General features: G+C 33.3%; 377 protein-coding genes, 5 tRNA genes, 1 pseudogene and 2 riboswitches (2 of these 385 only partly in view). Of the genes and pseudogenes, 207 read left to right on the top strand and 176 right to left on the bottom strand.

The window, feature by feature from the left end; genetic code table 11:
- From NLJ00_RS08355 to NLJ00_RS08305, 11 genes are all read left to right on the top strand, one after another.
- A protein-coding gene (locus NLJ00_RS08355; RefSeq protein WP_256636875.1) for a hypothetical protein crosses the window boundary here: on the top strand, window positions 1-540 show its 3' portion. 42 nt of this gene lie to the left of the window's left edge; only the last 540 of its 582 coding nucleotides appear in the window; the start codon falls outside the window, past its left edge; it ends in the stop codon at window positions 538-540.
- Window positions 541-673: 133 nt separating this feature from the next.
- Window positions 674-958: a hypothetical protein gene (locus NLJ00_RS08350; protein ID WP_256636874.1), complete on the top strand. Its 285-nt coding sequence runs from the start codon at window positions 674-676 to the stop codon at window positions 956-958.
- Between the two features lie 10 nt (window positions 959-968).
- Window positions 969-2,051, top strand: coding sequence for a hypothetical protein (locus NLJ00_RS08345; RefSeq protein WP_256636873.1), 1,083 nt, complete (start codon window positions 969-971; stop codon window positions 2,049-2,051).
- 211 nt (window positions 2,052-2,262) lie between these two features.
- Complete coding sequence (locus NLJ00_RS08340) at window positions 2,263-3,174, top strand: tetratricopeptide repeat protein (protein WP_256636872.1); 912 nt, start codon at window positions 2,263-2,265, stop codon at window positions 3,172-3,174.
- A gap of 6 nt (window positions 3,175-3,180) precedes the next feature.
- Window positions 3,181-3,708, top strand: coding sequence for a metalloprotease family protein (locus tag NLJ00_RS08335; RefSeq protein ID WP_053472589.1), 528 nt, complete (start codon window positions 3,181-3,183; stop codon window positions 3,706-3,708).
- A 56-nt stretch (window positions 3,709-3,764) separates the two neighbouring features.
- Complete coding sequence (locus tag NLJ00_RS08330) at window positions 3,765-4,097, top strand: DMT family transporter (RefSeq protein WP_256636871.1); 333 nt, start codon at window positions 3,765-3,767, stop codon at window positions 4,095-4,097.
- A 15-nt stretch (window positions 4,098-4,112) separates the two neighbouring features.
- Window positions 4,113-4,577 carry a GNAT family N-acetyltransferase gene (locus tag NLJ00_RS08325; protein WP_256636870.1) on the top strand — a complete coding sequence of 155 codons (465 nt, stop codon included), beginning with the start codon at window positions 4,113-4,115 and terminating at the stop codon, window positions 4,575-4,577.
- Window positions 4,578-4,815: 238 nt separating this feature from the next.
- A complete protein-coding gene (locus NLJ00_RS08320) occupies window positions 4,816-5,664 on the top strand; it encodes a bifunctional helix-turn-helix domain-containing protein/methylated-DNA--[protein]-cysteine S-methyltransferase (protein WP_256636869.1) in 849 nt (282 codons plus the stop codon).
- Window positions 5,665-5,842: 178 nt separating this feature from the next.
- Window positions 5,843-6,556, top strand: a complete 714-nt coding sequence (locus NLJ00_RS08315; RefSeq protein ID WP_180856336.1) for a 2OG-Fe(II) oxygenase — start codon at window positions 5,843-5,845, stop codon at window positions 6,554-6,556.
- A gap of 261 nt (window positions 6,557-6,817) precedes the next feature.
- Window positions 6,818-7,063 carry an Ada metal-binding domain-containing protein gene (locus NLJ00_RS08310; protein ID WP_180856335.1) on the top strand — a complete coding sequence of 82 codons (246 nt, stop codon included), beginning with the start codon at window positions 6,818-6,820 and terminating at the stop codon, window positions 7,061-7,063.
- Window positions 7,050-7,658 (top strand): alpha-ketoglutarate-dependent dioxygenase AlkB family protein, encoded by a 609-nt coding sequence (locus NLJ00_RS08305; RefSeq protein WP_256636868.1) that lies wholly within the window; start codon window positions 7,050-7,052, stop codon window positions 7,656-7,658. Before NLJ00_RS08310 ends, NLJ00_RS08305 begins: the two co-directional genes overlap by 14 nt.
- A 2-nt stretch (window positions 7,659-7,660) precedes the next feature.
- Here the strand turns inward: NLJ00_RS08305 and NLJ00_RS08300 are convergent, their stop codons facing one another.
- Window positions 7,661-7,984, bottom strand: a complete 324-nt coding sequence (locus NLJ00_RS08300; protein ID WP_180856333.1) for an MmcQ/YjbR family DNA-binding protein — start codon at window positions 7,982-7,984, stop codon at window positions 7,661-7,663.
- 29 nt (window positions 7,985-8,013) lie between these two features.
- Window positions 8,014-8,769, bottom strand: coding sequence for an NUDIX hydrolase (locus tag NLJ00_RS08295; RefSeq protein WP_256636867.1), 756 nt, complete (start codon window positions 8,767-8,769; stop codon window positions 8,014-8,016).
- A gap of 287 nt (window positions 8,770-9,056) precedes the next feature.
- Between NLJ00_RS08295 and NLJ00_RS08290 the strand changes: the two genes are divergently transcribed.
- Window positions 9,057-9,314: a hypothetical protein gene (locus tag NLJ00_RS08290; protein WP_053472583.1), complete on the top strand. Its 258-nt coding sequence runs from the start codon at window positions 9,057-9,059 to the stop codon at window positions 9,312-9,314.
- 50 nt (window positions 9,315-9,364) lie between these two features.
- Here NLJ00_RS08290 and NLJ00_RS08285 read toward each other — a convergent pair whose 3' ends face one another.
- The 11 genes from NLJ00_RS08285 to NLJ00_RS08235 form a co-directional block, all read right to left on the bottom strand.
- Window positions 9,365-11,593, bottom strand: a complete 2,229-nt coding sequence (locus NLJ00_RS08285; protein ID WP_256636866.1) for a glycoside hydrolase family 3 N-terminal domain-containing protein — start codon at window positions 11,591-11,593, stop codon at window positions 9,365-9,367.
- Window positions 11,594-11,607: 14 nt separating this feature from the next.
- Entirely contained in the window at window positions 11,608-13,032 is a 1,425-nt protein-coding gene (locus NLJ00_RS08280) for a glycoside hydrolase family 30 protein (RefSeq protein ID WP_256636865.1), read from the bottom strand.
- A gap of 1 nt (window position 13,033) precedes the next feature.
- On the bottom strand, window positions 13,034-13,873 hold the full coding sequence (locus NLJ00_RS08275) for an endonuclease/exonuclease/phosphatase family protein (protein WP_256636864.1): 840 nt from the start codon (window positions 13,871-13,873) through the stop codon (window positions 13,034-13,036).
- A gap of 73 nt (window positions 13,874-13,946) precedes the next feature.
- Complete coding sequence (locus NLJ00_RS08270; RefSeq protein WP_256636863.1) at window positions 13,947-15,029, bottom strand: glycoside hydrolase family 16 protein; 1,083 nt, start codon at window positions 15,027-15,029, stop codon at window positions 13,947-13,949.
- A gap of 6 nt (window positions 15,030-15,035) precedes the next feature.
- Window positions 15,036-16,793, bottom strand: coding sequence for a cellulase family glycosylhydrolase (locus tag NLJ00_RS08265; RefSeq protein WP_256636862.1), 1,758 nt, complete (start codon window positions 16,791-16,793; stop codon window positions 15,036-15,038).
- A gap of 29 nt (window positions 16,794-16,822) precedes the next feature.
- A complete protein-coding gene (locus tag NLJ00_RS08260; protein ID WP_256636861.1) occupies window positions 16,823-18,295 on the bottom strand; it encodes a glycoside hydrolase family 30 protein in 1,473 nt (490 codons plus the stop codon).
- 25 nt (window positions 18,296-18,320) lie between these two features.
- Window positions 18,321-19,790 carry a glycoside hydrolase family 30 protein gene (locus NLJ00_RS08255; RefSeq protein ID WP_256637464.1) on the bottom strand — a complete coding sequence of 490 codons (1,470 nt, stop codon included), beginning with the start codon at window positions 19,788-19,790 and terminating at the stop codon, window positions 18,321-18,323.
- A gap of 91 nt (window positions 19,791-19,881) precedes the next feature.
- Complete coding sequence (locus NLJ00_RS08250) at window positions 19,882-21,336, bottom strand: glycoside hydrolase family 30 protein (RefSeq protein WP_256636860.1); 1,455 nt, start codon at window positions 21,334-21,336, stop codon at window positions 19,882-19,884.
- A 133-nt stretch (window positions 21,337-21,469) separates the two neighbouring features.
- Entirely contained in the window at window positions 21,470-22,345 is an 876-nt protein-coding gene (locus tag NLJ00_RS08245) for a hypothetical protein (RefSeq protein ID WP_180856323.1), read from the bottom strand.
- A 35-nt stretch (window positions 22,346-22,380) separates the two neighbouring features.
- On the bottom strand, window positions 22,381-23,895 hold the full coding sequence (locus NLJ00_RS08240) for a RagB/SusD family nutrient uptake outer membrane protein (RefSeq protein ID WP_056207999.1): 1,515 nt from the start codon (window positions 23,893-23,895) through the stop codon (window positions 22,381-22,383).
- A 10-nt stretch (window positions 23,896-23,905) separates the two neighbouring features.
- Window positions 23,906-27,016 carry a SusC/RagA family TonB-linked outer membrane protein gene (locus NLJ00_RS08235; RefSeq protein WP_256636859.1) on the bottom strand — a complete coding sequence of 1,037 codons (3,111 nt, stop codon included), beginning with the start codon at window positions 27,014-27,016 and terminating at the stop codon, window positions 23,906-23,908.
- Between the two features lie 345 nt (window positions 27,017-27,361).
- Here NLJ00_RS08235 and NLJ00_RS08230 point away from each other — a divergent pair, with 345 nt between their 5' ends.
- Window positions 27,362-30,232: a triple tyrosine motif-containing protein gene (locus tag NLJ00_RS08230; RefSeq protein ID WP_256636858.1), complete on the top strand. Its 2,871-nt coding sequence runs from the start codon at window positions 27,362-27,364 to the stop codon at window positions 30,230-30,232.
- 36 nt (window positions 30,233-30,268) lie between these two features.
- Here NLJ00_RS08230 and NLJ00_RS08225 read toward each other — a convergent pair whose 3' ends face one another.
- Window positions 30,269-31,555 carry a UDP-N-acetylmuramoyl-tripeptide--D-alanyl-D-alanine ligase gene (locus tag NLJ00_RS08225; protein ID WP_256636857.1) on the bottom strand — a complete coding sequence of 429 codons (1,287 nt, stop codon included), beginning with the start codon at window positions 31,553-31,555 and terminating at the stop codon, window positions 30,269-30,271.
- 100 nt (window positions 31,556-31,655) lie between these two features.
- The gene (gene gldJ / locus NLJ00_RS08220) at window positions 31,656-33,341 is read right to left on the bottom strand and encodes a gliding motility lipoprotein GldJ (RefSeq protein WP_180856381.1); all 1,686 of its coding nucleotides are present in this window, start codon (window positions 33,339-33,341) and stop codon (window positions 31,656-31,658) included.
- Between the two features lie 213 nt (window positions 33,342-33,554).
- On the opposite strand from gldJ, the gene porU reads away from it, so the two are divergent.
- From porU to NLJ00_RS08180, 8 genes are all read left to right on the top strand, one after another.
- Entirely contained in the window at window positions 33,555-37,391 is a 3,837-nt protein-coding gene (porU, locus tag NLJ00_RS08215) for a type IX secretion system sortase PorU (protein WP_256636856.1), read from the top strand.
- Between the two features lie 41 nt (window positions 37,392-37,432).
- The gene (porV, locus tag NLJ00_RS08210) at window positions 37,433-38,638 is read left to right on the top strand and encodes a type IX secretion system outer membrane channel protein PorV (protein ID WP_256636855.1); all 1,206 of its coding nucleotides are present in this window, start codon (window positions 37,433-37,435) and stop codon (window positions 38,636-38,638) included.
- A gap of 76 nt (window positions 38,639-38,714) precedes the next feature.
- The gene (gene cdd / locus NLJ00_RS08205) at window positions 38,715-39,197 is read left to right on the top strand and encodes a cytidine deaminase (RefSeq protein ID WP_180856307.1); all 483 of its coding nucleotides are present in this window, start codon (window positions 38,715-38,717) and stop codon (window positions 39,195-39,197) included.
- A 157-nt stretch (window positions 39,198-39,354) separates the two neighbouring features.
- The gene (gene pdhA / locus NLJ00_RS08200) at window positions 39,355-40,353 is read left to right on the top strand and encodes a pyruvate dehydrogenase (acetyl-transferring) E1 component subunit alpha (protein WP_053472631.1); all 999 of its coding nucleotides are present in this window, start codon (window positions 39,355-39,357) and stop codon (window positions 40,351-40,353) included.
- Window positions 40,354-40,357: 4 nt separating this feature from the next.
- On the top strand, window positions 40,358-42,001 hold the full coding sequence (locus tag NLJ00_RS08195) for a pyruvate dehydrogenase complex dihydrolipoamide acetyltransferase (protein ID WP_256636854.1): 1,644 nt from the start codon (window positions 40,358-40,360) through the stop codon (window positions 41,999-42,001).
- A 93-nt stretch (window positions 42,002-42,094) separates the two neighbouring features.
- Entirely contained in the window at window positions 42,095-43,942 is a 1,848-nt protein-coding gene (locus tag NLJ00_RS08190) for a hydrolase/aminopeptidase (protein ID WP_256636853.1), read from the top strand.
- Window positions 43,943-44,284: 342 nt separating this feature from the next.
- A complete protein-coding gene (locus tag NLJ00_RS08185; protein ID WP_256636852.1) occupies window positions 44,285-44,824 on the top strand; it encodes a carboxymuconolactone decarboxylase family protein in 540 nt (179 codons plus the stop codon).
- Between the two features lie 92 nt (window positions 44,825-44,916).
- Window positions 44,917-45,792, top strand: a complete 876-nt coding sequence (locus tag NLJ00_RS08180; protein WP_256636851.1) for a helix-turn-helix domain-containing protein — start codon at window positions 44,917-44,919, stop codon at window positions 45,790-45,792.
- 55 nt (window positions 45,793-45,847) lie between these two features.
- Here the strand turns inward: NLJ00_RS08180 and NLJ00_RS08175 are convergent, their stop codons facing one another.
- On the bottom strand, window positions 45,848-47,089 hold the full coding sequence (locus NLJ00_RS08175) for a glycosyltransferase family 4 protein (RefSeq protein ID WP_256636850.1): 1,242 nt from the start codon (window positions 47,087-47,089) through the stop codon (window positions 45,848-45,850).
- A 113-nt stretch (window positions 47,090-47,202) separates the two neighbouring features.
- Between NLJ00_RS08175 and miaE the strand changes: the two genes are divergently transcribed.
- A complete protein-coding gene (miaE, locus tag NLJ00_RS08170) occupies window positions 47,203-47,784 on the top strand; it encodes a tRNA-(ms[2]io[6]A)-hydroxylase (protein ID WP_053472563.1) in 582 nt (193 codons plus the stop codon).
- Between the two features lie 47 nt (window positions 47,785-47,831).
- Window positions 47,832-50,588 carry an AsmA-like C-terminal region-containing protein gene (locus NLJ00_RS08165; RefSeq protein WP_256636849.1) on the top strand — a complete coding sequence of 919 codons (2,757 nt, stop codon included), beginning with the start codon at window positions 47,832-47,834 and terminating at the stop codon, window positions 50,586-50,588.
- Between the two features lie 347 nt (window positions 50,589-50,935).
- On the opposite strand, the gene rpmA is transcribed toward NLJ00_RS08165, so the two are convergent.
- Both rpmA and rplU read right to left on the bottom strand, forming a co-directional pair.
- Window positions 50,936-51,196 (bottom strand): 50S ribosomal protein L27, encoded by a 261-nt coding sequence (gene rpmA, locus NLJ00_RS08160; RefSeq protein ID WP_012023622.1) that lies wholly within the window; start codon window positions 51,194-51,196, stop codon window positions 50,936-50,938.
- Between the two features lie 24 nt (window positions 51,197-51,220).
- Complete coding sequence (gene rplU / locus NLJ00_RS08155; RefSeq protein WP_053472561.1) at window positions 51,221-51,661, bottom strand: 50S ribosomal protein L21; 441 nt, start codon at window positions 51,659-51,661, stop codon at window positions 51,221-51,223.
- Window positions 51,662-51,937: 276 nt separating this feature from the next.
- Between rplU and NLJ00_RS08150 the strand changes: the two genes are divergently transcribed.
- Window positions 51,938-53,260: a M16 family metallopeptidase gene (locus tag NLJ00_RS08150; protein WP_256636848.1), complete on the top strand. Its 1,323-nt coding sequence runs from the start codon at window positions 51,938-51,940 to the stop codon at window positions 53,258-53,260.
- 12 nt (window positions 53,261-53,272) lie between these two features.
- Window positions 53,273-55,321, top strand: coding sequence for a M16 family metallopeptidase (locus NLJ00_RS08145; RefSeq protein ID WP_256636847.1), 2,049 nt, complete (start codon window positions 53,273-53,275; stop codon window positions 55,319-55,321).
- A gap of 475 nt (window positions 55,322-55,796) precedes the next feature.
- On the opposite strand, the gene NLJ00_RS08140 is transcribed toward NLJ00_RS08145, so the two are convergent.
- Both NLJ00_RS08140 and NLJ00_RS08135 read right to left on the bottom strand, forming a co-directional pair.
- Window positions 55,797-56,030, bottom strand: coding sequence for a hypothetical protein (locus NLJ00_RS08140; protein ID WP_256637463.1), 234 nt, complete (start codon window positions 56,028-56,030; stop codon window positions 55,797-55,799).
- Between the two features lie 356 nt (window positions 56,031-56,386).
- The gene (locus tag NLJ00_RS08135; protein ID WP_256636846.1) at window positions 56,387-57,253 is read right to left on the bottom strand and encodes a DMT family transporter; all 867 of its coding nucleotides are present in this window, start codon (window positions 57,251-57,253) and stop codon (window positions 56,387-56,389) included.
- A gap of 101 nt (window positions 57,254-57,354) precedes the next feature.
- Between NLJ00_RS08135 and NLJ00_RS08130 the strand changes: the two genes are divergently transcribed.
- Window positions 57,355-57,732 carry a heavy-metal-associated domain-containing protein gene (locus NLJ00_RS08130; protein WP_256636845.1) on the top strand — a complete coding sequence of 126 codons (378 nt, stop codon included), beginning with the start codon at window positions 57,355-57,357 and terminating at the stop codon, window positions 57,730-57,732.
- Between the two features lie 58 nt (window positions 57,733-57,790).
- Here NLJ00_RS08130 and gldD read toward each other — a convergent pair whose 3' ends face one another.
- Genes gldD through mutY form a run of 4 tightly spaced genes read right to left on the bottom strand, consistent with a single transcriptional unit; the run spans window position 57,791 to window position 61,194 of the window.
- On the bottom strand, window positions 57,791-58,351 hold the full coding sequence (gldD, locus tag NLJ00_RS08125; protein WP_053470129.1) for a gliding motility lipoprotein GldD: 561 nt from the start codon (window positions 58,349-58,351) through the stop codon (window positions 57,791-57,793).
- Entirely contained in the window at window positions 58,352-59,647 is a 1,296-nt protein-coding gene (locus NLJ00_RS08120; protein ID WP_256636844.1) for a gliding motility-associated protein GldE, read from the bottom strand.
- Between the two features lie 23 nt (window positions 59,648-59,670).
- Window positions 59,671-60,111, bottom strand: coding sequence for a single-stranded DNA-binding protein (locus NLJ00_RS08115; protein WP_053470127.1), 441 nt, complete (start codon window positions 60,109-60,111; stop codon window positions 59,671-59,673).
- Window positions 60,112-60,147: 36 nt separating this feature from the next.
- Window positions 60,148-61,194 carry an A/G-specific adenine glycosylase gene (mutY, locus tag NLJ00_RS08110; RefSeq protein WP_256636843.1) on the bottom strand — a complete coding sequence of 349 codons (1,047 nt, stop codon included), beginning with the start codon at window positions 61,192-61,194 and terminating at the stop codon, window positions 60,148-60,150.
- A 139-nt stretch (window positions 61,195-61,333) separates the two neighbouring features.
- Here mutY and NLJ00_RS08105 point away from each other — a divergent pair, with 139 nt between their 5' ends.
- Window positions 61,334-61,624 carry an HU family DNA-binding protein gene (locus NLJ00_RS08105; protein ID WP_007805026.1) on the top strand — a complete coding sequence of 97 codons (291 nt, stop codon included), beginning with the start codon at window positions 61,334-61,336 and terminating at the stop codon, window positions 61,622-61,624.
- 420 nt (window positions 61,625-62,044) lie between these two features.
- Complete coding sequence (locus NLJ00_RS08100; RefSeq protein WP_053470125.1) at window positions 62,045-63,589, top strand: Rne/Rng family ribonuclease; 1,545 nt, start codon at window positions 62,045-62,047, stop codon at window positions 63,587-63,589.
- A 327-nt stretch (window positions 63,590-63,916) separates the two neighbouring features.
- On the opposite strand, the gene pbpC is transcribed toward NLJ00_RS08100, so the two are convergent.
- From pbpC to NLJ00_RS08080, 4 genes are all read right to left on the bottom strand, one after another.
- Window positions 63,917-66,292: a penicillin-binding protein 1C gene (pbpC, locus tag NLJ00_RS08095; protein WP_256636842.1), complete on the bottom strand. Its 2,376-nt coding sequence runs from the start codon at window positions 66,290-66,292 to the stop codon at window positions 63,917-63,919.
- Window positions 66,293-66,403: 111 nt separating this feature from the next.
- Window positions 66,404-72,079 carry an alpha-2-macroglobulin family protein gene (locus NLJ00_RS08090; RefSeq protein ID WP_256636841.1) on the bottom strand — a complete coding sequence of 1,892 codons (5,676 nt, stop codon included), beginning with the start codon at window positions 72,077-72,079 and terminating at the stop codon, window positions 66,404-66,406.
- A gap of 198 nt (window positions 72,080-72,277) precedes the next feature.
- Window positions 72,278-72,910 (bottom strand): hypothetical protein, encoded by a 633-nt coding sequence (locus tag NLJ00_RS08085; protein WP_256636840.1) that lies wholly within the window; start codon window positions 72,908-72,910, stop codon window positions 72,278-72,280.
- Window positions 72,911-72,943: 33 nt separating this feature from the next.
- The gene (locus NLJ00_RS08080) at window positions 72,944-73,387 is read right to left on the bottom strand and encodes a nucleoside deaminase (protein WP_180856818.1); all 444 of its coding nucleotides are present in this window, start codon (window positions 73,385-73,387) and stop codon (window positions 72,944-72,946) included.
- A 61-nt stretch (window positions 73,388-73,448) separates the two neighbouring features.
- Here NLJ00_RS08080 and NLJ00_RS08075 point away from each other — a divergent pair, with 61 nt between their 5' ends.
- Genes NLJ00_RS08075 through NLJ00_RS08060 form a run of 4 tightly spaced genes read left to right on the top strand, consistent with a single transcriptional unit; the run spans window position 73,449 to window position 77,979 of the window.
- Complete coding sequence (locus NLJ00_RS08075) at window positions 73,449-74,216, top strand: energy transducer TonB (RefSeq protein WP_256636839.1); 768 nt, start codon at window positions 73,449-73,451, stop codon at window positions 74,214-74,216.
- 3 nt (window positions 74,217-74,219) lie between these two features.
- Entirely contained in the window at window positions 74,220-75,098 is an 879-nt protein-coding gene (locus tag NLJ00_RS08070; protein ID WP_256636838.1) for a hypothetical protein, read from the top strand.
- Between the two features lie 52 nt (window positions 75,099-75,150).
- Complete coding sequence (locus NLJ00_RS08065) at window positions 75,151-76,941, top strand: 1-deoxy-D-xylulose-5-phosphate synthase (RefSeq protein WP_256636837.1); 1,791 nt, start codon at window positions 75,151-75,153, stop codon at window positions 76,939-76,941.
- Window positions 76,942-76,977: 36 nt separating this feature from the next.
- Window positions 76,978-77,979, top strand: a complete 1,002-nt coding sequence (locus NLJ00_RS08060) for a DUF3078 domain-containing protein (RefSeq protein ID WP_256636836.1) — start codon at window positions 76,978-76,980, stop codon at window positions 77,977-77,979.
- A gap of 73 nt (window positions 77,980-78,052) precedes the next feature.
- Here NLJ00_RS08060 and NLJ00_RS08055 read toward each other — a convergent pair whose 3' ends face one another.
- Both NLJ00_RS08055 and NLJ00_RS08050 read right to left on the bottom strand, forming a co-directional pair.
- The gene (locus NLJ00_RS08055) at window positions 78,053-79,399 is read right to left on the bottom strand and encodes a deoxyguanosinetriphosphate triphosphohydrolase (RefSeq protein ID WP_256636835.1); all 1,347 of its coding nucleotides are present in this window, start codon (window positions 79,397-79,399) and stop codon (window positions 78,053-78,055) included.
- Between the two features lie 270 nt (window positions 79,400-79,669).
- On the bottom strand, window positions 79,670-80,131 hold the full coding sequence (locus tag NLJ00_RS08050; protein ID WP_029271860.1) for an Lrp/AsnC family transcriptional regulator: 462 nt from the start codon (window positions 80,129-80,131) through the stop codon (window positions 79,670-79,672).
- Between the two features lie 157 nt (window positions 80,132-80,288).
- Between NLJ00_RS08050 and metE the strand changes: the two genes are divergently transcribed.
- Window positions 80,289-82,610 (top strand): 5-methyltetrahydropteroyltriglutamate--homocysteine S-methyltransferase, encoded by a 2,322-nt coding sequence (gene metE, locus NLJ00_RS08045; RefSeq protein ID WP_256636834.1) that lies wholly within the window; start codon window positions 80,289-80,291, stop codon window positions 82,608-82,610.
- 379 nt (window positions 82,611-82,989) lie between these two features.
- Here the strand turns inward: metE and NLJ00_RS08040 are convergent, their stop codons facing one another.
- Window positions 82,990-83,571 (bottom strand): outer membrane beta-barrel protein, encoded by a 582-nt coding sequence (locus NLJ00_RS08040; RefSeq protein ID WP_180856822.1) that lies wholly within the window; start codon window positions 83,569-83,571, stop codon window positions 82,990-82,992.
- 147 nt (window positions 83,572-83,718) lie between these two features.
- On the opposite strand from NLJ00_RS08040, the gene gldA reads away from it, so the two are divergent.
- The gene (gene gldA, locus NLJ00_RS08035; protein WP_256636833.1) at window positions 83,719-84,615 is read left to right on the top strand and encodes a gliding motility-associated ABC transporter ATP-binding subunit GldA; all 897 of its coding nucleotides are present in this window, start codon (window positions 83,719-83,721) and stop codon (window positions 84,613-84,615) included.
- A 529-nt stretch (window positions 84,616-85,144) separates the two neighbouring features.
- Here the strand turns inward: gldA and NLJ00_RS08030 are convergent.
- The 20 genes from NLJ00_RS08030 to NLJ00_RS07935 form a co-directional block, all read right to left on the bottom strand.
- Window positions 85,145-86,386, bottom strand: a complete 1,242-nt coding sequence (locus NLJ00_RS08030; protein ID WP_256636832.1) for a DUF4374 domain-containing protein — start codon at window positions 86,384-86,386, stop codon at window positions 85,145-85,147.
- A gap of 77 nt (window positions 86,387-86,463) precedes the next feature.
- Window positions 86,464-88,830 (bottom strand): TonB-dependent receptor, encoded by a 2,367-nt coding sequence (locus NLJ00_RS08025; RefSeq protein ID WP_256636831.1) that lies wholly within the window; start codon window positions 88,828-88,830, stop codon window positions 86,464-86,466.
- 299 nt (window positions 88,831-89,129) lie between these two features.
- On the bottom strand, window positions 89,130-90,524 hold the full coding sequence (locus tag NLJ00_RS08020) for a pyridoxal phosphate-dependent decarboxylase family protein (RefSeq protein ID WP_256636830.1): 1,395 nt from the start codon (window positions 90,522-90,524) through the stop codon (window positions 89,130-89,132).
- 116 nt (window positions 90,525-90,640) lie between these two features.
- Window positions 90,641-91,864, bottom strand: a complete 1,224-nt coding sequence (locus NLJ00_RS08015) for a dicarboxylate/amino acid:cation symporter (protein ID WP_256636829.1) — start codon at window positions 91,862-91,864, stop codon at window positions 90,641-90,643.
- 165 nt (window positions 91,865-92,029) lie between these two features.
- A complete protein-coding gene (locus tag NLJ00_RS08010) occupies window positions 92,030-92,683 on the bottom strand; it encodes a class I SAM-dependent methyltransferase (protein WP_256636828.1) in 654 nt (217 codons plus the stop codon).
- A gap of 130 nt (window positions 92,684-92,813) precedes the next feature.
- On the bottom strand, window positions 92,814-93,770 hold the full coding sequence (gene metF, locus NLJ00_RS08005; RefSeq protein ID WP_256636827.1) for a methylenetetrahydrofolate reductase [NAD(P)H]: 957 nt from the start codon (window positions 93,768-93,770) through the stop codon (window positions 92,814-92,816).
- Window positions 93,771-93,932: 162 nt separating this feature from the next.
- On the bottom strand, window positions 93,933-96,608 hold the full coding sequence (metH, locus tag NLJ00_RS08000; RefSeq protein WP_256636826.1) for a methionine synthase: 2,676 nt from the start codon (window positions 96,606-96,608) through the stop codon (window positions 93,933-93,935).
- Between the two features lie 243 nt (window positions 96,609-96,851).
- Window positions 96,852-97,385, bottom strand: coding sequence for a hypothetical protein (locus NLJ00_RS07995; protein ID WP_256636825.1), 534 nt, complete (start codon window positions 97,383-97,385; stop codon window positions 96,852-96,854).
- A gap of 127 nt (window positions 97,386-97,512) precedes the next feature.
- Window positions 97,513-97,941 carry a hypothetical protein gene (locus NLJ00_RS07990; protein WP_256636824.1) on the bottom strand — a complete coding sequence of 143 codons (429 nt, stop codon included), beginning with the start codon at window positions 97,939-97,941 and terminating at the stop codon, window positions 97,513-97,515.
- A 5-nt stretch (window positions 97,942-97,946) separates the two neighbouring features.
- On the bottom strand, window positions 97,947-98,951 hold the full coding sequence (locus NLJ00_RS07985; protein ID WP_053470105.1) for a homocysteine S-methyltransferase family protein: 1,005 nt from the start codon (window positions 98,949-98,951) through the stop codon (window positions 97,947-97,949).
- 329 nt (window positions 98,952-99,280) lie between these two features.
- Window positions 99,281-99,397, bottom strand: a riboswitch (SAM riboswitch).
- A 325-nt stretch (window positions 99,398-99,722) separates the two neighbouring features.
- The gene (locus NLJ00_RS07980; RefSeq protein ID WP_180856411.1) at window positions 99,723-100,016 is read right to left on the bottom strand and encodes a type II toxin-antitoxin system RelE/ParE family toxin; all 294 of its coding nucleotides are present in this window, start codon (window positions 100,014-100,016) and stop codon (window positions 99,723-99,725) included.
- Window positions 100,007-100,234 carry a hypothetical protein gene (locus tag NLJ00_RS07975; protein ID WP_053470103.1) on the bottom strand — a complete coding sequence of 76 codons (228 nt, stop codon included), beginning with the start codon at window positions 100,232-100,234 and terminating at the stop codon, window positions 100,007-100,009. Before NLJ00_RS07975 ends, NLJ00_RS07980 begins: the two co-directional genes overlap by 10 nt.
- 146 nt (window positions 100,235-100,380) lie before the next feature.
- Window positions 100,381-101,433, bottom strand: a complete 1,053-nt coding sequence (locus NLJ00_RS07970) for an NAD(P)/FAD-dependent oxidoreductase (RefSeq protein WP_180856412.1) — start codon at window positions 101,431-101,433, stop codon at window positions 100,381-100,383.
- Between the two features lie 166 nt (window positions 101,434-101,599).
- The gene (locus NLJ00_RS07965) at window positions 101,600-102,181 is read right to left on the bottom strand and encodes a precorrin-2 dehydrogenase/sirohydrochlorin ferrochelatase family protein (RefSeq protein WP_256636823.1); all 582 of its coding nucleotides are present in this window, start codon (window positions 102,179-102,181) and stop codon (window positions 101,600-101,602) included.
- A gap of 213 nt (window positions 102,182-102,394) precedes the next feature.
- On the bottom strand, window positions 102,395-103,168 hold the full coding sequence (cobA, locus tag NLJ00_RS07960; protein ID WP_256636822.1) for a uroporphyrinogen-III C-methyltransferase: 774 nt from the start codon (window positions 103,166-103,168) through the stop codon (window positions 102,395-102,397).
- On the bottom strand, window positions 103,161-105,251 hold the full coding sequence (locus tag NLJ00_RS07955; protein ID WP_256636821.1) for a HEPN domain-containing protein: 2,091 nt from the start codon (window positions 105,249-105,251) through the stop codon (window positions 103,161-103,163). The genes cobA and NLJ00_RS07955 overlap by 8 nt, the downstream gene beginning before the upstream one ends.
- Before the next feature lie 82 nt (window positions 105,252-105,333).
- Complete coding sequence (locus tag NLJ00_RS07950; RefSeq protein ID WP_256636820.1) at window positions 105,334-106,578, bottom strand: sulfate adenylyltransferase subunit 1; 1,245 nt, start codon at window positions 106,576-106,578, stop codon at window positions 105,334-105,336.
- Window positions 106,579-106,725: 147 nt separating this feature from the next.
- A complete protein-coding gene (gene cysD / locus NLJ00_RS07945; RefSeq protein WP_035645595.1) occupies window positions 106,726-107,625 on the bottom strand; it encodes a sulfate adenylyltransferase subunit CysD in 900 nt (299 codons plus the stop codon).
- A 204-nt stretch (window positions 107,626-107,829) separates the two neighbouring features.
- Entirely contained in the window at window positions 107,830-108,540 is a 711-nt protein-coding gene (locus NLJ00_RS07940; RefSeq protein WP_256636819.1) for a phosphoadenylyl-sulfate reductase, read from the bottom strand.
- A gap of 25 nt (window positions 108,541-108,565) precedes the next feature.
- The gene (locus NLJ00_RS07935; protein ID WP_180856418.1) at window positions 108,566-109,453 is read right to left on the bottom strand and encodes a sulfite exporter TauE/SafE family protein; all 888 of its coding nucleotides are present in this window, start codon (window positions 109,451-109,453) and stop codon (window positions 108,566-108,568) included.
- 299 nt (window positions 109,454-109,752) lie between these two features.
- Here NLJ00_RS07935 and NLJ00_RS07930 point away from each other — a divergent pair, with 299 nt between their 5' ends.
- Window positions 109,753-110,535, top strand: a complete 783-nt coding sequence (locus NLJ00_RS07930; RefSeq protein WP_053470096.1) for a sulfite exporter TauE/SafE family protein — start codon at window positions 109,753-109,755, stop codon at window positions 110,533-110,535.
- A gap of 120 nt (window positions 110,536-110,655) precedes the next feature.
- Here the strand turns inward: NLJ00_RS07930 and NLJ00_RS07925 are convergent, their stop codons facing one another.
- The 11 genes from NLJ00_RS07925 to NLJ00_RS07875 form a co-directional block, all read right to left on the bottom strand.
- A complete protein-coding gene (locus NLJ00_RS07925; RefSeq protein ID WP_012023576.1) occupies window positions 110,656-111,066 on the bottom strand; it encodes an RrF2 family transcriptional regulator in 411 nt (136 codons plus the stop codon).
- Window positions 111,067-111,200: 134 nt separating this feature from the next.
- Window positions 111,201-111,701 carry an RDD family protein gene (locus NLJ00_RS07920; RefSeq protein WP_180856419.1) on the bottom strand — a complete coding sequence of 167 codons (501 nt, stop codon included), beginning with the start codon at window positions 111,699-111,701 and terminating at the stop codon, window positions 111,201-111,203.
- A gap of 183 nt (window positions 111,702-111,884) precedes the next feature.
- Window positions 111,885-113,057, bottom strand: a complete 1,173-nt coding sequence (locus NLJ00_RS07915; RefSeq protein ID WP_256636818.1) for a trans-sulfuration enzyme family protein — start codon at window positions 113,055-113,057, stop codon at window positions 111,885-111,887.
- A gap of 119 nt (window positions 113,058-113,176) precedes the next feature.
- Window positions 113,177-113,608 (bottom strand): OsmC family protein, encoded by a 432-nt coding sequence (locus NLJ00_RS07910; protein WP_256636817.1) that lies wholly within the window; start codon window positions 113,606-113,608, stop codon window positions 113,177-113,179.
- Between the two features lie 208 nt (window positions 113,609-113,816).
- Entirely contained in the window at window positions 113,817-116,231 is a 2,415-nt protein-coding gene (gene thrA / locus NLJ00_RS07905; protein WP_256636816.1) for a bifunctional aspartate kinase/homoserine dehydrogenase I, read from the bottom strand.
- Window position 116,232: 1 nt separating this feature from the next.
- Window positions 116,233-117,216 carry an alpha/beta fold hydrolase gene (locus NLJ00_RS07900; RefSeq protein WP_256636815.1) on the bottom strand — a complete coding sequence of 328 codons (984 nt, stop codon included), beginning with the start codon at window positions 117,214-117,216 and terminating at the stop codon, window positions 116,233-116,235.
- A gap of 78 nt (window positions 117,217-117,294) precedes the next feature.
- A riboswitch (SAM riboswitch) is annotated at window positions 117,295-117,403 on the bottom strand.
- A gap of 189 nt (window positions 117,404-117,592) precedes the next feature.
- Window positions 117,593-117,793, bottom strand: a complete 201-nt coding sequence (locus NLJ00_RS07895; protein WP_256636814.1) for a hypothetical protein — start codon at window positions 117,791-117,793, stop codon at window positions 117,593-117,595.
- A gap of 545 nt (window positions 117,794-118,338) precedes the next feature.
- Complete coding sequence (locus NLJ00_RS07890) at window positions 118,339-119,427, bottom strand: homoserine dehydrogenase family protein (protein ID WP_256636813.1); 1,089 nt, start codon at window positions 119,425-119,427, stop codon at window positions 118,339-118,341.
- A 236-nt stretch (window positions 119,428-119,663) separates the two neighbouring features.
- Window positions 119,664-120,968, bottom strand: coding sequence for an O-acetylhomoserine aminocarboxypropyltransferase/cysteine synthase family protein (locus NLJ00_RS07885; protein WP_256636812.1), 1,305 nt, complete (start codon window positions 120,966-120,968; stop codon window positions 119,664-119,666).
- Window positions 120,969-121,057: 89 nt separating this feature from the next.
- Window positions 121,058-121,246 (bottom strand): hypothetical protein, encoded by a 189-nt coding sequence (locus tag NLJ00_RS07880; protein WP_256636811.1) that lies wholly within the window; start codon window positions 121,244-121,246, stop codon window positions 121,058-121,060.
- Between the two features lie 590 nt (window positions 121,247-121,836).
- A complete protein-coding gene (locus NLJ00_RS07875; RefSeq protein WP_256636810.1) occupies window positions 121,837-124,683 on the bottom strand; it encodes a TonB-dependent receptor plug domain-containing protein in 2,847 nt (948 codons plus the stop codon).
- Window positions 124,684-125,214: 531 nt separating this feature from the next.
- On the opposite strand from NLJ00_RS07875, the gene metK reads away from it, so the two are divergent.
- The gene (gene metK, locus NLJ00_RS07870) at window positions 125,215-126,465 is read left to right on the top strand and encodes a methionine adenosyltransferase (RefSeq protein ID WP_256636809.1); all 1,251 of its coding nucleotides are present in this window, start codon (window positions 125,215-125,217) and stop codon (window positions 126,463-126,465) included.
- Between the two features lie 138 nt (window positions 126,466-126,603).
- Entirely contained in the window at window positions 126,604-128,370 is a 1,767-nt protein-coding gene (locus NLJ00_RS07865) for a DUF4153 domain-containing protein (protein WP_256636808.1), read from the top strand.
- Window positions 128,371-128,428: 58 nt separating this feature from the next.
- On the opposite strand, the gene NLJ00_RS07860 is transcribed toward NLJ00_RS07865, so the two are convergent.
- The 3 genes from NLJ00_RS07860 to NLJ00_RS07850 all read right to left on the bottom strand — a co-directional run bounded on the left by NLJ00_RS07860 (window position 128,429) and on the right by NLJ00_RS07850 (window position 134,431).
- Window positions 128,429-130,681, bottom strand: coding sequence for a hypothetical protein (locus NLJ00_RS07860; protein ID WP_256636807.1), 2,253 nt, complete (start codon window positions 130,679-130,681; stop codon window positions 128,429-128,431).
- Window positions 130,682-130,768: 87 nt separating this feature from the next.
- The gene (locus NLJ00_RS07855) at window positions 130,769-133,456 is read right to left on the bottom strand and encodes a carboxypeptidase-like regulatory domain-containing protein (RefSeq protein WP_256636806.1); all 2,688 of its coding nucleotides are present in this window, start codon (window positions 133,454-133,456) and stop codon (window positions 130,769-130,771) included.
- A gap of 90 nt (window positions 133,457-133,546) precedes the next feature.
- Window positions 133,547-134,431, bottom strand: coding sequence for a GLPGLI family protein (locus NLJ00_RS07850; RefSeq protein ID WP_256636805.1), 885 nt, complete (start codon window positions 134,429-134,431; stop codon window positions 133,547-133,549).
- Window positions 134,432-134,664: 233 nt separating this feature from the next.
- Here NLJ00_RS07850 and NLJ00_RS07845 point away from each other — a divergent pair, with 233 nt between their 5' ends.
- A complete protein-coding gene (locus tag NLJ00_RS07845) occupies window positions 134,665-135,468 on the top strand; it encodes a hypothetical protein (protein WP_256636804.1) in 804 nt (267 codons plus the stop codon).
- Window positions 135,468-136,082, top strand: a complete 615-nt coding sequence (locus NLJ00_RS07840; RefSeq protein ID WP_053470079.1) for a deoxynucleoside kinase — start codon at window positions 135,468-135,470, stop codon at window positions 136,080-136,082. The genes NLJ00_RS07845 and NLJ00_RS07840 overlap by 1 nt, the downstream gene beginning before the upstream one ends.
- A 598-nt stretch (window positions 136,083-136,680) precedes the next feature.
- Here NLJ00_RS07840 and NLJ00_RS07835 read toward each other — a convergent pair.
- The 6 genes from NLJ00_RS07835 to NLJ00_RS07810 form a co-directional block, all read right to left on the bottom strand.
- The gene (locus NLJ00_RS07835) at window positions 136,681-139,233 is read right to left on the bottom strand and encodes a sodium-translocating pyrophosphatase (RefSeq protein ID WP_053470078.1); all 2,553 of its coding nucleotides are present in this window, start codon (window positions 139,231-139,233) and stop codon (window positions 136,681-136,683) included.
- Window positions 139,234-139,346: 113 nt separating this feature from the next.
- Complete coding sequence (locus NLJ00_RS07830; protein ID WP_053470077.1) at window positions 139,347-139,877, bottom strand: inorganic diphosphatase; 531 nt, start codon at window positions 139,875-139,877, stop codon at window positions 139,347-139,349.
- 132 nt (window positions 139,878-140,009) lie between these two features.
- A complete protein-coding gene (locus NLJ00_RS07825; RefSeq protein WP_256636803.1) occupies window positions 140,010-140,609 on the bottom strand; it encodes a DNA-3-methyladenine glycosylase family protein in 600 nt (199 codons plus the stop codon).
- Window positions 140,610-140,621: 12 nt separating this feature from the next.
- Complete coding sequence (locus NLJ00_RS07820) at window positions 140,622-141,674, bottom strand: acyltransferase (protein ID WP_256636802.1); 1,053 nt, start codon at window positions 141,672-141,674, stop codon at window positions 140,622-140,624.
- Window positions 141,675-141,725: 51 nt separating this feature from the next.
- On the bottom strand, window positions 141,726-144,227 hold the full coding sequence (locus NLJ00_RS07815) for a DUF5686 and carboxypeptidase-like regulatory domain-containing protein (protein WP_256636801.1): 2,502 nt from the start codon (window positions 144,225-144,227) through the stop codon (window positions 141,726-141,728).
- A 69-nt stretch (window positions 144,228-144,296) separates the two neighbouring features.
- Window positions 144,297-145,274: a pyruvate dehydrogenase complex E1 component subunit beta gene (locus tag NLJ00_RS07810; protein WP_053470073.1), complete on the bottom strand. Its 978-nt coding sequence runs from the start codon at window positions 145,272-145,274 to the stop codon at window positions 144,297-144,299.
- Between the two features lie 503 nt (window positions 145,275-145,777).
- On the opposite strand from NLJ00_RS07810, the gene NLJ00_RS07805 reads away from it, so the two are divergent.
- The 4 genes from NLJ00_RS07805 (at window position 145,778) to NLJ00_RS07790 (ending at window position 149,401) form a co-directional block, all read left to right on the top strand.
- Window positions 145,778-146,524: an electron transfer flavoprotein subunit beta/FixA family protein gene (locus NLJ00_RS07805; RefSeq protein ID WP_256636800.1), complete on the top strand. Its 747-nt coding sequence runs from the start codon at window positions 145,778-145,780 to the stop codon at window positions 146,522-146,524.
- Window positions 146,525-146,670: 146 nt separating this feature from the next.
- Window positions 146,671-147,639 (top strand): electron transfer flavoprotein subunit alpha/FixB family protein, encoded by a 969-nt coding sequence (locus NLJ00_RS07800; protein ID WP_053470071.1) that lies wholly within the window; start codon window positions 146,671-146,673, stop codon window positions 147,637-147,639.
- A 162-nt stretch (window positions 147,640-147,801) separates the two neighbouring features.
- Window positions 147,802-148,425, top strand: a complete 624-nt coding sequence (locus tag NLJ00_RS07795) for a bifunctional nuclease family protein (RefSeq protein WP_053470070.1) — start codon at window positions 147,802-147,804, stop codon at window positions 148,423-148,425.
- A 124-nt stretch (window positions 148,426-148,549) separates the two neighbouring features.
- Window positions 148,550-149,401, top strand: coding sequence for a thymidylate synthase (locus tag NLJ00_RS07790; RefSeq protein ID WP_256636799.1), 852 nt, complete (start codon window positions 148,550-148,552; stop codon window positions 149,399-149,401).
- 39 nt (window positions 149,402-149,440) lie between these two features.
- Here the strand turns inward: NLJ00_RS07790 and NLJ00_RS07785 are convergent, their stop codons facing one another.
- Window positions 149,441-149,737, bottom strand: coding sequence for an isoamylase early set domain-containing protein (locus NLJ00_RS07785; protein WP_053470068.1), 297 nt, complete (start codon window positions 149,735-149,737; stop codon window positions 149,441-149,443).
- A 240-nt stretch (window positions 149,738-149,977) separates the two neighbouring features.
- Here NLJ00_RS07785 and NLJ00_RS07780 point away from each other — a divergent pair, with 240 nt between their 5' ends.
- The 4 genes from NLJ00_RS07780 (at window position 149,978) to porT (ending at window position 152,851) form a co-directional block, all read left to right on the top strand.
- Complete coding sequence (locus NLJ00_RS07780; protein ID WP_053470067.1) at window positions 149,978-150,322, top strand: 2TM domain-containing protein; 345 nt, start codon at window positions 149,978-149,980, stop codon at window positions 150,320-150,322.
- Between the two features lie 12 nt (window positions 150,323-150,334).
- Entirely contained in the window at window positions 150,335-150,817 is a 483-nt protein-coding gene (locus NLJ00_RS07775; RefSeq protein WP_256636798.1) for a dihydrofolate reductase, read from the top strand.
- 578 nt (window positions 150,818-151,395) lie between these two features.
- Window positions 151,396-152,127 (top strand): bifunctional demethylmenaquinone methyltransferase/2-methoxy-6-polyprenyl-1,4-benzoquinol methylase UbiE, encoded by a 732-nt coding sequence (gene ubiE / locus NLJ00_RS07770; RefSeq protein ID WP_053470065.1) that lies wholly within the window; start codon window positions 151,396-151,398, stop codon window positions 152,125-152,127.
- 1 nt (window position 152,128) lies between these two features.
- Entirely contained in the window at window positions 152,129-152,851 is a 723-nt protein-coding gene (porT, locus tag NLJ00_RS07765) for a type IX secretion/gliding motility protein PorT/SprT (protein WP_053470064.1), read from the top strand.
- Between the two features lie 9 nt (window positions 152,852-152,860).
- On the opposite strand, the gene NLJ00_RS07760 is transcribed toward porT, so the two are convergent.
- Window positions 152,861-153,589, bottom strand: coding sequence for a TrmH family RNA methyltransferase (locus NLJ00_RS07760; protein ID WP_256636797.1), 729 nt, complete (start codon window positions 153,587-153,589; stop codon window positions 152,861-152,863).
- Window positions 153,590-153,627: 38 nt separating this feature from the next.
- On the opposite strand from NLJ00_RS07760, the gene tamL reads away from it, so the two are divergent.
- The 6 genes from tamL (at window position 153,628) to NLJ00_RS07730 (ending at window position 160,315) form a co-directional block, all read left to right on the top strand.
- Window positions 153,628-156,201, top strand: a complete 2,574-nt coding sequence (tamL, locus tag NLJ00_RS07755) for a translocation and assembly module lipoprotein TamL (RefSeq protein ID WP_082356339.1) — start codon at window positions 153,628-153,630, stop codon at window positions 156,199-156,201.
- A 60-nt stretch (window positions 156,202-156,261) separates the two neighbouring features.
- The gene (gene fbaA / locus NLJ00_RS07750) at window positions 156,262-157,329 is read left to right on the top strand and encodes a class II fructose-bisphosphate aldolase (protein ID WP_035645669.1); all 1,068 of its coding nucleotides are present in this window, start codon (window positions 156,262-156,264) and stop codon (window positions 157,327-157,329) included.
- An 86-nt stretch (window positions 157,330-157,415) separates the two neighbouring features.
- The gene (gene accD / locus NLJ00_RS07745; RefSeq protein ID WP_026728501.1) at window positions 157,416-158,270 is read left to right on the top strand and encodes an acetyl-CoA carboxylase, carboxyltransferase subunit beta; all 855 of its coding nucleotides are present in this window, start codon (window positions 157,416-157,418) and stop codon (window positions 158,268-158,270) included.
- A gap of 84 nt (window positions 158,271-158,354) precedes the next feature.
- The gene (locus NLJ00_RS07740) at window positions 158,355-158,969 is read left to right on the top strand and encodes a hypothetical protein (RefSeq protein ID WP_053470062.1); all 615 of its coding nucleotides are present in this window, start codon (window positions 158,355-158,357) and stop codon (window positions 158,967-158,969) included.
- A 249-nt stretch (window positions 158,970-159,218) separates the two neighbouring features.
- Window positions 159,219-159,617: a helix-turn-helix domain-containing protein gene (locus NLJ00_RS07735; protein WP_256636796.1), complete on the top strand. Its 399-nt coding sequence runs from the start codon at window positions 159,219-159,221 to the stop codon at window positions 159,615-159,617.
- An 86-nt stretch (window positions 159,618-159,703) separates the two neighbouring features.
- Complete coding sequence (locus NLJ00_RS07730) at window positions 159,704-160,315, top strand: hypothetical protein (protein WP_256636795.1); 612 nt, start codon at window positions 159,704-159,706, stop codon at window positions 160,313-160,315.
- 153 nt (window positions 160,316-160,468) lie between these two features.
- On the opposite strand, the gene NLJ00_RS07725 is transcribed toward NLJ00_RS07730, so the two are convergent.
- Together NLJ00_RS07725 and NLJ00_RS07720 are read right to left on the bottom strand one after the other, a co-directional pair.
- Entirely contained in the window at window positions 160,469-161,353 is an 885-nt protein-coding gene (locus tag NLJ00_RS07725) for a cupin-like domain-containing protein (RefSeq protein ID WP_256636794.1), read from the bottom strand.
- A gap of 85 nt (window positions 161,354-161,438) precedes the next feature.
- Complete coding sequence (locus NLJ00_RS07720) at window positions 161,439-162,686, bottom strand: ABC transporter permease (protein ID WP_053470057.1); 1,248 nt, start codon at window positions 162,684-162,686, stop codon at window positions 161,439-161,441.
- A 165-nt stretch (window positions 162,687-162,851) separates the two neighbouring features.
- On the opposite strand from NLJ00_RS07720, the gene purH reads away from it, so the two are divergent.
- The 6 genes from purH (at window position 162,852) to rodA (ending at window position 170,116) form a co-directional block, all read left to right on the top strand.
- A complete protein-coding gene (gene purH, locus NLJ00_RS07715) occupies window positions 162,852-164,378 on the top strand; it encodes a bifunctional phosphoribosylaminoimidazolecarboxamide formyltransferase/IMP cyclohydrolase (RefSeq protein ID WP_053470056.1) in 1,527 nt (508 codons plus the stop codon).
- A 57-nt stretch (window positions 164,379-164,435) separates the two neighbouring features.
- Complete coding sequence (locus NLJ00_RS07710; protein WP_007804822.1) at window positions 164,436-165,464, top strand: rod shape-determining protein; 1,029 nt, start codon at window positions 164,436-164,438, stop codon at window positions 165,462-165,464.
- A 111-nt stretch (window positions 165,465-165,575) separates the two neighbouring features.
- Window positions 165,576-166,406 carry a rod shape-determining protein MreC gene (gene mreC, locus NLJ00_RS07705; protein ID WP_053470055.1) on the top strand — a complete coding sequence of 277 codons (831 nt, stop codon included), beginning with the start codon at window positions 165,576-165,578 and terminating at the stop codon, window positions 166,404-166,406.
- Window positions 166,399-166,905, top strand: a complete 507-nt coding sequence (locus NLJ00_RS07700; protein ID WP_256636793.1) for a rod shape-determining protein MreD — start codon at window positions 166,399-166,401, stop codon at window positions 166,903-166,905. Before mreC ends, NLJ00_RS07700 begins: the two co-directional genes overlap by 8 nt.
- The gene (mrdA, locus tag NLJ00_RS07695) at window positions 166,902-168,869 is read left to right on the top strand and encodes a penicillin-binding protein 2 (protein ID WP_053470053.1); all 1,968 of its coding nucleotides are present in this window, start codon (window positions 166,902-166,904) and stop codon (window positions 168,867-168,869) included. Before NLJ00_RS07700 ends, mrdA begins: the two co-directional genes overlap by 4 nt.
- 11 nt (window positions 168,870-168,880) lie before the next feature.
- Window positions 168,881-170,116, top strand: coding sequence for a rod shape-determining protein RodA (gene rodA, locus NLJ00_RS07690; RefSeq protein ID WP_053470052.1), 1,236 nt, complete (start codon window positions 168,881-168,883; stop codon window positions 170,114-170,116).
- A 303-nt stretch (window positions 170,117-170,419) separates the two neighbouring features.
- On the opposite strand, the gene NLJ00_RS07685 is transcribed toward rodA, so the two are convergent.
- The 6 genes from NLJ00_RS07685 to xrtF form a co-directional block, all read right to left on the bottom strand.
- A complete protein-coding gene (locus tag NLJ00_RS07685) occupies window positions 170,420-171,100 on the bottom strand; it encodes a DedA family protein (protein WP_256636792.1) in 681 nt (226 codons plus the stop codon).
- Window positions 171,101-171,230: 130 nt separating this feature from the next.
- Complete coding sequence (locus NLJ00_RS07680; RefSeq protein WP_256636791.1) at window positions 171,231-171,575, bottom strand: heavy-metal-associated domain-containing protein; 345 nt, start codon at window positions 171,573-171,575, stop codon at window positions 171,231-171,233.
- 27 nt (window positions 171,576-171,602) lie between these two features.
- Window positions 171,603-173,609: a TonB-dependent receptor plug domain-containing protein gene (locus NLJ00_RS07675; protein WP_256636790.1), complete on the bottom strand. Its 2,007-nt coding sequence runs from the start codon at window positions 173,607-173,609 to the stop codon at window positions 171,603-171,605.
- A 113-nt stretch (window positions 173,610-173,722) separates the two neighbouring features.
- Window positions 173,723-174,121, bottom strand: a complete 399-nt coding sequence (locus tag NLJ00_RS07670) for an HYC_CC_PP family protein (RefSeq protein ID WP_408611647.1) — start codon at window positions 174,119-174,121, stop codon at window positions 173,723-173,725.
- 43 nt (window positions 174,122-174,164) lie between these two features.
- Window positions 174,165-174,611, bottom strand: coding sequence for an exosortase F system-associated membrane protein (locus NLJ00_RS07665; protein WP_256636789.1), 447 nt, complete (start codon window positions 174,609-174,611; stop codon window positions 174,165-174,167).
- Window positions 174,601-175,137 carry an exosortase family protein XrtF gene (gene xrtF, locus NLJ00_RS07660; RefSeq protein WP_053470046.1) on the bottom strand — a complete coding sequence of 179 codons (537 nt, stop codon included), beginning with the start codon at window positions 175,135-175,137 and terminating at the stop codon, window positions 174,601-174,603. The genes NLJ00_RS07665 and xrtF overlap by 11 nt, the downstream gene beginning before the upstream one ends.
- A 71-nt stretch (window positions 175,138-175,208) precedes the next feature.
- Here xrtF and NLJ00_RS07655 point away from each other — a divergent pair, with 71 nt between their 5' ends.
- From NLJ00_RS07655 to NLJ00_RS07620, 8 genes are all read left to right on the top strand, one after another.
- A complete protein-coding gene (locus NLJ00_RS07655; RefSeq protein WP_256636788.1) occupies window positions 175,209-175,664 on the top strand; it encodes a GAF domain-containing protein in 456 nt (151 codons plus the stop codon).
- Between the two features lie 35 nt (window positions 175,665-175,699).
- On the top strand, window positions 175,700-176,395 hold the full coding sequence (locus tag NLJ00_RS07650; protein ID WP_256636787.1) for a toxin-antitoxin system YwqK family antitoxin: 696 nt from the start codon (window positions 175,700-175,702) through the stop codon (window positions 176,393-176,395).
- A 217-nt stretch (window positions 176,396-176,612) separates the two neighbouring features.
- Complete coding sequence (rpsO, locus tag NLJ00_RS07645) at window positions 176,613-176,879, top strand: 30S ribosomal protein S15 (protein ID WP_007804772.1); 267 nt, start codon at window positions 176,613-176,615, stop codon at window positions 176,877-176,879.
- A gap of 178 nt (window positions 176,880-177,057) precedes the next feature.
- The gene (locus NLJ00_RS07640; protein WP_256636786.1) at window positions 177,058-179,193 is read left to right on the top strand and encodes a polyribonucleotide nucleotidyltransferase; all 2,136 of its coding nucleotides are present in this window, start codon (window positions 177,058-177,060) and stop codon (window positions 179,191-179,193) included.
- Window positions 179,194-179,454: 261 nt separating this feature from the next.
- Window positions 179,455-180,258, top strand: a complete 804-nt coding sequence (locus NLJ00_RS07635) for a hypothetical protein (protein ID WP_256636785.1) — start codon at window positions 179,455-179,457, stop codon at window positions 180,256-180,258.
- A gap of 19 nt (window positions 180,259-180,277) precedes the next feature.
- Window positions 180,278-183,040: a TonB-dependent receptor gene (locus NLJ00_RS07630; protein ID WP_256636784.1), complete on the top strand. Its 2,763-nt coding sequence runs from the start codon at window positions 180,278-180,280 to the stop codon at window positions 183,038-183,040.
- An 18-nt stretch (window positions 183,041-183,058) separates the two neighbouring features.
- On the top strand, window positions 183,059-184,231 hold the full coding sequence (locus NLJ00_RS07625; protein WP_256636783.1) for a DUF4249 domain-containing protein: 1,173 nt from the start codon (window positions 183,059-183,061) through the stop codon (window positions 184,229-184,231).
- Window positions 184,219-185,895: a hypothetical protein gene (locus NLJ00_RS07620; protein WP_256636782.1), complete on the top strand. Its 1,677-nt coding sequence runs from the start codon at window positions 184,219-184,221 to the stop codon at window positions 185,893-185,895. The genes NLJ00_RS07625 and NLJ00_RS07620 overlap by 13 nt, the downstream gene beginning before the upstream one ends.
- An 89-nt stretch (window positions 185,896-185,984) precedes the next feature.
- Here the strand turns inward: NLJ00_RS07620 and NLJ00_RS07615 are convergent, their stop codons facing one another.
- The gene (locus tag NLJ00_RS07615; protein WP_256636781.1) at window positions 185,985-186,584 is read right to left on the bottom strand and encodes a CDP-alcohol phosphatidyltransferase family protein; all 600 of its coding nucleotides are present in this window, start codon (window positions 186,582-186,584) and stop codon (window positions 185,985-185,987) included.
- Window positions 186,585-186,596: 12 nt separating this feature from the next.
- On the bottom strand, window positions 186,597-187,430 hold the full coding sequence (locus NLJ00_RS07610; protein WP_256636780.1) for an LA_2272 family surface repeat-containing protein: 834 nt from the start codon (window positions 187,428-187,430) through the stop codon (window positions 186,597-186,599).
- A 103-nt stretch (window positions 187,431-187,533) separates the two neighbouring features.
- On the opposite strand from NLJ00_RS07610, the gene NLJ00_RS07605 reads away from it, so the two are divergent.
- The 12 genes from NLJ00_RS07605 to NLJ00_RS07550 all read left to right on the top strand — a co-directional run bounded on the left by NLJ00_RS07605 (window position 187,534) and on the right by NLJ00_RS07550 (window position 202,267).
- On the top strand, window positions 187,534-188,496 hold the full coding sequence (locus NLJ00_RS07605; RefSeq protein WP_256636779.1) for a hypothetical protein: 963 nt from the start codon (window positions 187,534-187,536) through the stop codon (window positions 188,494-188,496).
- A 206-nt stretch (window positions 188,497-188,702) separates the two neighbouring features.
- Window positions 188,703-189,095, top strand: coding sequence for a hypothetical protein (locus tag NLJ00_RS07600; RefSeq protein WP_256636778.1), 393 nt, complete (start codon window positions 188,703-188,705; stop codon window positions 189,093-189,095).
- A gap of 305 nt (window positions 189,096-189,400) precedes the next feature.
- Window positions 189,401-190,933, top strand: coding sequence for a tetratricopeptide repeat-containing sensor histidine kinase (locus NLJ00_RS07595; protein WP_256636777.1), 1,533 nt, complete (start codon window positions 189,401-189,403; stop codon window positions 190,931-190,933).
- A gap of 1 nt (window position 190,934) precedes the next feature.
- Window positions 190,935-191,681, top strand: a complete 747-nt coding sequence (locus NLJ00_RS07590) for a LytR/AlgR family response regulator transcription factor (protein ID WP_053470033.1) — start codon at window positions 190,935-190,937, stop codon at window positions 191,679-191,681.
- 189 nt (window positions 191,682-191,870) lie between these two features.
- Entirely contained in the window at window positions 191,871-192,122 is a 252-nt protein-coding gene (locus NLJ00_RS07585) for a hypothetical protein (RefSeq protein WP_053470032.1), read from the top strand.
- Between the two features lie 190 nt (window positions 192,123-192,312).
- Window positions 192,313-193,056, top strand: a complete 744-nt coding sequence (locus NLJ00_RS07580; protein WP_180857302.1) for a hypothetical protein — start codon at window positions 192,313-192,315, stop codon at window positions 193,054-193,056.
- A 5-nt stretch (window positions 193,057-193,061) separates the two neighbouring features.
- Window positions 193,062-195,848 (top strand): TonB-dependent receptor, encoded by a 2,787-nt coding sequence (locus tag NLJ00_RS07575; protein WP_256636776.1) that lies wholly within the window; start codon window positions 193,062-193,064, stop codon window positions 195,846-195,848.
- Between the two features lie 3 nt (window positions 195,849-195,851).
- Entirely contained in the window at window positions 195,852-197,042 is a 1,191-nt protein-coding gene (locus NLJ00_RS07570; protein WP_256636775.1) for a DUF4249 domain-containing protein, read from the top strand.
- A gap of 47 nt (window positions 197,043-197,089) precedes the next feature.
- Window positions 197,090-198,271, top strand: coding sequence for a DUF4249 domain-containing protein (locus NLJ00_RS07565; protein ID WP_180857299.1), 1,182 nt, complete (start codon window positions 197,090-197,092; stop codon window positions 198,269-198,271).
- 78 nt (window positions 198,272-198,349) lie between these two features.
- Window positions 198,350-199,525, top strand: a complete 1,176-nt coding sequence (locus NLJ00_RS07560) for a DUF4249 domain-containing protein (RefSeq protein ID WP_256636774.1) — start codon at window positions 198,350-198,352, stop codon at window positions 199,523-199,525.
- A gap of 14 nt (window positions 199,526-199,539) precedes the next feature.
- Complete coding sequence (locus NLJ00_RS07555; RefSeq protein WP_256636773.1) at window positions 199,540-201,234, top strand: hypothetical protein; 1,695 nt, start codon at window positions 199,540-199,542, stop codon at window positions 201,232-201,234.
- A 169-nt stretch (window positions 201,235-201,403) separates the two neighbouring features.
- Entirely contained in the window at window positions 201,404-202,267 is an 864-nt protein-coding gene (locus NLJ00_RS07550) for a sigma-70 family RNA polymerase sigma factor (RefSeq protein WP_007804760.1), read from the top strand.
- Between the two features lie 192 nt (window positions 202,268-202,459).
- Here the strand turns inward: NLJ00_RS07550 and NLJ00_RS07545 are convergent, their stop codons facing one another.
- Together NLJ00_RS07545 and NLJ00_RS07540 are read right to left on the bottom strand one after the other, a co-directional pair.
- Complete coding sequence (locus NLJ00_RS07545; protein WP_256636772.1) at window positions 202,460-204,613, bottom strand: DUF3857 domain-containing protein; 2,154 nt, start codon at window positions 204,611-204,613, stop codon at window positions 202,460-202,462.
- Window positions 204,614-204,619: 6 nt separating this feature from the next.
- On the bottom strand, window positions 204,620-206,542 hold the full coding sequence (locus NLJ00_RS07540) for a transglutaminase-like domain-containing protein (RefSeq protein ID WP_256636771.1): 1,923 nt from the start codon (window positions 206,540-206,542) through the stop codon (window positions 204,620-204,622).
- A 249-nt stretch (window positions 206,543-206,791) separates the two neighbouring features.
- On the opposite strand from NLJ00_RS07540, the gene rpe reads away from it, so the two are divergent.
- Entirely contained in the window at window positions 206,792-207,454 is a 663-nt protein-coding gene (gene rpe / locus NLJ00_RS07535; protein ID WP_256636770.1) for a ribulose-phosphate 3-epimerase, read from the top strand.
- Here rpe and NLJ00_RS07530 read toward each other — a convergent pair.
- Both NLJ00_RS07530 and NLJ00_RS07525 read right to left on the bottom strand, forming a co-directional pair.
- The gene (locus NLJ00_RS07530; RefSeq protein ID WP_256636769.1) at window positions 207,431-208,216 is read right to left on the bottom strand and encodes a DNA/RNA non-specific endonuclease; all 786 of its coding nucleotides are present in this window, start codon (window positions 208,214-208,216) and stop codon (window positions 207,431-207,433) included. The two genes, rpe and NLJ00_RS07530, sit on opposite strands and share 24 nt — an antisense overlap.
- A gap of 88 nt (window positions 208,217-208,304) precedes the next feature.
- Entirely contained in the window at window positions 208,305-210,488 is a 2,184-nt protein-coding gene (locus NLJ00_RS07525) for a carboxy terminal-processing peptidase (protein WP_256636768.1), read from the bottom strand.
- Window positions 210,489-210,700: 212 nt separating this feature from the next.
- Here NLJ00_RS07525 and surE point away from each other — a divergent pair, with 212 nt between their 5' ends.
- From surE to NLJ00_RS07500, 5 genes are read left to right on the top strand one after another with little or no spacing between them, the layout of a single operon-like run.
- Window positions 210,701-211,480 (top strand): 5'/3'-nucleotidase SurE, encoded by a 780-nt coding sequence (gene surE, locus NLJ00_RS07520; RefSeq protein WP_256636767.1) that lies wholly within the window; start codon window positions 210,701-210,703, stop codon window positions 211,478-211,480.
- Entirely contained in the window at window positions 211,473-211,745 is a 273-nt protein-coding gene (locus tag NLJ00_RS07515) for a hypothetical protein (protein WP_056207642.1), read from the top strand. The genes surE and NLJ00_RS07515 overlap by 8 nt, the downstream gene beginning before the upstream one ends.
- Before the next feature lie 35 nt (window positions 211,746-211,780).
- A complete protein-coding gene (gene lpxB / locus NLJ00_RS07510; protein WP_256636766.1) occupies window positions 211,781-212,896 on the top strand; it encodes a lipid-A-disaccharide synthase in 1,116 nt (371 codons plus the stop codon).
- A gap of 11 nt (window positions 212,897-212,907) precedes the next feature.
- A complete protein-coding gene (locus tag NLJ00_RS07505) occupies window positions 212,908-213,393 on the top strand; it encodes a C40 family peptidase (protein ID WP_256636765.1) in 486 nt (161 codons plus the stop codon).
- Window positions 213,394-213,438: 45 nt separating this feature from the next.
- Entirely contained in the window at window positions 213,439-215,475 is a 2,037-nt protein-coding gene (locus NLJ00_RS07500) for a ComEC/Rec2 family competence protein (protein WP_256636764.1), read from the top strand.
- 6 nt (window positions 215,476-215,481) lie between these two features.
- Here NLJ00_RS07500 and NLJ00_RS07495 read toward each other — a convergent pair whose 3' ends face one another.
- From NLJ00_RS07495 to NLJ00_RS07470, 6 genes are all read right to left on the bottom strand, one after another.
- Window positions 215,482-215,931, bottom strand: coding sequence for a hypothetical protein (locus NLJ00_RS07495; protein WP_053470016.1), 450 nt, complete (start codon window positions 215,929-215,931; stop codon window positions 215,482-215,484).
- A 265-nt stretch (window positions 215,932-216,196) separates the two neighbouring features.
- Window positions 216,197-216,649, bottom strand: coding sequence for a thioredoxin domain-containing protein (locus NLJ00_RS07490; RefSeq protein ID WP_053470015.1), 453 nt, complete (start codon window positions 216,647-216,649; stop codon window positions 216,197-216,199).
- 227 nt (window positions 216,650-216,876) lie between these two features.
- Window positions 216,877-217,344, bottom strand: a complete 468-nt coding sequence (locus tag NLJ00_RS07485; protein ID WP_053470014.1) for a thioredoxin family protein — start codon at window positions 217,342-217,344, stop codon at window positions 216,877-216,879.
- 53 nt (window positions 217,345-217,397) lie between these two features.
- Window positions 217,398-218,882 carry a peptide MFS transporter gene (locus tag NLJ00_RS07480; protein WP_053470013.1) on the bottom strand — a complete coding sequence of 495 codons (1,485 nt, stop codon included), beginning with the start codon at window positions 218,880-218,882 and terminating at the stop codon, window positions 217,398-217,400.
- A gap of 1 nt (window position 218,883) precedes the next feature.
- Window positions 218,884-220,560 (bottom strand): peptide MFS transporter, encoded by a 1,677-nt coding sequence (locus NLJ00_RS07475; RefSeq protein WP_256636763.1) that lies wholly within the window; start codon window positions 220,558-220,560, stop codon window positions 218,884-218,886.
- A gap of 35 nt (window positions 220,561-220,595) precedes the next feature.
- Window positions 220,596-222,767, bottom strand: coding sequence for a S9 family peptidase (locus NLJ00_RS07470; protein WP_256636762.1), 2,172 nt, complete (start codon window positions 222,765-222,767; stop codon window positions 220,596-220,598).
- 180 nt (window positions 222,768-222,947) lie between these two features.
- On the opposite strand from NLJ00_RS07470, the gene NLJ00_RS07465 reads away from it, so the two are divergent.
- A complete protein-coding gene (locus NLJ00_RS07465; protein ID WP_256636761.1) occupies window positions 222,948-224,261 on the top strand; it encodes a hydroxymethylglutaryl-CoA reductase, degradative in 1,314 nt (437 codons plus the stop codon).
- Window positions 224,262-224,364: 103 nt separating this feature from the next.
- A complete protein-coding gene (locus tag NLJ00_RS07460) occupies window positions 224,365-225,279 on the top strand; it encodes a GYDIA family GHMP kinase (protein WP_256636760.1) in 915 nt (304 codons plus the stop codon).
- A 21-nt stretch (window positions 225,280-225,300) separates the two neighbouring features.
- Here NLJ00_RS07460 and NLJ00_RS07455 read toward each other — a convergent pair whose 3' ends face one another.
- From NLJ00_RS07455 to NLJ00_RS07425, 7 genes are all read right to left on the bottom strand, one after another.
- Complete coding sequence (locus tag NLJ00_RS07455; protein WP_053470008.1) at window positions 225,301-225,735, bottom strand: hypothetical protein; 435 nt, start codon at window positions 225,733-225,735, stop codon at window positions 225,301-225,303.
- 291 nt (window positions 225,736-226,026) lie between these two features.
- Window positions 226,027-228,126, bottom strand: coding sequence for a peptidylprolyl isomerase (locus tag NLJ00_RS07450; protein ID WP_256636759.1), 2,100 nt, complete (start codon window positions 228,124-228,126; stop codon window positions 226,027-226,029).
- A gap of 108 nt (window positions 228,127-228,234) precedes the next feature.
- On the bottom strand, window positions 228,235-229,494 hold the full coding sequence (locus NLJ00_RS07445) for a hemolysin family protein (protein ID WP_256636758.1): 1,260 nt from the start codon (window positions 229,492-229,494) through the stop codon (window positions 228,235-228,237).
- A gap of 2 nt (window positions 229,495-229,496) precedes the next feature.
- Window positions 229,497-229,691, bottom strand: coding sequence for a hypothetical protein (locus NLJ00_RS07440; protein ID WP_053470005.1), 195 nt, complete (start codon window positions 229,689-229,691; stop codon window positions 229,497-229,499).
- A gap of 3 nt (window positions 229,692-229,694) precedes the next feature.
- Window positions 229,695-230,255 (bottom strand): LPS export ABC transporter periplasmic protein LptC, encoded by a 561-nt coding sequence (gene lptC / locus NLJ00_RS07435; protein WP_180857281.1) that lies wholly within the window; start codon window positions 230,253-230,255, stop codon window positions 229,695-229,697.
- Window positions 230,256-230,307: 52 nt separating this feature from the next.
- On the bottom strand, window positions 230,308-231,534 hold the full coding sequence (locus NLJ00_RS07430; RefSeq protein WP_180857280.1) for a hypothetical protein: 1,227 nt from the start codon (window positions 231,532-231,534) through the stop codon (window positions 230,308-230,310).
- Window positions 231,527-232,261 (bottom strand): type III pantothenate kinase, encoded by a 735-nt coding sequence (locus NLJ00_RS07425; RefSeq protein WP_256636757.1) that lies wholly within the window; start codon window positions 232,259-232,261, stop codon window positions 231,527-231,529. Before NLJ00_RS07425 ends, NLJ00_RS07430 begins: the two co-directional genes overlap by 8 nt.
- Before the next feature lie 104 nt (window positions 232,262-232,365).
- On the opposite strand from NLJ00_RS07425, the gene NLJ00_RS07420 reads away from it, so the two are divergent.
- A tRNA-Phe gene (locus NLJ00_RS07420) sits at window positions 232,366-232,441 on the top strand.
- A gap of 81 nt (window positions 232,442-232,522) precedes the next feature.
- Here NLJ00_RS07420 and NLJ00_RS07415 read toward each other — a convergent pair.
- A complete protein-coding gene (locus tag NLJ00_RS07415; RefSeq protein ID WP_256636756.1) occupies window positions 232,523-233,089 on the bottom strand; it encodes a hypothetical protein in 567 nt (188 codons plus the stop codon).
- A gap of 184 nt (window positions 233,090-233,273) precedes the next feature.
- On the opposite strand from NLJ00_RS07415, the gene NLJ00_RS07410 reads away from it, so the two are divergent.
- A complete protein-coding gene (locus tag NLJ00_RS07410; protein ID WP_256636755.1) occupies window positions 233,274-234,770 on the top strand; it encodes an MFS transporter in 1,497 nt (498 codons plus the stop codon).
- Window positions 234,771-234,782: 12 nt separating this feature from the next.
- A complete protein-coding gene (locus NLJ00_RS07405; protein ID WP_053470000.1) occupies window positions 234,783-235,010 on the top strand; it encodes a DUF6814 family protein in 228 nt (75 codons plus the stop codon).
- 118 nt (window positions 235,011-235,128) lie between these two features.
- Here the strand turns inward: NLJ00_RS07405 and NLJ00_RS07400 are convergent, their stop codons facing one another.
- The 4 genes from NLJ00_RS07400 to NLJ00_RS07385 all read right to left on the bottom strand — a co-directional run bounded on the left by NLJ00_RS07400 (window position 235,129) and on the right by NLJ00_RS07385 (window position 243,552).
- A complete protein-coding gene (locus tag NLJ00_RS07400; RefSeq protein WP_256636754.1) occupies window positions 235,129-237,996 on the bottom strand; it encodes an alpha-amylase family glycosyl hydrolase in 2,868 nt (955 codons plus the stop codon).
- Between the two features lie 72 nt (window positions 237,997-238,068).
- Entirely contained in the window at window positions 238,069-238,884 is an 816-nt protein-coding gene (locus NLJ00_RS07395; protein WP_256636753.1) for a SusE domain-containing protein, read from the bottom strand.
- Between the two features lie 28 nt (window positions 238,885-238,912).
- Window positions 238,913-240,541 carry a RagB/SusD family nutrient uptake outer membrane protein gene (locus NLJ00_RS07390; RefSeq protein WP_180857275.1) on the bottom strand — a complete coding sequence of 543 codons (1,629 nt, stop codon included), beginning with the start codon at window positions 240,539-240,541 and terminating at the stop codon, window positions 238,913-238,915.
- Window positions 240,542-240,576: 35 nt separating this feature from the next.
- Window positions 240,577-243,552, bottom strand: coding sequence for a SusC/RagA family TonB-linked outer membrane protein (locus NLJ00_RS07385; RefSeq protein ID WP_256636752.1), 2,976 nt, complete (start codon window positions 243,550-243,552; stop codon window positions 240,577-240,579).
- Between the two features lie 235 nt (window positions 243,553-243,787).
- Between NLJ00_RS07385 and NLJ00_RS07380 the strand changes: the two genes are divergently transcribed.
- The 13 genes from NLJ00_RS07380 to NLJ00_RS07320 all read left to right on the top strand — a co-directional run bounded on the left by NLJ00_RS07380 (window position 243,788) and on the right by NLJ00_RS07320 (window position 260,688).
- A complete protein-coding gene (locus tag NLJ00_RS07380; RefSeq protein ID WP_053469995.1) occupies window positions 243,788-244,819 on the top strand; it encodes a LacI family DNA-binding transcriptional regulator in 1,032 nt (343 codons plus the stop codon).
- A gap of 177 nt (window positions 244,820-244,996) precedes the next feature.
- Window positions 244,997-246,517, top strand: coding sequence for an MFS transporter (locus NLJ00_RS07375; RefSeq protein WP_256636751.1), 1,521 nt, complete (start codon window positions 244,997-244,999; stop codon window positions 246,515-246,517).
- Window positions 246,510-247,169, top strand: a complete 660-nt coding sequence (gene pgmB / locus NLJ00_RS07370) for a beta-phosphoglucomutase (RefSeq protein ID WP_180857272.1) — start codon at window positions 246,510-246,512, stop codon at window positions 247,167-247,169. The genes NLJ00_RS07375 and pgmB overlap by 8 nt, the downstream gene beginning before the upstream one ends.
- A gap of 45 nt (window positions 247,170-247,214) precedes the next feature.
- A complete protein-coding gene (locus tag NLJ00_RS07365) occupies window positions 247,215-249,518 on the top strand; it encodes a glycoside hydrolase family 65 protein (protein ID WP_256636750.1) in 2,304 nt (767 codons plus the stop codon).
- 28 nt (window positions 249,519-249,546) lie between these two features.
- Window positions 249,547-251,661, top strand: coding sequence for a glycoside hydrolase family 97 protein (locus tag NLJ00_RS07360; protein WP_256636749.1), 2,115 nt, complete (start codon window positions 249,547-249,549; stop codon window positions 251,659-251,661).
- Between the two features lie 174 nt (window positions 251,662-251,835).
- Entirely contained in the window at window positions 251,836-253,701 is a 1,866-nt protein-coding gene (locus NLJ00_RS07355; RefSeq protein ID WP_256636748.1) for a glycoside hydrolase family 13 protein, read from the top strand.
- 250 nt (window positions 253,702-253,951) lie between these two features.
- Window positions 253,952-255,619, top strand: a complete 1,668-nt coding sequence (locus tag NLJ00_RS07350) for an alpha-amylase family glycosyl hydrolase (protein ID WP_256636747.1) — start codon at window positions 253,952-253,954, stop codon at window positions 255,617-255,619.
- A 208-nt stretch (window positions 255,620-255,827) separates the two neighbouring features.
- Window positions 255,828-256,505 (top strand): glycerophosphodiester phosphodiesterase, encoded by a 678-nt coding sequence (locus NLJ00_RS07345; RefSeq protein ID WP_256636746.1) that lies wholly within the window; start codon window positions 255,828-255,830, stop codon window positions 256,503-256,505.
- Between the two features lie 225 nt (window positions 256,506-256,730).
- A complete protein-coding gene (locus NLJ00_RS07340; RefSeq protein ID WP_256636745.1) occupies window positions 256,731-257,939 on the top strand; it encodes a BaiN/RdsA family NAD(P)/FAD-dependent oxidoreductase in 1,209 nt (402 codons plus the stop codon).
- Between the two features lie 4 nt (window positions 257,940-257,943).
- Window positions 257,944-258,591 carry an HAD family hydrolase gene (locus tag NLJ00_RS07335; RefSeq protein ID WP_256636744.1) on the top strand — a complete coding sequence of 216 codons (648 nt, stop codon included), beginning with the start codon at window positions 257,944-257,946 and terminating at the stop codon, window positions 258,589-258,591.
- Between the two features lie 3 nt (window positions 258,592-258,594).
- Window positions 258,595-259,167, top strand: a complete 573-nt coding sequence (locus NLJ00_RS07330) for a Crp/Fnr family transcriptional regulator (protein ID WP_256636743.1) — start codon at window positions 258,595-258,597, stop codon at window positions 259,165-259,167.
- Between the two features lie 60 nt (window positions 259,168-259,227).
- The gene (locus tag NLJ00_RS07325) at window positions 259,228-259,905 is read left to right on the top strand and encodes an MBL fold metallo-hydrolase (protein WP_256636742.1); all 678 of its coding nucleotides are present in this window, start codon (window positions 259,228-259,230) and stop codon (window positions 259,903-259,905) included.
- A 72-nt stretch (window positions 259,906-259,977) separates the two neighbouring features.
- Complete coding sequence (locus NLJ00_RS07320) at window positions 259,978-260,688, top strand: hypothetical protein (RefSeq protein WP_256636741.1); 711 nt, start codon at window positions 259,978-259,980, stop codon at window positions 260,686-260,688.
- 15 nt (window positions 260,689-260,703) lie between these two features.
- Here the strand turns inward: NLJ00_RS07320 and NLJ00_RS07315 are convergent, their stop codons facing one another.
- The gene (locus NLJ00_RS07315) at window positions 260,704-261,180 is read right to left on the bottom strand and encodes a TspO/MBR family protein (protein ID WP_180857261.1); all 477 of its coding nucleotides are present in this window, start codon (window positions 261,178-261,180) and stop codon (window positions 260,704-260,706) included.
- Between the two features lie 150 nt (window positions 261,181-261,330).
- Here NLJ00_RS07315 and NLJ00_RS07310 point away from each other — a divergent pair, with 150 nt between their 5' ends.
- The 6 genes from NLJ00_RS07310 to NLJ00_RS07285 all read left to right on the top strand — a co-directional run bounded on the left by NLJ00_RS07310 (window position 261,331) and on the right by NLJ00_RS07285 (window position 266,512).
- Entirely contained in the window at window positions 261,331-262,431 is a 1,101-nt protein-coding gene (locus tag NLJ00_RS07310) for a diphosphomevalonate/mevalonate 3,5-bisphosphate decarboxylase family protein (RefSeq protein ID WP_256636740.1), read from the top strand.
- Window positions 262,432-262,476: 45 nt separating this feature from the next.
- A complete protein-coding gene (locus tag NLJ00_RS07305) occupies window positions 262,477-262,605 on the top strand; it encodes a hypothetical protein (protein ID WP_256636739.1) in 129 nt (42 codons plus the stop codon).
- Between the two features lie 43 nt (window positions 262,606-262,648).
- Window positions 262,649-263,587, top strand: a complete 939-nt coding sequence (locus NLJ00_RS07300) for a mevalonate kinase family protein (protein WP_053469979.1) — start codon at window positions 262,649-262,651, stop codon at window positions 263,585-263,587.
- 64 nt (window positions 263,588-263,651) lie between these two features.
- Window positions 263,652-264,242, top strand: coding sequence for a DUF502 domain-containing protein (locus tag NLJ00_RS07295; protein ID WP_256636738.1), 591 nt, complete (start codon window positions 263,652-263,654; stop codon window positions 264,240-264,242).
- Between the two features lie 61 nt (window positions 264,243-264,303).
- Window positions 264,304-265,260, top strand: coding sequence for a geranylgeranylglycerol-phosphate geranylgeranyltransferase (locus NLJ00_RS07290; protein ID WP_256636737.1), 957 nt, complete (start codon window positions 264,304-264,306; stop codon window positions 265,258-265,260).
- A 343-nt stretch (window positions 265,261-265,603) separates the two neighbouring features.
- A complete protein-coding gene (locus NLJ00_RS07285; RefSeq protein WP_053469976.1) occupies window positions 265,604-266,512 on the top strand; it encodes a pseudouridine synthase in 909 nt (302 codons plus the stop codon).
- 74 nt (window positions 266,513-266,586) lie between these two features.
- On the opposite strand, the gene NLJ00_RS07280 is transcribed toward NLJ00_RS07285, so the two are convergent.
- Window positions 266,587-267,189, bottom strand: a complete 603-nt coding sequence (locus NLJ00_RS07280) for a DUF937 domain-containing protein (protein ID WP_053469975.1) — start codon at window positions 267,187-267,189, stop codon at window positions 266,587-266,589.
- 283 nt (window positions 267,190-267,472) lie between these two features.
- The gene (locus tag NLJ00_RS07275) at window positions 267,473-267,973 is read right to left on the bottom strand and encodes a DUF456 domain-containing protein (protein WP_256636736.1); all 501 of its coding nucleotides are present in this window, start codon (window positions 267,971-267,973) and stop codon (window positions 267,473-267,475) included.
- Between the two features lie 194 nt (window positions 267,974-268,167).
- Here NLJ00_RS07275 and NLJ00_RS07270 point away from each other — a divergent pair, with 194 nt between their 5' ends.
- Together NLJ00_RS07270 and NLJ00_RS07265 are read left to right on the top strand one after the other, a co-directional pair.
- Entirely contained in the window at window positions 268,168-268,398 is a 231-nt protein-coding gene (locus NLJ00_RS07270) for a hypothetical protein (protein ID WP_053469973.1), read from the top strand.
- A gap of 48 nt (window positions 268,399-268,446) precedes the next feature.
- Window positions 268,447-268,926 carry a hypothetical protein gene (locus NLJ00_RS07265; protein WP_256636735.1) on the top strand — a complete coding sequence of 160 codons (480 nt, stop codon included), beginning with the start codon at window positions 268,447-268,449 and terminating at the stop codon, window positions 268,924-268,926.
- Window positions 268,927-269,016: 90 nt separating this feature from the next.
- Here the strand turns inward: NLJ00_RS07265 and NLJ00_RS07260 are convergent, their stop codons facing one another.
- Together NLJ00_RS07260 and NLJ00_RS07255 are read right to left on the bottom strand one after the other, a co-directional pair.
- Window positions 269,017-270,120, bottom strand: a complete 1,104-nt coding sequence (locus NLJ00_RS07260; RefSeq protein ID WP_256636734.1) for a glycosyltransferase family 2 protein — start codon at window positions 270,118-270,120, stop codon at window positions 269,017-269,019.
- Window positions 270,117-271,061, bottom strand: coding sequence for a lysylphosphatidylglycerol synthase domain-containing protein (locus tag NLJ00_RS07255; RefSeq protein WP_256636733.1), 945 nt, complete (start codon window positions 271,059-271,061; stop codon window positions 270,117-270,119). The genes NLJ00_RS07260 and NLJ00_RS07255 overlap by 4 nt, the downstream gene beginning before the upstream one ends.
- Window positions 271,062-271,199: 138 nt before the next feature.
- Here NLJ00_RS07255 and ruvC point away from each other — a divergent pair, with 138 nt between their 5' ends.
- The 7 genes from ruvC (at window position 271,200) to NLJ00_RS07220 (ending at window position 275,933) form a co-directional block, all read left to right on the top strand.
- Window positions 271,200-271,754 (top strand): crossover junction endodeoxyribonuclease RuvC, encoded by a 555-nt coding sequence (ruvC, locus tag NLJ00_RS07250; RefSeq protein ID WP_053469969.1) that lies wholly within the window; start codon window positions 271,200-271,202, stop codon window positions 271,752-271,754.
- 69 nt (window positions 271,755-271,823) lie between these two features.
- Entirely contained in the window at window positions 271,824-272,960 is a 1,137-nt protein-coding gene (hemW, locus tag NLJ00_RS07245) for a radical SAM family heme chaperone HemW (protein ID WP_256636732.1), read from the top strand.
- Between the two features lie 78 nt (window positions 272,961-273,038).
- Window positions 273,039-273,806 (top strand): cyclase family protein, encoded by a 768-nt coding sequence (locus tag NLJ00_RS07240; protein ID WP_256636731.1) that lies wholly within the window; start codon window positions 273,039-273,041, stop codon window positions 273,804-273,806.
- Between the two features lie 218 nt (window positions 273,807-274,024).
- Complete coding sequence (locus NLJ00_RS07235) at window positions 274,025-274,423, top strand: GNAT family N-acetyltransferase (RefSeq protein WP_053469965.1); 399 nt, start codon at window positions 274,025-274,027, stop codon at window positions 274,421-274,423.
- Window positions 274,423-274,773, top strand: a complete 351-nt coding sequence (locus NLJ00_RS07230) for a DUF4260 domain-containing protein (protein WP_256637462.1) — start codon at window positions 274,423-274,425, stop codon at window positions 274,771-274,773. The genes NLJ00_RS07235 and NLJ00_RS07230 overlap by 1 nt, the downstream gene beginning before the upstream one ends.
- 8 nt (window positions 274,774-274,781) lie before the next feature.
- Window positions 274,782-275,153, top strand: coding sequence for an MmcQ/YjbR family DNA-binding protein (locus tag NLJ00_RS07225; protein ID WP_256636730.1), 372 nt, complete (start codon window positions 274,782-274,784; stop codon window positions 275,151-275,153).
- 72 nt (window positions 275,154-275,225) lie between these two features.
- Window positions 275,226-275,933: a PH domain-containing protein gene (locus tag NLJ00_RS07220; protein WP_053469962.1), complete on the top strand. Its 708-nt coding sequence runs from the start codon at window positions 275,226-275,228 to the stop codon at window positions 275,931-275,933.
- Between the two features lie 138 nt (window positions 275,934-276,071).
- On the opposite strand, the gene NLJ00_RS07215 is transcribed toward NLJ00_RS07220, so the two are convergent.
- Window positions 276,072-277,172 (bottom strand): DUF4407 domain-containing protein, encoded by a 1,101-nt coding sequence (locus tag NLJ00_RS07215; protein ID WP_256636729.1) that lies wholly within the window; start codon window positions 277,170-277,172, stop codon window positions 276,072-276,074.
- 232 nt (window positions 277,173-277,404) lie between these two features.
- On the opposite strand from NLJ00_RS07215, the gene NLJ00_RS07210 reads away from it, so the two are divergent.
- Together NLJ00_RS07210 and NLJ00_RS07205 are read left to right on the top strand one after the other, a co-directional pair.
- Window positions 277,405-280,215: a TonB-dependent receptor gene (locus tag NLJ00_RS07210; protein WP_256636728.1), complete on the top strand. Its 2,811-nt coding sequence runs from the start codon at window positions 277,405-277,407 to the stop codon at window positions 280,213-280,215.
- A 75-nt stretch (window positions 280,216-280,290) separates the two neighbouring features.
- A complete protein-coding gene (locus NLJ00_RS07205) occupies window positions 280,291-281,349 on the top strand; it encodes a phytase (protein WP_256636727.1) in 1,059 nt (352 codons plus the stop codon).
- A gap of 221 nt (window positions 281,350-281,570) precedes the next feature.
- Here NLJ00_RS07205 and pckA read toward each other — a convergent pair whose 3' ends face one another.
- Together pckA and NLJ00_RS07195 are read right to left on the bottom strand one after the other, a co-directional pair.
- Complete coding sequence (gene pckA, locus NLJ00_RS07200; protein ID WP_073483558.1) at window positions 281,571-283,175, bottom strand: phosphoenolpyruvate carboxykinase (ATP); 1,605 nt, start codon at window positions 283,173-283,175, stop codon at window positions 281,571-281,573.
- A gap of 206 nt (window positions 283,176-283,381) precedes the next feature.
- Complete coding sequence (locus tag NLJ00_RS07195; RefSeq protein WP_256636726.1) at window positions 283,382-283,768, bottom strand: DUF423 domain-containing protein; 387 nt, start codon at window positions 283,766-283,768, stop codon at window positions 283,382-283,384.
- Between the two features lie 186 nt (window positions 283,769-283,954).
- On the opposite strand from NLJ00_RS07195, the gene NLJ00_RS07190 reads away from it, so the two are divergent.
- Entirely contained in the window at window positions 283,955-285,319 is a 1,365-nt protein-coding gene (locus NLJ00_RS07190; RefSeq protein WP_256636725.1) for a saccharopine dehydrogenase family protein, read from the top strand.
- Window positions 285,320-285,435: 116 nt separating this feature from the next.
- On the opposite strand, the gene NLJ00_RS07185 is transcribed toward NLJ00_RS07190, so the two are convergent.
- From NLJ00_RS07185 to NLJ00_RS07175, 3 genes are all read right to left on the bottom strand, one after another.
- Window positions 285,436-286,851: an N-acetylmuramoyl-L-alanine amidase gene (locus tag NLJ00_RS07185; RefSeq protein ID WP_319800414.1), complete on the bottom strand. Its 1,416-nt coding sequence runs from the start codon at window positions 286,849-286,851 to the stop codon at window positions 285,436-285,438.
- Window positions 286,848-287,219 carry a BlaI/MecI/CopY family transcriptional regulator gene (locus tag NLJ00_RS07180; protein ID WP_056207485.1) on the bottom strand — a complete coding sequence of 124 codons (372 nt, stop codon included), beginning with the start codon at window positions 287,217-287,219 and terminating at the stop codon, window positions 286,848-286,850. The genes NLJ00_RS07185 and NLJ00_RS07180 overlap by 4 nt, the downstream gene beginning before the upstream one ends.
- 465 nt (window positions 287,220-287,684) lie before the next feature.
- Window positions 287,685-289,073, bottom strand: a complete 1,389-nt coding sequence (locus tag NLJ00_RS07175; RefSeq protein ID WP_256636724.1) for a dipeptidase — start codon at window positions 289,071-289,073, stop codon at window positions 287,685-287,687.
- Between the two features lie 109 nt (window positions 289,074-289,182).
- Here NLJ00_RS07175 and NLJ00_RS07170 point away from each other — a divergent pair.
- The 3 genes from NLJ00_RS07170 to NLJ00_RS07160 all read left to right on the top strand — a co-directional run bounded on the left by NLJ00_RS07170 (window position 289,183) and on the right by NLJ00_RS07160 (window position 291,389).
- A tRNA-Leu gene (locus tag NLJ00_RS07170) sits at window positions 289,183-289,264 on the top strand.
- 191 nt (window positions 289,265-289,455) lie between these two features.
- Window positions 289,456-290,370: a DUF4062 domain-containing protein gene (locus NLJ00_RS07165; RefSeq protein ID WP_256636723.1), complete on the top strand. Its 915-nt coding sequence runs from the start codon at window positions 289,456-289,458 to the stop codon at window positions 290,368-290,370.
- On the top strand, window positions 290,367-291,389 hold the full coding sequence (locus NLJ00_RS07160) for a DUF4062 domain-containing protein (protein ID WP_256636722.1): 1,023 nt from the start codon (window positions 290,367-290,369) through the stop codon (window positions 291,387-291,389). The genes NLJ00_RS07165 and NLJ00_RS07160 overlap by 4 nt, the downstream gene beginning before the upstream one ends.
- Window positions 291,390-291,507: 118 nt before the next feature.
- Here NLJ00_RS07160 and NLJ00_RS07155 read toward each other — a convergent pair whose 3' ends face one another.
- On the bottom strand, window positions 291,508-291,741 hold the full coding sequence (locus NLJ00_RS07155; RefSeq protein WP_256636721.1) for a hypothetical protein: 234 nt from the start codon (window positions 291,739-291,741) through the stop codon (window positions 291,508-291,510).
- A gap of 135 nt (window positions 291,742-291,876) precedes the next feature.
- Here NLJ00_RS07155 and NLJ00_RS07150 point away from each other — a divergent pair, with 135 nt between their 5' ends.
- Window positions 291,877-292,350, top strand: a complete 474-nt coding sequence (locus NLJ00_RS07150) for a YcxB family protein (RefSeq protein WP_256636720.1) — start codon at window positions 291,877-291,879, stop codon at window positions 292,348-292,350.
- A 138-nt stretch (window positions 292,351-292,488) separates the two neighbouring features.
- On the opposite strand, the gene NLJ00_RS07145 is transcribed toward NLJ00_RS07150, so the two are convergent.
- Window positions 292,489-292,743, bottom strand: a complete 255-nt coding sequence (locus NLJ00_RS07145) for a hypothetical protein (RefSeq protein WP_256636719.1) — start codon at window positions 292,741-292,743, stop codon at window positions 292,489-292,491.
- A gap of 340 nt (window positions 292,744-293,083) precedes the next feature.
- Between NLJ00_RS07145 and NLJ00_RS07140 the strand changes: the two genes are divergently transcribed.
- Window positions 293,084-293,875: a DUF6055 domain-containing protein gene (locus NLJ00_RS07140; RefSeq protein ID WP_256636718.1), complete on the top strand. Its 792-nt coding sequence runs from the start codon at window positions 293,084-293,086 to the stop codon at window positions 293,873-293,875.
- Between the two features lie 417 nt (window positions 293,876-294,292).
- Here NLJ00_RS07140 and NLJ00_RS07135 read toward each other — a convergent pair.
- The 11 genes and pseudogenes from NLJ00_RS07135 to NLJ00_RS07085 all read right to left on the bottom strand — a co-directional run.
- A pseudogene (locus NLJ00_RS07135) lies at window positions 294,293-294,820 on the bottom strand (HAD family hydrolase); the annotation flags it as partial.
- A gap of 314 nt (window positions 294,821-295,134) precedes the next feature.
- The gene (locus tag NLJ00_RS07130; RefSeq protein ID WP_256636716.1) at window positions 295,135-296,718 is read right to left on the bottom strand and encodes an MFS transporter; all 1,584 of its coding nucleotides are present in this window, start codon (window positions 296,716-296,718) and stop codon (window positions 295,135-295,137) included.
- 1 nt (window position 296,719) lies between these two features.
- Entirely contained in the window at window positions 296,720-297,769 is a 1,050-nt protein-coding gene (locus NLJ00_RS07125; protein WP_053469944.1) for an HlyD family secretion protein, read from the bottom strand.
- A gap of 214 nt (window positions 297,770-297,983) precedes the next feature.
- Window positions 297,984-299,342: a TolC family protein gene (locus tag NLJ00_RS07120; protein ID WP_256636715.1), complete on the bottom strand. Its 1,359-nt coding sequence runs from the start codon at window positions 299,340-299,342 to the stop codon at window positions 297,984-297,986.
- A gap of 388 nt (window positions 299,343-299,730) precedes the next feature.
- The gene (locus tag NLJ00_RS07115) at window positions 299,731-300,555 is read right to left on the bottom strand and encodes a helix-turn-helix transcriptional regulator (protein ID WP_256636714.1); all 825 of its coding nucleotides are present in this window, start codon (window positions 300,553-300,555) and stop codon (window positions 299,731-299,733) included.
- A gap of 294 nt (window positions 300,556-300,849) precedes the next feature.
- Window positions 300,850-300,923, bottom strand: a tRNA-Asp gene (locus NLJ00_RS07110).
- Between the two features lie 552 nt (window positions 300,924-301,475).
- Window positions 301,476-301,549 (bottom strand) — tRNA-Asp (locus NLJ00_RS07105).
- A gap of 86 nt (window positions 301,550-301,635) precedes the next feature.
- Window positions 301,636-302,562, bottom strand: coding sequence for a DUF58 domain-containing protein (locus NLJ00_RS07100; protein ID WP_053469940.1), 927 nt, complete (start codon window positions 302,560-302,562; stop codon window positions 301,636-301,638).
- Window positions 302,559-305,132 (bottom strand): M1 family aminopeptidase, encoded by a 2,574-nt coding sequence (locus NLJ00_RS07095; RefSeq protein WP_256636713.1) that lies wholly within the window; start codon window positions 305,130-305,132, stop codon window positions 302,559-302,561. Before NLJ00_RS07095 ends, NLJ00_RS07100 begins: the two co-directional genes overlap by 4 nt.
- Window positions 305,133-305,396: 264 nt before the next feature.
- A complete protein-coding gene (locus tag NLJ00_RS07090) occupies window positions 305,397-305,981 on the bottom strand; it encodes a DUF4082 domain-containing protein (RefSeq protein WP_256636712.1) in 585 nt (194 codons plus the stop codon).
- 39 nt (window positions 305,982-306,020) lie between these two features.
- Window positions 306,021-306,572: a hypothetical protein gene (locus tag NLJ00_RS07085; protein WP_256636711.1), complete on the bottom strand. Its 552-nt coding sequence runs from the start codon at window positions 306,570-306,572 to the stop codon at window positions 306,021-306,023.
- Window positions 306,573-306,775: 203 nt separating this feature from the next.
- Between NLJ00_RS07085 and NLJ00_RS07080 the strand changes: the two genes are divergently transcribed.
- Together NLJ00_RS07080 and NLJ00_RS07075 are read left to right on the top strand one after the other, a co-directional pair.
- Window positions 306,776-307,480, top strand: a complete 705-nt coding sequence (locus NLJ00_RS07080; protein WP_256636710.1) for a LytR/AlgR family response regulator transcription factor — start codon at window positions 306,776-306,778, stop codon at window positions 307,478-307,480.
- Window positions 307,481-309,571: an ATP-binding protein gene (locus tag NLJ00_RS07075; protein WP_256636709.1), complete on the top strand. Its 2,091-nt coding sequence runs from the start codon at window positions 307,481-307,483 to the stop codon at window positions 309,569-309,571.
- 144 nt (window positions 309,572-309,715) lie between these two features.
- Here the strand turns inward: NLJ00_RS07075 and trxA are convergent, their stop codons facing one another.
- The gene (gene trxA / locus NLJ00_RS07070) at window positions 309,716-310,033 is read right to left on the bottom strand and encodes a thioredoxin (RefSeq protein WP_008466289.1); all 318 of its coding nucleotides are present in this window, start codon (window positions 310,031-310,033) and stop codon (window positions 309,716-309,718) included.
- A gap of 241 nt (window positions 310,034-310,274) precedes the next feature.
- Between trxA and NLJ00_RS07065 the strand changes: the two genes are divergently transcribed.
- The 3 genes from NLJ00_RS07065 to NLJ00_RS07055 all read left to right on the top strand — a co-directional run bounded on the left by NLJ00_RS07065 (window position 310,275) and on the right by NLJ00_RS07055 (window position 316,766).
- A complete protein-coding gene (locus NLJ00_RS07065) occupies window positions 310,275-312,737 on the top strand; it encodes an AsmA family protein (RefSeq protein WP_256636708.1) in 2,463 nt (820 codons plus the stop codon).
- Window positions 312,738-312,872: 135 nt separating this feature from the next.
- The gene (locus NLJ00_RS07060) at window positions 312,873-314,399 is read left to right on the top strand and encodes an McrB family protein (RefSeq protein ID WP_256636707.1); all 1,527 of its coding nucleotides are present in this window, start codon (window positions 312,873-312,875) and stop codon (window positions 314,397-314,399) included.
- A 6-nt stretch (window positions 314,400-314,405) separates the two neighbouring features.
- Window positions 314,406-316,766 (top strand): DUF2357 domain-containing protein, encoded by a 2,361-nt coding sequence (locus tag NLJ00_RS07055; protein ID WP_256636706.1) that lies wholly within the window; start codon window positions 314,406-314,408, stop codon window positions 316,764-316,766.
- 99 nt (window positions 316,767-316,865) lie between these two features.
- Here NLJ00_RS07055 and NLJ00_RS07050 read toward each other — a convergent pair whose 3' ends face one another.
- Window positions 316,866-317,102 carry a hypothetical protein gene (locus NLJ00_RS07050; protein ID WP_256636705.1) on the bottom strand — a complete coding sequence of 79 codons (237 nt, stop codon included), beginning with the start codon at window positions 317,100-317,102 and terminating at the stop codon, window positions 316,866-316,868.
- 343 nt (window positions 317,103-317,445) lie between these two features.
- On the opposite strand from NLJ00_RS07050, the gene NLJ00_RS07045 reads away from it, so the two are divergent.
- Entirely contained in the window at window positions 317,446-317,760 is a 315-nt protein-coding gene (locus tag NLJ00_RS07045) for an HPF/RaiA family ribosome-associated protein (RefSeq protein WP_053469929.1), read from the top strand.
- A gap of 156 nt (window positions 317,761-317,916) precedes the next feature.
- Here the strand turns inward: NLJ00_RS07045 and NLJ00_RS07040 are convergent, their stop codons facing one another.
- Complete coding sequence (locus tag NLJ00_RS07040; protein ID WP_256636704.1) at window positions 317,917-318,600, bottom strand: hypothetical protein; 684 nt, start codon at window positions 318,598-318,600, stop codon at window positions 317,917-317,919.
- A gap of 328 nt (window positions 318,601-318,928) precedes the next feature.
- On the opposite strand from NLJ00_RS07040, the gene NLJ00_RS07035 reads away from it, so the two are divergent.
- The 5 genes from NLJ00_RS07035 (at window position 318,929) to NLJ00_RS07015 (ending at window position 323,950) form a co-directional block, all read left to right on the top strand.
- A complete protein-coding gene (locus NLJ00_RS07035; protein WP_256636703.1) occupies window positions 318,929-319,417 on the top strand; it encodes a nuclear transport factor 2 family protein in 489 nt (162 codons plus the stop codon).
- Window positions 319,418-319,680: 263 nt separating this feature from the next.
- Window positions 319,681-321,063, top strand: coding sequence for an ammonium transporter (locus NLJ00_RS07030; protein ID WP_053469926.1), 1,383 nt, complete (start codon window positions 319,681-319,683; stop codon window positions 321,061-321,063).
- 1,001 nt (window positions 321,064-322,064) lie between these two features.
- On the top strand, window positions 322,065-322,742 hold the full coding sequence (gene trmB, locus NLJ00_RS07025) for a tRNA (guanosine(46)-N7)-methyltransferase TrmB (protein ID WP_053469925.1): 678 nt from the start codon (window positions 322,065-322,067) through the stop codon (window positions 322,740-322,742).
- A gap of 40 nt (window positions 322,743-322,782) precedes the next feature.
- Window positions 322,783-323,421, top strand: a complete 639-nt coding sequence (locus tag NLJ00_RS07020; RefSeq protein WP_256636702.1) for a LysE family transporter — start codon at window positions 322,783-322,785, stop codon at window positions 323,419-323,421.
- A gap of 202 nt (window positions 323,422-323,623) precedes the next feature.
- The gene (locus NLJ00_RS07015; RefSeq protein WP_053469923.1) at window positions 323,624-323,950 is read left to right on the top strand and encodes an MGMT family protein; all 327 of its coding nucleotides are present in this window, start codon (window positions 323,624-323,626) and stop codon (window positions 323,948-323,950) included.
- Between the two features lie 221 nt (window positions 323,951-324,171).
- Here the strand turns inward: NLJ00_RS07015 and NLJ00_RS07010 are convergent, their stop codons facing one another.
- Complete coding sequence (locus NLJ00_RS07010) at window positions 324,172-325,497, bottom strand: sensor histidine kinase (RefSeq protein ID WP_053469922.1); 1,326 nt, start codon at window positions 325,495-325,497, stop codon at window positions 324,172-324,174.
- A 207-nt stretch (window positions 325,498-325,704) separates the two neighbouring features.
- Window positions 325,705-327,060: a sigma-54-dependent transcriptional regulator gene (locus tag NLJ00_RS07005; RefSeq protein WP_256636701.1), complete on the bottom strand. Its 1,356-nt coding sequence runs from the start codon at window positions 327,058-327,060 to the stop codon at window positions 325,705-325,707.
- A gap of 158 nt (window positions 327,061-327,218) precedes the next feature.
- Between NLJ00_RS07005 and NLJ00_RS07000 the strand changes: the two genes are divergently transcribed.
- The 3 genes from NLJ00_RS07000 (at window position 327,219) to NLJ00_RS06990 (ending at window position 331,939) form a co-directional block, all read left to right on the top strand.
- The gene (locus tag NLJ00_RS07000; protein ID WP_256636700.1) at window positions 327,219-328,463 is read left to right on the top strand and encodes an efflux RND transporter periplasmic adaptor subunit; all 1,245 of its coding nucleotides are present in this window, start codon (window positions 327,219-327,221) and stop codon (window positions 328,461-328,463) included.
- A 205-nt stretch (window positions 328,464-328,668) separates the two neighbouring features.
- Window positions 328,669-329,376, top strand: coding sequence for an ABC transporter ATP-binding protein (locus NLJ00_RS06995; protein WP_180857211.1), 708 nt, complete (start codon window positions 328,669-328,671; stop codon window positions 329,374-329,376).
- A 136-nt stretch (window positions 329,377-329,512) separates the two neighbouring features.
- Window positions 329,513-331,939: an ABC transporter permease gene (locus NLJ00_RS06990; RefSeq protein WP_256636699.1), complete on the top strand. Its 2,427-nt coding sequence runs from the start codon at window positions 329,513-329,515 to the stop codon at window positions 331,937-331,939.
- Window positions 331,940-332,004: 65 nt separating this feature from the next.
- On the opposite strand, the gene NLJ00_RS06985 is transcribed toward NLJ00_RS06990, so the two are convergent.
- Window positions 332,005-333,624: a L,D-transpeptidase family protein gene (locus NLJ00_RS06985; protein ID WP_256636698.1), complete on the bottom strand. Its 1,620-nt coding sequence runs from the start codon at window positions 333,622-333,624 to the stop codon at window positions 332,005-332,007.
- Window positions 333,625-334,041: 417 nt separating this feature from the next.
- Between NLJ00_RS06985 and NLJ00_RS06980 the strand changes: the two genes are divergently transcribed.
- The 4 genes from NLJ00_RS06980 (at window position 334,042) to NLJ00_RS06965 (ending at window position 336,560) form a co-directional block, all read left to right on the top strand.
- Window positions 334,042-335,172 carry an Mrp/NBP35 family ATP-binding protein gene (locus NLJ00_RS06980; RefSeq protein WP_256636697.1) on the top strand — a complete coding sequence of 377 codons (1,131 nt, stop codon included), beginning with the start codon at window positions 334,042-334,044 and terminating at the stop codon, window positions 335,170-335,172.
- Between the two features lie 75 nt (window positions 335,173-335,247).
- Entirely contained in the window at window positions 335,248-335,487 is a 240-nt protein-coding gene (locus NLJ00_RS06975) for a NifU family protein (RefSeq protein WP_053469915.1), read from the top strand.
- Window positions 335,488-335,704: 217 nt separating this feature from the next.
- On the top strand, window positions 335,705-336,184 hold the full coding sequence (locus tag NLJ00_RS06970) for a hypothetical protein (protein WP_256636696.1): 480 nt from the start codon (window positions 335,705-335,707) through the stop codon (window positions 336,182-336,184).
- A 58-nt stretch (window positions 336,185-336,242) separates the two neighbouring features.
- A complete protein-coding gene (locus tag NLJ00_RS06965) occupies window positions 336,243-336,560 on the top strand; it encodes a 2Fe-2S iron-sulfur cluster-binding family protein (RefSeq protein ID WP_012023404.1) in 318 nt (105 codons plus the stop codon).
- A gap of 182 nt (window positions 336,561-336,742) precedes the next feature.
- Here NLJ00_RS06965 and NLJ00_RS06960 read toward each other — a convergent pair whose 3' ends face one another.
- The 4 genes from NLJ00_RS06960 to NLJ00_RS06945 form a co-directional block, all read right to left on the bottom strand.
- Entirely contained in the window at window positions 336,743-337,732 is a 990-nt protein-coding gene (locus tag NLJ00_RS06960) for an aspartate-semialdehyde dehydrogenase (protein WP_256636695.1), read from the bottom strand.
- A 121-nt stretch (window positions 337,733-337,853) separates the two neighbouring features.
- Window positions 337,854-338,468, bottom strand: a complete 615-nt coding sequence (locus tag NLJ00_RS06955) for a hypothetical protein (protein ID WP_256636694.1) — start codon at window positions 338,466-338,468, stop codon at window positions 337,854-337,856.
- A gap of 79 nt (window positions 338,469-338,547) precedes the next feature.
- Window positions 338,548-338,931: a large conductance mechanosensitive channel protein MscL gene (gene mscL / locus NLJ00_RS06950; protein WP_180857207.1), complete on the bottom strand. Its 384-nt coding sequence runs from the start codon at window positions 338,929-338,931 to the stop codon at window positions 338,548-338,550.
- A 68-nt stretch (window positions 338,932-338,999) separates the two neighbouring features.
- Entirely contained in the window at window positions 339,000-341,468 is a 2,469-nt protein-coding gene (locus tag NLJ00_RS06945) for a bifunctional UDP-N-acetylmuramoyl-tripeptide:D-alanyl-D-alanine ligase/alanine racemase (RefSeq protein WP_256636693.1), read from the bottom strand.
- Window positions 341,469-341,797: 329 nt separating this feature from the next.
- Here NLJ00_RS06945 and NLJ00_RS06940 point away from each other — a divergent pair, with 329 nt between their 5' ends.
- Window positions 341,798-342,403: a hypothetical protein gene (locus NLJ00_RS06940; protein WP_256636692.1), complete on the top strand. Its 606-nt coding sequence runs from the start codon at window positions 341,798-341,800 to the stop codon at window positions 342,401-342,403.
- On the opposite strand, the gene NLJ00_RS06935 is transcribed toward NLJ00_RS06940, so the two are convergent.
- The gene (locus NLJ00_RS06935) at window positions 342,398-343,105 is read right to left on the bottom strand and encodes a porin family protein (protein ID WP_180857205.1); all 708 of its coding nucleotides are present in this window, start codon (window positions 343,103-343,105) and stop codon (window positions 342,398-342,400) included. The genes NLJ00_RS06940 and NLJ00_RS06935 overlap by 6 nt on opposite strands.
- Before the next feature lie 214 nt (window positions 343,106-343,319).
- Here NLJ00_RS06935 and NLJ00_RS06930 point away from each other — a divergent pair, with 214 nt between their 5' ends.
- The 4 genes from NLJ00_RS06930 to NLJ00_RS06915 all read left to right on the top strand — a co-directional run bounded on the left by NLJ00_RS06930 (window position 343,320) and on the right by NLJ00_RS06915 (window position 349,819).
- Window positions 343,320-343,673: a hypothetical protein gene (locus NLJ00_RS06930; protein WP_256636691.1), complete on the top strand. Its 354-nt coding sequence runs from the start codon at window positions 343,320-343,322 to the stop codon at window positions 343,671-343,673.
- 151 nt (window positions 343,674-343,824) lie between these two features.
- Window positions 343,825-346,032: a TonB-dependent receptor gene (locus NLJ00_RS06925; protein WP_256636690.1), complete on the top strand. Its 2,208-nt coding sequence runs from the start codon at window positions 343,825-343,827 to the stop codon at window positions 346,030-346,032.
- A 215-nt stretch (window positions 346,033-346,247) separates the two neighbouring features.
- The gene (locus tag NLJ00_RS06920) at window positions 346,248-348,356 is read left to right on the top strand and encodes a prolyl oligopeptidase family serine peptidase (RefSeq protein ID WP_256636689.1); all 2,109 of its coding nucleotides are present in this window, start codon (window positions 346,248-346,250) and stop codon (window positions 348,354-348,356) included.
- Between the two features lie 470 nt (window positions 348,357-348,826).
- On the top strand, window positions 348,827-349,819 hold the full coding sequence (locus NLJ00_RS06915) for a Gfo/Idh/MocA family protein (RefSeq protein ID WP_256636688.1): 993 nt from the start codon (window positions 348,827-348,829) through the stop codon (window positions 349,817-349,819).
- Between the two features lie 254 nt (window positions 349,820-350,073).
- Here the strand turns inward: NLJ00_RS06915 and NLJ00_RS06910 are convergent, their stop codons facing one another.
- On the bottom strand, window positions 350,074-351,045 hold the full coding sequence (locus tag NLJ00_RS06910; protein ID WP_256636687.1) for an outer membrane beta-barrel protein: 972 nt from the start codon (window positions 351,043-351,045) through the stop codon (window positions 350,074-350,076).
- Between the two features lie 177 nt (window positions 351,046-351,222).
- On the bottom strand, window positions 351,223-355,761 hold the full coding sequence (dnaE, locus tag NLJ00_RS06905; RefSeq protein WP_256636686.1) for a DNA polymerase III subunit alpha: 4,539 nt from the start codon (window positions 355,759-355,761) through the stop codon (window positions 351,223-351,225).
- Between the two features lie 334 nt (window positions 355,762-356,095).
- Here dnaE and NLJ00_RS06900 point away from each other — a divergent pair, with 334 nt between their 5' ends.
- The 6 genes from NLJ00_RS06900 to leuB all read left to right on the top strand — a co-directional run bounded on the left by NLJ00_RS06900 (window position 356,096) and on the right by leuB (window position 363,508).
- Window positions 356,096-356,899 (top strand): SDR family oxidoreductase, encoded by an 804-nt coding sequence (locus tag NLJ00_RS06900; RefSeq protein ID WP_256636685.1) that lies wholly within the window; start codon window positions 356,096-356,098, stop codon window positions 356,897-356,899.
- 71 nt (window positions 356,900-356,970) lie between these two features.
- Entirely contained in the window at window positions 356,971-357,876 is a 906-nt protein-coding gene (locus NLJ00_RS06895) for a helix-turn-helix domain-containing protein (protein ID WP_256636684.1), read from the top strand.
- A gap of 518 nt (window positions 357,877-358,394) precedes the next feature.
- Window positions 358,395-359,789, top strand: a complete 1,395-nt coding sequence (gene leuC, locus NLJ00_RS06890; protein ID WP_180857197.1) for a 3-isopropylmalate dehydratase large subunit — start codon at window positions 358,395-358,397, stop codon at window positions 359,787-359,789.
- Window positions 359,790-359,954: 165 nt separating this feature from the next.
- A complete protein-coding gene (gene leuD, locus NLJ00_RS06885) occupies window positions 359,955-360,551 on the top strand; it encodes a 3-isopropylmalate dehydratase small subunit (protein ID WP_053471491.1) in 597 nt (198 codons plus the stop codon).
- Between the two features lie 256 nt (window positions 360,552-360,807).
- Window positions 360,808-362,331: an alpha-isopropylmalate synthase regulatory domain-containing protein gene (locus NLJ00_RS06880; protein ID WP_256636683.1), complete on the top strand. Its 1,524-nt coding sequence runs from the start codon at window positions 360,808-360,810 to the stop codon at window positions 362,329-362,331.
- A 115-nt stretch (window positions 362,332-362,446) separates the two neighbouring features.
- A complete protein-coding gene (gene leuB / locus NLJ00_RS06875) occupies window positions 362,447-363,508 on the top strand; it encodes a 3-isopropylmalate dehydrogenase (RefSeq protein ID WP_256636682.1) in 1,062 nt (353 codons plus the stop codon).
- Window positions 363,509-363,645: 137 nt separating this feature from the next.
- Here the strand turns inward: leuB and NLJ00_RS06870 are convergent, their stop codons facing one another.
- Both NLJ00_RS06870 and NLJ00_RS06865 read right to left on the bottom strand, forming a co-directional pair.
- Window positions 363,646-364,005, bottom strand: a complete 360-nt coding sequence (locus tag NLJ00_RS06870) for an RNA recognition motif domain-containing protein (protein ID WP_053471494.1) — start codon at window positions 364,003-364,005, stop codon at window positions 363,646-363,648.
- A gap of 120 nt (window positions 364,006-364,125) precedes the next feature.
- Window positions 364,126-364,629 (bottom strand): DUF6252 family protein, encoded by a 504-nt coding sequence (locus NLJ00_RS06865; protein WP_256636681.1) that lies wholly within the window; start codon window positions 364,627-364,629, stop codon window positions 364,126-364,128.
- Window positions 364,630-364,819: 190 nt separating this feature from the next.
- On the opposite strand from NLJ00_RS06865, the gene NLJ00_RS06860 reads away from it, so the two are divergent.
- The 3 genes from NLJ00_RS06860 (at window position 364,820) to NLJ00_RS06850 (ending at window position 366,714) form a co-directional block, all read left to right on the top strand.
- The gene (locus tag NLJ00_RS06860; protein WP_256636680.1) at window positions 364,820-365,392 is read left to right on the top strand and encodes a 30S ribosomal protein S16; all 573 of its coding nucleotides are present in this window, start codon (window positions 364,820-364,822) and stop codon (window positions 365,390-365,392) included.
- A 15-nt stretch (window positions 365,393-365,407) separates the two neighbouring features.
- Window positions 365,408-365,932 carry a ribosome maturation factor RimM gene (gene rimM, locus NLJ00_RS06855; protein WP_180857194.1) on the top strand — a complete coding sequence of 175 codons (525 nt, stop codon included), beginning with the start codon at window positions 365,408-365,410 and terminating at the stop codon, window positions 365,930-365,932.
- A 74-nt stretch (window positions 365,933-366,006) separates the two neighbouring features.
- Window positions 366,007-366,714 (top strand): tRNA1(Val) (adenine(37)-N6)-methyltransferase, encoded by a 708-nt coding sequence (locus NLJ00_RS06850; protein ID WP_256636679.1) that lies wholly within the window; start codon window positions 366,007-366,009, stop codon window positions 366,712-366,714.
- Here the strand turns inward: NLJ00_RS06850 and NLJ00_RS06845 are convergent.
- The 4 genes from NLJ00_RS06845 to NLJ00_RS06830 all read right to left on the bottom strand — a co-directional run bounded on the left by NLJ00_RS06845 (window position 366,711) and on the right by NLJ00_RS06830 (window position 372,441).
- Window positions 366,711-368,006 carry an HlyD family secretion protein gene (locus tag NLJ00_RS06845; protein ID WP_256636678.1) on the bottom strand — a complete coding sequence of 432 codons (1,296 nt, stop codon included), beginning with the start codon at window positions 368,004-368,006 and terminating at the stop codon, window positions 366,711-366,713. The two genes, NLJ00_RS06850 and NLJ00_RS06845, sit on opposite strands and share 4 nt — an antisense overlap.
- Window positions 368,007-368,008: 2 nt before the next feature.
- Complete coding sequence (locus NLJ00_RS06840; protein WP_256636677.1) at window positions 368,009-370,201, bottom strand: peptidase domain-containing ABC transporter; 2,193 nt, start codon at window positions 370,199-370,201, stop codon at window positions 368,009-368,011.
- Window positions 370,202-370,673: 472 nt separating this feature from the next.
- Window positions 370,674-370,835 carry a hypothetical protein gene (locus NLJ00_RS06835; RefSeq protein ID WP_165590685.1) on the bottom strand — a complete coding sequence of 54 codons (162 nt, stop codon included), beginning with the start codon at window positions 370,833-370,835 and terminating at the stop codon, window positions 370,674-370,676.
- 43 nt (window positions 370,836-370,878) lie between these two features.
- The gene (locus tag NLJ00_RS06830; RefSeq protein ID WP_053471502.1) at window positions 370,879-372,441 is read right to left on the bottom strand and encodes a vitamin K epoxide reductase family protein; all 1,563 of its coding nucleotides are present in this window, start codon (window positions 372,439-372,441) and stop codon (window positions 370,879-370,881) included.
- 259 nt (window positions 372,442-372,700) lie between these two features.
- On the opposite strand from NLJ00_RS06830, the gene NLJ00_RS06825 reads away from it, so the two are divergent.
- On the top strand, window positions 372,701-372,838 hold the full coding sequence (locus tag NLJ00_RS06825; RefSeq protein WP_180857191.1) for an rSAM-modified peptide: 138 nt from the start codon (window positions 372,701-372,703) through the stop codon (window positions 372,836-372,838).
- A gap of 44 nt (window positions 372,839-372,882) precedes the next feature.
- On the opposite strand, the gene NLJ00_RS06820 is transcribed toward NLJ00_RS06825, so the two are convergent.
- Window positions 372,883-374,643, bottom strand: a complete 1,761-nt coding sequence (locus NLJ00_RS06820; protein ID WP_256636676.1) for an AraC family transcriptional regulator — start codon at window positions 374,641-374,643, stop codon at window positions 372,883-372,885.
- A gap of 170 nt (window positions 374,644-374,813) precedes the next feature.
- Here NLJ00_RS06820 and NLJ00_RS06815 point away from each other — a divergent pair, with 170 nt between their 5' ends.
- The 4 genes from NLJ00_RS06815 to NLJ00_RS06800 all read left to right on the top strand — a co-directional run bounded on the left by NLJ00_RS06815 (window position 374,814) and on the right by NLJ00_RS06800 (window position 378,383).
- Entirely contained in the window at window positions 374,814-375,995 is a 1,182-nt protein-coding gene (locus NLJ00_RS06815) for an acyl-CoA dehydrogenase family protein (protein ID WP_053471504.1), read from the top strand.
- An 86-nt stretch (window positions 375,996-376,081) separates the two neighbouring features.
- Window positions 376,082-376,864, top strand: coding sequence for a DUF3050 domain-containing protein (locus tag NLJ00_RS06810; protein ID WP_256636675.1), 783 nt, complete (start codon window positions 376,082-376,084; stop codon window positions 376,862-376,864).
- A 64-nt stretch (window positions 376,865-376,928) separates the two neighbouring features.
- Entirely contained in the window at window positions 376,929-377,696 is a 768-nt protein-coding gene (locus NLJ00_RS06805) for an SGNH/GDSL hydrolase family protein (protein WP_256636674.1), read from the top strand.
- A 288-nt stretch (window positions 377,697-377,984) separates the two neighbouring features.
- Entirely contained in the window at window positions 377,985-378,383 is a 399-nt protein-coding gene (locus NLJ00_RS06800; RefSeq protein WP_256636673.1) for a helix-turn-helix domain-containing protein, read from the top strand.
- A gap of 90 nt (window positions 378,384-378,473) precedes the next feature.
- Here NLJ00_RS06800 and NLJ00_RS06795 read toward each other — a convergent pair whose 3' ends face one another.
- The 3 genes from NLJ00_RS06795 to NLJ00_RS06785 form a co-directional block, all read right to left on the bottom strand.
- Entirely contained in the window at window positions 378,474-379,781 is a 1,308-nt protein-coding gene (locus NLJ00_RS06795; RefSeq protein ID WP_256636672.1) for a Fic family protein, read from the bottom strand.
- Window positions 379,782-380,001: 220 nt separating this feature from the next.
- Window positions 380,002-380,088 (bottom strand) — tRNA-Ser (locus NLJ00_RS06790).
- Window positions 380,089-380,150: 62 nt separating this feature from the next.
- Window positions 380,151-381,020: a LysR substrate-binding domain-containing protein gene (locus tag NLJ00_RS06785; protein ID WP_256636671.1), complete on the bottom strand. Its 870-nt coding sequence runs from the start codon at window positions 381,018-381,020 to the stop codon at window positions 380,151-380,153.
- 90 nt (window positions 381,021-381,110) lie between these two features.
- On the opposite strand from NLJ00_RS06785, the gene NLJ00_RS06780 reads away from it, so the two are divergent.
- A complete protein-coding gene (locus NLJ00_RS06780; protein ID WP_256636670.1) occupies window positions 381,111-382,352 on the top strand; it encodes an MFS transporter in 1,242 nt (413 codons plus the stop codon).
- Window positions 382,353-382,539: 187 nt separating this feature from the next.
- On the opposite strand, the gene NLJ00_RS06775 is transcribed toward NLJ00_RS06780, so the two are convergent.
- From NLJ00_RS06775 to NLJ00_RS06755, 5 genes are all read right to left on the bottom strand, one after another.
- On the bottom strand, window positions 382,540-383,571 hold the full coding sequence (locus NLJ00_RS06775) for an asparaginase (protein ID WP_256636669.1): 1,032 nt from the start codon (window positions 383,569-383,571) through the stop codon (window positions 382,540-382,542).
- On the bottom strand, window positions 383,561-384,697 hold the full coding sequence (locus NLJ00_RS06770) for a 1-acyl-sn-glycerol-3-phosphate acyltransferase (protein WP_053471512.1): 1,137 nt from the start codon (window positions 384,695-384,697) through the stop codon (window positions 383,561-383,563). The genes NLJ00_RS06775 and NLJ00_RS06770 overlap by 11 nt, the downstream gene beginning before the upstream one ends.
- A 64-nt stretch (window positions 384,698-384,761) precedes the next feature.
- The gene (locus tag NLJ00_RS06765; protein WP_256636666.1) at window positions 384,762-385,541 is read right to left on the bottom strand and encodes a TatD family hydrolase; all 780 of its coding nucleotides are present in this window, start codon (window positions 385,539-385,541) and stop codon (window positions 384,762-384,764) included.
- A gap of 200 nt (window positions 385,542-385,741) precedes the next feature.
- On the bottom strand, window positions 385,742-386,464 hold the full coding sequence (locus NLJ00_RS06760) for a tetratricopeptide repeat protein (RefSeq protein ID WP_256636665.1): 723 nt from the start codon (window positions 386,462-386,464) through the stop codon (window positions 385,742-385,744).
- Window positions 386,465-386,466: 2 nt separating this feature from the next.
- Window positions 386,467-387,051: an RNA polymerase sigma factor gene (locus tag NLJ00_RS06755; protein WP_256636664.1), complete on the bottom strand. Its 585-nt coding sequence runs from the start codon at window positions 387,049-387,051 to the stop codon at window positions 386,467-386,469.
- A gap of 129 nt (window positions 387,052-387,180) precedes the next feature.
- On the opposite strand from NLJ00_RS06755, the gene NLJ00_RS06750 reads away from it, so the two are divergent.
- From NLJ00_RS06750 to NLJ00_RS06725, 6 genes are all read left to right on the top strand, one after another.
- Window positions 387,181-387,480 (top strand): hypothetical protein, encoded by a 300-nt coding sequence (locus NLJ00_RS06750; RefSeq protein WP_053471516.1) that lies wholly within the window; start codon window positions 387,181-387,183, stop codon window positions 387,478-387,480.
- A 189-nt stretch (window positions 387,481-387,669) separates the two neighbouring features.
- A complete protein-coding gene (locus tag NLJ00_RS06745) occupies window positions 387,670-388,647 on the top strand; it encodes a hypothetical protein (RefSeq protein ID WP_256636663.1) in 978 nt (325 codons plus the stop codon).
- 111 nt (window positions 388,648-388,758) lie between these two features.
- Window positions 388,759-390,711: a PKD domain-containing protein gene (locus NLJ00_RS06740; RefSeq protein WP_256636662.1), complete on the top strand. Its 1,953-nt coding sequence runs from the start codon at window positions 388,759-388,761 to the stop codon at window positions 390,709-390,711.
- A gap of 229 nt (window positions 390,712-390,940) precedes the next feature.
- On the top strand, window positions 390,941-393,601 hold the full coding sequence (locus NLJ00_RS06735; RefSeq protein ID WP_256636661.1) for a CHAT domain-containing protein: 2,661 nt from the start codon (window positions 390,941-390,943) through the stop codon (window positions 393,599-393,601).
- Entirely contained in the window at window positions 393,553-393,990 is a 438-nt protein-coding gene (locus NLJ00_RS06730; protein ID WP_053471520.1) for a retropepsin-like aspartic protease, read from the top strand. The genes NLJ00_RS06735 and NLJ00_RS06730 overlap by 49 nt, the downstream gene beginning before the upstream one ends.
- 51 nt (window positions 393,991-394,041) lie before the next feature.
- Window positions 394,042-394,515 carry a hypothetical protein gene (locus NLJ00_RS06725; RefSeq protein WP_256636660.1) on the top strand — a complete coding sequence of 158 codons (474 nt, stop codon included), beginning with the start codon at window positions 394,042-394,044 and terminating at the stop codon, window positions 394,513-394,515.
- A 70-nt stretch (window positions 394,516-394,585) separates the two neighbouring features.
- Here the strand turns inward: NLJ00_RS06725 and NLJ00_RS06720 are convergent, their stop codons facing one another.
- The 5 genes from NLJ00_RS06720 to NLJ00_RS06700 form a co-directional block, all read right to left on the bottom strand.
- Window positions 394,586-397,762 carry an efflux RND transporter permease subunit gene (locus NLJ00_RS06720; RefSeq protein WP_180857171.1) on the bottom strand — a complete coding sequence of 1,059 codons (3,177 nt, stop codon included), beginning with the start codon at window positions 397,760-397,762 and terminating at the stop codon, window positions 394,586-394,588.
- A gap of 91 nt (window positions 397,763-397,853) precedes the next feature.
- Window positions 397,854-398,921, bottom strand: a complete 1,068-nt coding sequence (locus tag NLJ00_RS06715; RefSeq protein WP_053471526.1) for an efflux RND transporter periplasmic adaptor subunit — start codon at window positions 398,919-398,921, stop codon at window positions 397,854-397,856.
- Between the two features lie 9 nt (window positions 398,922-398,930).
- Window positions 398,931-400,265 (bottom strand): TolC family protein, encoded by a 1,335-nt coding sequence (locus NLJ00_RS06710; RefSeq protein WP_180857170.1) that lies wholly within the window; start codon window positions 400,263-400,265, stop codon window positions 398,931-398,933.
- Between the two features lie 37 nt (window positions 400,266-400,302).
- Complete coding sequence (locus tag NLJ00_RS06705; protein ID WP_180857169.1) at window positions 400,303-400,902, bottom strand: TetR/AcrR family transcriptional regulator; 600 nt, start codon at window positions 400,900-400,902, stop codon at window positions 400,303-400,305.
- Between the two features lie 108 nt (window positions 400,903-401,010).
- Window positions 401,011-401,532 carry a YceI family protein gene (locus NLJ00_RS06700; RefSeq protein ID WP_053471529.1) on the bottom strand — a complete coding sequence of 174 codons (522 nt, stop codon included), beginning with the start codon at window positions 401,530-401,532 and terminating at the stop codon, window positions 401,011-401,013.
- Between the two features lie 267 nt (window positions 401,533-401,799).
- On the opposite strand from NLJ00_RS06700, the gene NLJ00_RS06695 reads away from it, so the two are divergent.
- Window positions 401,800-402,774, top strand: coding sequence for a polyprenyl synthetase family protein (locus NLJ00_RS06695; RefSeq protein ID WP_053471572.1), 975 nt, complete (start codon window positions 401,800-401,802; stop codon window positions 402,772-402,774).
- A 294-nt stretch (window positions 402,775-403,068) separates the two neighbouring features.
- On the opposite strand, the gene NLJ00_RS06690 is transcribed toward NLJ00_RS06695, so the two are convergent.
- The 3 genes from NLJ00_RS06690 to NLJ00_RS06680 all read right to left on the bottom strand — a co-directional run bounded on the left by NLJ00_RS06690 (window position 403,069) and on the right by NLJ00_RS06680 (window position 409,092).
- Entirely contained in the window at window positions 403,069-404,937 is a 1,869-nt protein-coding gene (locus tag NLJ00_RS06690) for an alpha,alpha-trehalase (RefSeq protein WP_256636659.1), read from the bottom strand.
- Window positions 404,927-406,147 (bottom strand): MFS transporter, encoded by a 1,221-nt coding sequence (locus NLJ00_RS06685; protein ID WP_256636658.1) that lies wholly within the window; start codon window positions 406,145-406,147, stop codon window positions 404,927-404,929. Before NLJ00_RS06685 ends, NLJ00_RS06690 begins: the two co-directional genes overlap by 11 nt.
- A 305-nt stretch (window positions 406,148-406,452) precedes the next feature.
- Window positions 406,453-409,092, bottom strand: a complete 2,640-nt coding sequence (locus NLJ00_RS06680; RefSeq protein ID WP_256636657.1) for a TonB-dependent receptor — start codon at window positions 409,090-409,092, stop codon at window positions 406,453-406,455.
- A 166-nt stretch (window positions 409,093-409,258) separates the two neighbouring features.
- Here NLJ00_RS06680 and NLJ00_RS06675 point away from each other — a divergent pair, with 166 nt between their 5' ends.
- The gene (locus tag NLJ00_RS06675) at window positions 409,259-410,284 is read left to right on the top strand and encodes a LacI family DNA-binding transcriptional regulator (RefSeq protein ID WP_180857165.1); all 1,026 of its coding nucleotides are present in this window, start codon (window positions 409,259-409,261) and stop codon (window positions 410,282-410,284) included.
- A 41-nt stretch (window positions 410,285-410,325) separates the two neighbouring features.
- On the top strand, window positions 410,326-410,679 hold the full coding sequence (locus NLJ00_RS06670) for a hypothetical protein (protein ID WP_053471534.1): 354 nt from the start codon (window positions 410,326-410,328) through the stop codon (window positions 410,677-410,679).
- Window positions 410,680-410,793: 114 nt separating this feature from the next.
- On the opposite strand, the gene NLJ00_RS06665 is transcribed toward NLJ00_RS06670, so the two are convergent.
- On the bottom strand, window positions 410,794-411,345 hold the full coding sequence (locus tag NLJ00_RS06665) for a hypothetical protein (protein WP_180857163.1): 552 nt from the start codon (window positions 411,343-411,345) through the stop codon (window positions 410,794-410,796).
- Window positions 411,346-411,461: 116 nt separating this feature from the next.
- Between NLJ00_RS06665 and NLJ00_RS06660 the strand changes: the two genes are divergently transcribed.
- From NLJ00_RS06660 to NLJ00_RS06635, 6 genes are all read left to right on the top strand, one after another.
- Window positions 411,462-414,236, top strand: a complete 2,775-nt coding sequence (locus tag NLJ00_RS06660; RefSeq protein ID WP_256636656.1) for a 2-oxoglutarate dehydrogenase E1 component — start codon at window positions 411,462-411,464, stop codon at window positions 414,234-414,236.
- Window positions 414,237-414,316: 80 nt separating this feature from the next.
- Entirely contained in the window at window positions 414,317-415,567 is a 1,251-nt protein-coding gene (odhB, locus tag NLJ00_RS06655) for a 2-oxoglutarate dehydrogenase complex dihydrolipoyllysine-residue succinyltransferase (protein WP_180857161.1), read from the top strand.
- Between the two features lie 220 nt (window positions 415,568-415,787).
- The gene (locus NLJ00_RS06650) at window positions 415,788-416,120 is read left to right on the top strand and encodes a hypothetical protein (protein WP_256636655.1); all 333 of its coding nucleotides are present in this window, start codon (window positions 415,788-415,790) and stop codon (window positions 416,118-416,120) included.
- A gap of 13 nt (window positions 416,121-416,133) precedes the next feature.
- A complete protein-coding gene (locus NLJ00_RS06645; protein ID WP_256636654.1) occupies window positions 416,134-416,433 on the top strand; it encodes a hypothetical protein in 300 nt (99 codons plus the stop codon).
- Between the two features lie 5 nt (window positions 416,434-416,438).
- A complete protein-coding gene (locus tag NLJ00_RS06640; protein WP_256636653.1) occupies window positions 416,439-418,004 on the top strand; it encodes a PepSY-associated TM helix domain-containing protein in 1,566 nt (521 codons plus the stop codon).
- Between the two features lie 163 nt (window positions 418,005-418,167).
- Window positions 418,168-419,277, top strand: a complete 1,110-nt coding sequence (locus NLJ00_RS06635) for a PepSY-associated TM helix domain-containing protein (protein WP_256636652.1) — start codon at window positions 418,168-418,170, stop codon at window positions 419,275-419,277.
- Between the two features lie 310 nt (window positions 419,278-419,587).
- Here the strand turns inward: NLJ00_RS06635 and NLJ00_RS06630 are convergent, their stop codons facing one another.
- Both NLJ00_RS06630 and NLJ00_RS06625 read right to left on the bottom strand, forming a co-directional pair.
- Window positions 419,588-419,938 (bottom strand): toxin-antitoxin system YwqK family antitoxin, encoded by a 351-nt coding sequence (locus NLJ00_RS06630; RefSeq protein ID WP_256636651.1) that lies wholly within the window; start codon window positions 419,936-419,938, stop codon window positions 419,588-419,590.
- 210 nt (window positions 419,939-420,148) lie between these two features.
- Window positions 420,149-421,147, bottom strand: coding sequence for a TlpA family protein disulfide reductase (locus NLJ00_RS06625; protein WP_256636650.1), 999 nt, complete (start codon window positions 421,145-421,147; stop codon window positions 420,149-420,151).
- A gap of 157 nt (window positions 421,148-421,304) precedes the next feature.
- Between NLJ00_RS06625 and aspS the strand changes: the two genes are divergently transcribed.
- The 18 genes from aspS (at window position 421,305) to NLJ00_RS06535 (ending at window position 441,457) form a co-directional block, all read left to right on the top strand.
- Window positions 421,305-423,056 (top strand): aspartate--tRNA ligase, encoded by a 1,752-nt coding sequence (gene aspS / locus NLJ00_RS06620; RefSeq protein ID WP_180857153.1) that lies wholly within the window; start codon window positions 421,305-421,307, stop codon window positions 423,054-423,056.
- A gap of 302 nt (window positions 423,057-423,358) precedes the next feature.
- A complete protein-coding gene (locus NLJ00_RS06615; RefSeq protein WP_007137066.1) occupies window positions 423,359-423,553 on the top strand; it encodes a cold-shock protein in 195 nt (64 codons plus the stop codon).
- A gap of 243 nt (window positions 423,554-423,796) precedes the next feature.
- Window positions 423,797-424,162 carry an NADH-quinone oxidoreductase subunit A gene (locus tag NLJ00_RS06610; protein WP_053471573.1) on the top strand — a complete coding sequence of 122 codons (366 nt, stop codon included), beginning with the start codon at window positions 423,797-423,799 and terminating at the stop codon, window positions 424,160-424,162.
- Window positions 424,163-424,321: 159 nt separating this feature from the next.
- Window positions 424,322-424,870 carry an NADH-quinone oxidoreductase subunit B gene (locus tag NLJ00_RS06605; protein ID WP_053471545.1) on the top strand — a complete coding sequence of 183 codons (549 nt, stop codon included), beginning with the start codon at window positions 424,322-424,324 and terminating at the stop codon, window positions 424,868-424,870.
- A gap of 1 nt (window position 424,871) precedes the next feature.
- Window positions 424,872-425,393, top strand: coding sequence for an NADH-quinone oxidoreductase subunit C (locus NLJ00_RS06600; RefSeq protein WP_053471546.1), 522 nt, complete (start codon window positions 424,872-424,874; stop codon window positions 425,391-425,393).
- Window positions 425,394-425,418: 25 nt separating this feature from the next.
- Complete coding sequence (locus tag NLJ00_RS06595) at window positions 425,419-426,657, top strand: NADH-quinone oxidoreductase subunit D (protein WP_053471547.1); 1,239 nt, start codon at window positions 425,419-425,421, stop codon at window positions 426,655-426,657.
- 141 nt (window positions 426,658-426,798) lie between these two features.
- Window positions 426,799-427,329: a complex I 24 kDa subunit family protein gene (locus NLJ00_RS06590; RefSeq protein WP_035646225.1), complete on the top strand. Its 531-nt coding sequence runs from the start codon at window positions 426,799-426,801 to the stop codon at window positions 427,327-427,329.
- A gap of 1 nt (window position 427,330) precedes the next feature.
- A complete protein-coding gene (gene nuoF / locus NLJ00_RS06585) occupies window positions 427,331-428,701 on the top strand; it encodes an NADH-quinone oxidoreductase subunit NuoF (RefSeq protein ID WP_056206816.1) in 1,371 nt (456 codons plus the stop codon).
- 171 nt (window positions 428,702-428,872) lie between these two features.
- Entirely contained in the window at window positions 428,873-429,904 is a 1,032-nt protein-coding gene (locus tag NLJ00_RS06580; RefSeq protein ID WP_053471549.1) for a 2Fe-2S iron-sulfur cluster-binding protein, read from the top strand.
- A 3-nt stretch (window positions 429,905-429,907) separates the two neighbouring features.
- Window positions 429,908-430,960 (top strand): NADH-quinone oxidoreductase subunit NuoH, encoded by a 1,053-nt coding sequence (gene nuoH, locus NLJ00_RS06575; protein WP_256636649.1) that lies wholly within the window; start codon window positions 429,908-429,910, stop codon window positions 430,958-430,960.
- A 161-nt stretch (window positions 430,961-431,121) separates the two neighbouring features.
- Window positions 431,122-431,667 (top strand): NuoI/complex I 23 kDa subunit family protein, encoded by a 546-nt coding sequence (locus NLJ00_RS06570; protein ID WP_053471551.1) that lies wholly within the window; start codon window positions 431,122-431,124, stop codon window positions 431,665-431,667.
- Window positions 431,667-432,206, top strand: a complete 540-nt coding sequence (locus NLJ00_RS06565; protein WP_053471552.1) for an NADH-quinone oxidoreductase subunit J family protein — start codon at window positions 431,667-431,669, stop codon at window positions 432,204-432,206. Before NLJ00_RS06570 ends, NLJ00_RS06565 begins: the two co-directional genes overlap by 1 nt.
- On the top strand, window positions 432,206-432,526 hold the full coding sequence (gene nuoK / locus NLJ00_RS06560; protein ID WP_012023318.1) for an NADH-quinone oxidoreductase subunit NuoK: 321 nt from the start codon (window positions 432,206-432,208) through the stop codon (window positions 432,524-432,526). The genes NLJ00_RS06565 and nuoK overlap by 1 nt, the downstream gene beginning before the upstream one ends.
- A gap of 7 nt (window positions 432,527-432,533) precedes the next feature.
- Complete coding sequence (nuoL, locus tag NLJ00_RS06555) at window positions 432,534-434,417, top strand: NADH-quinone oxidoreductase subunit L (RefSeq protein ID WP_256636648.1); 1,884 nt, start codon at window positions 432,534-432,536, stop codon at window positions 434,415-434,417.
- Window positions 434,418-434,427: 10 nt separating this feature from the next.
- Window positions 434,428-435,867, top strand: coding sequence for a complex I subunit 4 family protein (locus NLJ00_RS06550; RefSeq protein ID WP_180857151.1), 1,440 nt, complete (start codon window positions 434,428-434,430; stop codon window positions 435,865-435,867).
- A 56-nt stretch (window positions 435,868-435,923) separates the two neighbouring features.
- Complete coding sequence (locus NLJ00_RS06545; RefSeq protein WP_256636647.1) at window positions 435,924-437,315, top strand: NADH-quinone oxidoreductase subunit N; 1,392 nt, start codon at window positions 435,924-435,926, stop codon at window positions 437,313-437,315.
- A gap of 162 nt (window positions 437,316-437,477) precedes the next feature.
- Window positions 437,478-438,251: a Bax inhibitor-1/YccA family protein gene (locus NLJ00_RS06540; protein ID WP_256636646.1), complete on the top strand. Its 774-nt coding sequence runs from the start codon at window positions 437,478-437,480 to the stop codon at window positions 438,249-438,251.
- A 446-nt stretch (window positions 438,252-438,697) separates the two neighbouring features.
- Complete coding sequence (locus NLJ00_RS06535) at window positions 438,698-441,457, top strand: pectate lyase family protein (RefSeq protein WP_256636645.1); 2,760 nt, start codon at window positions 438,698-438,700, stop codon at window positions 441,455-441,457.
- Between the two features lie 75 nt (window positions 441,458-441,532).
- Here NLJ00_RS06535 and amaB read toward each other — a convergent pair whose 3' ends face one another.
- Window positions 441,533-443,086, bottom strand: coding sequence for an L-piperidine-6-carboxylate dehydrogenase (amaB, locus tag NLJ00_RS06530; RefSeq protein ID WP_256636644.1), 1,554 nt, complete (start codon window positions 443,084-443,086; stop codon window positions 441,533-441,535).
- A gap of 89 nt (window positions 443,087-443,175) precedes the next feature.
- Window positions 443,176-443,781, bottom strand: a complete 606-nt coding sequence (locus NLJ00_RS06525) for a hypothetical protein (RefSeq protein WP_256636643.1) — start codon at window positions 443,779-443,781, stop codon at window positions 443,176-443,178.
- Between the two features lie 114 nt (window positions 443,782-443,895).
- On the opposite strand from NLJ00_RS06525, the gene NLJ00_RS06520 reads away from it, so the two are divergent.
- Complete coding sequence (locus NLJ00_RS06520; RefSeq protein ID WP_256636642.1) at window positions 443,896-444,855, top strand: MBL fold metallo-hydrolase; 960 nt, start codon at window positions 443,896-443,898, stop codon at window positions 444,853-444,855.
- A 1-nt stretch (window position 444,856) separates the two neighbouring features.
- Here the strand turns inward: NLJ00_RS06520 and NLJ00_RS06515 are convergent, their stop codons facing one another.
- The 3 genes from NLJ00_RS06515 to NLJ00_RS06505 all read right to left on the bottom strand — a co-directional run bounded on the left by NLJ00_RS06515 (window position 444,857) and on the right by NLJ00_RS06505 (window position 446,840).
- Window positions 444,857-445,033, bottom strand: coding sequence for a hypothetical protein (locus tag NLJ00_RS06515; protein WP_256636641.1), 177 nt, complete (start codon window positions 445,031-445,033; stop codon window positions 444,857-444,859).
- A 69-nt stretch (window positions 445,034-445,102) separates the two neighbouring features.
- On the bottom strand, window positions 445,103-445,642 hold the full coding sequence (locus tag NLJ00_RS06510; protein ID WP_256636640.1) for a 3-hydroxyanthranilate 3,4-dioxygenase: 540 nt from the start codon (window positions 445,640-445,642) through the stop codon (window positions 445,103-445,105).
- Between the two features lie 100 nt (window positions 445,643-445,742).
- Window positions 445,743-446,840 carry an endonuclease/exonuclease/phosphatase family protein gene (locus tag NLJ00_RS06505; RefSeq protein WP_256636639.1) on the bottom strand — a complete coding sequence of 366 codons (1,098 nt, stop codon included), beginning with the start codon at window positions 446,838-446,840 and terminating at the stop codon, window positions 445,743-445,745.
- Between the two features lie 212 nt (window positions 446,841-447,052).
- Here NLJ00_RS06505 and NLJ00_RS06500 point away from each other — a divergent pair, with 212 nt between their 5' ends.
- The 4 genes from NLJ00_RS06500 (at window position 447,053) to NLJ00_RS06485 (ending at window position 450,238) form a co-directional block, all read left to right on the top strand.
- Window positions 447,053-447,952 (top strand): S66 peptidase family protein, encoded by a 900-nt coding sequence (locus NLJ00_RS06500; RefSeq protein ID WP_256637460.1) that lies wholly within the window; start codon window positions 447,053-447,055, stop codon window positions 447,950-447,952.
- Between the two features lie 177 nt (window positions 447,953-448,129).
- The gene (locus NLJ00_RS06495; RefSeq protein WP_256636638.1) at window positions 448,130-448,501 is read left to right on the top strand and encodes a YraN family protein; all 372 of its coding nucleotides are present in this window, start codon (window positions 448,130-448,132) and stop codon (window positions 448,499-448,501) included.
- Between the two features lie 121 nt (window positions 448,502-448,622).
- The gene (locus NLJ00_RS06490; RefSeq protein ID WP_012023298.1) at window positions 448,623-449,279 is read left to right on the top strand and encodes a hypothetical protein; all 657 of its coding nucleotides are present in this window, start codon (window positions 448,623-448,625) and stop codon (window positions 449,277-449,279) included.
- 395 nt (window positions 449,280-449,674) lie between these two features.
- Window positions 449,675-450,238 (top strand): RNA polymerase sigma factor, encoded by a 564-nt coding sequence (locus tag NLJ00_RS06485; RefSeq protein ID WP_053471565.1) that lies wholly within the window; start codon window positions 449,675-449,677, stop codon window positions 450,236-450,238.
- Between the two features lie 179 nt (window positions 450,239-450,417).
- Here the strand turns inward: NLJ00_RS06485 and NLJ00_RS06480 are convergent, their stop codons facing one another.
- From NLJ00_RS06480 to NLJ00_RS06470, 3 genes are all read right to left on the bottom strand, one after another.
- Complete coding sequence (locus NLJ00_RS06480; protein ID WP_256636637.1) at window positions 450,418-451,755, bottom strand: DUF6734 family protein; 1,338 nt, start codon at window positions 451,753-451,755, stop codon at window positions 450,418-450,420.
- The gene (locus NLJ00_RS06475; protein ID WP_256636636.1) at window positions 451,752-453,317 is read right to left on the bottom strand and encodes a vitamin K epoxide reductase family protein; all 1,566 of its coding nucleotides are present in this window, start codon (window positions 453,315-453,317) and stop codon (window positions 451,752-451,754) included. The genes NLJ00_RS06480 and NLJ00_RS06475 overlap by 4 nt, the downstream gene beginning before the upstream one ends.
- A 104-nt stretch (window positions 453,318-453,421) precedes the next feature.
- Window positions 453,422-453,622 (bottom strand): hypothetical protein, encoded by a 201-nt coding sequence (locus NLJ00_RS06470; RefSeq protein WP_256636635.1) that lies wholly within the window; start codon window positions 453,620-453,622, stop codon window positions 453,422-453,424.
- A 273-nt stretch (window positions 453,623-453,895) separates the two neighbouring features.
- Between NLJ00_RS06470 and NLJ00_RS06465 the strand changes: the two genes are divergently transcribed.
- From NLJ00_RS06465 to NLJ00_RS06445, 5 genes are all read left to right on the top strand, one after another.
- Window positions 453,896-455,074, top strand: coding sequence for a FecR family protein (locus NLJ00_RS06465; protein WP_256636634.1), 1,179 nt, complete (start codon window positions 453,896-453,898; stop codon window positions 455,072-455,074).
- A gap of 191 nt (window positions 455,075-455,265) precedes the next feature.
- Entirely contained in the window at window positions 455,266-458,478 is a 3,213-nt protein-coding gene (locus NLJ00_RS06460; RefSeq protein ID WP_256636633.1) for a TonB-dependent receptor, read from the top strand.
- Window positions 458,479-458,487: 9 nt separating this feature from the next.
- Window positions 458,488-459,993, top strand: coding sequence for a RagB/SusD family nutrient uptake outer membrane protein (locus NLJ00_RS06455; protein WP_256636632.1), 1,506 nt, complete (start codon window positions 458,488-458,490; stop codon window positions 459,991-459,993).
- A gap of 13 nt (window positions 459,994-460,006) precedes the next feature.
- Complete coding sequence (locus NLJ00_RS06450; RefSeq protein ID WP_256636631.1) at window positions 460,007-461,116, top strand: SusE domain-containing protein; 1,110 nt, start codon at window positions 460,007-460,009, stop codon at window positions 461,114-461,116.
- Between the two features lie 88 nt (window positions 461,117-461,204).
- Window positions 461,205-461,373, top strand: the beginning of a protein-coding gene (locus NLJ00_RS06445) for an alpha-amylase family glycosyl hydrolase (RefSeq protein ID WP_256636630.1). The gene runs 1,217 nt beyond the window's last position; the window shows 169 of its 1,386 coding nt (coding positions 1-169); it begins with the start codon at window positions 461,205-461,207; its stop codon lies beyond the right edge, outside the window.

The raw sequence follows: 461,373 nt of genomic DNA, 5'->3' as shown, positions 1-461,373 counted from the left end.
ATTTTCGCTTCTGCACAATATAATAATAACCAACAACTACAACAGAGTAGATCTTTTGAGAGACAAATGAATACCCAAAATCAAAAATGGGCAAGTGAACGCGACAGAGCAGACCGTCAATGGGGTCAGCAAGCAATGAATAGACAATTAATGAATAAGAATGCAGCAGCAGATAAAAAAATTATCAGTGAAGAAAATAATAAAAAGAAACTTGAAGAAAAAACTGCAAAACTAGATTCTGATTTAAAAGTGCAAAAAGATAAATTAACAGCGCTTGAAAATTCGAAAAATAGTGCAGACAGCCAAAAAAATATAGAGAAAACTAAAGAACAAATAAGCAAAACTGAAGAAAAGCTTAATAAGGTAAAAAGTGAACTGGAAACAAGTTCTAAAAAACTTGACGACTTAAAAAAAGAAAAAGAAATTTCTTTAACAAGACAAGCAGACCTTGAAAAAAAGGAAAAAGAAGAAGCAGAAAGAAAGAAAAAACAAGAAGAAATAAATCAGGCTCTTTTAAAAAGCATAAAATCTAATAAATAATTTTTTAGCTTTTAGAAAATAATATTTCAGACCCGACAGGTTTTAAAAACCTGTCGGGTTTTCTGTTTTAATCTAAAATTTTAAGTTTAAATTTGAAATTAAAGAACTCTCCAAAATAAAATTCTTTAAAATTATGATCGAAAAAGTTTTATGTGACATACATGGTTCAAAAGAAATGTCTTTTAGCTGTATTCACATTGCAATTGCAATAGACTCAAAAGAAAAAGTAGGTTTCTTCTATTCAGAAGCCGAAGAAGATCTTCCTCAAATTGCGTGGTGTGGAGAATGCGAACAATATCTTTTAGATAATGACGAAGAATGGACTGATATATTTCAAGCTAAAGCCGATTTTAAAATGTTATGTTCTGATTGTTTTGAAGAAGCAAAAAATAATGAACTAGAAACTCATCTCAGATAAATAAATTTTCATGAAAAAGATTATTATCCTTTGCCTTTTTTTCTGCTTTAATTACTCTGCATTTGCCCAAAATAATGATGTATGGATTTCCTTTTGGGATAAAGACACGACTCACATAGGTTTTAAAGATAAAAATGGCATTGTCAAAATAGAACCAAAATTTACTACTGGTTTTACAACTGCCCGTAAATTTGAAAATATTATTGCCGCTAGTGAAGAAAAAGATGGGAAATGGGAAAGCTATTATTTAATCAAAACAGGAAGAATAATTGGTCGTGACAGTTTATATAGTTTTGACAATGGTCCCGATTGTGAAAATGAAGGTTTAATAAGATTTAAAGATCGTAAAACAGATAAAATGGGAATGTTTAATGGCGAAGGAAAAATCGTTATTCCTGCAGAATATAGCAATTTGACCAAAGCCATAAATGGGATGTTTATAGGTTTAAAAGACGCTGAAAAAGAAACGGATGGAGAGCATTTTTTCTGGAAAGGAGGAAAAGAATTCTTAATCGACACTAACAATAAAATCTTAATTGAAAATTTTGCTTACAACGATGATTTAAATTTTTATTCTTTGGAAAAATCAAAAGAGCCAATTAAAGATCCAACAAGAGAAAATTTTCTTGGGGTTGACGGACAATATTATTCGTTTGTAAATTTTGATAAAGAATTTAAATATTGGCTCCAGAACACGTTACTTTCTGATTTATCCAAAAACAATTTAGAAAAACATTCTTTTGATAAAATCTCGTATTGGAAAGAACCAGATGGTTGGATAAACTCATCAAAAACTAAATTCATCAATCAAAATTATATCTATTTAAAATCTAAACTTAAGGAACTCAAAAATCCAAAAACAGATTACTTTGTTTCTAATGAGGGATTAAATCCCTTTATTTTTGAATCAAGCGAATACGAAATATATTTCAACAATTGTAATGAATCAAAAGATTGGATATATCCAGTTAAAAACATTGTGATCAATCCAAAAAATAAACTTGAACACGGACAAGATCATTTTGAATTTTTAAGAACTGAAAACGGATATAAATTGATAAGTGTTTCTACCAGAAAAGAAGAATTAAAGTAAATTGATCTAATACTCAGACATTTATTCTTAATTAAAAATCTTAAAACTTTTAACAATTACTAACTTATTAACTCAAACAAATAAATTTTGTTAATATATTAATCTTTCATAATTGTTTTTCGAAATAAAACATTCAAAAACTTTTATATCTTCGGCACCAAATTCAAAAAAAGATATAAATCTATTAATTCATAGTTGAATCCCTTTTATAATGAAAAAAACAGAATGTACTAATTGTGACAATAAAAGTGTACCAATTAATGAAACAATTACAATTGATGAAAAAGATTTTTGTAACTCCTGTTTTGAAACTAATTTCCCCGACGATAAAAGTCTTAGTGGGAAAAAAGTAGAAAAAAAATATGATCCCACAATCTGTTCTGCTTGTTCTAAAGACTTTGAAGAAATAGAATTAAATAAAATTGGAGTATACCCTCATTGCAATGATTGCGAAACAGCAGTCAATAATCGAGTTTTCCCTACCTGGGTAAAAGCTTTCTTTATTGGTATTATAGTTATTGTTTTATTTTCATTTTATTGGAATTGGCAATATTTTGACGCTTATAATAAATTTCAAGATTCAAATGATTATTTCGAAAAGGGAGATTTTAAGAATGCTTCGAAGTTAATGACAGAAGCAGGCAAAGAAGTTCCTGAAGTTGAAGATCTTAAAACACTTGCAGATTTTTATAGTGGATTTGATTTTCTTAAAAAAGACAAAAATGAAGATGCTTTAAACAAGTTCAATTCATGTATAGGAAAACTACCTCCTAATTACAATCTTGGTTTATACATTAATATGGCAAAAATTGGGGTGACTTTTGATAAAAAGGATTACGACGGTTTTCTTGCCGCATCTCAGGAAGTCCTTAAAATTGACTCCACTTCTGCAGAATGTTATTCAGGTGTTGCTTCTGCCTATTCTTGCATTTATGCCACTAAAAATGATGAATCTGCAAAAATTAAAAGCTTCGAATATTTAAAAAAAGCAAAAGCAATAGACAGTACAAGTTCCGAAGCCAAATTCTATTATAATATGATAGAATATAGATTATTTGCCCATACAGTAATAACTAGAGAAGAGTTTATTAAAAAATTTCCAAACGGTTGGATTAAAAATTAAAAAGATATGTTTTTTATACCTGGTGAATTAATTTCAATTGTGTCATTTCCCGGAATCATTGTTCATGAATTTGCACATATGTTATTTTGTAAAATTAGAAAAGTAGCTGTTTTTGACGCTTGTTATTTTAGAGTTGGAAATCCTGCGGGATACGTGATACACGAGAACACAAGCAATTTTACATCAACTTTTTTAATCTCTATGGGGCCATTTTTTGTAAACACCCTTTTATGTTTACTTATATGTCTTCCTGCTTATATGCCAATAAAGTTTTTTGATATTGAACATCCATTATCTTATTTTTTAATCTGGCTTGGAGTTTCAATAGGCATGCATGCTATTCCATCAAATCAAGATGCCGAAAATGTGTTTAAAGAAGCAAAAATAGCAATCAAAAATAAAAACATATTAGCAATAATATCTTTTCCCATAATTGGATTAATTTATGTCTTTAACATTTTAAGAATTATTTGGGCAGATGTAATTTATGGCGTTGCAATAGGAATAGGAATTCCTTCTTTAATATTTGGATAAAATTTAAGATTCTTCATTTCACTTTATAAAGTCTAACTTTGTAAAAAACCGGAACTATGAAGAATTTTTTATTTTTATTCATTGCCATTATTTTCGAAATCATTGCGACTTCGGCATTAAAAAAGTCTGAGCAGTTCACACAGCTTTTGCCAAGCATTATTACCGTTGTTGGCTATTTTGCTGCGTTTTATTTTTTAAGTTTTGCTATCAGAACAATTCCGGTTGGTTTTGCTTATGCGATTTGGTCTGGAGTTGGAATTGTTTTAATTACAATCATTAGTGCTGTTTTCTTTAAAGAAATTCCAGATTTACCTGCGATAATTGGATTGAGTTTAATTATAATTGGCGTTTTTGTCATTAATGTTTTTTCTAAAACTACAGCTCATTAATTTTAAAACTAAAAAATGCATTTTAGAAAAGCTACCATTTTAGATTTAAATGAAATACAGGAATTATTTGTCCAGACTATTCAATCTGTTTGTAAAAACGATTATAATCCTGATCAAATTAATGCCTGGGTTTCTGGAGTAAAAATTACAGAACGCTGGATTGATGTTATCGAAAAACAATTTGTTTTACTTGCCATTATAGAAGAACAGATCGTTGGTTACGGAACTTTGAAAGACAACAATTATATTGATTTCTTTTTCATTCACAAAGACTTTCAACGACAAGGAATTGCTCAAAAGATCTTTAACGAATTAGAACTTAAAGCTAAAAGTCATCATACAAAAATTATAACTTCTGACGTAAGTATAACCGCAAAGGGATTTTTTGTAAAGAACGGATTTTTTGTAAAAACAGAACAAAAAAACATTATAAAAGGCGTCGAAATTATCAATTACAAAATGCAAAAGAATTATAAGTAAGTTTATAAATCTCGCAAAGACGCAAAGTTTTATTTTTTAAGTTTATATCAATCTTTATAGAGTTACTTTACGGTCCTTCGACTTCGCTCAGGATGACATACTTTGAAAAAACATTTGCGACTTCGCGACTTTGCGAGATTAAAAAAACTTAGCACTCTTTGCGGCAAAAAACTCAGCAAGTTTCGGATTTTATACCTGCAAAAAGCAATCGATATTTGCCTTATAAAATTGAATGAAAATGAACACACAGGAAAACATCAATTATAATCGTATCGCAGATGCCATCGATTACATCAAAGCAAATTTTAAAGAGCAGCCAAATCTTGATGAAGTTGCAGAGAAAGTGCATTTGAGTCCGTTTCACTTTCAGAGGCTTTTCAGCGATTGGGCAGGAACAAGTCCGAAGAAGTTTCTGCAGTATACAAGCTTGGAACACGCCAAAAAATTACTCAAAGAAAATCAGGCAACTATTTCTGAAACCGCTTACGAAACCGGACTTTCGGGCACAAGCCGACTTCATGATTTATTTGTAAATATTGAAGGAATGACACCAGCTGAATATAAAAATGGCGGAAAAAATCTGGAAATAAACTACAGTTTTGCCGAAAGTCCGTTTGGGAATATTATTGTGGCTTCGACTCAAAAAGGGGTTTGTTTTATGGCTTTCGCCGAAGATGAAACGATGGGATTTAATGATTTGAAAAATAAATTTCCAAATGCCGCTTTTTCCAGAAAACTAGATTTAGCACAGCAAAATGCACTTTTCATTTTCCAAAATGACTGGAGTAAATTGTCTGAAATTAAACTGCATTTAAAAGGAACCGATTTTCAACTGAAGGTTTGGGAAACCTTATTAAAAATTCCGATGGGGCAGCTTTCTACTTATGGAACTATTGCACATCAAATTCAAAAACCAAATGCTTCCCGCGCTGTTGGAACTGCAATTGGGAGTAATCCTGTCGCATTTTTAATTCCATGTCATCGCGTAATTCAGTCTTCGGGAATCTTTGGCGGTTATATGTGGGGAAATACCCGAAAAACGGCTATTATTGGCTGGGAAGGTGCGCAGGTAAATCCAAATTTATAATTTACAAAATAATATAATACACACAATATATGTGTAGAGACGCACAGCAGTGCGTCTAACATTATGTATTCCAACCAAAATTGACGAGCAATCTATGTCGACAATCGTTGCGTAGACGCACCGCTGTGCGTCTCTACGGATATGCTTTGTCAAAAACTCAATCTTTATTTAAAAATTTATGCAAACTATACAATCAAAAATGGCTTCTCAAAATTGGGAAAGCATCACCGAATCTATGCACGAAAATGGCTTTGCTATTATTCAGAATGTACTCAATAACGAACAATGTGAAGACTTAAAATTCGATTATGATAATCCAAATTTATACCGAAAAACGGTTGTTATGGAACGTTATAGATTTGGTTTGGGCGAATACAAATATTTCAATTATCCCCTGCCCGATTTAATTCAAAATATACGAAATTCCATTTACCCGAAATTAGCACCAATTGCAAATGCATGGATGAAGGCTTTGAATATTAATACTTTTTTTCCTGAAACACATCAAGAATTATTAAAACAATGTCACGACAATAATCAACTCAAAGCGACTGTTTTAATTTTAAAATATGGAAAAAGCGGATTCAATACTTTACATCAGGATTTATATGGTGATATTTATTTTCCCATTCAAATTGTGCTTTTTCTTTCTGAACCTGATGAAGATTTTACGGGAGGCGAATTTGTATTAACACAGCAAACGCCAAGAGCGCAATCGAAAGCAATTGTTTTAAAACCTAAGAAGGGTGATATTTTAGTTTTTACAACAAATTTTAGACCTGTAAAAGGCACAAAAGGTTATTATCGGGTAAATACGAAACATGGTGTGAGCGAAATTCATTCTGGCGAAAGATATACGCTGGGAATTATTTTTCATGATGCATTAAATTAAGGTTCAAAGGCCCAGAGGTTTCAAAATAACGCATATCTGTAGAGACGCACAGCAGTGCGTCTACGCAACGTGAATCAAAAAAGAAAGATAATTTCTCCCGCAGATTTGGCAGATTTAAACAGATTTTTTAATCATTATAATCCTTTAAATCTGTGGCAAAAAACATCATATACAGCGTCTATCACCGTATTCAATCTGTGTCGACAATCTTTGCGTAGACGCACTGCTGTGCGTCTCTACAGAATAAAATGTGGTAAAATTATGATTGAACACAATAAAATTTCAGATTCAGATCTTCGGAATAAAATTAAAAATGCGGAGATTTGTTTCGGCGGCAACCGGAAACTAAAAATTTACGGAACCCTGAAATGTTCTTCGGGAAAAAGAATGAAACGTGAAAATCGGGTTTTCTTTTCTTCTGAAAATGAAGCAAAACAAAACGGTTTCAGACCTTGCGGACATTGTATGAAACCTGAATATTTAAATTGGAAAAATGGACTTATTTAATCCTGAAATAAACGAAACAACAAACCTACTTCCGAAAGATGGAACTGTAAATTATTACGGAAAATTATTTTCGAGAGAAGATTCTAATCATTATTTGGATGTTTTATTGAATACAATTGAATGGAAAAATGATGAAGCCATAATCTTTGGGAAATTAATTTTGACCAAAAGAAAAGTGGCTTGGTACGGCGATCAGGAATTTGAATATACGTATTCGAATACTACAAAAAAAGCACTTACGTGGACGAAAGAATTATTGGAATTAAAGAAAATTATTGAGGATGAAACGGGAGAAACTTTCAATTCCTGTCTATTAAACTTATATCATTCCGGCGAGGAAGGAATGGCCTGGCACAGCGATGCCGAAAAAGATTTGAAAAAGAATGGTGCCATCGGTTCTGTAAGTTTTGGTGCTGAACGCAAATTTGCTTTCAAACATAAAGAATCTAAAGAAACGGTTTCTTTGATTTTACAACATGGAAGTTTATTGGTTATGAAAGATGAAACACAAACGTACTGGCTACATCGTTTACCGCCAACAAAAACTACTCAAAAACCTAGAGTAAATTTGACTTTTAGAACTATTGTAAGGTAGATTTATTTCTTCTTTTTTGGAGCCACGTTTTGGTAGGAAAGCTGTAAAGCATCTTGAAACATTTCTGGCCGAACTTTAGAAAGCTCTACAATTGTCCAGCCTTGTTTTCCCCATTTATTTGGAATTGGATAAAAAATCATTTCGCTTGAAGCACAAAAAACAGATTGATCAATTTCGTTTAATTTCAAAACGGCGTGATTGTTTTTTTCATCAAAAGTGGCAAATATCTTTTTGTTTACCCTAAAAGAGGTTTTCTCAAAATGTGGTTCTTCAACTGCATTTTCAAAGGATAAAGCTGCTTTTCTAAAATCTTCAGAAGAAACCATAATTGTAAATTTTAAAGTTAGACCTTTATTTACCAGCCTTGATTCAATCCATTTTTTAAAACTTCATCGTATTTCTCTTTATCAAAAGAATATAAGTTTGGCGCTTTATGTGCTACATTATTTTTCTTTTCATCCAATTTATTCAAAATTCCGATATTAGTTATTTTTCGCATAAAATTTCTTCTGTCAAGTTTTTTGTCCAGAATCGTTTCATACAATTTTTGCAGTTCCGGCATTGTGAATTTTTCCGGTAATAAATTATATCCAACAGGCATTAAATTTAATTCTGTTCTTAGTGTGTCAAGGGCTTTATCAAGAATTTCTTTGTGATCTAAAATAAGTTCAGGAACTTCTTTATGGTCGATCCATTCTATTATTTCAGAAGAACTTGTTCGGACAGGAACAATTTTTAAAAAATCTACCAAAGCATAATACCCAATGGTTACAAAACGACGTGTCAGCCATTTGCCTTTCTCCGGATCGATATCTAAATATTTTAGAACCTCTTTTCCAAAATGGTCATCATTTCGTTTAGTTTTTCCAAATGCTGCAAACTGTCTTAAAAAAACACCTTCTACTCCGGTCCTTTCATTTAAAACAGTCACTGCTGCTGTATCAATATCCTGATCTATCGGAATAAACCCGCCTGGTAAAGACCACTTTTCACTGTGCGGAACTTTAATCAGCAAAACTTTTAATTGATTATCATGAAACCCAAAAATAACGCAATCAATGGAAAGTCCCGGCTGGTAATTCTCGTTATTTTCTATAATAAATTTCAGCATTTGAGTTCTTATTAAACTTGCAATTTACTTTTATTTTTCAAAACTGTTACATTTTTATAAAAAGCACGTCTTTATAAAATAAATAAGTATTGAAAAAATCAAAAGTGTACAAATCACAATTTTAGTTAAAATTACGAAATGAATTGAAAAAATAAGTACATTGCGTCATAATAACACATTTGAACAACAAATTGTTAAAACAAAAATACTAAGAAAGAAAAAGATTACAAATACTTAACTTTGTATTCTGTAGGTAAATAGAGAATTGAAATTTAATAAACGAGATTATGAGTGTCAATCCGCTAAAAAATATTAACAAAAAAATTAGATCCAAAATCTGGACTTCCTTCGGATTTGTTTCTAAGACTTATCTTTTAGAAGCTTCGCTAAAATACAGTGAAGAACAGGAAAGAATTTTTAACGAAATGATCGTTAAAACGGAAGCAAAGGATAAAAAAGCAAAACGCGAAGCTTTTGATAAAGCTTTGTACGCGTCTTATAAAGGAATTGGCGCTATGGATTTTATAAATACTGTTTTGAAATAATTCAAAACCTTTATAAAATCCATAACGCCAATTTTAATTGACATTCTATATTACTGTACTAATTCAAAATCTGATTTTAGTTTAATATCTGCTGATGAAGCTCCAATCAGCACTTCAAAATCTCCAGGCTCTGCCGTCCATTCTAATTTATCATTGTAGAAAGAAAGTTTTTCTTTGTCGATTGTAAATTCGATTGTTTTAGTTTCTCCCGCATTCAATTTCACTTTTTGGAAATCTCTTAGTTCTAAAACCGGACGAACTACTGATCCAAATTTGTCTTTTAAATATAGCTGAGCCACTTCTTCTCCAGCAACTTTTCCAACATTTGATAATTGAAATGAAACTTTAATTGTTTCGCTGCTTTTGATTTTTGTCGAAGAAAGTTTCAATCCTGAATAATCGAATTTAGTATAACTCAAACCATATCCGAAAGGAAATTTAGGCGAGTTCTTTAAATCGATATAGGCTGAAACATAGTTTTTTGAATCTTCATTTTTAGCTGGTCTTCCTGTGCTGAAATGATTGTAATAAATTGGAATCTGACCAACTTCTCTTGGAAAAGTGATTGGCAGTTTTCCTGACGGATTGTAGTCTCCAAATAAAACATCTGCAATTGCATTTCCAGCTTCTGTTCCTAACCACCAAGTGTATACGATTGCAGGAACGTTATCTGCAGTCCAATTAAAAATAAGAGGTCTTCCTGCATTAATTAAAACTACAACTGGTTTTCCTGTTGCCTGAATTGCTTTTACTAAATCTTCCTGAACACCTGGCAAATTGATATTACTGCGGCTTTTTGCTTCACCGCTCATATCATGTCTTTCACCAATACTCAAAATTACAACATCTGCTTGTTTCGCTGTTTCAACTGCTTCTGCAAAACCATCTTTATTATCTCCGGTAATGTCACAGCCTTTTGCGTAAAGCAATTTTGTGTTTTTACCTACTTTATTTTGTAAACCATCCCATTGCGAAACTACCCATTTATCATAATTTACATCTGGAAGTTCAACAGACCAGAATCCCATATTGGCTTTGTATTCTTTTACCATTGGACCAATGAATGCAATTGTTTTTACACTTTTAGAAATTGGTAAAGTCTGGTTTTCGTTTTTCAACAAAACGATACTTTTTTCTGCTACTTCAAGCGCTGCTTTTCTGTTTGCAGGATTAGCCAAAACTTTTTCTGCTCTTTTATCGTCAGAATATCTGTAAGGATCATCAAATAAACCTAATTCAAATTTTTTGCGAAGAATACGTTTTACAGCATCATCAACCAAATCAATAGAAACTCTGCCTTCTTTTACTAACTGTGCTAAATTGTAACGATATGCATTACTTTCCATATCCATATCACTTCCGGCAGTAATTGCAGAATATGCAGCTTCTTTAAGGTCTTTTGAATAACCGTGAGCTACCATTTCTCCAATTGAACCCCAGTCTGAAACTACGAATCCCTGAAAGTTCCATTTTCCTTTTAAGATATCTCTTTGTAAATGCGCATTTCCAGTTGCAGGAATTCCATTTAAGTCATTAAATGAGTTCATAAATGTTGCTGCACCAGCATCTAAAGCAGCTTTAAAAGGCGGTAAATACGTTTCAAGAAGCATTCTTTCGCTCATATCAACTGAGTTATAATCCCTGCCTCCAACTCCAGCTCCATATGCTGCAAAGTGTTTTACGCAAGCCATAACAGAGTTTAAATCTCCTAATTTATTTCCCTGAAAACCTTTTACTCTTGCATAGGCAATTTTAGATCCTAAGTAAGTATCTTCTCCAGCACCTTCCATTACACGTCCCCAACGCGGGTCACGGCTAATGTCTACCATTGGAGCAAATGTCCAGTGAATTCCATTTGCAGAAGCTTCTTCAGCAGCAACTCTTGCCGCTAATTCAATGGCTTGTAAATCCCAGCTTGCTGCTTCGGCCAACGGAAGCGGGAATGTTGTTTTATATCCGTGAATAACGTCCTGACCAAATAACAACGGGATTTTAAGTCTTGACTGCATGGCCAATTCCTGATATTGTCTGGTATATTTTGTTCCGATGATGTTTAGCATCGAACCTATTAAACCTTGTTTGATTTCGGCTTGTTTGTTCGGGTTTATTGTAATTGGCCCTGTTGCCTGATTGTCTCCCGTGTATTGATTAAGCTGACCAATTTTTTCTTCAATTGTCATTTTCTTTAACAGATCATTTACTTTTTGATCTATTGTCTGCTGCTGGGCCGCCGCAAAAAACGAGACCATCAACAAGGCAAATGTGGTTATTTTTTTCATGAATTTAATTTTGGTTACCAAACGTAAGTTGCAACTGCACCAGCGTTTAAAGTAGTTGAAATTTGTTTTTGATTGTATTTGATATTGAATGTTTCTGTCGAAGTTCCGTCGTTTTCTACAATTAAAACGGTTTGTCCAGATGGAGTTTTGAAAGCTGCATTGTGTAAGTTTCCAACAATATTACTTCCAATTCTTACTGAACCTTCGGGAACAAATTTAGAAGCATGTCCAATAATGTAATAACCAACTTCACGCTTAATGTTTTGATTTTGATCAATCATTAAAGCTCCTTTACAAGTTGAACATCCGCCTGGTGTAAATGGTTTATAATATTCATCATTTGCCAATCCCCACGAAAGTGCATTTTTACTCCAGTTACGCATAGAACCAATTACAACATTTTTTACAGTCCATTTTAAATCATTTTCAAAACTGCTTTTTGATCCTGTATATTGTTCTGTAAAATATAAATCTTTGTTTGGAAATGCATCATGAACTGTGGTCAAAGCACTAATATCTCCTTCATATAAGTGAAATGCTGAACCTGCAACAAATGGGTTTGCTTTTGCATCTTTTAAAATAGTTAAAGGATATTCTGGTTTATTACAATTGTGATCGTAAACTATAATTTTGGTTTTAATTCCTGCTGCTTTAAAAGCTGGCCCTAAATGATTTCCAATAAAATCTGCCTGTTGTTCTGCAAGCATTAATAAACTTGGATTATTTCCCGGATGCAACGGCTCATTTTGCGGTGTAATGGCATCAATAACAATTCCGTGAGATTTCATTGCCTGAATGTATTTTACAAAATACTGCGCATAAACCTCATAATATTTTGGCTGAAGGCTTCCTCCTTTTGAGCTTCCGTTGTCTTTCATCCAAACTGGAGGAGACCAAGGTGAACCCATAATTTTTATTTTTGGATTTATGGCTAAAATTTCTTTTAGCAGTGGTACCACATCATTTAAATCCGGACCAAGATTAAATTGCTCCAGTTTTAAATCTGTTTGTCCTTCTGGCATATCATCATACGAAAAAACTTTCTCATTCAAATCTGAAGCTCCAATACTAATACGCAGGTAACTTATACCAATGGCATCATTTTTTCTGGAAAACAATTCCTGAAGCAATGCTTCTCTTTTTGCTTTATCCAGTTTTAAAATGGTCTGAGCGCTTCCTCCGGTTAACGAAAATCCAAAACCTTCGATAGTTTGAAATTTTTCAGAAGGATTTACTTCAATGGTTTGGTTTGAATTAGTTTCGGTACTAAAAACTAAATCATCCTGTTTTTTAAGTTTAGAAGATTCATCTGTAGTTGTAATCCATGATTCTGCTTTTCCAGAATTGGCAACTGCATTTTTTGAAGCTCCGCATTTTATCTGCATCGCAATAAGCGGCAGTAAAAGTAAGATTTGAAGTTTTTTGTTAATGTTTTTCATTTTAATCTATTTCTATTAAAACAGGTAAATGATCTGACGGATATTTTAAATCTTTAGAATCACTTAAAACTGCATGTTTTTGAATTTTTAATCCGCTATTTTTTGAAATAAAAATATAGTCTATCAATAATGTAACTGGTTCGTTATGTTTGAAATCATTAAACGTTCCTGATGGTCCAAAAGGTTTTTCTATTGAAACATCTTTCGTATCATCCATTACTTTTTTAATTTCTCCAATTTGCGGCGTGTTTGGTTCTGAATTGAAATCTCCCATTAAAAATGCCGGATATTTCTTTGTGTTTACTTCACTTATTTTTTTCAAAACAAGCTGTACACCTTTTATTCTTGCTTCTTCTCCCATATGATCCAGATGCAGGTTAAAAATCCAGAACGTCTTTTTTGTTTTTAAATCTGTAAAAAGTGCATAGGTACAAACTCTGTTACAAGCTGCATCCCAGCCTCTTGAAACTACGTTTGGTGTTTCTGAAAGCCAAAATGTATTGGAATTCTGCACCTTAAAACGATCTTTTTTGTAATAAATAGTACAAGCTTCTCCCGTTCCGTTTTCTTCTCTTCCTATTCCAAATCTGTTATAATTTGGAAAAGCTGCTGCGATATCTATTACCTGATTTGGCGTTGCTTCCTGAACTCCAAAAATTTCCGGACTATAAAATTGTATTTGAGAAGTAAAATAATCTTTTCGTTTCGGCCAAGCATTTTCTCCGTCTGATGCAACATCTAAACGAATATTATAAGTCATAATTTTTAAATTTTGACCATAAAATGAAACACTTACAAAAAGTAAGAATACTACTAAAATAAATTTATTTGTCTTTTTCATAATTTTTAAAATTTTAATCCGTAAAGCTAGTGTTTCTCTATCCTTAAAGAAAAAAACTTATTTAAAACTTATGTTAATTATATACTCTCACATAATCAACTTCGAAAGTTGCATTAGTGAAATTTGGATCAACTGTTCCTCCAAAATTTCCTCCCATTGCTAAATTTAAAATCAGGAAGAAATTAGCGTTAAATGGTGTTGAAGCAGAATTTGCATAGGTATAAAACAAATTATCATCTACATAAAACTTAATGCTTTCGGCACTCCACTCTGCGGCGTAAATATGAAATTCTGTTGCTGAATTTGGAACTATTGTCGTTTTAGTATCAGGCGTGTTTCCTGAACGTCCAGGCGAATGCAGTGAAGAGTGGTTCACATTTGGATTATTTCCAACTGATTCCAGAATATCAACTTCACCACAAGCAGGCCAAGGCGCAGTATCGATATTATCTCCTAACATCCAGAATGCCGGCCATGTTCCGCCGCCCACTGGTAATTTTGCACGAACTTCTGCCCTTCCGTATTTAAATGAAAATTTACCTTTTGTAAGCATTCTTGTCGATGTATAATGGCTTCCCATATACTCTTCTTTAATGGCTTTAATTTTTAGGGTTCCATTCGAAATAATTACGTTTTCTGGACGAGTTGTGTAATATTCTAATTCGTTATTTCCCCATCCGTCTCCTGTTCCTGTGTTGTAACCCCATTTCGAAGTGTTTGGCGCACCATCTACATCAAATTCATCTGCCCAAAGTATTTTTCTGGCAACATATACATTTACTGAAGAAGTTGAACTGATAAATTGCCCAGAACCATTGTAAGCCGAAACAATTATAGAATATGTTTTTGTTCCTGAACCTGTAAATGTGTATGTAAGTTCTCCGTTTGTAATTTCTTTAAGCTGATTGTCTATTAAAACTTTATACGAAACTGCATTTGCAGCATTAATTTTTAAGTTCACTTTACCGCTTCCGTCCCCATCAGGATTTGCTGCATTTTTACCCACAACTTCAACCTGAATAGTTAAGTTTGAAGGGGCTGGATTATCTGAACCTCCGTCTGAGCTATCGTTACTGCTGCTGCAAGATTGAAATATCAGCAATAAAATAGCGGTTAGAAAACCTGCTTTGTCCATTATATTTTTAAATTTTTTCATTTGCTTTTATTTTTTAGAAACACTTTTTTTACCGTCCAAAAAATCCAGATAATTCAAATTGAATCCTCCTTTTTCAAAAACTACTTTTATTTTATTTTCACCTGCGTTTAATTCTACATCAGATAAAATAATGGTTTTCCATTTTTCATTTCCACCAGTTACAGGCAATGTTATGGTTTTTGATTTTGCGCCATTTGCTGTTTCTAAATGAAGCTGTCCTTCCAGATTTTCGCTTGAATAACGTATGGCAACATTGTATTTATTTTGTTTTTTAACCTGTACAGTAAATTGTAACCACTCTCCATCTTCAATAAATGAAACCTGATAACCGTTTGATCCGACATCTTTACAGGGCAAAATATCAACGCCATCGTTACGCATTGTATTTCCTTTATTCCATTGATCAAAATTTCCTGTTGCAACTCTGTAATTGATAAAATCTTTATCAGAATAAGCAAATCCATTTGTTCCTAAATCATATTGCGTTGCAATGATTTTTCCTGGAATTGTATTCTTTTTATAAGGCTTTGTATCATTGGTCTGCACTTGTCTGAACATAGCATCGATTACATCTGGTTTAACCGTTACATTTTCCATTTTGTAGTTATCGGCCATTTTCATCAATGCTTTTTTCGAAAATTCTGCCGATGGTTTTTGACCACCGTCTCTCCAGTATTTTAATAAAACATCGTATTCCGGAATTTTAGTTACCGAAGTTACTCCTGCAATATTTTCGATTTTTTTCATTGGCCAAAAAGCCCATCCAATATTATTGGTTTCCACCAATGTCAAAGCGTCTTTAAACCAAACATTTGAGTTTTCGCCACTTTCTCCTAACCAGATAGGAACATTATATTGGGTTCTGTAATCCAGCATTTTCTGGATCGATTCCTTGTCATTGTAGTTCCAGTATTTGTGGAAACTCAACGCCAAGTTATCATCCCATAAAGGGAAAACTCCGTTGTAATTATTTCCCCAGCAATTTCCTTCAATAATTACTAAGTGGTTGGTGTCGACTTCGCGAATTGCTTTTGTAACGGCAACCATTAAATCTCTTAAAGGTCCGTTTGAATTTTCGTCGCAGCCATTTTTATTTGATCCGGTAAAATTCCAGTTTGGTTCGTTGATAATATCATAAGCTCCAAGCCACTGACTTTCTCTGTAGCGAGAGGCCAGTTTTTTCCATAAAGCAATCATTTTTTTCTGATTGGCTTCACTTTGCCATAATGATGGTTTTGTGGTATCGTAATCAGAAATTGCGGCATCATTTCCTTGTCCGCCTGGTGCAGCGTGTAAATCTAAAATCAAGTAGATTTTGTTTGCTTCGCACCATTTCAATAAATTATCTGTCATGGTGAAGCCTTCTTCTATCCAGGTGATTTCTCCATTTTTTTCCTGCTCAATGGGCGGCGTATATAAGTTATAATGCATTGGAAGACGGATCGAATTGAAACCCCAAGCTGCCAGCGAATCGATATCACGCTTTGTGATTCCGTTTGCTTTGTAGGCTGCGTAAAATTCCTTTGTTCCCTGTTCTCCAATAACTTCTTCAATTTTTTGTTTGATTTGGTATTGCGGACTTGCAAAAGGCTGTGTTTGTAACATATAACCTTCCTGAACCATCCATCCACCAAGGCCTAAGCCTCTTAGAATGATGTTCTTTCCGTTTCCGTCCACAATTTTTTGTCCGTCTCTGTGCAGAAAACCTTGTCCAAAAACTGTAATGGAAAACAAAAGCTGTAATGTTATTATTGCTTTTTTCATTTGAAAACCAATTTTACTTTGCCTTTAATTTACTTCCAAGTGTATGTTCCAACAGCTCCTGCCTCAAGAGAAGTTGTAATCCATTTATCATTGAACTTAACATTGAAAATTTCACTTACTGACGAATCATTTACTACTACTAAAACTTTTGATCCAGATGGTGTTATAAAAGCAACGTTTTGTAAACTTCCGCTTGAGTTACTTGCAATTCTGATAGATCCTGCAGGAACAAATTTTGATGCGTGAGCAATAATATAATAGGCAACGTTACGTTGAAAACTTTCTGATGAAGTTACTGTCAACGCACCTTTACACATAGAACAGCCGCCGTTTGTATGAGGCTGGAAAGATCCATCATTAGCTAAGTTCCATTCTAATGCGTTTTTACTGTAATTTCTCATCGAGCCAATAACCACGTTTCGAACATGCCATTTTAAATCTCCGGCAAAATCCCCTGCTGAAGATGTCCATTGTTCTGTGAAATACACATTTTTTGTTGGATAAGAATTGTAAACATTACTTAATGCACTAATATCTCCGGCATATAAATGGAATGCTGATCCGTCTACAAAAGGAAATGCATCTGCATCTGCCAAAATTGATTTTGGATAATTTGGATTATCACAATTATGATCGTAAGCAATAATTTTTACACTAAGGTTTGCCGCTTTTAAAGCCGGTCCTAAATTGTTTTTTATGAAATTACCTTGTTCTACTGCAGACATGTACATACTCGGATTATTTCCGTCATGTAAAGGTTCGTTTTGCGGAGTTATTGCATCAATTGTAATTCCTTCCGCTTTCATTTGCTGAATGTACTTTACAAAGTATTTTGCATAAACATCATAATATTGTGTTTGCAGTTTTCCTCCAATAAAACTGTCTTTGTCTTTCATCCAAAGCGGAGCTGACCAAGGTGTTGCTAAAATTAAAATCTTTGGATTAATTACCAGAATTTCTTTTAAAAGTGCAATTACTCCCGCTTTGTCTTTTTCTAAACTAAATTTTGTCAAAGTCAAATCAGTTTCTCCTGCTGCAAGGTCGTCATATGTAAATGGCGCAGCATTTAAATCTGATGCTCCAATACTAATTCTTAAATAACTAATTCCAATTGAATTAGCTCCGGTACCAAATAATTCTTGTAAAAGTGCGCTTTTTTTAGCTGCCGTTAACTGATTAATTACATCAGCACTTCCTCCAGTTAATGTATAACCAAAACCATCAACAGTTTGATATTTTTGCGCTGCGTTAACTTCAATATTTGTATATGAATTTGGTACTGTACCAAATCCTAATGTTCCATTTTGTTTTGCTAACAATACGCTTTGGTCTCCTTTTGTTAACCAGAAATCAACATCGTTTGTTACCACAACTGGCGGGTTTACAACAGGTGGATTTACTACAGGATCAACTGCATCGTTTGATGTAGAACATTTTACCTGAGAAAATACTGCCATTGAGAAGAACAGTATTTTTATAGTGTTTTTAAAATTTAGTTTCATTTTTGATCGTTTTTTAGTGCAGCACTTAGTATACAATAGTTTGTATTGCATGTGCCGGGATAGTTATAGTATTTTGTGAATTGTGGTTTATTAGGGTGTAAATAATCTCATTATCTGATTGGTTCATGACAATGGTTACTATTTTATTATCAGAATTTTTAAACGATGTGCTTATTAATTTTTTATCGCTTATTGTCTGTATTATTCTTTTCGCATTTGGGCGAATAAATTTTGAAAGATGCCCTATGTAATAATACATCGGCGTGTAGATTAATTCATCTTTTGCAGTATCAGCATGAATTGGTGAAAAACAGAAATTCCCAACATGATTTGGACCTCCGTTTTGATCCAGAAGAATATTCCAGTCTGTCCAGCCAACGGTTCCGTTATTAAAATCGTTGATCATATTAAGTCCGTATCGTTCTGCATTTCCCCAAAACTGAAATCTTGAAGCATCAAATTTTTCGATACAACCTTCTGTAAAAAGTAAATTTTTATTTGGAAAAGCTTCGTGTACTTCTCCTACTGATTCGAATTTAGGTGTGCCGCCGTTCCATGTTTCGTACCAATGAAACCCAATTCCCCATGCATATTTTGAGACTGCAGGATCTGAAAAAACAAGATTGGCTCTTTTGGTTAACATATCTCCGCGATTGTGATCCCAGATTATAACGTTCTTAGAATTTAATCCTTCTTTCTCTAAAGTTGGTCCCAGAAAGTTTTTCAGGAAATCTCTTTCGGCTTCTGGAGTGTAGATGCAAGATTCCCATCTTTGTTTTGCCATTGGCTCATTCTGAATGGTTAACCCCCAAACAGGAATTCCTTCTTTTTCGTAAGCTCTTATAAATTTAACATAATAATTTGCCCATGATTGTGCAAACTCTGGCAACAAAACGCCGCCGTGCAAAATATCATTATTGTCTTTCATGAAAGCTGGGGGACTCCATGGACTAACAAATAATGTTAAATTTCCGCCGGCAGTTTCAATTGCACTTTTTATTAATGGAATTCTATATTTTCGATCGTGATCAATGTTGAAGGTTTTTAAATCTTTATCACCTTCGGCAACATAAGTATAACTGTCACTGCTAAAATCGCAGCTGTGAATATTTGTTCTGGCTAAAGTATATCCTATTCCTTTATTTTTATCGTAATAAGCGGTTAGGAATTCTTGTTGTTTTTTTGGAGATAGCTTCGCGAAAACTTCAGCACTTGCGTCTGTAATTGCGCCGCCAATTCCTAAGAAAGTCTGATCTGTTTTATCGGCATCTAAAGAAATAGAAACCGTTGATTTTGTTTGTTGTGCAGTAGAATTTAAAATTAAATTATCTGATAATGATAATCTCAAATTGGTGTTTTCGGCTGTAGTATAAACCTTAATTTTGTTGTTGTTTTTGGATGCAGAAACAGCTGATCCATTTGCAGTTTTTGATGTTGAACAACTTACTTGCAAAATTATTATTAAAACTAATAAGATTCTATTGATGGTTTTCATTGTTACTTCAAAAAGCATTTTATTTCAAATTAAAAATTGAGGGCTGGGTTGGATGATTCAAATCAGCCCTCTTCTGTTAACTCAAAAAATATTAATAAACAAGCGTTTGTATAGCGTGTGCAGGAATTTTGATTACTGATTTTTCTGCTGCTATTATCAAATTATATGTAATTTCTTTATCTGTTTTGTTCATTACTATTGTTGCCATTGTACCATCTGTATTTAAGAATGATGTACTTAACAAACCACTTCTGCTTACTGCAGAACTAACTCTTTTTGCATTTAAACGAATGAATTTTGAAAAATGCCCTATGTAATAATAAGATGGTGTGTAAATTAACTCACCTGTTGTTGTGTCTGCGTGGATTGGTGCAAAACAGAAATTTCCGACATGATTAGGTCCTCCGTTTTGATCTAAAAGAATGTTCCAGTCTGTCCATCCAACGGTTCCGTTATTGAAATCGTTAATCATAGAAATTCCGTAACGTTCTCCATTACCCCAAAACTGATATTTTGCAGCATCAAATTTCTCAACACATCCTTCTGTAAACAAAAGTTTTTTGTCTGGATATGCCTCATTTACTTTTGCAACATTGTCAAACATTGAATCTCCTCCTGACCAGTTTTCATACCAGTGAAAACCCATTCCCCAAACATATTTTGCTGCTTCCGGATCAGAATAAATTACGTTTGCTCTGTAATTCATCAGGTCACGATTGTGATCCCAAACGATAATTTTTTTATCTCCAAGTTTTTCTTTTTTCAAAGTTGGCCCAAGGAAGTTTTTAATAAAATCTCTTTCAGCTTCAGCTGTATAAATACAAGATTCCCAAGTTTGAACAGCCATTGGCTCGTTTTGAGTTGAAGTTCCCCAAATTGGAATTCCTTCTTTTTCATATTCTTTTATAAACTTGACATAAAAGTTTGCCCAGGTTTGATAATATTCTGGTAATAATGTTCCTCCTTTTAGTACGTTTCCGTTGCTTTTCATGAAAGCATTAGGAGACCAAGGTGCAACATAAGTTAATAATTTCCCTCCTGCAGTCTGGATTGCCTGTTTGATTAACGGAATACGAAATTGTCTATCGTGTTCAATAGTAAACGTTTTTAAATCTTTATCTCCTTCTGTGATATAAGAGTAGCTTCCACTGCTAAAATCAGAACTTTGGATCGTGGTTCTTAGCAAAGAATAGCCAATTCCTTTTTGTTTATCGTAATAGGCATTTAAGAATTCTGTTTGTTTCTCTTTTGAAAGTTTAGCAAAAATTTCGGCACTTGCGTCAGTAATGGCACCTCCAATTCCCATAAATGTTTGAAACTTTTTAGACGGTTCTACAAAAACAGAGATCTCCGTTTCAAGAGGCTGTTTTGATGCTGAAAAAGTCAAATTATCTGTTGATGTTAATCTCAGTTTTGAATTTTCGGCAGTAGTGTAAACCGTTATCTTTTTCCCGTTGGTTGTAAATTCTTTCTTTGCTTTTGTCTGCTGTGCAAGAGCGGTGACTGTAAACAAAAAGCACAGAAACTTTAAAGTATTTTTTTTCATTCTTTTCTTTGATTTTTTAATTCTAAAAGAAGTTTTCAGAAACTCGTTCTCTGATTGCTTAGGATTTAAAAATAGCCCATACTCATAATGATTATGGGCTATTTACAACCAAACTTAAACTTAACTTAAACTTTTATTTTCCTCTCATTTCGATTCTGCTCACAGTAATTCCATCTTTTGTGAAAGTATTACCACCAGAACGAATTAGTAGATAGATTTTACCTGTAGTATCAAATTTTACAACATTTGAAACAGAAGCTGTTCCGTCATTTTTAACACAGCCAACTGAAGAAAGCCTTCCTGTAAAAGCTCCTTTTGCGCAGCCATCCCAAGTGCTCAGACCCATTACTTTGTTATCTTTATATTCGACACCATCTTTAGGTACAGATTTCCCGGCATATACTTCAAACCATGTTTCATCAGATCCACTTGGACAAGAAACAAGCATATCAATTGTATATTCTTTATCTTTTACAACATCAATTGCTTGATAAATTCCTTCTTGCGCCCATCCTCCTGGAGAATGAATTGTTGCAGTTCCTGAATTAAATGACCAAAATGCAGCACCAGTAGCGCTTAATTTTGCTGATGACCATTGAGCTATATCAGCTGCGTTATTAAAGAATCCTCCTCTAACTAAATTAGGTTTAGCAGGGTCTGAAGCTGCAACTACAATATCATGAGAAACTTTAGATGTAGCACCTCCAGCAGCAATAGCTGTATGAGTTACAGTATAAGTACCGGCATCTGGTAAAACAACTTCTTCTTCCATTTTACCCATATAAGGTCCATATCCAATATCCCATTTTGATGAAATTACTCCATTTTCCTGAGCAGTTAAAAGATAAGTATTTACTTTTCCCGCAACAGGAGCAATTGTAAAAGCAGCATCAACATTTGTAGCTGTTAAACCGTTATTAGCCGGATCATCATCACAGCCTGTAAGCGAACCTAATGCTATCGCAAGCATTAGGTAAGCACTTCTTTTTAAAATTATACTTAGGTTCATTTTCTTTTTGGTTTTTGGTTAGATAGTTTTTTTTGTTATTCGTAGTTAGGGTTTTGTTTTAATTTAGTCCCTGTTAATTCTACGTAAGGAATTGGGAAAATTTCATCTGTCCCAGCATTGAATCCTCTGTCAGATAAAGCAGTAGCAGCATCACCCCATCTTACTAAGTCGAAGAATCTGTGTCCTTCACCTGCAAGCTCCATTCTTCTTTCATTTTTGATAGCAGCTAATGTTACCGGAATTGAAGCAAGACCAACTCTCGCTCTTACTGCATCAAGTAAAGCTTGTGCTCTAGCACCTGTAGCACCTAATGCTTCAGCTTCTAATAAATAAGTATCTGCTAATCTGATAACATAAGAGTTTTGTTTGTAGTTCAACTCAGCAGCTCCACCACCCGTACGAACGTCAGTTTTTCTTGGTAAAAATTTGTTCAAGAAATAACCTGTGTCTTGGTAACCTGGAATATAATCCGCTTTACCAGCAGCTTTTAATGCTTTTAAGTCAAAAATAGTTGCGTCAAATCTAGGATCAGTTTTCATTGCATCGTATAGTTTTTGTGTTGGAACACTAAAACTCCATCCAGAAGGAAGGTCTGCTGCATTAGAATTTGCTGGTCTAGAATAACCTCTAGGTCCAACCATTACGTTTAATGAGTTTCCTTCGTCTCTTCCAGACCCCCAGAATCCCCAATCAGAGTTTCCTGCACTAGTATGAGATACTTCAAGAAGTGATTCTGAATTAAATTTGTTAGCTACAACCCATAAATCACTAAACTTAGCAAGTAATTTATTTCCATATTGGTTAGCTTGTCCTGGTGTACCATTTACTTGAGCAAGAATTGCAGCAGCTTCTGCATTTTTCCCATCATATAAATAAACTTTTCCAAGTAATGCCTGAGCAGCTCCTCTTGTTAAACGACCTGATCCTGTAGCAGCATCTACACTAGTAGGTAAAGCTGGAATAGCTTCCACTAAATCTTTTTCGATTTGAGCATAAACAGCAGTTGGAGCTGATTGCTCAACATTTAACATAGTTGATGTTGTAAGTGGTTCCAAGATTAATGGAATATTCTTAAACATTCTAACTAAATTGAAATAGTATAATGCTCTTAAAGCTTTAGCTTCACCTGTGAATCTAACTTTTAATGCATCTGACATATTAACTCCCGACATTTTTGATAACAAAACGTTTGCTCTGTAAACACCTTGATAATGATCATTCCAGAAACTTCCAGGAATAATTAATGAAGTTAATGAGTGAGTTGAAAAATTTTGAATTCCCTGACCATCTGAAGCTCCACCACCACCAGCATAGAAATCATCTGAACCGGCATTTAGCATAGCAACCAAGTTTTCAAAACCTCCAGTATTTTTTCTTAATGGATCGTAAACCCCAACAAGAGCAGCAGTAGCTTGCTGTTCGTCTTTGTAGTAACTAGTTGATAGGAAAGATCCCTTTGGGTCAACGCTCACGAAATCTTCTGAACAAGATCCTGCTAAAGCTGCCAAAGCTACAACAGCGTATATATATTTAAATTTATTTTTCATCATTCTTTAATTATTAAAATTGTACGTTCGCTCCAAGCATAAAAGTTCTTGCTTGTGGATAAACACCTCTATCTACACCAAATACCTGACCTCCAATTTCTGGATCATATCCTGTATATTTTGTAATAGTGTATAAGTTCTCACCAGTTAAGTAGAAACGAATTCTGTCTGCCCCAATTTTAGAAGAAAGGTCAACTGGAAGAGTATATCCTACCTGAACTATTTTCAAACGAGCATAATCACCGCTTTCTAAATAAAAATCAGACATTTTGCTGAAGTTACCATTACCATCATTATTAGCAAGTCTTGGGTAATCATTTGAAGTTCCTTCTCCTGTCCAACGACCTAATGCTTCTGTTTGATAGTTAGCATTCAAGATATCTAATCTGCGTAATCCTTGGAAGATTTTGCTTCCAGCAGCACCTTGAACGAATGTCATAAAATCAAATCCTTTGTAATCTAAGTTTAATGTTAAACCGAAAGTGTATTTAGGAATACTTGTTCCTAAAAATTGTTTATCTGCATCAGAAATAGATCCGTCACCATTGTTATCAACCCAACGGAAATCCCCTGGTTTTGCATTTGGCTGGATTAAACCACCTGCTCCATTTTTATAAGCGTTGATCTCTGCTTGGTTTTGGAAAATACCTGCAGTTTTGTATCCATAGAATTCATTGTATGAATGACCAACTTGAGTTCTTGTAACAGGTCCCATAGATTGGAAAGAAGCATCTCCAATAATAAAGTCATTATCTTTTCCTACGTAAGTAATTTCATTTTTCAAGTAAGCCACGTTTCCGTTAACACCTAAATTAAAATCACCAAGTTTTTTCTTCCAACCTAATTCAAATTCAATACCGCTGTTGTTCATATCAGCAACGTTAGCCCATGGCTGCTCAGCAACTCCAACATATCCAGGAATTACAACTGGTCTTAAGATACCTGTTGTTTTCTTTTTGTAGAAATCTAATGTTACTGTGAAATCATTAAATACTCTTGCATCAAGACCAATACTTGCCTGAGAAGTCTCTTCCCATTTCAAATCAGGGTTATCAAGAGTTACGTTAGCATAACCTGTTGTGATTGAACCAGCATTTCCAAAAGAATAGTTATAACCTCCAGATACTAATGAAATATATCTAAAATCAGCAACCTGGTCATTACCTACAATTCCGTAACCTCCTCTAAGTTTTAATGAATTTACAGCATTATTTTCTTTCCAGAAACCTTCTTTTGAAACAACCCATCCTAAAGAGAATGATGGGAAAACTCCAAATTTATGATTTTCTCCAAAACGAGTAGATCCATCACGACGAATAACTCCGGTAAAAAGATATTTCTCCATATAATCGTAGTTTATACGACCAAATAAAGAGGTTACTTTGTGTTGAATAAAATCATCTGTAGCACTGTTTCTGTCAGCTTGTGGGATATCAAATTTGAAAGATGCATCTTTATAGCTTGTAACAGGTAAACCAAACATTGTAGCTCCAACGTATCCACCAATATTATCAACATAAGATCCTTGTCCAGCTAAAACGCTTAAGTTATGATCTCCAAATTTGTTAGAGTAAGTAAGAACGTTTTCAATATTCCAGTTGAATGATTTATTGTTATTTTGATAATAACTGTTTTTAAGAACATTCACGTTTGAACTTAAGAAGTATACAGGAGTAAATCCTTGGTCTCCCCAATAAGAAAGTTTACCACCAAGTGTAGATCTAATTTTTAAATGTGGAGTAATAGCAGCTTCTAAATAAGCATTTCCAACGAAATCATCAGACCATCCATATCTTCCTAATCTTGTTTGGATGTATCCAAGTGGGTTTGTCATCTCCTGACCAACTACACTTGAAATTCCATAAGGATTTCCGTTAGCATCACGAACTACAGGGTTTGTAGAATATGGAGCTGAATTTGCAACAGTTGGATCAGTAACTACAAGTGGAGTTAATGGATCTAAGTTGATAGCAGAGCTTAAAGGCCCCCCAAACTCACTGTTTGTATTTCCAATTCCAACAGTCTTTTGTCTTGTATATCCAAAAGTTTGTCCAAATGTGAAATATTTAGAAATCTTGTGAGTAGAGTTTAAACGGAAATTCTTTTTAGTATAATTAGAAATTTCTGTAGCAACAATACCTTCTTGATCCTGAATACCAAATGAAGCATAGAAAGTAGAAAATTCTCCACCACCACTAATACTTAATTCGTGTGTGTATCTGAAAGCACTGTCATTAAAAATAGCATCTTGCCAGTTTGTTCCTTTTCCAAATGCAGCTGGATTAGAGTAAAGAATCCCTCCGCCATCAGCAACTGATTTTTCGTTCATTATTGTAGCATACTCTGTAGCATTCAATAAATCTAATTTTTTTGCTGGAGAAGATACACCAGCAAAACCATTATAGTTTACTGTAATTTTACCTGCCTTACCTTTTTTAGTAGTAACTAAAATAACCCCTGTTGCAGCACGTGTACCATAGATTGCAGCAGAAGCAGCATCTTTAAGCACCTCGATAGACTCGATGTCTGATTGATTTAGGTAACCAATTCCACCAGCATCAACAACGTTACCGTCAACAACCCAAAGTGGGTTATTTCCACCGTCTCCAAACGTTGTAATACCACGTACACGGATTGTAGATCCTGAACCCGGCTGACCTGAACTGGAAGCGATTGTTACACCCGCAACACGACCTTGTAAAGCCTGTTCAACTCTACCATTTGGTACTTTCTCTAAATCTGCAGCTTTTACACTTGAAATTGCACCTGTAACTACTGCTTTCTTTTGAGTACCGTAACCAACTACCACAACCTCATTTAATGTTTGTGATTCTGGTTTTAATTGAATTGTAATTTTTGTTCTTCCGTTTACAGCTTCAGTTACTGTAGTGTATCCTATAAAAGTAACTGTCAAAACTCCGTTTGAAGGTACTTGTATTTGGAATTTCCCATCAAAATCTGATGCGGTCGACTTTGTTGTACCTTTTAGGACAACTGTTGCGCCCGGAACCGGCATTCCACTTTCATCGTTTATCATTCCATTTACTGTGACATCCTGAGCCACAGCTATAACCGAGAATAATAAAGACGAAACACAAAAAATAAGTAATTTTGTTAATTTCATTTTTCTAAAAATTTTGGTTAATTAATTAGTAATTTGATGCAATAATAATGTTATTTTTTTACTATCAACATTTAAATTTCATTACAAAAACACATCAAACTAAAATTTTATACATTACAAAAACACATCATTTTTTTTATAAATATCTAATATAGTGATATTTAAAAACAAAAAATAAGATGTTATGAAAATGTTAATTGAAAAAATAAACACTACAATTATATAAGATTGCTTATTTTTATGAACGAAATGCTTTTCTACAACGTGATAGTACAGAAAAAACACTCTTAAATACCTAAAAACAAACAACTTACAATCTAAAAAACAAATTAAATCGAATAATTAATGAAATTAACAATATCATATTTTTATATTACTTTTTTTACATTATTCACAATCACCTTTTTTGGGCAGGTTAAAAACATCGGATTACCGGATGTAAGAAATTACAAGCGTAATGAATACAAAGGAGGAACACAAAACTGGAATATTGATCAGGATAAGAATGGGAATTTATATTTTGCTAACAATAATGGTCTTTTACAGTTTGACGGCTCTTCATGGAAGAAATATCCACTGCCAAATTTAACTTCCGTACGATGTTTAAAAATTGACAACTCGGGAAAGATATATGTGGGAGGTTATAATGAATTTGGGTATTTTCAACCAGATAATAAAGGAAAACTTCAATATACATCATTATCTAAAAAAGTTGATAAGAACAAAATTAAGATCATTGACTTTATATGGAAAATTCATTCCATAGATAATCAAACTGTTTTTCAATCTTTTGCCAGGGCATATATCTTTAAAAAAGGAAAATTATCAATACTAAAAGCCCCTAAACGCTTTCAATTCTCATTTGTAGTAAATAACAAGCTTTACTTTCAAGATGAAGAAAAAGGGATTTTAGAATATAAAAACGGAAAGCTTTATTCGCTGCCAAACACTACGAGCCTAAATAACACCGAGATTTGGGCTATGTATTCTATAGGCAAAAACAAAATCTTAATTATTACATTAGAAAAAGGCTTATTTATTTACGAAAATAACACGTTAACACCATGGAATACTGAAGCTAATAATTTTGTAAAACGAAACAATTCACTTGGAGGTGTTCTCATAAACAATAAATTCATTGTTTTAAATTCGGTTTTGGATGGAATTGCTATCTGCGATTTTGACGGTAAGATCATTCAGCATATTAATAGAAAAAAAGGCCTTCAAAACAACACGGTTTTAACTTCTTTTATTGACAACAAGAACAATCTTTGGCTTGGGCTGGATAATGGTATTACTTATGTTAATGAAAGTTCTCCTTTTACCTATTTTGGGTTTAGTTATGACATTAGTACCGTTTATGCATCTGTTGTTCATCAAGGCAATTTATATGTCGCAACCAATCAGGGTGTTTTTTATCATGCCTGGAATAATAGTTTTAAGGAAGATGTTTTTAAACTTGTTGAAGGAACAACTGCCCAATCATGGAATGTACAAGTTATCGACGATGAATTAATTTGCGCCAATAACAGAGGAGCATTAATAATTAAAGGGGGAAAAGTCACCAATATTATAGATTCAAAAGGATATTTTGGGTTTAAGAAAATTCCAAGTCATCCCGGCTTTTATATTGGATCAAATTATGACGGATTTGCCATTTTTCAAAAAACAGCAAACGGGCTTTCATTTAAAAATCAAGTAGCGGGATTTGATAAATCATCAAATAGTTTTGAGCTCGATCAATCTTATTTATGGCTTAAAAAAGATGAATCTATCTATAAAATGTCTTTAAGTGAGGATTTAACTAGATTTTCAAGCATCAAAAAAATTGACCATTTAACACCTCAGTTTAAAAATATAGGAAGTATTCAAAAAATTGACGGCAAAATATACTTTCAAACCAATAATCATTTTTATAAATATTCTTCAGAACAGGAAATATTTTATGAAGACAAAAAAATAACCGGTCTTTTTAAAAATATTCCGGTTATAAATGCATTAAGTGAAGATTCACAATCCAATCTTTGGTATGCCTATGATGAGTCTTTAGGGGTTTTAATGAAACAAAACAATGGTTATAAAAATATCGTTGCACCATTTTCTAACCTAACCGGCAACTTAGTTACTAATTATCTTTCGGTAAATACGATTGATTCTAAAAATATCTTTATCGGACTAACAGATGGTCTGGCACATTACGATTCTGAACTTTTAAATAATTTTGTAACGAAACCAAAGGCATTCGTTCGCAGCTTTTCATTCCCAGGCGATACAATAATTCTTGGAAACAATCAAAACAAGAGCGAAAACATCCGAATTCCTTATTCGTCAAATCATGTTCGCTTTACTTTTTCGTCTCCAACATACGAAAACCTTGAAAACGTGCAGTTTTCTTATCAATTAGAGCCTTTTGACGAAAAGTGGAGCAACTGGTCAACTATTTCAATTAAGGAGTACACAAACCTTCGTGAAGGTGATTATGTGATGAATGTAAAAGTGCGAAACAGTTATGGAGTTCAATCTGAACCGTCAACAATATCTTTTACTATTTCTCCGCCCTGGTACAGGCACTTTCTGGCTTTTATGCTATATTTTATTCTATTAATAATTGCCATTTATGTAATTTCCAGTCGAATTAAAATGAAAATTAGAAAGAATAAATATTACGAAACTATTGAACAGCGAAGACTTTATCTTGAAAAAGAATCCAGAATTAGACAGGAACAATATGATCTTGAAAAAGAAATCGAAAAATTAAAAAACGATAAACTGCAAATTAAGATTTTAGCAAAAGACAAGGAATTAGTCAACAATTCTTTACAAGTAGTAAAAAAGAACAAAATCCTAAATGGAATTATTCACAAACTAAAAGAAATTGATGTCGAGGCGCTGGACGACTCCACTAAGTTCCAAGTCAGCAAACTAAATAAAAGCATTGTAAAAGAGGTAAATACAGATAAAAGCTGGAAAGATTTAGAAAAACACATCAAGAATGTTCACTTTGAGTTTTTAAAACGTTTAAAGGAAAAATATCCAACAATTTCACCTCGTGAACTCGATTTATCGACTTATTTATTAATGAATATGTCTACCAAAGAAATTGCCGAAATTATGAATATTTCAACCGGAGGAGTAGAATTAGCCCGTTATCGTTTGAGAAAAAAACTCGGATTAAATAAAAAGGAAAACCTAATTGGTTTTTTAATGAGTATATAAATAAAAGGCCTTCTGTAATAGAAGGCCTTTTTATGTTTAAGAAATATATTCTAAAGTTCTCTCGAGAGCCATTCCTCTCGATCCTTTTATCAAGATAGTATTATCTTTAAATTGAATACTTTTTAGATAATCTGCAAAAGCATCAAAAGTTTCAAAAAATTGAATTGTATCACTCGCAATTTTATTTTCATAAAATGACTTTCCAATCAAATAACAAAGTGATTCTTTTTGATTTCCTAAAGAATCTACAATTAGCTTATGTTCCTGCGGACTTTCTTCCCCTAACTCAAACATGTCACCCAGAATCATAATTTTATTTTGATTCTCCAATTGCAGGAAATTTGCAATTGCAACCGCCATACTACTTGGGTTTGCATTATAAGCATCCAAAATAATTTGATTAGAACCTTTGTTTAGTAATTGAGATCTGTTATTTTCTGGAATATAATTTTCTATTCCATGTTTTATCGCAGCGTCATCAACTTTAAAATATTTTCCAATTGCGGCAGCGGCATTGATATTATTAGCGTTATAAAGTCCTATTAAATGCGATTCAACCGTAAAATCATTATAGTCAATAACCACAAAAGGATTTGCCTTTATATCTTTAATTTTTAGATCTGCGTTTTCTTTATTTATTCCAAAAGTGAAGGATTTTATACCATTTGATTTTTCAATTTGAATAGCATCTTCAAGATTAACAAAAGCAATTTTATTGTTTTTTGCTAAGTATTGATACATTTCACTTTTTCCTTCAATAACACCTTGAACACCCCCAAAACCTTCTAAATGTGCTTTCCCAAAATTGGTAATATAACCAAAATCAGGCTGTGCAATTTCACACAAAAATTCGATTTCTTTTTTGTGATTTGCTCCCATTTCAACAATTCCAATTTCTGTTTCTTTTGTAAAAGAAAGCAATGTTAAAGGAACTCCAATATGATTATTTAAATTCCCAATAGTCGCTTTAGTTTTAAATTTTTGACACAAAACAGCATTTATCAATTCTTTTGTCGTCGTTTTTCCATTACTTCCTGTAAGCGCAATAATAGGCAGTTTTAAATAGGTACGATGAAATTTTGCAAGTTCCTGAAGCGTTTCTAAGCTATTATTTACCAAGATCGTTCTCTCGTCAATAAAATAAGATTCGTTGTCAATAACAACATATAAAGCACCTAAATCAAGCGCTTGCTTAGCAAAAGTATTTGCATCAAAATTTTCGCCTTTTATAGCAAAAAACATAGAATCTTTTTCAATTTTTCTAGTATCAATTGAAAGAGACCTGCATTTTAAAAACAAGTTATGAATTTCCTGAATATTCATTTATAACACTTTAAAATTATAAAAATAAAAAAATTCCAAATTCCAAAATCTGAATATTTCAGTATGGAATTTGGAATTTTTTTATTGAGTTTTTTAAACTTTAGTTTCTTGGTGATTTTCTTCTTTCAGTTTTAGCACCTACTCTAGACATTGCACATCTAAATCCAATATAATCAGTTGCCATATCCTGAGGAAAATATCTTCTTTGAGCTGGATCTAACCAGTAAGCTCTATCTCTCCAAGATCCTCCTTTGTAAACTCTTACTTTATCATCGATTAAAGTAGTACGTTTACTAGAGTTATCATATTTTCTAATCATTTTACCTAAACTATCAACTGTTACGTTATGTTTAGGAGAATTGTACATTGCCTGATCAGGTTTAGGTCCAGACTCAGACTCTCCAAAGTCAAAGAATCTTGAAGATTGTTTATCTCCGTCTCTATAGTTGATGTTATCGCTTGTACTGAAATTTTGTCTTAAGTAAGTTTCTTGTTCATCAACCGGAACCTGAGCAATTTCTCCAGGAAGGTTTCTTGCAATCACTTTACCGTTACTTAAAGTATCGTATTTAATTGAAGCAGTCGAAACAATTTCAATTTTACCATCTTTACCAATTTTGTTTTTAGCATATTGATTTCCTCTGTAGTAGTTAAAATCATTTGCTTCATTATCAATAATAGGTCTGTAAACATCGGCAACCCATTCTGCTACGTTTCCTGCCATATCGTATAATCCGAAATCATTTGCAGCATAGCTTTTTACCTTATTTGTAATATCAGCACCATCATCAGACCAACCAGCAATTCCACCGTAATCACCGTTTCCTTGTTTAAAGTTAGCCAATTGATCACCTTTGTTTTTACGTTTAGCTGAACGAGTATAATCTCCAGACCAAGGATATTTCTTTTGTCCTTTGTAGATGTTATATTCTCTTTGTCCAACATCAGCAGCAGCAGCATATTCCCATTCTGCTTCAGTAGGAAGTCTGTATTCTGGTAAAATTACACCAGAAGAACGTTGTGCATAAACATTATGCTCTTCAGGTACAACACCATCTTTTCCTGCTTTTGGTCTTTTTCCAGCTGGGTTTTTCTTTAAAACTAACTCTTCGTTTCCACCATAAGTAGTAGTTGGAGAAGCCAAGTAAGTTTCTGTATTAAATAAGCTTTCTGCACTAACATCTTGTGTTTTAGCTCCTTTTTTAAGATATCCGTTTTTTTCTAAAACAGCCTCGTTTACACGGTCTGTTCTCCATTTACTAAATTCAACAGCCTGAATCCAGTTAACACCAACTACAGGATAGTCAGCATAAGAAGGATGTCTTAAATAGTTATTAGTCATCGTTTCGTTATAACCTAAACGATTTCTCCAAACTAAAGTATCTGGCGATGCTCCTTCATAAATATTTTTGTAATTTTCTTCTGTTGGAGGGAAAACTTTTTTCAACCACTCAAGGTACTCTAAGTACATACCATTCGTAACTTCAGTTTCATCCATATAGAATGATTGAACGTGCTGTTGAGTTGGCGTGTTATTCCAATCGTGCATAACATCATCCTGTACTTTACCCATTGTAAACGTACCTCCTTCAACAAAAACTAAACCAGGTCCAGCTTGTTGTTTTTTCCCAGCATTTCTAGCAGCTGTTCCGTTCTGACTATCTACATCCCAGCCTGTTGCTCTAGAAGCGTGACTCGAACTCGATTTTTTGCTACAACTAGCCGTGCCCAACATCAATACCATTGACATCATTAATTGCAAGACTACAATTTTGTTTACTTTCATACTCATTCTTAGGTGATAAATTTAGGTGCTGCAATATAATAATTAACATTTAATTAGCAACATCTGTTCTAATAATTTTATTTAGCTGTTTTTTACCAGAAAATAACCTATAGTTACGAACGCAAAAATATACTTTTTATTATTTACTGTAACATGAAATACTATATTTTTACTTACTAATTTTATTTTAATTAAATTTCGGTTTTTAAGCTAATGAAACAAGCCATAATCCTATACATTTTTCTACTCCCTATCTTATCATTTTCCCAGATAAATGGGAGCTTAACGCTCGATTGGCAGAGTAAAAAAGAGATGAATTACGGCGACAGCAAAATTATTATTCCTTACTTTTCCGGAAACGCTTTTCGCTTCGACATTACAAAAAAAAGCATAACATTATTGCTTAATCTCAATCAGGCAAACGTCGCAAACAATAGTTCTGTAGAAATTACAAATATAAATTTTGAACCTATTTCGAGAACTGATTTAGGAGATATAGCTATGGAAAACATTCCGAATAAGATAACCGAAACGATAAAAATCACTAATTCGAGAGACACAAAACAAGCATTTCTGTCTCTCTATCCTATTATAAAAGACGGAAATAGCTATAAAAGAATCAGATCATTTTCTTACAATATAAATAATTCTTCAGCAAAAAGCAGCAACTCATCGGTCTTTCAAAAAGCAGCGATTATTTCTAATTCTGTTTTAGCCTCTGGAGACTGGTATCGATTTTATGTAGAAAAATCCGGTGTTTATAAAATTACACGGGCATTTTTACAAAGTTTAGGTTTTGATCCAGGAAAAACTGATCCAAGAAGAATTAAAATTTATGGAAATGGCGGAAGAATGGTTCCATTAGCCAACAACTCTTATTATCCGGAAGATTTAACCGAAAATGCCATTCAAATTATTGGCGAAGGTGACGGTACTTTTAACAACGAAGATTATATCTTATTTTATGCCGAAGGTTTGGATAAATGGAACGATGAAAGCCAGACTAATTTAAACTTATACAGTAATAGGTCTTATTATTATGTTACCACATCAGGAAATGACGGAAAAAGAATTGCAAACCTGAGTCAGCCAACAGCAAACAGTACTCTGGAACTGAACACGTTTGATGACTATCAATATCACGAAATTGACCAAACCAATATTGTCCATTTGGGACGTCAATGGCTTGGAGAATCATTCGATATAAATCAGGAACAAGAATTTACCTTTAATTTCCCTAATCTGGATGCAACTGTACCAGTAAAAATTGAATTAAACGCCGCTTCGGCCGCTTTTACTCCAACTTCTTTTGTTGTTGCTGCAAACGGACAAAACATCGCAACCCTAAATTTTGCAAGCTTAACAGCTAGTTCAGAAATTAAATATGTAACCAGCAAAACTCCTGCAAACACAACATTTACAGGTGCCGAAAGTGTAAAAATAAAACTTACCTATAATAATAATGGTGTACCGGGCTCAAAAGGATATTTAGATTACATTAATCTAATTGCCAAAAGAAAACTCTTAGGAACAGGTAAACAATTTAAATTTCAATACAATTTAGCAGGTTCAACCGCGGGAATTGTAAATTATACTATAGGAAATGCTTCGGGAATTTCTCAAATTTGGGACATTACAGACCTATATAATGTATCAAAAGTTGAAAATGCAAATCAAGCCTCTTTTAGTTTTAAAGCCAATCTGGGTGAAATTAGAAATTACATCGCCATTGATCCTGCTGATTATTACACTCCTTTAAAAGAAAGCCAGTCAAAAATTGCCAATCAAAATTTAAAAGGAACACTCTTAAAAAACAATCAAAACAGTTTTCAGGATATTGATTATGCCATTATAACCCCAAGGTCTTTAGCATCGCAAGCCGAGAGACTGGCTAATTTTCATCGAACTAATTCCAATCTAACTGTAAAAGTTATTTCATTAGAAGATATCTATCAGGAATTTTCATCAGGAAAACAAGACATTGCCGCTATTAGAAATTGTATACGTTATATATATGACAATGCATCTTCTACTAATAAAAGAATAAAATATGTAAACTTATTTGGTGATGCTTCTTACGATTATAAAGACCGAATTTCTAACAACACTAATATTGTACCTATATATCAATCCTTAAGCAGTAACACAACTGGCGAAGCGTCTTTTGCCTCTGATGACTTTTTCGGACTTATGGATGCTAATGAAGGAATTGTGGCTTATCCTTTTGGAGGAATCGACATTGCTGTTGGCCGAATGTTAGTTTCTGACAATACGCAAGCACAGGAAATGGTTAATAAAGTTTTAGAATATTACGATACAAAATCATACGGAAACTGGAGAAATAATTTTGTTTTAATCAGTGATGATGCTGATCAAAGTTCTGACGCTTCATTACAATCACGTCAAAATACTTTAGCTGATTTAATTGCTGTTGAAAAGCCATTTTTAAATATCGACAAGATATTTTTAGATGCTTATACTCAAGAAGCTTCTGCGGGCGGATCAAGATATCCAAAAGCGAGAACAGATATTTTTAATGCTTTTGAAAAAGGTGCATTAGTCTTTAATTATTTAGGCCATGGAGGTGAAGACGGATTAGCAGGTGAAAGAATTTGGGAAAAATCAGACGGGCAAAACCTGAACAATCAATACAAATATCCTTTATTTATAACCATTACCTGCGAATTTTCACGATTTGACGATCCTACCCGACCAACTGCCGGCGAATATACTTTTTGGAATCCAAAGGGCGGTGCAATTTCGATGCTGACAACAATTCGGACTATCGGACAGTTTAATGCTGAAAATTTCAATGACAGTTTAAGCAAAAATCTGCTTTCATACGGCTCTAATCAATATAATAGTATTGCAGAGTCGCTTCGAATTTCAAAAAATGAAAACCCAAGTTCTTCAAGTAATGTTGTAGTATATATAGGAGATCCGGCTTTGATGTTAGCTATTCCGAAACCACGAATTAATTTAACGAAAGTAAACGATATTGTGATTTCTCAGCCAATTCCTGACTTTAAATCCTTATCAAAAATTAAAATTTCGGGCGAAATTACAGATGAAAACAATGTACTTTTAAGCAATTATAATGGAGAACTTGCCACAGCTATTTTCGATAAAATGATTACGTCTTCGACATTAAATAATGATGGATATAGCCCTGCAATGTCATTTAAAACTCTTGGAGAAACTATATTTAGAGGGAATGCCTCTGTAACCAACGGTCAGTTTGAGTTTAGCTTTGTTGTACCAAGAGATATTCGTATTCCTGTTGATAATGGCCGAATTAGTTTTTATGCTAAAAAAAGCCAAGCACTTGAGAATCAATCGGGCTATAATAATATCATAAAAATTGGAGGAATAAATGAAAATGCACCTCAGGACAATATAAGTCCAAAAGTTAAGTTATATATGAACGATGAAACTTTTGTATCTGGCGGAATTACAAATGCATCGCCCTTTCTTTTAGCGTTTTTAGAAGATGAAAATGGTATAAATACAGCTAGCGGAATTGGTCATGACATCATAGCAGTTTTGGATGGAGACGTAAGCAACCCATATATTTTGAATGATTATTATCAGACAAAATTAGATGATTATACGAATGGAAATTTACGTTTTCCGTTACGAAATTTATCTGCCGGATTGCACACCATTAGTTTTACGGCATGGGATGTTTATAACAATCCCGTAACAAGCGAAATACAATTTGTTGTGGTTGGTGACGAAGAATTAAAATTGACACACGTGCTCAATTATCCTAATCCTTTTTCAACATACACACAATTTTGGTTTTCACATAACAGGCCATATGAACCTTTAGATGTTCAGGTTCAGGTTATGACAATTACAGGCAAAGTGGTTTGGACAAAAAACCAGATCATTACGACTGAAGGCTTTTTATCAAGGGAAATAACATGGGATGGGAAAGATGATTTTGGCGACCGAATTGGAAAAGGAGTTTACATTTACAAACTGACTGTAAAATCAAACTTAACAAATAAAAAAGCAGAAAAATACGAAAAACTTGTCATTCTATAATATTATATATATTTGTAACATAAATACCATTATTCCCAAAAATGAGAAAAATATCACTTTTATTAATTTGTTTATTAGTAATTTCCTTCGCCAAAGCCCAAAACATTGAACCTATTACAACCGGAGTTCCTTTTTTATTAGTCGCAGCCGATGCAAGAGCAGCCGGTTTAGCAGATCAGGGAGTTGCCACTTCTTCAGATGTTTTTTCACAACAATGGAATCCTGCAAAATATGCTTTCGCAGAAGATGCACAAGGACTTTCAATTAGTTACACCCCGTATTTAACAGATCTTGCCAATGATATTTCGCTTGGTCAATTAACCTACTACAACAAAATCAATGATAAAAGTGCTTTTGGAGCAAGTTTTCGTTATTTTGGTTTTGGAGGAATTGAACTAAGAGAAACCGGAGACCCAAATGAAGCTACCCGAGAAGTAAGCCCTAATGAATTTGCATTAGACGGATCCTACTCTCTAAAATTGAGCGAGACTTTCTCGATGGCAGTTGCGGGTAGATATATCAGATCAAATTTAAAAATCCCTTCCGGTGAAGTTGACGCTTCGGCAGCAAGTTCATTTGCTGTAGATGTAGCTGGTTTTTATCAATCAGAAGAAATTGCATACAGCGATTTTAACGGAAGATGGAGAGCAGGTTTCAACGTTCAAAACTTAGGTCCAAAAATCAGTTATGATAATGATGACTTAAGCTCAAACTTTTTACCGGCTAATTTAAGATTAGGAGGAGGTTTTGATTTTATTTTAGATGACTATAACAAAGTTAGCGTTAGTGCTGAATTTACTAAACTATTAGTTCCAACTCCTCCGGGACCAGGAACACCATTTGACGCAAACGGAGACGGAGATTTTACAGATCCGGATGATATTTCTCAAACTGAAGCAAACGCAATTAGCTATAACAAATACAAAGACACTGGCTGGGTTGAAGGAATTTTCAAATCATTTGGAGATGCTCCGGGAGGTTTTAGCGAAGAAGTTAAAGAAATAACGTATAGCGCAGCAGCAGAATATATGTATCAGGATTCGTTTGCAATGCGATTAGGGTATTATCACGAAAGCCCTGAAAAAGGTGCAAGACAATTCTTCTCTTTAGGCGCAGGTTTTAAATACAATATTATAAAAGTTGATGTTTCTTACTTATTTTCGGCATCAAAAGTTAAAAATCCTTTAGAAAATACACTTCGTTTCTCTTTAACTTTTAACTTTGGCGATAAATACGAAGTTTATTAAACAAACGATATAAAAAACAATTACAATCCAAATTTCTAACTTTTTAGGAATTTGGATTTTTTTTCCCATAAAAACAATGAAAGAAATTAGCATTACATCATCGTTCACTATTTACGATAACATCAATGAGCTTTCTCAAGATGTACAAGATTTAATGAATCAGGCTATCGAAATTCGTAAAAAAGCGTACGCTCCTTATTCACAATTTAGAGTTGGAGCCGCCTTACTTCTTGATAATGGTAAAGTAATTTTAGGATCTAATCAGGAAAACGCCGCATATCCGTCAGGATTATGCGCAGAAAGAACAGCAATTTTTTATGCAGGAAGCGCATATCCCGAAGCCAAAATTTTAAAAATGGCAATTACTGCCGCTTCAGATACAAATCAAACTCAGGCTCCAATTCCACCGTGCGGTTCTTGCCGTCAGTCGATTGCAGAATATGAAATCAAACAAGACACCCCTATTGAAATTTATTTTATGGGCGAAATTGGCGAAGTTTACAAATCGGCATCCCTAAAAAATCTGCTCCCTTTTATGTTTGATAAAAAGTTCTTGTAAAAAAAAGCCAAAAAAGACCTTTTAAATTTTAGTTCTTAAACGGAATGTCTTATTTTTGCATCCCGACCTTTCGGGCGCAAATTTGTGGGAGGAAACTATTTTGCGTTACAGGCAACAATTGATAACACAAACAACTTTAGCAAAAGAAAGAATTCAGATGAAAGAAGTTACAAAAGAGGTATATTTAAAGTGGTACGAAGACATGCTGCTTTGGAGAAAGTTTGAAGACAAACTTGCAGCATTATACATTCAACAAAAAGTTAGAGGTTTTTTACACCTATATAATGGTCAGGAAGCTGTATTAGCGGGCGCTCTGCACGCTATGGACCTGACTAAAGACAAAATGATTACTGCATACAGAAATCACGTTCAGCCTATTGGTATGGGAGTTGATCCTAGAAACGTAATGGCAGAACTTTTAGGAAAAGTTACCGGAACTTCTAAAGGCATGGGAGGTTCAATGCACATCTTTTCTAAAGAACACCGTTTTTACGGAGGTCACGGAATCGTTGGTGGTCAAATTCCTGTTGGTGCAGGTTTAGCTTTCGCTGATAAGTATTTCAATACTGGCGGAGTTACTATGACTTACTTTGGTGACGGAGCTGCGAGACAAGGTTCTTTACACGAAGCTTTCAACATGGCTATGTTATGGAAATTACCAGTTGTATTTATCGTTGAAAACAACGGTTATGCAATGGGAACTTCTGTAGAAAGAACTGCAAACCATACTGATATCTGGAAATTAGGTTTAGGTTATGAAATGCCTTGCGGACCTGTTGACGGAATGAATCCTGTAAAAGTTGCCGAAGCAATGCACGAAGCTATCGAAAGAGCACGTCGCGGAGACGGACCAACTTTCCTTGAAATGAAAACGTACCGTTACAGAGGACACTCTATGTCTGATGCACAATTATACCGTTCTAAAGAAGAGGTAGAAGAGTACAAAAAAATTGACCCAATTACTCAGGTTCTTGATGTAATCTTGGATCAAAAATATGCTACAGAAGAAGAAATTGAAGTAATTGACCAAAGAGTTAAAGACTTAGTTGAGGAATGCCAGAAATTCGCTGAAGAATCTCCATATCCAGACTTACAACAATTATACGATGTAGTATACGCACAAGAAGACTATCCATTTACACCTCATAAACTATAACATCATGGCGATTAAAGTAACAATGCCTCGTTTGAGCGATACTATGACGGAAGGAACGGTAGCGACTTGGTTAAAAAAAGTAGGCGACAAAATTAGCGAAGGAGATATCTTAGCTGAAATTGAAACAGACAAAGCAACAATGGAGTTCGAATCTTTTAACGAAGGAACTCTTTTACATATTGGAATTCAAGCTGGAGAAACCGCTCCTGTTGATTCATTATTAGCAATCATTGGCAAAGAAGGAGAAGATATTTCTGCTCTTTTAGCTGGTGGTGACGCTCCTGCTGCTACTGAAGCTCCAAAAGCGGACGCTCCTGCTGCAGAAGCAAAAACAGAAACTGCTGCTCCTGCAAAAGCTGCAGCTGAATTACCAAAAGGTGTTGTAGTAGTAACTATGCCACGTTTGAGTGATACAATGACTGAAGGTACAGTAGCAACTTGGTTGAAAAAAGTAGGTGATACTGTAGCTGAAGGTGATATTTTAGCAGAAATTGAAACAGACAAAGCTACTATGGAGTTTGAGTCTTTCAATGCTGGAACATTATTATACATCGGAATTCAAGAAGGAAACACTGCTCCAGTTGACAGCTTATTAGCTATTATTGGACCAGCTGGAACTGATATTTCTGGAATTGCTGACAACTATACTGCCGGAGGCGCTGCAAGTGCTCCTGCTGCAGAAGAAACAAAAGCAGCTCCTGCTGCTGAAAAAGCACAAGAAGCTGCTGTGGCTGACAACTCTAACGGAGGAAGAATTTTAGCTTCACCTTTAGCCAAGAAAATTGCTTCTGATAAAGGAATTCAATTGAACCAAGTTAAAGGTTCTGGAGAAAACGGACGTATCGTAAAAAGCGATATCGAGAACTTTACTCCATCTGCACAAGCACAAACTACTGCTTCAGCACCAGCCGCTAAAGAAGAAACTTCTGCTCCTGCTGCTGCGAAAATATTTGTTCCTGCCGGAGAAGTTTACACAGAAGAGATCAAAAACTCTCAAATGCGTAAAATTATTGCTAAACGTCTTGCTGAATCATTATTTACTGCGCCTCACTACAACTTAGTGATCGAAGTAAGCATGGACGAAGCAATGGGTGCAAGAGCAACAATCAATACTGTTCCGGATACAAAAGTATCTTTCAACGATATGGTAATTAAAGCTTGTGCTTTAGCATTGAAAAAACATCCAAAAATCAACTCTCAGTGGAAAGAAGATGCAATCATCATCAACCACCACGTAAATATTGGTGTTGCTGTAGCAGTTGAAGACGGATTAGTAGTTCCTGTATTGAAATTTACAGACGCTATGAGTTTATCTCAAATTGGTGCTGCTGTAAGAGATCTTGCAGGAAGAGCTAAAAACAAAAAACTTGGACCACAAGAAATGGAAGGAAGTACTTTTACAGTATCTAACCTTGGAATGTTTGGTATTACTGAATTCAATTCAATTATCAACCAGCCAAACTCTGCAATCCTTTCTGTAGGTGCAATTGTTGAGAAACCCGTAGTTAAAAACGGTCAAATCGTAGTTGGAAACACAATGATGTTATCATTAGCTTGTGACCACAGAACAATTGACGGTGCAACTGGAGCTCAGTTCTTACAAACATTAAAACAATACATCGAAAGCCCAGTTACAATGCTGGCGTAATTAGTTGTTAATTTTATAATTAAATCCCGTTTTGCTTATTCAAAACGGGATTTTTTGTTTAATTTTCATCCTCAAAATTCAATACTTCATAATATGAAAAAACTAACCTTTCTAATCTTGTTTCTTACAGCAATAGCCTGCCAGAAAAAAGATCAAACAGAAAAACCAACCAGCGTTGTTGATGAACACAGTTATTCTAAACCAGAACTTGCTGTAGTTAAACACCTTGATCTTGACATTAAAGTTGATTTTGATACGCAGACTATTTCAGGAAAAGCTTCGTGGACAATTGACAACATCAGTAAAGGAAACGAGATTATTTTCGACGAAAACACGCTAAACATTACCAAAGTAACTTTAGGTGACGACGAAAAAGAAACCAAATTTGAACTTGGAAAAGATGTCGAATTTCACGGAAAACCTCTTCACATTACGATTGAACCAAATACAACCAAAGTAAACATCTATTACAGCACAACTAAAGATGCTGTTGCATTACAATGGCTTTTACCGGCACAAACTGCAGATAAAAAGAAACCTTTCCTTTTCTCTCAGGGAGAAAGCGTTTGGTCAAGAACCTGGATTCCATGTCAGGATTCACCGGGAATTCGTTTTACCTATAATGCAAAAGTTACCGTTCCTAAAGATTTATTAGCCGTAATGAGCGCTGTAAATCCGCAGAAGAAAAATGATACCGGAGTCTATACTTTTAAACAAGACAAAGCAATTCCATCTTATTTAATGGCAATTGCAGTTGGAAATATAGAATTTCAGGCAATCGACAATAGAACCGGAGTTTATGCAGAACCATCAATGCTAAAAAAATCGGCTTGGGAATTTGCCGAACTTGGAAATATGGTTGTCGCTGCCGAAAAACTTTACGGCCCATATCGTTGGGGACGTTACGATGTTTTGGTTTTACCTCCAAGTTTTCCTTACGGAGGAATGGAAAATCCAAACTTAACATTTTTAACTCCGGGTGTTATCGCTGGAGATCGTTCACTAACTAGCTTATTAGCACACGAATTAGGCCACAGCTGGAGCGGAAATTTAGTTACAAATGCAACTTGGGATGACATTTGGTTAAACGAAGGTTTTACAACTTATGTAGAACACCGCATTGGCGAAGCAATCTTTGGAAAGAAAGAATTTGAAATGCAAAATGTTATCACAAACAAAGAATTAGTTGATAATGTAGCAGAATATGGAGATACAAGTCCAGACACAAGACTTAAAGTTTCGCTGACTGGAAGAAATCCTGACGACGGAATCAGTCAAATTCCTTACGTAAAAGGATATGCATTTTTAAGAGTTATTGAAAACGCTGTTGGACGTGATAAATTCGATCCGTTCATTAAGAATTATTTTGACTCACATGCTTTCAAATCAATTACTACAGAAGATTTCGTAAAATATTTAAACGAAAACCTTATCAAAGGTGACAAAGCATTAGCTGATAAAATCAAATTAGACGACTGGATTTACAAACCGGGAATTCCATCAAATATTCTTCCGGTAAGTTCTGTGGATTTTGATGCTATCGATAAAATTCAAAAAAGCTGGAGAGAAACTGGTGTTGCAGGTTTAAGTAAAAAAATCACAACTACAGCAGAAAAACAGCACTTTATAGATCATCTTCCAGCTGATATTACAGCAAAAGAAATGGAAGCAATTGACAATGAATTCAACTTTACAAAAGGTGGAAATTTTATCATCAAGCGCCAATGGTTTGTACAAGCACTAATTCACCAATATAAACCTGCTTATCCTGCAATTGAACAATTTTTAATCGGAATCAGCAGAACAGGATCTGTAATGATGCTTTATAAAGAAATGGTAAAAACACCAGAAGGAAAAGTTTGGGCAAATCAAATTTTTGAAAAAGCAAAATCTGGTTATCACGCTACAACAATTCAGGCGGTTGAAGGCATTTTAAAATAAAATATCCCGAAGGGATTATATATCGGTAGAAAAAAAATACCGTCGTTTCCATTGTCCCGTCAGGGACTACACATTATAACGAATTGGTTTAGTCCCTCACGGGACAAATGACCACAATGCGTAATATTCTTTTCTACCGATATATAATCCCTTCGGGATAAAATCATAATTATTCAAATCCCCGATTACGAATGTAATCGGGGATTTTTTTATTCAAAAAATTACCTAGGGAAAATTGTCCACCACATAGCGTAAATTCTCCATGTTCTAAAATCTGTAATCGTCGCACCTTTGTAATTTCAAAAGACAACAACTAATAAATAACATAAAAAATTAAATAAAATGACACGATTAACAGCATTAAACCCAGAAGAAGTAACAGGAAAAACTAAAGATTTATTCAACGCAGTGCAATCAAAATTAGGTGTAGTTCCAAACATGATGAGAACAATGGGAAATTCACCAGCAGTTTTGGAAGGATATTTAAATTTTAGCGGTGCATTAAGCCACGGAAAATTAAGTGCAAAAACAGGTGAATTAATTGCCTTAGCAGTTTCAGAAAGCAATTCATGTGATTACTGTGTAGCAGCGCACACTTTTATTGGCGGAAAACTATTAAAAACAGACGCACAAGTTTTACAAGATGCAAGAAAAGGAAATTCTGCAGATGCTAAAACAGAAGCTATTTTACAATTGGCCAAAACATTAATCAGCAAAAACGGATTAGTAAGCGACGAAGATGTAAACAAAGCTAAAAACGCAGGGGTTTCTGATGCCGAAATTGCAGAAACTGTAGCACACGTAGCATTGAATGTTTTAACAAACTATTTCAACAATACTGCCAATACACAAATTGATTTCCCAGAAGTTTCAAGCCTATAATTTCAAAAAGATTCAAACAAAAAACAATTTATAAAGATAGTTGTGAATTCAATTCATGACTATCTTTATATTTCCAAAAACCACAACAAATCATGAGTCAGAATGTTTTCACTTTAATTAATCCGCAAAATGGAAATCTAGCTTTTAAACTGCTGCCATTTGATGACAACAGTCATTTTGATCATTTACAGCGAAATAATTTTTTCTCATTAATTTGGGTTACCAAAGGAAAAGGCAAAGTAAAAGCCGATTTTGCTGAACATCAATTTGAAGAAAACTCACTTCTCGCCTTTTCGCCTTATCAGCCTTTTATGCTTTGCGTAAACGAACCAATTGAAGGAATTGCAATTCATTTTCATCCTGATTTTTTCTGCATTCATATGCATCAAAAAGAAGTTTCCTGCAACGGCGTTTTATTCAACAACGTTTACCAGCCGCCTTACACAAAAATTACAGAACAGGCAGCACAGACTTTTGCAATGGTTTTAGACCAAATGAAAACCGAAATTCAAAATGCAGAACTAGCACAATACGAATTGCTTATTTCCTATTTAAAAATCTTTTTAATAACGGCTTCCCGATTAAAAACAGAACAATTAGAAGAAATGAAATCAGTTCCGGATTCTAAAGAACCTGTGATTCTTCAAAATTTAAAAGACGCTATTGAACTCAACTTCAAAACCAAGCATTCCGCCGGAAATTATGCTGATTTACTGAACATTTCACCTAAAGCTCTGGCAAAATTATCCAAGAATTATTTCAACAAAACCCTAACCGATTTAATTGCCGAAAGAATCATTATTGAAGCCAAAAGAGAGTTATACATGACCAACAAAACGGTAAAAGAAATCGCTTATGAATTGGGTTATGACGACGAACATTATTTCAGCCGATTTTTTAAAACAAATGCTGATGTTTCGCCGCAAATTTATCGTGAAACGGTAGGTTTTGGAAAAATGGAAGCTTAGTTTAGAGTTACAGTTTTTCAGTCTCAGTCTGCTGATTACTGTAAACTGGTACTGATTACTTATTCTTCGCTTCAATCCATTTTGACATATACATTGTGCTTTTATAAGCGTGATGCTGCAATAAATTCCCCATAAAATTATGAAGACGATGACTTTTGGAATCCGTCAATAATGAATTTACAAAAGACACTAATTCATCTGAATATTTATCCTTCTGATAACATTCATTAATAATGGCAATTCCGTTTTTTTGAGCTTGTTTCCAAAGATTTTCATCCTGATAAAGTGCAATTGCTTTTTGAGCAAATTCGGACGTATCATCTTCAATAAATCCGTTCCAGGGTAAATTAGCATGCATAGCTTCTGAACCAATTGAAGTCGTTACACTTGGCGTTCCGCAGTGCATGGCTTCTAATAATTTTCCTTTTAAACCGGCTCCAAAACGAATTGGCGCCAAAACAACTCTGGCATTTTTTACCACTTCATTTGCATCTTCTGCCCTTCCCATAATAAAAAATCCATTTTTGGGCTGATGCAATTGCAATACTTTTTGCGACGGATAAGCGCCATAAACTTCTAAAACCGCTTCTGGAAAATCTTTTTTTATCGAAGGCCAAATCGCTTCTTTTAAATATTGAACCGTATTCCAATTGGGTTCATGAAGAAAATTCCCGATAAAAACAAAACTCTTTCGATCTTCAAATAAAGGTAATTTCGAAAAATCATCTTCAGACATTTTATCAACCAAAAAAGGTAGGTAGAAAAGTAAATCTTTATTTATTCTGAAAACATCTTGCAGGATATTCATTTCAAATTCAGAAATAATCAGGGATAAATCACATCTTAAAATACTGGCAATTTCTCGTTTTGCCACTTCTTCAGAAAACAAATCTGCTATTTCAAAATCTCGATTTTCTTTAAAAGCTTTTTGGCGTGCAGTTCGAAGACAATGTAAATCTTCGGTATCTAAAATTCTGATCGCATTTGGACAGTTTTCCGTTACACGCCAGCCAAATTGTTCTTCAATCATAAAACGATCAAACAAAACGACATTTGGATTTAATTCGATTATAAAATCATCAAAACTGGCAGAATTAAGTTCGATACTTTTTTTAGTAACTCCAAATTTAGATAAATCAACCATAAAATCACTGTCCAGAGCCGCACTTACAAATGTAATTTCAAATCCATTTTCCTTGAAAATAGAAATTAACTGCATCATCCTTCCGCCTGCTGCTGAAGAATTTGGCTCAGGCCAGACAAACCCAATTATGAGAAGTTTTTTTAGCTGATTCATCGTTATTTATTTTAACATACAAAATAATGCTTTTTTCCGCGCAATCGCACGACATTTCGTGACTTTTAGTAATAAAAATCACTAATTTTGCAAGAATTAAATGCTGGGAAATTATGTTGGGATTAAAATTAGCTACAGACCCTCGCTGGGTCAATATCGTTGAGTCAAATATTGAAGAAATTTTAACTGATCATGCATGGTGCGAACAAAAAGCAGCCTCAAACGCAATCAGTATTGTGACTTACAACTCTGAATTAGAAGAATTAGTTACCGAAATGCTTGTAATTGCCCGCGAAGAACTGGAGCATTTACAAATGGTTCATGATGTTATAAAAAAACGCGGACTAACTTTAGGACGCGAACGAAAAGACCATTATGTAAATGAGCTTTTTAAATTCATGAAAAAAGACGGAAGCCGACGTGATGCGCTCTGCGACCGTTTATTATTTTCGGCCATGATCGAAGCCCGCAGCTGTGAGCGTTTTAAAGTACTTTCTGAAAACATAAAAGATGAAGAATTAGCTAAATTCTACCGCGATTTAATGATTTCTGAAGCCGGACATTATACTACTTTTCTAGGGTTTGCCAGAAAATATCAGGACAATATCGACATCGATAAACGATGGAAAGAATGGATTGAATATGAAGGTTCTATCATTACCAATTATGGTAAATCAGAAACCGTTCACGGATAAATTACGCTTTTTTTCACTCTATTTTTATTTAAACACCACAAACTGCTATGCAAAAAAGTAAATCCAGATCAATCGTATTTAAAATTGCGAAGTATTTAGGGATAACTTTCGCTGTTATTTTAGCACTATTATTTTTAACGCCTATCGTTTTTGAAGATCAAATTAAAGAACAGATCAAAAAAACAGCTAACGAAAGACTAAGCGCAGAGTTGAATTATTCTGATGTTTCGGTTTCGTTTTTCCGTCATTTTCCGTCACTGACTTTAACCTTAGACAATTTGAGTCTTAACGGTTCAGCGCCATACAAAAACGAAAAATTCATTACGGCAAAAGAGGTTTCTTTTGGAATAAACGTAGCCAGTTTGATTTTTAGTAAATCGGTAAAAATTGACCAAATTTATTTATCAGATTCTTTTATCAATGTAAAAGTCAATCCAAACGGAGAAGCGAATTACAACATTTATAAATCGCAGGCTAAAGCCGCAGAAACAAAAGACAGTACAGATACTGCTTTAAAATTAGAACGAATTGAAATTTTAAACAGCAAAATTATCTATGATGACAAATCAACAAAAGTTCATTTTGATGCTTTAGGATTTAATTACTTAGGAAAAGGCGATTTGAACAAGGCGGTTTTCGACTTATCTTCAAAAGCAAAAATTGAAAAATTAAATATCATTTATGAAGATGAACCGTATTTAATGAATAAAAAAATTGATGCCGATTTAATTACCAAAGTAAACATCAACTCGCTCTCCTTTTTCTTCCAGCAGAACAACTTAAAAATCAATCAGCTTTTGGTCGATTTTAAAGGGAAATTCGACATTTTAAAAGATGGTTACAATATGGATTTTGTAATTAAATCTGACAACAGTGATTTGTATGATGTATTTACAGCTTTTCCGCCAAAATACATTACATGGCTTTCAAAAACAGAATTAAAAGGAAATACGACTTTACTTTTTACTCTAAAAGGAGATTATATTACTTCGCAAAATATTGCTCCAGATTTAAACCTGGATGTAAAAATCGACAACGGATTTGTGAATTATAACAAAAGTGCATTTCCGGTTTCTAATTTAAATCTCGAAGTTAAAACAAAAGTTCAATCTTTAAACCCGGACCTTTTAACGGTTGATGCTAAAAACCTATCCTTAAACATTAATAAGGATTATATAAAATCTAAATTCTTTGTAAAAGGTGCAAACACGCCAGAAATTAATGCCGATTTTAAAGCTAAAATTGACCTGAGCAAACTAACAAAAGCACTCGGAATTCCAGATGTTGAATTAAAAGGTTCTTTAGCAGGAGATATTCAGGCGAATGGGAAATTCGATCAAAAAAACAAACTTTTCCCTGTTACAAAAGGTGTTTTTGATTTAGAAAATGGATATGTAAAAACAAAATATTACCCAAACCCGATAACTAATATTACGATAAAATCTAAAATCGACAATCAAAAAGGAACTTTTGACGATTTAAAAATAAAGCTAAAACCGGCTCAATTTACTTTTGAAGGAAAACCTGTTTTTGTAGAAGCTGATTTGAGTGATTTTAATGACTTAGCTTACGACATTAAAGCAAAAGGAGAACTGGATGTAAACAGAATCTATAAAGTGTTTTCTCAAAAAGGACTGGATCTGGATGGTTTCGTAAAAGCTGATTTAGTTTTAAAAGGAAAACAAAGCGATGCCGAAAAAGGAAACTACAACAAATTATATAACAAAGGAACGCTTGAGTTAAGAAACATTGGCATTGCGTCTGAGTATCTTCCTAAAAAATTCATTATTAAAGAAGGAATTTTCAAAATCAATCAGGATAAAATGTCGTTTAATAATTTCACAGCTGCTTACGGACAATCTGATTTTAAAATGAATGGTTATCTGCAAAATGTTTTTAATTACGCAACCACAAATACAGGCGTTTTAAAAGGTTCTTTTAATGTTTCGGCACGATATATTAATGTTGATGAATTTATGTCGAATACATCTGCAAATGCTTCTGTAACAAAAAATGCAGCTCCAAAACCAGAAACAAAAACCGAAGCTGCACAAACCGGCGTTATTATTATTCCAACAAACCTGAATTTACAATTATTGGCAAATGCCCAAAAAGTAAATTTCGACAAATTAAACCTTCAAAATGCAACGGGTCATTTAACCATGAACAAGGGTAAATTGACAATGCAGAACACAGGATTTGATTTAATTGGCTGCAAGGTTGCCATGAATGCGAATTATCAAGCTGTAACGCCGCAAAAAGCAAATTTTGATTACGCCATAAAAGCATCAGACTTTGATATCAAAAGAGCTTACAACGAAATAGAAGTTTTTAGAAAAATGGCAAGCGCAGCCGAAAAAGCGCAGGGAATTGTTTCGTTAGATTATCAATTAAAAGGACGTTTAAACGGAAAGATGGAACCTGTTTATCCTTCGCTTGTTGGCGGTGGAGTACTTTCTGTAAAAGATGTAAAAGTACGAGGATTGAAAATGTTTAATGCAGTAAGCAAACAAACAAGTTCTGAATCGATGAAAAATCCGGATGTTTCAAAAGTAGACATTAAAAGTACGATCAAGAATAATATCATGACCGTAGAACGCTTTAAATTTAAGTTTGCGGGCTTTAGACCAAGAATTGAAGGAACAACAAGTTTAGACGGAAAATTGAATTTAAAAATGCGTTTAGGCTTGCCTCCATTAGGAATATTCGGAATTCCGTTAACTGTTACCGGAACTCAGGATAATCCTAAAGTAAAAGTGGGACGCAAAACTGAGGATTTAGAGGAAACTAAGGATACTGAATAAAATAAATTTCAATTTTTTAAATTCCAAATTCCAATTCTCATCAGCTTAGAATAAATCTTATAGACCTTTGTCAAAGTTTAAAACTTTGACAAAGGTTTTTTTTTGACGATCCTGTTTTCGCAATTTTTGTCATTGCAAAGAACGAAGCAACCGCACTAACAATGATCAGAATTGATTTAGCACGTGAGATTGCTTCGTTCCTCGCAATGACCAATCTTTATCGAAATACTAATGCGATTTCTCCTTACGTCGAAATGACAAGATTGTGGTTAATTAATCTTAAATAATAAAAACAAAAAACCCGATCTTTTCAGAACGGGTTTTTTATAAAAAGTAAATCTTGTTAATTATGCCTCGAAAGGAATAATAGAAACATAAGATTTGTTATCTCTTTTCTTTTGGAACTTAACAACTCCAGCTACTCTTGCGTGTAGTGTGTGATCTTTACTAATGTAAACATTTTCACCTGGATTGTGTTTTGAACCTCTTTGTCTAACGATGATGTTCCCAGCAATAGCAGCTTGTCCACCATAAATCTTAACGCCTAAACGTTTTGATTCTGATTCTCTACCATTCTTCGAACTACCGACACCTTTCTTGTGAGCCATGACGTATGAGTTTAAATATTGTTATTATTCTTTAGTAGCTTCTTTTTTCGCTTTAGGAGCTGCTGCTTTTTTCACTTTAGGAGCTTCTACTTCTTCAGTAGCTGCTTCTTCTGCTACAACCGCTTTTTTAGCTGCTGCTTTTTTAGTTCCTCCTGCTGCAGTAATACCTTCAATTACAATTTGTGTAAGATATTGTCTGTGACCATTTCTTTTTTTGTATCCTTTTCTTCTTTTCTTTTTGAAAACGATAACTTTATCACCTTTTAAGTGTTGTAACACTTTAGCTTCTACTGAAGCACCTTCTATAGCTGGGGCGCCTAAAGTTACATTTCCATTATCATCTAATAAAAGAACTTTGTCAAAAGAAACTTTTGAACCTTCTTCATTAGCTAAACGGTGAACATAAACCTTTAAGTCTTTGCTTACTTTAAATTGTTGCCCTGCTATCTCTACGATTGCATACATACCAAATTGATTTATTGATTTTTAAGGTTGCAAATATACAACTAATAATTTACTGTGCAATCTCTTATAGTAAAAAAATTTTAAGCTGTTTAATCGTTGTTTTTCAAGGTTTTTTAAAAGAATTCAATCCTCAATTAGAGGTAAAAGATTGTTAAATTGCAATCAAAACAAAGATAAACCTCTAAATGATAATTAAAAAAAGTTATTTTTGATGTAACTATAATCAACTCTTGGCTACCTACATATTTTATTAGGTATTTAAATTTATTAATCTTTATGAAAAATTCGATAATGATGTTAAGTGCAGCACTAATGCTTGGCGGAGTAGCTCATGCTCAAAAGGTGGCTTTTGAAGAATACAATTTAGATAACGGCATGCATGTTATTCTGCATAACGATCCTTCGGCACCCGTGGTTATTACTTCTGTAATGTATCACGTAGGTTCAAAAGACGAACGTCCGGATCGTACTGGTTTTGCACATTTCTTCGAACATTTATTATTTGAAGGAACTCAAAATATAAAACGCGGCGAATGGATGAAAATCGTTACCGCAAATGGCGGCGTGAACAATGCCAACACATCTGACGACAGAACGTATTATTATGAAGTTTTCCCATCAAACAATTTAGAATTGGGTTTATGGATGGAATCTGAAAGATTGATGCACCCCATTATCAACAAGATTGGAGTTGACACGCAAAATGAAGTTGTAAAAGAAGAAAAAAGAATGCGTTACGACAATCAGCCTTACGGAAATATTCTTCCTGAGGTTAAAAAGAATATGTTCAAAAATCATCCGTATCGCTGGACCACAATTGGTTCTATGAAAGATTTGGATGCTGCAACTCTTGAAGAATTTCAGGCTTTTAATAAAAAATTCTATACGCCAAATAATGCAGTTTTAGTAATTGCAGGAGATTTTGATAAAACAAAAGCTAAAGAATGGGTTCAGAAATATTTTGGACCAATCCCAAAAGGTGAAGACGTTAAAAAACAAACTTACACAGAAGAACCAATCACACAGACCATTAAAGCAACTTACGAAGATCCGAACATTCAGATTCCAATGGTTGTGGCTTCATACAGAACGCCGTCAATGAAAACCAGAGACGCTAGAGTTTTAGATTTGATCTCCTCTTATTTAAGCGACGGAAAAAGCTCTAAATTGTACAAAAAAATTGTCGACGACAAAAAAATGGCGCTTCAAATTGGTGCTGTTGGTTTTAGTCAGGAAGATTACGGAACTTATATATTATATGGATTGCCAATGGCGCCAAATACTACAGCCGATATTTTAAAAGAAATGGATGAAGAAATCGTAAAACTTCAAACCGATTTAATTTCTGAGAAAGATTGCGAAAAATTACAAAACAAATTCGATAACAATTTTGTGAATGCAAATGCAAGCGTAGAAGGAATTGCAGAAAATCTGGCTTCGTATTATTTACTTTACGGAGATGTAAATTTAATTAATACCGAAATTGATATTTACCATTCTATTACAAGAGAAGAAATTAGAGAAGTAGCCAAGAAGTATCTAAACCCTAATCAGAGATTAATTTTAGATTACATTCCTACCCCAAAATCTCAGAACTAAGAATATCGAATCATGAAAAATCTACATACATTTTTAATCATTTTATTCCTAACTGGAATTATGCAAGCACAAGATCGTCCACAACCAAAACCAGGAAACCCGCCTGTAGTTAATATTAAAAAACCTCAAACCTTTGTTTTGGCAAACGGTATGAAAGTTCTGGTTGTCGAAAACCATAAATTACCAAGAGTAAGTTTTAACCTTACGCTGGACAACGCTCCTTTTACTGAAGGAAATAAAAAAGGTGTTGATGAATTAACCAGCAGTTTAATTGGTAATGGAACCAAAAAAACTGCGAAAGAAGCTTTTAATGAAGAAATTGATTTCTACGGTGCAAACATCAATTTTACATCACAAGGTGCTTTTGCAAGTTCATTATCTAAATATTCAGGACGTGTTTTAGAGCTTTTAGCCGAAGGTGCTTTACAGCCAAATTTCACACAGACTGAATTTGACAAGGAAAAAGCAAAATTACTGGAAGGGCTTAAAGCCGATGAAAAAAGCGTTCCGGCAATTGCAAATCGTGTTGTAGATGTTTTAGCCTTTGGAAAAAATCATCCTAACGGTGAATACCTTTCTGAAGAAACTGTAAAAAATGTAACGCTTGAAGACGTTCAAAAAAATTACGCTACTTATTTTGTACCTGAAAATGCTTATTTAGTTATTATTGGAGATGTTAAGTTTAAAGAAACTAAATCAGCAGTAGAAAAACTTTTTGGCGGATGGAAAAAACAAGCTGCTCCAAAAAATACCTATCCAAATCCTGAAAATGCATCTAAACTTCAAATTGATTTTGTAGATGTTCCAAATGCAGTTCAGTCAGAGATTTCGCTGGTAAATACTATAAATTTAAAAATGAGCGATCCTGATTTTTTCCCTGCTGTAATTGCCAATCAAATTTTAGGAGGCGATTTCAACAGTTATTTAAATATGAATTTACGCGAGCAGCACGCGTGGACTTACGGCGCAAATTCAAGCATTGGAAGCGGAAAATATGTAACTAAATTCAAAGCTTCGTCTGCGGTTCGTAATGCCGTTACAGACAGCGCTGTCGTTCAGTTTATAAAAGAAATTAAAAGAGTTCGTACTGAAAGAGTAGATCCAGAAGTTTTAAGAAATGTAAAAGCAGGATATATTGGCCGTTTTGTAATGCAGGTAGAAAAACCTCAGGCTGTGGCACGTTATGCTTTAAACATTGAAACAGAAAAACTTCCGGCTGATTTCTACGAAAAATACATTCAGACGATTACAAACGTAACTGCTGATGATATTTATCGTGTAGCAAACAAATACTTTTTGCTTGACAACATGCGAATTGTTGTTGTTGGAAAAGGTTCTGACGTGATTTCTGGTTTAGAAAAACTTCAAATTCCGATTTATTATTTTGATAAATACGGAAATCCAATTGAAAAACCAGCTGTTAAAAAAGAAGCTCCAACAGGAATTACAGCAAAAACGGTTTTCGAAAATTACATCAAAGCTATTGGCGGAGAAAAAGCCGTATCTGCCGTAAAAACACTTTATATGGACGGAACAACAAAAGTTCCGCAAGCTCCGGCTCCGTTGACTTTTACTTCAAAACTGGATTCTAAAGGAAAAATGATGATTTCTCTTTCTATGGGAACTATGAATTTGATGAAACAGGTTGTAAATGATAAAGGCGCTTATATCGAGCAGCAAGGAAAACGTAAAAACCTTGAAGGCGATGATCTTAAAGAAATGAAAGCAAACGCCGCTCCTTTTGAAGAGTTACAATTAGTAAAAAGAACAGATCTTAAAGTAGACAGTATTGAGCCAATTAACGGAAGCGACGCTTATGCTATAAAAGATGGTAACACAATTCATTATTATGATGTAAAATCTGGATTGAAAGTAGCAAAATCAAAAATTCGTGAACAAGACGGAAAATCGGTTACACAAATCACAAACTTCAACGATTACAGAGAAGTAAAAGGTGTAAAAGTTCCTTTTAATTTGGTTCAAAATGTAGGTTTTGAATTAGATATCAAAATGACAGATATCAAGATTAACGAAGGAGTTTCTGATGCAGATTTTCTTTAGAGAGGTTCAAAGTTGCAAAGAAACAAAGAGACAAAGGTTCTGAGATTCTGAGTTGCTAAAGTTTTTTTCTCATAGGCTTTGTCAAAGTTTTAAACTTTGACAAAGCTTTTTTTTGTTTACACAGTTTTGTCATTTCGACCGAAGGGAGAAATCGCACGCGGGATTCGAAAGATTGGCGACATTCTTTACGGAGTTTCTAGTGCGATTTCTCCCTTCGGTCGAAATGACAAGCTTCGTCTAGAAAACTTTTTATCGCCTTCTTTGTCAAGCTCATCAATGTCGACGCTCTTTGCGACCTTCGACTTCGCTCAGGGTGACATGTAAATAATTTACCAGACATTGGCATAGCTTTGTCAGGCTGAGCGAAGTCGAAGCCCCCGTTCCAATTGGCACGCCCTTAAACTTCGCTCAGGGTGACAAGACTTTCTGCAAAAACAAGAAAGGCCGTCAATTACGACAGCCTTTCTTGTTTTGATCATTCAACATCCAGATAAGGATTCAGAATTTCGGCTAATTCATTCAGCCAATAAAAACCATCCTGAAGATTCATTTTTTCGGTTTCCATTGTTTCGCAATCCCGCATTATACTTAAGGCAAGTATATAATTCACTTTTCGAATGGTTTTTGCCATAAGTTTAGGATCGATTGAATTGTTGAAAAAATGATTTAATCTCAATTCTGTTTCTTTTGAAAGGGCGTTTGTGTTCATAATTTTGACGATTAGGAAGTAAAAACCCGCATAGCTAAGGTGTCCTACGCCGTCAAAAGCGTTACGGTTGTTTCCAATACCGCCACCATACCACACGGGCAAAAATTTCTTTGAGTTCATATATTTGACATTTATAGGAACTTCAAATATATTAAAAAATAAAAGAAAATTACTACAAATAATATATTTCCTCAAAGTTTGTCATTTCGACCGAAGGGAGAAATCGCACACGGGATTCGACAAAGATTGACGACATTCTTTGCGGAGTTTCTAGTGCGATTTCTCCCTTCGGTCGAAATGACAAAACTTCGTCTAAAAAACTTTTATAGCCTTCTTTGTCAAGCTCGTCAATGTTTTTATTTCTTAGCCGATAAATAAACTCCAATCAAAATAATAAAAGCGCCAAAAAACTGAATTGGTGTAAGCATTTCATTATCTAATAATCCCCAGAAAAAAGCAACAATAGGAATTAAATAAGTAACCGAAGTTGCAAAAACCGGAGACGAAATCTGAATCAATTTAAAGAACAAAACATTGGCAATTCCCGTTCCTAAAATTCCTAAAATCATGACAAAGAAAATAGAATGCTGTGTTGCTTCAAAAGTCAGTTTTTGAGAAATATCTGTTGTGCTCAAAATAATCAAAGCCGGAATTAATAAAACGGCAAAATTTCCTGTTGTAATACTTACCGAATTTAAATCAGGAAGATATCTTTTAATCAAATTAACATTTATTGCATAACAAAGAGTTGCAATTACAACCAATCCAACATAATAGTAGTTTTGTCCAGGATGTGCCGATGCTCCGCTTAAAACCAAAAGCAAACATCCAATTAATCCAACAAAAACCCCTACAACCTGTCGTTTTTGAAATTGAATTCCAAAAATAAGTATTCCTAAAACTAATGTATTTAAAGGCGTAAGTGAATTTAAAATTGCCACGATTGAGCTGTCAACTTCGGTCTCTGCAATTGCAAAAAGAAAAGCTGGCGTAAAAGTGCCAAAAAAAGAAGTTAAAGCAACAAATTTCCACTGGGAGCGCGATATCTTCTTTAAACTTTTAAAACCAACAATCAATAAAAAAAGAGCTGCAAAAATAATTCGGAAAGATCCAACCTGAATTGCGGTTAAACCAACTAATCCTCTTTTGATTAAAATAAAAGAACTTCCCCAAATTAGTGACAATACTAGCAAGTAAGCCCACTTTAACTGTTTTGCATCCATAAAAAGTATTTTACTGCAAATTTGTACTATTTTTACGAATTAGCCTCTTCATTTTTAGTAATTTTGCAAAGAACATTATTAGCAAATTAAATTCTTATAATATGAAATTCACAAAAATCATAGCTTCATTAGCAATTGCTGGTTTAGTATTCGTAAGCTGTAAAAAAGAAGAAGATAAAAGTTTGGCAGTAATAAATGCTGAAAAATCTACTGCAAAAGAACATAAACCAATTGCTGCCGAAAACGTACAAACAGCAAGTTTTAATATTGAAGGAATGACTTGTGCGGTTGGATGCGCCAAAACTATCGAAACGGAATTATCTAATTTAGAAGGTGTAGAAAAAGCAACCGTTGATTTTGATAAAAAATTAGCAACTGTTACATTTGATAAAACGGTTCAAAACTCTGAATCGTTGACTAAAGTTGTTCAGGAAACCGGAGACGGAAAAACATATAAAGTTTCGAATTTTAAATCGTAAGTTTAAAGTTTATAAATACAAAAACGGCGTTCAAATGAACGCCGTTTTTATTATTTCTTTATTTCCATTTTAATGTTTCCATCAATCGCTGCATATCATTTTTGATATAACTCGCGGCTGGCATTACAGAATCAAAATTTGGTTTTGCATAAAAATAAACTGATCCTGTTATAAAATGTTTTGTACTGTCTGTAACGTAAAATTGAGAGTTTGTAGCCGCGTTTCCATCCACTTGATAAAACATTCCGTAAACTTTCTTTTCGGTGTTTAAATACGGTTGTTCTAAAATATCATCGGCTTTAATAACGTGTTCGTAAGTCAATTTTTGAGCATCTTTTAAAAGCTTTTCAATATCGCCGTGAACAGGTTTATAGGTTAAATAAATCGTAGCTTTCATTTTTGGATAGGTGATTGCAAATCCGCAGTCTTTTTCACCTTTAATAATCGCATCTTCATTCATCTGGAAAGCAAACGGACAATTATTTTCAAAATTGACATATTTAGCTTCTGGATAATCTAATCTAAGGAAACTTGCAGGTTTTGGCAAAACGTCGTCTTTACAGCTTACCACTGTTAATGTGAGCAAAATTACCGCGACCGAAATTATTCTTTTAAACATTTATTCTATTGTTACTTTTATTTGTTTTACACGCTTTTTATCAACGGTTTCTATTGTAAAAACACAGTTTTCAAAAGCTATTTTTTGATCTTTTTTAGGGAAATTCCCCAGGATTTCTAAAATAAATCCGGCAAGCGTTTCGGCTTCGCCTTTATGAGATTCAAATATATCTTCGTCGACATCAACAATTCTATAGAAATCTTTAAGATTTATTTTACCTTCAAAAAGAAAATTCTTTTCATCAATTTGAGAGAAATTTAAATTTTCATCATCAAATTCATCGCTTATATCCCCTACTATTTCTTCGATTATATCTTCTAAAGAAACCAAACCGGAAGTTCCGCCATATTCATCAACCACAATTGCAAGGTGGCTTTTAAGGCTTTGAAAATCCTTTAATAAGTTATCCAGTTTTTTATTTTCGGGAACAAAAAATGCTTCTCTTATTAAAGATGCCCAGTCAAAATTATCTTTGTCAATATGGGGCAATAAATCCTTAACAAACAAAACGCCTTCTATCTGGTCAATATTATCTCGATAAATAGGAATTCTTGAAAATCCTTTTTCGATTATTTTAGGATAAATAGCCGAAAATGGTTCTGTAATTTCCAATGCAAATATATCAATCCTCGGACTCATAACCTGCTTTGTATCTGTATTTCCAAAAGAAACAATTCCTTCTAATATTTTTTGTTCTTCTGTTGATGTTCCTTCAGAATCTGTCAATTCTAAAGCCTGAGAAAGCTGATTTATCGAAAAGCTGTTTTTTTGTTTTCCTAATTTATTGTGCAAATATAAAGTAACACTGCGCATAGGCAAGCTTATTGGCGACAGTAATTTATCTAAAATTGAAATGGAATAAGCAAAACGTTTGGCAAATTTTATATTGTTTCGGCTGGCGTAAACTTTTGGTAAAACTTCTGCAAATAATAAGATAAGGAAAGTAACGAGAACTACTTCTAAAATAAATTTTAAAACAGGCGATTCGACTCCTGCAAAAATATTCCTGCCAATGAAAGAGAACAGGATAACGACTCCAATATTTAAAAAGTTATTGGCTACTAATAAGGTCGCTAAAAGTTTTTTGGGTTTATCTAAAAGATCAGAAATAATTTTTCCTTTTGATAGGTTTTCCTGAAGCGTGTCGTCAATATCTTTTTGAGATAAAGAAAAAAGTGCAACTTCGGCACCTGAAACAATTGCTGAAAGAAACAGCAAAATAAATATTCCGACAAAACCAATGATTAAATTGGTGTCTAAAATTGTAGTAAATAATAAACTGGGCTCCGGGTCCAAATTACATAAGATTAGTTAAACAATCAAAAAGGCAGATCATTAATGGGCAAGCCTTCGTTTGGCGCATCAAAGTTAGTGTTTTTTGCGGATTCCTGATCGTGGTTTGGCCTATGATTTCCCGTTTCTTTTTTGGTAGTCAGAAAAGTAAATTCTGTAACCTGAATTTCTGTTGTATATTTTGTCGTACCATCTTCAGCCTGCCATTGTCTGGATTTGATACGGCCTTCAACATATATTTTATCCCCTTTAGATAGGTATTTTTCGCAAATTTCGGCGGCTTTATTACGCACAACCAAATTATGCCATTCTGTAGATGTTATTTTTTCATTGGTCGTTTTGTTAATATAAACTTCATTAGTAGCAAGCTGAAAGCGTCCAATACAGTTCCCTCCATCAAAATAATGCATTTTTACATCATCGCCTAAATGACCAATAAGCATAACCTTATTTAATGTTCCATTCATAATTAATAGTGGTATTTCTACCAAAGATACATTTTTTTAGCAATTTATTTCTTGCTTTTCTATAAAATTATATATAACAATTGGAAAAGGAAAACTTTTTAAAGTTTTCAAATCAATTCCGTTTTGGAGGACTTCATTAATTTTTATTTTCCAAAATTGGATATGAAGATGCTGGTGCGAAAGCTTATGAATTACGGTCGCTTCACTGCATTCTTCTATACCTAATATAGTATAGGAAGAAAACAGGTCATTTTGTGCTATTTCTGAAACAGTATTAAAACCTGCAATTTCACTGGTTTCAAAAAGAGGAAACTCATATAAGTTATGCCAGATTCCTTTTGCCGTTCTTTTTTGAATGATGGTGTTTCCTAATATATCTTCTAAAACAAGATAATTAAAGAAACGGTTTATCACTTTTACTTTTTTAGATTTTACAGGCAGAGAATCAACTTTCTTTTTTTGCAGCGCTAAACAGCTGTCGTTAAAAACACAGACAGAACAATTCGGACTTTTCGGAACGCATTGCAATGCACCAAATTCCATTATCGCCTGATTGAAGATTGCCGGGTTATCTTTTGGCATTAATTCGTAAGCCAGTTTTGTAAATTCTTTTTTTGTCGCGGGAAGCGCAATATCTGATTCTATATCAAAATAACGGGAAAGTACACGAAATACATTTCCGTCTACAACCGGAACAGCTTCATTATAAGAGAAAGATGCAATAGCGGCAGCGGTATATTCGCCTACACCTTTTAAATTTAAAAGTTCTTTATATGAAGGAGGAAAACTTCCGTTTAGATCCTCTGCGACGTATTTTGCCGTTTTATGAAGATTTCTTGCTCGTGAATAATATCCAAGTCCCTGCCAAAGTTTTAAAACTTGTTCTTCAGATGCATTTGCAAGATCAAAAACTGTAGGAAATTCCGCTGTAAATGCAAAAAAGTAAGGCATTCCTTGCGCGACTCTTGTTTGTTGCAGCATAATTTCTGAGAGCCAAATTTGGTACGGATCGGCCGTTTTTCGCCATGGAAGATCACGTTTGTTTTGTAAATACCATTTTATCAGCGTGTTATGAAAATTCATCGTTAAATCCTTAAAATGCAAAAGTAAATGTTTATGTAATTAAAATTTAACGAATTAGCTTGATTAATTATTTTTTTAATTCCTATATTTGCAAACTCAAAAAAATAGTACACCATTTATAAATAAAATAGGAAAGAAAATGACGAAAGCAGATATCGTAGCGAAAATTTCAGAGAAATTAGGTCTTGAAAAAGGAGATGTTCAAGCAACAGTAGAAACTTTTATGGAAGAAGTAAAAACTTCTTTAGAAACAGGAGACAATGTTTACCTAAGAGGTTTTGGTAGTTTTATTGTAAAAACCAGAGCTGAAAAAACTGGTAGAAACATCTCAAAAAACACTACAATCAAAATTCCAGCACACAACATCCCTGCGTTTAAACCTGCAAAAGTATTTGTAGAAGGAGTTAAAACTAACAACGAAGCAAAATAATATTAATTAACATAAATCTGACACGATATGCCAAGTGGTAAAAAAAGAAAGAGACATAAGGTAGCTACTCACAAACGTAAGAAAAGAGCGAGAGCTAACCGTCACAAAAAGAAAAAGTAGTTTTAAACTACTTTTTTCTTTTTAAACGTTCATTGAAATTTGGGAAATTTCAAAAATTCCAAAAAAGAAAATCCAAAATCCAAAATCCAAAAATTAAGAAATCAATATTGATTTAATTGGAGTTTGGAATTTAAAAATTGAAATTTAACTTTCCCTCCCGGGTTCAATACCTGTTAAAATATTGTTTAATCCATCTGTAGATAAGATTTTAGATCTTAGATTTTAGATTTTAGATTTTTTTAAATCTATGCTCTTCTCTCTATACTCTATTTTCTGAAAAAACAGATAAAAATTTACAGTGTGAATAAAGAATTAATCATTAGATCTAGTTCTGAAGCCGTAGATTTTGCCTTATTAAAAGATGGAAAACTAATTGAATTACACAAAGAAGAAGAGAAAAGCAACTTTCAGGTTGGTGATATTTTTATTGCCAAAATCAGAAAACCAGTTGCAGGACTTAATGCTGCTTTTGTAAATGTAGGCTTCGAAAAAGATGCCTTTTTACATTATCACGATTTAGGTCCAAACTTAGCTTCTCAGCTGAAATTCATAAAACTTGTAAGCGCAGGTAAAATAAAAGATTTCTCCCTAAAAACCTTTCAGTTTGAAAAAGAGATTGACAAAGATGGCATCATTACTGATATTTTAAGTGCCAATCAATCTGTTTTAGTTCAAGTAGTTAAAGAACCTATATCGACCAAAGGACCAAGAATAAGTGCTGAGCTTTCTCTTGCCGGAAGATTTATTGTTCTAGTTCCTTTTTCTGATCGTGTTTCTATTTCTCAAAAAATAGAAGACAAAAAAGAAAAGGATCGTCTAAAAAAACTTGTTCTATCGATCAAACCAAAAGGATTTGGTGTTATTGTTCGTACAGTAGCCGAAGGCAAAAACGTAGCCGAATTAGAAAAAGATTTGCAGAACCTGCTTGGCAGATGGTCTGCAATGTGTAAAAAATTACCAACTGCTCATCATCCATCAAAAGTATTAGGAGAGCTTAACAGAGCTTCTTCAATATTAAGAGATGTATTTAATGATACCTTCAGCGGTATTCAAATAGATGATGAAGAGTTGTTCCACCAAACGAAGGAATATCTGCAAGAAATTGCACCTTCGAAACAATCGATTGTTAAGTTTTATCAATCAAATGACACTCCAATTTTTGAGAAATACAATATAGAGAGACAAATCAAAACTTCTTTTGGCAGAACCGTTTCTATGAGTAAAGGGGCTTACCTTATCATCGAACACACTGAAGCTCTTCACGTTATAGACGTAAACAGCGGAAACCGTTCGAATAAAGCAACCAACCAGGAAGACACCGCCATGGAAGTAAATATGATTGCCGCAGCAGAAATCGCCAGACAACTTCGTCTGAGAGATATGGGCGGAATTATCGTAGTTGATTTTATCGATATGTCTAATCCAGAAAACAGGAAAGTTTTGTTCGACTTCTTGCGAGAAGAAATGAGCGACGATAAAGCAAAGCATAAAATATTACCGCCGAGTAAATTTGGTTTAGTCCAGATTACAAGACAGCGAGTAAGACCAGAAGTTAATATAAAAACTAGAGAAGAAGATCCAAATAAAGTTAATGGTGAAATTGAAGCGCCAATATTAATAATTGACAAGATCACCTCTGACTTAGAAAGACTTTTAAAAACCCACAATAAAGTTGTGCTTAATACACATCCGTTTGTGGCTGCATACCTCAGCAAAGGTTTTCCATCATTACGTTCAAAATGGTTTTTTGAACATAAGAAATGGGTGAAAATCATACCTCGTGACGCTTACACGTACTTAGAATACCATTTCTATGATAAAAAAGGAAATGTTATTTCAGAATAAAAATCAAAACCGCCCCGATGCATCATCGGGGCGGTTTTTTTATGCGTCATTGCGAGTAACGAAGCAATCTTTTCGCCACGAATTACACGAATTTGCACGAATTAATTTGTGTCAATTGGTGTAATTCGTGGCGGAAATTTAGGTTCAAAAAGTATATTTAAAAAGTTATTTTGAATACAAAAGTGTCACCCTGAGCGAAGTCGAAGGGCGCTCCAATTGGCACGTGGGCTTCGACTTCGCTCAGCCTGACATACAATGCCTTTCATCTTTTATAAAGAAGCAAAATTTGGAATTTGGAATTTAAAAATTGGAATTTCCTTTAAAATTTTATTCCCTCACAATTTCAATTCTGCGTCTAATTTCATTTCCAGAAGCATCTACAACTGTAATATAATGTATTCCCGTTGTTGGCATAATTGGCAGTTCATGAAAAGTTTTTGTGGTGGCTTTATAAACATCATCAACATACCAAAAAAGCTCTTTATCCCTTTCAGAATAAGCTACTTTTAAAATTACAGGCTGTACTTTACTGTTAAAGTCTTTAGTTAGGTAAATTTTGCTGTTTGCTTTTGGATAAATAAAATCCATTGTTTTGGTTTGTGTTCCCTCACATCCTTCTTTAAATGGCGGTAAAGGTAAATATTCTATATGCTGGCTTTTGTAATACCAAGCCATCACCGGAGGCAGTACAAACCAATTTTTTGTCACAATATTTTCGATACTTTCGCAGCTGCTGTTTACCTGAAATTGTTCTGTTTTATCTAAATGAATGGTTTTATGATACGGACAAACTGCTGTAGATTTTCCTTTTTTAGAAACCCATTGTTTAATTTTCGGACAGTTTTCTTTTGCCAGATATCCGCTTAAACGACAAACCTCAACTTCTTCTAAATCTTTATAGGGAATATCAAACCATCTTTGTCTTGGCAGTAAATTAAAAACGTCAAATAAAATTGGCGCCGCACTTGTAACTCCGGTTAAAGTCGGTCGTCCTTCTCCGGTTGCATTTCCAACCCAAATTCCCACTACATATCTTGAATTTGTTCCAATGGCCCACGCATCACGATTTCCGAAACTTGTTCCTGTTTTCCAGGCAATTTTTAACGAGCTGTCATAAAATTTCCAGGCTTCATCTCCTTCCGGCCTGTTCACTTCTTCCATTGCATTATAGGTTAACCAAATTGATCCTGCACCTAAAATATTCTTCTGATTGGTTTCTGAACCAAAATCAGGCTTAAAATCGTTTTTATAATTTAGCTCTGTGAATTCGTTTGTTCGGTATTTTCCGTTGTTTTTAGTATAATAATTAACCGTAGAAGAAAGATTTGCATACGTTCGGCATAAATCCCACAAATTACTTTCGGCACCGCCTAAAATAAGCGATAAACCATAATGATCTGGAGTTTTATTAATGTCTTTTAATTTGAATTTTTGCAGTTCTTCATAAAATTTATTGACCGTAAATTCCTGAAGCATTAATACTGCCGGAATATTTAACGAACGTGACAAAGCACGATGCGCAGGAACAGCTCCATCAAATGTTAAATTGAAATTCTGCGGTGTATAACCTGAAATCTGCGTTGGAACATCAGCTACTAAAGTGTTTGGTAAAAGTTCACCATCATCGAGCATTGCGCCATATAAAAGCGGTTTTAAAATACTTCCGGTACTTCGCGGAGCATCAATAATATCAACATCTTTTTGATGATCTTTATCTGTTGGAGAATTTCCAACATAACTCATTACATTTCTGTTTTGAACATCAATTACTAAAATTGCCAGATTATGAACTTCATTTTGTTTATACTGATTGTAATAATATCTTGCTATTTGATTTACACGATTTTGCAAAGCATGATCGATCGTAGTTTTTACTCGCGTTCCTTCTTCACTTTTTGCCACTCTTTGTAGTAAATGCGGCGCAATTTGAGGCAGATCGTAAGGTTTTTGAGGTAAAGGTTCTTCTATCGAAAGTTCGTACGTCTGTTTGTCAATTATTCCTTCCTGATGCAATTTCAGTAAAAGTCGGTTTCGTTTGTTCAGTAATTTTATCTGATTTTTTCCGGGATAAATTAAACTTGGCGCATTTGGTAAAACGGCTAAAACCGCATTTTCTGCCCAAGATAATTGATTAGACTGCACACCAAAATATCGCCATGAAGCCATTTCTAACCCTACAACATTTCCTCCAAAAGGCGCATGAGCAGCGTACATTTCGAGAATTTCATTTTTAGAATATCCTAATTCTAATCGGGTTGCGAGAATAATTTCGACAAGCTTTTCAAAGTAAGTTCTGTTTTTTCCTTTTCGGGAAAGTCTGATTATTTGTTGCGTTAAAGTACTTCCTCCTCTTACTACTTTACCCGCTTTTCGGTTTTGTTTAAAAGCATTAACCATTGCTCCCGGATTAAATCCCGGATGTTTGTAGAAATACTCGTCTTCAAAATAAACAATACATTTTTTGAATTTATCAGGAACGCTGTCTTGCGCCGGAAAACGCCATTGTCCGTCGCGGGCAATTTTGGCTCCGAGTAATTCTCCTTCTTTACTTTCAATTACGGTTGAATACGGTTCTTTGAATAAAGTTCGGGGAAGGGAAAAATAGTAACCCAGCAAAAGCACAAATGCAATTGCTGATTTTATTTTATTTCTTTTAATCCAGTTTATGATGCGTTGGAAAAACGCTATAAGTTTATTTTTCAACGTATTTAAAGTTTTAGACCACGGATTTTACGGATGAAACGGATTGACACAGATTATATTAAAAATATCCGTGTAAACCTGTTTCATCCGTAAAATCCGTGGGCTATAAATTTATTTCACAACTTCAACCCAGAATCCTTTAGTTCTTGCCAGGAATGTGTTGTCGTACATGGCTTCGCATTGTAATCCAGGTAAATAATAATTTCCTAGATATGATGCGTTTAACAGAATCCTGAAAACTTTTGTTTCTCTCGATTTCATTCCGAAGTAGAAATTAGTTCTGTCGTCACGAATATCGATATAATCGGCAATATTATTTACTGCGTCTCCATAATCTGTGAAACGTGTGTTTACAATTTCGAATCCAGAAGGCAGAATTTGCGATAACGCCACATTTTGAATACTTTCATTTCTTTGGTTTTTAATTGTAACCTCAGCAATAAATTCTGTTCCCTGACTAATTCTTGAAACATCAATAGTACTTCCTTTTCTGTTTTTGAAAACAATATTTGCCGAAACATCACTTTGAACCGCATTTTCATTTCCTATTGGTAAAATTCCAGTGTTCAATACACGAACATAAACCGTATTGTTTTTAAGGTTTTTTAATGTGATACTATTTGTTCCGCTGGCAGCAGACAAACTACGATCTGCGATTGTTTTTTGCGTATTGATCGTTTCTCCTTTACCATTTTTACTAAACTGGATATTGATTCCTTTTGGACCATTGCTAATCGCAAATTTCGACATTGAATACAAGCAGTAAGCTGTTGTCTGCGTACTCATCCATTGATTTGCTGACATTTCTTTGGCTAATTTTGTCGCCGTTGCAAATGCTTTTTGTTTTTGATCTAAAAGAAGCAGCGTTTCTAAAGCCATTGCTCTGTTTCTTTCGTCAGAACCATAATAGTAATAATTATAACCATCCGATCCATCAATACTCGTTTGAAGCAGTAAATTTTGTCCCGCCGATTTTTGTCCAGCTAAGACATAAGCCGCTGCCAAACGAAGTTTACTTTCATTCGAAATTGATTTTGTTTCTCGAAGCCTGTTCATTGACGATAAGTCGGCATTTCCTGCTAAAGCCAAAGTATATAATCTATAAGATTGCGCCAGATCGTTACCGTATTTAGGTTCAAAACGCCATTGTTTTGCTTCTTTTTGCTGATATGAAAGCCATTTTGATTTGAAATTAATTGGCAGTACATAACCTTTTTTCTCTGCTTCAATCAAGAAATGTCCAGCGTATGAAGTTCCCCAATCGTCTGCAATTGCATTTCCCTGCCAGTAAGGTAATCCTCCGTTTGATAACTGGAAGTTTCCTAATCTCTGAATTCCGGCTGCAATATTTTTTTGAATAATATCTTTACGTTTCGCATCAATATCGGCAACATCACTTAAGAATAATTGCGGGAAAACCGACGATGTTGTCTGCTCGACACAACCATGTGGATATTGAATTAAGTATTGCATTCTTCCATTCAAATTCATTGATGGCATAGACGAAACTTCTAATCTCGCTTTATTGCTTCCGGCAACACCAAACGTTTTCCACGAAAGTGTTTTGGTACTATTTGGAGTTAAAACAACATCAGTAAAAGTACTTGTTACCGGATTCGGGTTTGTCATATCGATTTCAACATCATAACTTGATTTCTCATTTCCAGATGTTGCAATGACCTGCACTTTTGCAATTCCGGTTGCAGATCCTACAACTAAATTGAAATACGCCATTTTTTCGTCAGGCTGTGCAAAACTTAGCTTTTGAACCGCACTTCCCACAACTTTCAATCCGTTGCTTGTTTTTATTTGAACAGAAACATTTTTGATTTTATTTTCAGTTGCAAAAATGGTAACCGGAATCGTTACTTTTTCGGATGGCGAAATTTTTCTCGGTAATGAAGCCAAAACCATCAGCGGACTTCTAACCGGAGTTGCTTTTTCTACACTTCCGTATGCACTTGTCGCAGCGTCGCCGGCAACAACCATTGTTCTAACAGATCCAATATATTTAGGCAGTTTTAATTGGTGTGATTTTGTTTCTCCTTTTTCTAATTTAAAAGGTCCATAATATAATACAACTGGTTTAAAACGGTTTGCTTTTTTAGCTTTTCCAACGCCCAAATCCTGATCTCCTCCAATACTGAAAATCTGGTTTATTTTTCCGCCGTAAGCGCCAATTACATCATCATAAACGTCCCATGTTTTTACCCCCAAAGCTTCACGAACATAGAAACTATCCCACGCATTTGGCGTTTTAAAACGGGTTAAATCCAGCAATCCTTCATCAACAACTGCAATTGTATACGTCATTTCTTTTCCTGATTTCTCCCCTACTTTAACCGTAAATGGCTGTTCTGGTTTTAATACATCAGGCATATTAATGGTTGGTGCCAAAATCGTGTTTTTATCTACAACCTCAATCGGGACGATTCCGTACATACGAATTGGCGAATCGTTTTTAGTCGAAGCGTGCGGCTGTAATAATGTGATATTAAAATACACATTTGGTGCCATTGCTGCCGTAATTGGAACTTCAACTTTTGTTTCTCCGTTTTTAGTTTCTGCCCAAAGTGTTTGTACAACGCGAGAACCATTTTCTATAGAAATCAACGCACGTCCGCCTTCGCTTGAAGGGAAAGATATTTGTGCTTTTTCCCCAACGGCATAATTCTTTTTATCGGTAGAAAAAACTAACATATTGGCTGTCGAAGCATCTCTGTTTCTGGTTTTTCCAGACCAAATTGGCCAATCGATATTTACGGTTAAAGCCGTTGCATGGCCGTCGTTTGGATCTTCAACACGAATTAAATAACGCCCCCATTCTTCATCGGTTAAAGCAAATTGAAAACTTCCGCGTCCGTTCGAATCAGTGTTAATTACTGTAGATTTATAAGATGTTGTCGAGTTCGATGAATTATAATTCGATAAATTATCGCTTGAAGAATCCCACCACCATCTCCAATCTACTTTGTAAATTCTTACTTCAAGATTTCGAACTGCTTTTGGTCTTCCGTTTTCATCAACCGTTACCACTTCAAAACGATTATTCGTTCTGGTTTCAAGCATATTGTACTTGTTCAATTCAGGCGATTTTACCCCAACATAGGTTTTATATGGAGAATACGTTGTCGAAATAACATCGGTACTAAAATCACCGCCTTCTTCATACACTTTTGTAATGAATGAAGCGCGAAGCATTCCCGGCGCCTGACCTTGTAATCTTGGCTGAATATTTACAGATGCTTTTCCGCTTTCGTTTAATTTACCTGAAAAAACATTGATTTCTTCTGTGCTAAATTGACGAACCATATCATCAAAGCTATATTTTTCATATCCTTTAAAAGTTGTGGTTTGCTGCGAGAATTTTGCCTGCATTTCTACATTTAAATTCTTAGCAATTGCACCATGAAGCCACGTTACTTCCAGATTATCTGTGTTTGGATAAGATGATGAAAGTGTTTTTCTTGTAAATGTATTTTTGATTTTTAAACGATTTGGTTTGATCGTTTCTATTTTAATGCTCTTATAAAATTTAGCTCCGCCAACGCTTACCATCGCTTCCCAATTTCCGGTTGGTGCATCCTGATTTGTTGGAACTATAAACGCATAATGATTTAAATCGTTTGTTTTTTGAACAGTTTGATAAACGGTTTTTCCATTCGGATCGTTTAATCTGAATTTTATCGGATGCGATTTCGGAAGTTTATTCGCCGCATCATTTAAAATGAAAGACAAATACAAATTATCTCCCGGACGCCACACGCCTCTTTCTCCGTAAATAAATCCTTTTAAACCTTTTTGTAAAGTCTCTCCGGCAACATCAAAATTACTTACAGATAACGAAAGTCCGTCGTCCAATTTTACATACGTCGATTGATCGCCTAAAGTAACAATTGCAAAATAGGCGAATTTATCCAGCTGGAAAGATGCAATTCCTTCGCTGCTTGTTGCTTGCGTCGAAATTTTTTGCTGTTGAAAATTGTACAAATCAACTCTCGCGTTCGAAACCGGTTCTGTCGTTACAATATTATTTACAGCAAATAAATACGATTTGTTTTCACCTCTTTTGGCAATAACTCCTAAATCTGAAGCCAGAATATTAGTTGCAATTTTCGCATTATAATAATACGATCCAGAGCAAGGATCCTGACTTTCTCTCCATTCGTAATCATCGTAATAATAATCGTCGTATGAGTTTCCGCTGTAGTTTACATCATTTTCATCGACTTCTTCTTCCTCTGTTTCATCCTGATCTCCATCTGATGTTTCACATTTATACAGGGCGTATTTCTTTTTATATTCAAACTCAACTCTATAAATCGCTCCCGGTTCCGGTTTTATAATTTTAGATAAATCTAAAGCATAGGTATTCCACTTCGTTAGGTTTACGAGCGTACTTTCTCTTAAATTAAGTGTGGTTTTTGCAATAGGCTGCGCTACTTTTTTGAGGTTTTGCGCACCATTTAATTCATTATATTGAAGAAACTGCAAAATATTGTTTTTGTAAATTTTATAAACCTTTACATCAACGGCACTTAAATTTACGGCTTCGAAATTCAGTTTTAAATTGTTTGAACTTGGCAGAATTGTTCCATTTTTAACGAAACGCACGCTTGGTTTAATCTGATCAAAAGAGATTTTTTCAGAATAGTTCGCTTCCATTTTTTTGCCATACTGGCTTTCAATTCCTTGGAAAACTTCCAAAAGCAATTCTCCAGTAATCACTTGTTCCGGTTCTTCATCTGGAACAACTTCTACTATATCTTCTACCGGAGCTTCTACAACGGCAGCGGCAGAATCAACAGCAACGGCAGCAGAATCAACGGTAACTTCAGCCGTTTCTTCCTCAACAACAACTGGTGCTGGTTCTTCTTTTTTAGGAGCGTTTTGGTTTGTAAAATATACTTTTAGTAAATTCCCTTGTGTAGAAAACTTTAAGTTATTGGTGTTCTGAATCGAAACCAATCCGGCAAAATCCTGTCCTTTTTCTAAAGGTTCAGAAAAATTAATTGAAACCGATTGATTGTTTCCATCAGGAACTTCAACTTTTATAATTTTAAATTCGTTTATACTTGTAATCGGAAAATCGATTTGTCCTTTTTGATCGATATCAAAATCATTTCCGTCATATATAATCTCCAAATTTGAAGCTTCAGAAAAACGCTGAATACTGTCAATTATAAAACGAAATTCTTTGGAAGGACCAGTCGTTTTCTCAAATTTAATTTTAAGATTGTTTCCTTTTTGTTTGGCTTCAACCAATTTTTGAGCCGTTTCAAGATCAATTTTATCTGCTGTTTTTAAAACGCAGTTTAAATATTGATATTCTTTACTGTACGATTGAATATCGCCGGTATTTATGGTAAAATCCTGCTTAACTGTTTTAACCGTAAAGTTGAATTTAGAAAGTTCCTTTTCTTTTTCTTTCGGAATTGCTGTCAGTTTATCTAAGTTTAAAGTAACCTGATATTCTGTTCCAGGATTTAATTTTTTTTCAGGAATAAAAGCAATTGTATTGGTAGAAAGTGCTACCACTTTTCCGTGAACGTTTGGTGAAATATCAAACAAATCGTCGTCTAATTCCTGATTGGGTTTCCAATCATTTTTGTCGAAAGCCAAAACAACCCGAATATCAGAATCGGAAGAAACGATTCCGCTGGTAAAGCTGGTTATGTACTCTTTAAATAATGAAAAATCGGAGTTGAAATCTGCAGCCGATTTTCTGCCGCAGGATTGAAAAATAAAAAACACAAAAAATACGAGAACTAAACCTTTTGCTTTCACTTTTATTTAGAGTTAATGGTTAACAAGTTAGTAATTTAACATGATCGCTGTTTAAAGTCTTAACAGCAAAACGCAAATTAAATTACAATAAAAGTAAAGTATTTTTTGATTCTTTAAGAAGAAAATTCTTTAGCAATAATTATTTAACTTTTGTTGAAGTTTGCAAGTTATTGCAGCATTGATTAAGAGCATCAAACCTTAAAGTTCTGTTCCTAATTTTGACAAAACCTTATTTAATTCGGCAAAATGCTTTTCTGAATTTGATGCATAAAACATTTGATTTCCACTCATAATAATAATTACATCATCAGGACAATTTCCGTAAAAGTTTATTCCATCAAGCCATTGTTTAAAACCAACTCCTTTATCAGCAAAATTCTCTTTAATAAAATCTAATTCCTTCTGCTCTAATTCAAAAAAGGTATTGCATGGAAATTGTAATGCAAAACCAGCTTGCAGAAAAGCCATTGCAGTAAAAAAATCGGATAATTTTTCTGTTTCTAAGTTCCACTCTTTTTCATCAGAACTCATATAAACAGGCGGATCAGGTTTCAACAAATCGTCTTTATGTATTCCCCAAACACAAGCTTTTTGATTTTCAGAATAAAAAATCAAATAGTCATCATGCTTATAATATTGAAAACGCTCTGGTACAATTAGAAAATCCTGTGTATGATTTAAATTTTGAATTTTACCTAGTTCTGTATAATAATCCACAAAAACCTGGGGAAGTTTCCCAAAAATATTTTCAATAGTTTGAACTTCATCAGAAATAAAACCAAAAGGTTCTGTAATATGAAATAGTTTTTTTATTATTGAAAAATCAGTCATAACTTATCGCTTATCAAAATATTCAAAAAGATTTTATTTACGTCTTTCCAGAAAAAAACGCTTCATCAAATCTGCAGCCTCATTAGCCATTACACCAGAAACCACAGTTGTTTTTGGATGCAGTTTTGTTCCCATTGTTATAAAACCTCTCTGCTCGTCGCGCGCACCAAAAACGATTTTCGAAATCTGGCTCCAATACAAAGCTCCTGCACACATTTGGCAAGGTTCAAGCGTTACATAAAGTGTGCAGTCTTTTAAATATTTTCCGCCAAGGAAATTCGCAGCGGCGGTTATGGACTGCATTTCGGCATGAGCGGTAACGTCATTAAGTAATTCTGTCAAATTATGGCTTCTTGCAATTACTTTATCGGCTACAACAATAATGGCCCCAACAGGAATTTCGCCTTTAGCAAAAGCTTCTTCCGCTTCCTGCAAAGCTTTTTTCATGAAATATTCGTCGGTGAAAGGGTTTATCATAATTGCAAAAATAGGATTTTAGAACTTATTTTTTATTACATTTATTTTTTGATATTTGAATATGGAAGAAAAACATAAAATAATAATTCCTAAACCTTGTGGTGAAAACTGGAACAAAATGACGCCAAACGAAAATGGCCGGTTTTGTTTGAGCTGTTCTAAAACGGTTGTTGATTTTACTTCCATGCTTCCTGATGAAATTCAGCATTTTTTCATTCAAAATCAAAACGAAAGAATTTGCGGAAAATTTAAAAACGAGCAATTAGATTCTATTACAATTCAAATTCCAAGTCGGGTTTTATATACGCAGACGAAGTACCATAAAATGTTTTTGCTGGCTTTGTTTGTTACAATGGGGACTACTTTATTTAGCTGTCAGGATAAAAATGAGAAGAAACAAAAAATTGATAAAGTAGAAATTGTTGAGAATGATACAATATCTGCTACTACATTGGGTATGCCTGTCGTTCCCGATGATCATCAAATAAAAACCGAAGACATAACTATTAATTATGATGATATTTTTAGTCCAATAAGTTTAGATGTCATACCTGAGCCAAAAAATGGAATGAAAAAGTTTTATGCCTTTGTTAACGATAATTATGTTATCCCCAATAAAACAGAAAAATATACCGGAAAAATATATGTCTCGTTTGTAATAGAAAAAGATGGAAGTTTAAGTACTTTCAAAATATTACGTGATGCCGGAACCGGAACTGGCGAAGAAGCTATTAGAGTTTTAAAAATGTCCCCAAAATGGAATCCGGGAAAATTAAACAATCATGCCGTTAGAACATCTTTGAACTTACCAATTTCTTTTAAGCAATAAATAATGAATAGAAAACATAAAATCACAATTCCTGAACCATGTCATGAAGACTGGAACAAAATGACTCCAGATGGAAATGGTCGTTTCTGTTTAAGCTGCTCTAAAACTGTTGTTGATTTTACAGCAATGCTTCCTGATGAAATTCAGCATTTTTTCATTCAAAATCAAAATAATAAAATTTGCGGAAGATTTAGAAAATCGCAATTAGATTCTGTTACAATTCAAATTCCAAGTCGAATTTTGTATGCACAGACTAATTACTATAAAATGTTTTTATTGGCATTATTTGTGGCAATGGGAACAACTTTGTTTAGCTGTGCAGATAAAGAAGGAAATAAGAAAAAAATTGATAAAGTTGAAGTTGTAAAAGATACCGTTGCTAAAGAAAGAATTATGGTTGGAGACGTTCCAATTAATCCGAATGATGCTCATCATAACCCTTTACCGCCACCTCCTCCGCCTCCAAAAGTTGATCAGGTTAAATTTGTAAAAAATCCTGTAAATAATACTAAAAAAGAAAAATCTGCAAAGCTAAATTGTAAAAAAGCTGTGGAAGAAGAAGAAGATAATTCAACATTTGTTACTGGTGCGGTTATGCAGACAAATGCAGAATTTCCTGGTGGAATTGATCAATTTTACACATTTTTTGCAAAAGAATTTAAAAAACCAGAAGGCTCAAATATTGGAAAAGCGAAAATAATTCTTGCGTTTGCTGTAGAAAAAAACGGTTCTGTATCTTATCTTCAATCTCAACCTGCTGTCGACCAGCCTTTAGAAAAAGAACTTATCCGAGTTTTAAGTTTATGTCCAAAATGGCAGCCGGGAGAATCAAATGGAAAAAAAATTAAAATGCAGTATTCTTTACCAATAGTATTGCAGTAGATCTCACTTATAAAATTAAATTTAAAACCGTAAATTTGCTTTTTACCTTACAATGAAAAGCAATTTACTTTCGAACATATACAATCCTGCCGATTTACGTCTTTTAAAAGAAGAGCAGCTTACTGAGGTTGCTCAGGAATTACGCCAGTTTATTATTGATGTGGTTTCTGTAAAAGAAGGGCATTTAGGTGCCAGTTTAGGTGTAATCGAACTGACAATTGCTTTGCATTATGTTTTTAATACGCCCGAAGATTTGTTAGTTTGGGACGTTGGTCATCAAGCTTACGGACATAAAATTTTAACCGAAAGAAGGGAAATTTTTCATACGAACAGACAAATTGGAGGAATTTCGGGTTTCCCAAAAAGAGCTGAAAGTGTTTACGATACTTTTGGCGTTGGACATTCTTCTACTTCTATTTCTGCAGCATTGGGAATGGCGATTGCTTCTAAACTAAAAGGAGATTTCGACAAACAACATATTGCAGTTATTGGCGATGCTTCTATCGCAAGCGGAATGGCTTTTGAAGGCTTAAACCATGCCGGAGTTACCGATGCTAATATTCTTGTAATTTTAAACGACAACGCTATTGGAATTGACCCAAGTGTTGGTGCTTTAAAAAAATATCTTACTGCGGTTAAAAACGGAAAAAATCCGAAGCAGAATAACATTATCAAATCTTTGAATTTTGATTATTCCGGTCCAATCGACGGACATGATTTTCCAACTTTAATCAAAGAATTAAATAGATTAAAAAAGATAAAAGGCCCAAAGTTTCTTCATATTGTAACTACTAAAGGAAAAGGTTTACAGCAAGCTGAGGAGAATCAGGTAAAATATCATGCACCCGGAAAATTTGATGCTTCAACCGGAGAAATTCATTTAAAATCAGAAGAAAATCTTCCTCCAAAATATCAGGATGTTTTTGGTTTAACGATTTTAGATTTAGCCAAAAAGAACGAAAAAATAATAGGAATAACGCCTGCAATGCCATCTGGAAGTTCTTTAAAATTCATGATGGATGAACTGCCGGAACGTGCTTTTGATGTGGGAATTGCAGAACAGCATGCCGTAACGCTTGCTGCCGGAATGGCAACGCAGGGAATGATAGTGTATTGCAATATTTATTCGACTTTTTTACAGCGCGCTTACGATCAGGTTATTCATGATGTGGCGTTGCAAAATTTACCCGTTATTTTTTGTTTGGACAGAGCTGGTTTAGTTGGCGAAGACGGCGCCACGCATCACGGTGTTTTTGACATTGCTTATCTGCGTTCTATACCTAACATGATTATTTATGCGCCAATTAATGAAATTGCGCTTCAAAACATTTTATATACGGCTCAATTAGGCTTATTAAATCATCCCATTGCGATTCGATATCCAAGAGGACGCGGCGTCTTACAAAACTGGGAAGTAGAAAATTTCGGACATTACGAAAAAATTAATATTGGAGAAGGAAACTGCTTAAAAAACGGTACAAAAACAGCTATTTTATCTACAGGGGCAATTGGAAATAATGTAATCGAAGCTATAAATCAATGTTCGAATTCTGATGATCTGGCACATTATGATTTTTCTTTTATTAAACCACTAAATATCAATCTATTAAATACTATTTTTTCAACTTTCGAAAATATAATTACAATTGAAGACGGAGTAAAAAAAGGCGGATTTGGAAGTGCTGTTTTGGAATTTGCTGCCACAAATAACTTCAAAAATGATGTCAAAATTTTGGGTATTCCAGACGAGTTTATTGAACATGGAAGCGTGCTGAAGCTACAACAATTGTGTGAAATTGACGTTAAATCTTTAATAAATCTTTTTTCAAACGGTGTAAAATAATTATTTTGCAACACCAAAAATACAAAAATAAGCCTAATGAAATTATTACGTTCTACCCTTTTGCTTCTGTTGCTTCTCTTTTCTTCAAAAAACTTTGCGCAGCTTATACAAACGACTTTAGATCCAAATCAAGTACCTAAACTGCCTTCAAACTGGACTAAAAAAAATCAAGTGGGTTTTGATATTTCAGAGATCGCTTTTGTGAATTGGAGTGCCGGGGGAACAAGTTCTATTTCTGGTTTATTTAAGGGTGAATTTGGACGAACTTTTGTAAAAGGAAATCATAAGTGGGTTAACGAACTTATTGTTAAGTATGGTTTAAACAAACAAGACGGGACTGAACTTAGAAAAACAGACGATGCTGTTTTATTAAACTCAACATACGGATTTAGAAAAGATACGGTTTCAAACTGGTATTATTCTGCTAAATTTAACTTCAATACACAATTTACAGACGGTTACAATTATCCAAACCGGGATATTGCAATCTCTAGGCCTTTTGCTCCAGCTTATATATTTCTGGGAGCGGGAGCTGAAAATTCAGACAAAAAGAAAAACAGAACTTTTTACTTCTCTCCTATTACGTTAAAAACTACTTTGGTATTAGATCAATACCTGGCAAATCAAGGTTCTTTTGGTGTGAAAAAAGCGGTTTATGCACCAGATCCTTTAGATCCTAATAATCAAATTTTAATTGAGGAAGGACAAAAAGTAAAAGCGGAGTTTGGTATTCTTTTTACGGCATACATGAAAAGCGAAATCTTTAAAAACATTTTTTACGAAAACAGATTAAGTTTATATACCGATTATTTAAACAGATTTGGAAATGTCGATGTCGATTACGATACGCGTTTAGATCTTGTTGTAAATGCTTATGTAAAAGCAAATATTGGTATTCATTTAGTTTATGATGATGATATTAAAACTAAAAAAGATGTTGTCGATCCTGTAACCGGAAGTACTTCGCAGGTTAACGACGGACCAAGAGCGCAATTACGCCAAGTTCTTGGTGTTGGTTTAGTTTATGCTTTTCAATAAATAAAATTCATACTATAAAAAAAAGTGCCTGTAAACAAACATACAGGCACTTTTTTATACTATAATTTGAACATTAATTCTTTTTTCTTCCCTGAATCATTTCGTATAATTCTAACGCATTTCCATCTGTTAAAAGAGAAACGTAATGACAAATATGAAGCAGACGTTCATATAAATTACCTTTCTCTAAATTATGTTTTTCCGGCAGCATTTTCAGGATTAATTTATCATAATTTGATGCTGTCCCTTCGTATTTGTTATTGAATGCAGTAATAAACTTATCAAGCAGAGTCTGAATGATTTGATAACCAACAATTTCTTTTTCGATAACTTCACGGCTTTGATAGATTTTTTCAACGCTTAAGTTGATAATATCATTCATCTGTGCTTTGTATTTACTTTTGTCTGTTAAAGCAAAAGGGAAATTTCCGGCCAGAATTGCTTCTTCATTTTCTACGAAAACATCGACGGCGTCGTTAATTAAGGCTCCAATTGCTAAGGCACGCAAATAACTAATTCTGTCTTCTTTTGTTTCTAATAATTTATATTTGGCAACGCCAATATTGTCTTTTACTAATTTGATTAAGTATTCTAAAGCATAATCTTCAGAAACTAAACCAAGATTGATTCCGTCTTCAAAATCGATAATCGTGTAGCAAATATCATCTGCGGCTTCAACTAAATAAGCTAAAGGATGTCTTTCAAAACCAATATCTCCATCTTCTTTATTTGGGATCATTCCCATATCTTCGGCAACTTCTTCAAAAAAAGCTTTGTCAGACTGGAAGAAACCGTATTTTTTATCAGCAATATTATTGGTTGGTTTTTTTGGAAGACTTTCTTTAGGATATTTCATAAAAGCACCTAATGTTGCGTATGAAATTCTAAGTCCGCCTTCAATTCCCGGACGGCTTGCCGTTAGTACCGAAAATCCATTGGCATTTCCTTCAAAATCAATTAAATCCTGCCATTGTTTTGCTGTTAATTTATCTTTGTATTTTAATCCTTTTCCGGTAGAGAAATATTCGCCAATTGCTTTTTCTCCCGAATGTCCAAAAGGCGGATTCCCGATATCATGCGCTAATGAAGCAGCGGCTACAATTGCCCCAAAATCATTCATATGATAACCGTGAATTTCTTTTAAATAAGGATATTTTTCGATGATTTTTTTACCTACCAAACGTCCTAAAGATCTTCCCACAACAGAAACTTCTAAACTGTGCGTTAATCTGGTATGCACGAAATCTGTTTTAGAAAGCGGAATTACCTGGGTTTTATCCTGCAGAGAACGAAATGCTGCCGAGAAAATAATTCGGTCATAATCGACTTCAAAACCTAATCGTGTATCATCTTGTTCTACACGTAATCTTTTGCTTGTATCTCCCTGACGTTTTAATGATAAAAGTTGTTCCCAGTTCATTGTTCTATTTTAGATTGTAGATTATTGATTTTAGATTGAGGATCTAAACGTCAAAAATACATTTTATTTTAGGATAATATTAAATAAAAATAGGCTGTAGATTAATTTGAATTAAAAGATTAAATATTTTGTTCGCCACGAATTTCACGAATTTTCACGAATTAATTTATACACAATGATTTGTGAAAATTCGTGAAATTCGTGGCAAAAAACCTAACCATCAATCCTAAAAAATCATTATAATCTGTGCAATCTGTGGCAAAAAAAAGATTAAAACTCTAATGCGGTACTGTGTTTTATTTCTCCCATTACAAAAATACTGTTCGTATTTCCGATGTTTTCTATCGTTGACAATTTATTCATTACAAAATCTTGATAACTAGCCATATCCTGGACGAGAATTTTTAGCATAAAATCGTAATCGCCCGCAATATTATAACATTCTATAATTTCAGGAAGTGCTACGATATCTTTTACAAAATTACTTCCCACGTTTTTAGCGTGTTCTTTTAAACGGACATTGCAAAAAACTGTCATACCGCGGTTCATTTTCTTTCTATCAAGTAATGCCACATACTTTGTTATAAATCCGTCCCTTTCTAACCTTTTTATACGCTCATAAACAGGCGTTACAGTAAGAAATAATTTACTGGCGAGGTCTTTTGTGTTGATATTTGAGTTTTCCTGAAGGTGTTTCAGGATAAGTAAATCGGTTTTATCCAGGTTTTCCATAGTTTTTTTTACGGCTAAAGGTTCGTTTGAAAGATATTTACAGTAATAAAATCTTTTTAAAATCATTTTTAAAATACATTTTACTGAAATAAGTATCAAATATAAGTTATAAAATCTAATACAATAAATTTGTTCAGTAAAAAATACTGAAATCAAAATGAAAACAAATAATTTAGGTTATCCAAGAATCGGGAGCAACAGAGAATTAAAAAAAGCCAGTGAATTGTATTGGGCAGGAAAAATTTCGGCAGATGAACTTATCGATGCCGGAAAAGAAATTCGTATCAAAAACTGGCATTTACAATCACAAGCCGGAGTTGATTTGATTCCGTCAAATGACTTTTCTTTTTATGATCAGGTTTTGGATTTGACTTTGACAGTTGGTGCAATTCCGCAGCGTTACCACGAATTTGCAAGAAAAAATTCATCTCTGGATTTGTATTTTGCAATGGCAAGAGGCGCGCAAAAAGAAGGTCAGGATGTTGTAGCAATGGAAATGACAAAATGGTTCGACACAAACTATCATTATATTGTTCCTGAATTTACAAAGACCCAAAAATTTGAATTGTTTTCAGAAAAAATAATCAATGAATTTAAAGAAGCAAATGCTTTAGGAATTGCAACAAAACCAGTTTTAATTGGGCCAATTTCGTATTTACTTTTAGGAAAAGAAAAGGAAGAAGGTTTTAACCGAATTGATCTTATTGATGCTTTATTGCCTGTTTATTTCGAAATTTTCGAAAAATTACAAGCAGAAAATGCAGAATATATTCAGCTTGACGAACCTTTTTTAGCTTTAAATTTAACTGATAAAGAAAGAAATACATTTACACAGGTTTATAACGAAATCAATATTCGTTTCCCAAAACTTAAAATCATTTTAGCAAATTATTTTGACTGTTTCGGAGAAAATTTAGAAACAGCTTTGGCTCTTCCGGTTGATACTTTCCATTTAGATTTAGTTAGATGCCCACTTCAGTTAGATGATATTTTAGAATCCGGAAAACTGGCTTCAAACGTAAATCTTTCTTTGGGAGTTGTTGACGGGAGAAATATCTGGAAAAATGATTTCAAAAAATCTTTAGAATTAATCAAAAAAGCAACTGATGCTTTAGGTAAAGACAGAATTTTAGTTGGGCCTTCTTGCTCTTTAATCCACAGTCCGTGCGATTTAGATTTAGAAACAAACGACGAAACTCTCACGCCTGAAATCAAACAATGGCTTGCTTTTGCGAAGCAGAAAATCAACGAAATTGTACTTTTAAAACAAATTGCTTCAGGTGAAGTTGATGTTAAAACTTCTGTTGACTACGAAAGAAACGTAATTGCAAATGAAAACCGTAAAACTTCAAAATTAATTCATAATAACGATGTTAAAGCGCGTGTTGCCGGAATTACAGCTTCTGATGATAAACGTAAAAGTGCTTTTGCAGCGAGAAGAAAAAGTCAGATTGAAGCTTTAAATCTCCCATTATTTCCAACAACAACAATTGGATCTTTCCCTCAAACAGCTGAAGTGAGAAGCTGGAGAGCGAAATTCAAAAAAGGGGAACTAACTACCGAGCAATACAATGATTTGATCGAAAAAGAAACCGAAGCTACGATTCGTTTTCAGGAAGAAACCGGAATTGATGTTCTGGTTCACGGAGAATTTGAACGTAATGATATGGTGGAATATTTCGGCGAACAATTGGCCGGATTTACTTTTACCAAAAATGGCTGGGTTCAAAGTTACGGAAGCCGATGTGTAAAACCTCCGGTTATTTATGGTGACGTTTCAAGACCAAACCCTATGACGGTAAAATGGTCTAAATATGCACAGTCTTTAACTCCAAAATGGGTAAAAGGAATGCTTACAGGACCAGTAACAATTTTACAATGGTCGTTTGTACGTAACGATCAGCCTCGTTCTGAAACTTGTACGCAAATCGCTTTGGCAATTCGTGACGAAGTTGTGGATTTAGAAAAAGCGGGAATCAAAATTATTCAAATTGACGAGCCTGCAATTCGTGAAGGTTTACCTTTAAGAAAAGAAGAATGGGCGAAATATTTAGACTGGGCTGTAAAAGCTTTCCGTATTTCTGCAAGCGGTGTAAATGATGATACGCAAATTCATACACACATGTGTTACAGCGAATTCAACGACATTATTCAAAACATTGCCGATATGGATGCCGATGTTATTACAATTGAATGTTCTCGTTCGCAAATGGAGCTTTTAGATGCTTTTGCCAACTTTAAATATCCAAACGAAATTGGACCCGGCGTTTATGATATTCACTCACCGCGTGTGCCTTCGAGTGCAGAAATGGTTCGTTTGTTAGAAAAAGCTTCGGCAGTAATTCCTGTAGATCAATTATGGGTAAATCCTGATTGTGGTTTAAAAACCCGTCATTGGGATGAAACCAAAAAAGCTTTAATCGAAATGGTTGCAGCGGCTCAGGAAATGCGCGCTGCGGTTGAAAGTCCTGTAAATTAATAGTTCTTTTTAGATATATTTTTGTTTTTTAGTGTCAGCTTAGTGAAGTCGGGAATTAGTTATGACTTAGTTTCGACTTCACTTTTGCGGGCATTATTTTTTTTAAGCAGAAGACTTTTTGTTTTCAAAAAATCTTAGCGAACAATACGCTATCTTAATACAAAATGTTTTATTCGATATTCGTTGCGTAGACGCACTGCAGTGCGTCTCTACAGAACAAAATACGTGTATGATTATCAAAGAAAAATCAACACAAAGCATATCGTAGAGACGCACCGCAGTGCGTCTTATGCGAAAAGGATACACTCAATGGGATTCTATCAATAAAAAAAGCACCCCAATTGGAGTGCTTTTCTGAAATTGAATATGTAACTTAAGATTAGAAGTTTTTAGAAACTCCAATGTTAAATGTTTGTCCAAAATTGAAGTAGAAATTACTAACATCCGGACCATTGTTGTCATAGCTGTAAGTATCGTAACCTAAACCACCAATGCTGAAGTTTAAACCAAAACCTTTTTTCATGTTAATGAAAAGAGCTGGAGTTACTCCAACGTACATTCCGTCTGCTTTAGATTTTGAGTAATCATTTCCAGGACCATCAATAGTTCTTTTTTTGTTTTGTAAGCCTAAGCCCATGTCTGCAAAAACAGAAAAAGTTTGGTTTAATGGCACTGAATAACGTACAAAAGCTCCTAATTTGAAATCATTATCTTTTATTTCTCTTGCACCATTGTCATCATTAGCTGAAGATACTGTAAATTCACCTCCAACTGTCCAGTTTTCATGAAATTGGTAACCTACTTTAGGAGAAAAGCTAAATTGATTTGTTTTTGTTTCACCAACTCCATAATCAACCGTTTCAGAAGAATATCCGATGTTTCCACCTACTAAGATTGTTCCTTTTTGTGCATTTGCAAAACTGCAGATAGCTAATGCAGCCATCACTAGAATTTTTTTCATAATTTGGGTTTTATTTTAATTTAGCATTCCTTTAACAATAACGATGCCGTGAATACTGGGCGATGTTTAATTTTTTATAATTACTTTAAAAGATAAATTTTAGCAATCGAGACTATTTCTGTTTACTTTTGTAGCAAATAAAAAGTCATGTCAGTAGAAGTAAACAGTATATCAAAAAGTTACGGAGAGCAAAAAGCTTTAAATGAAATTTCGTTTAAAATTGAGAAGGGAGAAATCGTAGGATTTCTTGGTCCCAACGGAGCTGGAAAATCTACTTTAATGAAAATTTTGACGACCTATTTACTTGCAGACAGCGGCTCAGCCCTTGTAAATAGCCACGATGTCATGACAAACGCTAAAGCGGTACAGCAGTCGATAGGATATTTACCAGAGCATAATCCGTTATATTTGGATTTGTATGTTCGTGAGTATTTGGCTTTTAATGCCGATGTTTATAAGGTGCCGAAGTCAAGAATTGAAGAGGTAATTCAACTGACAGGACTGACACCGGAAAGCCATAAAAAAATCAGTCAGCTCTCAAAAGGATACCGCCAGCGTGTTGGGCTTGCGAATGCTTTACTACACAATCCGGATGTTTTGATTTTAGACGAACCAACTACAGGTCTGGATCCTAATCAGTTAATGGAAATTAGAAATGTAATTAAAAATATTGGTAAGGATAAAACAATTTTTCTATCAACACATATTATGCAGGAAGTCGAAGCAATTTGTGATCGTGTCATTATTATTGACAAAGGACAAATTGTTGCCGACAATAAATTAGACCATTTAGTTGCCGCAAACAAAGAGCAAGTTATTGAAGTAGAGTTTGATTATAAAGTTGAAGAACAGCTTTTAGCCAAATTAGAAAACATTTCGTCATACAAAAACACGCATGACATGACTTGGGAATTAACTTTTGTTACCGAGAAAGACATGCGCCCTGCAATTTTTGACTTTGCTACAGAAAATGGTTTAAAAACATTACAGTTAAATCAGAAAAATAAAAACCTGGAGGCGGTGTTTAGAGAAATTACTAAGTAAGTTTTTTAGTCGCAGTCGCGGTTTTCAGTCGCAGATATATTAAAACCGATTTATTCTTAGGAATAAATCGGTTTTTCTTTTCTAAGAATCTCTGTTTCTCTCTTAATCTTTCTTAATATCAAATATTTATCTACTTGGTATCAAACATGTAAAGTTTTATTGCAATTTTTAATTATTTTTATTTAGACTTGTTATAAATAATATTATATTTGCATCTGTAAAATTTATATTGATATAATCTGGATAATCCTATTAGTGCATTAACTCCAAACATATAGAATTTTAGATCCCTTGAACTTGTTTTTTTGTTTTTTATTTTTTTTTGAAAGAAAAGAGCCTGCTAACTTTAGACAGGCTCTTTTTATTTTACTGAAATGATATTTGATTTTAGTGTTTTGAAAGTAATAATAGATATTTTGTAATTCTAAAATGAAATTGTTATTATAAAAAAACCATATAATCAAGTCTGTAAATGAGATTGATTATATGGTTTAATAAAAATTAAAACAGAAAGTTTTTTATTTTATAATTATTGAGCCGTATACGTTAATTTAGTAATAGCCGAAATATCAGTTCCACCACCTGTTACTTTTGCACCAGCAGTTGCAACTCCAGTTTCTAAATTAATTTTGTAAATACGAACTTCATCATTTGTTACAAAAGCTTTATAAGCATTTCCATTTTCAACAAATAAACTTCCTATACCAAAATAGTTATCACCAGCGTGTCCAGGTAATCCTGTTACTGCAGTTATTTTTTTAGTTGGTAAGTCAATAATCGCAGATTTAAATTTAAAGGTATAATGACGTAAAAATCCCCATTCTACCGTATCGTCTGCAGCAGGAAGATAAACGATGTATGCTTTTTCTCCTCCAATTGGGTAAGCTGCAAGTACTTTTCCGTTAAGAGTGCTTTCCTGAAGATCGAAGAAATAAGAAGCATCAAAATCTGTCTGCCCTTTATTAATACGAAGAATTCCAGAGTGAGAATCTTCTTTTACAGTATAACCTCCAGCTTTAGCATTTGAAGAGAAAGTATAAATATTTCCTGAATCTGTGCGTATAATACCTGTATTAGTGTAATACATACCAGCTGCAGTTGTACGAGGATCAGCAATTCTTTTTACAAAAGTTAAAGATGGGTAATCGTAAACTCTAATGTAAGCTTGTTTTTGATCTATCTGCCAGTCATCACTTGCGTCTCTGTTAAATACAGATACAAATACTTTATCTCCAACTACTGTTACACCTGTTGGGAAATCAAAACGACCTGTAGTAGTTGCAAAATCGTTAAATTTACGACTTGTAATAAATTGTTTTACAGGATCGTAAACAATTAATTCATTGTTTGAACTCGCACCTTCCCATGAAGCACCAACAATTAATAATTTATTATCTTCAGTAACACCATAAGCATATGGAGATTCGATAAAAACACGGCTTCCGGCAACTAATGCTCCGGCAGCATTTAATGAAAATGGTGCAGAACCTTCTGCCTCACTATCCATTGCAAACATCGTATTAGCAATTGGAATGTATGAACCGCCTTGCTCAATTCCTTTTCCATTCATGTCTATAGTTCCGGTCATTAACTGATCTATTGAACTAAAACTCCACATGTAGTTTTCATTCCAGGTATCAGTTTGATAACCAATTACATATTTGCTTAACGTTACCGGTTCATCTGTATTAGAATTGTCACTGCTACATGAAAATATAGTAACTGACATTAGCATAACTGCTAATAGATTTTTAATTTTAAGTGTTTTCATAATTATTTAAATTTAGTTTAGTTGTACCAGCAGCTTTAACTGTTTCTGGCATTAATTTTTATATAGTATTAGAAAGTTTACATGAAGAAATAACGAAGTTTTAATGTAAATGATCGCCCGGGCTTTTGCACATTAAAATAATCGTAAAGTTTAACGTCTGTAATATCAAAACACTCTACGGCAACATTATAACGGCCATTTTTTAGAGAATAAGCTACAGATGCTGAATAATAAAGTTGCTCAGGTATTTCTTTTTTACCTGTTTCTCCAAGATTTGGATTTCTTAAATAGTAACTGCTTGAATAATTCGTTAATAAGTTAACGGTAAGGAAGTCGTCATCAAATTTAATTTTCCTGAAGTTAAATCCCAGATTAGCATTTCCATATAAAATTGGCACGTTTGCTAATTGTTTATTATACAAATAATTAACCTGATTGGTGCCCGGAGAAACCGTTGCGTCTTTATTAACCGTTTTTTGATACGTTGCATTTAAATCTAAAACCAGCCAGTCTTTGTATCCATAATGCAAAACTCCGTCAACTCCGGTTACTTGAATATTTTTAAAATTAATCGCTTTACTTTTTGATGGATTGCTTTGATCTTGTCTGTCTTGTATAAAGTCATCAGCTCTTCTGTAAATAAAATTTGCTTCTGCTCCATAAGAATGTACCGCAGCAGCATTTTTATAAGAAAATCCAAAATTAAAATTATCACTGGATTCCGGCTGAAGATTTGGACTTGGACTTACTCTAAGACCATCTCCTAATAATTGAAGTGCTGATGGCATTCTGTAAGCATGCTCAAAAGATGTTTTAACCTGTAAAGTTTCAGGAATTAAAAAATAAGCTGCGGCACTTCCATAACCAAAATTGTTAAAGGAAGGGTTAACTACTTTTTCTGAAGTTGTACCCGGATCTGTTGTTACTTCTCCTTTTAAATCAAGCATTTTTCCAAAAGCTGTAAAAGACAATCTTTTTTCAAGTGCTGATAAACTATATGAAAAACCTACTATATTTTTATTCAAAAATGGTTTTGTTGGTTTATCTGTAGTTATATATTCATTATCCTCTGTACGCTTATATCCTACATAAGTATAATTTAGAGCAAATGTGTTATTCTCATCCAACTCATATTTTAAATTAGCATTACTTTGAAGAGATTTTACATCATAAACCATTAAAGTTTTAACGGTATTAATTTCTCCCGAACTATTATAAGCCGGCACATCTGTGCGTACTCCTCTCCATGTAAATCTTCTGGATGACGTATCAACCTTACGTTCTTCTGCTATGTTGTAAGATGCCGCCCAAGTTGCCGTTAATCCTTTAGTAAACAAGTTTGATTTCTTATACTTTAATGACGCAACAAAATTTTGGCTGTCTTCAAAAGCATCCCCAACAACTCTAAACATAGTAGGCCCTTGTTGTACTTCCTTTTTGTTTGCACTGCCAGTAACACCAACTAATAAGTAATCTGCATATTTTTTGTCTTTTACTCCTACTTCTGCTATAACAGTTGCTTGTTTATAACCATCATGAAAGTGTTTAAGTTCTTCCGGCGGTCCAAAAAGTCCTGTTACAGGATCTGGAACCTGAGCTTCGACTTTATAGCTATTATCAGAATAATTAAGAAAGGCATTAAGATTGGTTACAAAACCATTTTTACTTGTAAAACGTGTATTTAGTGCAGCTTTGTGCGTATTAAAAGAGCCATAACTGTATGATGCATCAATATATCTGTTTACATTTTTATTCGTTACAATATTTACTGCACCTCCTAAGGCATCACCTCCTAATTCAATTGGCACAACTCCTTTATAAACATCAATTCTTTCCGCCATATTTGTTGGAATATTATTCAATGTAAAAGATGGTCCGTAATTATCTAATGGAATTCCGTCCATAAAAAATTTAACCTGATCTCCGGAAAAACCGTTCAATGAAAAATTAAAAGCAGATCCCATTCCTCCTGTTTCTCTCACACGAACTCCGGTAGTTCTATTTAAAACCTGATTTAAATCTGCAGAAGTATTATAAAGTTGTTTTAAATCAACTGCGGTAATATTAAAAGCTTCTTCGCGAACGCGCTGTACTTTTGATTTTCCTTTAACCTGAACCTCTTCTAAAGCCGCCATATCCTCTTCAATAGTGATCGTTGGGATTGTTTTAGACTGATCCAGATTTATTTTGATTTGTTTTGATTTGTAACCAACATAAGAAATTGATAAAGTATAATTACCTGGTACGGCACTAATTTCAAATTCTCCTTTTTCGTTTGTTAAAGTTGAATAAGATGTGCCTTTTAATGCAACCGAAACACCTTCGGAAGGTTTTCCATTATTTCCTAAAATGACACCACTTAAGTTTACTTTACTACTTTGTGAAAAACCCTGAATCGAAGTGAAGAACAATAAAATCAGGATTAATAGTCTGTTAATTTGCATTATATTAATTTGGTTTAAATTAAATTTTTGCACAAAATTAACATACAAATATAAATAAAAACAAATTAATTTTTATTTATTCTAAATAAGAATTAAATTAACCTTTAAAATAAAATATCAATAAAAAAATCCATCAATTCTTAAGATTTGATTAATATTAAATTAAGTTTTTATTAAATAAAATTGAAAATAAGTTAAAATCACAAAACTTAAATCCATTAAAAACCTTACAAATTCCTAAAAAAAAGTCCTGCTAACCGTAGTTAGCAGGACTTGTAAAAAAGTTTTTGTTTGTTTTTTTAGATAAGCTGTTTCATTTCTTCTAAAACTATTTTAATATCCTTTTCTGTAGTTCGCCAATTTACAAACGAAGCTCTGATTCCTTTTCTATTTTGATAAAAAGTCGGCGTCATAAAAACGGTTCCCGTATCATTTAGTTTGGCTAAAAACTCCCCCACTTTATCTTGATTTTCATCCCCTTTTAAAGTAAAGCAAACATTATTTAATCTAATTGGAGCAAGAAGTTCAAAGCTGCCGTCTTCAATAAGAGCATTTCCAAAATGAAGTGCCAGTGAAATACTTTTTTCAATAATATCGCAAAAACCCTCTTTCCCGTAAGCTACTAAAGAAAACCAAACTGGAAGCGCTCTTAAACGACGTGAATTTTCAGGAAGAACATTTAAATAATTAAAATTCTCCAGCGGATTTCCTAAATATGGCGCATTCGAATTCTGAAACGTTTCAATCTGCAGGTTCACGTGATCTTTTTTAATTAAATAAAAGGCACTTTCATAAGGCACATTAAGCCATTTATGACAATCAATTGTAATACTGTCTGCATTTTCCCAGCCTTTTACAAAATGTTTGTATTTCTCCGAAACTGCAGCAAATCCACCAAAAGCACCATCAATATGCCACCAGAAATTGTATTTTTCTTTTAGATTTGAAATGGCTTCAAAATCATCAAAATCTGCAGTATTTACAGTTCCGGCACTTGAAATTAATATAAAAGGTTTTCCGTTTAATTCTTTAATTTTCAATTCTAAATCAGCAATATCAATTGCTTCACGATTGCCTTCTATAGTTTTTACTACAGTGTAATTCTGACTTCCAATTCCTAACATTGATAATGATTTTATGGAAGAAGAATGCGGCGTTGCGGTTAAGATATTTATGGTTTCAGAAATTCCGTTTTTAGCAAAATCTTTTCCAAGTTGTTTCCCAAACCATTGTCTCGCAACTGCTAAATTGGTAAAGTTTGACATTGTGGCTCCCGTTACGAATCCGCCTAAAAAGGAATCTGGAAGTTTTAATAATTGAAGCAGTAAATTAATAGTTTCAAATTCTATTAGTGCCGAATTTCCTCCTTGCGAATTAATTGATTGTGCATTTTGATCATAAACCGTTGCCAGCCAGTCACCAACAATAGAAGCCGGAGTTGATCCTCCCGTTACAAATCCCCAATAACGCGGTCCCGGAGACGAAACTAATAAAGGTGCTAATCTTTCATTAAATTCTTTTAAAGCTTTTTCTGAACCTAAACCTAACTCGTTTAAATTTCGCTTGGGATCAATTCTATTGGTATTGGATGTTGGAATGTTTTCAAGATTATTAAGAAAATCAATCCCTTGTTGTTTTGCTTTTTCTAAGATATTTTCTAAATCGTTTAAATCGTGTTGTAGTGTTGTGTTCATATTTATATAGTATTTGTCTCACCCCAATTGTCAGGCTGAGCGAAGTCGAAGCCTTTACATGCGAGATAAAGTTATTTTTAAGAATTATTTTTGAAAGGAAATTTTTTATACCGAAGCTACCACTTGGTTTTTTCAGAGAATCGCGAAACCATCATCGAGCAGATTACATCACCATTTGCGTTTAGTAAAGTGGCAATTGGATCAACCAAAGTTCCCAAAATCATAGCGACTGGCAGTGCTTGTTCCATCGGGAAACCGTAAACAGTAATGGCTAAGATTTCGCCAATATAACCTCCGTTTGGAATTCCGCCCTCTACAATTGAGACAATTACCGTAATTCCCAAAGCCAAAAGGATGGTCATAGGATCTGTAAAATCTTTCCCAAACATGGCAAACAAAAAGGTTATTTTTAAAATGGATGACATACTCGAACCATCTTTGTGCAAAGGTGCTCCAAGCGGAATTACCAAATTACGAACATGCGACGGAATTCCCATTTTTTGTGCAGCATCCAAATTTGCCGGAATCGTTGCAATACTGCTGCAGGTTCCAACTGCTGTTAATGAAGGCGTAATATTATTGCTCCAAAAAACTTTAAATGCTCTTTTTCCGCCAGAGACAAGTGCGTATAAACTAAAGAACACAAAGAAATAAAAAATACAGGCTGCATAATAAACTGCCATAGGTTTTGCATAAACTCCAAACAACTGCGGCCCGAAAATACCAACCTGATAGGCAAAATAAGCTCCTAAACCAAGTGGTGCAAATTTCATTATAATGTTCAAAAGTTGTTTCATAACCTCGTTTCCCGAATCCAGAAAACTCTTGAAAGCCTTTCCTTTTTCTCCAGACTGCAATGTGGCAAAACCAATTAAAAAAGAGAAAATAATCAACGCCAGCATACTTTTTCGCGACAGTAATTCGAAGAAATCATTTGCCGTAAGCAGTTTCGCTATCTGATCTCCCGCAGATCCTGATTCAATTTTTTCAAACGGAACTTTGGTAATGGCAATATCCTGATGAATTGGAAAAAGATAAACGGCACAAATCATTACAATTCCTGAAATAAGAATTGTCGCCAAAAAAACCAGAATCATGATAACAAACAGCTTTCCTAATTTTTCTGTTCTTTCCAAATTAGCAATGGAAGAACCAATCGTGAAAAATATAAGCGGAATAATGGCAGTAAAAAGCAGGTTTAGGAATATATCACCAATTGGTTTTATTATCAAAACTTTTTCTCCAAACACTAATCCAAAAATACTCCCGATAATAATACCGCCAAGAAGCAAAAGTATGCTGCTGTAATTTTGTAGAAAATTGATTTTTTTAACTTCCATAATTTAATAAGGATTATAATTCAGAAAGATTAATAATAAACAATGAAAGTACTTAAAAAACTGCTAGAGTTAATTATTTTTTGCCACAGATTATATAAGGATTAATACAAATTAAAAATCCTTTTAAATCTTTTATCCCGATAGTTATCGGGAGTGGCAGAAAAATTATTTTTCCAAAACAATAGTTGTATAATCTCTGTCTGCCAATTCGCCTGTTTTGCTCTTTACTTTTTGTGTCTGCGTTTCTGTGTAAACAATTTTAAAAGGCGTTTTTTCAATTAATTGCTGAGCCTTTTCAGTGCTGTATAATTCGAATTCAAATTGTGTAAAAGGCAATTGCTTCATGAAATCTTCCTGGGCAAAGGTTATACAGAAATTTCCATTTGGTTGCAAAACTCTGTAAATTTCCAGAAGTAATTCTTCTGGTTTCTGCCAAAAATAAATGGTATTTACTGTAAATATTTTATCAAAAGATTCGTCTTCAAACGGAATTTTATCTCCGTCATAAAGCGAAAAGAAAGCTTGTTTTTGAGAGACAAAATTTCTGTTTATCTGGCGCGCTTCCTGAAACATCAGTTCCGACATTTCCAGTCCGTAATATTTAAGATTTTCTGCTTGTTCAAACAAAAACTCAACGTGGCCAGCGTTTCCGTGGCCTAATTCCAGAATTTTATTTTCTTTGGATATATTTAGATTTTGAATCGAATGATGTGTCATATTGATGTTCGTTTCGTTCATCATATTTGCCATTTCGATTCCTTTTTCTCCAGTTGGATGTTTTAATTGAGAGGCTATGGCTTGTAATTCTTCGTTTTTCATAATTCTTAAATTAAATTCCAATAAAAAAATACCAAATTCCAAATTAAGCCTATTCTTGTCTTCCGAGGAACTAGACTCGAACAACTTTGTCAAAGTTTAAAACTTTGACAAAGTTCAATCCGTAAAAACCTTAAAAAACCTGACTCGCGATTTGACGAATATTCTCAGATTTACCCATTGAATAATAATGTAAAAACGGCACTCCGGCAGCTTTTAATTCTAATGACTGCTGAATCGCCCATTCGATTCCCACTTGTTTGATTTCAGCGTTATTTTTGCATTTATCAACCGCATTAATTAAATCTTCCGGCAAATCGATTCTGAAAATCTGCGGTAAAACTTGTAAATGTCTTTGAACAGCAATTGGTTTAATTCCGGGAATAATAGGAATTGTGATTCCCATTTCTCTTGCTTTTGCAACAAAATTAAAATATTTCGAGTTGTCAAAAAACATTTGTGTTACCACATAATCTGCTCCCGCATCAACTTTTTCTTTCAATCTTTTTAAATCTGATTGTAAAGATGGAGATTCTAAATGTTTTTCAGGATAACCTGCAACACCAATACAAAAATCAGCTTTATTGTCAATATCCATCACTTCATGCAGATATTTTCCGCAGTTTAGATCGTTGATTTGTCGTACTAAATCAATTGCATAATGATTTCCTCCCGCTTTTGGCACAAAAGATTGTTCGTCTTTCATTGCATCGCCGCGAAGCGCCATTACATTGTTGATTCCCAAATATTGACAATCAACCAGCATATATTCTGTTTCTTCTTGTGTAAAGCCACCGCAAAGCAAATGCGGAACCGTATCTACATTGTACTTGTGTTTTATAGAAGCACAAATTCCAAGCGTTCCCGGACGCATACGAGTCAATTTTTTATCCAGAAGTCCGTTGCCTTTATCAATATAAATATATTCTTCACGAGACGTTGTTACGTCAATAAACGGCGGTTTAAACTCCATTAACGGATCAATATTATCGTATAATTCCTGAATACTTTTCCCTTTTTGAGGTGGAATAATTTCAAATGAGAATAATGTTTTTCCTTTGGCGTTTTCTATATGCTCTGTTACTTTCATTTTTTAAGTTATGGGTTATGAGTTATGAATTTTGAGTTTTAGTCTGTGTAAAAAATCTGAAATCAAAAAACGTAAATCAATAATTTTATTCGTTTCAAGTTTCAGGTTTAAAGTTTCAAGTTGCTGTAGAGAACTTGAAACCTGAAACTTGAAACAAAAATTTTAATCTGCTATATTAGGATTTAACCATTTCATGGCGTAATCAGTTGGAACATTGCGTCGTTTGGCGTAATCTACAACCTGATCTTCTTTTATTTTTCCGAGTCCGAAATACCTGCTTTTTGGATTTCCGAAATAATATCCCGAAACTGATGAAGCCGGCCACATCGCCATGCTTTCTGTCAGGGTCACTCCAATTTCTTCGGCCACATTTAAAAGCTTCCAAATCGTTGGTTTTTCCAAGTGATCCGGACAAGCCGGATAACCTGGTGCCGGACGAATTCCTTTATAATTTTCTTTAATCAATTCTTCGTTGGTCAGAGATTCTTCTGAATCATAACCCCAGAAATCTTTACGAACTTTTTCGTGAAGATATTCGGCGAAAGCCTCAGCAAAACGATCGGCAAGCGCTTTTACCATAATCGAATTGTAGTCGTCTAAATTCTTTTCATATTCCGCTGCCCATTCGTCAACACCAAAACCTGTGGTTACACAAAAAGCTCCCATATAATCGGTTATTCCGCTTTCTTTTGGCAGAATAAAATCGGCTAAAGCAATGTTTGGAGCTCCTTTTGTTTTTTGTGACTGCTGACGAAGCGTTAAGAATTTCTCTAAAACTTTTCCGTTTTCATCACGCAATTCGATATCGTCATCATCAATCTGATTCGCAGGGAAAATTCCGTAAATACCTTTTGCTTTTAGTTTTTTCTCTTCTAAAATCACTTTTAACATCGCCTGAGCATCGTTAAAAACAGAAGTTGCTTGTTCACCCACAACCTCATCCGTTAAAATTGCCGGATATTTCCCGTACAATTCCCAAGTCTGAAAAAATGGTGTCCAGTCGATATACGGAACCAAAACATCCAGTTCTATTTCAATAGTTTGTGCGCCAATTACTTTTGGTTTAGTTGGTGTATATTCAGACCAATCTAATGGTAATTTGTTTTTACGGGCATCTTCAATCGTCAGGAAGTTTTTATCTCTCGAACGATTTAAAAATGTTTCTCTAAACGAATCGTATTCTGCACGAATATCTGCCGCATATATTTTTCGGTTATGATCTAACAGGTTTCCTGCAACGGTAACAGCTCTTGAAGCATCGTTTACGTGAATTACAGTTTCTCTGTATTGAGGCGCAATTTTCACGGCTGTATGTGCACGTGAAGTTGTTGCCCCGCCAATCATAATTGGGATTTTAATATCTTGTTTGTCTAATTCTTTGGCTAAATACACCATTTCGTCAAGCGAAGGCGTGATCAGTCCGCTTAATCCGATAATGTCTACATTATGTTCAATCGCCGCTGCAATAATTTTTTCCGGAGGCACCATAACACCAAGATCTACAATCTCGTAATTATTACAAGCCAAAACCACCGAAACGATGTTTTTACCAATATCGTGAACGTCACCTTTTACGGTCGCCATTAGGATTTTTCCGTTTCCTTGTTTGTCTCCCGCTTGTTTGCTTGCTTCAATAAATGGCAGTAAATAAGCAACCGCTTTTTTCATTACACGAGCCGATTTTACAACCTGAGGCAGGAACATTTTTCCGCTTCCGAATAAATCTCCAACCACATTCATTCCCGTCATCAAATTAATTTCGATAACTTCAATTGGTTTTGTTGCCGCCAAACGTGCTTCTTCAACATCTTCTTCAATAAAAGCATCAATTCCTTTTACCAATGAATGTGTGATACGCTCCTGAACCGTTCCAAAACGCCATTCCTGAACTACTTTTTCATCGCTTTTTGCTTCACCTTTTACATTTTCTGCAAAATCTAAAAGTCGTTCTGTCGCATCGTCGCGTCTATCTAAAATTACGTCTTCAACGTGTTCTAATAAGTCTTTCGGAATATCATCGTAAATCGTAAGCATCTCTGGATTTACGATTCCCATCGTCATTCCGTTTTTAATCGCGTGATATAAAAACACGGAGTGCATAGCTTCACGAACGTGATCATTTCCTCTAAAAGAGAACGAAACGTTACTCACTCCACCGCTGATATGTGCGTGAGGTAAATTATCGCGAACCCATTTTGTTCCTCTAAAAAAGTCCAAAGCATTTAAGCGATGTTCTTCCATTCCCGTTGCAACCGGGAAAATATTTAAATCGAAAATAATATCCTGTGGAGGAAACCCTACTTTGTTCACCAAAATATCATACGAACGCTGACAAATCTCCACTCTTCGGTCGAAATTATCGGCCTGACCAACTTCGTCAAAAGCCATGATAATTGCCGCCGCTCCGTAACGTTTGATTAATCTGGCGTGATGAATAAAAGCTTCTTCTCCTTCTTTTAAAGAAATCGAGTTTACAACGCTTTTTCCTTGTACTACTTTTAGACCGGCTTCGATAATTTCCCATTTTGAACTGTCGATCATAATCGGAACTCTCGAAATGTCTGGTTCTGCAGCGATTAAATTCAAAAATTTAGTCATTGCATTAACGCCATCAAGCATTCCTTCATCCATATTAATATCGATGATCTGCGCTCCTCCTTCTACCTGTTGTCTTGCAATATCAAGTGCCTCGTCATATTTCTCTTCCTTGATTAATCTCAGGAATTTTCTTGAACCTGTTACATTCGTACGCTCTCCAACATTCACGAAAACACTTTCCGGCGTAATAATTAATGGTTCTAATCCTGATAATACAAGGTCTCTTCTTTTTTCTGTCATTTTCTTTTTCAGTTACTAAGATTCTAAGATGCTTAGATTCTAAGTTTTTTTATTCTCTATTTGTGTTCCTGCAAGGATTTTAAAACCTCGTAGGTATTTATGTTTATTATTTGGGGCGTGTCCCTCCGGGTCGGGCTATCCGCTTTTAGTCCTCGCTCTTCCTTCGTCAGGCTGTGGGCTAACCGCTTCTATCCCTCACGCAAACTCGGTTTCATAATACGATTTATGTTTTTATTATCACAATTAGTGATACCTGTAATCTGATTTCGGTAACTCGTTAATTTCTTTCTTTTTATATAAAATATCCCATATCATTTTATATAAATCTAAAAATGGCTTTGCGTTTTTATCATTTAAATCATTTGTGTAACCATCATTATAACTCACAAAATTCTTTTTCCCATTTGCATAAACTACTATTACTTCTTTAAAGCTTGGGTTTTTAATTTCAATTATACCTTTAGCTTTAAAGTCAATTGGCATCTCAAAAAAATTAACTTTCTCAATATATGAGTATATTTTTTCCTTTTCTTCCCTAGTTAATTCAACTTTGATTGTCTTTTCTCCATCATTATAATTCCTGTAAAAACTATTATACTGAGAGTTGTAACCATCATTCGCTCCATCGTGAATTGTAAAATTAAAATCAGCAGGTATTTGCTGTTTAACTATTAATGGATCTTTTTTAATAACATCGAATCCAAAAATTATAAACATAGCAAACAGAATCGTTAACTGTTTAATTATTAAATATCTTTTGTTTTTCCAGATTTTCATTTTCATTATTTGATGAAATAAATCCTCAATATTATATGTTCCGTTCCTACGGAACTCTTGTCATGATTATCTCTTTTTTCAACGGAATAAATTCCGTTGCTACCGATGTTTTGTTCCTACGGAACATTTATTTCCATTTTGAATGCTCTATATATTTGCAGGTTACTCCTGCATCATATATGTAATATTTAGTTTTAGTAAATCCTGCGTTAACTAATGAAATTGAATCAGGTTCTAATTCTTCTTCTAAAACTATATAGTTTTTTTCTGGGTTGTCTAAATCGTATTTTACTTTATAAAACTTATTTAAATGTCCATAATCACTAGAAACCTCAGCTAAAACTTTTTTATTTGTGTAAAAATAATATCTCAAATACCTCCTTTTTCGGTGGTAATTTGATCTAGTTGTAAGTCCTATTGTTTCTCCTTTAAATGTCTTTTTATACTTTTCAGATTCATCAGCATTGTTACGACTAAAAAGAATCATTAGCATAATTACTGCTACAAAACCAGCTACTGCCAAATAATTTGCTTTCGCATCGTTTTTTACTCCCATAATTATTAAGCCAAGACAGGCGCAACTCTAGGTTTATAATCCTTCGCAACTTCTGCAATTAATCGAATATGATCCGGAGTTGTTCCGCAGCAGCCACCAATTATATTAATCAAATTATCGTCTAAATATTCTTTAATGAAAGCCTGAGTCTGCTCTGGCGTTTCATCGTATTGTCCGAATGCATTTGGCAGTCCTGCATTTGGATGTGCCGAAACATTAAAGCTTGTATTATGCGCTAATGTTTTTAAATATGGTTTCAATAAATCGGCTCCAAGAGCGCAATTGAATCCTACACTTAATAACGGAATATGTGAAACTGAAATCAAAAACGCTTCAACAGTCTGCCCTGAAAGTGTTCTTCCAGATGCATCTGTAATTGTCCCCGAAACCATGATTGGAATATCAAGATTACGTTCTTCTTTTACTTCTTCGATCGCAAAAAGTGCTGCTTTTGCATTTAGTGTATCGAAGATTGTTTCTACCAAAAGTAAATCGCAGCCACCATCCATTAAGGCTTCTACTTGTTCTTTGTAGGCAATTCGTAAATCGTCAAACGTTACGGCTCTGTAACCTGGATCGTTTACATCTGGTGACATACTTGCTGTACGGTTTGTCGGTCCGATTGAACCGGCTACAAAACGTGGTTTTTCTGGATTTTTTGCGGTAAACTCATCGGCTACTTGTCTTGCGATTTTTGCCGATTCATAATTTAACTCGTAAACCAAATCTTCCATATGATAATCGGCCATACCGATTGTCGTTCCTGAGAATGTATTGGTTTCTACGATGTCAGCACCGGCTTCATAATAAGCGGCATGAACATCGCGGATTGCTTGCGGTTGTGTTAGGGATAGTAAGTCGTTGTTTCCTTTTAACGGATGCGGAAAATCTTTGAAACGCTCTCCTCTGAAATCTTCTTCTGAGAAGTTATAGCGCTGCAGCATTGTTCCCATTGCTCCATCAAGGATTAGGATATTTTTTTTAATTGCTTCTTGAATTGTTATTGCCATCTTGTATTTGCCGCTAAGGCGCTAAGGCACAAAGCTTTTTTTATTTTTAATTTGAAGGCTCTATTTACCTTCGATATTTTTCACATTAATACCAAAAATGCATTATTGCTGGCTCATTAGCCCCGATTACTTCACTTAATTTCTATTTTCATAGGAGTTCAGTGAACTTTGTTTGAGCCGGTATCCTCGCAATGAAATGGAGAGATATAGGCCAAAGCGGGAACTATTGACTGCAAAAATGCGCCAATGATTCGCTCCTGATACAGAATCTGTTTCAGTAAATATTGTAGTTGTCTGGAAAAGTTTTGAGAAATACGAGTAATGTATTTGTGTTATCTATCTTTAATACTGGAAAATGTTGTATAAAGTAGAATTTAGCACCTTCTTTATGATAAAGGGTTGCTAAGGTTTCATCGGGTCTATCCCTCCGCCTTTCGTGATAACTGACAATAATTTTAAGAACAGTGCAAAGGTATGAAATAGGGTTTCTATTTGCAAATGTTTTTTTAAAGATGCTGAGACTCTAAGATACTTAGGTTCTAAGTTTTAAAATTAACTTCTGTTTTTCAAATATAGCCCGTGGTTTCAACCACGGGAAACGTATTGTGATAATTCTTTTCGTATTGTAATCATTTATTGTGTATGGATTGCGTTCCAGTGGTTCAACCACTGGCTATATTTTAAATAAAAGGAGACTATTATTTGTTAAAATAAAAAAGCTCAAATTTTGTTTGAACTTTCTATAAAAATCTTAGAAACTTGATATTTCACTTAGTATTTAGGCTTTTGTTTTGTTCCTCTAAAATTGATAATTTCAATAGTGTTGGATTCCTTATTTAGTCTGTAAACTAAATAATTATTTTTGTCTACAATTGCTTTATGTAAAGATTCGTTTTTTACAGATTTTGGGAATTGATCGGGATTTAAATTGATTTGATTTATTACTTGCCGGATTTTATCTTCTAAGTTTAAAATCTCTTTTTTAGTCCATTTTTCTTCCAGATAATCAACAATTTTATTAAAACCTTTTACGGCTTGTGAAGTCCAAATAAATTTTAATGCCATTTTGAAAATCTTTTCATAACATCTTCGTGGCTTACAACTTCCCCTTTTTCGGCTTGATCTATTCCAATTTGAATTTCGTTTTTCTCCGATTCTGATAATTCATCAAACCAATCATTCTGATTTGCTTTCAAAACCAATTCCAGTTTCTCTAAAATGCGCTCATCTTCAACCTTAGCCAACTCTTGAATAAATTGATATTTTCTAGCTTCTAAATTCATGATTATCAAAATTTATAATTACAAAGATACGTTTTTTTAGGTTCTGAGATCCTAAGTTTCTAAGGGATTAAGCTAAAAAAAGCCCAAACTAAAAGTTTGAGCTTTATATAGAAATCTTAGTGTCTTAGGACTTAGAATCTCAGAAACTAGACAATCGCTTTCACAACCGCTTTTGGTGCTTCTTTACGAGTTCCGTCGAAACCGTCTACACCAGATACTGTTGTATATTTCAATACATATTTTTTACCTGGATTGATGATTCCGTATGCAGCCTGGCACATTAAAGTTGCTTCGTGGAAACCGCAAAGGATTAACTTTAATTTTCCTGGATATGTGTTTACGTCTCCAATGGCAAAGATTCCCGGAATGTTGGTTTGGTAATCTAATGCATTGTTTACTTTGATTGCATTTTTCTCGATTTCTAATCCCCAGTCTCCAATTGGACCTAATTTTGGTGTTAATCCGAAAAGCGGGATAAAATAATCCGTTTCGATTTTACGGTGTGCTCCGTTTTCTTCGATATCTAATGATTCAACGTGCTCAGCACCATTGATTCCGATAACTTCTGCTGGAGTTATTAATTTGATTTTTCCAGCTGTTTTTAATTCCTGTACTTTTTCTACAGAATCTAAAGCGCCTCTAAATTCGTTTCTTCTGTGAATTAAAGTTACTTCTGAAGCTACATTTGCTAAGAAAATTGACCAGTCTAACGCTGAATCTCCTCCTCCTGCAATTACAACTCTTTTATCTCTAAACTTCTCAGGATTCTTGATGAAATATTTTACTCCTTTATCTTCATAAAACTCGATATCTTCAATAAGTGGTTTACGAGGCTCAAAACTTCCTAAACCTCCAGCGATTGCAATAACAGGCGCGTGAAATTTAGTTCCTTTGTTTGAAGTTACAATGAAAGATCCGTCTTCTTGTTTTTCGATTGTTTCTGCACGCTCTCCTAAAGTAAAACCTGGCTCGAATTGTTTAATTTGCTCCATTAAACCATCAACTAAATCTCCCGCTAAAACTTCTGGGAAACCTGGAATATCATAGATAGGTTTTTTAGGATATAATTCTGAAAGCTGTCCTCCTGGCTGAGGCAAAGCATCTAAAATATGGCATTTCAATTTTAACAATCCTGCCTCGAAAACGGCAAATAAACCTGTTGGTCCTGCTCCAATTATAAGTATATCTGTTTTAATCATTATGGTTGTTGTTTATAATCATTCTTAATAATACAAAGAAACGAATAATTTATTCTCCTGACAATGATTTTTATCATTATTCATTTCTCGTCGTTCATCCATTGGATTGTCCCGATAGCTATTGGGACAACACTTTAATATAAATTGTTCCTTCGGAACTTTTTTGTTATTCTTTATTCTTCAATGAATCGGTTATCTCATTCATTCTCTTCACTTTTTCTTCAAAATTACCTTTTAAGGTTTTACGATATTCATTGAGGTTTTCAACCATTTGATTTATATCTTCTGGAATTACTTCTTCAAAAAATTCCCGAAGCCTTTTGGCCGTTGTTGGTGATTTTCCATTGGTTGAAATAGCAATTTTTACATTTCCTTTTGTTACTATTCCGCCTAAATAATAATCACATAAATCGGGCGTATCAGCAATATTGCAAATCAAATAACGTTTTCTCGATAATTCGTAAACCTTTTTATTCACTTTCAAATCGTCTGTACAGGCAATTACCATGTGACGTTTTTTGAGCATCTTCTTTTTGAACTTCGATTTGGTCAACGTAATTGAAGGATGGTTTTCTGCTAAAACTTTGATTTCTAAATGAAATTCTTTTGCTACAACCTCAACATTTGCATTCGGACTTGACTTTAGCAAGAAAGAAAGCTTTTCCAGACCTACATTTCCTCCGCCTACAATCAGTACATTTAAATTGTGTAGCTTTAGAAATATTGGATATAATTCGTTTTGTTCCATTTTAATTTATTTTCATCTAATCAAAATTAGATGATTTACCAACGAATTGTTCCTAACGGAACATTTTTATTGGGAACATTTATTTTTTTCTACCGACCAAATGTTCCTAACGGAACATTCTCTTTGGCAAAATTGGGTTAAAATTCAACGTTATTGCCATACGTCCATCGGGTTTAAACCCGACGCTGCAATATGAATCGTTCCTTCGGAACTTTATCTTGCGATTTCTTTTGATAGAAATTCTTCGTAAAATCCTTTTAGTTTGTTGCTTTCTCTCACAACTTCTCCAAGAACAATAATCGCTGGTGAACCTAGTTCTTTTTCTTTTACAACTTCTAAAATCGAATCTACTGTTCCAACTCCCACTTTTTCTTCTGTTGTTGTTCCGTTTTGAATGATCGCAACAGGTAAACCTCCTTTATCTTCTTTCTGGAATAACTCGATGATTTGAGGCAATTTGTGCATTCCCATCAAAATCACAACTGTTGCAGATGATTGTGCTGCCAAAGCTACATCTGAAGATAATTTTCTATCAGAAGTTGTTCCAGTAATCGCCCAAAAGCTTTCTGAAACTCCTCTTTTAGTTATTGAAATTCCCTGACTTGCAGGAACGGCAACTACAGATGAAATTCCAGGAACTACAATCGTTTCAATTCCGAAGCTTTCTGCAAATTCCACTTCTTCGCCTCCTCTTCCAAAAATAAATGGATCTCCTCCTTTTAATCGGACTACGTTTCCGTATGTCAAAGCATTATCTACAATCAACTGATTGATTTGATCTTGCGTGTAAGCATGATTTCCAATTCTTTTTCCAACAAAAATTCTAATTGCACTTTTTGGCGCGTAATCCAGAATTTCTTCGTTGGCCAAAGCGTCGTATAAAACCACATTTGCTTCAGCCAATGCTTTTACAGCTTTCAGCGTAAGTAAATCAGGATCGCCCGGACCTGCACCGACTAAAGTTATTTTGGGTTTTATATTAAGCATTTTCTAATTCCTGAGCTCTGAAAGTTTCGATTTTATCAAAGAAAACTACTGCCTGAGCAATGTAATCTTTAGCGAAAACTTCTGATGGTTCATTTTTATTGATTTGGTAAACCAAGTCTTTAAAAGTTGAGTTTAATTCGATTTTATTATTTTCGATAAAAACGGTATCAAACAAATCAACAATTCCTGCGTGATGGTTTGTTTTTTGGTTTTCTGACAATAACAAAGCTTTTGCTCCGTTTACAAATCCTGCGTAAGCATGATAAATTGCATCTGACCATTTTTGGTTGTCGAAAGATTCCTGAGCCAGGATCAATTTTTCTTTCGCTTCAAATAATAATGTCGCAACTAAATCGATCACAACTCCAGCACATTCTCCAACTCCAACTGCTTTTACGTAATTGTCTGCGTTACCCCAATCCACAAAATCAGCTTCTGTTAAATTGGTTACATCAGCATACGGTTTTAAGATTTCGTAGAAATACTTTTCTCCTTTTGTATCATAATAATCAAGGAATTTTTGTCCGCTTCCGTTAGCATCAAAATCATTTAAGATGGTACGCAATGCATCAGGACCTCTACGGCTAGGCACTTTGATTACTTTATCGGCAAAACGTCCTGCTCCGTTTCCTAATCTTCCTCCACCCAATAAAACCTGTAAAGCCGGAGCTACTAGTTTTCCTGAGTTGATAGACATTCCTTGGAATCCAATTGCAGACATATTGTGTTGTCCGCAAGCATTCATACAACCTGAAATTTTAATTTCGATTTCGCGGTTGTTTAAATACTGAGGATATTCTGCCGTTAAAACTCTTTCTAATTCTTCTGCAATACCGGTACTACTTGCAATCCCCAAGTTGCAAGTATCAGTACCCGGACATGCCGTAATATCTCCAACTGAATTATATCCTAATTGAACAAAATCTAATTTGGCTAATTCTTGATAAAAGAAAGGCAAATTCTCTTCTTTTATGTGACGTATTACAATATTTTGACGCAATGAAAAACGTAATTCATTTGCTCCGTAATTCTTAATCAAAGCAGCTAATAATCTCGCTTTATCAGTATAAAAATCTCCTAATAAAACTTTGATTCCAATAGCATAATAACCGTCTTGTTTCTGCTTGATTACATTCGAATTTTTCCACGCTTCATACGCTTTTGTATCTTCGATTGTAACTTGTGGAACTTCTAATAATGGTTCTGGAATTGGACCGTCAAAAGCTGTTGTATCTATTTTGTATGTTTCAAAAGCGATGGCTTTTTTCTCTTTTTCAACCAAATCAAGGAAAACATCTTTCCCCATTTCTTTGATTAAGAATTTCATACGCGCTTTCATTCTTTTTGCACGTTCTCCGTATCTGTCGAAAATACGAATGATTCCTTCTGCTGTTGGAATGATTTCGTTTACCGGAACAAATTCTGAAAGTAATTCAGCATGCGCTGGCTGAGATCCTAAACCTCCTCCAAACATGATTTTGAAACCTTTTTGTCCGTCTTTAATTTTAGGAATAAATCCTAAATCGTGTAAATAGCTCAGCGCCGTATCTTCGTCTGAAGAAGAGAACGAAATTTTGAATTTACGTCCCATTTCCTGACAAATTGGGTTTCTTAACAGATATTGAAAAAGTCCGTGTGCATAAGGCGAAACATCAAATGGTTCGTTTACGTCAACTCCAGCCAATTCGCTTCCTGTAATATTTCTAACCGTGTTTCCACAAGCTTCACGAAGCGTAATATCGTCTTTAGCTAAATCTGCCCAAAGTTCTGGTGTTCTGTCTAAACTCACATAGTGAATCTGGATATCCTGACGTGTCGTAATGTGCAAACGTCCTGTAGAATATTCATCAGAAACTTGTGTGATACGCACTAATTGCTCGCTGGTAACTTTTCCATACGGCAATTTGATACGAATCATCTGAACGCCTTCCTGACGCTGACCGTAAATTCCACGCGCTAAACGAAGACTACGAAAACGCTCATCATCAATTTTTCCTCCACGGAATAAATGAATCTTTTTTTCTAATTCGATAATCTCTCTTTGAACTACCGGATTTTCTATTTCTGTTCTAAAACTTTCCATTTCTCTTTAGTTGTTGGTTGTCAGTTGTTGGTTGTTGGTTTGCTGGCAGAATATCTATCAACCAAAAACCATCAACTATCAACTAGCGAATGAATCCTACTCCTGCTGTTGTGTTTGTTGCTGTATCAATTAAGATGAAAGCTCCGTTCGATTTGTTTTCATTGTATGAATCAAAATATAACGGTTTGCTTAATTTGATCGTTACTTCTCCAATTTCGTTGATAGCTAGTTGTGAAGCTTCTGTCGTTCCTGAGTAATCTGTAGCAATTGTATTTTTAATACTTTCTACTTTTGCTAAAACCGAATTTGTATTGTGCTGTACAATGTATTTTGTTCCTGCAACCAGTTTTTTGCTGTCCATCCAGCAAACTGTTGTTGTGATTTCTTTTTCAATTTTTGGAAGTTCTGATGATTTTACAATCATATCACCTCTCGTCACATTGATATCATTTTCTAATTCGATTGTGATTGAAGAACCTGCAACGGCTTCGTCAAATTGTTTATCGAAAAAGTGAATTTTAGATACTTTTGATTCTGTTAAAGAAGGAAGAACTGTTACGGCATCTCCAACTTTGATTGAGTTTCCGTATAATTTTCCTGCGTAACCTCTAAAGTCGTGGTATTCTTCAGTTTTAGGACGAATCACAGTCTGAACCGGGAAACGTGCTTTTCCTGTTTCAAAAACATCATGAGCATGTAATCCTTCTAAATGTTCCAATACAGTTTGTCCGTCGTACCAAGGCATATTCTCAGATTTATCAACCACGTTTCCGCCGTTGATTGCACTTAACGGAATATAACTTACATTTTGTTCCTTGAAAGTACTTTTTGCATTTAATGCCTGAAAATCGGCTTTAATTTTATTGAAAACTTCTTCTGAATAATCAACTAAATCCATTTTGTTAATCGCAACAATTACTTCTTTTACTCTCAATAAATTATTGATAAAAAAGTGACGATATGTCTGTTCAATAACACCTTTTCTGGCATCGATTAAAATAATTGAAACCTGAGAAGTTGAAGCTCCTGTAACCATGTTTCTTGTATATTCTACGTGACCCGGAGTATCGGCGATAATGTAACTTTTCTTTGCAGTCGAAAAATAAATATGCGCAACATCAATCGTGATTCCCTGTTCTCTTTCTGCTACTAAACCGTCAGTTGCCAAAGAAAAATCAAGGTAATCGTATCCTTTTTGTTTACTGCTTTTTTCGATTGCTTCTATTTTATCAGTTGTCAATGATTTTGTATCGTACAATAATCTCCCGATCAAAGTACTTTTTCCGTCATCTACACTTCCTGCTGTTGCTATTTTTAAAACTTCCATTCTTGTATATTGTTTTCAGGTTTAAAGTTTCAGGTTTCATGTTCTCTCGAAACTTATAAGTCTGTATATTTTTTGTTTTCTTGATTTTTACTTTTAAAATTTCGTTCTGAATTGCATTTACAATTAACAATTCATAATTAACAATTATTAAAAGTATCCTTGTTGTTTTCTCTTTTCCATTGCAGCTTCAGAACGTTTGTCATCGATTCTGGCTCCTCTTTCAGAAATAGTTGATTCTCTGATTTCGCCAACAACTTCTTCGATTGTTGCTGCGTAAGATTCAACTGCTGCTGTACAACTCATATCTCCAACGGTTCTGAAACGAACAATTCGTTCTTCGATTTGTTCGTCTTCTTCCTGATACACAAAAGGAGAATGCGACCAGATTAAACCGTCTCTCAAAAAAACTTTTCTTTTATGTGAAAAATAGATTGATGGAATCTCGATGTGTTCCTTTTCGATATAACTCCAAACATCTAATTCTGTCCAGTTTGAAATTGGGAAAACACGAACGTTTTGTCCATTTTCAATTTTTCCATTCAAAATATCAAACAACTCAGGTCTTTGATTTTTTTCGTCCCATTGTCCGAAATCATCACGAACTGAGAAAATACGTTCTTTAGCTCTTGCTTTTTCTTCATCACGACGTGCACCGCCAATACAAGCATCAAACTTAAATTCTTCAATTGCATCTAAAAGTGTTGTTGTCTGCAAGCTGTTACGGCTTGAATATTTACCAGTTTCTTCAACCACTTTTCCTTCATCAATAGCATCCTGAACATTACGAACGATTAATTCCAAACCTAATTCTTCTACCAATTTATCTCTGAAAGCGATTGTTTCAGGGAAATTGTGTCCCGTATCAACGTGCAACAGAGGAAACGGAATCTTAGCAGGGAAAAATGCTTTTTGCGCCAAACGCACTAATGTAATAGAATCTTTTCCTCCTGAGAAAAGTAAAACCGGTTTGTCAAACTGTGAAATTACTTCTCTGAAAATGTATATCGCTTCACTCTCTAAAGCGTTTGTTTTTAATACTGAACTCATTGTTTTTTGTTTGATATTTTTTAGTTTCAAGTTTCAGGTTTTAAGTTACTCTAAAACTTTACACTATTTATTCTGTTTTCTATTCTTCCCCGGATTAAAATCCGGCGCTACAATATGGATCGTTCCTTCGGAACTTTAAATCTATATTCTTTATTCTATTCTCTATTTTCTTGTCTCTTGCTTCTTGCCTCTAAAAATCTAGACTTACTCTTTCTTAGCGCTATGCAAACCACACTCTTTATGGCTTGATTCCCACCACCATCTTCCGGCTCTGATATCTTCGCCTGGGAAAATTGCTCTTGTACACGGCGCGCAGCCAATACTTACGAAACCTTGTTTGTGTAAAGCATTTTGAGGAACATTGTTTTCTTGCAGATACGTTTCAACTTCTTCTAAAGTCCATTTTAATAATGGATTGAATTTTATAATTTCGAAGTTTCCGTCGTATTCAAACAAATGCAAATCTTGTCTATTTTCTGATTGTTCGGCTCTTAAACCTGTAATCCAAACTGAATTTCCTGCTAAAGCTTTTCTCAACGGAACTACTTTTCGAATAAAACAGCATTCTTTTCTGTTTTCTACCGAATCGTAAAAGCTATTCGGCCCTTTTTCTTTTAGAAGATTTTCTACCGCCGCAGCTTCTGGGAAATAAACTTCAATAGGTCTTTTATACTTTTTTAATGTTTTGTGAAAAACGTCGTAAGTTTCCTGAAATAATCTTCCCGTGTCTAAAGTAAAAACGGTAATATCAGTATTACTTTTTGCAATAAAATCTGTAATCACCTGATCTTCCTGTCCAAAAGAAGTGGAAAAAATTACTTTCCCCGGAAATTTTTCTGCTAAAAAAACTAAGGTTTGATCCAGCGAAAAATCTTTTGTTTCCTCTAATAATTCTTGTACAATAATCGCACTCATAATCTCTTTCTCCGTATCTAAAGAATTACAATAATTTAGATAATGTTTTTAAACTCAATAATATAATTAGAATCCCAACCGCAACCATCATTGGTTTTCTTTTGATTTTGTTTACCAAATATGCTGCTAATGGTGCTGAAATAACGCCTCCTAAAATTAATCCGATGATTACCTGCCAGCCGTGGATTCCTCCAAAAAGCATAAAAGTAATACCACTTGCAAATGAAATCGCAAACTCAGCTGCATTTACAGAACCAATTGTGTATCTCGGGTTTCTTCCTCTTCCTAATAATGTTGAAGTTACGATTGGTCCCCAGCCTCCGCCGCCAACCGAATCCATAAAACCTCCAAAAACAGCTAAAGCGCCTAATCTTTTCGTTTTCTTCTTTACAATTGTTTTTTTCAATGCTTTTCTAATAATAACAACTGCTAAAATAATCATGTAAACCGCAATAAATGGTTTAATAACATCCCCATTAATAACATCAGACAATAAATAAGCTCCTGTAATTGAACCTAAAACACCTGGAATTAATAAATGTTTTGTCAATTTTTTATTGATGTTTCCAAATCTATGATGTGAAAGTGCCGACGCTCCTGTTGTAAACATTTCAGATACGTGAACTGCCGTACTGCTTACAACCGGTGGAACTCCATAAGCCAATAAAAATGAAGTTGAAGTTGCTCCGTAGCCCATTCCTAAAGTTCCGTCAACTAATTGAGCGAAAACTCCAATGGCAAAAAACACTAAAAATTCTTCATTAAATCCTTCTACAAATCCATTCCACGAAAATTCAGTGTAATGATTGTATATTAATACAGTTAATAAACTTACTAGTAAAACAACAGGAATTCCAATCCATAGCTTTTCTTTAAAAGAATCGGCGGTATTTATTTTCAGTTCTCTTTCCATATTAAAATGATTCGATTTGTTTTCAAAGCCTATTACCCTATCGGGTTAATAGATTACTTTGCAAAAATACTATTTATTTCTAAAAATCAAAACAAATATTCTCGTTTTTTTAAACCTTTAACTTACTCTGGATCACGTTGAAACAAATAATTGAATTAATTTCACAAATAATGCGCTATAACATCATATTTAAACAATATATTCCTTTTAAATGTTTGGTTATATAAATATATCTTAATCTCTACAATTTCCATAGGATAATTATAAAAATGTCGTTATTTTAGCGACAAATTTTTTGTATGGATTTTCAAATAGGTCTTGTAATTGCAGGTTTAGTAGTAGGTTTTATTGTAGGATTGACCGGCGTTGGAGGCGGTTCTTTAATGACTCCAATTTTATTATTTTTTAATATTCCGCCAACAACCGCAGTGGGAACAGATTTGCTTTATGCCGCTTTTACTAAAGCCGGCGGTGTATTTGTACACAATAAAAAGGGAAATATAAACTGGAAAATTACCGGCTGGCTCACATTAGGAAGTGTTCCTGCTGCCTTAGTGACTTTATGGATATTAAATAGTATTAAAACAGATATTGAAACTATTAATCGTGTAATTAAATACAGTTTGGGCTGGGCTTTATTGTTCACCTCAATTGCTATTATATTTAAAAACAGAATTTTAAAGTTTTCTCAAAAACATGCCGGAGATAAATTTCACAGCGAAAGCCATACTCAAAATATGCTTACTGTAGGAATTGGAGTTTTACTGGGAGCTACTGTAACCTTAACTTCAATTGGAGCCGGCGCTTTAGGAACTGTAACTTTGTTTTTCCTTTATCCGCTTTTGCCAACTCCTCGTTTGGTAGGAACTGAAATTGCCCATGCTGTTCCGTTGACTTTAGTTGCAGGAATTGGCCACGCTTCTATGGGGAATTTAGATTTAGCGCTATTAGGACAATTATTATTGGGATCTCTTCCCGGAATTTACATAGGAAGTAGTTTAAGCGGAAAAGTACCGGATTTATTCCTTAGAAATGCTATCGCTGTAATGCTTTTCCTGGCAGGATATAAATTGATTTTTTAAAATATTTTTTTTAAAACCATATAAGTTATATAAGTTCATTTAATTTATCATCGTTTAAATGTAGACGCACTGCTGTGCGTCTCTACTAAAATGAACTTATATAACTTATATGGTTTAAACTTAAAAAGCGATATCTGCCAGAGAATTGCTTTCTAATATTTTAAGTGTATTATCTCTTACTTCTGTCATTAAACGTCGTGCTGCGCAGGTAGATTCATCATCACAGTCATCACATTTTTCGTAGAAATTATGACTTGCACACGGAAGCAATGCAATTGGCCCTTCAAGAATTCGGTATACTTTGGCCATACTGATATCTTTTGGATCTTTTATTAAATAATATCCGCCGCCTTTACCTTTTTTAGCTCCAAGAAATCCTGAATTCCTCAATAATAATAAAATACTTTCCAGAAATTTTATCGAAATATGTTCACTTTTTGCAATTTCAGCTATTTGTACAGGTTCGTTATTTTCTCGTCTGGCTAAATAGGTTAAAGCTTTAATTCCGTATTTTGTTTTCTTTGAAAGCATCTTTAAATTTTAGATTTCAGACTGTAAATTTTAGATTATTTTTAAAATTTACAAGCTTCATATTATTCTGCAACAAAAATAGGCTTTTTAAATGAGAAAAATAACAGATTGAGATTTATATTCTACTTATTCTATCAATTTAGTTCGGTGTTCCCTATTAAATTGAATTCGTGGAATAGTTTTACTTCTTTCTCCAAATCTTTTTTATTGACAACATAAGTATCAGTAATTGAATCATGCCAGCCTCTGCTTCCTAAAAAAGAAAAAACTTCAAAAGGAATTAGTCGGCATAATGATCTCTTAAAAATCGTTCCGAAAGAAGGTTTTTCGCCATTTTCATCTACCACAACAGTTCCCGTAACAAATTTCCCAAGTGATCTTCCAAAAAGACCTTCTGACAATGAATAATAAAAAACAGAAATAACAATAAAAACTAACTGTCCTTCAAAATCACTCAAATTACCAAGCCAGTACAAAAGATCATTCCAGCCCAAAAAATTTCCTAAAAAAGCAATCATTAAAGAAATAATAAAAATTAAAGCAAGGATTACAACTATATCTAAAATATAGTTTACAAATCGGCTTCCGCCGGATGCCAATAATTTTTCATCAAGAATGTAAGTAGAGTTACTCATGGTTTGGTCGTTTATTAAATTGATTATTATAGATTTAAATTATAACGAAAACAAAAATATATTTTTTACCCAAATAACCATCAAAAAAGAATGACGATTTTTAACAGTAATAAATTTACAGTCAAAAATCGTCATTATACGGTTTAGAAAATCTAATATCTAAAATCAGAAATCTAAAATTATTTAATCCAGCGCTTGCTTTAAATCAGCAATTACATCTGCTACTGTTTCTAAACCTACAGAAACACGAACCAAACCTTGTGTGATTCCAACAGCTAATTGATCTTCTTCAGATAATTTGCTGTGTGTTGTTGAGGCAGGATGTGTTACAATCGTTTTTACGTCACCAATATTTGCCGAAAGAGAACATAATTTAATTTTGTCCAAAAATTTTCTACCTGCTTCAAGACCGCCTTTAATTTCAATCGCAATAATGTTACCGCCTAAAAGCATTTGTTTTTTGGCAATTTCATATTTTGGATGTGATTTCAAGAACGGATATTTCACACTATTTACATTTGGATGACTTTCTAAAAATTCAGCCACTTTTAAAGCATTTTCACAATGCTTGTCTACACGAACTGCCAAAGTCTCTAAACTTTTTGACAAAACCCATGCATTAAATGGCGACATTGCCGGCCCAGTATTTCTTGAAAACAAATATATTTTACGAATTAACTCCGCTTCTCCAACTACAACTCCTCCTAAAACACGACCTTGTCCGTCTATTAATTTTGTTGCCGAATGAACTACCAAATGCGCACCATATTTAATAGGCTGTTGAATATATGGCGTTGCAAAACAGTTGTCAATTATTAAAATCAAATTATGCTTTTTCGCAATTTGACCTAACAATTCTAAATCAATTACATCTACACCAGGATTTGTTGGTGTTTCAGCGTATAGAATTTTAGTATTTGGTTTGATGAAACTTTCAATAGTTTCCGGTTTATTGATATCAAAATAAGAAGTTTCAATTTTCCATTTTGGAAAATACGTCATGAACAATGCATGAGTTGATCCAAAAACGCTTCCTGCAGAAACAATATGATCTCCAGAGTCTAACAATGCAGCAAAAGTAGAGTATATTGCAGCCATTCCGGTTGCAAAAGCATAACCAGCTTCGGCACCTTCCATTGCACAAACTTTGTCTACAAATTCTGTTGTATTTGGGTTGCTGAAACGAGAGTAAATATTTCGGACTTTTTCTTCTGTAAAAGAAGCTCTCATATCCTCTGCATCTTCAAATATAAAACTTGATGATAAATACAAAGGAGTTGAATGTTCCTGAAATTGTGTTTTTTCTAAATGTGTACGTATGGCTTTAGTTTCAAAACCAAATTCTTGTTCGTTCATTATGTTGTGTGTTTAAAAGATTTATTTCGCAGAGTTTCACAAAGTGATCACAGAGTTTCGCGAAATAGTCTTTCATTATTTAATACTTAGCCCAAAGAATTATCTAATTCTTAAATTGACTAATTTTCTAATTGAATGTTGTTTAAAACAACTTTGTAATTGATTGTTGCTGTTGGTTCTACAGTTTTAGCAACTGAGCAGTATTTCTCAAAAGAAAGCTGTGCGGCACGCTGTGCTTTTTCTGGATTGATATCGCCTTCTAAATAAAAAACCACATCGATTTCTTTAAAAGGTTTAGCTTCATCAATCTGTACGCGTGTTCCATCAACCTCAGCGTTAAAAGAAGTGATTTCCTGGCGCTGCTTTTTCAAAATCGAAATCATATCTATTGCACTACATCCTGCAACGCCCATTAATACCAACTCCATCGGACTTGCGCCTAAATCGCTTCCGCCGAATTCGGCTCTGCTGTCAACGTCAACTATATGTCCGCGTTCATTTTTAAGTTTAAAATGAAAAGCGTCATTTACTCTGTTCAAAGTTACTTTCATGTTATTTTTCTTTTTTTTTAATTCAATTTTCCGCAATCTTGTCATTTCGAGGAACGAGAAATCGCACCAGATTGTCGACAAAGATTGAGGGCATTTTGTTGTGGAGTTTCGTGTGCGATTTCTCGTTCCTCGAAATGACAAACTAAACTCAATTAGAACAAATCTTAAATCTAAACTCTAAAATCTGCAATCTAAATTCTAAAATCAATTACCCTTTATCAGATAATCTCAAAATATCTCCAAAAACTCCTCTTGCCGTTACCGCAGAGCCTGCACCAGCTCCCTGAATAACAATTGGACGATCTCCGTAAGATTCTGTGTAAATTTCGAAGAAAGAATCAGAACCTTTTAAACCACCAAGAGCAGTGTCTGAAGGAACAGAAACTAATTTTACTTCTAGATTTCCTTTATCATTTTGTAAATCACCAGACAATTCACCAATGTATCTTAATACATGATTTGGTTTTTGATCGGCTTTTATTTTCTCGTAAATTGGATCGAATTCTTTTAATTTCGTCAAGAAATCAGCAACATTTCCTTCACGTAAATGTTCCGGAATCAGGTTTTGAATGGAGATTTCTTCAAACTCATTTTGTAAATCTAATTCTCTCGCCAAAATCAATAATTTTCTTCCCACATCATTTCCGCATAAATCCTCACGCGGGTCTGGTTCTGTATATCCGTTATCAATCGCTTCTTTCAGAATTTCGCTGAACGGAACATCTTTTGCAGAGAAATTATTGAATAAATAACTCAACGTCCCTGAGAAAACTCCTTTAATTTTTGTGATATTTTCACCAGAAAGATGTAATAATTTAATCGTATCAATTAAAGGTAAACCTGCGCCAACATTGGTTTCATACAAATAATTCTTTTGGTTTTCTGCCAAAGCTTTTCTCAGTTCTTTATAAAAACCATACGTCAAAGTATTGGCCACTTTATTTGAAGAAATCAAGTCGAAACTGCTTTCTACAAGCGGAACATAATTTTCTACAAATGATGCACTTGCCGTATTATCAATCGCAATTAAGTTCTCTAAATGATACTCATTTGCATAAGCGATAATATCTTTGATTGTATACGGTTCGCCTTTAGTTTCAATGTCATTTTTCCAGCTTGAAGTTACGCCACTTTTATTTAAAAGAAGCTTTTTAGAATTCGCAATTGCGAAAACATTCAGCTTAATATCTTTACGTTTTTCAATTGAAGAAGCCGATTCTAAAATTTGATTGATCAACGTTCCTCCCACCAATCCGTGACCGAAAATCGCGATGTTGATTTTTTTAGAAACTCCAAAAATCTCTCCGTGAATAACATTTAAGGCTTTGTTTAGTTCTTCTTTCTTCACAACCAAACTCACGTTTTTCCCCGTAACAGTGTTGTTGAACAAAATTGGAACTATTTTATTTTTGATTAATGCAGTGTATGGTTTGTGGAACGTACTTAAATCCTGTCCAATAATCGAAATTACCGAAACATTATCCGTAACCGTAATTTGGTTTACATCTTTAGAATAAAAGTCGTTTTCAAACTCTTTTTCTAATTCCACCATTGCCAATGTTGCTTTTTCTTTTGCCACAACTAATCCGATTCCTCTTTCTGAAGAACCTTGCGAAATGATACTTACACTGATGTTGTGATCACCCATTACTTTAAAAATACGGGCATCAACGCCAGATTTTCCAAGTAATCCGCGTCCTTCAAGATTTACAAGAGAAACGTTTTCTAAAACAGAAAGTGTTTTAATTCCTTCTTTTTGAGAATTTGAAGTGATTAATGTTCCGTGGTTTTCGTGATTGAATGTGTTTAAAATACGAAGCGGAATATTTTTTTCTAATAAAGGAATTATCGTTTTGGCGTGCAGAATTGTTGCTCCAAAATTCGCTAATTCGTTTGCTTCATTAAACGATAAATATTCGATTTTTTTAGCATCAGCAACTAAATCCGGGTTTGCTGTGTAAATTCCGTCAACGTGTGTAAAGTTTTGAAGTTCTTCGGCATCCAGATAATTTGCGATTAACGAAGCGGTATAGTTACTTCCGTTTCTTCCTAAAGTTGTCGTGTCGTTGTTGTTGTTTGAACCAATGAAACCTGTAACGATATTTACTGTTTCACCGTTATGAAGTTTGAAATAGTTGATAACGTTTTTCTTTGAAAGTTGTTCCAAAGGCTGAGCGTCACCAAATTTAGAATCGGTTTTTAATAATTCTCTTGTGTCAACGAAATTGGCAGGAATTCCTTTTTCTACTAAAATTGAAGTCAATAATTTAGCCGAAAGCAATTCGCCTTTAGACAAAATCTGATCTTTGATTTTGTTGCTATAATCGCCAATTAAGCTTACTCCTTCGAATAATTTATCTAAAATATTAAATTCTTCAGATAAATCAACTTTCGGATAATCTGAAGTCTGGTATGCTTTAAAGCTTTCTAAAAGCGGTTTGTAGTTTCCGTTTTTGGCAGCAATTCTTAAAATATCTTCTAATTCATCTGTCGCATTTCCGCGTGCAGAAACAACCACGGCAATTTTTTCGCCTTGATTTACTTTATCAGAAATGATTGAAACTACTTTGTTAAGCCCTTCTCCGTTTGATAATGATTTACCACCAAATTTTAATATTTTCATTTTATTTTGCTATTGTTTCTGCCTTAAAAATATCGGCAAGTAAATGATCTAATTGTTTGTACTCGATTAAAAAAGCGTCATGTCCGTGAACGGAATCAATTTCGCTGTAAAAAACATTGTTTTTAAATTTCTTTAATTCATTGTAGGTTTCCAGATTTTCTTTTGGTGTAAAAAACAAATCTGAATTAATAGCCACGATATGAATCGCAGCGTTTGATTTGGATATTAACGTTTCGAAATCCTCACTATTTCGGGTAATATCTATAGTTTTAAGCAGCTGATTCATCAATTTGTATGATGCTAATTGATAGCGCTGCTGTAGTTTTTTTCCGTGATGTGCCAGCCAGCTTTCAATATTAAAAATCAAAAGATCCTGATTGATGGTGCGTTGGAATTTTTCTTTGAATGATTCCGGAGATCGATAACACAACATGGCGTGAATTCTGGCATCTTCAATTGGTTTTGAAGAATTGTTCAGAATTTGTTCTTGCAGAAAACAATTAGCAATCATCCAGTCGGTCGATTTCCAGTCGGTTGCAATTGGGATTAAATGTTCAGTAATGTTGGGTTCCAAAGCCAGGATCTCCCAGGCAATTCCACCGCCAACAGAACCGCCGATGATGGCAAATACCTGTTCAATACTTAAAGCTTTTAATCCTTTGATCAAAAGCTTAGCGATATCTCTGGTTGTAAAATCCTGATAATTTTCGATTATAAACGAATCGTTTCCGTTTCCGGGAACATTAAATGCCAAAACTGTATATTGATTGGTATCGATAGTTTTTGCTTCGCCTATTAAATCATTCCACCAGCCGTTTTCTCCGGTAACGTGAGCGTTTCCGGTTAAGGCGTGATTTACCAAAACAATTGGGGCAGTATACAGCGGTTTCCCGGAAAGTGTAAAACTTAACGGTAACGACGGATACAGCGCACCACTTTCGGTGATGAAATCTTGAATTATAATGGGACTTGGTATATTTTCCAATTTCAAATCTATTTATTATTGATTTGTATGTGGAAATATTAGAAAGAAAGTCTAGAGTTGAAACTAGAAAAATTCTTGTTGTTATCTTTCCACGTTTGGACGTGGTAGAATGCAGCACCTTCTTCGAATTAACGAAGGGTTGCTAAGGATTCATCGGGTCTAATCCCTCCTCCTTTCTTTATAACATTTCAATACGTTTTTGAACTTAACGGTGCAAATTAACTACTAATTTCTTAAACTAACAAATTTTAATGAAACTGATTACTCAATTTCTTAAACATAATTCAATCAGAAACTTTTGTACGCACAAAATTACCGAACATTATGCCCAGTAAAGTCATGCAGGTTTTAACCTATTTTATGGCTGCTTTTCAAGTTAGATGAAAAGGGTTTCATTTTCTTTTGAGTACATCAAAAACAATAATGAATTTGGTGCTTTTTTCTCCGCTTTTTTATCTGTTTCAGTTACACCGAAACTTGGATGGATTAATTCGTTTACAGGCGGCGGATTGTTTCTTTCAGCTTTTGCACTTCTGTACCCTGTAAGTTTTTTTCTTAAGTAAGTTATTGCGCTCATATTATTAAGTTTAAGTTAGTTATTTTTTAATCTTTATATTTCCTTTAATTCTTTGTTATGCTTGCCAAACGGAATAAAAAAACCCTTTTGGATTTTAATACCAAAAGGGTTTAAGTTTTTATAGAACTTATATATACTTTTAGTATCAACAGACGTGTACACAAATACGTGCGACATTAAACATCATGTTCATCTGTAGGGACTTATTCATTTGCGATTTGACAGTTATTTTTAAAAAATCTTGCATTTACTTTTCTTTAAAAAGCTTTTTTTAGATGTGATTAAGATCTCAAAAGCTATATTTATTTTAACAATTAATCAGCTGTTTTTAACAGTTCTTACTTGTCTTACAAATGTGCGAATATTTTTTCAATATTCCAAGTTATAAAACCCTATTTTTTCTTAAAAAACGTTAAAAAACAGCTTTTTATCGTTAAAAAACATCCTACAAAATTACAATTTGAACCAAACGAAGTATAATCTTACAAAAAATAACTTTACTTTTTAGTTTCAATCTGTCAAAGAACTACTAATATTACAACCACTTATAGCCAGACTGCTTCCTTATTTTTAATCTTTTCAGCTACTTTTAAAATATCTGTAATTAAACCTCTTGAAATGGCCTGTTTGCATGGCGACGCACTTTGTAGTACAATGGGTGTACTGGCATAAGATTGGGTATAAATTTCAAAAATAGAGTCGGAACCTTTTAATTGTCCAATGGCCGATGTAATAGGTTCTGAAACTAATTTTACTTCTAATGTATTTTTCTCGACATCAAATTCTCCTATATATCTTAAAACATGATTGTCTTTCTGGGTTATTTTGGCAATCTTAAACGATCGGTCAATGGCATCTTTATTAAGGATTCCGTTTTTCTCTAAATGTTCTTCTCCAATAAGAGGATTGATTTTAATATCTGAAAATTCGAATTCTTTGCCTATTTCACGGGTTAAAATCAACAGTTTTCTTGCGGTGTCATTTCCGGATAAATCCTCTTTAAAAGTAGAGCGCATTAATCCGAGAAGGCTTGCGTCTTTTAAAATAGATGAAAATGTGTTTTCTTCGGCAGAAAAACGATTAAAGACATAACTCAGATTATCTGAAAATACGCCTCTAATTTTGGTGATTTTTTCTCCTGAGAAATACAAATCCCTTAAAGTCTGCAAAACAGGAAAACCGGTATCGACTGAGGTTTCATACAAAAACTCTTTGTCATATTTTTTAAGATTTTCTCTCAATTGTTTATAAAGATCAATGGGCAGTGTATTTGCTTTTTTATTGACAGCAACAATATTAAATCCGTTTTCGATCAACGTATTATAATGACCAATAAGTTCATCACTTGCGGTTGCATCAACAGCGATTAGATTTTCGAACTCGTTTTCTTTTGCAAATTCGACAATATCCTGCACTCTAAAAGGAACAGCCAATTCTCTAAAATTGGTTTCCCACGCATATCCCACACCTTCTTTCTCGAAAAAGGCAACGGTAGAATTGGTAATTATTGGAAAGTGAAAATCGACGTTTTTACTTTGCAGAAAAAACTCCTGACTTTCTATAATCTGATTGATTAATGTACTTCCTATATTTCCTATTCCGAAAAGGATAATATTTATTTTAAGCTTTGACATAATTTTAATTTTTTAAAACATATCTGTAATTAGTAAACCATATAAGTAATATAAGTTCATTTAATTATCAACGTTTATAATTTTAGACGTTCCAATAAATTGGTGCGTCTCTACAATGAACTTATATACCTTATTATATGGTGAAACTTTTATCTTGATTTCTTTTTTCATAAAAAATCACCTCTAGCAGAACTCACGCTGCTAAAGGCAATTTTTCAAACAAAAAACAAAAAAACCTAATTTTTATTAATACTGTACTGTGACTGAGTTACGCTTTCAAAAACCAATTGTAAGTCGGCAATTAAATCCTCTACATCTTCTATTCCAACTGAAAGTCGGACTAAATCTTTTGAAACTCCTGTCGCCAATTGCTCTTCTTCTGACAATTGCTGATGCGTAGTACTCGCCGGGTGGATAATCAACGATTTTGTATCACCAATATTAGCCAGAAGTGAGAACAATTTTGTTTCGTCTACCACTTTTTTAGCAGCATCAAAACCTCCTTTTAGTCCAAAAGTGATCACGCCGCTTTGTCCTTCAGGAAGATATTGTTTTGCTAAATCATAATATTTGCTTGATTTTAAACCTGGGTAATTTACCCAAACCACCTCATCTTGTTTTTCTAACCATTCGGCCAGAACCAAAGCATTTTCGCTGTGTTTTTTAATTCGGATTGGTAAGGTTTCTAGTCCCTGAATAATCTGGAAAGCATTAAATGGACTTAAAGCTGCTCCAAAATCACGTAAACCTTCAATTCTTGCTTTTGCAATAAAGGCGGCATTTCCTAAAGCTTCGTGATATACTAATCCGTGATATCCTGCAGAAGGTTCTGTAAATTCAGGGAATTTTCCGTTAGACCAGTCAAAAGTTCCGGCATCGATGATCGCGCCGCCTAATGAAGTTCCGTTTCCGGCAATATATTTTGTTAAGGAGTGAATTACAATATCGGCACCATATTTAATTGGGTTTAATAAATAAGGTGTCGCAACTGTATTATCTACTATAAATGGCACTTTGAATGCTTTGGCTTCCGCCGAAATTCCTTTTAAATCTAATACATCCAGTTTTGGATTCCCCAGTGATTCTACAAAGAATGCTCTGGTATTTTCTTTTGCTGCTTTTGTGAAGTTTTCAGGCTTTGAAGGATCTACAAAAGTGGTTGTAATTCCTAATCGCGGTAATGTTACACTTAATAAGTTATACGTTCCGCCGTATAAACTATTTGACGCTACGATATGATCGCCGGTTCTTAGCAAAGTCAAAAAAGTTGTTGAAATTGCCGATGCTCCAGATGCTGTAACTACAGCTCCAATTCCGCCTTCGAGAGCTGCTAATCGTTGTTCTAAAACATCATTTGTTGGATTATTTAATCTGGTGTAGATAAAACCGGCTTCGGCAAGACCAAATAAATTAGCTGCATGATCTGCGTTATTAAATACGTATGATGATGTTTGGTAAATTGGCACTGCTCTTGTTCCAGAATTTTTAGTTACATCATGTCCTGCATGTAATGCGTTTGTTGCAAATTTTTGTGTACTCATGATTTCTTAGTTTTTTAAATATTGTTAATACTATATAAAGTGGTATTTGACTTTGAAATTGATTTTTGAAATTGAAATTGTCAATTGATTTACGCAAAAGGAAGTTCTCCTTCTATTTCAAGATCATACATTTGAAACAGTAATGATTTTTGGCTTTTTCTATCTTGCTCCGATTTTATTCTGACAACTTCTTTTGTGATCTCTTCTGATCTATTATTGTTTGTTTGAGAATCGTTTCTCAATAAATACTCTATGGCGATTGAATTTAGTGTTTTCATGATTTTAAAATTTTAAGTGTGGAAATGAAAAAAGCCCTTTCGGATGGCGACCAAAAGGGCTTATAGTTTAACTATAACAAAGATTTTATCTTTTTACTTTTGGCAACAGCAAGGTTGGATGCACATTTGCATCATACTACAACACATCATATTATTTCTTGCTATTGTTTTCATTTTAATTTAAAATTTAATTCTTTTTTAAACTCGACTAATTCGATAGAGTAAATGTAATATTTATTTATTTAACTGCCAAATAAAATTTTGATATTTAACGTTAAATTTTTGTAAGTCCCTAAAATGCTGGCTTTCTTTTTAAAAATTGACCACAGATTTTACAGATTAAACGAATTGGCACGGGTTTTCTTTTTTAATACCAACCCTATGTAATATAAAAACCATTTACATGGATTGAAAAGGTTAGCCACAGATTAAAAAGATTACATTGATTTTAAAAATCAGTGCTAATTCGTTTAATCCTTAAAATCTGTGGTCTATCTTATATTAATCCAATTTTGTCAAAGATTACATTGATTAAAAAAAATCAGTGCTAATCCGTTTAATCCGTAAAATCTGTGGCCTATTCTTTTTGCTTAGAATTTAAAGCTCAAACGCGCAAATCCAAATCTTCCGTTTAATCCAAATTGTGATACGGCTCTTGAATACGCAAACTGATTTGCATTTGTCAAGTCTGTACTTGGCGCCGGAGATAAAGTTGGAGTTGTATTTGTGAAAGCCGGAGTTGACGGATTATTTCTGTCCGGATAAACGTCTCCTATATTATTAAAACCAACAGTTGCTCTAAAATGTTCGTTGATTTGATATCCAAAAGATAAATCGGTAACCAGTTTTGCGCTGTATTCAGGATGCTCGTATACAGAAGCAAATCCATCTAAATTAACATCTGTTGCTCCAGGATCTGTTACTTTTCCGAAATAACTGTTTCTTAAATAAATATCCAGTTTTTTGATGCTAAAAGTGGTTGTTAAGTTCGCTTTCAATTTCGGAATTGCTTCTTCTAAATACACTCGGCTTGACTCAGGAAAAAATGAATATATATAAGGATCTCCACCTGCATTCACAATAGATTGCGGAATATGTAAATCTCCTACTCTTTTTGTTTCGTTATAACTTAAAGCAAAATCATTTCTGATCACAAAATCCTGAATTACGTCGTATTTTTGAGAAATTACGACATCAATTCCTTTTGTTTCAGAGTCGATTCCGTTTGTCCAGAACGAAGCTCTTTCTACACCTTTCAAATCAAAAGCTTGTTGAAACAATGTCAAGGCATCTTTTTGTGTTTGTGATGTTGCGGCATTTATCTGCGCATCTGTAGGTCTTGCATATTGTCCTGACAAGACAATTCTGTCGTTGATTCTTGTAAAATAAGCATCGGTTGCGATTGTAATATTAGCTTCCGGAATTTTAAAAGTAAATCCTGTGCTGATGCTTTTTGATTTCTCTGGTTTTAAATTTTCTACACCAATACTTTTTGCCGCCTGAGAATCGTTTGTAAAATATCCAACCTGATATGGAGATCCGTTAATGAACTGAGTTGAGCTTGCTTCAAAGTATTTTTGTTGTAAGGATGGCGCTCTAAAACCTGTTTGTCCAGAAATTCTCCAGTTGATATTATCATTTAGTTTTAAAAGAGAAGCTAGTTTAAAAGTAACCGTACTTCCAAAATCTGAATAGTTTTCATAACGCGCCGCTCCGTTTAAAAGCCAGTTTTCGGTTGCATTTAATTCTAAATCAATATAAGCTGCACCGCTTCGTCTGTCTCTTTCTTTAGCATCTGAAGGCTGAAATCCTGAAAATCCCTGCGCTCCCGCTCCACGTTTGTTTCCAAAGAAATCTGTAACAATTAAAGGTGAAGTAGTTGGTAAAACTCCCGAAACTAAAGCTCCGTTTACATCATATAATCCGTATGAAGCTTCTTCTCCTTGTTTGATTTGGTAATTTTCATATCTGAATTCTCCACCAAATGCAACGTTTAAACCTGCAAGGAAATCAAATTTTCTGCTGAAATCTAAATTCGTTGTGCTTTGTAAAAAGGAAACTTTTCCGGCATCAAAACTTGAAGGAGAATTTACGCCCAAAGTTGCATTAATCGTATTGTTTACATCATATTTAAAAGAGTTTGTCCCCAGGTTTGAACTCAAATCTGTATCAAAACCAAATAATTGAGTATTTACTCCAAGCGCTGCAGAAGCATCTAAAATTCCAGATTCGATTTCCGGTAAAAATCCATTTTCATAGACTTGCGTGAAAGTTCCTGAACCATTTGGGAGTCTGTTAAAAGCATAAGATTTTCCATCTCTATACGATACTCCACCAAATGAATACAATGAAGTTGTTTCTGTTAAAGGATATTTTGCATTATAATAGGCTTGTCCCGAAGCCAGTTCTGACTGACCAACACTCATATTATAGTCTGCTCTTTCTTGTCCTCTGTAGGCTAACTCATTATTGGTAACATCAAAATTAAGTGCGGTCTGTAATTGCGTAATTGTTGTTGCAGATGAAATTGCAGTTTGCTGTGCCGGCGTAAAATAACTTACCTGCGGTGCGTATTGTTGTATCGAACTTATAATTTGTGCCGAATTTGGAGTCGTATTGATATTACTGAAAAGCGAATTGATCTGAACTCCATTTTGAGCCGCTCTGTTTTCTACAGCATTATAGGCATTAAAAATTCCGTTATTTCTAATTCCTGCGCGGCTTGTTGCTTGTCTTGTTACGGCTGTTCCGGTAACATTTAAAAAACTTCCCGGTTTTCCTAATGATGTTCCGTAATTTAAATCGACTTGTACCGTTTGTCCGTCGGCTCCGCCTTTAAAATTGTTAGATCCAGATGATAAATTAGTTCCGTATTGAATGCCTCCCGAAAGATATTTAGCGTTCTTTTTCAATACAATATTGATTACTCCGGCAATAGCATCAGAACCGTATTGTGCCGCGGCTCCATCTCTTAAAACTTCGATTCTTTCAATGGCAAAAGATGGAATCGCATTTAAATCTGTCCCTACAGATCCTCTTCCCGGTGATCCATTTATGTTTACTAAGGCACTGGTGTGTCTTCGTTTTCCGTTTACTAAAATTAAAACCTGATCTGGGCCTAAACCTCTTAATTGTGCCGGATCAACGTGGTCTGTTGCATCGGCAGTTGATGTTGCGTTACTGGTAAAGGATGGTGCAACATAATTTAAAATCTGGGTTACGCTGGTTTGCGGCGCTCCTTTTGTTATTTCAGAAATATTAAAAACATCAACCGGAACCGGCACATCTGTTTTTACTCTATTTTTATTACGAGTTCCAATTACGGTAACTTCTGACAGTTCGTTATTCTTTAAAGTATCCTGCTCAGTTTTATTATCCTGAGCATACAGGCCTGAAAATGTCAAAAGACCTAAAACGATTAGTACATTTTTTTTCATTTCTTTTTGCTGATTAATTTGTTTTTGGCTTAAAAAAAATTCTTACAAGTTTAATTTTCGAACAAAAAAAAACCTCTGCGGCTGGCAGAGGTTCTATATATGTTGTTGAAAATAAACTACAATAGAGTCTCTGCGGAGGATTCCGGCATCTTACAAGACATCATATTGCAAATTGTAAATTTCATTTTGTTCTGTTATTTTAACGAGGCAAATGTGCAAACTATTTTTTAACTGACCAAACAAAAACAAAAATATTTTCTATTACCCTATCAAATTAGTATATTACTGTTAAATTTCTGCTATAAAAAATAAAAAAAGTTGAACTTTAATTTGCAAATCAAAATGGTTTTATACCTTTGCACGCGAATACAGAGGAAAAATTTGAACTGATTGCAACCTCTTCATAATGAAATGATTCGTTATGGATGCCGAAACTAAGATTTTGGTAGTAAAAAATGCTAAAGCAGGAATTCTCCTTTAGCACTTTCAGCAATTACTTTTCCTCGCTTAATGTTAATTTAATAAATTATTATGGCTTATTTATTTACGTCAGAATCTGTTAGTGAAGGGCATCCAGACAAAGTTGCAGATCAAATTTCGGATGCTTTAATTGATAACTTTCTGGCATTTGATGCTGACTCAAAAGTAGCTTGCGAAACATTAGTTACTACAGGTCAGGTTATTTTAGCAGGTGAAGTAAAATCGAATACTTATCTTGATGTACAACAAATTGCACGTGAGGTAATCCGTAAAATTGGATATACTAAAAGTGAATATATGTTTGAAGCAAATTCTTGTGGAATTCTTTCAGCAATTCACGAGCAGTCTGCAGACATTAACCAAGGTGTTGACAGAGCTAAGCCAGAAGAGCAAGGTGCAGGTGATCAGGGAATGATGTTTGGGTACGCTACAAATGAAACTGAAAACTATATGCCTCTAGCTCTTGATTTATCTCATAAATTATTACAAGAGTTAGCGATTTTAAGACGTGAAAATAAAGAAATCACGTATTTACGTCCAGATGCTAAATCTCAGGTAACTTTAGAATACAGCGACGATAACAAACCAACTCGTATTGATGCGATTGTTATTTCAACGCAGCATGATGATTTTGATGAAGAAGCTGTAATGCTTGCTAAAATCAAAAAAGATATTATCGAAATTCTTATTCCTAGAATTATCGCTAAAAACCCAACTCACGCGCATTTATTCAACGATAAAATCAACTACCATATTAACCCAACAGGAAAATTCGTTATTGGAGGACCTCACGGAGATACTGGTTTAACAGGAAGAAAAATCATTGTTGATACTTACGGTGGAAAAGGTGCTCACGGTGGTGGTGCATTCTCTGGAAAAGATCCAAGTAAAGTAGACAGAAGTGCTGCTTATGCAACTCGTCATATCGCTAAAAACTTAGTTGCTGCAGGTGTTGCTGACGAAATCTTAGTTCAGGTTTCTTACGCTATTGGAGTTGCTGAACCAATGGGAATTTTCATTGAAACTTACGGAACTTCTAAAGTAAACTTAACTAACGGTGAAATCGCTAAAAAAGTAGAAGCTATTTTTGATATGCGTCCTTACTTTATCGAACAGCGTTTGAAATTAAGAAATCCAATTTATAGTGAAACTGCTGCTTACGGACACATGGGACGTAAACCAGAAACGGTTACTAAAACTTTCTCTGCTCCAGGCGGAAACGAAAAAACGGTTACTGTTGAATTGTTTACATGGGAGAAACTTGATTTTGTTGACCAAGTAAAAGCTGCTTTTGGACTATAATTCATAGCTAAACACGATTAATATTTTTTAATCTTACTTATATATATTACCCCGAATTCTATTCGTTTAGAGTTCGGGGTTTTTATTTGGTTATTTGATGGCATTTGCTTTTCTTAGTACAAATTAACTGACCAAAAAATGAGTAAACTTCCATCGTTACAAAATGTTCTGAATGCCACATTAAAAACTGTTCTGAGATTTCCTTTAGAAACTATAACCGCAATTTTAGGTACTGTTTTCGCTATTTTATTTATTAGGCAAGATCGTGTATATGATGATGAATTCTACATCAAAGCCATTATGAGCTGCTCATTATGTCTGGTATGGTTTGTTTCTGCAAGTTTGTTTTTTGCTGCAAAACACAAAAACGGTATAATCCGGTTTGTAGTTAGTTTATTGTTTAGTGTACCATTAGTCGCTTTTGTATTTAATTTTGGAGAAAGAATCTCAGAGGTTGAAGCGCAGCAGTTTTTTGTATTCAGCCTAGCTTTACATTTATTGGTTTCTTTTGCAGGTTTTTTACCAAGAACTTATAATCAGGAAGAGTTTTGGGAGTTTAACAAACAGCTTTTTTTACGAATTCTTACGGCTGGCTTATATAGTATAGTTCTTTATACTGGTTTAGCTTTAGCAATTTTAGCCGTAGATAAATTATTTAAAGTGAAGTTTGATAGTAAAATCTACGGATATCTATTTTTTACTATTGCCGGAATTTTTAATACTGTTTTCTTTTTAAGCGGTGTTCCTGAAACCAATAGTAAAGAATATCCGCTTCGTTTAAACTATCCTAAAGGACTTAAAAATTTCACTCAGTTTGTTTTATTACCTTTAATAAGCATTTATTTGGTGATTTTGATTTGTTATGAAGCCAAAATCCTTATCACACTTTCATTACCTGTCGGCTGGGTTTCTTATCTTGTTTTAGCATTTGCAATTGTTGGAATTCTTTCTTTTTTACTGGTTCATCCTATTGCAAATGAAAATGGGAATTTATGGATGCGAACTTTTAATCGCTGGTTTTATTTTTTATTAATTCCGTTATTGGCATTATTGTTTTGGGCTATTTTATACCGAATCAATCTTTACGGATTTACACACGAACGTTATTATGTTTTCTTATTATCAATTTGGCTTACTATTGTTGTAGGTTATTTTCTAATCTCAAAATATCCAAAAATAAAATTCATTCCTATAAGTATGTGTCTGGCAGGATTGCTTTCTATTGTGGGTCCGCAAAGTGCTAATTCTGTTTCAAAATACAGTCAATTATCACGGTTTGAAAGTTATCTGCAAAAAGCTGAAAACAAAAAATTGACTTTTGAACAAGAACAGGAATTAAGCAGCATTGTTGATTTTTTAGATAAAAATTATACTCTTGAAGATATGCTTCCGTATGCAAATACGAAATTAGATACGTTATATAAAAAAGACAAAGATCCCGGCTCATATAAGATTATGGAAAGTTTAGGTCATGAGTACAGATCCAGATATGATCGAAAAGATGATGCTGACGATATTTTTAATTATTATTTCTATGAAGATACTGATGAAATAGTAGATATCCACGGATATGATTTCATAATCGTTTTATACAAAAACAGTCCATACGAGTGCAAAAGCTGTTTAACTATTGGCAAGAATATTTATTCTATCAAATCTAAAGCTACAGATTATGGTCAGGATTTAATAATCAATCAAGATATTATTCCGCTAAAAATAAACGATTTCATCAATTCATCTTCTGGCTTTAATAACAATAACTCAGACAAAAAAATTGAGCAGCGAATTGAGAATTCAAAATACACTATTTTACTAACTTATTTGAGTGCAAATGGAGATATTGAAAACAAGAAAAAAACTCCAGAAAATTACCAGATCAAAGTGATGGTAGGTATTAAAAAATAAAAAAGAACCCGACAAAATTTAAAATCTTGTCGGGTTTTCTTTTTATAAGTTTTGAACTTTAATACGTTCCGTTTTGCATTTTTGAAAGCGTTTCTTTTATATCGCTTGCGGTTACTTCTTCAACTTCCGGAGTTAAATATTTTACTGCCAAAGTCTGTGTTGCAATTGCTTTTTCTTTTTGACCGTCTTTATAATATAATTGCGCCAAAGTATCTAAATAATACGGATTGTTTTTTGTTACAACTAAACTGTATTCTGACCAAACAATAGCACTTTTTATAAATGAAGCATTCTGAGGTTTTAAAACCACAGTCCATGCCGTAGAATTACAAAGGTTTGAATGATAATCTTTAAAAGCATTCCATCCGTCATAAGAATAACTTGAAGTTGGATCTAACGAAGTATATATGACATCTAATTTTTCAATTGGGCTTCCTTTTTCTGAAGCCAAGTTGGAGTCAAAATAACTGCTAAAATCTTTTAGGAAATTCGTATTTGAACCGTCTTTATCTTCAATTTGGCTTAAATAATCAAAATAATTTCGGTACGATTCAAAATTTCCTTTTCCTAAAGCAATGATCTTTTTATAAATAGAAATATTCTTTTCTTTATTTACTTCTCCCGAAGTTCCTTCCTGAGAAATATAAGTGTTTTGCTGTAATGCAGAAGAAATTTCAGAAACTACATTTCCTAAAGTATGTATTTCTCCTTCTTTACTATTGAATGCTGTACGTTCAGCTTCAATTGCGTCAGAATGTTTTAAAAGATAATCTATCGCTAAATAATCTGTATCGTTTAAGATTCTGTCTTCATTAAAAAGCTGTTTTGTAAACCCTTGGTTTTTGATTTCTTTTACAATTGTTTCAACTAAATACAAGTTTGGTTTTGCATCTTTTTGATGTGCTTCAATCAGTTTTTTCCAGGTTTGAGCAATCTCTTTTTTATCTACAGCTGTTTTTGTTATCGCAAATTCAGTTGGGTTATCTTCTGTGACAACATAATCTGAATCATAATCATACGAAGATTCTAAAACCGAAGCTCTATTAAAAGCTCTGATCAAATCTGCGTCGGCTGCCTTTTTGTTTTTAAAGATTTTATCAATCGTTACAAAAACATCTGCACGCAAAAGTTTTCTGTAAAGATCTCCATAATAATTAAAGTGATATGATTTGTCTGATAAATCAGATTTTGCAACGGCTAATACATCTCCATTTCCGTTTAAAACAACTACGCTCGGATCGTTTGTAATTTTATTGTTTTTCAGCCACTTTTTATCATCGGCTCCAGCCAGATAATAATTAAAAACATCATATTGCGGATTATATGCTTCGTACATATTATATCCGGTTTGCGTTTCCTGATCTTTTACAAAAGCATCGAAACTTTGTTTTGCCAATTTATTTTTGTCATTGGCTAAAACAACTAAATACTTATTGGTACTTGCTCCTTTAGTAGATTCAATTGCCTTTTTAAGGTTGTTTTCGATTTTTAGTTTGAAATCAAATTTTACAACATTAGGATCAACTGCATAATCAACCACAGCTGCAGCAGCCGTATCAACAGCAACTCCGGTTCCAAAATCTTCATTTAAATAATCAACTTTACCCGGATAAGTCCATTTTGAAACCGTTTGATTTTCAAGAGGCGTAACTTTTGATTTTTTTACAGGCTGTGGCTCTTTTTCATTTAGAAATACCAATGGATTTTTTCCTCCTTTTTCAGAGATTTTTAATTCATTTGTTTTCTTGTCATAAAATCCGGCAAGTTTTAAATCGCCTAAAACTTCTAGTTCGTAATTAATCGTTATTTCAGCAGCATCTTTTGGTACAGCATATTTTTCTAAATGACTATTTCCGTCATATTCTTCATAAACTAAGTATAAAAAATCTGATTTTTCGATTTCAAATTCTAAATCTGTTTTTGTCCATTCAGGATCCAGTTTCGTTTTTATATCCGAAATTCTTTGGTATTGAATTTCTTCTGTACCGTTTTGAGTTCCTATATAAAAAGAATAATAAGATGGATCTAAAAATTTAATCTTGATGTTTTTTGCTTTTTTATCAGTTACAAACGACAGATCAAATCTGTTTTCTGCAGTTGGATTTCTACTAAAAACTAACGAGTCGCCTTTAATTTCATAACCTCCCGTATAAAAAACTAATTCGTATTTATTATCGTCTAATAAATTCAGTTTGATTTTCTGACCTTTGGCGGCAGATAAATAAGTCCCTTTTTCGATACCTTTTGTTTGAGAAAAAGACATAAAAATTCCCGAAGTAAATAGCAATAAACTCCAAATAGAATTGCGCATAATATAAAAATTTGGCTGTTAATATTCATGTAAAGATATTCTATTCTTACTAAAATAAACTCCTAAATTTTAAATTAAGTCAATCTATTATAAATTATATTTCATTGAAAAGATAATGTAGCGCGGCTGAACCGTATATTGAGAAACTCTTGTAGAGAACTGCGTAAAGTTATCATCATTAAGATATCTGGTGTTTAACAAATTGGTTGCCGAAACTTTATACTCCCATTTGCTGTTTTTCTTTTGATAAATTAAACTAGCGCTTAAAAAATCATATTCGTTATCGACCGTTTTATCTCCGTTATAATAATGGTAGAATTCATATTCTGAAACAAAAGAAAAACTATCCAAAAAGTAATAATCTAATCTTGCGAAAGGTTTGTCTGTATAAAATGTAGAACCGCTGTATTTATTCACCAAAAGATTGTACCCAAATTCGATATTCGGCAGGTTTTTATAATTGGTTGAAGCTCTAACTGTATAACTTTGCACAAAACTTTCTGTGGTTCTCAAATCATCATTTTGAATGTTATTGAATTTTGACCAGTTCAAACTTGCATTTACTGATGCTTTGTAATTCTTTAAAAACGAACGTCCGTAAGCTCCCATTCCTGAGAAAGTTTCATCGGCTAAGTTTGAATTATAGGGAACCGATGATTGATTAATTCCATCAAAATTGGCTTCTGTTTTAATCGCATCCACTTTTCTTGTATAGGTTGCATTCGCGAAAATATTCTCGAAATTGAACATATTGTATTTGAAATAACGAAGTGTATGAACTTGCGAAGTTGCGTTTTCTAAAGTACGATCTCCACGAAATAAACTGCTGTAATCTGACAAAACGTAACCTGCCGCCAATTGATTAATATCGGTAAAATCATTTGTTAAAGAGAAATTATACGTCAAAGTTTCTGATTTTTTGATTTGGTATAAAGCAAAGAAATCAGGTAATATTTTGGTGAAACTTTGAGAATAATTTGAACCCAATTGTCCGTTTGTCATTTGGTAAGAATGCAGACTAACTCCAGGCGTCAAAGTAAATTTTCCTGTTAGAATTTTATAATGGAAACCTAAAAATGCATCATTAAAACGATAATCAACATCATTATTATTTTCTGAATTATTCAAATCATTTCTGTCTCCGTTATCCAGCATTTGAAAAATATGAGAATTGAAGTTTTGATATGAATAGGTATTTCCCAACGTAACATTGAAATTACTTTTTGGCGTAACCATATAGTAGTAATCTAGTTTTGCATCGAGTTTATTGGTTTTCACAAAACGATCCTGATTTAAATCGTTCCGATCCTGACCCGGAATATATCCTGACAAATTGAAAGGAAGTGTTCGCAGATTCGCATTATAAAATGGATTTTCGTCCTGATACAAATGCTGCATTTCAAAAGCAAAAATATTCTTTTCGCTTTGTGTATAATACAAACTCAAATTTTGATTAACCGAAGTTGGATCTTGTTTCTTATTTGTAAAAATAGTTTCTGAGTCAGGAATCTTATTTACAATTTGTTCACGAAGTAAATCGGTATCTTCTTCCTGTTTTGATAATTTGGTCAGGATATCATAATCAAACTGAAATTTATCGTTTGGCTTATAAGTTGAACTCAGTTTAAACAATCCTAAATTGTTTTTTTGATGCGTTAATTCGTCTCTTTTCTGCTGATCTCCAGAATCTAAAATCGTAGTCTGTGATTTGGTTTCTAAATCGGTTTTTGAAGTCGAAAGAATTCCGAAACCACTTATATTCCAAGCTTTTGTTGGAGAATAAGAGAAGTTTGTTGCACCAAATTTGGTTTCAATTTCTTTTGCCCGATTGTTTCTTAAAACCGAAATTCCTAAATCATTTGATGAAACATTAAAAGAACTTCCGCCTTTTTTCATCATGTTTTTAAATCCACCCGTAAACTTAAAATAATCCTGCGCCGTAAGAGGCAGTTCTCCAATATTATTAAAATTGGTAATTAAATTTATACTGTATTTCGGACTGTAATAAAACAGTTTTGGATTTATAATATAACGGCTGTCGAGTTCTGCAACACCAATTCCGGCCGTCATATCTCCAAACCAAAAGTTCTTTTTACCTTCTTTCAGTTTAATATTCATCGCCACATTTTCCTGATCGTTTTCAAGACCTTTTAAAGCGCTTACTTCGTTGTAATTTCGTAAAACCTGAACTTTATCAATCGCATCTGCAGGAATATTTTTAACGCCCAGTTTGGTATCTCCGTCAAAAAAGTCTTTTCCTTCCACCATTAATTTACTTACTTTTTTTCCTTCAACCTCAATCTCACCATCGGCATTTACCTCAACGCCCGGAAGTTTTTTCAGGACATCTTCAAGCTTTTTTTCTGTTCCAGATTTAAACGAATCGGCATTGTAAACAATAGTGTCGCCTTTTATAGAAACCGGCATTTCACGAACGATTTCAACTCCTTCGAGTTCTATTCCCGCGCCGTCCATAATAATATTTTGAACGATATTTTCCGTTTTGGTAGAAATGGCTATTTCTTTCGATTTCATTCCCAGATAACTTACTTTAACCGTGTAAGAAGCATTTGGTTTTAAAGTCAATTGAAATTTACCTTTATCATTGGTAATTCCGTACGAATCCATTGCTTTTGTAGCATTGTTGACCGCCATAATATTGGCCATCTCCAACGGATTTTTTTGTTCATCCTGAATAAATCCATCGAAACGAACACTTTGAGAAAAGCATATAGAAGTAAAAAGTAAGGCAAATAAAAAAAGTGTCTTATTCATTATCAGAATATTGGAAGTTGTACCCGAGCGAAAGCGAACGGGCGAAGCAATTTTGGAATTTGGGATTTGAAATTTGGAGTTTTACAAATTTTATCTTCCCATTGGCATTGCAGCCCCGGACGTACGTCCGCGGTTCATTTCTCTAAATTCTTCCATTTTTTTAATCACCGTTTCATCGTACTCTTTTTGAGAAACTACTTTTCCTTTTTTAGATGGTTTTATCTCCGCTTTTTCTTTGGCATTCAAAACAATTTTAGAACATAAAATAACTGTTTTTCCATCGTTTACTTCTAAAATCAGACCTGGTAATCCCCAATAATTTTCTGGTCCCTGATTAACCGGAATTTCCGGTGTATACCAAGCGGTAACTGTAATTTCTTTTGGGATTTCAAAATTGTCTTCAAAATTAGTTTTTGTCTCTCCCGATGTTTTTTTGGCTTCATCTTTTTTGTCATTATTTTTAGGTCTGAAGTTTCTAAAATCGGTTTTACTGGCTTCTTTTACAGCCGTTGCTTTGAAGCAATTATAACCGCCAATTTGCTTGGTTTCCTGTTCCAGTTTCCAGTTTAATTTTGGCAGAGAATCAACAACGAGAAATTCTTTTCCCATAAATTCTTTATCAACAGTATACGATTTAGCTTTTACATCTTTGTAAAAAGTTCCGCCGCCGCCCATCACCGAGCTCATCATAACTCGAAAACCGCCTTGTTGTCCCGGAGCTTCCAGTTTTTCTTCTTCTTTATAGATAGAAGCTGTTTTATCAAAATTCAATATGAAAGTTTTCTCCAGCATTTGTTTCATACGCTCTTCCATACTTTTTTGCATTTCTGGCGTAATGTCCCGATTTCCGGCACGCATTCCTTCAAATTTAGGAGCCTGGGTTTTAGACTCGTAAACGGCCATTCCCTGAAAATCTTTTTGTGCATGTACTTGTGTAAAAGCAAATATTAAGAGTAAATAAGATAGTTTTTTCATGTGGTTTTATTTAATAAGGTTGTGAAGTCTTGTAAAACTTAAATTCAAATTTATTACTAATTTTAAAATACTGAAAATTAAATATATCAACGCCAGAATGGTATCGACAAAATCTAATCTTTGTAAGACTACTCTAATTTACAAAGGTTTAAATTCAAAAAACAGCCAAAACTCTAATTTTAAGATATTCTTTAACGTAGTTTTTGTACTTTGGCTTTTGAAATTATACTATTATGAGTAAAACAATACGCCAAATTTTATTATTGCTGTTTATTGCGTGTTCGTTTTCGACTTTTTTTGGGCAAAGCCAAAAAGTAAATGCTTCTCTAATTTCAAAATTCAAAATTGATGCTGATGAATTTATTGGCTATGACTCTTTTGGATATTCTTATCAAATAAAAAACAATGTTTTTAGCAAAATAAAAGGAAACGAAGTCTTTGAATACAAGAATGTTTCGTCAGGAAATATTACAAAAGTTGATATTCAGAATCCGCTTAAAATTGTTTTGTTCTATGAAGATTTCAACATTGTTATTTTATTGGATAATCAATTGAATAAAATGACCGAAATTAATTTTTCACAAAATACAAATCCTATCGTTGTCAGCGCTATTGGAATGTCAACTCAAAATCAGCTTTGGATTTTTAATACGTTGAATCAACAGATTTGCCTTTTTGATTATTTAAAAAATGAATACAAAACGGTTTCTATTCCGTTAACCGAAGGCATAAAATATTACCAAACCGACTTTAATACTTTTTATTGGATTGATAAAAAAAACAATTGGTTTTCATGTGATATATTTGGAAAAATTTCAAGTTTGGGCAATGTTTCTGATTTTGATAAAATGGAAATAATTTCTTCTCAAAAATTCATTTTCAGCAAAGCTAACTTGCTGTATTTGAGAGAAAATACTAACACAATTTCTGAAATTGAAGTTTTAGAAAAAACGTTTGACAAATTCTATTACAAAGACCAAATTTTATCTATTTTTACAACTAAAGAAATTGTAAATTATAAAATCGTAACACCGTAATGCACATAGCAATAGCAGGAAATATAGGCGCAGGAAAAACTACATTAACTAAATTATTAGCCAAACATTTTAAATGGGAGCCTCATTATGAAGATGTGGTTGATAATCCGTACTTAGACGATTTTTACCATCAAATGGAACGCTGGTCGTTTAACTTACAAATCTATTTCCTGAATAGTCGTTTTCGTCAGGTTTTGCAAATTCGCGAAAGCGGTAAAAAAATCATTCAGGACAGAACGATTTATGAAGATGCGCATATTTTTGCTCCCAATTTATATGCAATGGGATTGATGACAAGCCGTGATTTTGAAAATTACACGTCTTTGTTTGAATTAATGGAATCGTTGGTAAAAGCTCCGGATTTATTGATTTATTTAAGAAGTTCTATTCCTAATCTTGTTGGACAAATTCACAAACGCGGACGCGAATACGAAAACTCTATTTCGATCGATTATTTAAGCCGTTTGAACGAAAGATATGAAGCATGGATTCAGACTTACACGAAAGGAAAATTATTGATTATTGATGTTGATAATATTAATTTTGTTGATAATCCTGAAGATTTAGGAAACATCATTAATAGAATTGATGCTGAATTGAATGGATTGTTCTAGAACACGAATTTCACCGATTTGCACGAAATAAAAAAATGCCTCTAAATAATTTTAGAGGCATTTTTGTTTTATGAGACTTTTCAAAAATTTAAAGCCAGGATTATTATTTAATATTTTTTAGATTGAATCGTAATGTATAGTCCCTACGGGACATTATTCCAACTGCTTTTTATTTTTTCTACCGATATTTAACTCCTAAAGGAGTATGATTTTTCGTTCTTTATTCTTTTACCAAATATTTAATTCTTATAAGGAATATGATTGTCTATTCTTTATCCATTTATCAAATATTTAATTCCTAATGATATATCTCGTAGAGATTATATATCGGTAGAATATTATCGCACCACCTAATATTTGTCCCGTAGGGACTATACCAAACGAGATGATTCTTTATCAAATATTTTATTCCTAAAAGTATATATCTCGTAGAGATTACATATCGGTAGAACATTATCGCACCACCTAACATTTGTCCCGTAGGGACTATACCAAAGGATCAAGTTTCTTACTCGATCAAAATTCATTAAATAAAAAAAATGCCTCTAAAATTATTTAGAGGCATTTTCGTTTTATGAAACTTTGACAAAGCTATTTTTTATTTTGCAGTTGCTGCGCTAATTTTTGCTTCAACTTCTTCTTCTGTTCCTTCGTAAACTTCTGTGGTTGTTTTACCGTTTTCAGTTTTGGTTACAGTTCCGGTAGTTTTTCCGTTGTCATTTCTTAAATCAACGCGAACAGATTTTTTCTCATATTTACTTGTATCGAAACAATCTGTTTTTTGATATTTTCCGGTTTTATCAAAATGTGCTAAACATTTTGCTGTTTCTTCTTCAGTACAGCCTTTTTCTTTGCACATTTTAATACATTCTTCTTTTGTCATTCCTGATAAATCTCCGCATTTAGAAACTCCTCCGGCATGCATTTCAGTTTTTGCACAACAAGAAGCTTTTCCTGCGATGTTTGATTCAGAATGTCCATCACCTAAAATTGGCGCAATTACTAATCCAATCAAACAAGTTAGTTTAATTAAGATGTTCATTGATGGTCCGGATGTATCTTTAAACGGATCTCCAACTGTATCTCCGGTCACGGCAGCTTTGTGTGCATCAGAACCTTTATAAGTCATTTCACCGTTGATCATAACTCCGGCTTCAAAAGATTTTTTAGCATTGTCCCAGGCACCTCCGGCATTGTTTTGGAAAACTGCCCAAAGAACTCCGGAAACCGTAACTCCGGCCATATATCCTCCTAACATTTCAGCAATTAACTGGTTGTTATCTGAGTAAACTAATTTTCCTAAAAGTACAATTGCAATTGGGAAACCAATCGTTAAAATTCCCGGAAGCATCATTTCGCGTAAAGCGGCTTTTGTAGAAATTTCAACACATTTTCCATATTCCGGTTTTCCGGTTCCTTCCATAATTCCAGGAATTTCCTTAAACTGACGGCGTACTTCATAAACCATATCCATCGCTGCTTTTCCAACAGAATTCATCGCTAAAGCAGAGAAAACCACCGGAATCATTCCACCCACAAATAACATCGCTAAAACCGGTGCTTTGAAAATATTGATTCCGTCAATTCCTGTAAACGTTACGTATGCTGCAAATAAAGCTAATGAAGTTAAAGCTGCAGAAGCAATTGCAAAACCTTTTCCGGTTGCTGCAGTTGTGTTTCCAACAGAATCTAAAATGTCAGTTCTTGTACGAACTTCTTTTGGTAATTCACTCATTTCAGCAATTCCTCCAGCGTTATCAGAAATTGGCCCGAAAGCATCAATTGCTAATTGCATCGCAGTTGTTGCCATCATGGCTGAAGCTGCTAGCGCCACTCCGTAAAATCCTGCCAAAGCATATGAAATCCAGATCGCACCGGCAAACAATAATACGGTTGGGAAAGTCGAAATCATTCCCGTTGCTAAACCAGCAATTACGTTTGTTCCCGCTCCTGTAGATGATTTTTGAACAATTGCCAAAACTGGTTTTGTTCCTAATCCTGTATAATATTCTGTTACTGATGAAATAGCTCCACCAACAACTAGACCGACTAATGTTGCATAAAAAACACGCAATGATGAAATGTCTTTTGATCCTTCTCCAAAGAAAGTCATCTGCATAGTTTCAGGAAGCATATATTGTACTAAAAAGAAACAAGCTACGGCCGTTAAAGCAATAGAAACCCAGTTTCCTATATTTAATGCTTTTTGAACTTGTGCTTCTTTCGCATTGTCATCTGAAATTTTTACTAATGTTGTTCCGATAATAGAGAATAAAATTCCGAAACCGGCAATTGCCATTGGAAGTAAAATTGGACCAATTCCGCCAAAAGCGTCATTGATACTTCCGCCCATATCTTTTATAACATAGTTACCTAGTACCATTGCTGCAAGAACTGTTGCTACGTAAGATCCGAATAAATCGGCACCCATACCGGCAACGTCACCAACATTGTCTCCAACGTTATCTGCAATTGTTGCAGGGTTTCTTGGATCATCTTCCGGAATTCCGGCTTCTACTTTACCTACTAAATCGGCACCAACGTCGGCCGCTTTTGTGTAGATTCCGCCACCCACTCTGGCAAATAATGCGATAGATTCTGCACCAAGAGAAAATCCTGCTAAAGTTTCTAAAACAACGGTCATTGTTTCAGTATCTTTCCAAACTCCGTCAGAAAATAAATTAAAGAAAATGATGAAAAAAGTAGTTAAACCCAAAACTGCAAGACCTGCAACGCCCAGTCCCATTACGGTTCCGCCTCCAAAAGACACTTTTAGTGCCTGTGGTAAACTTGTACGTGCCGCTTGTGTTGTTCTAACGTTTGTTTTGGTTGCGATTTTCATACCTATATTACCTGCATAAGCTGAAAATAATGCGCCAAAAATAAATGCAATTACGATCAATAAATGTGTTTTTACACCCGGAATAAAAGTAATTCCTGCCAAAGCTAAACTTGCAATAATAACAAAGATGGTTAATAGTTTATATTCGGCTTTTAAGAAGGCTAAGGCCCCTTCGTAGATGTAATCTGAAATCTCTTTCATTTTACCGTCTCCCGCGTCTTGTTTTAAAACCCAAGTCCTTTTTATTCCCATGAAAAGTAATCCTAAAACTGCCATGACAATTGGCAGGTAAATCATAAATGCATTCATAATATATTAATGGTTTTGGTTAATAGTCAACAATCTAACTGAAACGAATTTAAACAAAAAAGCAATACTCCTGACGGCAGTATTGCTTTTTTTATAATAAAATAGGGTATAAATTATTTAATACTAAATAATCCCTCTGGTTTGTTTTCAATATCGTTAAAACGTTTTGTACACTCAGCAATAATTGCAAATGCTTCGTTTACGTCTCCCCATCCTTCTACATCTACTTGTTTGTTTTCAAGATCTTTGTAAACCTGAAAGAAATGCTCGATTTCTTTTAATAAGTGTCCATTAATATCTGAAAGGTCATTTAATGAATTCCAGATTGGATCTGAAACTGGTACACAAATAATTTTTTCGTCTGGTCCTTTATCATCTGCCATGTGGAAAACACCAATTGGTTTTACTTCCATAACACATCCGGGAAAAGTTGGTTCGTTTACTAAAACCAATACATCAAGAGGGTCACCGTCAAGTGCTAAAGTTTCAGGAATAAATCCGTAATCTGCAGGGTACATCATTGAAGAGAATAACATTCTGTCGAAACGCATTCTTTTGATTTCAAAATCGTACTCATATTTATTTCTGCTTCCTCTTGGTATTTCGATTAATACATCGAAAGTTGTTAGTTTGTCTGCGGTCATTTTCGTTTTTTATTATATCTATAATTTCGACTGCAAAAGTAACTAAACAATCCTTTTTTACAATGAAAAAAGTATATTAATCTCTGTATTTATACATTAATTAATATACTTTTCTTTTTATATAACAGACAGTTAATATATAATTTTCCTATTTCGCTTACTTAGGTAATAATGCCATAGCAAATATGTGGCATATGATCGGTACGGACTCCATTGTTCTGCATGGATTTCCATCTCTTGTTTGTCGTGAATATCAAGCAATTCTTTGATTGTATTTATGACTGCAATATCGCCCAGCGGAATTAAATCCGGTTCCTGAAGACAGAACATTAAATAGATATCAATTGTCCAGTTTCCGATTCCTTTTAGTTTAATCAGCTCTTCGCGAACTTGTTTTGCCGGTTTTGAAGCCAGACTTTCTACATCTAGTTCTTTGTTTAAAATTGCTTCGGACAAAATCTTGATGTATTTTGTTTTCTGGCGGCTTACGCCAAGACTTCGATATTCTTCATCTGTCAAAATCGCCATTGTTTCAGGATTGCAGCTTGTATAGGATTTTATTTTTAAGAATGTGGCTTTCGCCGAATCTACAGAAACCTGCTGTTCAAGAATTAGTAACACCAAAGTCTCAAAGCCCTGTGGTCGCTTTGGTATTGGCGGAAGCCCGTATTTTTCGATTATTTCCCGAAATACTGGATTTTTATTGGTTAGAAAATCTATTGCTTCTTGCATGATGGAAACTTTTTATCCTGATATATATTTACCATAAGGTAATTTATTAATAGAATATATAATCACAGTAGAGATCAACAGACAAATTAAAGTTACTAAGGGAATTGCAAATACTGGATTTATAAAATCATAATCTATTTTAACTGCCCACATAAATCGCAAAATCAAAACGTGGATCAAATAAATTCCATAACTATATTTACTGATAAAATTAGTGATTTGTATTACTACAGAATTAGTGATCTCCAGATTCTTAAAGAAAAGAAAAAGACCAACTGAAACCATCAAAATATTTAAAGAATTATAATTATAAAAATACTCTTCAAAACTATTGCTGTCGCGCGATAAAAAATAAGTCCCAAATATTGTAATACTTACTCCAATAAATACCAAAAATACGGCAGTTCCAATAATTGTTCTTTTAGGAAACGAGAAAGATTTAATTGACAAATAATATCCTAAAACCAAATAACCTATAAACCCCGAAAAATAGGTTAAATCAACATTAATTCTAAAGCTGCATAAAGCTGGCTGATTAATAAACAGAGTAAATATCCATATAATTATAAAATATAAAATCTCTTTTTCTGTAGCATTTTGAATCCATTTACTCATGATCGGCACAAATAAATATATTCCAATAATCATATAAATATACCAAAGATGATAGGAGCTCCCATTTAGTAACAGATGGAATACCCATTCAATAATTTCCCAAAAAGACATTTCATGACCTCCAGAAATATTATCGTTTAGTGCAAACATTGCATACACAAAACTCCAAAATAAGAAAGGTAAAACTATTCGTGAAAATCTTTTTTTAAGGAATTCGCTTAATTCGTATGTTCTGCTTAACATTAATACTCCTGTTAACATCACAAATACAGGCACACAAAAGCGCACAAAACTATCATAAACATTCCCTGTCCACCAAACAAAATTTGAGACATAACCATATTGATATAAAATCTCCGCTGTTACATGTACTAGAATTACACTAATCGTTGCGGCAACTCTTAGATTAGTTGCCCAGCTCATTTTATTACCCACTTGGTTTTCACTCATAAAATATTATTTGTTAATTATAATTATGAAAGCGAAGAATCTAAATGATGTTTAGAAATAAAATCCGAAAGATCCTTTTATAGCAAATTTATGGGCGTCAGGCATATCTAGATAATTTCCTCTCCATGAAAAATCAAGACGGAAAACTTTGAAGATATTTCCTATTCCTGCATTGTATTCCCAGTATACATTTTCTGGTGCATTATAAGGAAGTCCGGAAGCATTTATTTCACGATTTGCTTTAGAAATTGTTCCATGAACTGCTCTTACTCCTATAAACTCTCTCCAGTTTAACTTTCGCATAAATGGAACTCTGGCGAATAATCTTCCTCCAAAATCATGATTCCATTGTAATGTTGTATACTGATCCGTAACGAATTCGTAGAAATTCAGGTTACTAAATGTATTTTCAATGGTAAAGTAAGTCTGGTTCCCCGGAATTACACTCATTAATCCTAACGGAATTGTTCCGAATGTTTTTCCTGTTTCTATAATAATGTTAGATCTTCCTAAAGGTCCAATAATAATAGGCTGTTTGTAGAATACCTGTATTTTTTCGTAAGCAAAATCACTGTCAAAAACACCTTTTAAACCGTAGCTAAAGTTAACAAAGAAATGACTAAACGGACTGTCTACTAAATCTCTTTCTACTCCGTAACCAATAGTTTTACGGTTTGGCATATATTCAAACTGAATATTGGCTTCTGATTGTTTTACATCACTTTTTACAACTCCCATAGGGTCTGCTGCGGTTGGTAATGTTGTATAATAATCTAAACTAAATGTTTTTGATGCCGATTCTAATGTTCGATAAGAAAACCCTGCCTGAACAACAAAATTCTTTTTCGGTTCCATTTCTACCGAAATGTTACTCAAATTAATGTTGGTCAATTTTCCGTTGCTTCCGGTTGTAAACAACGCAGAAGAAGCAAAACTTCGGCCTAAAATATCATTTGTTGTGGTTAAACTGGCTCCAATCTGCTCGATGTCACGCCTGTTTCCTCCGGAAATAATAACACGTTTTTTCTTGTCGACCATCCATTTTCCAGAAACTCCGTATTTGAATTTACTGTCGTCAAATCCGTAAGCTGTATAAGCTTGTATACGCCAAGGATCATTTGGCCCGAAATAAGTTCTACCTCCTACTCTTAGCCTCAAACCTTCGACTTCATTATATCCAAATGTAGAGAAAATAGGCCCGTAATCGAAGTTTTTAAATTCGACGTAACCACTTCCCAAAATGGAGACGAGATTATACAATTGCTTAAATCGCTTGACCGTTTGCAAAGTATCGAGCATTTTATAAATACCCGCTTCGTCTTTGTTTAATTTCTCAAAACGATTTTCTTCCCAAAATTCCGGCGGTCGTTCGTAGACCGCATTGTCAATGAAATTGACTTCTTCTTTATAGAATTTCTCCGGTTTTTGAATATTGAATTTATGGTTTCGAAATAAGGTCGTTCGTTTTCCATAAACTCCTTTTGATTTTTCCTTTTTATTCAAAGCAAAATCAGACATCATATAATCGCGGGTCAATAGAAAAACAGAATCGTTATCTACTTCAAATTCTTGTTCAATATAAATGTCTTTTACCCAGTTAATATTGGCACTTTTAGTAACGCCCATATTAATTTTCTTGATCGCAAAAGTGGTATCGTTTACCCAAAAGTCTCCTTTAAAAGTCAATTCGTTTTTACGCCTCGGATAAAAAACAATATTAAAACACCATTTTTTATCAATAAAAGCACTGTCTTTCAATACATAATTGTAAACATCAATTCCTGTTCTTGAAAGCGGACTTGTAAAACTTTTGTCAAAAAATTTAAGGTGATTATCGTAAATATTATAATCTGAATAAAGGTCTTTTACAAAAGCTAAAATCTGCTGATTTCCGTTGAAACCAGACATTTTATTTCCCGTAATATTTTCTTTTACCTTTTTTAATTTATTATCTCCGTAAACATCATAAACAGATTCGTTGATAAAAATTGGCAGATACGTTTTTCCGGTAACATCTGAAGTATCAACATGATTAAACACAAACTCCATTCCTTTAAAGAGTTTGTTTTTCATGAAAGCACTATCAATCGTGTTCATATCGAACTCGACTTTTTCGTACTTCTGCATTTGATATTGATTGAATTGGTAAAGTCCGTTTTTACGTTTTCTTTCCCATATTTTTCTCAAAATATCAAGTGCTGGATTGTTCTTTTTTGATGTTTTTCCGGTATAAATTACCACTTCATTTAATGCCTGAGGTTCGCTCAAAACAATTTTAAAATCGTAATTGACTGCTTTTTCTAAAGGAACTTCCCTATCTGAAAATCCTGCAGAACTAACCAATAAAGCGGTATAAGTATTTGGAGATTCGAGATAAAAACGACCATCTTCGTTAGAAACGATTCCGGTGTTTGAACCTTTAAAAACAACATTTGCAAAAGGTATCGGCTGATTAGACTTGTCCAAAACAATTCCACTCACTTTCGTTTGTGCAGTAGCAATAGCCGCAAATGCGAATACAAAAAATAGGCTGAGTAAAATTATTCTTTTCATTGTCTGGGCAAAAAAAAACTTCATCAATTAACATGAATGATGAAGTTTTATGAGTATTCTAAATGTGTACTATTTGTATAACACTTTTTTAACTGCTTTTACTACATCACCTGCATTTGGCAACCAGTCTTTTAATAATACTGGAGAGTAAGGCGCAGGAGTATCTGCAGTTGTAATACGTTGAATTGGCGCATCAAGAAAATCAAATGCTTGCTCCTGAACGATATAAGTGATTTCAGAAGAAATACTTGCAAATGGCCAGGCTTCTTCAAGAATTACTAAACGGTTTGTTTTTTTAACAGATTTAAGAATAGCATCTTTATCCATAGGACGAACTGTTCTTAAGTCGATAATCTCACAAGAAATTCCTTCTTTAGCTAATTCATCAGCAGCGATAAAAGCTTCTTTGATGATTTTTCCAAAAGAAACGATCGTTACATCTTTTCCTTCACGTTTTACATCAGCAACTCCTAATGGAATTGTGTATTCTCCGTCTGGCACTTCTCCTTTATCACCATACATTTGTTCAGATTCCATAAAAATTACAGGATCATTATCACGAATTGCAGATTTTAAAAGTCCTTTTGCATCATAAGGAGTTGAAGGCACAACAACTTTAAGACCCGGAGTGTTTGCAAACCAATTTTCTAAAGCTTGTGAGTGAGTTGCTCCTAATTGACCTGCAGAAGCAGTTGGTCCGCGGAAAACGATTGGCACATTAAATTGTCCACCAGTCATTTGACGCATTTTAGCAGCATTATTTATAATTTGATCAATACCAACTAAACAGAAGTTGAAAGTCATATATTCTACAATAGGTCTGTTACCATTCATTGCAGAACCTACTGCAATTCCTGTAAAACCAAGCTCAGCAATTGGAGTATCGATTACTCTTTTTTCACCAAACTCAGCAAGCATTCCTTTTGAAGCTTTGTATGCTCCGTTGTATTCTGCAACTTCTTCGCCCATTAAATATATGGATTCATCGTGACGCATTTCTTCGCTCATCGCTTCACAAATGGCCTCTCTAAATTGTATTGTTCTCATATTTTATATTGTATGTTGAATTTTCTGAAGAGCAAAAATAAATATTTTAAATAACTTAAAAGCATAAATTGAATTTAAAATCGCATGAAGTTCTTTCTCTCTTTAGCTTTTAACTTTTTAAATATTATTGTGATATTTACGAAATCGATATAATAGACGTGTGACCCACACTTAATTTGTCAAATCCATTTTTTTGACAAACTTTAATCTATTTGTTTAATTCCTGTTTCTCCGAAATTCTTTCATAAGAACGGGGAAATTCAAAAATTAGTATTTACAGACCCAAACTTTAACCATTGTTTAATCTTCAAAAATTGCAAAATTCCTAACAATCAGGCAAAATGAATGCTTTTTCATTTTAAGATTCCGATCAAAACCACTTCAAAACACATAATCTTCGAAATCGTAATAGTTTTAAAAAATATTATGCATGCATAGTATAATTATTCCAAATTAAATTCTAAATTTGTAAAAGCATATTACAAATTCAAAATATATACTTTATGAAAATATTAGTTTGCATCAGCCATGTGCCTGATACTACTTCAAAAATTAACTTCTCCAATGGTGATTCAGAATTTGATACCAATGGTGTACAATATGTAATTAATCCTAATGATGAGTTTGGGCTTACACGTGCCATCTGGTTCCAAGAACAGCAAGGTGCAAATGTAACAGTTGTAAACGTTGGAGGCCCTGATACTGAACCAACATTGCGTAAAGCATTGGCAATTGGTGCAAATGAAGCAATTCGTATTAATGCAAACCCAACTGATGGATTTTTTGTTGCAAAACAATTAGCTGAAGTAATTAAAAATGGAGGTTACGATCTTGTAATTGCAGGAAAAGAATCTCTTGATTATAATGGTGGAATGGTTCCTGGAATGATTGCAGGAATTTTAGGTTCTAACTTTTTAAATTCTTGTACTTCTTTAACTGTTGACGGAAACAATGTAAAAGCGGTTCGTGAAATCGACGGTGGAAAAGAAACTGTAAGCACTACTCTTCCTTTAATTATCGGTGGTCAAAAAGGTCTTGTTGAAGAAAAAGATTTACGTATCCCGAACATGAGAGGAATCATGACAGCAAGAACTAAAGCTTTAACTATTCTTGAGCCAGTTGATGCTCCTGTAAATACAAAAGCGGTAAAATTTGAAAAACCAGCTCCAAAATCAGCAGTGAAATTAGTTTCTGCAGATAATTTAGATGAGTTAGTTAATTTATTACACAACGAGGCTAAAGTGATTTAAGATTGTAGAGTTTAGATTTTAGATTGCGGATCGCAATACTAAATCTAAAATCAACATTTGATTCACTTCAAAATCTAAAATCAATAATCTTTTTAGATTTCAATTTTCAAAAATCTGAAATCTAAAATCTAAAATCTAAAATTATTATGTCAATATTAATATATGCAGAATCTGCAGAAGGAAAATTTAAAAAAGTAGCTTTCGAATTAGCTTCTTACGCAAAAAAAGTAGCTGAGTCTTTAGGTACAACTGTTACGGCTTTAACTGTAAACATCAGCGACGTAAGCGAATTATCTAAATACGGAGTTGATAAAGTTTTAAAAGTAAACAACGATAAATTAGCCGGTTTTACTGCTAAGGCTTACGCCGATGTAATCAAACAAGCTGCTGAAAAAGAAGGAACAAAAGTAGTTTTACTTTCTTCTACTACAGACAGTATTTACCTTTCATCATTAGTTGCAGTAGCTTTAAATGCTGGTTTTGCTTCAAATGTTGTTGGATTACCAATTAGCACTTCACCTTTTCAGGTAAAAAGAAACGCTTTTTCAAACAAAGCTTTCAACATTACAGAAATTTCTACAGATGTAAAAGTGCTTGGTTTAGCTAAAAACTCTTACGGAATTTTCGAAAGTGCAGGATCTGCATCTGAAGAAGATTTTAATCCAACAATTGGAGACAATGATTTTGGAGTAAAAGTAGAATCTGTAGAAAAAGTAACTGGAAAAGTTTCTATCGCTGATGCTGATATCGTAGTTTCTGGCGGACGTGGATTGAAAGGTCCTGAAAACTGGGGATTAATCGAAGATCTTGCTGCTGTTTTAGGCGCTGCAACTGCGTGTTCTAAACCAGTTTCAGATTTAGGATGGAGACCTCACAGCGAACACGTTGGACAAACAGGAAAACCAGTTGCAACTAACTTATATATTGCAGTAGGTATTTCTGGAGCTATTCAGCATATTGCGGGTATTAACTCTTCAAAAGTAAAAGTAGTAATCAATAATGACCCAGAAGCTCCTTTCTTTAAAGTGGCTGATTATGGTATTGTTGGCGATGCTTTTGAAATTGTTCCTAAATTAACAGAGAAATTAAAAGCTTTTAAAGCACAACATTCTTAATTAAAAATTCTCTTAAAAAATATAGCTGCCTAAAAACAAGATATTGTATCTTTGTTTATAGGCAGCTTTTTTGTTCCATATTTTTTGATTAAAATTGCACTTTTATTTTTCAATCAAAAAACCATAAAAATGAGGCGCTAAGTGCCTTTTTTACAAACATATATGAGTCTAGTTAAATTATCTATAAAAGGAATTTCATACAGTCAAACTCAAAATGGCGCTTATGCCTTAATTTTGAATGAAGTTGATGGTGAAAGAAAATTACCTATCGTTATTGGTGCTTTTGAAGCCCAATCGATCGCTATTGCCTTAGAAAAAGAAATAAAACCACCACGTCCGTTAACACACGATTTATTTAAAAATTTTGCTGAAAGATTTGACATTGTTGTTAAACAAGTTATCATTCACAAATTAGTTGACGGTGTTTTTTACTCGAGTTTAATCTGCGAAAGAGATAAAATTGAAGAAATTATCGATGCCAGAACTTCTGATGCAATCGCTTTGGCTTTACGTTTCAACGCTCCAATTTTTACTTATAAAAACATCTTGGACAAAGCCGGAATTTATCTAAAATCAAACACTTCAGATTCTGATCAGGGTTCACAGGAAATTGACGATGTACTTTCTAATCCTGAAACTTTTGGTCACGAAGAAGAAACAAATCAATCTGGAGACGTTTACGCAAAACACAGTTTACAAGAACTAAACGAACTTTTAGATCAGGCTGTTTCTCAGGAAGATTACGAAAAAGCAGCAAAAATCAGAGACGAAATCTCGAAACGTTAGACATTAGGCTATAAGCTTTAAGCAATAAGCCTAAAATATTAAGCAAAGAGATTAAAGATCAAACTGTAAGCAGCAGACAAAAGCTTAAAGCTTAAAGCTTACAGCATAAAGCAACAATGAAACAATGAAACAATACTTAGATTTAGTAAAGCACGTTTTAGAAAACGGCAATCAAAAAGGAGATCGTACCGGAACCGGAACAAAAAGTGTTTTTGGTTACCAAATGCGTTTTGATTTAAGTGAAGGTTTCCCAATGGTTACGACCAAAAAATTACATTTAAAATCGATTATTTACGAATTGCTTTGGTTTTTAAAAGGCGATACAAACATAAAATATCTTCAGGAAAACGGAGTGAAAATCTGGGATGAATGGGCAGATTCTAATGGTGATTTAGGACCTGTTTACGGACATCAATGGAGAAACTGGAATAGTGAAGAAATTGATCAGATTTCTGAATTAATTACCGAATTAAAAACAAATCCAAACAGCCGCAGAATGCTGGTTTCTGCATGGAATCCTTCGGTTTTGCCAGATACTAAAAAATCATTTGAAGAAAATGTAGCCAATAACAAAGCGGCTTTGCCTCCTTGTCATGCATTTTTTCAATTTTATGTTGCAGCTCCAGATTTAGAAAAAGGAGAAACAAAAGGGAAATTATCCTGCCAATTATATCAGCGTAGTGCCGATATCTTTTTAGGAGTTCCTTTTAACATTGCTTCTTATGCATTATTTACTATGATGATTGCACAGGTTTGCGATTTAGAGCCAGGCGAATTTATTCACACTTTTGGTGATGCACACATTTACAACAATCATTTTGAGCAATTAGAATTGCAATTAAGCCGTGAACCAAAACCATTACCAAAAATGATTTTAAATCCGGAGATTAAAAACATTTTTGATTTTGATTTTAATGATTTTACACTTTTAGATTATGATCCGCATCCTGCAATAAAAGGAAGTGTTGCCGTATAATTATAAAAAAATCCGCTGAAAATTTTCAAGCGGATTTTTTTATACCACTAAAACACCATTTTCACTTCCGGCGTAATCATTCCATTTGTAAAAATCTGCTTCAGGGTCATTCACATAAATACCGTCGATTACGTATTTAAATTCGTAAATCGCGTCTTTAACCAGATCATAAGTAGCTTTAAAAGTTCCGTTTTTCAACTTGCTTAACGTTCCTTCTTCTACATTCCAGTTATTAAAATCTCCAACTACTGCTGCCGAATCAGCATCTTTGGCATCTATTGAAAATGTAACTTTAACAACTGGCTTCGTTTTAATAAATTGTTTCTTCAAAGACATAACTATTTAGTTTTTAGATTTCTACAATAAAATTACATAAATTCACCTGAACATTCGATAGCACTGTAATCGATTTATGATTATGACAAAAACAGTATATTATTTTAATTAGATATGTAATTTAATGTACGATATTTTTCACATTTCTAATTCACGGCAGATTTTGCAGGAAATATTCTGGGGTCAAAATATGTAGTTTTTTGAAAATAAATTTTAACTTTATAATCTCATTTTTATCTTATGGAAAAAGAAGCGCACGAACAATATGAGTATGCCAGAAGGCGATTAAGACAAAAAAAAATCTTATATTTTCATTTTGTTCTTTTCCTGCTGGGAAGTTTATTTTTATTTATTGCTAATAAATTTTTTGGTTTTGGCGAAGGAACAACTCAAAACTGGTGTATTTGGGGTATTACTATCTGGCTCTTTATCTTTATTTTACATTTTATAAAAGTCTATATAACAGATCGTTTTATGAATAAAAAATGGGAAAGGGAGCAAATTGACCGACTTGTTGCTTTACAGCAAAAGAGAATTAGTCAATTAGAATCAAAAATAAACGAAGACACCGAGAATAAAATTTAGTTAAAACACAACATGATTATAATGATAGCGGCTGTTGCCGAAAATAATGCTCTGGGAAAAAACAATGATTTAGTCTGGCATTTACCCAATGATTTTAAAAGATTTAAATCATTGACAACTAATCATCATATTATTATGGGAAGAAAAACTTTTGAAAGTTTCCCTAAGCCTTTACCAAACCGTACACATATTGTTATAACCCGTCAAACAGATTATAACCCCGAAGGATGTATTGTTGTAGACAGCATTGAAAAAGCCATAGCATTGTGCCCTGAAGAGGAAGATTCGTATGTCATTGGCGGTGGAGAAATCTACAATCTGGCTTTACCATTTACGGATATAATTGAAATTACTAAAGTACACCATACTTTTGATGCCGACACTTTTTTTCCTAAAATCAGTAAGAGTGAATGGCAGTTAGTAGAATCTGAAGAAAATTTTAAAGATGAAAAACATCTTTATGATTATACTTATGAAACTTACATTCGAAAATAAATAAAAAAACACCCTCTTTTGGAGGATGTTTTTTAAAAATGATTGACTTTTAGTCTTGACTTGCTCAAGAAATAGTTTTTGTAAAAAATCTCAAATGGAAAAAAGACATTTGAAATAAATGAATAACATTTAATGTTAATTGAGAACAAGTCTCAAAAGCGCCTTTAATAACAAATACCACTAAGATATTAAAGGCAAGAAAATTAAAATTTCCAAAAACAAATTTAATCCTAAGAACGTACTTCGCACTTTTTAAAATAGTATTCCCCCAAGAACAACACTTTAAAAACTACCACTTGAACAAATGACTGCCAGTGCAAAAAAAGCGGCCATCTGATTAAGTCAATGTGAAACTATCAATCATTAAAATTTCATCATTTTTACTTTGACAAAGTTGGGCATAAAATCAGCCGGACACAATACCCACTTTTGGTGATTTTTTAAAAATACCCACTTTTGGTGATGCTTGAGCAAGTCCTCAAAAATGATTTAATGCATCCTCTAAAACATTTAATTGACAATTTAAAAAACTCAATTACAGTTAAACTAGATTGTTTATATTTGCGTAAATTATAATAATGTCTGAGAAAATAACTCCATATAAAGACTCTTCTTTAGGTAAGAAAGAGCAGGTTGCCCAAATGTTTGATAACATCTCTGGGAACTATGATAATTTGAACCGCGTAATTTCATTTGGTATTGATACTAAATGGAGAAAAAAAGTATTGAAAATAGTTTCTGATTCTAAACCAAAAGTTATCCTTGATATCGCTACCGGAACCGGTGATCTGGCTATTTTAATGGCAAAAACTAATGCAGAAAAAATCATTGGTCTTGACATTTCGGCCGGAATGCTTGAAGTTGGAAAAAAGAAAGTCGAAGAAAAAAAGCTTTCTAATGTTATAGATTTAGTTTTAGGCGATTCTGAAAATATTCCTTTTGAGGATAATTATTTTGATGCGATTACAGTAGGTTTTGGCGTACGTAATTTTGAACATTTAGAAAAAGGTTTTGCCGAAATTTTACGCGTTTTAAAACCAAACGGCGTTTTTGTAATTCTGGAAACTTCTGTTCCGGATAAAACTCCCTACAAACAAGGATATAAATTTTACAGCAAAAATATACTTCCACTTATTGGAAAATTGTTTTCAAAAGACAATTCAGCTTACGGTTATTTATCTGAATCTGCTGCGGCTTTTCCTTATGGTGAAGCATTAAACAATATTTTGAGAAAAACTGGGTTTATAGATGTTGTAGCAATGCCGCAAACTTTTGGTGTAGCAACCATTTATTCAGCATCTAAAAAATAGTATGAAAAAAATTGTAATCGTATTTTTATTAGTCTTAACGACAAAAGGATATTCTCAATTTGCTAAAAGTATGTTTAGTAAAGATCCTATTATTAACCTTGAAAACTGGCAGAAGCAACGTGTCTATTTCGGTTATTATTTAGGCTTTAATAGTTTTGATTTTAAATTTGATTACAAAGATGTAGTTCAAAAAGATATTCAGGTAAAAAAAACAACTGGTTTTAATGTGGGTGTTGTTGCCGATTTAAGACTGCAGGAATATATTAACTTGCGTTTTGAACCAGGTTTATACTACACAAAAAGAGATTTATATTACCCTGGCGTTGGAAACTTAGAAAAAGATTATTTACGAGAAGTAAACAGTACTTACATTCACTTTCCGTTATTATTAAAGTTCTCCTCTTTAAGAACAGGAAACATTCGTCCTTATTTAGTAGGCGGAATGTCAACGACTTTAAACTTATCAAGTAACTCAAGCTCTGTCGATGATAACTTTGAAGGTAAATTCAGGGTTAAACAATGGACAGCTGCTTACGAACTAGGTTTTGGAATTGATTTCTTTACAGAATATTTCATCTTCTCTCCTTCTATTAGAGGTATGTTTGGTATTACTGACGAGTTAATTCGTGATAATGTAACTCCAGAACATCCGGTAAGTCCCTATACAGATAATATAGATTCGATGAAATCGAGAGCTATTTTAATAAATTTCACATTTCATTAAAACAAAATCTTAACTATTTCGTTTAAATTCACTTAAAATAATTGCTGTTGCTGTAGCTACATTTAAACTTTCGGTTTTTTGCAGCTCTCCAAATCTTGGAATTGTAAGTCGGCTGGTCACTATTTTTTCAATTTCTGCCGAAATACCATTGGCTTCATTACCCATAATAATGATTCCGTTTTGTGGTAAATCAGATTGATAAATATTGCTGCCCTCCATAAAAGTTCCAAAAACAGGAAGTTTTGTCTGACTTATAAAAGTTTTTAGATCAACATAATTTACGTTTACTCTGGCAATTGATCCCATTGTGGCCTGAACTACTTTTGGATTATAAATATCGACTGTTTCTTTTGAGCAGACAATTTGTTTGATTCCAAACCAGTCGCAAAGACGCATTATGGTCCCTAAATTTCCGGGATCACGAATATCGTCTAACGCCAGGATTAAACCAGAATTTATAATTTGATTTTCTACAGGCATTTTAAAAACTGCCAAACAAGAATTTGGAGTTGTTAAAGCACTTATTTTTTTCAGTTCTTGTTCATTAATAAGAGTTCGTTTTGCAGTTTGAACTTCTTCAAAATCATTTAACGTGGTGTATAAATGCTCTAATTCAAAATTGGATTGCAACAATTCCTGAATTACCTTTACTCCTTCGGCAAAAAACAATTGATTTGCAAAACGCTGTTTTTTTTGATGCAGGCCTGATATAAGCTTTATTTGGTTTTTACTAACCATAAAATAAATGTACTTTTGAATTAAATATTAAAAAACACTTGAAAAATAATTCCACAAAAATAACAGCATTTATTCTAATAGCAATACTTATTTGCGCTTGTAATGCTGTAAAAAGAGTTCCGGATGGAAAAAACCTTCTCGTAAAAAATAATATTGTTGTAAATGGAAAAAATACAAACGACGAAAATGCGTCGAATCAATTGTACCAAAAACCAAACGGTACTTTATTAGGATACAAACTGCGTTTAAACTTATACAATCTGGCAAACTTAAATCCGGATTCGACTTATCAGGCAAAATTCAAAAATAATCCCGGATTATACGAACGTCAGGCAAAACTATTATCGGCCAAACAAGTAGACAGACTTGGTCAGTCTTTTTTATACAAAGGAATTCACGAATTTTTAAAAAATACTGGAGAACCGCCTGTAATTATTGATACAGCCAGAACTAAAAAATCTTTGCAGCGTTTAAAATTTTACTATTTCAACAACGGTTATTTTAATGTTTCAACAGATTATACTATTGATAGTATTGCCCGAAAAAAAGCACAGGTAAATTATAATATTACCACAGGACCAGGTTATATTTTGGATACAATTAGAACAAAAATCCTTACTCCTGCACTCGATTCATTATACAAAACAAATACTGAACCTTCGTTTTTAAAATCGGGAAATCAATACAAAACTACTGATTTTGAGGAAGAAAAAAACCGTATTACAACTTATTACAGAAATCACGGTGCTTACTTTTTTCAGCCAACATATGTAACTTTTGATATTGATACAATTGGCAAAAAAAACAAAGCAGATGTAACTTTAATAATCAACAACAACAATATTCAGGAAAGAGATTCAAGCAGAACAGAGCCTTTTAAACTATACAAAATCAGCGATGTAAACATTTATACCGATTACTCTCCTGCCAACTCAAAAAGCAAAATTAACGACAGCACAACGTACAACAACTTTAATTTATACAGTTATAAAAAACTAAAGTATAAACCTCGTGCCATAACAGATGCAATCTTTATTAATAAAGGAAGTACTTATTCTGACACAAGAACAACGCTTTCTTCCAGATATTTAAACAATCTTAAAATTTTCAATTATCCTTCTATACAATATGAAGTAGACAAACGCGATTCGACTGCACAGTCTTTAATTGCAAATGTGTATTTAACGCCGAGGAAAAAATACAGTTTTGGTGCAACTCTGGACGTGACACACTCTAATATTCAGGATTTTGGTATTGGAGCCAGTATTTCTCAAACTATCCGAAATGTATTTAACAGAGCTGAAACATTAGAAATTTCGGCACGAGCCAATATTGGTTCTTCAAAAGATATGGCTAATCCAAACAATAATTTTTTCAATGTTTCGGAATACGGACTTGACTTAAAGCTTAATTTCCCAAGGATTTTACTGCCTTTTGGAACAGAGAAAATTATTCCGAAGAGGATGATTCCTTACACTTCGATTACATCGGGTTTTTCGAAACAGCAAAACATTGGTTTAGATAAGGAAAATTTTACCGGAGGAATCTCGTACAACTGGTCGCCTAAAAGATACAATACTGCTAAACTGGAGTTATTAAACGCTCAATATGTTCGAAATTTAAATCCGAACAATTACTTTAATGTTTATACTTCATCTTATGATGAATTAAATGGTATTGGTAAGGATTATAATACTGTTCCTACCAACTGGGGAGAAGAAGCAGAGCAACAAGCTCAAAAAAATCTAACGATCCCAACCGGAACTACAAATTTTACAAATGAGGTATTAACAGGTCAAACTGCATTAAAACCTGGAGACCCTCAATATAAAGATGTAGAAAGTATTGAAGAAAGAAGAGTTCGTTTGACCGAAAATGATTTTATTCTTGCCACAAGTTATACATTTACGAAAACAACAAAAAAAGATCTTGCCGATAATACTTTTTATCAGTTTAAAACCAAAATAGAATCTGCAGGAACCTTATTATCTGCCATTTCAAGCATTGCAAAATTGGAAAAAAATGCAAATGGAAATTATTCGATTTTTAATTTAGAATATTCTGAATACTTAAAAACCGAATTTGATTACATCAAACACTGGGATTTCGGGAAAGAAAAAGTACTGGCGGTTCGAAGCTTTTTTGGAATCGCTGTTCCTTTTGGAAATTCAAATTATATTCCGTTCTCACGAAGTTATTATTCAGGAGGATCAAATGATAATCGCGCATGGCAGCCCTACTCTCTTGGTCCCGGAAGTACAAATGCTTTAAACGATTTTAACGAGGCCAATATGAAAATTGCCTTAAGCGCTGAATTTCGTTTTAAAATTTTCGGAGATGTTAAAGGAGCACTCTTTGCAGACGCCGGAAATATCTGGAATGTGTTCGATAATGTGATTGACGACAAGGCAAGATTTAACAACTTAAACGATTTAGATGAAATTGCTTTAGGTTCAGGATTTGGTTTACGATACGATTTAAGCTTTTTTGTTATTCGTTTAGATTTAGGCTTCAAGACCTATAATCCGGCGCATGACGAGGGCGACAGATGGTTTAAAGAATACAATTTTGGGCACTCGGTTTTAAATTTTGGAATAAATTATCCTTTCTAATGCTAATTAATTCTTATTTTTGCAACCTAAAAACTAAAAACAACTATAAAAAAAATTACAATGGCACACAACATTAAACCAGGAGTAGCTACAGGAGATCAGGTTCAGGAGATTTTTAATTATGCAAAAGAAAAAGGTTTTGCTTTACCAGCAGTTAACGTAACTGGGTCAAGCACAATCAATGGAGTTCTTGAAACTGCAGCAAAACTAAATGCGCCAGTTATCATTCAATTTTCAAACGGAGGAGCACAATTTAACGCTGGAAAAGGTTTATCTAACGCAGGTGAAAAAGCAGCTATCGCTGGTGGTATCGCCGGAGCAAAACATATTCACACTTTGGCAGAGGCTTACGGAGCAACTGTAATTTTACATACTGACCACTGTGCAAAAAAATTATTGCCTTGGATTGATGGTTTATTAGATGCTTCTGAAAAACATTTTGCAGAAACAGGAAAACCATTATTTAGTTCTCACATGATCGATTTGTCTGAGGAGCCAATCGAAGAGAACATCGAAATCTGTAAAGAATATTTGGCTAGAATGAGCAAAATGGGAATGACATTAGAAATCGAACTTGGTATTACAGGTGGTGAAGAAGATGGTGTTGACAACTCAGATGTTGATAGCTCAAAATTATACACTCAGCCAGAAGAAGTAGCTTATGCTTACGAAGAATTATCTAAAGTAAGCCCTAAATTTACAATTGCAGCTGCTTTTGGAAACGTTCACGGTGTTTACAAACCAGGAAACGTAAAATTAACTCCAAAAATCTTAAAAAATTCTCAGGATTTCGTTCAAAACAAATTCAACACAGGACACAATCCAGTTGATTTCGTTTTCCACGGAGGTTCAGGTTCTACACTTGAAGAAATCAGAGAAGGAATTAGCTACGGAGTTATCAAAATGAACATCGATACAGATTTACAGTTTGCATACACTGAAGGAATCCGTGATTATATGGTTAAAAATCTTGACTATTTAAAATCACAAATTGGTAACCCAGAAGGTGCTGATGCTCCAAACAAAAAATATTACGATCCAAGAAGATGGGTTCGTGAAAGCGAAGTGACATTCAACGCAAGACTTGAACAAGCTTTTGCAGATTTAAACAATGTGAATACACTATAATTTTAGATATCTGATTTTAGATTTTAGATTTCTTTTTTGGAATCTAAAATCTAAAGTCTAAAATCTTAAATCTTAAATTTTAAAAAATGGCTTGGTTTAAAAGACAGGAAAAAGGGATTACGACCGCGACAGAAGATAAGATGGACGTTCCGAAAGGATTGTGGTACAAATCTCCAACAGGAAAAATTATTGATGCAGACGAATTAGCAAGAAACTTATTCGTAAGCCCTGAAGATGATTTTCACGTTCGAATTGGAAGCGCAACCTATTTTGAAATTTTATTCGACAACAACGAATTTGTTGAGTTAGATAAAAACATGACATCAAAAGATCCTCTGCATTTTGTGGACACAAAAAAATATGCAGAAAGATTGAAAGATGTAATGGAAAAAACTCATCTTAAAGACGCTGTACGTACGGGAGTAGGAAAATCTAAAGGAAGAGAACTTGTAATTTGCTGTATGGATTTTGCCTTTATTGGCGGATCTATGGGAGCGGTTGTAGGTGAAAAAATCGCAAGAGGTATTGATCACGCGATCAAAAACAAACTGCCTTTTGTTATGATTTCTAAATCTGGTGGAGCTCGTATGATGGAAGCTGCTTATTCTTTAATGCAATTAGCAAAAACTTCTGTAAAACTAGCTCAATTAGCAGAAGCTAAATTACCTTATATCTCTCTTTGTACAGACCCAACAACGGGTGGAACAACTGCATCTTACGCAATGTTAGGAGACATCAATATCTCTGAGCCGGGCGCTTTGATTGGTTTTGCTGGTCCTCGTGTTGTTCGTGATACTACAGGAAAAGATTTACCAGAAGGTTTCCAAACTGCTGAGTTTCTTTTAGAGCACGGTTTCCTAGACTTTATCACGCCTAGAAAAGAATTAAAAGATAAGATCAACTTATATATCGATTTGATTCAGAATAATGATATTAGATAGTTTTTAAACTTCTAAAACATATAAAATCCCATTCGCTTCGGCTGATGGGATTTTTTTATATCTTTAATTCAAATCTCATTCTTTATGGCTAGAATTTTTGTTGGTTTTATGATTTGTTTTCTTCTTTTAAATTGCAGTAAGAAACAAGATATAGAAAAAAATATTCCGTATATAATTTCTAAAGAAAGTAAAGGAAAAATTACTGGCAATGATACCATTCCTCCAACCCCTCCTATTCCCGGCTGGCTAGTGTACGGAACAAATACATTTATTATCAATACTGATTCTACAGCATACTACTTTCAAAATAAAGGAATAGGATTTATATGCGGAACACCAAATGCTGATACGATTCCTTATTTTATAAATTTACAACCCAAAGATTTAATTCAAATTTCAAATAAAAATCTCTATGAATTTATAAAATTGAATTATAAAGACAACTTTCGAAATGCAACTTTTATTGCATCAGAATCTGATACATTGAAATCGAAGATGTTTTTTGATTTATTTAAATCTTTAAATTATTTCAAAAGAGATCGAGATTTTATTGCCATCAGAAGAACAACTCAAGAAGAAGATACTGTTTTAAAATATAAAAGAGGTAACGAATCTTATTATCCCTCGGAACACATAAAATGGGATAAAACAAAAATTAAATTTCCCGAATTTGTCAAATTTGTAAAAAAACCTAAATAACATATACAGTTCCTACGGAACATCTAAATGTACCGTTTAATTCCGTTGCTACCGATATTTAATTCCTACGGAATTTTCCTGACTTGCGATTTTAATCTCAACTAATTAATACTTGTCTGAAAAATTGTATTTTTGTTTTGCAATAATAGTTTTATCCCAAGCGAACTGTTAAAAAATGTATCTTACAGAAACAGACTTGTTTTTTACCAAAACTAATTTTTATTAAAGCATTATAAATATCTTTGAACTATGAACACAGCAACAAAACCAAATCATATAGGACGAAAAATAAGCCGTATTCGCGAACTTAAAGATATGAAACAGGAAGCTCTTGCGCAGGCTTTAGGAATATCTCAGCAAACTGTATCTGCAATAGAAAACAGCGAAACCATAGAAGATACAAAACTTGAAGAAGTAGCAAAAGCTCTTGGAGTAAGTGTTGAAGCAATAAAAAATTTTACCGAAGAAAACATGATCAATTATTTTAATAATTTTTATGATAACAGCTGTAATGGAGCAAATGGAATGTTTCATGCGAATTATTGTAGCTTTAATCCATTAGATAAAGTAATTGAACTTTATGAGCGTATGATTCAGGCAGAAAAAGAAAAAGTTGAGTATTTGGAGAAATTATTAAAAGAGAAATAAGATTTTTAAAAACGTTTCGATATTATAAAAAATCCCAAGAAGAGTTTCTTGGGATTTTTTATATCTTTATTTGAAATCCTATCGGCATGACAAGAATTCTAATTGGTTTTATTTTATGTATTCTCTTTTTGAATTGTGAAAAGAAAAAAGAAAATAAGGATATAAAAAGTAAAGATTACATCATTTTGTATGAAGATAAAAAACTTCAAAATTACATCGATTCTTTAAAGAAAAACAGAAGCGATTTTGTTGCATTCCCGAGAAAAGGTTTTTACGGAGAACATCAATTGATTATTGATAAAAAGGGTAATCTTTATTTCTATCAAAAAGAATACATCATGATCACTTGCAGTTATGGTAGTGAAAATGATACTCTTCCACGTTTTTTAGGTTTAGAACCTAAAGACATTGTTAGAATCCCTCAAAAAAACTTAACTGATTTTCTTTCTGAAAACATATTGACTAAAGAAAAAAACAGACCAATTTTAATTATTGCTTCTCAAAAAGACACTATAAAAAACACTTCCTTTTTTGAGTTTTTAAACAAGAAAAATATCGGCACTTATATTATCCGAAGAACTACTCAAGAAGAAGATACTGTTTTAAAATATAAAAACAATGCCAACAAACATATTTACTATTATCCTGATTCAATCAAATGGGATCGAACTAAAATTAAACTTCCTAATAATAAATAAACATGTATCGTTCCTACGGAACTTCTAAATGCGGGATTTCATCTTCCAACGGAATAAATTCCGTTGCTACCGATATTTCGTTCCTACCGAACTTTTCTCAATGTGGGCTTTTTTAGTTTTATCTAGTCTAAAAATTATAATTCTGAAATTAGATTAGTTTTTTGGTTTGCCTTTTCTTAATTCCTTTTCCGCAATTTTAAAAGCTAGTTTCTCACGCCATTTAGCATAACGTTCTCTAAAAACTATTTTTACTGCACTATCTACCGCTCCATGCATAAATAAACTCCAAACGCTGGCCATTTTTCTGGTTATGGATGAATCCCAAGCGCGAAGACTCAGCGAAAAAGAACCATCAATATAACGCATCCAGTGCCACATTCCGGTTGGCATAAATAAAGTATCTCCATGTTCGAGAAAAACTTCGTAACCTTCAACACCTTTTAGGGCAGGGAATTTTTCAAAATCGGGATTGGCAACATCATAATCTTCTAAAGCGTAGGTGGTATTTGGAACACAATAAAGTCTTTTTTTCCACCTGTTATCAAATAGTATAATATGTTTTCGGCCTCCAAAATGGGTATGAAAAAGATGCGGTAAATCGATATCATAGTGTAAAAATGTGATAGCTTCTGAGCCTCCAAAAAACATAGCAGGCATGCTTTCTATAAAACCACCCATTAATTCTTTGGGTACTTTTACATCATTAACTAATTCGGGTCTGTGTTTGAAAAGATTGAAGAAAAAAATACGCAGCTGTGTTGGCTCTCTTTTTATTAAATCGAGATAATCGCCAAATTTCATACTCGCAATCGAAGCATTAATTATTTTGGCTGGATCTGCTTTAGAATTGTCAACAAGCTTTACTTCAATATCTCCTGCAATTTGCTTAAAATAATCCGTCGACCATTTGTCTCTTGCAGGCCAGTCTTTTGTTAGTCCTTTTATAATTAAGGGTTTCCTTTTATCTAAATAGTTCTTTTTAAAATCACTCCTAGAAATTGATTCAACGGTATCAACATGTTTTAAAATAAAGCTCATTCGTTTAGTGATTTAAATTGTTGATTGACAAAAAAACCAACTGATTCTAATCTTCAAAAATCATATAGAAACAAAAAACAATATTTTACATCCCGGTTCGAATCGCTTCTACAGGATCTAAATTTGCAGCAGAAATTGCCGGAAGTATTCCCGAAATTAATCCAATAAGCGCAGCTAATCCTGTTCCTAAAAGAATATTTCCAATGCTTAAAACAAAATCAAAATCCAGGGCTTTTGTCAAAATAACAGCAATTCCCCAAACCATCAGTAAACCAATAATTCCGCCAATAACAGAAAGAATTATGGCTTCAAATAAAAACTGAAATAATATAAAACGATTTTTTGCTCCTAAAGATTTTTGAATACCAATTAAATTTGTTCTTTCCTTAACCGAAACGAACATAATATTGGCAATTCCGAAACCACCTACTAAAAGAGAAAAACCACTAATAATCCATCCAACAACATTCATTTGACCTAAAATTCCGTCAATGAAATCAGTAAATCCAGAAAGTACATTTATAAAGAAATTATCCATTTCTCCTGCTTTCATTCCGCGAATTGCTCTTAATTTTTGTGCGACTTCTGCTTTGTAAGCATCCATATCGACACCTTTTGTTGGTTTTAAAACAATAACCGGAGTCATCGCGTCGCTGTCGCCATACATTCTGCGTAAAAAGTTTGCCGGCAAATAAACTGATGTATCATTACTGTCTCCAAAAAAACCGGCACCTTGCTTGGCCATTACACCAATAACGATAAAACGCTGTCCGTAAAGACGAATATTTTTTCCTATTGGATCCATATTTCCAAAAAGACCTTGGGCAATTTCATATCCTAAAACAATAACTGCAGTTCCTGAATTGGATTCAGATTCATTGTAAAATCTTCCTTTATCAAAACTTAACCCGTCGATATCTACCATTTCAAATGAAGATGGAACTATATTGACATCAGCAACTGTTTTCGAATCGTATTTTAAAGTTTCATGATTTACAAAAAGCTGATAACCTACTTGGTCTGTATTATTCATTGAATTTTTCAAGCCTATGTATTCATCATATTTTACATTTGGAAACTGTTCTCTCTTCCATTGTGGAATTTCAGAAGGCCCGAAGTTGAATTTCATTAAATAAATCGTATTTTTATCTAAGCTGCTCAAATCTTTAGTGATTTTTTTGTCTAATGAATCAACAGCGGCCAGAACGGCAATTATTGAAAATATACCAATTGTAACACCTAACAATGATAATAAAGTACGCAGTTTATTATTTCGTAAAGCGTTTATTGCAAAGCTGAGACTTTCTTTTAACAATCTTAGGTAAAGAAGCATATAATAGTATTTTTCAATAAAGTAAAATTCAATAATTTAAAAACAAAAACCTAATAAAAGTTAACTTACTCATCAGTAGATTTTTTTAAGAGAATGTTACATTAATTTCTTTTAAAATAATATATAAAAAAACTACTTTTGCAGTCTGAAAATCATAACTACACAATGAGCACAACTAAAAAAATACAATCAGCGTTAATATCTGTTTTTTCGAAAGATGGATTAGAACCAATCGTTAGAAAATTACACGAACAAAACGTAACACTTTACTCTACAGGAGGAACAGAAGATTTCATTAAAAACCTTGGTATTCCGGTAGTTCCAGTTGAAGATATTACTTCTTTTCCTGAAATTCTTGGCGGAAGAGTAAAAACTTTACATCCGAAAATTTTTGGCGGAATTTTAAATCGTCAGGATAATGAAAGTGATGTACAGCAAATGAAAGAATTTGATATTCCTCAGATTGATTTAGTAATTGTTGATTTGTATCCTTTTGAAAAAACAGTTGCTTCTGGTGCAAGCGAACAAGATATTATTGAAAAAATTGATATTGGCGGAATTTCTTTAATCCGTGCCGGTGCAAAAAACTTCAAAGACACTGTAATTGTTGCTTCTGTTAACGAATACAGCCTACTTTTAGATTTAATTACGGAACAAAATGGTTCAACAACTCTTGAAAACAGAAGATTGTTAGCTACTAAAGCGTTCCACGTTTCTTCTCACTATGATGGTGCTATTTTTAACTATTTCAATACAGATGAAACGATATACAAAGAAAGTATTGATAACGGACAAGTTTTAAGATATGGTGAAAATCCACATCAAAAAGGATTTTTCTTTGGAGATTTTGATGCTATGTTCAAAAAAGTTCACGGAAAAGAGTTATCTTACAACAACTTATTAGATGTTGATGCTGCAGTTAATTTAATTGCTGAATTTAAAACTGACGGACCAACATTTGCTATTTTAAAACATAACAATGCTTGTGGTTTAGCTTCAAGAAAAACAATCAGTGAAGCTTATTTAGCGGCTTTGGCTTGTGATCCTACATCTGCTTTTGGAGGTGTTTTGATTTCAAATACTAAAATTGACCTAGCTACAGCACAGGAAATCAACAAATTATTCTGCGAAGTTGTAATTGCTCCAAGTTATGATGATGAAGCAATTACTGTTTTACAAGAAAAGAAAAATAGAATTATTTTAGTTCAAAATGAAGTTGAATTACCATCTCGTCAAGTAAGAACTTGTCTTAATGGTTTGTTAATTCAGGACAGAAATAATATTACAGATAATAAAGAGCATTTAAAAACCGTTACAATAACAGAACCTACTGCTCAGGAGATCGAAGATTTGATCTTTGCATCAAAAATTTGCAAGAACACAAAATCAAATACCATTGTTTTTGCAAAAAACGGAACATTAATTTCATCTGGTACAGGTCAGACTTCAAGAGTTGATGCTTTAGTTCAAGCAGTTGACAAAGCAAAAGCTTTTGGATTTGATTTAACTGGCGCTTCGATGGCGAGTGATGCATTTTTCCCTTTTCCGGATTGTGTAGAATTAGCTAAAAAAGCAGGAATAACCGCAGTAATTCAGCCGGGAGGTTCGATAAAAGATGAATTAAGCATAAATTATTGCAATGAAAATAATCTTGCAATGGTATTTACAGGAACACGTCATTTTAAACATTAATTTGTTTAACTTTGTTCGATAAATTATTTTATAACATTTTAAACCCCTAAAAAACTTATGGGATTTTTTGATTTCATGACCGAGGATATTGCGATAGACCTTGGTACCGCAAACACTTTAATCATTCATAATGATAAAGTTGTTATTGATAGTCCGTCAATCGTTGCACGTGATAGAATATCAGGCAAAATCATTGCTGTTGGTAAGGAAGCCAACATGATGCAAGGTAAAACGCATGAAAACATCAAGACCATAAGGCCTTTGAAAGATGGTGTAATTGCCGATTTTGATGCTTCGGAAAAAATGATCAACATGTTCATTAAAAGTATTCCTGCATTAAAAAAGAGAATGTTTACTCCTGCATTACGCATGGTAGTTTGTATTCCTTCTGGTATTACTGAGGTGGAGATGAGAGCGGTAAAAGAATCTTGTGAAAGAGTAAACGGAAAAGAAGTTTATTTGATTCACGAGCCTATGGCAGCCGCAATTGGTATTGGTATCGATATTATGCAGCCAAAAGGAAACATGATTGTTGATATTGGGGGTGGTACAACAGAAATTGCAGTTATCGCATTAGGCGGAATTGTTTGCGACAAATCTGTAAAAATTGCAGGGGACGTTTTCACAAACGATATTGTTTATTACATGCGTACACAGCATAACTTATTTGTTGGAGAAAGTACTGCTGAGAAAATTAAAATTCAAATTGGAGCGGCTATCGAAGATTTAGACGGACCGCCAGAAGATATGTCAGTTCAGGGTAGAGACTTACTTACAGGTAAACCAAAACAAGTTGATGTTTCTTACCGTGAAATTGCAAAAGCATTAGATAAATCTATTCAGCGTATTGAGGATGCAGTAATGGAAACATTATCTCAAACTCCTCCTGAGTTAGCTGCCGATATTTACAACACTGGTATTTATTTAGCCGGTGGAGGATCTATGTTAAGAGGTCTTGACAAACGTATTTCTCAAAAAACAGATTTACCAGTTTACATTGCTGAAGATCCGTTAAGAGCAGTTGTTCGCGGTACAGGAATGGCGCTTAAAAACATCGCAAAATTTAAAAGTATCTTAATCAAATAAGATTCAAAAATAACAATCAATATACTTTTATTAGGGTCAAATTTCTAATATTTGACCTTAATAAAATTTGAAACCCTAAAGCATACCTGAAACAAAATAACCAGACACGAAATGCAGCAAATTTTTAATTTCATTATAAGAAACAGTAATCGATTGCTGTTTTTGCTGCTTTTAGGTATTTCGTTGACTCTCACAATTCAATCGCACTCGTACCACAGAAGCAGAGTAATCAGTTCCGCAAATTTTTTGAGCGGAGGTGTTTATGAAAGAATCAATCATGTAAACGAATATTTGAATTTAAGAACTGAAAACGACGAACTTGTACTTGAAAACGCAAGGTTAAAAAGTCTTTTATTCAATAAAGAAGACACAACAAAAGCACCATTACCAGATAGCATTAAAGGAGTTAAACCTGCTGATATTATCGTTTCAAAAGTAATCCACAACTCTTACAATACGCACGAAAACTATATTACACTTAACTCTGGAAGTAAAGAAGGAGTTAAACAAGATATGGGTGTTATCAACAGCTTAGGAATTATTGGAGTTATCGACAATACTTCAACAAATTACTCAACTGTAGTGAGTATTTTGAATATGAAATCACAGATAAATGCTAAACTAAAAAAGACAAATCACTTTGGTTCTTTAACGTGGGACGGAAAAAGTACTGGATTTGTTCAGCTTGAAGATGTTCCAAGATTAGCCTCTGTAAGAAAAGGAGATACTATCGTTACAGGAGGACAATCTGTTATTTTTCCGGAAGGAATCAATATTGGTACTGTTGAAAATATATACAAAAAAGAAAACTCAAGTTTTTATGTTATAAAAGTTAAACTTTTTAACGATATGACAAACTTAGGCCACGTATATATTATCAAGAGTAAAGACAGAGAAGAACTTATTAATCTAGAAAACAAAAGCAAGGAAAAAAATGAGTAGCGCTTTGTTAGTAAATATTTTTCGATTTATTATGTTGCTGGCAATTCAGATTGTTATTTTTAACAATATGAATTTTCTAGGATACATAAGTCCTTTTCCATATATTCTATACATTATTTTATATCCGGTAAACAGTAACAGAGCAGGGTTAATTATTTCCAGCTTTTTATTGGGATTAGTAATGGATATGTTTTGTAATTCTGGCGGAATTCACGCTACTGCTTGTGTTATTTTGGCTTACTATCGACCGTATATTTTTAAGTTTTCGTTCGGATTAAGTTATGAATACCAAACTATTAAACTGAACGAATCTTTAACCCCAGAACGGTTTTCATTTATATTAGTTTCTGTTTTATTACATCATATTGTTCTATTTACATTAACAGCTTTTGAGTTTAAGTTTATATTCGACATTTTACTGAGAACACTATTTAGCTCAATTTTTACAATAATCACTTCAATTATAATAATTTACATTATTAAGCCCAATAAACGATGAGAAAAGTTCTGCTGCCCTCTTTAATTATTATTGCAGCATCTTTGCTAGTGATTCGAATATTTTATCTGCAAATTGTAGATGATTCATTCAAATTGAAATCAGAAAATAATGCGATTAAGAAAGTCTATGACTATCCGGAACGCGGCTATATTTATGACAGAAATGGTAAACTATTAGTTGCCAATCAGGCTTCTTATGATATCATGGTAATTCCAAGAGATATTAAAGAAAACCTTAATGTTGCTGAATTCTGTGCCCTTTTAAATATTACACGAGAAGATTACGAGAAAAGAATTGCAAAGGCCAAAGTTTACAGCCCTAGGCTTCCATCTGTATTTTTATCTCAATTAAACAAAACCGAATTTGCTGCTTTTCAGGAGAAAATCAGAAAGTATGAAGGTTTCTATTTTCAAAAGCGTTCTCTTCGCGATTACGAAGTAGATTATGGTGCCAATATATTTGGGTTTATCACACAGGTAAACGAAAAACTGATTGCAAAAAATCCATATTACAACAGTGGAGACTTAATTGGAAAACAAGGTGTAGAAGAAAGTTACGAAGATATTTTGCGCGGAATTAAAGGTGTAAAATACATTCAAAAAGATAAATATAACCGAGAAATTGGTGCTTACAAAGAAGGAAAATACGATACTATTGCCGTTGCCGGAGAAGATATCAATTTAAGTATTGATGCTGAACTTCAAAAGTACGGAGAAGAGTTAATGATTAACAAACGAGGCGGAATTGTTGCTATTGAACCAAAATCTGGTGAAATATTAGCATTAGTTACAGCTCCTTCTTATGATCCGGGTATTTTAGTTGGAAGACAAAGATCTAAAAACTATACCCTGCTATATCATGATTCTATCGCAAAACCTTTATACGACCGCGGACTTTTAGCCGAATATCCTCCGGGTTCTCCGTTTAAAATTCTAACAGGTTTAGTGGCGCTGCAAGAAGGTGTTATCAACGAACAGACTACTTTTATGTGTCATCATGGATTTAGTTATGGCGGCGGCCGTTTTATGAAATGCCACGGTTTTGGACCTCATCAATTGCATAATGGTATTTATAATTCCTGCAACACTTATTTTGGACAGGCTTATATGTTAACGATTAACAAATATTCAGATCCTGGTAAAGCCGTTGATGTTTGGAGCGGTCACGTAAAAAGTTTTGGTTTAGGTCAATTTATGGGATATGATTTACCAACTGGTAAAAAAGGTAATATTCCAACATCAAAAACATATAAAAGAATTTATCCTAACGGAGGATGGCGAAGCTCAACTATTGTGTCAAATGCTATTGGACAGGGAGAGGTTTTAATGACCCCTATTCAATTGGCAAATATGATGGCAACGGTTGCGAATCAGGGATATTATTATACGCCTCATATCATTAAAAAAATTGAGGGCAGAAAAATTGATCCTAAGTTTACAGAAAGACATACGACAACTATTGATCAAAAATATTTTCCACCAGTTATCAGCGGGTTATTTGATGTTTACAACAAAGGTACTGCTTACGCTCTTAGAGTAAACGGAATTGATATTTGCGGAAAAACAGGAACAGCTGAGAATTATGCCAAAATAAACGGCAAAAGAGAAAAGCTTAAAGATCACTCTATTTTTGTGGCTTTTGCACCAAAAGACAATCCGAAAATTGCAATTGCGGTTATGATTGAAAATGGAGGTTTTGGAGCAACTGTTGCGGGACCGATTGCCAGTTTGATGATCGAAAAATATCTAAGAAAGAAAATCACAAGAACTGATTTGGAAGTTCGTGTTTTAAATAAAAGTTTAGCGGCTGAATATGCTAAACTAGGCGGAATGAACGAGGCTAGCGCAATTGAGTCTACACCAAAAGATTCTGTTTTAAAAGCTAAGATTGTAGTTCCTAAAACGGTAACTACTCCAAAAACAGAAGCTAAAAAAACAATAATAGACACCACTAAAGAGAATTAAGATTATTTCAGATGAGAAATCAAAGTGTAAAAAATAACATTGACTGGATAAGTGTCTTTATCTACATTGCGCTGGTAACATTGGGGTGGCTGAATATTTATTCCTCTTCTTTATTATCAACCGATGGAACATATCAAAAACAATTAATTTTTATTGGATGTACAATTCCACTAATTTTTGTTGTGTTATTTGTTGATGGAAAATTTTACGAAAAATACGCCAGTATTATTTTTGGTGTGGCATTATTGTCTTTAGCCGGATTGTTTCTCTTTGGAAAAACAATTGCCGGTCAGCGATGCTGGTATGCGATAGGAAGTTTCACGCTTCAGCCGTCAGAGTTTGCAAAAGCCGCTACATCATTGGCATTAGCCAAATATTTAAGTGATACACAAATTAACCTTAAAGAAACAAACAGGCAATTACAGGCTTTGGCAATTGTATTTTTGCCCGTAATGCTTATTTTACCACAGCCCGATCCGGGAAGTGCATTAATCTACAGCGTTTTTATTCTTGTTTTATTTAGAGAAGGATTACCATCTTGGTACGTTTGGACTGGTTTTATTACCATTTTATTATTTGTATTAACGCTTATTTTAGAACCTTATGTTGTTATTTTAATTGCACTGGGTGTTCTAATTATTATACATTTTAAAGGAAGAGCCGTTGATAGAAATCTTCTTTTAAGTGCTATTTTATTGGTGCTGATTTCTGGATTTGTTCTTTCTGTTGATTATGTATTTGATAATGTATTTAAACAGCACCATAGAGATCGTTTCAATATTCTTTTAGGAAAAAGCGTTGACATGAAAGGTATTGGTTATAATACTAATCAATCTGAAATTGCTATTGGATCTGGTGGATGGCTTGGAAAAGGCTTTTTAGAAGGAACTCAAACTAAAGGCGGATTCGTTCCTGAACAACACACCGATTATATTTTTACAACTGTTGGTGAAGAATGGGGGTTTACAGGTTCTCTTGTTGTTATTTTACTTTTTACAGGTTTATTCCTAAGAGTAATTTATTTGGCAGAAAGGCAGAAAACTAAATTCAGTCGGGTTTATGGTTATTGCGTCGCCGGAATTTTATTTATACACTTCTTTGTAAATATTGCAATGGTTATTGGTATTTTCCCAACAATTGGAGTGCCTCTGCCCTTCTTTTCTTATGGAGGTTCGGGACTTTGGGGATTCACTATTTTATTGTTTATCTTCTTAAAAATGGATGCCAATAAGGTTAATGAATGGTAGGGTTTAAAATTTTAAATTCCAAATTCCAATTGTAGAGATTTGCTTTTGCATTGGATAACAACATAAAAACATTCTGTAAACATAGCCCACGGTTTCAACCGTGGGAAAAGAATGGAATGACGAATGGATTGCAAATCTAACATGCGATTACATATATTGCGTCCCACGGTTGAAACCGTGGGCTATATTTAAAATGTGCAATAATATTCAACTGATGATTTTAAATTGAATCATATCTAATAAACAAAATAAAAAAAGTCCGAAGTTTTTAAGCTTCGGACTTTTTTTATTTTGTTTATTTAATTATATTTCTTCACTTGGTCTCTTTTTTAAAAGTTTTAATAGAACAGGGAATGTAGAAATGATAACGATGATTATAATGATGTATTCGATGTGTTCTTTTAAATCAATTCCTTTTTTCAAAAAGACACCATACAAATAATGTCCGGCAAAGATTAAAATGAATGACCACAAGAAAGAACTTAAGATGTTATAAAACATAAATTTCTTTTTATCCATAGAAACTATTCCGGCAATAATTGGAGCGAAAGTTCTAAAGATTGGAAGGAAACGTGCATAAATAATTGCTTTTCCACCGTATTTTTCGAAGAAATCTTTTGATTGTAAAAGGTATTTTTTCTTAAACCAAAATGTATCTTCTTTTTTGAATAAATAATAACCGCTTTTTGCTCCAAACCAATAACCGGTCATATTTCCAAAAACGCCCATTACGGCTACAGCTGTCGAAAGCAAAAATACATTGATAAAATCTCCCGGAATATAAAGAACATTTTGAATTAAGTCGCGGCTATAAATTCCAGCTAGAAAAAGCAAACTGTCTCCTGGAAGAAAAAAACCTGCAAAAAGCCCTGTTTCAGCAAAAACTATAAACAGAACAATAAATAACCCAATCTCAAAACCTCCGATACTTAAAGTTATATAGAATTCAGGGTTTAGTAACTGGGTCCACTCAAAATTATTCATAAAACGAATTTGGTTATACTTATAAGTTTGTGAAATTAACAATTATTTACCTTAACCACAATTAAAAGCCATATTTTAAAGATAAATTAACTATATAAAAAAGCCCGAAGATTAACTCGGGCTTTTAAAATTATTTTTCTCTCTCGTACTTACAGCAAGAATGAAGATTTTCATAATCGGCATCTGTGGCTTTTACTTCTTTTGTATCATGTCCTACTTTTGCAATTGCGGTATTCAAATCCTGTGGAGAAGATTTTTCTTCGTTTAAAATCACAGTAAGCTGATGCGTGCTAATATCCCAGGAAGCTGTTTTTACACCCGGAACTCCAAATGCAGCTTTTTCAATTCGTTTTTTACATTGTTCACAGTTTCCGTTAACTTCTACAGTATATTTTAAATTCTTATTTTTTTTAGTCTGCGCCTGAGTCGAAAATCCTAAAAAAGTCATCATTGCTATTAAAATCAAATTTTTCATTGTCTATTATTTAATGTTATAAATTTATTATTTTATCTTAAATCGTAATCCGGCATAATACATCTGCCCAAAAATTGGTGCATAAGCAACCGAAGCATCAAAATTTGGTCCGAAAGGATCATTTGCTCCTAAAATCGCTTTTTGCTGTTTGTAATTTCCAATATTTTCCCCTCCTATATATACCTCAAAAACTGACGAGAAAACCCTTGTAACCTGAGCATTCATAACAGCATACGAAGGCGAGAAATCAGGAAACTGGTCTTCAGCAGGATTTGACGCTGTGTACGGAAGCTGTTGTTTTCCAGACCAGTTAAAAGTATAATCAAACTTCCATTGTTTATCATTGTTCAACGTTGTTTCGTATTCTAAATTTCCAAGAAAACGATGTTTCGCCTGCAGCGGACGCTGAAAAGTTCCTCTTAAATAATCGGTTTGTATGTCATAATATTTATAAGCCGTTCTTAAATTTAAGTTGTGAATTAACTCGTAATTGAATTCTACCTGAATACTATTGGCAAAAGAACTTCCTTTTAAATTATAAAACAAAACTTCTTGCGGACTCTGCATTAAATCTACAACGGCCTGATTTTGAAAATCAGTTCTGTAGATATCAAATCCGGCATCGGCATTTTTACCGAAAAGTTTAAATTTCTGCGAAAAACTAACTCCATAATTCCATGCAATTTCCGGATTTAAACCATAGATTTTTCCGCTGTTATCTAAAATTGAAAATGTTCTTGAACTGGCAAAAAGCTGTTGATTCTCGGCAAAAATATTAGCCGAACGTTTTCCTCTTCCGGCAGAAAAACGAATTACTGTATTTTTCCAAGGATTGTACCTAACATGAAGTCTCGGCGTAGCAAAAAAGCCTAAACGGTTATGATTGTCCACTCTTCCTCCTAAAATTATACTGAAATTATCGGTATTGTCATATGTATATTCAAAAAACGCCCCAACCGAATTATCGATTCGACTGTAATCTGTAACATTTACAAATTCCTGATATTGATCGTATGAAAAATTTAAACCAGTTGTAAATTTATGCTTCGTATTATTGATAATTGAATTGAAAATTAAATTCGAATAAAAACTATTCTGCTTAATATCATATTGATTTAAACCAAAATACGAATCCTGTTTATGGCTGTTGAAAGCATTTTGAAATCCAATGCTTTGATAAGGCATATCTTTAAAAACATAACCTATTTTTGTAGACACATCAAAACGTTCTGTATTGATTTCTGAACCCCAATGATTTGTAGTTCCGCGATCACGGTCTTTATCAAAATCAACTTCTCCAGTTTGCTTTTTATCATTCATGTATCTGAAATTGATAAAACTTACCAAACCGCTTTCTGGATCATAATATTGATATCGGTTTAAAACATTAATTTGTTTCCCTAACGGATTATCTAAAAAACCGTCATCGTTCATGTCGTTTTTTGCAACACGCGTATTTCCGTGAACAAATAGACTTGTTGCCCATTTATCAGATAACTTTTTATTAAAATGTGTGTTTAATTCAAATCTTGAATCAGTTGATCCGTAGGCATTCAGGAAAAACGGAATATCACTTAACGGTTTTAAAAGTTCGGTATTTATTTGTCCCGAAATACTTTCGTAACCATTAATAACGCTTCCTGCACCTTTGGTAATCTGAACACTTTCAATCCAGGTTCCGGGTGTAAATGATAAACCGTAAGCTTGAGACGCTCCGCGAACCGAAGGAATATTTTCTTCGGTAATCATTAAATACGGACTTGTTAAGCCTAGCATTTTTATTTGTTTCGTTCCTGTTAAAGCATCAGAAAAATTGACGTCAATTGACGGATTTGTCTCAAAGCTTTCGGCAAGATTACAACATGCTGCTTTTAAGAGTTCTTTACTCGTAATTAAAGATGTATTTGCGGTAACGGTATAGGATTTTGTAATTCCTTTTTGCTTTTTTTTGACTTTTACTTCCTCTAAATTTTCTTGTGAAAACATAGAAACCGAAAGTAAAAACATCGCAAAAAGCATGATATTTTTTGGCATAAAAAAAGATTTTAATGTTATTTAGAAATTCTGTTTTGGGTTTCTGTAGAATAAGAAACACTAAAACATTCATTGCAAGCCATAGAAAGAAGGCTTGATTCTAAACATTAAAATCAGGAATAAAAAATGTATTGATTGTATAATTTGAATAAAGGGGGCGCATTCGCATCTGAATAATACGAAATAACCTGATTGTTTTTGAAGTTTGGAATGGACAAAAACGCAATTGGTTTGTATTCCTGAATTACAGCCGGAAATGCAAGCTGGAAAAAGAAAACCTTAAAAGTTGCATCGCTTGATTTTTTTTCAAATTTTACAACTTTGTCCTTGCAGCAAGATGATTTTTTCTCTTTTTCACCACAGCATTTTTTCTCTGGTGATGCCGAAGCTGAAGTATTTAAAGAAACGGAAGCTATTTTTCCTCCGCAGTAATGCACATCAAAAGCAAACCCAATGTTGGAAACCAACAATAGGAACGCTAAAAATAAAACTGTGCACTTTTTTCTCATAATGCAAAAGTATTTAAAAAGAGTCAGATAAAATTTAAATGAAATGTTATTTTTTTAGATTTTGAAGCTGATAGTAAAATGCCGGAATAAACAAAAGTACAAATATAGGCTGAATGATAAATCTTCGAACATAAAACAAGAGCCAGCTTTTCTCCGGAAAATATTCGACAATTATAAAAAACATTGCGAAAAGAACGACTGAAAAAAAAGCGTATAAAAAGGAACTGAAAATTAAAATTCCTTTGTCTCTAAAAAGGGTATAAATTAGAATAAGTGATAGCGCAGTATTTAAAGCAAACCGAAGTAAAAGGTTCAGGAATAGTTTTAGCGAATCGACTTCTGGTAATTTTATATTATTAAAATCCTTTTCAAAATAATCTAAAAACGGATCATAAAAGAGCATATTTTCAAAAGCCCGAATAATTCCAAAACAAAAAATAACAAGTACCGAAATGAAAATTTTCGTTTTTTCTTCTCTTATTTTATTTAGCATACTTCGAAAATTTATTAACCCAGATAATCCATAAAATAAAAACGGTTCCGTAAATAATTAACGGAAAAAGAACGCCGTGCAAAAGGTGATTTTTTTCCGGAAAATGAAATAACAAAATGGTCAATAAAGCGATTCGGGCAATATTTAAAAGATAAATAAACACAATCCCGAAAAGGATATAATATAAGGTAACTTTAAATTTCCCCGAAAAAGCGAGCACGAAAGCAATAAACAAGATAATAACGCTTACCGCATTGCATCCTTCAATAATTCGAACGATATAATGATTGTTATATAAAACTTCTAACCAGGAACCGGAAAGGCTTTTTTGAACTTTTATATCAAAATTAAAAGCATGAAGCAGCTGCTCAACATTGCGGCCAACCAAATTTGTAATTCCGTCGACTTCATCAGCTTTAAAACTGTTCAAATAAAATTTATATAATAGCGTTAATGCAATATAAGCTGCAAAAAAAGTACCTATAAAAATTAAAAACGGCTTGAATTGGGCTAGATATTTTTTCAACAGATTTTTTTTTCAAATTTATGTATTTTTTGAGTTCAGCTTTAAATACTTTTGTATAAAATTTTCAAATCATGACATTTCAAGAATTACAACCAAAAATAAGCGCTATAGTATCTGATAATAACAAAGTTAGAGACAAAAAACTATTAGCTGTCTGCCAATTATTAAACGAAAATGTAGAATATTACAACTGGGTTGGTTTTTATTTTGCAAATCACGAAAACAAAACACTTCATTTAGGCCCTTATGTAGGTGCAGAAACTGATCATACTGTTATTCCTTTTGGAAAAGGAATTTGCGGACAAGTTGCCGAAAGCAATGCCAATTTTGTTGTGCCAGATGTAAAAGCACAAGACAATTATATTGCCTGCAGTTTAACTGTAAAATCAGAAATTGTTGTTCCACTTTTTGTAAATGGAGTAAACATTGGTCAAATTGATATTGACAGCCACGTAATTGATCCGTTTACAGAAGCTGACGAAAGATTTTTGGAGTTTGTTAATCAAGAAGTTGCTAAGTTATTCTAGAAGAGCTATTTTTAATGTATAAAAAATAGATCTGAATGAAAAAAAATGTATTCATCATATTTCTTCTTATAAGTTCAGTCAATCTATTTGGGCAGATTAATGTTGTTTCAAAGAAAATTTTCCTTGACTCCTTAAATCGTGAAGCTACTCCCGAAAACTATGTCTATACCAGAGTAATTACTAATTATTCTCAAAAAAGCGCGCGCTACGTTGTAACCGATTTTTACAAAAACGGAAGAAAGAAAATGACGGGCTGTACTTTAGACAGAGACATTTTAAAAAAGGATGGCGAGTTCATTTGTTATTTCAAAAATGGATCTAAAGAATCTGTTGTAAATTATTCTGATGATCATAAAGTAGGCAAAGAGATTAATTGGTACGAAAACCAAAGTAAAAAATCCGAGAAACAGAATTCGTGGAATCCTAAAACCAAAACATCTCAAACTTTAATTCTTAATTTTTGGGATGAAAATAAAAATCAAACTGTAGTTGATGGAAATGGAGAATATGAAGAAACCGATAAGTTTGTAACTCAAAAAGGAATTATCAAAAACGGTTTAAAACAAGGTGTCTGGGTTGGAAACGATGCTTTACGCAAAATTTCATTTACAGATAATTACGATCAGGGAGTTTTAATTTCTGGAACAAGCATAGACGAAAACAATGTAAAACTTTCTTACTCCTCCTTAAATGAGAAACAAATGGGTAAAAAAGTTGCAAAATCAAAATAGGTTTTAGTTTATTAATTAACCTTCAAACGAATCACAAATAGCTGAATTTGAAATCAAACTAGTTCAAAATCAATAAAAAAGGATTATTTTTACCTGAATTTGATTAATTATTAAAATTTTCAAAGTTTAAATTTATTTTTTCGGAAAAAAGATGTAATTTTGCACCCGTCTTACAAAAGTTGTCTGACATACATAAAAATCATTAAATAATATTGGAATGTATTTAACTAAAGAAAAGAAAGAAGAGATTTTCGCACAACACGGTGGTGCAACAAACACTGGAAGCGCAGAAGGTCAAATTGCATTGTTCACTTACAGAATTTCACACTTAACTGAACACTTGAAAAAAAATCGTCACGATTACAACACTGAGCGTTCTCTTGTACTATTAGTAGGTAAAAGAAGAGCTTTGTTGGATTACTTGAAAAAGAAAGAGATCAACAGATATCGTGAGATTATCAAAGTATTGAATATCAGAAAATAATCAATATAGAAAAGAGGTGCGAAAGTGCCTCTTTTTGTTTTTACATATTGTATTTAATTACAAGCATATTACAAGAAAAAAAGTTTGGTTTTTCATTGGGTTTTAGATTACAACAACTACACACAACAACACTACAACACAACTAAAACCCATTGTATAATCAATAAGGAAAAAATTTATGATTCCACAATTATTTGTAGAAAAGATCGATTTAGGTGATGGCAGAAGCATCACAATCGAGACAGGACGTCTAGCTAAACAAGCAGATGGTTCTGTAGTAGTAAGAATGGGCGACACAATGATTCTTGCAACAGCAGTTTCAGCTCGCACATCAAACCCAGGCGTTGATTTTTTACCGTTAACGGTAGATTACCGCGAAAAATTCGCAGCAGCAGGTCGTTTCCCGGGAGGTTTCTTCAAAAGAGAAGCACGTCCAAGCGACAGCGAAGTATTAACAATGAGATTAGTTGACCGTGTTTTACGTCCGCTTTTCCCAGACGATTACCATGCTGAAACACAAGTTATGATTCAGTTAATGTCTCATGACGAAGAAGTTATGCCAGACGCTTTAGCTGGTTTAGCTGCATCTGCAGCATTAGCAGTTTCAGACATTCCATTTTACAACTTAATTTCTGAAGTACGTGTTGCACGTATCGACGGAAAATTTGTGATCAACCCAAGCAGAGTAGATTTAGAAAAATCTGACATCGATATGATGATTGGAGCTTCTATGGATTCTGTTGCCATGGTTGAAGGTGAGATGAAAGAAATTTCAGAAGCTGAAATGGTTGAAGCAATTAAATTTGCTCACGAGGCTATTAAAGTTCAAATTCAGGCACAATTACGTTTACAGGCTGCTTTTGGTAAAAAAGAAATTCGTACTTACGAAGGTGAGAAAGAAAACGAAGAAATCTATAAAAAAGTAAAAGCTGCTGCATACGATAAAATTTATGCTATTGCAAAAGTTGGCTCGGCTAAACACGAAAGAGGTACTGCATTTGCTGAAGTAAAAGAAGAAGTTAAAGCTTTATTTACTGAAGAAGAATTAGCTGCTGACGGTGATTTAGTTTCTAAATATTTCTACAAAACAAACAAAGAAGCTGTTCGTAATGTAGTATTAGAATTAGGTGTTCGTTTAGATGGTAGAAAAACTACAGATATCAGACCAATTTGGTGTGAAACTGATTATTTACCAAGAGTTCACGGTTCATCTTTATTTACTCGTGGAGAAACTCAGGCTTTGGCAACTGTAACTTTAGGAACTTCCAGAGAAGCAAACCAAATCGATTCTCCATCTGAACAAGGCGAAGAGAAATTCTACTTACACTATAACTTCCCTCCTTTCTCAACTGGTGAAGCAAAACCACTAAGAGGAACTTCAAGAAGAGAAGTTGGTCACGGTAACTTAGCTCAAAGAGCTTTAAAAAATATGATTCCTGCTGATTGTCCTTATACAATTCGTGTTGTTTCTGAGGTTTTAGAATCTAACGGTTCTTCTTCTATGGCAACAGTTTGTGCTGGAACAATGGCTTTAATGGATGCTGGAGTTCAAATGGTAAAACCAGTTTCTGGAATTGCTATGGGATTGATTACTGACGGAGAGAAATTTGCTGTATTGTCTGATATTTTAGGTGATGAAGATCACTTAGGAGATATGGACTTTAAAGTAACCGGAACTGCTGACGGTATTACAGCTTGTCAAATGGATATTAAAATTGATGGTTTACGTTACGACATTATGGAGCAGGCTTTAGGGCAGGCACGTGAAGGACGTTTACACATTTTAGGAAAATTGACTGAGACAATCGCTGCTCCAAGAGCTGACGTAAAAGCTCATGCACCAAAAATTATTACCAGAACTATTCCTGGAAACTTTATTGGAGCATTAATTGGACCTGGTGGAAAAGTAATTCAGGAATTACAAAAAGCTACTGGAACTACTATCGTAATCAACGAAGTTGATGAGCAAGGTGTTATCGAAATCTTAGGTACAGATCCTGCCGGAATTGAAGCGGTATTAGCAAAAATTGCTTCTATTACTTTCAAACCAGTATTAGGAGAAGCCTATGAAGTGAAAGTAATTAAAATGCTTGATTTTGGAGCTGTTGTAGAATATACTGCTGCGCCAGGAAACGAAGTATTACTTCACGTATCTGAATTGGCTTGGGAACGTACTGAAAACGTTGCCGATGTAGTTAATATGGGAGATGTGTTCCAAGTGAAATACTTAGGAGTTGACCCTAAAACTAAAAAAGAAAAAGTGTCTAAAAAAGCACTTGTTCCAAGACCTCCACGTGAGGACAAAAAAGAGTAATCAGATCTTAGTTTACTAAAGGTTTATTCATAGAAAACCCCAATTCATTTAGTTGAATTGGGGTTTTTAAGTTTTTAAATCTACTTTCCAACTAAAAATACACGGCTAAAAGACTAGACTACAACGTTTTCAGGAAACACATTATAGATTAAATAATGTTGTTGGTTTAAAAATCAATGTTGTTGGTTTAATTTATTTTTTTGTTAACCTTCATTAACATAGTTTTATATAGAAAACAGCTGCATAAAATTAAAAATATTGATGAAAAAGGATATTGGAAGATCAAAAATTAAAACAATATTATTTATTATCTCTTTTTTTAAACTCAAACTATATTGTAAAAACCTACCATTGAAAATTACAAATTACTCAACACTAATTTTCATCCTGCTATTACTTTCAATCAACAGTTTTTGTCAGACTAATGTAAAAAAAGACGTTTCTAATTACTTAGATAAAACAATTGGCAAAGAAATTTTAAACATCAATAATGGCAAAATTCATATTGATCCTTATAATTTAAAAAATACTAACAACTATTATTTAAATAAAAACTTCGTTAACGGATCTGTTTTTTACGATAATCAATTATATGAAAACATTCTTGTAAAGTATGACATATACAAAGATGAACTTGTTAAATCATTTGAAAACAATAACACATTTGGCATAACTCTTATAAATGAAAAAACAGATTATTTTTTAATTGATGATAAGAAATTTGTAAATATTGACAATAAATATAAATACCCGAAAGCAATCACCGGTTTCTTTGAAGAAAAATATTTAGGCAAAAATATTTCCTTATATATTAAACACATTAAAACTGCCAAAGAAACCATTATTGAAACGACTTTATATACTGAGTTTAAAGAATATAATAATTACCAGCTTCTTTATAATTCAAAATTTACATCTGTAAATACACAAAAAGAAATCCTCGCAATATTTCCTCCGCTAAAAAAAGAGATAAAAGAGTTTTACAAAAAAAATAAAATTCAAGAAGAGACAAATCCATACCAGTTCAAAGCAGATTTGATAAAATTTATTGATAACAATTTATAAGCTCTATTCCCAAATCTAAATGAAAAAGTACTTTATCTTCTGTTTATTTTTCTTGCTGCCAATTGTTCTCTTTTCTCAAGAAAAGAATATTTCTATAGAATATTCAAATGTTACACGAAAAAAAGCTCTTGAAATAGTCGAAAAAAACACTTCTTTCCATTTTTATTTTGAGGATCAATGGTTATCTAATAATGAACTTATATCAGGAGAATTCAAGGATACCTCTATTTCAGTAATTTTAGATGCTATTTTTAATAACACTACCATAAATTATATTATTGACAAAAACAATATTATTTTAAGCAATGGCCTTTTAATATCAAACACGATAACAGAGGATTATTTTAAAAATACTGATAACTCAAATGTTAGTAAAAAGCCGAATTTACAAATTGTTCCTATTTACAATAAGCAATATCTGAATGATTCTAAGAAAGATTCAGATTCAATTATTTCTCTTGGAAGACAGTCGTTAATAAACGAATCTCAATCCTATACACTTTCAGGCTATATTAAAGACAGAGCTTCAGGAAAACCAGAATATAATATTACTATTAAAGTAAAAGGCAAAGATATAAGTACAACAACTGATGAAAATGGTTATTATAGCTTTAGAGTTCCTGCTGGCATTAATATAATTGAAACACAATCTATTAAACATGAATCAAAGACTAAAAAGATTGTACTTTACAACAACGGAAAAGTTGATTTTAATTTAGACGAAAATGTGAATGCGCTTAAAGAAGTTGTCATCGAAAATAAAAGAACAAGAAATACAACTTCGACAGTTACAGGTCTCACAAGCATTGATATCGAAAACATCAAAAACGTACCTTTAATTTTAGGCGAAAGAGACATTTTTAAAGTCGCTACAACTCTCCCGGGTATAAAAACAGCCGGAGAAGGCTCTGCAGGATTTAATGTACGCGGAGGAAAAGACGATCAAAACTTGTTTTTACTAGACAATGCTTCTTTATACAATCCATCTCACTTTTTAGGTTTCTTTTCTTCTGTAAATCCTTTTACAACAAAAAAAGCCGATATCTATAAAGGAAGCATTCCTGCTGAATTTGGAGGACGTCTTTCTTCTGTTTTTGATATTAAATCTAAAAGTGGAAATACCGAAAAAGTTTCTTGTGAAGCAGGAATTGGCCCCGTAATGAGCAATGTTACTCTCGAAATTCCGATAGTAAAAGGAAAATCAAGCTTATTGTTTGGCGGCAGAGCAAGTTATTCTGACTGGATTTTAAAGGCTATTAAAGATCCTGAATTAGATAACAGTCAAGCTTCTTTTTATGATTTGCTTTTAAAATACAATCATCAAATTACTGCAAAAGATAATCTCGAAACTTCTTTATATTATAGTCATGATAAATACAGCATCAATTCAGACTCTATTTATAAATACAGCAATTTATTAGCAACCGTAAAATGGGATCATGATTTTAACACAAAAAATAAATCTTCATTTATTGTTACTAATAGCCAATATAAATTTAATATTGATTACGATTCTCAGCCTGAAAAATCATTTGATTACGGTTATAAAATCAATGAAACTCAGTTTGTTTTAAAAATGAGGTACAATCTCAATGAAAAGCACTCCTTTAATTATGGCGTTAGCAGCAAAATATACAATATTAACCCTGGTTTCCTAAAACCAACAAGCAGTGACTCTCAAATTAAAAACAAAACACTTGAAAAAGAAAAAGCTTTAGAGTCGGCTTTGTTTTTTACCGAAAATTATAAAGTCAATGACAAACTTTTAATTGATTTAGGTTTACGTTATTCTTTTTATTCGGCACTTGGTCCTTCTACCCAAAACATCTATCAGGATGATCTTCCTAAATCTGAAAGAACTGTTATTGACAGCAAGACCTACACCAGTAATGAGTCCATAAAAACATATGGAGGTTTTGAACCCAGAATTTCAGCTCGTTATTTTATACTTCCGGATCTATCCATAAAAGCAAGTTTTGACAGAACGTACCAATACATGCATTTACTGTCCACAAATACGACTCAATCACCAATGGATGTATGGAAGCTTTCAGATTTAAATACTAAACCACAATCCTCTAATCAATTTTCGCTAGGGATTTTCAAAAATATAATTCAAAATTCATTAGAACTAAGTATAGAAGGTTACTATAAGCGTTCGAAAAATATTCTGGATTATAAAGTTGGTGCCGAATTGTTTTTGAACGAAAACATAGAAACTGAACTTCTTCAAGGTGAAGGAAAAGCGTATGGCGTTGAATTTTTGATCAAGAAAGAAAAAGGAAATTTTAATGGCTGGTTAAGCTATACTTACTCCAGAGCTTTAATAAAGCTGGACAGTAAATTTGATGCTGAAAAAATAAATAGCGGAGATTATTTCCCCACAAATTATGATAAACCACATGATTTTAGTGCCATTTTAAACTATAAATTCACCAAGAGATATAGTTTATCAACTAATTTTGTTTATCAAACCGGCAGACCGGTTACTTTTCCAATTGGATCTTATGATTTTGCCGGAGAGAGTTTTACGTTATATAGTAATCGCAATCAATATAGAATTCCAGATTATTATAGATTGGATATTGGTCTTAATTTTGAAGGAAATCACAAAATAAAAAAACTCGCTCATAGTTTCTGGAATCTTTCTGTTTATAATGTTCTGGGCAGAAACAATCCTTATAATGTTTATTTTGTTACCGAAGACAGAAAAATCAAGGCTTATAAAACATCGATTTTTTCTGTTCCAATTCCAACAATAACTTATAACATTAAATTTTAATTCATTTATCACAGCAATATGAATTTATCAATAATCAAAAAAACAACATTGATCCTTTTTGCATCTGTCATCCTGGCAGGCTGCACGGAACAATATGTATATCAAAATCAAGATTTTGAAGATGCAATGACTGTTGAAGCCACATTGACAAACGAATTAAAATATCAGGAAATAAACATTTCAAGAACAAGACTTCTTAACGACACCATAAAAATTCCCGAAGCTGGAGCTAATGTTACTGTTGTTGACAGCGATAACAATGTATTTCAGTTTAGCGAAAAAAATGGAAAATACATTTCTGAAAATGAATTTAAAGTAGAACCAAATAAAAACTATCAATTAAAAATAACAACTAAATCTGGAAAATCATATGTTTCTTCACCAGAAGTTTTAACTACGCCAAATATTATTGATCTTGAAGCAACAGCTGCAGAAAAAGATGGCGTTAGAGGTGTTGAGGTAAATGTTAAGAGTTTTGACCCAACAAATACATCTAAATATTATCGCTATGAATATGAAGAAACTTATAAAATAATAACTCCGCATCCTATTGAAACTCGTATTAAATTAGTACAGCAAAACGGCCATTACAGCTACGTAAAAGTTCCTGTTCAAGAAAATATTCAGGTTTGTTATACTACTAAACACTCTACAGGAATCAAACAAACCAATACGACCGATTTGAGTGAAGATCGCGTAAAATATCCTATTCGTTTTATTGCTGACACAGATTATATGCTGACAAATCGTTACAGCATAATAGTTTCTCAATACACGCAAAGTCAAGGTGCTTATGATTATTATTATACATCAAAAAAAATGATTGATTCAGGAGAAATATTATCTCCAAATCAGCCCGGATATGTTGTTGGAAACATAAAATCAACAACAGATTCACATGAAAAAGTTGTGGGCTATTTTGAAGTTGCATCTGTGACCAAAAAAAGAATCTTTTTTAGCTTCAAAGATTTTTTTCCTTCCGAAAAACCAACCGAGTATTTTACAACCTGCAATGCCAGACTCTTCTATTTTTATGAGATCGAAAAGGACAATTATGACTTGATTAAAACACATGATTATATTGGCGATGGTCCTGGGTTTGGTCCTTCGGGATTTTATATGGTCGAAAAAGAATGCGGAGATTGTACATCATTTTCTTCTAACGTAATACCTTCATTTTGGGAAAATTAAATATAAAATTAGCTTTTCTGCTGTTATTAGTAAATTTCACTTATAAAGGTAGTGCTCAAAATAATACTGTTTTGGGTACAGAATCATTATTAGTTAAAACCAATACCTCGGTAGTCTTAACCGGCGAAACACTATATTACCAATTATACTGTTTAAACAAAACAACCGTATTTTCTGACATAAGTGAAGTGGCCTATTTAGAAGTAATTAACAATCGTAAAGAAAGTATATTTAAAACTAAAATTAGTTTAAAAAACGGAATTGGATCTGGTGATTATTTTATTCCAACAACATTAACAACAGGAAACTATAAACTTATTGCTTATACGAGCTGGATGTTGAACAATAGCCAAAATAACTTTTTTGAAAAGGATTTTACCGTTATAAATCCGTTTGAAGAACATATCAATATGATTATTGATAGTATATCTAAAAAACCTGAAGTTTATAAAAACACATCTGAGGGAATTGTTTTAAACCTTGACAAAGAAAAATATTTTAAAAGAGAAAAAGCCACACTTGTAATACCAAAAACACTGGATAAAGGAAATTATTTTTTAAATATCAGAAAAATAGATTTTATACCTACAAACTCAAATAATGAAATTATTAATACTGATATCAATTTAAAACAAGAGATAAAAGTACTTCCAGAAACAAGAGGCGAAATTATAACGGGGTATATAACTTCAAAAGCTGCAAACGCTAACTTAAACTCTAAAATAGTTACACTATCGATTCCGGGAAAAAATTTCATTTTCAAAATAACTAAAACAAACAGCAGCGGAAAATTTACTTTTTTAATAGATAAACAAACCAGTGCATCAAACTGTTATGTGCAATTGTCTGAATCTGATAGAGAAAATTATGCTATTACAGTTGATAAAACACCAAGTCCGGATTTATCAAATTTAATTTTTTCTAATAAAACAGCTATTTCTCCTAAAAATTTAAAAGCGATTCAAGAGCGCTCATTGGCAACTCAGGTAGAAAACGTTTATTTTTCACAAAAAAAAGACAGCCTTATTGATGCTGTTAATACCGATTTATTTTTTGAACCTACCGAGAAAAATTATGATCTGGATAGTTTTGAAAGATTTAGAACATTTAAAGAAACCATAATAGAAATTATTACCGAACTTAATTTTAAAGATTATAATCAAGTTCCTTCACTGTATTTAAGAAATTCCAGATTTAATATAACTCAATCTCCTGAACCGTGTCTGGTTTTGGTTGATGGGCTGCAAATTCAGGATATAAATACACTACTTAATTACAATGCTTATCAAATTCAAAGTATTAGCGTTGTGGACAGACCATATTGTTATGGCCCTAAAATATTCAACGGAATTGTTAGCATTATTACAAAAAATAACGATTTTGAGAGTATTTATACGGATAAAAATATTTTAAAAACGACGATTTTGAGACCTGAACCTGCAAAAGTGTATTTTGAACCAAAATATGAAATATCTAATACCCTAAACCGAGTTCCTGATTATAGACATCAATTACTCTGGAAACCTAATATAGCTCTTAAAAATAGTGAAATGGTGATCTCTTTTTACACGTCTGATATTGCCGGAGATTATGAAATCCTGCTGGAAGGAGTAAACGAAACAGGGAATTATATTCATTTTTATAAAACATTCAAAATTGAATAAATAAATCAAATTTCTTAAATAGAATATTTGGCTTATCTAAAATTATTAGCTAAAACCCCAATTTATTAATTGAATTGGGGTTTTCGGTTTTAATTAAAAAGCTTATTCTTTTTAAAAGGAATATTATTCCGAATCAAATAGGCATGATAACAGCTGGGAACATCAAATGTCCATTTTGGAAGAATTAAGATGATAAGCAAAACATCTATATGACCGACAATTCCAAAAATAATTGCTAAAGAAAAAGTAATTCCGGAATATCCAAAACCAATCATTCCAACAAAAGCAAGTAACAACGTTATTCCCCATAATTTAGAAAGAAACGCATGTGTACAGGTTTCTTTGCCAAATTTCATAAAGCTGAAAACATACGTCAATGCTTCCATTATAAAAATCAAAGCAATAGGGAATGCATTTTCTATTATTATTTCGGGGTTTAATATCCATGAACACCAGGCAACGCATAACCAAAAAACTAAATCTGTCTGACTGTCCATTCTTCGGAGTTTTTCTGAGGAAGTTCCTAGCCGGCGTGCAATAATACCATCAAAAATATCAGACAATAATCCTAAAAAGATTAAAACAACAAGTTCCGTTCTAATTTCGGTTCCAAAATTATAAGTCAGCATTATTAAAATTGGCCCTAATAAAAGCCTGAAAGCAATAAGCAGGATTGGTATATTTTTCATTTGTTTTATTTTTTATTTCTTAAACTGCCAGTTAAAAAAAGGAAGCTTACGTTTTCCGTTTGTGTTCCAAAAACCAAATTGCATTCCTCTCAAGTCTTTCGAATTATTAAATAATCCAATCTGAATTCCGTTATGTCGTCTGGAAACATTTGACGACCCAATTTGAATTCCATTTCCCGAATCAGAAATATTAGCTAAACCCGAAATACTCACACCAGAAAAGCTCTTTGTATTTAATATTCCTCCAACAGAGAATCCATTCATTTTATTCATTCCAGAAATTATCGAAATATTTATACCTCTTAATTCTGCACCTCCCGTAAATCCTCCCGAACTAATATTCAAACCATTTACCTTAATATAAGTATCTTTATGATCATCAAAAAAAGCTACGTTACTTATAACATTATCATTAATTCCCACTAAAAAAGACTCAAAAGGAACGTTAATTGAAATTGTAAATAAAGCCACTGACAGCGGACTGGCTTCGATATTTAATCCATTAATTGTTTGAAGTTTAATTTTTTCATTCTCATAATGACCTACTCCAAGAGCAAAACCATTTACTTTATTTACTCTTCTGGATATTGGAGACAGACTAAAAATCTTTATACTGTCATTTCTTAAATTATTATTAGATTTCCATCTGAAATAATGCAGATCAATATCTTTTCCATCAAATTCTAGACAAGGACTTTCTGAAATATTATTAACTAAGGTATCTGTGACTTTTGACGAAGCATCTTGTCCAAAACAAAAGCCAGTGAACAAGAAAAGACCTATAAATTGTATTCTGTGAAAACGGCCAAAAGAATTGGCGCTCATAATTTGATTTATAATTTTCATACTATTTCTTTTTAAAATTACAGGACAAACCTATTGCATTTATCACATATTGATTTGCGTAAAACAATAAAAAAATATATTATATTTGTGATTATCGCAAATTATGAAACATCAGGAATCATTTTTAAAAGCTATTAGAAGTAAAATTTCCAAGTCAAATTCTTTGATAGATGAGATTGCTTCTATCTTGGAAATCAGTTATGATGCGTCGCATCGAAGGATATCTCAAAAAAGTAAATTTTCTATTGACGAAACCATCAAACTGGCGAATCATTTTAATATTTCATTGGATAATTTATTTTCACCAAAAGAAAAAGTCATTGTTGAAAAAACGATCGAGATTGAATCCTTAAAAGATATGCTTCAATATTTTAAAGCATCAGCACAACAGGTTGAAATACTGACAAAAAACCCAAAAACAAAACTTTATTATTCGGCCAAAGATATTCCGTTGTTTTATTTTATGGACGGAACGATTTTGTCAAAATTCAAGGCTTTTGTCTGGCTGAATCTTCTAAACACAAGCCAAAAAAAAGTGTCTTTTGAAAACTTTGTTATTGAAGAATCTTTTACCGAATATATGCAGACCTTAAAAAAAGCATATGAAAACACTACCGTAAATGAAATTTGGAACGACACCACTATAAACAGCAGCTTGCAGCAGATTCTATATTTTTATGAAGCCGGCTTGCTAAATTTAAAAAATGCTAATGCTCTTTGTAAGGACTTAAAGAGAATAATAAGTTTAATACAGGCAAAATGTAATGACTCAAATAACAACTTTGCCCTTTATTATAATGAACTGATATTATTAAACAATAACATGCTCATAGAAACGGAAGAAAAACTAACTATGTTTGTTCCTTACACGCTCTTAGGGTATTTTATTACAGACAATGAAGACAGCTGTAAAAATGTGCATCAGTTTTTTAAACAGCAAATTAGCAACTCAATAGCTTTAGGGCAATCTGGTATTAAAGAGCAAAACCTTTTCTTTAATCGTGCTATTCGAAAAATAGATTATTATCTCGAAAAAATTAATTCGCAGGTTGACTTACTTTTCTAAAATAATAATTCATTTCTAGAACAAACCAATACATTTTTTTTTAGCTTGTTTTTTCCTTAGTAAAGTAAATTATAATATTTATTACTGATGAACGGCAATAAATAAATAATTTAACAAAAAAAACACGACAATGCTTATATTTTCTTAAAGAAATAAAATATCTTTAACCCACCAAAAATAAAATTATTAACCCTAAAAACCTTATTATGGACTTTAATGTCATTCAAATCACAAGAATTAACACCGCAGATTTTACTTTTACAGACACAGTGAACATCACTTTTCCTGTTCCTCCTTTGGCTTCGGCAAAAATTTACGATAATAACGGAGTTAAAACATTAAAAATCTGTGCTACTGTATACATTAACTCTAAAGATTCACAAAATCCGGTAGTTGGAACATTAACAGAACATGTTAATACTGTTGAAATCTATTTTGATTACGATTGGGATGAAGAAACACCAAATACTTATGATGTATGGTATGTTGAAATAGATTATACTTCTGAAAGCGTTGAAAACATTACTACTGTATTCTCATATTTAAGAAATATTGATCCTGAAACATCAAGAGGAACAGAGACATCTGTAGGTCGTTAAACCTCGCAATAGATATTTTACTAACATCGTTTATTGAGATTATAAATTATCCATTAAACGATGTTTCTTTATTACATAATATTTTCTTATTAAATTCTAAACAAAAATGAGTAATGCTTATTATTAGATTTTTTTTTAATTTCTTGATTCTTTGCTCCCCTTTCTTGTTGTTTTCTCAATCATCAAACAAACAATTAAACGAAGCACTAAAGAAAAAAGAGATTGAATTCAAAAACGAGTTGAATTTTAGCAAAGCTTCTAACTTTTTTATTAAAAAAAATTGGGACTCGACTTTGGTCAGTTCTATGAAACAATTAAATATTAATAAAAATAAAGAAGTCGCAGATTATTGCCACTTTTTTAGGGGATATAGTTTTATTGAAAAAAAATTATTCAAAGAAGCAAAATTTGAATTAAACTTAATTTCCAAAAAATTTACGTTCTATCCATTAGTCAATAAAAACTTAGGGGATGCTTCAATAGAATTAAAAGAATTTGAAAAAGCAATTATATATTTCAAAAAAATAGAAGACCTTAAATCCTTAAATCAACAAGGATTAAAAATAAGCCTTATTTATCAAAATTTAGGAATTTGCCATTTACATCTAAGTGATTTTATCAAAGCAGAAGAATATCTTTTTAAAAGTTTAGAAATTCTGGAAACAGAAAAAGACATTTCAAATTTATTTTGCATTTATAATGATATTGCCAACTTATACTATATTCAATATAAAGACCAGCAAGCAATACCTTATTTTGAAAAAGCATACGATTTATCAAAAAAAACAATTGATTTTGATATAAAGAGAAAAGCTTCATTAAACATGTCTGTCGTAGAAGAAAATAAAGGCGATTTTAAGAAGGCACTGTTTTACAGAAAAGAATCTGCTCAATGGAAAGATTCTTTAAACAATCAAAACAAAATTTGGGCTTTGGCAGATTACGAAAAAAAGTTTGCAGTAGCACAAAAACAAAAACAAATTAAAGTACTCGAAGTAGAAAATGACTTAAAAAATGCACAGCGTAATACCTTATTCTTTTCTTCAATTGGTTTATTGTTGATTTTAACCGGCGGTGTTTATTTATATGCACAAAAAGTAAAAAATGGTAAAACTATTTTGCGTCAAAAAAACAAACTTGACGAACTCAATGCTACAAAAGATCAATTGTTTTCGATTGTAAGCCATGATTTGCGTTCATCTGTAAATGCATTAAAAACCAGTAACTCTAAATTATCTGCCACGCTGGAAACGAAAAATTATGACGAATTAAATCAATTAATTATTCAAAACAGCGGTATCGCAAATGGTGCTTACAGTCTTTTAGATAATTTATTGCATTGGGCTTTGTTGCAAACCAAACAGTTGTATTTTCATAAAGAATCGGTTCATCTGCATTCTGTAATACAACAAATTGAATATAATTATAAGCCTTTATTGTTAGACAAAGCAATCACACTTGAGAATTCGGTTTCAAAAAACATATTTCTGTTTGTTGACCTTGATTCTCTAAAAATTGTATTTAGAAATTTATTAGACAATGCTATAAAATTTTCTAAAGAAAACGGACAAATAACCTTTTCGGCAAATGAACCAGATTCTGATTTTTGTCAGGTTATAATTCAGGATACCGGAATTGGAATGAATGAAAACACTATTAAAGAATTGCTTTATGAAGGAGAATTATTAGCTAAAAAAGGCAATTCAGAAATTATAGGAACTGGTTTGGGTTTACAATTATGTAAGCAAATGATCAAGAAAAATTCGGGAACGTTTGAAATAGAAAGCGAACTCAATAAAGGGACTAAAATGATATTAACATTCCCAAAAACTAAATGAAATGGATAATATTAATGTTTTAATTATAGAAGATACTTTAGAGCAGAGTGATGAACTTGTAAAAGTATTAGAGAAAAACAATTATAATGTTGCCGGAGTTGCCGTAAATTACACAGAAGCACTAAAACTTTTTTATGAAAAACCCGTTGATATAATTATAATTGATGTTTTCCTGGATGGAAAACCAGACGGAATAACTTTTGCAGAATCTATCAATATAATTCCGCACGCATCGAAACCATTTGTGTTTTTAACAAGCTCTCAGGATCGTCAGGTTTTTGAAAGGGCAAAACTCACAAGGCCTTTCAGTTTTTTAATGAAACCGTTTAATGAACTTGAAATTTTGTATGCCTTAGAAATGGCTGTCGAGAAATTTTATGAGCAGACAAATGTCTTTTTTAGCGAAGAACAAAATACCGTAATCAGTAATGATTCTTTATTTATTAAAAAGAAAAATTCCTTAAAAAAAGTATCTCTTGAAGACATTCTTTACATTGAAGTTGAAGAGCGTTACTGCAATATTATAACCGAGAAAGAAAAATTTGTAATTCTAATTTCATTGACTAAAATCAGCGATTTATTAGACAAAAATAAATTCATAAAAACGCATCGCAATACAATTGTAAATACGGATAAAATAGAAGAAATTATCCTGGCAGATAACCTTATTATTTTAAAAGGAAATCATAAAATAAACCTGAGTGATACCTACAAAGATTTTATAAAAAAAATGAATATTTTATCTTAGTAAAGATCTCAAATTCAAAACCAATCCTCTTTAATAGAGGATTTTTTTATGCTTATTTCAAAGAAAATATTCCTACATAATAAACATTTCATGGCGTTCATGACAGAGAAAAAGCGTTTCGTGACATTTTCACACTTATAAATTGAGATCAAAATTACTTTTATCCCACCTAAATCAAAATAGAGATAGATGAAGATAGCCTTAACGAGACAACCTGAAATGAAACTTTTGCCAACTATAAAAAAAATAAAAAACAATCCGTGGGTTGGGGTTGTTGTATCCTTGGCTGTAATTATTCCCTGCTTATATAGAATTTTAGACGATGTTACTGTTTTAAGATTAGAATATATCTTACTGGCCATTGCGTTTCCAGTTTATATAAGATCATTAAAAAAAATATTCGACGAAATCCTTGATAACACTGATGATTTCTATGATTAAAATTTAAATACACAATTCTAATTCGATCAAATTATTCGTTAAAAACCCTAAATCGTTATTGCGATTTAGGGTTTTTGTTATTAAAAAAATAAGAAATTATCACAATTTAACAGATATACGTTTTGTTTATAACCTTTTTTTAATAAATTTGGAAACCCCCAAAACAAATCACTAAAAACCATAGAATCCTTTGAAAAATTATCAAAAAAAATTCGTTTTCCTTGTGTTATTTGGATTATTGTTAAACATTTATGTTATTCATAGCCAAACAAATAACGATGTAAATATTTACAATTGGTTTGACAAAACTGTTGGAAAAGATAATCTTGATCTTAATAACGGAACGCCGTACACTAATCCGTATAGAACGATTGGAGACAGTCATTTGTATTTAATAAATAAATACGAAATTGGAAAAATCACTTGTGAGGGGCAAAAATATTATGAAGTAAAACTCAAATATGACATCTTCAGAGATATTTTAGTTCTAAATCCATATGGAGAATCTGAAAACACTGGAATAAGTCTTATTCAAAATAAAGTTCAGTCTTTTTCAATACTGGATAAAAATTTTGTCAAGATAGACAGAAAAATTGCAACAGTTCCTGAATTCACACTTGGATATTATGAGGAAAGTAAAGTTGCTCCAGATTTTACATTTTACATCAAACACCATAAAGATCTTCAAAAAACAGTATTAGAAACCGGCGTGTTTTATACTTTCAAAGAAAATAATTCTTTTTTTATTGATCTAAAAAATAACATTTACCTCATAAAAGGAAAAAATGATATTATCAAACTATTCCCCGAGCAAAAAAAACAAATCAATGGGTTTTATTTACTGAATAGAGAGTTAAAAAAATCTGATTTAAATCAATTTATGAAAAATTTGATGAAATACATTTCTAATTCTCTTTCAATTCAAACCAAATAAGACAAATGAAAAAATTTTTACTCGCCTTTGTTATTTTATTCTCATTTCAATTGTCTATTGCACAAAATTCAAATGAGAAATTATCAATTACTTTTAAAGATGAAACCATTGAAAATGCAATAAAACGCATTGAAGCTGTAACATCATACAAATTTTATTTTGATCCAACATGGGTCAGTTCTAATAAAGAATTGATTTCCGGAGTTTATAATGATGCTACGATTGATACTGTACTTAATTCAATTTTAAGTAAAACAGATCTGAATTATATTGTTCTCAAAAACAAAGTAATTTTAACGCTTAACAGTACAATTCACGATACTCTGCCTTCGAATTATTTTAGCGATGCACCAGTCGAAACGAATCAAAATAATGGAAACGATCAATCTGATAATCCGGTATTTCATCAGCAATATGATTCTTTAAACAGTTACAGCGTAACTAAAAAAGCTTCGATTGTTTTTATCGGAAAAGAAAATAAAGATTCTGTTAAGAGAAATTATACTGTTTCTGGTACTGTTAGAAATGAAGAAACAGGAAAAGTAGAGCAAAACATTTACATTAAAGTAAGAGGAAAAAACATCAACACATCTACTGATCTTGATGGAAATTACACATTACAGCTTCCGCGAGGCATAAATGTTATTGAAGTAAAATCATTAAGCCACAAAGAAGTTGTGAGAACTTTAATGGTTTATGATGACGGAAAATTTGATATTGGCATCAATGAAAAATCCAATCAATTAGACGAAGTTGTCATTAAAAAGAAAGGACAAAAAACAACCGAAACTACAGTTTCTGGTTTAGTTTCAATTGATATAGAAGGAATTAAAAATGTTCCTTTAATTCTTGGAGAAAGAGATATTTTAAAAGTTGCCACTACATTTCCGGGTATTAAAACTACGGGTGAAGGATCTGCAGGATTTAACGTAAGAGGCGGAAAAGACGACCAAAACCTTATTCTTTTAGACAACGCCGTTTTATATAATCCGCAGCACTTTTTAGGTTTTTTCTCGGCCATAAACCCTTATACAGCAAAGAAAGCAGATATTTATAAAGGAAGCATTCCGGCAGATTTTGGAGGAAGATTATCCTCTGTATTTGATATTACAACAAAAAATGGAAATCCTGAAAAATTCTCTGGTGAAGGTGCCATTGGACCTATAACCTCAAATTTGACGCTTAGCACACCAATCCAGAAAAACAAATCAAGTATTATTGTTGGAGGCCGTGCTACATATTCAGATTGGATTTTAAAATCTCTTGACGATGAAAATTTAAAAAACAGTCAGGCTGGATTTTATGATGGAATTATTAAATACAATAACGCAATCAACAGCAATAACAATCTTGAAGCAACTGTATATTACAGCCATGATAAATTTAGTTTAAGCTCAGATTCTATTTATAAATACAGTAACAGGCTTGCTTCTTTAAAATGGGATCATACTTTTAACAAAAAAAGTAAAGGGGCTTTAATTTTTACAAACAGCGAGTATAAATTTAATATTGACTATGATTCAAATGATATTAATGCATTTGATTTTGGATATAAAGTAAACGAATCTCAATTGCAGGCAAAGTTAAATTATCAACTTAATCCAAAACATACTTTGTCGTATGGTGTTGCAAGCAAATTATATAACATTTCACCAGGTTATCAGCATCCAACAAATCCTGATGCCACTTTAATTGCTACCGATCTTGAAAAAGAAAGAGCGCTGGAATCTGCTGCTTATTTAGCCGATAGTTACAAATTCAGTGATAAACTTTTAATTGATTTAGGTTTAAGATATTCGTTTTATGCCTCTTTAGGAGAAGCAAATGTAAATACTTATCAAGCCGGTCTGCCTTTAAGCGATGAGACTGTAACTGGAACAACGCATTACAAAAAAAACGAAGTCATAAAAACTTATGGCGGACTTGAACCTCGTTTAGCAGCACGTTATTTTATTACTGAAGATTTCTCAATAAAAGCGGGTTATGATGTTACACGTCAATATGTTCACCTTTTATCGAGTAACGTTACGCAATCTCCTACAGATACATGGAAATTATCTGATTCTAACGTAAAACCTCAAACTGCGCAGCAAGTTTCTTTAGGCCTTTTTAAAACACTAAAAGATGAAGAATACGAAGTTAGTTTAGAAGGATATTACAAAAAATCTAAAAACATCCTTGATTATAAAGTTGGAGCGCAGCTTCTGCTAAATCAAAATGTTGAAACAGAATTATTACAAGGTGAAGGAAAAGCATACGGAGTTGAGTTATTATTAAAGAAAACAACCGGAAGATTAAACGGATGGATTGGCTATACTTACTCTCGTACTTTTATTAAACTTGATAGTCAGTTTAGTTCAGAAATTGTAAATAACGGGAACTATTTCCCGGCAAATTTTGACAAACCTCATGATTTAAGTGCTATTTTAAATTATAAATTTACAAAACGTTATAGTTTGTCTTCAAATTTCTTATATCAAACTGGAAGACCAATAACATACCCAATTGGAACATTTCAATATGGAAATTCTCAATACACATTATATAGCGACAGAAATGCTTATAGAATACCAGATTATATCCGTTTAGACATTGGTATTAATATCGAAGGAAATCATAAAATTAAAAAGTTAGCGCATAGTTTCTGGAACATTTCGATTTATAATGTTTTAGGAAGAAACAATCCATATTCTATTTATTTTGTGACAGATCAAAACGGAAAAGTTAAAGGTTATAAAACGTCTATTTTCTCAATTCCGGTACCAAGTATAACTTATAATTTCAAATTCTAAGAAATGAAAAATTATAAATTTTACAATATTGTAATTTTAATTTTTCTTACTTTCATCCTTAATGGATGCACCGAAACATATCCGTTAATAACCAACCGATTTGAAGATGTCCTTATAGTTGAAGCCAACATAACCAACGAGCTTAAAAAACAGGAAATAAAACTTACCAAATCTGCAAAGTTTGAAGATGAAGGCTATCTTCCGGAAAGTGGAGCTGAAGTTTTTATTACAAATGATGCTGGTCATCAATATAATTTTAGCGAAGATGCTGGTAAATATGTTTCAACTATAGAATTTCAGGCTGTTCCTAATACTAAATATCAATTGCACATTAACACCAAAGACGGCAGATCTTTTGCATCATCGCCAGAAACCCTTACAACCATAACGCCTATGCAAAGTGTAGTCGCTGCAATTGAACAAAAAGATGATAAAAATGGTGTTGGTATTCGTATAAACAGCTTTGATCCTACAAGCACATCAACCTATTACAGATTTGAATTTGAGGAAACCTATAAAGTTGTTGCACCAAAATGGCTGCCTACAAAACTTGAATGGAATAATGGATCTCCAACCTTCGAGCCAAATTCGCCAGTTACTAAAACTTGCTATGGATCTAAAAAAAGTTTAGAATTACTTTTACTAAATACAAACAATCTAAAAGAAGATCGTGTAGATTATTTGATTCGATTTATTAGTGATCAGGATTACATTATTACACACAGATACAGCATTTTGGTCAGACAATATGTAGAAAGTCTTGCAGCATATAATTATTACAATACATTAAACAAAACTGCTTCCTCTGGCGGAACTATTGTTTCTCCTACTCAGCCCGGTCTTTTATTGGGCAATTTAAAAGCGGTTAATAGTGACAGTAAAATAGCAGGATATTTTGATGTTTGCTCCGTATCGACTGAACGAATATATTTTAATTATGAAGATTTATTTCCAGGTAAATTTCCTCCTCCTTATTATACGGACTGTACACAATTTTGTTATGCAAAAGAACCAAACAACCCTATTCCTTGTACACACTGCTGCCATTATGCGGAAGATCTTCCTTATGGAAAAATACGCTATTTTTCAGGAGATGGAACCAGCAGCGTTACAACTTATTGGGTTGATGCGCCATGTGGAGACTGTACAACAATTGCATCTAACATAAAACCAACATTCTGGGTAGATAAGTAAAAACGATGATTTTTTAATAAGAATCAGATTAAAAGAATATTCAAACAATGAAATTTCATATAATAAAAAATATAGTTCTCTTCCTATTTCTTGCAATCGTTTTTAACGGGTGTACAGAAACATATCCGTTAATTACCAGTAGATATGAAGAAGTAATAGTTGTTGAAGCAACATTGACCAATGAACTTAAAAAACAGGAAATAAAAATTACCAAAACAGCAAAATTTGAAGATGAAGGTTATTTAACAGAAAGTGGTGCACAAGTTTTTATCACAGATGATGCAGGAAATCAATACGATTTTGTAGAAAATTCTGAGAAATATGTTTCCAGCACAGAATTTCGTGCCACACCAAACACCAAATATCAATTGCATATTAATACAAAAGACGGCAGATCATTTGAATCATCAGCTGAAACTCTTACAGCCATAAACCCAATTCAAAGTGTTGAAGCTAAAGTTGAACAAAAGGATAACGTAAATGGTGTAAGCATTAAAGTAAATAGTTTTGACGCTGCCCATAGTTCAAATTATTATAGATATGAATATGAAGAAACCTATAAAGTTGTAGCTCCAAAATGGACATTGACTAAAGCTGTCTGGGATCCAAATGGTTTTATCGTTTATATGCCAAATTTGACTGATACAAAAACCTGTTACGCAAGTGGTAAAAATTATGACTTGTTACTAGCAAACACAAATAACCTAACGGAAGATAAAGTTGATTTTTTAGTTAGATTTATTAGCGATCAGAATTATATTATTACAACCCGATACAGCATTTTAGTTAAACAGTATATAGAAAGTCTTGAAGCATTTAATTATTACAGTACGTTAAAAAAAATATCAGGTTCCGAAAGCATTGTTTCTCCAAATCAACCAGGTTTTTTACTGGGTAATTTAAAATCAGTTAAAAATCCTAATGATAAGATAGCCGGATATTTTGATGTTTGCTCAGTATCTACCGAACGAATTTATTTTAATTATGCCGATTTGTTTCCTGGTAAAAAACCACCACCGTATGTTACAGACTGCAAAGAATTTTGTTATGCTGTAGAACCTTTTGTTCCTGATCCTTGTACTCATTATGGCGGTCCCGGAGATGACTTGGCGGCAGAAAGAATAAAATATTTTTCAGGGATGGGAGGGCGTACTTTTTGGGTTGAACCGCCGTGCGGAGATTGCACCACTATAGCCTCAAACATAAAACCAACATTCTGGACAGATTAAAAAAGCAGATAAATAATTTTTCACTCCCAAATGAAAAACACATTCTTATTTCAATTAAAAATGAACCTATTTTAAGTAATGAAAATTCATAAAATAAAAAATATAATCCTATTAGCATTTCTTGCAATCGTTTTTAACGGCTGTACAGAAACATATCCGCTGTTAACAAACACTTACGAAGAAATCATTGTTGTTGAAGCCACTTTGACTAATGAACTTAAAAATCAGGAAATAAAAATAACGAAAACTTCGAAGTTTGAAGACCAGAGCGTTCAAACCGAAACTGGTGCAAAAGTTACTGTTAAAGACGATCAAAATAATGAATATCTTTTTATTGAAAGTGCTGGTACTTACAAATCTCAGTCTGCATTTCAGGCATTGCCAGATCGAAAATATACACTGGAAATCACCACTAAAGATGGGAAAATTTATCAATCTACCCCGCAAACTTTAACAACAGTAAATCCTATTGAAAGTGTTGTTCCTTCGCTTGCAACAAATAAAGACAATGAAACCGGAGTTCAGATAAATGTAAATACTTTTGATCCTGCAAAAACTTCAAAATATTACAGATATGAATATGATGAAACATATAAAATTGTTGCCCCAAGATGGACATCATTAAAAATTATTGCAACCGGTACACAAACTGTTGACTTAATTAATAACGATCCTAACACAAGAATTTGTTATTCTAGTAAAAACTCAACAGACATTATTTTAGTAAATACCAATGATAAAACAGAAGATCGTGTAAACCTGCCAATCCGTTTTATTGAAGAAAATAATTACATAATAGGTCATAGATACAGCATATTAGTAAAACAATATGTAGAAAATTTAGAAGCTTACACCTTTCATAAAACATTAAGAGATATCGCTGGTTCATCGAGCATTTTATCTCCAAAACAGCCCGGTTTAATCTCAGGAAACATAAAATGTATTAATGATTCGAGTACTAAAGTCATTGGCTTTTTTGATGTAGCTTCTTATTCAGAAAAAAGAATATTTTTTAATTACAGTGATTTTTTCCCAAACAAACCTATACCCTATTTTAATACCTGTGAGGACGTTCCTTTTAAATTTTGTTTTGGAGGAGAAGACTGCGAGGGAGAAACCATGATCTATAATATTAATAGAGAACTCATGACCTATATAGGGAACAGCGGTATAAATTATAAATTAGTAGACGCTGTTTGCGGAGACTGTACATCATTTTCATCTAACATAAAACCTTCATTTTGGATAGACTAAAACACATAATTTTATTGCTTGTATTAATTAATACACAATTAAGTAAAGCGCAGCAAACAATTGCTGTTGATGAAACTGTTTTCATTCACGCAAATGCAACAACATTTGTTTCGGGTGAAACCTTGTTATATAAAGTTTATTGTTTAAAAGCAACAGACAAAACGCCAAGTGACATTAGTAAAGTTGCTTACGTAGAACTTTTAGATAATACTAAAAAATCAGTATTTAAAACAAAAGTTTCAATGGAAAACGCAAACGGACAGGGCGATTATTTCATTCCCACAACTTTAAAAACAGGGAGTTATAAATTAGTTGGATACACAAACTGGATGCTAAATAAACCCGTTTCAGAATTATTTCAATTGAATATAAACATCGTTAATCCATACAAAACAGATGAAAAAACTACTGCTGAAAATCTTTTAGCAAGCAGTTCAAATGCATCTGAGGATTTAAAAAATGAAAATGTTGTACTTAAACTAAACAAAAAAACATTTACAAATCGTGAATTGGTTGACTTAAAAATTCAGTCTTCAAACAATAATTTTGTAGACGGAGTTTATTCCCTTTCAGTTCGAAAACTGGATAACATTCCTGCTCAAAATCAAATTTCGGCTGTCAAATTTGCTTCAAATACTTCCTATCCGGTTGTATTAGATTTACAAAATCAGGATAAAATTGTTTTGCCAGAATTGAGAGGTGAAATTATTTCGGGAAAAATTACAGCAAAAAATAAAACTGATAAAATCGAAAATCTTTCAGTTGGATTATCAATTCCGGGAAAATCTTTTGCTTTTAAAGTTGTAAAAACAGACAGCAAAGGGAACTTTATTTTTAATGTCGACAAAACATTTTATACTTCTAATATTGTTATTCAGCTTATTGATGAAAAAGCTAACAATTATGATCTTGCAGTAAACAATGCTCCAGAGATTGATTACAGTAAAATATCTTTTGAAAAAGATGCTAAACTATCGTACACATTTAAAGAAAGTCTTTTAGAAAGATCAATTTCAAGTCAGGTAGAAAATGCCTATTTTCATAAAAAAGTTGACAATATTGAAAAAGCTCCAAGTCAGGATGCTTTTTATTATCCTCTTCCAAAAGAATATATTTTAGATGATTTTACTCGTTTTAAAACCTTAAAAGAAACCATTACAGAAGTTGTTGTTGAAGTGTATTCTAAACAAAAAGACGATAAATTATATCTGCACGTAAATGATCCAAGTATTTTTCCTCAGCTTCCAGAATCAGCACTGGTTTTGGTTGACGGATTATATTTAGAGAACCAAAATGATCTTGTAAACTACAATATGAAAAACGTTTATAAAATTGAACTTATCGTAGGCCGATATTATGTTGGTTCAAAATCATTTAATGGTTTGATCAGTTTTACAACTTTTGACAGAGATTTCAAAAGTACACAAACAGGTTCTTCAATCATAAAACCAACTATTTTAAGACCACAGCCAAAAAAGATATACAATAAAGTAAAATACGAAAACACTGCTGACAATCAAAGAATTCCTGATTTTAGAAATCAATTATTCTGGAATCCTGATGTTCAGTTAAATAAAGATTCTGAAACTTCATTTTATACTTCTGATCTTTCGGGCACTTTTGAAATAAGACTTGAAGGTTTTACTAAAAGCGGAATCCCGGTTTCTGTAAAAGAAATTATAGAAGTTCAAAATACCACAGCAAATTAATTGATTTTTTTAATTTAAAAAACATCATAACACACTGAAAACCTGTCTATTTCCAGACAGGTTTTTGATTTTTGAAAAAAAACAAATTATTTTTGATACAATTTGTAACTTTTTTGAAACTTCTTACGTATAACCACTTGTACACTTAAAAATTGAGGAGACAAATAACATGAGACAACTTAAAATCACCAAGCAGGTAACTAATCGTGAAACTGCATCGTTAGATAAATATCTACAAGAAATCGGAAAAGTTGACCTGATTACCGCTGATGAAGAGGTAGAATTAGCACAAAGAATAAAGGCTGGTGATCAAAGAGCTTTAGAAAAATTAACAAAAGCCAACCTACGTTTCGTTGTATCGGTTGCTAAACAATATCAAAATCAAGGATTAACTCTTCCTGATTTAATTAATGAAGGAAACTTAGGTCTTATTAAAGCTGCACAGCGTTTTGATGAAACTCGTGGTTTCAAATTCATTTCTTATGCCGTATGGTGGATTCGTCAATCGATCCTTCAGGCTCTTGCAGAACAATCACGTATTGTTCGTTTACCATTAAACAAAATTGGTTCTATCAATAAAATCAACAAAATGTATGCATTATTAGAGCAATCTAATGAGCGTCCGCCTTCTGCTGAAGAAATTGCAAAAGAACTTGACATGACTGTAAATGACGTAAAAGAGTCTATGAAAAACTCTGGTCGTCACTTATCAATGGATGCACCTCTTGTTGAAGGTGAAGATTCTAACCTTTATGACGTTTTACGTTCTGGAGAATCTCCAAACCCGGACAGAGAGTTAATTCACGAATCATTACGTACTGAAATTGAGCGTTCATTAGAAACATTGACCCCAAGAGAGGCAGATGTTGTACGTTTGTATTTTGGTCTTGGCGATCAGCACCCAATGACTTTAGAAGAAATTGGAGAAACTTTCGACCTAACTCGTGAGCGTGTTCGTCAGATTAAAGAAAAAGCAATCCGTAGATTAAAACATACTTCAAGAAGTAAAATCCTTAAAACATACCTAGGATAACAATATTAAATTTCAATATTTTTAAATTCCAAATCCCAACCAACAATTGGAATTTGGAATTTTAGATTTGGAATTTTAAAGCAAACAACAGTTTGATTGACTGTTCGTTTTTTGATTGATGATTGAAACTCCGGCTGATTACCGGAGTTTTTTATTTATAACATCAAATATTTTAAGATTTAGAAGTTAATCTTATTGTTTTTTAAGCAAAACTTTTTCTTGGGTAAATTGGTAAGCTGCTTCTAAAAAGTCTACTATTTTGTTCCAATTTGCATTAGGCTCGTAGTAATTATTATATTTCTTCACTGTTTTAATTACTAGCTTATTATCTTTTAAAACAGCTGTACTGCTAAATTCTCCCGTTGAATTTTGAACATTTTTATTTAATTTTTCAATTCCTGAAATTTTATATCCCGCAGGAATTTCAAATACAATTTCATTTTCAAAAGCTCTTGGAAATGGCATATATACATTGTTCTTTCTATCAGCTTCTTTTTTATCAATTTCAAGTTGATTGGTCAGCATTTTTCCAATTTCAACAATATAATTTTCGCCTGCTTTTTTGATGAAATTATTCTTTATAACAAATTCTTCCTCATATGAAACTGGAGAATTATCGCCATATCTTCCGGTATTTGTAATTTTAATTGTTGGATTTTCAATTTCAAAATCAAACTCTCCCGAAAGAGATTTTTTCTCGTCTTCTTTTTGTATATCTTTTAGTTTGTTTTTCAAAGCATCAAACTCTTTATTATATTGTTCGCGTTTGCTTTTACTTCCTACTTTATCTATAACTCTTTCCGTTCCGTATTTTTGATAATCTTCTTCTACATAATCATAAAACTTCAATTTGTCTTTTTGTTCATCGCTTTTAAAATGTCCATAAAACTCTGAAGCTCTTTTAACATTCAAACTAGACAAATCAGCATCCATAGAAACATTCGTAACGACTTTTGTAATATTATCTTTAACGGTAGTCGATGGCAAATTCACTTCCTTTACATTTGCAATAGTCCTGTTGCTGACAAAATCCATTATGTAACCTTTGGTATTTTCTAAATTGTAATCAATCGTTCCAGGCGTGGTAAATGGGTTACAATATTCAAGATATAACGGAGTTGGTGTATTGATTCGTAATAACGGAGTCAGGTTTTTTTGAATTAGTAATTCATCCAGAGAACCATTATTTCTGGCTGTCGCTAATACAATATTGTAATCAATTTTAAACTCTTTCATGTAAGCCATAAAATAGGATATAAAAGACCACTCGTTTGAAAAGAAATCAGGGTTCTTGTACATGGCATACGAATTAAAAATATCTGCCTCTTTAATTACTGCCGATTCAATAAATTGTGTGTAATATTGATGTCTGGCAAATAAGTAAACTGCTTTTATTTTTTCTTCTTCACTTTCAAAAGTTTTTCCTTTCAAAAACTTTAGTGTTTCTCCTAAATCAAAAACAGCATGAAATTTCTTTTCATAATAATCGAAAATATCATCTTTATCGACTGTTTTTCTAAAAGATTCATTCTTTTTAGGTAAAAATATCTGGGAATTATACGGAACAGCATCACCTGATTTTTTTGCAAAAAACACCTGAAATTTATAACAAGGCAGCTCAACTAACGGATAAAACCATCTAGGAAACTCTTCTTTTTCAACATTTTGAGCCGTTAATTCGTATGCTTTAGTATGTTTTTTCCCAGACTCAACTTCCTTTAATTCAGGTGCACCATGGTAAGTATTAAAATTAACATAGAAATCCTCTTCGACTAAAAATTTCATTTTCCTGCTCATAATAGGATATACATCTCCTAATGTATTTTCAACAGGTTCAAAATTCTGAGTTAAACTAGCAAATGGCTCATAAGAGTAGTAATAATAATCTATAATATCTCCTATTTCAAGGCCATTTATAGCTATTTTTTTCTGGTCGTCAACATTCTTTGCATCTTTATCTACATCAACCTCAATTTCTTTTCCGTCTGGTTTAACAATTTTAACTCCTAAAAATGTTGTTCCTTGTTTATAGCTATATCCTCTTGAAGAATAAAACTTGTTTTTAAACGAGAATTCCGAAAATTCTTTAACCGAATTCTCATCCTGAAGCTTTAGTCTTTGTCTGTAAGCACTTGTAAACACTACTTTGACACCAGAATTATGATAGTCATAATGTTCATATTTATAAATAATAACTGCCGACTCATTCTTCCATTTGTCTGGAGTTTTGGTCACCGTTTTAAAAGTATCTGATTTTCCCCAAAAGAAATCTTTTACTTCGGTTTTATCCTGCGAATAAGAAGAGAAACAAATTGTAATAAAGAAAATGAGTAATGTTTTATTCATACTGTTTTATGATTTTGTAAAAATTATTTGTTGGTTATAAATTGTTTTAAGGTTTTTATTGAAGTCATTCCATTTTGCCATATCGGTTTTTTTAACCACGGCATTTTTAAACACAAATTGCTTTTTGTAAACAATCTCTTTACCAACTTGTTTAAACGAAATCAGAACACTGAAATCTTCTTCATTTACATTTAGGCTTTCAGGTAATTTACTCAGTTTATATCCGTCAGGAATTGCCAAAACTACATTCGACTCGTAATTTGTTTTATAATTTAGTTCGTAATTTGTTTTTCTGTCTTTAAACTCAAAATTTTTATATTCATCCATATAGGCTAAATCTATAAAAATATCATTATCAAACTTTGAAACCTTATTTTGAACGTCTAAATCATAATTCAGAGAAAGTTTCAAATCTCTGTTTTTTAAATCTGAGGTTTTAATATTTTTAGCTGTAATATTTTTATCATTTCCAGAAAGGTATTTTTCTAAAGTTTCGCCTTTTTTATTATTTTCAAAAGAATTAAAAATATTTAAAAACTCCGTTTTACTTTCGCCCGAATAGGTTTTAGAACAGCTTCCGCTCAATTTATCATTGTCAACAATTAATTTGGCGTTATAAATTTCTTTATTTAATTCACTTCCCGAAGCAGGAACTTTTTTAATGATGAATTTATCTCCGTCTTCAATCATTACTTCCTTATTTTGAATTCTTTCCGCATCTTCGCCAAAAGAATTATACTTCTCTGTACCGTCAATAAAATAGGTTTTTCCTTTATAAAACAACGTACAAATCATATGGTTGTCAACCGCTAGAGAAGGCGTCGTATAATCATACAAAATATGTTTGGTTCCTATCCAGGTAAGTCTGGCATCAAATCCTGCCAATTTTAGCATTTGTTTACTAAGGTTTGCCATTCCTTTACAATCGCCATATCTTTTTTCAAAAACGTTTTGTGCTTCATCTGGTTTAAAACCGGCAATTCCGTCTTCAAATGCTATGTATCTAATATTATCCTGAACCCAGTAATAAATATTCTTGATTTTTTCTTCATCCGTTTTTGCCGTAGCTGTCAACTCTTTAACTTTAGCGGCAAGCAGACTTGTATCGTCCTTCATAGAATCTACCAATGATTTATACCATTTATACAGATCTGCCGTCGAATTAAAAAGCATCGTCTCTTTATCTCTATGTTTAAATGATTTTGCTATAACCAGAACATGCGGATAGATATAACTTCTTCCCGGTGCTTTTTTCTCTTTATAAAAAGCATCAACATTTTCCATTACATACGTATAAATTGTAGTGCCGTTTCGATCGTCACGTGTTTTAGTTTTAGAAATAGTATTTCCATCAAAATTAAATTCCTTCAATTCTAAATTTAACCAGTCCGGAACCGTAACTGTGATTTCTTTTTTAATAACCGGAAACTCATCATTAAAATACAAAGAGGTAAAATACTTAATATCATTGTATTTTTTTTCAAGCTCATAGATATAGCTATATCCCTGAACCGGAAAATCTACGTCCATATACTTTACACGGGCATCATTATAGAACAAATCGTTGTCTTTATAAAACTGATCTTTTATTGTAAAACTGGTATTTTTTTGATTTCTGTATTTCAGAATAAAACTTTCAATTGAAGATTCGCTGTCATAAAACTCATATTTATTAATATCAGCTCTATGATTAATGTTCATTAAAACTTCTCTCACAGAATTTTTAACCACAACTTTAGCATCGCTTTTGTTAAGTTCAAACGTAATGTTTTCTTTGCTTTCTAAAACGGCAACATCATCTTTAGAATATTTCTCTCTAAGTGATTTTGCTAATTGAATATCTTCTGGTGTAGGGTCTAATGCCTTTTGACTAAAGAGCATATTGGCAGACAAAAAAAAGGTAATAATTGAAAGTAGAGTTATTTTCATCAAGTAGGATTATTTGCCGCAATTTACAAAAAAACCCATACGAATTATTTATTTCCTTTTTTAGATTTACTATATTTCTTTCTTATTATTTTAATTAAAATAATGACAAAATCTTAATCTATTAAAAATAAATTTAGCAAAACATAAACCGCTTAAACTTATAAAAACTTTACCTGAATCCTTGCTCTTATAGCTATCAAGATTACGGCTAAAAAATTTTATCTTTGTAAAAAAACACACCACTACAAAATGAAAAATACTCTTATTGCTCCTTCTGTTCTTGCTGCCGATTTTGCGAACCTGCAGCGCGATATCGAAATGATTAACATCAGCGAGGCCGATTGGTTTCATATTGATATTATGGATGGAGTTTTTGTTCCGAATATTTCTTTTGGGATGCCTGTTTTAGAAGCTATTTCTAAACATGCAAAAAAATATATTGATGTACATTTAATGATTATTGATCCGGATCGTTATATTAAAACTTTTGCTGATTTAGGCGCTAACGGTTTAACGGTACATTATGAAGCTTGTACACATTTACACAGAACATTACAAGCTATTAAAGCCGAAGGAATGAAAGCGGGAGTTGCCATCAATCCGCATACTAATATTGACTTGTTAGAAGATGTTATTAATGATATTGATTTAGTTTGTGTAATGAGTGTGAATCCAGGTTTTGGCGGACAGTCGTTTATTGAAAATACTTATGATAAAGTAAAAAAACTAAAAGCTTTAATTACACACAAAAACGCATCAACGCTTATCGAAATTGACGGCGGTGTAACCAACAAAAATGCCAAACAATTAGTAGAAGCCGGAGCCGATGTTTTAGTTGCCGGAAGTTTTGTTTTTAAAGCCGAAAACCCAACCGAAACAATTGCAGATTTAAAAGTCCTTACTGCTTTTTAAGTTTTTTAAATTCGGGAAGAAATCAATTCCAGTCATTTTTTCCAGAGTTTCGATAGGAACTACGAAATCATAAATTGGTTTATCGCTGTCTTCATTTGGAACCAAAAAAGCGATTGCTTTATGTTCCTTTCCTGATTTAGCTAAAACAATTTTATAAAAATATTTAGGAACAGAAACTTTCTCTGTTCCTATTTTTTTATCCGAATCTTTCAGGATTCCGCCAGTAACTACATAAATGTCATTGTATTTTCCTGCCCAATAACGTGTTTTCTGTTCAATTCGGTTCCAGATTCCGCTGTTAAAATCATGTCTTTGAGGCGAAATATTCGAAGTATAAAAAGTATCATTATAAGCATCTTCACTAAATTCCATATCGCCGGCTGGGCAAAGATGGCCTTTATCATAACCTGATTTTTTATAATTTCTCCAGTCTGCAGAACCCGTTGTAACTTTTGGATCTTCAATAAAATACGGACGTTTGTAATTTCCGTTTTTTAGATATTCTTTCTTCAATTCATACGCCACCCATTCGGCCTGTTCAAACTTTTCATTATAAGAAAGTGTATAATATTTATGTTGTACAATTTGATTTGTAGTTGAAGTTGGCTGATAAGCAATTGAATATAAAGAACCCGTATTAGTTTGGTCAGAAACAAATGAATTTTCTGTTTTTGCTATTTCTGTTTCAACAACAGTTTCATTTTCCTTTTTACAGGAAAGCAATGCTAAACCAATCAACCCGCAGACTAAAATATTTTTCATAAATATTACTTTTTCTTTTAAACTAAAAAACGCTTCATAAATTACTTTAAGAAGCGTTTTTTAATAACAAATTAAACATTTAAAATCTTTAAGATTTTACCAATTTATCTTTTTTCATTTTTGGAGAAACGCCAGCTTTTACTAAAGATTTAGATTGTAAGTCATCTAAAACATTTAATGCTTCTTCAACATAAACATCTTTAGATAATGCCTGGTGCCAAGCCTCTCTTTTTTCTTTCAATGTAGCGTCATTATTCATTTCAACTTCTTCATAAGGCAATGATTTAAACACTAAACTGTTTTTATAATCAGAAATTGGTTTGTATTTTTTTCCTTCATTTTCAACTTGTTCCTGAGTTTGTTTAAAACTGTTAATGTTCAAGCTGTATATGTTTTCTTTATTCTTAACATCAATCCATTTCGCATTATCTTCAATTAATTTAAATTGAGGATTTTGTAAAATTCTGTTTTTACTTTTCTCGATTGCTTTTGTAAAGTTTTCGTTAGAAGTCCAAGTGCTGTAATCTGCCGGGTCAATTTTATCCCATGGCATTGCATTGTCAATATCACGTTCTCCCATTTTTAAGTAAGCATAACGATCTGGCATAACCACGTCACTATGAACACCTTCTAACTGAGTTGAACCTCCGTTAATTCTATAGAATTTTTGACCTGTAATTTTCAAAGCTCCTAAATCTCCATAATTTGCATTACGAACAAATTGGTTCAAATCAAGTACATTTTGTACCGTTCCTTTACCGTAAGTTTGTTTACTACCAATGATAACGCCACGTTTGTAATCCTGAATTGCAGCTGCTAAAATCTCAGAAGCCGAAGCAGAGAAACTATTCACCATAATTACTAATGGTCCGTCCCACTCTATTTTTTTATCTTTATCGTATAAAACTTCTTTCTTTTTACCAGCAGATTTTACCTGAACAATTGGTCCTTCTTCAATAAATAAACCTGCGATATCAACCACTGTAGAAAGAGATCCTCCGCCGTCATCACGAACGTCAAGAACAATACCGTTTATGTTTTCTTTTTTCAGTCTTTCAACTTCAAGAGCAATATCTTTTCCAGCATCACGACCGTCTTTGTTTTCAAAATCGATATAAAATTTAGGCAGGTAAATAACGCCGTATTTCAATCCGTTTTTCTCAACAATACTTGATTTTGCGTATGTTTCTTCAATTTCAACAACATCTCTGATAATTGAAATTACTTTAATACTTCCGTCAACTTTTTTAACCGTAAGTTTTACTTCAGTTCCTTTATGACCTTTGATTTTTTTCACAACATCATCAAGACGCATTCCAACCACATCAACAGGTTCTTCGTTTCCTTGGGCTACTTTCAGAATTAAATCTCCCGCTTCAAGTTGTTTTCCTTTCCAAGCTGGTCCGCCAGAAATTAACTCATCAATTTGAGTAAAGTCATTTTTCTTCGTTAATCTTGCGCCAATTCCTTCTAATTTTCCGCTGATATTTACATCAAAACGATCTTTTTCTTCTGGAGCAAAATAACTTGTATGAGGGTCAAAACGAGCCATGATTGAATTCAAATACACTGAAAACCAGTAATCTTTATTCAAATCTTTAATTACACTAAAATTATCATCTAAAGATTTTAATGAACTTTCGCGTGTATCTTTTTCTAAAGCATCAAAAGATTTTTCCTGATAAGAAGGATCTTTTTTCTTTTTTTCTTCTTCAATTTTTTGCTTTGTTACAAGAGATGAAAGTGTAGATAATTTAATTTGTTTTCTCCATCTTTCGTTGATTTCCGTTAAGTTTTTTGCATACGGGAGTTTCTCATAATCTGCATTAAAAGTCTCATCTGTTGTGTAGTTAAATGGCTGGGCTAAAATCGTTTTGTAACGTTTTTTGCTTTCTTCCATTCTCTTCATCAGCCTTGTATAAGTCAAGTTGAAAAATGTCAAATCTTTATTCAAAAACTGATCGTCCAGCATTAACTCATATTGTTTAAATTCATCAATATCAGACTGCAGGAAAAATCGCTTCGAAGGGTCTAATGCCTCGATGTAATCTTTAAAAATACCTTTTGAAAATTCGTCATTTATTTCAGCCGGACTATAGTGTCCTTTTTCAATAACAAAAGCCAGTAATTCTAATAATGTCTTGTCTTTATTTGGGTCCGGATCATCATTCTTGTCAGCATTTATTTTAAAAGCAAACAGGGTTAAAGACAAGCATAATACGGCTATAAGTATTTTATAATTTCTTTTCATAAACTTAATAATAGCATTCATCAAATTTTTTAATCTAAGTTACGGTAAAAACTATGCCAACATGCCAAGATCAGTATAATTTTTTGTTAAAGATATAAAAATGTTTGATGCTTAAAAGTCTTCTGGAATTTAGTTTACAATTTTTATTTATTTGTTAGTATTCTACCAAAATCTGTTACTACATTTGCCTTAACAAGCTTTTATTTTGATAAATCTAAAATGGAAAATGCTGCATGAAAGACGAAAAACCTTTAATATTAGTTACGAATGACGACGGAATTCTGGCTCCCGGAATCAGAGCTTTAATAAGCGTTATGGAAACTATTGGCGATGTAATTGTAGTCGCTCCAGACAAGCCTCAGAGCGCAATGGGACACGCCATTACGATAAATAATACTTTATTTCTGGATAAAATTTCTAAAGATGGAGATTCGATTACAGAATACAGCTGCTCCGGAACCCCTGTAGACTGTGTAAAACTGGCTGTTAATGAAATTTTAAAACGAAAACCGGACTTGTGCGTTTCGGGAATTAATCACGGATCAAATTCTTCTATAAACGTGATTTATTCAGGAACCATGAGCGCCGCTGTCGAAGCTGGAATTGAGGGGATTCAGGCAATTGGTTTTTCTCTTTTGGATTTTGACTGGAATGCCGATTTTGAACCTGCTAAAGCATTCGTGAAAAAAATAGCTTTAGAGACCTTAAAAAATAAACTTCCGGCCGGAGTGGTTTTAAATGTTAACTTTCCGAAATTGAGCGAAAAAGAAATCAAAGGAATAAAAATCTGTCGTCAGGCGAAAGCGTATTACGCCCAGAAATTTGACAAAAGACAAACGCCTTACGGTAAAGATTATTACTGGTTAACAGGCAAATTTACTAATGAAGACAATGGCGAAGACACAGACGAATGGGCGCTTGAAAACGGATATATTTCGGTAGTTCCTGTTCAGTTCGATCTAACGGCACATCATACAATGCAGCAACTTAATACTTGGAAATTAAATGGATAAAAAAGAACTCGTAATCGGATTTATTGTTGGAATTTTTACTTCGCTTCTTGGAAGTTATTTGTTTATCAAATTTTTTACAAAGTTTGATCTTCCAGCCGGAATTCAAACTATTAGAGAAATGGGATATTTAGGAAAAGTGATTACAATTGGAGCTGTTTTAGATCTTCCTGTGTTTTTAATTCTTTTAAAAAGAAACAAGGAAATGATGGCCAGAGGCGTGATTTTAGCCGTGATTGTTTTAGCAATTTCGACCATAATTATTTAAATCCTATCTTTGTGCTGCAATAAAAATTCGTTAATATGAAATATTACATAATAGCTGGCGAAGCTTCTGGAGATTTACACGGTTCTAATTTAATGAAAGCATTATACGAGGAAGATCCTCATGCTGACATCAGATTTTGGGGCGGTGACTTAATGCAAAAAGCCGGCGGAACATTGGTAAAACATTATCGCGAATTGGCTTTTATGGGATTTGTTGAAGTAATTTTTAACCTAAAAACTATTTTAAACAACATCAAATTTTGCAAAAAAGATATCTCTGAATTCAAACCCGATGTTTTAATTTTTATTGATTATCCGGGCTTTAATATGCGTATTGCAAAATGGGCTAAAGAACTGAATTACAAAACACATTATTATATTTCTCCGCAAATTTGGGCTTGGAAAGAAAACCGAATCAACGCTATTAAACAAGACGTTGACAGAATGTTTGTGATTTTGCCTTTTGAAAAAAGTTTTTACGAAGACAAACATCATTTTCCTGTAGATTTTGTTGGGCATCCTTTAATTGATGCGATTCAAAATCAGTCTGCTTTTAATGAAACCGCTTTTAGAGAAGAGTATAAATTAGGAGAAAAACCAATTATTGCTGTTTTACCCGGAAGCCGTAAACAGGAAATTACTAAAATGCTGAGTGTTATGCTAAGTGTTGTTGATGATTTTCAGGATTATGAATTTGTTATTGCCGGTGCGCCAAGTCAGGATTATGAATTCTATCAGCAATTTATTAAAAATAAAAATATTGCCTTTGTTTCGAATAAAACGTATGATTTATTGCGTTCTTCAACTGCGGCATTAGTTACCTCAGGAACTGCAACTTTAGAAACGGCTCTTTTTAAAGTTCCCGAAGTGGTTTGTTACAAAGGAAGTGCGATATCTTACCAAATTGCAAAACGAATTATTACTTTAAAATATATTTCGCTTGTCAATTTAATTATGGATCAGGAAGTTGTAACGGAATTGATTCAAAGTGAATGTAATACAAAACGAATCAAAGAAGAATTGAACAAATTATTGGAGCCTTCTCACCGCGAAAAACTGCTAAAAAACTATGATATTTTAGAGCAAAAACTGGGCGGCGTCGGCGCAAGCAAAAAAACAGCTAAACTTATTGTTGCCGATTTAAAATCTTAATCATTTCTATTTTGAAAAAAATACTCGTTTTTCTTCTTTTGTCAATTGTGTTGGTTTCTTGTAAATCGACTTCGACTGCTGTGAGCAAAAACGAATCGAAAAAAGAAAACAGATCTGTTGTAAAAAATTTAATCGAAACTGCGACAGATAATATTGGCGTTAAATACAAAGCGGGCGGAACTACAAAAAGTGGTTTTGACTGTTCTGGATTAGTGTATACGACTTTCGAATCTGAAAATATAAAACTGCCGAGAAGTTCTTTTGAACAGGCAAAAATTGGAAAAGTAATTCCGCTGAATGACGCCAAAAAAGGCGATTTGATTTTCTTTAAAACAAATAAAAGCAAGCAGATCAATCATGTTGGTCTTATTACGGAAGTAAACTCAGATGAAATTAAATTTATACATTCTTCTACTTCAAAAGGCGTAATCATTTCTTCTACAAAAGAAGCTTATTATAAAAACTCGTTCGAACAAGTAAATCGCGTAATCGAATAAATAAAATATATTTATTTTCTTACAAATTTTTAATACTTTTAAGCCATGAAAGTATTAGATTTTCCTTTAGCTAAAATTACAATTAGCTTTCTTTTTGGCATTTTAGTTTCTTATTATTGTCTGCCTTCCATTCAAATTTCATTTATTTCTCTTGGAATTTGTTCTGCTTTATTTTGTATTAGTTTTTTTCTTTCGAAGAAAAACAAAAAGACAAATCTATTCTTCGGAATCAGCAGCGCTCTTATTTCGTTCTGCACAGGAATCTGTGTTTTGCTTATTCATACAGACACTTTTGATAAATCAAATTACACACATTCTAAAACAGTTTTTGAAAAGCCTCAATTTATAACTTTTACATTACGGGAAAAACTCAAAAGCAACGATTACAATGATCGATATATCGGGCTTGTAAATACGGTTGAAAATAAAACTTATTCAGGAAAAATTATTGTCAATATTCAAAAAGACAGTACTCAAAATCCGTTGATAATTGGAAATACGATCAAAGTAAAAACTATTTTACAAAGAACATCTTCGAGTAAAAATCCAAATCAATTTGATTATGCTAAATACTTAGCCGACAAACAGATTTATGCTCAGGTTTATTGCAAAAAATCAGAAATCAAAATTAGCCAAACCATCAAAAAAGACATTTGGTATTACTCCGGCCGACTGCACGCTACTATTCTAAAAAATTTGGAAAGCGCTCATTTTAGCAAAGACGAAATGAATGTGGCGCTGGCTTTAATTTTGGGACAGCAGCAGGAAATTTCAGCCGATATTATAAAAGATTATCAATATTCTGGAGCAACGCATGTTCTTTCAGTTTCAGGGCTGCATGTTGGCTTTATAATGCTTTTTATCATGTTTATTTTAAAACCAGTTCCCAATACCCGAAAAGGTTCAGCCATTAAACTATTTTCTATTTTAATTTCACTGGCGGGTTTTGCTGTTATATCTGGTTTATCTCCATCCGTTTTGCGTTCGGTTGTCATGTTTTCTTTTGTAGCCATTGGAAATCATCTTCGCAGAAGCGGAAACATTTATCATACGTTATTAGTTTCCATTTTATTGATATTGCTTTTTGAGCCTTATTTCTTATTTGATGTTGGTTTTCAATTAAGTTATTTAGCGTTGTATTTTATAGTTTGGCTTCAGCCGATATTAAAGAAAATCTGGTCGCCAAAAAACAAAATCGCAATTTATATCTGGGATTCTTTAACGGTTTCATTTGCTGCACAAATTGGAACTTTACCTTTATGCCTTTATTATTTTCATCAATTTCCGGGATTGTTTTTTGTTACCAATATTATAATTCTTCCTGTTTTATCTTTCATCATGATTGCCGGGATCATTGTGATGCTTTTTGCAATGTTCAAAAGTCCGCCCGAAATTTTGGTTTACATTTTTGAAAAAAGCGTTTTCATTTTAAACCAAATGATTCATTATGTCGCATCGTTTGAATCTTTTGTTATTCAGGATATCAGTTTTAATTTTTATTACTTGGTAACGCTTTACTTCGTAATAATCAGTGCAATAATCTGCTCAAAGAAACCCACTTATAATAAACTTGTCATTGTATTCGTATCTATAATTTTATTACAGCTTTCTTTCATTTACACTAAAAAAGAAACCGCAGATCAAAAGGAGTTAATTGTTTATAATATCAAGAAGAACACCTTAATTTCAAAAAGGTTCGGCAATAATATCACACTTTTTACGAGCGATACAACTAGAGACAAAATTTCAAAAAACAATGCTTTTAATTCTTATTTAGTAGGCAATTTTAGTGTTTTAAATAAATCGCAGCGAATTGGGAATGTCTTGTTTTTTAATGGGAAGAAAATCTCCATAATTGACAGCACCGGAGTTTATGAAAATAAAAACAAACCTGATATTGTGATTTTGACACAGTCTCCCAAAATAAATATTGATAGAGTTTTAATAGAATTACATCCTAAAATTATTATTGCAGATGGAACAAATGCGTATGCAATTCAAAAAATGTGGAAATTAAGCTGTGAGAAAAAAAATATCCCTTTTCATGCCACGGCCGAAAAGGGATTTTATAGATTAAATTAATCCTTTTTATTCTGGGTTTAAAATCAAATTGGAATCAGAAATAAAAGCTTTTACTCCATTTGAATTATACGGAAGTCTCCCTAATAAATTAAAAGCAGTTTTGCCATTTCTAATGGAACCGGTTGTATAACAAACCTCCGGAAGATTGGCAACGCCAAATGCATTTTTTAATTTAATGTTCTGCTCTTTAATTTCACTCGACACTGCGGCATCAGACAAATCGAGTTTTAATAAAATAACGTTTCTGCGGGACCATTTTTCAAATTCTAGTGTTTTAAAAACTTCATTTTGTAAATTTTCCGGGGCATTAGCAGCGGTAAAAAAAATCAATAGTGGTTTTCTTTCTTCATTACTTAAGGTAATGGCATCAACCACACTCGTTTTCCATTCTAAATTTTGCGATTCGGCAAAACATGTTACTAAAAAGAATAGCAGGATAAGTAGTTTTCGGGTCATAGTTTATTGGTTTTTGGCTGGTTAATAAAACTAAATTAACACAAAACCTGTTGCCAACATCTCCATTAAAACAAATAGTTACAAAAAAAACGCATTAAAATGAATTTAATTATTTAAGATTCTTTATTTGAAAAAAACGAAAAATTTACGGTCTTAAAATATTAAATGTACAATTTACATTTTAGCTTGTTTAAAAAAAATATCCCTTTTCAACATAATTGAAAAGGGATTCTACAAATTAAACTAAGAAACTTAATTTAAATTATTACTCACTCGGATGCAGAATATTGTTTGATTCTGCAATCCATGCTTTTGCACCTCCTGGTTTGTATGCAATTTTACCAAGAGCGCTAAAAGTTGTTTTGTTTTTTCTTATCGAAGCCATCGCATAACATACTTGCGGAAGATCATCAACTCCAAAGGCATTTTTTAATTTAATGTTTTGTTCTTTATCTCCGTCTGAAGCTGTAGCGTCTGATAAATCTAATTTTACAAGAATTACATTGTCACGCGACCAAACGGCAAAGTCTGGGGTTTTAAATACTTCGTTCTGAAGATTTTCTGGTACACCTGAGGCAGTGAATAAAATTAACATGGGTTTTCTTTCTTCATTACTAATTGCAATTGCATCAGTCATGTTTGTTCGCCATGCAAGCGTTTGTGCGTGCATGAAAAATGAACCTAAAAAAAACAGTAGGATAAGTAATTTTTTAGTCATATTATATATTGGTTTTGGTTAGTATAGCATGACGAAATTAACACAATATTTTAATTATCCAAATTTAATTACATCAAAAATTACATTATATGTTTTTTTATTTATAAATAAATATTGAAATAATAATTTAGGCTTAACAAATGAAAATCTTTTCCTACTAAACAAAAAAACTCCTTACATTACTGTAAGGAGTTTTATATATAATCTTGATTTAAAAATTAAATTCTTTACGATTTCTTAGGATGAACAATTCCATCTGCAACTGTTAACCAAGCCGATGGACCTCCGGCAACATATCCTGTTCTGCCAAGGCCTGTAAAATTAACTTTTCCATCTTTTGTTTGTGCGCTTGTAAAAAATACAGTTGGAAATCCCTGGATACCAAAAGCCTGTTGCAGCTCATTATTTTGGCTTTTAAGCTCTGGCGTTTGAGGTACAGCTCTTGGATAATCCAATTCTACTAAAACAACATTATCAGCAGCCCATTTTTTAAATTCCGGAGTTTTTAAAACTTCGTTTTGCAAACGAATACACCATCCGCACCAGTCGCTTCCTGTAAAGAACAACAACATAGGTTTTTGTTCTTTATTACTTACTGTGATTGCTTCTTTTACATCAGTATACCATTTTAGTTCCTGAGCCTGAGTTGCAAATGCTCCAACTATAAAAAAGGCTATTAGTAATATTCTTTTCATAACGTATTATTTTTTTGCAAATTTAAATAAAAAATAAATTCAAAATACAGTAACTATTTTACTTCTTGCATTAACCTTCTAATTAACGGAGTCAAAACAATTAATGCAATACCCGCAATAAGAGAATATAATGCTAATTGATAATACCCATCTGTATAAGCGATAAGTTTAGACATTAAGGTTGTTCCTGTATTTGCATCAGATATTTCGGCGCCTAATTTTCCGGCAGCAAATTGTCCGAAAGCACTAGAAAGGAACCATAATCCCATCATCATTCCAAACAAACGTTTAGGCGATAATTTTGTAATTACCGACATTCCGATTGGGCCAATACACAATTCTCCAAGCGTATATACAAGGTATCCTAAAGCAAAAACATCTAAAGAACTTAATCCATCTTGATTTACAAAAAATCTGGCAGTGTAAAAAATAAAGAACCCTGCAGCAAGCAAAACAAATGATAAACCAAACTTAATAACGGTATTTGGTTCAATTTTTCGCTTGGCCATAAATATCCATAACAACCCTACTAATGGGCTAAAAATAACAACATACAATGAGTTGATACTGTTATTTACCACATTTGGATCAATATGAAAAAACAACATCTTGTTAGATAGATTATCTTTTGCAAACAAAGACAATGAGCCTCCTGATTGCTCAGAAATTGCCATAAACATGAAGTATCCAAAAATAAATACAAATGCTGCTAAAAGTTTTCGCTGCTGCTTTCCATCCTTTAACATTATCAGCTCATATGCAAAATATCCTAATGCAACTATTCCCATAGTATACATAAAATACTCTGTAAAGTCAGAGTTGATAACCATTATATATACTAATGGAATGACAACAAAAGAACCAACATAAACTGCAATTTCATATAAATTACGTTTTTTTTGCGGTTGATTTTCTAATGGAGAATTTCCAATTGGTGCTAAATGCTTTTTTGTTAAAAGAAAAGTAATTACGCCAATAATCATAACGATTGCTGCCGAAAGAAAACAAAGGCTCCATGAATAGTTTTTCCCTAAATAAATAGGAATTGCTCCACCAAGCATTCCGCCAATATTAATTCCCGCATAAAACAACCCGTAACCTGCGTCACGACGTCCGTCATTTTCATGGTATAATTCACCAACCATTGAAGAAACGTTTGGCTTAAAAAAACCTGTTCCGATAATAGAAAGTGTTATTCCGTAATAAAAGAAATCATGCGGAGAAGCTGCAATCAGCAAATTCCCCAAAATCATTACGATTCCTCCAAAAAGAAGTGATTTTTTAAATCCTAGAATTTTATCTGCAAAAATACCTCCAATAAAAGTAAATGCATAAACAAAAGCCTGAATGGCTCCGTATTGTAAATTTGCTTTTCCTTCAAGCAAACCTAATTGGTCTACCATAAAAAAAGCTAAAACACCACGCATTCCATAGAAACAAAAACGTTCCCACATTTCAACTAAAAACAAATACCACAATTGTTTTGGGTACTTGCCTTTAAAATTCTGAATTTCCTCTAAAGCTATATTATGTTCCATATTATCTTACTCCGTGCATCATTTTTTTCAACAATGGAGTCAAGGCAAATAATATAATTGCAGCGATACCCGTAAGAACAACAAACACCATAAAGAACTCATATAAATTATGAATTTCAAATCCGGCGAAAATAGGATTGTGATCACTAATTTGATGTTTATCTAATAATGCTAATTGTTCCGCAGTTGGCGTTATTTTTTTGTCTAAAACAGCCTGAAGATCAATTCCTAATTCTTTTGCTTTTGCAAATTTATCACCAGTTGCAGGAAGGATTGAACCTAAAGTTCCTCCTAATGCATAACCAGATGCGTTTGATAAGAAAAACACTCCGTATAATAACGATGCAAAACGTTTTGGAGATAATTTACCAACTAATGACAAACCAATTGGAGATAAACATAACTCTGCACACGTGTTTAAGAAATATAATAAGATTAACCATTTTACAAGTAATAATCCCGAAGTTCCAATGAATGAAACCTGAGTTGCAATCATGAAGAAACTAATTGAAATAATTACTAATCCGGCTGCTAATTTTACTGGTGAAATTGGTTCTTTGTCTTTTGCTCTTAAAGTATCCCAAAGAATGCTAAAAGGAACTGCCATTACAACTACAAAAAGTCCGTTGAAAATTTGAACCATTGACGGCGGCATTAGGTAGCCAAAGAAATGTCTGTCGGTTTGATTATCTGCAATAAAAGTTAACGAAGAACCTGCCTGCTCAAACGCTGCCCAGAAGAAAATAATAAAGAACGAAACGATATAAATTACAATAATCCTGTCTCTTTCAATTTTAGTTAAAGATGTATCAGAAATAATTAATCCTGCTAAAGCCAATCCACTTGAATAAATCAAAGTGTAAATTAAATTTTGACCTACAGCATAATGAAAAAAGAATCCTAAACCAATAAATGCAACACCTGCCATTATCAATGCTTTAGTAGAAAAATTAGCTTTTTGCGCTTCTCCTTCTTCAAAATCTTCTGCAACATTTTTAGAAGGCAAACCTCCTAATGGTCTTCCTTCCGGAGAAACCACATATTTATTTTTTAAGAAATAGAAAAGAATAGTTCCGATAAGCATTGCGCCAGAAGCCGCCATGAATCCCCATCTAAAAGCATGAATATCTCTAATTCCTCCAGCATCTTTAACATCTCCCAACAAAGGACAAATAGACTGGCCTAAAAAAGCACCAATATTAATTCCCATGTAAAAAATTGTAAAAGCTGTATCCAGTTTAGTTTTTTCCTGTTTTGGATATAAACTTCCCACCATACTGGAAATGTTTGGTTTGAAGAATCCGTTACCAAAAACAATTACACCTAATCCGCAGTACATAATAGCTTTTGCCATTTCCAGATTAGATTCAAAAACACTACCGCTGGTAAACAATAACATTTGACCAATTGCCATTAATAATCCGCCTAAAAGAATACAATTTCTGTTTCCTAAAAAACGATCGGCAATAAAACCTCCTAACATTGGAGTTAAGTAACAAAGTCCAAGGAAACCTCCATAAATTAAAGACGCTTCTTCTTCCTTCATTAATAATGAATTCACAAGAAATAAAGTTAATAAAGCTCGCATTCCATAAAAATTGAATCTCTCCCACATCTCCGTCCCAAACAATACCCAAAGTCCTTTTGGATGCGCAGTTTTTACTTGAGTTTCTCCCATATTATTCACTATATTTAAGGTTAATATTTTTTAAATTATAAATTTTCTTTGATGAAATTAGTCATCTTATTGTAAAGCTGAATTCTCGTTTTTCCGCCATAAATACCGTGGTTTTTATCTGGATATATTTGAGATTCAAATTGCTTATTCGCCTGAATTAATGCTTCCATCATTTGCATTGAATTTTGCACATGAACGTTATCATCACCAGAACCGTGAATCAATAAAAATTTACCTTTTAATTTATCAACATGGTTTATAGGAGAGTTTTGATCGTATCCGCTTGCATTTTCCTCTGGCGTCTGCATATATCTTTCTGTATAAACGCTGTCATAAAATCTCCAGTTTGTAACCGGCGCAACAGCGATTGCCATTTTAAATACATCATTTCCTTGAAAAATACAGTTAGAAGACATAAAACCTCCATAACTCCATCCGAAAATTCCAATTCTTGAAGCATCAACATAAGGATACGCGCCAATTACTTTTGCAGCATCGATTTGATCTTCAACTTCGTATTTCCCTAATTCTTTTTGCGTTACTTTTTTGAAATCAGCACCTTTAAAACCAGTTCCTCTTCCGTCAACACAAGCTACAATGTAACCTTGCTGTGTAAGAGATAAAAACCAGTAATCATCGCTGTTATTCCAATCGTTGTTTACCTGCTGAGATCCCGGACCAGAATATTGGTACATGAAAACAGGATATTTTTTTGAAGGATCGAAATCTTTTGGTTTTAAAATCCATGCATTCAATTCGTTTCCTTTTGCAGTTTTTAAAACAAAGAATTCTTTTGCAGGAAGGTTATACGCTTTTAATTTATCAGCAAGAGCCTGATTGTTTTCAATAACCTGAATTTCTTTTCCTGTTTTTGCCTCGTTTAAAGTATATGTTGTAGGCACTAAATTACTTGAGAATGTTGTAATAAAATATTGGAAATTCGGGCTGAAAGTTGCCGCGCTTGTTCCAACTTTTGTAGTTAAACGGGTTTTATTTTTTCCGTCTAAACCAATTCTGTAAATATCTCTGTTGATAGAACCATTTTCTGTAGACTGGTAGAAAATAGTTTTTGTTTTTTCGTCGAAACCGTAGTAAGACACCACTTCCCAGTTTCCTTTTGTAACCTGATTTTTAAGTTTTCCGGTTTTATCATAAACATAAATATGATTGAAACCGTCTTTTTCACTTGTCCAGATAAAACTGTTATCTTTTAAAAAAGTCAAATTATCTGTAACATCTACGTAAGCTTTGTCTTTTTCATTCAAAACCACTTTTGCAGCAGCTGTAGTTCCGTCAATAAATAATAAATCAAGATTATCCTGGTGACGGTTTAAAACCTGTGCAGACAGCGTATTGTTATCATTTGTCCATTGCATTCTCGCAATATAGAAATCATTATAATTTCCTAAATCTACTTTTTTAGAAGCATTTCCTGCTGTATCATAAATGTGTAATGAAACTACAGAATTTTTTTCTCCGGCTTTAGGATATTTAAACGTTTCGATTGTTGGATATAAATCTTTTTTGAAGATTGACATTGAAAACTCAGGAACCTGGCTTTCGTCAAAACGAATATAAGCTAACTTTTTACTGTCTTTACTCCAGTCAAATGCACGAACAAAAGCAAATTCTTCTTCATAAACCCAGTCCGTAATACCATTAATGACTGCATTTTTCTTTCCGTCAGTAGTAACAGCTGTTGATTTCTTTGAAGCTACATCGTAAACATATAAATTGTTTTCTCTAGCATAAGCAATCTTAGTTCCATCTGGAGAAAAAGTTGGCTCCTGAATTTGAAAATCAACAAGTTTGGTTAGAGATTTTGAAGCGATATCGTATAAAAAATAATCTGCTGTAAAAGAGTGACGGAAGATTTGATTTGAATTACAAGCAATTAAAATCTTTTTTTCTGAGGCATCGAAGGTGTAGCTGTCAATTCCGTCCTGAAGTTCTTTGTGGTTTTTAGTATCAATAAGGTTCGATACTTTTTTTAGTGTTGCAAAATCATATAAATCAATCTGCATTGTCCGGCTTGCCTGATCAACATTTAGAACCGTATATTGATTTGTATTCTTTAAAGATTGCAATTCGTCCATTCCTTTTGCCCGAAATGCACCACCATAAATATTTTCGACCGTTATTTTTTGCTGCCCAAAAACCGATGCAACTATAAATAAAAGTACTACAGTAATTTTACTTGTATTCATTAGAATTATTTTAAATATAAAAAGAGCCCAATTTTAGTGAAAAAAATAAACATAATACACATTTTAAGTGTTAAATGTTAAAAAAAATAACGATTGCGTACTTCCATGTTTGAAATAGATTACAATCAAAACTCTTAAAATAGTATCTTTGCGGCAACATTATTATTTAATATATTGAGAATGAACAACGCTGTTGCCGGATTTTCGAAATTATCCAAAAAAGAAAAAATTAACTGGATTGCCAATGAATATTTTTCGGCTCCTGATGAAGCCTTGAATATTATAAGAAATTACTGGAATTCAGATGAAAAGCTACAACAGCTCCATGATGAATTTATTGAAAACACAATTACCAATTTATATATTCCGCTTGGGGTTGCTCCCAATTTTTTAATCAACGGAAAGTATAAAACAATCCCAATGGCAATCGAAGAAAGTTCTGTGGTTGCCGCAGCCTCAAAAGCTGCAAAATTCTGGGCTACACGCGGAGGTTTTAAAGCAACGATAATTGATACTGAAAAAATTGGCCAGGTTCATTTTACTTTTAATGGCGATGCCGAAAAACTACAATCCTTTTTTGAGCAGATAAAACCTAAATTCTTTTCTGAAACACAAAGCATTACCAAAAACATGCAGGAACGCGGCGGCGGAATTTTAGATATCCACTTAAAGGATAAACGAAATTTACTGGAGAATTACTATCAGCTTCATGCCACCTTTGAAACTAAAGACAGCATGGGCGCGAATTTTATCAATTCGTGTTTAGAGCAATTTGCAACGACTTTAAAAGAGGAATTTCAAAATTCTGATTTGTTTTCTGAAGAAGATACGCTGACTGTAATTATGAGTATTTTATCTAATTATGTTCCAAATTGTCTTGTAAGAGCCGAAGTTTCATGTCTTATTGAAGAATTAGCCGAAAAACACATTACAAATCCTCAGGAATTTGCAGAACGTTTTGTACAAGCTGTCCAAATTGCCGAAGTAGAACCTTTTAGAGCCGTAACACACAATAAAGGGATCATGAATGGTGTCGATGCCGTAGTTTTAGCAACAGGGAATGATTTTAGAGCCGTAGAGGCCGGAGTTCATGCTTATGCTTCAAAAAACGGACAATATGCAAGTTTATCTCATGCTAAAATCGAAAACGGAATTTTTACTTTCTGGCTTGAAATTCCTCTAGCTTTAGGAACTGTGGGCGGATTAACTTCACTACATCCTCTGGTAAAATTATGTTTAGACATACTTGAAAAACCTTCTGCAAGAGAATTAATGGAAATTACCGCAGTTGCTGGTTTAGCACAAAATTTTGCTGCACTGCGTTCTTTAACTACAACCGGAATTCAGGAAGGCCACATGAAAATGCACCTAAATAATATCATCAATCAATTTGAAGCTACAGACGAAGAACGTCATTTAATTAAAATACATTTTAAGAAAAATACAGTTTCACACAGTACTGTAGTTGAATTTATTGAAAGTTTAAGAAAATAGAATAAATAAAAATTCCAAAAAATTATAGTCTCAAAATAAAATTCCAAATTCCAATTATCTTTGGAATTTGGAATTTAAAATATTGGATTTTTAGAACTGAAGTATGAAAACAACCTTTTATAGTAACGGAAAACTATTCATCTCTGGAGAATATTTAGTTTTAGACGGCGCAGATGCCTTTGCATTACCAACAAAATTTGGTCAAAATTTAGTTGTTGAAGATGGCGAAAACCAAATAATAGAATGGAAAAGTTACGATTACGATAACAAACTTTGGTTTGAAACTGCTATTTCATTTGAAGAAGTCATAAACAATATTGTTTCTGAAATTGAAACTGTAAAAACAACCTTAATCAACATACTTCACGAAGCATACGTTTTAAATCCCGAATTTATTCAGCAGTCAAAAGGATATAAGGTAACAACGAATCTTACTTTTCCAAGAAATTGGGGTTTAGGAACGTCATCTACTTTAATTAACAATATTGCTCAGTGGACAAATATTAATGCTTTTACGCTTCTTAGAAACAGTTTTGGCGGAAGCGGCTATGATATTGCCTGCGCCCAAAATAACACTCCTATTTTATACAGAATAGAAAATAATTTTGTTGAGCCTGTTATTTTCAATCCAGACTTTACAACGAACATTTTCTTTGTTTATCTTAATAAAAAACAAAACAGCAAAACTGCAATACATGCTTACAATAAACATAAACAGCAAAATTTAGCTAAAAGTGTTATTGAAAACAATAAAATAACGCATGCTATTTTAAATGCCAAATCTCTAAAAGAGTTTGCAAATGCAGTCGAAAAACATGAAATCCATTTAAGCAACATCATGGAAATAAAAACGATCAAAGAAATCGCTTTTCCTGATTTTAATGGTACGATTAAAAGTCTTGGTGCTTGGGGCGGCGATTTTGTAATGGTAATTTCTAAAGAAAATCCAAGAAAATATTTTGCGTCAAAAGGCTATGACACAATACTAACGTATGACGAAATGATTTTACAGGAGTAATGGTTTGATCAAAGAAATAAATTAAAAATTTACTTTCTGATCACTAACGTGTTCTGCTTCCAGACGACGAACTTTTTCGTTTTCCTGTTCGTTTGATTCGATAAGTGTGTTGTGCAGACGTTCGGCCATTTTTTCTATACTATTCGTGATAGAATCATAAACCAATTCCATTCTGCGATGTTTTTCTTCTTTTACAGCTTTTAAAACATCTTCAACAAAAACCTTATCGTACTTTTCAGCCACAGAATCGCGAGTATTAGTAAGCCTGATCACATAGTCGTTACTTAATATAGTAACTTTAAAATGCTGTTCTTCATTGCTCAAATAATACTTGCCTCCTAATTCATCAACATTGATGTCAGTACTGCTCACCTTTAGAAGTTCCGTAATTATTCCAAAAATATGATTCTCGATTTTAGAATAAACTTTAGGTTTTCTTCTCAGTAGATTAAACATAAACATTAAACGCCCCAATTTTTAAAGTATTTGTTTATCATTCTCTTTCAGTTTTTATTTACAATTTGGCAAATAAAGTATACCTCGTTACAATAAAAATTCCGACAAATTAACTGTAATATTTTGAATATCACAAATTTTTTAAGTTATATTTCGATTATTCCCATATAGTTAAGAAAAACACATAAAGCATTTACTACAAAACAGTTATGAAAAAATATTAAAAAAAGAAAACCCGAAACATTCGATTGAATGTTTCGGGTTTTCTTGTATGAATTGTTTTACTAGAAACTAGTAATTGAATTGTAATCTGTTGTCTTCGATTTTAGCATTGTTTTTCAACGCTGGTAAAATTCTGCTTGTATCTGACGCGCCTTGAGCTTTTACTTTAGCAACATATTCAGCGTGATTTGCAATTGCAGGAGCTTTTACTGTGCTAATGTTTTTCACTACATAAACTCCAGTGTTTCCTTCAATTGGAGCAGAAATTTTGTTTGCAGCTAAAGCAAATGCATTTCCTACTACTTTTGGCTCTTGTCCAACTCCACCAGGTAAAACCGGATTTTCAAGAGTTACGTTTGTCGCTTGTTGTACTGCTACACCAGCGCTTTTTGCAATAGCTTCGATAGTTGAACCTGTCAATTTAGCTTTTAAGATTTCAGCTTTTTTCTTGTTTTTCAAGATTGGCTCAACGTAAGGTCTTGCCATTGTAACAGAAACTAAACCTGATTTGTTTTCGCTTTTGTATTGAGCAATTACGTGCCCAACGTTAGCGATTTCAAAACGTTTTACGTCTCCAGTACTTGTTTCTTTATCAAATGCCCATCTAATGATGTTTCTTTGGTTTCCTAATGGTCCAAATTGCTCATCCATAGCTTTTGCAGAAATTGGTGCTGCAACTTTTAAACCTAATTCTTTTGCAGTAGCAGCAAAATCTTTGTCCGCAGCTTCCATTTCGAATTTAGTAGCTAATGTAAATACTTTATCAGAAGTAGCTTCAGAAGGCTCAATTTTTTGAGCGATTGTAGCTAAACGAATTCCGTCTTGTTTGTCAGTAACTTTGATAATGTGGAAACCAAATGGAGTTTCTACTAAACCAATTTTTCCAATACCATTATTGAATACAAAATCATTGAATGGTTTTACCATTTGACCTTGACCAAAGTATCCTAAATCACCACCTTGTTGTGCAGATGAATCATCAGAAGCTGTAAAAGCAAGCATCATGAAACTATCTGGATTAGCCTGAACTTGTGCTAAAATTTCTTCAGCTTTAGCTTTAGCTTCTTCTTTAGTTCTTTTTTCTTTTGGAGATGGAGTTTGAGAACCTTCATAAGCAATTAAGATATGACTTGCTTTTGCGTTAACTCCAGCTTTAAATCCTAAAGATTTAGAAATAGCATAATATTTTCCGTAAACATACGGTCCGTAAATTGCTCCGGCTGGTAAGCTGAATAATTTATCAGCATCAACTGCTGGTAAAGCATTTTTAGGAACATATGTAGAATCGTAAGGAACGTCAGAATTTGCGTTTACGAATTCAGCAATATTAGTTGCGCTTTTAAAACCTGGCAATGTATCGTTTTTACCAGTTTTTGCATTGTATTCTACTCTACCGTTTAATAAAGCAGTAATCTTAGCTTTAATATCAGCTTCGTCTTGTTTAGAAGCTTTATCTTCAACTAAAACGTATTGAATTTCACGAGTTGCATCCGCTTTGAATTTTTTCTCGTTTTTCTTCATATAATCTACGATATCTGAATCAGAAATTTTTACTTCACTGTCTTTAATAGAAGAATATAAAGCTCCGGCATAAGCAAAGTTTACTTTGTTAGCTTCCATTTCATACTTCAGCTTTCCTTCACTAGCAGTTGTATAAAGTCCAGATTTTATTAAAGTATTGTAAATTTGAAATTTTGCGTTTAATTCAGCATCTTTTTCTTTTGCAGTAATAAATTGAGCTGCTTCAGGATTTGTTTTGATATAGTCTTTGAACTTTGTAACATCAAACATTCCTGCTGCATTTAAAAACATAGGAGCTTTTCCAATGTTCGGATCTGCTTTTAAAACTTCAATTAAGTGTTTTTCACCAACTCTCAATCCTAATTTATCAAACTGAGTTGATAATAAAGCGATTGAAACTTCTTGATCCCAAACTCTGTTTGCAGCTTCAGTGGAAGTAATTCCTTGACCACTTTTTTCAAGATTACTAACTTTAACTCTAAAGTCTTCAAATGAAATATCTTTTCCATCGATGCTTCCTACATCTTTTGAACTTTGACCAAATGTTCCTCTAGTAAATAAATCTTGTATTATAAATGCAAATAATGCAAGTGCAATAACACCTATCAATAGAGCTGAACGCTGTCTAATTTTTGCTAAAACTGCCATTTTAATTATCGTTAATTTTATATTCAGTTTGCGAAAATACAATTATCTAGTTAATAACAATACAACTAGCGTTTTATTTTACACAATTTTTTTTAATTCTTTAAAAATTCACTCTTTTATTGTCAATCTGACCAATTCAATTTTGTTGTTTGACGCCTGTTCTATAACGAAATGATACCTGTCAATGACAATCTTTTCGCCCTTTTGCGGAATTTCTTTAGTCGAATTTACGATAAAACCTCCTAATGTCCCGTAAGAATCTTCCTCTGGAATCATCAATTTGTAGGTTTCGTTTAAATACTCTACATCTAATCTTGTCGAAAACAAATACTTACCTTCTCCTAATTCCTGTTCTATCAATTCTTCGTCTAAATCGTGTTCGTCTTCGATTTCGCCAAAAAGTTCTTCAACTATATCTTCTATGGTTATAATCCCCGAAGTTCCTCCGTATTCATCTAAAACTACAGCAACATTTTTTCGTTTTTTAATTAAAAGATCCAAAGCATCTTTAATTAAAATGGTTTGCGGCACAAATTCAACGGTCATTAAAACCGATTTTATAGTTTTTGGCTTTTTAAACAAATCAAATGAATGTACATAGCCCACAATATCATCGAGCGAGTTCTGACTTACAACGATCTTAGAATATCCTGTTTCAATAAAAAGTTCTTTTAGGTCTGAAACGGTCTCAAATAAATCTATCGAAACAATCTCTGTGCGCGGGGTCATAATATCGCGAGCTTTTACCCCGGAAAACTCTAATGCGTTTTGAAAAATCTGTATTTCTGAATCGACTTCTTCATCATCTTCAACAGAATTCATTTGTTCTGTAATATAATTACCCAGTTCTATTTTACTGAAATACAATTGCACCTGATCGCCTTCTGTCTTGAAAAATTTCTTCAAAACAAAATCTGAAATCCAGATAAAAAATGTTGAGATATAATAAAAGAGTCTGTAGAAAAGATAAGCCGGAACTGCAAAAACCTTAATTAATGAATTGGCATAAATTTGAAAAAATACCTTCGGGAAAAATTCAGCCGTTATTAAAACTATAAAAGTTGAAATCACAGTCTGAACCAGAATTGTTGTTAAATAAGAGAATTGAAATCCAAAACCAATTATCCATTGAAGCACAACATCTCCCATATAAAACCCATAAACTACAAGTGCTACATTGTTTCCAATAAGCATTGACGCAATAAATTTTGAAGGGTTTTGGGTAAGTTTGGTTAAAATTTGAGACAGAAAATTATCTTGTTTTTTTTCAATTTCAAGATAAATTTTGTTTGAGGAAATAAAAGCTATTTCCATTCCTGAGAAAAAAGCTGATAGTATTAAACATAATATTATAATACTAATCTCCATGTTTACTGTTTTTTATTACGATCATCAAACCTCTTGGTAAACCTTCTTCTAAAGAAAAACATAAAAATCGCCATTCCGGCAATTAGAAAGCTTAACGGATAATTTACATTTCCTTCGTTTAGTTTTATTACACCGTCGTAAATAAAGAAAACCGCAAATGCTATGTAGACGTATTGTGTATATTTTAAGTAACCCATAATTTATAATTTATCATCATTTGATTCAATTTCACCGCTTATTCGCTGTGAATTGATCACTTTAAAATCTTTGCTAAAATCAATTCCCTGTCCGTAAGAAACTCCTTTTGCATCTGTAAGCTTAAATTTTCTTTCGGTATAAAACCATTCATTTTTCTGGTCAAAATACAATTGCTCTGTTTCCAGAACCTGACCTGCTTCTGATGTGATTTTAACTTTTCCCTGCAAATCAATTATACCGGTCGTTTTGTATGAAACGGCATAATTTGATCGTATAAAAGTACGCTTTTGTTTTTTATCGTATAAAGTAACATCGAGTCCTTTAGGAAATTCAGTAAAAGGAAAGTCAAGATTAGAATAATCCAGCATTTTTGGACTTATCAAAACGCCTGTTATTCTTCCTGAATCTGTATATTTAATGTTTACGGTATCTGCATCACTTCCTGGAACGAACTCTGAGAAGTTAATTTTCTGGACGTCTTTAAAATTACTTTCGCATCCAAAAAACAGTGTCACAGCAAAAACTGTGACAACGTTTATGATATATCTCTTTGGTAAATTCATCTGCCAAATGTAATAAATTGTGACGAGGTTAAAAAACCACGTAAATTTAGGTTTAGTTAAATTTACTCTTCACAAACCATCTGTCGTTAAATGAGAAGCCTACGCTGAAGTTCATATAATTTTCCTGAACCAATCCTGCAGAAGTTGTTCCTCTTTTTCCAAATTCGATTCCGAAATTTACATTTGAAAAAGTTCCTGTGATTGGGAATCCTGCTCCTAATGACATTCCAACATCGTTGATTGATTCGTTGTTCACTATTAAACCCAATTTTTCATATTTCAAACCAGCTCTATAAGTAATTCTGCTAAAGTAGCTAGCAAATGAACTATAGTTTGGAATATAATAACCTCCTACTGCATATTTAGTATACTTTTCATATCTAACATTTGGGCTTGCGTTATAATAGTTAGCAAGTTGTCCTGTTCCCTGAAAAGCAAGTGTAGTACCTACTAACCATTTTCTTGCCTCTCCGATACCTGCTCCGAAAGTCAATTTATTTGGAAGTTTTAATTTTGTGTCAACCGGATCTGCAGTTACTGCATCCGGATCTCCATCAACTTCAATTACTCTTGTACTAACTGAATTTAATGTGCTTCCGAAAGTATAGTTTAAACTCGTGTAAACGTTTAGCTTTTTTGTAATTTTAGTTTGATACATTGTACCAATATTAAAATTCACACCCGATAATTCAGATGAATTTGTTTCTCTGGTTGCATTTTGCACATCAGTCACAGCTTCAATTGTCGTTGTTGTGATCTTACCGAAGTTGTATTGCAAATCTGCTCCAATGTTCCACTTTGGTGTAATTTTATATCCTAAACCAAAGAATACTTTATTAACACCACCTTTTCCTTCAAGCTGGCTGCTAACTTCATTTGGTCCGGCATTAAAATCTGTGATTTTATAACCAACTGATGATAATGGAATCAAACCAAAACCAGCTCCAAATTTGCCCATAGGAATTCCTAATGCCAAATAATCAAAAGTTGATCTTTGTGCTTTTGAGGATTCTGTGCTGCTTTTGATAGTATTAGTTCCAAAAGTTCCTCCAACTGAAAAAGTAGTTTGACCCAGACTGGCATAACTTGCCGGATTTTCAATATTCAGGTGAATACTATCCTGTTCAACCGCAACTCCTGCCATGCTTCTGTTTTCAAGAGTTCCTTTAAATCTTGTATCTCCAATTCCGTAGAAAGAATATGGCGACGAAGTACCTTGCTGAGCAAATGAAACGAACGAGATAAGCAGACAAGCGCTTATTATAATTTTTTTAATCATTGTCGATTTTATATTGAAATGTTTGGTTCAAACTTTCCAGAAGGAAATTTGAATTGGCAAATATGGTATTTTTTAATCGTTTAGCCAAAAATTCTGCATCACCTCCCGTTAAAATTATTATAAAATTTGAAAAGTTCGACCTATATTCATCGATAAAACCATCAATTTCATAGACGAAACCATTGACAACTCCAGAATGAATGGCTTGTGCAGTCGAGTTTCCTATATAGGAATCTGGTGCTTCTAAGGTCAGTAACGGCAGTCTGGCTGTGAAATTGTGCAAAGATTCGTAGCGCAAACGAAGTCCCGGAGAAATCGCTCCGCCCAGATAATTATCATTTTCGTCGATAAAATCGTAGGTTATGCAAGTTCCCGCATCAATTACTAATCTATTTTGCTTCGGAAATTGTAAAGTTGCTCCAGCGGCCAAAATCATTCGGTCTATTCCTAAAGTTTTTGGTGTTACATATTTATTTATGAAGGGAAAAATATCTTCATGGGTAAAAAAATGAATGTTAAGCTGTTTTTCGAAAGTCAAAAATGATTGTTTTTCGACATTTCCAACTGAAGCAACGACCAAATCTGAGCAGTTTTGAAATTTTTCTAAAATTTTTGTAATTTTTTTTTCGAGTTCATTTTTCTCAAAAACAAAATTCTCAACAACAGTACTTCCCTCAAAGACAGCTGCTTTAATTCGAGTGTTTCCAACGTCAACCGCTAAAGTCATATTTATTTTTTTACCCTTGCGAAGATACGAATTGATTTTTTTAAAAAAATGTTTTGGATAAACGAAAAATGATTCTATCTTTGCACCCGCAATAAGCACCACACGGTACCTTAGCTCAGATGGTAGAGCAATGGACTGAAAATCCATGTGTCCCTGGTTCGATCCCTGGAGGTACCACCAAAACCCGAATAGCAATATTCGGGTTTTTTGTTTTTAATATTTTCCTGAAATTTAACCGCAAAGCACACAAAAAAACATCAATCATTTTCTATAATAGCAGTGATCCATTATACCAAATACGTCTTGGACTAATTGAATGTTAGCATTTGATGTTACTATTTCATAGGGATGATTCATAGGTGAATAATACTGAACTATCTTTTCATCATTATGTCTTATTTCTAATATATATAATGATGCATGTCCATGATCATGTGCACAATTTTGATAGTAGCTCTCTTTCTTCAAAATTTCTAAGATATTTTTTAGGCGCATTTTTTCTTCCAAAGAAAGAATTACTGCCTCCGTTGAATTTTCTCTTTTTTTGATAGCATTGAATTCTTTATCAAAGTCAACTATCAAAAAAGTAGAATTCTTAAAACCTTCATTCCAACGACACATAAGGATTCCATTTTTTATTTTATTAAAATCTTCAAACTGATTAATGTTGAAATATGAAGAAGAATAAAATGCTTTGTAATTTGAAGCCAAATCTTCTGGAGGAACAATTAAAATACTGCATTCATTCTTTTTATACACCGCTTCTTTTCGAGTTGTGCATGCACTTAAAATTAAAAAAACGATTAACAGCCCTATTTTCTTTTTCATAATAATTTTAAACTTTTACTCTCATTTAATTAATTTCAAATGTAAATTAAACAGTTAAATCTTATAAGTCAAATTTTAAGTTGTTTTTGTTAAAAAAGTATTAACTAAATAAAAAAATATCCGTTATATTCGTGAAATCGTATTATAGCTTTTTATTTATTATTAAAAACACAGAGCGTTTTTTATGGGTAAAACTTCTACTAAAGGCATTTGGAAAGTAATTTCTGCCTCTTCTATGGGAACAATGATTGAATGGTATGATTTCTATATTTTTGGAAGTTTGGCTGTTGTAATTTCTACAAAATTTTTTCCCAGTGATAATCCCACCGCTGCTTTTTTATCGACTTTAGCCACTTTTGCTGCCGGATTTGTTGTTAGACCTTTTGGAGCTTTGTTCTTTGGAAGATTAGGCGATATTATTGGCAGAAAATATACTTTCATGGCTACTTTATTATTAATGGGAGGCTCTACTTTTTTAATTGGATGTATTCCGAGTTACGAAACGATTGGTTTTCTTGCTCCATTATTAGTTTTGATTTTACGTTTATTACAAGGTTTAGCCCTTGGCGGAGAATATGGCGGCGCGGCTACTTATGTTGCAGAGCATGCTCCTGTTGGTCAAAAAGGATATTGGACTTCGTGGATTCAAACCACAGCAACTGTTGGTTTATTTATTTCTTTAATGGTAATTCTGGCTACTAAAAATATACTTTCAAGTGAAGCTTTTGATTCCTGGGGATGGCGCGTTCCTTTTTGGGTTTCTATTGTTATGGTTGGCGTTTCTTATTTGATTCGGAAAAATATGGATGAATCGCCTGTTTTTGCAAAAGCGAAAAAGGAAGGAACTACAAGTACAAATCCGTTAAAAGAAAGTTTTGGTAATAGATATAATTTGAAATTTGTTTTGCTGGCTTTATTTGGAGCCACAATGGGACAAGGGGTTGTTTGGTACACCGGACAATTCTATGCCATGAGTTTTATGAAAACGGTTATGAATGTAGAATCTTCTCAGGTTGATAGCTTACTGGGAATTGCATTATTATTAGGCACTCCGTTTTTTATTGTTTTTGGATGGCTGAGTGATAAAGTGGGCCGAAAATATATTATGATGTCTGGAATGCTGCTTGCTATTCTGTTTTACAGACCTATATATAAGATGATGTACAACACGACTGATGTTAATTATAAAACAGAAATCGTAGAAAGAACAACCCAAAATACGGAAACAGCAAAAAATAATGATGTAATTGCCACATTTTCAAAAACCTATACTGATGGAACTACGTATATTGAAAAGAAGACAGATTTTGCTGATAAGAAGAAATCTCAAAGCAGTGTTATTATTAATATCAATTCTGGCGATGAATGGACCTTAATTTTTTTAGTTTTCATTCAGGTTATTTTTGTTACAATGGTTTATGGGCCAATTGCGGCATTTTTGGTTGAGATGTTTCCAACTAAAATCAGGTATACTTCGATGTCACTTCCTTATCATGTAGGAAATGGAATTTTTGGAGGTTTGCTGCCGGCAATTTCGACTTATTTTGTAACGCATGCAAAAGCGGCGGGAAAAAGTGATTTTTATCTTGACGGACTTTGGTATCCTATTATTATAGCTTCAATCTGCTTTGTGATTGGAATGATTTACATAGACAACAAAAACAAAATTAATCATCTTTAACATTTTATGAACATGGACAAAATCAAACAAACTTTAGGCGTTTTATGGGTTATTTTGGCAGTTGCAGCCGCTTATTTCTGCGTGTTTGAATTTGGCTTACCTAAATTATTATCAGACCAGCAAGATGATTTAGTTTTTGGCATCATTATTCTTTTTATTCTAACGCCCCTTATTGTTTTGGGCTTAGGGACTTTTGGTTATTTTGCCGTTATTGGAGAATACAACGATAAAAAGAAATAAACGAAAACAATAAACAACTAAACCAGAAAAGGGCTGTCTATTTTTCAATAGAACAGCCCTTTCTCATTACTAACCAAACCAAATTTTTAATCTGTTAGAGATATATTTTTTTCAGCGTTTATTTTTTGATAAACTTCATTACCTGAACTTTGTTATTTTCATCTGAAGCTTTTACGACATACAATCCTGTCTGTAATTCGCTTACGCCAAATTGAAAATCAGCATTACCATTTGAAGCAAAACTTTTTACTAATTGTCCAGAAATTGAATAAACCTGAACTTTTGTAAAAGCAGTATTTAAGGTAAAGTAATTTGAAACCGGATTTGGATACAAACTCACTGAATTTCCTTTTTCAAAATCTTCAATGGCAAGATTTGCTGTTTTATTACCATAAATTCTGTATTCTCCTGCTGGTAAATTTATTGCAGCATTTACATCCGTAACATTTATTGTTGTATTATCCATTAAATTGTACCAAGTTCCTGTGTAAGGAAAGCCTGTTGCAACATTTTGTGCAGAAGTACCAAAATTGGCTAAAATCACAACATCTTTTAATTGTGTTGAAGCTAAACTTGCATTTGTAATTTTGATGTTTACTGTTGATGAATTAGCATTTGTAATTGTAGAAGTTCCTAAAAATACCGGCTCTACCGTTTTTAACGTAATCATTTTTGCCCAATCGTTGTAGATTTTACTACGATTTGAATCTCCTAACCAATTGTTTACCCATTGCGGCTGTGGTTTTGTATCTAATTTACAATCTCCTGCTATTGTTGCTGAAGCATCATTTACTGTTCCATCATTACAAGTAAAAATAGATTTCTCCCATCCTAATTCTCCAAAATGCCAAATCATTTTCGGCCCCGGAACAAGTAAAGAAACCGCTCCAATTGCAGACATTCTTGACAAAGCGGTATTTAATGTTTTTACATTGTATGAACCATTTGAAGCTCCGTATTGTATATTTTTATACATCAGTCTTTCTTCATCATGACTTTCTGCATAACCCATTAAACGGTTTGCTGTAAAACCACGACTTGCACTTGACATTCTTGTAATATTACTTGTGTATCCCATTGACAATTCATTGTATTGATCTGTCATTTTTCCCCACATCATAATACCTTTACTTGGCGTTTCGGCAATTCTGTAATTTGCCCATTGCTGCTCCTCAGTATCAGTTCCTAAATGTTCGAAAATGGTATAATGTGTTGGATCTAAACTCCATGAATAATCTGCATATTTCTTAAGAATATCAACTCTATCCTGCTGATATCCATTCGTACAAGATTCATCTGAAGCTGTACAAGCCTGTGTAAATCCTTTTGTCAAATCCCAACGGAAACCATCGATTTTATATTCTTCAATCCATTGTTTAATAACACGATTAACATAATACTGTGTTTTAAGTGATTGATGATTAAAATCTTCTCCAACACTATAAGTATGTTTTGCAACCATATTAAAATAAGGATTTTCAGCCGTTGGAGATCCAAAACCGTCTCCATCAGGATCGTTCATCCACATTCTCACCATTGGATTTCTTCCAAAAGCATGGTTTAGCGCAACATCAAGAATAACTGCGATTCCGTTTTGGTGGAATACATCTATCAATTCTTTCAATTTATCAGATGATCCGTAAAATTTATCCAAAGCCATATGAAATGATGTATTATAACCCCAGCTTTCATTGCCTTCAAATTCCATTACGGGCATTAATTCGATTGCATTTATTTTAAGATTTTTAAAATAATCTATCCTATCTATTAAACTTTGATAATTTTTAGCAGCATCAAAATCACGAACCAAAACTTCATAAACAACCAATTTTTCTTTTGCTGGTTTTGTAAAGTTTGTTACTTGCCAATTATAAGGCGTTTGTCCTGTTTTAAGAACTGTAACTTCAAATTGCTGTCCTGCTGGGTAAGCAGGAATATTTGGGTAAGAAGCTGCAGGAATTCCCGGATCATCATATGGAGATAAAACCAAAGTCGAATACGGATCGGCAGTTTTTACCATTGCAGGAGAATTTGCAAGCGGCGTCGCATCTACAACCCAATATTGGTATGTATTATTTACACCTGAAACCAAGCCAGTTAGTTCCAGCCAAAATTTCCCAGACGTTGGATCTTTTTTCATGGCATACGCCGAAGTTGGCTGCCAGTTATTGAAACTTCCTGCTACGTAAACAAAATCTTTTAAAGGTGCGTCTAAAACTAAAGTTGCTTTTGAAGCATCTGCACTATTATAATTAATTCCGTCAACCAAGCCAGCCGGCATCGCTGCTGAAACTGTGTTAGGATTTACTACAACCGAAAACTTTTTTACAATCGTAACTGCTCCTTGAGTTGCACTTAATTCATAGCTTTGATTACCGGTAATATTGGTGTGAGAATACGAGTAACTTGCTGTACTTGTATTTGTATTAATAACAGCTCCGTTTGCTTTTAAAGAATAACTTGCATTCCCGTTTGTATTTGTCGCTGTGATAGTAAAGTTAGAACCAGAAGCTATAATTGTTGCGCTATTTTCAACTGGTGCAGATAGATTTACCTGAAAAGATCCTACCTCAACTAAAATATCCTGAGACTTTTTATCGCCTGTTCCGTTTTTAGCTTTAATTAAAAAACCAATTTTTCCAATTCCTGTAGTGTTGTAATAAGTAGTTGGAACAATTGTTTTTGTATAAGTATCTGTACCTGCATTATAAGTAAACTTGCTGGCATCGCTAGAAGCTTCCCAAGAACCATTGTTTGGAGTACCTTTTTGTGTCGTGTCGTTTGTATCAAAAGCCCACGCCCACATATAAAGAGAATGATCTGTAACGCCCCATGTAGCTTCATTAATACTGTTTCCATTAACTGTAATAGTTATAGAAGTAGTTTCTTCAAAAGCTGCAGGGCTAACAGAATAGGTAACCGTTTGCTGCTGTGCAAAGGAAAACACAGACAATAAAACGAAAAATAAGAGTAAAGTTTTTTTCATAATAATTCGGTTAGGTAAATGATTAAAAAAGGGCTATCTGAAGATAGCCCTTTTGTTTATCTACATTAGGAATTAGTCTAATGTTATAGTTTTTGCACCATTATCAATTGTTAGAACTCTTGATCCTGTTGGTCCAGTATATTTAAAGTTACTGTCTCCATCTCCTGCGTTTACTAATTCTGGATCAATTGTAAATCCTAATCCTGAATAGTAAGTGTAGTTATGACTAGAATCCCAGTTACCATCACTTGTAAAGTTATTTCCTAAGAATTCTCTAAATGCTTCTCCGCTTTTAAGAACAATTGTTACTTGATAAACATCTGTTTTTCCAATTACTAATGGGAATTCAGTTTCAGCATCACCAGCCCATGTCCATCCTCCTGGAGTTGCAGCACCTACTAACCAGTGAGAACTTGCTAATGGTACGTGGTATGGAGTAGCTGTAATAGTGAAAACATTAGAATATTGAGGCAAACCTGAAGCACCTACAACAGATTTGATACGAATATCAACTTTGTTTTCTTCTTTTTCAACAAAACCACCATTTACTAAAGCTGAGTTTAATTCAGCAACCGTTAAACTTTTAACTCTTTCAGTAGTATTTGACACAACTACAGGAACAGCAAAATTTGTTCCTGCTTTTGCTACTTCGATTGTGTAATTAACAACTGTTTGGGATCCTTCATATTTTGCATCATTCCATACTACAATTGTTGCTACATTGTTTTCAGTTTCTTTCGATAGAACGATACTAAAATCAGATTTAGGATTTAATAATACGGGAGCAGTTGCTGCCTCGATTACTGGTCTGTTTTCTACATCGTCAGCATTACAAGACACAGCTAATACACCAATGAATGCGATTAATACTTTATATATATTTTTCATTTTGTTTTATTTTTAGTTATAGGTTAGTTTAGTATCCTGGATTTTGTTTTAATGTTGGATTTGCTTGTATATTTCTTGCAGGAATAGGCATTAAATCTCTGTATGATTCAGTTGCGCTTCCATTTATAGAACCACCTTTCCATTGCCAGATTTTTGATCCACCAGTAAATTTCCCAAAACGGATTAAATCAGTTCTTCTGTGGCATTCCCAAAACAACTCTCTTCCTCTTTCATCTAAAATAAAATCAAGGGTTAGTTGAGGTGTTGTTATAGTCTGAGCTCCGGCTCTTGTTCTAATTTGATTGATGTACCCTAAAGCTGTACCCATATTTCCTGTTGATGCACCTCTAAGCGTTGCCTCAGCATACATTAAATAAGCATCTGTTAATCTGAACATTGGGAAATCGATATCTGGAATATCATTTCTTTGTGCTGCAGATCCATCAGAATTAACATTGATGTATTTAGTTACAGCATAACCATCTGTAAAAGTTCCAACATTTTTGATGTCTTTTGATTGTCCATTTGTATAAAATGTACCTCTCTTATCACCAGTTGCAGTTTCATCAGGAAAAAGATTTACAAACTCTCTACGAGTTCTAATTCCCTGCCATCCTCCGTCCATACCTCTGGATGCAGCGTTCATACTTCCTCCAATTGAAGCGTGCATAATAAAACTCATTCCTCCACCAGTAGCTCTAATTGCATTACCATCACCAATAATAGGAAAGATAACTTCACTTTGAGCACCGTTTCTGTTATTGTCTGCAGAAAATAAGTATCCGTAAGGAACATTTGCAAAAGTATAACCTGAACTAGTAATTATTTCATTACATAATGTCGCTGCTTCATCATTTCTTGCAGTACCTGTATATACTTTAGCATTTAAATAAAGCTGAGCTAATAAAAATTTAGCAGCAGTTTTGTCAACTCTTCCATATTCATTTGCTTTTGAAGCAACTAAGCTATTATCCAAGTCTTTTAATTCAGATTCAACAAAAGCAAAAACTTCTGCTCTTGATTTTTGTACCGGATAAAAGAATCCAACAGGATCATTTTCTGTTGTAATTGGCACATTACCGAACAAATCCATTAAATTATAATATGAAAAAGCTCTCAAGAAACGAGCTTCTGCTCTAAAAGCAGCGATTTGCGTTTTTAGATTAGCATCAACTCCTCTTGCAGTTAGTTTTTCATCTGTAGTTTGTCTTAAAAATTCATTAGCAACACTAATGTGATAAAATGCTCTAGAGAAAGTTCCTGCCAAAAATTCATTTGCCGGAGACCAGGTTTGACTATTTAATGTTGGTAAAGTACCATCTGCCCATGCAATAATTGCTTCATCTGTTGTAAATTCCTGAGTTACAAAAAGTAACCTTAAGTAACTACTAAAATCTCCTCCAAGTCCTGCAATATCAGGGCTTTTTGTTGGAACCGCTGCATCTCCATCTCCATCGTTACCTCCTACATATAGTCCTGCATATAATTTTGCAAGTACTTGTTTGTATGATGCCGGATCTTGAAAAAAAGTTTCAGATAAAAATTCATCATCATCCTTTGGCGTCACGTTTAAGTCGTCCGTACACGAAGTAAGCGTCATACTTAATCCTAAAACGAATAGGAAAAAATAACTTATATATTTAAATGATATTTTCATTTTGTTTATTTTTTAAATTTTGATTTCAGTTCCTATTAGAAATTCACATTAACACCAAACAAGTATGTTCTTGCTCTTGGATAAACATTGTTATCAATTCCATTGAATTTTTCCGGATCTAAACCATCATATTTGGTTAGAATAAATACATTCTGTACACCAGCAGTAAATCTTAGAGAAGCCCCTTTAATTATTGTTTTATCAAAAGTATATCCAAGAGTTACATTATCCAGTTTTATAAAAGAGGCATCTTTAACAAAATAATCTGATAAATAACGCTGTGTACCGTTGTCTTCAAATGTAAAACCAGTATTGTAGTAATCTGAACTCACGTTAGATAAATCTGTTTGTCTTCTTAAACCTGCATCAGAATATCCTAAGTTAGAACTTACGTTATCAAAAATACGATTCCCTAAACTCGCTCTCCAGTTCATTGTAAAGTCGAACTTTTTATAGTTTAAAGTAGAAAACAATCCGAAAGTATAATCTGGAGCTGTTTTATGAAATCTGTAACGATCTCCAGTATCTATTTTTCCATCTCCATTTCTATCCACATAAGCACCAGCAATTGGTCGTTTGTTTGCATCATATAATTGTTCGTAAACAAAGAATGAGTTTGGAGCGTATCCAACAGAGTTTATTTGAATTTTATTTCCACTTCCTCCAGCAATATTATCGCCAGCTAAATAGCCTTGAAAACCTGGAACAGTAATTCCTAAATCAGCAATTTTCTGATCGATATAAGTAGCATTAAAAGCAACATTCCAATTCAGATCATCTGTTTTAACAATATCCGACTGAATACTAAACTCAACCCCTTTTGTATCTACACTACCAATATTAAAGAAACCTTGATTTCTAAGATTAGCTCCATCAGGAACTGCGATATCAGCTAATAAATCTGTTGATTTTTTATTAAAATAATTGATAGATCCAGTTATTCTATCATTGAAGAAACCGTAATCAATACCTACGTTTGTCTCTGCCAGCTCTTCCCATTTAATATCTTCATTATAACCTTCTGGTCTTGCTGTTGAATAAACAGTATTTCCAAAAATGTATTGTGTATTAATTGTTCCAAGAGTTACTCTGCGTAAATAATCATACTGCGCAGAAATATCCTGTTGTCCGGTTGTACCGTAACCAACTCTTAATTTTAAAGTTGATACTGTTGCATTATCTTTTAAGAAAGCTTCTTCAGAAAGATTCCATGCAAAAGCAGCTCCTCCAAAATTACCCCATCTGTTATCTTCAGAGAAACGAGAAGTTCCGTCTCTTCTGTAGTTAAGTGTCAATAAATATCTACTGTCATAACCTAAGTTTAAACGACCGAAATAAGATTGTAAATTAACATCTGGATCTGTAGCAACATCCGCATTAGGATTTGGCTGTCTAACTTCTCCTGATGAATATTTCTCTTTTTGGAATAACTGATAGTTATAACCTGCTGTTGCATCAATTTTAAACTTTCCTAAATCTTTAGTATAATTAAAATAAGCATTTAAGTTTTTGTTTTGAAGTGCATCAGTATAGTGATTATAGTTTCCTAAGTTCACATAACCTGGATCAGTGAAAGGTTTTGGCTGATATCCTAAAGCACTTTGAGTACTTACTTCTGTGTAACCGCTACTATCAAATCTATCGATACCAGCTTCAACAACAGCTCTCAAATCTTCGAAGAAATGGAATTTATAATCCAATCTAACATTTCCCCATTTTCTTGTAGAAGTTGCTCTTCTTTCATCTTGATTCAATCTTGCTACAGGGTTTCTTGCTGGCAATAAAGGCAAGTTTCCAGTAGGCTCTAACCATTCGAAATATCCTCCATAACGAGATCCTGCCTGATATACTGGCTGCGTTGGATCAAATCCGATAGCACTTCCAATTACTGCTCCTTCGTCCTGAAATTGATTTTTTCCAAAAGATAAGTTTCCGCTAATATCAATTTTTAAATGATTGTCAAATAAAACTGGATTTAACGATAACGATGTCGTAGTTCTTTCAAAAGAAGTGTTTCTTAGGATTCCAGGATTATCAACATTTCCAACAGATAATCTTACAGGCAATTTATTAAATAAAGCACCACTTACAGAGATATTGTTGTTTGTTGTTAAAGCTGTATGAAAGATTTCATCTTGCCAGTTTGTGTTTGCGTTACCTAATAAAGCTTGTTGAGCAGGAGTACCTTTTGTATTAACCAATTCACGGAATTGATCTGCACTCATCACGTCAACAGTATTAGCAACAGTATTGATACCAACCTGAGAGCTAAAGTTTACTTTAACACCACCTTTTGTTCCTTTTTTAGTTGTAATAACAATTACACCATTTGCAGCACGAGATCCATAGATCGCAGCAGCAGAAGCATCTTTTAAAACTGTAAATGACTCAATATCATTAGGATCAATTGTAGATAAAATACTAGTAGCTCCACTTGGTACTGCATTACTTAAAGGCAATCCGTCTAAAACGATCAAAGGCTCATTTGATGCATTTAAAGAAGATCCTCCACGAATTCTGATATCTGCTTTTGCACCTGGCGCGCCTCCTCCTGTTACATTAACGCCCGAAATACGTCCGCTGATTAAACTTTCTGGAGTTACGTTAATACCTTTGTTAAATTCTTTAGCAGAAATTTGAGATACTGATCCTGTTGCGTCTTTTTTCTTAACAGTTCCGTAACCTACTTGTACTACAACTTCTTTAAGTTGATTTGTATCTTCTTCTAAAGAAACGTTTAGAGTTTTTTGTCCGGCATACTCAATCGTTTGCGTTTTGTACCCAATAAAAGAAACTACAATTTTGTTTCCGCTTTTAACATTTGACAGCTGGTAATTACCATCAAATCCTGTTGATGCACCGCTTGGAGCACCTTGTACATTTACATTTACTCCTGGTATTGGCTGACCTGTTGCTTTATCGACAACAGTCCCGCTTAAAGTGTTTTGAGCTAACACTGTAAACGGCAACAATAGGAATAAAAATAACAACTTTTTGTAAATTGTTTTCATACTTTTTGTTTAAATTAGTTTGAGTTTGTGATTGTTAGTTAAGTTTTTAATTTTACTTCGAATTTCAAAATTAGGAATTTATTAACACGGTCGACGAGAGGCATTTTTAATTGGTTTACGAAAACGTGGTAGTGTTGAAAACTTTCTATTTTTTGTAATCTTTTAAGTCAAAAATTGCCAATTATAAAAATTTCAGATACCTTTATTATTAATTAGATTTTTTTCAATTCACGCCATGAAACGCAAAATAACCTTAAAACAGATTGCAAAGGAACTCGATGTCTCTATTTCAACTGTCTCAAAATCACTCAGAAACAGCCTTGAAATTGGAGAAGAAACGCGCTTAAAAGTGCAGGCTTTTGCAAAGTTTTACAACTACAAGCCCAACAATATTGCCCTTAGTTTAAAAAATCGAAAAACCAAAAGTATTGGTATTATCATTCCGGAAATTGTACATTATTTTTTCTCTACCGTTATCAACGGAATTGAGCAGGTTGCGAACGAAAATGGATACAGCGTTGTGATTTGTTTATCTGATGATTCTTTTGATAAAGAAGTCCTGAATATGGAAATGTTAGCCAACGGAAGTATCGACGGTTTTATCATGTCTCTTTCTAAAGAAACCCAATTTAAAGGTGATTTTCACCACATTACAGAAGTTATCAATCAAGGAATGCCGGTTGTAATGTTCGACCGCGTGACCAACGATATTTTATGCGATAAGGTTATTATTGATGATAAAGCTGCCGCTTATGAAGCCGTTCAGAGTTTGATTGACAATGGGCGAAAAAAGATAGCTTTAGTAACTACAGTCGATTATGTAAGTGTCGGAAAATTGAGAACAGATGGTTACGAAAAAGCACTTTTAGACAACGGAATTCCCTTCAATGAAGATTTAATTATTAAAATTGAGGACGTAGATACCTGCGAAATTACAATCAGTCAGCTTTTGCATGATCGTGCTTTCGATGCTGTTTTTGCTGTAAATGAGCTTTTTGCAGTAACAATTATCAAAACAGCTTCAAAAATGGGATTAAAAGTTCCAGAAGATTTAGCCGTAATTGCTTTTACTGACGGAATTATCTCAAAATACTCCACTCCAAGTATCACAACCGTAAGTCAAAGTGGAGAAAAAATGGGAAATAAAGCGGCTAAAATGCTTATTGAAAGACTCGAAGCTGAGCATGATGATGACGAAGAAGAAAACGAAAACTACACAACAGAAGTTATAGAAACACATTTAATAAAAAGAGAATCTACTGACTAAAATTCTTAAAATCAATACTTTCTAAAGCCATAAAAAATATTTATGGCTTTTTTGTTAGCATATATCTAAAAATAATTTATACTTTTACGGCCGTCAAAGCTTTTACTTTTACTTCGAAAAAACAGTAAGTTTTGATAAGCAAAGCGCTTATCGTATAATTTTTCACAAATTACGATAATGGAAAAGCGTAAATTAAGTTTCTGGGAAATTTGGAACATGAGTTTCGGTTTCTTAGGAATACAGTTTGGTTTTGCACTGCAAAACGCAAATACTTCAAGAATTTTTGAAACCCTTGGTGCTAAAATAGATGAAATCCCAATTTTGTGGATTGCTGCGCCTGTTTCTGGTTTAATTATTCAGCCCGTTATTGGTTATTTCAGTGACAGAACCTGGACTCGTTTAGGCCGACGTCGCCCTTATTTTTTAATTGGAGCTATTTTGTCTTCAATCGCATTATTCGTTATGCCAAACTCTCCTACTTTGTGGATTGCGGCAGGAACTCTATGGATCATGGATGCTTCGATAAACGTTTCAATGGAACCTTTCCGTGCTTTTGTTGGCGATAATTTACCAGACCATCAGCGTGCATTAGGTTTTGTAATGCAGAGTTTCTTTATTGGTACCGGAGCCGTTGTTGGTTCAGTTTTGCCTTATCTTTTCACAAATGTCTTTGATGTAAGCAACGTTGCTCCAAAAGGAATTATTCCGGATGCCGTAAAATGGTCTTTCTATATTGGCGGAATTGTTTTCCTTCTTTCTGTTTTATGGACTGTTTTTAAAACAACCGAATATACTCCAGAGGAACTTCATGCATTTGAAGCGAACAGCAAAAAAGATTTAGATAAAGATGCTCTAAATTCAGAAGCAGAAACGGGTGTTACGATTAAAAAACAATTGTTTTTAGGATTAATATTTGCCGCTATTGGAGGATTAGTTTCATTTCTAATTTTCGAAAACAGCCTTGCAAAAGAACTATATATTTTATTCATCGGACTAATTTTCATGGGCGTTTTATTTGTAATTGCATCACAATTACGAACTAAAAAAGTTCAAAATGGATTTACCATAATCATGACCGATTTATTGAATATGCCAAGAACAATGCAAAAATTAGCTTGGGTTCAGTTTTTCTCTTGGTTTGCGCTTTTCTCCATGTGGATTTATACAACTCAAGCCGTTACCCAGCATATTTTTGGTACAACAGATACCACTTCAAAAGTATACAATGATGCTGCCGACTGGGTTTCTGTTTTATTTACGGTTTATAACGGAGTCGCTGCGGCCGTAGCTTTCTTATTACCAGTTATTGCAAAAAAAGTAGGCGTTAGAGCAACACATTTATTAGCATTATGCGCTGGAGGTGTTGGTTTAATTTCGATTTATTTTATTGGTGATAAACAAATGCTAATCCTGCCAATGTTAGGAATTGGTATTGCATGGGCAAGTATTTTATCAATGCCTTATGCTATGCTTTCTGGAGCTTTGCCTGCTGCAAAAATGGGTTATTACATGGGAGTTTTCAACTTTTTTGTCGTAATACCACAAATTGTAGCCGCTACAATCTTAGGATTTGTAATTAAACAATTCTTTCACAATGAACCTATTTATGCCTTAATAATTGGAGGTGTATCGATGATATTTGCCGGATTACTTACACTTAGAGTAAATAGCAGAACTAAAATTGAAATTCATGAATAATAAAAAAGCATTCATCTTCGATCTTGACGGAGTGATCGTTGATACCGCTAAATACCACTTTTTAGCCTGGCAGAAAATTGCACAATCTCTAAATATAAATTTTACGCATGAAGACAACGAACTTTTAAAAGGCGTGAGCCGAGTTCGTTCGTTGGATATTATACTTGGATTAGGAAATGTTCAGGCTTCTCAGGAAGACAAAGACAAATGGTTAATTCAAAAAAATGAAGATTACTTATCTTATTTAGTTGACATGGATGAAAACGAGATTCTTCCTGGTGTTTTTAAAACGCTGCAACTATTAAAAGATAAAAACCAAGGAATTGCATTAGGTTCAGCCAGTAAAAATGCAAGACCAATTTTAGAAAAAACAGGGATCATCTCTTACTTCGATGTTATTGTTGACGGAAATGACGTTACCAATGCAAAACCAGATCCGGAAGTTTTCTTAAAAGCGGCTCAATTATTAAATATTGATCCAAAAAATTCAATTGTATTTGAAGATTCTGTTGCCGGAATTCAGGCAGCAAATATTGCAGAAATGGTAAGTGTGGGAATTGGTGAGGAAACAATTTTGCATGAGGCTGATTTCATTTTTAAAGATTTCACTGTAATAGATGAAAACTTTATCGAATCATTAATCACAAAGTAAAATCAATCATAAATCAATCAATCACGAAAAACACTTTAAAAACAAATGAACCAAGATTATATAAAACCAGACAATTGGTCAATTATAGAAGAAGGATTTGATGCCGAGAGAGTAAAATCGTCTGAAAGTCTTTTTAGTATCGGGAACGGTGCTATGGGACAACGCGCCAATTTTGAAGAAACATATTCAGCAGAAACTTTTCAGGGAAGTTATATTGCTGGAATTTATTATCCGGACAAAACAAAAGTAGGCTGGTGGAAAAACGGATATCCGAAATATTTTGCCAAAGTTTTAAATGCTCCAAACTGGATAGGAATTGACATTGAAATCAACGAAGAAAATCTTGATTTAAATAATTGTACCGAAGTTAGAAACTTCCGCAGAGAATTGAATATGAAAGAAGGATGGTACAATCGTTCTTTTGAAGCAGTTCTAAAAAACGGAACTGAAATCGCCGTTAACGTTCGTCGTTTTCTTTCCTTAGATTTAGATGAAGCCGGAATCATTAAATACGATATTACACCTTTAAATAAAGATGCAAAAATCGTTTACAAACCTTACGTTGACGCTGGCGTAACCAATGAAGATGCCAACTGGGAAGAAAAATTCTGGGAACCGCTTGAAGTTAAAAAAGGCACAAACGAAGCTTTTGTAACCGCTCAAACGTTTAAGACGCATTTTAAAGTTACGACTTTCATGCACAATACGATTTTGGCAAATGGTGAAGATATTCATGTTTCTCCTTCAACAATCGATTCAACAACAGATAAAGTTCAGTACACTTACGGAACTATTATCGCAAAAGGACAAACCTCATCAATCCAAAAAATTGGTGGATATACGGTTTCTTTAAACCACGAAAATACTTTGGCTGCAGCCGAAAAAGTAATTAAATCGGCAGTAAATTCAGGATACGATGTTTTGCTTCAAAATCAAATTGAAGCTTGGGCAAAAATCTGGGAAATGTCAGATATTACAATTGAAGGTGATGTAAAAGCACAGCAGGGAATCCGTTTCAACATCTTCCAATTAAATCAAACTTATTCAGGAAAAGACAGCCGCTTAAACATTGGCCCAAAAGGTTTCACCGGAGAAAAATACGGCGGATCAACGTATTGGGATACTGAGGCTTATTGTATTCCGTTTTACATGGCAACAAAAGATCAGCAAGTTGCTAGGAATTTATTGACATACCGTTACAATCAATTAGATAAAGCGATTGAAAATGCTAAAGATAATTTAGGTTTCAAAAACGGCGCAGCGTTGTATCCAATGGTTACCATGAACGGTGAAGAATGCCACAACGAATGGGAAATCACACACGAAGAAATCCACAGAAATGGTGCGATTGCTTTTGCGATTTACAACTATTACCGTTATACCGGAGATTACTCTTATATTCCAGAAAAAGGCTTAGAAGTTTTAATTGGCATTGCACGTTTCTGGCACCAAAGAGCATCTTTCTCAAAAGAGAAAAATCAATATGTAATTCTTGGAGTTACCGGACCAAACGAATACGAAAACAACATCAACAATAATTTTTATACCAATTATATTGCAAAATGGTGTATTGATTTTGCTGCAGATCAAATCAATAAAGTAGCTTTAGAATATCCGGCAGATCACAAACGTGTTTTAGAAAAAGTAAACCTTACTTCGAATGAAATTCACGAATGGAAAAAAGTAGCCAATGATATGTATTTTCCAACTTCAAAAGAATTAGGAATTTATCTGCAGCAAGACGGTTTCTTAGACAAAGATTTAGTTCCGGTAAAAGATTTAGACCGTTCACAGCGTCCGATAAACCAAAAATGGTCTTGGGATCGCGTTTTACGTTCGCCATACATCAAACAAGCCGACGTTTTACAATGTTTTTATTTCTTCGAAGATCATTTTTCAAGAGAAGAATTGAAGCGTAATTTCGAATTTTATGAATCATTTACTGTTCATGAAAGTTCACTTTCGCCTTGCGTACACTCAATTCAGGCTGCTGTTTTAGACAAAATGGATATGGCTTATACTTTCTATTTAAGAACTTCTCGTCTGGATTTGGACGATTATAATAAAGAAGTGGAAGAAGGCTGTCACATCACGTCAATGGCCGGAACCTGGATGAGTATTGTAGAAGGTTTTGGCGGAATGAGAGTGAAAAATGGTCAATTGCATTTCTCTCCAAAAATTCCAAAAGAATGGAAAGGTTACTCTTTTAAAATTAATTTTAGAAACCAAATTTTAAAAGTAGCTGTAAATCATAACGAAACAACATTTACGGTAGACGGCGATCAAGATTTAACAATTGTAGTTAACGGAAATCCTGTGATTGCAAGTAAATTTGCACAAATAAATTAAATTACAATACACTTAAAAACTAAAAAACATGAAAAACTTATTTTTCGCAAGTTTAATTTTGTTTGCGTTTAGCACCGTTGCAAAAGCGCAGCAATTAAAATCACCCGAAGGCAAGTTCGTAATGGAATTTTCTCTTCAAAACGACGGAACTCCAACGTACAATTTAAAATACAAAAACAAAGAAGTTGTAAAAACCAGTAAATTAGGTCTAGAACTTAAAGATGACAAAAAATCTTTACTAAATGACTTTACAGTTGTTGATACCAAAACTTCAACTTTTGATGAGACCTGGAAACCGGTTTGGGGAGAAGTAGATAACATCAGAAATCATTATAATGAACTGGCTGTCACTTTAAACCAAAAAGGAACAGACAGACAAATCGTAATTCGTTTTCGTTTATTCGAAGACGGACTTGGGTTTAGATATGAATTTCCGGCACAAAAGAATCTTACTTATTTTGTAATTAAAGAAGAAAGATCACAATTTGCAATGACTGGAGATCATACTGCTTTCTGGATTCCGGGAGATTATGATACGCAGGAATACGATTATACAAAATCGAAATTATCTGAAATTAGAGGCCTTTCTGAAAAAGCATATACAGCAAACGTTTCTCAGAAATCTTTTTCACCAACAGGAGTTCAAACTTCTTTGATGTTAAAAACTAATGACGGAATCTACATCAATTTACACGAAGCAGCTTTGATCAACTATTCTTGTATGCACTTGAATTTAGATGATAAAAACATGGTTTTCGAATCTTGGTTAACGCCAGATGCAAAAGGAGATAAAGGTTATATGCAGGCGCCAAGTCACTCGCCTTGGAGAACGATTATGGTAAGTGATAACGCTACAGAAATCTTGTCTTCAAAAATGACTTTAAACTTAAACGATCCATCAAAAATTGATGATACTTCTTGGATTAAACCAGTAAAATACGTTGGTGTTTGGTGGGAAATGATTACAGGAAAAAGCTCTTGGTCATATACAAACGATTTTCCAACAGTTCAATTGGGAGTTTCTGATTTCTCAAAAGCAAAACCAAGCGGAACGCACGGCGCAAACAATGCTAACGTAAAAAAATACATTGATTTTGCTGCTGCAAATGGTTTCGACGCTGTTTTAGTTGAAGGTTGGAACGAAGGCTGGGAAGACTGGTTTGGACATTCAAAAGATTATGTTTTTGATTTTGTAACGCCTTATCCTGATTTTGATGTAAAAGGTTTGCACGAATACGCAAAATCTAAAGGAATCAAAATTATCATGCACCATGAAACTTCAGGTTCAGTTCGTAACTACGAGCGTCATATGGACAAAGCATATCAATTCATGAAAGACAACGGATATGATGCTGTAAAAAGCGGATATGTTGGAGATATTTTACCTCGCGGTGAAAATCACTACGATCAATGGATTGTAAACCATTATCAATATGCAATTGAAAAAGCTGCAGATTATAAAATTATGGTGAACGCTCACGAAGCAGTTCGTCCAACAGGAATTTGCAGAACATATCCTAACTTAATTGGAAACGAAGCAGCAAGAGGAACAGAATACCAAGCTTTTGGAGGTTCTAAACCAAATCACGTAACGGTTTTACCATTTACACGTTTAATCGGTGGACCAATGGATTACACGCCGGGAATCTTCGAAATGGATATCAGCAAAATGAATCCTGATAATAAATCGCATGTAAATAGTACATTGGCGAACCAATTAGCTTTATACGTAACTATGTACAGTCCGTTACAAATGGCGGCAGATACACCGGAAAACTACAACCGTTTTCCAGATGCATTCCAGTTCATTAAAGATGTGGCTGTAGATTGGTCAGAAAGTAAATATATTGAAGCTGAGCCGGGAGATTTTATTACTGTTGCACGTAAAGCAAAAGGAACAAACAACTGGTTTATTGGAAACGTAAACGGAGAAACTCCGCGTACATCAAACATCGATTTCAGTTTCCTTGAAAAAGGAAAAAAATACACAGCAACCATTTATGCTGATGCAAAAGATGCGCATTACAAAACTAATCCGCAGGCTTATACAATTAAGAAAATTGCCGTAACAAGCAAATCAAAATTATCGCAGTTATCTGCTCCAGGCGGAGGATATGCAATAAGCGTTATTGAAACCAAATAACACCCTAAAAAGACAAGTAATTCTCCCCAAAATTGCTTGTCTTTTTTTTAATCTTTTATAGTCGTCCTGCAAGGTTTTAAAAACCTTGTAGGTCTTCTAAAAGCTTTACTTTACTCAATTCATACCTACAAGGTTTTCAAAACCTTGCAGGAAATCGAACTAAAAAGAAAAACTATGAATAACCTAAAAAATAACCATTCGATTTATAAAATAATTCTGTTTGTTCTACTATTTTCCGCTTCCGCGAAAGCGCAAATTCAAAAAGTAGAACCACCATTTTGGTATGCCGGAATGAAAAATCCGGAACTCCAGATTATGTTCTACGGAAAAGACATTGCACAATATGAAGCTTCAGTTTCAAATAATGTGACGATTAAAAATGTAGAAAAAACAGAAAATCCAAACTACATTTTCGTTACAATTGATACTCAAAACCTAAAAGCTTCTGAATTGGTTTTTTCTTTCAAAACCAAAAATAAAGTGGCGTTTACGCAGAAATATTCGCTTAAAGAAAGAAGAGCAAATTCAGCAGATCGAAAAAGTTACGATGCATCAGATTTGATTTACTTAATCATGCCGGATCGTTTTGCTAATGGAAATCCTAAAAATGACAGCGATGCTTCTTTAACTGAAAAAGGAAACCGTCAAGATCCAAGCGGACGCCACGGCGGAGATATCGAAGGGATTATCAAAAACTTAGATTATATTTCGTCTCTTGGCGCGACAACAATTTGGAGCACACCTTTATGCGAAGACAACGACAAACAGCATTCATATCATACTTACGGACAATCTGATGTTTACAAAATAGATCCGCGTTACGGAACAAATGATGACTACGCTCGTTTATCAGCAGAAATGCACAAAAAGAACCTAAAACTGGTTATGGATTATGTTACCAATCACTGGGGAATTACGCACTGGATGATGAAAGATATTCCAACCAAAACATGGTTCAATCAATTCGAAACTTTCACACAAACACATCACCGTCGTGAAGTAATTACAGATATTCACGCTTCAAAAATAGATCAGGAAGTTTGTGTTGACGGTTGGTTTGTTCCTTCGATGCCGGACTTAAATTTAAGAAATCCTCTAGCAGCAAAATACTTAACTCAAAATGCAATCTGGTGGATCGAATTTGCTAATCTTGATGGCTTTAGAGTTGATACTTATAATTACTCTGACCAAACTGCGATGGCAAATTGGGCAAAATCAATTACAAATGAATATCCGAATTTTAATATCGTGGGAGAAATCTGGATGCACAATCAGGCGAATTTAGCTTATTGGCAAAAAGACAGTAAAATTGGTGCTATCGAAAATTACAATTCAAACCTTCCAAGTGTAATGGATTTTACGCTTCAAAGTCAGATTACTTCTTCTTTCAACGAAAATGAACCAAGCTGGGACAACGGATTGATTAAATTCTACAACAATTTCGCAATGGATTATTTATATCCAAATACCAATAATATTTTGGTCTTCGCCGAAAATCATGATACAGATCGTATGAACGAAAAGTTCAAATATGATTTACCAAAATACAAACTAGCGATGACCTTATTGGCTACAATTCGCGGAATTCCACAATTGTATTACGGTTCAGAAATTGGAATGGGCGGTGATAAAGGAAAAGGCGGCGATGCCGATATTCGTCAGGATTTCCCAGGAGGATGGGCTGGTGATAAAAACAATGCTTTTACAAAAGAAGGAAGAACAACAGAGCAAGCAGCTTACTTTGATTTCTCTTCGAAATTGTTCAACTGGAGAAAATCAAATGAAGCAGTTCACTTCGGAAAAATGACACATTATATTCCTGAGAATAATACTTATGTGTATTTCAGATATACAGATGCTAAAACGGTAATGGTAGTTTTCAATAACAATGCAAAAGAGCAGGTCGTAAAAACAAACCGTTTTAAAGAAAACATCAAAAACTTTAAATCAGGAAAAGATGTTATTTCAGGAAAAACATTCGATTTAGCTGCTGAAATTACATTGGAGCCAAAATCAGCTTTGGTTTTAGAATTGGAATAATATTACACACAAAGCATATAACGTAGAGGCGCACAGCAGTGCGTCTACGCAAAGGATTTTAGCCACAGATTAATACGATTAACACAGATTTTATTCGCCACGAATTTCCCGAATTTTCACTAATTTATTTTGTATATAATAATTCGTGGAAATTTGTGCAATTCGTGGCAAACGAAAAAAAATCCTTTTAAATCCTTTAATCTGTGGCTATTTTTTTTCAACACAATGCATCCTAAAATATTCTAAAATAATGAAAAAATACACTTTCCTTTCTCTATCTTTAGTATACTTAATAATGAGTTGTTCTGGCTCAAAATCAGTTACAATGAATAACGAAAATACTTCGAAAACACCTTTCGTTTGGGAAGGGGCAAATGTTTATTTTTTACTTACAGATCGTTTTTACAACGGAAATCCTTCAAACGATATCAACTTCAACCGAACCAAAACTCCGGGAAAATTACGCGGATTTGAAGGAGGTGACATCATCGGAATTACCAAAAAAATCGAATCAGGATATTTTGAAAAATTAGGAATAAATGCCATTTGGCTTACGCCGATTGTAGAACAAATTCATGACGGTGTTGACGAAGGAACAGGTCTTAGTTACGGCTTTCATGGTTATTGGGCGAAAGATTGGACGGCTCTTGATCCCAACTTCGGAACTAAAGAAGACCTAGCAAAACTCGTAAAAAAAGCACACGAAAAAGGCATCAGAATAATTCTTGACGGCGTAATCAATCATACCGGACCGGTAACTCCCGAAGATCCCGTTTGGCCTTCTGACTGGGTAAGAACAGGAGTTGTCTGCGATTACAAATCATTTGAAAATACAACGATGTGTACTTTGGTAGAAAATCTTCCAGACGTAAAAACCGAAAGCACTCAAAATGTAGAACTGCCCCCTTTTTTAACCGAAAAATGGAAAAAAGAAGGTCGTTACGAAAAAGAAATTGCTTCATTGGATGAATTCTTCAAAAGAACAGGATATCCAAGAAGTCCAAAATATTATATCATAAAATGGCTTACCGATTATATCACAGAATTCGGAATTGACGGTTATCGCGCCGACACCGTAAAACATACCGAAGAAGGCGTTTGGTCCGATTTTAAAACACAATGTGATTACGCATTTGAAACCTGGAAAAAACATCATCCGCTGGAAGTTTTAGATCAGAATCCTTTTTACACTATTGCGGAGGTTTACGGTTACGGAATAAGCGGCGGACAGGATTATGATTTTGGAGATCGAAAAGTAAATTATTTTCAAAATGGTTTCAATAGCATGATCAATTTTGAATTTAAATGGAATGCTGCTCAAAGCGATTACGAAGGTTTATTTTCGAAATATTCGAATGCTTTGAATAATGATTTAAAAGGATATTCGGTTTTAAACTATATATCTTCACACGATGACGGACAGCCTTTTGATGCCAATCGAGTAAAAGGTATTGAAGCCGGAACTAAACTATTACTTTCTCCCGGAATGTCACAGGTTTATTACGGCGATGAATCGAATCGTTCTTTAGTAATTGAAGGCACAAATGGCGATGCCACTTTACGTTCAAATATGAATTGGGACGATATTCAGAACAATCCTGAAACGCAGAAAACACTTTTTCATTGGCAGAAATTAGGGCAATTTAGAAAAAATCATCCAGCCGTTGGAGCCGGCGTTCACAAATTAATTAATCCGTATCCTTACACATTTTCGAGAATCTATATAAAAGGTGTCTTTACAGACAAAGTAATTATGGGAGTAGATTTACCAAAAGGCAGAAAAGAGCTTCCTGTTGGCGATGTCTTCCCAAACGGAACCAAATTAAAAGATACTTACTCTAATCAAAATGTTGAAGTAATTGACGGTAAAGTAATTGTTGACAGTGAATTTGATATTGTTTTACTGGAACTGATTTAACTGCAAAGTTTTTTAGCCACAGATTTGTCTGCCACAAATTCCACGAATTTCCACGAATTAATTTATCATATTTAAATTTGTGAAAATTCGTGCAATTCGTGGCGAAAGAAAAAATCCTTTAATCCTTTAATCTGTGGCTAACTTTTTTTTATAAACCTTGCGACCTTTGCGTAAAACTTTGCGACCTTTGCTGTTAAACAAACAACACATGCTCAAGATTGCACATCGAGGCGCCAAAGCCTACGAACCTGAAAATACTTTACAAGCTTTCCAAAAAGCATTAAACTTAAATTCAGACGGAATTGAACTTGACGTTCATCTTAGCTCTGACGAACATATTATCGTAATTCACGACGAAACTATAGACAGAACCACTAATGGAAAAGGTCTTGTAAATAATTTTACTTTAGCAGAATTAAAATCATTTTTAATTGATGGGAAATATCAAATCCCAACTTTAAACGAAGTTTTTGATTTAATTGACAAAAAATGTCTGATCAATATCGAATTAAAAGGTTTAGGAACTCCGAGTAAAGTTGTATCTCTTATAAAAGAATATATCTCAGAAAAAGACTGGAATTACAATCATTTTATAGTTTCAAGTTTCGATTGGAATATGCTGGAGGAAACATCAAAGTTAAATCCAAAAATTGCAATTGGTGTTTTAACAGAAGAAAATCTTGATACCGCTTTGGCTTTCGCCGAAAAGATCAAAGCAAAAGCCATTAATCCTGATTTTCATTTATTAAATCCAGAAAACGTAAGCAAAATACAGGAAAAAAGATTCTTAGTTTTCCCATGGACAGTAAATAGTAAAGAAGATATTCAAAAAGTAAAAAGTTATAAAGTCGATGGAATTATCTCTGATAATCCAGACAAAATATAAAGTATAAATTTTTTAGCCACAGATTATTAAGATTAAAAGGATTTTTTCTTTCGCCACGAATTTCACGAATTTTCACGAATTAATTTATGCTTAAAGTTGTGAATTCCGAGCAAAAAATCTGTGTAAATCATTTTAATCTGTGGCAAAGAAAAAAAAATTAGTGCCAATTCGTGAAATTGCTACGCCAGTTCGCTATCGCTCGGGTCGTGGCAAAAAGATAAAAATATGATCAAAAATTTCGACATAATCATCGTTGGCGGAGGCGCTGCAGGTTTTTTCACCGCGATTAATATTGCAGAGAAAAATCCGAAACTAAAAATTGCCATTTTAGAAAGAGGAAAAGAAGTCCTTTCTAAAGTCCGCGTTTCCGGTGGCGGGCGCTGTAACGTTACACACGCTTGTTTTGAACCCAACGAATTGGTTAAATTTTATCCACGAGGCGAAAAAGAACTTCGTGGTCCGTTTCATCAGTTTTGTTCTGGAGATACAATTGAATGGTTCGAAAAACATGGCGTAGAATTAAAAATTGAAGAAGATGGGAGAATGTTTCCAGTTTCTAATTCTTCTCAAACTATTATAGATTGTTTCCTAAAAGCAACTGAAAAATTAGGCATAAAAGTGTTGACAGGACAAAGCGTTCAGTCGATATTTAAAAAAGAAAATCACTGGAAAATTGATACTCAAAGCGACAATTTTGCTGCCGAAAAATTAATTCTGGCAACCGGAAGCAACCCAAAAATCTGGGAAATGCTTCAACAACACGGACACGCAATTGTGAGCCCCGTTCCTTCCCTATTTACTTTCAATATCAAAGATTCCCGAATCAAAGAATTACCCGGCGTTGCAGCACAAGTTACCGTAATCGTAAAAGACACCAAACTAGAATCGACAGGACCTTTGTTAATTACACATTGGGGAATGAGCGGTCCGGCGATTTTAAAACTTTCGGCTTGGGGTGCTCGAATTTTATTCGATAAAAATTATCAGTTTACTATTTTCGTGAATTGGTTAAATGATGTTGATTTTGAAGATGCTGAGAAAATCCTAAAAGATTTAAAACAAGAACATGCTAAAAAAGCAGTTTCTAAAAAATCTCCTTTCGACTTTCCGAACCGTTTATGGGAAAGTTTGGTTTTAGCTTCTGGAATTGAAATAGAAACCAAATGGGCAGATTTATCTAAAAATCAATTACAGAATCTAGTTTCTCAATTAATAAAAGCAGAATTTAAAGTCAACGGAAAAAGTACTTTTAAAGAAGAATTTGTAACAGCGGGAGGAATCGATTTAAAAGAAATCAACTTTAAAACCATGGCCAGCAAAATTCACGAAAACCTTTATTTTGCAGGCGAAATTGTAAATATCGACGCTATTACAGGAGGTTTTAATTTTCAAAATGCCTGGACAAGCGGGTTTATTTTAGCCAATAATATTTAATAGAATGAAATTTAAAGGAATTATTTTTGATTTAGACGGAACGTTAGTAAACTCATTAGAAGACATTTCAGATGCAATGAACATTGTTCTTAAAAGTTTAAATTATCCAACTCATACTTACGATACGTATCAATATTTTATCGGCAGCGGTTTGCGAAATTTGGTCAGCAAAGCTCTTCCTATAACAAACAATTCAGACGATCAAATTGAAATTTGTCTTGAATTTATGGTAAATGAATACCGAAAAAGCTGTACGTTAAAAACAAAACCATATGAAGGAATTTTGGAGTTATTAGATAATTTGACTTCACAAAATATCAAACTGGCTGTTTTTTCCAACAAAGCCGATGAACTGACTAAAAAAATAGCATCAGAAATATTTCCTGATTATTTTGATACTGCAGTTGGTTTAAGCACCGAAACACTTAAAAAACCAAACCCGTTTGAAGCTGTAGAAATAAGCAAAAACTGGAATTTAAAACCAGAAGAAATTCTTTTTGCAGGTGATTCTGATATTGACATGCAGACAGCAATAAATGCAAATATGTTTCCGGTAGGTGTAACTTGGGGTTACAGAACCGAAGAAGAATTGAAAATCAGCGGTGCAAAACTAGTTATTAATAATGCTTCGGAATTAATTGAAATTCTGTAAATCATGAATTCTTCATTAAAAAAACAAATACTATCAATCGCTTCGTTTTCTGAAAATGAAATCGAAAAGATCGATTCTTGTTTTGAATATGAAAAATTTAATGCCAAAGAATTTCTTTCCGAAATGGGAAAAATCAGCAATAAAATCTTTTTCATTGTTAAAGGTCTGGCACGTGTTTATTATTTAAAAGACGGAAAAGAAATCACCACTTATTTGAGCTCTGATGAAGGTTTTATTGCTTCTTATTCCAGCTTTATAAATCAATCGGTTTCTTTTGAAAATATTCAGTGTATAGAAGATTGCGAAATCCTTTCTATTAGTTTTGAAAAGATGCAGTATTTATATTCGGAAATTCCAAATTGGGAGCGTGTTGGAAGAATTCTTGCTGAACAAAATTACCTATGTATGGCAGATCGCGTTTTAAAATTGCAGATGATTCCTGCCAAAGAAAAATACCAGACTTTTTTAGCATCGGCTCCAGCCAAAATAATTCAGCGAACACCTTTAATTTATATTGCTTCATTTCTTGGAATAACGCCTGAATCTTTAAGCCGAATTCGTCAAAGCATTTCTTAACATTTATCAAGTGAATTGAGTAACTGAATTCAAATCTTTGTCAATATAAAATTCAAGAAAATGAAATCTATTGCCAAAGACGTTTATCAAATTCCTTTGTTTCCAAGAAACGCTATTAATTGTTATGTAATTGAAGATGTTTTAATCGATGCCGGAATCCGCAGTTCAAGCGGAACAATTCTAAAAGCTTTAAAGAACAAATCAATAACAAAACACGCACTGACCCACGCGCACGCCGATCATCAGGGAAGCAGTAAAATAATCTGCGAAACTTTGAACATTCCACTTTTGAGCAGTGAGCCTGAAAAAACTGCTGTCGAAAATGGAAACGTAATTTTTGAATACTCAAATCCTAATCATATTATTTCGAGATTCCAAAAACGATTTTGGGCCGGAAAAGGACATCCAGTTTCTGAAATATTAAAAGAAGGCAATCAAATTGGCGGATTTATTGTTATTGAAACTCCAGGTCATTCCAGCGGACATTTATCTTTTTTTAGGGAAAAAGACGGCGTTTTAATTGTTGGGGATGTCATGACAAATATGAATCTATTAACCACAAAAGTTGGGATTAATGAACCGCCAGGTTTATTTACAAAAGATCAGGAAACGAATAGAAAATCTATTCAGAAACTGGCTTCGTTAAAACCAAAAATACTTTGTTTTGGACATGGTCCCGTTTTATTTAATAACGGCGAATTTGAAGTTTTCACTAAAAAGATCGAACGATATTATTAACAAGAATTTACAGATTTCACAAGTTTTCATTAAGACAATTCTAATAATTTTACTTTCACTAAATACCACTAGATGAAAGTAAAATTACTTACCACGATTTCTTTTTTCACTTACCAGCTCTCAATTTCTCAAACAGAAAAATTACTTCACGGAAAAGTTCTTGCTAATAAAACTCCTCTTAATAAAGTTGAAGTTATAAATAAAACAGCTAAAACCAGTACACGAACAAATGAGCTGGGAGAATTCTCTATTCTGGCAAAAGAACAAGATAGTTTACTTTTTTTCTCTAAAGATTATTTCTTTACACGGTTGAAACTTACATCGGAAAATTTAAAGAATAATAATCTTGTAGTTAATATGATTATTAAAGCCGAAGAGCTTAATGAAGTTGTAATTACAGCAATAAAATTCCAAAAAGTAGAGTTTGATGCCGAAAAAGTAAATGAGATAAACAATAACAAAACTGCAAACGATCTTACTCGTTATACTGGTGTAAATGATGGCAGAATAAGATATGCTGCAAAAATGAATATACCTTTAAGAGGTTCATATTCAAAAGAAAAACATGAAGTGGACGATCGTTTTAAAAAACATGCCGCTGCATATTGTCCTCCAGATTTCTTTACTAAAAATTTAAAAATTAATGCTGATCAAAAAGACCTTTTTCTTGAGTTTTGTGATGCCGATCCAAAATCGAAAACTCTTTTAGAACATCCTAATGTTTTGGCTACAATGGATTTTTTGTATGCCAAAAATGAAGAATTTAAGAAATTGAAACCTTGAACCTAAAACAAAATTTTACTTATTCAACCACCAAATACTAGCATTCAAAATCGTCGCAAATGCAACCCACGCTAAATACGGAATTAACAAATAACCTGAGATTTTATTGATTTTGGTGAATTTTAAATACGTTTCATAAATCATCAGCCATAAAAGAACAATTTCAATTAAAGCCAAAAGCGGATTTTTTAATCCGAAGAATAAATAAGACCAAATCGCATTGAGCGTTAATTGAATCAAAAAGAACAGAAGCGCTGTTTTCACTTTTTCGGTTTGCTCTTTTATTTTATCCCAAACAAGTGCCGCGGCAATTGCCATAAAAATATAAAGCGTAGTCCAAACCGGCATAAAAATCCAATTTGGCGGATTAAAAACTGGTTTCGCAATTGTTGGATACCAGCTTTCTACACTCGGTCTTGTTACCATACTTGCAGAATATCCTACTGCTAAACAAATAATTAAAGCTATAATAATTTTTACGGTCTTATTCATTTTATCAAATTTTGTATCCAAAAATAATCAAAAGATATTTGGAAACCATATAAGTTATATAAGTTCATTTAGCAAAGCTTGCTTATAATTTCTTATATAACTTATATGGCGAAATATTTTAAAAACTATCTTTGCCAAAATTTATATTTCATGTTTACAGCAGCTGATTTTATTCCAAATCCATATACTTCAACAATCGAAAACGGAAACTTTGAATGGAGCGCTCCCAGTAATATTGCGTTAGTTAAATATTGGGGGAAAAAAGACAATCAAATTCCGGCAAATCCTTCGGTAAGTTTTACTTTGAATAATTGTAAAACGATTACGAAATTAGGGTTTGAAAAAAGAGACGCTTCGACTCCGCTCAGCGTGACAGATAGTTTTTCTTTTGATTTACTTTTTGAAGGAAAACCAAAAGAAGATTTCAAACCAAAAATTCAGAAGTTTTTAGAACGAGTTGAAGTTTATCTTCCGTTTTTAAAAGACTATCATTTTACGATTGATACACAAAATACATTTCCGCATAGTTCAGGAATTGCATCTTCAGCTTCTGGAATGGCTGCTTTGGCAATGAATTTCATGAGTTTGGAAAAATTACTGAATCCGGAAATGACTGATGAATACTTTTATCAAAAAGCTTCTTTTCTTGCCCGTTTAGGTTCAGGAAGTGCCTGCCGAAGTGTAAAAGGAAATGTTGTTGTTTGGGGAAATCAGGCAAATATTGAAGGAAGTACTGATTTATTTGGAGTTGAATTTCCGTATACAATTCATGAGAATTTTAAGAATTATCAAGATACTATTTTATTGGTTGATAAAGGTGAAAAACAAGTTTCAAGCACTGTTGGACATGATTTAATGCACAATCATCCTTATGCAGAAAGACGTTTTGCTCAGGCACACGAAAATCTGGATAAATTAATTACCATTTTTGAAAACGGAAATTTAGACGAATTTATTAAAGTTGTCGAAAGTGAAGCGTTGACTTTGCACGCCATGATGATGACATCAATGCCATATTTTATTTTGATGAAACCAAACACACTGGAAATTATAAATGCGATCTGGAAATTTAGACAAGAAACCCAGATTCCTGTTTGTTTTACGCTTGATGCCGGTGCAAATGTGCATGTTCTTTATCCCGAAAACGTTAGCGAAAAAGTATTACAATTTATTCAGGACAAATTAGTTGTGTTTTGTCAGAATCGTCAGTATATTTGCGACAAAATTGGGAGCGGATCAATTGCATTATAATTTTCCGTATCTTTATATTTTTAATACATATTTTAAAGTCAGAACATGAATATTGCAACTAAAGATTTTGTGAAGAAAGAAATTGTAGATGCAAAAAATGATATGATTAAATGGTTTATTGGTGTATTCTTTGCATTGGCCATGATGATTATCGGATTATACATTAAAGGTTAAGAATCACCAGACAAGACCCAAATAAAAAAACATAAAATAAATCATGAAAGGACCTTTATTTTACTCAAAAATATTACTCTTTGGAGAATACGGAATCATCCGCGACTCTAAAGGACTTTCTATTCCTTATAATTTTTACAATGGCGCGTTGAAGAAGTCTGAAGAACCTTCGGCAGAAGCAATTGCATCAAACAAAAGTTTACAAAGTTTTGCAGCTTATCTTGAAGTTTTGCAGACCCAACAGCCAGAATTGGTTACTTTCGATTTAGCAGCTCTTAAAAATGATGTTGAAACCGGAATGTATTTCGATTCAAGTATTCCGCAAGGATACGGCGTTGGAAGCAGCGGCGCACTTGTAGCTGCTATTTATGACAAATATGCAACTAACAAAATCACCGTTTTAGAGAATTTAACTCGTGAAAAACTATTACAGTTAAAAAATATATTTTCTCAAATGGAGAGTTTTTTCCACGGAAAAAGTTCTGGTTTAGATCCTTTAAACAGCTATTTGAGTATCCCGATTTTAATTAATTCTAAAGATAATATTGAAGCAACCGGAATTCCGACTCAAAGTTTTGACGGAAAAGGTGCTGTATTTTTATTAGACTCTGGAATTGTTGGAGAAACAGCTCCAATGGTTAATATTTTTATGGAAAACCTAAAAGATAAAGGTTTCCGTACTATGCTTAAAAACCAGTTCGTAAAATACACTGACGCTTGTGTAGAAAACTTTTTACATGGCGACATGAAGTCTTTGTTTACCAATACTAAAAAGCTTTCAAAAGTTGTTTTAAATAATTTCAAACCAATGATTCCGGAACAATTTCACGGAATTTGGCAGAATGGAATTGACACAAACGATTATTACTTAAAACTTTGCGGTTCGGGAGGCGGCGGCTATATTCTTGGCTTCACTGAAGATCTTGAACGCGCAAAAGCCTCATTAAAAGATTATAAGCTAGAAGTAGTTTATCAGTTTTAACTCTTAAAAGCCGAAATTATTTGAGTCGATTTTCATAAGTATTCATCCTAAAAAGTTATTTATTATGAAAAGCATTTTAAAAATAATTAAAGCAACTTTTTTAGGAGGAATTCTGTTTTTAGCACCTTTAGTTGTACTGCTTATTATTCTTGAAAAAGGATATGGTATCATTCAAAAAGTCACGCTTCCACTTGTAAATTTTCTGCCCAGAGTACACGTTTTAGGAATTGCACTTCAGGAACTTGTTGGAATCATAATCTTAATTCTTATTTGTTTTACAGCGGGTTTACTGGCCAGAACTGCCGGCGCAAAAAAGCTCATTCATAAATTAGAAAATGGCGTTTTAAGCTTTGTTCCCGGATATTCATTTATGAAAAACATGAATGAAAATATTATGGGACTTGAATCTAAACAAGATTTAAAAGTTATTTTAGTTCCTACAGATGCCGGCTGGCAATTTGCCTTTTTAATAGAACAAATAAATGAAAACAATTTTACCGTTTTTATTCCGGATGCACCAAATCCGTGGAGCGGTTCTGTTTGTTTTGTAGAAAAGAAAGACATTAAAGAAATTGATATGACACAAAAAGAAGCTTTGGCCTGCATTCGAAAACTAGGTTTTGGCTCTAAAGAATTGTTAAAAAACAAACTCTAAATTTCAGGTTTCAAAAATATCCTTTAACTTCCCTTAATCTAATCCAACACCACAATAATTTATGTTAAGCAGACAGCACAAACTTTTAGTAATGAAAATTGTTAGTTTGTTTTCTGTGGTACGCGGTTACAATATTCCTATTATTGTTTTAGCACAATATTTATCGGCAATTTTTATTTTGGCTCCAGAAAAAAGAGCGTTGGATATCTTGCTGGATTTTTATTTGTTTTTAATTGTATTTGCTTCAGCGGTAACAATTGCTTCGGGTTATATTATCAATAATTTTTACGACAGCCAGAAAGATTTAATTAATCGTCCTAACAAATCAATGCTGGATCGATTAGTGAGTCAGAAAACAAAATTGACGGTTTATTTCAGCCTGAATTTTCTGGCGGTTTTAATGGCTTCAATTGTTTCCTGGCGCGCTTTTTTATTCTTTTCGGCTTATATTTTCCTGATTTGGTTTTACTCTCATAAAATAAAGAAATATCCAATAGTTGGGAATTTGACTGCTGCATTTATGGCTGTAATTCCATTTTTTGCGATTTTATTGTATTTCTATAATTCTATTTCTTTTGAAGAAATTGAGAATCACAGAAGTCATTTTGCAGTAATTTCGGCACACGCCATGTTTTTGTTTTTATTGCTTTTGATTCGGGAAATGATAAAGGATTTAGAGAACTTGAAAGGGGATTTGGCCAATGATTATCACACTATTCCAATTACGTATAACGAAAAGGTTTCAAAACAAATTATTACGATTTTGACGTTTTTAACGGTAATTCCTGTTTATATTTTGGTGAATATTTATGATGTTGGTTATATGGATATTTACTTTTATGTATGCTTTCTAGTTTTACTTTTTTTTCTGCTTTATTTATGGAGATCGAATTCTAAAGAGCAATTTTTATTACTGCATAATGTATTGAAATTTTTGATTGTTTCGGGAGTTTTCTGCATTGTTTTGATTAATCCGAGTGTTTTGTGGCATGGACGTCAATTGATTTCTACATTTTAGATTGGACCACTGATTTTACGGGTTGAACGGGTTTTCGTTGGTTATTTTATTTCTTGCCGATTTTTCTTTTGTGCATCTTTGTGCTGACTTTGAGCGACTTTGTGAAATAACTAAAGGTTTAAAAGAAGCCAATTGTTTGAATGATAGCCCCGATTGAAGTGGAAATCCTTTTATTTTTTTCTTTAAAAAATAAAAGATTGAAACGGAAAGCGGGAACTAATGTCTAAAAAAAGCCAATTGTGATGCTTCAAATCATCTTAAAATTGAAAGCTATCAATCTAAGAACATTGAACTTAAGATTTATTAGCAGGAAAAAACTATCTTTGCACAAATTACAGAATTTATGAACAATAAGGAAGGCAATAATAAAAGAGGCGGATCGAGACCAAATAGCTCAAGATCAAACTCAAGCAAGCCAAAACCTCCTATGGCTAAGCGCGCGCAAGGGCCTAAAAAAGTGAAACCTGAAGTTAAGGCAGCGCAGGAAGCAGCAGCTGAAAAAATTAGAAAACAAAATCAGCCGGCTAAGAGACAAAAGGCTTCTGACGAAATTCGTTTGAACAAATATATCTCAAATTCTGGGGTTTGTTCTCGTCGTGATGCTGATATATATATTCAGTCTGGAAACGTGAAAGTAAATGGCGTTCCGGTTACTGAAATGGGGTATTTAGTAAAATTAAATGATGTTGTAAATTTTGACGGCGTTGTTTTAACTCCTGAAAAGAAAGAATATATCTTACTAAACAAGCCTAAAAACTTTACAACTGCTCTTGATGAAGGTCAGGAATATCGTAACGTTCTGGAACTAGTACGTGGTTCTACCAATGCAAAAATTGCTGCAGTGGGAAGAATGGACAAAAATACAACTGGATTGTTATTGTTTACTAACGATACTGACATGATTCGTAAGTTTACTTTACCGAATCAGAAATCTTCTAAAATTTATCAGGTTTCTTTAGATAAGAACTTGAAATTTGAGGATTTAGAAAAAATCAGTAAAGGCTTAGTTCTTGACGGACATCGTGTGTTTGTTGAAGAGGTTAGCTATATTGAAAAAGAGGCAAAAAGTGAAGTTGGCCTTAAACTAAAATCATCTAATGTAAAAGTGGTTCGTGCTATTTTCGAACACTTTGATTATGATGTTTTGCGTATTGACCGCGTTGCTTTTGCTGGCTTAACTAAGAAGAATCTTCCTAGAGGAAACTGGCGCTTTTTGACAGATCAAGAAGTTATTAATTTGAAAAATTCGTAAGAAACTAAACTTTCAAATTAAACATCAAATACATTTGAATCCTGTTTTACTTTGTAAAATGGGATTTTTTTTATTCAGAAACTAAAAAAGTTATGTCCGAAAAGTGTAAAGATTGATCTTCCGATGTTTTGATTTTTGTCTTCAACAGATTCGTAACATGAAAATCCTAAGATGATTTTGATTCCTGGCTGAATGCTGTTTAAAATGTCTCTTTTTTGTTCTTCTAACAGTAATTTTAAACTGTCAAGTAATTGGATATTATTTTTAAGATAAGAGACTACTAGTAGTGCAGAGAAGTTAAGTATTTCGCGGGCCGTTTCGCTTTTGATGCCGACTTCGTTTGAAATCATTTCAGAAATTCTGCCTTTTTTATTGGCGAAGATTTCTTTTAGCAGTGAATTTCCTTCTAAACGATAACAGTCGTCAACTGATAAAATTCTTCCTGAAGTAAAATCGACTTCCTGGTAAAATCCGGAATTATCTTCAATTAGTGAGACAACTTCTTTGTAAAATCCTGATTCTTCAGCCTTATTGTAGAGACCCATTAAAACTGTACCAATCGAAACATCAATTCCCTTTATCAGGAGTGCATCATTTTCAAAATAAAACTTGTTTAGTTTTGAAACAACGTTAGAAGAAATAAAACGTCTAAGCTCAATTTGTAGGTTTGGGGTCATACTCATAACTTATTAGATAATAATTTATACTCATTCAAAATAATCGATAAAGTAGGGCTTTTTATCGTTTATCAGGATAAAAATATAAAATATTTTAACATATCCAAAAAATAAGTGAAGAATTTACACGTTAGATTGTTAGGCCTTTAACAGAAAAAACGCTGTATACCAGTAAATATAACCCTTTCGTAATCAAAACAAACTGAAATATCTTCTTAAAAAAATTCCAATTTTTCTTAAAAAAAACGAAAAATAAGAAAAAAGCTAATTATTTGTTACATAATTAAAACAATATGTTTCGATATTCCCATGTGGTGTGTAAAAAAATTCCGAAGTATATGATACAGAATAAAAAGTTTATAAAACTCGACGCAAGGAAACCTAAAAGTGATCCTGTTGCCGCCTTAAAGGCTCGTTTATGATTTGTTGAATCGTAAATTAATTCGCCAACTAATGCTCCTACAAATGGCCCAATTATAACTCCAAAAGGTATTGGAGCCAGGATTCCAACAATTAATCCAATGTTTGTTCCCCACACGCCGTAGGAACTTCCGCCAAACTTTTTGGTGCCTTTTGCCGGAATTATATAATCTAAAACTGTAATAATTATAGTAAGTACAAGTGTGATTCCTAAAAGCCAGTAATTATTTTCGACTGCTTTTGTTAAACTCAACAGCAGTAAGCCTACCCAGCAGCTTGTAAGACCAGGCAAAACAGGTAAAAAACTGCCTAAAATACCCACAATCATACATATAAAACCTAACGTAAATAATAGTAAATCCATATATTTTTGTAATTTTGCCCTTACAAACTTTTATAAAAATTAAAATGCGCCCTTATTTCCAATTCATTCTTTTGTTGTCATTGATTTTTTCAATCAATACTACATGTGCGCAAACTAAAAAACTTTCCATCGACGATCAATTACTGCAAGACAGTATTTATAAAAGCAACAAGAAGAAGATATTAAACTTTTCCATGAAAGAATTTGATACTCTTTTCTTTGAGTTTTTTACTCGTAAAAATGATCCCGATGTTCTTTTAACAAAAACCGAATTTTACAATTATACGGTTCAAATTGCGACCTTTTCTGACCGTCTTGCAAAATTATATCCTGATCAAAAGGAAGTTGCTGCACAAAACAAAGAACATTGGCTTTCAGAAAGGTATGAAGATTATTTAGAATACAAAGAATCTCAAAAAAAATAATTGTATTTTTATACTTCAGTTTAATTTATCCAATTCAACATCAAAGCCTTGAAGCAGTTTTCATTTTTTATTTTTTTACTATTTTTTAATTCTTGTCAATATTTTGAGAAGAAGGTTCCTTCTGAAAAAGAATTACTTCAAAAGGAATTAAAATCTATAAACTGGAAAGAGGTCGACGAATATCCTACTGTTGCTGAATGCGAGACAATTAATGATAAAAAACTGCGTCAAAAGTGCTTTTTTGATGTAATGTCTCAGCTTATTCAGGAAAAACTAAACGTTGACAGTTTATCTATTTTATATCCTGATCTTGATACTATACAAGTAAAAGTGACTGTTTTTCCTAATTCAAAAATGAAATTCGAACCTGAATTTCGAAAAGATTCTGTTGCTTATGACACTATTAGAATTGACAGTATTCTTCATGCGCGTTTAGTTGATTTCCCTAAAGTAAACCCGGCTATCAAACGTGGTCTTCCTGTAAAAACACAGTTTACTCTTCCTGTAATTATTAAAGCTAAAGAATAGTTTTTTTTCACCATATAAGTGATTTAAGGTCATTTAAACTTGATGTGAAGTTTTACTTAAATCTCTTATATAACTTATATGGTTTTTAACCTATTTTACAAAGCGTCGGTCTTTCCATTCGTAAGAACCAAATAAGCTGTATAAAGCTACTGTTGAGCTGAAAAAAGGATAAAGCAAACTACTTAATAAAAGGCTTTTGATTCTGGTTTTGGTCAAAAACTGATTAGTTTTATAGAGCAGAATAAAGTCCGTTGTGAACTTTAAAAAAGCAAATAAAACGAAGAATTGATAATGCCAAATTCTTAAAAGAAATAAGAAAAACGCGATCACAAAACTCAAATTTCCAAAGAAAACAATTATTCCTAAAAACTTTCCAAACGCACTTTTATAGGAACTTGTTTTTGCCGCCCAGCGAACTCTTTGGTAAAATAAAGATTTCCAGTTTTCGGTTGGTTTTGTAATTACAATTGCTTCTTGGGCTTTTAAATAATGAACTTCATTTGGGAATTTTTCGATTGCTTTTTGTAGCAAAAAAACATCATCTCCGCTGGCAATTTTATCATTTCCATCAAAACCATTTAAGCTTTCAAACAATGATTTTGTGTAGGCAAAATTTGCTCCGTTGCACATAAAACCTTTGCCCAAACCAAAACTGCCTATTGTTGCGCCTTGAAGACTTGTTAAATCTAACTGCTGAAAATGATGCAGAAAAGAATTTTCACATTCATACGAAACCGCACCGGCAAGCATTGAAACTTTATTTTCCTGAATATAATTATCGAAAGTCAAAAGCCAGTTTTCCGGAACAATACAATCGGCATCAGTAGTAATTACCCAATTGGTTTTTACGTGCTGCATCGCAGTTGTAATGGCGTCTTTTTTAGGAGAATTTGAATTCCTAACATTATCAACTATCGAAATTTGGAATTTGGAATTTAAAATTTGGAATTTCTCATTTGAAGAATCATCAACTAAAATTACTTCAAATAAATCTGTTGGATAATTTAAGTTTGAAAAGCTATTTAAAAGTTTTGGGAGATTTTCTTCTTCATTTCGAAATGGAACTATAATTGTAAAATTCGTCTTTGGAATTAATCCTTTTTTTTGATAGTTTTTCACTTTGAAAAAACCATGAATAAGCGAACCGATACTTATTATATAAATGGTCAATATTTCGAATAAACCGAAAATCATGCTGCGTTTTTGGTTTTAAAATTCAGCACAAAATAACTTCCCAAAACTACTGGTAAAACGACGTTTAAAAACCACATTAAGGTGCTTATAAAAACTACGATCCATTCGTTTACGCCCAGAATTCCGAAGAAATAAATGGCTACGCTTCCTTTTACTGCAAAATCTAAAAACTGAAAGGTTGGCAAAGAAGAAGCTAAAAAATAGACTGATGTAACTGCTGCCATTAAAGTTAGATAAGGCAAATCAACATCAAAAGCCAGAAATAAAAAGTAATATTGATGTGAGAAAACTAAATATCTTAAAACTCCTAAAAGAATATTTTTTTGGTGAACAGATTTTGGAATTTCATTGATTTTATGAATCAGTTTTTCAATGGAATAGCCTTTAATTTTGATTTTTTTCAGAGAAAACAAAACAATCAAAATCACAATAAATCCAGCAAACAAGATCGCAACCGTTTTTGATGTAATAACATTGTATTGTGCGTTGAAATACATCAATCCGAAAATTCCAAAAATGACCGTCAAAATCATTTGGATTCCGTTGCAGATTAAGTTTAGGAAAACTACTTTTTTTGCTTCATTTTTTGGATAATACAAGGCTTTTCCGGCGTACTCGCCTACTCCATTTGGTGTAAAAATTCCAGCGGTTAAGGCGGCTAACACCTGTTTTGTGGCTTCGTAACCTGAAATTTCATGAATTACTTTAGCAAGATTCTGCCATTTTAAAATCTCAAAATAACGATTCAAAACACTCAAAAGCAATATAAAAGAAATCCCTAAAACCGATTGATTTTTTTTAAACAAAGTAATGAACTTCTGCCAGTCGAGTTTGTCGTTATTTGCCAGCTGATCGTAAATAAAATAAAATGCGCCGCCTACAATCAAAAGTTTGACCAGAAGAACTAGGAATTGTTTAGCTTTGTGAGGAATTGAAATCATGCCGCAAAAGTAAGCAAAAGTATTGCGAAAATGCTATTTCACAAAGATTCACAAAGAATTCACAAAGACACGCAGAGATATAAAAACTTTGTGAGTCTCTGCGAATTCTTGGCGAGGCTTTGTGTAACCCAAGAAATAATGACAAAAGAACGCATCATATTAGGAATTGACCCCGGAACCACAATTATGGGTTTTGGATTAATTAGGGTCATCAATAAAAAAATGGAATTTTTGCAGTTAAACGAATTGCAATTGTCCAAATACGACAATCATTACCAAAAACTAAAAATCATTTTTGAAAGAACCATTGAATTAATTGAAACGCATCATCCAGATGAAATCGCAATTGAAGCGCCTTTCTTTGGGAAAAACGTACAATCGATGCTGAAATTAGGTCGTGCGCAAGGTGTTGCAATGGCTGCGGGACTTTCAAGAGATATTCCGATTACGGAATACGAACCAAAAAAGATAAAAATGGCGATTACGGGAAACGGAAATGCCAGTAAAGAACAGGTTGCAAAAATGCTGCAACAGCTTTTAGGCTTAAAAGAATTACCCAAAAACCTTGATTCGACAGATGGTTTGGCAGCAGCGGTTTGTCATTTCTTTAATTCAGGGAAAATTGTTGCAGGGAAAAGTTATACGGGCTGGGATGCTTTTGTGAAACAGAACGAGGATAAAATTCGAAAATAGTTTATAGTCGCAGTCACAGTTTACAGCCAAACTGAGACTGAGACTGTAAGCTGAGACTGAAAACTAAAAATGAGCGGTATCTACATTCATATTCCTTTTTGCAAGCAGGCTTGCCATTATTGCGACTTTCATTTTTCGACTTCAATGAAAAAGAAAGACGAAATGGTTTTGGCTTTAGCTAAAGAAATTACTGTGCGCAAAAACGAATTCACAAATGAAATTGTAGAAACTATTTATTTTGGCGGCGGAACTCCTTCTGTTTTGTCAAATGACGAAATCAACTTTTTAATTTCAGAAGTTTATAAAAATTATAAAGTTTCAGAAAATCCGGAAATTACTCTTGAAGCAAATCCGGATGATTTATCTGCTGAGCGAATTTTGGAATTATCTAAAAGTCCCATAAACAGATTAAGTATTGGGATTCAGTCTTTTTATGAAGAAGATTTGAAGATGATGAATCGCGCTCATAATTCGGCTGAAGCCAAAAAATGCTTAGAAGAAGCGACCAAATATTTTGATAATATTTCGCTCGACTTGATTTATGGAATTCCGGGAATGAGTGACGAAATGTGGAAAAAAAATATCGAAACGGCTTTGAGTTTTGATATTCCGCATATTTCGAGTTATGCTTTAACGGTTGAACCAAAAACAGCTTTGAGCAAATTAATTCAAACCGGAAAAATTGCGGAACCTCAAGACGAAGCAGCTTCAGCCCATTTTATGATTTTGGTTGAAACGCTTCAGAAAAATGGATTTATTCATTATGAATTATCCAATTTTGGAAAAGAAAATTATTTCTCAAAAAACAATTCGGCATATTGGCTTGGCAAAAAATATATCGGAATCGGACCATCTGCACATAGTTACGACGGCATAAAAAGAGGCTGGAATATTGCTAATAATTCATTGTATTTAAAAGCAATTCAAAACGATGAACTTTCAATAGAAACTGAAGTTTTAACCGTTTCAGATCGTTATAATGAATATATCATGACGGGATTACGAACGATTTGGGGCGTTTCTTTAGAAAGAATTGAAAATGAATTTGGTTTAGAATACTTGAATTATCTAAAAAAACAAGCTCAGAAATTTTTAAACGATGATTTGCTTTCAATCGAAAATAACATTCTAAAACCAACTCCAAAAGGAAAATTTTTAACGGATGGAATTGCAAGTGATCTGTTTTATTTAAATTTGGAAGAATAAAATTAGCCACGAAGGCACAAAGGCGCAAATTAATTAAACTTTGTGACTTAGCATCTTTGCGGCATAAAACCTAAACTTGTGTTAGCCAAAATCAACGACTTCGAAATCGACTTATCAAAACCTATTGATATCTCTATTCCATTAACAAATACAGACGAAAACCCAATTGCCTGGTATATCGAAAAACCGGTTATTGAACCAGTAGTTTTTGGCGATTGGGTTGGGAAAGTTTCGGAAGGAAAATCATCTACGAATTTTAATAATATATTCTTTAATCCGCATGGGCATGGAACACATACGGAGTGCTTGGGACATATTACAAATGATTTTTTCAGCATTAATCAATCGCTTAAACAGTTTTTCTTTTTTGCTAAATTGATTACGGTTGAGCCGGAAAAAATTGGTGATGATTTTGTGATTACGAAAGAATTACTTGAAAAGGCGTTGAGCGCTTCGACTTCGCTCAGCGTGACAAATGAAGCTTTAATTATTCGAACGCTTCCAAATCAAAAGGAAAAAAAATCAAGAAAATATTCGAATACAAATCCGCCTTATTTGTCTGAAGAAGCTGCGATTTTCATCCGCGAAAGCGAAATTCAGCATTTATTGATCGATTTACCAAGTGTTGATAAAGAGCATGACGAAGGTAAATTATTAGCACATAAAGCGTTTTGGAATGTAAAAGACACGCATAATCTAAATAATGATGCAAGATTGAATGCGACAATTACCGAAATGATTTATGTTCCAGACGAAATTGAAGATGGAAATTACATACTAAACTTGCAAATCGCTTCGTTTGAAAACGATGCAAGTCCTAGCAAACCAATATTATATAAAATTTAAAGGTTGCCACGAATTTCACAAATTTTCACGAATTAATCCTGCTTTTTTTGCCACAGATTAAAGGATTAAAAATGATTAAATCTGTGTAAATCTTTTTAATCTGTGGCAGATAAAAAAAAGAAATTAGAGAAAATTCGTGAAATTGCTTCGCCTGTTCGCTATCGCTCGGGTCGTGGCAAAAAAAATCTAAAATCTGAACTCTAAAATCTAAAATTAAAATGATAACTGTTTCAACAGATAAAACCAAACTCGACGTTCCGTTTATACAAAACTTTTTAAAAGATATTTATTGGGCAGCGGGACGAACTATTGAAGAAGTGCAGACAACAATTGATGCTTCGATTTGTTTTGGAATTTATTTAAATGACAAACAAATTGGCTTTGCGCGCGTGATTACCGATTATGTTGTTTTTGCTTATTTAATGGATGTTTTTATTACAGAAGAACATCGCGGCAAAGGATATTCGTCGATTTTAATTGAAACGATGATGAATGAACCTCAACTTAAAGATGTCAAAATTTGGAGATTGGCGACAAGTGACGCTCACTTTTTATACGAGAAATTTGGATTTACAAAACTGAATCATCCTGAAAAAATGATGGAAAAAATAGTATGATGAACACAATTATTAAACTCGAAGAAACGGCTTTATTTATTCTGGGAATATTTCTTTTTAATCAATTAAATTACGCCTGGTGGTGGTTTTTGGTTTTAATACTAGCTCCGGATTTATCTATGATTGGATATGCTTTTGGCAATAAAACAGGTGCATTTCTATATAATCTCTTTCATCATAAAGGAATTGCGCTTTTAATTTATGGTTTGGGATATTATTTAAGTATTGAAAGCATTCAATTAGCCGGAATTATTTTATTTTCACATTCGGCAATGGATCGTGTTTTTGGTTACGGATTAAAATATGAAAAGGGTTTTAAATACACACATTTAGGTGAAATTGGTAAATAATAAATGATATGAATTTAGAAACGTTTTACGAATATTGTCTTTCAAAAAAAGGCGTAAGCGAGCATTTCCCTTTTGATGAAGATACTTTGGTTTTTAAAGTGGGCGGTAAAATGTTTGCTTTATCATCTTTATCACAATGGGAAAAAAATGAAGCATCTGTCAATTTAAAATGTGATCCAGACCGCGCACAGGAACTCAGAGCTGAATATGATGAGATAAAACCGGGATTTCATATGAGTAAAGTGCATTGGAATACGGTTGCATTAAACGGAAATCTTCCTGATAAATTTGTCAAAGAATTGATCGATCATTCGTATGAATTGGTTTTCAAAAGTTTGACAAAGAAAATTCAGAATGAAATTATCGAATTAGAAAATTAGGCATTACATTTGCACGGTAAGAAAAAAAACTTAGCAACTTAGTTACTATATAACTTAGCAACTTATACAACCATGAAAGAACAATTTAAAAAATTTCTAAACGAAGAACAAGATCCAAAAGCGATTGAAAAAATCACTTCAAAACTCAACGATTTATTGATGAAAGGCGAAGAAGTTGGATACATCGCAGTGCAAAAAAAGCCTGCAATTACTGTTTTTCCTGATAGTATTGTATTAACAAACAAACGTATCATTATCTGTAAACCTAAAAATTTAGGTCTTTCTATGGATTTTACAGATTATACTTGGGATGATATTGCAAGTACTTTTGTAAAAGAAAATATCTTAGGTTCTGAATTTTCATTTGGTACAAAAACAGATTTAGCTGTTTCTATTGATTATATTCCGAAAATCCAGGCTAGAAAAATTTATACTTACGCTAAAGAACAATTGGATTTATTGAAAAATCCAGTTTCTGCAGGAGCACCAGTTCAGGAAGTTGTTGAACCTGTTTTTGAAGAGGAAACAGAAGAAGTTGAAGAAGTTGAAACGGAAGAAGTAACAAACTTTGCTGAAATTTTACCAGCAGCGCCAGTATATACTGAAACTTTTGAACCAATTCAGCCAGCACAGCCTTCAACCGGAGATCGCAAATTAAGCGAATTATCTAAAGAAGAACTTTTTGATAAATTACAGAATTATAAAAAACTTCTTGATAATGGATTAATCATGCAAGGAGAATATGATGCTTACAAAAAAGAGATTTTAAGTTACATGTAGAATTAGTCTTAAAGTTGGAAAGTCGAAAGTCATAAAGTCTTTTCCTCCTAAATAATAAAAAGCCAGAAACAGAAAAATTCTATTTCTGGCTTTTACTTTTTTATATGACTTTAAGACTTTTGACTTTATGACTTTCGGCTAAAGCGTAGCCTTTTGTTTGTCTAAAAAGTTATGTGATTGTAATTCTAGTAATTCCTTTGCATTTTTTCGCTGTAAATCGTACAAACCTTTATCTTCGGCAATATCAGCGTATACTCTGTCATGCATTTCTGCACTTGTTTTCATTAATAATTCACGTTGGTATTTGTTTTGTTCCAAAGTAGCTTTCATTGCTGTTTCAGCCTCTTCTTGTTTAAAGTCGAATTCTCCTTTTGGTGCTAATAATTTGGCAATAATTGGAGACGTTTCGATTGCTAAAAACAACAACATTATAAAAAATGACGGAAGCCACGGCAGTTTGTTTAACGCATTTATACGCGCCATTAATCCGTCAAAACCTTCGATAATTGGCTGTGTTTGCGTAACTTTTTTATCTAAATCGGCTTGAAGTTGTTTACCTGCTTTTTCTTTTTCGGCAATTTTAGCTTCGTTCGTTTTTTTCAGCGTTTCAAATTCTTTTAGAGACGCATCGTGTTTTTCGCGTTTTTCTTTATAAACCGGGCCTTTTCCCAATTTCTTAGTTCCGGCAGTTCCTTCAGCTTCTGTAATATAAGTTGAATACAAAGCGTTTACTTCTTTTTCTTTCTTTACAATATCCGCTTTTAAAGCTGCAATCTCAGCCTTATTTTTATCTAAATCGGTTTTGAAATACGTTCCAATTTGCTTTTTATTGGCCAATTCCATTTCGTTTTTCTCTTTCAATAAAACGGTATTGATTTCTTTTTCGAAAATTTTAATTTCTAGAGGTTTCGAAATTACAATAGCAATAATAATGGCAAGTAGAATACGCGGAGTCGCCTGCAGAAATTCATCCATAAAACGGTCTCTCTTTTTAATTGTAGAAACGATAAATCGGTCTAAATTAAAAATCAATAAACTCCATACAAACCCAAAAATTAAAGCCGGATAAATAGAGTCAAAAACGGTGAAAAGTGCATAAGCACTGGCTAAAAATGCCATTACAGCGGTAAAGAATACGGTGGCACCAATACCAACATATTTGGTTTGTTCGCCTTCTGAACATCCTTCTAATAAATCTCGGTCAGCACCGGAACAAAGGATAAAAAATTGTTTTAACATGATTGATGATTTTTGATTGTGATTGATATGGCAAATTTAACGCCAAATTTTCAATTACGTTCAAAATATCGATTTGTTTTTAGCTGCAAATCAATTATTTGAGACATAAATGTTAGTTAAACATTAATAAGAATAAGGAATAACTGACTAATCATAACACTATGTTAATTTTTTTAAAGGGTTTTAGTAATACTAAGAGTCTAGTTTCGCAAAGAATCAAAGTAAACACACAATGAAAAAAATCAATTTATTATTAATGTTCTTATTTTTAGCCGTTTCGGGTTATGCGCAAAAAGCGATAATTTCCGGAAAAGTGCTGGATGCAGACGACAAACTTCCGCTGCCGGGAGCTATGGTCCAGATTATTGGAGAAAACAAATACACGATTTCTGACTACAACGGCCGTTTTGAATTATTAAATATTAATGTTGGAACTTATAAAGTTGAAGTAAAATATATTGGATATACTTCTATAACTCATGAAATTACTGTTGAACAAGGCAAAAACAATGTTTTAGATTTCGCTCTTAAAACTTCTGGAACGGAATTAAACGAAGTTGTAGTTGGAGATATCTTAAAAGGTCAGGCAAAAGCGCTGAATCAGCAAAAAAACAATAAAAACATCGGAAACGTAATTTCATCAGATCAAATGGGTCGTTTTCCAGATGCTAACGTTGGAGATGCTTTAAAACGTGTTCCGGGGATTACAATGCAAAATGACCAAGGTGAAGCCCGTAATATTATTATTAGAGGTTTGGCTCCGTCTTTAAACTCGGTTACTTTAAATGGAGACCGAATTCCTTCTGCAGAAGGAGATAACAGAAACGTACAAATGGATTTAATTCCGTCTGATATGATTTCGACTATTGAAGTAAATAAAACTTTAACTTCAGACATGGATGCTGACGCTATTGGAGGTTCTGTAAACTTAATTACAAGAGCAACTCCAAATGGGGAAAGAATTTCTGCAACTCTTGCGGGAGGTTATTTACCAATTCGTGAACACGCAAGTTACACAGCAGGTTTTGTATACGGAAATCGTTTTTTCGACAATAAATTAGGGGCTGTATTTAGCGGTTCTTATAACAATGTTGATTACGGATCTGATAACATAGAAAACGAATGGGTAAAAGATGATTTTGGAAATGAATATTTACAAGCTTCAGAAATTAGAAAATATGATGTACAGCGTATTCGCCGCAGCGGATCGATTGCTTTAGATTATAAATTTGACGAAAACAATACCATTTTTGCTAATGCCATTTACAACTGGAGAGATGATAGAGAAAACCGTTTTAGAACGACTTATGATGATATCGAACCTATTTATAATGGTGAACAAATTACAGGTTTTGAAGGTCGTGTAAAACGTCAGACAAAAGGTGGTTTAGATAATAGCAGAAACAAAAACAGAAGATTAGAAGATCAAAGAGTCCAGAATTATTCTCTTCGCGGAGAGCATTTAATCAATTCCAGTTTAGATTTAGACTGGTCTGCAAATTATGCGAAAGCTAGAGAATATCGTCCGGGAGAACGATATATTGAATATCGTCAGAAAGGTTTAGAAATGTTTGAAGATTTATCTAATCCAAGATTTCCTTTAATGACAACTGTGGGAGAATCAACGGATGAATTCAAGTTTGATTCAGTTACTGAAAATACAGATGAAACCAGCGAAAGTGAATTCGGTGCAAAAGTAAATATCCGTTTTCCATTTTCGGTAATTGCCGGAGAAAAAGGAAGATTAAGAACAGGTTTAAGACTTCGTTTGAAGGAAAAAGAAAGAAATAATATGTTCTATTCTTACGAACCTGTTAATGACGGAATGGAATTATTATCTGAAGTTCCAAACAGTTATTATGATGGACAAGGATTTAATCCGGGAAGTAAATATGTTCCAGGAGCATTTGCTTCGGCTGCTTTTTTAGGAAGTTTGGATTTAAACAATGCAGCTTTATTTGATAAAGAAGCAAATCCTTCGGAATATTTAGCGGTAAATTACAATGCAAAAGAGCGTATTTCTGCCGCTTACGTAAGATGGGATCAGGATTTTAACGACAAACTTTCTATGGTTTTAGGTTTCCGTATGGAAAATACACATATTGATTATACTGGAAACCGTGTTTTGGATGAAGAAGAATTAGAAAGCAAAATCAACAATACAAACTCTTACACAAATTTACTGCCAAGTATTTCTTTTCAATATAATGCTACTAAGGATTTAGTTTTAAGAGCTGCAGCAACTACCGCTTTAGCAAGACCAAACTATTATGCTTTAGCTCCTTATGTAAATAATATTGCTTCAGATAAAGAAATTACTGCCGGAAATCCAGATCTTGATGCAACATACTCATACAATTATGATTTCATGGCCGAGAATTATTTCAAATCTGTTGGTTTGATTTCTGGAGGCGTTTTCTACAAAAGATTAAATGATTTCATTTACAATTACAGTGATAATGAATACGACAGCGTGAAATTTGCCAATGATTTCCCTAATCAGACAAATCCAATTCCGGTTGGTGAAAACTGGTCATTTTTGCAATCACGAAATGGTGATACAGTTGATGTTTACGGATTTGAAGTCGCATTTCAACGTCAGTTAGATTTCCTTCCGGGTCAATTCTTAAAAGGTTTTGCAGTTTATTTAAACTATACGTACACAAAATCTAAAGCAAAAGGAATTTCCGATGAGGATGGAAACGAAAGAAAAGATATCAGTCTTCCGGGAACTACTCCGCATATGTTTAATGGATCTTTATCTTGGGAAAACAAACGTTTTTCTGCAAGAATTTCAACCAACTTTACTTCTGATTATTTAGATGAATTAGGTTCAGAATCGTACAAAGACAGTTATTACGACAAACAGTTTTTCTTAGATGCCAATGCTGCTTTCAAGATTACGCCAAAACTTCGTCTTTTTGCCGAAGCTAATAACTTAACCAACCAGCCATTGCGTTACTATCAAGGAATTGAAACGCATACAAAACAAGTAGAATATTACCAGGCCCGTTACAATTTCGGATTGAAATTAGACTTGTAATAATCCATTTATAAATTTCTTAAATTAGACAGGACTTTACCGTTCTGTCTAATTTCATTTAAAATAAAATACCTAATGAAAAACAAAACTGTACTTGCTTTTTTATTTTTAAGCCTTTCATTTACAGCTTGTAAAGACGATAAATTAGCACCAATCCAACCAAATGCGGTAAAACCAACAACGGTTACCGAAGCGTTGCCTCACGATACAGATGATCCTTCAATATGGATTAATCCAACAGATGCAACAAAAAGTATTATTGTGGGAACGGATAAAGATACCGACGGCGGCTTGTATGCTTTTGATTTGAATGGAAAAATCCTTAAAAAATCAATTGTTTTACAACGTCCAAATAATGTTGATATCGCTTATGGATTAATTATTGACGGAAAAAAAGTAGATATTGCCGTTACAACAGAACGTGAAACCAACAAAATTAGATTTTTCAGTTTACCTGATTTAGAACCAATTGATAATGGCGGAATTCCTGTTTTTGAAGGCGAAACAGAAAGAGATCCGATGGGAGTTTCTTTATACACACGTCCAAGCGATCAGAAGATTTTTGCTATTGTGGGAAGAAAAACGGGTCCGACAGGAAGTTATTTATGGCAGTATGAACTTTCTGGAAACGGGAAATTTGCTGCTGCAAAAGTGATTCGTAAATTTGGAACTTACAGCGGTAAAAAAGAAATTGAAGCAATTGCAGTAGATAACGAATTAGGTTTTGTTTACTATTGCGACGAACAAGTTGGCATTAGAAAATACAAAGCTGATCCTGCCTTAAACGATAATAAAGAATTGGCTTTCTTTGGTCAAAAAGATTTCAAAGCAGATCATGAAGGAATCGCGATTTACAAAAAAACCGATTCAACGGGATATATTTTAGTTTCAAATCAGCAGGCAAATTCTTTTATGGTTTATGCCAGAGAAGGTTCAAAAGGAAATCCAAATAAGCATGTTTTATTGGCAGAAGTTCCAACTTCAACAATTGAATGCGACGGTGCCGATGTTACAAGCGTAAACTTAGGTCCAAAATACAAAAACGGACTTTTCGTGGCCATGAGCAACGGAATGACGTTTCATTATTATGCGTGGGATTTGATCCAGAAACGTATTGATGAAGGGAAGAAATAAAGTGGTCAGTGGTCAGTTTTTAGTGATCAGTTTTTAAAATGACGAAAAAATTTGTCAGGCTGAGCGAAGTCGAAGCCCTCGCAACGTAAAAGCTCTTCGACTTCGCTCAGAGTGACATTGCAAACGTACCGTGACTGAACACTAAAAATCTGAACACTGAATACTAAAAAAAAGCTGTTCATAACTGAACAGCTTTTTTAATTTGAATTAAATAATTCCTTTTATTCTGTAATCGGTGCGCCTGCTAAGATTTCAGCATTTGCAAACTCTTCAAATTTGGCAAAATTAGCTTTGAATTTCTGAGCTAATTCCAGCGCTTTTTTATCGTATAAATCTTTGTCTTCCCATGTATTTCTAGGATTTAAAATTTCCTCTGGAACATTAGGGCAAGATTGTGGTTTTGCAATTCCAAATACTGCGTGATTTTTGTATTCTACATTATCCAGTTCTCCGTTTAATGCAGCAGTAATCATGGCGCGAGTATATTTTAGTTTCATACGGCTTCCCGTTCCGTATGCACCGCCAGTCCAACCTGTGTTGATTAACCAAACTTTTACATCAGCATCTTTCATTTTTTTGCTTAACATTTCAGCATATTTTGTTGGATGTAAAGGCATAAAAGGCGCTCCAAAACAAGCAGAGAAATTAGGTTGTGGTTCTGTAACTCCAGCTTCTGTTCCTGCAACTTTTGCTGTATATCCAGAAATAAAATGATAAGCAGCCTGCCCGGGAGTTAATCTTGAAATTGGAGGCAGGATTCCGAAAGAATCTGCTGTAAGGAAAAATATATTTTTTGGGTTATGACCAATAGAACCCGGCTGAATATTGTCAATATGTGTTATTGGGTAACTTACACGAGTGTTTTGAGTGATCGAAACATCATCATAATCCACTTCTTTAGTTCCCGCTTTGAAAACTACATTTTCTAAAAGTGCACCTTTTTTGATCGCTCTGTAAATGTCCGGTTCGTTTTCTTCTGTTAAGTTGATTACTTTAGCGTAACATCCGCCTTCAAAATTGAAAACAGTATTTTCTCCAGTCCATCCGTGTTCATCGTCTCCGATTAATTTACGTTCCGGATCTGCAGATAAAGTTGTTTTTCCTGTTCCGGATAATCCGAAGAAAATAGCTGTATCTCCATTTTTACCAACATTGGCACTGCAATGCATTGGTAATGTATTTTCAAAAACCGGTAAAATGAAGTTTAAAGCAGAGAAAATTCCTTTTTTCATTTCTCCTGTATAACCCGTTCCGCCAATTAAGGCTACTTTTTTAGTAAAATCTAAAATAGCAAAGTTAGACTGACGTGTTCCGTCTACAGCAGGATCTGCCATGAAACTTGGAGCACAAACTACAGTCCATTCTGGAGTAAAGTTTGCAAGTTCAGACTCTTCCGGACGTAAAAACATATTGTAACAGAACAAATTTGACCAGGCTGTTTCGGTAACAACACGAACGTTTAGTCTGTAATTTGGATCTGAACACACGTAAGCATCACGAACAAAAACCTCTTTGTCTGATAAAAACTTGGTTACCTTATTATATAATTTCTCAAAAGCTTCTGGTGAAAACGGAATATTTACATTTCCCCACCATACTTTATCTTCTGTAATGCTGTCTTTTACAATAAAACGATCTTGTGGAGAACGCCCTGTAAATTCACCTGTATTAATTGCCAAAGCACCTGTAGAGGCCTCAACACCTTGTCCTGACTGCACAGTTATTGCATGCAGTTCATCTGCTGATAACTGGTAACGAACCGTTGCATTTTCTATTCCTAATTCTTTTAACGAAATCGATTGCGCGAAAAGTGTGTTATTGTCCATAAATTTAATGTTGTGTTGTATGTTATTTTTTGGTGCAACAAAATATAATTTTACTTATTCTTAAACGTAAAGTCCAAGTTTGCAAATTGTTATATTTTTCATCAAAGAAGATAAAAAGGAATAAAAATTCACATAAGTAACGTTATATGTTAATTATGAGACAAAATTAAAGATTAATTTTTACACAGAATTTTTTTTTCTGGATTTTATGATTTTTTCCTCAAAATAGTAAGAAATAATACCGCCCAGCCAATAATTAATAAGAATCCGCCCAAAGGTGTTGCGAATACGATAATTTTAGAATCAAAAACTGTAAGACTTTTAGTAGCTAATAAATAAATAGATCCGCTAAAGAGAACAACACCGGCAACAACTAAATTATAGATTGTTTTTAAGGTTTTTTCGGCGATGTCTTTTCTGGTTGAAAGAAAAAGTAAAAAAAGAGCGTGGTACATTTGGTAACGAACACCAACTTCAAAAGTGTTTAACTCATCAACACCCAGATATTTCTTAAGTAAATGGGCTCCAAAAGCACCAAAAATAATGGCTAACATTCCTATAAAGGCTCCAGTTAAAACTATTCTTCTTTTCATATTTTCCAGACTTTTAATTTGAAACAAAAATACTTCATCCTATTCAATATTCATTTTAGTTTTTAAAATATTTCAGCTCTAAAAATGACTTTTTTGTTCGATTTACGAATTAAATAATTATCATTTTTCAAATTATATTTGTTATATTTATAACATTTTAATATGTTTGTGTTAAATATTAGAGTTATGAGAAGCGTTTTAATAATTGGAGCCGGCAGATCAGCATCTTCGCTGATTCGTTACTTACTTGCAAAATCAGAAACCGAAAACCTGCATCTAGTTGTTGCCGATTTGTCTTTGGCTTTAGCCGAGAAAAAAACACAAAAACATCCAAACGCAACTCCAATTGCTTTAGATATTTTTAATACCGAAGAAAGACGTGCCGCAATTGAAAAAGCTTCTATTGTAATTTCAATGCTTCCGGCACATTTACATATCGAAATTGCTAAAGACTGTCTTCAGTTCAAAAAACATCTTGTAACAGCATCTTATATAAGTGATGCCATGCAGGCTCTTGATGAAGAAGCCAAAAAGAACAACCTGATTTTCATGAACGAAATTGGTCTTGATCCCGGAATCGACCATATGAGCGCCATGAAAGTTATTGACGAAATCACTTCAAAAGGCGGTAAAATGCTTTTGTTTGAATCGTTTTGCGGAGGTTTAGTAGCTCCTGAATCTGATAATAATTTATGGAATTATAAATTTACCTGGGCGCCTAGAAACGTAGTTTTAGCCGGACAAGGCGGAGCTGCAAAATTTATTCAGGAAGGCACTTATAAATATATTCCATACAGCGCATTATTTCGCCGGACAGAATTTCTTGAAGTGGAAGGCTACGGAAAATTTGAAGCCTACTCTAATCGTGATTCGCTTAAATACAGATCAATTTACGGACTTGATGATGTTCTGACATTATATAGAGGAACAATTCGAAGAGTTGGTTTTTCGAAAGCGTGGAATATGTTCGTGCAACTGGGAATGACAGATGATAGTTATGTTATCGAAGATTCTGAAAACATGAGCTATCGTCAATTTATGAATTCGTTTCTTCCGTATCATCCAACAGATTCTGTTGAAATCAAGACTCGTTTTATTCTTAAAATCGATCAGGACGATATTATGTGGGATAAGCTTTTAGAATTGGATTTATTTAACCCAAACAAAAAAGTAAACCTGCCAAATGCGACTCCGGCTCAAATTTTAGAAAAAATCTTAACCGACAGCTGGGCTCTTGAACCAGATGATAAAGATATGATCGTGATGTATCATAAATTTGGTTATGAACTAAATGGCGAGAAAAAACAAATCGATTCAAAAATGGTTTGTATTGGCGACGATCAAACGTATACCGCAATGGCAAAAACAGTCGGACTTCCAGTTGCAATGGCAACTTTGCTGATTTTAAACGGAAAAATTACAACTCCGGGCGTTCAGCTTCCGATAAAAAAAGAAGTTTACGAACCAATATTAAAGGAATTAGAAGAGTACGGCGTTATTTTTAACGAACAAGGAGTACCTTATTTTGGATACAATCCGGATTTATTTTAATCCGGATCTCACTTTTTTATTTTTAGAATTTTTTTTAGTTTATTTTTCCGCTTTCAGAAAATCTGAAAGCGGATTTTTTATTTTTAGGCTAAAAGGACAGCGCTATAGACTTCTGTTTATATTTTTATGAATTCTATGATTTTATTTGCAATTTCATTTTGTCCATTTTCGCTAATCAGATAATTTCTATCATTTTCATTTGTCAAATAGCCAATTTCTACTAATAATGCAGGACATTTTGAGTTTTTGAGCACAAAGTAATTCGCATCTTTAACCTCACCTTTGGCAAGCTTTTCATTTGAAATTTTATCAACTAAATTTTCAGCCTTTTCCTTTGATTCTTCATAAAAACCATTTTGTTTTGAAACATACGCATTTACCCCATTTTCATTCAAATTTTCTGAACTATTTACATGTAGAGAAATGACCAAACTTGGGTTTATTTTGTTTATTTTCGATACTCTTTCACTTAATTCAATAAAGCTGTCATCTTTTCTAAGCAAAATAATTTCAATTTCATCTTTACTATTCAATAGCTTTATTTTATTCGCAATATTTTCTACAATTTTCTTTTCTTGCCCGGCACCAATCTGCGCTCCAATATCTTCTCCTCCATGTCCGGCATCAATTACTATAGTTTTTTTGCCACTTAATGGCAATGGTTTGAAAGCTAATATCAAAAAGATTGTTAAAAGGCCTAAAACAGCTAAAGACTGCATCATTAGGGATTTTGTTTTTGAAGTGATTTTTGTCATCATAATAAGTCGTTTTTTTGTTGATAAAAAATTTAAATTACTAGTCAAATAAATGGGTTGGGAAATGTTGAATTTGTTAAGCAAAAGGTTCTGATATAAATAAACATCATGATGTGCTGCTATTACATTTTCATCTGCCAAAAACTCATGATTAAGCTGAATGGCTTTTTTGTAAAAAATAAAGATAGGATTGAACCAAAATAACGTTTTCAAAACTTCTATAAAAATCACATCAAGAGTATGTTTTTGCTTTACATGGGCAATTTCATGCGTAAACAATTCTTGCTCTATTAGTCCATTTTCAAAATCATTTTGATTCATGTAAATGGAATTCCAAAAAGAATAAGGCAATGTTTTCTCTGAGAGTAAAACCATTCTTATGTTTTGATACACAATGATTTTAGATACTTTAGCCTTAGAAGTGATTTTATAAATATTTTGAACAAACCGATAACTTAGTATTAAAGTAATTAAACCATAAATTATCCATAATAGAGAAAGCCAGTAATTGGTTTGTTCATCTTTGTTTATATCTATCAATTCTGTTTGAATTGGAAAATGACCTGTATTAGTCGAAAACGGAATTGCATTATTGTACACAATAGGAATATCTTGTTGAATTTCAAAAGACATGAAAGGAACCACTATTGAAAACAATAAACTGACTAATAAAAAATACCTGTTGAAGCGAAACATTTTTTCTTTTTGCAAGAGCAAATGGTATACAGCCAAAAGAACGCTTAAGCTAACTGTCGATTTTATTAGAAAGTCTGTCATTTTTTCTTTTTTTGAATTTCCGAGTCGATTATTTTTCTAAGATCTTCTAATTCTGAAGCCGACAAATTGGTTTCGGTCGTAAAAAAAGAAGCAAACTGCGAAGCTGAATTATTAAAGAAATTGCTAATAAGCCCTTTTACATGTTTTGAGAAATAATCCGTTTTTTTTACCAAAGGATAATATTCTCTCGAATTTCCAAATTCATTATAAGCAACAAATTTTTTGTCGATCATTCGTTTTAAAAGCGTTGCAACGGTTGTTGTTGCCGGTTTTGGTTTTGGATACGCTTCAAGTAAATCTTTCATAAAAGCTTTTTCAAGCTTCCAAAGATGTTCCATTAATTGTTCTTCTGAGTTTGATAGCTGCATATTTTTAAGGTTCTAAGATTCTGAGTTGCTAAGTTGCTAAGTTTCTAAGTTTCTAAGTTTTTTCTCTTCGGGTTAAACAATCCCTTATAGTTCTACATTTATAGATTTTATTCTACAAATGTAGAGTTAAAATTTTAATATGCAAATTTATTTAGGAAAAATTTATTTTAAGTCACACAAAAACAAAGCTTTAAGGATATTTTTTTTAATTACCTCCAGCTTTAGCTGGAGGTGTAGAAGGAACTCAAGAGAAAAGGCTTTAGCTAAATTTATATTGTATTTAATTAAAACAAAATCCCTAATAGTTCGGCTAAAGCCAATGTTAATCTCTTTTAAAAACCTCCAGCTAAAGCTGGAGGCAATTGAAAAAATCTTTATTCCTTTCCAAAAAAAAATCCGCTCATTTCTGAACGGATTTTATATCTTAAAAAACTTAGTGTCTTAGCGCCTTCGCGGCAAATCAGCTTATTTACTCAATTCCACAAAATATTTGTAAAACAACGGAATAGTCTCAATTCCTTTCAAGTAATTAAAGATCCCGAAATGCTCATTTGGCGAGTGAATTGCATCACTATCCAAACCAAATCCCATCAAAATAGTTTTGCTTTTTAATTCTTTCTCAAACAAAGCCACAATTGGAATACTTCCACCAGAACGAACCGGAATTGCAGGAACTCCAAACGTTTCAGTATATGCTTTATTTGCCGCCTGATATCCAATGCTGTCAATTGGCGTAACGTAACCTTGTCCACCGTGGTGAGGCGTTACTTTTACCGTAACTCCAGCCGGAGCAATACTTGTGAAATGTTTTGTAAAAAGTTCTGTAATCTCTACCCAATCCTGATTTGGAACCAAACGCATTGAGATTTTAGCAAAAGCTTTACTCGCAATAACCGTTTTGGCACCTTCGCCAGTATAACCGCCCCAGATTCCGTTTACGTCTAAAGTCGGACGAATTGAGTTGCGTTCGTTAGTTACATAACCTTTCTCGCCGTAAACATCAGCGATGTTTAAAGCGTTTTTATATTTTTCTAAACTAAAAGGCGCTTTTGCCATTTCAGCTCTTTCTTCTGCAAATAATTCCTGAACTTTATCATAGAATCCCGGAATCGTAATATGATTGTCTTCATCGTGAAGAGAAGCAATCATTTTTGCCAAAATATTAATTGGATTTGCCACAGCACCGCCGTATAAACCAGAATGCAAATCGCGGTTTGGTCCTGTAACTTCAACCTCAACATAACTCAAACCTCTTAAACCTGTCGTAATCGATGGTTGTTGGTTAGAAATCATTCCCGTATCTGAAATCAAAATAACGTCGTTTTTCAGTTTTTCCTGATTGCGTTCTACGAACCAAGCCAAACTTGCAGAACCTACTTCTTCTTCACCTTCAATCATGAATTTTACGTTACAAGGCAAATTATTAGTTTGCACCATATATTCTAACGCTTTTACGTGCATGTACATTTGACCTTTGTCGTCACATGCTCCACGTGCAAAAATTGCACCTTCCGGGTGAATATCTGTAGTTTTTATAACCGGTTCAAATGGTGGTGAAGTCCATAATTCTAATGGATCTGGCGGTTGAACATCGTAGTGTCCGTAAACTAAAACCGTTGGAAGATTTGGGTCGATTATTTTTTCTCCATAAATAATTGGATAACCCGGAGTATCGCAAACTTCGACTAAATCGCAGCCTGCTTTTGATAAACTTTCTTTTACAGCCTCTGCTGTATCAATAACATCTTGTGAATATGCAGTGTCGGCACTTACCGACGGAATCTTTAATAATTCGATCAATTCATTGATAAACCGATCTTTATGTTGTTGAACGTAGGACTTAATATTTTCCATTTAAATAATTTTTATAGAAAATCAAAAGTACAAAAAAGAGAATTAATATTTTTTTTGAAATTTTTCTTTGAATATTCGAAAGTATGCTTATCTTTGCACCCACAATTACGCGGATATGGTGAAATTGGTAGACATGCCAGACTTAGGATCTGGTGCCGCAAGGCGTGTAGGTTCGAGTCCTATTATCCGCACTAAAAAAGCTTCTGAAGATTTTCAGAAGCTTTTTTGTTTTTACTACATTTTGTTTTTTGTTGTTAAAGTTGTTGATAAACAAATTGGCAGAATGTTCTTAATAGATTTGCATTTTTTATTTTTATCATCCTAATAAAAATTAGTGTTATTTTCTGATCAATAATCTGATACTTTTACTATCAAACTAACTATGAAAGATAAAAAACTACAAATTTTTGTATCATCTACATTTATAGATTTAAAAGAAGAACGTCAAGCAGCTGTAGAAGCTATATTATCATCTGGCCATATTCCTGCTGGTATGGAACTATTTTCTGCTGGTGATGAATCACAAATGTCAGTCATTAAACGATGGATTGATGAATCTGATATTTATTTATTAATATTTGGTGGAAGATACGGAAGTGTCGATTCCCTTACAGGCAAAAGTTATACCCATTTAGAATACGAATATGCTCTTGAAAAAGGAAAACCATTATTTGCAGTCGTAATCGATGAAAAAGCACTAGAAGCAAAAGTTAAAATTCATGGAACATCCGTGATTGAACAGGAAAACACTAAACAGTTAAAAGAATTTAAAACAATTGTTTTAAAAAATCTTGTGAAATTTTGGGAAGACAAAAAAGACATTAAACTTGCAATACATGAAACAATTTCTGATTTTAGTTACGGAAAAGAATTAACAGGCTGGATTAGAGGGGATAATTCTGTTAATACTGCTGCATTAGCCGAAGAAATTGCAAGACTTACAAAAGAAAATGCAAATTTAAGAGAGAAATTAAATTCTTCAAGTGCGTCTCCAAAAGCTCTTTATTCAAATTTGACTTATGAGGAGTTAGCAGAGTTATTAAGCAGTAAAAAAGTTAAAATCCAAGCAACAACCTATAATTTATTAGAATTCTTACTATATGTTGGGACACTTATATCTGAAAATAAAATAGTACAAGATGATTTTAAAAAAGGTATTGAGCAACTTATACTATATAAAATTGTAAAGAAAATAACCGGGAATGGTATTCAAGCCAAATTTGAATTTACAAATGAAGGTCATAATTTTTATTTAAAGGCTTTATCACTTGAACAAAAAAGCTCGTATAAACTATGAGAGATAAAAAATTTCAAATATTTGTGTCTTCTACTTTTACAGATTTAAAAGAAGAGCGTCAAGCTGCCGTTGAAGCAATACTTTCATCAGGACATATTCCAGCTGGAATGGAATTATTTTCAGCAGGTGATGAATCTCAAATGTCAGTCATAAAAAGATGGATTGACGAATCAGACATTTACTTATTAATACTTGGTGGTAGATATGGAAGCATCGACTCATCATCTGGCAAAAGCTATACACAATTGGAATATGAATATGCATTACAAATAAAGAAGCCATTATTTGCGGTTATAATTAATGACAGCGCTTTAGAAGAAAAAGTAAAAAAATATGGCACTAGTGTTATCGAAAAAGAAAATCAAAGTCTTTTAAACGAATTTAAAAGTGCTGTTTTAAAAAATCTTGTAAAGTTTTGGGATGATAAAAAAGATATTAAGTTAGCCATCCACGAAACAATTTCTGATTTTATTTATAGTAAAGAATTAGTCGGCTGGATAAGAGCCAATACAACTTCGAACCCAGAAATATACATTGAATTAAACGAATTGAGAAAAGAAAATCAAGAGATAAAATCAAAATTGGATTCAAAAGAAAAACAATCTGAATTAGAAAGCCTTGCAGATCTTAATGAAACAATTACAATTTCAGGAAAACATTCCTATTATAGTGTATATCATCATGGAACCATATCATCAAATTGGTCACAAAATTTAACTTGGGGAGAAATTTTCGCTTTAATATCTCCTTATCTATTAAAAAAACCTAATGATGCTAATGTCAAAGGAAAACTATCAAGTGTTATATATGAAATTACTCCAAATTATATTGATTCAGGAACAAGTATAATTAATGATCAAGATTTTCAAACTATTAAAATACAATTTAAAGCTCTTAATTTAATAGAGCTAGAAACAATACCAATAAATGCAGGAAAAAAAGATTTATTGTGGAGTACGACCGAAAAGGGAGAAAATTTAATGTTAAGCTTAAGAACAGTTAAAAGCAAAATACCTTAATTTCAATATTTATCATTCCGAGGAAAAGGAATCTCATGCGAAAATCGACAAAGATTTGCGGAGTTTCTGTTGCGATTTCTTCGTTCCTCTGATTACTAATGACACAAAAAAACTTTCTTCATTCAACATCCAAATAAGGATCAAGAACTTCTGCCAATTTATTCAGCCAATAAAAATTATCATCGATATTATTTAGTTCAGATTCCAAGGTTTCGCAACCTCGCATTGAACACATTGAAAGAGCGTAATTTACTTGTCGTATTGTTTTTGCTAAATCTTTTGGGTCAATTGTATTTGTGAAAAAATCTTTTAGTCTGTTTTCAACTTCTTCTGAAATATTATTTGTTTTCATAATTTTAGAATTTAAAATATTGCAAAAATCATCCGGAACATTTATTTTATGTGAGCAAATAAGCCTTCAACTCTAATTATTTTTTTCATATACAAAATCTATTTTTACTTTTACAGCAAATCCAAAAAGCTACTAATGATCAAAACCAAAAAATTTCACTTTACTAAAAAAGAATACCTCTCATTTATTATTAGAATTCTATTAAAAAAACGATGGTGGCTATATTCTATTATGTTGATATTAGCTATTGCAATTCTATTTAAGGATAACAAAGATTCCTCAGATATTTTTATGATTGTATTTGGCTTTCTCTTTCCCTTAATTACAATTTTTCAATATTGGAGATTTGCAAATTCAAAAGAAAACAAGATTATTCTTTCAGAAAGAGAGCATGAAATTTTCAACGACAAAATTATTTCTCGTTTTGATGAAACAACTGAAAGTACAATTGCAGTAACGAATTTCATAAAAGTTTTAGAACTAAATGATCTTTATATTTTATATCTCTCAAAAGGACAAAGTGTATTTTTCCCAAAACGAATTTTTGAAACTCCAGAAGATGAAAATTGGTTTAGAAACGAAGTGTTTTTGAAGATTAAAAACAGGTAAATTTAGGCGAAAGCCTTTCCTTTTCAAAACAAAAAATCAACCAAAAGCTACATTGAAAAAATTTAGGAATCTTCACGAAACACAAAAATTTGCTGTTGCAATTCCTTCTTTATTCTTTTTAAGCTGTTTGACAAAACATTATCTTGAAAATTTTAGAGGTACTTTGATATATGCGTACGGAAGTACGGGTTGTTTATTTCTATGCTGTTTGCTTGTCGTTTTTTCTTTAGTCAATTCTATTTTAATCATTAAAGATTTAAGAATTAAACTCCTGCCAAAAATTCTATGGCTTTTATTAAGCGCATCTGTTTTTCTTTTAATTACAGGATTAATAATTGCAATTGCTTTAGACATTGCATAATTTTCGGCTAAAGCCTTTCTTTTTTCCAACATAAAACCTCCAGTTTAAACTGGAGGCAATTTATTTAACTTTCTTATTCAATAAAGTAAATACGATCCGTTTGTTATTTCTCTTCGAAATGACAATACATTTGTGGTCAAAACACAGAAAAAATCCTTTTAATCATAATAATCTGTGGCTAAAAAAAAACTTTGCAACCTCGCTCCAGATAGCTATTGGGATTGCAAGATTAAAACTGCCAAAGCTTAACAATTCAGAAATTTCTTTAAATCTTTTTGTATTTAGTATTTAAATATTCTTATTTTTAAAACACCAAAAACCTAATTCTCAATATTTTGCTTGTTTTTAAATCTCAAAAAACATTTAGAACACATGAGGAAATACAAATTATTAATTATTCTTTTAGGAATTATTATTGGCGTTTTTTACGTTGCAAGAACAATTCGAACCTTTACCGTTAAACACAAGGCTCAAACTCTGGAATCGGAACATTTTATTATCTCCTACGACGGAATTTATAAAAGTGAAGCCGAAAAACTAAGCGAACATCTTGAAAGCAATTATACTGAAATAAGAACGAATTTAAAAGATGTAAAACACGGCCTGATAAAGGTTTTTGTTTACGGCTCACAATACAAGTTTAATGTCGCTACTGGTTTAGAAAATGCAAACGGCACAAGTCGCGGTCCAAATGAATTTCATTTTGTCTGGACAAACTGGTTCAATTCGATTTTTCCAGACGATCCGCTAAAAACGGCTCTGCATGAATTTACGCATTGTGTTCAGTTAAATATTTTAATCGACAAAGCAAAACAAACGATTACAACACAAAACCGCACCGAGTTTGATAAGCATTTTGATAAAAAGTTTGCAGCCGAATATCCGCGCTGGCTTTGGGAATCGATCAGTATTTTTGAAGCTGGAGAAGTAAATTCCTTAAGCGTAAAATATGCCAAAAGCAAAAACCTAACTTTAGAAGAACTTAATCACAGTAATCAGATTTACAATATTGGCTACACGATAATCGAATATCTTACCCAAAAATGGGGAAATGATATACTGCCAAAACTGATTGCTTCTTTTGGTAATATTGAGAAAACATTAAATATATCAACTAAGGAATTTGAAAAAGGCTGGATTGCTTTTTTGGAGGAGAAGTATTGAAGGTTTTTTTTATCCGTCTAGTTTGTCATTTCGAGGAACGAGAAATCGCACTAGAAACTCCGCAAAGATTGGCGATTCTCTTTGTAGATTCACGAGTGCGATTTCTCGTTCCTCGAAATGACAATACTTTGCGGTTACAATGCGGAAAAACCTTTACGGAGTTACTTGCGAAGATTTCTCGTTCCTCGAAATGACAAGATTGTGGCTACAGTATTGCTAAAAAAAAACCTTTGTCAAAGTTTAAAACTTTGACAAAGGCCTTACGTATAGTTTTGGAATTTATTTATTGGATTTTAATAACTCCAAAATCTTATCCACATTAATTTCACTATAATCATTAATATAAAAATCACATACTGGAAGTTGTTCTTTTGTATGCGTACTCAAAACGCCAACGACTTTCATTCCGGCATTTAATCCTGCTGTAATGCCCGAAAAAGAATCTTCGAAAACCACACAATCAGATGGAGAAACACCAACACGCTCTGCCGATTTTAGATATACTTCGGGATTTGGTTTATGAAACGTAACGTCTTCGCTTGACATCATCGAATCCATTTTGTCTGTGATTTTTAAGGCGTTTGCAATTAAATCCAGATTCGCACGCGGCGCCGATGTTGCAACTGCGGTTTTAAATCCGCGAGATTTTAATTCGCTTAAAAAATCTAAATAATGCGGAATCGTATCGACTTTATCTTTATAAATTTCACGAAACATTCCTTCTTTTTCGTCTTCGAGTTTTAAAAGTTCTTCTCCCGCAATTGGGCGTTTGAAGAAATGAGTCATAATATAACTGTTATGTTTTCCGTACATATGTTCTTCAAATTCTTCATTGGTATAAGGAACATTATATTTATCGAAAAATGCCTCAAAAGCCTTCACATGATGCGGATTGGTGTGCGAAATCACGCCATCCATATCAAAAATTACACATTGCTGTTTCATTTTATATTTTTGTTTTTTAACGGTTGCAAGATACTGATAAGTGTGGTTTACCGCAAAGTTGTGGAGAGGTTTCTCGCAGTGTTTTTTTAATCTCGCAAAGTCGCAGAGACGCAAAGTTTTTGTTTCACGCAGATTTTAAAAAGATTTAAGCAGATAAACACAGATAATTATTAAAATTAAATCTGCTAAAATCTGCAGAATCTGCGTGAAAAAAAATCCTTTAAATCTTATTAATCTGTGGCTTAAAAAACCTTTGCGTCTCTGCGACTTTGCGAGATTAAATTCACTCCACTTTGGAATTTGGAATTTGCATTTTAGCCGATCCAAATTTTACTTTTAACCAAAGTCATTGTTTGTCTTAAATGCTGATTACATGCTATCAGAATAATCAAAATCACCAAACCATAACCTACAATCGTATAAATCTCCATATCGGCTAATAAAGTGGCTTGCTTGGCAACAGTTCCGAAAACTTTCTTCAAGGCCAAAGTATTTGCATTATCTGCCGAATATCCTTTTGCCATAAAACTTTGTGCGGTTGCAGAAATCGTCTGCTGTGCTTCGGGATTTTCGCCCGTTACAAACTGACTTAGTTTTAAAAAGTGTTTTTTGTTTAAAAATACTACCGCATTCTGCATGACGCAAAAACCAATTGTACTTCCCCAAAAACGCCCGGAAACACCAACAATTCCAGAAGAAACCGCCATTTTTGCCGGAACCGAAGATGTGGTAAACAGGATTAAAGGAACAAATAAAAACCCCACTCCGATGCCTTGTAAAATATACGGAATGATAATATCTGACAAAGCAACATCTGGCACAAACAGAAACGTAAACCAAAAATGAAACAACGCAATTAACGAAAAACCAATTATAAAAATGATTTTCGTCGAAACAGATTTCATCAGAAAATAAGCAGCTAAAATAAGCCCGATTACATTTCCTAATCCGTTTATATATTGTACGCCCGCAACGCGCGACGGATCCCAATTCCAAATGGAAAACATCGCCGAATGACAAAGACTCAGTGTTGCTCTGCTGATGTAAAAAAGGAAAAACAATAAAAACCCGATTCGAAGATTGGCATATTTGAAGACTTCAAAATCAAAAGTGGGTCTTTTTACCAAAAGTTCTTTAAAGATGAATAAACCAGCCGTAATTAGAGAAATAATCAACATCAAAACCATTTGAGAAGAATCGAACCAATATTTTTTCTCGGCATAAACAAAAAAGTAAGCACCGCAAAGAATGGCAGTTAAAACCAAAAAATAACTCATCCAGTCGATTTGATACAACGGAATTTTCTTTGTGATTCGGTGCCCACGAAAAGTAACTAAGATTAAAAAGACATTTAAAACCTGCAATCCGCCCGAAACATAAAGCATGTATTTCCAGTCGTAATGATCCAGAAACCAAACCGCAATGTTCATAATAAATGGCGTTGACAATAACAGCGAACCGTAATAAAAGGAGAAACCAATTATAATGGCGTTTTTAGAATTAAACTGCTCGATCAACAATTGTCTGATTGTAATTACCGGAAGCGCCATCAGGATTCCCTCGGCAATTCTGAGTATTAAAAAAAGATAAAAATTGGTAATATACGCCGATGAAACAATCGTAATTCCAATTAAGGAATAAACCGCCATCAGGTAATTTTTTGCAGGGAAAAAACTCGAAAATCGACTTTCGATTAAAATCGTTGCCAGCAAAGTTCCGTATGTAACGCACATTGCAAACTGCAAATCTTCGGGCTCAATGTCCAAAAAACTGGCTGCGTAGGTTACGTTTGAAGTATAAACTCCCAATAAAATCATGGAATGCAAAAGGCAGACAAACAAAATAATAATGATTGCCCATTTTGGAACCCAGGATTTAAAAATACCTTTATCTTCCATTTTAGTGTGCTGCGATCACAGTAATATTCATTCCCGCTCTTAAAAAATCGGTTTGTTTTTCGTTATCTTTTAACTGAATTCTAACTGGAATTCTTTGTTCTATTTTTACGAAATTTCCCGTTGCATTATCTGGAGGAAGCAATGAAAATCTTGCGCCGCTCGCTGGAGATAAAGAAGCAATTGTACCAATAAACGTTTTGCCGCTTACAGCATCGGCTTTTATTTCAACATCTTGCCCAACGGTTAAATACTGCAATTGCGTTTCTTTAAAATTAGCAGTAATCCATTTTTCTTTACTTACAATCGAAAGCAATGATTGTCCTTCTTTTACCAATTGCCCTGGCTGTAGAGTTCGTTTTCCAACCCAGCCGTCGTAAGGCGCTGTAATTATCGTGTACGAAAGAAACAATGCCGCATTATCAGCCACCGCTTGTTTTGATGCAATATTGGTTTGTGTAGTCGGCACATTTGCTTCGGCAACAGAAGTACTTAAAGTCGCCGAGTGAATTCTGTTTTTCATTTCTTCAAAATGTGCTTGCGCCGATTCGTAATCGGCTTTTACTTTTTCCAATTGCTGAGAAGTTGCCGCTTCTTCTTTTACCAAAGCTTTGTACCTTTCGTATTCCAGTTTTGTTTTCCAAAGATTTGATTTTGCACCTTCTAACTGTGATTCATTAATTGCCGTTGCACTTGCTGTTGTAACTGCATTTCTTTGCACCACAACGCTATTTTGCTGTGCGTTTTGAACATCGGCAAGAGCCACATTCAATTTTGATTTATATTCCCGATTGTCAATTACAACCAAAGTATCGCCTTTATGCACAAACTGATTTTCATTAAAACGAACTTCCTGCACATAACCTGTAATTCTCGACATAATTGGAGTTACATATTGTTCCACCTGAGCGTCATTAGTTTCTTCGTGGTTTCTGTTGAATACATAAAACCAAATTCCCAAAATAACCCCGCTTACCACAAGCGCACATGCAATAACTGTTATTAATATATGAAACGTTCTGTTTTGTCTAGTTTCATTTTTTATCTTAACCATAAACTTTATATCTTTAATTATTTTCCCCCGGATTGAAATCCGGCGCTACAATATGAATCGTTCCTTCGGAACTTAAAATCTATATTCTTTATTCTATTCTTTCTATTTCTTCCCAGGATTAAAATCCTGCGCTACAATATGGATCGTTCCTTCGGAACTGAAACCCTATATTTTCTATTTATTCTCTTGCTTCTTGCCTCTTTCTTCTAAAAAATCAAATCTCGTTAGGCATAATTCCAGCAGTATGAAGCAATTCATAATGTTTTAAAACCGCATCCAGTCGGGTAGAAATTTTATTGTATTTCGCCTGAAGCAAAGCATTATCAGCATCAACCATTTCGGTAATTAAAACCAATTGGTTTAAGTATTTCAGTTTTACAATTCGGTAGTTTTCACTGGCTAAGTCCAAAGCTTTATCAACAACCACAAATTTTTCAAGGATTTCCTGATATTGCGTATGCTCTTTGTACAGTTTGTCCTGAATTTCATCTTTTATGATTTCAGACTGCATTTGCTGCCATTCGATTTTTTTGTTGGCTTGTTCGACTTTGGTTTTGTTTTTATATAAAGCCGAAATATCAAAACTCGCTTCGATACCTACTTGTCCCAAAGTGTACAAATACGGATTTGGCGGAAAAAATTTGTAGTTTGGATAATAAAAGCCATAATTCCCGAAGAAGTTTACTGTTGGCAGATAATTTCCTTTAACCAATTGCAATTCCGTTTTTTTGATGTTTAATTCCTGACTTGCAATACGCATTTCTTCGTTTTGCAAAGCTTTAGTCATATAAAAATCATACGGATCTAAACCATTCATTTCGTCTAAACTTGACGTTGTATCAATCGCGATTTCTTCATTTTCCGGAATTTGAATTAAAGTTTTCAGATCGTGAAGCGCAATTTTTATGTTTTTGGAATTTGTAAGCGCATTTAATTCACGATCTGAAAGCTGTAATTCGGCTCTAATGACTTCATTTTTTGTAACCGTTCCGTGTTTTTGAAGCGATTGTACTTCTTTCAGTCGGCTTTTTTCTTCTTTAATGTTTTCTTCAAAAATCTTCTGAAGTTCCATCATTTTATAAATCGAAAGATAATTTGCCACAACTTCAAGCTCGATATCATTTTCTGTCTTTTCTGTTTTTATTTTAGCTATTTCACTTTCCTGATTGGCAATTTTGATCGCATTATTAATCTTATTACCCGCATAAATTGGCATTTTAAAAGTCGAATTGACCTGATAAATTTCAGGAATTGCTTTTGTAACTTCTTTTCCATTTAAGAAACCGCTTCCTTTGAATTCGGTAATATTTGTAATTCTGGAATACTCGCCGTTTAATTCGATGTCTGGCAAACGGAGTTCTTTACTTTCTTTAATGTTTTGCTCTGAGAGCATAATCTCCAATTGAGATCTAAGGATTTTTTTATTGTTTTCTTTTGCCAGTTTCAAAGCCTCTTTTAATGAAACCGAATGAACTTCCTGCGCTTGTGAGCCATTGAACGCTAATACAATTAAGAGTAACAGCAGGATTCTGGAAAAACAATCGTCTGTAGAATTTGTTGTTTTAAGGAACATGATAATAATTTATGCTGCAAAGTTCCTTCATTTTTCCGTTGACTGATAATTCTAAAAAGTCAATAACATATTCATTTCGGACAAATGTTAAAATCGTATTTTTTCGAAAACGTTATATTAAAATTCTGAAAAACAATTTGTTATAAAATTAATTTTGTTTTATGATATTGCACGGAGATTTAAAAGGATTTAGGCAGATGAACGCAGATTTTATTTTTTTTTCTATGCAAAATCAATAATTATTTAACACATAGAAACATAGGTTTATTTTAATTGGATAAAAGATTAAAAATAAATGACACATCATTTACACATAGAACTATGTGTGTTAATGCAAGTGAAACGCCTTTTTAACGCAAAGAAAATCTATGTTTCTATGTGTTTAAAACTACTTCCCTCGTTCTAAAATCTCTTCGCCATTTAAGTAATCGGAAGGTCTTTGTCCTAAAATCTTGAAGAATGTATTGCTGAAAGTCGGAACGCTATTATAACCAACTTCTAGGGCTACCTCTTTTACCGAAAGTTTTCTTTCTAATAAAAGTTCGATTGCTTTTAAAATTCTGCGAATGGTATAATATTGAATAAAAGACATTTTGAGATCTTTTTGAAACAAGCGATACAAAGAGCGTTCGCTGTAACCAAATTCATGCGCAACATCGGCAAACAGAATCGTTTCTCCAAGATTATTTTCAATATAACGCAAAATTTTACCGAGTCGTTTGTCTTTTGGCTGTGGTAATTCTAAAGGCAAATTATTGGTGCAAATTTGAGGTAAAATTGCTTTTATCGCTTTAGCAATGGTAAAGTTTGGAGTTCCTTTTTTAAGATGTCCATTCCATCGATTCGTGAAAAGCATCATTTGCAGCAATAAATTATTGACGGGATAAATTCCTTCTACTTTATAAAAGTCATCTTCGTCTTTTTCGACTGGAAAATATAGATTCCGCATCATCACATGTTCCGACTTTGGCTCGATGCTGTGTTCTAAACCTGCAGGAATCCAAATAAAATGTCTTGCAGGGAGAAAATAAGATTTCGTTTCGGTTGTTACAAAAACTACATCGCCTTCCGCATACAGCATTTGCGCTTTTTCATGTTTATGTATCGGAACAAACAATTCTCCCATTATATCATGATGACAATAAATGCTTTTTTTATCGGCATCTACTTTCTTTATATAATATTTGTCTACTTTAAAGGTTGATTGTTCCATTGGAGTTTAATACGAATGGTTTTGTGATATTAAATATAAGGAAATTTAAATTCCAATATCTGAAATTCCAAATTCCAATTATCACAACGTTTGTCATTTCGACGAAGGAGAAATCTCCGTAAGTAACTCCGTAACGAGGATTCAATCTTTGTCGAGCTTCTTGTGGAGATTTCTCCTTCGTCGAAATGACAAATCAGATAGAATAAAAAACTTTGCGAACTTTGCGTAAATCCTAGCGCCTTTGCGGTAAAACAAAAAAGCCTTTCCGTTAAGAAAGGCATTTTTAAATTTAAGCGGTCTGGACGGGACTCGAACCCGCGACCCCATGCGTGACAGGCATGTATTCTAACCAACTGAACTACCAAACCCACTGCTTTATTGTGAGTGCAAAAATACAACAGAAGTTGGATTCTGCAAGGGTTTTTAGGAATAAAAATTGAGAAATTTTTAATTGGTTAAATTCCAATATTTTAAAATTCGAGAACTAAATCAAAAAACAAGAACTTTCTTTCTTTTTAACCGAAATCTCGATAGTTTTCTGTCAAATAAAAATATTTATCCTATTTAAACATAGCCCGTGGTTTCAACCACGTGGACACAATGATGACCACAATTCCGTTTCCCGTGGTTGAAACCACGGGCTATATTTAAAATGCAATGAATATAAAAACGCAAAGGTCGCAAAGCTTAATTAAACTTTGTGACCTTTGCGTAAATCTTAGTGTTCTTTGCGGTTAAAAAACAAAAATCAAAAGTGTCTTAAATCAAAAAAGCCATCCACAAAAGTGGAAAGCTTTTCATTGGTCTAACTACTAAACCAGCTACGAGTTACAAAGTCGTAGCAAAACAACACAACTAATCTTAGATACCGTATTTGGGCAAAAAAGCCTTTCTGTTAAGAAAGGCTTCTCCCAATATTGCGGTCTGGACGGGACTCGAACCCGCGACCCCATGCGTGACAGGCATGTATTCTAACCAACTGAACTACCAAACCTCTGCGTTATTGCGGTTGCAAAGATAGTACAGAATTTCATTTCTGCAAGTGTTTTGACAAAAAAAATGAAATAAATTTTCAAATTCTTAGCCAAAGTTTTGTTTTTCAACTAAATATGTAGTCAATATTTTTTCAAAATTGTCGCCCACATTTACCGGAACGTATTTAATTTGATTCTTCGCACAGGTTAAAGCCAGGTTTTTAAAGTAAGCTTCTACCCTTTTTTCATATTCAACTTTAACATTATCGGCAAAAATTGAAACTTCTTCTCCCGATTCTAAGTCGATAAATTTTCTTGGTGCGTTGTCAAAATCAAATTTCAATTCGGTCTCATTATCAACCACATGAAACAAAACTACTTTATGTTTGTTGTGCTTTAAATGCTGTAAAGCGTTAAAAAGCTTTTCGTCATCTTCGGCCTGAAACATATCGGTAAACAAAATAATCATCGAACGACGATGCATCTTCTCTGCAATTTGATGCAGATATGTGATTGTATCGGTCGTTTTTTTGACTTTTGGCTGCACTAATAAATCTTCCAGTTTATTCAAAAGCATTCTGTGGTGACGATCGCTTCCTTTCTCTGGAGCGTAATATTCGTATTTATCGGAGAAAACGCTTAAACCAACGGCATCGCGCTGTTTCTTTAAAATATTCATTAAAACTGCCGAAGCCAAAACCGCAAAACCAATCTTTTTTTCATAAAATGGCTGATTCGATTTTAGTTCGGGATAATGCATTGACGATGAATTATCGACAATAAGATGACAGCGTAAATTGGTTTCTTCCTCAAAACGTTTCGTATACAAACGGTCGGTTTTGGCAAATAATTTCCAATCAATATGTTTGGTGCTTTCGCCTGCATTATAGACTTTATGCTCAGCAAATTCGGCCGAAAATCCATGAAACGGACTTTTATGCATTCCGGATATAAAGCCTTCTACAACCTGATTTGCCAGCATTTCGAGATGCTGAAAACTTGAAACTTTCTCTATTTCCGATTCAATTTTCATTCGGTTTCTTTTTTAATATTTTGTGCTTTGTAAAGCAAATCTGTGGCCTGAAATAATTTCCTTTTTAAAATAGGACTAAAATTAGGGTTTTCTTTTAAGAATCGCTGTACTTCATCAAAAGCAAATTTAGACGAATATTTCCCAACGGTATCTTCAAGCCAGTCTTTCGGAAAGAAAATATCTCCGGTACGCTGGATTTCATCAACCAAATCTAATGAAAATCTAATATATTTTTTAGCACTTTCCTGACGAAGCGGATGATGAATATTACTCAAACCAATTTCAACCCAAGCTTCTTTTTCTCGGTTTTTTTCCTCTTTTAAAGATTCCATAAAAGCATTTCGAACTGATTCATTTTTTGATAATGACGGAAGCAGGAATTCAAATCGTTTTTGTTTATCAGGATTTGAAATCGTTGTTCTGGTTTTTTCTAAAATTTCATCTGCTTTTTCATGTTTAAATATTGCCAGGTTCATCGCGATATTGGTAAAATCATCTTCGTTTAGTTTTAAACCCTGAATTACGATTTCTTTATTCCAAATTTGATATAATTTGGCTTTCGCCGAAGAGGAATACGCAGTCGAACTAAACAAACCAAATAAAGTCTTTTTTACATTGGCAGATGAATTAGTCTGTAAACGTGAATATAAAGTATAACTCAATAAATTTTGAACTTTGTCTTGTTGTTTTTGGGTTAAAAATCTCCAGTAAATCGAATTCAGATTACCAGATACAATTCGCAAAACCAATTCATTTTCTTCAAATTGAATTCCTTTAAAAAAACAATTAAAAGCTTCATCTGGAGAAATATTCCCAATCAGCATGTTTTCATAAAGATTGCTGTAAGCCGAAGCTCTGGCAACTTCATCTTTTAAAGTAGAAATATAATCTAAATTATTGCCGTCAAGCGGAAAAACGCCGTATCCAAAACCGTTATAATTGTAAATAATTATGTTTGGTTTTTCAAGTCCTGCAGCTTCTTTTAAAACAATGTTTTTGTCTTTAATAGCAGCGTTTAGAACTTTCACATTATCATCATAAACTAAACCAATTTGAAAAACCTGAGGCCAGATATTATTCGATTTATCTTCGGCGTTTTGCTGAATTTCAAACTTTTTAATTTGATCTTTTGAATCGTATTCTATTTTATCTGTAAAAATGGCCCTTCCGGATTTATTAACCCAGACTTCACTCCATTTTTTCATATCGAGCGGTGTTTCTGCATCCAGAATTTCTACGAGATTATTCCAGTCAGCGTTATTGTTGGCGTATTTTTTAATGTATTTTTCGATTCCTTTTTGAAAGGCTGCTGCGCCCATCGAAGCTTCTAACTGACGCATCATAATTGGGGCTTTATTATAAATAATGGCTCCGTAAAGCGATCCTGCATCTTTTAAATTTTCCAAATGTTGTTTTATCGGATGTGTGCCCAAAGATCGGTCTTCCGCGAAGGCGTTACTATAATGTGCTGTAAAAAACTGAAGATTATGATTGACTTTCGGAAAAATTGGATTCATGATTTTATCGGCCATAAAATTGGCAAATACTTCTTTCATCCAAACATCGTCAAACCATTTCATCGTTACTAAATCGCCAAACCACATATGCGACGTTTCGTGTGCAATAAGTTTTGCACGGTTTAATTTCTCACTATCGGTTGCGCTGTTGTCCAGAAACAAAGTCGATTCCCGGTATTGAATTGCGCCAACATGTTCCATTCCGCCGTATTGAAAAACCGGAATTGCAGCAAAATCTAACTTTTGAAACGGAAATTTATAATTGGTATATTTTTCTAAAAAATCTAATGATTGCTGATGAAGATTGAAAATCGTATCGGTACTCGATTTTATCTTTTCAGGATTATTTTCACGATACAGCATCGTCATTTCTAAGCCAGGTTTTTGTGTTACGCTTTTGAATTTTCCGGCAACGAAAGAAAACAAATACGTACTCATTTTATCTGATTCTCCAAAATGGTACGTTATGAAATCGCCTTTTTCGATTTTCTCTTTTACATCGGCTCCAGCCAAAACCAACCAGTCTTTTGGAACAGAAAGACTCAGTTTATAAGTGGCTTTTATATCTGGCTGATCAAAACATGGGAATAATGTACTGGCACGATCCGGAACTAATAGTGTATACAGGAAATCGTCGTTTCGATTTAAAGATAAATTGCCCGCGATAAAGGAAACAGAAACTTTGTTTTTTCCTAAAATTAAAACTGAAGAAGGAATTATAATATGACCTTTTCCGTGAACAATTGCAGTATTTTTTCCGTTTACTTCAATTGTTTTTATGTTTGAAGTTTTCTCTTTAAAATCTAAAAGTAAAGGCTGGCTTAAACCAGATAAATTCAAATTTATATTCAAATGAGAATTAATATTTTCTTCTTTCTGAGTTGGTATTTCAAAAGACAATTCGTATTGAATATCTGAAATTTGATTTTTACGAAATTGAGCCAATTGTTCTGAAACTCCATTTTCTAAAAACGCACTTTCTTTTTCTTTTGATTGAGAAAAACCATTTGTAATTAATACAATAAAACAAAGAAAGCTATAGAAGGTTTTCATTTTTAAAGAGATATAAGATTCGTTAAAAATAGGAAAAAACAAACATTTAAAAAAGTCAGTCGCGAATTGGACTAATTTTCACGAATTATATTATCTGTTTAAAACCAAAGAAATCAATTTTTAAATATTTTACAGGAAAAGATGGTAAGGTATGCAAAATAAAAACTCATTGAAATTTGCTTAATTCATGGCAAAAACAAAAAAAGGTTTGACGAGTGTCAAACCTTTTTACAAACTCACTAATTAAACTATCCAAAAATAAAATTATTCAGTTTGTTGAAAATCAAAACTTAAATCTCCTGCATTATAATTTGCAGAAACATTGGTTGGGAAAGTTTGTGATGTTCCGCTGATCCATCTATATTCATTAAATATGATATGTCCGGCAGTAATAGGATAAACAGTATTGGTTAGATCTGCTTTGGCCTTTTTATACCAATCATTAGAATTCATTGTAATCATGTATTTTTTATCTTTTTCAAGAGCAAAAACACTGATTTCTTTAGTAACCTGAACATCTGCTGTGGCAACATTTACAGTTTCTGAACGCAATACTGCTTTTCCTGCATAGTCCCAAATCGTTACACGCACTGCAGAATTTGCAGCAGGCAGTTTTAACGTAATGGCTTTAATATTTCCTTTTACAGTTGGTGTAAAAACCAATCCAAATTCGTAATCTCCAGCGTTTACAAAATTAGTAACTGTATTAAATCCGGTTTGAGTATAATAAACTGCAAGCGGGTTTTCTGTTTCAAAAGTCGGCGTATTATCTTTGTCGTCATCACTGCTGCACGAAGTAATAGAAATTGCAACGAATAAAATGGTAAAAAGTGTTTTTAAAGTTTTCATAATATCTTTATTTATTAGTTCTTATTTGATTTATTAAGCTTACGGCTGAATATTTAAACGTGCACAAACTTCTTCGTAGCTCATTTTAGAATAATCTAATTTTGCCTGTTTTGCTGTTGCCGCAACTCCTCCGGGAATTAAAATATATCTCCAGTTAAGACTTGTTGGCAAACCTACCGTTCCTCCTTGATCATGTCTAAATCTGAATAATTTGATTTTTTGCACAGTAGAAATAGCCGTAATTGTATTAACAAATCCGCCTGCTGTAGATGTATATGGCACTGTGTAAGTACCTGTTCCAAAAGACACATAAACCAATATGGTTCCTTTTGAAAGAATATCTGATGATAATTGTGGTGCAGCAATACTAGTTGACAATCCAGAGGTTCCATCTATTGTTTCTGCTACTGCTGTAGGCGCTGTAAGCCATGCGCTGTAAATAACATTTGCTGTTCCGGCCGGTCCTGTTGCACCAACAGCGCCATCAACTCCGTTAGTTCCGTCTACTCCGTCTTTTCCGTCATCGCTGCTGCATGAAATTGTAAAAATTGCTAGTAAAAAAATTAATAAAAGGGTTTTAGAAAATTTCATAATAATTTTAGTTTTAAATTGGTCAAATCGTTCTTATTTAATTCAATAACATTATTTTTGTAGAAATCCTAAAGCTGTCAGGGATAGTTATTTTGAGCTCCTGAATTAATTACAAGGCAAATGTGCGCCAATAAAACATGGGCAAAAACAGCGAATAGACAAACAACATTTTAAATAGACAGACGACATAAAACATAGTTTGAATGATGAAAAAATACTCTTGTATTATTGTTGATGACGACGAAATTGACAGACTTACTGTATTGTCTTTTGCTAAAAAATTCCCGATTCTGGATATTTTAGGTGTTTTTGATTCTGCCGAAGATGCGCTTCCGTTTATCGAAGAAAAAAAAGTTGATATCTTATTTCTGGATATTGATATGCCGGATTTAAACGGTATTGAATTCAGGAAACAAGCTTTAGAGATTCCCGTTTGTGTTTTTATTACTGCACATCCTGAACATGCGGTTGAAAGTTTTCAAATAGAAACGCTGGACTTTATCGTAAAACCTTTAAAACTGGATCGCTTTACGCAAACCCTAAACCGAATTGAAGAGTTTATGGAGATTAAGTTAAAAGCTTCTCTTTTTGAAGCCAGCATTGGCGGTGATACTATTTATATAAAAGAAGGCCACGATCAGACCAAAGTTAAGCTTCACGAAATTTTATATCTCGAAGCGCTAAAAGATTATACTTTGATTATTACCGATAAAAAAAGGCATTGCGTTTTATCGAGTATTGGAAATTTATTGAAAGAAGATCATTTTCAATCTTTTATTAGAATTCACAGAAGTTATGCCGTTCAAAAGCAGTTTATTCAGAAGATGAATTCGACGGAAATCATTTTAAACAATAATGTCACGATTCCGGTTGGGAGAAGTTACAAAGAAAACTTAAACCTGATTTAGATGAAAAAAGTCGGATTTTTGTTTTTGTTCTTCATCAGTATTTCTGTTTTTGCACAACAGGAACCGAATTTATCCCGATATAAAACTACAAACGAAAAATTAAAAATCTGGCTGAAATATTCCACAGAACTTTTAGACAAAGAAGATTATTCGAAAGTAATAATTGCTGGACAAAAAGGAATTGAGCTTTCTAAAAATCATCCTGCCTACACAAGCCGGTTTTATCTTTATATTGGAACTGCTTATGAATTTAGCAATAACCAATATCAAAAGGCTTTGGTTAATTATGAGCAATCTTTGAAATATGCCCAAATAGGAAATCATCTAAAAAATAAAACTTCGGCCTTAATGCGGCTCAATTATATTTATTATTCGCTGAATGATACTTTAAAAAGGAAAAACTTAATTGTTTATATCAAACAAGTTCTCGACACTACAAAAAACACTTATACACAAGCTGTACTTAACGGAAGTTTAGGTGAATATTATCTTGATTATGCTCAATATGAAAACTTTATTAAATATCAGCTAAAAGCGATAACGTATAAAAAACTGCTTAAAAAAAGCACTCCAAATATTGAAAATATTGGTGTTTCGTACAGCCAGATTGCGAGTGCGTATATCAAAATGAAACAATTTGATAAAGCAATTGAATATTTAAACGAAGCAAAACCTTATATAAAAACATCTCCATATGTAAGCGCATTTTCGTGCAATTATTATATGCAGTGTTTTGCCGCGCAGAAAAAATCAGACAGCGTTTTGAAGTATTACAAGTTAATTTATACCTATCCAACTGTAAAAGATTCTCTGTTTCTTAATTTGAGTTTTGCGAACCAAAGCATGTCTAAATTTTATGCAGATAAAGGCCAGATCAATACAGCGTATAATTATGCTAAAAAAGCTGTTCTATTTGGGCAGAAATCAACAGATGAAGAAATTCTGATGGAAGCCAATACAATAATGGGAAGAGTTTTGTATGAAAAGAAAGATTATAAAAGTGCGATTGAAACCTTGAAAAAAGCATCGGTAAATGCTTTAAATTATGACAAAGAATTCTTCGTTACTATAAATAAAAAACTCTCTCAAAGTTATGCAGCGCTGGGACTTTGGGAAGAAGCTTTTCATTATAACGAAATCTACAGCAAGTACAACGACGAAATGATGCACGAATCGGCGAAACAAAGTATTGCAAATGCCGAAGCCCGTTATCAAAATAAAACCAAACAACAAAAAATCAACAATCTTTCGACCGAAAACACGATTAAAAATCTTCAGATTGATGAAGCTAAAAAACAGCGATTGTATTTAATTTCGGGATTAGCTTTGGTTGCAATTATTGGATTGTTATTATTCAACCAAAATCAAAACAGAAAAAAAACCAATCAGAAATTACAGGTTTTAAATCAGGAATTAGATGAAGCCAATAAAATAAAAGCTAGATTCTTTAGCATTTTAAACCATGATTTAAGAAGTCCGGTTTCTAATTTGATTCATTTTTTACATCTTCAAAAAGAAAACCCTGAATTGATTGACGAAGAAACGGCTGCGAGAATGCAGACCAAAGTAATTTCGGGAGCTGAAAATTTATTAACCTCAATGGAAGATATTTTGCTTTGGAGTAAAGGCCAGATGGAAAACTTTAAACCGCATTTTAAAGAAATTGCTGTTGAAATTATTTTTAAAGAAATACAGCAGCATTTTTCGAGCAATGAGAACATTTCAATTTCGTTTGAAAATCCTGAAAATGTTATTCTTACTACAGATGAAAATTACCTGAAAACGATTATAAGAAACTTAACCGGAAACGCCATAAAAGCGCTTGATAAAAGAGAAAACCCAAAAATAATATGGAAAGCGTGGCAGGAAAACAATCAGGCTTTTCTCTCTATAACCGATAACGGCGCGGGCGGAAATCAGGAAAAATTCAAAGCCCTTTATGATGACTCAGAAGTTATAGGGATCAAATCCGGTTTAGGATTGCATTTAATTCGGGATCTCGCAACGGCAATCAATTGCAAAATTGAAGTCTCTTCAAAACCAGATTTCGGAACGACTTTTACTATTGCTTTTAAACAAATAGAAACATAGTTTAAGTTTTGCCACAGATTAAAAGGATTAAAAGGATTAAAATGATTCTTAAATCTGTGGAAATCCTTTAATCTGTGGCAAAAAATCAAAATAAAAAAGGCCTGAAAAAATCAGGCCTTTTTTATATAAATCATAATCTTACGATTACAACAAAGCGTCTAAGCTGTCAGCGTAGGCTTGTTTCGGAGCAACTCCTACTTGTTTCCCTACTACTTCACCATTTTGAAACACCAAAACGGTTGGTATGTTACGCACACCATATTTAGCAGCAAATTCCTGGTTAGCATCTACATCTACTTTACCAACCACAACTTTACCTGCATATTCTTCGCTTAATTGGTCAATGATTGGACCAACCATTCTACAAGGACCGCACCATGCTGCCCAAAAATCTACCATTACTGGTTTATCTGATTTTAAAACTACTTCGTCAAAAGTAGCATCTGTTATTGCTAATGCCATAATTATTTTTCTTTAAAGTTATTCTCAGCTTTTGTCTCGGGAGACTTTTTAAATACTTTCAAAACTGAGGTACAAAGTTAAAAATTAAAAACAAATCATACACCATTCCCAAATTAGTTTTGATTATAAATGTATCGTCAATTATTATAACATTCACATGTTCTTTATTTACAAGCTCTAACTATCGTAAAGAAAGTCGTTTTTTATACTTATCTTTATTAGTCCGTAAAATCCACACAAAATGAAGGAAACTTTACACAAAATAAAAACATTTTTCCAGTCGGTTCATTTTAAAAAATACGCCAAACGTTTTGGTATTTTTATTCTGATACTAATTGGATTGCTTTTATTGGCTTGTGGAGGATTATCAATTTACTTCAATCAGAATAAAACCGAAATTATTGCTAAGATCAATACCAAGATTAATGAGAATATAAACGGAAAGTTTCATATTGGCGATTTTCAGTATAAGTTTTTAACCGGTTTCCCGAATTTTACGCTGGCTCTCAAAGATGTCGAACTCAAGGACAATAAATGGAATACGCACCATCATACTTTACTGAAAGCACAGGAAATCGAAGCACGTTTAAACGTTTGGAGTTTGTTACAAAATGAAGTCAACATTCATAAAATCCTGATTAACGACGCCGATATTTATATTTATAAAACCAAAGACGGTTACACAAACTCTGATATTTTTAAAGCGAAAAAGAAAAAAACGCTCGAAAATAAATCAAAACCCGAAACCACGATTGACGAAATCGACCTCAGCGATGTTCATATTATTATAGATAATCAACTGGGAAATAAATTGTTTGATTTTGATGTTCACAGCTTAAAATCAAAAGTAGATTATGACGGAGACGACTGGAATACCGATTTATTTTTAGACACTCAAATAAACAGTTTAGCTTTTAATACCGTACACGGAAGTTTTGCCAAACAAAAAGAACTCAAAGGAACGCTGGCCGTTTCTTATCAAGCCGACAAACAAAAAATTGATGTTTCGACCAAAAACTTAAAAATTGGTTCAGATTCCTTTGATATTGTGGCTTATTTCAATATTGGCAAAACCAATTCTCTTTTCGGAATCAATATCAATACGCGCATTTTATGGAGTAATGCTTCTCGATTATTATCCGGAAATATCAGCTCAAAACTTGATAGATTTGATTTGAAAAAACCAATCGACGTAAACTGCGATCTAAAAGGCGATTTAAATGTTCACGACGATCCTAAAATTGTGGTTCAGGCTGTAGCCAAAAACAACGAGCTCACCATTCCCGACGGACGAATTGACAAATGTAATTTCAGAGGGATTTTCACCAATAATTTCAAACCAAAAAACGGATTTAACGATCCAAATTCTGCCGTAATTTTAACCCGATTTTCGGGAGAATATGAAAACATTCCGCTTACCATTCCGCAAGTTGTAATTAGTAATCTTGAAAAACCAATCGCAACCGGAAACGTAAGTTCTGATTTTGATATCGAAAGACTCAATCAGATAAGTAACGAAAAGTGGATTCATTTTGAAGAAGGCCACGCCAAAGCTAAGTTGAAATTTCAGTTTGATATTGTCGATTTGTACATTACCAAGCCAAGATTTATAGGAAATGTTGATGTCGACAATGCTTCATTTCATTATATCCCGAAAAATATTCAGGCGGTAAAAACCAATATTCATCTTGATTTTACCGAGAAAGCATTAATCATCAAACAAATTGCCTACAAACACAAAAAGAACACCATTTTTATAGACGGAAAAATCGATAATTTCTTAAACTTATATTACGACGCACCCGAAAAAATGGTCGTAAACTGGAACATTTATTGTCCTAATATTGATCTTAAACAATTTTTAGGCGTTTTGGCTTCTTCTCAAAAAAAGAAAACTGCACTTAAAAATAATAAAAGAACGACGATTTCCAATCATTTGCGAAATGTAATCGAAAATTGCATTGTGGTAATTGACATTAAAGCAGATAAAATCAATTATAACAAACTGACCGCAACCAATACCAGAGCAACAATCTCAATGCTGAATTCTAAATTGGTCATAAAAAATGGTTCGCTCCAAACTTCTGGCGGAAGCATCACTTTTAACAGTGAAGTTTTGCCAAGCGGAAAAAATTATGCCTTCAGTTCAAATGCACAGGTAAACCGAGTTGATATTGCGAGTTTTTTGAGATCGTTCAACAATTTCGGAATCACGTCTTTTAATCCGAATAATATAAAAGGAAGATTAACAAGCACCGCAAACGTAAGCGGATTTATCAACAGCAGAGGCGAATTAATTACCAATTCAATGCACGGAAAACTAAATTTCACCGTCAATCAAGGTGCATTGCTCAACTTTGAACCTATTGTAAAAGTGGGTAAATTTGCTTTTCCGTTTCGTGATGTCAAGAATATAACTTTCAGTGATTTATCCGGAAATCTCAACATGCGCGGAGAACAAATAGACGTAAATAATTTAACCATAAGTTCAAGCGTCCTAAACATCGATGTTGACGGAATTTATTCTTTCGGCCGAGGTACCAATCTCGCCCTCACAATCCCACTAAGAAATTCTAAAAACGACGCCAAACTCGCCAGCAAAGCCGAACGCGATGCTGTTCGTGAACGTGGTATTGTGCTTCATTTACTTGCTGTTGATGATGGTGGGAAAATGAAGATTAAGTGGGGAAAGAAGGAGAAGTAGGTATTCCTTTTTTAAAAATAAATTTCTCACTTTTTCTCAAAAGTTAGTATCTTAAACTATATTTACAGTTCTCTGGCAAGTAGATGCTACAGAAATTTTATAGCGCCAAAATTTTAAAAATAAAACAATTACTTAATGAAATCAGAAGTGGTAGATAACCTTGTTCAAGATGCTTTTGTAGAATGGTTTAACAATCCTGTTAACTTTTTAAAATCTTATGATGGATTAGTTACTACAAAAGTTTTGAACTTTTGGAATGACAGTTATTTTGATGGATATTTATTTAATATTGATCCTAAAAACCCTGAACATTCTGTCAATGAAATTGAGAAGTTGATTACTTTAAAAAATAACCAAAAAAACAATGACTGGAATGCTTTTAGTTATGCTACTGGCAGAGGTGTACCAAAAGCTGTTTTAGGTAAAAACAATTATATTAAATTTTTAAGTGAGTTCATTTCTCAAAAAAGTAATTTAAAAAAGATTTCGGATTTAAAATTGAACACAAATGAAATAATAAATTTTTCTGGGACCGAATTATCTTATGATGTATTCTATAAAAAAACTCAAGAATCTAACCTCAATTTTTCATCCTCATTAATCCTTCGTTTCATAGCTTCATTAATTTCTAAGCCTTTTGTAATTCTGAGTGGTTTATCTGGTTCTGGAAAAACCAAAATAGCACAAATTTTTGCACAATGGATTTGCGAAGATATTAATCAATATAAAATTGTTCCTGTAGGTGCAGATTGGACCAATCGAGAACCTCTTGTAGGATATCCAAACGGTTTGGTTTCTACAGAATACATAACTCCTGATAGTGGCGTAATTCATTTATTATTAGAAGCCATAAAACAAGGAAATGAAAATAAGCCCTTCTTTTTGATCCTAGACGAAATGAACCTCAGTCATGTAGAACGTTATTTTGCAGACTTTTTAAGTATCATGGAATCTAATGATACCATAAAATTATATACTGGGAATCCGAGAGAAAGTTTGGACGGTTTACAAATCCCTTTAGAAATATATTGGCCTAAAAATGTATTTATTATCGGTACAGTTAATATAGATGAAACAACTTATATGTTCAGTCCAAAAGTATTAGACAGAGCAAACGTAATTGAGTTTAGAATTACAGACGATGAAATAAACGATTTTTTAGCAAGTCCAAATATTCCAGATTTACAAAATTTACAAGGTCAAGGAATTGAAATGGCAGAAAGTTTCTTATTTATTGCTTCCCAAAATAACATTGTTGAAAATGACAACATCGCAAAAGAGTTGGTGTTATTTTTCAAACAATTACAACAAGTTGGTGCCGAATTTGGTTACCGTGCTGCATCTGAGATTTTGCTATTGGCAACAAAATTAAAAACCTTAGAGCCCACGATTAAAGATAATGATTGTTTAGACATTGCAATTATGCAAAAATTGCTACCAAAATTACACGGTTCTAGAAGTAAACTGGTAAAAATATTAATTGCCTTATCGAGCTTATGTTTGGAGGATATAACTAGAGAAGATTTTGAAAAGAAATTTGATGATCTTCATAAAAACAACTTTGAAGGAATTTCTGTAAAATATCCTATTTCTTTTGAAAAACTAATTAGAATGTACAAGAATGTACTGGCTAATGGTTTTACTAGTTATGCAGAAGCATAAAGTAATATGGAAGAAATCAAGGAACATATTCGAGTACCATTAACTTTTTTTAATGAAACTGATTTTTTAGAAATCTATCCTGAAAATATGGGTAGCCTTTTTGAAATTTCAGAAGAGAAAGCAAATGAGAATGGAGAAAGCACCTTTCAAATCTTGGAAGGTAATAGTTATGAATATGCCTTTACCAATAAAAACTATCGCTTAAATTGTAGTAACGTTAGTATAGTCTCACAGTCAAAACGTGATCCTTCTTTAGGCAGAATTGTGCCTAATATTTATGTTGGTACACTTACTTTATTTGTATCCAATACTATTCATAAAGACAAAGAATTTGAAATTACTCTTGAAGTTTTAGCAACTAAATTCGATACCGAACTCGATAAAAGCTACCGTGAAAACTACCGTTTTATGTTAAAGGACATAACTGATAAGTGTACGGAACTTTTAATGCAAATCAACTCTCCAGTTGAGCAAAATTTTGAAACAGACTTTTCAAGAGACAATGAAACAATCTATCAAAGATTTAGTTTTGTTAACTCTATCATTCAAAATAGAGATTTTGAAGAAGCAGTATTAAAAATTATAGCTTCTCCTAAAACCAATTGGAATACCGAAACAGAAGAAATTGATATTCGTAAAGTAAAAAGATTTGATAACGCTGCAACTAAACAAATTTCATCCGGTTCAAATAGAATCCCTTTACAAACATCGCATCCTTTATTTCGAGTAGGAATTCAATCAATTCCAAACAAAATAAATAGCTTTAGAAAAGTTGAACACACAGACACGTCTGAAAATCGATTTATAAAACATGCTTTGGATGTTTTTTTAAGATTTGCAGAAGATTGTCAACAATACTTTAAGGATAAAAAATATTCTAGACCACATATAGAAGCATCTAATTTGGTTACAAAACTTGATGGTTATTTAAGCCATTCTTTTTTTAAGGATATTTCCAGACCAATCTCATTAAAATTAAATAGCCCTGTTTTGCAGCGAAAAAGTGGTTATCGTGAAGTTTTAAGTACATGGCTGCAATTTGATTTAGCGGCCAAATTAATTTGGAAAGGTGGCAACGACGTATATAAAGCTGGCAAAAGAGATATTGCTACTTTATACGAATATTGGTTGTTTTTTACATTGTATGATCTATTCAAGTCTAAATTCAAAATAAAAAATATTGAGCACGAAGAGCAATCTTATAACCATTTGATAGAGCCAACCAAAGACGGTTTGAATGTAATGGTAAAACAAGGAAAACATACTGCTTTGTACGGTGATTTTATCACAGAAAAGAGAGCGTTAAAAGTAAAATTCTCATATAATCGTTCTTTTAAAGGAGGCACAAAATATACTGATGAGCAAGCGGGCAGTTATACAACTACACTACGTCCAGATTACACATTATCAGTTTGGCCCGCAATGCTAAAAGAAAAAGAAGCTGAAAGACAAGATCTTATCGTACATATTCATTTTGATGCAAAATATAAAATAACACAATTCCAAATTCAAACTTCTACAGATAGTGATTTAATAGAACAAGAAGAAAACAACGAGAGGAAAGGAATATATAAAAATGCAGATTTATTAAAGATGCATTCTTATAAAGATGCGATTAGAAGATCAGGCGGTGCTTATGTTTTATATCCTGGAACGGAAAAAAAGGAAATAAGAGGCTTTCACGAAATCATTCCAGGATTGGGTGCTTTTTCTATCAATCCAACAGGCCAAAATAATGACATCACAGAATTGTCCAAGTTTATAGATCTGGTTATTGAGCATTTACTAGACAGAGCATCCCAAAGAGAAAACATTAATTATAAAGCCCATAGTATTCATCAAGTTATTAAAGAAGATAACAACCTGCTCCATGAACCAATTCCTGAATATTTAAATGGCTCAAAATTATTGCCAGATGAAACATTTGTATTAGTAGGATATTCAAAAACAGCTAAACGATTTGATTGGTATAATGAAAATAAAAAATATTTTTTCCGAATGAATGATACTATTGGTTCATTAGAGTTAACAAATGAAGTAGTAAATGCGAAATATCTTTTATTAAGAAGAAATGGACAGGAGACCGCTTTCGATTTGTATGAAATAAAAAGCAACGGACTACAAGTTTATTCAAAAAATAGAATTATTGAACTCAATTTTCCACAGTCAAATAACTTAAAAGAACATTATTTAAAAGTGGATATTGAAAAAGTAAATGATTTAGAATTTGAAAATGTTAGTTGGAATTTTAAAGAATTAGATGAATACAAAAAGATTTTAGAAACAAATAAGAATATTTACAGTCAGGCAGGAATGCCTTTTACAGTATCATTAACTAAATTGATGAAGGTAAAAGAAATTAAATGATTATCAAATTAAACTTTCTAAAAGTGAATTCAAAACGCCATAAACGAAAGACAATCCAAAAAATAAAAAAGCCACCTCACAGTGGCTTTTTACATTTTCTTAATTTTCCACCTCAAAATAAGGATTCAAAATCTCGGCTAATTCATTCAGCCAATAATAACCTTTTTCAAGATTTGTTTTCTCGTTTTGAAAAGTTTCGCAATCCCGAATTATACTTAAAGCAATTAAATAATTGATTTGCCTAATCGCTTTTGCCAGACTTTCTGGATCAACTGTTTGGTTGAAGAAATCCGTTAATCGAGTTTCTGTTTCTTTGGAAAGGGTGTTTGTACTCATAAATTTGAAGTTTAGGGAATATAAAACCCATACGGATTAGCTGTCCTACGCCTTCAAATACGCGTTGCAGTTGTTTCCAATACCGCCAGCATACCGCATGGGCAAGAAGATTTTTTGTGTTCATAATTTGAAGTTTAGGACTGCAAAGATATTAAAAAACCCGAGCGAATTATGTGGTTTTCTTACAATTTAGTTTAATGGTTGTTGTGGGGTTTCTAGTGCGATTCTTCCTTCCTCAGAATAAAAAATTAACACTAAAAATATCATAATGTTTTATTAACTCGCTTGGCTTTTCGGTCCAAAAAAAATAGCTTTGAGAAACAAACATTAAATATAAACCGTTATGAAAATTCAAATCAATACCGACAAAAACATCGAAGGACACCAAAGATTAGAAAAATATTTCTCTGAAGAATTAGAAAAAGGTTTAGCGCGTTTTGAAGATAAAATTACACGCATTGAAGTACATTTTGGAGATGAAAATGGAGAGAAATTCAGCCTAAATGATAAAAAATGTGTTCTTGAAGTTCGTACAGCAAAACTACAGCCAATCACTGTAACTGAACATGCCGAAACTCTTGAAAAAGCTTTTAACGGTGCTTTGAGCAAAGCCAAAAAAACACTTACTACAACTTTCGAAAAACTGAAAGCGCACTAAATTTCAAAATACATAAAAAAAAGACGTTTCAGATTGAAACGTCTTTTTTTTATGTATTTTGAAAAGGTACAAAGATGCAAAGTGACAAAGGTTCAAAGTTTTCTTTGCGCTTGTTTTACTTTACACCTTTGTCACTTTGCATCTTTGCAACTCTTCTTATGATTTTGGCAGCGGAGCTCCTACGGCGATATCACAGCGATGTCCGGGCTGTCCGTGTGCCGGGTTCATTCCTTCTGCAACTGTTTTATTTGCATCGGTGCTTAATAGAGCCGGAACTGGATTACCTGCAGGAACGGTTACATTTTGTGTCATTGTTCCGCCTTGTGGTGTGGAAGCTGCGGGAGTAGTTTTAGCCGCTACCGGAGAATTTAAAGGCGCTCCAACCGGAATATCACATCTATGCCCCGGCTGTCCGTGCGATGGATTCATTCCTTTTCCAACTTTTACTGGCGCAGCTACTGTAGTAGTAACCACATTTTTTTGATTCGGATTTACTTGTACTGTCTGCCCTGCTTGCGCTGGAACTTGCTGTACCTGTTGTACTTGTTGTGTTGGTGCAGAATTTAAAGGTGCTCCAACAGCAATATCGCAGCGGTGGCCCGGTTGTCCGTGCGCAGGATTTAATCCTTTTGTATCACTTAAAACGGTGTTTGGGTTTGAAGCGGAAGCTTGAGTCTGAGTCTGCTGCACTACTGAAGGTGTTTTCGTTGTGTCTTTTGCAAGTCCAAGTCTTACCAATTCAGATGTTGCAGTACTTTCCTGTGGTTCTAATTCCTTTTTACAGGAAACAAAAAGTAATGAGGTTATAGCGAGTGAACTTATAAAGATTTTCGGGTTCATAATTTGGGATATTTTAAAGCACTCAAATATAATCACTTTTTAAGATTAAACCATATAAGTTATGTAAGATAATTTAAGTTGCTTTGTCGTTTAATCTCTCAAAAACTCTGAGTTTTTGTTAAAGTAAATTAATTAAGAATACTGTTTGTCATTTCGACGAAGGAGAAATCTCCGTAAGTAACTCCGCCCCTAGAATCCAATCTTTGTCGAGCTTCTCGTGGAGATTTCTCCTTCGTCGAAATGACATAAAATGAGAAAAATTGGTTAAACCTGTGAAATCCGTGCGCCATCAAAAATTCCTTATCTTTAATCTCAAATAAAATCTCTCATGAAAAAAACAATTCTACTACTTTTATTCGTTGCCTCTTTTGCAAATGCTCAAACCGACAAAGACAAAATCAATCAAACTCTTGATGCGTGGCACAAAGCTGCTGGCGAGGTAAAATTTGATGCTTATTTTAGTGCTTTGGCCGATGATGCGATTTACATTGGCACTGACGCAACCGAAAACTGGACTAAAAAAGAATTCTCAATTTGGGCAAAACCATTTTTCGACAAAGGAACAACCTGGAATTTTAAAGCGCTTGAACGTCATATCTTTTTTGATAAATCAGGAAAAACAGCTTGGTTTGATGAGTTATTAGATACACAAATGAAAATCTGCCGTGGTTCTGGAGTTTTGGTAAAAGTGGGTAAAGAATGGAAAATTCAGCATTATGTATTATCCATGACAATTCCGAATGATGAGGTTGATGCTGTAACCAAAATAAAAGCACCAATTGAAGACGCTTTGATTGCGAAGCTTCAAAAAAAATAAACATTTTTATGCTTTATTCTTATAAACATAACTTTTATAGGACTTTATAAGCGTCGGTATCAAATTAATTATAGTATAATTGACAATATTGGGTGTGTTTTGGAATAGTAAAATGAAAAACTATTAAAAAAGCGATCAGTATTTTACAAAATCGACTAAAATCAAAACACAACCACTATTTTAACAGCCCTTAAAATCTAAATATTTAATTTTTTTTAACTTTGACCCCAAAAAAAATAGGGTTCAATAAAGTATTTGAAAAAATGAAAATAGAGAAACGCTGGATCATTTCCTTTATCATTATCAGCATCGTTTGTATTATTGGGGCTTTTTGGCCAAATGTTACTGAAAATAGTTATGTATTGTCTGAATTTGGCACAACCGATCACATCGTCCCTGCGGATGTTGCCTGGATGTTAACTTCTTGTTGTCTGGTTTTAATCATGACACCGGGATTATCTTTCTTTTATGGCGGAATGGTAGGCCGTAAAAATGTGATTTCGACAATGTTGCAAAGTTTTATCTGTCTGGGTGTTGTAACTCTTTTATGGGTTGTTGTGGCTTTTAGCCTTGCATTTGGAGAACCTGTAGGTTTTGGTTCTGGAGATCACTTTTATAGTTTCTTCGGAAATCCAACCACTTTTGCCTTTATGGATTATGTAAACATTCTTCCGCATAAAAAATTAGCAAGCACAATTCCGTTTATGTTGTTTGCTTTGTTCCAAATGAAATTTGCCATTATTGCTCCGGCCATTATTACGGGTTCGTTTGCAGAACGTGTTCGTTTTATATCGTATTTATTATTCATCAGTTTGTTTACCATTTTTATTTATGCGCCTTTGTGCCATTCGGTTTGGTATCCAACAGGAGTTTTAGGAAGTTATTTTGGAGTAAAAGATTTCGCCGGAGGAACTGTAGTTCATATGAGTTCTGGTTTTGCAGCTTTGGCGGGAGTTTTAGTTTTAGGAAAAAGAAAAAACAGTCAGCATATTCCAACCAATATTCCGTTTGTATTATTAGGAACGGGAATGTTATGGTTTGGCTGGTTCGGATTCAACGCTGGTTCTGCGCTTGCTGCCAACGGAACTGCTGCTATGGCTTTTGCAACTACTACAACTTCATCGGCGGCAGCCATGTTAACCTGGGTTTTCTTCGATAGAATGAACGGTAGAAAAGTTTCTGCTCTTGGAGCTTGTATCGGAGCTGTTGTTGGTTTAGTTGCCATAACGCCAGCCGCAGGATTTGTTTCAGTTCCAGAAAGTATGTTCTTTGGATTCATTACGGCTTTGGTTTCAAACTCTGTTGTAAATTGTCGTTTATCAAAAAGATTTGATGATACGCTTGATGTTTTTGCCTGTCACGGCGTTGGAGGAATTATGGGAATGATTTTAACTGCGATTTTTGCGCATGGCGAAAATGCAAGTTTATTACACGGAGGCTGGAATGTATTTGCACATCATATGATGGCATTAGTTCTGGTTTCAATCTTTACTTTCTTTGGGGCTTATTTCTTATTTAAAGTAACGAATTTCATTATTCCGCTTCGTGTTTCTGAAGAAAACGAACATATCGGGCTTGATTTATCGCAGCACGACGAAACATTAGATCCAAAATTAAAACCAATTACAGAACCGCATTACGGTTAAAAATATATTTTTTTGCCACGAATTACACAAATTTTCACTAATTTTTTTTCGATTATGAAGCTTAAATTAATTCGTGAAAATTCGTGCAATTCGTGGCAAACAATCTAAAAAATATAGTCCCTATGGGACATTTTTATTGCTATGACATTTTTTCTACCGATATATAATCTCTCCGAGATAAAAGATTATGTTTAGAAAAATCTTTTTAATCCTAATAATCTGTGGCAAAAATTAATTCGCGAAAATTCGTGCACTTCGTGGCAAACAATCTAAAACGTATAGTCCCTACTGGACATTTTTATTGCTATCACATTTTTTCTACCGATATATAATCTCTCCGAGATAAAAGATTAATGTTTAGAAAAATCTTTTTAATCCCAATAATCTGTGGCAAAAATTAATTCGTGAAAATTCGTGTAATTCGTGGCAAACAATCTAAAACATAAGTCCCTACGGGACATTTTTATTGCTATCACATTTTTTCTACCGATATATAATCTCTCCGAGATATACAAGATTAGTGTTTAGAAAAATCTTTTTAATCACAATAATCTGTGGCAAAAATTAATTCGTGAAAATTCGTGCAATTTGTGGCAAACAATATAAAACATATAGTCCCTACGGGACATTTTTATTGCTATCACATTTTTTCTACCGATATATAATCTCTCCGAGATAAAAGATTAATGTTTAGATAAATCTTTTTAATCCTAATAATCTGTGGCAAAAATTAATTCGTGAAAATTCGTGCAATTCGTGGCAAACAATCTAAAAGATAAGTCCCTACGGGACATTTTTATTACTATCACATTTTTTCTACCGATATATAATCTCTCCGAGATAAAAGATTAATGTTTAGAAAAATCTTTTTAATCACAATAATCTGTTTCAAAAATTAATTCGTGAAAATTCGTGCAATTCGTGGCAAACTTATTTTAAACCTAATTCAACTATTTTCATTCGTTTATATTCCTTAATTTTGCTGAAAATTTTTGTAAAAAGTGGGAAGTAAAAATAAACTAAAAAGATTCAGAGAAAACGAAACATTTCAAAACGTTTTTCAACCAACAAGAGAAGAAGTTGTAGGCAATTTAATGCCTTTGAGAGGAAAATGGAATTCGGATTTCTTTAAAAATGATAATCCTCTGGTTTTAGAATTAGGATGCGGAAAAGGTGAATACTCAGTTGGATTAGCAGAAAAATATCCCAACAAAAATTTTATCGGAATTGATATTAAAGGTGCGCGTTTCTGGCGTGGTGCTAAAACTGCTGTTGAAACCGGACTTCATAATGTTGCTTTTGTTCGTACTCAAATCGAACTTATCAATCATATTTTTGCTGAAAATGAAGTGGATGAAATCTGGATTACTTTTCCGGATCCACAGATAAAATACAAGAGAACAAAACACAGAATGACCAATTCTGAGTTCTTGAAATTGTACAAAAAAATCCTTAAAAAAGACGGTGTCGTAAATCTTAAAACCGACAGCGAATTTATGCACGGTTATACGCTTGGACTGCTTCACGGAGAAGGCCACGAAGTTTTGTATGCGAATCATAATGTATACAGAAATGAAGGAAGCCCGGAAGAAGTTACTGCTTTTCAAACATTTTATGAAAAACAATATTTAGAAATTAACAAGGCAATTACGTATATTCGTTTTAAAATTAAAGACTAATTTAATTTTAAAAAAATCTTTTAATCGCTTAAACAACTGAATGGTATATCTTACTCCATTACTTTCAGGCTTTATTGCCGCTGCAATTGGGATTATTCCGCCGGGATTAATCAATATGACGGCAGCCAAAATAAACCTGAAAGAAGGAAAAAAGAATGCTTTATGGTTTGTTATTGGAGCGGTTTTAGTGATTTTTTTTCAGGTTTACGTCGCGGTTTTATTTGCGCAGGTAATCGACAATCGTCCGGATGTTGTTACTTTATTACGTGAAATAGGTTTTGTTATTTTTTCGATCTTAACGATATACTTTTTGTTTATTGCCAAAGAACCAAAAACCAAAAAGAAATCGAAGATTAAAAAGAGTAGTAAAAAAAGCCGTTTCTTTCTTGGAATGCTGCTTTCTGCATTAAACTTTTTCCCTATTCCGTATTATGTTGTCGTAAGTGTGACTTTGGCTTCGTACAATCTTTTTGTGTTTGAAAACAGCATTATTTTTACTTTTGTTTTAGGATCTATTTTGGGTTCATTTGCTGTTTTATACAGTTATATTGGTTTCTTTGAAAAGATCGAAAAGAAAACCGATTACTTAATGCGAAACATGAATACTATTATTGGAAGCATTACGGGATTAATTGCCGTTGTGACGCTTTTTAATATTTTGAATTACTATTTCGGGTAAAATTTATAGGCCACAGATTTAACGGATTAAAATGATTTTTTTTTACTTTGGGGTTAAATATTTTACACGGATTTATTTAGAAGAACTAAAAGGATTTTAAAAAAAATAATCTGTTTAAATCTGCAAAATCTGCGAGAAACTTAATTTTTTATAGACCAAGAAAAATCATTTTAATCCGCTAAATCTGTGGCAAAAAAAAATTATGGCTGAGGAAAATTTTTTCGAAAGAGTTTATGTGATTGCCAGACAAATTCCGTTTGGGAGAGTAACTTCTTATGGCGCAATTGCAAAGGCTTTGGGAACCGCACGTTCTGCACGAATGGTAGGCTGGGCAATGAATGCGTGCCATAATATGGACGATGTTCCTGCACATAGAGTCGTAAACCAAAAAGGTCTTTTGACAGGAAAACACCATTTTGACGGAACTAATTTAATGCAGCAGCTTTTAGAAAACGAAGGCATTAAAGTGGTAAACAATCAAATTGTCGATTTCGAAAAACACTTTTGGAAACCTGAAGTGCAGTACTAAAATTTTTCACCATATAAGTGATATAAGTTCATTTTAGAGCTTCCTGCAAGGTTTCTAAAACCTTGTAGGTATAAATATCTTTTAACTAATTACCTATAATTGGTAACTATAAAATACCTACAAGGTTTTAGAAACCTTGCAGGAGACGCGAAGGAAACTTTGTCAAAGTTGAATACTAATACTTCTTTTTAAATGAACTTATATCACTTATATGGTTCATATCAAATAAGGCAGATCACAAAGCTGGTTTTATCTTCATCGGTTTGGTAGCTTAGGTAGCCGCCATGAGCTTCTATGATGTTTTTAGAAAGTGTTAATCCAATTCCGGCGCCATCTTTTCTGGTGGTGAAAAAAGGAAGAAATATTTTGTCCTGAATTTCCGGATCGATTCCTTTTCCGTTATCCGAAATTGAAATGAAAAAACGATTGTTTTCGGTATAACTCGACAAATACATTTTCTTTTCGTTTTTCTCTTTTAAAGCATAAACACTATTGGTAATCAAATTAATAATTACCTGTTCCATCTGATTTTTATCAATCATAATCGAACGTGAACTGTGAATGTCGTTTATCAATTCAATATTTTCTGCTTTCAAAATCGGACTCATAATTCGCAGGCAGTCTTCGAAAAGAGCATTTATCGGTGTCATTTGTTTCGTTGGCGTTGGCAGCATGGCGAGTTTACGGTAGTTTTCTACAAAAACCTGCAAATGATCGCTTCGGTTTATTATGGTCGAAATACTGCTTTTAATGTCGTCAAAATCATCTTCTTCTAAACTTTCCTGATCGACAATATGAAGTAAATTCTGCGAAAGCGCACGAATTGGCGTTAATGAATTCATTAATTCATGCGAAATAATCTTCATCAAATTAATCCACGCTTCTTTTTCTTTTTTCTCAATAACACGCTGAATACTGTCTAATAAAATGATATAATATTCTTTATTATAAGTTTGTGTTCGCGAAGTCTGTAGCATAAAAGTCTGCAAATCCTGTTCTTCAATTTTAATTGAAATTGCCGATTTTAATTCGCTGAAATCTGTTTTTTCAATTTCATTGCAAAGTGAGGGCAGGTAATTTTTAAGGTATTTCCAATGACTTACTTTTGGAACTTTAAATAAATCTGAGAAACAGTCATTCATCAAAAATATATCCCAGTCTTCGTTTCCTTTTTCAAGAATTAAAGCTGCGGTGTCAATATTATTTAAAAGCGAACGGTAAATCATTTCTTTCGATGTCTGTTCTTGCTGTTGTACTTTTAAATATTCATATAAAAGATACAGGCTTTTAAAATTGTCTTTTTTATTCTCTTCGGGGAAATTGGTAGAAAAATCATTCTGAAGAATCGAAAGCAAAGTTCTGTCGTAAAATTGGAGTTGGTTTTTTACATAAAGATACATTTCGGCTAAAAATATAAAAGCAAAAAAGCCAACCAAAAGTGCATTATAATAGAACATTTTATAGATAAGAAAAACGCAGACAAAAAAGAGAATCATTACAAACAAGACTCTCACAAATAAAGCGTTATAAAATTTCCAGTTTTTCATTGTTTTTTTTTATTTGCCACAGATTAAAAGGATTAAAATGATTTTTTATACTTTATCTTGAAATCTTTAGTTTCCCACAGATTCTGCAGATTTTGGGGATTAATTATAATTCATTTTTATCAGCTAAATCTCCAGAATCTGCGAGAAACTAAAATTTAGGTAAAAGAAAAATCTTTTTAATCTGTAAAATCTGTGGCCAAAATTATCTTAGTTTTTCAAATCGTATTTTTCAATTCTTCTGTACAAAGCGGCTCTTGATAAACCTAATTCTTCGGCGGTTTTTGAGATGTTTCCGTGATGTTTAAAAAGCGCTTTCTCGATTGCTGTTTTTTCCATTTCAGATAACGGATTATCATCATTTTCATGAATTTCTTCAAAATCGAGAATATCTAAATCGGTTACAGAAATCGTGTTGTTTTCGGCTAAAATAAGGGCGCGTTCTATTTTATTTTCCATTTCACGAACATTTCCTTTCCACGGATACTTTTCCAAATATGGCGCGACATTTTCTTCAAAATGCCATCCCGAAGCTTCGGGACCATGATTGTATTTTTCGGCGATATTTTCAAGAATAAAATTTGCCATCGGGACAATATCATCTTTTCTTTCGCGTAACGAAGGCAGATTTATTTCCATTGTATTAATTCTGTACAGTAAATCTTCTCGAAAGGTTTTATTTTTTACCTCAGCTTTGATATCATTATTTGTTGCCGAAATTATTCTGACATTTAAAGGTCTTGGTTTGCTTTCGCCTAAACGTGTAACGGTTTTAGTCTGCAGAACGTGCAATAATTTTGATTGTAAATGAAGCGGAATATTCCCAATTTCATCCAGAAAAATGGTTCCGTTCTGCGCCATTTCAAATCTTCCAGGCGTATCGGTTTTGGCATCTGTAAAAGCGCCTTTTGCGTATCCAAAAAGTTCGCTTTCGAATAAATTATCACTTAAAGATCCTAAATCAACATGAATAAAAGGTTCTTTTTTTCGTACCGAATTTTGGTGGATAAACTCTGCAAAAACATATTTTCCGGTTCCGTTTTCGCCTAAAATCAAAACATTTGCATCTGTTTTAGCTACTTTCTCAGCAATAGAATACGCTTGTTTTATCTTTTGAGATGTACCTACAAAATATCTTTTTTCTGTTTTTTCAACAACATGTTTTTTGCTGTTTTTTCGGCTTTCGGCAACAGCCTTATCAATTGTTTCGAGTAATTTTTCGTTATGCCAAGGTTTTAAAACATAATCAAAAGCGCCAATTTTTATTCCTTCAACCGCTGTATCAATTTTTCCAAAAGCGGTCATTAAAATGACAATTGTATTTGGTGAAAGGGTTTTTACTTCTTTCAGCCAATGAATTCCTTCTCGTCCGTCTTCAAAACCAATTCTATAATTCATGTCCAGCAAAACGACATTAATTTCGTTTTCGCTCAAAATTGAAATGATTTTTTTGGGATTGTTTGTTGTAAAAATCGTTTCAAAATGTTTTTTAAGAATCATTTTTGCCGAAAAAAGAATTTCTTCCTGATCGTCAACGACTAATATTTGGGCTTGCTTTTTTCTCATACTGATATTTTTTGTCCGATTTTGAACGGTCAACTGTTCATTATCGAACACTTTGTTTTTGGATGTTTTTTAAAGCCTGTTTAAAATCAGGGCTTTGCAAAAAATAAATTTTATGGCACAGTATTTACCTATTGATTATCAGTAAATTATTTAAAAAAATGGACACGATAATTCCTCGTAAAAATAGAAAATTTAGATATCTCACAATAGCAATTGGAGTTTTTTTAGCTTTGGCCGCAATTCTCTTTTTTTCTTTTAATTCAAAAAGAAGTTTAAATGTAAAAGCCGAGGAACTTTCAATTCATAAAGTTGAAAAAGCTTTTTTTGAAGATTTTGTGGTTTTTCAGGCAAAAGTTGAACCGTTGAACGTAATGCTTGTAAACGTTACAGAAGGAGGATCTGTAAAAGAGATTTTTGTAGAAAACGGTGCAATGGTTACAAAAGGACAATCGCTGGCCCGTTTATACAACCCAAATACAGAACTGAATTATTTGACTCAGGAAACTGCTATTATCGAGCAAATCAACAATTTAAATACGGGAAAACTAAACATTAGAAATCAGGAATTGAATTTGACTAAAGATTATGTTTTAATCGAACATGATTATAATGATGCTAAAAGATTGTATGATTTAAATGCAAAATTGTTTGCCAAAGATGTGATTTCAAAAAACGACTGGAATACTTTTAAGGAAAGTCTTCGTTTTCAGGAAGAACGTAAAAAAACAATTCAGCAAAGCATTCAAAAAGAAAAACAATCAAATCAATTGCAGATTTCCCAAATTAACCGTTCAATTCAAACAATGGAAATGAGTTTGGAGATTTTAAGAAATAACAAAAAGAATTTTTTGATTACTGCTCCAGAATCTGGCCGACTGACTTCTTTTGAACCGGTTTTAGGAAAAACGTTTCAGGCTGGAGAAAGTATTGGAAAAATTGACTCTAAAAAAGGCTATAAATTATCTGCCGATGTTGATGAGTTTTATTTGGAAAAAATTCGCGAAGGTTTAAAAGGTCAGGTTGAATTTAAAGGAAAAACACTGGAAGTTATTGTTACTAAAGTAATTCCTGAAGTTAAAAACGGACATTTTATTGTAGAATTAGCTTTTACATCTAAAGAAGAGATTGCTTTACAAGACGGATTAAGTTTTGGCGTAAAGCTGATTCTATCTGAGAAAAATAAAATACTGGTGGTACAAAAAGGAAGTTTTAATCAGGAAACTGCGGGGAAATGGATTTTTGTAGTAAAAGGAAATAAAGCCGAAAGAAGAAATATAAAATTAGGAAGAGAAAATCCTTCGTATTATGAAGTTGTGGAAGGTTTGAAAGAAGGCGAATCTGTGATTATTTCTTCTTATTCAGATTATAAGGATATTGAGGAACTTTCGATTCAGTCACAGTAATTTTTAAGTAATCAGTGTTCAGGTTTTTAGTGTTCAGTCGCGGTTTAGCAAAAAAGTCTGCCACGAATTCCACGAATTTGCACTAATTATTATACGCATTACGAAAAATTAATTCGTGAAAATTCGTGGAATTCGTGGCGAAACCAAAATATAAAAACATCAATCATCAATCAAAAAACGTAATTAATAACTAATCTTTTAAAATATGATAACGATACAAAATTTAACCAAAGTATTTAGAACAGAAGAAGTTGAAACTGCTGCTTTAAGCGGTATTAATTTAGAAATTAAAAAAGGGGATTTTTTAACTATTATGGGGCCTTCTGGCTGCGGGAAATCTACTTTATTAAATATTATCGGGCTTTTAGACAGCGCTTCTACTGGAAGTTATAAATTACTGGATCAGGAAATGATTGGTTTAAAGGAGAAAGGAAGAGCTGCTGTTCGTAAAGAAAACATTGGTTTTATTTTTCAAAACTTCAACTTGATCGATGAACTTTCGGTTTATGATAATATCGAACTGCCTTTGCTTTACAATAATGTAAAAGCATCAGACAGAAAACAAAAAATTGAAGCTATTGCTGAGAAATTAAATATTTCACATCGTTTGAAACATTTTCCGCAGCAGCTTTCAGGAGGTCAGCAGCAAAGGGTTGCGGTTGCAAGAGCTTTGGTTAATGATCCTAAAATTATACTTGCCGATGAGCCAACAGGAAATCTGGACAGTAAAAATGGTAATGAGGTAATGGAACTTTTAACTGATTTACATGCTAAAGGTGCTACAATTTTGATGGTTACCCACTCTGATTATGATGCTTCTTTTTCGCAAAGAACGATTCATATGAAAGACGGTGTTATATTCTCTGAAAAATTAAATCAACGCAATGTTGATGTTTTTATGGACGCTAAATAATCGAAAAAATGATAAAATTTGTTATTACTGCAATCTTAGTTCTGGTGGGATTTGTTTGCAAAATTTTTACCCTTCTATAAAAGGCAAAACAGCCTTTAGACCAAAAAATAACTAACGTAATTATAAAACTTATACCATGATTTTTAACTGGTTTAAAATATTTATTTATCATTTAAGGCAAAGCAAATTGTTTTCGCTTTTAAATGTTTTAGGATTAAGCATTGGGGTTGCGAGCGTGATTTTTGCCATTTTATACTGGAATAATGAACACGCTTACAATCAATGGAATCCGGAGAAAGAAAATGTATATCAGGTTTTGAATAAAATAGGAAGAACCGGAGATACGTGGGCTACAAGTTCAATTCCATTTGGACAAACCTGCAAGGCAACAATTCCTGAAATTGAGCAGATTTCCTTTATGCACAATTGGTATAACGAATCAGCTATAAAGTATCAGAACAAAAAAGTAATCGATAAAAAGATAACGGTATCTGATAATAACTTTTTTGATTTTTTCCCTTTTCCAATCCTAAAAGGTGCTAAAAAAGATATTTTAAAAGAGAAAAACAGCGTTGCTATTTCTGAACAACAGGCTAAACTGCTTTTTAATAATGAAGATCCTATCGGAAAATCCATTACTTACAATGATAAGTCCTATATCGTAAAATCTGTTTATCGCATTGTGACACCTTCTTCTATTGAACCTAACTATGTTTTTGGTGATATTGTGCGTGAAAGTGACATTAACAGCTGGGGAAATTTTAATTATGGTTTGATGATTAAAATTAAAAAAGGTGCTGATCCTGTTTCGGTTTTAAAGAAAATGCATAACGTAAATTATGTAAACAGAACTGTAAAAGATGCTAAAGAAAGCGGACAGACGGTTGAGCAGTACGTCAAAGAAAATGGAGAAATAGAGATTATACTTGACCAGCTGAAAACGCTGCATTTACATGGCACAAAAACTTCGGGATCTGCTACTCCGGAGTTTAAAGGAAACCTACAGCTTATTTATATTATGGCTGGTTTATCAATATTAATTTTAGTTTTATCATTGGTAAACTATATTAATCTTGCCACAGCTTCTGCCATAAAACGTGCTAAGGAAGTTGGTGTTCGTAAAATTGTTGGTGCTTCAAAAAACCAAATTATAGCGCAGTTTATATTCGAAACAACAATAATTGTAATGTTGTCTATTTTGTTTGCTTTGGCAATTGTTGAACTTTCTCTTCCGTATTATAATTCTTTTTTAAGAAAGACTTTGACTATGAATGGCGGTGAATTTTACCTGCAGCTCATTTTGATTTTTGGATTAGTAATCATTCTTGCGGGTATATTCCCTGCCATTTATATCTCAAATTTCGAAACTTTAAAAGTTTTAAAAGGTAATTTCTCCAGAAGTAAAAGCGGTATCTGGATTCGAAATTCGATGCTTATTTTTCAATTCGGAATTGCAACATTTTTTATCATTGGTGCTTTGATCGTAAATTCTCAGGTAGATTATATGATGAATAAAGATCTTGGTTTTAATGGTAATCAGGTTATCAGAGTTCCATTTAATCATAACGATTATAAAACAAAGGGTGAAAAATATCAATTAACAAAACAAGAAGTTCTTAAAATATCAGGCGTTCAGGACGTTTCTACTTTTGCCGGTACATTTGGTAACAGTACTAATTCTAGTTCTGGTTTTACGCACAATGGTGTTTTTGTTCAGCCGCGAAATGTTGAAATGGATTTTGGTTTTCTTGATATGATGAAAATTAAAGTGGTTGAAGGTCGTGATTTATCTCCAAAATTTGCATCAGATACTGTTAGCAACTGGCTTATAAATGAAACACTGGCTAAATCATTAGGACTTAAAAATCCTATAAATACGGTGATCACTTCTGGCTGGGGAGATGAAAAGGGAAATTTAAAGTTTAAAGTTGTTGGAATTGTAAAGGATTTTCACATTACGGGATTGCAGAATAAAGTTCCGCCAATGATTTTTGTTAATCTTAAAACATTGAAATGGAATAACTTTGATAATGTATATATAAAAGTTTCTCCAAATAATTTATCTGAAACATTAGAAAAATTAAAAACATATTGGGAGAAAAATGTAAGTCCAGATTATCCTTTTGATTATGAATTTGTAAACAAAGGATTTGCAAAAACTTATGAAGAGCAAGTCAAACAAAAAGATTTGTTTTTTATCCTGAATCTGGTTGTAATCACAATTGCTGTTTTTGGATTGTTTGCTTTGGCATCATTTTCGATGGAAAGAAGACTTAAAGAAATTGCGATTAGAAAAACGCTTGGCGCAGAAACTGATGTTTTAATGAAAGAATTATCTAAACAATATATTCTTTTCTGTTTAATGGGATTTGGAATTGGAATTGTTCCGGCTTATATTTTATTGCAAAAATGGCTGGAGGATTTTGCTTTCAGAATTAATGTTTCGCCCGTTCCGTTTAGTATTGCGCTTGTTTCGCTGTTAGTTCTTACTTTGCTGATTGTTTTGGCAAAAGCGTATCAGGTAACCAAAATAGACGTTTTAAAATATTTAAAATACGAATAAGCTTGTAGACCATTTTTTTAAAAGAATCCCCGTCAGATATTAGAATCTTGACGGGGATTTGTTTTTTATTTTAAGGCAACCGGATCAGCATACAACAGTTTATCTAAACGTTTATCGCGGTCATAAACATCTGGATAAAAACCAATTTCGCCGTCATCATTTACCCAGGCGGTAAAATATCCTATATAAATTGGAATTTTATTTTTGAGCATGCAGGTGGTTTCTTTTTCGCCGCTCATGGCCTGATTAATTTTATCAACCGGCCATTCAGGATTGTCTTTTAAAATTTCTAGTGCCAGTTGTTTGGCTTCTTTTACATTTATACAGCCGTGGCTGAAAATTCGTTTTTCAAATTCAAACAAACTTTTTGCAGGTGTATCGTGCAGGTAAATATCATTTGGGTTCGGAAACATAAATTTGACTAATCCCAAAGAATTGTCCGGACCTGGTTTTTGTCTTACATGGCCTCCATTCCATTCCATATTATGATCAGCGAGATAGTTTTTATCTTCGGCTATTTTCAGTTTTAATTCATTTTGAATAATGCTTGTTGGAACATACCAATACGGACTAAAAACAATTCGGTCGATATTACCGCTAAAAATCACCGTTTCTGTCATTCGCGTTCCCACAAAAACATCCGAAACCAAATTATATTTTCCATTCTTTACATAAACCAGTCTAAACGACGGAATATTTACCATTACATATTCATCTGCTTTTGCCAGTTTAGTGGGAATCCATCTGCAGCGTTCCATGTTCAGCATAATGGTGCGGATTCTGTTTCCAATTGGCTCGTTCATCTGATCAATTTGTTCTTTTGTAAAAGTATAATTCAGTTTAAGTCCGTATCGTTTTTTATATTTTAAAACGGCGTCCATCATTTCCTGATCATAATACTGTCCTTTAGAATCTTCTTTTAAATCACCCACCACAAACAAACGTTCTCTAATTTGCTGGATAACTTTTCCGCTGTCTAAAGGTTTTAGCTCCTTGAAATTTGCTTCGTCAATATCAATTTTTTTCCAAAGACCGTTTTTTTCAATATTTCGATATCTCTGTAAAACATCCTGAAGTTTATAATATTGGCCAAAAAGAAGGTTTTCATCCTTATTCAATCGGTTGGGATCACCCATTAACGAATCTAAAATTCGATCGTACGAAATTGTTTTGGCTGGAAGATACCAGCCAATTTTTTTCAAAGTCTCTGCATCCACTCCGGAATATACATTACTGGCATAAAATACATACATATTTGACAACAGCAGTTCTGTGTCTATTTGCGGCAGTTTATTTGAAACATTTTCATTAAAAACATTGTCAACCAAGTCCATATAAGGCATTTCGGCATTGATTCCCTGCTCTTCTAAAAGGCTTACTTTATGATATAATAAGGCGCCAAATTCGCTGACACTTTTATCATCATACCAAATCGTGTTATATGCTTTCTTTTTATAAAGATCTTCAACGTCTTTTTGATATTTTTTTAGTTTGGGATACTTCGCATAAAAGTTATTTATTGAAGCGGCATCAATTGTTCCTAAAACGAATTTGTTTTTGAGTTTAAAAATGTTTTCAAACTCAGAATTTTCATTTTTAATTTTCGATGTATGGCTTGCCGCATTAATAGAAAACATTAAAAAACTACAAGCAATAATTACAGTAAGAGAAGTAAAATTTCGCATATTTTTAAGGTTTAAATTTTTAATATTAAATCATTTAAAAAATATCGAAAACTCATAACGAAGCTCCAAAAATAAGTTTTCATACTTTTTTGTACTATTTGGAAATCTTAGATTTAAGGCACTCAAATTTAATCAAGATATTTGACAATTCTTACATTTACTGCTGTAAATTTCATACATTTTAGTATTCGTTATAATTATAAGAAATCATTACAGAATAAGGTTTCAAAACCTATTTTTGAATTTTAATGGTTTTAAATAATCAGGATTCATCATTTTGGCTAATCTCAATATCAATAAATACAATTTAAAAGGGTTTAAATCCGAACTTAATCTGTTATCTTTGCAGTCTGAAATCAGTTTAAATTAATATAGATTTTTAAATCGGTTTCTTTCCATATATAATAGCACAATAAAATGAAATTAGATAGAAAAGAAATTCTTAAAGCTTTAGAAACAATCACTATAGCTGGAGAAGGAAAAAATATGGTCGAAAGCGGTGCGGTTGCTAACGTACTTACTTTTGGCGACGAAGTTGTTGTTGATTTAGTATTGCATACGCCAGCGATGCATATTAAAAAAAGGGCTGAAGACGATATTAAAAAAACGATTCACGAATTAATATCTGCCGATGCTAAAATTAAAGTAAATATTAAAGTTGAAACTCCGGAGAAAGCCGAAATTAAAGGTCGTGCTATTCCGGGAATTAAAAATATTATTGCCGTTGCTTCCGGAAAAGGAGGAGTTGGTAAATCAACCGTTACTGCAAATATTGCCGTTACGCTTGCAAAAATGGGTTTTAAAGTTGGAGTTTTAGATGCCGATATTTATGGGCCTTCTATGCCAATTATGTTTGATGTTGAGAATGAAAAACCGGTTTCGATTACTGTTGACGGAAAATCGAAAATGAAACCAATTGAAAGTTATGAAATTAAAATGCTTTCTATTGGATTTTTTACAGCACCAAGCCAGGCAGTAATCTGGAGAGGTCCAATGGCTGCAAAAGCATTAAACCAAATGATCTTTGATGCAGACTGGGGAGAATTAGATTTCATGCTTCTTGATTTACCTCCGGGAACTGGAGATATTCACCTTTCTATAATGCAGTCTTTACCAATTACGGGAGCTGTTGTAGTAAGTACGCCGCAAGCTGTGGCTCTTGCCGATGCTAAAAAAGGAGTTTCCATGTTTATGCAGGATAATATTAATGTTCCTGTTTTGGGAATTATCGAAAACATGGCTTACTTTACACCTGAAGAATTGCCAAATAATAAATATTATATCTTTGGACAAGAAGGTGCAAAAAATCTTGCAGCAGATTTAGATGTTCCGTTTTTAGGAGAAGTTCCAATTGTGCAGTCTATTCGCGAAGCGGGAGATTACGGACGTCCTGCAGCTTTACAAACTGCATCGCCTATTGAAGCTGTTTTTGAAGAAATCACCAGAAACGTAGTTCAGGAAGTAGTAAACAGAAACGAAAGTCTTCCTGCTACCGAAGCCATTAAAATTACAACTATGGCAGGCTGCTCTGCAGTTAAAAAAAATTAAATAATTAGATAATGAGATAATACGGCAATTAGGTAATTATCTAATTGGCACATTTTCACAATTGACACATTAATTATGACAACAGAAGAATTAACAAATAATGTTTTATTGGCCTTAGACGAAATCAGGCCATTCTTAAAGTCTGACGGCGGAGATATTTCGCTAATTTCTATAGATGACGATAAACATGTAAAAGTTCGTCTGGAAGGCGCATGCATAAGCTGCAGCGTAAACCAGATGACACTTAAAGCCGGAGTAGAAACTACTATAAAAAAATATGCACCGCAAATTGAAACTGTGGTAAATATCATGTAACAAAAAACGATATTTTTCCTGTTGTTTTTGATTTGTTGAATTAACAAGAATAATAGGCCTTTAAGTGGAAAGATTTATAAAAATTCAATAAACCAGCTCGATTATTGTGGTTTTTTGAGGATTTCATAAAAAACAATATAAAGATTTAAGAGTTTTAGTTAACTATTTGTTACATTTTTAACTTAAATTTGTGACATAACCCTTAATCTTATATTTTATGAAGAAATTTTACACTCTATTTTTGTTAGTGTTTTTTGCGTCAGGCATTTATGCGCAAAATAAAACAGTTGTTGTTGACAAAGCTTGGATAAGCGAAGCCGAAGAATGGTCAGATTTTACATACTCAGGAAAAATTGTATTTTCAATTAACCCTGCTGATGTACCTGGAACTTTAAGTATTGGGAATTATGATTTCTTATACGATTTTGTTGATGGAAAGGGAAAATTTTCAAACAAAGCAACGTACAGCTCAGCTCAGTTTTTGAATCCGAGAAAAGTTTCTGCAACGACAGACAAACAAGGAGTTTTAAACTCTACTTACGAAGGCACATTAATTTTTCAATCTGACAGAGATTATTATTCAGTAGTTGCTGTTATTACAATTCTTGAGAAAAGCGATACTATTTTAGGCGTAAAAATGCGTCTTAAAGAAAGCAACGGAAAAGAATACGCTTTTAGTACAAAACCTACGAGTTAGTATAAATACGAGGATTTTTTCACGTTATAAAATCCTACCAATAAAATTCCAATAATAAATGGATGTATTAATAAAGATTAAAGATCGAGAAGGAGTTATACACGAATTACAGGCTCCGACTGATATGGCAATGAATATAATGGAGTTATGCAAGGCATACGAACTTCCTGTTGAAGGAACCTGCGGAGGAATGGCCATGTGTGCTTCCTGCCAGTGTTACGTTCTAAATGATGTTGCGTTACCAGAAATGGGAGATGAAGAAGAGGCTATGCTTTCGGAAGCGTTTTATGTTAAATCTAATAGCCGTTTAGGCTGTCAGATCCCAATTACTGAAGAATTAGAAGGACTAGAATTAGAACTGGCTCCGGAATATTAAAATACAAAAGCGAGAATCAAATTGGTTCTCGCTTTTTTTATCGTTACGATTTAAACCTGACAGGTTTATAAAAACCTGTCAGGTTTCTGTTCTCTATACACAAACAAAAGGCATCAAAAAAGCCGTAATTACATTACTGCAATTACGGCTTTTTCTTTATAACAATTTTCTTTAATCTCTAATTATACCAAACCTGCCTGAATTAAATATTCAGCAATTTGAATAGTGTTTGTTGCTGCGCCTTTTCTTAAGTTATCTGCAACGATCCACATATTTAATGTGTTTGGCTGGCTTTCATCACGACGGATTCTTCCAACAAATACATCATTTTTACCTTCTGCATATAATGGCATTGGGTAAGTAAATGTATCTAAATTATCCTGCACCACTACTCCATCAGTATTGTGTAGAATTTCACGAACTTCATTTACTTCAAAATCATTTGTAAACTCAACATTTACTGCCTCACTATGTCCGCCTACAACTGGTACACGAACTGCCGTAGCTGTAACTCTGATGGTGTTATCACCAAGAATTTTTTGAGTTTCACGCACTAATTTCATTTCTTCTTTAGTGTATCCGTTATCTTCAAAACTATCGCAGTGTGGAATTGCATTTCTGTGAATTGGATATTTGTAAGCCATATCACCCTGAATTCCTGCGTATTCATTTTCTAATTGTTTCACAGCTTTTACACCAGTTCCGGTAATAGATTGGTAAGTAGAAACGATGATTCTTTTAATGTTGTATTTTTTATGCAAAGGAGCCAAAGCTAATACCATTTGAATAGTAGAACAGTTTGGGTTTGCAATAATTTTATCTTCTTTTGTTAATACAGATGCATTAATTTCTGGAACTACTAATTTTTTAGTCGGGTCCATTCTCCATGCAGATGAATTGTCGATAACAGTTGTTCCGGCAGCAGCAAATTTTGGAGCCCATTCTAAAGATGTATCACCTCCGGCAGAGAAAACCGCAATATCAGCTTTCATATCTACAGCAGTCTGTAAACCAACAACTTTATATTTAGTTCCTTTATATTCAATTTCTTTTCCTACTGATCTTTCAGATGCAACAGGGATTAATTCTGTAACAGGAAAATTTCTTTCTGCTAAAACTTTAAGCATTACTTCGCCAACCATTCCGGTAGCACCTACAACTGCAATTCTCATTATTTATATTTTTAAATAGCTATTAATCTAATTTTACTCTGCAAAAATAGTTATAATAGAAACGAAAACAATACGCTTCACAAAAAATAACAAAATGTTATAAATTAAACAAACATTTAAATCAAAATATATCTGGTTGATTAATTTCGAGCTCATCTTTTGCACAAGCAATTATAAAAGGATCAAAATGATTCATAAAGTTCTCTTCGAGAATTTCTCTACCTTTTTCATCTCCAAAATAAAATGAAATATTAATAATCATTTGGAGAGCCATTAGTAAATCACTATCCTTGCTTTTGTCTTCCGAGTATTTCAATTTCGAAATTTCGATAATTTCGAAGATTAGAGCCTCTTTTGTTTTCAGATCTAATTCATCTATCAGACCCGTATTCTGAAAAATAATATCAAAAATCAAATAATACAAAGTTTCGATCTTCAGATTACCCGATTTACGATACACTGGCGTAAGTTTTGCCAGTATTTTAATCAGGGCAAGACTTATTATCTGCTCTTCTTCTCCTTCAAAATCATAAGCAGCCATCAAAAAGCCTAAGACAGCGTTGACTCCTGTTAGATCTTCATTATTGAGATTAAACAGCAATAGTTCTGAAATAGCAGCTCCCTTTTCTTTTTTTATTGCTTTAAGCTCTGTTTCAATTTGCTTAGTTATATCCATAGAATATGAACCGCTCATAAAAAGCTTCTGAATTCGGTCATTTAAAACCTGTATTTTCATATTCTTACAGTATTAGATTAAAAAAAACCGCCCCAATTAAGAAGCGGTTAAGTTAGACTTAGTGTAGCGGTATATTGTATTATTGTTTATTTTTTAAAAGATCTCTAATTTGAGTAAGCAGTTCTTCCTGAGTTGGTCCGGCTGGTGCAGCGGGAGCAGGATCTTCTTTCTTTTTAAGATTGTTTATTCCTTTAATAATCAAGAATAAAACAAAAGCAACGATTATAAAGTTAATTACTGCCGAAAGAAACAAACCATATTTTACACCTCCAAAAGCCGTCAGTTCTTCAATAGTGGATAAATGTGCCGCATCTAATGCCGGTTTCAATATCAATGGCGTTATTACATTTTCAATTAATGAGCTTACAATTTTACCAAAAGCTGCTCCAATAATCACACCGACAGCCAAATCGACTACGTTGCCTTTCATTGCAAATTCCTTAAATTCTGAAAATACACTCATAATTATTTCTTTTAGTTTATAAATTAATTATACCGAAAATACGTAATTTTCTTTAGAGTTTCCAAAATCTATCTAAAAAATACTCGTTTCACACGCTGCGAAATACTTGTCATTATTTCATAAGGAATGGTTTTTAAAGCTTCGGCCATTTCGATAACGGTTGGGCTTTCGCCGAAAATAATTACCGAATCGCCTTCTTTACAATCAATATGACTTACATCAACCATTAACATATCCATGCAGACACTTCCTACGATATAGGCTTTTTGATTTTTAATGGTTACAAAACCAACCTGATTGCCCCATAATCTCGAAATTCCATCTGCATAACCAATTGGGATTGTGGCAATTTTGGTTTCTTTTTCGGCCATAAAACGACGCCCGTAACCTACGCTGTCACCAGCAGGAATAACACGAACTTGTGAGATGATCGATTTTAAAGTTCCCACATTTTCCAGATATTTCTGCTCTAACGGATCGTTTGAAACACCGTATAAACCAATCCCTAAACGAACCATATTATATTGTGCATCTGGAAAATTACTGATTCCCGATGTATTTAAAATATGACGAATTGGGTTTATGTTTAATTCCGTCATTAATTTTGAAGATAATCTTTCGAATAAATTAATCTGTTGAATGACAAAATCATAATGTTTTAAATCGTCGCTTGTTGCCAAATGTGATAAAATACTCTGAACACGAACGGTTGAATTTCCTTTTAAAGTTTCAATTAACTCATCGATCGTATTGTCTTCAAAACCTAGACGATGCATTCCGGTGTCGACTTTGATGTGAATTGGAAAATCTTTTAAATTCTTTTCTCTGGCAATTTTCAAAAAGGCATTTAATCCTTTTATACTGTAAATTTCAGGTTCTAATTTGTATTGAATTATCGACGGAAAACTGGTCGATTCAGGATTCAAAACCATAATTGGTAGTTTGATTCCGCCATTTTTCAGCGAAATTCCTTCATCGGCGAAAGCCACACCTAAATAATTCACTTTATTATGTTCAAGTAATTTTGCAATTTCAAGTCCGCCGTTTCCGTAACCAAAAGCTTTTACCATAACCATAATTTTTACATCGTCGGCCAGTTTTGATTTGAAGTAATTTAAATTATGATTGATGGCGTCAAGGTTAATTTCGAGAACTGTTTCATGCGTTTTTTCCTCCAGCAGCGAAACAATTTCTTCAAACTGAAATGACCTTGCCCCTTTTATTAAAATGGTTTCATTATTGAAATTCAAGTTTTCAATTTCGGCGATAAATTCTGCCGTATTTTGAAACATCGTGCTATTTGGAAATTTATCTGCAAAAGATGAAATCGTAGTTCCAATACCAATTACACGATTGATTTTATTATCTGAAATTAACTGGGCAACTTTAGAATAAAGTTCTTCATTTGTAAATCCGCTTTGAAAAATATCTGATAATATGACAGCTTTTGAAGCATTTTTTTTCTGGCTTTCTAAAAAATCCAATGCAATTTTCAGCGATTGAAAATCCGAGCTGTAACTATCATCAATTAAACTGCAATTGTGGATTCCGTTTTTAACTTCCAAACGCATTTCAACCGGATAAAGCAGTTTTACACGATTTTGAATAACCTCAAAATCATAATTAAAACGCAGTAAAACCAATAAACATGAAATGGTATTTTCAATAGAAGCAGAATCACTAAACGGAATCTCTAAATTGTAAACATCGTCTTTATATTGGTATTTAATGATTGTCGAATCGTTTTTAGTTTCTTTCATCAGAATAAAAACATCGGCAGTAGCGTCTGTAAAACTCCATGAAAATAAAGTTCTGTTTTGAAGTGGATATTCGACAGAAAAATCTAAAAGACACTGATCTACCAATTCATTTTTTTGATAAATGATTACGGCTGATTTTTTGAAAAGCAATAATTTTTCTTTGATTTTTTGTGTCAGATTTTCGAAACCTTCATCGTGTGCAGAACCTATACTGGTTAAAACACCAATATTTGGTTTGATGATTTTTTCGAGGTTAACCATCTCGTTAACTGTCGAAATTCCGGCTTCGAAAATTCCTAAATTATGTTTTCCATTTATGGCAATAACTGAAAGCGGAACGCCAACTTGCGAGTTATAACTTTTTGGGCTTCGGATAATATTATAGTCGGGACTTAAAAGGAAATTCAACCATTCTTTCACGATGGTTTTTCCGTTACTTCCGGTTAAACCAATTATAGGGAAATCGAATAAATCACGATAATAACCCGCCAATTCCTGAAGGGCTTTGAGGGTATTTTTTACGACGAAAAAATTGGCTTTTCCTTTTACATTTTCGGGAATATACTGAACGACAAAATTTTGAACGCCTTTTTCTATCAATTCGGAAATGTACAAATGAGCATCGTTATTAACCCCGGAAAGAGCAATAAACAATGTTTTAGACCCGTTTTGTAAAGAACGGCTGTCGATCGAAATATGATCTACAAAAATATCAGAATCTGAACCTATCCATTCGGCGTTAAAAACTGGGATTAGGCTTTTTAAATTTATGCTCATTTAGTAATTTCTTTTTGTCAAATTTAAAAAAAGGTTTGCCATGAATTCATTTTTAGATGTAAAAAAGAGTTTGCCACGAATTACACTAATTTCCACGAATTATATTATTTGTTGAATGCTCAAATATTAGCCACAGATTAAAAAGATTCTCACAGATTAGAAATCCTTTTAATCCTTTAAATCTGTGGCAAAAAATTAAAAAAATAATTCGTGGAAATTAGTGTAATTCGTGGCAAGAAAAATATGCTAATAATTTGTGAAAATTTACGCAGTTAATTGCAAAAAACATTAATTCCTTATATTTGTTCAATACCACAAAATAATACGTTTTGAAAAAAATACTTCCATTATTCTCCTATATACTCCATCCGATTTTTATATCGATGTACGCTACATTATTATACCTTTATTGTAAGGATGATATTTTTACAACGCAGGAAAAATACTTTGTTCTGTTTCAAATTTTGGTTATTACCATTATTGTTCCCATTCTGTTTTTCATGCTTTTGCGCTCAACCGGACACGTAAAATCGATGATGCTTCCGGAAAACTCTCAGCGTCGCATTCCGCTTATTTTACAATGCTTTTTATATATTTTATTAGTAAAAAGAAGTATTGTAATTACCCGTTATCCTGAATTGCATTTCTTTTTTCTGGGTGCGCTATTTAGTACAATATTAGCCTTGGTATGCTCGCTTTTTAAAATTAAAGCCAGTCTGCACATGACCGCTATTACAGGGTTTACAATCTTTGCAATTGGATTAAATATTCATTTACAAATGCACAATCCGTATTGGGGCGCGTTGTTGATTTTATTATCTGGAATTGTGGCTTCGTCCCGATTAGAAATGAATGCTCATACACCAAAAGAAATATCAATTGGTTTGTTAATTGGTGTTTTGCCTCAGGTATTATTTTTGTATTTGTGGTTATAAAATGTAGAATATCAATCCTGCGTTGAGCGTTTTCATGGTTACTTTTTCTCCGGTTAATGTGGTAACACCATCTTTAAACAGCGGACTCAAACCATAATACAAATAAACATTCCAGGTATTGTAACCCGCAGAAATATAAGGCCCGTATTGGAATTTATTAATGGCATCATTATTATTTATTCGATACGTATTTTCGCCATCGTCTAAAATAGAAGTACTAGAAAAGATGTAACTTAATTTTACTCCGCCATAAATTCTCCAGAATTTTGTGCTTTCATAGGTCGAATTACGCCATCTAAATTCTATTGGAAGTTCTACAGAATATTGTCTGTATCGGTTTGAAGAAATTTCTCCGGCATCTACAACATTATAAACTACGGCACCGTTTCCATCTTTTGAAATACCAAAATTTTGATAGTAATTTTGATAACTCAATCCTAAACCAGCTGCAATAGAAACTGTTCTAGTTTTGTTGATTGGCATGTCGCGCAAAAATCCGCCCGAAAGTCCAAGCGAAAATTTGTTTTGTTTGAATTTTTGAGGAATATCTGTAAACATATTATAGGTTACAGAAAAATAAAACTGATCTTCTCTGTACAAAGAATCTATTTTAACTATAGGTTTTATTTCTGCTTTGACATCTTCTTGCGAAAAAGCATTAAAAAATGAAACTAAAAACAAACAGCTAAATAGAAATCGCATATAATTTTTTGAGTTTAAAAAAGGTTCTGTAAAATAAACGCTTAATCGAATCGATTTATTTCACTTACAAATATAATATAATGATAGTTCAGGTAGCGATTAGAAAGCAATTATTCTGTTTTTGATGACGAATATTTGTGTTTGCTGAACTTTTTTCAAAGAATCTGCATTAGAATTCAAAAAATGAATTTGATCTTTTATACCTTTGTCCTGTATGAAGAAAAAACAGCTCATATTAAGTTTCTCTTTTGCTGTCACAATATTGTTCTCGATATTGTTTCAGTCCATACACAGTTATGAGCATATTGTAAAACAGCTTTCAGAAAAACAATGTCACCACAATTATAATGATCCAAGTGGCGAAATAACGCATCAGCACCATAATTACGACCTTTGTTATGTTTGTAATTTTGCTTTTGGAAGTTATATTGTTCCTGAAACTTTTTCTTTTCAATTTCATTCTTTCAGCAGCGAAATCCCTTATTTTTTCCCGCTGTCAGAAAACATTTTCTCCGTTTCAACAACTTCGTATTTATTACGAGGCCCTCCCGCTGCTATAGTTTCTTAATAATTCAACATCTCTTTTTTTAAAATCTAAATTCAAAACAACTTTGAGTTTCCTAATCCTGTTTATTAAATTGGGATTAGAATACTTTACTGTTCGTTTAAGTTTTTCATTTAAAAGAAGAAAATCCATTTAACTATAGCAAAATTTTCAAATGAAAAAATTAATAATTGCCCTTGTTTTAGGGTTTTCGGGCTTGCTTTCTGCCCAAAATTCGGTTTCAGGAACAGTAACTGACAATCAAAACCAGCCATTACCGGGCGTTTCTGTTTACGCTCAGGAATTGCATAAAGGAACAACGACTGATGCAAACGGAAAATACGAATTAAACAATCTTCCAAACGGGAATCTGCGCCTGTCTTTTTCTTATGTTGGATATGCCACCCAAAATAAAAACATCTTAAAATTAGTAAAACAAAATAATGTTGACGTAACACTCGAAGAATCTATTTTAGAAATGGATGAAGTTGTGGTTTCTACGCCTTTCAACAAATTGCAATCGCAAAACGTAATGAAAATCGAGCATGAAAGCATTAAAACTTTACAGCAAAAAGGGACTTCAACTCTAATTGAAGGTTTGGCTACAATTCCCGGAGTTTCGCAAATTTCTACCGGAACATCTATTGGTAAACCGGTTATTCGCGGATTGAGCGGAAACCGTGTTTTAGTATATTCTCAAGGCGTTCGTATCGAAAACCAGCAGTTTGGAGACGAACATGGTTTAGGTTTAAATGATGCCGGAATTGAAAGTGTTGAAGTTATTAAAGGCCCGGCATCGCTATTGTACGGTTCTGATGCTTTAGGAGGAGTTTTATACTTTAATCCTGAAAAATTTGCTGATGCCGGTACTTTTAAAGCTAATTTCAGTCAAAAATATTTTACGAATACAGAAGGAAGTAATTCTTCTATTGGATTAAAAACGTCTACTGATAACTGGAAATTTTTAGCGCGCGGAAGTTACAACACCCATTCTGATTATAAAATTGCCGATGGTGACCGCGTAACAAACTCTCGTTACAATGAAACGGATTTTAAAACCGGAATTGGCTACAGTAATTCAAGCTTCTCAAGTGTTTTAAGATACAATTACAACAAACTGGATATTGGAATTCCTGAAGATGGAATTGCAGAACAATCTTCCAGTAAAGACACACAGTTTCCAAGACAGGGAATTTTTAATCATTTATTGAGTTTGAACAATGTTATCTTTTTTGAAAACTCAAAACTTGATGTTGATTTAGGTTATATTTCAAATGACAGAAGTGAGTTTGAAGATAGCAACAATGCTTCACTTCACATGAAACTGAATACTTTGAATTACAATTTAAAATATCATTTTCCTAAATTCGGAAAAATTGAAACGATTGTAGGTGTTCAGGGAATGCATCAAACGAATAAAAATTCGGGTGAAGAATATTTAATTCCAGATGCGACAACTAATGATTTTGGTGTTTTTGGAACTGCAAATTACGAATGGGATAACAGCGTTTTACAAGCCGGATTACGTTTTGACAACAGAAACGTTACTTCTGATGCACACGGAATTGAAGGCGAAGAAGGTTATTTTTTACCTCTTGACAAATCTTTTGACAGTTTTAATGCTTCTTTAGGATATAAAACAAAACTGGCTGAACCGCTTACACTTCGTTTAAATGTTGCAACCGGATTTAGAGCGCCAAACTTAGCGGAGTTAACTTCAAACGGGGTTCACGAAGGAACAAATCGTTATGAAATTGGAAATGCTGATTTGAAAACAGAACAAAATGTTCAGACTGATTTGAACTTAGAATACAAAAACACGCATTTTGAGTTTTTTGTAAACGGATTTTACAATCATGTAAATAATTATATCTACACTTCGCCAACTGGAGAAACGCGTGATGATAATGATGTTTTTGCTTATGTTCAGGATAATGCACAATTGTACGGAGGTGAAGTTGGTTTACACTTTCACCCGCATCCTTTAGACTGGTTGCATTTTGAAACTAGTTTTGAAACTGTAACGGGGAAAAAAGATAATAATGATTACTTACCGTTAATTCCTGCAAACAACTGGAATAATACGCTTAGAACTGAATTTAATATCAAAAACTGGTTAAGTGAAGGTTTTGCTTCATTAAACGTATCTTCAACTTTCAGCCAGGATAATGTGAGCGGTTTTGAAACGGCTTCTAAAGGGTATACTTTGGTTAATTTAGGTTTTGGAGGAACGGTAAAACTAGGAAAAACTGCTTTTGACATCAACCTGAACGGAAACAATTTATTCGACAAAAAATACATTGCGCACCTTTCAAGATTAAAAACAGACGGAATCCCAAATATTGGTAGAAACATTGTTCTGGGCGTTAATTTCAATCTGTAACATTTTTTTTAAACCATATAAGTTATATAAGTAAATAAAAGCTAAGTCTTAAATTAAATGAGCTCATATAACTTATATGGTATAATTCTTTATTCTTCAAATAGGTCATACTGCTAAAAATTAAGTACGCCTTAAATTACTTATATAACTTATATGGTTTAAATTATTTTCACAACAAAAAGTGCTATTTTTGTTACAACTGTTAATCAAAAACTATGAAAAAAACCTTTCTTATAATGGCAATTACAACTGCAGGAATTTCATTTGGACAAAATAAGATTCAATACCCGGAAACTAAAAAAGGAGAAACTGTCGACGTATATTTTGATACGAAAGTAAGCGATCCGTATCGTTGGCTTGAAGATGATAAATCTGCCGAAACTGGAGCTTGGGTAAAAGCTGAAAACGAAGTAACTTATGGATATTTAGATAAGATTCCGTTTCGCGAAGAACTTAAAAAACGAATGGAAAAACTTTGGAATTATGAAAAAATAGGTGCTCCATCAAAAGAAGGAAAGTTTACTTATTATTCTAAAAATAATGGGCTTCAAAATCAATCTGTTATTTACAGAAAAGATCTAAACGGAAAAGAAGAGATTTTTCTGGATCCAAATACTTTCTCAAAAGACGGAACTACTTCGCTTGGCGGATTAGATTTTTCTAAAGATGGAAATAAAGCGGCATATTCCATTTCTGAAGGCGGAAGCGACTGGAGAAAAGTGATTATTATTGATGCTTTATCTAAAAAAGTTCTGGAAGATACTCTTGTTGATGTAAAATTCAGCGGTATTTCATGGCTTGGAAATGAAGGTTTTTATTATTCTAGTTATGATAAACCAAAAGGAAGTGAACTTTCTGCAAAAACAGATCAGCACAAATTGTACTTTCATAAGTTAGGAACTTCTCAAAAAGAAGATAAAGTAATTTTTGGTGCAGACCAAAAAAGAAGATATGTTGGCGGCTATGTGACCGAAGACAATCATTATTTAGTGATTACGGCTGCAAATTCGACTTACGGAAATGAACTTTATATTAAAGATTTAAAAACACCAGACAGTCCAATTATTACCATTGTAGACAACTTCAACAGTGATAATAATATTATCGAAAATGAAGGAAGTAAATTATTTATACAAACGGATTATAATGCTCCGAACGGACGTGTAGTTTCGGTAGATTTCAGCAATCCGAAACAGGAAAACTGGAAAGATTTTATTAAAGAAACAGAGAATGTTTTATCTCCATCTACAGGCGGCGGTTATTTCTTTGCTAATTATACAAAAGATGCTGTTTCATTGGTTTTACAATATGATTACAGCGGAAAACTAGTTCGCGAAATTAAACTTCCTGCTGTTGGAACTGCTGGAGGATTTGGTGCAAAAAAAGAAGAAAAGATTTTATATTACAGTTTTACAAACTATACAACTCCGGGAACTATTTTTTCTTTTGAACCAAAATCTGGTAAATCAGAAGTGTATCAAAAACCAAAAGTTGATTTTAAAAGTGAAGATTATGAATCTAAACAAGTTTTCTACACTTCAAAAGACGGCACAAAAGTTCCTATGATTATTACGTATAAAAAAGGAACAAAATTAGACGGTAAAAACCGAACGATTCTTTATGGTTATGGCGGGTTTAATATTAGTTTGACTCCTGCATTTAGTATTTCGAATGCGGTTTGGTTGGAAAACGGAGGTGTTTATGCGGTTGCCAATTTAAGAGGCGGCGGTGAATACGGAAAAAAATGGCATGATGCGGGAACAAAACTTCAAAAACAAAATGTGTTTGATGATTTTATTGCTGCTGCAGAATACCTAATTGCTCAAAAATATACTTCATCTGATTATTTAGCGATTCGCGGAGGATCTAACGGAGGTTTATTAGTGGGTGCAACAATGACTCAGCGTCCTGATTTGATGAAAGTAGCTTTGCCTGCGGTTGGTGTTATGGACATGCTTCGTTATCACACTTTTACTGCTGGTGCGGGTTGGGCGTATGATTATGGAACGGCTCAGGATAACAAAGAAATGTTTGAATACTTAAAAGGATATTCACCTGTTCAAAACGTTAAAAGCGGCACTAAATATCCGGCAACAATGGTTACAACCGGAGATCATGATGATCGTGTTGTTCCGGCGCACAGTTTTAAATTTGCTGCTGAATTACAGGATAAACAAGCGGGAGAAAATCCAGTTTTAATTAGAATTGATGTAAAAGCGGGTCACGGCGCAGGGAAATCTGTTGCGGCTACAATTCAGGAAAATGTAGACATCCAGGCTTTCACACTTTATAATATGGGTTTTAAAGCTTTGCCTAAGAAGTAAGACTTTAAGTTAAAATTTTATAGCCACAAATTCACGAATTATTTTTGTGAATTTGTGACTGTTTTTTTTGCCACGAATTACACGAATTAGCACGAATTTAATTGATTGGAATTTGCAGAGTGTTTTTTTGCCACAGATTAAAAGGATTAGATGGATTTTTAAAATCTGTGTGGATCTTTTTAATCTGTGGCTTTATTAATTTGTTTCACGCAGATTTTGCAGATTAAGCTGATTCTATGTGTAAAATAAATCTGTGGAATCTGCTAAATCTGCGGGAAAAAATAATTCGTGAATTCGTGGCTATTTTTTGCCACAGATTAAAAGAATTAAAATGATTATTATATATGCTTTTATTATTAATCTGTGAAAATCTATTTAATCTGTGGCAAAAACTAAAAAAATTAATTCGTGGAAATTAGTGCAATTCGTGGCAAACCTTTTTTAAATTTGAATAACTAAAAAACCAAACGATGAAAATTATAAAATGGGGAATTATAGGCTGCGGGAATGTAACGGAAGTAAAAAGCGGACCAGCTTTTCAAAGGGCTCCGAATTCTGCTTTGGTTGCTGTGATGCGAAGAGATGCAAAGCTTGCCGAAGACTACGCCAAACGCCATAACGTTCCGAAATGGTATTCGAATGCAGTCGATTTAATAAACGATCCTGAAGTTGATGCGGTTTATATTGCTACGCCGCCATCTTCTCATAAAGAATATACGATTTTGTGTGCCAAAGCCGGAAAGCCTGTTTATGTTGAAAAACCAATGGCTTTGACTTTTGAAGAATGTAATGAAATGATCAGCGCCTGTAAAGAACATAATATTCCTTTATTTGTTGCTTATTACAGAAGAGGTTTACCACGCTTTTTAAAAATAAAAGAAATAATCGACAAAGGAAAATTAGGAAACATACGTCATGTAAATACTGTTTTATATCATCCTTTTGAAGCTCGTTACGACGACGAAATCAATCTTCCGTGGACAGTTTTACCGCATATTTCAGGTGGCGGAATTTTTGTTGATCTGGCCTGTCATACTTTAGATTTTCTGGATTTTGTTTTAGGTCCGATAAAATCGGTTCGCGGACATGCGACTTCTCAATTGCAAGCTTATCCGGCAGAAGATTCGGTTTCGATGTCGTTTTTATTTGAAAACGGAATTCACGGATCTGGTTTGTGGAATTTCGCCAGTTTTGAGCGTTATGACAATACTGAAATTGTGGGCGATAAAGGTAAAATCTCGTTTTCAACTTTCGGAAATGATCCAATTCATATTCAATATGCAAATGGCAAAAAAGAAAGTATTACAATAGAAAATCCGCTTCATATTCAGCAGCCATTTATAGAAACTGTTATGGCTGAACTTTTAGGTAAAGAAGGGGCTTCTCCTTCTAAAGGAATTTCAGGAGCGAGAACGACCTGGGTTATTGATGAAGTTTTGAAGGAGTTTAGGAATTCGAAATAATTTTAATCTCATATATTCAATTGCCTCCAGCTTTAGCTGGAGGATAAAAATTAAAACATATTAAAGGCTTTAGCTAAAAACGTTTGTTTGGCTAAAGCCTTTTTAAATTCATCAATCCTATCAACCTCCAGCTAAAGCTGGAGGCAATTGAATAAATCTTGTCATTTCCTCTTTCAGTCGGAATGACAAAAAACAAAAAGGATATTCTTTCGAATATCCTTTTCTTCAAAAAACTATAAAACGTCTATAAAAAATTATAGGCTGTATTTTAAACCTACAGTTAATCCTAAACCAGAAATTCCAACATAAGAACTCAATTCGTCCATTTTGTCATTTGGTCTTGTTGTATCAGCTGTATCAGTTGTAGCAGTGTTTGGATTAAATAAAGGGTTATTAGAATTTACATCTAATCTATCGTGATATACAGTATATCTCTGTGATGTATTTCTAGTTGCTAAAGCATCCTGTCCGTTTACTGTATATTCTGTAGTTTCTTTAGTTTTACCATGAACAGTAAAGTTACGGTATTCTAATTCTGCAAAAGCAGAAATGTGTTTTCCTAATTTATAAGATGTTCCTAAAGTCGCCATAAATCCAAGAGTCGGATTTGGTTTTACTACATCTTTAGAATAAATATTTGTTGTACTTACGACATTATTCCCTACATAAGATGTAAGTTCTCTATCCGTTTTAATATCTAATGTACCATGAATTGGAACAATAACCCCAACTTTAGTATATGGTTCAAAACCATGAGCTTCACCTAAAAACATTACAATTGCCGGAGCGATATCAAAAGCTTTGATTTGTCCGTTAGCCTCAAAACTAATGTAAGTTGCAACATTGTTAGCTGGTGTGTATGAATAAAGTCTATCAGTAGTTTGAGCCATTGTTTTGCTATTACTAATGTAGTAGTTAGCTCCTAACTCAACTCCTAAACGTGTAGAAAAACGATATCCTGCAGTAATTCCACTTCTAAAGCCTTGTCCAAAAGAACCTGTAATACTTTCTCTTGATACTAATTTATTATTTGCTAATGTTCCTGAATAAACATCTCTGTTTGGTGCCTGGCCTCCTACTTCTGGAAACTCAGTTGAAGCAGTTTGGTTGAAATATGACCCACCCAATTTAAAGTACCAGCTTTCTGGTTTGTCCGCTTTTTCTGTCTGCGCCATAGTAGCCATAGAGCAAACTAATAATCCTAATAAAAATAGGTTCTTTTTCATAATTCTGATTTAATTAATTTATACAAACTTAGAATTTTTTAACATATTCTTATAATTTGCATTGTTAGACTTGGAACGAAATCGTTGTAATTTCGGGCAATATTACTAAAAAAGTATTATGCATGCATAATTTTAACACTAAAATTTTAGATTCTATTAAATTTTAACTGTTAAAATTTAGTTCAGCTTAAAATTTATCTGCATTTTCTCTAATTCCTGAAGAAGTTCGGCTGAAATCCTAATTTTTAACCTTCTGCTTGGCATCGTTAATTTGGTTACAACTTTCACTTCTTCGACTTCTTTTACTTCCTGCATTTTAGCTTCTCCGGCAACCGCTTCATTGTCATCATTTTCATCTTCAAAAACAGCATCTTCACTGTCTTCAAACTCACTTGTAGTTTCGACCTCAACTAAACGCTTAACATTTTCGATTTCCATGATATCAAAACTCACGGTATTATCGCCTTTATTTTCATTAAATAAATTACTTAATTTATGAATAAACTCAGGCTGAAGATCTTTGATATTTAATAATAGAATCAGCTTTTTGGCAAATGCTTCTAAAATATCCTGAAGCTGTCGTACCTCAACAAACTGCATTCTGGGTTCTGATTTTTTACCTGTATCATGGTTTACCCAGCCATCTTTGATCAATATTTTTAAATAAGCAAAATTATTCTGAATCAGGAAATGGCGGAATTTTAAGTATTCTTCACCAAAAATCTTAAACTCAAAACTTTCGTCATATCCTTCCAAGTTAAATACGGCCCAGCCTTTTCCGTTTTTGGCTACACGATGCTGTACGTTATTAATGATTCCGGCAAAGTTTAAATTTTTACCTACATATTCATTCATACTTTTCAACGCTTCTAATCGGGCGTTGCAGAAGTATTTCATCTCAAACCTGAAATCATCAAGCGGATGTCCGGAAATATAAATCCCTACAACCTCTTTTTCTTTTGCCAGTTTTTCCATTGTACTCCAGTCTTCACATGGCGGTACAACAGGTTCTGCAATTTGTACTTCGCTGGTTTCTCCAAATAAACTTACCTGCGATGAGTTTTCATTTTCCTGAAATTTCGATCCGTAACGCATCGCTTTTTCGTAGAACGTAATTCCATCGCCATCATCATGGAAATATTGTGCTCTTGTTGTTCCTTCAAATGAATCAAAACCTCCGGCAAGTGCTAAGTTTTCAATTGCTTTTTTATTGGCTGCACGCAAATCGATTCGTTTCGCCAAATCAAAAATTGACTTATACCTTCCATCTTTTCTGTTTTCAACAATAGTTTCAACAGCTCCGGAACCAACACCTTTAATAGCGCCCATTCCAAAACGAACGGCATAATTATCGTTTACCGTAAATTTATAGTAAGATTCGTTTACATCTGGACCTAAAACCTGTAATCCCATACGTTTACATTCTTCCATAAAAAACGAAACCTGTTTGATATCGTTCATATTATTCGAAAGTACCGCTGCCATATATTCGGCCGGATAATGTGCTTTCAAATAAGCCGTTTGATAGGCAATCCACGCATAGCAAGTCGAGTGCGATTTGTTGAAGGCGTAACTCGCAAAGGCTTCCCAGTCTTTCCAGATTTTCTCCAGAATTTTGGCATCGTGACCTTTTTGTGCTGCTTGTTCAACGAACTTCGGCTTCATTTTATCCAGTACGTCTTTTTGTTTTTTACCCATCGCTTTACGCAAAACGTCGGCCTCACCCTTTGTAAATCCTGCCAAAGACTGAGACAAAAGCATTACCTGCTCTTGGTAAACCGTAATTCCGTAGGTTTCTGATAGATATTCGGCACAGGCATCTAAATCGTATTTGATTTCTTCGTCACCGTTTTTTCTTCGAACGAAAGAAGGAATATATTCCAAAGGTCCCGGACGATAAAGTGCATTCATGGCAATTAAATCTCCAAAAACCGTTGGTTTAAGATCTTTCATGTATTTCTGCATTCCGGGCGACTCGTATTGGAAGATTCCAACAGTTTCACCTCTTTGGAAAAGCGCATACGTTTCTTCATCATCGATAGGAAATGTATCGGGATCCAGATCAATTCCTGTTCTGTATTTTACCAGTTTAACAGTATCTTTTATCAGCGTAAGGGTTTTCAGACCCAAGAAGTCCATTTTCAGCAATCCGGCACTTTCTGCAACCGAGTTATCAAACTGCGTTACATATAAATCAGAATCTTTTGCTGTCGTTACGGGAACGTAATTCGTAATATCCGATGGTGTAATGATTACCCCGCAGGCGTGAATTCCCGTGTTACGCATCGATCCTTCAAGGATTTTTGCCTGCTGAATGGTTTCTCCTGCCAAATCACCTTCATTTGCAATGGCGATTAATTCTTTTACATTATCAAATTCGTCCGAACGAAGTGCTTTTTTAACTTCCTCTTCACTCTCTGAAATAAAACGCGCCAAATTCCATTTTGACGGCATCATTCCCGGAATCAGTTTCGCAATTCTATCGGCTTCAAATAATGGTAAATCCAATACACGAGCCGTATCACGAATAGCTGATTTCGTCGCCATTTTACCATAAGTGATAATCTGCGCCACCTGTTTTTGACCGTATTTATTGATTACATAATCCATTACACGTCCACGACCCTCGTCATCAAAGTCGATATCAATATCGGGCATCGATACACGGTCAGGATTTAGGAAACGCTCAAAAAGTAAATCGTATTTAATGGGGTCAATATTGGTAATTCCGAGACAATATGCAACGGCAGAACCCGCTGCAGATCCACGTCCGGGACCAACCGATACGTCCATTTTTCTAGCCTCGGCAATGAAATCCTGTACAATCAAAAAGTAACCCGGATATCCTGAATTTGAAATCGTCAATAATTCAAAATCCAAACGTTCCTGAATCGATTCTGTAATTTCTCCATATCGTTTTGCGGCACCAACCATGGTAAGGTGTCGCAGGTATTTATTTTCACCTCGAACACCTCCGTCTGCTTCATCTTCAGGAACTATAAATTCTTCCGGAATATCAAACTTCGGAAGCAATACATCTCGGTAAAGCGAATATCCTTCAACTTTATCAATAACTTCCTGAATGTTTATAATCGCTTCTGGCAGATCAGAAAAGAGTTTTTTCATCTCCTCTTCTGACTTAAAATAATATTCCTGATTTGGAAGTCCGTAACGGTAACCACGCCCACGTCCAATAGGTGTTGCCTGCTTTTCGCCATCTTTTACACAAAGTAAAATATCGTGCGCATTGGCATCTTCTTTATTTAAATAATAGGTATTGTTAGTCGCAATTAATTTGACGTTGTGTTTTTGCGAAAATTCAATCAGGGTTTTATTGACACGATTTTCATCTTCCTGATTGTGGCGCATTACTTCTAAATAGAAATCTTCGCCAAATTGTTCTTTCCACCAAATTAAAGCATCTTCGGCTTGGTTTTCACCAATGTTCAGGATTTTACTCGGAATTTCTCCGTATAAATTCCCAGACAAAACCATAATATCTTCTTTGTATTTTTCGACTATATTTTTGTCAATTCTCGGAACATAATAAAATCCTTCGGTATAAGCAATCGAAGCCATTTTAGCCAAATTGTGATAACCGGCTTTGTTCTTAGCCAATAAAACAACCTGATAACCGTTGTCTTTTTTGCTTTTGTCTAAATGGTTTTCACAAATATTAAATTCACAGCCTACAATTGGTTTTACTTCTGTTTCTGTCGGTTCTTCTCCGGCTTCAACCAAAGCTTTGTTTTTTCCTGATGCTGCTTTGTTGTGGTTCATAACGGCGCTCACAAAGTGAAAAGCTCCCATCATGTTTCCGGTATCAGTCATGGCAACGGCCGGCATTCCGTTTTTGGCTGCAGCCGCCACAATATTTCCAATTCCAATAGTAGATTGTAAAACCGAAAACTGCGTATGATTGTGTAAATGTGCAAATTTTGCCGCTTTAAAATCTGCTTTATCAGATTCTGAAACGGTAGTTTGGCTATCGTCAACTTGTAATGCTTTAAGCTGTTCTCTGATTTTATCAGAAGCTGCTTTTAAGTTGATGTGTTTTAAACCAATAAGCTTAAACGGCTCCGAATTTCTTTCCTGAAAGTCTTTGAAATAACCCTGCGGAACGTCTAATTCTTCTTTTGTAAAAACTTCTCTTCTAACCAATTCCAGGAAACAACGCGTAGTTGCCTCAACGTCGGCAGTTGCGTTGTGCGCTTCCGCAAAAGGCTGGTCGAAAAGATAGCTGTGTAATTCGGTCAAAGTTGGAAGTTTGAATTTTCCTCCACGACCTCCGGGAAGCTGCAATAACGAAGCCGTAACTTCGGTACAAGTATCCAAAACAGGCATTGAACTCATTTGAGACTCCACTCCCATTCTATGGAATTCGGCTCCCATAATATTAACGTCGAAACCTAAATTCTGTCCAACAATAAATTTGGTTTTGCTTAAAGCGATATTGAATTTCTCTAAAACTTCGGCCAGCGAGATTCCATCGGCTTCAGCCAATTCAGTTGAGATTCCGTGAATACGCTCGGCATCATACGGAATATTAAATCCTTCTGGTTTTACCAAGTAATCCTGATGCTCAATAAGCTGTCCCATTTCGTCATGAAGCTGCCACGCAATCTGTATACAGCGAGGCCAGTTATCAGAATCGGTTATTGGGGCATCCCAGCGTTTTGGTAATCCGGTTGTTTCGGTATCGAATATTAAATACATAGAGTTGTAAAAAGTCAAATTTTAAAGTTCCAAATTCCAAGTCTTTCATATTGCAAAATACTGACAATATGAAACATAACAAAATACGAAATGAAAAATGGAAGAAGTTCAAATTTACGCTTTTTTTTAAGCGAATGAAAAACGAAGTTATCAACAAAAGCATAATTAACATCTTTGTTTTCTAAACATAAAAAGAACCGAATTTGATTCTTTTTTTCTTAAAAAACTCCGATTATTCATTTTGGATACTCATTAGACCAAAATGAACACTTTTAAGCTTTAATGCATGCTGAACTTTGCTTCATCAAATTATAACAATTAAAAAATAATAATCATGAAAACAATTTTTATCACAGGCGCATCATCAGGTTTAGGAAAAGCAACAGCAAAATTATTTCAAGCAAAAGGCTGGAATGTAATTGCAACAATGAGAACTCCTGAAAAGGAAACTGAACTTACTGGTTTAGAAAACGTAACCCTTTTACCATTAGACGTTACAAATTATGATCAAATACAAAGCACGGTTCAAAAAGCAATTGCATTAAGCGATATTGATATCGTTTTTAATAATGCTGGTTACGGATTAATTGGTCCTTTGGAAAGTTTTAATGATGACCAAATCACGAAACAATTAAATACTAATTTATTAGGAACTATTCGTGTTACGAATGCTTTTATTCCGTATTTCAGAGAAAAAAGAAATGGATTATTTATCTCAACAACTTCTATTGGCGGATTGATTTCTTTTCCTTTAGGTTCTGTTTATCACGCCACAAAATGGGGGTTAGAAGGCTGGAGCGAAAGTATGGCTTATGAGCTGAATCAGTTTGGAATCAATATTAAAACAGTTTCTCCAGGCGGCATTAAAACAGAATTTTTACACGGTTCACTTGATACTGGAGTTAAACCTGAATATCAGGCAATGGCAGACAAAATGTTTGAAAATGTAGATGTAATGTTTGAAATGGCATCGACTCCGGAACATATTGCCGATGTTGTTTATGAAGCTGCTACAGACGGAAAAACCAAACTAAGATATGTAGCGGGAGAAGATGCAAAAGCACTTTACCAACAAAGATTAGAACAAGGCGATGAAGTTTTTCGCGCTTCATTTGGCAAACAATTTTTGGGAGCCTAATTTATTTCTAATACCGCTCAGGTTTTGATAATCTGTGCGGTATTAATTTTCATTTTTTATACCTTTATATTATGGAAAAGAAAAACAATACTCCAACCAAAATTTCCTCTGTATCGCAGTTCCATACTTTGTTTGATCTGCCAAAACCATTGCATCCTATGATCAGTTTGGTTGACAATAAAATACTGGCTGTTAAAGCGGAAACGAATAACTCTTTTTTACTCGATTTTTATAAATATTCTACGAATGGTAAAATGGGTTACGGTCAGGGTTATTATGATTTTAACGAAGGCGGTTTAATGTTCACTTCTCCTAACCAATTGATTTTTACAGATAATGAAGAAGGAACCGAATATCACGGTTATACCCTATTTTTTCATCCGGATTTTATTAGAAATTATCCTTTAGGGAAAAATATCAAAAAATATGGCTTCTTTTCCTACGATACTAATGAAGCGCTTCATCTTTCCGACAGCGAAAAAACAACAATTATAGGTTTATTAAATAGCATTGACAATGAACTTCATACGGCTATTGACGAAATGAGCCAGGATGTTATCATTTCATATATTGATGTTTTGCTGAATTACAGCAATCGTTTTTACAAACGCCAATTTATTACCAGAAAAACGATCAGCAATAATTTATTACTTAAAGTAGAAGAAACTTTAAATGATTATTTCAATAATGCCGAAACCTTACAAAGAGGTTTGCCTTCTGTAGATTTTCTTGCTTCACAAGTAAATGTTTCCAGTCATTATTTAAGCGATATGCTTCGCAATTTAACAGGACAAAATGCCCAGCAGCACATTCATTCGAAACTAATAGAAAAATCAAAAGATTTCCTGATGACGACAAATCTTTCGGTTGCAGAAATTGCCTATCAGTTGGGTTTTGAATATCCTCAGTCGTTTAGTAAACTGTTTAAAAAGAAAACCAATCTTACTCCATTAGAGTTTAAAAACTCATTGAATTAGTCTTTAAAATTATTCTCTTCAAAAAAGCCCTTTTTATCTTAAAAAAGCATAAAATTTCATAAAAATACACTTCTTGGATGTCGTAGTATTTAGATGATTTATTGAATCTAAATAACGTCTTAAAAACTCTTTTAAAAGCCTTCAAAAACCACCAAAGCATTCTTTTTGCAAAGAAATCAAAACTAACAATTATTACTATTTTTATTCATTTTGTTAGATTTTTTCAATTAAATTCTTATATTTTATAGTGATTTTGAAATAAATTTGCAAACTATTAAAACAAAAAACAATCAAAGAAAATTAAAGTCCAAAAAGAAAAACAAAGTCATTTTCTAAATCATTTTTCTGCCAAAATTGAAGCTGCAAAAGCGGTTTATCAATTTGTATTTTAGTTTGGGTATCGTATATAATGAAATATCGAAATTGACGCTTTTGTATCTTTTTTTACTTTTGTTTTGCTATTATAATGAACAGGAAATTGCTGTGGTTATAGAAATTACAATTAAAAAAAATAAAAAATGAGTAAGACATTATTTGACAAAGTATGGGATTCACATGTAGTGCGTAAAATTGAAGATGGACCAGATGTGTTTTTTATTGACCGTCATTTCATTCATGAAGTTACGAGTCCTGTTGCTTTTTTAGGATTAAAATCAAGAGGCGTTAACGTTTTATACCCGCAACGTACTTTTGCAACTGCAGATCACAATACCCCAACTATAAACCAACATTTACCAGTTCAGGATCCTTTATCAGCAAATCAGCTTCAGGCTCTTGAAGACAATGCGAATGAATACGGAATCTCACACTGGGGATTAGGTCATCAAAAAAATGGTATTGTACACGTGGTTGGTCCTGAAAACGGAATTACTTTGCCAGGTGCTACTATTGTATGTGGTGATTCACATACGTCTACTCACGGTGCTTTTGGAGCAATTGCTTTTGGTATCGGAACTTCTGAGGTTGAAATGGTACTTTCTACTCAATGTATCATGCAGCCTAAACCAAAGAAAATGCGTATTAACGTAAACGGTCAATTAAGTAAAGGTGTTGGTCCAAAAGACGTTGCGCTTTATATTATTGCTCAGTTAACTACTTCTGGAGGCACAGGTTATTTTGTTGAATACGCTGGTGATGTTTTTGAAAACATGACTATGGAAGGTCGTATGACAGTTTGTAATTTAAGTATCGAAATGGGTGCTCGTGGAGGAATGATCGCTCCTGACCAAACTACTTTCGATTTCCTTGAAGGAAGATTATACGCTCCAAAAGGTGAAGCCTGGACAAAAGCTGTTGAATACTGGAAAACTCTAAAAACGGATGCAGATGCTGTTTTTGATGCTGAATTAAACATCAAAGCTGAAGATATCGAACCAATGATTACTTATGGTACTAACCCTGGAATGGGAATTGGTATCACAAAACATATCCCAAGTGCAAAAGAAGTTGAAGGTGGTGAGGAAACTTACAAAAAATCTTTGGCTTACATGGGCTTCCACGAAGACGACGTAATGATTGGAAAACAAATTGATTATGTTTTCTTAGGAAGTTGTACAAACGGACGTATTGAAGATTTTAGAGCTTTCGCTGAAATTGTAAAAGGAAGAAAAAAAGCAGATAATGTTACCGCTTGGTTAGTTCCGGGTTCTCACGTTGTTGAAGCTCAGATTAAAGAAGAAGGTATTTTAGATATTTTGACTGAAGCTGGTTTCGTATTACGTCAGCCGGGTTGTTCTGCTTGTTTAGCAATGAACGACGATAAAGTTCCTGCAGGAAAATATGCGGTAAGTACTTCAAACAGAAACTTTGAAGGTCGTCAAGGTCCTGGTTCAAGAACTTTATTAGCAAGTCCAATTATGGCTGCTGCCGCCGCTGTTACAGGAAAACTAACAGACCCGCGTGAATTATTTTAGATTGCAGAGTTTAGATTTTAGATTTCTCACTTTGTGAAATCTTCATCTAAATTTCTTCAAATAAAATTGATTAACATTATTTAATACAAAACATTTTTAGGTTCCGAGTTTAAGTTTTCAAAAGAAAATCTAAAATCTAAATCTAAAATCTAAAATTCCAAAAAAATGGCATACGATAAATTTACTATACTTACCAGCAGTGCAGTGCCACTGCCAATTGAAAACGTTGATACAGATCAAATTATTCCGGCTCGTTTCTTAAAAGCTACAAAACGTGAAGGTTTTGGAGATAACCTCTTTAGAGACTGGAGATATAATGGAGATGACACTCCAAAAGCTGATTTCGTTTTAAACGATTCTACTTACTCTGGAAAAATCTTGGTTGGAGGAAAAAACTTCGGTTCTGGATCTTCAAGAGAGCACGCTGCTTGGGCAGTTTACGATTACGGTTTTAGAGCGGTAGTTTCTAGTTTCTTTGCTGATATCTTTAAAGGAAACTGTTTGAATATTGGAGTTTTACCAGTACAAATCAGCCCGGAATTTGCTGAAACTATTTTCAAAGCGATTGAAGCTGATCCTAAAACAGAATTAGAAATCAATCTTCCAAACCAAACTATTACTTTATTGTCAACTGGTCAGCAAGAATCTTTTGCTATCAACGGATACAAAAAGAACAATATGATTAATGGTTTTGACGACATTGATTATTTACAAAATATTAAAGAAGAGATTGTGGCTTTCGCCGATAAACTTCCTTACTAATAGAAATCTCATTCAGGATATTAGACCCGACAGGTTTCAAAAACCAGTCGGGTCTTTCTAAATTAAATGAGAAAAAATAGAACGCGGATAAAACAGATTTGCTATCGCAAAAACGCAGGTTAAAGCGGATTTTTATTTTACTTAATACTAAAAATCCGTTTTTATCAGCGTCTTCGCAAAGCGAATCCGTAAAATCAGCGTCAAAATTAAACATGGATATCAATAAAAATCCAACGTTAGAAATTACAATATCAATATGGAAAAAAGAAAAATTGAAATAATGGATACGACGCTTCGTGATGGTGAACAAACCTCAGGAGTTTCATTTTCTGCTGCAGAAAAACTGACCATTGCACAATTATTGCTGGAAGAATTAAATATTGATAGAATCGAAATTGCTTCAGCGCGTGTAAGCGAAGGAGAATTTCAAGCCGTAAAAGGCATTACTTCATGGGCAGAAGAACGCGGTTATATTAATCGAATCGAAGTCCTTTCGTTTGTTGACGGCGGAGTTTCGATTGACTGGATGAAAAAAGCCGGTGCAAAAGTGCAGAATTTATTGACTAAAGGCTCAATGAATCACTTAACGCATCAGTTAAAAAAAACACCAGAACAGCATTTTTCTGAAATTGCTCAAATCATTGCTTTAGCAAAAGAAAACAATATTGAAACGAATGTTTATTTAGAAGACTGGAGCAACGGAATGCGAAATTCTCCTGAATATGTATTTCAATTCCTGGATTTCTTATCTACACAACCCGTAAAAAGAATTTTACTTCCAGATACTTTAGGAGTTTTAATTCCGTCTTTGGCTTTTGAATTCATTTCTAAAATAAGGGCAAAATATCCAAATATTCATTTTGATTTTCACGCTCATAACGATTACGATTTAAGTGTTGCTAACGTTATGGAAGCCATAAAAGCTGGTATAAACGGACTTCACGTTACGGTAAACGGAATGGGAGAACGTGCCGGAAATGCACCGCTTGAAAGTACGGTTGCTGTTATAAACGATTATCTGCCAGAAGTAAGCATCAACATTAAAGAAACTTCTTTATATACGGTAAGCAAATTAGTTGAAACGTTTACCGGATACAGAATTCCTGCCAACAAACCAATTGTGGGCGATAATGTTTTTACACAAACTGCTGGAATCCACGCCGACGGTGACAACAAAAACAACTTATATTTTAATGATTTGCTTCCGGAACGTTTTGGAAGAAAAAGAAAATACGCTTTAGGAAAAACTTCTGGAAAAGCTAATATTGAAAAAAATCTTCAGGAATTAGGTTTAAAATTAAATCAGGAAGATTTGAAATTGGTTACACAAAGAATCATCGAATTAGGCGATAAAAAAGAAACTGTTACGAAGGAAGATCTTCCATACATTATTTCAGATGTTTTGGACAGTCATACTTACGAAGAAAAAATAAAAATCGAGTCCTATATATTAGTCCACTCAAAAGGAATGCGTCCGTCAACAACCTTATGCTTAAAATTTGGCAGTGAAATCATCGAAGAAAATGCGCAGGGCGATGGTCAGTTTGATGCCTTTATGAACGCTTTATCAAAGATTTATAAAAGTAAAAAACTTACGCTTCCTAAATTAATTGATTACGCAGTAAGAATCCCGCCGGGAAGTAGTTCTGATGCCTTGTGCGAAACTATTATTACCTGGGTAAACAACGGAAAAGAATTTAAAACTCGCGGATTAGATTCAGACCAGACTGTTGCCGCGATTATCGCAACACAAAAAATGCTTAACGTGATTGCCGATTAAGAGGTACAAAGGTTCAAAGGCGCAAAGAAACAGAGGTTTTTAATCCTGTTCTCAAACCTTTGAACCTTTGAACCTTTGCCACTATGAACCTTAAAAAATAATAAATACTTAAAAAATGAAATTTAACATAGCCCTTTTAGCAGGAGACGGAATTGGTCCTGAGGTAATAAATGAAGCTGTAAAAGTATCTGATGCTATTGCAAAAAAATTCAATCACGAAATAACCTGGACTCCTGCTTTGACCGGAGCTTGCGCAATTGACGCAGTTGGAGTTCCTTATCCAGACGAAACACACGAAGTTTGCATGAAAGCTGATGCCGTTTTATTTGGAGCAATTGGTCACCCAAAATATGATAACGATCCAAGTGCACCGGTTCGTCCTGAACAAGGTTTATTGTTGATGCGTAAAAAATTAGGATTGTTCGCTAACGTTCGTCCAACATTTACTTTCCCTTCTTTAATTGATAATTCACCTTTAAAAAGAGAAAGAATTGAAGGAACTGATTTAGTTTTCTTAAGAGAATTAACTGGCGGAATTTACTTTGGAGAAAAAGGAAGAAAAGATAACGGAGATACTGCTTTTGACAACTGTGTTTACACAAGAGCTGAAGTACAACGTCTAGCTAAAAAAGGTTTTGAATTAGCAATGACGCGCAGCAAAAAATTATGCTGTGTTGATAAAGCTAACGTTTTGGAAACTTCACGTTTATGGAGAGAAACTGTTCAGGCAATGGAAAAAGATTATCCTGAAGTTACGGTTTCTTATGAATTTGTTGATGCTGTTGCAATGCGTTTGGTTCAATGGCCAAATTCTTATGATGTATTAATTACTGAGAATTTATTTGGAGATATTTTAACTGACGAAGCTTCTGTAATTTCAGGTTCAATGGGATTAATGCCGTCTGCTTCTGTTGGAGAACATACTTCATTATACGAACCAATCCATGGATCTTACCCACAGGCAACCGGATTAAATATTGCTAATCCATTAGCTACTATTTTATCTGCAGCCATGATGTTTGAAGATGCTTTCGGATTAAAAGATGAAGCTGAAGCTATTCGCGCTGTTGTAAACAAATCTTTAGAACAAGGAGTTGTTACCGAAGATTTAGCTTCAAAAGGATCAAAAGCTCACAAAACAAGCGAAGTTGGTGACTGGTTAGTTGCTAATTTGTAATAATGTTAATCGTAGAGACGCACAGCAGTGCGTCTTCTCGGTATCTTAGTCGCACTGCTGTGCGCCTCTACAGAAAAAATATCACAAAAAAAGGGATCAACTTTCGTTGATCCCTTTTATATATTTAGAAAAAAATATTAATATCCTCCTCTGTTACCACCACGGTCATTTCCACCACGGCTGTTTCCTCCACCATAACCTCCGCGTGAATCTCCACCACGGCTGTTATTGTTGAAGCTTCTTCTTTCACCTTCAGGTTTTGGTTCAGATTTATTAACTACAATCGAACGACCTTGAACAGTAGCTCCGTTCAATTCATCAATTGCTTTTTGAGCTTCAGCATCGTTTGGCATCTCAACAAAACCAAAACCTTTGCTTCTTCCAGTAAATTTATCAGTGATAATTTTAACTGAATCTACTGCTCCGTAAGCCTCGAAAGACTCTCTTAAATCTGCTTCCTCAATACTGAATGGAAGGCTTCCAACAAAAATGTTCATATGTACTTATTTATAATAATGTAGCAAATGTAGTCTTATTTTTCTGTAATCTACTATATATTAGTTTATTTATGTTTTTATTTTGATTTTGAAAATCAGCTCGTAAAAACATCGTATCTACTAATTTTCTACAACATCATCTTGAAAAAGACCAGCTGCTTCAATTGGAACTTTATAAAAAACACCTTCTGTGAAGTTAATTTTCGGATTCTCGGTATCGCTTTCATCTTCATTTATTCCCGTAAATTTAAATGTTCCCGAAATAGTATTGTTATCCGTATCGTACTCTGTAATAACAATTTGTCCGTTACCAATATTTGTTCCTGTAGAAAATGAAGACAATTCAGCCGGCAGCGTATTTTCGTAAGATGCTTTCGAAGTTTCATTAACTCCTAAAATAAAAGTTTGTTCTGCAGAAGAAGCCGTTTGCAAAATAACATTTTCATATCCTAAAGATCCTTCAATAACAACAGTCCCGTTTGCACCAAAATAAGCTTTATAAGTTTGAGCTCTCCAGAAAACATTATTTTTCAGCGTTTGAAAAGCAGGATTATTGAATTTTATATCTTCTGTACAAGATGTAAGCAGAACTAAAAAAGATAAGAAGTAAAAATATTTTTTCATATATTAAGATGAATTTAATGCAAAAGTATCGCATTATGAGGTAAATATTTAAATTTTAAAGTCAAAAAAAAGCTAAAAATCTGTCTTAAATATATTTAATACTTTTTGAAACGGATAATTGATAAAAAAATTATATCTTTGCGCCCTTAATTAACAGAGGTCGAGTACCTCAAAATTTAATCATAAGATTATGTCAGTAAAAATTAGATTACAAAGACACGGTAAAAAAGGAAAACCTTTTTACTGGGTTGTAGCTGCAGATGCACGCTCAAAAAGAGATGGTAAATACTTAGAGAAAATCGGTACTTACAATCCAAACACAAACCCAGCAACTGTTGAGTTAAACCTTGACAGCGCAGTTAAATGGTTACACAATGGTGCACAACCAACTGATACTGCAAGAGCAATCCTTTCTTACAAAGGTGCTTTATTGAAACACCACCTAGATGGAGGTATCCGTAAAGGAGCTTTAACTCAAGAACAAGCTGATGCTAAATTAGCTGCCTGGTTAGAGGCAAAATCTGGAAAAGTTGATGCTAAAAAAGACGGTTTATCAAAAGCGCAAGCTGATGCTAAAGCAAAAGCTTTAAAAGCAGAAAAAGAAGTTAACGCTAAACGTTTAGCTGCTGCAGCTCAGGCTGAAGCTGATGCTATCGCTGCTGCAACTCCTGCAGTTGAAGAAGAAGTTACTGAAGTAGAAGCTGAAACTGCTACTGAAGAAGCTCCGGCTGCTGAAGAGAATAACGAAACAACTGAAGCATAATTTTACTTGGCGATAATGCGTAAAGAAGAATGTTTTTATTTAGGTAAAATCGCTAAAAAATTTAGTTTCAAAGGTGAAGTTCTGATCTATTTAGACACAGACGAACCTGAGTTATACGAAAATCTGGAATCAGTGTTTGTTGAACACAACAAACACTTGGTTCCTTTTTTTATTGAAACAAGTTCTTTACATAAAAACGACTTTCTTAGGGTTCGTTTTGAAGATGTAAATAATGAGGAAGAAGCTGATGCACTTGTTGGCAATGCTATTTATCTTCCTTTATCAATGCTGCCAAAACTTTCCGGCAACAAATTTTATTTCCACGAAGTTATTGGCTTCGAAATCGAAGACCAGCGTTTAGGTGTTTTCGGGAAAATTACTTCAATTAATGATTCTTCTGCACAGCCGCTTTTCGAAGTTTTAAATGGTGAAGTAGAAATCTTAGTTCCAATGATCGACCATTTCCTGGTTAAGATTGACCGAGAAAATAAAAAGGTTATCATGAACCTTCCTGAAGGATTGGTTGAGATGTACCTTTAAAAAAGTATTCAGTTTACAGTTTTTAGTATTCAGTTTTCTATCTGAATAAATCTTAATTTCAATTATATACTGCAATGTTTTCATTCAAGCAATTTTCTGTAAAACAAGACAAAACTGCAATGAAAGTAGGCACTGACGGCGTTTTACTTGGTGCTTGGACTCCCGTTCACCATAATCCTTTTAGTGTTTTAGATATTGGCGCAGGAACTGGCATTATTGCTTTAATGCTTGCACAGCGAACTGATGCTGAACAAATTGATGCGCTTGAAATTGATGAAGATGCTTATGAACAAGCTGTAGAAAATTTTGAAAGTTCACCTTGGGGAGATCGTTTATTTTGTTTTCATGCGGGATTAGATGAATTCATTGAAGAACCGGAAGATGAATATGATTTGATCGTTTCAAATCCGCCTTTTTATGCGGAAGATTATAAAACAGAAAACGAACAGCGAGATTTAGCGCGTTTTCAGGATGCAATGCCTTTTGAAGAAATCGTCGAAGCTGCTGATTTGCTTTTATCTGAAAACGGAATTTTAGCTATAATTCTTCCTTACAAAGAAGAAGAGAAATTTATCGCTTTAGCAAAAGAAGCTGAATTATATCCCATAAAAATTACACGTGTAAAAGGAACTCCAACTTCTCCTATTAAGCGTACTTTATTGGCTTTTAGCCGAAATGAAACTGCTAAAATCGAAATCGACGAATTAACAATCGAAATTGACAGACATGTTTATACACCAGAATATATTGAGTTGACGAAGGATTTTTATTTGAAATTCTAAACTTGTTCAAAAATACTTTTAAACTGATACAAGATTCTTTCTATTAAGCGTAAATCTTCGGTTACGATTTCGGCACTTCCCTTCATTTCCTGCTGAAACAGAATTTGTTTGTTATAAGAAGTTTTTAATCCATCTGGCAGAGCAACATCTATCAGTAGATTTCCATCTTTGTCCGGTACTAAAGAAATATTCTGAATTCTTCCTTTTAAAACCCCAAATTCCCTGTCTGGAAAATTAGCCAGACGAATATTGACTCTCTGCCCTGTTTTTATTTTTCCTGAGTTTAAAGCCGGAGCTTTTACTTTTCCTATAAAACCATTTTTAGCATCGGGAATAATAGAAAAGACATTATCACCCAAATTTATGGTTTGGTTTTCTGTCCAAACCTGTAAAAAAGTAACCTTCCCGCTAATGGAAGATTTTAAGGCATAAGCCAGTTCCCAGTCTTTTATCACTTTTTTTAGCTGATAAAACGACTGCGCCATGTTTCTCCCCAGATTAACCTCTTCTTTAGTACTGTTTGCCTGCGAACTCTGACTTGATTTTGTATTATCTATAAGAGAAGACCTCAATTGAGAAATCGAGGATAATAAGCCTCTATAACTCTTTTGTGCTTGAAGAAAACTTAGTTTTTTAACTTCCATTTCCTGAGCCGAAATGATGCCTTTATTGAATAATATTTCAAAACGGGCCACTTCATTCTTTTGAAGCTGGAGTTCACTTTCGTTAAGTGTTTTTTGCTGCTGCAAAATTTCTAATCTTTCTTTTATTTGGATTTTTTCAGAGATCTGCGCTCTGTTTTCAATTGCAAAAGGCTGCAGGTCATGATTTAATTCCTGTGCCTGATAATCTTTTTGAAAAACAGCATAGGCACTTTCTATTTCTCCCAGCTGTGTATTTTTTAATTTTGAAAACGGAAATTCTGCTTTTGGGTCATTAATATTATAATTATCAACGATACTTTTCAAAAGAAAAACATCGTTGTAATTTGCCGTATTTTCTATAATTGCGAGTGTACTGTTTTTAGATACAATCGATTTATTTTTAACTAAAATAGCTTCAATACGTCCAGATGATTTAGCAACAATTTTCTCTGGCGGAATATTAGTTGTAATCACAATTTCGGTATTGACAACATCCGGGTATTTTATAAACCAGGAAACAAAAAAGAGCATCAGTATGATTACGAAAATCAAAACCGTTCCCCAGCGGATCATCCAGTGCGGCACTTTGGTGAGAATGTCCTGAACTTCCTCACTTCTTAATTCGAATGTACTATTATCTTCTTCCATGATTAATTTCCTAACTGCAATTGATTTTTAACCAATTCAAAATAATTTCCTTTCTGTTCCACCAATGAGGAATGCGAGCCTATTTCGATAATTTTCCCTTTTTGTAAAACCACAATCTGATCTGCATTCATAACAGTACTTAACCTATGCGCAATTACAATTACAGTTTTGTTTTTAAAGAAAATGTCCAGTTTCCGCATAATCTCTTTTTCATTATTAGCGTCTAAAGCTGATGTGGCTTCGTCAAAAAATAATATTTCCGGATTTTTGTAAACCGCTCTCGCAATTAAAAGTCTTTGTTTTTGTCCGGTACTCATTCCTGTTCCTTCTGCTCCAATTTTAGTATTGTAACCAAGAGGAAGTTCGCTAATATATTCTTTAATATTGGCAACATCTGCAGCATAAACCAATCGTTCTTTATCCACTTTATCTACTCCAAAAGCGATATTATTAGCTATTGTATCACTAAAAATATAACCTTCCTGCATTACAGCTCCAATATTGGATCGCCAGGCTTTCTGCGAAATGTTTTTCAACTGTGAGCTGCCAATATTGATTTCGCCTTTTTCAGGCTCATAAAACTTAAGAAGCAGTTTCATTAAAGTAGTTTTTCCGCTTCCGCTCACACCCACTATTGCAGTTACTTTATTAGCCGGAATCACAAGACTTAAATCATCTAAAACCGGAATATCCGATCCTAAATAACGATATGAAAGGTTTTTAATTTCAATATTAGAATCATACGGAACATCATTTGTTTGATGAATTTCCTGCTGGGTTTCATCTTCCTTTTCATGAATTTCAGATAATCTTGCCAGAGATATTTTAGCATCCTGCAATTCTCGCACAAATTCAATAAGCTGTGTAATTGGGCCATTTAAACTTCCTACTATTGAACTTATAGCCAGCATCATTCCTAACGTTATCGAGCCGTCGATTACCAATTTTGCAGATAAAAAAATGATAAAGATATTTTTTAACTCGTTAATTACGGAAGATCCTATAGATTGTGTCTGCTCTAAAACCAATCCTTTTATCGAAACTCGAAATAATCTTGCCTGTACATATTCCCAGCCCCAGCGTTTTTGTTTTTCGGCATTATGGAGTTTTATTTCCTGCATACCGTTAATGAGTTCCATTACTTTGCTTTGTTCCTGAGAAACTTCAGCAAAACGTTTATAATCTAAAACTTCTCGTCGTTTTAAAAACAGTGTAATCCATCCAAAATAAAGAATACTGCCCGCAAAAAATACTAAGAATATCTTTAAATTAAAGTAGGCCAAAACACCACCCAAAACAAACATATTGATTACAGAGAACAGCACATTTAAAGATGATGTGGTCAGTATTTTTTCGATTCTGCGATGATCGTTGATACGCTGCATGATATCTCCTGTCATCCTCACATCAAAAAACGAAATAGGCAGATTCATTAGTTTAATAAAGAAATCTGAAATTAGAGAGATATTTATTCTGGTTGAAAGATGCAGTAATATCCAGCCTCTGATAAGCTCGAGACCAGTTCTTCCGGCAAAGAGAAACAGCTGCGCAAAAAGAATTAAATAAATAAAATGGATGTTCTGATTTTGAATTCCCACATCGACAATACTCTGGGTCAAAAACGGAAAAATAAGCTGCAGTAAACTACTCGCCAAAAGTCCAATACTCAGCTGAATTAAAAAGGATTTATACCGAAGTACGTATTGAGACAACATTCCAAAACCTAAACCTTTATTGTCTTCTTTATCAAATTCTGACTGAAAGAATTTTGGTGTGGCTTCTATAAGTAAAGCAATACCTTCTTTGGTAGAATCATCGGCATTGTTTCCAATCCAGAATTTAAGAAAATCTTTTTTATTATATTCAATTAGTCCAAAACCGGGATCTGAGATATAGTAGGTTCCTTTTTTTATTTTATAAAGTACAACGTAATGATTTTTGTTCCAATGCAGGATACATGGCAGAGGTGCTTCTTCGAGTCTTTCTGCATTTAACTTTACACCCAGAGTCCTAAAACCAATTTTCTCGGCAGCATCGCTTAAAAAAAGCAAATTACTTCCTTCACGAGTTGTCTCGCTGCTGTCGCGCAACTCCTGAATGTTGATTGTTTTACCATAATGTTTGGCTATAATCTTTAAACATGTAGGTCCGCAATCTTTAAAATCTGCCTGTTTATAATTGATGAATTTTTTCAATTCTGATATTTGGGTTTATTTTACAGCAATATTATACAAAATTTCTTAAAAATATAAATGAAGGTTTAATTAAATAGGATAATTAAGGTTTTTTACAATTAAGCCTGATACAAAATAAGAAAGATTTATTTTTCGCAGTCTTATGTTGATGACAAAAAAAAAGAGAGAATTTCTTCTCTCTTAATATTCAATTATATTTTAGTAATACCAATTTCTCTAGGAGATGGCACTTGATCAGCCCTAACCAAATAAAACCGATCCAAGTGACCAATTATCCTGAGAATCCCGACACCAATCATCAATGTTGGGATAAATTGCTCAATGTTCCACGATCGAGCGCCTACAAATTAAAAAAAACATGACTAAATTTTAAAAAGGCTTTATTGTATATTACTTTAAATAATTTAAAAAATTGGCAGCAAAGTCAATTAAATTCTTTGCTGAATTCTACTCTAACAATAACCGTACTGTTTTAATTCAATTCTGAAAAAAACTCTGTACAATCATCATAAACTATTATCGAATTTGCATCACATTTAGATGATATTTCTTTACTAAAGATATCAATGATAGTTTTTTGCTCACTAGCACTTATTTCTTGTGTGCCTTCCAGGTTTAATATATTTTTTAGCATAACTGTAATTTTTTAATTGTTAGAGAATTTATCAAATGTCAAACTAGGCAATTCTTTCTAGTACTGTTGTTTCTTTTTCCTCGACAAAATCGTTTAAAAAGTATTTCAATTCGCTTAATTCGTATTCATTAGGAAACAATCTTTCGTTAACAATTTTTATCGGAGTGTAATTAAAGTTGTTTTTAGAACACCACTCATATTGTTTGTTTATTTCCTGATTTATCATCATGCTGACATTATCAACATTCCATTTTTTTAACCATTTTTTCAAACTCATTTTTTTAATATGCCAGTCTGAAATGGCTTCAACAGTTTTTCCCGGAGTTGATCTGTTTATTGTTAAAAGTCTTTCAACAACTGCTTTATATGGATTGTCTGCATTTTCAGGATTAATGTTGAATAAAACACTTAAATATATTTTATCCGGAAATTTTAAAACTAAGTCAAAAGCTTCCTGAAACGTTTTATGACAATGAACACAACTCGGACTTATAATTATGGCCAGTTTTACAACAGCACTTCTGTTTCCAAAATTTAATCCCCTTAAATCTTCAAATCCATTTTGATGCGAAACTTTTTTAGATAAAAAATTCAGCAGTGAATAGTTTCTTTTGAACTTTTTAAGCTCCTTTAAAGAGTTTTCATTATTTAGAACATCTTTAGCAATTGATTTTACAACAAATGCAATTGGTATTAAAAGAATTAAAGAAAACAAAAACGGAAAAATGGTACTGAAACTAAAACTTAACGTAAACAAGTCTGATGAAAACCAAATTATACTTTGTGTAAATATTAAAAAGGAAACCATTAAACACATTACGCACCATCTTTGAAGTTCAAATTTTTGAATCCAAATTGACGATACAATTATTGGAATCGCTAATAGACTTAAAAATCCAACAAAAATTGACGAGTTAGCAGGTTGTACTAATATTGAAATAAAACTTGCTCCAAAAAACAAAAGCGGTAAGTCTGAAAAACTAATCCATCTATTTTCATAATTCTCGCTAAAACTCAAAACAGAGTTACAAGAAGAATTTGTACTTAAATTGCAAAAGTTTGTAATAAGATTGTTCTTAAAACCAAGTTTTTCCTGAACAATTAAAATACTCACAATTAATCCTAAGGCTGATGTCAGCAAAAACACAGTGCTAAAAATACTGTATGAACTGTAAAAAAATGATAATCCTGCTACTAGTATAAAAGGTATAAGATATTTTAACCAGTTTAATTCAACTTTTAAATTTTCTCTTGCTACTACATTATTCGGTTCAATTGCAACAATTACTCCATTCCAGTCTAAAAGAAATTTCTCGTATGAAATTTTTTGAACACCTTTTTTAATTGTATTGATTCTAACAAAATCTTTTGCCTTTTCAACTAAGATTAATTCCTCTTTAAAATAAGCTAAAAAGTTTGTTGGTAAATCAACTATTTGTTCCTTTGGAACTCTTATTGCAGCATTCTCTATAGACAACAAATCAAACGAATCTGTTATCGCAAATAAACTTGGATAATTAGGGTGTGAAAGAAACAAGTCTTTAAACTCGTTTTTTACATCCGAATATCTGTTTATTTGTAGAAATTTTTGGATAAGTTTTAGCATCTTTGAAACCTGTTTTAAATCGAATTACAGTACAAATATTACTGTTTTTATTCGAAAAAAATTGCTCAAAGCACACATTTTATATATTATACTACATACAATTTATAAATTATAGTAGTTATAATCTAATCATAAATAACTGATTTACAATTAATTAATCTTTTATTGGTTTCAAAAAAGAGTTTAAAACCCAATTCTCGATCAAGAGGTTTGCATTTTCTTTAGTTTTGATAAATCAGTAACCGTAACATGTAAAAAGATGGCAAATATTAAATTAAATTTCGAAGATTTTGAGACAGAAAAGTTATCAAAAAATCAACAAAAAATGGTAGTAGGAGGAGATCCAATACCGGGACCAGTTGATCCTGGGAAAGGTGGAGGAAGTGGTACTACATAAAATTCGTACCTTATTATTAAGTGTAAATCACTAATAAATAAATTCTAAATGTTATTCGCAAATTGAGCTGGAGATACTCCAGTTCTTTTGCGAAATGACTTAGCAAAAGATACTGCATTTTTAAAGCCCACACTTTCGGCAATAGCCTGTGTTGAATATTTTCGATACATATGGTTTGTGATCATCTCATTAATCACATAATTGATTTTTAATTCATTTGAATATTCCCCAAATGATTTACCAAATCTCTTATTTACAACATAAGATAAATAGGTTGTATTTGTTTTTATCTTTTTTGCAACATACGACAACGTAAAATCGGCATTTAAGTATTCTAGTTTATTTTCAAGAGCTAATAGTTTTTCTACTATTTTATTCTCTTTTGCCTCATCAATACTTAGCGTAACATTCTCTTTTTTGAGATGAATTTCTTCCATCTCAAACATTTCTTCTTCAAGAATTTCTTCAGGCACAATTTCAGAATTGTTTTTCTTCTCAATATTTGCTTTAAATTCTTCTATTAAAGCATTCATTTTTTTATGTGCTTTGTTTTTATCCCTTATATTTTTAATTAATAAAAAGACAATTGCCACAAATAATAAGACATAAAAAACTTTTAAACCTCTGCTTAGAAAAACTTCATTTTTATATTTTTTCTCTATACTAACCATTTCATCTGTTAAATCATCTACACCTTGCTTATAGTTAACTTCAAGGGCTTCTGTATTTAACTTTGCTTCAAATTTTTCATAATTATCCAGATAAATTCTCGAATGCTTATAAGCAAGTTCCGGTTTTTTCTGAATGTTATAAATTTTGGCCTGATAAAAATTAGATTTGAGATAATCTATTTCATTGACTTTTGTTATTTCTGAAAGTGAATCGCATTTTTTAAAGAAAACAAGTGCTTTATCATACTTTTTTGTAGTAAAATAAACATCTCCCAGATTATAATTTGCAACGCATAAAATGTCTTTTTGATTGTTTTGATTCGACAAAAACACAACATCATAATAAGTTTTTTCTGCGTTTTTGTAATCTCCTTTCCAATTATAGATATTACCTAGGCTCAATTTTGCCTTTATTTTATTTTCAGCAAAATTTTGGGAGTAATTTATAGATTTTTTATAAAAATATTCTGCAGAATCCAGCAAGTGTTTTTTACTTACATTTTTCATGTAGTAGCTTTCATAAGAGCTTCCTAAACCAGTATTGACATTACTTTTATAATTCAACAGTTGCTCTTTGGTAAAAACACTTTCATTTTGGTCAATAAAATCATTAAGCTGCTTTAAATTCCTGATGGCCAGTTGATAATTCCCAACTCCTTCATTAATTAATGCAATATTAGCTTTGAATTTAAATATCTGTTTGACATCATTAATCTGCATAGAAAGCTTAATTCCCTGCTGATAAATTTCAAGAGCTTTGCTAAAATTCCCTCTTTTCCATTCAGATAAGCCTCCATAATTGTATATATAGGACTTTAGTTGTGTTTTATCTCGGGATTCAGGCATTTTTTCTAAGTAAAAAAATGCTTTTTTATATTTTTCCTGAGATTGTTTTACATCTCCTTTCATTTGCAGCAGGCTTGATATCGCTGCATTTGCAAAAGCTAAATGTTTATTATTATTAGATCGTGCTAATTGATTAGCGTATACAAGGGCGCTATCGACATTTGCATTAAAGTTTAGTCGAATTTTATCCTGCAATATAAGATACTCCTCTTCAGTCAGTGCATTTATGTGTTGTGCAAATGCAGTATTAATAACAAAAAAAAGTACAAAAGAGATGATCAGCCTCATTCAATTTATGTTTTTTTGGAATCTCAAAATTAGGTTATAAATTATCAATAAACTAAAATTAATCCACCTTATTTGTGATTATTTTTTAACTAATGTATAAAAATATAACAATTTAACTTTGTTTTGTTATATTTTTATTGCGTAAATTTGTTTTGTAAAATTACTCAAAAATGAAACCAGACTTATTTCAAGCTCCAGATTATTACAACCTTGACGATTTGTTAACAGACGAACATAAATTAGTTCGAGAATCTGCACGTGCGTGGGTTAAAAGAGAAGTTTCTCCTATTATTGAAGAATATGCTCAAAAAGCAGAATTTCCTAAGCAAATTATAAAAGGACTTGGAGAAATTGGCGGATTCGGGCCTTATATTCCTGTTGAATATGGAGGAGCCGGTTTAGATCAAATTTCTTACGGCTTAATTATGCAGGAAATTGAAAGAGGAGACTCTGGTGTAAGATCGACTTCATCAGTACAATCTTCTTTAGTAATGTACCCAATTTGGAAATACGGAAACGAAGAACAACGTATGAAGTATTTACCAAAACTGGCTACTGGTGAATATATAGGATGTTTTGGATTAACAGAACCAGATCACGGTTCTGATCCGGGAAGTATGATTACCAATTTTAAAGATATGGGAGATCATTATCTTTTAAATGGTGCCAAAATGTGGATTTCAAATGCTCCCTTTGCAGATATTGCTGTTGTTTGGGCAAAAAATGAAGAAGGAAGAATTCACGGTTTAATTGTAGAACGCGGCATGGAAGGTTTTACAACTCCAGAAACTCATAATAAATGGTCGCTTCGCGCCTCTTCAACCGGAGAATTAATTTTTGATAATGTAAAAGTTCCAAAAGAAAACCTTTTACCAAATAAATCTGGTTTAGGAGCTCCGCTTGGCTGTTTAGATTCAGCACGATACGGAATTGCCTGGGGAGCAATTGGAGCGGCAATGGATTGTTATGATACGGCTTTAAGATATGCTAAAGAAAGAATTCAGTTTGGAAAACCAATTGGAGGAACTCAATTACAGCAAAAAAAATTGGCCGAAATGATTACCGAAATCACAAAAGCACAATTATTAACCTGGCGTTTAGGCGTTTTGAGAAACGAAGGAAAAGCTACAACAGCTCAAATTTCGATGGCAAAACGTAATAATGTAAATATGGCGATTCAAATTGCGCGTGAAGCCAGACAAATGTTAGGCGGAATGGGAATTACCGGTGAATATTCAATTATGCGCCATATGATGAACCTGGAAAGTGTTATAACTTACGAAGGAACTCACGATATTCATTTATTGATTACCGGAATGGATGTAACTGGAATTCCAGCATTTAAATCATAAACATCTATTAAAATATATATAAAAACAATATAAAAAAGCTTCTTCTAACCGAGAAGCTTTTTATATTTGCCCCAAAATTTACATAAATGAATATTGAAACTATAAACAATAGCATTCAACCTCAAAAAGAACAGCTTTTAAAACATTCATTATACAATAAAATCCAAACGATTGATGACTTACACAGCTTTGTAGAAAATCACGTTTTTGCAGTTTGGGATTTTATGTCTTTATTAAAAGCTTTACAAGCCAAACTTACTTGTACTACAACACCTTGGTTTGCTACTAAAAACCCTGAAACAAGATATTTAATAAACGAAATTGTTCTTGCCGAAGAAACAGATTTAAGCATCGACGGAAGAAGACAAAGTCATTATGAAATGTATCTTGAAGCAATGGAAGACTGTGGTGCAGACACTACAGAAATCAATAAATTTTTAGCTTCGGTAAATTCGCTTCACAACATTTTTGTTGCTATTAAACAAAGTTCGCTTCATCCTGAAATAAAAGCTTTTCTTGATTTTACTTTTAGAGTTATCGAAGAAGGAAAACCGCATCAAATTGCTGCAGCATTTACTTTTGGAAGAGAAGACTTGATTCCGAATATGTTTACCGAAATCCTAGGCAACTTTCAAAAAAATCTTCCAGATACAGATTTAAGCAAATTGCTTTATTATTTTGAAAGACATATTGAGTTGGATGCCGATGAGCACGGACCAATGGCAATGCAAATGATTACGGATTTATGTGAAGACGATGCGCAAAAATGGAAAGAAGTTGAAGAAGTTTCTATTCTTGCTCTGGAAAAACGCATCGGACTTTGGAATGCCATTGAAGAACAAATTCTAATGAAAACAGAAATGGTCTAAAAACCATAACAACATATTTAACGTAACTATTTGTTTAAACCAGCCAAATTAATTTAAACAAATTATGAAACCGCAATTCAAACAAATAGTTACCGTTATTCTTTCAACATTTTTATTAAGCTGCAGTCCAGAAGAATCTTCTTCAGAAACTCCCGTTTCGCCAAAACCTGTAACTCCTCCTCCAACAACACAAATTCCCACAACGCCTATCTCTAAATCCGTAAATTATCTGGCTTTAGGAGACAGTTATACCATTGGTCAAAGCGTTTGCGAAACCTGCAGATATCCCGAACAGCTCAAAACCAGTTTAAAGGCAATTTATCCTGAAACCAGTTTTTCATTAAAAGTAATCGCTACAACAGGCTGGACCACTAATAATTTACTTACTGCGATAAAAGAGCAAAATCCAGACTCAAATTATGATTTGGTAACGCTTTTAATTGGTGTAAACAATCAATATCAAGGAAGAGATTTTTCTATATACGAAAAAGAATTTCCGGAATTAGTCACAAAAGCAATTGCATTGGCCAAAGGCGACAAAAAAAATGTGATCGTACTTTCTATTCCTGATTATGCTTACACTTCTTTCGGAATGATGTTTGGAACCGACGGCAGAATGAAAATCACCGAAGAAATTAATAAATACAACACCTTTGCCGAAAATTACTGTATGATCAATAACATAACATTTGTTTCTATTACAGATATTACCAGAAACGGATTAATCAATACTAGCCTTGTTGCGAGTGATGGTTTACATCCTTCAGAATCTGCTTATGCAATGTTTGTGGAGCGTATTTTGCCAAAGGTAAAAATGGCTTTACAGGATTAATTTTTTCTTTTAAAGAAGCAGAAATTTAATTTTCAAAAAACCAATTGTCCCGCTATACACTTTATCTTTTGTGGTCTCGTTAAAGAAACGAGCCCACAAAAGGATACCGTTTCTATCGGGGCTAGTTTAGAAATTTATTTCTTTAAGACCTTTTGCCTTGTAGTTTAGATTTTCCGATAAAACTCTCCAACAGATTTACATCAATAATGAAAACCGTATCTTACAAAAACGAGCCTGTTTTTTACTAAAATCTATTTTTCTTTAAAAATTTTTAAATACCTTTGATTCATGAGCACAGCAACAAAACCATATCATATAGGGCGAAAAATTAGCCGTATTCGTGAACTAAAAGACATGAAACAAGAAGCTTTGGCACAAGCTTTAGGAATGAGCCAACAAACTGTTTCGGCTATGGAAAACAGCGAAACCATAGACGATGACAAGCTAAAAGAAGTGGCAAAGGTACTTGGAATGACTGTTGAAGCAATTAAAAACTTTTCGGAAGAAGCCGTAATCAATTATTTTAATAATATTTACGATAATGAAATTAATGGGAGTATTGTTGCGCCACAATCTAATCATTGCAATTTCAATCCTTTAGACAAAGTTGTTGAACTTTATGAACGTTTGGTTCAGGCTGAAAAGGATAAAAATGAGTATTTGGAGAAATTATTAAAAGAGAAATAAATTCTTTTTTAATTATAACATATTGCAATAAAAAAGAGATCTTATCAAGATCTCTTTTTTGTTTTAGTTTCATTAGACAGATTTCAAAATTTATTTGATTTTATATTTTGCTAATAAGGATTCAAAATTTTCGGAGCGTATAAAATTCTGTTTAATCTTGTTAACCTGAATTGCTTCTAAAAACTTCATTTCTACCAACATATTTAAATCTGTTCTTGCTGTGTATTTTGATACCTGAAAACGATTTTCTACTTCTTTTACTGTAAAAATACTTTCAGGTTCATCAAAAATAATTTTCAATAATTGTGCCTGACGCTCATTGACATTGGGAATCCTAATAAAACTTGCAATTTGTAAATTTTCTTTTTGTTTTAACTGAATATACTCTTTCAAAGCTTCAAAAGATTTATCCATTACTTTTAAATGATATGTCATAAAATAAGTCAAATCATTAGCGTCAGCTTCAGTATATAAATAAGCTTTTTCATATTGAGTTTTACTATCCTGAATAATTTTCGAAATAGACAAATATTCGGTAAGCCAATATCCTTTTTTTAATAAATACCAGTAAAATAAAGCACGCGCCGTTCTTCCATTTCCATCAGTAAAAGGATGTATGTAACCTATCATAAAGTGAATTACAATAGCTTTTAGAATTGGATGAATAAAAGTTTCTTTAGTATCTTTATTAAAAAAATCACATAAATCTTGAATCAAACTTTCTAATTCTTTGTTACTAGGTGGCGTATGGACTACTTCTCCATCAACATGATTGACCACATGAACATCATCAGATATTCTGAAAGCCCCTTCTTCTTTTTTATCATCTAAAGTATCACAAGATATTAAACCATGAATATATAATAATCTCTCAGGTGTTAAATCATCATTTCGATTTTGGGTAATCTGTTTGATTGTAACATAATTATTTACAATCATTTGTTCTGACTTTGTTTTTGGCTTTACTTCTTTACGAAGCATTTCTTTTGCCTTTTTACGTGTAGTATTAGCTCCTTCGATCTGACTGCTCGAAATCGCTTCTTCCATAATAGCACTTACCAAATATCTAGTTTTATCAGCATCGGGAACCACATTTTTAGCTCCCATATAACCACCGATATTCATATCAAAATAATGAAGAATTTTTTGAATATAATCCGTACTTACATAATTAAATTGATACTTACCAAAATTTATATTTTTATAATTGACTGCACGGGCCATTTTTACGGCAGACCATAGTTGTTCTGGCTCTAAATCTGGAACTTTTTTATATTTTAGTTTATCCCAATACAAATATTCGTTATTAATCTCTTTGATTTTCAAAACCATATCTGGTTTATTCACCAATGCAAATATCTTTGTAGTGAAGTGCACTTTTGGGGCATTTTCGATCATAATGAACAATTTTACAAAAACAAATATAGATAAAAATAGGGAGATTTTGTTTAAATCTCCCTATTTTTACAGTTTTCCGTAATTACCTTATAGCATCATTTTCTGTAACAATCTTTTTTAGGTTATATTATTACAACTTTATTCATCTGTTAATAATTTATATCCTAAAACCAATAAAAAAAACCTGCGAAAATAATTCACAGGTTTTACTTAAAATTTGCAGAAAGGAAGGGATTCGAACCCTCGATACAGTTACCCATATACTAGCTTTCCAGGCTAGCTCCTTAAACCACTCGGACACCTTTCTATTATTGGTCTGCAAAGAACACAAAAAAAATCGAGTTTCAAAAATAAAATCTAAGATTACTTTTAAATGCTTTTTTTAAATTCTTCCATAAATATTTTTACTGCTTTTTTTTGATAACCACCAATCGTTAGCATAAAAGATTCTCTTTTGGTTGCAACACCGGTAATTTGTATCGCTTTGAGCTGATCCCATCCTTTTAAAGCTTTTTCAGCCACGATCGTTGCCCAATCACTGTTCTCTACCATTTGCAATAAAGCGTGTATAGAATGCAGTTCTATTGAAATTTTAGGTTTCATATTAAATTTCTGAAATAACTCTTCTACAAATTCTCTCGAATTCGATCCTTTTCCGGGCAATACCAGCGGAATTTCTTCTATTTTTTTAAAAGCTATTTTATCTAAATCTGCTAAAGCGTGGTTTTTTGAAACCGCCAAAACCATGTAAGAAGTAAACAAAGGCACTTTTTGAATTGGCAGTTCAATTTCGTGCGATGAAACAACTAAAACAACATCTAATTGATTATCAAGAAGTTTTTGTTCTAAAGCTTCTGTAGTTCCGTATTCAACAACAATTTTGAGATTCTGGTATTGTTTAGCGAATGTATTGACGATGGGAAGAATTAATAAACCAAAAACATAAGTTACACCAATTCGCAATTCGCCGCCAATCATTTCGTTTAAATCCTCAATTGCCTGTTTTCCGTTTTCTACATTTTCGACTACTTTTTTGGCGTGAATTAAAAAAACAGAGCCCGCTTCTGTAAGCTGTACTTTCTTCCCAATCCGCTTGAACAAAGGCAGGCCGAGTTCTTCTTCTAGTTTTTTTATTTGCTGCGAAAGCCCGGACTGCGTTACAAAACACAATTCTGCAGCTTTTGTAAAATGAAGAACCTCAGCTGTTTTAATAAAGTATTCGAGTTGATAAATTTCCATATTGATAAGTTTTAATACTTATTATCAGTAAAATTATTAATTTTTCTAATGAAATCATAATCCCGACCTTTGTATTAAATATTTAAGATCATGTTTAAAGCGTTAAAATCTAAAAACTTCAAGTTATTCTTCTACGGGCAATCGGTTTCAGTTATTGGAACATGGATGCAGAAAACTGCCATAAGCTGGATGGTTTACAGCATAACGGGATCTGTATTTTTATTAGGATTGACTACTTTTTTAAGCATGATTCCGTCTTTGTTTCTGGCACCTTTAGCAGGAAGTATTATTGGACGTTACGACAGACACAAAGCAATGCTTTTATTGCAGTCCTTAGCGATGCTTCAAGCCGGAGCTTTGGCAATTTTAATTTATTTTAAAATTTACAATATTAACTTTATCCTCGCTTTAAGCCTTATTCAGGGAATTATAAATGCGTTTGACATGACCTGCAGACAAACGATGATGATTGATATTGTTGATAACAAAGAAGATCTCCCAAATGCCGTTGCACTAAATTCAACTTTAAATAATTTTGCCCGAATTGCAGGTCCTGCACTAGCCGGAATTATTCTGCACAATTATGGTGAAGACATTTGTTTTATTGGAAATTTCCTGAGCTATATTCCAGTTTTAATTTCGCTTTTAATGATGAAAATTACGCCGCACATTAAAGCTGTTGATAAATTTAAAATGCTTGAAGATTTTATTGAAGGTTTTGATTACGTAAAAAAAGAAGCCGAAATGGCCAAAATGCTTTTGATGTTAATGTGCAGCAGTTTATTTGTAATTTCTTTTAATACACTGATGCCGGTTTTTGCCAAAGATATTTTTAGCGGAAACGCACAAACTTTCAGCTGGTTTGAAAGCGCTGCCGGAATTGGTTCGATTTTATCTGCGATTTATTTGGCAAATCTTAAAAAATCAGATCATATGAGTAAAATAATGATCGCTGCGAGCTTATTATTAGGTTTTAGCATCATTATACTAGCGTATTCAAATAATTTGACTGTAGCGCTTATTTGCATGGCCTTGAGTGGTATAGGAATGATGGCTCAAACTTCATCCATCAACATTTATGTGCAGACACAAAGTGCTGTAAATATGCGATCAAGAAGTATTAGTTATTATTTAATGGCTTATCAGGGAATGATTCCTGTGGGAAGTTTAATTATTGGATACGTTTCGCACATTATCGGAACCAGACATACGGTTGCTATTCAGGGAATAATTTGTATTCTTTCTGTGATTGTTTATGTGTATTACAAAAATCGTAGTTCTCAAGAAGATTTAGAGACTTGTCCGGTTCATTATAAAGATTCAGAATTTTAATAATTCCAATAAAAAAATTCCAAATTCCAATTGTACGCAATTTTGTCATTTAGAGGAACGAGAAATCGCACAAGTAACTCCGTTCCTAAAAGCGTCAATCTTTGTCGAATTTCTAGTGCGATTTCTCGTTCCTCGAAATGACAAACATCTATCAGTTTTGGAATTTGGAATTTAAAAATTTGGAATTTTATAACGAAATTTCCCCTCGCAAAGCAGTTTCAAAGACATCTTTAAATTCGTTTTGCGGAATATTATGCCCAAGCAAATACATCAATTTTGTAATTGCGGCTTCTGTAGTAATATCTTTTCCAGAAATAACGCCAAGAGATTTTAAGGCTGTACTGGTTTCATATTGTCCCATGTTTACGCTTCCGCCAGAACATTGCGTTACGTTTACAATATGCATTCCGGATTTGATTGCTTTTTCAATTAAGTTCAAAAACCACTCTTCGGTTGGAGCATTTCCTGAGCCGTAAGTTTCTAAAACAATTCCGCGTAAATCTGGAGTTGACAGGATCGAAGCCAAAACTACTTCGCTCATTCCCGGAAACATTTTTATAATCGCCACGTGATTGTCTAAGTTTTTGTGAACAATCAGTTCAGCATCTTTTTTTATTGGAAGAAATAAATGCGAATTTAATTTTAAATGCACACCAGATTCTACCAATTCAGGATAATTTGGCGCTGTAAAAGCTCTAAAATGTTCAGCATTTACTTTTGAAGTTCTGTTTCCTCGGTATAATTTGTATTCAAAATACAAAGAAACTTCATTGATAACAGGTTTTCCATTTTCCTGTAATGAAGCAATTTGAATCGCTGTAATAAGATTTTCTTTAGCATCGGTACGCAAATCCCCAATTGGTAACTGCGATCCTGTAAAAACAACTGGTTTTGCTAAATTTTCCAGCATAAAGCTTAATGCCGAAGCCGAATATGACATAGTATCTGAGCCGTGCAGCACGACAAATCCATCATAAGAAATGTAATTTTCCTCGATAATTGTAGCAATCTTAGTCCACATTTTCGGATTCATGTTGGATGAATCTATTGGATTTTCAAAAGAAACCGATTCAATTTCACAATCTAATTGTTTAATCTCTGGGATCTTCTGTATTAGTTTACTAAAGTTGAATGCTTTAAGCGCTCCAGTTTCAAAGTCTTTGCTCATACCGATAGTTCCTCCGGTATAAATCAAAAGTATTTTTGCTTTAGATGACATCTTGGTATTTTAATTTATTGACAACCGGATTAGCATACATTGCCAGAAATCCTTGTCTTGTAACAGGATTATCGCTTCCGATTCGCATTTCTAAACGACGCTCAAAAAGTGATTTTTCACTTTCTTTATACAAATGAGCAAATCTTGTTGTTTCGTTTAAAATATCGTAAGCAATAAAATTAGTTGGCCATAATTGATAATTTGTCAAAATGGTATCATCAATAACTTGTGCCAAAGCCTGAACTTGTTTGTTTACGTTGTCATTTTCTGCTACGATTTTATCAATTTCAGTATCTAAAACATCGCCAACAGAAATATGTATTCTTTTTTTAGTTCCCATGATACCACTTAAAATGGTCATGAAATCTTCGTTTTTATCTTTAACGTAAACTTCGTTTTTTGATTCTGCCATTAATTGCGGCATTTTCAAAACATCTGTAGGATCATATTCATAAGATATAGAAACAGGAACGATTTTTAATTTCTTAAAATAATCCATTAAATTTTCTTCGTCAGAACCCATTCCAATCATTTTTAAAACGCCTGGATTGGTTTCATCATTTCCATCTTTCGTTCTTCCTTCTCTTTGTGCAATCCAAACCGAACGATTTTCGCGAAGCAATAACTGCCCCATATATTCGGCAAGCAGTTTAGAACTTTGCAGCATTTCACGAGGTGTTAATCCTCTTAAAACCAAAAAGTTTCTGTTTAATTTTGCTAAAGTTGCCAGGAAAGCTTTTTTAACCAAATTGTCTCCAATTGCAGACGCCGTCATTACCAAACCATGTTCAAACAAACAAACATTTAATAAAGTTGTATCTAATAAAATATCTCTGTGATTGGAGATAAATAGATAAGAAGTATTTGGTTCCAGTTTCTCAAATCCCGAAGTTGTTAAGCCTTCAGAACTTTTCTCCAAAACCTTTTGTATGGTGTTATAAATAAAATTGCATTGAAAATCACGAATCGAATGCGTTTTCCTTAATTGATCTTTCCAAACCTCATCTTCTAGTTCCGGAAAAGTAAAGTTCATCATGGTTTTCATCATAGGGTGATTTACAACATCATGAAGTGCTTCATTTATTTCGGAATCATAAAACGGTCGAATGGCATCAAATTTCTGCATTATTTATATTGGTTTTAAGTGGGCAAAAGAACAAAAAAAAAATTAAAGTTTTGTAAGGCTTTGGTTAAATCCCAAAAACGTCTTTTGAATTTTGAGTTGTTATTGCTGCAATCTCTTCTTCAGACACATCATATAAGTCTGCCAGCTTTGAAATTACATTAACTAAATAACTGCTCTCATTTCTTTTCCCTCTGTATGGAATTGGCGCCAAATAAGGCGAATCGGTCTCCAATACAATGTGTTTTAAATCAATTTGATTTAAAAACTGGTCGATTTTTCCGTTCTTGAATGTTACCACGCCTCCAATTCCTAATTTCATATTGTAAGAAATCGCTTGCTGTGCTTGTACTAAAGTTCCGGAAAAACAATGAAAAATCCCAAATAAATCTTCAGATTTTTCTTCTTCCAGAATTTCAAAGATTTCATCAAAGGCTTCACGGCAATGAATTACAATGGGTAATTTGTATTGTTTTGCCAGCTGAATTTGTCTTTTAAAAGCTGTTTGCTGTTCTTTTAAATGCGTTTTATCCCAATACAAATCGATTCCTATTTCGCCCACAGCGTAGAATTTTCGATTTGATAATTCGGTTTCTACATGCGCTAATTCCTCCTCATAATTATCTTTTACATAAGTGGGATGTAAACCCATCATCAGGAAAATATTCTCCGGATAATTTTTCTCTAGGTCATACATTGATTGTGTTGCCTTAGCGTCAATTGCTGGAATAAAAAAGCGGGTAATTCCGGCATTGATGGCGCGTTGAATCATTTCGTCACGATCCTGATCAAATTCTTCAGAATACAAGTGCGTGTGTGTATCGGTAATAATAGGTGTTGAATTCAATGGTCTAATTTTAAAGTTGTCAAAATTACGACAATATTAAAAGAATAGCAATTGCTTGTTGGCACACGGATTTTACGAATTCACTTCGTGAAAGTGCGGATGAAAGCGGATTTTTGTTGATCTTATAGAAAGAAAAATCGCAAAGCTTTTTAAACTTTGCGAATCTCTGTATAAAATCTTTGTGTTTCTTTGTGAAATAACTAATCCAATTGATGCAAAAGCTCTTCCACCTGATCGTAACCTTCATAATCTTCTGAAATGGTTTCAAGGATTTTTTTACATCCTTCGTAATCTTTTTGCTTTAATTTAGATAAAGCTAAATACCAAACTGCTTTGTCTTTATAGGCAGAACCTCCAGCTTTTAATTCGTTAAAAATAGCTTCGGCTTTTATATAATGGCTTTCTTCTAAAAGAGAAACTCCATAAAAAAACTGAATTTCTGCTGTTTTGTTTTTTTGTAAAATCGTTTCAAAAAGCGGAATTGCTTTATTATATGTTTTATGATTAAATGCTTTTTCTGCTGCTTTTAAATCTTCATCGGCAGTAGATCTTTCGGTAAAAGAAGCGTGTTCCGGATTATTGTAATCTCCATAAACAGGATTCTGATTATAATTAAAAAAGAACAATCCGAATAAAACGGCAACCGAAGCTGCAACTGCCAGATACCAAGGTTTTAAGCCAATTACTTTTGGTTTATTATCAAAATGTCTTTCAGAAATCTGACTTAAATTCTCTTTAAAAATTTCTCTTTCCTGCTCAAATCCAAATTTATTGTTCAATTGAAATTGTATGTTTTTAAAAGTCTCAAATTCCGAAGCAAATTCAGGATCTTCTAACAATTGTTTTTCAAAATCATTTTTGGCCTCAATCGTTAATTCGCCTTGAAGATATTCATCAAATAATATATAGCGTTCTTCGTTCATGACTAATCGTTTTTTAAAGAATTAAAGTTTTTTGCTTCCTGAATCCATTGCGTTAACTGGCCAACACAAAGCGACTTTTTTTTACGAACATAACCGTATGTTACGTTTAGTTTTTCGGCCACTTCTTCCATTGATTTAATTTCAAAACTCAACTTTAATAACTCTTTGCATTTGTCTCCTAATTTCTGAAACATGGTGTCAAAAAGCTGTTGTTTTTCATCAAATTCTTCGGTTTGCCCAATCAGCTCTAATGCAGATTCATTCATAGATACTGCATCTTCAATAATTGTTACCCCTTTGTTGGATGTTTTTTTCAATTCGTTGAGCCATTTTCTTTTACACAAAAGAAAAAAGTACGCATCAAACGGACAGGTTAATTGCAGCGAATTGGCTTTGGCCTGATTAAAAAGCAAAATCAATACTTCCTGAACAATGTCCTGAGCGTGGTCTCTGTCGCCAGAATTGTTCATAATAAACATTACGACTTTAGGAACATACTTTTTATATATAGATTGAATCACTAACGAATCGTTTGCAGCAAGCCCGTCAATATACTTTTGGTCAGCATGCACTTTAGTTTTACTCATAAAAAAACTTTTAATCAGATAAAGTTAAAAAAGAATCTCAAAAAATTTCAAATAAAAGGGTAACAATTAACAATTGCAGTTGATATAAGGAAACAAAAATCTTTTAAAAGAGTTAAAAATTAAGAGAAAATGGAAACTTATCAATTTACCAACGACAAGACTTTAGATCAATTTTACAAAATGATCTCTGCTAAGACCCGTAATGGCTTTGTAATCGTAGAACATAACGAGAAACTACCCTATGTTGTTTTATGCAGAGAAAAAAAAGTTATCAAACATTTTCTGCACTTATTTCTTACCTGTCTCACTTTCGGGATTTGGTCAATTGTCTGGATCTATTTAATTGTTACGCTTTCGCGGAAGCAAAACATTCTTGTGGCTGTTGATGAAGACGGAAATCTCTTTGAAGACAAATGTCTTTCGGCATAAATCAAAAAAAAATCAAAACAGGGGTAACAAATAAAACCACAAGTTGATATAACCCTATAAGCACAATAAAAATATTTTTTGAAAAACAGGGGTAACAATATCAAACCTTAATTGATATAAGATTGTAATTAATAACCAGAATCTGAAAACCACTTGACGATCAAGTCAGATTTATAAAAACTAGAAATTATGAACACAAATTTTAAAACTATCGGACTTTTATTCCTATTATTAGTTTCTTTTGTAAGCTGCGACACGAGCGATGGCGATGACACAAGCAATGTTATTCTGCCTCCAACATCAGCAGCTTTTAAAAGCATAAGCGAAAAAGGAGTAAAAAGAAATACACAAAACTTTACCATTACGGCCGGAGATGGTATGGTAACGCTTACGTCTGCAAAAGGTGTAAAATTACATATCAACGGAAACTGTCTTACTAAAAACGGAAATGCTGTAACGGGAGAAGTTAATATCGAATATATCGAACTTTTTGATAAAGGAAATATGCTGGTTACCAACAAACCAACAATGGGAATTACGCCAGACGGAAAGAAAAACCTTTTAATTTCGGGCGGAGAATTCTTTATTAAAGCAACTCAAGGCGGTGTTGAATTACAAACATCTTGTTATTTAAGTTTAGTGGTTCCAACTGCGCTAACTGACGGTTATGACAATGCCATGACATTGTGGACTGGTGTAATTGAGGAAGACGGTGATTTAGCATGGAAAGATGCCAGAGGTGCCGACGGAAAAGGCGGCGTTCAGGGCGAAGGAAACAGTTATTATGTAACTTTTGGAAACTTTGGATGGACAAATGTTGACCGTTTTTACAGCGATCCAAGACCTAAAACTACTATTTTAGTTGATGTTCTAGACGGATACAACAATACAAACAGTGCTGTATATCTTTCTTATGATGGTGAAGGTACAAATGCTCTTGCAAAATTGGATACGTATACTGCCGAAGGATTGTTCAGCGAACACTACGGACAAATTCCTATTGGTCTTGCTTGTCACATTATTTTCGCAACAGAAGATAATGGAAACTGGAGATATGCCATAAAAGGAGTGACTACAACTGCAAATGCTGTTTACACCTTTACACTAGCCGAAACAACAGTCGGTACCGAAGCTCAACTTGTTGCTGCAATTAATGCCATTCAGTAACTTATAAATGCTTTTTTAAGAGAAAGTGATGATTTGCTCATCACTTTTTTTTACATTTAATCCTGTTTTAAAATTGATTATGATGATTTTAGAACTAAAAACTGTCTAGTTATGAAACCACAACTGTCTATTTTCTTTATTCTATTCTCGCTTTTTTCAATAGGACAAACCAAAGTAAAAGACACCATAACCCGAAGAGCTAATATTGGATTTATTCAAAACGGAAATGCTGTTTCTTTCAAACCCGAAACGCCACCGTTGATTCCAATTGCCGGCGCGCCAAAGCCAAGTTATTCTTATTTATGGGAACTCGGCGACGGACATTATAGTAAAGAAGCAGAGCCAAAACATGTCTATAAGAACAAAGGAACTTATACAACAAGGCTTGCCGTAACCAACAATTACGACAACGGAAAACCTCCTGCAACACGCCCGAAAAAAGTGGCTGTAAATGATATTACAGATACAAATTATAAAGACATTGCTTCTATTGCAGATCAAAATGGTTTTGCGATTCTCAAAAATTGTGATCCTATTCCGGAACAGGAAATGGTAGTCGTAGTAAGTTATCAAAACTTAGAGAATTATGTTTCCAGCGGAAAGCTTTATTTATTTTATAATGAAAAGCAATTCAAACATAATAACTTCGAATTAAGTGATTTTAGAACCTATGCAAACGAACGTGAAGTAAAGGAAAACTTAGTGGCTTCGGTTAATGATCTTGACGATTCGAATAATTTTGTGGCTTCCGCCGAAAATAGTTTCAAACTTAAAAAATACCGAAATACAACTACAGAAGAAGATCTTGATGCTTCGCTTTTAGACGCCAATAAAACCTATCATAATGTTTCTGTTTTAGAATTTGACGATGCAAATCCGGGAGAAACACGTAATGTTTTTTATACGTTTAAAACAACGCCCGAAATGATAAAAGATACGAGCGCAACGGTTACGATGCGTGGTATTTTTGTTCCGAATCGAAGCTATAAAAACCATAAGATTAAAAATCTTGAAATGGAAATCGTAACGTCACACGATCCCAATAAAATGGGTTCTAACGGACGTTTTATGAATTACAGATTAGTACGTTTTAAAAGGGTAAATTTTAAAACCCGTTTTCAAAATAACGGTGAAGGTCCGGCGAGAAAAATTCGTTTAGAAACCGATATTCCGGATATGTTTGACAAGAAAACTTTCCAGATCGAAAGCATGTATCCAGAATGTCCGATTTGCCCAAAAGGCGAAGAACCAACTGTAAGTTGTCTCGATACGATTATCAAACAAAAGCAGATTATATTTACGTTTAAGAATATTTATCTTCCGGGAACGGAACAAAAAAATGTTCACGAAAAAGACAGTACAAAAGGTTTTGTAAAATATTCGATGAAGTTTGGAGAAGACTTTCATAAGGTAAAAACCAAAAGCCGAACTTCGATTATTTTCGATAAAAATGAACCTATTATTACCAATTATGCCACTACTCGATTTTTGCCGGGAATTTCGATTGGCGTAAAAGCGGGTTACAACTTTTATCCTGATTTAGATAAATCAACGAGTTACTTTTTGGGTGCAACGCTTTCGCCTTTTAAATCGTATCGTTTTTACTGGCAGGTCGAATGGGTAAATGCATTAAACCAATATAATAGTGCTGTTAAGGTTGTAGACCAAATTAATACGAATGCAAACGGGGTAAGGCAATTGATACGCACGACAACTGCAACGGAAAATAAAAATATTAATTGGGAAGTTCCTATTTTGATTCGGTACAACATTAATAATTATATCGGAATTGGTGCCGGAATTCAGGCGAATATAAATGTCTCGCAAGAACAAAATCAAAACTTAAAAATTGATACTTATGAAGGCGATAAGGAAAGTTTTTTAATTGGCACAAAAACAGAAACCAACAATATGAAAACTTCATTTACTGATATTAAAACGGGGCTTTTATTTGATTTAACGGCAGGTTTCGCGAGAATTGGACCGAGTTTAGGCGCGCGCTACGTAATTAATTTTGAACAGAATTTTAATTACTTTCAAGTTTATGGAATATGGAAGTTTTAAGGTTATTCCACAAAGGCACACAAAGGATACACAGAGATACGCTAAGAGGTTTGCCACAAATTGCACTAATTTTCACGAATCAATGCTGAAATAATTAGTGGAAATTCGGGAAATTCGTGGCAAAAAAATCAAAACACCAATGTCATCCTGAGCGAAGTCGAAGGCTTTATAACGAAAAAGGTCTTCGACTTCTCTCAGACTGAAACTCGATGATACAATCAAAATTAATATGAACTTATATAACTTATATGGTTTAATCTTTCTTTTCCTAACTCTGAATGTTTCAGGACAGAATCAGGAAGATAAAATATATAATGCTGTTGATGGTTTTGTTACTCATCCTTCCGCGAAAGCGTTACAAAATTTAAACGCTGCAGAAGCTGATTTTTGGAGAAATTCCAAACCTAAAACCAAAGATGAATTCTTGGCAATCGTGGTTTTAAATTGCAATAAAGCGTATTATGAAAATCAGTTTGGGCAGACACAAAATGCGATTTCAAGTTATGAAAAAGCATGGCAGATTTACCAAAAACAGAAACTCAGCAATTACGATATTATTGAATTCTGCTTAAAACCTTTGGGAAATTTATATACAGTTTTGGGCGATTATGATAGTGCCGAAAATACTATTAAACGATACTTTTTTATTGTAAATACTTCTAAAAGTTATCCTGATGCACAAAAACAAAAATTTGCTGCGATTCTCAATTTATCAAATGTTTATCAGAGTTCGGGAAAAATTTCTTTGGCAATTGAACTTTTAGAAAACACTTTAAAAACGGAGAAATTATCTAATTTGCAAAAGGGAATTTTATGGAATAATTTGGGGAATAATTATTTACTAAGTTCTGGAGGAAATTTATTGATTCCTGAAACATATAAAAAAACTGAAAACGCATTTAAGTCAGCCGTAAGATACTTGGAAAACGAGAAAGGACAATCAGAAAATTTATCAAATTCTTATAGAAGTCTTGCCACATTTAATCGTCAGGGACATAATTTCAAAGAAGCGAAATCTTATTTAGAAAAAGCGGAAAAACTCTTTTTAGAATCAAAAAATCAGCAACCTCGAAAATTGGCAAAATTATATTATGAAAAAGCCTTATTACTTTTTGATGAAAGAAAATATGATGAAAGTACAAAACAGATCTCAGGTGTTTTTAAAATTTTAATTCCGAATTATAATTCCAAAAATATTCTTCCTGATCAAAACCAATTATATACAGAAACCGTTTTAATCGACGCAATTGATTTGCAAGCAGAAATTCTACATCTAAAACAGCCAAAAAAAGCTTTAAAGGCTTTTGACCTTTCTTTTTATATTGAAGATTTATTGATGAATTCATTGGTTTATGAAAACTCAAAAATTATATCTCAATTACGATCTCGTAATCGTACCGAAAAATGTATTTCGATTTACAGTAATTTATATGAAACGGAAAGAAAAGTTCAATATCTGGAAGAAGCTTTTCAATTATCTGAAAGAACAAAATCGGGAATTTTGCAACGTTATCGTTCGAATATTAAAAACGCATCCGCGGAAGAAAAACAACTTTTACAAAAACTTCAAAATCTAAATAATGCGATTTTAAAAGAACAGCAAAAAGGAGATTTAGCGGATATTTCAGAAATAAATAATCTTATAAAAAAGCAAAATGAATTGATGCTTTCGCTGAAAAAAATTCAGTCTGAAAATCAAAATTATCTTCCGGAAAATTGCGATTTAAAAGCTATGTTTTCAAAATTAGAAAATGATAACGCGATGATGGTTTATTATTTTATGGGTTCTGAAAAATTGTATTATTTTACTTTACAACACAATCGAATTTCATTAAATCAAGTTCCTATTGGAGATGGAAAAATAGTGAATATTCTTTTTTTTATAAATTATTTTAATGACGCCAATTCAATTACAAACGATATTACAGGATATAATCGTTCTGGAAAAGCGACTTACGATTTATTAAACCTACCAACTAATTCGGTTTATCAAAATCTAATAATTGTTCCTGACGGAATTTTAAATTTCCTTCCTTTTGAAGCATTAATTACTCAGGAATCAAAAACAACGAATTTTGCTAAAATGCATTATTTATTGAACGATTTCAGGATTGCTTATAATACCTCAGCCAATATTTATCTGAATTCAAGACCTGTTTCAAAATCAGAGAAAACGGTTTTAGGAGTTTTTCCGGTTTTCGAAAAGACGGCTTTTGAATTGAGTTATTCTAAGAAAGAATTAGAATCGATTCGGAGTAATTTTAAGGGGAAATATTTAGAAAATTCGAATGCCAGTTTTTCTAATTTTAAAAATAATGCTTCCAATTATTCTGTTTTGCATTTGAGTACACACGCGTCATCTGGCGATATTGAAACTCCGGCAAGTATTAAATTTTACGATCAGGAAATCTTATATTCTGAATTGTACAATCTGCATATAAATCCTGATTTAGTGGTTTTAAGTGCCTGCGAAACCGGAATTGGAAAATTATATAAAGCCGAAGGCGCAATGAGTATTGCGAGAGGTTTTCAGTTTGCGGGTGCGCAGAATCTGCTGTTTTCTTTATGGAAAGTAAACGATTTTACAACTTCTGTTTTTATGTCTGATTTTTATAAAAATATCAAAAATGATGTTTCTTATTTTGAGGCGAATTCAAACGCCAAATTGGAATATTTAAATGATAAATCGATTCCAAATGCGAAGAAATCACCTTATTATTGGAGTTCATTTGTGTATTATGGCTCGATTTCGGCAGAAGAAAAATCAGGAAATTATATCTATTATGTAATTAGCTTTTTGATTGTAATTGGTTTATTTTTGATATTCAATCAATATCGTAAATGGAAAATCTTCACGAGGTTCTCAAAAAAGAGAAATACAAAAAAATAAAATTCAAGGTTACAAAAACACAGCATCTTTCTATAAAAGCAAAAATAAACGGCGTTTCGGGAAATTTTATTTTAGATACGGGCGCATCAAATACCTGCATTGGTTTTGAAAGCATCGAGCGTTTTGAATTATCTGCAAAAAAATCTAAAACAAAAGCTTCCGGAGCGGGCGGAACGGGAATGTTAACCCAGATATCTTCACAGAATACTTTACAATTAGGAAGCTGGAAAAACAAAGGTTTCACTATCGTAATTTTTGATCTTTCGCATGTAAATGAGGCTTTACAATCCTATAAAGCTAAGCCTGTTCATGGTATTATTGGTGCTGATGTTTTGCTTGAAGGAAAGGCGATTATTGATTATTATAATCATTATTTGTACCTTAAATAAGATAATTTAGTTTTCGATATATTTGCTGTTTAATTTTAACAAGCAAAAATCGTGAAAAAAGCATCGGCAATTATTTTAAACCTTTTATTAATTTTTTTATTGAATTCCTGTTCAAATGACGAAGATACCAATGACAAAATTCCTGAAGGTTTAATTGTAGAGATTAATGGGAAAACTACAACCTTTGAGACTCAAACTACCGAACGTGTGAAAAATGAAGGCACTATAAATGAATATACTGAACTAACAATTATCGGCAGTATTGAAAATAGTAATGAAAGAATATTTATTTCTCTTAATAAAGGAAAAACCGGATCAGATGCAATTCACAAATTATTATATATAAATAGTAAAAAGGAAGATCATCACTATGATTCTCAAGATGAAAAAGAATATAATTTTACATCAAATACTTTAATTAACAGTAGTGAAAAGAAATTAGAAGGAAGTTTTTCCGGAAAATTATTGGCTTCAAATAAAGAAACTTCAACAGAACTAAAAGGTACTTTTAATATTCAATATTAATTATATCAATTAAAAAATCCCAAACTCCTTTCGGAATTTGGGATTTTTTCGTCTAAAATTAAATCAAAAATTAATGGGTATGTTTAGGGTTAAAACCGTCCTCGCTTAATTCTGTGTGCTCATAATCAGCAACCATTTCAGCTTCGTAATCGATTTTTTCTCCTTTAGAGAATTTATGAATGATTTTCTCCATGATATTATAAATTACAGGAACCACAATCAACGTTAGGAATAAAGAAGAAATTAATCCTCCAATAATTACCCAAGCCAAACCGTTTTTCCACTCAGCTCCTGCTCCTTTTGCTAATGCAATTGGGAACATACCAAATACCATCGCAATTGTTGTCATCAAGATTGGACGTAAACGAGCATGGTTTGCCTGAATTAATGCGGTTCTGATTGATTCTCCCGCAGCTCTTCTTTGGTTGGTATAATCGACAAGCATGATCGCATTTTTACACACAAGACCAATCAACATGATGATACCTAAAATGGTAAAGATGTTTAATGAGTTGTTTGTTAATGCCAGTGCTAACATCGCTCCAATAAACGAAAGCGGAATTGCAAATAATACAACAAACGGGTGAACGAAACTGTCGTACAAACTCACCATTACAAGGTAAACTAAAATAATAGCGGCAAGTAAAGCGATTCCTAAAGTACCAAATCCTTCAGATTGGTTTTCCTGGTCACCACCCCAAATATAATTTACTCCGGCTGGTTTATCTAATTTATCTAGTTTAGCCTGCCATTGCTGCACGATTGTTCCTGATGGTACCCCAACGTTTTGTCCTTTTACAGTTACAGATGCAGATTTATCTCTACGCTCTAACTGGCTCGGTCCAGATCCTTCTGTAATATCTGCAAACTGAGACAATTTAATTTGCTGTCCGGCTGAGTTTACAAAAATTAGGTTACTTACGTCAGTAATACTTTTTCTGTCAAAAGCATTATATCTAATGTTGATATCGTACTCATATTCACCAGCTCTGTATTTACCGTCTGTATTTCCACTAAAAGCAGTCTGCATGGTTAAACCAACTGTTTGAAGTGTTAATCCTAAAGCAGCCATTTTATCACGGTCTACTTTTACGTTAATCTCCGGGTTTCCGTCTTCAACTGTTAATTTAATCTCTGTTGTCCCAGGAATTGTACGTAATTCTGCTTCTGCTTTTTTAGCAAAAGCCATCGCTGCATCTGTCGAAGGTCCTGTTACGATTAATCCTAATGTAGCATCTTCTGCAGTACCTAAAATACCAACCGGAACTGTTTTTACTTTTGCCCCAACTAATACTTTTTCAAGTTTACGTTTGATTTTTGCTGCGTAAACATTCGCATCATCCGTACGATCTTTTTGTTCGATCATTTTTACGTCAATCTCAGCTTTATAAGCTGTAGCTTGCGATGCTCCAAAACCTTCACTGGTTTGTCCTACTGTTGTAATTTGACTGTGAACATATTCCTGAGATTTTAAGAACGCTTCTGCTTTTTGCGTCATAAAGTTAGTTTGCTCTAACGAAGCATCTTTTGGCATCTCAATTTGAACTAAGAACTCTCCACTATCAGAAGAAGCAAAGAACTCTCCTCCAATGAAACCTCCACCCATTAATCCAATTGTTGAAGCAAAGAATAATATAATTACGACAACAAAAGTTTTAATATAGTGATCTAAACACCACGTCAATAAATGAGAAACCCAGTCAGTAAAACGTGTTAAATAGCTTTCAAAACCAAGAATGATTCTTCCGAATAAATTCTTTCCTTCAATATGCTCTAATTTCCCGAAACGAGAAGATAACCAAGGAATAATTGTAAATGAAGCCAAAAGTGACAACATTGTTGAGATAATTACCGTAACACAGAATTGTGTAATGATGTTAGATACCAATCCAGAACTCATCGCGATTGGAAGGAATACAACCACAATTACTAATGTAATCGAAGTTACAGTTCCACCAATTTCTGCTGTACCGTCATACGATGCACGAATTCGGCTTTTACCCATTTCCATGTGCCTGTAAATATTCTCCAATACCACAATCGCGTCATCCACAAGAATACCTACCACCAGAGATAATCCTAATAAACTCATTAAGTTTAATGTATATCCCATTAAATAAATTCCGATGAAAGTTGCAATCAACGATGCTGGAATAGATACCATTACGATTAATGAGTTTCTAATACTATGAAGGAAGAACAACATTACGAATGCTACCAGAATTACCGCAATCAATAAATCGTGTACTACAGAGTCTGCTGCTTCCAGAGTAAAGATTGTACTATCTTTTGCAACTTCAAGTTTTAACTGATTTACTTTATAATCTTTTTCAAGCTGTGCAATTGTTTTTAATAACTGCTCACTTACCGCAACCGCATTCGCATCAGATTGTTTGATGATTTGTAAAACAATCGCACTTTTTTGATCTACACGAGAAATTTTCTCCGCAATTTTTTGTGTATCCTGAACATCGGCGATTTCACCTAAACGTATTTGGATTCCGTTTTGAGAAGAAACTACAAGGTTTCTTAATTCTTCAACACTTTTATATTTACCCGCTAAACGAATTAATATTTTTTGATTACGAGTCTGAATGTTTCCTGTTGGGAAATCTAAGTTCGAAGTCAAAATGTTTTGTTGCACCTGAGGAACAGATAAGTTGTAACCCTGCATTTTTACAGCGTCAAGATTTACCTGAATTTCACGCTCAGAACCACCAATAATATTTACCTGAGCAACACCTTGTACACGAGATAAAATAGGAGCAATTTTTTTGTCAATTAAGTCATAAAACTCCGCTTCGTCCATTTTACCATTGGCACCAAGCGTCATAATTGGTAAATCACTCAGCGAGAATTTAGTTAATGCCGGTGTTTTAACATCTTCTGGCAAATCACTAATAATCGCGTTGATTTTACGCTGTGCATCATTTAAAGAGAAATCAACTTTTGCGTTTGATGTCAGTGTAATCGAAACAATAGATAAACTTTCGTATGATTTCGAATCGATTTTCTTGACATTCTCTAAAGATGCAATCGCATCTTCAATTTTCTTTGTCACTGTATTTTCTACCTCACTTGGAGAAGCTCCCGGATAAATAGTAGAAATTGTAATAACGTTCTGTTCAAATTTTGGGATCAGCTCATAACCTAACTGGCTGTAGCTGAACAATCCACCAAGTGTCAGAATTGTAAACAATACAATTACCAACGACGGACGTTTTATGGATATTTCGGCTAATTTCATATATTTTTTCTTTATGCTTTAGGCTGTAGGCAGTAGACTTTAAGCTTTGAATTTGCTTATAGCCTATAGCTTACGGCTTATAGCCAAATAATTATTTAATAATTTCTACTGTGTTTCCGTCTTGTAAGTTAATCTGACCTGTAACGATTACTTTTTCACCATCAGATAAACCTTTGATAACTTCTACTTTATCTCCCAAAATTCTTCCAGCAACCACTTTTCTTAATTTTGCAACACCGTTTTCAGCAACAAAGATTTCGTTACTGTTTACACTTCCTACGAAAGCATTTCTAGGTACAACCATCAGGTTTTGTTTTTGTTGGTTCGATGCAAAGTTTGCAGTTCCGTACATACCTGCTTTTAGGTCGTTGTTTGCATTGTTTTGGATTTCAATTTCAACTGGGAAATTTAAAGACTCATCTGCTTTTGAAGCGATGAAAGTAATTTTTCCAGAGAAATTTTTATCAGGATAAACACTAGCCGTTACATTAATATGGTTTCCGACTTTTAAACTTGCAACCTGATTTTCGTTTACTGTAACTACTAATTTTAATTTAGAAACGTTTACGATATCAAATAAAGCCGTAGCTGGCATTCCTGCTAAAATAGATCCCGGTTCAATGTATTTTTTATTGATAAAACCATTGATTGGAGCTTTTACTTTAGTATCTCCAACATTAATGTTAGCTTGCTTTAAATTAGATTCTGCATTTGTCAAAGCTAATTTTGCCTGATCTAATTGTTGTTTTGTAACACCGCCTGTTTTAAATGCATTTTCATATCTGCTGTAATCTGATTTTGCATTTTGAAAAGCTGCCTGAGCTTGTTGTGCACTAACATTAATAACGTCTCCTCTTACAGTTAATAATGTCTGTCCTACTCTTACGTAGTCCCCTTCTTTAGCTAAAACACTGATTACTTTTCCAGATTTTTCTGCAGAGAAAGTTAATTCCTGAATTGGCTGAAAGTTTCCGTTTGCAACGAAATCTAATGAAACTTCTTCTGTTTTTACCGGAGATATTTTTACTGAAACTGCAGCATTTTTCTCTGCTACGATATCAGTTTTTGCCTTGTTCTTTTTCTTATTATTATTTAAGACATATCCAATTACACCCAGGGCTGCAATTATGATTACGATTGTTGTAATAGTTTTCTTCATTGTAATTAGTTATTTAATAAGAGATTTTAGTTCGCCTTTTGATTTGATTAAAGATATTTCGGCAATTTTATAATTTAAAACTGCTCTTGTATAATTATTTTGTGCTTCAAGTGATGCATTTTCAGCATCTAACAAATCTGTTAAAGATGCTAACCCCTGAAGGTAATTGTTTTTTGTATTGCTTAAGATTTCAGTTGCCAAACGCATGTTTTCTTTTTGATTCTCGATCGTTACAAGATTGTTTTCGATTTGAGCGATTGCATTTCTGTAATCTAAATCAAGAGAAAGTTTCGTGTCTTTGATATCTTCCTGAAGTGATCTGATTTGAACATCTGCTTGTCTAACTTTTGCACGGGTTCCAAAACCTGTAAAAATTGGTACGTGTAAGTTTAATCCAATTGCAGAGTAATCTGACCAATATACTCCATCTTTTGGTTTTGCAAACCAAGGAAATTGAGGTCCCTGACCAATATAATTGTAACCAGCTGTTAATGAAAGTGTAGGATAATATCCAGCTTCAACTGCTTTTTTGTTGTATACTAAAAGCTCTTCTTGCTTTTTCAAAAGCAGATATTCTGTTCTGTTTTCAACATTTGGCTGTTCTGTTAAGGCAGCAGGAACAACATCAAATTCTTCTTTTGGCATATCAATTACAGTTTCGATAGGCATTCCCATATAAAACTTCAATGCATTTTCCTGTAAAGTAATTTGGTTTTTAATCTGCTGACGCTCCGTGTCAATATTTGACATTTTTACAATGATACGATCCAAGTCGATTTTTTTTGCTAAACCATTATCGAACTGGCCTTTTACGATATCACGAACTTTTGTTGTGTTTACATAATTGCTGTCTAACAAAACCAATCTTTCTTTTTGTACATATACAGAATAGTAGTTATTTGCAACTCTTTCAATAACTTGTTCTTCTGTTAACTGATCATTAATTTGATAAAATTCACGTGTCGATCTTGCAGCTCTTAAACCTGTAAAAACAGATTGGTCAAAGATTGCCTGCGTTAAAGAAAGTCCTGCATTTGAAGTCCATTTTTGACCAAATGCTGCCTGAATTGTAGTTCCCGGCGCACCAAATCCTGCTCCGTCAATTACTGTTGTTTGAATAACCGGATTGTATGTTATGTTTCCGTTTGCACTAATTTGAGGTAATGCTCTTGAACGCACTTCCTGAATTTTATATTCGCTGTTTTCAACCTCCAGTTTTGCTTTTTTAGCATCGGCTTTATTTTGAAGCGCGTAGTTTATGGCGTCTTTTAAGGTTAAGGTGGTTACCTGTGCGTTGGCCGACAGACCAATTGTGCACAAAAATATAAGAACTATTCGTTTCATATGTAGTTAAATATTATTTAGAGATTGATGATTATGATTATTCTTTAATTTTTTCAAGCTGCTTTTCGAGTTCGATTATACCTTTTTCTGTCGCCATCGCTCTGGTATGATATTCTAAAGCTTCTAATTCTATTTTTTGCGCTTCTCTTTCAGAAATGGTTGTTTCATTAATGTGAAAAATCAAGGTGTAATAAAATTTCACATATAAATCTATATTGATGTCTGGTCGATATAAATTTTCACGAATGCCTTTTAAAATATTATCTCTAAAATAATGATTGCACTGCTCTATTTCATGCGTCATTACATTTTGATAAATTTCAGGATAATGCTTTTTTAACTGGTATAAAGGAGAGGTGTCGGTGCTGTTTTTAAACATATCGCGAAACATTTCTCTAATCTCAAAATTCTCATGAATTGCGTTGTAGTTTTTAGCTACGATGGTATCAATTACTTCGTGTACTTGTCTGTGAACTGATGAGGTGCTCTCTTCGATCAAAACTTCTTTATTACAAAAATATTTATAGATCGTTTTTTTTGAGATACACATTTCTCCAGCAATATCATCCATTGTAACACTCTTAAAACCAAGTCTTAAAAACAACTCACTTGCTTTTGATATAATTTTCTCTTTCATTTTAATTTTTCCAATTGCATTACAAATATAATTAGGAAACTAAAATCAAAAAAATAGTTTCCGTCATTTTTGTAATAATTTTACATTAAATTATTCATTATGTAAGATTTATATACTAAATTCCAGATTGGCTATCAGTTTAATATCTTTTCCAAGAGCTAAACCTCCATTATGATGAAAAGAATTGTAGTCCAGACCAAAATCCTGACGTTTGATATCTCCTTTAATCTCAAAAGCAACCTTTTTTTCTCCGTTGTAAGTGTTGACACCAATAAATTCTGCATCAAGTTCTACCACTCTTGTTACATCTTTTATCGTTAAATCGCCTTTAAAGAAATTGATGTTATTGTTTATTTTTTGAAATGAAGTCGATTTAAAACTAATAATTGGATGTTCGTCTACATCAAAGAAATCCTGAAGCTGTAAATTCGTATCGATTTGCTGAAAGCTTTCTTTTTTATTATTAATATCCAATGAAAATTCAACCGATGCATCTTCAATTTCATTGTCTTCAATATTCACATAACCGTCAAATTTATTTGTCGTTCCTCCTAAATAAGCAATTATAGAATGTCTCATTTTGATTAAAACATCAGATTGAGTAGAATCTATAGTCCATGTTGTTTTCATAAATACCTAATTTTAATGAGTTTATAAATTTTTCAAACTCTTCACGGAAACTTTTTTAGTGTTCCAAGTTTCCATTTAATGGCGCAAATATAGAAAGGAAACTCTAAACACCAAAAAAGTTTCCAAGTTTTTTTCAAAATAATTTTAACTTCTTAAGATTTAGTTGATTTAATGGCAATTTTAAGTGGAAACTATCTTTTAATTTTAAGAAAGAAATAATTCATTATGAATCGTATCTTTGGGCTTCGTAAATCAGAATTTCATTTTATGCACGATATTAGTCAGTACCAGGATTTTTTTATTGAATATTTAAATAAACAAGACATACATAAAGAACCTAAAAATCTTTACGAACCTATTGAATACATTTTAGGGCTTGGCGGAAAACGCATGCGTCCGGTACTTACTTTAATGGCCGCAGAAGTCTTTAATACTGATTATAAAGTGGCACTTCCGGCGGCAATGGCTGTTGAAGTTTTCCATAATTTTTCGCTTGTTCATGATGATATTATGGATGATGCGCCTTTGCGAAGAGGTCAGGTTACGGTTCATGAAAAATGGAATTTAAACACCGGAATTCTTTCTGGTGATACCATGCTTATTTTGGCATATCAATATTTTGAACAATACGAACCGGCAGTTTTTAGAGATTTAGCAAAACTTTTTAGCAAAACGGCTCTTGAAGTTTGTGAAGGACAACAATGGGATGTTGATTTTGAAACACGTAAAGATGTTACGATTCCGGAATATCTAAAAATGATTGAATATAAAACGGCTGTTTTGGTTGCCGCTGCCATGAAAATGGGTGCAATTGTGGCCAAATCTTCTGAAAAAGACGGCGATTTAATCTATGATTTCGGATTAAACTTAGGTCTGGCTTTTCAATTACAAGATGATTATTTAGATGCTTTTGGTGATCCGGAAACTTTTGGAAAACAGGTGGGCGGTGATATTATCGAAAACAAAAAAACATATTTATACTTAAAAGCTTTAGAATTTTCTTCTGCTGAAAAAGCTTCAGAATTAGAGCAATTATTCAGCTTACAATTAGAAGATAATTCAGAAAAAATAGAAACTGCAAAAGCTATTTTTAACGAATCTGGAGCTTCAAAAGCAACTCAGGAAGCGATTGAAATGTATACTTTTAAGGCTTTTGATACTTTAGAAAAAATGGACATTAACGCTGAAAAGAAAGATATTTTAAGAACTTTTGGGGAGAATTTAATGGGAAGAAAAGTTTAGTTTTTTTGCCACAGATTAAAAGGATTATATAGATTTTTTTTGTTTGCCACGACCCGAGCGATAGCGAATAGGCGAAGCAATTACACGAATTTCCACGAATTATTCATCATAATTAAATTAGTGAAAATTCGTGTAATTCGTGGCGAAAGACTCTACACATAGTAAACCCGACAAGTTTTAAAAACCTGTCGGGTTTGTCATTTACAGCATCATCTAAAAGGGCTTCGACTTCGCTCAGCCGGACAAACGTTATTATAGAACTGAGTGTCATCCTGAGCGAAGTCGAAGGCTATTTTAACTAAAAAGTTCATCAGGATCAACCAAATCTGATAATTTTTGTTTTAAATCATCTTCTAAAATCGTTAAACCAAATTGATACGAAGCGTTCATCCATCCAAAACCTTCTTCGGTTATGTAATTAAACTCCGTTCCTACGTTTCCGTATTCGGCAAAAATTTTATGTGAACTTATTGATAAATCAAACTTTTCCGGAATGGTTCCGTTGTAATCAACTGCGTTTCTTGTAATCAGCCAAAGCCAGCGATACACCATTTCCTGCGCTTCTTCATTAAAATTATAATTTAATAAACCTTCCCATAAAAGCATTTGATGCGGTGCCCAGCCAAACGGATAATCCCATTGTCGTGTTGGCGAATTATCATCAAAACCAGCAATAGATTCTTTGGTACTTCCGGCAATTCCGCCTTTCATTTTAAACTTTGGAAGCGTTTTTTTAACCAAAATATCGGCTTGTTCCTGCGTGCTTATTTTTGCCCAAAGTGGATAAAAAGTTGTTGCTGCGTCAAAAACATGCTGCTTTTCGTTCACAAAGTCATAATCGAAATAAATTCCGTTTTCAGGATTCCATAACAATTTGTTTATTTTTTCTCTTCTTTCAGATGCTTTTAAAATCCAATAATCACTTGAAAAAGATTTATCTTCAAAATATTGAAATTCATTTTTAAAGTATTTCTTAATCAAAAAAGCAATGTCAGTTTCGTATTTATAAAGTAAACTATTAATCGCAACCGTATTTAAATTAGCGCAGACTCCAACCAATCGATGCGTTGTATCGTGGCCGCTTTCGCGCATACTTCTATCATGTGTAAAATATTTATCGAGTTCAGGATCGACGATTTCTCTTTCGAGATATTTCTTTTCGAATTCACGGGTTGATAGATTATATTTTGGCGCATATTGTTCCAGAATATCATCAAAATGTCCTTCTTCAACTTCAAACGGAAGCCCGATTCCTTCTGCTTTATAACGGTTTAAACCATTTGCAGTAAGTCTTTTTCCTTCTTCCATCCAAACCGTTAGATATTCTTTTATGGCAGTTTTTAAATGTCTTTCAATCCAAAAAATATCAGGATTAGACCTTTCCAAAACATCCATAATCAGCGACGTATAAAGCGGCGGCTGTGTGCGGGTTAAATAATAACTACGGTTAGCGTTTAGAATTTTTCCGTAATGGTCGATTTGATATTTGAAGTTTTCGGCAATTCCTAAAGCAAGGTCAATTTTATCATCAATCAAAAGTCCTTTGGCAATGAAATAACTATCCCAACCGTACATTTCATTGAATCTTCCGCCGGGAACCACAAACGGAACGCCCGAAATTTCATTGTTTTTTATTTGAAGTGCCAAAGCAAGAATTCCCGGTTTTTTATTTAGTGATAAAACATATTCTGGTGAAATGTTTTTAGGCAATTGCACCACTTTTAACTTTGGAGTTGCGACTTCTAATTTCTTGAAATAATCAAAAACAATTTCGTCACCAAAAGGCACATATAAATAGGCAAATTCATTTTCGATTTTATCGTCTTCCAGAATTTTCTTTACGCCTGTTGCATCAATTGTTCTGGTAAGACCCTTCCAATACAAATCTTTTATTTTTCTTGAAATACGTTTTACAGGATCTTCGGTAATTTCATTTAAATCTATTTCGGCAAATTCGGTATTATTTTTTTTAGCCAAAGCCAATTCCTGCAATAAATTCGAAAGCTGATAAGTTCCTTTAATATCTGCGGGATTTCCATCTAGATCGTACAGCAAAAATTTCTTTGGACCGTTATCATCAATCGTAATTTTTTTATCGCCGTCAGTATCTTCCTGAATCAATAATTTTTCGATGGTTTGGGTTATATGCAGTTTAAATTTCATCTTTTGCAGTTATTTTTTTAAGAATAAAAAAGGATATCAATAATAAAGTCATTGGGATTAACGTGAAATAAAAAGCTTTTTCCGGCCCTTCGTTTTTAAAAAGCCAGCCTGTTATTCTGGATCCTAAAGTACCGCCAAGAGCAGAAAAAATCACAATTAATCCGGTCATGGAACTTTGTAAATTCTTTGGTAAAGCACTCAGTACAATGGAATTTAATAACGGATAAATAGGTGCAATAAATAATCCGATTAAAGGAAATGCGAAACCAATTAAGGGAATATCTGAAAGTGTATTAATGTTTTTTACTTCTAACCCAACTGTTTTTGGAAGTACAAAAACGACAATCAACATCGCAGAAATTATACAAACACTTAAAACCCAAATCCAGTTTACTTTTTTGGTTACAATTCCAGCGACTAATCTTCCTATTGCTAATGAAATTGCCAGAATACTGGCCATCATAATACTAATATTTTCCGGCAGATGAAGCACTTTTGTATTAAATGTGGGTAACCACGAAAGTATTCCCTGCTCGATCATTACAAATAAAAACACGCTGATTACAAAAATAACGGTCAGCAGTTTTGCCATTAATTTGAACATCTGCAAAAAATCATCTTTGAGATTTGCTCCTGCTGCGACTTCGGCTTCTTCAAATTTTATAAAAAGTAAAAATAGAAAGGAAACAAACGATAATCCTGCTAATAACCAATAGACATTTAACCATGAATTTGGATCGTTTTCGTTATTAAAAGCCGGAAATAAAAAATAAGCCAGCGCAATTCCTACCATAAAAAAACCTTCGATACTGCTCATTAAAGCGTTGTGTTCTTTTTTGGTTTCGGTTACGGTTCCTATTAAGGAGTAAACCGAAACTTTTATCAAAGCAAATGAAACTCCAACGGTTGCAAAAAGGATTTTAGCGTTGTCAAATGAGTTTCCAAAATACATAGAAATACAAGCTAAAGTAACCAAAGCCAATCCTATTAACATCGCTTTTCTATAGCCTATTCGGGGCAAAAAAGAGGCTATAAAAAACGATACAATAGCAATTGGCATGTCTTTAAAGGCCTCTAAAATACTCGCCTGAACTTCATCGACTCCGTAATTTCTCTGTGATTTTAAAATCACAATTCCTACGCTGTTTAATAAAATAGCGAAGACAAAATAATTGAGGTAAAGTGAGATTTTAATTCCTATGTTTTTCATTTTTCTATTTGTTTTGTCTATGCTTTTCTTTGTGGTTACTGTGCGGAGACGCACTGCTGTGCGCCTCTACAGTAACTGTACGTGTATTAAATTTAACACATAGAAACATAGCTTAGATTGAACTCAAAAGGCGTTTCACTTGCATTAATTCACATAGCTATGTGTGGAAACTAGTTTCTTTTTTGCTCTTTTTTTAGCTTATAAAAATCTATGTTTCTATGTGTTTAATATTTTTTTATTCGTTGTGGTTACTGTGTGGAGACGCACTGCTGTGCGCCTCTACAGTAACTTTGCGTATATTAGATTTAGAAATTAACGGCTACAGAAAATCTAAACGCGCGTCCTAAAATAGGTCTTGCCATGAACACATCGCTTGCTGCAGATGTTGTTTGTCTTGGATCTCCTTCTGTTAAACCAATTTCGTTGAATAAATTCGAAGCATCGACTGCAAAACGAAGGTTTTTATACGTGTAATTTAAACCTGCTCCCACTTCTTTATAAGCCGGTAAAACTTGTTTGTTATCCTGATTCGTGAATTTTTTATCATAATAAGAGAACTGAACATAAGCTGTAAAATCTTTTGTAATATCAACTTCTGGTCTTAGGTTACAGAAAAATTTAGGAATTCTTCTTGCTGTATTTCCGTTAAAATCAAAAGTAGAACCGTCGGCATTTGTTCCAGTGAAATTATCATACTCTGGTTTTTGAACCGTGAATGTAAAGTTCAGTTTTACAAATTCATATCTTGCATTGGTTTCTACTTCAAGACCAATGTTGTTTACATCGGCAAATTTATTTTCTGAAGATCCATCAGATAAGATATCCGTGAAAGCAACATTTTTTAATCCCATGTAAAATAAATTCGCATTTACAGAGAAGAAAGAACTTGAATATTTATAACCTAATTCAAACTGATTTACTTCTGTATTTTCTAATTTGCTTAAATCTGCTGCATTATCATAAAATGATTCTTCAATTGGAGATCTAAATCCGTGGCTGTAACGAACGTATGAAGCCATATTGTCGTTGAATTTGTAGTTTCCAGCTGCAGTATATGACCATTCGCTTACATCATATCTCCAGTATGTATACGGATTTCCTTTTACAGTTGTTACTGCATCATCAGCAGTATTATTGTCTAAAATTCCTAAGTCTTCAGAGAAAAATCTAGCATTGTCTCTGTATCCGGAATATTTGTCTTTGTTGTATCTTAAACCTGCGTTGAAAGTCAAATTATCTGTCGCTTTAATTTCTGCGTCAGCATAAATATCATTCAAAAGTCCTTTTGTTTGTGCATCTCTTTCAAGCCAGGTAATTCTTTCTACACCATTCCAGGTATGATCCACTCCGGTTGTATTATCTTTTACATTTAATAATCTTGGATTGTCTGAAACGCCTACTAAATACGAATTCCAGTTCCAGTATTGGTTTGATTTCCAGTTAGAATAGTAGTAACCAGCCGTTAATTTCACAGGATCTAAATCAAAAGAAAAAGAGAAATTATTCGCAAAATTGTTCATTTTCTTTTCAATATGCCAAAGGTCTGCTCTCATAATTAAGGCATTTGGATCAAGAGTCTGTCCGTTATCTACATAACTGTACGTCAAATTACTGGCCGTTGTGTTTTGAACTCCGGTTGCATACGCATCTTGTGTCCAAGGTCCGCCATTTGGGAAAATAGCATTGTAATTTAAATCGATGCTCGTTTGTTTAAAGGCATTTTTGAAAGTAACTTTATCTGAAATTTTCTTTTTGAATTCAGCTCCAATTGAGTTGATTACAGGATGAGAACCATCTTCTAAATCTGCGCTGAAAGTTCCGCCTCCATATTGAGGAACATTTAAATGACTGAAATTTACAGAAGTCAGCGTTCCGTAATTTGGATTAAATCCGTCAATACCTTCAATTTTTCCATTATTGCTTTTTAAAGGAATTGGCAAATAGAATGTATTTCTGTCATCAAGATGTTTGAAGTTAACTCTTAAATAATCGTTGTCGTCAAATTTATAAGTGATGTTTCCTTTTATTTGCCCTCCTTTATTAGCTGTAAAACCAGTATTTCTTACACCATTATCAGCTCTGTAAAATCCTCCGACATTAAAAAATAATTTGTCCTGAATTAAAGCGCCTGATAAATTAAGGTCAGTTCTGAACATACCGTAGTCTGAAGTCGTGAATTTTGCTCTTCCCTGAAAATCATTCTGACCTGTTTTTGAAATAAAGTTGATAATTCCCCCAGGAGCATTGTTTGCAAAAATTGACGCAGAACCTCCACGAACAGCTTCCATTTTGCTTACCGTTTCATCTAATCTGTAAAAAGTATCCGCGTTGGCAAATTGTAACGCACCATCTTCAAAAACCGGTAATCCGTCTTCCTGAATTTGTACATATTCATAAGCTCCCGCAGACGGAATTCCTCTTGCAAAAAGGTTATTTCCAATTTCTCCTCCAGATGCTTCAACCACAAATCCCGGAATTGTCTGTAATAAAGCCGCTGTACTTGATGGCGCTCTGTCTTCGATTGCTTTTGCTCCCATTGTGGTAATAGCAACACTCGATTCTAATTTTGATCTTGGGGCAGATGAACCTGTTACTACCACTTCTTTCAAACTTTGTGATTCGGTTTCTAAAAGTAAATCTGCCGCTACAGATTCTCCTTCTTTTACCGAAATTTCTTTACTGTATGTTTTGTAACCCACATTTGTTGCTTCTACAACATAATTTCCGGCAATAACATCCGTAAAAACATAACGTCCGTTTTCATCTGTTATCGTATTTTTTCCAGTGTCTTTTAAAGATACATTTGCTCCCGGAATAGATTGTCCGGTTTCGTCTAATACTTTTCCAGACACCGTGTTTTTTGCCTGGGCAAATAAATTATTTGGAACAGTAATTAAGCATATTATCAAAAATAATATACCTAAATAAGAATGTTTCTGTTTCATGATTTTTTTGGTTTAGTTAGTAAATTTTTCATTTATACTGTAAACTTAAAACACTAATTAAACACAATTTAGCAATTCTAAATCGAAAACGTTTTCGAAATCACCTAAAACGTTTTCGGAAATATATTTTTTATCAATGAAGTTTATTTTTTAGTACATTTATTTCATGAATGATACAAAATTAATAGATATAGCCTCGGCCTTAGGAATATCAGTCACAACGGTTTCAAAGGCATTAAAAGGATATACAGACATTAGCAAATCGACACGTGCCAAAGTTATCGAAATGGCCGAAACGATGAACTATATGCCTAATTCTGTAGCGGTTAATTTAAGAACCAACGAAACCAAAACCATTGGTGTCATTATCCCCGCAACCGTTCATCACTTTTTTTCGAGCGTTTTAAACGGCATTTTAGAAGAAGCCGAAAAAAGAGGTTATCTGGTTATCATTCTACAATCAAACGAAAAATATGAGATGGAGAAAAAACAGCTTGCTTTATTGATTCAAAAGCGAGTTGACGGTGTTTTAATGTCTCTTTCGAACGAAACGGATGATTTCTCTCATATTAATGAAGCGATTCGAAAAAATACGCCTGTTGTTTTGTTTGATAAAATTGCCAAAAGAGTCGAATGTTCTAAAGTGGTAATTAATGATGCCAAAGCGGCTTATGATGCTGTTACATATCTTATTAATAAAGGGTATAAAAAAATCGCTCATTTTAGAGGTTCGTATGTTCCTCAAAATTCTATTGATCGTTTTTTAGGTTATAAACGCGCGCTCGAAGCGCACGGAATTGAGTACGATTCGAAATTAGTTTATGTTTGCGATAACAATACAGATTTTGAAGACGGCTACGAAAATGCCCAAAAAATCATGAACGAACATCCGGATATCGATGCTATTTTTGCAATTACAGATTTAGTCGCTATCGGGATTATTAAATATTTTAATGAAGCAGGAATAAAAACGCCGGATCAGGTTGCGGTTTTTGGCTTTAGTAATTGGTTTATGAGTACAGTAATTTCGCCTAAATTAACGACAATTGATCAGCCTGGATTTGAAATGGGACACACTGCGGTTTCTATTTTAATTGATGAAATTGCCGACATAAAAGAACACAAACCTGTAGTGCATCAAATTATAGAACTTCCAACGAGAATCATTGAAAGAGAATCAACGGTTAAATGATTTTTTAGTTTTAACTTTGCCTCAATTCTTAAAGAGCATCAATGTTTCCAATTCCTGAAAATACCGATTTTTTATTGGCTGATGCCGAAAGAGAAAATTTATATTTAAGTCTGATTGAGCAAATCAATAAAGATTTTAATCTGGCCAATGAAGGAATTGATTTTCCGCTTAGTATTTCTCCCGAAGAATTAAAAATCCAGCTTCACGAAAAAATTTACAGAATGATTCAGTACAAATTTGCTGAATATCTGAACCTTCTTTATATTATTGATGTTTCTGAAATCGAAATCAAAAAACTCGATGGTTCGGATTTAGTAATTTTAGCTGAACAGGTTGCTTTTTTAATTTTAAAGAGAGAATGGCAGAAGGTTTGGTTTCGTAATCATTACAAATAAAAAAAAGGTGCAAAGGCACAAAGTTGCAAAGTGACAGAGTTTCCTCACTGTGCGAGTAGTTTTTAATCCTATGATAAAACCTTTGAACCTTTGTCGCTATGAACCTTTGAACCTCTAAAAATAAACACGAACAAAAGGCATAAACCCAGAACCATAAAGGCTTTTATCAGGATCATATAAAACATCGTAGCGAGCGCCAATTGTTACATTTCCAGTTCTGTAACCAGCTCCAAGATACAAGGCGGTATTCCAATAACTATCAGAAAAAGCAGGTCTGTTGATGTTGGCTTCATATCTAGTATCTACTCTTACTTGCTCTAATTCGGCAGATAATTGAACTTCGGGAATTGGGTTTACAAGCGTAATTAAACTTCCGCCATAAACATACGATTCATAATAGTCCTTTGAGTTTAAGTAACCAAATTGTAAACCAAGACCAAAGGAAACAATTTCGTTAACATTGTAAATCGCGCTTGGCATTACTGAGATGTCTGTATAACCGGAACCAATTCCTAAACCGAGCCCGCCTCCAAACTGCACTTTATCCCAGAAATGGTTTTTGTTATCAATAACATACGTTTGCTGCGCATTTGCGTAACATGAGAATAAGACTGTCAAAATCACAAAAAAAGATCTGCAATCGATTGAAAAATGTTTTTTCTTCATAGTTAACGTTTATTTTAACAAATTTTTACGTAAAAGTACGTAAAAAAAAGGTTTAAATAAAGTCGATTGTTGTACTTTTGCCTTTCTATTTAACAAAAAGTATATTCACTAATATTATGGATAGGTTTTCATTTTTAAATGCAGCGCATACCGAGTTCTTTGCACAATTATACGATCAATATTTAGTTAACCCAGACAGCGTTGAGCCAAGCTGGAGAAGTTTCTTTCAAGGTTTTGACTTTGGACAAACGACTTATAATGACGAAAATCCAGTGCAGACCATTGTTGAGTATGTGACTAGCCCAAACACAGATTACAGTCAGGTTTCAGACAAACTGCAAAAAGAATTTAATGTTTTAAAATTAATTGATGGATACCGTACGCGCGGACACTTGTTTACAAAAACAAACCCTGTTCGTGACCGTAGAACTTCTTCTCCTACTTTAGATATTGAGAATTTCGGATTATCAGCTGCTGACCTTCCAACTGTTTTTGATGCTGCGCAGACAATCGGAATCCCGCCTTCTTCATTAGAAGCTATCGTAAATCGTCTTAAAGCTATTTACTGCCAGCATATTGGTATTGAATATATGTACATCAGGAATCCTGGCGTTGTAAAATGGATTCAGGAAAAACTGGCGGTTAATGTGAACCAGCCAAATTTCTCTACAGAAGAAAAGAAAACAATCTTAAATAAATTAAATGAAGCTGTTTCTTTCGAGAACTTCCTTCACACTAAATATGTTGGACAAAAACGTTTTTCACTAGAAGGTGGAGAATCTATTATTCCGGCTTTAGATGCTTTGATCGAGCAGGCTGCAGAAAAAGGTGTTGAACAATTCGTAATGGGAATGGCTCACCGTGGTCGTTTGAACGTTTTGGCAAACATCTTTAATAAATCTACTCAGGATATTTTTGGCGAGTTTGATGGTAAAGATTACGATCAGGAATATTTTGATGGTGACGTAAAATACCACTTAGGTCTTACTGCCGACAAAAAAACAAGATCTGGAAAAAGTATCAACATCAATTTAGCACCAAACCCTTCTCACTTAGAAACGGTTGGAGCTGTAATTGAAGGTATTACAAGAGCGAAACAAGATAAATATTTCCCAGAAGATTTCTCTAAAGTATTGCCAATCGCGGTACACGGAGATGCTGCAATTGCTGGTCAGGGTATTTTATATGAAATTATTCAGATGGCGCAGCTTGACGGCTACAAAACTGGAGGAACAATTCATATTGTAATTAACAATCAGGTTGGTTTTACAACTAACTATTTAGACGCTCGTTCTTCTACTTATTGTACAGACGTTGCTAAAGTAACACTTTCACCAGTTTTACACGTTAATGCTGATGATGCAGAGGCAGTTGTACACGCAGTATCTTTTGCATTAGATTACAGAATGCAATTTGGACGTGATGTATTTATCGATTTATTAGGATACAGAAAATACGGTCATAACGAAGGTGACGAACCTCGTTTCACGCAGCCGGTTTTATATAAAATCATCGCAAAACATAAAAATCCAAGAGATATTTATGCTGAAAAATTATTGTCTGACGGCGTAATCGATGCATCTTATGTAAATGCTTTAGAAAAAGAATACAAATCTGCTTTAGAGGAGAATTTAGAAGCTTCCCGTAAAAAAGATTTGACAATCATAACTCCATTCATGAAAAACGAATGGGATGGATTTGTTCAGGTAACTGATACACAAATGCTTCAAAAAGTAGATACTACTTTTGACAAAAAAGGATTGGATTCTATCATCAATACAATCTCAACGTTACCAGCTGATAAAAAATTCATCAGTAAAATAACTAAAATTGTTACGGACAGAAAAACTGGATACGATAACAATACTGTTGATTGGGGAACTGCTGAAGCATTAGCTTACGGTTCACTTTTAACAGAAGGATTTGACGTTCGTATTTCTGGTCAGGATGTTGAAAGAGGAACTTTCTCTCACCGTCACGCTGTAGTAAAAGTGGAAGATTCTGAAGAAGAAGTAATTTTATTAGACGGAATCGAAAACAAAAAAGGAAAATTCGGCGTATTCAATTCACTTTTATCTGAATACGGTGTTCTAGGTTTTGATTACGGATATGCATTAGCAAATCCAAAAGCGTTAACAATTTGGGAAGCACAATTTGGAGATTTCTCTAACGGAGCTCAAATTATGATTGACCAATACATTTCATGTGGTGAAGATAAATGGAACAACCAAAACGGTATCGTTTTATTATTACCTCACGGATATGAAGGACAAGGTGCAGAACACTCTTCTGCAAGAATGGAGCGTTACTTACAACTTTGTGCAAGACAAAATATGTATGTTGCAGATTGTACAACGCCAGCCAACTTCTTCCACTTGTTAAGAAGACAAATGAAAACTAATTTCCGTAAACCTTTAATAGTTTTCTCTCCAAAAAGTTTATTACGTGATCCAAGATGCGTATCAACTGTTGAAGAATTAGCGACAGGAAGTTTCCAGGAAACAATTGATGACAATACAGTAGATAAAAAGAAAGTAAAAACATTAGTTTTTGTTACTGGTAAATTCTACTATGACATTGTTGCAGAAAGAGAAAACAACGGAAGAACTGATGTTGCAGTTGTTCGTATCGAGCAATTATTCCCTTTACCAGTTGAGCAGTTAAAAGCAATTATCGCACAATATCCAAACGCTGATGATTATGTTTGGGCTCAGGAAGAACCTAAAAACATGGGAGCTTACAGCTTTATGTTAATGAACTTTGATCTTGTAAAATGGAGATTGGCTTCATTAAAAGCATACGCTGCTCCGGCATCTGGAAGTTACACACGTGCAAAACGTCGTCACGCAGATGCAATTAGAATGGTATTCGATAAAAATTTATTCAGATAATAAAAAAATTGTTTCAAGTTTCAGGTTTCAAGTTTAACAACATGAACCTGAAACCATAAAAACCTTAAACAAAAACAAAGATGATTTTAGAAATGAAAGTCCCATCACCAGGGGAATCAATAAAAGAAGTTGAAATTGCAACTTGGTTAGTAAAAGACGGAGATTATGTAGAAAAAGATCAGGCTATTGCTGAAGTTGATTCAGATAAAGCTACTCTTGAATTACCTGCTGAAATGAGCGGTGTTATTACACTAAAAGCTGAAGAAGGTGATACAGTAGCTGTAGGCGCTGTAGTTTGTTTAATTGATACAGATGCAGCAAAACCTGCAGGCGGCGCTCCGGCAGCAGAAGCTCCTAAAGCTGAGGCACCAAAGGCAGAAGCTCCAAAAGCAGAAGTAAAAGCTGAGGCTCCAAAAACAGCTCCGGTTCAAGCTCCGGCAGCAACAAGTTACGCAGCTGGAACTCCATCTCCTGCAGCAAGAAAAATATTAGACGAAAAAAATATTGCTCCGGCTACAGTTTCAGGAACTGGAAAAGGTGGAAGAATCACTAAAGATGATGCTGTAAATGCAGTACCTTCTATGGGAACTCCAACTGGTGGAAGCCGTGGAACTGAGCGTACAAAATTATCTATGTTACGTCGTAAAGTAGCAGAAAGATTAGTTTCGGCTAAAAACGAAACAGCTATGCTTACTACTTTCAACGAAGTAAACATGACGCCAATTAACCAAATTCGTAATGAATACAAAGATGCTTTCAAAGCGAAACATGGTGGTTTAGGTTTAGGATTCATGTCATTCTTTACAAAAGCAGTTACAAGAGCTTTACAATTATATCCAGATGTGAACTCTATGATGGATGGTGATTACAAAATTGCTTACGATTTTGCTGATATCTCAATCGCAGTTTCTGGACCAAAAGGATTAATGGTTCCTGTTGTTCGTAATGCAGAATTATTAACTTTCCGTGGAATTGAAGCTGAAATTAAAAGATTAGCTTTAAGAGCTCGTGACGGTCAAATTACTGTTGATGATATGACAGGTGGAACTTTCACAATTACAAATGGTGGTGTTTTTGGAAGTATGTTATCTACTCCAATTATCAACCCTCCTCAATCAGGAATTTTAGGAATGCACAACATTATTGAGCGTCCAATTGCTGTAAACGGAAAAGTTGAAATTCACCCAATGATGTACGTTGCACTTTCTTACGACCACAGAATTATTGACGGACGTGAGTCTGTTGGTTTCTTAGTTGCTGTGAAAGAAGCTTTAGAAAACCCATTAGAATTATTAATGAATGGCGATGCTAAACGTGCTTTAGAATTGTAATCAGAATAATTTTCAATTATATACAGAACCTGTTCATTCATTTGAGCAGGTTTTTTTATTTATAGTATCGAATTAAATCATTTTATTTTTAAAATTTAATTTAGAATAAATAAAAATAGCTTGGATTGTTGGCATTCATGACTTAGATTTGCAGAATCAAAAACAATTTAAAATTATCATCTCATAAACTGGACGATAATTTAATTCAATCTGTAAAATCATGATAACAATAGCAAGCCTTATCGTTTTTTTAGCTTTTTATACCCTTTACTACACTTCAAAAAGAGCCGCATTATCATATGATTTTGGTTTTGAAAAATGGATGAAGAAAAATCCAAAACAAACTAAAATTACTGGTTTAACACTTCTTGTAGCTGCTTATGCCATCTGGCTTTTTACGCAGTCTTTAGGAAGCGGAACTTTAATGTTTTTTATTCAGCTAATGACCATTGGGAGTTTAATTATCATTCTTAGACCATTAAAAAAAGTAAACAGTAAAGCACTTTTAACCATCCTGATTCTTGTTGCTTTATTAGAACTTTATTACAATTAAACTTTTTTGACCAATGCCAGCAAATTCAAAATATTTAACTCCTGCATTTTGGCCTCGTTTTGCCAAAATTACCGCAGCAATTTTAGGCGGTTACTTTGTTTCTGTTACTTTCCATTTAGCTTTAGCTTCCTGGTTTAACCGTCCGGAAGTTTTAATGACAATGGCTTTTAGCGGATTTATACTTTGGGTTGTTTTGATGGTTTTGGCTTTTTTAGCCAAAAGCGGATTGAAAATTTGGGGAATTTACCTTCTCCTTACTTTAGTTTTTTCTGCTCTTGTTTATCTTGGTCAAACTTATAATCCCGTTACGTAATCCTTATGAATAACCGCCATTATAATATTTATTTTCATACACATACCGTTAGCGGAATTGTAATTAGTGTTGTGCTTTTTGTGATCTTTTTTGCGGGATCTTTTTCTTTTTTTAGAGATGAAATCATCAATTGGGAAAGAAGCGAATCTACCGCCATTACTAAAGAAATTGAATTAGATTACAATAAAGCTTTAAAAAATCTTGACAAAGAATACGTTTTACACGGAAGAAATATAACCATATCTAAACCTTCTACAGAAAACAGGGTTGCCGTTTATATGGAAGGTACCAAAGATACTTTGGCTCCAGCCAAACAAAAAGAAGGCACTTTCTTTTATCTGGACAACAAAAAATTCAAATCCTACACTTACGAAGAATCTTATTCTTTAGGGGAATTTTTATATCGCTTGCATTTTCTGGCGCAGATTCCGTATCCGGTTGGGTATTATCTTTCAGGATTTACAGCTTTGTTTTTCTTGTTTGCCATTGTAACCGGGCTTTTATTACATTGGAAAAAAATTGTTTCTAATTTTTATGTTTTCCGTCCAAAGGAAAAATTAAAAACATTGTGGACGGATGCACATACAGCATTAGGAATGATTGGACTTCCGTTTCAGTTTGTTTATGCTGTAACCGGAGCATTTTTCATGATTAAACTTTTAATTGTCGCGCCCGCTGTAATGGCTTTATATAAAGGCGACGAGAACAAATTATATAAAGAATTAGAATACAACGATCCTGATTTTAAATTTGACAATAAAAAATTAGCTACGCCTTTTGATATCAATCAGCTTGTTTCTAAAGCAAAAAGCAATTGGTCTGATTTTGAAATTACCCGCGTTTTTATTCAAAATTATGGCGATGCCAACATGCACGTTTTAGTTGAAGGTGAATTATTAAGCGACAAAAAATTTACGGGAATTGGAAAAGTAGTGTACCGCATTGCTGACGGAAAAGAAGTTGCCCGCAAAAATCCTGTTACTCAAAATGGCTATATTGATGTTGTAAAAAATGTTTTATATAGAATTCACTTTGGTGATTACGGCGGATATGCACTAAAAATCGTAAGTTTCATTTTAGGAATTATAACATGTTTTGTCATCATTTCCGGTGTTATGATCTGGTTAGTGGCAAGACAAAAGAATAATTTACCCGAAAAGAAAAGACGTTTCAACGCTGCTGTTGTTCGCATTTATCTGGCCATTTGTTTGAGTATGTACCCTATTACAGCTTTGGCTTTTATTGGTTCAAAAATATTTTATCCTTTAAGTCAATCTAACTTGTTTAGTTTATATTTTGGCGGATGGCTCTTACTGACTGTATTCTTTATCATTAAAAAGAATGATGATTTTACGAATAAATTCTGTTTAATTTCAGGAAGTATTTTAGGGTTTTTAATTCCAATAACAAACGGAATTGTTTCCGGAGATTGGTTTTGGACTTCGTTTATGGAACACAAAATTCAGATTTTCTTTATTGATGTTTTCTGGATTGCTTTGGCTTCTATAACACTTTATACGGCGTATCACTTAAAGCCTAAAAAAGAAGTTGTTGCAGAAACAAAAGTCTAAAATTTTTCCGCCACGAATTTCACGAATTTGCACGAATTAAATTTGTGGAAATTTGTGAAATTCGTGGCTAACTTTTTTTACTTTTTGAGCAATAGCTTAAAATTAGCATAAATTATTTGCCCTCTATTGATTTTGCGTCTACTTTTACGCTTTTAATCAAAAAATGGGATTCAAAACGCAAATACGTTTTCTACATAAATGGCTCGGATTAATTTCCGGGCTTATTGTTTTTATAGTCTGTATTACGGGCTGTATATTCTGTTTTCATGACGAAATAAAAGACATTACTCGAAAAGAATGGCGTTTGGTTGAACCTCAAAACAAACCTTTTTTAATGCCTTCGGTTTTGCAGGAAAAAGCAAAAGAAATTCTTCCAAAGAATAAACAGTCAATGGTTTCCTATTATGGAAAAAATCGTTCGGCAATTGTTTTCACCTATTCTGATACCGAAAATTTATATCTCTATTTTAATCCATACACAGGAGAATATCTAAAAACTGAAAATCCCAAAACCGATTTTTTCATCATTGTCGAATATATTCATCTGTATTTGCTTCTGCCGGATTATATCGGAAAACATATTATTGGCGTTTCAACTATTATTTTTATTGTTTTATTGATTTCGGGAATTATACAATGGTGGCCAAAACGCAGAAGTGACGTTAAAAGAAGTTTTACTATAAAATGGTCCGCAAGATGGCGTCGTGTAAATTATGACTGGCATAATACTTCAGGATTTTATATCGCACTAATTGCACTTATTCTCGCCATAACCGGATTAACTTTTACCTACCAATGGGTTGGCGACGGAATTTACAAAACATTCAATTTTGGTGGAGATAAAACTGCCGAAACAAAAGCACCTGTAATCGACACAACAAAATTCGATTTTAATTCTATAACAGCTGTAGATCGTGCTTTTATACAAACCATGAAATTACAACCAAAATCCGAAATGATTTTTGTTATATATCCGCAGCAAAAAGGCGATATCATCAACACCGGAGCATATCCTCATGCTTTACGATACGATCATCAAAGTAATTATTATTTTCATCCACAAGACGGGAAATTAATTCAAAGTGATCCGTATCATTCCAAAAGTTTAGGTCTGCAGGTTGTCGAAATGAATTACGGAATCCACACCGGGCAAATTTTAGATTTACCCGGAAAAATTATTGCTTTTACAGTAAGCTTAATAGCTTCGGCTTTACCTGTAACCGGTTTTATAATTTGGTTTGGAAGAAGAAAAAAATCTAAAAAACGGGCATAAAAAAAGCTGTATCAAAAGTCGAACCAGCTCTTTTACTATAATTATTTTGTTGATATCCTATTTATCATTCCATAGAAATGTTTCGTAGGTAGAAAAAAAAGGCCAACCCCATTTGCGTTCCGTAGGAACGTTTGATAGGTCAGATTATAAAAAATGTCAAAATCAAACGTTCCTACGGAACGTAAACCATTATAACAAATTAATTTTCTACCAATGAAATGTTCCTACAGAACAAAGAAACATGTAAAATAACAAAGAGGCTGTCTCAACTTTTGAGACAGCCTCTTTGTTATAAATCGTCGAAACTTAATTAGTTTCTGTTTGCTAAAGCATTTTTCTGTAAGTTTTTAACTGAGGCTACTTTATTGTCAACATAAGCAACTTCGCTTAAGTTGTTGTTATCAGTAAAATAAATCCATTTTCCAGTTTTAACTCCGTCTGTGTATTCTCCAATGGCTTTTTTATTTCCTCTTTCATCATAAGATACCCAAACACCATCTAATTTACCATCCTTAAAGAAGCCTTCTTGCTGTACTCTGCCATTATCATAATAATAAGTAGCTTTTACTTTGTTTCCAACAGCTTCTAATTCAGGATTCACTTCTTGTGCAGCTAATATTCCAGAGAACAATAACGCTGCTAAAATTACACTCTTTTTCATATCTTTAGGTATTAATGTTAAGAAATCATTACCAAATATAATCAAATGTTTACATTAAAAAAACTTTTACTTAACAATTTGATAACATTGAATAAAAACTTAACATTGGAAATTTCCCAGAAACAAAAAAACCAATGCTGAGGCATTGGTTTTACTGGTGTTTTAGCAAAAAACTAAAACTACGATAACGTTATAAATTTAGTGCATAAATTAGTTCAATAATGAGTCTAACTGCTTTTCAAGGTCTGGAGAAGAGGGTCTTGATGCATTTGCATCGACAACATTGCCTTTCGGATCAATTAAAATAAATCTCGGAATTCCGGTTACATTATAACTTGTTACAAACTCTGATTTCCATTCATTATCAGAAAATAACTGAATACCTCCAAGTTGTTTATCCGTAACAAACTTTTGCCATTTATCATGATCTTTTGGAGTATCTATCGAAATACTTACGAACTCAATATTTTTTCCATGATATTTTTCCTCCACTTTTTGCAAATATGGAATTTCTCCTCTACAAGGTCCGCACCACGTTGCCCAAAGATCAATATAAACATATTTTCCTTTTAAGTCAGAAAGTTTGGTTTTACCTCCTTTATGGTTTTCATAATCAAAACCTGGAGAAGGTCTGTTGTTCATTTTTGCAATATCCTGAGCTTCCTTACGATATTGAGAGATTTCTGCAATTGCGTTAGCTCCATTTTCTGTTTCAATTTTTACAAATTCTGGATCTAGATTTTTATCTTTTAAACGAGCAGCATCACCGGCTTTTTTTGCATCGACCAATTTATTAAAAGCAGCATCGTCCAGAGAAGCAACACTATTGTCATAAAGTTTTTCATCAGCTAAAATACGCTGCGCTAAAATGTTGTTTTCTGCACTTCCTTTACCAGTGTAAACAATAGATTCATCAAATTGTTTGGCATCCATTTTCAGTTTGATATCGTAACCGTTTTTTAGAAACAATTCTGTCGATTCTACACCATCATATAATCGGCTTCTGCCACCATTAACGACCAGAGTATCTTTAAAAATACCATTCTTATCGACATAGATGGTTTTGATTACTCTGCCTTCATTAATAATCTTTATAATGTCAGTATTTCTGTTGGCGATATTTGCTTCAAAAGTCACATATTTTTTAGATTGTGCACTGATATTCAAAGCACTGAAAAATACTAAACCGGCAATAAGAAGTTTCTTCATAGTATTAAAGTTTGTTTTTAGTACATCAAATCTAAAGAAATTACAAGTTCAAAATTTCAGAATTAACAAAATATTTTAAATTAATAATCATCTAGTTGCACACTTTGTTATATTAATTTGAATTTTGTGTTTACTTTTGCAGTCTAAAATTGAGATTATGTATAGAAGTCATAATTGCGGCGAATTAAACGCTTCAAATATTAATACCGAAGTTACACTTGCGGGCTGGGTTCAAAAATCACGTGATAAAGGATTTATGAACTGGGTCGATTTACGCGACCGTTATGGAATTACACAGCTTATTTTCGACGAAAGTCGTACCGATAAAACCGTTTTTGAATTAGCCAAAACTCTTGGTCGTGAATTTGTAATTCAGGTAAAAGGAACTGTTATTGAGCGTGAAGCTAAAAACAAAAACATTCCGACTGGTGAAATCGAAATTTTAGTTTCTGAATTAACGATTTTAAATGCTGCATTAACGCCTCCTTTCACAATTGAAGATGAAACTGACGGTGGTGAAGATATCAGAATGAAATATCGTTATTTAGATATTCGTAGAAATCCGGTAAAAAACAGTTTATTGTTCCGTCATAAAGTAGCAATGGAAGTTCGTAAATATCTATCTGATTTAGATTTCTGCGAAGTTGAAACTCCTTACTTAATCAAATCAACTCCGGAAGGAGCAAGAGATTTCGTTGTACCAAGCCGTATGAACGAAGGACAGTTTTATGCATTGCCGCAATCTCCACAAACTTTCAAACAATTATTGATGGTTGGGGGAATGGATAAATATTTCCAAATTGTGAAATGTTTCCGTGATGAAGATTTACGTGCAGACCGTCAGCCGGAGTTTACACAAATCGACTGCGAAATGGCATTTGTGGAACAAGAAGACATTTTGAATGTTTTTGAAGGTTTGACAAGACATTTATTAAAAGAAATTAAAGGTATAGAAGTAGAAAAATTCCCAAGAATTACTTACGACTATGCTATGAAAACATACGGAAATGACAAACCGGACATTCGTTTCGGGATGAAATTTGGTGAGTTAAACGAATTTGCACAGCATAAAGAATTTCCAGTTTTCAATTCAGCTGAATTAGTTGTGGGAATTGCAGTTCCGGGAGCAGGAAATTATACTCGTAAAGAAATTGACGGATTAATTGACTGGGTAAAACGTCCGCAAGTTGGAGCGTCTGGAATGGTTTATGTAAAATGTAACGAAGACGGAACATTTAAATCATCTGTAGATAAATTCTACGATAATGATGATTTAGCAAACTGGGCAAAAGCTACAGAAGCAAATCCTGGAGACATGATTTTTGTACTTTCTGGTCCTGCTAACAAAACACGTGCGCAGCTTTCTGCACTTCGTATGGAATTAGCAACTCGTTTAGGATTGCGTAATCCTGAAGAATTTGCTCCATTATGGGTTGTTGATTTCCCATTATTGGAACTTGACGAAGAAAGCGGTCGTTACCACGCAATGCACCACCCGTTTACTTCTCCAAAACCAGAAGACATGGCCTTGTTAGAGACAGAACCGGGAAAAGTTCGTGCCAATGCTTACGATATGGTTTTAAACGGAAACGAAATTGGCGGCGGATCAATTCGTATTCACGATAAAGCGACACAGCAGTTAATGTTCAAATATTTAGGATTTACTGAAGAAGAAGCAAAAGCGCAGTTTGGTTTCTTAATGGATGCATTTCAATTTGGAGCGCCTCCTCACGGTGGTCTAGCTTTTGGTCTGGATAGATTGGTTGCCATTTTAGGCGGTCAGGAAACAATTAGAGATTTTATCGCTTTTCCTAAAAATAATTCAGGACGCGATGTTATGATCGATGCTCCATCAACAATTGATGAATCGCAATTAAAAGAATTACACATTAAAATTGATTCTATATAATTAATAGAAATTTAAATATTTAAAAACAGCTGAAAATTCAGCTGTTTTTTTATGCAATTAAGTCACAAAAAATAATGGGCTGATTTACACTTATTCAGATATTAAATTCCTACAAGTTCATCTTTTTGATATTCTTACAATTAACGATTCTCAAATTATGGTATTTCATATATAATTTGATGCAATAAACTACGTAAAAACACTGGAAATCAATAATTTTTACAAAAAATTAACAGGTAGATGTCTTTTGTATGAATTTATATATTACATTTGCTTTATTATAAATTATTATTACAATTACAATGCGTACAGGTACAGTAAAATTTTTCAATGAATCTAAAGGTTATGGATTCATTACAGACGAAGAAACAGGAAAGGACATCTTCGTTCACGCTTCAGGAATTAACGCGGAAGAATTACGCGAAGGAGACCGTGTAAGCTATGAAGAAGAAGAAGGAAGAAAAGGGAAAGTTGCTGCTAAAGTAGCAGTAATCTAAGAAAAATATAGCAATTTATTTTTTTTGCCTCTGAATGGTTTTAAAAACGTTTCGATTTATTTCGAGACGTTTTTTTTTGTCCATTTCTTAAAAAAATATTAAAAAAAGCGTGCGTTATTTATAATCAATAAAAATTACATGTAAACGCGCTTTCATGGTGTACTTATATCTCCCTTTAGTTTGTGATTTACATAGTTGAAAGTTATCTTTGTGGCTTATTCTTTAAGTAAAAAAGCTAAGCTTATGCAATCTGATCAATACAGTTACATTCCTATCTTAATGCAGTTCATTCTGGCTGTTGGTTTTGTGGTAGGAACAATCATTATTTCTGGAAAATTAGGCCCAAAAAGAACCTCTGAAGTAAAAGATAAAAACTTCGAGTGCGGTATCGAATCTGTTGGTAATGCCCGTATTCCTTTTTCTGTAAAATATTTTCTGGTAGCGATTTTGTTCGTATTGTTTGACGTAGAGGTAATTTTCCTTTATCCGTGGGCAGTAAACTTTAAAGATCTTGGTATAGAAGGAATGCTTAAAATGGTCGTTTTTATGGCTTTACTTTTGGTTGGTTTTTTCTACATCATCAAAAAAAGAGCTTTAGACTGGGAATAAATGTGATTTTAGATTTTAGATTTCTGATTTTAGATTATGTCTCGAATTAAAATTTAAAATTTAAACTCCTTTGAATTAATATACTGATTTAAAAAAATTGATTTTACTTTTTACGATTTCAACAAATCTAAAATCTAAAATCAGAAATCTTAAAATAAAATGAGCGATTCAAATGTAAATATGGTTGCGCCACCGGAAGGAGTTGTAGGAGAAGGTTTCTTCGCTACAAAACTAAATGACGTTGTTGGTTTGGCACGCGCGAATTCTCTTTGGCCTTTACCATTCGCAACATCTTGCTGCGGAATTGAGTTTATGGCAACAATGGCTTCACATTACGATTTAGCACGTTTTGGTTCTGAGCGTGTGAGTTTTTCTCCTCGTCAGGCAGATATGTTATTGGTAATGGGAACTATTTCTAAAAAAATGGCTCCAATTTTAAGACAAGTTTACGAACAAATGTCTGAGCCTCGCTGGGTAATTGCTGTTGGGGCTTGCGCTTCATCAGGAGGTATTTTTGACACTTACTCAGTTTTACAAGGAATTGATAAAGTAATCCCGGTTGACGTTTACGTTCCTGGATGCCCGCCAAGACCAGAGCAGATTGTTGACGGTGTAATGAGATTGCAAGAATTGGTAAAAAGCGAATCTGTTAGACGCAGAAGTTCACCAGAATACCAAGAATTATTAGCTTCATATAATATCTCATAAGATGGCTTTAGAAAATACCCTGATTCAAGATAAACTTACAGAAACATTTAATAACGATGTTTTTAACTTTCAGCAAGAAAGAGATATTTTTTCTTTAGAAGCTTCAGCTGATAAAATTACAGCGTTAATTTTATTCCTTAAAAACGATTCTGAACTACGTTTTCACTTTTTAACAGATTTATGCGGGGTTCATTACCCAGACAACGATTCAGAACGTCAGTTTGCAATCGTATATCATTTGCACAACTGGTACGAAAACAAACGTTTGAGAATTAAAGTTTATCTAAATGGTGAAAAACCAGAAATCAAAACTGTTTCAAATATCTTCTTAAGTTCAAACTGGATGGAAAGAGAAACATACGATTTCTACGGAATCAATTTTATTGGCCACCCGCAATTGAAACGTATTTTGAATATGGACGAAATGGTGTCTTTCCCAATGAGAAAAGAATTCCCAATGGAAGACAGCGGAAGAACTGATAAAGACGACAGATTCTTTGGAAGAACAACAACAAATTGCTAAAAAATAAATAATTCAACATTATAAAATGTCAGAACTATTATTACCACCAGAGCATCGTTATGCTAAAATAATTAAGGAGAAACTAAATGAAGACGGAAGCGAGCTTTCAGTGCTGAATTTAGGTCCTACCCACCCTGCGACTCACGGTATTTTTCAAAATATCCTATTAATGGATGGTGAAAGAATTCTGGAAGCTGAACCAACTATTGGTTACATCCACAGAGCTTTCGAAAAAATTGCCGAAAATCGTCCGTTTTACCAAATTACTCCTCTTACAGACCGTATGAACTATTGCTCCTCTCCTATTAATAATATGGGATGGTGGATGACATTAGAAAAACTATTAGGTGTTGAAGTTCCAAAAAGAGCGCAATACTTAAGAGTTATTGTAATGGAGCTGGCTCGTATTACAGACCACTTAATCTGTAACTCGATTCTTGGGGTTGATACTGGTGCGTATACTGGTTTCTTATACGTTTTTCAATTTAGAGAAAAAATCTACGAAATCTACGAAGAAATTTGTGGAGCTCGTTTGACTACAAATATGGGAAGAATTGGTGGTTTTGAAAGAGACTGGTCTCCAGAAGCTTTCAAAAAACTAGATAAATTCCTTGAAGAATTTCCAGTTGCATGGAAAGAATTCGAAAACTTATTCGAAAGAAACAGAATTTTCCTTGACAGAACTGTAAACGTAGGTGCAATCTCTGCTGAACAAGCAATGGCTTACGGATTTACAGGTCCAAACTTACGTGCTGCCGGAGTTGATTACGACGTTCGTGTGGCTCAGCCTTACTCATCTTACGAAGATTTTGATTTTATTGTTCCTGTTGGAAAATCAGGTGATACATACGATCGTTTCTGTGTTCGTAATGCTGAAGTTTGGGAAAGTTTAAGCATTATTCGTCAGGCTTTGGAAAAAATGCCGGAAGGAAACGAATACCATGCTCAGGTTCCTGATTATTATCTTCCTCCAAAAGAAGATGTATACAATTCGATGGAATCCTTAATCTATCACTTTAAAATCGTAATGGGAGAAGTTCCTGTTCCGGTTGCCGAAATTTACCACCCTGTTGAAGGAGGAAATGGAGAGATAGGTTTTTATTTAGTTACAGACGGAAGCAGAACTCCATATAGATTACATTTCAGAAGACCTTGTTTTATTTACTACCAGGCATATCCTGAAATGATTAAAGGTGCGTTACTTTCTGATGCAATTGTTATCCTTTCGAGTTTAAACGTAATTGCAGGAGAATTAGACGCGTAAAAAGATTGCAGATTTTAGAATTTAGATTGCAGATTGGAAGATCTAAAATTTAAAATCAGAAATCTAAAATTTAAAAAGAATGCCGATTATAGATCCAGATTGAAAAATCTAAAATCTAAAATCTAAAATCCAAAATAAAAAATGGAACGTAAACATTACAAACAAGAAATAAATATGACTGAGGCATTGATCGCTCGTATCAATGAATTGATTAGTCATTATCCGGAAGGCAAACAAAAATCGGCTCTACTGCCTGTTTTGCACGAAGTGCAGGATGCGCATAATAACTGGCTTAGCATTGAATTGCAGGACAAGGTTGCCGAAATTCTTCAGATAAAACCAATTGAGGTTTATGAAGTGGTTACTTTTTATACCATGTTCAACCAAAAACCAATTGGAAAATACATGTTTGAATTTTGCCAGACGTCTTGTTGTTGTTTAAGCGGTGCCGAAAATTTAATGGATTATACTTCTGAAAAATTAGGCATTAAAATGGGTGAAACAACCGCTGACGGAATGTTTACCATTGCCGGTGTAGAATGTTTAGGTGCCTGCGGATACGCTCCGATGATGCAGTTAGGTGATTTCTACAAAGAAAAATTGACAGAAGAAAAAATCGATCAGTTAATCGCTGATTGTAAAGATGATAAAATAATATTACACGATAAATAAGATGTCACAAAAAATATTATTAGATAAAATCAATATTCCTGGAATTAAAACCTACGAAGTATATCGCCAAAATGGTGGTTACGCTTCTGTAGAAAAAGCTTTAAAAACACTTACACCGGATGAAGTTACTGAAGAAGTAAAAAAGTCAGGTCTTCGTGGTCGTGGCGGTGCGGGTTTCCCTGCCGGAATGAAATGGAGCTTTATTGATAAAAAATCAGGAAAACCAAGACATTTAGTTTGTAACGCCGACGAATCAGAGCCAGGAACATTCAAAGATCGTTATTTGATGGAATTTATTCCTCACTTATTGATCGAAGGAATGATTACTTCTAGTTACGCTTTAGGCGCTAACCTTTCCTATATCTACATTCGTGGAGAGTATATGTGGGTTTACAAAATTTTAGAAAGAGCAATCGCCGAAGCTAAAGCTGCAGGTTGGTTAGGAAAAAATATATTAGGTTCAGGTTACGATTTAGAGTTACACGTTCACTGTGGAGCTGGAGCTTATATCTGCGGAGAAGAAACTGCACTTATAGAATCTTTGGAAGGTAAAAGAGGAAATCCTCGTATTAAACCACCATTCCCTGCGGTTTCAGGACTTTGGGCAAATCCAACTGTGGTAAATAACGTTGAAACTATTGCAACAGTGCCGTGGATTGTAAACAATTCTGGTGACGATTATGCTAAAATTGGAATTGGACGTTCTACTGGAACTAAATTAATTTCTGCTTCCGGACACATCAAAAATCCTGGAGTTTACGAAATTGAATTAGGTTTAAGCGTTGACGAATTCATGAATTCTGATGAATATTTAGGAGGAATGTCTTCAAGCCGTCCTTTAAAAGCATTTGTGCCGGGAGGTTCTTCTGTGCCAATTTTACCAGCTGAATTGATTTTCAAAACAGCAAACGGTGAAGATCGTTTAATGACTTACGAGTCCTTAAGTGATGGTGGTTTTGCTACCGGATCTATGTTAGGTTCCGGAGGATTTATTGTTTACAACGATACTGCTTGTGTCGTAAGAAACACTTGGAACTTTGCACGTTTTTACCACCACGAATCTTGCGGTCAATGTACGCCTTGCCGTGAAGGAACAGGATGGTTAGAAAAAATCTTATGGAGAATTGAAAACGGTCAAGGCCGTGAAGAAGATATCGAATTACTTTGGAGCATTCAGAGTAAAATTGAAGGAAACACAATTTGTCCGCTTGGTGACGCCGCTTCTTGGCCAGTAGCAGCAGCGATTCGTCACTTTAGAGATGAATTTGAATATCACGTTCGTTTCCCTGAAAAAATCAAAAATAGAGATCACTTTGTTGCTGAACCTTTTTCACAAGTAAAGCATTTAGTAGGCGGTAAAGTAATCGTATAAAAATAAAAAGCAGAAAGTTATAAAGTTCATAATATTAAAAAGGACAGCAATTCTTTAAAATATTCCGACTTTCAACAAAAAAGTTTAAAATAGTTTCAAGTTTCAAGTTTTTTTAGTTTCAGGTTAAAAACTGAAACGTGAAACCTGAAACTAAAAAAACAAAAGTAAGAGATGAAAGTAACCATAGACGGTCAAAGTATAGACGTAGAACCAGGAACAACGATCCTGCAGGCTGCACGTATGATTGGTGGAGATTTGGTGCCGCCAGCCATGTGCTATTACTCAAAATTAAAAGGCAGCGGCGGTAAATGTCGTTGTTGTTTAGTTGAAGTTTCTAAAGGTAGTGAAGCTGACCCTAGACCAATGCCGAAATTAATGGCATCTTGTGTAACAGGATGTATGGACGGAATGGAAGTAAATAGTAAATCTTCTGCCAGAGTTACCGAGGCGCGTAAATCTGTAACAGAATTTTTATTGATCAACCACCCATTAGACTGTCCTATTTGTGATCAGGCTGGTGAATGTGATCTTCAAAATTTAAGTTTTGAGCACGGAAACCCAAAATCACGTTTTATTGAAGAAAAAAGAACGTTTGAACCAGAAGATATTGGTCCAAATATTCAACTGCATATGAACCGTTGTATTTTATGCCAAAGATGTGTACAAGTTGCAGATCAATTGACAGACAACAGAGTTCACGGAGTATTAGATCGTGGTGACCACGCTAATATTTCTACCGGAATTTCTAAAGCAATCGACAATGAGTTTTCTGGAAACATGATTGACGTTTGTCCGGTTGGAGCTTTAACAGACAAAACTTTCCGTTTTAAATCAAGAGTTTGGTTTAATAAACCTTATAACGCACACAGAGAATGTACTACTCCTGGATGCTGCGGTAAAACTACAGTTTGGATGTTTGGTGGAGAAATTCAACGTGTTACTGGTCGTAAAGATGAGTATCATGAAGTAGAAGAATTCATTTGCAACAGCTGTCGTTTTGATCACAAAGATGTAAATGACTGGGTTATTGAAGGACCTAGAGAATTTGAAAAAGATTCTGTTATCAATCAAAATAACTACACTCAAAAATTAGAGAAAGTTGAAATCGATACTGAAAAGAATATTCTTTTAGGCCGCGATATCGACCGTAAAAAAATTAGTATGGCTGCAATTCCATTAACTACTAATGAAAAAAATTCTTAAGAAATGGAAAGTGTATTTATTATAGAAAAAAGTGTTGTTATTGTTGTCGTTTTTGCGGTGACAATGATTATGGCAATGTATTCTACCTGGGCAGAACGTAAAGTTGCTGCTTTTCTTCAGGATCGTGTTGGACCAAACCGTGCAGGTTGGGGAGGTTTATTACAGCCGCTTGCCGATGGTATGAAATTATTCTCTAAAGAAGAATTTTTCCCAAACACGCCAAACAGATTTTTATTCGTTGTAGGTCCGGCAATTGCCATGAGTACAGCTTTGATGACAAGTGCTGTAATTCCGTGGGGAGACAGACTTCATCTTTTTGGAAGAGATATTATTCTTCAGGCAACAGATGTAAATATTGCTTTATTATACATTTTTGGAGTTCTTTCTGTTGGAGTTTACGGCATCATGATTGGTGGATGGGCTTCTAACAATAAATTCTCATTAATGGGGGCTGTTCGTGCAGCTTCTCAAATGGTTTCTTATGAAGTTGCTATGGGATTATCAATGATTGCATTGTTGATGATGACCGGAACAATGAGTTTAAAAGAAATTTCATTACAGCAGCAAGGAATGAACTGGAATGTTTTTTATCAGCCAGTTTCATTTTTAATCTTCTTAATTTGTTCATTTGCAGAAACTAACAGAACTCCGTTTGACTTAGCAGAATGTGAAAACGAATTAATTGGAGGTTACCACACAGAATATTCGTCAATGAAAATGGGATTCTATTTATTTGCTGAATATGCAAGTATGTTTATCTCTGCTACTATTATTTCTGTATTATTCTTTGGAGGTTATAACTATCCTGGAATGCAGTGGATGGTAGAAAATGTTGGAGTAAACACCGCTAATCTTTTAGGAATTGCCGTATTATTTGTAAAAATATGTTTCTTCATATTCTTTTACATGTGGGTACGCTGGACAATTCCAAGATTTAGATACGACCAATTAATGAACTTAGGCTGGAGAATTTTGATTCCACTTTCGATTATTAATATTATGATTACGGGCGCTGTTATTTTAAGACACGATATCGCAGCCGCTTTAGGATTCTAAGAACCGTAATGCCCTAGCCCTGATAGAAGCGGCATCCTTTAATTTTTTTCTTTAGAAAAATTAAAGATACAGCGGATAGCAGGATTAGCTTCAAATAAAAATAAAATAGATTTTGAATTTGACTGAACTCAAATTGTAAATCATAAATCATAGATTAAAAAATGTCAATAGAAACTATATCATTATCGGGTAGAAAAAAAGTGGTCTCTAATAAAGAGATGACTTTTATTGAACGATTGTATCTTGTGGCGATTGTAAAAGGTTTGGCGATTACGCTTAAACACCTTTTTAGAAAAAAAATTACGATTCATTATCCGGAGCAAGTTCGTGAAATGAGCCCGGTTTATCGTGGTCAGCACATGTTGAAACGTGATGAGCAAGGTCGTGAAAATTGTACTGCCTGCGGATTATGTGCTTTATCGTGCCCTGCAGAAGCGATTACAATGAAAGCTGCTGAACGTAAACCAGACGAGAAACATTTATACAGAGAAGAAAAATATGCTTCGATTTATGAAATAAATATGCTTCGTTGTATTTTCTGTGGTTTATGTGAAGAGGCTTGTCCAAAAGATGCTATTTATTTGACAACTTCTAAGGTTTTAGTTCCTGCAAGTTATGAAAGAGAAGATTTCATCTTTGGAAAAGACAAATTAGTGATGCCTTTAGAAATGGCTATTAAAAATTCACAACTTAATAACGCTAACTAATGATACATATTCCTGATTTCGCAAACGCAACTCCTGTAGGTGTTATATTTTGTATTTTAGCGTTTATTACAGTAATAACTGCCTTTTTAACCATTTTTAGCCGAAACCCAATTCACTCTGCTATTTATTTAGTGATTTGTTTTTTCTCTATTGCTGGTCATTATTTATTATTAAACTCTCAATTTTTAGCTGTTGTACATATAATAGTCTACTCTGGAGCGATTATGATTTTGTTCCTGTTTACGATTATGTTGATGAATCTTAACGAACAAAAAGATGTGCACCGACCAAGGATTACACGTTTAGGAGCGATTGTTTCTTTCTGTTTAATTGTTATTGTTTTAATTGCAATTTTCATCAATTCTAAACCAATTGTTGGAGATTATGATTCAACCGGAGAAGATTTCCAATCTATTAAAGTATTGGGTAAAATATTGTTGAACGAATATATGGTACCTTTTGAATTTGCTTCGATTTTACTTTTGGTTGCGATGATTGGAACTGTATTATTGTCTAAAAAAGAAAAATTAAATAAATAATGGGTAATATATTAAATCAAATAGGTATTGAAAATTACATCTTTTTAAGTGTTGTACTTTTTTGTATTGGTGTTTTTGGTGTATTGTACAGACGAAATTCAATTATCGTTTTCATGTCTATCGAGATCATGCTAAATGCAGTAAACCTTTTATTTGTGGCTTTTTCAACTTACCATCAGGATGCGCAAGGACAAGTTTTTGTATTCTTTTCGATGGCGGTTGCTGCTGCTGAAGTTGCGGTAGGATTGGCGATTTTAGTTTCTATTTTCAGAAACATCGGTTCAATTAGTATCGATAATTTAAAAAATTTAAAAGGATAAAATAGAAATGGATACCAATTTAGCTTTAGTTTTAGTTTTAGCTCCTTTTTTAGGATTTTTAATCAATGTTTTCTTTGGAAAAAGCTTAGGAAAAACAGTTTCGGGAATCATCGGAACTGCTGCTGTGGCTGTTTCTTTTATAGTTACTCTTGTTCTTTTTAATCAAATAACTTCAACCGGAAAAGGAATTGAAGTTACTTTATTTGACTGGATTCAAATTAGTAATCTAAAAATCAATCTTGGATTTTTATTAGATCAATTATCTGTTCTTTGGTTATTGTTCGTAACCGGAATTGGATCTTTGATTCACTTATACTCTATCAGTTATATGCATGACGATGAGAATATGCACAAGTTTTTTGCGTATTTAAATCTGTTCGTATTCTTTATGATTACACTTGTAATTGGAAGCAACTTATTAGTTTTATTTATTGGTTGGGAAGGTGTTGGACTTTGCTCTTATTTATTGATCGGATTCTGGCATAAAAACCAGGATTATAACAATGCTGCAAAAAAGGCTTTCATCATGAACAGAATTGGAGATTTAGGTCTTTTAATTGGTATGTTCATTATTGGTTCAATGTTCTCAACATTAGATTATGCAACTTTAAAAACAGCAATCGCAGGAGCGACAAATTTAAATTTACCATTACTTTCGTTAGCAGCTTTATGCTTGTTTATTGGAGCTTGTGGTAAATCTGCTCAAATTCCATTGTACACTTGGTTACCAGATGCGATGGCAGGACCAACTCCAGTTTCTGCATTAATTCACGCTGCTACGATGGTAACAGCTGGTATTTTTATGGTAACGAGATTGAATTTTGTTTTTGATTTAGCACCAGATGTGCAGACTGTAATTGCCATTGTTGGAGCGATAACTTCATTAGTTGCGGCTACAATTGGTTTAGTACAAACTGACATTAAAAAAGTATTAGCTTATTCTACAGTTTCTCAATTAGGATTAATGTTCTTGGCATTAGGATTTGGGGCTTATGAAGTAGCTGTTTTCCACGTAATCACACACGCTTTCTTTAAAGCTTGTTTATTCTTAGGATCTGGTTCTGTAATTCACGGTTTACACGGTGAGCAGGATATGCGTAAAATGGGTGGTTTGCGTAAAGCAATGCCAATCACTTTCTGGACAATGTTGGTTTCTTCATTGGCTATTTCTGGAGTTCCGTTTTTCTCAGGTTTCTTCTCAAAAGATGAAATTTTATTGACTGCTTTCCACCACAGTATTCCATTATATGTTGTTGGATCTATTGCTTCAATCATGACAGCTTTCTATATGTTCAGATTGATGTTCTTAACTTTCTTTAAAGATTTTAGAGGAACTGAAGAACAAAAACATCATTTACATGAAAGTGACGGTTTAATTACGTTCCCTTTAATGATTTTAGCTCTTTTAGCAACTTTTGGAGGATTAATCAGTTTACCTGGAAACAGCTGGTTAAATGAATATTTAGCGCCTCTTTTCACAAAAGTGGCTGGCGAAGAACATCATTTGGGCGCAACAGAATATACTTTAATGGGAGTTGCTGTTTTAGGCGGATTGTTAGGAATTTTAATTGCTTATATCAAATACTTCAAACAAGACAATGTTCCTGAAGCTGACGAAAATATTACAGGCTTAACAAAAGTGTTGTATAACAAATATTATGTGGATGAAATTTACGATGCGATTTTTGTTCGTACTGTAAATTCATTATCAAGATTTTTTAGAGACTATATTGAAACGGGATTATCAGCTGTTGTTTTTGGATTAGGAAAAGCAGCAAACGAATTAGCGTTTCAGGGTAAAAAACTGCAGACAGGAAGTATTGGATTATATCTTTTTGCTTTCGTTTTAGGTCTTTGCGCGATTGTTTCTTATATATTTTTAGCTCAATAATTTTATAACTATGAACGTTTCTCTTATATTAATTATTCTTTTAGTTGGTGCATTTATCACCTATTTTGCTGGTGACAAACTCGCTTCAAAAGTAGCTTTGTTCTTTAGTTTGGCAGCTTTAGGCTGTTCGGTTGTATTGTTAAACCATTTTAATGCTGGAGAAAATATCAGCCTTATTAATGCGTGGATCAATCAGCCTAAAATTTCATTTGCGCTAAATGCTGACGGATTAGGTCTTGCCATGCTTTTATTGACAACGGCTTTAACTCCAATTATTATATTCTCTTCTTTCGGGAATGAATATAAAAACTCAAAAGCTTTTTATGCTCTGATTTTATTTATGGCATTTGCAATGACAGGAACTTTCCTTGCTGCAGATGGTCTTTTATATTATATTTTCTGGGAGTTAGCTCTTATTCCTATTTACTTTATTGCTCTTATTTGGGGTAACGGTGATGCTGAAGAACGCAGAAAAGCAGTGGTTAAATTCTTTATTTACACACTTGCAGGTTCGTTGTTTATGTTGACTGCTTTTATCTATTTATACCAAAAAGCAGGTTCTTTCTTAATTGAAGATTTATATAAAGTACAATTATCTGCTTGCGAACAGCTTTGGATTTTCCTTGCTTTCTTCTTAGCTTATGCGATCAAAATTCCTATTATTCCTTTCCATACATGGCAGGCAAATGTGTACCAAAAAGCACCAACTGTCGGAACAATGCTTTTATCTGGTATCATGTTAAAAATGGGATTATACAGTGTTATACGCTGGCAGTTGCCAATTGCGCCTCTTGCCGCAAAAGAATACATGAATATTTTTATTGCTTTAGGAATTGCAGGTGTTATCTATGGTTCAATCGTTGCTTTAAGACAAAAAGATTTAAAGAAATTATTAGCTTATTCTTCTCTTGCTCACGTTGGTTTAATTGCTGCAGGATCTTACACTTTAACTCTTGATGGATTCCGCGGAGCAGTTTTACAAATGATTGCTCACGGTTTTGTGGTTGTTGGATTATTCTACGCTGCAGAAATTATCTACAGAAGATTTGAAACTAGAAATATTAGCGAATTAGGCGGAATCCGTACACAATCTCCAAAATTCACTTCAATGTTTTTAATTTTGGTTTTGGCTTCTGTTGCTTTACCAACTACATTTAACTTTGTTGGAGAGTTTACAGTATTATACAGCCTTTCTCAAATAAACATTTGGTTTGCTGTTTTAGGCGGAACAACGATTATTTTAGGAGCTTACTATATGTTGAAAATGTTCCAGAATGTAATGTTGGGCGAAACAAATTCAAAAACTTTTGCAGATGTTTCTGTTAACGAAGGAATTTCTTTAGTTGCGATTATTGCTGTTTTAATATTCTTTGGATTTTATCCAAAACCAATTACAGATTTGATCACTCCAAGTTTAGAAACGATTTTAAACGTTATCAATAAGAATTAATATTTTAAATAAAATAAATTAGGGCGTTTTAGATTTCCTAAATCAAAAAAACAAAAATGAATACATTAATAGCTATAACAGGATTGGGTATTTTCTGCCTATTGTTTGAAATTCTAAATTTTAGAAAAGGCATCGTTCCGTTTACCATTTTAGGTTTATTGGGAGTTTTGGCACTAAACTTTTACGAATTTGGAACAACAGCAAGTTATTACAATAACATGATTACAGTGAGTAAATTCTCGACTGCTTTTTCATCATTGTTTATAATTTTGACTATTTTCCTTGTAGCATTAAGCCATAATTTTTACGAAAATCATCAGACAAAAATCTCTGATTATATCGCTATAAAAGTGTTTTTATTGGCCGGAGGAGTTGCTATGGTTTCTTTTGGAAACTTATCGATGTTTTTCCTTGGAATCGAAATTTTATCTATCGCATTATATGTTCTTGCAGCGAGCGATCGTTTGAACATTAAAAGTAATGAAGCAGGTATGAAATATTTCTTAATGGGATCTTTCGCATCTGGAATTATCTTATTCGGAATTTGTTTGATTTACGGAGCTATGGGAACTTTTGATATTGCAGAAATTCACGAAAGTTCTTTATCTGCTGAGTTACCAATCTGGTTTCCTATCGGAATGATTTTAATGACAATTGGAATGTTCTTTAAAATTGCAGCTGTACCTTTTCACTTTTGGGCACCAGACGTTTACGAAGGTTCTCCAGCTTTAACAACTGCTTTAATGAGTACGTTAGCAAAAGTAATAGCGATTGCAACATTATTTAAATTAGTTTCAGGATTGAATTTAATTCCTTCTTTGGAAAATCAGGATCTTTTAGGAACATTTGAAAATATTATTCTTGTAATTTCAATTGCCTCTATGACCGTTGGAAATATCATGGCGTTGCGTCAGGTAAATGTAAAACGTATGCTGGCATTCTCTGGAATCTCACATGCTGGTTTTATGTTAATTACATTCTTAACTATTGCAACTTCTGCAGGAGTTTTATTGTATTATACAGCTGCTTATGCTTTAGCCGGTATTGCTGCATTCAGTGTTATTTTATATGTATGTAAAAATCAGGATAACGAAGACATCACAAACTTTCACGGTTTAGGAAAAACAAATCCGCTATTAGCTGCAATCCTGACAGGTTCATTATTGTCTATGGCCGGTATTCCGATTTTCTCAGGATTCTTTGCAAAATTATTTTTGTTTGATCAGGCACTTCATGCTGGTTATGTTGCCATCGTAATTGTTGCGGTAATTAACTCAATTATAAGTGTTGGTTATTATTTCAAATTAATTTTGGCAATGTATTCTAAAGAACCAAACGAGGAGCGTACAGGAAAACCATTCCTTATTTATGCTGTTGCTATTATTTCTATTGGTTTAAATATTGCTTTAGGTTTATTTCCTTCATTAGTTCTAGATTTATTGAATTAAAAATTCAGATTAAAAAATATATAAATCCATCAAGAGTTTCTTTTGGTGGATTTTTTGTTTTACAGCAGTTTTCAAAAGAAAATTTCATGTTAAAAATTTAAAGTTAAATTACAGACTTCAAAAAAACTCCATATATTTGGGTTCACTAAAAGCATAAAAACTATGGCCTTCAATTCAAAAAATCCTTTTTTAAGTAACAAGCGTTTTTCATCAAATGCTGTTTCAAGAGCTGAAGAAGTACACGAAGCAAAGATTATTGATTACAATCAGGAAATGACTTTGTCTGGTACGATTAATAAATCAGCTATTTTATTTTTAATATTATGCGGCGCTGCTATGGTAACGTGGTGGATGGCTTTTAACGGAATGAATATCATGCTGCCTGCCATTGGCGGTGCAATTGTTGGATTTATTCTTGTTTTAATTTCTGCATTTAAACCACAATTATCACCGTATCTTGCTCCAGGTTATGCCTTATTTGAAGGATTATTCATTGGAGGAATCTCGGCTATTTTTGAAGCTATGTATCCGGGAATCGTAATAAACGCAGTTGGAGCTACATTAGTTACCTTCTTAGTTTGTTTAGGTTTATACAAATTTAAAATCGTAAAAGTTACGGAACAATTTAAATCAGTTGTAATTGCTGCTACTCTTGCTATTGCAACTTATTATCTAATTTCATGGATTGCTTCTTTAATTTTTAATTTTACTCCGGTTCATTACGGAAATGGAATGATGAGTATTGGAATTAGCGTTTTTGTAATTATAATTGCTGCTTTAAACCTATTCTTAGATTTTGACCTAATTGAAAAAGGTGTTCAGGAAAGAATGCCAAAATTCATGGAATGGTATGGTGCAATGGGATTAATGATCACATTAGTTTGGTTGTATATCGAATTTTTAAGATTATTATCTAAATTGTCAAGTAAGAATTAAAATTTTCTTTACACATAAAAAAAGCCTTTTTGAAATTCAAAAAGGCTTTTTTTATGCTTCATATTCTAATAATTAGTTTACATCTTCAAAATACAAACCTACTAAAAAGATTCTTTTTCCTACAAAAAATACATTTTAACAAAAACAGGTTTAAAAGTTATAAAAATATAAATTCTAAAAACATATCCCTTTTTACCTCTTTAAAACGTCAATAAAATTAGGCTTTCGCTAGAAATATTTTAACATGTAATAAATTACAATTAATGCAATAAATTACATTTTAACTAAAATATTAATGATTAATTTTTCATATATGTTTTTTTAAGACAAAATAAATAAGAATATCAAAATTTTGTATAATTTCGTGTAATCGATTACAATTTTACTTGTAGTCGAGAATCACGAAAACCACAAAAAACTTTTATTAATGTCTAACTTAAACAATTATGAAAAAAAACCTACTTTTTTTAGCTATGTTTTTTATTGCTGCCCAAACTTGGTCACAGCAAATTAATGAAGCCACCGGATGGCTTGAATCCGTTTTTGTAAAATGGCAGCCTGTAAGCAACGCCCAAACGTATAATGTATATTATACAGGCGAAGGAATTGTTGACAGAAAAATTGACAACCAGCTTATTAGAAGCTATGGAAGTTATTTTCGTGCCGATATTCCGGGTTTAAAAGCCGGATCTTATACTGTAAAAATCAAACCAGTTATTTCTGGTGTTGAAGGAACTGGTACTGCAACAAGTTCATTAACAGTTAAAGCACACGATCGATCTGGATTTGCTTTTGCTAATTCCCGAGTTCCGGGTGCCTATAATGCAGACGGAACTCCAAAAAGTAATGCAGTAATTATCTACATAACAGAGCAGACTAAAAATACCGTTTCTCTTGATGTAACTGGTGCGACAACAAATCCTTGCGTTGGATTACAAACCATTCTTGACGGTTACAAAAAAGGTAAAGAATTAAGACCTTTAATTGTTCGTATGGTTGGACAGATTACCGACTTATCGTATATGATGAGCGGTGATATTGTCATTGAAAACAGTAAAAATGCTTCGGCTCATCTTACTCTGGAAGGAATAGGAAATGATGCTGTTGCTGATGGCTGGGGAATAAGAGTAAAAAATGCATCAAACATTGAAATTCGAAATATTGGAACAATGAACTGTGACAGCGGCGAAGGCGACAATATTGGCTTGCAGCAAGATAATGATTACGTTTGGGTTCATAACTGTGATTTCTTTTATGGAAATGCCGGAAGCGATGCAGACCAAGTTAAAGGTGACGGAGCTTTAGACTGTAAAAAATCTACTTATATTACCTTTTCATACAATCACTTTTGGGATTCAGGAAAAAGTAATCTTTTAGGTTTAAGTGAAGGAACTACAGCTGGTTTATATATTACCTATCACCACAACTGGTACGATCATTCTGATTCTCGTCATCCTCGTGTGCGTTATTATTCTGCTCACGTTTATAATAACTACTATGATGGAAATTCAAAATATGGTGTTGGATCAACTTTAGGCTCTTCTGTTTTTGTAGAAGCTAATTATTTTAGAAATTGTAAATACCCAATGTTGACTTCCATGCAGGGAACTGATGTTTACAATGGTGCCGAGGGAACTTTTTCAAGCGAAGACGGCGGAACCATTAAAGCTTTTAACAATACAATGAGCGGACAAACTCGTTTTGTAGGGTACAATTCTTCAACCTATCCAGTTGAATTTGATGCTTATGTAGCATCGACCAGAAACGAAACTATCAGTAGCAGTATTACATCAAAAAAAGGCGCTAAAACGTATAATAATTTTGATACGAATTCAAGCGTAATGTATTCTTATACACCTGACAGCCCGGAAACTGCAAGAACAAATGTTATGCAATATGCAGGGCGTGTATCTGGTGGTGATTTACAATGGACATTTAACAATGCCGTTGACGATACTGCCGATGCGGTAAATACAGGGTTGAAATCGGCTTTGACAAATTATCAAACGAATTTAGTTTATGTTCAGGACGGAACAAATCCTCCGGCTGGAAATCAAACTTTAACTTCAACTTCTAATAACAATCAAACCGTTACTAGCGGAACTTCAATTGCAACAATTGTGTTTACTTGGGGAGGTGATGCAACAGATGCTTCCGTTACTGGTTTACCAGCTTCTGGATTGACTTTTGTAAAAAATACTTCGGCTAAAACAATAACAATTTCTGGAACTCCAACTGCAACTGTAAATTATTCAATTGCTACAACAGGAACTGCAGGAACTCCTGCAACTGGTTCTGGAACTATTACTGTAAATGCGGCAGGAACTCAAACCTTAACATCAACAAATAATAATAGTCAAACGGTAACCAGCGGAACTGCTATTAACTCGATCGTATTTACCTGGGGAGGAACCGCAACTGATGCTACTGTAAACGGTTTGCCGGCATCTGGATTAACTTTTGTAAAAAATACATCGGCTAAAACAATAACTATTTCGGGAACTCCAACTGCAACAGTTTCATATTCAATTACAACTACAGGAACAGGAACTGCAGCAACGGGATCTGGAACAATAACGGTAAATACAGGTACGTCTGGAAGCGAAATTCACAATTTTACAACTTCTGGAAAAACAAGCACATTTTATGCAATTACAGGAAATCTTTCGACTACTAAAGGTACGGTTACGTATAATGGTTTGACTTTGACGCAATGTCTAAAAATTGAATCTTCTACCAATATTTCATTTACAACAAGTCAGGCGAGTACTTTAACGCTTGTTTTTGTGGAAGCTTCGGCAACAATAAAAGTTGACAATGTGGATAAAGTAGCTTCTAACGGAATTGTAACAGTTTCATTGGCCGCAGGAAGTCATACAATTACTAAAAAAGATACGTCAAACTTATTTTATATGAATACGGTTTACAGCGGTGGAATGCTTCGTATGGCAAAAATAGAAACTCCAGCTGATATAGAAACTGAGAAAATATTTGTGTATCCGAATCCGGCTTCAAACATTTTATACTTATCAGATCCAAGTCAAAAAATAGAAAAAGTTTTGATTTATAACATCTCAGGCGTACTAGTAAAAACTGTTCAAAAAGGAACTGAAACTATTGATATCAGTCAGCTTTCAACAGGAACTTATTTAGCAAAAATTTATACTGCCGAAGATTCATTTAATCAAACTATTATTAAAAAATAAAACCTTGCAATAATTTATAAAAACTAAAGGCTTCCAAAATTTGGAAGCCTTTTTATATTTTTAAAAGATATTTAATTACAAATCAAATTTAATTCCTTGTGCCAAAGGAAGATTCGTTGTATAATTAATCGTATTTGTTTGACGTCTCATGTAGATTTTCCAGGCATCAGAACCAGATTCACGTCCGCCTCCAGTTTCTTTTTCACCACCAAAAGCACCGCCAATTTCAGCTCCCGAAGTTCCGATGTTTACATTCGCAATTCCGCAGTCAGAACCTGTTACAGATAAAAATCTTTCTGCTTCACGTAAATTGTTGGTCATAATTGCAGAAGATAATCCTTGCGCCACTCCATTTTGAAGTTCAATTGCATTATCAACATCACCAGAATATTTAATCAAATATAAAACCGGAGCAAAAGTTTCGTGCTGTACAATTGCAAAAGAATTTTCAGCTTCAGCAATTGCAGGTTTTACGTAACAGCCGCTTTCGTAACCTTCGCCTGAAAGAACTCCGCCTTCAACCAAAATTTTTCCACCTTCAGCAACTACTTTATTTAAAGCTATAGCATATTGTTCAACAGCATGTGTATCGATAAGCGGTCCAACATGATTATTTTCGTCAAGCGGATTTCCGATTCTTAATTGTTTGTAAGCTGCAACTAAAGCATCTTTTACTTTATCATAAATACTTTCGTGAATAATCAATCTTCGTGTAGAAGTACAACGCTGACCTGCAGTTCCTACAGCTCCAAAAACAGCTCCAATAACGGTCATTTTAATATCAGCATCCGGAGTCACAATAATTGAATTATTCCCTCCTAATTCTAGTAACGATTTACCTAATCTTCCGGCAACGGTTTGTGCAACAATTTTTCCCATTCTGGTAGAACCTGTTGCAGAAATTAAAGGAATACGAGTATCTTTTGTCAACAACTCTCCTATTTTATAATCACCGTTTATCAAACAAGAAATTCCTTCCGGAAGATTATTTTCTTTGATAACCTGAGCAATAATATTTTGGCAGGCAATTCCGCAAAGAGGTGTTTTTTCAGAAGGTTTCCAAACGCAAACATCTCCTGAGATCCAAGCTAAAGCAGTATTCCAAGACCAAACTGCAACCGGAAAATTAAATGCAGAAATAATTCCAACAACTCCTAATGAATGATATTGCTCATACATTCTGTGGCCTGGTCTTTCAGAATGCATTGTTAATCCGTGTAACTGACGAGACAAACCAACAGCAAAATCACAGATATCGATCATTTCCTGAACTTCTCCGTAACCTTCCTGCAATGATTTTCCCATTTCATAAGAAACCAATTTACCAAGAGCTTCTTTATTTTGACGTAATTTTTCTCCAAACTGACGCACGATTTCTCCACGCTGTGGTGCAGGAATTAATCTAAAAGTTTTGAATGCCTCAGTTGCTGAACGCATTACTTTTTCATAATCTTCAAGTGTTGAAGTTTTTACAGATGCAATTAGTTTTCCGTCTACAGGTGAAAAACTATCTAAAATTTCTCCCGATGAAAAGTTCTCTACTCCAGTTGAAGTTCCTTCGTTAACCAGTTTAATTCCTAGTTTTTCCAAAGCTTCATTCATGCCAAATTGTGATGCTATTGTTGTCATTGTAACTTTTTTAGTTAAAATTGTTATATTTTTTCATGTAAAGATATTGTTTAGAGTTGAATATATCAAATAGCAAAAATAATTTCGTCTTATTTTTTGTTTTTTCGAATTATTACAAATAGCAATGCAACCAAAAGAAAACATAATCCAGACAAAACATAAATAATTATCTCTTTTCTATTAATTTCTTCTTCAAATGAATTTTTAACTAAAGCTGTTTGATATTCAATATCATTCTGAAATTTAATAATTTGAATTTTGTTGCTCTTTTTAGATTCTTCATATAATTTCCCTAATTCTTCTAACTCAATTTCTTTTACATTTTGTAATAAGTCAGTTCTTGAACATATAGAACAACCTAAAGCATTGTAGTCTCTCTTAGCGTAAATCAGATATTCTTTTCCAATATCAAAATAATAATCACAGGATCCAGAACTTACTGCTAAAATTGTTTTTAGATTATTTCCTTGAAAAATTCCTCCTTTGTAGGTTTTAGATATTTTAATCGTAAAAGCATACATTCTTTGACCATATTCAGAATACAACAAACTATCTACTTTTAACACTTTTCCAATAAATACCTGATCTGCTAATTTCCAGTTTTCCTGAATAGATGGTTTTTCAGAGCAATCACAGCAATAAGCATTTAAAGTAATTAAATTTAAAAACAGAAAAATAAATAACTTTTTAAACATATAGAGGTTCTTTGTAATCAAAGTAAATTTAGCGTTATTTTACAAGTATTAACGCAAAGCGATCCTGATTTATTCGGTAAATTTGATGAAATTTGCATTTCTAAAATTATAAATATGACCAATTTCAGTCGGCTTTTGCTTTGTTTTGTCTTAGTTTCATTTAATGCTTTTTCTCAAAAAGAACAAAAATCTTCTTTCCAGATTGTTCCTTTAGGAATAAAAGGCGGAATCGACGAAAAAAATCTTTCGGCTTATTTAATAGCTCTCGTAAACACAAAAGATTTTGTTTGTCTGGATGCTGGAACTGTAAATGCCGGAATTGAAAAAGCAATTGAAAACAAAGTTTTCAAAGTTTCGACCAGCGAAGTTTTACGAAAATATATAAAAGGATATTTGATTTCGCATGCACATTTAGATCACGTTTCTGGTTTGATCATCAACTCTCCTGCTGATTCTTCTAAAACAGTTTACGCAACTGAAAAATGTATGGAAATGATGGAAAATCATTATTTCAACGATCAAACCTGGGCTAATTTTGGAGACAAAGGCGTTGGATTTCCGTTGAAAAAATATCATTTTCAAACTTTAAATTTAGGCGAAGAAACTCCTCTTTCAAATACAAAAATGACGGTTAAAGCTTTTCCTTTAAGTCATGTAAATCCATTTGAAAGCACCGCTTTTTTAATTAAAAATGAAGATAATTATGTTTTGTATTTAGGAGACACAGGCCCTGATTCTGTAGAAAAAAGCGATAAGTTAAAAGCTCTGTGGACAGCGGTTGCGCCTTTGGTTCAAAGCAACCAATTAAAAGGTATTTTTATTGAAGTTTCATTCCCAAATGAACAGCCGGACAAGTTTTTATTTGGACACTTAACGCCAAATCATTTAATGACTGAACTTCATGTTTTGGAAGAATTAGCCGGAAAAGGTTCTTTGAAGAATTTCAAAATCATTATTACGCATTTAAAACCACCAGCTAAAAATATTACTAAAATTAAAGAGCAGTTGAAAACCCAAAATGATTTAGGATTGAAGATTATTTATCCTGAACAAGGGAGAAAAATTGGGTTGTAGATCAAATGATTTTTTTTCTTTTCAATTCCAATAACATCTCTTCATGAGTAATAAAATTACCATTTTTTAAATCTTCTTTTCCTTGTTTAATTTCTGCTTTTAAGTGTGACAAGAAATTCTCTTCTGAAGTATTATCTATATTGGGATTGGAATCTTCTTCTTTTCTTAAATCTTTCATAATCTTATTAATATTTATTTTGTTGGAATAATACCTAACAGGTTTTAAAAACCTGTTAGGATAAAAAAACTATTTTTTAGCCGTAAACCTCGGATCAGTTTCCATTATGGTTCCGCAATTATTGCAAGTTCTTAATTCTTCTGAATTGTAGAAATGTTCGAAATGAGGAAGAAAATCTTTTTCGATGTTATGCAGTTCAAAATATACTTCGTAAAGTTTGTGATTGCAATTATCGCAATGCCAAAGTAAACCATCTGTATAACCTTTCCCGGCACGTTTTCGCTCAATTACTAATCCTATTGAACCTTCGGAACGAACTGGAGAATGTGGAATTTTAGCAGGATGTAAATACATATCTCCCGCATTTAATTCCATTTCTTTACGTTCACCGTCTTCCTGAATTACAACTTTTATACTTCCTTCTAATTGATAAAAAAGTTCTTCGGTTTCGTTATAATGATAATCTTTTCGTGCATTTGGTCCGGCAACAATCATTACAATATAATCGCCTGAATCAACATATAGATTTTTATTTCCAACTGGTGGTTTTAGTAAGTGTCGGTTATCTTCAATCCATTTTGTTAGATTGAATGGTTTTGCTATAGCCATTTTTTTTCAGAATTTATGAAAAGCTAAGGTAGTGAAAAGTATTCAGTAAACAGTCGCAGTCTCAGTATTCAGACTGAAAACTGAGACTGAAAACTGTGATTTATTTTATCTCTCGTATTAAATAAATATAAACCGGAAAATGATCACTAAAACCTGCTTCGGTTAAAGTATTTCTTAACGGATATCCTTTATATTTTCCGGAAGTTTGAATTAAATAAGGTCGATTAAAGATTCCTGCTTTCCAGAATTTAAAACTTGAAAAATCAGGTTCAATAAAAGATTTGGTCATTATGATTTGATCAAAAATATCCCAGGAATCTCTAAACGCTAAAGTTCCCATTCCTTTTTCTGCCATTTCTTCGAATGGATTATAAACCCCAAATTCTGGAACGTCTGCTTTTTTTGCTTTTGCACCTAATTCGGTTTTTATACTTTTGTTAAAAGGTCCGTCGTTTAAATCTCCCATTGTAATGACTTTTGCCATTGGATTTATCTGTTGAAGAGAATCTATAATTTTTCGATTTAGTCTTCCTGCTGCTTCACGAAACGGACTGCTTGCTTTTTCTCCGCCAGATCTCGATGGCCAGTGATTGACAATAATGTGAATTTCTTCATTGTCTAAAAAACCTGTTACTAAAAGCTGATCTCTGGTAAAAACTCGGTTTTTAGTATCTATTTTAATTTCAACATCGCCTAAATCTTCATTTTTATCTTCCTGAATAATCGGTTTGTTTTTGTAAATCAACAACGGAATATTAGCATAAGAAGTCGGCCTGAAATATTTCTTTTGATACAGAAGCGCTACATCGATTCCGCGTTGATCGGGAGAATCAAAATGGATAATTCCGTAATCGTAAGGTGCTATTTTTTCTTCTTTAATTAAATCTTCAAGAACACCGCGGTTTTCAACTTCAGAACAGCCTATTAAAGTAGGCGCATTAGAATTTTCAGGAGTTCCAATTTCAGAAATCACTTTGGAAAGATTTTTCAGTTTTTGTTTGTATTTTTCTTCTGTCCAGTGCTGAGCTCCATTTGGAGTCCATTCGTCATCATTTGTACTGGCATCATCATAAATATCAAAGAGATTTTCGAAATTATAAAAGACTGCGGTATGAATTACATATCTTTTAGATTGTGCATTTGATAGAGAAATTATAAAAAAGGCGAGTAAACAAAAGTGAAATTTAATAATTTGCATAACTTTAAAAATTTAAGTGCCCAATTTAAATAAATTGTAAGAATTTTCAACAATTTAATTGAGTAAATAATTTATATTTGTTAATCTTAACATTCAAATAAGCAAAAGAAACTATGAAAAGCTTCCTTACTATCACAAAATATTTTAATGGTGCTAAACTGGCATTTCTTATTTTTGCTTTACAATCATTTACCTGTCAATCCCAACAAATCATGATAACACCACCTTATTTACAAAAAGGAGATACCGTAGCACTTTTGGCAACAGCCAGAAAAAATATCGACGACAATTTAAAACCAACTATAGATTTACTTAAAAGCTGGGGTCTGGAAGCTGTTGTTGGAAGTTCAATTGGATTAGATTATCATCAATTAGCCGGAACAGATGAACAGCGTGCTGCCGATTTTCAAAAGCAATTGGATAATCCGAATATAAAAGCAATTTGGTGCGTTCGAGGCGGTTACGGAACTGTTAGAATGCTGGATCTATTAGATTTTACAAAATTCAAACAACACCCAAAATGGGTTATCGGTTTTAGTGATGTTACGGTTTTGCACAACCATTTAAATACGATGGGGTATAAATCTATTCATGGTGTTATGCCGGTTACGATTCCGCGTGCTACTCCGGCGGCTATTAGTTCAATGAAATCGAGTTTGTTTGGCGAGCCTCTTTCCTATTCTATTGAACCAAGCAGTATGAATCGTTTTGGTAAAGCAACTGGTGAATTAGTGGGTGGAAATCTTTCTATATTATACAGTTTATTGGGTTCTCCTTCTGCAATTGACTGCAAAGATAAAATCTTGTTTATTGAAGATTTAGATGAATATCTGTATCACATTGATCGTATGATGATGAATTTAAGACGTAACGGCTGTATCGAAAACCTTAAAGGAATTATCATTGGCGGAATGACCAAAATGAAAGATAACGAAGTTCCGTGGGGGAAAAATGCTTTAGAAATTATTGATGATGTAACCAAAAAATACAATATTCCTGTAATTTTTAATTTTCCGGCCGGGCATATTCAGGATAATCGCGCTTTAGTTATGGGAAGTACAATTTCTATTGATGTAAATGCATCAGGAAGTACGGTTACTTTTCAGAAATAATATAAATTACCCTATTTCTTAAGTTTAAGAAAAAATACCACATTATAAAATCTCGCAAAGACGCGAAGTCGCAAAGTAAATTTAAACTTTGCGACTTCGCGTCTTTGCGTGCAAAAAACTTTATCATTAAAATTCAAATCTGAAACTTGAAAAACTTTAAACCTGAAACAAAAAAACATGGCAGAACATAATGAACTTGGTAAAAAAGGAGAAGAACTAGCGGTAGAATATCTGGAGCAAAATGGTTATGAAATTTTAGACCGAAACTGGGTTTTTCAAAAAGCAGAAATAGATATTATCGCTCAAAAAAATGATGTTCTGGCAATCGTCGAAGTAAAGACAAGATCGAGTTTAAATTTTGGTTCTCCGCAGGATTTTGTGAAGCCAAAAAAAATTCAACTTCTAATAAAAGCAGTAAATGCCTACATAAACTATAGGGAAAAGGATTTTAATGACGAATTAAATATCCGTTTTGACATCGTTGCGATCCATAAAAACGGGGAATCATTTGCAATTGAACATCTTACTGACGCTTTTTATCATTTTTAACATAATTTTTTCTTGTTATAATTGTAACAAATTGTTTTTTTATTTATATTTGCATAGATTTATAACATCAAATTAACTAAACCACACCAATTAAGTTACAAAAAAAAAAGAAAAAAAAATTATGAAAACCGTTTCTTCCATCGTCGAAAATTACATCAAAACGAAACCATTTCTCTTAAACGCTTTATCTCTTGGGATTATTAACCTGACTTCTCTTTCTCGGAACATTATGACTGAGTTAGAAAATGAATTTGGCAAAGAAGTAAAACAAGGCGCTGTTGTAATGTCGCTGAAGCGATTGACTGAAGAATTAGATTTTAAATTAAACCACAAAATCAATAAGGTAATCAAGAATATTGGCGAAATCACAGTTAGATCTGAGTTGACAGATTACACTTTTGCAGCTTCTGAAACTGTATTAAATAAACAAGCCGATTTAATTTCTGATATCAATGCTTTATCTGATATTTTCTATACCTCATCCCGTGGTGTAAATGAAACGAATATTGTAGTAAGCAGCAGTGTAAATCATTTAGTGGAGAAACACTTTATGAGAGAAAAACTAATTCAGAAATTAGATAACCTTGCTTCTATTACGGTAAAATTACCAAAAGAAAACATCGTTGTTCCTGGTATTTATTACTTCATTTTCCAGCGTTTAGCTTGGGAAGGAATTATTATTAATGAGGTAATTTCGACTTCAAACGAATTTACAATTCTTGTTGGAGAAGATCAGGTTGATGTTGCTTTTAAAGTAATTAAAGATTTGAAAAACTAATCACACAAAATTTAATTTTTACATCTTAAATAAATTCAATTTTCAATAATCCTTTTGTCTTTCTCAAAAAAAGATAAAAGGATTTTTTTACAAATTAGTGTTTTTATTTTTCAAGCACTTTTATTCCAAATAAGAATATTCTCAAAAAACACAGCTCATTATAGTTAATTTTTAAAATTTTAGCCAAAAACTTATCAACTTGATAAAAAGGGTTTTACTACCGTATTTACTGAGATTTTATTGAAAATAAATCACAAAAAACCGAATTAAGTTTATTTTACCATTATTTGCTGCGAATAATATTTTTATATATTTGCTAACCACTCAACGCATTAGAGTATCGATTTTGATAGTATCGTAATATAATTAGATTTAAATACAAACTAATTAATTTAATGTTGGAAGCCAAAGACTATAGCGACAAATTATTGGTAAGCGAATTAAAAAATGGCAGCGAAAAAGCTTTTCGTTCCCTTTTTGATTTGTATTATCAGGATATTTATGGCTACAGCATTAGTTTATTAAAATCAAAAGAAGCTGCCGAAGAAAATGTACAGGATGTTTTTATGAAAGTCTGGCAGCATCGGGAAAACCTAAACTTAGAACAATCTTTTAAAGCGTATATTTTTACCATTGCCAGAAATCAGGCTTTTAATACCTTGAATAAAGCAGCAAATGATTTGGTTTTAAAAGAAGCTATTTTTTATGAAAGTCAAAAATCACATGAATATGGAGATTACTCCATTCGGGAAGAAGACTGTAAAAAACTTCAAAAACAAGCAATGAAACAATTACCGCCAAAGCGGAAACAAATTTTTAAAATGTCACGAAAGAAAGGCATGAGTTACGAAGAAATTAGTCAGGAACTCGGCATCTCTATAAATACTGTCCGGAATCAAATGAGTAAAGCATTAGAATCAATGCGAGTCTTTTTTCAGGTTCATGACGAGATTATCTAACCAAAACCAATTTTTAACCAATTAAATCACTCTTTCCGGGTGATTTTTTTTTGAATTATCCTGAAAATCTCCTTACTATTAAGAAGGTTAAAAAAACATTCAAAATAATTAAATATTGTTTACCAATTTTTACATCTTTTTTAAATAACTGTATTATCAGAAATGGTATTAAGATTAGCTTAAATTTTATAAATACTTATTATCTTCAAAATCAAATAATTTCGAATTCGACTATTTATTAAAAAAAAGAATTCATTTTTTGCTTCCACTCCTTCCTCCTCATCAAAATATTCTCCAATTTTAGATATAAATTTGAAGTACTCTATTGATTGATTTAATTCACATAATATAATCTCGTCAATCTCATCTAATCGATAAATTCTAGATTCTAGATTTAATTCTTGGATTTCTAATAAATATTCATTGTTTATCTCATCAAATCTTTTTACAAAACCTGGAAGTAAAACCATCATAAAATCAATATTTTTCAATAAATAATTATCAAGCGAAATAGTTAATCCTTCATTAAATAAATCTCTTTTTAATAAAAATTTTGTACTATCAAAATCTTTAAGTTTTATCTTTTTTTCAAAATCAATAATTAATTCATGTACTGTTGTTTTATTAAGAATTTCAATTTCCTCATTATTGCTATTAAATTTATTAATTAAGCGCATTAAGGCAGTATATTGTTCTGGATAATGTTTCATTGTATATATTTCCAATGCTTTACAAACTGGGCGCTGTTTCTTGTACACTCCTAATAGGTGTAAATAAGTTTTATTAGGGATTTTATCAAAATCTGCAAAACCAAGATATTCATTATCTTTAGGCGTTTCTGGAAACAAAAAATCAATTTTTTGATTAGATTGATTTGCAAATTGATAGAACAACACCTGCTCAAAAAACAGATTAAAATATTGTCCTTCTATGTTAGGCCAAACTCTGATATTATTATCAACAAATTCAATACTTTTTTTACAATATTTTTGAAAAAAATCAATATTGTTTCCTCCTATAATCCCCATGTTGCAAGCAAAATTGCTTTCACCGTCACTATATTTCTTTAATTCGTCAGGCATAAAACGAAGATGGGGATAAATTACCTCCCAGTGTTTACGATAATATGAAGTTGTCAACTCTAAATTTTGCGTTATTAAACCTGAATTTTTAAATTTTTCATTCAAAGATTCCCAGACATATACATCTCCATCAACATGAATAAATGGTTCTTTTTGCATTTCGAAAGTTTTAACTTTTGAAACTGCCCATAAATCTTTAGGATAATTATTTATTTCATCTAATAAAACATGCACTTTTGTATATGGCAATTTCAATTCTTCAATTAAAATTTTATATCCGAATTGATCTGTATACAGTTCAACCTCATCGTGATAATTTACTAATTGATGACAACTCAAAATCCAACTAAGCCAATTATACTTATACGAATACCATCCAGCATCATTTGCAAAATTTGTTTCATTTCCTGACCAAAAACTTTGTATTATTTTCATATAAAAAAATTGTCTTCAATAATTTCATTAACATAATAAGGCAAAAAACTTCTATCATATTCAGCTGGATATGGATAACCATTAATAAAAATAGCTGGTGTATAATGATAATTATTTATTATACACCAGTCATTAATATTTTCATATGTACTATCAATCTCTATAAGATTTATATTAGAAAGGCTGTATGTTTTTTTCCATTTTTCCATGTCTTTTTCTTCAAACCAATAAGACAATGCTTCTAAAAAAATCTGCTCATTATGACTAAAATAAAGACTTAGCAAAATTCTAAAAAATTCTTTTTTCTCATCACTCTCAAAATTCATATTTACCTTAATCAAAAATTTGACTTGTAAACTATGGCTGTTTTTTTTTAAAATTTCATTAATAATTTTATGTACGTTTTCACAATGATTACAAAAAGGGTTTGTAATAACTGTAATAACTGTTTTGCTTTTCTGATTCCCTACAACAATTGGAGAAGACAGAAGTTTTTCTTTATTTTTCGATAATAGATTATTTTTAAAGACTTTATAATTTCTAAGAAAACGATTCGCTTTCAGTTGAAATTCTTTTAATTCTTTAAAACTTGTAAGTATACCTTTTGTCAGAAACCAAACATATGCTATAATAATAAAAAATGCAAAAAAAAGACTTGACTTAAACGATATATAAAATCTTTGACTTGTGTTAATTATTAATAAGTAAATTAATTCTCCTAATAGAATTCCAATAATGATTAAACATATTGAGCACCATTTTTTTTCTATATTTTTTTGATAATACAATGAAATCACAATTGCAGGAATTGTCGCATAAAGAAAAATATTTTGGATCAATAAAAAATTATTTGATTCTCCGATAAATATTGAAATCATCAATCCAAAAACCTGAGTACTAAAAAAAACAATACTTAAATCGCTAAAATTAATAATCTTAAAAAATGTCCATTTATTTGATTTAAAAACAGTTTCACAATCAATATTACTAGTGATAGTACAAAAAGCATCTATAGTTTGACTTTTTATTCCAAACAAATCCTTTAAAGCAAATAGTGAAAATAAAAACCCAATAATGGAAAATCCAAAAAGTAATATGCTTTTTAAATCTATATTATAAAGAAATAACCAACCTAAAAATAATAATGGCAAGAAAGGTAACAACCGAATAAAATTATTTCTTTTTACTTTATCTAATTCTGATTCCTGAATTAAAAGAACAACATTCAACCATTTCTGTGTTAATTCAGTTTTTGATAAAAATTTTGTTTTTTTGTTTTCTAGATAAAAATAATCTTCTCCCTTCTTTTCTATAAAACATAGATGTTGATCTTGTTTCTCTCCCTCTAAAAGAGCAATAAAATAATTGGGCAGCAAATCTAATTCTAAAGCAGAAACATGGATTGAACCACTTTCAATATCAAAAAAATTTAAAGTATCGACTATTGATAAAAGAGAAGGATAATCTGGATGAGATTGTATCTGAAAAACAAATTCCGATTTGTCTATATAGACATTTTGCTTTTGAAGATAGTAAAAAAAGGAATCAAACTCTTTATGCATATTAATAGAATGTTTTTTAAACCTATGTATCCTTAAACTAAGAGACTATAAATAAAAAATCACTACCTGTTAAAATTAAAGATAGTGATTTTTCTAAAAAATTATTAACCTCCATGTCCTTCACAAGCTATTCTTTGTTCAGGAAAATTAGGATTACAAAGACCAAATATACGTGGCTCTCCAGTATATGGATCCGGTCCAATGCAAAGTCCTTGCCAACAAGTGTGACCACAACCACCCTTAATTAATCTCATTTCATCTCTAGATAATGCATCTTTAACATCTTTTAAACTAATTTTTTTCATCTTTAAATGGTTTTTAAATTATTATATAGGTTAGATAACGTAAATACAATACTACAAATTATTTTTAAAACTTTTAACAAAAGAGTTTGATTTTTAATTGATTATAAACATTATTTGGAAATATTTTTCATGCTTAGTTTAAGAACTAAAATTTATATAAGATTTTTAACTGAAGTTGAAATTGTAAAAATTTAAAATTTTACAACGTTTGAGTAGTACTAAAATAGTTTTCAACTGTATTATATTCAGAACACCCTCTAAAAACAATTCGTAATGAATTCAAATTCTGAAATAAAAAGTCTTTTACAAAAGTTTGTTTTAAACCAATGCACGCCCGAAGAAATAAATGAGGTTGTTGCTTATTATAAAAAAAATCAACTTACGGAGGATTTTCCAACTGTAGAAGACATTCAAAATCTTCTTGGCGAAATGCCGAAAATGGACAAACAAACTGCTGATGATATTTTCATGAATATCCTATCAGCTTCAAAAGAAGAAGAATCTGTAATTGAAATGCCAGAGAGAAGATCAAATTTCAGAAAATATATTTCGATTGCTGCTTCTGTAATTGTTTTACTGGGAATTGGTTTCTTCTATAAACAAAATCTTTCAGACAAACCTGCTGAACCAAAATTCGATTTTAAAAGTTCTGACATTGTATTACAGTTAGAAAATGGCGAAACGCAGATTTTATCAGAGCATAATTCGGCACAAATAAAAGATGCTAAAGGAAATATTGTTGGAAATCAAAGCGGAGATAAAATTGCTTATGAAAACAGTTTAGATCCAGAAAAATTAGTTTACAACACGATTAAAATTCCATATGGTAAAAAATTCCGTCTTCAATTATCAGATGGAACTATGGTTCACCTAAATGCGGGAACGACATTAAAATATCCTGTAAAATTTATCGCTGGAGAAAGCAGGCAAGTATTTCTTGATGGAGAAGCATTTTTTGATGTTGCAAAAGATAAAAAACACCCTTTCATTGTAAATGCTGACGAATTGAATGTTCGAGTTCTGGGAACACATTTCAACGTTTCTAATTATCCTGAAGACGCTGCAACAGATGTTGTTTTGGTTGAAGGTTCTGTTGGAATGTATCAGTCAAACGAAGAATTTGATGCTTTAAAAAACACCATTTTAAAACCTGGCTTTAAAGGAAGTTTCAATAAAGAAAATGCTAAAATTTCGACTAAAGCGGTTATTACGGATATCTATACTTCATGGATAAACGGCGGACTGACGTTTAGAAATATGACTTTCAAAAATATTATTACAAAACTGGAAAGACGTTACAATGTTACTATTGTAAATAAAAATGAAAAACTGGCAAACGAGAAATTCAATGCCAGCTTCAGCGATGAATCTATTGATAAAGTGATGAGTTATTTCAACGACATTCACGGTATCAATTACACCATAAAAAACGATCAAATACTAATTAAATAACCACTAAAACCAATGAAAATTTATGAAGAACTAAAATTACAGGAATAAAAAAATCGGAAAGAGCTGCGAACAATTTCCGATTAACTAAGTGATTGAATATAACGAATTAACTACAATCAATTAACAAAATTATGAAAAAAAAATCTAAGAATAATGGGTTCCTATACTCATTGTTCCAAAATGACCTAAAATTGAAACTAACTACACTACTTATTTTGGTCGCCATGTTTAATATTAGAGGGAATACTTATGCCCAAAAAACAAAAGTTACCCTTGAATTAAACAATTCAACAATCGAGAAGGTTATTGAGACCATTGAACAAAAAACAGATTTCAGATTTATTTATAAACTGAACGATATCGACTTAGATCGTACAGTTTCTATTTCTGTAAAAGATCAATCGATATATGTGGTTTTAGACAGAATTTTTAAAGGAACTCCAACTGAATTTAAAATCAGAGATACGCAGATTATCCTTAAAAAACCAGAACTCAGAACACAAATAATCGAATTTCAAAAGCAAACTGTTTCAGGTGTAATTACCGATGAAAACGGCCTGCCTTTACCCGGAGCTTCTGTTCTTGAAGAAGGTACAAAAAACGGGATGGTAACTGATTTTGATGGTAAATATAAAATTACTGTCGAAAGCACTCAATCTGTAATTATTGTATCATTTGTAGGATATAAAGAGAAAAAAGTAACGACAAACCAAAACGTAATAAACATTCAGCTTTTTCCAGATGCAACTGACTTACAGGAAATTGTTGTAGTGGGATATGGAACTGCAATAAAAAAAGATGTAACCGGAGCAGTTTCTTCAATTGCTGCAAAAGACATGAATCAGGGTGCAATTGTAAATCCTTTACAATTAATTGCAGGAAAAGCTGCCGGTGTAAATATCACTCAAATTGGTAGCGAACCGGGTTCTGGACCAAGTGTTCGTATTCGTGGAATTTCTTCTTTAATTGGAGGAAATGATCCTTTAGTTGTTGTGGATGGAATTCAGGGAAACATGGATTTGTTAAATCAAGTTCCTCCAAGTGAAATCGAAAGTATAGATGTTTTAAAAGATGCTTCTGCAACGGCTGTTTATGGTTCAAGAGGAGCGCCTGGAGTTATCATTGTAACAACTAAGAAAAACAAAGCAGGAAAAACTACAATCGAATACATCGGGTCGACATCTGTTGATTTTATTCCGAAAAAATTAGACATGCTTGATGCTAACCAATGGTGGGAAACTGCTCAAAAGTATGGTGTTCCGGCATCTTCAAATCACGGTTCAAATACAAATTGGTATGGTCTTTTGACTGAAACTGGAATTACGCAGACGCATACATTATCATTTGGCGGAGGAACTGATAAATTCAATTACAGAGCTTCTATTACGGCTATCATGCAAGATGGAGTTGTAATCAATTCTAGCAACCAAAAATATATTGGACGTATTCAGGCAACACAATTGGCTCTTGATGACAAATTAAAATTGACTTTTAACTTAAACTCAGGGATAAATAATACAACAAGCAGTATTGGAAGTATTGGTACAGTTGCTTATACATCAAACTTAATCACAAATGCATTATTGGCAAGACCAACAGATCCTGTTTATAATACTGATGGAACTTATTTTACAGATGGAACGGTTTTTCATTATTTAAATCCTTATGCTGCAGCGCAAACCGTTACAAATGAAAGACAAGATGATAATTTATTTGGAAGTTTAAAAGCTGATTTTGAATTAGGAAAAGGTTTTACAGCAAATTGGTTTGGAAGCTGGAGAAAAACCAATAGTTCAATAGGATATTACATGCCTGCAGAATCTACAGAAGCGTATGCAGTGGAGCAACACGGTTTTGCTAATATTAAAAATGATAGACAAAACGAGAAATTAACGAATGTTAGTCTTAGCTATAAAAAGACATTAGGAATCCACACTTTTAATGCATTGGCTTTATACGAATGGCAAAGTCAGACTTATCAGGGTAATTATACTCAGGCAAGAGGTTTTATAAGTGATGAAGCTACTTACAATGCACTTCAGTTTGGTGATTTGTCTAAAGTAAGAGCCGGAGATATCAGATCTTATAAAAATGACAGATCATTAGTTTCTTATTTAGGAAGATTAAACTACTCTTTATTAGACCGTTATTTACTTACAGCAAGTATCAGACGTGATGGTTCATCTGTATTTGGTGCCAACAACAAATGGGGAAATTTCCCATCAGCATCTGTAGCTTGGCAAATTAATAAAGAATCGTTTATGTTGAATCAAAACCTATTTAGCGAATTAAAATTACGTGTAGGTTATGGTGAAACTGGTAATCAGCAAGGTCTTTATCCACAAACTTCGCTGCCATTAGTAGACAGCGCAGGAAATATTTATTTTGGAGGTTCTATCATTACTAATTTTGGTATTGCCCAAAATGCAAATGCTGATTTGAAATGGGAAACTAAAAGACAAACTAATATTGGACTTGATTTCGCTCTTTTAGATAACAGATTAAGAGGTAGTGTAGATGTTTACGATTCTACAACAGATAATCTTTTATTTGATTATACTGTACCTCAGCCTCCTTATCCTTATAATAAAATTAAAGCAAACGTGGGAAGCATTTCTAATAAAGGTTTAGAAGTTGCCCTTGCATACGATGTTATCAAAACGAACAACAGTACATTGACATTAGCAGGAAACGTTTCTTTAATGAAAAATGAGGTGCTTAATTTAAGCGGCAGTATTAATGGTATTCCTTTGAATACGAACTATGTAAATTGGGGAGCACCAAACTCATTATTAGTACAGGGAAAACCAATTGGTTCATTCTATATTTTAGAAAGTACTGGTACAAATTCAAATAGTGTTGAAACCGTAAAGGATCGTGATGGAGACAGTAAAATTGACCAAGGTGTTACAAGTCCAGACCGTTATTATGCAGGTTCAGCACTCCCAACTTATACTTTTGCATTTAACCCATCTTACAGATATAAAAACTTTGATGCCTCTATGTTGTGGAGAGGTTCTGGAGGAAACAAAATTTACAATACACTTAATCAAAGGTTAAGTATGCTGGAAAACACTGGTAGTTCAAATGTTTTGGAGAGCGCTCGTGATAAAGGAATTTTTTCTTCTCCATACGGATCTGATACATGGTTAGAAGATGGTTCATTCGTGCGTTTAGAGAACGTTACTGCTGGATATACTTTCCGTTTTACAGATAAATATGTAGACTCTGTTCGACTTTCTCTTACAGGAAGCAATTTACTGCTAATTACAGATTACACAGGTGTTGATCCTGAATTGAATGTAAGCGGAAGTGGTGACCCTAATGATAATTTTGGAGGCGATAAAGGAATTTATCCTCGTACCAGAAGTGTTGCATTTGGTTTGACTGTAAAATTTAAATAGTAAAAAGAGATGAAAATTAAAAATATAGTAACAGCAAGCGTTTGTTTCCTAACACTTTTTAGCTGTACAGATATCAACGAAAATATATACGATAAATATCAGCCGGACACCTTTTATGGAACTCCGGAAGGAGCTAATATTGCTCTTGCCAGTGTTTATGCAGAAATTCCGGGGGACTTTGAACGTAAAAATGTACCTGGCGTAGGTTATGCAGGAGCTGATAACGGCTGGTACGACATGAACTGTATGTCATCAGATGAGCAGGTAATTCCGCATAGAACAGATGGTAACTGGCAGCAGGATTTTGCCCGTTTGCACAAACACGAATGGCTTCCATCAGAATTCATTATTAACAATACATGGAACTGGTTATACAAATCTATTTTCAATGCAAATTTAGCTGTTGAGTTATTAGAGAAATCAGGTGCTGATCCTTCAAAAATTGCCGAAGCAAAAGTATTACGTGCTTTCTTTTATTACTTATTGATTGATGATTTTGGTGATGTTCCATTTTACACCAACAACAATATTACCGTTGATAAAATCCCGCAGTCAAGCCGTAAAGAGGTATTTGATTTTATCGTTAAAGAATTAACCGAAAACGTAGAACAACTTTCTGTAACAAAAGGCGGAAATTATTATGGAAGGTTCAACAAATGGGCTGGTTATACACTGCTTGCAAAAGTGTATTTAAACGCTGAAGTTTATACCGGAACTCCAAAATGGACAGAATGTTTAGCTGCTTGTAACAAAGTTTCTGAAGGCGGATTTACACTTCATTCTGGCGCAGCCGATATTGCAAATCCTTTAGGGAATAAATATTTTGAATTATTTGGAGATGTACTTCCTGATGATGAAACTATTTTGCCTATTTACGCAACTCTGGATGTCGTTTCCCGTAATGTTTATGCAGTTCGTAGTGTATACGGTCCGCAGGGTGTAAATTTATTTGGATTAAGCGGTTGGAACGGAACTATTGTTCCTAAAGATTTCTTCCTGAAATACGATGTAAATGATATTCGTAGAAAACAGTTTTTAGTGGGTGAACAGCCTGGAGGATTCAATTACACTCTTGAAGTTGGTTCTTTAGATAATCCCGGAGCGCTTCCTCAGGCAGGAGTTCGTAATGTGAAATTTTATCCTGCAGGAGTAAAATCAGGCGGAGGAGCTTCAAATGATTTTCCTATTTTCAGATATGCTGACGTAATTTTAATGATGGCAGAATGTAATGCTCGTTTAGGGAATGCAGCTGCAGCAAAACCTTTTGTAGATCAAATCAGACAACGTGCAGGCTTAGATGGTTTAGACCACAATCCTACTCTAGATGATATTTATAATGAAAGAGGTTTCGAATTAAGCTGGGAAGGCCACAGAAGACAAGACATGATTCGTTTTGATAAATTTTTATTGGCAAACGAATTTAGACCTGCATCACCTGCTTATAGAAAATTGTTCCCAATTCCAACATCTGCTCTAGATGCGAATCGCGGACTTAAACAAAACCCAGGTTACTAAAAACAAAACTATCATGAAAAAATATATCAATAAATTATTCTTACTTGGAAGTTTGGTTTTTTTAGCCGCTTCCTGTGAAACTGAAGGAACAGTAACGACACTAAAATCAGTAAATTTTCCTTCCGGAATTGAGGTATCATCTAATACAATAGTACTTAAAGAAGATACTTCAGATCAAGCCGCTTTACTGGTTTCCTATCCAAAAGTAACCTTCCCAATTGCGGCGCCAGTGAGCTATGCCGTACAATTAGATTTGCCTACTGACATCAAAGGAAGCGAGGCATGGTCAAAAGCGAAACGCGTTGAAGCCGGAGAAGATGTTTTAAGTAAATCATTTACCGGATTAGAATTAAATAAAATTGCTTTGGATTTAGGGATGAAACCTAATGTTCCGGGAGAATTAGTAATTCGTGTAGAAGCTTCTATGGATCATAGAACATATTCAAATCCTGTTACTATAACCGTAACGCCTTACTTGAAAACCGTTGTGTTTGGAGAAATCTATATGCCGGGAAGTTATCAGGGATGGGATGTAGGAACAGCTGCTGCATTAACCGAAATTCAATTAGGCGTTTATCAAGGTTACATGACTGTGGCAGAAGGTGCAGGTCCTGGATTTAAATTAAATAAAGGAAGAAACTGGGCACAATTTTACGGTGCAGGAGCTTCAAATAATGATTTGAAAAACATGAGCGATACTGATTTTGTGCTTCCGGGTGCAGGTTCATATCAAATTAAAGTAAACACAAATACTTTAAAATGGTCTCAGACTCCTTATGCTTGGGGAATTGTTGGACCGGCATCTGCAACAGCAGAACAAACGGCCGGTGATCCTAATTATGGATGGAATCATTCTGTACCAATGTCTTACGATCACGTAACAAAAACATGGAAAATAACGGCAAATTTATTGGCTGGTGCTTTAAAATTTAGATTGAATGATGCATGGACTGTGAATTACGGACCGGCAGATGCTTCAACAAACATCGTTAATCTTGATAATGGCGGCGCTTACACCATTGGTGAAGCAGGAACTTATGAAGTTACGTTTAAAATTGTTGAAACAGATCCGGCAAGTACGGGTTATCCGGCAACTGCAATAACTTCTATCGTTAAAAAATAACAAAAATTAAGTTTAGTTTGGTTTGAGTTTACCTGTCTTTTTACTTCGAAAGGCAGGTTACTTCTCAATCATTTAAAATATAAAAATTATGAAATTTAATATAAAATTTGTTTACGCATTACTGTTGGCGGTAGCATTTGTTTCGTGCAGTTCTTCTGACGATGATTCAGATAAAACTCCCGAATCTACATATACACAATATGGCGCTCCATTTGAAAAAATGCCAAAAAAAGAAGATGCAATAATTTATCAGGTAA

This window comes from Flavobacterium panici (genome assembly GCF_024499525.1).
In the GTDB taxonomy this organism is placed as follows: domain Bacteria; phylum Bacteroidota; class Bacteroidia; order Flavobacteriales; family Flavobacteriaceae; genus Flavobacterium; species Flavobacterium panici.
This window is presented reverse-complemented; position numbering and strand designations above follow the sequence as displayed.

What these genes read in the sequence shown, in the direction of transcription:
- NLJ00_RS08350 (WP_256636874.1), top strand. Translation starts at nt 674, where the DNA reads ATGATCGAAAAAGTTTTATGTGACATACATGGTTCAAAAGAAATGTCT.
- NLJ00_RS08345 (WP_256636873.1), top strand. Translation starts at nt 969, where the DNA reads ATGAAAAAGATTATTATCCTTTGCCTTTTTTTCTGCTTTAATTACTCT.
- NLJ00_RS08340 (WP_256636872.1), top strand. Translation starts at nt 2,263, where the DNA reads ATGAAAAAAACAGAATGTACTAATTGTGACAATAAAAGTGTACCAATT.
- NLJ00_RS08335 (WP_053472589.1), top strand. Translation starts at nt 3,181, where the DNA reads ATGTTTTTTATACCTGGTGAATTAATTTCAATTGTGTCATTTCCCGGA.
- NLJ00_RS08330 (WP_256636871.1), top strand. Translation starts at nt 3,765, where the DNA reads ATGAAGAATTTTTTATTTTTATTCATTGCCATTATTTTCGAAATCATT.
- NLJ00_RS08325 (WP_256636870.1), top strand. Translation starts at nt 4,113, where the DNA reads ATGCATTTTAGAAAAGCTACCATTTTAGATTTAAATGAAATACAGGAA.
- NLJ00_RS08320 (WP_256636869.1), top strand. Translation starts at nt 4,816, where the DNA reads ATGAACACACAGGAAAACATCAATTATAATCGTATCGCAGATGCCATC.
- NLJ00_RS08315 (WP_180856336.1), top strand. Translation starts at nt 5,843, where the DNA reads ATGCAAACTATACAATCAAAAATGGCTTCTCAAAATTGGGAAAGCATC.
- NLJ00_RS08310 (WP_180856335.1), top strand. Translation starts at nt 6,818, where the DNA reads ATGATTGAACACAATAAAATTTCAGATTCAGATCTTCGGAATAAAATT.
- NLJ00_RS08305 (WP_256636868.1), top strand. Translation starts at nt 7,050, where the DNA reads ATGGACTTATTTAATCCTGAAATAAACGAAACAACAAACCTACTTCCG.
- NLJ00_RS08300 (WP_180856333.1), bottom strand. Translation starts at nt 7,984, where the DNA reads ATGGTTTCTTCTGAAGATTTTAGAAAAGCAGCTTTATCCTTTGAAAAT.
- NLJ00_RS08295 (WP_256636867.1), bottom strand. Translation starts at nt 8,769, where the DNA reads ATGCTGAAATTTATTATAGAAAATAACGAGAATTACCAGCCGGGACTT.
- NLJ00_RS08290 (WP_053472583.1), top strand. Translation starts at nt 9,057, where the DNA reads ATGAGTGTCAATCCGCTAAAAAATATTAACAAAAAAATTAGATCCAAA.
- NLJ00_RS08285 (WP_256636866.1), bottom strand. Translation starts at nt 11,593, where the DNA reads ATGAAAAAAATAACCACATTTGCCTTGTTGATGGTCTCGTTTTTTGCG.
- NLJ00_RS08280 (WP_256636865.1), bottom strand. Translation starts at nt 13,032, where the DNA reads ATGAAAAACATTAACAAAAAACTTCAAATCTTACTTTTACTGCCGCTT.
- NLJ00_RS08275 (WP_256636864.1), bottom strand. Translation starts at nt 13,873, where the DNA reads ATGAAAAAGACAAATAAATTTATTTTAGTAGTATTCTTACTTTTTGTA.
- NLJ00_RS08270 (WP_256636863.1), bottom strand. Translation starts at nt 15,029, where the DNA reads ATGAAAAAATTTAAAAATATAATGGACAAAGCAGGTTTTCTAACCGCT.
- NLJ00_RS08265 (WP_256636862.1), bottom strand. Translation starts at nt 16,793, where the DNA reads ATGAAAAAAGCAATAATAACATTACAGCTTTTGTTTTCCATTACAGTT.
- NLJ00_RS08260 (WP_256636861.1), bottom strand. Translation starts at nt 18,295, where the DNA reads ATGAAACTAAATTTTAAAAACACTATAAAAATACTGTTCTTCTCAATG.
- NLJ00_RS08255 (WP_256637464.1), bottom strand. Translation starts at nt 19,790, where the DNA reads ATGAAAACCATCAATAGAATCTTATTAGTTTTAATAATAATTTTGCAA.
- NLJ00_RS08250 (WP_256636860.1), bottom strand. Translation starts at nt 21,336, where the DNA reads ATGAAAAAAAATACTTTAAAGTTTCTGTGCTTTTTGTTTACAGTCACC.
- NLJ00_RS08245 (WP_180856323.1), bottom strand. Translation starts at nt 22,345, where the DNA reads ATGAACCTAAGTATAATTTTAAAAAGAAGTGCTTACCTAATGCTTGCG.
- NLJ00_RS08240 (WP_056207999.1), bottom strand. Translation starts at nt 23,895, where the DNA reads ATGATGAAAAATAAATTTAAATATATATACGCTGTTGTAGCTTTGGCA.
- NLJ00_RS08235 (WP_256636859.1), bottom strand. Translation starts at nt 27,016, where the DNA reads ATGAAATTAACAAAATTACTTATTTTTTGTGTTTCGTCTTTATTATTC.
- NLJ00_RS08230 (WP_256636858.1), top strand. Translation starts at nt 27,362, where the DNA reads ATGAAATTAACAATATCATATTTTTATATTACTTTTTTTACATTATTC.
- NLJ00_RS08225 (WP_256636857.1), bottom strand. Translation starts at nt 31,555, where the DNA reads ATGAATATTCAGGAAATTCATAACTTGTTTTTAAAATGCAGGTCTCTT.
- gldJ (WP_180856381.1), bottom strand. Translation starts at nt 33,341, where the DNA reads ATGAAAGTAAACAAAATTGTAGTCTTGCAATTAATGATGTCAATGGTA.
- porU (WP_256636856.1), top strand. Translation starts at nt 33,555, where the DNA reads ATGAAACAAGCCATAATCCTATACATTTTTCTACTCCCTATCTTATCA.
- porV (WP_256636855.1), top strand. Translation starts at nt 37,433, where the DNA reads ATGAGAAAAATATCACTTTTATTAATTTGTTTATTAGTAATTTCCTTC.
- cdd (WP_180856307.1), top strand. Translation starts at nt 38,715, where the DNA reads ATGAAAGAAATTAGCATTACATCATCGTTCACTATTTACGATAACATC.
- pdhA (WP_053472631.1), top strand. Translation starts at nt 39,355, where the DNA reads ATGAAAGAAGTTACAAAAGAGGTATATTTAAAGTGGTACGAAGACATG.
- NLJ00_RS08195 (WP_256636854.1), top strand. Translation starts at nt 40,358, where the DNA reads ATGGCGATTAAAGTAACAATGCCTCGTTTGAGCGATACTATGACGGAA.
- NLJ00_RS08190 (WP_256636853.1), top strand. Translation starts at nt 42,095, where the DNA reads ATGAAAAAACTAACCTTTCTAATCTTGTTTCTTACAGCAATAGCCTGC.
- NLJ00_RS08185 (WP_256636852.1), top strand. Translation starts at nt 44,285, where the DNA reads ATGACACGATTAACAGCATTAAACCCAGAAGAAGTAACAGGAAAAACT.
- NLJ00_RS08180 (WP_256636851.1), top strand. Translation starts at nt 44,917, where the DNA reads ATGAGTCAGAATGTTTTCACTTTAATTAATCCGCAAAATGGAAATCTA.
- NLJ00_RS08175 (WP_256636850.1), bottom strand. Translation starts at nt 47,089, where the DNA reads ATGAATCAGCTAAAAAAACTTCTCATAATTGGGTTTGTCTGGCCTGAG.
- miaE (WP_053472563.1), top strand. Translation starts at nt 47,203, where the DNA reads ATGTTGGGATTAAAATTAGCTACAGACCCTCGCTGGGTCAATATCGTT.
- NLJ00_RS08165 (WP_256636849.1), top strand. Translation starts at nt 47,832, where the DNA reads ATGCAAAAAAGTAAATCCAGATCAATCGTATTTAAAATTGCGAAGTAT.
- rpmA (WP_012023622.1), bottom strand. Translation starts at nt 51,196, where the DNA reads ATGGCTCACAAGAAAGGTGTCGGTAGTTCGAAGAATGGTAGAGAATCA.
- rplU (WP_053472561.1), bottom strand. Translation starts at nt 51,661, where the DNA reads ATGTATGCAATCGTAGAGATAGCAGGGCAACAATTTAAAGTAAGCAAA.
- NLJ00_RS08150 (WP_256636848.1), top strand. Translation starts at nt 51,938, where the DNA reads ATGAAAAATTCGATAATGATGTTAAGTGCAGCACTAATGCTTGGCGGA.
- NLJ00_RS08145 (WP_256636847.1), top strand. Translation starts at nt 53,273, where the DNA reads ATGAAAAATCTACATACATTTTTAATCATTTTATTCCTAACTGGAATT.
- NLJ00_RS08140 (WP_256637463.1), bottom strand. Translation starts at nt 56,030, where the DNA reads ATGAACACAAACGCCCTTTCAAAAGAAACAGAATTGAGATTAAATCAT.
- NLJ00_RS08135 (WP_256636846.1), bottom strand. Translation starts at nt 57,253, where the DNA reads ATGGATGCAAAACAGTTAAAGTGGGCTTACTTGCTAGTATTGTCACTA.
- NLJ00_RS08130 (WP_256636845.1), top strand. Translation starts at nt 57,355, where the DNA reads ATGAAATTCACAAAAATCATAGCTTCATTAGCAATTGCTGGTTTAGTA.
- gldD (WP_053470129.1), bottom strand. Translation starts at nt 58,351, where the DNA reads ATGTTTAAAAGAATAATTTCGGTCGCGGTAATTTTGCTCACATTAACA.
- NLJ00_RS08115 (WP_053470127.1), bottom strand. Translation starts at nt 60,111, where the DNA reads ATGAATGGAACATTAAATAAGGTTATGCTTATTGGTCATTTAGGCGAT.
- mutY (WP_256636843.1), bottom strand. Translation starts at nt 61,194, where the DNA reads ATGAATTTTCATAACACGCTGATAAAATGGTATTTACAAAACAAACGT.
- NLJ00_RS08105 (WP_007805026.1), top strand. Translation starts at nt 61,334, where the DNA reads ATGACGAAAGCAGATATCGTAGCGAAAATTTCAGAGAAATTAGGTCTT.
- NLJ00_RS08085 (WP_256636840.1), bottom strand. Translation starts at nt 72,910, where the DNA reads ATGACTGATTTTTCAATAATAAAAAAACTATTTCATATTACAGAACCT.
- NLJ00_RS08080 (WP_180856818.1), bottom strand. Translation starts at nt 73,387, where the DNA reads ATGATAAACCCTTTCACCGACGAATATTTCATGAAAAAAGCTTTGCAG.
- NLJ00_RS08075 (WP_256636839.1), top strand. Translation starts at nt 73,449, where the DNA reads ATGGAAGAAAAACATAAAATAATAATTCCTAAACCTTGTGGTGAAAAC.
- NLJ00_RS08070 (WP_256636838.1), top strand. Translation starts at nt 74,220, where the DNA reads ATGAATAGAAAACATAAAATCACAATTCCTGAACCATGTCATGAAGAC.
- NLJ00_RS08065 (WP_256636837.1), top strand. Translation starts at nt 75,151, where the DNA reads ATGAAAAGCAATTTACTTTCGAACATATACAATCCTGCCGATTTACGT.
- NLJ00_RS08060 (WP_256636836.1), top strand. Translation starts at nt 76,978, where the DNA reads ATGAAATTATTACGTTCTACCCTTTTGCTTCTGTTGCTTCTCTTTTCT.
- NLJ00_RS08055 (WP_256636835.1), bottom strand. Translation starts at nt 79,399, where the DNA reads ATGAACTGGGAACAACTTTTATCATTAAAACGTCAGGGAGATACAAGC.
- NLJ00_RS08050 (WP_029271860.1), bottom strand. Translation starts at nt 80,131, where the DNA reads ATGGAAAACCTGGATAAAACCGATTTACTTATCCTGAAACACCTTCAG.
- metE (WP_256636834.1), top strand. Translation starts at nt 80,289, where the DNA reads ATGAAAACAAATAATTTAGGTTATCCAAGAATCGGGAGCAACAGAGAA.
- NLJ00_RS08040 (WP_180856822.1), bottom strand. Translation starts at nt 83,571, where the DNA reads ATGAAAAAAATTCTAGTGATGGCTGCATTAGCTATCTGCAGTTTTGCA.
- gldA (WP_256636833.1), top strand. Translation starts at nt 83,719, where the DNA reads ATGTCAGTAGAAGTAAACAGTATATCAAAAAGTTACGGAGAGCAAAAA.
- NLJ00_RS08030 (WP_256636832.1), bottom strand. Translation starts at nt 86,386, where the DNA reads ATGAAAACACTTAAAATTAAAAATCTATTAGCAGTTATGCTAATGTCA.
- NLJ00_RS08025 (WP_256636831.1), bottom strand. Translation starts at nt 88,830, where the DNA reads ATGCAAATTAACAGACTATTAATCCTGATTTTATTGTTCTTCACTTCG.
- NLJ00_RS08020 (WP_256636830.1), bottom strand. Translation starts at nt 90,524, where the DNA reads ATGAACACAACACTACAACACGATTTAAACGATTTAGAAAATATCTTA.
- NLJ00_RS08015 (WP_256636829.1), bottom strand. Translation starts at nt 91,864, where the DNA reads ATGGAAGTTAAAAAAATCAATTTTCTACAAAATTACAGCAGCATACTT.
- NLJ00_RS08010 (WP_256636828.1), bottom strand. Translation starts at nt 92,683, where the DNA reads ATGAAAAACGAAGAATTACAAGCCATAGCCTCTCAATTAAAACATCCA.
- metF (WP_256636827.1), bottom strand. Translation starts at nt 93,770, where the DNA reads ATGAAAGTAACAGAGCATATAGAAAACGCCAAAGGAAAAACATTATTC.
- metH (WP_256636826.1), bottom strand. Translation starts at nt 96,608, where the DNA reads ATGACAGAAAAAAGAAGAGACCTTGTATTATCAGGATTAGAACCATTA.
- NLJ00_RS07995 (WP_256636825.1), bottom strand. Translation starts at nt 97,385, where the DNA reads ATGAAAATCTGGAAAAACAAAAGATATTTAATAATTAAACAGTTAACG.
- NLJ00_RS07990 (WP_256636824.1), bottom strand. Translation starts at nt 97,941, where the DNA reads ATGGGAGTAAAAAACGATGCGAAAGCAAATTATTTGGCAGTAGCTGGT.
- NLJ00_RS07985 (WP_053470105.1), bottom strand. Translation starts at nt 98,951, where the DNA reads ATGGCAATAACAATTCAAGAAGCAATTAAAAAAAATATCCTAATCCTT.
- NLJ00_RS07980 (WP_180856411.1), bottom strand. Translation starts at nt 100,016, where the DNA reads ATGGCATTAAAATTTATTTGGACTTCACAAGCCGTAAAAGGTTTTAAT.
- NLJ00_RS07975 (WP_053470103.1), bottom strand. Translation starts at nt 100,234, where the DNA reads ATGAATTTAGAAGCTAGAAAATATCAATTTATTCAAGAGTTGGCTAAG.
- NLJ00_RS07970 (WP_180856412.1), bottom strand. Translation starts at nt 101,433, where the DNA reads ATGATTAAAACAGATATACTTATAATTGGAGCAGGACCAACAGGTTTA.
- NLJ00_RS07965 (WP_256636823.1), bottom strand. Translation starts at nt 102,181, where the DNA reads ATGGAACAAAACGAATTATATCCAATATTTCTAAAGCTACACAATTTA.
- cobA (WP_256636822.1), bottom strand. Translation starts at nt 103,168, where the DNA reads ATGCTTAATATAAAACCCAAAATAACTTTAGTCGGTGCAGGTCCGGGC.
- NLJ00_RS07955 (WP_256636821.1), bottom strand. Translation starts at nt 105,251, where the DNA reads ATGGAAAGTTTTAGAACAGAAATAGAAAATCCGGTAGTTCAAAGAGAG.
- NLJ00_RS07950 (WP_256636820.1), bottom strand. Translation starts at nt 106,578, where the DNA reads ATGGAAGTTTTAAAAATAGCAACAGCAGGAAGTGTAGATGACGGAAAA.
- cysD (WP_035645595.1), bottom strand. Translation starts at nt 107,625, where the DNA reads ATGAGTTCAGTATTAAAAACAAACGCTTTAGAGAGTGAAGCGATATAC.
- NLJ00_RS07940 (WP_256636819.1), bottom strand. Translation starts at nt 108,540, where the DNA reads ATGAGTGCGATTATTGTACAAGAATTATTAGAGGAAACAAAAGATTTT.
- NLJ00_RS07935 (WP_180856418.1), bottom strand. Translation starts at nt 109,453, where the DNA reads ATGGAAAGAGAACTGAAAATAAATACCGCCGATTCTTTTAAAGAAAAG.
- NLJ00_RS07930 (WP_053470096.1), top strand. Translation starts at nt 109,753, where the DNA reads ATGGATTTTCAAATAGGTCTTGTAATTGCAGGTTTAGTAGTAGGTTTT.
- NLJ00_RS07925 (WP_012023576.1), bottom strand. Translation starts at nt 111,066, where the DNA reads ATGCTTTCAAAGAAAACAAAATACGGAATTAAAGCTTTAACCTATTTA.
- NLJ00_RS07920 (WP_180856419.1), bottom strand. Translation starts at nt 111,701, where the DNA reads ATGAGTAACTCTACTTACATTCTTGATGAAAAATTATTGGCATCCGGC.
- NLJ00_RS07915 (WP_256636818.1), bottom strand. Translation starts at nt 113,057, where the DNA reads ATGAACGAACAAGAATTTGGTTTTGAAACTAAAGCCATACGTACACAT.
- NLJ00_RS07910 (WP_256636817.1), bottom strand. Translation starts at nt 113,608, where the DNA reads ATGAAAGTAACTTTGAACAGAGTAAATGACGCTTTTCATTTTAAACTT.
- thrA (WP_256636816.1), bottom strand. Translation starts at nt 116,231, where the DNA reads ATGAAAATATTAAAATTTGGTGGTAAATCATTATCAAACGGAGAAGGG.
- NLJ00_RS07895 (WP_256636814.1), bottom strand. Translation starts at nt 117,793, where the DNA reads ATGAGCGCAATAACTTACTTAAGAAAAAAACTTACAGGGTACAGAAGT.
- NLJ00_RS07890 (WP_256636813.1), bottom strand. Translation starts at nt 119,427, where the DNA reads ATGTCAAAGCTTAAAATAAATATTATCCTTTTCGGAATAGGAAATATA.
- NLJ00_RS07885 (WP_256636812.1), bottom strand. Translation starts at nt 120,968, where the DNA reads ATGAGTACACAAAAATTTGCAACAAACGCATTACATGCAGGACATGAT.
- NLJ00_RS07880 (WP_256636811.1), bottom strand. Translation starts at nt 121,246, where the DNA reads ATGAAAACACTAAATTCAATCGCCATAGAGTATTTATTGAGAAACGAT.
- NLJ00_RS07875 (WP_256636810.1), bottom strand. Translation starts at nt 124,683, where the DNA reads ATGAAAAAAAATGTACTAATCGTTTTAGGTCTTTTGACATTTTCAGGC.
- metK (WP_256636809.1), top strand. Translation starts at nt 125,215, where the DNA reads ATGGCTTATTTATTTACGTCAGAATCTGTTAGTGAAGGGCATCCAGAC.
- NLJ00_RS07865 (WP_256636808.1), top strand. Translation starts at nt 126,604, where the DNA reads ATGAGTAAACTTCCATCGTTACAAAATGTTCTGAATGCCACATTAAAA.
- NLJ00_RS07860 (WP_256636807.1), bottom strand. Translation starts at nt 130,681, where the DNA reads ATGCGCAATTCTATTTGGAGTTTATTGCTATTTACTTCGGGAATTTTT.
- NLJ00_RS07855 (WP_256636806.1), bottom strand. Translation starts at nt 133,456, where the DNA reads ATGAATAAGACACTTTTTTTATTTGCCTTACTTTTTACTTCTATATGC.
- NLJ00_RS07850 (WP_256636805.1), bottom strand. Translation starts at nt 134,431, where the DNA reads ATGAAAAAACTATCTTATTTACTCTTAATATTTGCTTTTACACAAGTA.
- NLJ00_RS07845 (WP_256636804.1), top strand. Translation starts at nt 134,665, where the DNA reads ATGAGTAAAACAATACGCCAAATTTTATTATTGCTGTTTATTGCGTGT.
- NLJ00_RS07840 (WP_053470079.1), top strand. Translation starts at nt 135,468, where the DNA reads ATGCACATAGCAATAGCAGGAAATATAGGCGCAGGAAAAACTACATTA.
- NLJ00_RS07835 (WP_053470078.1), bottom strand. Translation starts at nt 139,233, where the DNA reads ATGAATGCATTTATGATTTACCTGCCAATTGTCATGGCAGTTTTAGGA.
- NLJ00_RS07830 (WP_053470077.1), bottom strand. Translation starts at nt 139,877, where the DNA reads ATGACCGCAGACAAACTAACAACTTTCGATGTATTAATCGAAATACCA.
- NLJ00_RS07825 (WP_256636803.1), bottom strand. Translation starts at nt 140,609, where the DNA reads ATGCAAGAAGCAATAGATTTTCTAACCAATAAAAATCCAGTATTTCGG.
- NLJ00_RS07820 (WP_256636802.1), bottom strand. Translation starts at nt 141,674, where the DNA reads ATGAGTGAAAACCAAGTGGGTAATAAAATGAGCTGGGCAACTAATCTA.
- NLJ00_RS07815 (WP_256636801.1), bottom strand. Translation starts at nt 144,227, where the DNA reads ATGAAAAGAATAATTTTACTCAGCCTATTTTTTGTATTCGCATTTGCG.
- NLJ00_RS07810 (WP_053470073.1), bottom strand. Translation starts at nt 145,274, where the DNA reads ATGAGAACAATACAATTTAGAGAGGCCATTTGTGAAGCGATGAGCGAA.
- NLJ00_RS07805 (WP_256636800.1), top strand. Translation starts at nt 145,778, where the DNA reads ATGAAAATATTAGTTTGCATCAGCCATGTGCCTGATACTACTTCAAAA.
- NLJ00_RS07800 (WP_053470071.1), top strand. Translation starts at nt 146,671, where the DNA reads ATGTCAATATTAATATATGCAGAATCTGCAGAAGGAAAATTTAAAAAA.
- NLJ00_RS07795 (WP_053470070.1), top strand. Translation starts at nt 147,802, where the DNA reads ATGAGTCTAGTTAAATTATCTATAAAAGGAATTTCATACAGTCAAACT.
- NLJ00_RS07790 (WP_256636799.1), top strand. Translation starts at nt 148,550, where the DNA reads ATGAAACAATACTTAGATTTAGTAAAGCACGTTTTAGAAAACGGCAAT.
- NLJ00_RS07785 (WP_053470068.1), bottom strand. Translation starts at nt 149,737, where the DNA reads ATGTCTTTGAAGAAACAATTTATTAAAACGAAGCCAGTTGTTAAAGTT.
- NLJ00_RS07780 (WP_053470067.1), top strand. Translation starts at nt 149,978, where the DNA reads ATGGAAAAAGAAGCGCACGAACAATATGAGTATGCCAGAAGGCGATTA.
- NLJ00_RS07775 (WP_256636798.1), top strand. Translation starts at nt 150,335, where the DNA reads ATGATTATAATGATAGCGGCTGTTGCCGAAAATAATGCTCTGGGAAAA.
- ubiE (WP_053470065.1), top strand. Translation starts at nt 151,396, where the DNA reads ATGTCTGAGAAAATAACTCCATATAAAGACTCTTCTTTAGGTAAGAAA.
- porT (WP_053470064.1), top strand. Translation starts at nt 152,129, where the DNA reads ATGAAAAAAATTGTAATCGTATTTTTATTAGTCTTAACGACAAAAGGA.
- NLJ00_RS07760 (WP_256636797.1), bottom strand. Translation starts at nt 153,589, where the DNA reads ATGGTTAGTAAAAACCAAATAAAGCTTATATCAGGCCTGCATCAAAAA.
- fbaA (WP_035645669.1), top strand. Translation starts at nt 156,262, where the DNA reads ATGGCACACAACATTAAACCAGGAGTAGCTACAGGAGATCAGGTTCAG.
- accD (WP_026728501.1), top strand. Translation starts at nt 157,416, where the DNA reads ATGGCTTGGTTTAAAAGACAGGAAAAAGGGATTACGACCGCGACAGAA.
- NLJ00_RS07740 (WP_053470062.1), top strand. Translation starts at nt 158,355, where the DNA reads ATGGCTAGAATTTTTGTTGGTTTTATGATTTGTTTTCTTCTTTTAAAT.
- NLJ00_RS07735 (WP_256636796.1), top strand. Translation starts at nt 159,219, where the DNA reads ATGAACACAGCAACAAAACCAAATCATATAGGACGAAAAATAAGCCGT.
- NLJ00_RS07730 (WP_256636795.1), top strand. Translation starts at nt 159,704, where the DNA reads ATGACAAGAATTCTAATTGGTTTTATTTTATGTATTCTCTTTTTGAAT.
- NLJ00_RS07725 (WP_256636794.1), bottom strand. Translation starts at nt 161,353, where the DNA reads ATGAGCTTTATTTTAAAACATGTTGATACCGTTGAATCAATTTCTAGG.
- NLJ00_RS07720 (WP_053470057.1), bottom strand. Translation starts at nt 162,686, where the DNA reads ATGCTTCTTTACCTAAGATTGTTAAAAGAAAGTCTCAGCTTTGCAATA.
- purH (WP_053470056.1), top strand. Translation starts at nt 162,852, where the DNA reads ATGAGCACAACTAAAAAAATACAATCAGCGTTAATATCTGTTTTTTCG.
- NLJ00_RS07710 (WP_007804822.1), top strand. Translation starts at nt 164,436, where the DNA reads ATGGGATTTTTTGATTTCATGACCGAGGATATTGCGATAGACCTTGGT.
- mreC (WP_053470055.1), top strand. Translation starts at nt 165,576, where the DNA reads ATGCAGCAAATTTTTAATTTCATTATAAGAAACAGTAATCGATTGCTG.
- NLJ00_RS07700 (WP_256636793.1), top strand. Translation starts at nt 166,399, where the DNA reads ATGAGTAGCGCTTTGTTAGTAAATATTTTTCGATTTATTATGTTGCTG.
- mrdA (WP_053470053.1), top strand. Translation starts at nt 166,902, where the DNA reads ATGAGAAAAGTTCTGCTGCCCTCTTTAATTATTATTGCAGCATCTTTG.
- rodA (WP_053470052.1), top strand. Translation starts at nt 168,881, where the DNA reads ATGAGAAATCAAAGTGTAAAAAATAACATTGACTGGATAAGTGTCTTT.
- NLJ00_RS07685 (WP_256636792.1), bottom strand. Translation starts at nt 171,100, where the DNA reads ATGAATAATTTTGAGTGGACCCAGTTACTAAACCCTGAATTCTATATA.
- NLJ00_RS07680 (WP_256636791.1), bottom strand. Translation starts at nt 171,575, where the DNA reads ATGAAAAATTTGATTTTAATAGCAATGATGACTTTTTTAGGATTTTCG.
- NLJ00_RS07675 (WP_256636790.1), bottom strand. Translation starts at nt 173,609, where the DNA reads ATGCCAAAAAATATCATGCTTTTTGCGATGTTTTTACTTTCGGTTTCT.
- NLJ00_RS07665 (WP_256636789.1), bottom strand. Translation starts at nt 174,611, where the DNA reads ATGCTAAATAAAATAAGAGAAGAAAAAACGAAAATTTTCATTTCGGTA.
- NLJ00_RS07655 (WP_256636788.1), top strand. Translation starts at nt 175,209, where the DNA reads ATGACATTTCAAGAATTACAACCAAAAATAAGCGCTATAGTATCTGAT.
- NLJ00_RS07650 (WP_256636787.1), top strand. Translation starts at nt 175,700, where the DNA reads ATGAAAAAAAATGTATTCATCATATTTCTTCTTATAAGTTCAGTCAAT.
- rpsO (WP_007804772.1), top strand. Translation starts at nt 176,613, where the DNA reads ATGTATTTAACTAAAGAAAAGAAAGAAGAGATTTTCGCACAACACGGT.
- NLJ00_RS07640 (WP_256636786.1), top strand. Translation starts at nt 177,058, where the DNA reads ATGATTCCACAATTATTTGTAGAAAAGATCGATTTAGGTGATGGCAGA.
- NLJ00_RS07635 (WP_256636785.1), top strand. Translation starts at nt 179,455, where the DNA reads ATGAAAAAGGATATTGGAAGATCAAAAATTAAAACAATATTATTTATT.
- NLJ00_RS07630 (WP_256636784.1), top strand. Translation starts at nt 180,278, where the DNA reads ATGAAAAAGTACTTTATCTTCTGTTTATTTTTCTTGCTGCCAATTGTT.
- NLJ00_RS07625 (WP_256636783.1), top strand. Translation starts at nt 183,059, where the DNA reads ATGAATTTATCAATAATCAAAAAAACAACATTGATCCTTTTTGCATCT.
- NLJ00_RS07615 (WP_256636781.1), bottom strand. Translation starts at nt 186,584, where the DNA reads ATGAAAAATATACCAATCCTGCTTATTGCTTTCAGGCTTTTATTAGGG.
- NLJ00_RS07610 (WP_256636780.1), bottom strand. Translation starts at nt 187,430, where the DNA reads ATGAAAATTATAAATCAAATTATGAGCGCCAATTCTTTTGGCCGTTTT.
- NLJ00_RS07605 (WP_256636779.1), top strand. Translation starts at nt 187,534, where the DNA reads ATGAAACATCAGGAATCATTTTTAAAAGCTATTAGAAGTAAAATTTCC.
- NLJ00_RS07600 (WP_256636778.1), top strand. Translation starts at nt 188,703, where the DNA reads ATGGACTTTAATGTCATTCAAATCACAAGAATTAACACCGCAGATTTT.
- NLJ00_RS07595 (WP_256636777.1), top strand. Translation starts at nt 189,401, where the DNA reads ATGAAACAATTAAATATTAATAAAAATAAAGAAGTCGCAGATTATTGC.
- NLJ00_RS07590 (WP_053470033.1), top strand. Translation starts at nt 190,935, where the DNA reads ATGGATAATATTAATGTTTTAATTATAGAAGATACTTTAGAGCAGAGT.
- NLJ00_RS07585 (WP_053470032.1), top strand. Translation starts at nt 191,871, where the DNA reads ATGAAGATAGCCTTAACGAGACAACCTGAAATGAAACTTTTGCCAACT.
- NLJ00_RS07575 (WP_256636776.1), top strand. Translation starts at nt 193,062, where the DNA reads ATGAAAAAATTTTTACTCGCCTTTGTTATTTTATTCTCATTTCAATTG.
- NLJ00_RS07570 (WP_256636775.1), top strand. Translation starts at nt 195,852, where the DNA reads ATGAAAAATTATAAATTTTACAATATTGTAATTTTAATTTTTCTTACT.
- NLJ00_RS07565 (WP_180857299.1), top strand. Translation starts at nt 197,090, where the DNA reads ATGAAATTTCATATAATAAAAAATATAGTTCTCTTCCTATTTCTTGCA.
- NLJ00_RS07560 (WP_256636774.1), top strand. Translation starts at nt 198,350, where the DNA reads ATGAAAATTCATAAAATAAAAAATATAATCCTATTAGCATTTCTTGCA.
- NLJ00_RS07550 (WP_007804760.1), top strand. Translation starts at nt 201,404, where the DNA reads ATGAGACAACTTAAAATCACCAAGCAGGTAACTAATCGTGAAACTGCA.
- NLJ00_RS07545 (WP_256636772.1), bottom strand. Translation starts at nt 204,613, where the DNA reads ATGAATAAAACATTACTCATTTTCTTTATTACAATTTGTTTCTCTTCT.
- NLJ00_RS07540 (WP_256636771.1), bottom strand. Translation starts at nt 206,542, where the DNA reads ATGAAAATAACTCTACTTTCAATTATTACCTTTTTTTTGTCTGCCAAT.
- rpe (WP_256636770.1), top strand. Translation starts at nt 206,792, where the DNA reads ATGAAAAATACTCTTATTGCTCCTTCTGTTCTTGCTGCCGATTTTGCG.
- NLJ00_RS07530 (WP_256636769.1), bottom strand. Translation starts at nt 208,216, where the DNA reads ATGAAAAATATTTTAGTCTGCGGGTTGATTGGTTTAGCATTGCTTTCC.
- NLJ00_RS07525 (WP_256636768.1), bottom strand. Translation starts at nt 210,488, where the DNA reads ATGAATGCTATTATTAAGTTTATGAAAAGAAATTATAAAATACTTATA.
- surE (WP_256636767.1), top strand. Translation starts at nt 210,701, where the DNA reads ATGAAAGACGAAAAACCTTTAATATTAGTTACGAATGACGACGGAATT.
- NLJ00_RS07515 (WP_056207642.1), top strand. Translation starts at nt 211,473, where the DNA reads ATGGATAAAAAAGAACTCGTAATCGGATTTATTGTTGGAATTTTTACT.
- lpxB (WP_256636766.1), top strand. Translation starts at nt 211,781, where the DNA reads ATGAAATATTACATAATAGCTGGCGAAGCTTCTGGAGATTTACACGGT.
- NLJ00_RS07500 (WP_256636764.1), top strand. Translation starts at nt 213,439, where the DNA reads ATGAAAGTATTAGATTTTCCTTTAGCTAAAATTACAATTAGCTTTCTT.
- NLJ00_RS07495 (WP_053470016.1), bottom strand. Translation starts at nt 215,931, where the DNA reads ATGACCCGAAAACTACTTATCCTGCTATTCTTTTTAGTAACATGTTTT.
- NLJ00_RS07490 (WP_053470015.1), bottom strand. Translation starts at nt 216,649, where the DNA reads ATGACTAAAAAATTACTTATCCTACTGTTTTTTTTAGGTTCATTTTTC.
- NLJ00_RS07485 (WP_053470014.1), bottom strand. Translation starts at nt 217,344, where the DNA reads ATGAAAAGAATATTACTAATAGCCTTTTTTATAGTTGGAGCATTTGCA.
- NLJ00_RS07480 (WP_053470013.1), bottom strand. Translation starts at nt 218,882, where the DNA reads ATGGAACATAATATAGCTTTAGAGGAAATTCAGAATTTTAAAGGCAAG.
- NLJ00_RS07475 (WP_256636763.1), bottom strand. Translation starts at nt 220,560, where the DNA reads ATGGGAGAAACTCAAGTAAAAACTGCGCATCCAAAAGGACTTTGGGTA.
- NLJ00_RS07470 (WP_256636762.1), bottom strand. Translation starts at nt 222,767, where the DNA reads ATGAATACAAGTAAAATTACTGTAGTACTTTTATTTATAGTTGCATCG.
- NLJ00_RS07465 (WP_256636761.1), top strand. Translation starts at nt 222,948, where the DNA reads ATGAACAACGCTGTTGCCGGATTTTCGAAATTATCCAAAAAAGAAAAA.
- NLJ00_RS07460 (WP_256636760.1), top strand. Translation starts at nt 224,365, where the DNA reads ATGAAAACAACCTTTTATAGTAACGGAAAACTATTCATCTCTGGAGAA.
- NLJ00_RS07455 (WP_053470008.1), bottom strand. Translation starts at nt 225,735, where the DNA reads ATGTTTAATCTACTGAGAAGAAAACCTAAAGTTTATTCTAAAATCGAG.
- NLJ00_RS07450 (WP_256636759.1), bottom strand. Translation starts at nt 228,126, where the DNA reads ATGGCAGTTTTAGCAAAAATTAGACAGCGTTCAGCTCTATTGATAGGT.
- NLJ00_RS07445 (WP_256636758.1), bottom strand. Translation starts at nt 229,494, where the DNA reads ATGGAGATTAGTATTATAATATTATGTTTAATACTATCAGCTTTTTTC.
- NLJ00_RS07440 (WP_053470005.1), bottom strand. Translation starts at nt 229,691, where the DNA reads ATGGGTTACTTAAAATATACACAATACGTCTACATAGCATTTGCGGTT.
- lptC (WP_180857281.1), bottom strand. Translation starts at nt 230,255, where the DNA reads ATGAATTTACCAAAGAGATATATCATAAACGTTGTCACAGTTTTTGCT.
- NLJ00_RS07430 (WP_180857280.1), bottom strand. Translation starts at nt 231,534, where the DNA reads ATGATTAAAAAAATTATAATAAGCGCTTGTCTGCTTATCTCGTTCGTT.
- NLJ00_RS07425 (WP_256636757.1), bottom strand. Translation starts at nt 232,261, where the DNA reads ATGACTTTAGCGGTTGACGTTGGAAACACTCGAATTAAAGCAGCTGTC.
- NLJ00_RS07415 (WP_256636756.1), bottom strand. Translation starts at nt 233,089, where the DNA reads ATGAAAAAGAAAATAGGGCTGTTAATCGTTTTTTTAATTTTAAGTGCA.
- NLJ00_RS07410 (WP_256636755.1), top strand. Translation starts at nt 233,274, where the DNA reads ATGGGTAAAACTTCTACTAAAGGCATTTGGAAAGTAATTTCTGCCTCT.
- NLJ00_RS07405 (WP_053470000.1), top strand. Translation starts at nt 234,783, where the DNA reads ATGGACAAAATCAAACAAACTTTAGGCGTTTTATGGGTTATTTTGGCA.
- NLJ00_RS07400 (WP_256636754.1), bottom strand. Translation starts at nt 237,996, where the DNA reads ATGAAAAAAACTTTACTCTTATTTTTCGTTTTATTGTCTGTGTTTTCC.
- NLJ00_RS07395 (WP_256636753.1), bottom strand. Translation starts at nt 238,884, where the DNA reads ATGAAAAATATATATAAAGTATTAATCGCATTCATTGGTGTATTAGCT.
- NLJ00_RS07390 (WP_180857275.1), bottom strand. Translation starts at nt 240,541, where the DNA reads ATGAAAATATCATTTAAATATATAAGTTATTTTTTCCTATTCGTTTTA.
- NLJ00_RS07385 (WP_256636752.1), bottom strand. Translation starts at nt 243,552, where the DNA reads ATGAAAACAATTTACAAAAAGTTGTTATTTTTATTCCTATTGTTGCCG.
- NLJ00_RS07380 (WP_053469995.1), top strand. Translation starts at nt 243,788, where the DNA reads ATGAAACGCAAAATAACCTTAAAACAGATTGCAAAGGAACTCGATGTC.
- NLJ00_RS07375 (WP_256636751.1), top strand. Translation starts at nt 244,997, where the DNA reads ATGGAAAAGCGTAAATTAAGTTTCTGGGAAATTTGGAACATGAGTTTC.
- pgmB (WP_180857272.1), top strand. Translation starts at nt 246,510, where the DNA reads ATGAATAATAAAAAAGCATTCATCTTCGATCTTGACGGAGTGATCGTT.
- NLJ00_RS07365 (WP_256636750.1), top strand. Translation starts at nt 247,215, where the DNA reads ATGAACCAAGATTATATAAAACCAGACAATTGGTCAATTATAGAAGAA.
- NLJ00_RS07360 (WP_256636749.1), top strand. Translation starts at nt 249,547, where the DNA reads ATGAAAAACTTATTTTTCGCAAGTTTAATTTTGTTTGCGTTTAGCACC.
- NLJ00_RS07355 (WP_256636748.1), top strand. Translation starts at nt 251,836, where the DNA reads ATGAATAACCTAAAAAATAACCATTCGATTTATAAAATAATTCTGTTT.
- NLJ00_RS07350 (WP_256636747.1), top strand. Translation starts at nt 253,952, where the DNA reads ATGAAAAAATACACTTTCCTTTCTCTATCTTTAGTATACTTAATAATG.
- NLJ00_RS07345 (WP_256636746.1), top strand. Translation starts at nt 255,828, where the DNA reads ATGCTCAAGATTGCACATCGAGGCGCCAAAGCCTACGAACCTGAAAAT.
- NLJ00_RS07340 (WP_256636745.1), top strand. Translation starts at nt 256,731, where the DNA reads ATGATCAAAAATTTCGACATAATCATCGTTGGCGGAGGCGCTGCAGGT.
- NLJ00_RS07335 (WP_256636744.1), top strand. Translation starts at nt 257,944, where the DNA reads ATGAAATTTAAAGGAATTATTTTTGATTTAGACGGAACGTTAGTAAAC.
- NLJ00_RS07330 (WP_256636743.1), top strand. Translation starts at nt 258,595, where the DNA reads ATGAATTCTTCATTAAAAAAACAAATACTATCAATCGCTTCGTTTTCT.
- NLJ00_RS07325 (WP_256636742.1), top strand. Translation starts at nt 259,228, where the DNA reads ATGAAATCTATTGCCAAAGACGTTTATCAAATTCCTTTGTTTCCAAGA.
- NLJ00_RS07320 (WP_256636741.1), top strand. Translation starts at nt 259,978, where the DNA reads ATGAAAGTAAAATTACTTACCACGATTTCTTTTTTCACTTACCAGCTC.
- NLJ00_RS07315 (WP_180857261.1), bottom strand. Translation starts at nt 261,180, where the DNA reads ATGAATAAGACCGTAAAAATTATTATAGCTTTAATTATTTGTTTAGCA.
- NLJ00_RS07310 (WP_256636740.1), top strand. Translation starts at nt 261,331, where the DNA reads ATGTTTACAGCAGCTGATTTTATTCCAAATCCATATACTTCAACAATC.
- NLJ00_RS07305 (WP_256636739.1), top strand. Translation starts at nt 262,477, where the DNA reads ATGAATATTGCAACTAAAGATTTTGTGAAGAAAGAAATTGTAGATGCA.
- NLJ00_RS07300 (WP_053469979.1), top strand. Translation starts at nt 262,649, where the DNA reads ATGAAAGGACCTTTATTTTACTCAAAAATATTACTCTTTGGAGAATAC.
- NLJ00_RS07295 (WP_256636738.1), top strand. Translation starts at nt 263,652, where the DNA reads ATGAAAAGCATTTTAAAAATAATTAAAGCAACTTTTTTAGGAGGAATT.
- NLJ00_RS07290 (WP_256636737.1), top strand. Translation starts at nt 264,304, where the DNA reads ATGTTAAGCAGACAGCACAAACTTTTAGTAATGAAAATTGTTAGTTTG.
- NLJ00_RS07285 (WP_053469976.1), top strand. Translation starts at nt 265,604, where the DNA reads ATGAACAATAAGGAAGGCAATAATAAAAGAGGCGGATCGAGACCAAAT.
- NLJ00_RS07280 (WP_053469975.1), bottom strand. Translation starts at nt 267,189, where the DNA reads ATGACCCCAAACCTACAAATTGAGCTTAGACGTTTTATTTCTTCTAAC.
- NLJ00_RS07275 (WP_256636736.1), bottom strand. Translation starts at nt 267,973, where the DNA reads ATGGATTTACTATTATTTACGTTAGGTTTTATATGTATGATTGTGGGT.
- NLJ00_RS07270 (WP_053469973.1), top strand. Translation starts at nt 268,168, where the DNA reads ATGAAAGAATTTGATACTCTTTTCTTTGAGTTTTTTACTCGTAAAAAT.
- NLJ00_RS07260 (WP_256636734.1), bottom strand. Translation starts at nt 270,120, where the DNA reads ATGATTTTCGGTTTATTCGAAATATTGACCATTTATATAATAAGTATC.
- NLJ00_RS07255 (WP_256636733.1), bottom strand. Translation starts at nt 271,061, where the DNA reads ATGATTTCAATTCCTCACAAAGCTAAACAATTCCTAGTTCTTCTGGTC.
- ruvC (WP_053469969.1), top strand. Translation starts at nt 271,200, where the DNA reads ATGACAAAAGAACGCATCATATTAGGAATTGACCCCGGAACCACAATT.
- hemW (WP_256636732.1), top strand. Translation starts at nt 271,824, where the DNA reads ATGAGCGGTATCTACATTCATATTCCTTTTTGCAAGCAGGCTTGCCAT.
- NLJ00_RS07235 (WP_053469965.1), top strand. Translation starts at nt 274,025, where the DNA reads ATGATAACTGTTTCAACAGATAAAACCAAACTCGACGTTCCGTTTATA.
- NLJ00_RS07230 (WP_256637462.1), top strand. Translation starts at nt 274,423, where the DNA reads ATGAACACAATTATTAAACTCGAAGAAACGGCTTTATTTATTCTGGGA.
- NLJ00_RS07225 (WP_256636730.1), top strand. Translation starts at nt 274,782, where the DNA reads ATGAATTTAGAAACGTTTTACGAATATTGTCTTTCAAAAAAAGGCGTA.
- NLJ00_RS07220 (WP_053469962.1), top strand. Translation starts at nt 275,226, where the DNA reads ATGAAAGAACAATTTAAAAAATTTCTAAACGAAGAACAAGATCCAAAA.
- NLJ00_RS07215 (WP_256636729.1), bottom strand. Translation starts at nt 277,172, where the DNA reads ATGTTAAAACAATTTTTTATCCTTTGTTCCGGTGCTGACCGAGATTTA.
- NLJ00_RS07210 (WP_256636728.1), top strand. Translation starts at nt 277,405, where the DNA reads ATGAAAAAAATCAATTTATTATTAATGTTCTTATTTTTAGCCGTTTCG.
- NLJ00_RS07205 (WP_256636727.1), top strand. Translation starts at nt 280,291, where the DNA reads ATGAAAAACAAAACTGTACTTGCTTTTTTATTTTTAAGCCTTTCATTT.
- pckA (WP_073483558.1), bottom strand. Translation starts at nt 283,175, where the DNA reads ATGGACAATAACACACTTTTCGCGCAATCGATTTCGTTAAAAGAATTA.
- NLJ00_RS07195 (WP_256636726.1), bottom strand. Translation starts at nt 283,768, where the DNA reads ATGAAAAGAAGAATAGTTTTAACTGGAGCCTTTATAGGAATGTTAGCC.
- NLJ00_RS07190 (WP_256636725.1), top strand. Translation starts at nt 283,955, where the DNA reads ATGAGAAGCGTTTTAATAATTGGAGCCGGCAGATCAGCATCTTCGCTG.
- NLJ00_RS07185 (WP_319800414.1), bottom strand. Translation starts at nt 286,851, where the DNA reads ATGACAGACTTTCTAATAAAATCGACAGTTAGCTTAAGCGTTCTTTTG.
- NLJ00_RS07180 (WP_056207485.1), bottom strand. Translation starts at nt 287,219, where the DNA reads ATGCAGCTATCAAACTCAGAAGAACAATTAATGGAACATCTTTGGAAG.
- NLJ00_RS07175 (WP_256636724.1), bottom strand. Translation starts at nt 289,073, where the DNA reads ATGGAAAATATTAAGTCCTACGTTCAACAACATAAAGATCGGTTTATC.
- NLJ00_RS07165 (WP_256636723.1), top strand. Translation starts at nt 289,456, where the DNA reads ATGAAAGATAAAAAACTACAAATTTTTGTATCATCTACATTTATAGAT.
- NLJ00_RS07160 (WP_256636722.1), top strand. Translation starts at nt 290,367, where the DNA reads ATGAGAGATAAAAAATTTCAAATATTTGTGTCTTCTACTTTTACAGAT.
- NLJ00_RS07155 (WP_256636721.1), bottom strand. Translation starts at nt 291,741, where the DNA reads ATGAAAACAAATAATATTTCAGAAGAAGTTGAAAACAGACTAAAAGAT.
- NLJ00_RS07150 (WP_256636720.1), top strand. Translation starts at nt 291,877, where the DNA reads ATGATCAAAACCAAAAAATTTCACTTTACTAAAAAAGAATACCTCTCA.
- NLJ00_RS07145 (WP_256636719.1), bottom strand. Translation starts at nt 292,743, where the DNA reads ATGTTGGAAAAAAGAAAGGCTTTAGCCGAAAATTATGCAATGTCTAAA.
- NLJ00_RS07140 (WP_256636718.1), top strand. Translation starts at nt 293,084, where the DNA reads ATGAGGAAATACAAATTATTAATTATTCTTTTAGGAATTATTATTGGC.
- NLJ00_RS07130 (WP_256636716.1), bottom strand. Translation starts at nt 296,718, where the DNA reads ATGGAAGATAAAGGTATTTTTAAATCCTGGGTTCCAAAATGGGCAATC.
- NLJ00_RS07125 (WP_053469944.1), bottom strand. Translation starts at nt 297,769, where the DNA reads ATGGTTAAGATAAAAAATGAAACTAGACAAAACAGAACGTTTCATATA.
- NLJ00_RS07120 (WP_256636715.1), bottom strand. Translation starts at nt 299,342, where the DNA reads ATGTTCCTTAAAACAACAAATTCTACAGACGATTGTTTTTCCAGAATC.
- NLJ00_RS07115 (WP_256636714.1), bottom strand. Translation starts at nt 300,555, where the DNA reads ATGGAACAATCAACCTTTAAAGTAGACAAATATTATATAAAGAAAGTA.
- NLJ00_RS07100 (WP_053469940.1), bottom strand. Translation starts at nt 302,562, where the DNA reads ATGAAAATTGAATCGGAAATAGAGAAAGTTTCAAGTTTTCAGCATCTC.
- NLJ00_RS07095 (WP_256636713.1), bottom strand. Translation starts at nt 305,132, where the DNA reads ATGAAAACCTTCTATAGCTTTCTTTGTTTTATTGTATTAATTACAAAT.
- NLJ00_RS07090 (WP_256636712.1), bottom strand. Translation starts at nt 305,981, where the DNA reads ATGAAAACTTTAAAAACACTTTTTACCATTTTATTCGTTGCAATTTCT.
- NLJ00_RS07085 (WP_256636711.1), bottom strand. Translation starts at nt 306,572, where the DNA reads ATGAAATTTTCTAAAACCCTTTTATTAATTTTTTTACTAGCAATTTTT.
- NLJ00_RS07080 (WP_256636710.1), top strand. Translation starts at nt 306,776, where the DNA reads ATGATGAAAAAATACTCTTGTATTATTGTTGATGACGACGAAATTGAC.
- NLJ00_RS07075 (WP_256636709.1), top strand. Translation starts at nt 307,481, where the DNA reads ATGAAAAAAGTCGGATTTTTGTTTTTGTTCTTCATCAGTATTTCTGTT.
- trxA (WP_008466289.1), bottom strand. Translation starts at nt 310,033, where the DNA reads ATGGCATTAGCAATAACAGATGCTACTTTTGACGAAGTAGTTTTAAAA.
- NLJ00_RS07065 (WP_256636708.1), top strand. Translation starts at nt 310,275, where the DNA reads ATGAAGGAAACTTTACACAAAATAAAAACATTTTTCCAGTCGGTTCAT.
- NLJ00_RS07060 (WP_256636707.1), top strand. Translation starts at nt 312,873, where the DNA reads ATGAAATCAGAAGTGGTAGATAACCTTGTTCAAGATGCTTTTGTAGAA.
- NLJ00_RS07055 (WP_256636706.1), top strand. Translation starts at nt 314,406, where the DNA reads ATGGAAGAAATCAAGGAACATATTCGAGTACCATTAACTTTTTTTAAT.
- NLJ00_RS07050 (WP_256636705.1), bottom strand. Translation starts at nt 317,102, where the DNA reads ATGAGTACAAACACCCTTTCCAAAGAAACAGAAACTCGATTAACGGAT.
- NLJ00_RS07045 (WP_053469929.1), top strand. Translation starts at nt 317,446, where the DNA reads ATGAAAATTCAAATCAATACCGACAAAAACATCGAAGGACACCAAAGA.
- NLJ00_RS07040 (WP_256636704.1), bottom strand. Translation starts at nt 318,600, where the DNA reads ATGAACCCGAAAATCTTTATAAGTTCACTCGCTATAACCTCATTACTT.
- NLJ00_RS07035 (WP_256636703.1), top strand. Translation starts at nt 318,929, where the DNA reads ATGAAAAAAACAATTCTACTACTTTTATTCGTTGCCTCTTTTGCAAAT.
- NLJ00_RS07030 (WP_053469926.1), top strand. Translation starts at nt 319,681, where the DNA reads ATGAAAATAGAGAAACGCTGGATCATTTCCTTTATCATTATCAGCATC.
- NLJ00_RS07020 (WP_256636702.1), top strand. Translation starts at nt 322,783, where the DNA reads ATGGTATATCTTACTCCATTACTTTCAGGCTTTATTGCCGCTGCAATT.
- NLJ00_RS07015 (WP_053469923.1), top strand. Translation starts at nt 323,624, where the DNA reads ATGGCTGAGGAAAATTTTTTCGAAAGAGTTTATGTGATTGCCAGACAA.
- NLJ00_RS07010 (WP_053469922.1), bottom strand. Translation starts at nt 325,497, where the DNA reads ATGAAAAACTGGAAATTTTATAACGCTTTATTTGTGAGAGTCTTGTTT.
- NLJ00_RS07005 (WP_256636701.1), bottom strand. Translation starts at nt 327,060, where the DNA reads ATGAGAAAAAAGCAAGCCCAAATATTAGTCGTTGACGATCAGGAAGAA.
- NLJ00_RS07000 (WP_256636700.1), top strand. Translation starts at nt 327,219, where the DNA reads ATGGACACGATAATTCCTCGTAAAAATAGAAAATTTAGATATCTCACA.
- NLJ00_RS06995 (WP_180857211.1), top strand. Translation starts at nt 328,669, where the DNA reads ATGATAACGATACAAAATTTAACCAAAGTATTTAGAACAGAAGAAGTT.
- NLJ00_RS06990 (WP_256636699.1), top strand. Translation starts at nt 329,513, where the DNA reads ATGATTTTTAACTGGTTTAAAATATTTATTTATCATTTAAGGCAAAGC.
- NLJ00_RS06985 (WP_256636698.1), bottom strand. Translation starts at nt 333,624, where the DNA reads ATGCGAAATTTTACTTCTCTTACTGTAATTATTGCTTGTAGTTTTTTA.
- NLJ00_RS06980 (WP_256636697.1), top strand. Translation starts at nt 334,042, where the DNA reads ATGAAATTAGATAGAAAAGAAATTCTTAAAGCTTTAGAAACAATCACT.
- NLJ00_RS06975 (WP_053469915.1), top strand. Translation starts at nt 335,248, where the DNA reads ATGACAACAGAAGAATTAACAAATAATGTTTTATTGGCCTTAGACGAA.
- NLJ00_RS06970 (WP_256636696.1), top strand. Translation starts at nt 335,705, where the DNA reads ATGAAGAAATTTTACACTCTATTTTTGTTAGTGTTTTTTGCGTCAGGC.
- NLJ00_RS06965 (WP_012023404.1), top strand. Translation starts at nt 336,243, where the DNA reads ATGGATGTATTAATAAAGATTAAAGATCGAGAAGGAGTTATACACGAA.
- NLJ00_RS06960 (WP_256636695.1), bottom strand. Translation starts at nt 337,732, where the DNA reads ATGAGAATTGCAGTTGTAGGTGCTACCGGAATGGTTGGCGAAGTAATG.
- NLJ00_RS06955 (WP_256636694.1), bottom strand. Translation starts at nt 338,468, where the DNA reads ATGAAAATACAGGTTTTAAATGACCGAATTCAGAAGCTTTTTATGAGC.
- mscL (WP_180857207.1), bottom strand. Translation starts at nt 338,931, where the DNA reads ATGAGTGTATTTTCAGAATTTAAGGAATTTGCAATGAAAGGCAACGTA.
- NLJ00_RS06945 (WP_256636693.1), bottom strand. Translation starts at nt 341,468, where the DNA reads ATGAGCATAAATTTAAAAAGCCTAATCCCAGTTTTTAACGCCGAATGG.
- NLJ00_RS06935 (WP_180857205.1), bottom strand. Translation starts at nt 343,105, where the DNA reads ATGCGATTTCTATTTAGCTGTTTGTTTTTAGTTTCATTTTTTAATGCT.
- NLJ00_RS06930 (WP_256636691.1), top strand. Translation starts at nt 343,320, where the DNA reads ATGAAGAAAAAACAGCTCATATTAAGTTTCTCTTTTGCTGTCACAATA.
- NLJ00_RS06925 (WP_256636690.1), top strand. Translation starts at nt 343,825, where the DNA reads ATGAAAAAATTAATAATTGCCCTTGTTTTAGGGTTTTCGGGCTTGCTT.
- NLJ00_RS06920 (WP_256636689.1), top strand. Translation starts at nt 346,248, where the DNA reads ATGAAAAAAACCTTTCTTATAATGGCAATTACAACTGCAGGAATTTCA.
- NLJ00_RS06915 (WP_256636688.1), top strand. Translation starts at nt 348,827, where the DNA reads ATGAAAATTATAAAATGGGGAATTATAGGCTGCGGGAATGTAACGGAA.
- NLJ00_RS06910 (WP_256636687.1), bottom strand. Translation starts at nt 351,045, where the DNA reads ATGAAAAAGAACCTATTTTTATTAGGATTATTAGTTTGCTCTATGGCT.
- dnaE (WP_256636686.1), bottom strand. Translation starts at nt 355,761, where the DNA reads ATGTATTTAATATTCGATACCGAAACAACCGGATTACCAAAACGCTGG.
- NLJ00_RS06900 (WP_256636685.1), top strand. Translation starts at nt 356,096, where the DNA reads ATGAAAACAATTTTTATCACAGGCGCATCATCAGGTTTAGGAAAAGCA.
- NLJ00_RS06895 (WP_256636684.1), top strand. Translation starts at nt 356,971, where the DNA reads ATGGAAAAGAAAAACAATACTCCAACCAAAATTTCCTCTGTATCGCAG.
- leuC (WP_180857197.1), top strand. Translation starts at nt 358,395, where the DNA reads ATGAGTAAGACATTATTTGACAAAGTATGGGATTCACATGTAGTGCGT.
- leuD (WP_053471491.1), top strand. Translation starts at nt 359,955, where the DNA reads ATGGCATACGATAAATTTACTATACTTACCAGCAGTGCAGTGCCACTG.
- NLJ00_RS06880 (WP_256636683.1), top strand. Translation starts at nt 360,808, where the DNA reads ATGGAAAAAAGAAAAATTGAAATAATGGATACGACGCTTCGTGATGGT.
- leuB (WP_256636682.1), top strand. Translation starts at nt 362,447, where the DNA reads ATGAAATTTAACATAGCCCTTTTAGCAGGAGACGGAATTGGTCCTGAG.
- NLJ00_RS06870 (WP_053471494.1), bottom strand. Translation starts at nt 364,005, where the DNA reads ATGAACATTTTTGTTGGAAGCCTTCCATTCAGTATTGAGGAAGCAGAT.
- NLJ00_RS06865 (WP_256636681.1), bottom strand. Translation starts at nt 364,629, where the DNA reads ATGAAAAAATATTTTTACTTCTTATCTTTTTTAGTTCTGCTTACATCT.
- NLJ00_RS06860 (WP_256636680.1), top strand. Translation starts at nt 364,820, where the DNA reads ATGTCAGTAAAAATTAGATTACAAAGACACGGTAAAAAAGGAAAACCT.
- rimM (WP_180857194.1), top strand. Translation starts at nt 365,408, where the DNA reads ATGCGTAAAGAAGAATGTTTTTATTTAGGTAAAATCGCTAAAAAATTT.
- NLJ00_RS06850 (WP_256636679.1), top strand. Translation starts at nt 366,007, where the DNA reads ATGTTTTCATTCAAGCAATTTTCTGTAAAACAAGACAAAACTGCAATG.
- NLJ00_RS06845 (WP_256636678.1), bottom strand. Translation starts at nt 368,006, where the DNA reads ATGGAAGAAGATAATAGTACATTCGAATTAAGAAGTGAGGAAGTTCAG.
- NLJ00_RS06835 (WP_165590685.1), bottom strand. Translation starts at nt 370,835, where the DNA reads ATGCTAAAAAATATATTAAACCTGGAAGGCACACAAGAAATAAGTGCT.
- NLJ00_RS06830 (WP_053471502.1), bottom strand. Translation starts at nt 372,441, where the DNA reads ATGCTAAAACTTATCCAAAAATTTCTACAAATAAACAGATATTCGGAT.
- NLJ00_RS06825 (WP_180857191.1), top strand. Translation starts at nt 372,701, where the DNA reads ATGGCAAATATTAAATTAAATTTCGAAGATTTTGAGACAGAAAAGTTA.
- NLJ00_RS06820 (WP_256636676.1), bottom strand. Translation starts at nt 374,643, where the DNA reads ATGAGGCTGATCATCTCTTTTGTACTTTTTTTTGTTATTAATACTGCA.
- NLJ00_RS06815 (WP_053471504.1), top strand. Translation starts at nt 374,814, where the DNA reads ATGAAACCAGACTTATTTCAAGCTCCAGATTATTACAACCTTGACGAT.
- NLJ00_RS06810 (WP_256636675.1), top strand. Translation starts at nt 376,082, where the DNA reads ATGAATATTGAAACTATAAACAATAGCATTCAACCTCAAAAAGAACAG.
- NLJ00_RS06805 (WP_256636674.1), top strand. Translation starts at nt 376,929, where the DNA reads ATGAAACCGCAATTCAAACAAATAGTTACCGTTATTCTTTCAACATTT.
- NLJ00_RS06800 (WP_256636673.1), top strand. Translation starts at nt 377,985, where the DNA reads ATGAGCACAGCAACAAAACCATATCATATAGGGCGAAAAATTAGCCGT.
- NLJ00_RS06795 (WP_256636672.1), bottom strand. Translation starts at nt 379,781, where the DNA reads ATGATCGAAAATGCCCCAAAAGTGCACTTCACTACAAAGATATTTGCA.
- NLJ00_RS06785 (WP_256636671.1), bottom strand. Translation starts at nt 381,020, where the DNA reads ATGGAAATTTATCAACTCGAATACTTTATTAAAACAGCTGAGGTTCTT.
- NLJ00_RS06780 (WP_256636670.1), top strand. Translation starts at nt 381,111, where the DNA reads ATGTTTAAAGCGTTAAAATCTAAAAACTTCAAGTTATTCTTCTACGGG.
- NLJ00_RS06775 (WP_256636669.1), bottom strand. Translation starts at nt 383,571, where the DNA reads ATGTCATCTAAAGCAAAAATACTTTTGATTTATACCGGAGGAACTATC.
- NLJ00_RS06770 (WP_053471512.1), bottom strand. Translation starts at nt 384,697, where the DNA reads ATGCAGAAATTTGATGCCATTCGACCGTTTTATGATTCCGAAATAAAT.
- NLJ00_RS06760 (WP_256636665.1), bottom strand. Translation starts at nt 386,464, where the DNA reads ATGAACGAAGAACGCTATATATTATTTGATGAATATCTTCAAGGCGAA.
- NLJ00_RS06755 (WP_256636664.1), bottom strand. Translation starts at nt 387,051, where the DNA reads ATGAGTAAAACTAAAGTGCATGCTGACCAAAAGTATATTGACGGGCTT.
- NLJ00_RS06750 (WP_053471516.1), top strand. Translation starts at nt 387,181, where the DNA reads ATGGAAACTTATCAATTTACCAACGACAAGACTTTAGATCAATTTTAC.
- NLJ00_RS06745 (WP_256636663.1), top strand. Translation starts at nt 387,670, where the DNA reads ATGAACACAAATTTTAAAACTATCGGACTTTTATTCCTATTATTAGTT.
- NLJ00_RS06740 (WP_256636662.1), top strand. Translation starts at nt 388,759, where the DNA reads ATGAAACCACAACTGTCTATTTTCTTTATTCTATTCTCGCTTTTTTCA.
- NLJ00_RS06735 (WP_256636661.1), top strand. Translation starts at nt 390,941, where the DNA reads ATGAACTTATATAACTTATATGGTTTAATCTTTCTTTTCCTAACTCTG.
- NLJ00_RS06730 (WP_053471520.1), top strand. Translation starts at nt 393,553, where the DNA reads ATGGAAAATCTTCACGAGGTTCTCAAAAAAGAGAAATACAAAAAAATA.
- NLJ00_RS06720 (WP_180857171.1), bottom strand. Translation starts at nt 397,762, where the DNA reads ATGAAATTAGCCGAAATATCCATAAAACGTCCGTCGTTGGTAATTGTA.
- NLJ00_RS06715 (WP_053471526.1), bottom strand. Translation starts at nt 398,921, where the DNA reads ATGAAGAAAACTATTACAACAATCGTAATCATAATTGCAGCCCTGGGT.
- NLJ00_RS06710 (WP_180857170.1), bottom strand. Translation starts at nt 400,265, where the DNA reads ATGAAACGAATAGTTCTTATATTTTTGTGCACAATTGGTCTGTCGGCC.
- NLJ00_RS06705 (WP_180857169.1), bottom strand. Translation starts at nt 400,902, where the DNA reads ATGAAAGAGAAAATTATATCAAAAGCAAGTGAGTTGTTTTTAAGACTT.
- NLJ00_RS06700 (WP_053471529.1), bottom strand. Translation starts at nt 401,532, where the DNA reads ATGAAAACAACATGGACTATAGATTCTACTCAATCTGATGTTTTAATC.
- NLJ00_RS06695 (WP_053471572.1), top strand. Translation starts at nt 401,800, where the DNA reads ATGCACGATATTAGTCAGTACCAGGATTTTTTTATTGAATATTTAAAT.
- NLJ00_RS06690 (WP_256636659.1), bottom strand. Translation starts at nt 404,937, where the DNA reads ATGAAATTTAAACTGCATATAACCCAAACCATCGAAAAATTATTGATT.
- NLJ00_RS06685 (WP_256636658.1), bottom strand. Translation starts at nt 406,147, where the DNA reads ATGAAAAACATAGGAATTAAAATCTCACTTTACCTCAATTATTTTGTC.
- NLJ00_RS06680 (WP_256636657.1), bottom strand. Translation starts at nt 409,092, where the DNA reads ATGAAACAGAAACATTCTTATTTAGGTATATTATTTTTGATAATATGC.
- NLJ00_RS06675 (WP_180857165.1), top strand. Translation starts at nt 409,259, where the DNA reads ATGAATGATACAAAATTAATAGATATAGCCTCGGCCTTAGGAATATCA.
- NLJ00_RS06670 (WP_053471534.1), top strand. Translation starts at nt 410,326, where the DNA reads ATGTTTCCAATTCCTGAAAATACCGATTTTTTATTGGCTGATGCCGAA.
- NLJ00_RS06665 (WP_180857163.1), bottom strand. Translation starts at nt 411,345, where the DNA reads ATGAAGAAAAAACATTTTTCAATCGATTGCAGATCTTTTTTTGTGATT.
- NLJ00_RS06660 (WP_256636656.1), top strand. Translation starts at nt 411,462, where the DNA reads ATGGATAGGTTTTCATTTTTAAATGCAGCGCATACCGAGTTCTTTGCA.
- odhB (WP_180857161.1), top strand. Translation starts at nt 414,317, where the DNA reads ATGATTTTAGAAATGAAAGTCCCATCACCAGGGGAATCAATAAAAGAA.
- NLJ00_RS06650 (WP_256636655.1), top strand. Translation starts at nt 415,788, where the DNA reads ATGATAACAATAGCAAGCCTTATCGTTTTTTTAGCTTTTTATACCCTT.
- NLJ00_RS06645 (WP_256636654.1), top strand. Translation starts at nt 416,134, where the DNA reads ATGCCAGCAAATTCAAAATATTTAACTCCTGCATTTTGGCCTCGTTTT.
- NLJ00_RS06640 (WP_256636653.1), top strand. Translation starts at nt 416,439, where the DNA reads ATGAATAACCGCCATTATAATATTTATTTTCATACACATACCGTTAGC.
- NLJ00_RS06635 (WP_256636652.1), top strand. Translation starts at nt 418,168, where the DNA reads ATGGGATTCAAAACGCAAATACGTTTTCTACATAAATGGCTCGGATTA.
- NLJ00_RS06630 (WP_256636651.1), bottom strand. Translation starts at nt 419,938, where the DNA reads ATGAAAAAGAGTGTAATTTTAGCAGCGTTATTGTTCTCTGGAATATTA.
- NLJ00_RS06625 (WP_256636650.1), bottom strand. Translation starts at nt 421,147, where the DNA reads ATGAAGAAACTTCTTATTGCCGGTTTAGTATTTTTCAGTGCTTTGAAT.
- aspS (WP_180857153.1), top strand. Translation starts at nt 421,305, where the DNA reads ATGTATAGAAGTCATAATTGCGGCGAATTAAACGCTTCAAATATTAAT.
- NLJ00_RS06615 (WP_007137066.1), top strand. Translation starts at nt 423,359, where the DNA reads ATGCGTACAGGTACAGTAAAATTTTTCAATGAATCTAAAGGTTATGGA.
- NLJ00_RS06610 (WP_053471573.1), top strand. Translation starts at nt 423,797, where the DNA reads ATGCAATCTGATCAATACAGTTACATTCCTATCTTAATGCAGTTCATT.
- NLJ00_RS06605 (WP_053471545.1), top strand. Translation starts at nt 424,322, where the DNA reads ATGAGCGATTCAAATGTAAATATGGTTGCGCCACCGGAAGGAGTTGTA.
- NLJ00_RS06600 (WP_053471546.1), top strand. Translation starts at nt 424,872, where the DNA reads ATGGCTTTAGAAAATACCCTGATTCAAGATAAACTTACAGAAACATTT.
- NLJ00_RS06595 (WP_053471547.1), top strand. Translation starts at nt 425,419, where the DNA reads ATGTCAGAACTATTATTACCACCAGAGCATCGTTATGCTAAAATAATT.
- NLJ00_RS06590 (WP_035646225.1), top strand. Translation starts at nt 426,799, where the DNA reads ATGGAACGTAAACATTACAAACAAGAAATAAATATGACTGAGGCATTG.
- nuoF (WP_056206816.1), top strand. Translation starts at nt 427,331, where the DNA reads ATGTCACAAAAAATATTATTAGATAAAATCAATATTCCTGGAATTAAA.
- NLJ00_RS06580 (WP_053471549.1), top strand. Translation starts at nt 428,873, where the DNA reads ATGAAAGTAACCATAGACGGTCAAAGTATAGACGTAGAACCAGGAACA.
- nuoH (WP_256636649.1), top strand. Translation starts at nt 429,908, where the DNA reads ATGGAAAGTGTATTTATTATAGAAAAAAGTGTTGTTATTGTTGTCGTT.
- NLJ00_RS06570 (WP_053471551.1), top strand. Translation starts at nt 431,122, where the DNA reads ATGTCAATAGAAACTATATCATTATCGGGTAGAAAAAAAGTGGTCTCT.
- NLJ00_RS06565 (WP_053471552.1), top strand. Translation starts at nt 431,667, where the DNA reads ATGATACATATTCCTGATTTCGCAAACGCAACTCCTGTAGGTGTTATA.
- nuoK (WP_012023318.1), top strand. Translation starts at nt 432,206, where the DNA reads ATGGGTAATATATTAAATCAAATAGGTATTGAAAATTACATCTTTTTA.
- nuoL (WP_256636648.1), top strand. Translation starts at nt 432,534, where the DNA reads ATGGATACCAATTTAGCTTTAGTTTTAGTTTTAGCTCCTTTTTTAGGA.
- NLJ00_RS06550 (WP_180857151.1), top strand. Translation starts at nt 434,428, where the DNA reads ATGAACGTTTCTCTTATATTAATTATTCTTTTAGTTGGTGCATTTATC.
- NLJ00_RS06545 (WP_256636647.1), top strand. Translation starts at nt 435,924, where the DNA reads ATGAATACATTAATAGCTATAACAGGATTGGGTATTTTCTGCCTATTG.
- NLJ00_RS06540 (WP_256636646.1), top strand. Translation starts at nt 437,478, where the DNA reads ATGGCCTTCAATTCAAAAAATCCTTTTTTAAGTAACAAGCGTTTTTCA.
- NLJ00_RS06535 (WP_256636645.1), top strand. Translation starts at nt 438,698, where the DNA reads ATGAAAAAAAACCTACTTTTTTTAGCTATGTTTTTTATTGCTGCCCAA.
- amaB (WP_256636644.1), bottom strand. Translation starts at nt 443,086, where the DNA reads ATGACAACAATAGCATCACAATTTGGCATGAATGAAGCTTTGGAAAAA.
- NLJ00_RS06525 (WP_256636643.1), bottom strand. Translation starts at nt 443,781, where the DNA reads ATGTTTAAAAAGTTATTTATTTTTCTGTTTTTAAATTTAATTACTTTA.
- NLJ00_RS06520 (WP_256636642.1), top strand. Translation starts at nt 443,896, where the DNA reads ATGACCAATTTCAGTCGGCTTTTGCTTTGTTTTGTCTTAGTTTCATTT.
- NLJ00_RS06515 (WP_256636641.1), bottom strand. Translation starts at nt 445,033, where the DNA reads ATGAAAGATTTAAGAAAAGAAGAAGATTCCAATCCCAATATAGATAAT.
- NLJ00_RS06510 (WP_256636640.1), bottom strand. Translation starts at nt 445,642, where the DNA reads ATGGCTATAGCAAAACCATTCAATCTAACAAAATGGATTGAAGATAAC.
- NLJ00_RS06505 (WP_256636639.1), bottom strand. Translation starts at nt 446,840, where the DNA reads ATGCAAATTATTAAATTTCACTTTTGTTTACTCGCCTTTTTTATAATT.
- NLJ00_RS06500 (WP_256637460.1), top strand. Translation starts at nt 447,053, where the DNA reads ATGATAACACCACCTTATTTACAAAAAGGAGATACCGTAGCACTTTTG.
- NLJ00_RS06495 (WP_256636638.1), top strand. Translation starts at nt 448,130, where the DNA reads ATGGCAGAACATAATGAACTTGGTAAAAAAGGAGAAGAACTAGCGGTA.
- NLJ00_RS06490 (WP_012023298.1), top strand. Translation starts at nt 448,623, where the DNA reads ATGAAAACCGTTTCTTCCATCGTCGAAAATTACATCAAAACGAAACCA.
- NLJ00_RS06485 (WP_053471565.1), top strand. Translation starts at nt 449,675, where the DNA reads ATGTTGGAAGCCAAAGACTATAGCGACAAATTATTGGTAAGCGAATTA.
- NLJ00_RS06480 (WP_256636637.1), bottom strand. Translation starts at nt 451,755, where the DNA reads ATGAAAATAATACAAAGTTTTTGGTCAGGAAATGAAACAAATTTTGCA.
- NLJ00_RS06475 (WP_256636636.1), bottom strand. Translation starts at nt 453,317, where the DNA reads ATGCATAAAGAGTTTGATTCCTTTTTTTACTATCTTCAAAAGCAAAAT.
- NLJ00_RS06470 (WP_256636635.1), bottom strand. Translation starts at nt 453,622, where the DNA reads ATGAAAAAAATTAGTTTAAAAGATGTTAAAGATGCATTATCTAGAGAT.
- NLJ00_RS06465 (WP_256636634.1), top strand. Translation starts at nt 453,896, where the DNA reads ATGAATTCAAATTCTGAAATAAAAAGTCTTTTACAAAAGTTTGTTTTA.
- NLJ00_RS06455 (WP_256636632.1), top strand. Translation starts at nt 458,488, where the DNA reads ATGAAAATTAAAAATATAGTAACAGCAAGCGTTTGTTTCCTAACACTT.
- NLJ00_RS06450 (WP_256636631.1), top strand. Translation starts at nt 460,007, where the DNA reads ATGAAAAAATATATCAATAAATTATTCTTACTTGGAAGTTTGGTTTTT.